Origin of the sequence: Mesorhizobium loti R88b, assembly GCF_013170845.1 — a bacterium.
In the GTDB taxonomy this organism is placed as follows: Bacteria; Pseudomonadota; Alphaproteobacteria; order Rhizobiales; family Rhizobiaceae; genus Mesorhizobium; species Mesorhizobium loti_B.
In genome coordinates, this window is sequence record NZ_CP033367.1 from 2,999,401 (window position 1) to 3,441,148 (window position 441,748).

Genomic DNA, 441,748 nt, shown 5'->3' on the forward strand with positions numbered 1-441,748 from the left:
GGGCTTGCCGGCTTCTTCTCCGGCGCCGCCCAGGTCGGCGGCCCGCCGGTGGTGGCCTATTGGCTTGGCGGGGGTGGCAATGGCGTGGTGGTGCGCGCCAACATCGTCCTCTATTTCGCCATATCGAGTGCGCTGACCGGGGCAAGCTATCTGGCGGGAGGATTGATCACCCGACCGGTTCTTGTCCTGGCGCTGGCGACGGGCCCGTTCTACGGGTTTGGCCTCTATCTCGGCTCGCTTGTGTTTGGCCAGACAAGTGAGCGCGGTTATCGCTGGGCCTGCTATGGCCTCATTGCCATGGCGTCGATCGTCAGCCTTCCCGTGCTGGATCCGATCCTGGGTCGGTGAGTGGCGCCTGCCGAAAAGCGATGCCGCAACGATGCTCACAGCATTTTTCAACGTGCCGACAGAACCCGCTTTGCGTTTAACTTTTCCGCAAGCATTTGCCCGTTAGGTCGACGGCAATGGCCTCGTGGCGGAGCGGCTACGCTGGAGACTGCAAATCTCTGAAGCCTCGGTTCGATCCCGAGGCGAGGCCTCCAAAAATACCATAGCGAAGAAGCTGCGCCGGGGTGCGTCAAACCCACCTGTTTGCATTTGGCATGCAGGACGCCCGCGAAAAGAGTGCTATGAAAGGGGGCTGGAGCTTGCTCGCTCCGGCTTTCCCCGACATTCGAGGTTATTTCGTGCGTGAACCGTCACTGCTGCCGGTCTTTGGAAAACTTGGAGTCAAGGCAAGGGGGGCTGTTCTGGCCGCACCGGCCTCTTCGGCAGGCATCGTGCCGCGCTTGCGGAAGCTCCTGACCGCGCATGGCGGCATGGTGCTCAAATTGTCGGTGATCGCGTGGACGATGCTGGTCCTGGGTGCGGTGTTTTTCATGATGCATGGTTGAGGTAAGTCAGCATGGCCAATCGCTACACACTGCGCATGGAGCTTCCCCAGAGCTGGACCATAGTCGATGTCTTCACCGGCCAGCCAGCGGTGGTCCGGCAAAAAGTCATGGTCGGCATGAGCCCGCGTGAGGCCGAGGATATGGTCGTGCAGATGAATGCGCGCGACGTCAGGCGCCGGGAGAGGGCGGAGCGCAAGGATTGAACGCTGCGGCTGTCAGCTCAAAGGGCGGGCCCGAGACCCCGCCGAATCAAAACCGGAGAATTCCCGTGAGAGCGAGCCTGAGGCGAAAGATACTGGACGTCTGCGACCGCAAGATCTCCGAGAAGGGCCCCACCGTCGGCGTGTCGTTCTACGCGTTTTTCGCCAACAGAAACGACGACCCCGAACTGCTGATGGAAGCAGCGGAATGGTGGATCAGAACCCACCGCCTCGATCATTTCGAAAAGGCCGCGAAGATACGCACGATGATCGAGGGCATGGAACTCGGCTGATCAGCCGAAGTCGGCTGCCGTCAGCACATACATACTCTTGCGGGTGCGGTCATAGGCCCTGGACGCCACGTCGCGGATGGCACCGCTCTGCGTGTCGAATGTGGCGAGGTAGCCTGCCTCATTGGCGGCGGTCGCGGGCTGCATCCTGGTCATCGCATCGGCGGCAACCGAGAAGGAAATCTGGAACATGCCGTCATGGCCGACGAACCGGATGCGCTTGCCGGCTTCGTCATAGCTGCGGCTGCGGTTGGGGAAGGTCAGGCTCATGTCTTGGCCCCCGTCTTTGCCTCTGTCGTCTTGGCCTCTGTCGCGGCAGCCTTCTTGGTCACCCGCTTCTTCTTCGGCGTCGGGTTCAGGGCTTCAGCGATACGGTCGGCTTCTTCCTTGGCCAGCCGCAAACCCCTGAGCTTTGCCGTCTTGATCTCCCGGGCCTTCGCTTCGGACATGTATTCGGCGGTTGCCTTGTTTTTCTCCGCTGTCTTTTTCTGCTTGTCGACAAAGCGGGCTTCAGCTTTTTCCATGATCGTCTGATTGCCTTCGGCCATCGAACAAATCTCCCTTGGGTTTGAAATCGTGAAAGTGAACTTGTCCGATAAATAGGCACTCGACCGGCAAAATTCAATTTTTTGAATTATTTAGTCCCTTGGCGATATCACGAAACGCCAAGCCGAAATAATACTTTTATATATTTAAACGGCGCACCGAATAATTTTTGGCACTCCTATCTATCGAGTGCCAATGCGCCTATATGAGAGGCGCGGCCGCCTAAGCCGGTCCCAGAAAGAAGTTCTCATGAAGTTTCGGCCACTCCACGACCGCGTCGTCATCCGGCGCGCCGAAGGCGACACCAAATCCAAGGGCGGCATCATCATTCCCGACAATGCCAAGGAAAAGCCGCAGGAAGGCGAAGTCATCGCTGTCGGCCCTGGCGCACGCGACGAAAACGGCGCGCTTGTTCCGCTCGACGTCAAGGCAGGCGACTTCATCCTGTTCGGCAAATGGTCGGGCACCGAGGTCAAGATCGACGGCGAGGACCTTCTGATCATGAAGGAAGCCGACATTATGGGCGTCGTCGACAAGAGCGAGACGGCCGCCACCGAGAAAACCGGTGCCGCCAAGACCGTAGCTGCCAAGAAGGCCGCCTGACCGGCGCATCGCGTGTCCTTCGGGACGCCGCAAGACTTAAGCGACGACAGCGCTGCGCGTTCCGCGCGGCGACTGATCCACTCCAAATACGAACTGGATAAAAATCATGTCTGCCAAGGAAATCAAATTCGCCACCGATGCGCGTGACCGCATGCTGCGCGGCGTCGAGATCCTCACCAATGCGGTGAAGGTCACGCTCGGCCCCAAGGGCCGCAACGTCATCATCGACAAGGCCCATGGCGCGCCGCGCATCACCAAGGACGGCGTCACTGTCGCCAAGGAAATCGAGCTCGCCGACAAGTTCGAGAACATGGGCGCGCAGATGGTGCGCGAAGTGGCCTCGAAGACCAACGACCTCGCCGGTGACGGCACCACCACGGCAACCGTGCTGGCCGCCTCGATCCTGCGCGAAGGCGCCAAGCTGGTCGCCGCCGGCATGAACCCGATGGATTTGAAGCGCGGCATCGACCAGGCGGTCGCTGCCGTCGTCGTCGAGATCAAGGCGAAGGCCAAGAAGGTCAAGTCGTCGGCCGAGATCGCCCAGGTCGGCACCATCGCCGCCAATGGCGACGCCACCGTCGGCGAGATGATCGCCAAGGCGATGGACAAGGTCGGCAATGACGGCGTCATCACCGTCGAGGAAGCCAAGACCGCCGAAACCGAACTCGACGTCGTCGAAGGCATGCAGTTCGACCGCGGCTATCTCTCACCCTATTTCGTCACCAACGCCGACAAGATGCGCGTCGAGCTGGAAGAGCCCTACATCCTCATCCACGAGAAGAAGCTCGGCAATCTGCAGGCGATGCTGCCGATCCTCGAAGCGGTGGTGCAGGGCGGCCGGCCGCTGCTGATCATTTCGGAAGACGTCGAAGGTGAGGCTCTTGCCACGCTGGTCGTCAACAAGCTGCGCGGCGGCCTCAAGGTCGCGGCCGTCAAGGCGCCAGGCTTCGGCGATCGCCGCAAGGCGATGCTGGAAGACATCGCGGTGCTGACATCGGGCCAGATGATCTCCGAGGACCTCGGCATCAAGCTTGAAAACGTCACCATCGAGATGCTCGGCCGCGCCAAGCGCGTGCTGATCGAGAAGGACACCACCACGATCATCGACGGCGCCGGCACCAAGGCGACCATCCAGGCGCGCGTCGCCCAGATCAAGGGCCAGATCGAGGAGACCACCTCCGACTACGACAAGGAAAAGCTGCAGGAACGTCTTGCCAAGCTGTCGGGCGGCGTTGCCGTCATCCGCGTCGGCGGCGTCACCGAGTCGGAAGTGAAGGAAAAGAAGGACCGTATCGACGACGCGCTGAACGCAACGCGCGCGGCGGTTGAAGAAGGCATCGTGCCCGGCGGCGGCGTCGCCCTGCTGCGTGCCCGCTCCGTGCTCGCAGGCCTGACCGGCGCCAATGCCGATGTCACCGCCGGCATCTCCATCGTGCTGCGCGCGCTGGAAGCCCCGATCCGCCAGATCGCCGAGAATTCCGGCGTCGAAGGCTCGATCGTCGTCGGCAAGCTCACCGACAGCAAGGACCACAATCAGGGTTTTGACGCCCAGAACGAGGTCTATGTCGACATGATCAAGGCCGGCATCGTCGACCCGGCGAAAGTGGTGCGCACCGCACTGCAGGACGCCGGCTCGATCGCGGCCCTACTGATCACCGCCGAGGCGATGATTACCGACATCCCGGCCAAGGATGCGGCACCGGCAGGTGGCGGTGGCGGCGGCGGCATGGGTGGTTATTAAGTTCAGCCAGCTTGGGGGTGGCTTCATCGAAGCCGCCTTCCAGCCCTGACCTGAACCAGCCACGCCGGCTGCACTGAAGTTCGATACTACCCGCCGGGGGAGTCTCTCCCGGCGCGCAGGCCTCTAGCCCAGGAGACGGATCCATGATCACGTTCGTGCGGAAGCCAGAGACGGTCGTTACGACCGAAAAGACCGAGGAAAGCCGCTTCGACCGCATCCGCAGGATTGCCGCCGACAAGCACAAGAAATCCGATTCCGATACGGCTGCGCCGCCGAAGAGCGAGCCCAAACGTCCGATGTAAGACGCGGCAGCACCGCGATCAGAGCGCGACTTGCGATCGTCTGAAACAGCCGGCGGCGTGGTCGTTGACGATGCCGACGGCCTGCATCCAGGCATAGACGATGGTCGGGCCGACGAATTTGAAGCCGCGCCGTTTCATCTCCTTGGAAATACGTTCCGACAGCGGTGACGTGGCGATGAAGCCGTGGCCGTCGCTTTTGAGCACCTTGCCATCGGTGAAGGACCAGCAGAAGTCGGCGAAGCTCTCGCCACGCTCCGCCATCTCGCAGAAAATCTGCGCGCCGCGGATCGTCGCTTCGATCTTGGCGCGGGCGCGGACGATGCCGGGATCGCCCATCAGCCGCTCGATGTCGGCCGCGCCGAACCGCGCCACCTTCCGCGGATCGAAACCGGCGAAGGCGGCGCGGAAGGCCTCGCGCTTCCTGAGCACGATGATCCAGGCGAGACCTGCCTGGAACCCTTCCAGCATCAGCATTTCCCACAGCATGCGGGGATCATGCTGGGGAACGCCCCATTCCTCGTCGTGATAGGCGCGCATCAGCGGGTCGCTCTGCGCCCAGCCACAGCGGTGATGTGCGTGAACGACCATGGTGATCCTCCGTCACCCGATAGTGTGGCGAACCGGCGCCACGGTCCAGTCCACACTGCGCTGATCGATCATGGCATGCACCGGCGAATGGCCCATCTCGGTCATGATGCCGGCGGCAGCGTTGCGGCCGGCATCGGCTGAAGCCCAGAGCAGCACGTCGACAATGGTGCCGTCGTCGCGCTCGGCGATGCGGCGGGATCGAAAACCCGGCTGGCGTTTCAGCCAGGCATCGATATCGGCATTGGCGGTGATGAACTCGGCGCAGGACTGGCCGTTCAGCCTGAAGGTCGTCACTTCGATCGCTTCGGTCATGTCATCTCTCCGTTGGTGCTCAGCCCTGCGCCGTCGGGCGCACGACCAACTCGTTGACGTTGACGCCATCCGACTGGCCAATGGCAAAGCCGATTGCCTCGGCAATCGCGCTGGGCGGGATGGAGGATTGATCCAGCATGGCGCGGGCGCCGGCCTCGACTTGCGGGTTGGCGATGCCGTCGAACAATTCGGTGCGGGTGAGGCCCGGGCTGACCACGGTCACGCGAAGGTCCCGGCTTTCCTGCCGCAGCCCTTCCGACAGCGCCCTGACAGCGAATTTGGTGGCGCTGTAGACGGCTGCGGTCGGATCGACGCGGTGGCCGGAGACGGAGGCGACATTGATGATGTGGCCGGATTTCTGTTCGCCCATGATCGGCAGCACGGCGGCGATGCCGTTGAGCACGCCGCGCAGATTGACATCGATCATGCGGTTCCAGTCGTCGACGCGCAACTCGGCCATGAACGACAGCGGCATCACGCCGGCATTGTTGACCAGCACATCGATCCGGCCATGGCGTCGACGGGCCGTGGCGACGAAAGTTTTCACACTGTCGAGGTCGGTGACATCGAGTTCGTGGGAAAATGCCTGGCCGCCTTCCTGCTCGATGTCTCGCACGATCGCCGCGATCCGGTCGATCCGCCGGGCGCCGAGCACGATGCTGTGGCCGCTTGCCGCGAGGTGGCGGGCCGTGGCCTCGCCGATGCCGCTCGAGGCGCCGGTGATCAGCACCACTTTGCTGGGTGAACTCGTCATGAGAGGCTCCGCTTGTTGATTGGGAGCACGCTCCCGATGGCGGCGTTATGCGGCGAAGTGCCGGTCCGGCGTTATCGCGATCCTGCAAGATTCATGCACGATCCTGCAAAGCTCGACCGTCGCCGCTGGCCAGTTTCGCAGGATCCGATATGATTGAGGCCATGACAGCTTTGAAGATTTCAGGTGCCTTTTGACACTCGCGGGCGATCCCTATGGCGAGATGGCGTCGATCATCACCCGCTTCACAGGTGAGGACGAAGAGTGCGCGACGGCGATCGACACATTGTTCTTCAGCCGGCGTTCCTCGACCGGCAAAAGCGTTTACACCGCGCAATGGCCTTGCTTGGCGCTGGTGGTGCAGGGCGCCAAAAGCCTGGCAATCGGGGAGGAACTCCATACCTATGGTGTTGGCGACTATCTGGTGGTCTCGCTCGATTTGCCGGTCGTCTCGCGGGTGACGGAGGCTAGCTCCGAGGCGCCGAACCTCGGGCTCGGCCTGCGGATCGAGCCGGAGCGGCTGAAGGACCTGTTCGGCCGCATCAACATGGCGCCGGCCCCGCACGACATGCGAGCGGTGGCCGTCAACAAGGCGCACCCGGATTTGCTCGATGCTGTCGTGCGGCTGCTGCGCCTGCTTGACCGGCCGCGGGATATTCCGGCGATGGCGCCGCTGATCGAGCAGGAAATTCTTTATCGCGTCGCCACCGGTCCGTTTGGTCCGGCCCTGTTGCAGATCGCAATGCTCGAGACCCCGACAAACCGGGTTGCCCAGGCTGTCGCCTGGCTGCGGCGGAATTTCACGCGGCCGCTGCGCATCGAGGAATTGGCGCAGCATGTCGGCATGAGCCCGTCCTCGCTGCATCACCACTTCAAGGCGGTTACGGCGATGACGCCGATGCAGTACCAGAAGCAGCTGCGCCTGCACGAAGCGCGGCGCCTGATGCTGAGCGACCGGCTGGATGTCGGCTCGGCCGGCTACAGCGTCGGCTACCAGAGCCCATCGCAGTTCAGCCGCGAATACAGCCGGCTTTACGGCCGGCCACCGCTGCGCGATGTCACGGCAAGCCGGTAGAGGGCTTTGGTCGATCCCACGTCAGACCGCAAGATCGGTCGAGCGTGTCATCTCCGGGAGCGTCTATCTGGTGTTGTCATGGAGGCGAGACGTTGAAGACGGCACTTGAGAACTATCATGCCCGGATGCAACGGGTGCTGGACCACATAGACCAGCACCTGGATGGCGATCTGGATCTGGAAGCATTGAGCGGCGTCGCGGCGTTCTCGAAATATCATTTCCACCGGCAGTTCACATCAACCTTCGGGGTGTCCGTGCATCGCTATGTCCAGCTCGCCCGCATGAGGCGGGCTTCATACAGGCTTGCTGGAAGCGACGCCGAAAGCGTCACCGACATAGCGATGGACGCCGGTTACGACGCACCGGATGCCTTTGCCCGCGCCTTCCGGCAACGGTTTGGGCAATCGCCTTCGTCGTTCCGGAAATCTCCCGACTGGGGGGCGTGGCTAATGGCCTTCGGGCCCTTCGACAAAGCAAGGAACACGCTCATGCAGATAATCTTCGAACCAGGCGACGTGATGATCCGCGATGTGCCGCCAACGCCGGTGGCTGTCATGGAGCATCGCGGCGACCGGTCGACGCTCCAGGACACCATCCAGCGGTTCATCGCCTGGCGTAAGGCCCACGGCCTGTCGCCCCAGACAAGCCCGACCTTCAACATCTTCCGTTCCGAAAGGGAGCCGGCTATCGCGGCCGACTACAGCATGGACATTTGCGTCGGCACCGACCAGCCCATCGACCCGAATGACGGGCAGATGAAGGCCGGCGTCATTCCCGGCGGACGCTGCGCGGTGCTGCGCTATCCCGGCAATACCAACAATCTCGAGCCCGCGGCACTCTACCTTTATCGTGAATGGCTGCCGGCCAGCGGCGAGGAAGTGCGCGACTTCCCGGTCTATTGCCAACGACACCTGTCCCTCGTCGCGGAAGGGCCTCTGCACGAAGTGGTCGTTGAGCTCTTTCTGCCTCTGAAATAGCGCCGACAATAGCGGCTTGTCGCTAAGTACGGCAATCCTGATCTTGCGGCTTTCGCCGGGGATGGAATTCACGCTAGTGTCATCCCGTGGTCGTTTGGTGCAGAGCTTGCGGAAACGGAACCGCGTTCTCAGTTCGGAGACAAGCCATGTTTGCGGCCAAGGCCATCGACATCTCGGACAAGCCGGCATTCTACCGCGACCTCGCCACACAGCTGAAGGCGCTGCTCGACGGCGAAAGCGACTCGATCGCCAATGCCGCCAACACCGCGGCGCTCATCTTCCAGATGGTGCCCGACCTCAACTGGGCCGGCTTCTATTTCCTGGCCTCGGACGAGGAAATGGTGCTCGGACCCTTCCAGGGCAAGCCGGCCTGCGTGCGCATCGCTGTCGGCAAGGGCGTGTGCGGAACGGCGGTCCAGCTCGGCACCTCGATGCTGATCAAGGACGTGCATGATTTTCCCGGCCACATCGCCTGTGATGCCGATTCGCGCTCGGAACTGGTCGTGCTGCTCGAAGACGATGAAGGCGTCTTCGGCGTGCTCGATCTCGACAGCCCGCTGCCCGGCCGCTTCGACAAGGCTGACCAGGCCGGCATCGAAAAACTGGCCGCGATCTATGCCGCGGCGAGTTCGTTCGAGGATTGAGGGAAGCGACTCCGTCCTTTCGTCATCCGCGGGCGGAGCATGGAGCGTAGCGACGCAGCGCAGACCACCGCTGAAGCGAATCCCGGCCTATCGCCCCGCCTTCAGCGCGCGCGTAAACGCCGCAGCGGTCATATCAATCAGCTGCGCATGAATCTCCCCGCGTGAGCGGCCACCCCCATCATCGCACACCGGATCACCGATCTCTTCGGCCGCGATGATGGCCAATGCACCCGGCTTGCACTCGCCGAACATGCTGTAATGGCTGGCATCCTCGATCGTCGCGTAGCTGGCATTTGCAATGGCCTTGGCGATCCCTGAGGCGTCGGCGGTGGTCGGGATTTTCCCCGGCCGGCCAAGATTGACGATGGCGACCGGAACTTTGATCCCGGCGAAGCTCTTGGCGCCGAAGACATCGACTGGGGCGGGATCGACCGCCATGGCGAAACGGATGCGCTCGTCGGTGTTGTCGCGGCCGGCGGGCTGCAGATCCATGGCGTGGAGATCGACGCCGCTTTGCCTGAGCCACTGGCAAAGCGAGGCGTTGAGCAGGTCCGTATCACAATAGGCCGCCAGCAGCCTGGGGTCGACGCGGGCCCCGGCTATCGCCAGCACCGTATTGCCGCCCATGGAAAGGCCGAGAACACCGACTTTGCCTTGCTCGAGGTGATCGCTGAAGACCGTGTCCTTGCCTATCGCGTCCAGCGTCGCCGTGAGGTCGGCGGGCCGCAACCAGAGTTTCATCGTCTCGGCGGCGGATCGTTTTGGCCCCGTATTGCCCGGATGGGTGGGAGCGGCGACGACAAATCCCTGCCTGGCCAGAGGCGTTGCGATCCAGCTCAGCGCTTGCGGGTTTCCCGCCAGGCCGGCGCCATGCGACAGCAGGATCAGCGGAAATTTTCCACCTGATATTGGCGCATCACGCATGGCTGAGGTGCCGACGAAAAGCTCGCTGTCGCCAAGGCTGACCGGCTCACCGCCAGGCTGTGCCGGGTACCAGACCGTCACATCGAGATCGGTGCCGCGCTCCCTGGATGCGGCGGGAAAGTGACGAACGCCGACAGTCTCGCCGGCGATGCTCGCATTCAGCATGACTATTGTCGAAGCGATGATGGTGCAAAGCGTGATCCAGAATCTCATTTGATATCTCCGTTGCCGAAAACGCGCCATGGGCTGGCAAGTCTGGAGCCTTCGGCTCCCGGCCAGTTGACGGTCGTGTTCGGTAGCTGTGTTCATGCCGCGATATCAGCGCATTCGAACGCGGCCGGAGACCTCGAACACGATCGAGAACGTGCTTTATCGCGATTGAGTACTGTTCGACGCGAACCGCGCCGCTGGATTTCAGCCGCTCACGGGGCTCGCGAGCGAGGGCGACTGGGCGTTGCGTTCCCGCCAGGCGAGCGGCGTCATGTCGGTGACGCGGCGGAACTCGCGGTTGAAATTCGACTTGGTCTGGAAGCCGACCGTCAGCATGATCTCGGTCACCGACTGGTCGGTCTCGCTCAAGAGCCGGCAGGCCTCGGCGATGCGGTGTTCGTTGACATATTGCGAGACGTTCTTGCCCGTCGCCCGGTTGATCGCTGCTGAAATCTGGCGTGCCGGAATTCCGGCGCGGCGGGCAAGGCGGTTGAGGTTGAGATCGGCGTCGCGGTAGAGCTTTTTCTCCTGCATCGTCTCATCGACCCGGCGAAGCGTATCGGCGTCTTCGCCGAACCCTGTCGGGGGCGGAGCCTCCGCCGGTTCAGCCGCATTGAGCGGGACGTGACTTTGGCTGGCCGCCGCCGCCGCCACGCCGACAAAGACGAGGATGAAGAGATTGGCGATGCCGATCACCGTCGCCGCGCGCGCGCCATGCCCCAACGCCAGCTCAAGGGAAATCAGCACATCGACCATTCCCGACAGGCACAGTGTTACCGCCGCGGCAATGATGGCCCGATAGGCCGGGACAGCCCCGTCGAAAGGAGCAAGGCGAAGGCCGTCCGCGCCGGAACGAAGCAGCCAGAGAATGGCGGCGGCGTAGATGAAATCGATCGATATCAGCGCGAAGTCGATGGCCGCCGGCCAAAAGATCATCAGCATGACGAGGATGACGGCCGGCGTGGCGTGGATGGCGAGCCGCGCCGGCCATTGGCGGTCGCTGGTGCGGACGAGCCTGGAGACACCGGCATAGAGCAGCGACGGCATGATCGCGGCGGACACCGGGGCGATGTAGCCGACCTCGCTGATGCCATAGCCCCAGCGCAGGCCGACGAGCACCGATTGCAGCGCGCTGAGCAGGATCAGGCCAAGGAACGACAGGTTGGGCGCCGCGTCATCCCCGCGCCTGGCGACGACCCAAAGCAGGATGAACAGCAGCAAGGCGACGACGAAGGGCAGGGGAACAAACGGCATGGATCGGTTGGGCTCGCGGGCTGATGCGCGGAGCCTAGCCGATGTGGATTGATTCCCAAACTCGCTGGCAAGCCGTATCGATGTCTAGGCGAACTTCACCAGCATCAAGCTGAAGCTGCCGATGAACAGGAAGGCGCAGAAGGCCAGTGCCAGCGGGCGCAGGCCGCGCGAGCGCAGCTGCGAGATGTCGGCCTGCAGGCCCATGGCGGCGAGCCCCATGGTCAGCATGATGGTGGTGGCGAGCACTATTGCCGACTTCACTTCGGCGGGCACGGTGACCAGGCTGTTCAGCGCCACGACGGCGACGAAAGCGGCGACGAACCATGGCATGGGCGGACGCGCTGCCGACTGGTCGCCACTCCTCGTGCGCCGCGCCATCAGGCCGAGCGCGATGACCATCGGCGCCAGCATGGCAACGCGCGTCAGCTTGGCCACCGTGGCGATCTCGCCGGACTGGGTGCCGTTCTGGAAACCGGCGCCGATGACCTGCGCCACCTCATGGATCGAGGCGCCGGCCCACAGGCCAAACGCGTGCTGGTCGAGGCCGAGCAGCGGCGCCAGCAGCGGGAAGCCGAGCATGGCGATAGTGCCAAACAGCGTGATCGAGGCAACGGCATAGGTGACGTCCTCGTCGCGCGCATCGGTGACGATGTTGGTGGCGACGATGGCCGAAGCGCCGCAGATCGACGTGCCGGCGGCAATCAGCTGCGCCAGCTTGGCGTCGACGCCGATCAGCCGGCCGAGCGTGATGGTGAAGACGAAGGTCGAGCCAAGCGTCAGCGCGACGATGCCGACGCCGCCGGCGCCGATCGAGACGACCTGGCCGAGCGTCAGCTGGAAGCCGAGCAGCACGATGGCAAAGCGCAGCAGGCGCTTTTGCGAGAAGGCGATGCCGGCCTTGGCGTGCGCCGGCGTGCCGAGCACGTTGGAATAGATCATGCCGGCGACGACGGCCAGGATCATCGGGCTGAACAAGGCAAAGCCGGAGACATTGTGCGCCGAGAAGGCAACAGCCGTGATCATCGCCACCAGCACGATGCCGGGAATGACGCCGTTCCACACCAAATCGAGCCGCTTGCGGCCGGCGGCCAGATCGGCCGAAATCGTGCTTTTCGGAATATCGTTCGTGATGTGGGTGAAGGACGACAATGCAATTCTCCAGGCAAGTACCCCTGGAGAATGCCATTCCTGAACCGATCTTTCCAACGAATTGTTTTGGTTAGAATGATCGATTTTTGCGAACGATTGCTTTCATTGCGGAAGTCGGTGCCCCCTCATCCGCCTGCCGGCACCTTCTCCCCGTAGAACGGGGAGAAGGGAACTGGCCGCATCAAAGCTGCGCCGCGATCGCCGCCTTGTCGATCACCGACCAGACATTCCTGATCCGGTCGTCGAGAAACTCATAAAACACGTTCTCGCTGAACGAGACCTTCTTGCCGTTGATCGGCAGGCCGAAGAAAGTCCCCCTCGGCGTGCAGTGGAACTGGATGCGGCTGGCGATGAAGGGTGGCTCGGAGATCAAGAGCTGGACATCGAAATAGAGGTCCGGAATTTCGCGGAAATCCCGCTCCAGCATTTCGCGGTAGCCTGACAGCCCGACGCGCTCGCTGTTGTGGTGCACCTCGTCATGGACGAAGCGGTGCAGCCGCGCCCAATCCTGACTGTTGAGGCAGTCGATATAGCCTCGATAGAGGTCGGTCACGGTCACGGCGATGCTCCGGTGCTTTAGATCGGTTGATCGCGAAGATAGAAGGAACGTGGATCGAGTCCAGAGTTCTAGCCCCGATAGCGCAGCGCATCGACCAGCAGCGAGAAGGCTGGTGTCGCCTGGCGGCGGCTGGGGTAGTAGAGGTGGTAGCCGGGGAAGGGCGGGCACCAGTCGGCCAGCACCCGCACCAGTTCGCCGCTGGCAAGGTGCGCGTGCACCTGATCCTGCGGCAGATAGGCAAGGCCGAGGCCGGTCAGCACGGCATTCATGCGCAAGCCGGATGTATTGAAGATCAGCTGGCCCTCGACGCGCACCTTCGGCTCACGCCCGGCCTTTTCGAATTCCCAGGCATAGAGCCCGCCATAGGTCGGCAAGCGCAGGTTGATGCAATTGTGCGTGGTCAGGTCCTGCGGTGAGCGCGGCTTCGGCCGTTTGGCGAAGTAGGCCGGCGATCCGACCACGGCCATGCGCTGGTCGGGGCCGATGCGCACCGCGATCATGTCGCGCGCCACCTGTTCGCCCAGCCGCACGCCGGCATCGTAGCGCTCGGCGACGATGTCGGTCAGGCCGTAGTCGACGATGATCTCGACCCTGATGTCGGGATAGTCGGGCAGCAGCCTTGATATCGCCGGCCACAGCACGGCGTCGGCGGCGTGCTCGCCGGCGGTGATACGGATGGTGCCGGCGGGCTTTTCACGCAAGGCGCTCACCGCGACGAGTTCGGCCTCGATCTCGTCGAGCCTCGGCCCGATGGAGCGCGTCAGCCGCTCGCCGGCCTCGGTGGGCGAGACGCTGCGCGTGGTGCGGGTGAGCAGCCGCACGCCGAGCCGCTCCTCCAGCGCCCGCACCGTGTGGCTGAGCGCCGATTGCGAGACGCCCAGCTGAGCCGCCGCCCGGGTGAAGCTTTTTTCGCGCGCGACCGCGAGGAAGGCGGTCAGCTCGTTGAGATTGTCTCGCGGCATTGATGAGCTCTCCTCATAAGTACATGCGGGATATAGCACCTAATCCAGGCCAATCGCAGGCGCTAAATAGTGGCTATCACAATTGGCTGCCCGAAATCGGCGGCCCTGAAGTTCGTGGCGGTGATCTGCCCGGCGCCGGGAAAAGGAAAAACCATGGATATCAAGCGAAGCGGCTCGCAAGCCTCGGCGAAAGGCCCTGCGGAGTATTTCACGGGCACGGTGCGCATCGACGCGCCCTTCAAGGGCAGCGAACCCGCCCGCGTCGGCGGTGCCACCGTGACCTTCGAGCCCGGCGCGCGCACCGCCTGGCACACCCATCCGCTCGGCCAGACGCTGATCGTCCTGTCAGGCGCCGGGCTTGTCCAGCGCGAGGCTGGGCCGATCGAACCGATCCGCCCCGGCGACATCGTCTGGTTCGCGCCCGGCGAAAAGCACTGGCATGGCGCGGCGCCAACCACGGCAATGAGCCATATCGCCATTGCCGAAGCGCTCGACGGAAAGGTCGTCGACTGGATGGAGAAGGTCAGCGACGACCACTACGGGGTTTGACGCGGCGGTTCCCGGCTCCATGTCCGATACATCCCCTAGCGAAGGAAGCTCTCAATGACTGACGCCCCCAAAAGCCCGTTCTCCGATATCGCGCCCGCGCTCGGCAAATACACCGACGAGGTGCTGTTCGGGGATGTCTGGAAGCGCCCCGGCCTTTCGCCGCGCGATCGCAGCCTCGTCACCGTCACCAGCCTGGTCTCGAACTACCGGGTCAACGAGATGCCTTTCCATATGAAGCGGGCGCTCGACAATGGCGTCACCCCCGACGAACTCATCGAAACCATCACGCATCTCGCCTTCTACGCCGGATGGCCGGCGGCCAGCACCGCGATCGGCATTGCACGGAAAGTCTTCGAGCAGGCCGACGCCGAGAAGGGGTGAAGCCATGCCATGGTCGGAGGACGAACTCGCAAGGATCGCGGCGACCGACGATCTGCATATTTCGCCGTTGCGCGATGATGGCGTGACCCTGGGGACGCCGACATGGATCTGGTCGGTCGTTGTCGGCGGCGCGCTTTATGTGCGCGGCTACAATGGCCTGCAGTCACGCTGGTATCAGGCCGCGATCAAGCAGAAGGCCGGTCGCATCACCGCTGCCGGCATGGCCAGGGATGTCGGCTTCGAGGCGGTCGAGGGAACCGTCAACGACCGCATCGATGACGCCTACAGGGCGAAATACGCAGCCAGCCCCTATCTCGCGCCGATGATCGCGCCGCGCGCCCGCGCCGCCACGGTGCGGATCACACCGAAGGAGAATTGACATGCAAAAGCGCACACTTGGAAAGAGCGACCTCGAAGTCTCGGCCATCGGGCTTGGCTGCATGGGCATGAGCCATTCCTACGGGACACCGATGGAGACTGCGGATGCGGTTCGCCTGATCCGCTCGGCGTTCGAGCGCGGCATCACCTTCTTCGACACGGCGGAAGTCTATGGACCGTTCACCAACGAGGACGTCGTCGGTGAGGCGCTGCAGCCGATCCGCGACCAGGTGGTGATCGCCACCAAATTCGGCATCGACATCGCAGGTTCCGCCGGACATGAGGGTATGGACAGCCGGCCGCAGCATATTCGCGACGTCGTAGAGGCTTCGCTCAAGCGGCTGAGGACCGACCGCATCGACTTGCTCTACCAGCACCGTGTCGATCCGGTGGTGCCGATCGAAGAGGTGGCGGGCGCGGTGAAGGACCTGATCAGCCAGGGCAAGGTCAAGCATTTCGGCCTCTCCGAAGCCGGTGTGCGCACCATAAGGCGGGCGCACGCTGTGCAGCCGGTCGCCGCCCTTCAAAGCGAATACTCGCTGTGGTGGCGTGAGCCCGAGGAGGCGATCCTGCCGGTACTCGAGGAACTGGGCATCGGCTTCGTGCCCTTCAGCCCGCTGGGCAAGGGGTTCCTGACCGGCGCCATCAACGCCAGCACGACCTTCGATAGCAGCGACTTCCGCAACACCGTGCCGCGCTTCGCGGAGGAGGCCCGCAAGGCGAACCAGGCGCTGGTCGATGCGATCGTTGCGATCGCGGCGCAGAAGAAGGTGACCCCGGCGCAGGTCGCGCTCGCCTGGCTGCTGGCGCAAAAGCCTTGGATCGTTCCGATCCCCGGCACGACGAAGCTCAATCGGCTCGAGGAGAACATCGGATCGGCCACTGTCGCGCTGACGGCGGACGATCTTGCCAACATCGAAGACGCTGTCTCGGCGATTGCCGTGCAGGGCGAGCGCTATTCCCCGCAACAGGCGGCACGCATCGATCGCTGAAGCGCAAGGAGCCCGATGTCGCCGAGTGCGTGCGCGCGCTCGGCGACCGCGTGGCGATCCCGGCGGATTCCTTCGCCAGGACGGTGGTGTTCGCCATGAGCCAGCCCGAGGAGGTCGACATCAACGAGATATTGTTTCGGCCGACGGCGCAGGAGTATTAGGCCGCTGGCGGAAGCGTTGGCCCCGAACTGTTTAACGTGCAATCGCCTGAAGCCACTCGCCGGCAATTCGCTTGTCCTCGGCGGTGATCGAGTGGCCGACCGGCAGCACATGATGGGTCACCGACGCCCCTGCACGGACCAGCCGCTGAGCCAGTCGCAGGCCGTCGCCCGGCGATCTGCGGTTGTCGCTGTCTCCATCAAGGATCAGCGCGGGCGTCCCGTCCAGATGGGTCGGGAGATCGCCGGTGAACGGGGAGAGGGGACGAAACAGGACCGCCCCCGCCAACAGGCCGGGATGGGTCAGCAGCAGCGCTGCCGCCATGATGGCACCGTTGGAAAAGCCGATGGCTATGGGGCGTCCGTTCAAGCCGTAGTGGCCGCAGGCCGCTTCGATGAATTCCGCCAGCACAGGCGCCCTGGCGGCAATATCCGCTTCGTCCACTCGGCGATCTGGAAAACGATGGAAGAAGGCATGCCCGCCATCGATGGCGACTGTGCCACGGATGCCGAGCCTCGCCACCTCAGGCGCCAGTTCACCGGCCAAGGGCAGCAGCTCGAACTCGTTGCCGCCCGAACCATGGAGCAGAACGAGCGGCGCACGGATCGTATCGGTGACAGGAACGAAGCAGTGAGCGTGTGTTGGGTCGGGCATCTGCAAGGCCATTGTTTTTGGTTTTGTGAGAGACGATCTACCTTATAGCGCCGACGGCGCAGGAGTATTGAGGAGGATCGTGCCCGGATCGGGCGGTGGTGTCTCAGCTCGAAATTTGGGTTTCTGCGAATTCGCGTCTCGCGGCCGTGAAAACCTCGCGGGCCGCGTCCGCATTCATGACTGCGATGGCAAGGCCAACGACAATATCCGGCCAGGCCGAGTGCCACACAAATGCCGTGACGAGGCCGGCGGCGATGATTGCGATATTGGCTAGGACATCGTTGCGCGCCGAGAGAAATGCCGCATGAGTAAGGCTGCCGCTGTGACGGCGATAGCGAGCGAGCATGAGAGCGCACGACAGGTTGACGAGGATGGCGCCAGCCGCTGTAAGCGTTAGCGGAACGGGCGCTGGCGGAATTGGAATGTTGAATTTCTCCCAAGCCGTCCAAAGGGTTGCCAAAGCCGGGATCAGAAGTATCCCTGCCAGCGCCATTCCGAGCCGCGCTCTGTTGCGGATAGTCCAGCCCAACGCGACCATGATCAGGAGGTTGACAGATGCATCCTCCAGGAAATCGATGCTGTCCGCAAACAGCGATACCGATCGGATCCAAACCGCTACGGCAAACTCGATCCCGAAGTAACCAAGGTTCAGGATGGCAACCATCCGCACCGCTTTATTCAGCGTTCCGGTCATACTTTTGTCCATTGATCAATTGCTGTCGGTGTAAAGCATATGCTCGCCGGCCAAGAGCACTCCGCCGACGTGAGACAATAGCGATTGTACGACCGCCTTGACAGCGCCGCGCTTCCTGCGCCAGCTTGGCGCCATGTTCGCCCTCGCGCCCACCAACACCAACCGACGCCGCCCCTGCGCACTGCGGAGCGGCAAGCTGATTGCGCGACGACAAGACCCGGCACAATAAATCCGGTTCGTTCGTTTCCAGCCCCGCCCGCGACAACGCCGGCGGGGTTTTCCATGCCTGGAGCACTGTCATGACCATCAACTCTTCCATCCGGTTTCGGCCGGCCGAATCCGCCGATGTCCCGGCCATCAGGGACATTGTGCGCGCAGCCTATGCCAAATGGGTGCCCCTGATCGGCCGCGAGCCGCTGCCGATGCGCGCCGATTACGACAAGGCCGTCGCCGAGCATCCGTTCGAACTCGCCGTGGCGGACGGCCGCATCGTCGGCATGATCGAAACCATGCTCGCCGACGATCATCTCTGGATCGAGAATGTCTGCGTCGCGCCGGACGCACAGGGCAGGGGCGTCGGCCTGCTGTTGCTGGAGCGGGCTGAGCAGAAGGCGCTCGAAGCCGGTCGCCCCGAGCTGCGCCTGCTGACCAATGGCGCCTTCGAGGCCAATGTCTCGCTGTACAAGAGGAACGGCTATGTGATCGACCGGGAAGAGCCGTTCATGGGCGGCATGACGGTCTATATGAGCAAGAAATTGACGCGATAGCGGTCAATCGGAGGCATGGATACGACGATGGCTGCCAGGGTCAAACTGAAGCAACTTCCCGGGCCATACGCGATCTCGCGACTCGGAGCGGGCGACAGCATTCCCGGCTGGGCGGACGGGCCGGGCTTTGTCAGCATCACCAGGACCGACGACGAGCTTTCGATCACGTGCCTGCAGGATCGCGTTCCAGGCTCGGTCAAGCACGATGGCGACTGGGTCGCCTTCAAATTGCAAGGCCCCTTTGCTTTCGACGAGACCGGCATCGTGTTGTCGGTCATCCAGCCGCTGTCGGAAAATGGGCTGGGCATCTTCCTGGTGTCCACCTTCGACGGCGATCATCTGCTGGTGAAAGCGGCGGATCAGGAAGCGGCGAGACAGCACCTGGTCGAGGCAGGACACACGCTGCTGTAGTTTCATTCTGGCCCAAAGCGTCTGGCTCAATCACTGGGGGCGCTGGCTTAACCACTTCGGGGGTTGCGTTTGACACCGGCGTTTGTGCATCGTTATCTCTAGCCACATATCACGGCCGATCAGGCCATACGGCGCCCCCAGGGAGAAAACCATGTCACACAATCTGCAGTTCTATATCGATGGCGCGTGGGTCGATCCTGTTGTGCCCAACACGCTCGATGTCATCGACCCGTCGAACGAGGATGCCTTCGCGCAGATCTCGCTCGGCTCCAAGGCCGATGTCGACAGAGCGGTGGCCGCCGCCAAGCGCGCCTTCAACTCCTTCGGCTTCACCTCGGTGGAAGAGCGCCTCGACATCCTGAACCGCGTCATCGCGGTCTACAAGAAGCGCTCGAAGGATCTGGCGCTCGCCGTGTCGCGCGAAATGGGCGCGCCGCGCCAGATGGCGCTCGACAGCCAGGTCGGTGTCGGCCAGGCGCATCTGGAGAAGATGGCGGAAGTGCTGAAAACTTTCCAGTTCCGCCACGTCAAGGGCAGCGCGCTGATCGTCAAGGAGCCGATCGGCGTCGTTGGCCTGATCACGCCGTGGAACTGGCCGCTTAACCAGATCACCTGCAAGGTCGGTCCCGCACTTGCCGCCGGCTGCACCATGGTGCTGAAGCCGTCCGAAATCGCGCCGCTCGACGCCATCATCTTCGCCGAGATCATCGACGAGGCCGGCGTGCCGAAGGGCGTGTTCAACCTCGTCAATGGCGATGGCCCCGGCGTCGGCCAGGCGCTGTCCAGCCATCCCGACATCGACATGATGTCGTTTACCGGGTCGACGCGGGCCGGCATCCTGGTGGCCAAGGCCGCCGCCGATACGGTCAAGCGCGTGCACCAGGAGCTTGGCGGCAAATCGGCCAACATCCTGTTCCCGGATGTCGACCTCGAAAAGGCCGTCACCAAGGGCGTCGCCGGCTGCTTCGGCAACTCAGGTCAGTCCTGCAATGCGCCGACCCGCATGTTCGTGCCGCGCGACCGCCATGACGAGGCCGCCGGCTATGCCAAGGTCGCGGCGGAAAAGTTCACCGTCGGCCCGGCCGATGGCGCCAACACCAAGCTTGGCCCGGTCGTCAGCCAGATCCAGTTCGACAAGATCCAGGACCTGATCCAGGCCGGTATCGACGAGGGTGCGACGCTCGTCGCCGGCGGCCCCGGCCGCCCCGCCGAACTCAACCGCGGCTACTACATCAGGCCGACCGTGTTCGCCGACGTCACCCACGACATGCGCATCGCACGCGAAGAGATTTTCGGGCCGGTGCTGGCGATCATGCCCTACGACACGGTCGAACAGGCGGTCGAGCAGGCCAACGACACGGTCTATGGCCTTGCCTCCTATATCCAGGCCAAGGACATCCAAAAGGCCCGCGACGTGGCGGCGCGCATGCGCTCCGGCAATGTCTACATCAACTACCCGACCTGGGACGCCGGCCTGCCCTTCGGCGGCTACAAGCAGTCGGGCAATGGCCGTGAGTATGCCGAGTATGGTCTCGAGGATTTCCTCGAGATCAAGGGCATCGCCGGGTATGAGGCTGCGGAGTAGGGTCCGCCCCTTCGGTCAGACGCCAGTACGTGCGCTGTTGTTTTTCGTTGGCGGAGCAGGAGGCGGGGCAACCGCCTTCGTGCTCTCGCCGGGCGCTTCGACAGGAACCAGAGTTATAAGCGCCGGATTCGGAAAATGATCCAGCGTGGCGCCGGTCATCGCGTCGACGCCGACGCCAATCAGACCGCCGACCAAGATATTTCCGGCTAGCCCCGCGGCACCTTTCCCACTCATGTTGGTGCCAATATAAATGCTGCCTGGCTTGTAGCCTTCCTTGTCGGCAAAGGCGGTGAAGCCTTCTTTTCGGCTTACTTCGACAGTGCATGGCGATGCCGGGCAAGAATGTCCGAGGGATGTTCGTATCGTCGCATCCGGCGGGTTTGAATTTATGGAGACTTTATCTGTAGTTCCACGCACTACCGATGCGCAGCCGGAAACAGTAAGCGCTGCCGCCAAGGCGGCAAAAATACGTATTTTCATTTGAATTCCCCCCAAATCATTCATGGCGTAACTTCCAATCCTGCGCAAGGGAGGCGCGCAAGCGCGAAGCCGATGTGAGGCGGTTTTTAACCGACGTCTGCGGTTACCTCCCGATACCGTTAGTTGTTGGCCCCTCCGGCATCGGGCAGGTTCAGCCGTCGTGAACAATGGGGTGGCTGGAATGAAAATAGGGAAAGTGCTGGGAATCGCCGCCGTGGCGGCGATGGTGCTGGCGGTCGGTGTCGAGGCCAATGCCAAGTCGACGATCGCCAATTCGCCGTGCAAGGAAGACCGGCAGCGGCTTTGCCCGCAATTTCCGAACGGCAGCGCCGGCCCATGCCTGAAGAAGCATCTGAAGGAACTGAGCCCGGCCTGCAAGGCGAAGGTGCTGGGGAAGTAGGCGGGATCCTTTCAGAACCTGGGTTCCTCGCTCACGCGAAGGCAGCTGAGTAGCAGCTCGGCGCATGCATTGTCTTAGGCAGCGCTGGTCGACCCCCACTCCGTCGAGCTTCGCTCGACACCTCTCCCCCGATCGACGGGGTAGAGGAAGGGCGCGAGCCTATTGCTGCCAACGCTCGCCGAGCAAAGCTCCTTTCCTTTCCCTCCGGAGGGGGGAAAGGTGGCGCTGCAAAGCAGCGACGGATTGGGGGAACCACGTGGCAATCAAGTCTCGGGCCGATCAATCAAGGCACTCTTAGAAGATTTGTGCCTAACGTGGACGAAAGTGGGGCGAGGAAACCCCAGCCTTGCAATGCGGCTTTTCTGATGTCATCCTTGCCAATTGGCAAATACATGCTATATCTCTGCCAATAGCAGAGGTTCGAAAATGCAGCTTCAGTCCATCGTCACCACGCCGGCCACGGTAGGGTCAGCCATTTCAGAGGAAGAGGCGGGCGCTCTGGCGCGCACCACGGTCAATCTGTTCAAGGCGTGGAACCTCACCGATCTGGAGGCCTGCATCCTGCTTGGCGGCATGTCGGCGCGCACCTGGGCGCGATGGAAAGAGGGCGGCATCGGCCGGATCGATCGCGACCTGCGCACCCGCATGGCGCATCTGATGGGTATCCACAAGGGCTTGCGCTACCTCTTCACCGAGCCGGCGCGGGGCTATGCCTGGATCCGCAAGCCCAATGCGACGTTTGGCGGCCAGTCGGCGCTCGACCTGATGCTGCGTGGCGAAATCTCCGACCTTGCCGCGATGCGCGAATGGCTCGATGCGGAGCGTGGTGCATGGTGAGTGGGCTTGCGGTCCGGCGCCGCGTCCAGTGGCACCAGACCTTTCGCATCATCCGCTCCATCCATCCGCCGATCGACCTGTTCGAGGACATTGCCGATCCGCGCGACTGGGAGGCGCTGGCCTCGGTGGAGGAGAAGACCAATCCACGCATCCGGCTGGAGATCGGCGACCTCGGCAAGGTGACTGCCGCAAGGCGGGTTTCCGGCCCCGGCGCCAGCTTCGTCATGGCGCCCTTCGTGCATTGTTCGCCGCTGCGGCCCGGCCGCTTTTCCGATGGCAGCTACGGCCTCTATTATGCCGGCGACAGCGAGGATGTGGCGCTGGCCGAGACCATCCACCACCACCAGAACTTCATGCGCGCCACCAATGAGGATCCGGGCTGGACGGCTGACTTTCGCGTGCTGATCGGCAGCGTCGACCGCGACCTCGATGACGTCAATGCGGTACCCGGCGTGCTCGATCCTGACGATTACACGGCCTCGCAGGCGGAAGGGCGGGCGCTGCGGGCGCAGGGCAGCGACGGGCTGGTGTGGAACAGCGTGCGCATGCCGGGCGGCCAATGCATCGGCATCTTCTGGCCAGATGTCATTACAGTCCCGGTGCAAGGCCGGCACTACAGCTATCACTGGGACGGCAGCCATGTGGATTTCGTGCGCCAGCACGATACGGGCAAGGTGCTGGCGGTCAGCTGATGGCAGGCCTTCGGGCTTGCCCACAGCTGGTTGTCGGGCGGGGATAGAGACGACAGCCGGCTCCGAAAGGCTGGTCAGCTCTCTCTCAATAGTGGTAGCGACATTGCGCGATGAACAGGCTGTCTTCGCCTGCGCGGTAGACCAGACGATGCTCCTGCGTGATGCGCCGTGACCACCATCCCGAAAGTGGCCCACGCAACGGTTCTGGCTTGCCTGTCCCGGTAAACGGCGTGCGGGTGCATTCCTTGATGAGCGCATTTACGCGTGCAAGCAGTTTGGCGTCGGTTGCCTGCCAGTGCAGATAATCCTCCCATGCGCGTTCATGGAAGATCAGCTTCACTCGGGAAGCTCGCGCTCGGTCCCTTCGCCTTGGTCCAATCCCTGCGTCGCCTCAAGCAAGCGATCGGCGTTACGCGGGCTGCGCAGGAGATAGCGGGTTTCCTCGTAGGAGGCGAAATCCTCCACCGACATCAGCACTGCCGCCGGCTTGCCGCGGTCGCGCGTGATGATGACCGGCTCATGATCAGCGTTCACGCTGTCTATCGTAGCGGCCAGGTTGCGCCTGAGGTCACTGTAGGATGTGGTTCGCATGGGCCATCTTGTACGCGTTTACGTACAAGATGGCAAGGATTTTGAGGTCGATCATTGGGCCTAAGGCGATTGGCCCCTTTCGCGGCCATGCGATCGGAGCGATTTTCTCCAATGGCCCTTAACAATAGCATGGATTTCCTGCCATATCGTCTCCACCCGATCTATATATCTGGTGAGACCGATGCAGGATGAAGATGGACAACGACATCATATTGAAGGCACTGGCGCATCCGTTTCGGCGCGATGTGCTGGCGTGGTTGAAGGAGCCTGAACGGCACTTCGCCGAACAGGCGCATCCGCTCGAGATGGGTGTTTGCGCCAGCCAGTTCGATGGCCGTGGCCTGGCGCAGTCCAGTGTTTCGGCACATCTGGCGACGCTGGCGTCTGCCGACCTCGTGACGACGCGGCGGGTCGGTCAATGGGTGTTCTACAAGCGCAACGAAGAAACCATCGCCGCCTTCCAGGCCGCCCTGTCCGGTCTCTGACGATCCTCCCCCATATCCCAAAATGCATGAAAGGCATTTCTAATGGCTACACTCTTTGATCCCTTGCGGGCCGGTGACCTGGCGCTGGCGAACCGCATCGTCATGGCGCCGCTGACGCGCAACCGCTCGCCCAATGCGGTGCCCGGCGACCTCGCTGTCACCTATTACAGCCAGCGCGCCACGGCCGGGCTGATCGTGACCGAGGCCACCGCCATCAGCCATCAGGGCCAGGGCTATGCCGATGTGCCCGGCCTCTACGGCGCGGATCAGCTTGCCGGCTGGAAGCGCGTCACCGACGCCGTTCACAAGGCCGGCGGCAAGATCGTGGTCCAGCTCTGGCATGTCGGACGCATCTCGCACGACAGTTTGCAGCCAGGAGGCGGCAAGCCGGTGGCGCCGTCCGCGATCAGGGCAAAATCCAAGACTTTCCTCGTCAAGCCGGATGGCAGCGGCGAGTTCGCCGAGACCTCCGAGCCGCGGGCACTCGAAACGGCCGAAATCCCCGGCATCGTCGATGATTATCGCCGCGCCGCCAAGGCTGCGATCGAGGTGGCGGGTTTCGACGGCGTCGAGATCCATGGCGCCAATGGCTATCTCATCGACCAGTTCCTGCGCTCGGGCACCAACCACCGCACCGACAATTATGGCGGCTCCATCGAGAACCGGACCCGCCTGTTGTTCGAGGTGGTCGACGCGGTCACCGCTGCGATCGGCGCCGGCAAGACCGGGATCAGGCTGTCGCCGGTGACGCCCGCCAACGACACTTCGGATGCCGAACCGCAGCCGTTGTTCAACCATGTGGTGGCGGGCCTTGGCAGCCGCGGCCTGGCCTTCATCCATGTCGTCGAAGGCGCGACCGGCGGCGCGCGTGACTTCCAGCAAGGCGACAAGCCGTTCGACTATGCTGAACTCAAGGCCACCTATCGCAAGGCAGGCGGGCAAGGCGCGTGGCTGGTGAACAATGGCTACAACAAAGAGCTGGCCGAAAAGGCTGTCGGCGACGGCTATGCCGACCTTGTCGCCTTCGGCAAACTGTTCATCGCCAATCCCGATCTCGTCAGCCGGCTGAAGCAGAATGTCGAGCTGAACGCTCCGGACACGGCGACGTTCTATGGCGGCAAGGCCAAGGGCTATACGGATTACCCCACGGCAGCCTGAGCCGCCCACTGGGACAGGCATTCGCCTGCCCACACAGAAGAGCAGCCGGCTCCCCATAGGGAGCCGGACGGCTGTCGCGCCGATCGGCGGCCCGATTGAACATTCGGCCGAGACGACGTACAGACGCGATGCAAGGCAACGCTATTTTCCGATTGATATAACGTCTGCCTGGATAAGGCAGAGGTTCAAGAATGGCGCCAGCGAAAAAAGCCGTGGTCATGATCTATGCGGCCGGCAGCCTGCGTCATGTGCTGCCGTCGCTGGTCTCGGCTTTCCAGGCGATTTCAGGTGTGACGGCCGAGACACGGCTTGGCCCCGCCGGCCTGTTGCGCGAACGCATCGAGGCCGGCGAACGGCCCGACATTTTCCTCTCGGCGAGCTTTGCCCATCCGGCCCGCCTTGCCGAGCTCAAGCTGGCGCGGCCGGCGGTGGTCTTCGCCCGCAACACGATGGCGGCGGTCGTGCGCCGCGATGCCGGCTTCACCACGAATAACTTCGTCGACAGGCTGCTCGATCCGGCGATTGGAATCGCCACCTCGACACCGCTGAAAGATCCGTCCGGCGACTATGCCTGGGCGATCTTCCGCCGCATCGACCAGATCAGGCCCGGCAGCTTCGCGCTGCTCGACGCCAAGGCGCAGATGCTGGTCGGTGGCTCGGAAACATCAAACATTCCGGGTCGCTACGACCCGATCGCGTCGGCACTTGCCACCGGCACCGCCCATGTCTTCCTGGGTTATCGCACCGGCCTCAAAGGGCTGGCGCAGGAGACCGAGGGTGTCGATATCGTGGAAATCCCGACGGCGGTGAACGTCGTGCCGGAGTATGGGCTGGCGACGCTGGAGGGATGCTCGCCGGCGGGACAGGCGCTGGCGCTGTTTATCCTGTCGTCGGTCGGGCAGGGGATTTTGCGGGACTTTGGGTTTTTGACGGTGGCGCTGCCGCAGGGTGGGTGAGGGCGGCCTGTCTTCCTTCTCCCCTGTGGGAGAAGGTGGCCTCGCGAAGCGAGGTCGGATGAGGGGTGTTCCAGGGAACGCCAACGTCTCACTTCGCTGGAACACCCCTCAACCGTCTCGGCGCTATCGCGCCGATCCACCTTCTCCACAAGGGGAGAAGGAAGGCGGGCGCCGACCTGCCGAGATGAACTTGCCGCATGCAGCCCTACGCTATATGCATGCAAACACATCGAATGCCCCTCGGGAGGTCCCCTATGAATCTGCGTCGCGGCTGCGTGCTGGCCCTTGCCTTGCTATCCTTGCTCATGGCGCTCGCGCCGGCGATGGCGCGCACGATCACCGACCAGCTCAATCGCACGGTGACCGTGCCCGACAAGGTCGAACGCATCGTCGTGTTGCAGCATCAGACGCTCGACGTACTGGTCGAGCTCGGCGCAGCCGACAAAATCGTCGGCGTGCTGCGCACCTGGCCAAAGCTTATTCCGGGCCTCGACAAATACGCACCGCAGCTCACCAGCCTGCCGATGCCGGGGGATCTCTCGACCGCCAATGTCGAGGAGGTGCTGAAGCTGAAGCCGGATGTCGTCTTCGTCACCAATTACGCGCCGCCGGCGATGATCGCGCAGCTGTCGCAGGCCGGGCTACCGGTGGTGGCGATCTCGCTGTCGAAGGGCGAGGGCGTCGAGGCGCCAAAACTCAACCCGACCTTCGCCGATGACGACGTCGCCTATGCGGAAGGCCTGAAGATCGGTGTGCGGCTGATCGGCGACATCGTCGGCAAGCGCGAGCGGGCGGACCAGCTGATCGACTATGCCTTTGCCCAGCGCAAGCAAGTGGAGGAGCGCGTCGCCTCGATCCCCGACGCCGAGCGGGTGAAGCTCTACATGGCCAATCCCGACATGAACACCTACGGTTCGGGCAAATACACCGGCGTCATCATGAAACGCTCCGGCGGCGTCAATGTCGCTTCCGGCGTGCGCGGCGCCACGAAGGTGTCGATGGAGGATGTGCTGGCCTGGAACCCGCAAGTGATCTTCGTGCAGGACCGTTATGCGCCGGTGGCCGACGAGATCAGGAAGGGTGCGGCCTGGCAGCATGTCGACGCGGTCGAGAACAAGCGCCTCTACATCACGCCCGAATATGTGAAGCCATGGGGCTATCCGCTGCCGGAGGCCCTGGCGCTGGGTGAATTGTGGATGGCCAAGAAGCTCTATCCCGAGCGCTTCGCCGACATCGATATGCAGAAGCAGGCGGATGCGTATTATCAGCAGTTTTACGGGCAGGCTTATAGCGGGCCGAACTAGCCCGTGGCGTCGCTAGCGCCCGCCGCTCAGCGGAGGCCCACCCGCAGCCTCGCAACCATCCTGCTCATCGCGCTCCCCATCATCCTGTTCCTTTTGTCCTTCCTCCTCGGCCGCTATCCCGTCGAGCCACTCACCGTCATCAAGGTGATCGCAGCGCAATTCCTGCCGATCGCGCAGGACTGGCCGCCAGTCGTCGGCTCCGTGGTGCTCGATGTGCGGCTGCCGCGCGTCATTGCGGCCATGACCGTCGGCGGCGGGCTGGCGATTGCCGGCGCCTGCTATCAGGGCGTGTTCCGCAACCCGCTGGTGTCGCCCTTCACGCTGGGCGTCTCGGCCGGCGCCGGCTTTGGTGCGGCGGTGGCGATCCTGCTCTTCGGCGAGCGCTATGCGACGCAGGCCTGTGCCTTTGCCTTCGGGCTGCTGGCGGTGGCGATGTGCTTTGCCATGAACCGCTTCTTCCGGCTGAACTCGACCATTGCGCTGGTACTGGGCGGCATCATCGTCGGCTCGCTGTTCACGGCGCTGTTGTCGTTGCTCAAATACGTCGCCGACCCCAATTCCAAACTGCCGGTCATCGAGTTCTGGCTGCTCGGCTCGCTGTCGTCCGTATCGACGGCAGACCTCGTGCCGGTGCTGGTCGTCACCATTCCCTGTGTCGCCGGCCTGCTCGCCTTGCGCTGGCGGCTGAATGTGCTGGCGATGGGCGACGAGCAGGCGCGCATCATGGGCGTCGAGGTCGGCCGGCTGCGGCTGGTGATGATCCTGCTGTCGACGCTGATCGCCGCCTCGGCCGTGTCGATCAGCGGCATTGTCGGCTGGGTCGGGCTGGTCATTCCGCATTTCGCCCGCATCCTGGTCGGGCCGGATTTCCGCCGCCTGCTGCCGGCGACCTTGTCGCTGGGCGCCTGCTATCTCCTTGTTATCGACGATGTCGCGCGCACGGTGACGGCGGCCGAAGTGCCGCTCGGCATCCTCACTGCGCTGATCGGCGCGCCGGTGTTCATGCTGCTGCTCGGGCGCGGCAGGCTGGGCTGGGCATGATGGGCCTGCCATGATCCTGGCCGCCGACAATCTCGGCTTCTCCTATCCCGGCCGCGCCAGTCCGGTTTTTTCCGGCATCAGCCTCGATATCGCGGCTGGCGAGGTGGTCTGCGTGCTCGGCCCGAACGGCGTCGGCAAGTCGACGCTGCTGCGCTGTCTTGCCGGGCTCTCAGTGCCGAGCGCCGGCTCGGTGCAACTGGAAGGCCAGCCGATCGCCTCGCTGCCACGCGCTGCGATCGCGCGGCTGCTGGCGCTGGTGCCGCAGAGCTATGAGACGGTGTTCGCCTTCTCGGTGCGCACCGTGGTCGAGATGGGACGGGCGCCGCATCTCGGCCTGTTCGACGCGCCGGGCGACGAGGCGTCGCGGATGACGCGCGACGCGCTGACGACGCTCGGCATTCCCCATCTCATCGATGCTGCCTATTCAGAGATCAGCGGCGGCGAGCGCCAGCTGGTGCAGATCGCGCGCGTGCTGGTGCAGGCGCCCAAGCTGATGATCCTCGATGAGCCGACCGCGCATCTCGACTTCGCTAACCAGGCCCGCTTCCTGGCGCTGATGCGGCGGCTTGCGGCATCAGGCCTTGCCGTGATCTTCACCACGCATGCCCCCGACCACGCCTATGCGCTGGCCGACCGCACGCTGGTGATGTCGCCGCAACATCCGCCGGTGCTCGGGCCGACGGAAGAGATCCTCATCGAGGCAGTGCTGTCCCGCGCCTATGACGTGCCGATCCGGTTGATCCGTTCGGGCAGCCACGTCGCCTGTGTGGCGGAGGTGGAAGCGGGCTAGATCAGCCGGTCGGAGAGGCCGGTCATTTCTGCATGAAGGCGGCGAAATCCTCCGCGGTCGTGGCGAAGGCTTCTACATTGTATTGCAGCCAGGCCTTCGTCACGCCGCCGACGATCGAGACCCGGTAATCGCCATAGTATTTGCCGTCGGAATATTTCACGACGCCGACCCAGCCGGCATTGTCGGAATGGAACTTGTCGAGCGCGTCCACGGTCAGCGGCGTCTTCGGCGTCCAGCCGCCAGTTTCGAACAGGATCGACTTGCAGACTTTCTTGTCGTCGCATCCGCCAAGGCTGATGAAGAAATTCTGGCCGCCCGAGGCGCTGGCGATGTAGTCGCCATTGGTGTCCTGCTTGACCTGCGCGCGATAGCCACCGTTCAGCACGGCGTCCCTGACATCGTCGAGGGTTACAGTTGCCAGCAGGTCCGAGGTGGGCGCGGCAGGCGCACTGGCAGTGGCGGGTGCGTTGGCGGCGGGCGTGTTGGTGGCAGGTGGCGCATTGTTCTGCGCCAAGGCGCATGCCGCGCCGGTCAGAACCAACGGGAAAGCGAAAGCAAGCACACGAGCAAAGCGCGCCATGTCCAACCCCCAAAGTGAACCCACGAAAAATCAACAGCAGGACTTCTTGCGTGTCAACGCACGTCAGCGTGTGCGCGGTCTCGTGGCCCCGATCGTCATGGATGATTTCTTTGCCGTGCCGACTTGCGGCGATCAAGAATTTGTCTGATCACATTGGCATAAGGCCAACAACTAACAATTGTGATGCAGATTCGGCTGACATGATGCTTCAAGGATTTCTGCGGTCGAATGCAGCCGTGCGACGCGGTCTCGCCGGTCTCGCCATCCTGCTGGCGCTCGGCGCCCCCGCCATGGCGGCCGACAGCCGCCTGGATGATTGCGCCAACGACAAGCTTACCCCGCCCACCCGGATCGTCGCCTGCACCAATGTTCTGCAGGACAAAGCGACGTCGCCGGCTGACCAGGCCATTGCCTATTTCGATCGCGGCAACGCGTTGGACGCAGCCGGCGAATACGACCGCGCCCTGTCGGACTACGACAAGGCAATCGGGCTCGATCCCAAGGACGCCGATGCCCTCAACAACCGTGGCCTGACCTGGAGCCACAAGAAGGACTATGACCGGGCGATCGCCGACTACAGCAGGGCGATAGAGCTCAATCCACAATTTGCCCTTGCCTATGCCAACCGGGGCCTGATCTGGCACAGCCAGAAACGCGACGAGGACCGCGCGATCGCCGATTTCAGCAAGGCGATCAGCCTCGAACCGCAAACCAGCGATGTCTACAACCTTCTTGGCAATGCGTATCTGCGCAGGGGCGACTATGACAGTGCCATCACCAGCTACAGCCAGGCGGTCTTTCTCGATCCCGAGAACCCCGATCAGTATTTCAACCTCGGGCTGGCCTGGACCTCCAAGGGCAATCTTGAACGCGCCATAGCAGACTACAGCCAGGCGATCAGCCTCGATGCCAGGCATGTCGATGCCTATCGCTGGCGCGCCGACGCCTGGGTCAAGCGAGGCGACATCGATCGCGCGCTTGCAGACTACGACGAGGCGATCAAGCTCGACCCCAGCGATGCCGGGACCTTCCGCGACCGTGCCGACATCTGGCGGCGTAAACTGGAATACGACCGAGCTATAGCGGACTATGATCAGGCGATCGCCGTCGCTCCGAGTGACGCGGTGGCCTACAATGGCCGTGGCTGGATTTGGACGCTGAAACATGAGACCGACCGCGCCATCGTCGACTACGTCAAGGCAATCGCCTTCGATCCGAACTATGTGCTGGCTTACGACAATCTAGGCTCGGCGTGGTGGGACAAGGGCGACCTTGATCGCGCCATATCGGCCTTCGACCAGTCCGTGACCATCGACCCCAGACACGCTCAGGCCTACAACGCCAGGGGGCTCGTGCGGATGGACAAGAACCAGTACGACCTTGCCATCGCCGATTACAATATGGCGATCCTGACCGACGCCGGATTTGTCAGTGCCTACCGGAACCGAGGCAATGCCTGGAACCGGAAGGGCCAGTTCGACTACGCTATCGCCGACTTCGACGAGGCGATCAGTCGCGACCCTGAGGATGCCGGCGCCTATGTCGGGAGGGGCCGCAGCTGGATCTACAAGGCGGACTATGCGAAGGCCATCGCCGATCTGGACCAGGCAAACCGCATCGGACCCAAAAGCGCTCGCGCCTACGACACGCGCGGCCTGGCTATGGTCTACAAGGCCGATTATGCTGGCGCCCTGGCCGATTATGATGAAGCGATCCGCATCAGCCCGAAAAATGCGAACGTCTACCGGGATCGGGGCATTGTCAGCTTCTATTTCGGGCCGCCCGCCAAGGCGCAGGCCGACTTCGAGCAAGCGGCCGGGATCAAGCCCGGGGATTCCTACCATGCGATCTGGCTCGACCTTGCGCGGCGCCGCAACGGGCAGCCCAGCATCCTCGCGGACGCCAAGCTCGACATGACCAAATGGCCGGCGGCGGTGGTTCGTCTGCTGCTCGGCCAGCAGACGCCCGAGGCCACGCTGCTGGCCGCCGACAATCCGGACGCGACGAAGAAAAGCGAGCAGGTCTGCGAGGCGAATTTCTACATCGCCGAGTTCCAGCGGCTGCAGCACCACGACGAGGAGGCCTTACGGCTCTACCGGTTGGCCCTGAGCGGCTGTCCCCATGATTTCATCGAGTACACCGCTGCGACCAACGCGCTGCACGTTATGGGCAAGGCGCCGTGAGAGCGCTTGATCGTTTCATGGACACGCACCGCGCTGCGGCATCTGGCCGAGGAAACACGCATGGCCCCGTCGGCCAGGCCGGTGAGACAATGACAGACAGCCTTGTTGGCGACTGGAAAGTTCGCCGCACCATGATCGATTTCCTGACCGGCGCGACCTACCGGTTCGCCGGCGACGCCGTGGTCACGGCTGATGCCTTCAGCGAGCATGGCCTCATGCGGATAGGCTCCCAAGAAATGCCGGCAAGCCGGCGCTACCGGCTCGAGCCGGGCGAGGGTTCGATGTGCATCCTGCATGCCGACGGCCGCGGCTTCATCGCGCTTGGGCCGAAGGCAGCACAGACCGTCCACCATCTCTGCGGCGCCGATCTCTATGTCGGGCGCTTCTTCTTTCGCGGGCCGGACGAGTGGGCCGAGGCGTGGCGGGTCAAAGGCCCGCGCAAGAATTATACGAGCCTTGGCCGGTTTTACCGACTGCGGGATACATCTTCTCGCTTGCGCTTAGGGCATGAGGTCGAAGTCCGCGCGTTGGAGAACGCTCTCATTGCCGGCGAAGACTCTGGGGCACCCATTGCTTTTGACAGCACTGCATTCCTGAGCAAGATGAGGACCAAGCATGCCAGGTGAGCGCCACTAATATCGATCCGATGGCGCCGGAGGGAAAACCCAAAGTCGCTGGCTTCAATGCCTGAGAATCTTGCTCAGAAACGCCCGGCTGCGGTCGGTCTTCGGATGTGAGAAGAACTCGTCGGGCGTGCCGCTTTCGACGATGGCGCCGGCGTCCATGAATACCACGCGCTGGGCGACCTTGCGGGCAAAGCCCATCTCATGCGTCACCACCATCATGGTCATGCCTTCCTCGGCGACCGCCACCATGACGTCGAGCACTTCGGAAATCATTTCGGGATCGAGGGCGGAGGTCGGCTCGTCGAACAGCATGATTTTCGGCCGCATGCCGAGGCAGCGCGCGATCGCCACGCGCTGCTGCTGGCCGCCGGAGAGCTGTGCCGGATAGGCATTGACCTTGTCGGCAAGGCCGACCTTGGCCAGCAATTCGCGGCCGGCCTTTTCGGCCTCGGCGCGTGGGATCTTGCGGACATGGATGGGGGCGAGCGTGACGTTCTCGAGCGCGGTCTTGTGCGGGTAGAGGTTGAACGACTGGAAGACGAAGCCGATCTCGGTGCGCAGCCGGGTCATGTTGGTGGCGGGGTCGCCAACACGCTGGCCGTCGACGACGAGATCGCCGTCCTTGATCGTTTCCAGGCCGTTGACGCAGCGGATCAGCGTGCTCTTGCCGGAGCCGCTCGGGCCGCAGACGACAACCACTTCGCGCGGCTCGACGCTGAGCGTGATGTCCTTCAGCACGTTCAGCGCGCCGAACCATTTGTTGACGCCGCGAAAGTCGATCATGCCCGTTTTGGTCATATCGGTTGGGCCTTTGGGGTTCGATGTCACAACTGCACCTCGCCATGCGCCGCGCCCATGCGGCGTTCGAGCCGGCGGGCCAGCATGATCAGGGGATAGCAGACGATGAAGTAGCCGACGCCAACGAGGAAGAAGACCAGCAAGCCGTTGGGCACGCGCTGCACCACCAGCCAGCCGACGCGGGTGAGGTCGGTCAGCCCAATCGCCGAGACGACCGAGGAATCCTTGATCAGCAGCACATACTGCCCGACCAGCGGCGGCAGCACGATGCGCATCGCCTGCGGCAGCACCACCTGGCGCATGCGCTGCCAGCGCGACAGGCCGGACGCAAGCGCTGCCTCGACCTGGCCTGTCGGCACCGAACGGATGCCGGCGGCGACGATCTCGCAGATGAAGCAGGCGGCAAGGTTGGTCAGCGCGATGATGCCGGCGGTGAAGGCGTCGAGCTCGATGCCGAACTCGGGCAGGATGAAGAAGATCAGGAAGATCTGCACCAGGAACGGGGTTCCCCGGATCAAGTCGACCCAGGCGCCGATGACGCCCGAGATCAGCCGGTTGCCGCCGGTGCGCAGGATGCCGAGGCCGAAGCCGAGCAGGGTGCCAAGCACCAGGCTGATCAGCGACAGCACCACGGTCATGCCGAGGCCGCGCAGGGCGAGGGGATAGGAGCCGGCGAGGCTGAGGAATTGGTGCCAGATCATGTCCGTGCCCCCGCTGTGCCGAGCCAGCGGCTGGAGAGAGCGGCCAGTCCTTTGAGGCAATAGTAGAGCAGCAGATAGAAGGCGGCGATGGTGAGAAAGCCTTCGGCCGGCATGAAGCGGTCGGAGGCGAGCAACTGGCCGGCGCGCGTCAGCTCGGCGACCGAGATCAGCGACAGCAGCGCGGAATCCTTGACCAGCACGATCGCCTGGCCGAGCAGCGGCGGGATCGTCACCTTGAAGGCTTGTGGCAGGACGACCAGGCGCATGCGCTGGACATAGGTCATGCCCGAAGCAACGCTGGCTTCGACCTGGCCGCGCGGGATCGACAGGATGCCGGCGCGAATGATCTCAGCGATATAGGCGCCGCTGTTCAGCGACAGCGCGATGATGCCGACGACCAGTTCGGGCAGCACGAAGCCGAGCCGGGGCAGGCCGAAATAGAGGAAATAGAGCTGCGCCAGCAAAGGCGTGGCGCGCACGGCATCGATATAGGCCTTGGCCGGCGCGCGAAACAGCCAGCCGCGCTGCAGGTTCATGGCGCAGAGCACAATGCCGACGACGAGCGCACCGATGAAGGACAGCGCAGAAAGCCAGACCGTCGTCACCAGGCCCTGCCCAAACAGCGGCAGGTATTCGACGATGGTGCGGAAACTGAAATTTTCGAGCATCGTTGCGTGAAGTCCCCAGAGTGCGGGAAGCGACGGACGAAGCGAGGGTCCAAGCGGCTTCGCGGCGCTGAAGACGCGCACGAAGCCACCTGGGTTCTATCGCTGCTTAGTGGTCCTTCTTCCAGGCGTCGGAATTCACCCAGTAGTCGAGGTTCTTCTGCAGGCGGCCATCGATGGTGACCTGGTTGAGGAACAGGTTCATCCAGACCAGCAGGTCCGGCTCGTCATAGCGGGTGGCGAAGGCAAGCGGCTCCTTCGACAAGAGGTCCGGCATGATGGTGAAGCTGCCGGCGGGATAGGCGGTCGACTGGCCCTTGACTGCCGAGACGTCGTTGACGCCGCAATCGGCCTGGCCGTTGTTGACGGCGTCGAGCAGCAGCGGGCCGCCGCCCTTGTAGCTCTTGATGTCGGCATCGGGGAAGGCGGCCTTGGCTTCCTTCTCGCCGGTGGCGCCCAAAAGCACGGCGATCTTGGTGCCCTTGGCCTTGCAGTCCTCGGTGGTCTTGAACTTGCTGTCGGCCTTGGTGAAGACGGTGCTGCCCGTGTACATGTAGGGCGTGGTGAAGGCGACCTTCATGCCGCGCGCCAGCGTCGGCGTCATGTCGGCGACCAGCAGGTCGGCCTTGCCCGACAAGAGCGCGGGGATAAGGCCGTCCCAGTCGAAGTCGAGGAAGGTGATTTTCACACCCATTTCCTTGGCCATCAGTTCGGCCAGCTCAACCGAACTGCCGGTGCGTTCGCCATTGGCGCCGACCAGCGAGAAAGGCGGTCCTTGGGTCTGCACCGCAACGCGGAGTTCGCCGCGCTTGGTGATCTCGTCCAGCGTTCCGGCGTTGGCAGCGGCGGTCAAGCCCGCGAGCGCAAGTCCGGCGATAAAAAGTCTGGCAATCTTCATTTGGTATTCCTCCCAGTTGTCATTGTTGTCTGCCCGCGGATTTCCTTGGGCGCTTTTTTGAGCGGCAGCGCCGTTTGCCGGCGGCGGCCACCGTTCGAAAATCCTCAGTCCCAGGCCACCGTCTCGGTGACCTTGATGCCGCGCTTGGCCAGCGCCTCGAAGAAGGGTTCGTCTGGCACGTCGAGCAGCGGGTTGAGCAGGCCGGGCTTGCTGATGTCGCCGCGTGCGAGCATCTGCGCCACGATGCTGGCGGGATAGCCGACGCCGAGGCTCATGCCGAACAGGCCGGACGCCAGGTCGCGCTCGATGATCAGATCGGAAGTCACTGTCTTGACGCGGCCGCCTTCGAGGCCGGAAAAGACATTGCGCATCACGCACAGATCCTTCTCGCCGGGGCCATATTGCAGTTGCGGGCCGAGCAGCCGGCCGAGGAATTCGCGCGGGCTGCTCGAGGTGCCGGGCACCTTGTCCTCGGACAGGAAGCCAAGCTCCTTCAGTGGCGCCCAGAAGGCCGACCATCCCGGCCAGCGCAGCGTGTAGCGGCCGGAGCGGCGCAGTCCCTTGGCGGCGGGAAGCATCTCGACATAGTGCAGCGCATCGCCATTGGGGAAGGCTTCAAGCTGGCCCAGGCCAGCGACCTCGATCTCGTGGATGAAATGGCTGTCGTGCTGGCGGGCGGCCGGTATGGCGACGCGTTCGCCGTCCTCGATCATGACGCTGTCGCGGTTCTGGCTGACCAGCACCATGTCGAAGTTCCAGCTCACCTTGTAGCACAGGGGCTTGGCCATCGCCTTCGGCTCGGGGATACCGCCGCAATAGGAATCGATTGATGAGATCGTGTCGAACTGGCGGGCGGCGCGGGCGTAGAGCACGAGGTCGATGCCGGGATCGAGCCCGCATTCGGTCATGATGGACACGCCGGCCTGTTCGGCAGCCTGTGCCAGGTCGGCGATGGCCTTGCCGTAATTGGTGGTGACCAGCGGCGTGCGCGTCGCGATCGCGGACTGGACCGCCTCGCGCATCAATGGCTGTGGCAACAAATCGATGACGGCGTCGGCATCCGTCAGCACATCGGCGAGCGCCGGGCCGATCGCGCCTTCAGGCACAACGAAACGCACGCGGGAAAGATCGGTCAGGCCGCCGAGCCGGGCCGCGCCATCAGGCGCCGTGTCGACGCAGACCACCTCCTCGACGCCACTGGTGACGAGATCGGCGATAGCGGCCCGGCCTTGCAAGCCAAGGCCGCCGAGAACCGCGATCTTCATGCCGGCTCCTTGCGGGGAGCATCTTCCGACCAGCAGCCTTCCGGCAGGCTGACCCATTTGTTGCAGGACGCCATGACAACGAAGGTTTCGCTGCGCACGACTTCACCCGGTATGCCGGCGCCGGGGATCAGTTCGCTGGTGATGCGGTAGAGGTCGGCGACATCGCCGGCCACCGTCACGTCGACGATGATGTCGAAGCGCCCGGTGACCACCGAAGCCGAGTTGACGAAGGGCAGTTCGGCGATGCGCTCAGCCAATTGACGGGCCTGGCCGCGTCCCTGGGCATTGATGCCGACGATGGCCGAGATCAGCTCGGGGCGCTCGGTCAGGTTCAGCAGCCCGACGATTTTCAGCAGGTTGCGGTCGATCAGATTGCGCAGCCGTGAGCGCACCGTCGGCACCGATATCGCCATCTTCTCCGCAAGCCGATTAACGCCAAGTTGCGCGTCCTGGGACAGCAGCTTCACCAGCCGCCGGTCCGTCTGATCGAGATGTTCCCGCAAGGCTCATGCTTTCACAAATGAGAAAAATATCGTGTAATTTCTTTCTTATATGAAAGCAGATTACGGGAAACCTTTCGAAACAGCAAGCGCTCTGTTGCGAGCCGCAATCAAGCCTGTGCAGTGGGTCGAATGACGATCTCGCTCACATCGACCTCGGCCGGTTGCTCGATCGCGAAGGCGATGGCGCGGCTGATCGCATCGGGGGTAATGGCGATTTCGCCCATGCGTTTTTCGATCTCCGCCTTGATCTCCGGATTGGTCATCGAGTCCGCGAAATTCGTCTGGACGAAGCCCGGAGATATGTTCGTCACGCGCAACTTGGGGCCGGCTTCCAGTCGCAAGCCTTCGGCGATCGCCCGAACCGCATTCTTTGTTCCCGCATAGACCGCCATTGTCGGCTTGATGATCGGCCCCGCAGTCGAGAGAATGTTGACGAAGTGGCCGAAGCCTTGGCGGCGAAACACCGGCAAAGCGGCTGCGATGCCGTAGAGCGGTCCCTTTATGTTGATGTCGATCATCTCTTCCCAATCCTCGACGCGCAGTTCATCGAGCAGGGAGTTCGGGCCAACACCAGCATTGTTGATCAGGACATCGATCTTGCCGAACCTGTCGCAGGCAAGAGCAACAAGCTTTGTGAGGTCCTCGCGGTTCTTCACGTCCATGGCGAGGCAGGCTGCCTCACCGCCCGCGCTCACGATGGTGCCGACGAGCGCGTCAAGACGATCGGCACGCCTAGCTCCGAGCACAACGCTCGCTCCTCGTTCGGCCAGCAAGAGCGCCGTTGCCTGCCCGATGCCGCTGCTGGCACCCGTGATGGCGATGACTTTTCCCTTTATTCCAGACATGATTGTCTCCTTTCACGATCTAATGTCGTGAAAAGCTGGTGGATTATCCATGGCCAAAGCTCTAGCGTTTCGTCGCAATCGTCCAATCCTGCCATGATCGATCCCTTATCCGATGTGCTTTCGCTCCTCGATATCGCGAGCGCGCGTTGCACGCGTCTCGAAGCTGGCGGGCGATGGTCGTTCCGTTTTCCTGCAAAGCCCGCGTTGAAGTTCGCGGCCGTTCTTCGTGGTCAATGCTGGATCACTTTGCCGGACGAGCGGCCCTTTGCACTTGGCCCCGGCGATACCTTTCTGCTGGCCAACGCCCCCGCCTATGTGATCGCCAATGATCTTTCCCTGGAGCCCGAAGACGGGATCTCGTCCTTCGACTGGGAGCATTCGAATGTCGCCCGGCACGGTGGCGATGAAACGGCGCTGGTCGCGGGAAGCTTCGTGTTCGAAGGCGGCAATGCGCAGCTCCTGCTCGATGCCCTTCCCAGATTCATGCACATCCCGGGAAGCGATCGGGCAGCGACGATCCTGCGCGGCTCGCTGGCGGTCCTCGACGAGGAACTCGATGCGGCGTCGATGGGCTCGACCTTGATGACACGTCGCATGGGCGACATCCTGCTCGTGCAGACGTTGCGGGCTTACGTCGCCAGGCAAGGCACAAGCAGCATGGGCTGGGTCGGCGCGTTGACCGACCGACGCATCGGCGCTGCCCTCAGCCTGATCCACAATGATCCCGGTCATGGCTGGACGGTCAAGGAACTTGCCACGTCCATCGGCATGTCACGCTCCAGCTTTGCGCGTCATTTCAAGGAACTCGTCGGCATGGCACCGCTCGACTATTTGACGCGTTGGCGGATGCATCGAGCACGGGACGCCATGCGTCGATCCGGGGCTTCGGTTGGCAGTCTGGCGCAATCGCTCGGCTACGCCTCCGAAAGTGCTTTCGGCAATGCATTCAAGCGCGTGTTCGGGTGTTCCCCGAGGCGGCTCCGGCAGGCCGAAAACGCGGAGTAGACGTCGAGCTGTAGTTCGGCCGCCCGCTGCTCGTCCTCGGCTGCCGGGTTCAGGCCAGCGCAGCGGCGAGCAGTTTGGCCTGCGGCGTCAGCTCGTCGAAGCCGCGGGCGCACAGGTTGAGCTGGCGCGTCGCCCAGTCGTCGCTGAGGCGCAGGCTGCGAAGCCGGCGGGCCGAGCGGAGCGCGGCACTTTCCGGCACGATGGCGATGCCCGCACCTTGCGCGACCAGCCGGCAGACATTGTCGAGGCCGGGCACGCGGATGCGGATGTGGAGATGGCCGCCGAGCCGCGCGGCCTGGCGGGTGATGTGCTCCTGCAGGGCATGGCCGAGGCTGAGGCCAACGAAGGATTCGTTCAGGATATCAGTGAGGCTGACGGCATGCAGGCCGGCGAGCCCCGGCCAGTCGCGCGCGGTGATCACCACCAGCCGGTCAATGAAGAACGGTCTTTGCTCGAGATGCGAAAGGCCGGCCCAGGTGGCGGCAATGCCGAGATCGGCCGCACCGCTGGCCACCGCTTCGGCGATTTCGTGGCTGGGGCGTTCGTCCAGATCGATGTCGATGCCGGGATGCGCCACCAGGAAGGCCGGCAGGATGTCGCGCAGCAGCTCGGCCGTGGCGGCGGTGTTGGCCATCAGGCGCACGCGGGCGCGCAGGCCGCCGGCATAGGCACCAAGGTCGCCGGCCATCGCCTCGATCTGGTTCTGCACGGCGCGGGCATGGTGCAGCAGCGCCTGGCCGGCGGCCGTCGGCATCACGCCACGACGGCGGCGCTCCAAAAGCGGCGCGCCGAGCCTCTCCTCCATGCCCTTGATGCGAGCGCTCGCCGAGGCCAGCGCCAGTCCGGCAAGTTCCGCGCCATGGGTGATGCTGCCGCGCTCGGCCACCAGCAGGAACAGCCGGAGATCGGTGAGATCGAAGCGCATTTTCGTTCCCTCAAAGCATGCGGCTTCAGCCTTCGTCCTGGCCGAAGGCTGGCAGCGCAACTTCCACATTGTGCGCGGCTCATATGCCAGTCAATCATTTGCAATGGAGATGTGCGATGAACGACAAGACATCAGGCCGGAAGAAACCAGGCAGGCAAGGGCTCGGCATTCTTGAGAGCATGGCGATCGTGCTGGCGGTGGCCGTTGCCTCGCTTGCCCTAGCGCAGGCGCAGCCCGGCCCCCGGGGATGTGCGATGACGGCGGCTTCGGTCAGCCGCGATGCCGCGCCGGCAAAACCGAGCCCGGACACCGAGGCGACGGACATGCTGTTGCATGATTGATTCCGTGGTGCGGTCGTGCTGAGCGTGGGCGTGATTGCCTGGATCGGTGCCGTCTTCCTCGCCGCCGGCCTGGTCAAGGGCGTCGTCGGCATGGGGCTGCCGACGGTCGCGATGGGATTGCTGGCGGTGACGATGCCGCCGGCGCAGGCGGCCGCTTTGCTGCTGATCCCGTCGCTCGTCATCAACCTCTGGCAATTGGTCACCGGCCCCTCTTTTCGGGGTCTCATCAAGCGGCTGTGGACGATGATGGCCGGCATCATACTGGGCACCATCGCCGGGGCAGGGGTGCTCAGCGGCGCACATGCGGGCGCGGCCTCGGCAGGGCTCGGCGCGGCACTTGTGCTTTATGCCGTTCTCGGCCTGCTAAAACTCGGCTTCACCACGCCGGCGCGCCACGAAGCGTGGGCCTCACCACTGGTCGGCGTGGCGACCGGGCTGGTCACCGGCGCCACCGGCGTCTTCGTCATCCCGGCGGTGCCCTACCTGCAATCGCTGCGGCTGGAGAAGGAGGATCTGATCCAGGCGCTCGGCCTGTCCTTCACCGTCTCGACGGCAGCCCTTGCTATCGGCCTGTTCAGGACAGGCGCGCTCGCATCGCCGACGACGCAGCTGGCGGGGTCGGCAGCAGTCCTCATGCCGGCGCTGGCCGGCATGTTCATCGGACAGGCGCTGCGCCAGAAGATGAGCGTCGAGACGTTTCGCAAAGTGTTCTTTGTCGGCTTGCTGGCGCTGGGGGTGTATGTCGCGCTGGAGGCGCTTTGGTGAGGTTGTCCTCACTCGGCAATCGACCGGATAACCCGCGCCGGGTTTCCGCCGACAAGCGTGTTCGGGGGAACGTCCCGGGTCACCACCGAGCCCGCCGCGACGACGGCGTTTTCGCCCACCGTCACGCCGCCGATGACCGTTGCGCCGGCGGCGATCCAGACGTTGCGTTCGATGACGATTGGCTTCGCGGTGGTGAAGGCGCGCCGCCGCGACGGTTCGAGGGGATGGCCTGAGGTGATGAGGCTGACATTCGGCCCGATCAGCACATCGTCGGCGATGTCGAGCCCGCCGAGATCATAAAAGGTGCAGTTCTGGTTGATGAAGACATTGCGCCCAACGCGGATGTCGGGCCCGCCGGTCGTGTAGAAGGGCGGGATCAGCAAGAAGCTCTCGTCCACCGTCCTGCCGATGAGTTCGCTGAACACGGCACGGACCTCGTCCGCGTCGTTGAACGTCAAGCGGTTGAGACGGGCGGTGATCGCCATCGCCCGTTTGACATCCGCCAGCATGGCCGCCGATTCCGGCGTTCTCCCGGGGATTATCCTGGTGCGACCGTCATCGGCCATTCGTTGCTTTCCTCCGGGCACGGTCGAACGAATGGCCGACACATGCCGCGATTCCAGCTCTTGGAGATAGGCCCCTACCGAACCACCAGCACCGGAATTGCGGTATAGGACAGCACTTCCGCCGTCTGGCTGCCCAGAAGCAGCCGGCCCAAACCGCGGCGACCATGCGAGGCCATGACGATCAGGTCGCAGCCGAGCGCCTGCGACAGCTCCAGGATCGCTTCGGCGGGCCGCTTGTCCTCGACATGGACCACTTCGGCGGAGACGCCGGCGGCGTCGGCCGCTGCCTTGCCCTTGTCGAGAACCTCCTTGCCATATTTGCGCGATTCTTCCTGGTAGACCGCCAGTTCATCACCCGCGGCATAGCCGGCCATGGCGCCGCCCCAGGCGAAAATGGGGTACGGCTCCGAGACGGTGACGAAGGTGACGGTGGCACCGATGCCTTTTGCCAAGGTGAGGCCATGGGCAACGCCCTTGTCGGCCAGTTCCGATCCGTCGGTGGCGATGAGCAGATGTTTGTACATGATGATCTGACCTGTTGTGCAAGGGCCGGTGCCCTTGGGGTGGCGGGAGCCCTTGAGGGCTGCCCCTGATATAAGTTCGCTACGGGCTTCATCACAGGGCCACCTTGATGCGGATCAAGGCCAGGGGTTGGAACTCAACCAATGTCAGGCCAGTCGCTGCCTGCCTTCAGCGATCCGGCCAACTGTCTGTAAACATTGCTGATCGCAAACGAATGGCCGCCGAGCATGCCCGGCGGCCAATCGTGAAACTGTATGATGCTGGGCTTAGAACGGTGTCGCGGGCAGTTCCTGGGTGCCTTCGAGCTTCACGGCCTGGAGTTCGTTCGCGTTGTAGCCAAGAGCCCGCAGGATGGTGGGCGCCACTTGCGTCGTCTGCACCAGGGTCGGTACCGATCTCGGCTTGAGCGAAGGATTGCTGATGAGAAGCGCCACGTTGCGATCGTTCGCATTGGCGCCGCCATGCTCGGCAATCTTCGAACCGGATGTGTAGACCACGCCCGGGTTGACCGTGGCTATGAAGTCCGGGGTACGGCTGTCGGTGGCCGGATCCTGATAGGCGAGGGCAAGGGCATTGGGCGGCTGGATCTGGGCGATGCCTTCAGCCTTGCTCGACTTCTCGAGATAATCCTGCGCCGCCGCAAGGTTCTTGACCCTGTCTTGCGGTTTGAGCCAGATCAGCGCGGCGTCGTCGGCAATGTGGAAGGCGTAGCCCGGTGTCTTGGTGTATGGATCATCGTCCAGTGGCTGGAACGTCGCCGGGTCGATGGGCGACTGGCCATGCTTCGAGGCAAGTATGATCAGGGTCGAACTGGTGAGGTGGTTGTCCTTGAGTGCCACCATCAGTTCGCCGAGGGCGCCGTCCACATAGGCGAGTTGCCCGGCAAGACCATTGCCAGGCGCGCCGCTGGCATCCAGATAGCCGCCCACCAGACCGGCCTCGTCGCCGGGACCGGACTTGGGGAGTTTCTGGCCCACGCTTACCGCCTGGAAATTCATGCCGAAAAGCGCGGGAACCGCGGCGGGATGCGAACCGGTGCTGTCGAGCCCCTTGATTTCGTTGATCACCGCCTTGACCCGCGCTTCGTCAAAGTCACGCTCGGCCTTGAAGCTGCCGGTCGTCTTGACCTTCGTGCTGGGGATCAAGCTGTCCTGTTCCAGGGCGTAGAGGTCGTCGACGCCTTTGCCCGAAGGTCCGTTCAGCCATTCGTAGGCCGGATGCTTGTCGGACCAGGCCGTGCGGCCGCCATGAGCCTTCACGATCTCGAAGACGTTGTTGACCCGCACGAAATCATGCGGATAGACCACCGAGCACTTGCCGTTGATCAGCGTCATCGGCAGCTTGGCCGGGTCGATCTGGCTGTGGAAATCGCCCGGCTTGCCGCCACCATCAAGGCGCGTCGAATCGACGTCGATGTTCTCGGCGAAGGACACCTCGGCGCCGGCCTCGCCCTTGCAATCCGAAGCCGGCGCGAAATAGGTGCGGTCGTAGCTGTCGTCATAGAACACGCCCGTCGATTTGGGCGTGCCGCCGGTCACCTGTGCGACAAGGCCAGGAAACGAGTCGGACGGGGCGCTGGTCAGCGCATTCGGATAGAAAATCCCGGTACCGGCGAGCGTGGCGATCGCGCTTTTCGGATTCGCGGCGACATAGTTTGCCAGGTCGAGTGCATGGAGCCCGTCGATACTGATGAGCAGCACGTGCTTGTAGGGTGCGGCGTTGGCGCCGGAAACAGACAGCGCGCCCGCCAACGCCGTCGTCAGCGTGCCGGCGGCCAGTGCCAGAGATAGTCTTTTCATTGAAGTGTCCCTCGTCTCGCAACCCGTCGATGGATCAGGGTAGGCGAGCGGACATGACAGGTTCATGAAAACTTGGTGGCAGGGACCTTACGGATTGGTAAGCCAGCGGTGCAGAAGGGCTGCGATGGCAGCCGGGGACTTTCGCTGTCTGGTGCCGACCGCTAAACCTTGGCCTGACTTCAACGAAAGACCGAGCTTATGAGCAACGCGTATCCGCAAATCCACCTGGTCCGGCATGGCGAGACGGCGTGGAGCCTTTCGGGGCAGCATACCGGCCGCACCGACATGCCGCTGACGCCGGCCGGCGAGGCGGCCGCCCGGGGCGTGGCCGAGCGGCTCAAGGGCCTGTCGTTTTCGGCCGTCTGGTCGAGCCCCTCGCAGCGCGCCTACAACACCAGTGTGCTCGCCGGTTTTGGCGCTCAGAGCGTCAGAAACGACGATCTGCAGGAGTGGGACTACGGCGCCTATGAGGGGCGCACCACCAAGGAAATCCTGGCCGAGCGGCCGAGCTGGAATGTCTTTCGCGACGGCTGCCCGCAAGGCGAGATGGCGGCCGATGTCGGTACCCGCGCCGACAGGATCATCAGACAGCTTCGCGACGCTGGCGGCTCGATCCTGATCTTTTCCAGCGCGCATTTCCTGCGCGTGCTCGCCGCCCGCTGGCTCGGCCTGCCGCCGGAAGGCGGGGCGCTGTTCGTGCTCGATACGGCCAGCATCAGCGTGCTCGGCTATGAGCATGATCTGAGCGAGCCGGTGGTGCGCAAGTGGAACCAGGCATAGGGCGCAGGCCCATGGATAACATTCGGGCGAAGCTGCTGCTATCCGTGCAACGCGCGCTGCTCGGCGCCGTTTCGCCGAGGCTTCGGGCGGTTACCTGCGGCTGGGAAGGGTTTGAGATCACGCTTCGCTTCGTGTTTGACGGCGAGGTCGCCGATCCCGATCTCGAAGATGCCGGGATCGTCGCAACAGAAGTGGCGGCCGACTTCCCGGCACCCTGGACCGTGGACGAGGAGATCGCTCGACTGGACCATCCCGATGATCTGCGCAGAGGCGCGCTCGCGCTTTGGGCATACTGGCGCAAGGAGAGCGCCGCGGAGACAGAAAATCCAGATTGAACGATTGGCGATGATAGCCAGCCCTATCTATCGAACTTCCGGATCGCTTCCGCCGTCACCGGCGTGAAGAAATTCACCAGATTGCCGTCGGGGTCGCGAAACAACAGCGAGCGGTTGCCCCAGGGCATGGTGGTCGGCTTCTGCACGGTCGTGTTCCTGATGACATCCGACAGCCTGATGAATTCGGCATCGACGTCGCCGACGCGGAATTCGAGGATGGCGGTGTGGTTGTCGGCCGGGCGGGCAATGTCGCCGCCAAACAGCATCAAGGTGCGCGTGCTGCCGATCGCCAGCGTGCAGGACGGTGTCGCCAGTTCCGCGAAGTCCTCCGTGTAGACCGTCACCGGCATGCCGGTAATCTCGCCGTAGAAGCGCACGAGGCGCTGAACGTCTGATGTGATGATGCGGACAGAGATGAAATTCATGACCTGGGCTCCTTGATCGCTGAAGCCGCGAGCCGGCTCCCGATCGCTCTATAGGCCAGGCCTCCTGCCAGCTTTCTGTCAGGAGAAGGTTGCGATGACTACGCTTGCGGTTCCGACCACCTCTCCTGCACCGTTGGCGGCAGGCCGAAGGCGGTAAACAAATCGGCGCCGAGCGGGCCGACATAGACCGTCAGCGAGGCGATCCCGCCCGCGGCCGGCTCGATGATATGCAGCGACTGGGCGCGCCACTCAGGATCCTGATGGCGCCGTGCGTAGATCGCGACCGCGGGCTGGCCGTTGGCCCGCGTCGCCACCGCGCGGTACCCTGCGAAATTGCGCCACACCGTCCTGAAGAAATCGTGGATCGCAGCGCGTCCCTGGTACCAGTCCAGCCATGGCGGCATGTGGTAAGTGGCGTCCTCACGCAGCAGCGCGATGAAGCCGTCGAGATCGGCCGCCTGCCAGGCCTTGATATAGCGATCGAGCAGCAGGCTTTCGTCGCGGTTGGGCTGCGATCGCTGCAGGGGACGCCCGGTGGGATAACGCACCGCAAGCGTCGCGCGCGCCCGCTGCAGGGCACTGTTGACCGAGGCGGTCGAGCCGCCGAGCAATTGCCCGGTCTCAGCCGCCGACCAGCCGAGCACGTCGCAAAGCAAAAGTGCCGCGCGTTGCCTCGGTGGCAGCAACTGGATGGCGGCGACGAAGGCAAGCCGGATGGCTTCGCGGGTCTCGTAGCGCGCTTCCGGGCCGGGCTCGCCATCGACAAGGTCCGGCAACTCGGCGTCGGGGTAGGGCTCCAGCCAGGAAAGCTCGGCGGCCGGCCCGGCGGTGGCGCGGCCCTCGGTCGGCGGTCGATCCGGCGGCTCGAGGATGCGATGCGCCGCCGACCGCGCCTTGATGGCGTTGAGGCAGGTGTTGGTGGCGATCGTATAGAGCCAGCCGCGCGGCGAGCCGCGCCCGTCGAATTGCGAGCGCCCACGCCATGCCCTGAGGAATGTGTCCTGCACGAGGTCGTCAGCCTCATGCAGCGAGCCCATCATCCGGTAGCAATGCAACTTCAACTCGCGGCGGTGGGCCATTGTCAGCCGCTCGAAGGCCAGCGGATCGAGGATCGGCTGGCCTGTCAGGCCCAGCGGCTCAAGCGGACTGGGAGCGTCTGTCATGTCGAGGCTGCCAAGCGGAATTTGCCGGAATGTGCCTCGCATCCTGCGCGCCTCATGCCGCCGCTGCAAGGCCGCTGCCGCTCACCGTGAAGGCAGTGCCTTGCAGTTTGTCGGCGGCGAGTGCGACCACGGCGCGGCCGACATCGGCAGGCACCTGTACGTCGGTCATGCTGGCCAGGAAATCGGCCGGGGTGATGCCGAGATAGGCCGAAATGCCTGCAATGCCGCGCTGGCCGACGCCGGTGCCGGCCATGATGCGCATCGGCGCCAGTGCCATGAAGCGCAGGCCAAGGCCCAGCCTGTCGGCTTCCTTCTGGCTGTGGGCGGCAAGGAACATCTGCATGCGCTTGGCGCCGGAATAGCCGCCCGAGTTCGGCGGGCCGCCGCTGAACGCGGCACCGCTGGAGATCAGCACCACGCGGCTGCCCGGCTTCAGCCCGCCTCGCAGGGCGGCCTTGCAGAACAGGAACGATGCCTTGACGTCCGTCTCCCAATTCGCCGAGAAATCGTCCCAGCTCTGGTCCTGGATGGATGCCGACGGCGCGAAAGCACCGGCCGAGATCACCAGCACATCAGGCTGCATGGCGGCAAACACCGCGTCGGGCGCGGTATCCTGCGTGGCGTCGGCGGCAAGCGTCTTCACGCCTGACGTCTCCCAGGAGAGTTCTTTCAGATCGGCCGCGCCGCGGGCGACGGCAAGCACGGTTGCTCCCTCGCTGAGAGCAACTTCCACGATCGAACGCCCGACACCCCGGCTGCCTCCGACGACGACGACATTTTGACCTTTCAACGATTGCATGGCTCACCTCGCTGTTCCGGCCCGGAGGATTCCGGCGCCTGTAGGTGAAGACAGCGGAGGTGGGCGGGAATCATCGGTGGGAGCAAAAAGAAACTTTGGCGGGTCTGTCAGGCGGCTCTCATTCGTCCCCCGTTTGCCAAACATTAGCTTGAGGCGATATGCTGGACGGCCCATCGCCGACCTCTTGGGCGCAACGATATCTGGGAGGAATGGATGATGACGACATTGTTCGTGAGACATACCGTGTCCGACTACAAGGCCTGGCGCAAAGTCTATGACGGATTCGCCCCGGTGCAAAAGGCCGGCGGCGTGAAGGCAGAGACCGTCTATCAGGCGGCGGACAACCCCAACGACGTTACCGTGACCCACGATTTCGCCAGCGTCGCCGAGGCACAGGCCTTCATCCAGAACCCGAAATTGAAAGAGGCGATGGGAAGTGCCGGCGTGATCGGTGCGCCGACCATGTGGATCACCAACAAGGCTTGATCGACCGCTCCGGCCGCGCGTGCTGCAGGAATAGCCAGGCCGCTTCCGGCCTGGCGGGGACGCTTGGCTCAATCGGCCAGCAGCGCCAGCTCCTCCGCCGTCAAATGCCGAGCCGTGCCCTTGGCAAGGTCGCCGAGCGGCAAGCGGCCGATGGCGATGCGGATGAGGCGCTTGACCTCGATGCCGTGGGCGGCGAGCAGACGGCGGATGTGGCGGTTGCGGCCTTCGTCGAGCACGATCTCCAGCCAAGCGGTGCGGCCGCCGCTGCGCAAAAGCGCGATCGCGTTTGCCTTCAGGGTCTCGCCGTCGACGGTCACGCCCGCGCGCAGCGTCTCCAGCATCGCCGCGTCGGGCACGGTGGCGACCTGCACGTGATAGGTCTTGGGCAGATGCGAGGCCGGGTCCATCAGCCGGTTGGCGAAATGCGTGTCGTTGGTCATCAGCAGCAGGCCTTCGCTCGCCTTGTCGAGACGGCCGACCGGTGAGACGAACGGCAAATCGAGCCCATCCAGGCAGGCATAGACAGTGTCGCGCTGTTGCGGGTCGTCGCGCGTGGTGACCAGCCCGCGCGGCTTGTTGAGCATGACATAGACCTTGCGCTCGGCAACCACCTCATCGCCATCGACGACGATGCGGTCGCGGTTCAGGTCAACGCGCAGCGAGGCATCGCGCACCACCTTGCCGCCGACGCGCACGCGACCCTCCGCGATCAGCAGCTCGGCCTGCGTGCGCGAGCACAGGCCGAGTTTGGAGAGCGCGCGGTTCAGGCTGACGCCGGGGGGGTTGCTGGTGGGACGACGGCCGATGGTTGGTGGCTGGCGTGGTGTCATGTCCTGCTTTGTCGTTCCGGAGTGCGTGTCCGGCGGGCATGCCGGCGATCCGCCGCCGGCACCGTCGTTTGGCAAGCGGGGCCGCCGCCGCACCTTGGCTATCACGCGCATCCGGTGCTGCTCAAGCCAGTGGCAGAGGTCCACCTATCTGGTGGCGGCTGCGACCAGCATTTCGCATGGCCCTTCGAACTGTCCGTCATGCTCGAACTGACCAAGCGCGGTTTCGATTTCGGCCCAGGCGTCGTCCTGCTCGCGAGGCGACAGGCCGGCCAGCATCTGGTGCAGTGCGCCAAACGATTCCTGCTCGAACTGCAGGCATTCGAGCGCCGATTGCAGCCGCACCGGTGCGTTGACCTTCTCGATGCGTACGTCATTGAAACCGGCATCGGTCAGGCGCTTGGCCAGCACCGTCGGGTCGCCCAGGCTGAACGGCCCGGGCTGGCCGGGCAGTGGCGCAGGCAGCGCGGCACGGCGGCGGATAATGCCGACCGGGATCGAGAAGAACGGGTTCCTGTCGGCGGTGGAATAGACGATAGCGCCGACCTTGCCGCCTGGTTTCAGATGATCGCGCATGCCACCCAGAGCCCGGTTCTGGTCAGGAAAATAGATCAGCCCGACGCGCGAGATCACCGCGTCGAACGGTTCAGCCGATAGGGCATCCAGCATTTCGCCATCGGCGACGGCGGTGTCGACATTGGCGTAGCCGGCCAGCTTCGCATTGTCGGCGGCAAAGTTCAGAATGCCCGCCGAGATGTCGGTGGCCAGCACATAGCCCGTCGGCCCGACACGCCGCGCGGCCGTCAGCGTCTGTTCGCCGGCACCAGCGGCGACATCGAGGACCCGGCTGCCCTTGCCGACATCGGTCATGTCAAGCATCAGTTCGGTGGCGGGCCCGAGCCAGCGGGTCAACAGCGGACCCCAGCGGTTCCAGGCTTCGGCGGCACTATCCCATTGCTTGCGGGTGGTTTCCTTGAACTTTGCCGGATCGAAGATCGGTTGCTGCATGGTCATGGCTTCCTCCGTGAAGGCACTATTGCCTTGCCGGAAAGCCTAGGGGTGGCGTAATTCTGGTGCCATTCTCGAAATCTCGACGCCCATTTTGCAAAATTGCACGGATAGGGGTCCAGGATGCATTGGGATGACTTGCGGATTTTCCTGGCCGTCGCGCGCGACGGCTCGATAAGCGGCGCCGCAAAACGCATGAACATCCAGCACTCCACCGTGTCGCGCCGCATCCGGCTCCTGGAGACGCAGCTTGGCACGCGGCTGATCGAGCGCAAGAAATCCGGCTATGAGCTGACGCCGGCAGGCGACGAACTGAGAATGGCGGCCGGCAAGATGGAGATGGAGGTGCTCGAGGTCGAGGGCGCGCTCGGCGGCCAGGAAGACCGTGTCGCCGGCGAGCTCAGGGTGTCGGCGATCAACAACATGGCATCATCCGTGCTGATGCCGATCTTCGCCGGCTTCAGCGAGGCCTATCCCGACATCCGGCTGCATGTGCAGGTCTCCAACAAATATGTCAGCCTTGCCGAACGCCATGCCGACATTGCCATCCGGCTGACCAACACGCCGCTCGACACGCTGGTGGGTACGCGCCTCACCAATGTGGCGTCGGCCGTCTACGGAGAGCGGCGCTATCTCAGCGGTTTGCGCACCAGCGGCGCCAGACCGCTCTGGATCGGGGTGGAGTGCTGCGCCTTCCACCAATCCTGGACCCATGCGGCCTGTCCGGATCACCGCCATAGTTTCTTCGTCGACGATACGCTGCTGACGCTCGCCGCCCTGAAACAGGGGCTCGGCCTCGCCTATCTGCCCTGCTTCATGGGTGACAGCGCCGGCGAACTGGAGCGCTTTCGCCAACCGGACCCGATCCATGATCTTGGGCTCTGGCTGCTCTACCATCCGGACCTCAGGCGAACCAAGCGCGTCAGGGTGTTTCGTGAGCACATGGTGGCGGCCATCCGCGACCAGAGCGCGTTGTTCGAAGGCCGCCTGCCGCAGCCATCAGGGTCGGCTTGATACGTCGCTGCCGCAGCCGCTCACCGGTGGCGGCGCGGTCACGCGCTTTGCTGCGCCATGACGATGAAATTGCCGCAAGTGTCGTCGAAGAAGGCCGCGCTGACCGGACCCATGCGCCGGGGCGGTCCGAGAAATTTCACGCCACGCCCGGCGAGGCGGTCGTAGTCGGCCTGGATGTCTCGGCTGGTGATCAGGGCTGCCGGGAAGTGGGCGTCATGGAGCGCTTTCTGCGCGGCGCGCGCCGGCGCATCGCGGTTGGGCTCAAGGACGAGTTCTGCGCCGTCGGCTTGATCGGCAGACACCACCGTCAGCCAGCGAGCCCGGCCGCCGTCGTAATCGTGCTTTTTCACGAAACCGAGGACCGAGGTGTAGAAGGCCAGCGCCTTGTCCTGGTCGTCGACCTTGATGAGGATATGGCGAAGCTGCATGGTCGGATTTCCTTTTATTCGTATGGAGTTGGCGCCCGCGCCTAATCCCGCCCGTTGAAAAACGCCGTCAGCACCGGCGCATGCGCGGCTGCCTTCAGCATGTGGTTCTGGCCTGCCAGCGTCTGGTAGCGGGCGTTGGGCAGGGCCTGCGCCAATGCCTTGTTGCCATGGCGCATCCAAAGCGGGCTTTTTCCTCCATCGGTCACCAGTATCGGCACGCCGAGCGGGGTCCAGCGGGAGGGGTCGAGCGGCTTGCCGAGCTGGTCGCCGGCGACGATGGCGCCGTCATAGGGCAGCGTATGCGCCACCGCCTTGAGCTTGCGCCAGATCGGCGTCAGCTTCATGAAGGCGATGAGCAGGCCGGGCATGCCGACCGATTGGAGGAAGGCGCTCACGGCGTCGCCGCGCCGGTCGTCGGCGATGGCTTGCCGGATCGCTGCCCAGTCGCCTTGCGTGGTCGCGCGGCTGTCGTCGACGATCAGCGGCGCTTCGTAGAGCGCCAGCTTCCTGATGCCGGGCAGGCGGGCTGCCGCCATCAGCGCCAGCATGGCGCCTGACGACATGCCCCAGACATAGGCTTCACCGCCGGCCGCCTGCAGCACGGCCTCGATGTCATCGACCTCGCGCTCGACCTGATAAGGCAAGGTGTCGCCGCTGTCGCCACGGCCGCGGCGGTCGTAGCGGAACACGGTGAAATCGCTCTCCAGCCCCTTGGCCAGCGGGCCGCTCGGGCCCATGGCGCGCGAGCAGAGCGCGCCGTCGACGAGGATGAGCGGATGGCCCTGGCCCCGGCGCTCGCAGGCGATCGGCGTTCCATCGCTCGACAAGACGGGCCGCGACGTCAAGGCTTGCGTGATCGGCCTGGCGCTTTCAGCCAGCATGGTCGGCTCCTAAGTTGATCAGCTGTTCCAGCCGGTCGAAGCTCTGCATCCACCCGCCGCGCATGCCGAGCGCCAGCAGGCGTTCGCGGTCGGCGACGCTGGCAAGCGTCACCTCGAAATGGACATGGGTGCGCTGGCCATTGGCCGTGAAGGTGACCGTGTGGCGGCTCTGGCCTGGCGGCTTGCCGGCCCATTCACGGATTTCAGGATCGGGTTCGTCGCAATAGCTCAGCCTGGAATTCTCGACGACTTCGAGATAGCTGCCCTGGTTGCGGTAAAGCGCGCCGCCGGCGGTCAGCATGTCGATGCGCCAGCGGCCGCCGACGCGCACGTCGAGCACACAATGGGGAATGGTGCAGTCCCTGATGCCCCACCATTGCGCGACCAGAAGCGGATCGGTCCACAGCCGGAAGACGCGCTCGACCGGAGCATCGAAAATCCGCTCGATGGCAAAACTGCGGTCGGCGGTTGCAGCAGTGAGCGCGCTCATTCCTTTTTGTCCACGCCGCGCCGCAGGAGGTCTTCCATGCGGTCGAAACGGTCTTCCCAGAGTTTTCTGTAGTCGTCGAGCCAGCGGTCGATGTCGCGCAGCGGCTTGAGCTCGATGCGGCTGAGGTGCTTTTGCGCCGCCCGGCTGCGGGTGACGAGGCCGGCCTGCTCCAGCACGCCGACATGCTTGGAGACCGCGCGCACGGTGAGCGCGAAGGGCTGCGCCAGTTCGGCGACCGATGCCTCGCCATCGAGCAGCCGGGCCAGGATCGCCCGGCGCGTGGGGTCGGCGAGCGCGGCGAATGTGTCGTCGAGAGAGATTTGAGGGGTCATTGTGGAACCGATTAGTTCTGGAACTAATTGGTTCTATAATGGGATCAAGCCGCCACGTCAACTGGCCGCGACCAGGGCCTCGGAGGCGATCGTATTGGACGGCAGGAGCTCTCTCCTGTCACAGGCGCGTAATGACAAATTTCACAACGAGCGCGTAGACCAGCAAAATTGTGATGCACGCCCAGATGCTGAGGCTGGAGGACAGCACCAGAGCCGGTACGACTAGGATGACGATTGCCGCGAGCACCCATAACGTGGCCCGCGTGCTGGACAGAGCCTTCAACCACCCGAGCTGTTTCTTGACAAAGCCGGCGGCGTTGTCCGGTGGGATCTGACCGCCGACAATGAAGTTGGCAATATTGTCCCATTGCGCTTCCGCAATGCCAGCGCCATGGCTGCCTTCTACATATTTGCGCTCAGCGATCTCGGGTGGGGCGTCGTACTTAGCCTGCTTGAAGCCGTCGAAGCCGGCTCCGCCCAGGTCGAAGCAGCGGAAGCCCTCAAGGCTTTTCGGCAGGAGGGCAACCACCCAGTCCTTGCTGGCAACGATATTCAGGAAGCGTTCCACGCGCCGCTGTCCAATCGGTGTTTTCCAGTCGTAGTCGGTCCGCACCACGCTGCCCGCGAACAGCACATTGCGAAAGGTGCAGGCCGGATAGTCGATGAGCGCACGCGCGGCGAGATAGGTGCCGTTGGAGTGGCCGACATAATGGAAGCTCGAATTCGGATATTGCGCCACGGCGCCGACATATTGATCCATGAACCATTCCACCTTCTGGCGGCGTATCCAGGGCAGAATGAAGGGAAGCATGGCGAAGTAGCCATAGGTGGGCGTCCAGGCGCGAAAGACCGTTGCAGGCTTGTTCTGTTCTCGGACCTTTTCCGCGACACGGTGGGTCCAGAAGCCGTCGTCGCGTATGCCGTGGATGACGAACACCGTATCCTTCACCTTGTGATCAGGCTTGTCGACCTCGTCGATCAGCAAGGACGGGTCGGTCGCTATGTTGGTCAGATCCCGCTTCGTGCCCGTCAATGCGACCAGGAATCGGCCCTTGCGTGCCTCAGCCGCCGCCTGATCGCCGTCTGTCGCGGTGAAGCGGATGGCACTGTGGTGATCCGTCTTGTCGAGTTTGATCAGGAAGTAGGAAGGGTTGCCCCCAGCATTGCCGTCGACAACGATATCGACTTGGTCGAAAGGGGATATGAGGTCGTCCGTGCTGCCGATGAGTTGTATCAGTATCGGCTCATGCGATGCCGCTGCTGGCCCCACAGCCTGCGAAGTCTCCTGCTGCAGCCCGGCGGCAAGTTGCTGGCGTCGGTAGGCCAGCCAATGCAGGCGCGTCTGGGCCATGAATGGCGCGCCCAGCCGAATGTCGAAAATGGTCGGCGCCCAGCGTGGCAGAACGTGGCCTATCAGGCCGCAGATGTTGAAGCCGATCGAATACCACCAGCTGAGGCGCGGCGAAATCTGCCAGCCGCGATTGAAGGCCGCCAGCAGGACGATCCGGTGCACCTTGTCGGCCCATTCCCGTTTTTGCTGGTGCTGAAAGGTCTTCTCGGTTGCAAAGCCGGGAGGACTGCCCGACGCGACCAGAAACACACGCCGTGCAATCGTGGCCCCAAGACTATGCCCAATCAGGATGATGCGTTCGTAGGGTGACTTGATTTGGACGAGTTCGTCTATGTCTTTGAGTATCTTCGCCACGACATCGACAGCTCGCGCTGACCTGAGTTGGCGATGATAGGCAAGCAGCGGGACGAAAGTATCGACACAATGCGTATCTTTCCATGCTTCACGAGTGGCTTCGGCGACATCGCCCATCGCCTGTGCCGTTGATCCCCAGCCATGCAGGATAATAGCCAGTATTGCGGGTTGTCCGGCAGCGCCGGTGCCTGGTCTAAAGCCCTCGATTGACATGCCCGTCCCCCTTTTTGGCAATGAATCATGTCTTGCAGGCGCCGGTTTCACGGCCCCTGCTTCGGGTACGGCTCAAGCTGTCGCGACCGGTTGCGCTGGAACCCCGACCCGCGCATCAACACTCCGACCCCGGCTTTATGCCCCACCAGGATCGAGCTTTTGCTTCCCCGCCAAATACTTCCAAGCACCAGATGCAATACATCTTATCCCTGCAGGCGCCGAAGTCCACTGCAAATGATAAAGCAAAGGCGGGAATTCGAAGTCTTGGTTCGACTTCGAACTCCCGCCTGTTGATCTTGTCATGTCCTCGTTTGGTCGAGGGTGCCGAAACATCGGAGGCGTGCCGACCCCCCTTCGCCGGGACGAACCCGTGGCCCGGCAAGGGGCTGTTCAACCGCCTCAGGCGGCTGCCTTCTCGCCGGCGATGCCGTTCAGCACGGCGATCGCGTCGGCGGGCAGCTTCAGCTCCGCCGCCGCCAGGTTTTCCCTGAGATGGCCGACCGAGGAGGTGCCGGGGATGAGCAGGATGTTGGGCGCGCGCTGCAACAGCCAGGCGAGCGCCACCTGCATCGGGGTTGCGCCGAGCTTTTGCGCGACACCGGCCAGCGTGGTCGACTGCAGCGGCGTGAAGCCGCCGAGCGGGAAGAACGGCACATAGGCGATGCCGGCGGCGGCTAGTTCGTCGATCAGCGCGTCATCCTCGCGATGCGCGATGTTGTACTGGTTCTGCACGCAGACGATGTCGGCGATGCCGCGCCCTTGTGCGAGCTGCTTTGACGTGACGTTGCTCAGGCCGATATGGCGTATCAGGCCCTGGCGCTGCAGTTCGGCGAGCGTATTGAGCTGCGGCTCGAGCGATCCTTCGGCGGGTCCGTGGATGCCATGCATGGAACGCAGGTTGACGACGTCGATGATATCAAGTCCGAGATTGCGCAGATTGTCGTGCACGGCCTGCGTCAGCTCCTCCGGCGACATTGCGGGGAGCCACGACGCATCGGCGCCGCGCTTGGCGCTGACCTTGGTGACGATGGTGAGGTTGGCGGGGTAGGGGTACAGCGCCTCGCGGATGATCTGGTTGGTGACGTGCGGGCCGTAGAAATCCGATGTGTCGATGTGGTCGACGCCGCTGGCGATCGCCTCGCGTAGCACGGCGAGTGCTGCATCATGGTCCTTCGGCGGGCCGAAGACGCCCGGTCCCGCCAGTTGCATGGCGCCGTAGCCGAGGCGCTTCACGGTGCGGTCGCCGAGCTTGTAGGTTCCGGCCTTGCTGATGTCGGTCATGGTCTCATCTCCGTTGGATCAGCCCAATGTAGACAAAGCGCGCCTGCACGATAATATGGTGCAATCGGCACAGCCTGTGCGGAAGAGCGAACAATGGCAGCGGATCTGGGAGACCTCCAGGCGTTCATGGCGGTGGCGCGCGCCGGCGGCTTTCGCGAAGCGGCCAGAACGGGCAGCGTCAGCGCCTCCAGCCTTTCAGAGACGGTGCGGCGGCTTGAGACCGGGCTTGGCGTGCGGCTCCTCAACCGCACCACGCGCAGCGTGGCGCCGACCGAGGCCGGGGCGCGCCTGCTCGAACGGCTCGGCCCCGCGCTCGGCGAAGTCGAGGCGGCGCTCGACGTGGTCAACGGCTTTCGCGGCCGCCCGGCCGGCACGCTGCGGCTCAACGTGCCGGTGGTCGCGGCGAAACTGGTGCTGCCGCGCCTGTTGCCGCCTTTCCTGGCCGCCTATCCCGACATCCGGATGGAGGTGACCGCCGAGGACAGTTTCGTCGACATACTGGCGAGCGGCTGCGATGCCGGCATCCGCTATGACGAGCGGCTGGAGCAGGACATGATCGCGGTGCCGATCGGCCCGCGCCGGCAGCGCTTCGCCACCGCCGCCGCACCGGCCTATCTCGACCGCCACGGCCGGCCCGACCATCCGCGCGATCTGCTCGATCACGCCTGCCTGCGCGGCCGCTTCGCCAGCGGCCTGACTCCGGCCTGGGAGTTCGAGCGCGACGGCGAGGTGGTGAGCGTCGAACCGACCGGCCCGCTTTTGGTCAGCACCGGCACGGCAATGGCCCTTGCTGTCGAGGTGGCGGTCGCCGGCGGCGGCATCGTCTCGCTGTTCGAGGACTGGCTGCGTCCCTATTTCGACGATGGCCGGTTGGAGCCGGTGCTCGAGCCCTGGTGGCAGGAATTCTCCGGCCCGTTCCTCTACTATCCCGGCCGCCGCCTCACGCCGGCGCCGCTGCGGGCGTTCATCGATTTTGTCGGCGGCATGCGCTGGGGCTGAGGTGTGGCATGGTAGCGAAGGGCTTCGAGAACGAGCGCGAAGGCAGGTGAGGGCTGGCGACGGCTCGGATAGTAGAGATGATAGCCCGGGCGGGGCGCGCACCAGTCGTCCAGCACGCGCAGCAGCCGACCGCTGGTGATATCAGGCTCCACCAGGTCCAATGGCAAGTAGGCAAGTCCCAACCCGTCCAACGCTGCTTGCCGTATCAGGTTTATGGAGTTGAACACGGCACGACCCTGGACACGGGCTTTCATCTCGCGGCGACCCTTGCGAAACTCCCAGACATAGAAACCGCCATGCGTCGGCAGCCGCAGGTTGATGCACTGGTGCTCGGTAAGCTCCTGCGGCGTGCCCGGCAGCGTCCGGCCTTCGAAGTAAGCGGGAGCCCCAATCACTGCCTGTTGGAAATCAGGACCGATGCACGTCGCGATCATGTCCTTGTCCACCTGCTCGCCAAGTCGCACGCCGGCGTCGTAGCGCTCCGCCACAATGTCGGTCAAACCATAGTCCGAGATGATCTCGACGTTCACGTCAGGATACTGCGGCAGCAACCGCGCCATGGCAGGCCAGAGGATGGTTTCAGCGGCGTGCTCGATGGAATTGATCCCGACCGTGCCGGCCGGCTTGTCGCGCATCTCTCCCAATGCCTGGATGTCGCGTTCGATTTCATCGAACCTTGGCCCGATGCTGCCCAGAAGCCTCTCGCCGGCCTCTGTCAGGCCAACGCTGCGGGTCGTGCGGGTCAGAACCCGAAGTCCAAGCCGCTCCTCCAGGGTGCGGATGGTATAGCTCAAGGCAGACTGTGACACGCCGAGCTTGGCAGCCGCTTTGGTGAAACTCCCCTCGCGGGCGACCGCGATAAAGGCCAGCAGGTCGTTCACGTTCTGCCTTCGCATTCATCAATCCTATTTCTAAGTTCATGCCGATAATACCATCTAATCCCGTTTGCCAGCAGGGGCTATCTGATCCCCAGCAACGAAGGATTTTGAAACATGAGCAAGGTTTGGTTCATTACCGGCGCCGGGCGAGGCATGGGCCTGCATATTGCCAGGGCTGCGCTCGCCGCCGGCCATCAAGTGGTCGCCACCGGCCGCAACACAGACAAGGTGGCCAAGGCCGTCGGCCAATCCGACAGGCTTCTGGTCGTCAAGCTGGACGTGACCAGCAGCGCCGATGCCGAGACGGCGGCAAAGGCCACCATCGAGCGCTTTGGCCGCATCGACGTCCTCGTCAACAACGCCGCCAGCTTCTACGCGGGCTATTTCGAGGAGCTGTCGCCCCGGCAGATGGACCTGCAATTGGCCACGAGCCTTGTCGGCCCCATGAATGTCACCCGCGCTTTTCTGCCGGCGATGCGCAAGCAGGGATCGGGCAGGATCATCTCGATCTCGTCGACGGCGGGCCTCGTGGGCTACGAATTCTGCACCGCCTATTCGGCCTCCAAATTCGGTCTCGACGGCTGGATGGAAGCGCTGCAGATCGAGGTCTCGCCCTTCGGTATCGAAACCATGATCGTCAATCCGGGCTTCTTCCGCACCGAACTTCTCACCGAGGAATCGACCCAATACGCCGACCTTGCCATCGCCGATTACAGCGCGCGCCGTGCGCAGCAGGAAGCCTTCTGGACCGGTGCGAACGGCACACAGGGCGGCGACCCTGCGAAGCTGGCGCAGGCCCTGATCACGCTGGACAGGCAAGCCGTGCTTCCCCGTCGCTTCCTGGCCGGCGCCGATGCCATTGCCACGGCCGAACAGAAGATCGCGACCTTGCAGCAGCAGATCGAAGCCTATCGCGCGCTTTCAAGCTCGCTGGCGATCGACGGGTAGTTCCTGCCACGAGCGCCAAAGCGCCGGTCGAAACAGATTCAACAGGCGCGCTTAAGTGTCTGTTCTTATGCATGAATGCATGTCGTTGCAGAAAGCTGCAGCCCGTCGGTGCCGATCCAGGCCATCCCCGGGAAACCTTATTCCAAACAATCCAAACCCGATCTGTAACGGTTTGTTTCCACGCCCGTCGTATTCACAGCAGGCTGCGTCGCAAATGGGCGACGCATCATGGACGCGTGAAGCATGGGTTCGCCCTGGTCTGAATTGCTGGCCAACCTCGCGGTCGTTGCGATGTTCGTTTCGGTCTGGATCCACACGCATGTGTGGCTGGATCGCAGGCCGGCCGTTGTGAAGGCCGCGGCCTTCGGCCTGCTGATGGGCGCCGGCGCCATCATCCTGATGTTGACGCCGATGCAACTCCAGCCAGGGGTCTTTGTCGATCTGAGAGCGACGATGATTGCCGTTGCCGGCTTCTTCGGCGGTCCCGTCGCCGGCATCGTCGCCGGCGTCATGGCCGGTGCCTTCCGGGTTTTCGAGGGCGGCATCGGTGCCTTGGCCGGCGCGGTCGGCATCGCGGCCACCATGCTGGTCGGCATTGCCGGCAATCTTGCGCTCAGGGGTCGCGCCCCCACCATGCGCGATATCATGATCCTGGGTGCCGCAACCGCATGCGGATCTCTGCTTGGCCTCAGCGTCCTGCCACGGTCCGTTGTCGAGACGGTGCTGCCAGAGGTGGCGTTTCCCTCGACATTGCTCATCTTCGTCTCCGTGGCGATGTCGGGACTGGCGCTCTACCAGGAGCGGCGGCGTATCGAGGCGCTGCAGTCGCGGCGCATCTTCAAGGCCGTGGTCGAGACCTTGCCCGACTGCCTCAACGTCAAGGACCTCGACGGGCGGTTCATCGTCGCCAATCCGGCAACGGCCGAACTCATGCATGCGCCTGATGCCAGGGCACTGATCGGCAAGACGGATTTCGACTTTTATCCCAGCGAAACGGCGCAGGTGTTTCGCGCCGACGAGCTGGCCGCGCTGGCATCCGGCGTCTCCACCACAATCGAGCAGCATCTTCAGCATGAAGATGGCACCGATGGCTGGCTGGCGACGCTGAAGGCGCCGTTTCGCGACAGGGCCGGGACGATCGTCGGCCTGATCACGCACAATCGCGACATCACCGAACGCAAGCAGCTGCAGACCGAACTGGCGGAAAGCCAGGCCAGGCTCGGCGACGCGCTGACGCACATGGCCGACGGCCTGGTGATGTTCGATCGCGATGGGCGGCTGGTGCTGTGCAACGCCCAGTACCGTGCCATGTTTCCGAAGACCGCCGATATCAGGGTGCCCGGTGCCGACCACCGCGACATCCTGCGCGCCTCGGCGGCGCGCGGCGAAGGCATCACGCCGCCGGATGCGGTCGAGGCGTGGGTCGCCGAGATCATGGCCTTGCAGACGCAGGCCAGCCACCGCCAGATCAGGCTGGCCGACGGGCGCTGGCTCGACGTGCGGACCCGGCCGACCGGCGATGGCGGCAGCCTCAGCGTGTTTTCCGACATCACCGAGGCCAAACAGGTCGAGGCCGAACTGATGGCGGCCAACGAGAAGCTGAACCTGCTGGCGCATCGCGACGGGCTGACCGAACTGTTGACGCGGCGGGCCTTCGACGAGGCGCTGGCGCGCGAATTCGCGCGCGGCCGGCGCAACACGACGCCGCTCAGCCTGCTCATCATCGATGTCGACTGGTTCAAGCGCTTCAACGACCACTACGGCCACCCGGCGGGCGATGAATGCCTGCGCAATGTGAGCCGCTGCATCGAGGCGACGGCGCGCCGGCCGGCCGACGCGGCGGCCCGCTACGGTGGCGAGGAATTCGCCGTTGTCCTGCCCGAAACCGACGCGCGAGGCGCCTTCGTCATCGCCGAAACGCTGCGGGGCAAGGTGCGCGACCTCGGGCTTGCGCATGCCGGCAGCGAAAAGGGCATCGTCACCGTCAGCATCGGGGTCGGCACTTTCGACGGTGGCGCTGACATCGAGATCGCCGATCTCTTGCGGCGCGCCGACGAGGCGCTCTACGGCGCCAAGGCCGCGGGGCGCGACCGCGTGCATGGCTGGCGCCCGCATCTCAGCGAACCCCGCTCGACTGGCTCCCGGCGCAAGGCGTGAGCCCTGGCTGTCACAGCATTGTCGTGGCCGGCTGCCATTATTCCATAAATCTGGATCGATGGATTGATGGACAAGACAACAGCATTGCTGGCGCTCGCAGCACTCGGCCAGGAAACCAGGCTGGAGGTGTTCCGGCTTTTGGTTCGGGCCGGAGCCGAGGGTGTGCCGGCAGGCGAGGTGGCGACGCGGCTGGGCACAGTGCAGAACACCATGTCGGCGCATCTGAAAATCCTCGGCCAGGCCGGGCTGGTGCATGCCGAACGCGACGGCCGCAGGATCCGCTACACAGCCGACATGACCGGGTTTCGCAATCTGCTGGCTTATCTGATGGAGGATTGCTGCAACGGCGCGCCGGAGCTTTGCCAGCCGATCCTCCAGGCGGTGACCTGCAAATGTTGAGGTTGACATGACCGACCTTCGACGCCGCCTCGTGGCCGAAGCTTTGGGCACCGCCATGCTGGTTGCCACGGTGGTCGGCTCGGGCATCATGGCCAGCCGGCTGACCGGCGATGTCGCACTTTCGCTGCTTGGCAACACGATTCCAACCGGCGCCATGCTGGTGGTGCTGATCACCACGCTGGGGCCGATCTCGGGCGCTCATTTCAACCCGGCCGTCACGCTGGTTTTCGGGCTGCGGCGTGACATCGGCTGGCTGGCCGTGCTGGGCTACGTCACTGTCCAGATTGTTGGCGGCCTCGCCGGCACGCTGGTGGCGCATGCGATGTTCGAGCTGCCCTTGCTGGAGGTCTCGGCAACGGTGCGCAGCGGGCAGGGGCAGTGGCTGGCCGAACTGGTCGCGAGTTTCGGGCTGGTCTTCACCATCCTTGCCGGCTTGCGCTTCAGGGGCGATGCCATTCCCTGGCTGGTCGGGCTCTACATCACATCAGCCTACTGGTTCACGGCCTCGACCTGCTTCGCCAATCCGGCGGTGGCGATCGCCCGAGCCTTCTCGAATACGTTTGCCGGCATCCGGCCCTCCGATGTTCCGGCCTTCATCGCTGCGGAGCTGGCGGGTGCGCTGCTTTCGCTGGCGCTGGCCGGCTGGCTGCTGGCGGATATCCCAAGACCCTCACTGAGATGAAGGCCGCGCAATGACCATCACCATCTATCACAACCCGGCCTGCGGCACCTCGCGCAACACGCTGGCGATCATCCGCCAGTCCGGCGAGGAGCCGGAGGTGATCGAGTATCTGAAGAACCCGCCATCGCGCGAAAAGCTTGTCGAGCTGATCGCGGCAATGGGAATGACGCCGCGCGCACTGCTGCGCGAAAAGGGCACGCCCTATGCGGAGCTCGGCCTTGGCGATGCCAAATGGAGCGATGACGAGATCCTCGACTTCATGCTGGCGCATCCGATCCTGATCAACCGGCCGATCGTGGTGAGCCCGCTCGGCGTCGTGCTGGCCCGGCCGTCGGAGGAGGTGCTCGATTTCCTGCCCAACCCGGATATCGGCCCGTTCACCAAGGAGGACGGCGAGGTCGTCGTCGATGCCGACGGCAAGCGGGTCGTCTGAGGTATTTCGATATTTTTCGAAATAGGGATTGACGGCTTCGACCGTTGGCCGCATGTTATTTCCATGAAACTCGAACAAGCAGCGAAGCAGTTGGAAGCGCTCGGCAATCCGACGCGACTGAATCTCTATCGCATCCTGGTCAGGGCGGGCGAGGCGGGCCGGCCGGTCGGCTTCCTGCAGGAGAGCCTCGGCATCGCTGCCTCGACGCTGTCGCACCATCTGCACCGCCTGATCCTGACCGGACTGGTCAGCCAGGAGCGGCAGGCGACGACGCTGATCTGCCGCGCCAACTATCCCATGATGAACGATCTCATCGGCTTCCTGGCCGACGAATGCTGCGCCGACGCCGCTTGCAATCCGGCGGCTGGTGACGCGGCCGCATAGTTTTTGCCTGTTATTTCGATAATACCGGAAGGATAGAAGCTATGGCCACGCAAAACGATTTGCCGATCGCCGTCATCGGCGCCGGCCCGGTTGGCCTGGCGGCCGCCGTTCATCTCATGGCCCGGGGCTTGCCGGTAAAGCTCTATGAAGCCGGCAGCGGCGTCGCGGCCAGCCTGCGCGATTGGGGCCATGTGCGGGTGTTCACGCCTTGGCGCTATTGCGTCGACCAGGCGGCCGGCAGGCTGCTCGAAAGCCAGGGATGGCGGATGCCGGACGCGGAAGCGTTCCCGACCGCCGACGAACTCGTCGCGCACTATCTCGAGCCGCTGGCCAGCCTGCCAGAAGTTTCGTCGTCGATCGAAACCAATGCGCGTGTCGTGGCCATATCGCGCTGGGGTGCCGACAAGGTGCGCGGCAGTAAGCGCGGGACGCGGCCGTTCATGCTCGTCGTCGAGACCGCTGATGGCACAAGGCGCGACAGTGCGCGGGCGGTCATCGACGCCTCGGGGACATGGCGCACGCCCAACCCGCTCGGCGCCGGCGGCATCGCGGCGGAGGGCGAGGCGGAATTCGCCGACCGCATCGCCTACGGCATCCCCGATATTCTCGGCCGCGACCGCGCGCTCTATGCCGGCCGCGCGACGCTGGTTGCCGGTTCCGGTCACTCGGCGGCCAACGCCTTGCTCGACCTTGCCAGGCTGGCCGATGCCGCGCCCGGCACGGCCTTCATCTGGGCGGTGCGTGGAACCGACCTCGTGCGCATCTATGGCGGCGGCGACGCCGATCAGTTGCCGGCACGCGGTGAACTCGGCGCCGATGTGCGCGACCTCGCAGAAAGCGGCCGTGTCCGGCTGGCGACGGGCTTTGCAACGGTTGCGATCCGCGAGCACGACGGCCGGCTGATCGTCGAGGGGCAAGGCGAGGAGGGGTTGCTGCAACTCGGCCCTGTCGACCGCATCATCGCCGCGACGGGACAGCGGCCGGACTTGTCGCCGACCACGGAACTCAGGCTCGATCTCGATCCGTGGCTGGAAAGCGTCAAGGCGCTCGGTCCGCTCATCGATCCCAATGAGCATTCCTGCGGCGACGTACCGCCGCACGGCCATCGCGAACTCAGCCATCCGGAGCCCGGTTTCTATACGGTCGGCATCAAGAGCTATGGTCGTGCACCGACCTTCCTGCTGTTGACCGGCTACGAGCAGGTCCGCTCGGTCGCGGCGGCGATCGCCGGCGACATGGCGGCGGCCGACGCGGTACAACTGGTGCTGCCCGAAACCGGCGTCTGCACGGTGCCGGCGGGCCGCGCTTCGCAGGGCTGTTGCGGCGGGCCGGCACCGGTTGAGGTCGATGCCTGCTGCGTGGCGGATGTGGACGCGAAAGCGGCCGGTAAAAGCGGCTGCGGCTGTGCCAGCAAGATGGAAGCGGCCGAGTGAGCGACGCCAAGATCCCTGCCTCGGCCATCTGGGCGCTAGGCACCACACAGATCATCGGCTACGGCACGCTCTATTACAGCTACAGCATCCTGGCGCCGGCGGTGGCGGTGGAACTCGCCTGGTCGCAGCAATGGGTGTTCGCCGTGCTGTCGGTGTCGCTACTGGCAAGCGCTGTCCTGGCGCCGTTCGCCGGCAGCCTCGCGGACCGGGTCGGGGCAGGGCGCCTGATGGTGCCGGGATCGCTGGCGGCGGCGGGCGCGTTGCTTGTGTGCGCGCTGGCGCCGGGGCGCGCCGGCTTTGCGCTTGGCGTGCTGGCCATGGAGCTCGCCTCCTGCTTCGTGCTTTACAGCACGGCCTTCGTTGCTATCGTGCAGCTCGGCGGCGCGCGTCGCGGCATCACCCATCTCACCTTGATCGCCGGCTTCGCCTCGACGCTGTTCTGGCCCTTGACGACGCTGCTGCACCAGCATCTCGGCTGGCGCGAGGTGCTCATTCTCTTTGCCGCGCTCAACGCCTTTGTCTGCCTGCCGATCCACTGGTGGCTGGCCCGGCTTTCCAGCCGCGCCGGCAAGGCGTTGGAGAGGATTATCCCGGTCACATCAGGCCTGTCAGGCCCGGCGCCCGGCCGGCGATGGTCGCCGCTGTTCGTCCTGGTGCTGACCGGATTTGCCATAGAAGGCTTCATGCTTTCGGCTGTTCTGGTGCAGATGGTGCCGCTGCTTTCCCTGGTCGGTCTCGGCGGCGCCTCGGTGCTGGTGGCAAGCCTGTTTGGCCCGTCGCAAGTGGCGAGCCGGCTGGTGAACATGCTGTTTGGCCGTGGCTTGACGCAGACATCGCTGGCGCTGGGCGCCACCGCAGCACTGGCCGGCGGCCTCGCGGTGCTGCTGCTGGTGGCGCCCTCCGTTCCCGGCGCCATGCTGTTTGCCGTGCTTTTCGGCTTCGGCTCGGGCCTGATGAGCATCGTCGGCGGCACGCTGCCGCTCGAATTGTTCGGCCACGAGCGCTACGGCTCCTATGTCGGCTGGATCACGGCAGCGCGCCAGTTCAGTTCCGCCTTTGCCCCTTTCGGCTTTACCCTGATGATATCGGGCCTCGGCGTTTTCCCGGCCTTGTGGCTCAATGTGATGGTCGGCCTGTTGGGCATCGCGGCCTTCGCCGCCGTTGTGTTGATCAGCCGGCAATCGCGCAAGGCTGAAAGGAGCGGCACGACTGATCCGGCCGCATTGCACCTGGAAACGGCGATGGCCTCGCCACCGCCTTCACGGTAGTTGCACGGGATGACCGATCCCGCCACGCCGATCGTCAAGACCATCGCCATCGCCGCCAAACCGGCTGAGGTTTGGCGGGTGCTGACGACGCCGGGGATAATCCCGCTATGGATGTCGGACGAGGAACTGACCGTCAGCCTCGAGGGACATGCCGGCGGCGCGATCGTGATACGCGGGCTGCTGCATGGCATGCCGTTCGAGAACCATGGCACCGTCCGGGCCTTCGAGCCGGAGAAGAGCTTCGCCTACAGCTACTGGAGCACGCTGTCGGCCTCGCGGCTGGCGGATGTGCCGGAGAACCACACGCTGGTCAGCTTCGCCCTGGCCTCGGCGGACGAGGGAACGCTGCTGACGCTGACGCTCAGCGACTTCGCCGAACCGGCGATCCGCCCGCATGCCAATCTCTACTGGGGGCCGACCTTGCAGATTTTGAAGGCGGTGTGCGATCAAAGTTGAGGAGGCGCCATCGCAGCAGATGGACGCCCAGCATTCAGCCTTTGAGGCCCTTGGCCAGCGCGCGAATACGGTCGGCGACCTCTTTGTCGATCGGATTGTAGACCGTCAGGTTCAGATCCGGCCGGCCGTCGACCGCGAAGGACGAATATTCCAGCTCGATGTCACCCAGTTCCGGGTGCTTCAGGCGCTTTGTTCCGTCGCCATGGGCGAGCACGTCGTTCTCCTGCCACAGGGCGGCGAATTCGGCGCTGCCGGCGCACAGTTCTTCCACCAGCTGGGTTACCTCGGAGACCGCGCCGGCGCGCGCCGCATCGGCCCGGAAAGCGCCGACCACGAAACGGGCGAGGTTTTGCCAATCGTGCTGCTTGGCGCGGATGTGGGGCGTGAGGAACATGAAGCGCAGGACGTTGCGGCGGTCGGCGGGAAGGGAGCCATAGTCGGTCAGCACGATCTCGGCGGCGCGGTTCCAGGCAACCACGTCCCAGGTCGCGGTCTTGATCAAGGCAGGGCTGGCATCGAGCGTGTCGATGAGGCGCTGCAGCCGGGGGCTGACGCCCTCGTCGCCCCTGTAGCGGACCTCGGGCGGGCGCCCGAGCCCCAGCATGAAGAGATGTTCGCGCTCCGCCTCGGTCAGCATCAGCCCCTTCGCGATGCGGTTCAGGACATCGGCTGACGGTGCACCGCCGCGGCCCTGTTCCAGCCATGTGTACCAGGTCGGGCTGATGTTGGCGCGCTGGGCGACCTCTTCGCGGCGCAGCCCCGGCGTGCGCCTGCGTCCCGAAAAGCCGAATGAGGCCGGGTCGAGCCGGGTGCGCCGGTCCTTCAGGAAGGCTGCGAGCGTGCCAGGGGAATTGGTGGGCATCCTGTTAGGCATCCTGTTAAAGATTATACCACGATAAGATCACTACTTTAATGGGATAATAGACCGTCGATATTACGCAGGCAACTGTCAGGAGATTTTGCATGCGTATCTTTCTCACCGGCGCGACCGGTTTCATCGGCTCGGCCATCGTTCCCGAACTCATCAAGGCCGGCCATCAGGTGATCGGCGTCACCCGCTCCGATGCCGGCGCAGAGGCGCTGGCCGCCGCAGGCGCCGAGGTGCATCGCGGAATTTTGGAAGAGCCAGAGGGCCTGCGCGATGGCGCGGCCAAGGCGGACGCCGTGGTCCACACCGCTTTCGATCATGATTTCTCGCGCTTTGCCGAGAACTGCGAAAAGGACAGCCGTGTCATCGCAGCACTCGGCCAGGCATTTGCCGGCTCCGACCGGCCGCTGTTGATCACGTCCGGGACCGGTTTTGGCGCCCCTGGGCATGGGCAGCTTGCGAGCGAGGACGTCTTCAACGCCAGCAACCCCCATCCGCGTATCGCCTCCGAACTGGCGGGCAATGCCTTGCTGGAGGCCGGCGTCAACGTCTCGGTGATGCGCCTGCCGCAGGTCCACAATCCGCTCAAGCAGGGCCTGATCTCGCAGCTTATCGAGATCGCGCGCCAGAAAGGCGTCTCGGCCTATGTCGGCGAAGGCCGCAATCGTTTTGCTGCCGGCCATCTGCTCGACGTGGCGCGGCTCTACCGGCTCGCCATAGAAAAGCGGCAGCCCGGCGCGCGTTATCACGCAGTCGGCGAGGAAGGTGTCGAGGTGCGCGCCATCGCCGAGGCGCTTGGCCGGGGCCTCAACGTGCCGGTCGTTTCGATCGCGCCCGAAAAGGCGGCCGAGCATTTCGGCTGGATGGCCATGTTCGCGCCCATGGATATCCCGGCCTCCAGCGCGCTGACTCAGGCACGGCTTGGCTGGCACCCGACCGGCCCGACGCTGATCGCCGATCTGGATGCGATGCGGTACCCCGATTGAGGAGGGTGGCGCGCGTCAGCGCGTGACGGCATAGCGCAAGTGCACGACCCCATGCGTCAGCGTTTCGCAGCTCTTCAGCGACAGTTGCATCTTGCCCGCAAGGCCGCTTTCGCCGAACTCCACAAAACCCTGGTTTGCCGCCCGCGCATCGAGCGCGGGGGCGATGAGAAGGCTGAGTTCGTCGACAAGCCCTGCCGCGAAGAAGGAGCCGTTGATGCCGGCGCCGCCTTCGAGCAGCAGCCGGCGGATGCCGAGTTCACGCCCGAGCACGTCGAGCATGGCGGCAAGGTCGATGTCCGTCGTCTCCGACACAATGTAGGACACGCCGTCGGCGGCGAGCTCGGCCAGATGGCTGTCGGCGACGCCGTGCCCGAGCAGCACCACGACATGGTCGCCGCCGATGTCGGGTTTAGAAAAATGCACCTTGCCTGAGGCATCGAGCGCCACGGCATAGCTGTCCGCGTCACGTTGGGCGAAATGATGCGGCCGCTCTACCTTGCCGGCATTGGCCGGCGGGTGCGCGGCGGCCTTGCTCATCTCGGCCATGGTGACACGGCCGACGATCCAGCCGTCACCTTCGAGATCGCCGTGGATCTTTTCATAGAGGCCCGACCAGTCCGGTACGCCGCCATCGGGGCTCTTGGTGTAGCGGCTCGGATGCAAGCTGCCGTCGAGTGAGGCGAGCATATGGCAGATGATGTGCGGCTTCATGCGGGTGCTCCAGGGATGGGCTGAGGTGCGGTTCAAACTAGTGCCGTGGCCGGAGAATGGAAGCGGGGCGCGTCGGCTCGGTCAAAATTCCGATAATTCCGATAATTGGCCGCCCAACACTGTTATATCGATGTTGCACAAATGGTTGACCCTGGGTTAGCATCCCTGGGCTGATGCCGATGGGAGGCAGTTTTTGCAACGGATATCAGCTGGAGCGGCATGCGCCGTCTTGCGCAAGGAGGATGCTCCAACACTTTGAACCGACGCATTATCCCTTCCCAAGACCGATCCCGGTCCTGGGGATGATGCGTTTCTGTGGAGGAGGATCAACCATGAACAGACGTGAATTCCTGCTGTCGTCCGCGGCGTTCGGCGCCATGATGCTGGCCGCACCCTCGGTGTTTGCCGAAGACAAGCTCACCATCCTTGGCTCGGTGCCCAATCTCGGCTTTCCGTTCTTCGTGCACATGCTGAACGAGATCAAGGCGGAGGCCGCAGCACAAGGCGTCAATTTGACCGAGAGCGACGGCCAGAACTCGGCCACCAAGCAGACCGCCGACATCGAGGCGGCCTTGGTGCAGAAGGTCAACGCCATCGTGATTTCGCCGCTCGACGTCAACGCGCTGGCGCCGGCCATCGAGGAAGCGGTCAAGGCCGGCGTTCCCGTGGTGACGATCGACCGCCGCGTCGACGGTGTCCAGGGCATCCTCGCCCATGTCGGGGCCGACAATGTCAAGGGCGGCGAGGCGGAAGCCAGTGCCATGGTGGCGGCATTCCCCAACGGCGCCAAGCTGTTCCACCTGCAGGGCCAGCCCGGTGCCGGTCCGGCGATCGACCGCAACAAGGGCGTGCACAATGTGCTCGATCCCTTGAAGGACAAGTACCAGATCATCTTCGAGCAGACCGCCAATTTCGCGCGCGCCGAGGCGCTGTCGGTGACGGAAGCCGGCCTCGCCGCCAATGGCAAGCCGGACGCCATCATCTGCGCCAATGACGACATGGCGCTCGGCGCGCTGGAAGCGTGTGCGGCGCGCAACTTCACCGACGTGAAGATCTACGGCTTCGACGCGCTGCCGGAAGCGCTGGTTGCGGTACGCGACGGCAAGCTCGCTGGCACGGTCGAACAGTTCCCCGGCCAGCAGTCGCGCACGGCCGTGCAGATCGCCGTCGCCTACGCCAAGAACAAGACCGAGCCGAAGGAGAAGCTGGTGCTGCTGACGCCGATCGTTATTGGCAAGGATAATCTGGATAAGGCGGAGCGGTTGAGCGAGACGAAGTAGGGCTGGTTGGTGAGGCCGGCGGGACAGCGCCCCCCTCTGCCCTGCCGGGCATCTCCCCCACAAGGGGGGAGATCGGCAGCTTCTTCGACCGCGCCTTTCTTGCAACGTTTGAGATTGGCGAAAGCCGGCGTGACGTCCAATCTCCCCCCTCGTGGGGGAGATGTCCGGCAGGACAGAGGGGGGCGCTGTCCCGCGACTTGCCACAATCCGGGAGCCACCCTTGCCAGCTGAAGCCGCACTGCTCGCCGTCGAGGGCGTCACCAAGCATTTTTCCGGCGTCACGGCACTCAGCGATGTCTCGCTCGACATCCGCGCCGGCGAAATCCTCGGCCTGCTCGGCGAAAACGGTGCCGGCAAATCGACGCTGCTGAAAATCCTGTCGGGCGTCATGCCGCCGTCCGGCGGGCGCATCACCTTCGACGGCGCCGACTACGCGCCATCCAGCCCGCAGGATGCCAAGCGGCTCGGCATCGTCACCATCTACCAGGAACTCAGCCTGATCCCGACGCTGACCGTGGCGGAGAACATTTTCATCGGCCGCGCGCCGGTCGGGCCGCTCGGGCTGGTCAGCTGGAAGCGCATGGAGCGGGACTCCCGAGACATCATCGCCCGCGTCGGCCTTTCCATCGATCCGATGACGCCGGTGTCGGCGCTGTCGGTGGCCGAGCAGCAACTGGTCGAGATTGCGCGGGCGCTGTCGCTGAAGAGCCGGCTGATCATCATGGACGAGCCGACCTCGGCGCTGACCGAGACCGAGGTGCAGCGGCTTTTGTCGATCATGGACCGGCTGCGCCAGGACAAGGTCGCCATCATGTTCGTCACCCACCGGCTGGAGGAGGCCTCCGCCATCTGCGACCGCATGACGGTGCTGCGCGACGGCCGGCTGGCCGGGCATCTCGACCGTGAGGGTGGTCCGATCCAATTGCCGCGCATCATCGAGAAGATGGTCGGCCGCGCCGCCTCGGAACTCTACGCCCGACCGGCGCAGCGCGCGGTGGCCGGCGATGTCGTGCTGTCGGTGCGCGGCCTGCGCACCGTGCGCGACCCCGAAGCGCCGCATGCCATCGTGCTCGACGGCGTCGACATCGACCTCAAGGCGGGCGAAATCCTCGGTGTCGCCGGGCTTGTCGGCTCGGGCCGCACGGAACTGGCGCGCGCCATTTTCGGCGCCGACCGGATCGCTGCCGGCACCATCACGCTCGACGGCAAACAGATCGCTCCAGCCTCGCCGGCGGACGCCATCGCGCTCGGCATCGGCCTGGTGCCGGAGGACCGCAAGCACCAGGCGATCTTTGCGGCACTCGGCATCCTGCCCAATTTCTCCGTCGCTTCGCTCGGCCGCTTCAGCAACGGTTTTGGCTTCATGGCCGAGCGGCGTGAGCGCGATGCATTGTCGGGTTTCAGAAAGATGCTGTCGATCCGCATGGCCTCGGCCGAGCAGGCGATCGAAGGCCTGTCGGGCGGCAACCAGCAGAAGGTGATCCTGGCGCGCTGGCTGGCGCGCGATCCAAAAGTGCTGATCGTCGACGAGCCGACGCGCGGCGTCGATGTCGGCGCCAAGGCCGAGGTGCACCAGATCCTGGTGCAATTGGCGGCGCGCGGCATCGCGGTGATGATGATCTCGTCCGAACTGCCAGAGGTGCTGGCGGTGTCGGACCGCATCGTCACCATGCGCCGGGGGCGCATCACCGGTGAGATGCCGGGCGTCGAGGCAAACGAGGAACGATTGATGGAACTGATGGCGCTCGACAGAAAGCCACAGGACGAGAGGCAGGCACGATGAGCGCGACGGAACAGAATGAGCGCGGCGGCATCAATGTCGCGCGGCTGTTGATGAGCTTCGGGCCGCTGCTGTTCCTGGTGGCGCTGATCGTCGTCTTCACCTTGTTGAAGCCGAGCTTCATCGATCCGATCAATCTGTTCAACATCACGCGGCAGATCTCGATCACCGGGCTGATCGCGCTCGGCATGACCTTCGTCATCCTCACCGCCGGCATTGATCTGTCTGTCGGCTCGCTGCTCGCCTTTTGCGGCATGGTCGCCGCCGTCGTCGCCAAGGGCGGCACGGCCAACACGCTGTCGCTGTCGACCACGGGCACACAAGGCTATGGTTGGTTCGCGGCCCTGCTGGCGGCCGTCTTGGTGGGGGCTGCCGCCGGCGGCGTGCAGGGGCTCGCCATCACCCGGCTGAAAGTGCCGCCCTTCGTCGTCACGCTGGGCGGGCTGACGGTGTTTCGCGGGCTGACGCTGACCATCTCCAATGGCGGCCCGATCTCGGGCTTCGACGCCTCGATGCGCTGGTTCGGCACCGGCCTGATCGGCCCGGTGCCGGTGCCGGCGATCATCTTCGCCATCGCCGCGATCCTCTGCCACATCGTGCTGCGCTACACGCGCTACGGCCGCGCCGTCTATGCGGTTGGCGGCAATGCCGAGGCGGCACGACTTTCCGGCCTGCGCGTCGACCGCATCCTGGTCTCGGTCTATGTCATCGTCGGCTTCTTCGCCGGGCTTGCCGCCTTCGTGCTGTCGGCGCGGCTCAATTCATCGGAAGCGGTCGCCGGTATTGGCTACGAGCTGACGGTGATTTCCGCCGTCGTCATCGGCGGCACCTCGCTGTTCGGTGGCATCGGCTCGGTCGGCGGCACCGTGGTGGGCGCGGCGCTGATCGGCGTGCTGCAGAACGGGCTGCAGTTCAACAATGTGTCGTCCTATACGCAAAGCATCGTGATTGGGCTGATCCTGATCCTGGCGGTGGCGTTTGATCGGTGGCTGAAATCGCGGGTGAGACGGTGAGGACAGCGTTAGCGGGAGCCGCTCGGAGTGCTGGAGTCATGGTGATGCTTGTATCTCAGGTCCACGCTGCGGACGCGCCGTATGATTGGAGCGATGAGCAGGGGGCGGAGTCCGCGAAGCGGATCATCGTGAAGTGCCTGGACGCGTTCGAAGACAGTAAAGAGCGTGACTCCTGCGTGTTCAAGCCAATCGAGATTTGCCGCACGCAATTTGACAATGGCAGCGAAAACCAATTCGCCATCAATCAATGTACCGGCTATTCGGGCGCGGCATGGAGCAGCATGGTCGACGATGTCTATGCTCGGCTTGTGCAATCGGGAAAAGCTTCGAGCGACATCGCCAAATCGCAATCAATGTGGAGTGCCTGGAACGAGTACGATTGCCACGCGATTTCAGATTATATCGGCACTCGGGCCCTAATGGACTATGGCGACTGCAAGACCAGGCATGCGGCGGGAAGAGTATTTGATTTGCTGGAGTTGATCCCTCATTAGCGGTGTGTGAGCACGCTGTTGGGAGTTAACCCGGCAGCCTCTCCTCGATGATCTTCGCCGAACCCGGCACCAGCTGCCCTCCATGGTCAAATCGCAGCACCACAACCCAGTTGAACTCATCGCCTGGCCATTTGCCGTTCGGCAGCAGTGCCTGCGGGTCGGCGCCGAAGGCCTTGATGAGCTTGGCCAACTGACCGTGATGCCAGGCGATCAGGATCGACTTGCCGTGGTTTTCGGTCGACAGCGCCGCGACGAGGTTCTGGACTTCCCTGTCGGCGAAGCGTTGATCGATGGGTAACTTCAAGGCCTGGCTGAGTGGCGTCAGCGTCAGCCGCTCGCGCGCGCTGTTCCTGGAATCGGCACTGGCCACCAGCATGTCGGGCCGGAACGGCGTGCCGTCGAGCATGAAGGGCTGGAAATAGGCGACATAGGCTTGCGCGCGGGCCTGGCCCTCGGGCGACAAATCCGGGCCGCGTCGGGCTTTTCGCCGTGACGCACGATCAGCACCGTGGCGTCGGCGAGCCCGGTCGTTGTGTCGCCGGCGGCATGGGCGGACAGGGCAAGCGCCATCAACCACAGGGCGGCGACAACAAAGCGTTTCATGGTGGTCCTTCCCTGGTTTCCGAGGCCACCAATCAGCGCAGCATTCCGACGGAATCAGGGCCGGCTTGGTGTCAGGCCGCCGGCTGCTCAACATGCCAAGCGTGCCTCAGGCCGCTTCGCGCGCCCACAGGCGGTGGCTGTAGCGGCGGAAGAAGCGCGCCACGAGACGCTGCTGCCTGGCCCTGACCAGATCGGGCAGGCGTCGTTCCTGGCGCCAGCGCGGCATGTTGCGCCAGCAGGCGATGATGCGGGCGGTGTCCTCGATGGCTTCGTCCGCCGACAGCGCTGGGCCGATCGCGGCCAGGAACAGCGGTTCGGATTGTTTCAGTTCGTCGATGACGGACTTGCGCCTGAAATGGTCGTGGCGGGCCTGTGCGATGCCGTTGCGGCGGATCGTCTCGAAGGCTTCGAGCAAAGCAGGGCTGTCGCCGGTGTAACCGCAGGCGCGGGCGAAATCGGCGGCATCCATCACTGCTCCCGGGTCTGATGCTACAGCGACTCACATTTGCGAGTTTATAAAAGTGTAACTCAAAAATTTGTGGAAGGGAAACTTTTGGGAAAGTGTTGAAACTGCGACTCGACTCCGCGTGCAAAACACACGAATATGTGAACAAATCAGGAACAAAAGGCGAGGGAGGGGCGATGGCATTGCCAGGCAAGGAGTCAGTGGTTGCGCAAGTCGCCTCGATCTCGGTCGAATGCGCCGATTGCGGCCGCAACAGATGGTGGCGGCCTGATCAGCTGAAGCGGTTCGGGGTGAATGGCAATACGCCGCTGGCGGCACTGTCGGGCCGCATCGTCTGCTCGGCCTGCCGCGCTGACGGGCTGCCGGGCACGGCGATCTCGATCCAGGCCGCGTTCATCGACGAGCGCCAGCGCGTGCGCAGCGAAGCGCAGATGCTGAGCGACAGGGAGGTGCCGGTGGAGGGGTCGAGGAGGGCTTGAGTGGAGATGGGCCCCATGGCGACCCAGCCACCTTCTCCCCGTCACTATACGGGGAGAAGGTGCCGGCAGGCGGATGAGGGGCGGCGCTGATTTTGCAGAATTGAACTTTTTATTCTAGTGGTCTTTGAGGGACTGGCTAGGTAGTCGTGTTCTTCGACGTGGGGCAATCGAGGCGCCATTTACCGAAACCTTGGCGCTGCCCCTCATTGTCCTGCCGGACATTTCTCCCCGTAGTGACGGGGAGAAAGTGGGCTGCTGCGCATGTTTTCGCCAACTATCAGCGGTGTAGGAGCACCACGCACTGGTGAGGTGCTCGCGCACAAGCAAACGGCGCCTCAATACCCCAGCAATTCCTTCAGCGGTATAACCCGCCAGACATGCTTGATCGCGTAGCGGTTGAAGGTGATCGTTTTCGGCGGATTGTACTGCTCGACCACCAGTTCACCCGCCGTGCGCTTGACCAGTTTCTTGACGAAGGCCTTGCCGTTCTTTTCGTTTTCTTCCGGAAACGTCTCGATCACCACATGGTCGCCCGGCACCGCGTCGCGGCCGCCGCAATAGATCAGGTCGCCAGGTTCGTAGCGCGGCACCATGGAATCCGACAGCACATGCAGCGCGAACACCTTTGGCAGGTTGCGCACGCCCGGCGGGCGCTGGACGTAGCCGGCCGGCTCGCCGTTGAAGGTGAAGTCGCCGTCGTCACCGCCGACTGCGGCGCCCAGCACCTCGATATCCATTGATCCGGCGGGCAGGGGGCCGGCATCGGTGACGATCTCGGCATCGGCCACCGGGCCGGCATCGTCGAGGAAGACAACCTGCCCCTGGCCGAGCGCGACGGGGTCGACGCGCAGGAAAGCGGCGGTCTTGAACAGGTTCTCGGTCTTGGGCAGATTGCGGCCGGTTTCCCAATTGCCGACGGCGGCGACATCGGTGTCGTTGTGCTCGGCAATATGGCGCATGACCAGGCCGCGCTGCTTGCGCGCCTGGCGTATCGCCGCCCCGACCTTGATCGACAGTTCCGTTTTGGCCATGGCGCCCATCTGAGCGATGAAAGCAGCTCTCGTCTATGAAAGAATGGCTTGCATCTATTTTTGAGTTATGCTTATATCTGGCCATGCAGAACCTGTCCAGCTTTCAAGGCGCCGTGGCGCCGGCCTCCCGCGAGGCAAACCCAACGACTGAAGTCGTTACCCATTCCCTTCCGCCCCGGCCGTCCTCCTCCCCGGCCGGGGCGAAGCCCGAGCGCTCTGATGCCTCGGGTCCGGCCCGCCCGTCACCGGCGGCCGGAACGGCCGGAGCCGCCGCTCCCCGCGGCTCCGGCCCCCCATTCGACCGGCCAGCTGCCGGTCCCTATGCGCGCTCCTGCATCCGCACGCAGGACGGCACCGTCATCCTGTTCGAGCCGATGACGGGCAGGGCGGTTTCCGCCCCTGACAGAAAGACGGCGGAGGCCAGGCTTCTGCGCCTGCGCGCCGGGGTTCCGCTCCGGCTGATCCGCCCCGACTGATTCCGGCGAGGAGCCGGCTCTCTCACCGAACACCCTGACCCTGGCCCGCACCGGGCCTGACCCTGACGCATGGCCGACGGCGCGCCTGGGCGTGGCCGAAGGCGGACCCATGGATGGAGCCTGGACATGGCAAGCTACAGCGACGCCGAATTGCAAGAGATCGCCCGCTGGCTGAAAGAGGGGCTTTCGGCCTCGAGGATCGCGGCGGCGTTCAGCGCGCTGCGCGGCAGCGCTGTGTCACGCAACGCCATTATCGGCATCGTCCACCGCAACGCCATGCTGGGCGCCATCGGCTTTGCCAATGGCAAGGGAGTGCCGGCCGGCGCCAAACGCGTTGCGGGGGCTGCGGGCAAGCGGGCGAGCCGAACGCCTGCGAAGGGCAGAGCAGACGACAAGGCGGTCGCCGGTAACTTGGGAGAGAAGCATGCCGCCAAGAGCGCCGGGGTGCGGAAGAACAAGGCTCGGGCCAGGCGTGACGCGCCGCCCGCCTGGCTACCGCCACGCCTGTTTGTGCGCGAGGTGGGGGTGCTGATCGCCGATGGCGAAGCCTACCGTTTCAAGGTGCCGGCGCCACAGCGCGGACCGATCGGCCGCCAGCCGCATGGCGTGGCGATGCGCTTCATCGACTGCCTGTTTTCCCGCTGCCGCGCGCCATTGGACCTGACGCTGGAAGAGGATCCGGGGAACGACGCGCCGGGCAGCCGGCCCGGCGCCGACATGCTGTGCTGCGGCATGCGCACAAAAGCGCTGAAAAGCTACTGCGGCTACCACCAGGCGCGATTTCAGAGGCGGGTTTGCACGTGAATTTTCCTTCTCCCCGTTCACGGGTGCGGCATGCACACATTTCCAAGCAGCTGGTCTTTGGCGATAGCGTGCATGGCAGCTTGGCGTATGCATTGTCTTATGCCGCGCTGGTCGACCCCCACTCCGTCTCGGCTTCGCCGAGCCACCTCTCCCCCGATCGACGGGGTAGAGGAAAGGCACCAGGCTTTTTGCCGTCAACGCTCGTCCAGCAAGGCTCTCTTCCTTTCCCTCCGGAGGGGGGAAAGGTGGCGCTGCGAAGCAGCGGCGGATTGGGGGAACCACATGGCAATCAAGCCTCGCAACGATCAATCACGCCAGCAACAGAAGATGTTTGCATAGCGGGCAGCGTCCCCTTCACCCTATTTCGGCGCCTGCCGGCCCTGCTTGGGCATGCGGCTCTGCACGCTGCGTGGCTCCAGCATCATGGCCGGGCCGCTGGCTTCGACCAATATGCCGGCAACGCGGGCAAAGCCGGTGAACACTTTCATGGCGTCGGATTGCGAGATCTGCGCCGCGATCGCCGCGCTGCAGGCATTGAGCGCGCTGCGGTAGACGTGGCCGCGCCGTTCGATCGGCCAGCGCTGCAGGAAATCGGCGGCGTCGCTGACGCTGTCGATTTCCTCGACATGCCCGTCGAGCGACACTTTGAGCGGCACTCCGGTTTTCATCGTACCCATGGCGTTCACCCTGGCCTTTCGTGCGGTGTAAAAGACCGCGTGTATAAACGCACAAGCCAGGCTGGCGGTTGCATCACGGTTGGCGCCGGCTCATGGATTGGCGGCTGCGTCCAGCCAGTCATGAGCACGGCTTCTCGGCTTGGCCACCAGAATGCCTTGCTGCCTTGCCGCCTTTGTGAAGGCTTCGAAAGCAATGCGCGGGCAGCAGCTGCCGTCGATAGCAAGTCCGATCAGCCGCGCGGCATCAGAATAGGCCGGCTTTGCCTTGTCGGGCCATTGCTGGCGCAGCGCTTTCTCCGCTTCGGCCACCGAGCCGACCAGCATCGTCTTGTTGTCGCTAAAACGCAGCGTAAGCGGCATGAAAGCCGTCATCGGCAAACCTCCCCTTGGATTGGTCGCGGCACAACGTCCGGAGTTGCGGCTGGTTCCATTAGCGTTCATGTAAGAATGGCGCGGGGCACGGCATGAGCGAGCGGCCCTTCATGCAGCTCTACGTCTCCGATTTCGTCGGCGACACGTTGCAGCTCTCGACCGAACAGATCGGCGCCTACATGCTGCTTTTGATGGCGATGTGGAACGCCGGCGGCAGCCTGCCCGACGATGACGCCAAGCTCGCGCGGGTGGCGCGGCTGCCACTCAAGAGATGGCGCACCATCAGCACCGATCTCATGACCTTCTTCGAGCGCGAGGCGGGCGAGATCGGCCACAAGAGGCTGACCAGGGAGCTGCACAAGGCGCTGGTCAAAAGCGAGGCGAGGGCCGCCGCCGGCGCGCGTGGCGGTGCCGCCACCGCCCTGAAAACAAAGACGCATGTCCCAGCAAATGCCGATGGTTTGCCTCGGCATTCTCCAGACTCCAGAAACCAGAAGGAAAAGGCTGGCGCCTTTTCCCGCGCAAACACGACAGCTCCCGTTTTGTCGGGAAAAAAATCCGGCTGGCAGCGGCCGAAAACCCACACCGACGCCGCCAATGCCATCATCGAGGAGATCGAGACCCATGACCGCAGCCGAAATGCAGCAGGCGACGAAGGCGCTGGCCGCGATGTTCTCATGCTTCCCGCAATCCGCCTTGACTGATGTCGAGATGCAGCTGCGCGGCTATCTCAGCGCCGTGCGCGACGCCGAGCTTGCCGATTTGCAGGCCGCCATCCAGCGTTTCGTGCGCGGCGAGGTGAAGAGCGGCAACGCCCAGTTCTGCCCGTCAAGCGCGCAGCTCTGCATTGAGGTGCGCGAGCGGCGCATGATGCGCGAGCTGATGGCGAGAAGGGCGGCCTCGGTTCCCGCGAAGCTGGCGGCGGGATGACCCCTCTAACCGAAACACCGCACCCCAATCCCCAACAAGGAGCCACCCCATGCCCAAAAAAGCCAAAGCCGCCAAGCCACAAGCCCCCAAACTGCCGAAGGGCGAGGCCGAGCAGGTGCGCATCCGCCGCGAGGTCGGCCATGATTTTGCGCTCAGGGACGACGCGTTCGGCCGCAAGCGGCTGGCCGCCGGCACGGCTGAAGCGCGGCGTGTCTACGAAGTGTCGAATGACGGCTACACCTCCACCGGCGGCATCGTGCGGGTGCGCACGGTCGACCCGCTCATCGGCATCACCTCGCTGTCGCGCCAGCAGCGCGAGGCCGGCCAGCGCTACCGCGAGGATTTTCAGTGCAGCCAGCAGGCCAGCGTCAAACCGATGCGCTGGGCCGAGCGCATCGATGGCGGCCGCCACGGCGGCGGCATCGCCGACAATGTGCTCGACGCCGGCCGCGCGCATGCCGCGGCGACCAGGGCGCTGGGGCATTGGGATGTCGCGGCAGTGGTGCGACACGTCTGCTGCGCGGGGGAGTCGGTTAAAGGTGTGGCCGAGCAGACGGGGGAAGGCCGGGACGTGGTGACGAAGCTCTTGAAGGTCGGGCTGGACCTGCTGGCGGTGCACTATGGGATGATGATGGGGCGGTGAGGGGCGAGGCTCGGCAAAGGTTTGGCCCGTGCTTTTGAAGGTAGACGTCCAGAAATGTGTATTGCCTACCGAGCCCATTCCACGTCGATCTCGGTTGGTTTTGGCAACCGAAACCGGCGCAACATTACGAGGGCCGCTGTGAAGGTTATGACGTGGATCAAGACTTCCAAGGCACCCCAAGGTTTGGCTGAAGTCGCATTTTCATCCCAGTAGTTTTTGGTCAGGAGCAGCATCGAATTGCTAAAAACGATGAATAAAGCAAGCTCCAGGAGGAATATTCCGGTGAAGACGAGAAATCTTGGCAGGAATTTTGTCCGGGGTGCAATCGCGGCAACAACAATCGCGATAAACAACCCGAAGACAAGCGGTGTCGTTGGGTATTTTGCGATACGGACGTGAAATGTGTAGGCGGCTTGGCCGACGACGATTGCTCCGATAAATGTGGCCAGCGCCAAGGCAACAAGGTTGACTGCCAGCCGTTTCAGCAAATCCGTTCCCAAGATCCTAGCCATCCATGTTGATCCCAGGCGTGCATTTGTAGTCGGCAGGATTGGCGGGCTGAGGCATGGTGGCGGCTTTCAGCCTTTCGCTTTCGCTGCTGCAGGCCGGCCTGGAGAGAATCGAATAGCCCTTCTGCATCATGCAGCGATTGATGAAGCGATCTCGCAGGCCGTGGTTGGCATCGTAGGTGGTGGCTGTGGCCGGAATGTTCAGGCCGCCGCTCTCGCTGCAACTGGTGATGGTGCCAATGGTCCGGCATTGAACGGAGCCAGGGGTATAGACCCCGCCGCTCACCTGCGTTGCCATTGCCTGGGGTATCTCGCGAAGCGAGGCGATCTTGCACTGGTCATAGTCGGCTTGCCGCTGGCTGGCATTGGTGCCGGGCTTGAATGCAGCGGGCACGGGGCCAGTTTGACAGCCTGCCAGCAATAGAACTGCCACAAGTTGAAGTTTTTTCAAGATTGATTCCCCCCGGAAGTGCTGTCCAATCAATCGCAAAACCGAAGATGTCTCAAGAGCATCGGTATTGGGCCAACAAGGTCGCGCATATCCGCGGATATCTGGCAGGCATTTTGCTTGGCATCTGGCACCATCCGTCAGCATCCTCGCCTCCATTTTGAACCCTTCCCCCGTCTCGCCCATTACCCTGGCATGCAAACAGCCAAGGGAAGGAGAGACCCATGCACATCATTCTTGGAGGAACCGGCCACGTCGGCTCTGCCGCTGCAATAGCGCTTCTGCGGCAGGGCGAGGCGGTGACAATCGTGACGCGCGATGAGGCCAAGGCGGCACCTTTGGCTGCTCAAGGCGCGGAGGTGGCGGTGGCGGATGTGCTTGATGTCGAGGCGCTGCGGGGCGTGTTCAGCCGCGGCAAGCGGGCTTTCCTGCTCAATCCGCCGGCGGATCCCGCAACCGACACCGATGTGCAGGAGCGCAGGACGGTGGAGGCAATAGTCGCGGCGCTCGAAGGGTCGGGGCTGGAGAAGGTGGTGGCGCAATCGGCCTATGGCGCACGGGCCGGCGAGCGCGTGGGCGATCTCTCCGTCCTGCACGGGCTGGAGGAGAAACTTGCCCGTCAGCCCATTCCGGCCAGCATCCTCCGGGCCGCCTACTACATGAGCAACTGGGACGCATCGCTTGAAACGGCGCGGCGCGATGGCGTGGTCAATTCGCTTTTCCCCGCCGATTTCGAATTGCCGATGGTGGCGCCGACGGACCTTGGCGAGGCAGCCGCGCGGCTGTTGCGGGAGCCGGCCGGCAAGAACGGTCTGCATCATGTCGAAGGGCCTGCCCGCTACTCGCCCGCCGATGTCGCCGACGCCTTTGGCGACGCGCTGGGCAAGGATGTGCGCGTGGTGTCGGCGCCGCGCGAGCATTGGGTAGAGGCGTTCAAGGAGGTGGGGTTTTCGCCTGAGGCGGCACAATCCTATGCGCGCATGACGGAGGTGACGGTTGACGAGCCCTATGACCCTGCGACCAGCCCCGAGCGGGGAAAGGTGACGCTTGAGCGCTATGTGGCGGAGTTGGCGGGAGGCAAATAATCGGACTGCCGCGCCGCCCCTCATCCGCCTGCCGGCACCTTCTCCCCGTGAACGGGGAGAAGGGAGCTAAGCCCCTCAAAACAGCGCCTTCTCCAGCGGCCCCTCCAGCGTTTCCGCAAACGCCGTCGTCAGATGGTGCCGGTCACGAAATGCCAGTTTGCCTGATATGAACACATGGCACTCGGTCGGGCCGCAGAATTGGTCGGTGAGGTCGACGTAGCGCGTGTCGGGCACGCTTTGGACCACGGCGCGCTCTTGCGCCGCGGCGCTGTCATTGGCGGCCTGCGCCCTTGGCGTGTCGCAGCGCGAGGGGGCTTCGCGCCACCAGAGCGCGCGGGCCACGCAGGAGTTGGCGAAGCTGTCGCCGATCGGGGTGTCGCGAATGACAGCCGTCTCGACGCCGGCCTGACTGAAGGCCTGCAATGTGGAGCGCAGGCCTTCCCGCCAGCGCGCGGTCTCCTGGCCGCGCTCGGCGGCGGGCATGTCGCGGGTCAGGTTGCCGATCGAGAATTCCGAGATCACCACCAGGCGCGGCCTGGCCTGGATGATGTCCGCGATCGCCTGTTCGCGCCAGGCGTCGCATTCGGTGTAGTCGCGCTTCAGCACCGCGCTGAAGGTTGGCAGCCGCGAGGCGCGGCATGAGGATTTGAGATAGGTGACCACCTTGGTGTCGTTGCGGCTCGCCGCCTCGACCAGCGGCGTCGACCAGTGGTCGGCGTGCGAATCGCCGAACAGCACGATGGTGTGGGCGGCGTCGGCCTTGCCGAATGTGCAGGGTTTGGGCGTGACCGTGTGGAAGTCGAGCAGGCAGTTTTCGTCAGTGGCGCGCGCGGTCGACGGTTGTTCGGCGGCCTGTTCAATGCCGCGCTGGGCCGGGTCGATATTGCGCGTGGCGAAATGCGCGCTGGCATAGGCTGCCACCACGCCCACGCCGGTCAGCGCCAAAGCGGGGGCGAGCGCCCATCTGCCCGCTGCCAGCCAGGGACCGCGCCGCGCCGGGTTCTCGATCAGATGATAGGTCAGGAACGCCAGCACCAGCGCCAGCGCGCCGCAGCCAAGGCGCTGCGGGATGGTGAGATCCGGCACCAGCATGCCGGCATAGACGATGACAGGCCAGTGCCAGAGATAGAGCGAATAGGAGAGCGTGCCGATCCATTGCAGAGGCGGCAGCGACAGAACGGAAGCTGGCGCCAGGGCTCGCCAGCTTGCAGGGCTGGCTGTCTCCGTGTCGTGTTCTTCACCGGCGCCGCCCAGCAGCACCAGCACCGTGCCTATGACCGGCAACAGCGCGTACCAGCCGGGGAAGGGCATGTCTTCGCTCAAGCGGAGATAGGCCGCCGCGATCAGCGCCAGGCCAAGCCAGCCTTGCACCGCGCGCAGCCCGGGCCGGTGTTGCCACAGAGTTGTAGGCGCCAGCGTCGCCAGGCCGCCGGCGGCGAACTCCCAGGCGCGTAGCGGCGAGAAATAGAAGGCCCAGGCCGGCGAGAGGCTGGTCAACCACAGGCAAGCGATAAAGGAGGCGAGGCCGGCAACGCCGATCACCATCACCGCCATGCGCCGGCCCTGGTGCAGCCAGGCGGCCAGGAGCAGCAGCGCCGGCCAGACGAGATAGAATTGCTCCTCCACCGACAGCGACCAGAAGTGGATGAAGGGATTGCTGAACGCATCGGCGGCGAAATAGTCGAACGACCAGCGCAGCAGCCACAGATTGATGGCGTAGGCCGAGGCATACATGGCGCCGTGCGCATAGAGCGCCTGCTCCTCCGGTGCCAGGATGAAATAGCCCGCGCCAAGCGTCGCCAGGATGACGAAGACGGCCGCCGGCAGAAGGCGCCGGGCGCGCCTGGCATAGAAGCGCCAGAGGTCGAGGCGGCCGGTCTCGGTGATCTCGCGCATCAGGTGCGTCGTGATCAGCCAGCCGGAGATGACGAAGAAGATGTCGACGCCGGCAAAGCCGCCGGGCAGCGCCGTGAGGCCGAAATGATAGGCAACGACGCCGCCGACCGCCAGCGCGCGCAACCCCTGTATGTCAGGCCGGAATGATGCCGCCATGGTAACTCCTTCGCTGCGCCCAGCCATCCTCCCGTGTCGATCTGGCCAAACAATATTGCAGTGCAGCAAGTTTTTCGCAATGCAACATGGCGAAAAAGGGAAAATGGCGGAATTCAACTTCCCGGCAGAGCGAGGGTCACTTGGAATTTTAGCCGCCGCTTGACAAACGTCGATGCCGCAGCCCTATTTCCAGCTGAGGGATTTGCAGGGGATCAACAAATGAAAAAAACCTATACGAAGCCGGTGCTTGCAAAGCGCGAGAGATTGTCGACCATCGTGGCGGAATGCCCCATCTCGAACTGCATGTGACATGAAGAAAGCGTATGAAAAGCCGACGCTTGTTCGGCGTGACAAGCTCTCAGCCATCACCGCCGGTTGCACACCTTCGTCCTGCCCATAGCGCAGGGCGGACGTTACAGCGGCATGGTCGACGGCCATGCCGCCCGTGCGATCAACATTTCGCGATTTTCGCGGGGGTCGTTCAGCTCTGGCTTGACATGGGTTGGGCGGCTCGCTCCATTGGCGGCCTTTCCGTGGCATGGGGATTCTGATGAAAAAGACGTACCAAAAGCCGACGCTCGACAAGCGCCAGCAGCTTTCCCGCATCACCGCGGCCGCGGTCAGCTCGTCGGGTGGCCCGAAACCCTGATCGAGGTTTCGGCAAAACCGGCGCTGCTGACCTGTTCGGGCTCGCAATCTTGCCGGACCATATTGTCTGGCAATCGCCGCTGATGGTTTCAGCCATGCTGCAGGTTCTGGAAGATGAGCCGCCCTTGCTGATATAGAGCGCCGCATGAAGGCAGGATTGAGCGCAAGGCGGTTTCGGGTCGAGGTGGTCGCAGCGCCGCGTTCGCCCGGCGTCTGGGGATCGGCGACCGTCAACATCTTCGACGGCGACAGCTGGATTGGGGCGTATGAGCGCAACTATCCCAGCTTTGGGGAACAAACCTTCGAGCCGTTCGAGATCGATGGCGCCTGGTATGCACTCTATTCCAGCGACTACACCGCAACGCGGGTGATGAGCCTGCCGGCTTGCAAGGATTTGGGCGGCGAGGAGTCAGCGTCCGATGGCTTTTGCCCGGTCGAGCTTTTTGTGCCGCGCTACAGGAAGGCCACATACACGAAACGAGCGACGGGCGAGCTGAAAGAGAAATGGGTGTTCGAAGCTCGGGCCGAGACGTTCAAACTGCAGGAAGACAATGCGTATGATTATGGCTGGTCGATCGGCCCCTGGTTGTCGCTGACCACCGGCTTCGTCGCCGGCTGCATCTGGGGCGACGATTCAACCTGGAAGGTCCAACTGTTCGATCTGTCGGAAGCGGCCAGCGGCAAGATTGTCCGGACGGAGCGGTTCGGTCACCTGGCGCTTGCCGAGGGCATCTCGCTCGCCGGTTCCCTCGACTTCGATCGCCATATGCCGGACTGGGAGTTGCGGGCGACCATCATCCGGCGCGAGCGCCGCGACGTCGCCACCGGCAAGCTCATCGATCCCTACGACGAATAGCTTGCCGCCCCGAAAGCGGACAGGCGAGGAGCCGCCGATCCTATGGAGCAGGCTCGATCACTTTGCGGCCGCGTGTCAGATAGGCCAGCAGGCCCAGCAGCAGGAACCCCACCACCCAGCACACGACAAAGGCGGCAACGCCGATGGCGGCACCCAGGTCGACGCCGAGGCTGAACACATTGGTGCTCAGGCCCGGCAGCTTGTCCGATGCGCCCATGCCGGCATCGGCGACCCACAGCATCAGCATGTTGAAGCCGATGAACAAGAGCAGGAAAATCCAGCCGAACAAGCCGCGCTTGCGCCTGACCGCTTCCATGCCCCGTACCTCCACCGACGTCCCCAATGGCGCGACAATCGCCGATCGGGCTTTGCGGCGCAAGCCACGAGCCTCAAGCAAGACAGCCCCGCGAACGGGGCTGTCTGAAGCGCTGGTCCATCGAGCGATTTAGCTGCCGCCGTTGAGCTTCACGCTGCTGCAGAATTCCGGATGGCTGTTGGCGGGGGTGGCGTTCTTTGCCTCGTCGGCGCACGCTGTCTTCATCGAGGTCTGATCGTCCGGCGTAAGCGCCTTCCAGGCTTTGACGAAATCGTCATTGCCGCGGCACGACCGCCCGCCGTGAATATGGATCATGGCGGCACCATGCTGAAACTTCCCGGCTCCATGATTGTCCCGCGCCGGCCGCCTTAAAAAAGGCCCTACCGGCAGGGCCGGCGGGGCATTGATCGGAGGTCTGCAATCGCCTCTAGAGGCGATGTCGCAGCAACGAGAACGGCGTGCGAAAAGTTTCACTGCCAGCCGTTGCCGGTGGCGTCGAAGCCTCAGCCGCTTGTCGCCCGGCGGCCCTGGCCGCGCCGGGCAAGCAGGTTCGCCACCACCAGAAGCACGATCGACAGCGCCATCATCAGCGTCGCGGCGGCGGTGATGGCGGGCGAGAGTTTTTCGCGCAGGCCGATGAACATTTCGAGCGGCATGGTGCGCTGGCCGGCACTGGCCAGGAACTGCACCACCACCACCTCGTCGAAGGAGGTGACGAAGGCAAACGCCGCGCCCGAGAGCACGCCGGGCAGGATCAGCGGCAACATCACACGGAAGAACGCAGTCAGCGGTCTTGCACCTGAAATGGCGGCGGCGCGCATCAGATTGCGGTCGAAGCCGGTGAGGCTGGCGCCGACGGTGACGACGACGAAGGGGCTGGCGAGTGCGGTATGCGCCAGGATGATGCCGGCATAGGTGCTGGCCAAGCCAACGCGGGCGTAGAACAGGTACGAGCCAACGGCGGTGATCACCACAGGCACGATCAGCGGCGACAGCAAAAGCGGCATGACGATGCGGCGGCCGGGAAACTTCTCGTTGGAGAGCGCGATTGCCGTCAGCGTACCGAGCGTGGTGGCGATCAGCGTGGTGCCGAAGGCGACGATCAGGCTGTTGCCGATCGCCGACTGCCAGCGCTGCGTGCCCAGCACCACCTCATACCAGCGCGTCGACAGGCCTTCGAGCGGGAAGATGAAGAAGGCGCCGCTGTTGAAGGAGAGCGGCACCGGGATCAGGATCGGCACCAGCAGGAACAGGATGACCAGCCCGCACCACAGCCAAAGCAGCGCGACGCGGATGCGTTCACCAGATGTCGGGTAGGGCGAGAGCAGCATGGCTACACCATCTTCAGGCGGTCGAGGCCGAGGATCCGGGCGAAGATGCCGAACAGCCCCAGGGTGAAGACGAGCAGGATGAAGCTCAGCGCCGCCGCCATCTCCCAGTTCAGTTCGACATTGACGTAATTGGCGATGAAATTGCTGATCAGCTGGTCGCTGGCGCCGCCGATCAAGGCAGGGGTGATGTAGTAGCCGAGGCACAGGATGAAGGTGAGCAGGCAGCCGGCCATGACGCCGGGGAAAACCTGCGGGAGATAGACACGCCGGAAGGCGGTGAAGGGCTTTGCGCCGAGCGAATAGGCGGCCTTCATCTGCGAGGGCGCGATGGTGCGCATGACGGAGTAGATCGGCAGCAGCGTGAACGGCAGCTGGATATGCGTCATAGCGATGATCAGGCCGATGCGGCTGTACATCAGGTCGAGCCGCTCGTCGGCGATGCCGAGCCACAGAAGCAGATCGTTGACCAGGCCGAATTTCTGCAGCAGCACCGTCCAGGCGGCGGTGCGCACCAGGATCGACGTCCAGAACGGCAACAGCACCGCGACGATCAGGATCGCCGCGAGCCCCTTCGGCACGCTTGCTATGAGATAGGCGAGGGGGAAGCCGAGCAGCAAGGTGGCGAGCGTCACGGCGGCGGCAACGAAGAAGGTGCGAGCGAACACTTGCAGGAAAATCGCCTGTTCGGGCGGCACGCGCTCGATGCCGCCATCGGCGTTCCAGCGGAGATCGAGTGCGCTCAAGAGGTAGAACGAGGTGATCGCGTGGGTGCCGCTGGCGATGGTCGGCCAGGTGCCGGGCGCCGACCAGAAGGGCACGGATTTCATGATGTCGAGCGGCGGCTTGCCGCCGGCGCCTTCGAGCTGGCGCACGGTCTTCAGCACCTGGCTGCGGGCGCCGGGCAGGCGGGCGTTGAGCGCCTTGGCCAGTTCGTAGGCGGTGCCCTTGGCCTGGCTGTCGCTGAGGTCCGCGGCCAGCGCAGTGAAGGCGGCATCGCCCGGCAGGCCCTGGCCATTCCAGCCGGCGAGCGCCTGGCTGGTGCGCGGCAAGGCGTCGGCGATGGTCGGGTCGTAGACGGCGCGCGAGAGCAGCAGCACGATCGGGATGCCGAAGCTCAAGGCCAGAAGCAGGAGCAGGGGTGCGGCCAGCGCCAGCGTGCGTAGCCGATCGCCGAATTCGGCGCGGCGCAGCGCCGCCGACGCGGTTCCGGGATCCGCGCCGGCGGCCGACCGGCCGCGGGCCAGCGCGGGCCGGTCGAGTTCGCTGGGCTGCAAGGCCGACATGCTAGGTCCTACTGCGCCAGCCAGGCGTTGAAGCGCTTGACCAGGTCTTCGCCATAGTCGCCCCAGAACTCGGTGTCGGCGACGAGGTAGGCGCCGGCCAGATGGTCTGGCGCGTTGGGCAGTTTCGGCAAGGCATCGGCCGCGACGAAGGACGCCGCATCGGTGCGCACCGGCCCGTAGGTGATGTAGCTGGCGAGCTTGGCGTTGTTTTCCGGCTTCGAGATATAGGCAAGGTATTTGTAGGCGAGCTCCGGGTTCTTGGCGCCCTTCGGGATGGCGATCATGTCATATTCGAGGATCTGGTTATTCCAGACGACCTTGAACGGCTTCTTGTCGGTGTCGATGGCGTTCTGGATGCGGCCGTTCCAGGCGGTGGTCATCACCACTTCCTGCGAGGCGAGCAATTGCGCCGGCTGCGCGCCGGCATCCCACCAGACGATATCCTTCTTGATGGTGTCGAGCTTCTTGAAGGCGCGGTCGACGCCTTCCGGCGTCGCCAGCACCTTGTAGACGTCGGCGGGCGCGACGCCATCGGCCATCAGCGCCCATTCCAAATTCTGCGCCGGGAATTTGCGCATGGCGCGCTTGCCCGGGAATTTCTTGGTGTCGAAGAGGTCGAGCACCGACGTCGGGGCTTCCTTCAGCACGGTTGGGTCATAGGCGAGGATGTCGCCATAGGCATCGAGACCGACACCGCAATCAAGCGCCGAGCCTTCGATGAACTTGTCGCGCGGGCCGATCTTGGAATAGTCGAGCCGCTCGAGAATGCCGGCGTCGCAGCCTTGCAGCACGGTCGCGGTTTCGACCGTCACCAGGTCGATCGGCACATTGCCGGTGTCGACCATGGCTTTGACCTTGCCGAGATCGCCGAGATATTCCTGCTCGAGGATCTTGGCGCCGGTCTCCTTGCTGAACGGCTCGAACCAGGCCTTGCGCTGGGCATCCTGCCAGGCGCCGCCGCTGGCCATGATCGACAGTTCATCGGCGAAGGCGTGGCTGATGCTGAGCAATGCGGTGGCCGCCGCTAAAGCGAGCATCCGGGTCTTGGCGATTTTCATGTTTTTCTTCCCCTATTTTTGAGACTGATCTGTTCTGGTTGGTTCAGGATGGACCTGTGTTGGCGGCGCCCGCCGCGGCATCGGCGGGAAAGGCGCGGCAGTCATTGGCTGCACAGGAGACCGTGACGGCCTCGCCATTGGCCATCGATGCTTCGGGGCCGACCTTGACGGTCAGCACCTGGTCATTGCCGAGCCTGGCCAGCAGCCGCAGATGGTCACCGAGATAGATGCGGCCGTCGACCGTCGCGGGCAGGGCGTTGCCGCCCGGGGCGGCCGGCGCCAGGCTCAGCCGCTCCGGGCGGATGGCGACGTGGCAGACAGTACCCTGGGTGACGCCGACTGCGAGCGCGGTGAGTTCGCCGCCGCCGGTCAGCCGCACGCGGCATTGCTGGCCCGAGACGCGCTCGACCACGCCTTCCAGCGTGTTGTTCTCGCCGATGAAGCTCGCCACGAAGGAGCTTTGCGGGGAATTATAGAGATCGTCGGGCGAGCCGAGCTGGGCGATGGCGCCATTGTTGAAGACGGCGACGCGGTCCGACATGGTCAGCGCCTCGCTCTGGTCATGGGTGACGTAGACGATGGTGACGCCGAGCATGGTGTGGATCTGCTTGATCTCGAGCTGCATGTGCTCGCGCAATTTCTTGTCCAGTGCGCCCAGCGGCTCGTCCATCAGCACCAGGCTCGGCTCGAACACCAGCGCGCGGGCCAGCGCGACGCGCTGCTGCTGGCCGCCGGAAAGCTGCGCCGGCTTGCGGTCGCCGAATTGCTTCAGCCGCACCATGTCGAGCGCGCGGCCGACGCGGCCGGCAATGTCGGCCTTGCTCACCTGGCGCACGGAGAGCGGGAAAGCGACGTTCTCCGCCACACTCATATGCGGGAACAGCGCGTAGTTCTGGAACACCATGCCGATGTTGCGCTGGTAGGGCGGCAAGCGGTCGACCGGCTTGCCTTCCAGGGTGATGGTGCCGCTGGTCGGCCGTTCGAAGCCGGCCAGCATGTTGAGCGTCGTCGTCTTGCCCGAGCCCGAAGGCCCGAGCAGGGTCAGGAATTCGCCACGCGCGACGCCGAGGTTCAGCCGCGTCACCGCGAAGGCGCGGCCGTCATAGGATTTCTCGACATCGACGAAATCGACAAAAGCCGGGCCTGGCGACGCGGCTGGCGGTGATGGCAGAACGGCCTGACGGGCGCTCATCGGGCACGATCCCGAAATGTACTGGCTGTAGCACTATGCGGCTTGTGATGCATGGTTCCGTCCCATTGGAAGCCCGCATCTCGGCGGGTCACCCAAACTTGTATGCTCACACAATCTATCTGAAATCGAGCATAGATGCATACAACTTTGACCGTCAAGCCGGTATTTTCGGTGATTGTGTGATATTTCCGCCTGACAAAGCGGAATTGATGTCACACAAGCGCTATTGTCCGGCGAATTGTCTTATGCTAAGCCCACGACGAAGCCGAACCCCCGAATCCATCCAGCATGCTCAGCGATCTCCGCCTTACCGAGGATGAAAGTCCGGTCTATCGCCGTCTCGCCGACGCGATCGCCGAGCGCATCGCTGCCGGCACGCTGGCGGTCGGCGACCGGCTGCCGCCGCAGCGCGACATAGCGCGCGCGCTCGGCATCAACGTCACCACGGTGACGCGGGCGCTGGCGACGCTGCAGCAGCGCGGCCTGCTGGAGGCACGGCCGGGGCGGGGCACCACAGTGGCCGCCAGGCAGGCCGGCGAACGACCCGGCTTCGTCTCGGCGCCGAGCGACGAGAGCGGCATCATCGACCTGTCGGTCAACCGGCCCGCCACCTCGGCCTATCTCGACGCGCTGGCCGCGCTGCTGCCGCGCCTGCCCAGGGATCCGCACTATGCCTCGCTGCAGGACTATCATCCGCCGGAAGGGCCGCTCTGGGCGCGCGTGGCCGTCGCCGACTGGCTCAAGACGGTTGCCGGCGATGGCGACCCCGGCCGCGTGGTGCTGGCGGCGGGCGCCCAGCATGGACTCGACTGCTTGCTTGGCGCGGTGACCCGGCAAGGCGAGGTGGTGCTTGCCGACGAGGTGACCTATCAGGGCATCAATGCGCTCTGCCGCGTGCATGGGCTCGATCTCAGGGGCGTTGCCATGGATCGCGGCGGCATGCGGCCGGACGCTTTCGACGCCGCCTGCGCGCAGCTGCGCCCCCGCGCGGTGTTCCTGGTTCCGACGCTGCACAATCCCACGACGATTACGCTCAGCGAAGCGCGCCGTCACGAGCTCGCCGCCGTCGCGCGCCGCCACAATGTCATGATCATCGAGGACGACGTCTACCGGCCGCTGGCCGACGAGGCCTTGCCTTCCTTCGCCAGCCTGGAGCCGGAGCTGACGGTGCATATCGGTGCACTGTCGAAATGCCTGGCGCCGGGCTTGCGGCTCGGCTTCGTCATCGCGCCGCGCGCCATTGCCGGCCAGGTGGCGGCGGCGTTGCGCATCAATTGCTGGAGCATCAGCCCGCTGACGGCGCTGATCGGGGCACGGATGATCGAGGACGGAGGGGCGGCGCGCATCATCGAGGTGCAGAAGCAGGAACTGCGCCAGCGCCAGGCGATCCTCAGCGAAATCCTCGGCCGCTACGATGTCCAGAGCCAACCAAGCGCCACCCATGCGTGGCTGCGCCTGCCCGAGCCCTGGCGCGGCGCCGGCTTTGCCCGCACCTGCCTGGAGCGCGGCGTGGCGCTGCTGCCAGGCGACGCCTTCGCCGTCGGCCGCGAACCGGTCCAGCATGGCGTGCGCATCAATGTTGGTGCCGCGCGTTCGCAGGACGATTTGCGCAGCGCGCTGACCACCATGGCCGAGTTGCTGTCGGCCGGGCATCTGCAACTGCCGGGTTTTGTCTGAGGCCAGGGAACCGCACAGTGACAGGGAAAAACGTCGAGATCGCCATCATCGGCGCTGGCGTGGTCGGGCTGGCAACGGCGCTGCGCCTGGCCAGCGACGGCCGCGAAGTCCTGCTCATCGATCCCAACGAGCCAGGCTCCGGCGCCTCGTCTGGCAATGCCGGCACGCTGGCCGAATATGCCTGCCTGCCGGTCGGCAACCCCGCCGTGCTGCGCGCGCTGCCAAAACTGCTTCTCGACGCCGACAGTCCCTTTTCGCTGCGCTGGACAGCGCTGCTGCACCTGGCGCCGTGGCTCACCAGCTTCGTCAGGCAATCGCTGCCGGCCGCCACCCATGCCAATGCGGTCGCGATGGCCGGCCTGCTGGCCGATTCCCTGCCGGCCTGGGAGGAGATGGCTGTCGAGGCCGATGCCGGGGATTTGCTGCGCCGCAATGGCTGCCTCTATCTCTATCGCCGACCGAACGATTTTGCCCGCGGCGCGGCAAGCCGTGCGTTGCGCGCCGAATTCGGCGTCGACCAGGCGGTGCTGAACCCCGGTGAAGTGGCCGCACTGGAACCGAACCTGCCGGCGGTGCAGGGCGGCGGGCTGTTTTTTCCGCAATCGATGAACCTGACCGATCCCCAGACCATGATGGCGCGGCTGCTCAAGGCGGCGACAGAGCGGGGTGCCGCCTTGCTGCGCGGCGAGGTGACCGGGCTGCGGGCCGATGCCGGTGGTGTCGACCTCAGCGGTCCCGGCCTCAGCCTGCGCGCGAGCAAGGTGGTGATCGCCGCCGGCGCCTTCTCGCGGCCGCTGTCGGCACAGGCCGGCGACCGCATCCCGCTCGAAACCGAGCGCGGCTATCACCTCGAATTCGCCACGCCTGCGCCGGTGCTGACGCGGCCGGTGTGCCCGGTCGATCTCGGCTTCTACATGACGCCGATGGCCGGCCGGCTGCGCGTCGCCGGCACGGTCGAACTCGGCCGGCTGGCCTCGCCACCCAATCCACGCCGGCTGGCGCTGCTCGATCGCGGTGTGCGCCAGTTCTTTCCAGCGCTCGGCCAGCCCTCGTCAAAATGGCTCGGCTTCCGCCCGTCGCTGCCGGATTCGCGGCCGGTCATTGGCCCGTCGCCCGGCAATCCCGATATCATCTATGCCTTCGGCCATGGCCATCTCGGGCTGACGCTCTCGGCCATCACCGCGCGGCTGGTCGGTGACCTCATCGCCGACCGGCGGCCCAACAGCGAAAGACTTGCGCCTTTTGCGGCCGGGCGGTTCTAACCACCCGCCGGCGCAGCCTCGATCTCCTGGAGATAAAACACCTTGCTCGGCTGCAGATGGTCGACGCAGAGCTGTGCCAGCACCCAATTGTCGCGGCGTTTCAGCGCCTCGATCATCATCGAGTGGTGTTGGCGCGAGACGTCGAGCTTTTCCCGGTCGGCGAGCGAATTGGCGCGCACCGGCAGGCTGAGGCGCATGTAGTGTTCGATCGAGGACACCAGATAGGCGTTGCCGCAGGCCGAGAACATGGTCAGGTGGAAGCGGTCATTGGCCTCGTGGATGCCTCTGAGATAGCCCTTGTCGACATGGCCGCTGTAGATGCCGTGGATTTCGATCAATTCCGCGATCAGCGCGTCGCTGACCGGCAGGGGGATCATCAGCGCCGCCTGGCGCTGCAGCATTTCGCGCACCTCGTAGATCTGCCGCACCTCCTCGGGCGAGAGCCGGCGCACCATGGCGCCCTTGTTGCGCTCGCGCGTGACGATGCCGAGTTTTTCCAGCTGGTAGAGCGCCTGGCGGATGGTGTGGCGCGAAACCGGGAAGCGGGCGAGCAGCACATCCTCGACCAGGCGCGTGCCGGGTGCCAGCCGGCCGAAGATGATGTCCTCCTCCAGCGCGTGCACGGTGTCGGCTTCCTTGCCGCCATAGTCGAAGCTGTTGAGCATCGCGAACCCTTGTTGTTCCCAGAACAACGCTTGTTGTTTTCCCCGGGCAACTCTCGTTGTCCGCCGGGACAACAAGAGTTGCCCGGAAGCAGCACTCTAAAGCGGTTCATCGCTTCACGGAAACGCCGAACCGCTCTATTTCCTTGTCTGGCTTCCTAGTCCGACGCAATTCCGGTTGGGAAAGCGCTATTCGCTTTCCCTGGGATACGGTACCTGATCGCATGACCAAAGCGCGCGCCGTGCCCATGCCTAGCAACAGCGTGCTTGCGCCGCTCTACGCCGGCGCGGACCTTTTGGACGCCTATGCAATTCGACTACCGGCGGGCGCCTGCGATGATCTGGAGGTGCTGGCGCGCGCCGCGTTCGAACGACCGGCGGGGTGGATTCGCGCGCTCACTCGTGTCCGCGATGTGGTGATGGCGGCAGTCGCCGTCAAATCGTCGCGCGCCATCGGTCTTGCCGCGGCGGCGCGTGGGCCGGTCATCGGCTTTTTCCCGGTGCTGTCAAAGAGCGCGACGGAGTTGGTCGTGGGCGAGGACGACCGGCATCTCGACTTCCGCGCCACCATCCAACTTCGCGCCGATGCGGCCAATGGGCGCGAGCTGGTCGTGGGTACCGTGGTGCATTGCCACAATCGGCTGGGGCGTATTTATCTCGCGACGATAGCACCGTTTCATCGCGCGATTGTGCGGGCGAGTTTAGAACAGGCGGCAAGAGCAATGTCGATTTAAGCTTGCTTTGATAGTCGCGGCTGGCTGTAGCCGGTCCGTGGCACATCCCGTGAATTCGATGGTATTTTGCATCCGCATGGCAACATGCCCTACCGTCGACGGCTGGGCGCATCTGGGCAAACGACGACAGGAGCGAATTTTGTCTGAGCGCGACACGAAGCTCCACGGTTGCTGGCGGCTGGTTTCCTTCGATACCGAGCTTCAGGAATCAAAGGAGCGCAGTCAACCGTGGGGCGCCGACCCCAATGGGTACCTCATTTTCGGCTCTGATGGGCGAATGATGGTCCTGGTTACCGCGGAGACGCGGGAGCCGGGGAATACAGATAAGAAACTGCTGGCACTTTTCCGAACCGTGATGGCCTATACCGGGCGGTATCGGATAGATGGCGACAGGTTCATCGTCAGGATTGACGCATCCTGGAATGAAGCCTGGAACGCCAGCGAGCAGGAACGGTTCTACAAGCTTGATGGAGACACGCTCGACGTCTTTACGGCCTGGATGCCGAATCCGTTGGTATCAGGAAACCCAATAGGAAGGGGTATTCTCAGCTTCAGGCGCGAGTGATTTTCCCTATGCCGAGTTCGCAACCCCCTCGCGGATCAGACTGACCACAAGCTGATCCAGGCCGGGGTCATCGAAGCTGACGATATGGGCCATTTGCATCGCCCGTCTCTTGCCGATCCGGGTGACTTCCTGGCGCATGATCGCCGTGACGAAGGCCGGGCCTGATCCGGTCAGGACAATGGCCTTGCCGACCAGCACGGGCTCGGAAATGGAAGCCCATTGCAGTGCCAGGATCGATGGCTCGCTGGTCTGGCGGCTGTTGATGCCATTGAAGTAGATCCAGTTCAGGCGCGAGATCACCACGCCGTAGTGGTTGCCCGGCACGCGGGCTCCGCCCTGGCCGTCGCCCGGAGCCCACCGCGTCACCCGCCGAAAGGTGACCAGCTCCGCCTCGCGCCGCACGAAAGTGACCGAGCGCATCAGAAGTTCGGGACGGCCGGGCACCGAAAAATAGGTGAAATAGGTACCGCCGGCGATGGCTGGGCTCGGCGGCCGCACCATGTTCTCGTACAGCTTCTGGCGCAGCGACGCGTATTCGTCAGCCTGGCCCTCGATCTCGGGTTGGCGATAGAGTTCGTTCTCGTCGATCTTGAAGTAATCGCATATGAGCTGGGCAGTGGCCTTGTTGGGAACAGCCTGACCCTGCAGATAGCGTTCGAACTGGGTACGGTTTATGCCAAGCGCCCGGCACACCGCACTGACCGAGGCATGCCCCCGGATCAGCCGCCTGAGATTGACAGCGAGATTCTGGCGAATTGGCACGACATCATCCCCGCGATTGACGTACGAACCATTTATTTAAGCAATAGCTTATATCATATTGATCATACCAATAACATATGCCGCGGCTGCTTCCGAATGGGACCTTTGACCAATTGAAATGGTTGGAAATGTACGAATTGTACGTATTCGTACAGTTTTTCTATGCAAGCACCGCAAATGGGCGTATTGCAGCGACAAGAGCGACCTTTATCGGCCACTCGACATCGTGTGATGGGGGGCGGTTTGGATATTGCCGACCTGGTCGACTGCACGCATACCCGGTTGAGCAAGATTGGTAACGCGGCTTCGTCGCCGCGTAGGGAATCGCTGCCTTGAGCCTTTTTGCCAGACTTCGCGCTGGCAGCCAGTCGGCCGCCTTGATCCCTTATAGATACGTCAAATTGCGCTCGGGTCTTCCCGACGACCTCGACGGCTTTCAGAACGCCCGGGATGTTGTCGCGGAAAATCCAGGCTGCCGCGTGATCCAGGATTGGCTGGTGTCCCGGGACGGCATTCTCGAGAAGCATCTCATCGTCGAGGACACAGCAACGGGAGAGCGTTTCGACGTGACGCCGCTCGAGCGCCGCGTGCCCTTCTTCGAACATCCAGGCACAAATGACGAGTTCGAGGGACTGTGGCATGAGATCAGCATGCCGGCCTATTCGCCGCCGCTACGGCTTGTCGTGCATGAGGCTGGCGACGAGATAACAAGGCACCGAGGCAGTGTGGCTTCCGATACCGGAACGTCCGGTGAGAACGCCGACGCTTGATCCTATCGGGCGACGCCGGTCTTTCGGATCAGCCTGGCATGATCGTTCCGATCAGCCAGATATGATCGTTCCGATCAGCCGGGCATGATCGTTCCGATCAGCCTGAGATATTCGGCCTCGGCTTCGCCGTAACCGCCATTGGCGAGTTCCAGCAACCCGGCGCGGTCGCGAATGACGATCTCGCCACGGCGCGCGCGGATCAGCGCGCGCCCTTCCAGCAGCTGCAGCGCGACCGTGACGCCGGGCCGCCGCACGCCAAGCATGATGGACAGGAATTCGTGCGTTATGGCGAGGCTTTCGCCGGGCACCCGGTCGTCGCACATCAGCAGCCAGCGGGCCAGCCGTTCTTCCAGCTTCAGCCTGGCGTTAACGAGGGCGGTGCAGCCGGTCTGGGTCTGAAGCGCGTTGACGAAGCGCAGCAGGAACAGGCGCAAGGTCGGGCTCGCAGCAAGGGCTGCATTGAAAGGCGCGGCGTCGATGCGGATGGCTTGCCCTTCGAGCTGCACGTAACAGGCATGGGCGGAGCGGTCGTCGCCCATCACCAGGGGAGTGCCCGTCATGCCCTCGAAGCCGACGAAGCCGACCTCTGCCTCGTGGCCGCTCGGCGTGCTGGCGACGATCGAACCGATGCCCTGTTCGATGAAGTAGACAGCTTCGATCGGGACATTGGGGATGACCAGCATCATGCGCAACGGCAATTCACAGCGCCGCATATGCGGCTCCAGCAAAGCGAGGTCATCCGCGCTCATGTGCAGCAACAGCTGGTTTCGATAGTTCTGGTTTCTGCCGGGATCAGATTGTTTGTCGGGATTGGTCATGGCGCGGCCCCAATGCAGGGCAAGAGCCATTCGAACTCCCAGCCGTCCGCGCCCGTATCAACGTGCCGACGATCAGCTGGATATAGGGGTTTTTGACGAAGAAACCTAGGAATACGGTCTGGAATTCGATGCACGGCGTCCCCCACTGCCGTTCGCATACGAAAAGATCGACCTGAGGGTTAGTGTCGGAAGCGTACCAATTCACAATTGGTACAAAACCGACATATTTCCCGAGGGACGCTGAGAGCAGGCAGGCGTTGCCGGCTAACGATAAAGCTGGTCGTCCGGGAGCTTGGGCCGGCTTTTGCATGAGGCAAGGCGAGTGTCGGGCTCGTCTCAAAAACCTGTCGTGCGTCCACGACGATGGGAACGAACCGCCGCCCCGGCGCTTAATTGCAATCACCTGTAAATGCTTGGCGATAGGTGACAGAGAGCATGCTGCTCCCGCCAGCAACCGGAGCCCGCGATGCCTCAGTATTATTTCGATATTCATGACGGCAAGGATTTCTCAGCCGACGAGGTGGGCGTTGACTGCAAGACGCTTGCCGACGTCAGTGACTATGCAGTCACCGTTCTTCCCGACATCGCAAGGGACGAGTTGCCAAACGGACCCAATCGGGTTTTTTGGGTCAAGGCTCACATGGGCGATGGCAAGTATCTGTTTCGCGCTTCATTGGTGCTCGCGACCGCCTGGCTGGTTGAAAGACCAAACGGCGGCATCCACCCTGGCGAAACACTGAAACTCGCGGCACTCAAGCGCCTCAAAGGACAGATTGCCGCCATGCGGCGCGATTTGGCCGAGGACCAGCTAAGCCACGAATTGCATGAAATCGACGCCTTGCTGGGGGTCACCCAATCCGAAACGGACCGCATGATTGCGAGGTTGGCACGTTCGCAGCGGTAGCGCTGCCGCTGGATTCTCACGTTTCGGATTTATCCGCCGCTCGTAAAGCTTGACCGACCTTCGTTTCAGGCCCGCTCAACGCCGCCTTGCGCCGCCTCTTCCTCGAGCTTGACAAGCTTTTCCTTGATCTCCTTCGGGTCGGCATGTTCCAGCCCGACAACATCGTTTCTCGTGTCGGCGAGAGCGACGATGATCTCGTCGAGCTTGGCGTGGATGGCGGCGGTGTCGCGATAGCCCTGGATCAGGACGACCCCGGTGATGACGATGGCCGCGACCGACAGCGCGTAGGTAACGGCGTTTGTCAGGCCGAAAGGCACCAAAGCCGTACACACCACCATGGCGATGATCATGACGTAGAAACCCGGCGGACGGGACAGGAAATCAGCGGCGACGAAAAGGATCTTGTTCATGCTGCCCGCAACCCTCCTGGTGTTCACCGGCGATCATGATGCCTGCAAGCTCGTAAAACTGGTTTTGTTCCAGGAACTTAGGCGACCTCCCGAAGTTGTGCAGAGGAGAAGGAGGCCAGCCATGCCGAAATACCAGATCGACGAGATGGATGGCGATGCGCTTTCGGCTTCGCATGTCGCCAGCGGCGCCACCGCTCTCGAGGCGCTGCGCAAAATCACCGGCAAGACCATTTCGACGCGCGCCTTGCAGAACCACTGGTTCAGGGTGGTCGACGAAAGCGAGGGCAGCGTGTTCGAATACAGCGTCGAGCACACGCTCACCGCGCGTCGCTAGTCTTGTTCGAGGCCTTTCGGGCGCCAGCCTTGCCCTTCGGCGCTGGCGTGCGCGGCGACTCGGACGATTGCGACAAAAGCCGCTGTTCGCGCAGCCGCGCGGTCTTGGCTTCACGCGCCTGACGTTCAAGGTCAATGATCGTCTGGGACTCGCGGGTGGCGCGTTCAATCCGGTCCTTGTCCTGGGGCAGTCGGGCCACGGCATTCTCCTCCTCATGCTTCGGTGGCACTCAAAATGCGGGCCGGCGAAAAATGTTCCGGCGGCCAAGTCTCAGTACGAAAACGACATCAAATTTGTCTTTTGCGTGCCAGTTTTTGGCTCATTCGTCCCTCCAGATGACCCGCTTTTCCCATCTGATTTCGACCAGACGCCTGAACCTGATGGTTACATGTTCCTGCCCCACGGGGTGGAACAGTTCGGCGTTCATCGATTCGTTGCGCCCGCATTTTTCGCAACGGACTTTCGCCCTGACCTCATCGATGCTCACATTGCCAATGACCTCGCGAAGCTCCTTGGGCTTGTAGAAGCGCTTGATGTTGCAATGGCCGCAGCGTAGCCGCGCGACCTGCCCGGCGTCATGGGCATGCATCAGGGTCCACGGCATACCCTTGGGCCATTTGTCTGGTTGATCAGGCATGACTGAAATGAGGAAAATATTCCTCTCTCGTCAAGGGCCTGTCGGGGCGAAGATCGTCATTTCTTTCGCAACAGGCAACATGGCCACACCGGCCTGACTGTCGCTGTGGCTATGGTCCGTGCGGTCAGCCGCTTTCGGGCCGCACGGTTTCAACCCGAAGCGACCCTGCCGGAAGCGGACGCAACAATTCGCTCTCGGGCTTGGTCAGGTCGATCCACGCTGCCCAGTCCTCTGGTTGGAGAACCACGACCTGACGGTTGTGATAGGACGCGATGTCAGGCCCGGGCTCCGTCGTCAGCATGGTGAAAGTGGGTGGCTTGTTGCCGACGGCTTCACGCCAGAGCCCGGCGATGGCCAGGAACGGAGAACCGTTGAGCGTGAAGCGATGTTTTGCCTTCGGATATTTCGAGCCGGTGAACTCGAAGAAGCCGGACGCCGGCACGAGACAGCGTTTGCTGTTGGCAAACTGCCGGCCTTCGGAGCGGAAGTTGAAGACAGGCCCGCCCTTGGGGCCGGCCGGTGGAAACCCGAATGTCATTGAAGCCAGTTCGATAGCGTCGCCGTCGGCGGCGCGGCGCATGATGGGAGCTGGATCGTTGATGTGAATGTCGGCGGCCTGGGGCAGGTCGAGTTCGGTCTGGTGGCTGGGTATTCGAAGCGCCAGAGACGCCATCATCCGGCAATATTCGGCCCAGGCTACATATTGTTCGTAATCATTGCACATGTGTCTCAATCCCACTGCAGCGATCGAATTCCAACACCCCTGTCAAGGCGGCCAGGCAAGAAACGCCGTACCAGGATAGCAGAGTGACTATCCCCATGGAAAACCTCAGCCGCATGGCTCAGCCTGCGTACGAAAACGACACCACATTTGTTGTTGTGCGCCCGCGCAATCGCCCTAGAAATCAGATGTCACCAGCCACGAAACGGGCGCTGGTGCTTGAGAGTGTCGTGTGCTCCCGCCCTGCCGGGAGATTTGTGGTGGACGATCAACAGGAGGCGGGCGGCACGGTATCCGCTCACGATTCCCACATTTTGAGAAATGCCTTCAAGACGTCAGTCGCCGAACTGCAGCTGCCGGAAGCGCAATGGGTGGAGCATGCCACGGCAATGATGCGCGACCTCACCGGCAGTCTTCACGTCGATGCCGGCTTCATCGATTGGATTATCCGCAAGTGAAGAAGCCGCTGGCCGCCAATCTGGCTAACGACAGTGCCACACCTGAAGATCACCTTGCCGCGGTGACGTTGGCCATCCATGCGACGTTCGGCGGCCTGGCCGCGCCTGTCGAAATGCTGATCGAGGCTTTAAGCTTCGACGCTCCGGCGGACGCAATCACGCCACCCGTCGGCACGGTAGCCTGACATCCTACCCACCCGAACGCCTCGTCTTGCCGGCGCCCTGTTCGCCACTCAGGAGACCGAAGTCGCCTGAACGAGTGCCGCTGTTGGCATGCAGGAAGCCCTCGGCCGCCAGGCCGCGCCGCAGCAGTTCACGCACGGCAGCCGCACGGCTCGGCATGCGCTTGTCGAAACGCCATGTGTCGAGCGCGGCGAATTCCTCTTCGTTCAGCATGACTTGCAGCCGTTCGGGACGTTCGAGATTGTCGGTCATCATGGCCTCCTTCTCCCGGCAATCCAGCCGGTGAGCCGAATGAGTAAGTGACTTATGTGCCTCACAATCTGCCAATGGCCTATTTGGTTCCAAGACAGTCAAACACATTTGTTGCACCGCGTACTCACTGTGCTTGGCTTACTTCACTGCCTCAACCTACTAACTAATTGATTTTATTAATGTTTTGTTGAGATTTGTCTTGCTTTAACGAAGCCGGCGGTGCATGGTGAAAGTGAGGGAAAACCCAGTCCCCAGGACAGGAGTTTGCCATGTACACCTACCCGATCGAGCTGCGCGACGACCTGAATTACACGCTGGTCAAGACAATCTACGAGTATGGCATCGTCAATGTTCCGGTATTGGCGGCGCAGCTGACCGGTCGCCATGACAATCTGTCCCTAGCGGACGCCGAACGGCTGGTGCTCGGCTTTGCCCAGCTCTACGGCGCACCCATCGTGTTCGACCGCTCGGGATGCGATTGGCGGCTGAAAGAGCCTGTCGGCCGGGACAATGACGGCCTGCTTCTCGACATCGTCCAGAACGAGTTTGGCCGCGCCGCCTGAGCCGCGATTGTACGTTTCAGGCAATTCTCCTTGGCAGCGCCGGCGGAACCATTCCCTGTCGGCTGCCGTTGGGTCAGTTGGAAGGAACATCCAACATGATTCAAAACGTTGCAATGCCGCCGAGCCCGGTTCAAGGCTTCACAGTGGTGCAACGCCTCATGGCAGAAACCGGCATTACCGAACCACAGGCTATCGAGCTTGTCGCCTTCCTGGGGCTTAATTGGTCATCGCTGGTGCGCGAGGCCAAACTCATGAACCCGAGGCACTAGAGCTCTTTGTTTTTACGCAATTCCGCACGGAAAACCGTTTCACACTTTTCCTGGAACTGCTCTAGAGCCGCACGAACTTATCCAGCCCCAAGCGCATCCGCTGGCCTTCCGCAAAGGCCAGAGCGATTGATTCAATCTCGAATGATCGGGTCATGGCTTCGTCGCTATCAACCACGCGAACAAACCATTCGCCGCAGGCTTCGACCACTTCGACGCAACGGTTGACCGTGCCGTTCAGCTTGACGTCATCCATCACAGCTTCCTTAGAAAGCGATGGGGACATGTCGATTTTTATACGTTCGCCGAAATCGGTCTTCAATTAAAAAACATACGGTTTTGCGGTTCTCAACCTGACAATCCTCATGCAAGAGGTTCCGCGCGCGCAGGAAAAGCACGAGTGGTTCAGTACGGCGCCCGGTCTTCAATACCGGGGCCTTTTATCGGAGACCACGACCAGCCTTCCTCCGGCATTTTGGCACCGTTTGCAGACGAGCTTCGATGCCAGCCGCCTTTCCGTGTTGAAATCGTAGTGGGTCCCATAGATCTCGATCAGACCATCGAGATCCAGCGAGCGCAAATGACCGCAACGCGTATTGCCGCAATAGACACTGAGGCCCATGCCTTGTTCCCGAAGCTCGCCGAGTTTTGCAGGCGCCGCGACCGGAACGATTATGTCTTGGGGCATGGCTGGGTTCGCCACCGCCGCGAGAACGGGTTTTCGAAACTCGGCCCGGTCAATGTTGCCGATCGCGTGAACCGCCTTGTCTTCGGCGACCCCCATGAGGGTATCGATCTCCCCCATTGCTTCGATATGCCCACGGACAAACAAAGCCCGTCGCAGCAGGTGCAGCGCATCTCTCGTTTCGCAAAGTGTCATGCGTAGGGTGAGGGGCATTTCGCGTTCACTCCTTCATGTAGCTGTCGGGAAGACAGTCGGCTTCGAGCGCCGCCGCAATGAAAGCCCGGTGGACCTCCCTTGTGCTGCAGCGTCCCACCCTTTCCCCCACCAGGGCAGCAAGCGCCGCCAGAAACATGGGGCCATCGGACGGCCAGCCATCCGCCAAGACGTCGGCCATCTCTGGAAGTGTACAAACGACCGAGATGGTGCCGTCACTTCTCTCGATGGGAATTCCGGAAAACATATTTGGTCGGTTGATGGTCATTGCATAGCTCCCGCTTGGGCGGGAGGATGTCAAACGCTCTCAAGCACCAGCGCCCGTGCAATTGCTGATGACATCTTGATTAAGCACTTAAACAAGGCGCCGTCTATTAACTATGACGCATCGGAACAGCAATATTAAATTGTATTCAACTTCGCCATTTACTTTGACAGAACCGTACGAATCCGACAAGTTTCTTGGCACGTATTGGTACCAAACCGACAATCCGGGCGGCGTGGGCGATTCGCTTTAGATGCGCGAAGCGAGCCGGGTCAGCCCTACACGTATGCGCTGGCTGTCGGCAAAGGAGCGAGCGTAGGATTCAACATCAAACGTGCTCAAATGCGCATTGCCGTTTATGACGACCCGAACATGCCATTCGCCCATGTTCTCGGTGACTTCGACGCCATCCGGAACAGGATTTGGCGGAACAGCATCTGGTTGTTCTGCTTCAGCCATGACTTTCATCCCGAAAGGGCGAAAGCACCTGATTTGGCTCCCAAGCGTCCGTGTGCCGCAGACGGCGAACGACGTGCGAATTGTACGCTTCCGACACTCGCTTAGCCAGTCAATTCAGACGCCGAGCCGATCACTCCAAAAAGCCTGGTGTATTCAGCTTCCGGCACCCCATATCCGCCACTGGCCAGTGCGATCAGTCCAGGCCGGTCCATGATGATGACCTCACCCCGGCGCGACCGGATCAGGGCAAGACCTTCCAGTTCCTGCAGGGCAACGGTGACGCCTGGCCGCCTGACGCCGAGCATCGTGGCGAGGAATTCGTGGGTGATGGAAAATCGCATGCCCACGACGCGGTCGTCGCACATCAGCAACCACCGCGCCAACCGGACCGTCAATCTCAGCCGCGCATTGACGAGCGCGGTGCACCCGGTCTGGATCTGCAGGGAATTGACAAAGCGCAGCAGGAACAGTCGCAAGGTGGGACTGCCCGTCAGAGCCGCGGTAAAGCTGCCCGCGTCGAGGCGCATCGCCTCGCCTTCGAGCTGCACGAAGCAGGCTTGCGGCGAGCGGTCGTCGGCCATCACCAGGGAAGACCCGGCCATTCCCTCATAGCCAATGAACCCGATCTCCGCCTCTTGTCCGCTGGACGTGCGCGCGACCACGGACGCAATTCCACGCTCGATGAAGTAAACGGCTTCAATCGGCACGCCTGGCGTCACCAGCGGCATTCTCAGCGGCAGGGCTACAGGATGCAAACCCGGCTCAAGCAGCGCAAGATCATCCGCGCTCATCCTGCGCAACAGGTCATTTCGGAATGTTGACGGAGAGGAGGAGGCCTCGCCAGCCAGTGCCTGGCCGGCGACATCAGATTTTGTAATTTCGTAATTCATCGCATGGCTCCCGCAGGGGCGGGAGCACGATCGACACTCTCAAGCGCCAGCGCCCGTTCAGTGGCCAGCGACAGCAGGACTGTACGCTTTCGACATTCCGATAGCGAGTCATTCCATGCGGCGACAACAGCATAGCCAAGGAAAAGCCCGGCGGAACCGCAGTCAAATGCGTTGTTTATCAGTATCTATTCCAGGGAGAGGCGTGGCGACGAATTGGCGGAGTGCTCCACCGCATCTGCTTGAGGGAAGCGCAATGCTCCGCCGCCACCTGAATCAACAGTCTCGGCGCAGGATGGTTCCGGGATTGCAGGGTCGATCGCCCACAAGACAGGCTGCTGTGAAGGTGAAGACAGGCGATCGACCTCGCCTAGCCACTCGCCGTAGCTGGAATGCATGGCGGCATGCAATTCCGCCGAATTGTCCGTGCCGCCCTGGAACAATTCCATGACGCGACGGCCGAGCCGCTCCCGGGCCGCGTGACCCGCGGCAATGCCGGCCTGGCGACAATACTCGTCGAGCACTTTGGCCAGGATCGAAAGCTGATCTGAATCGGCCGAACCGTTTGACCCCATCGCGTTTTCCCATCGTCGGGGCGAAAGCGCGATCGGCTCTTTCAAGCGCCAGCGCCCATTCAACGGCCGGCGACAAAACGACTGTACGCTTCCGACAATCCGTTCGCCAGTCGCGCGAACTGTTCGCAAACGTACCAAGCGACCCTGCTCATTGTTCGGCCACCTGCAAGCCGCTAGCTTCGCGATGCGGCCGGGTGCCGCCTTGGCCGGAACGGCCGTCACCCAAGCCATCGTCGCCATCGGTGAAGATGCCTCGATTGCGGGGCCTGTGAATGGAGACGCTGATGCCGAGAGACAGATCCGCCTGATGCCAGGGGACAGATTCGAATGCGTGAAGGATGATTCCGGCGACTGGATGGTGTGGGACCACACGAGCGGCGCGCCCGCAAAGCTGGGTGGCGTTGAACTGCGTGGCCAGGACCGGCATCGGGCCGAGATCGCGCGCGATATTCTCAGACGGATTTTCCGGGCCGGCCCGGACAAGACGCGAAGCGACCCTTCGGACGCGTAAGGCGCAGTCCGGCCCATCGATGCGAGATCAGCACCGGCGAGGAACCGCACGCCTCCAGAACGGTTTATCCGCGAAGCGGAGGACTGCATCCATGGTGGTGAATATTGAACAGGCGCTGGCGGACGCGATCCTGGCCATGCGGATGCTGCGAAAATCCATCGACGACCACGGCCATTTGGAAGCGATGATCGACTTCGACAAGGTGATGGCAAATGCGGTCGCGGAAGCCGAGAAGCAATTGGTCAGGCTGCAGGCTTCCGGATCGTCGTGAACTGCGCCGGGGAGGGCGTTTCCTGACATTGGAACGGCCACAAGCCACCCGCGTTGTGGAGCGATGAATTACATCATCCGCAAGGGCACTCCGGCCGACGACCCGACCTTGATCCGTCACTATCGGGCGCTGTGGGAAAGCTATGGCGTCGACCCGGTCAACATCAAGAACGATGCCGAGGACGTCACGCTGGACTTCATCTTGTCAGGGCGCCGGGACGACGAACTGGCGAGCTTCTTTGCCGAGGCGGATGGCGTTGCCGTGGGATCGCTGGCGTGCCAGGTCGAGCATCTTCCCTATCCCGATGTCACGGTGCCGTCGTTTCGCAAGCACGGCTATATCTGGAGCGTCTATGTCGACCCTGCTGCGCGGCGAAACGGGATAGCCCTTGCGCTGGTGGAAGCCGGTATCGACTATCTCAGGTCGATCGGCTGCACGAAAGCCGTGCTTCACGCGTCGGACGCAGGCGAGGGCGTCTATCTCGCCGCCGGCTTCACGATCGCCAAGGAAATGCGGCTGGATCTGGCTGTGCCGGCAGTGCCGTGAGCGCAGCCAGACCCGGTTCGCAGTTCTAGCCCAGCTTCACCTTTGTGGATTCCTTCAGCAGGTCGGCCATCGCAGGCTTTGCAGGCAGCAGCGCGACGGCGTCGTAGAGAACCGATGGCGCGACTGCGATCATCCGTTGCGCGTCGATCCGGCCGCCGTCGCTTGCCTTGGATGGTGATGTTGTCGGTTTGACGAGTTAGCCCGTCGCCACGAAAGCGACGGGCTCAGACTGGAAATTGTCAGCAGGTGGTCAGTCGTAGACCTTGACGATTTTGTGGGTGCTGGGATCCACAAGGACGGTCCGGTTGTCGATCACGACGTAGCGATATTTGACGTCGGGAATTTCGCGAAGTTCGACCGTATCAGGCAGAGCTGTGCCGATATTGAGTTCGACGCCGGGAAGCTTCACCGAAGCCAGGGGCTGCTTCTTCACATAGGTGCGGATCACCGTTTCTTGCTCGGGCTGGATGATGATGTCTTCGGCGGCGGCGACGCCGACCCCGGCGAGCAGAAGAAAAGCCGCGGCTGCGGCAGAAAGATGCATTCTCATGATTTCACTCCTTGTCAGATCAGGGCCGACCGAGATCGATCGACGCCCGACAGCCAACCTCGATGCAACCGCAACGTTCCACCCTTAGGGCTTCAGTCGGAGGTCGTGCCGGACCTTGGTCCGATGGAAAAACGCAATGGTCCCAGCGATACCGACCCGTGGAACCGCCCTCGCTTCGTGAGGTTGTGTCTCCGAAAAATTGGGAGAAAACAGATGGATAGGAGTGTTGGCCAAGCGCGCTGGCTGCTCGCGCCGATCTTCGCAACAGCCCTCACATTTCTACTCCTGGGCGTGATCGTCGGCTGACATTCGTGCTGATCCGCGCAGCTATGTCCCTTCCTGCGCAGATAGGGTTCGCTCGCTGCTCCCGTGCGGCGAGCGAACCCTCTACTTGATTTGATGCGAGGTAATTTTGATGTTTCGAGACAAAGAGACGCGGTTCCTTGAGGCAGGCCTGCTCGCGGCAGTGCCGATTTGCGTTGCCATCACCGCACTGCTCGCATTGTTGACCTTGGCCAAGATATGAACCGCATCCTGTTCGTGGCGGCCGACTTTCTTTCCCGGCCACCGGGTTTCTACGTCATGATGATAGCCATGGTGTTGTGCACCGCGTTGGTGCCTTACGGCCTGACGAATGCAGTTACCTACGCACTATCGGTCGCAGCCATCGTGATCACCGGGGTGGTCCTGATACAGGGCTATCGCGACACTGCTGCCATTCACGCCAAGCTCGACGAGATCATCGTTTCACTGGACGAGACGAGAAACGACGTTGTCGGATTGGAGCATGCCGAGCCGGAGGAAATCCGGAAAAAGCTTGCGGTGCTCGAAGCGGAAGCGGCACGAGCAGTGGGGCAGCAATAATCGCGTAAAGAACGAGCCACTGGATTTGGCTTGGCGGTGTGACGTGACCACAGCCAAATCCAGTTGCCGCCGGCATTTTAGCCCAGCTTCACCTTCGGTTCGCGTGCCCAGAAGCGCAGCTCGCCGAGGCTGTCGACGAAGCCTGCGGCATCCTTCGCGGATGCCAGCGCAATGACCGCTTCATCCCTTGCAATGCCAGCCTTGTCCAACAGCGGTGCCGCTGCCTCGACGAAGCCGATGAACTTGCAATGCGCGAAGGCGTCGGCGACGAAGTCGCGGGCGGTGGATTCCTTCAGCAGATCGGCCATCGCAGGCTTTGCCGGCAGCAGCGCGACGGCGTCGTAGAGCACTGACGGCGCGCCTGCGATCATCTGCTGCGCGTCGATCCAGCTGCCGTCGCTCGCCTTGGCGCCGCCGACCTTCGGCGCGATGATCTCGAACTTCGCGCCGGCCTTGGTCAGCGCCTGCTTCAGACCATTGAGCAAAGCAGCGTCCGTGCCGTCGCTGACCACTATGCCGAGCTTGCGGCCCTCGAAACGGCCGGGGCCGTTCTTGAGGATGCTGAGCGCGTCGGACGCGGGAAGATCCTTGCGCGTCGGCACCGCCGCATCGGCGGGCTTCGGCATGGTCTTCAGGCCAAGTGCATCCGCCACCTTTGCCGCCAGCCCGTCATCGATGTTGAGAAGATGGGAAACGATGCGCTCGCGAATGACCGGGGTTTGCACCTTGCTCAGCTCGAAGGTCAGCGCGGCGGCGATATGGCCTTGCTCCACCGGCTGCTGGCTGATGTAGAACTGGCGTGCCTGGCTGTAGTGGTCGGCAAAGGTTTCCGACCGCAGCCGTGCCTTCGGTCCAGCCTCGACTTCGGCAAAGGAGCGGAACCCCTTGGCCGGGGATTCACGCGGGCCTTCTTCCCATGAATTTGGCTGGTAATTGGCGCGCCCGACCGGGTTGCGCATAGCCATGTGCCCATCCTGCTGGAAATTGTGGAAGGGGCATTTCGGCGCGTTGATCGGGATGTGGGTGAAGTTGGTGCTGCCCAGCCTTTTGATCTGCGTGTCGAGATAGGAGAAATTGCGGCCCTGCAGCAGCGGATCATTGGAGAAGTCGACGCCCGGCGGCACGTTCTGCGTCATGAACGCGACCTGCTCGGTCTCGGCGAAGAAATTGTCGGGCATGCGATCGAGTACCAGGCGGCCGACCGCGATCGGCGGCAATATCTCCTCGGGGATGAGTTTCGTCGGATCGAGGATGTCGAAGTCAAAACTGTCGGCGAAGGCCTGGTCGAAGAGCTGCAGCTGCAATTCCCATTCCGGAAAATTGCCGGCGTGGATCGCGTCCCAGAGGTCGCGGCGGTGGAAGTCGGGGTCGGCGCCGTTGATCTTGACCGCCTCGTTCCAGGCAACCGACTGCAGGCCGAGCTTGGGCTTCCAGAGAAACTTCACGAAGGTCGATTCATCCTTGGCGTTGAGCAGCCGGAAGGTATGGACGCCGAACCCTTCCATGAAGCGCAAGGAGCGTGGGATGGCGCGGTCGGACATCGCCCACATGATCATGTGCATGCTTTCAGGGGTGAGCGAAATGAAGTCCCAGAAATTGTCATGCGCGGTCTGCGCCTGCGGGAAGTCGCTGTTGGGCTCGGCCTTGGCGGCATGGATCAGGTCGGGAAACTTGATCGCATCCTGGATGAAGAACACCGGCATGTTGTTGCCGACAATGTCCCAATTGCCCTCCTGCGTGTACAGCTTCACGGCAAAGCCGCGCACGTCGCGCGCGAGGTCGGCGGAGCCCTTGTTGCCGGCGACGGTGGAGAAGCGCACGAAGGCCGGCGTCTTTTCAGCGGCGCGCTGGAAGATGTCGGCGCGGGTGTATTTGGCCAAAGATTCGTAGGTTTCGAAATAGCCGTGGGCACCATAGCCGCGGGCGTGGACGACACGCTCGGGAATGCGCTCATGATCGAAATGGAAGATCTTTTCGCGAAAGTGGAAGTCTTCGAGCACGGTCGGGCCACGGGCACCGACCTTGAGCGAGTTCTGGTCGTCCGAGACCGGTCCCCCCTGCGCGGTGGTCAGCACCGGCGTCGCGCCGGATGCGGTCTGGTGCAGTTCGCCGCCTTCGCCACGCTGCAGTTTCTGGTCGTGAAGGGTTGCGGCCGTTCCAGCCGGTTTGGATGCTTGCTTTGCCATGACGGAAATCCCCTGAGGTCAATGCGCGGTCTGCGCTGGTTCCCCAATCTCCGGGACGGCAATGCGTTCCTTGTCGAATCCAGACGATCAAAGAAGAGGGCCGCCCGTTTGCACGGGCGGCCCTCGATTCACCTCGACCGGAACCTCAGAGGTTCTTGTTGATCTTGGCAGCGGTCTTGTTCGTTGCGTCCTTGACGGCGGACTTTGCGTCGCCGACGGCCTTCTGGACCTTGCCCTTGGCTTCCTGCGCGGCGCCTTCGGCGCGCAGGCGATCATTGCCGACGGCCTTGCCGACGCCTTCCTTGGCTTTGCCTACGGCCTGATTGGCGAGACCCGAGGCCTTGTCGCTGGTGCTTCCCATGAGATTTTCCTTTTTGCGAAATTGCTTGCCTGACCGGCGAGGACCAACGTCGCTTTGTTTGGAAAGTTCCGATGCGTTTGAGAGCCAGCAAAACGAAAAGGCCCGCCACCGACGCGAATCGTGACGGGCCTTCTGGAGTACACCGGGCGTCCCACCGCCCGGCTGTATGGAAAACTTCACGGCGCGATGATCGTTCCATCACAACGGGAAGGGCGCCACCTCACAGGTGCGAGGTCGCGACCTCGCACCTGCTCGACAGGAATGCTCTCTTTAAATGCAGATCGAGGTGCAGCTACCGGCTGTACCGCCGAGAGCTTATCGCGCTTCAAAACCATCGGCTAGGCGTAGGTTTTCTTCACGCCCTGTTCCCATGTAAAATCAGGAGCAAGGGTTCGAAGGGGCGCATCCGGCGGTTACGGCCGACAGCTTTTCGCGCTTCAGAAGCGTTGGCCTGGCGTAGGTTTTCTTCATCGTGTGTTCCCTGCCAATCATTACCCGCATATTTCTGAAGTGGGGCAGGCGGCGGTCACCGTCGAAAGCCTGTCCCGTTTCACCAAAAGTGGCTTCTGGTAGGTCTTTTTCATGGAATGCCCCATTACCTGACAGTGCCAGAGGTAAACGCATGGGTGCGACCCTTGTCAAGCAATGGCTAAAATAAAAGAAACCCCGCCGGCTGGAGCCTGGCGGGGGGTTGATTGGAGGATCAACGGATCGAATGGGAGACGATCCGGATCAAAAACGCGCACGCCGCGCGGAAGTTCCGCTCCTTCGTGATCTCCTCGGTTCAGAGGTCCGAGCACTGCGAGAGCGGACATTGAAGCGCCGTCACCGACGAGATTTTCTGGCGCTTCAGTAGCGTCGGCTTCACGTAGTTTTTCTTCATATGCATTCCCCTTGCCCAAGTTTTCCGGCCGAGCTGACGCAGGGGGAGGGCGAATGTCAAAGCGTTTCGCGGCGTGGCGTTCGCGGCGCGTGCTATTTTAGCTTCTACTGATGCTAAAATCACGCATAGCCGGCGCAAAAGGCCGTGCGAGGCTCCGGCAAACTCTGTCGCCGCCTTCAGCGTTTCACACTCGGCGGTAACCATCGCCATGGCCAGCGCGTCCCGCTCCCGCTACAAGAAGGCGAGAGGGTTTGGGAAATGCTGGTTCGCGAAGGCGATCAACGGACAATCGATATCGACGTTCGCCTGGCGGCGCTGCTCGCGGCAGTGGCTGGCGCACTCAATGCGGCGGGTTTCCAGGCCACCGGTTTCTTCTCCGCCAACATGACCGGCAATGTGTCCGCTCTGTCGGATCACCTTGGCCTGGCGCAGTTCGGCCTGGCCGGACTGTTCTTGTCCCTGGTGATCGCTTTCATCGCCGGCGCCTTCGTTTCCGGCCTGCTGATCGAAGCGGGCCGAAACAGAGGCGTGAGGGCGATCTATGCCTACAGCATTACGCTCGAGGCCGGGATGCTGCTTGCCCTGGGTGTGGTCGACCTCTGGCTGCCGAGTGCCCAAAGCGGGTCGGCACTCGTGCTTGGCCTCAGCTTCGTGATGGGGCTGCAGAATGCGGCCACGACGCGCATATCCAATGCCCGCATCCGCACCACGCATGTCTCGGGAATGGCCACCGATATCGGCCTGGGCCTTGCCCTGTTGGCGAGCCATGCACCGCAGCGGGCCGATGTCAAAGCACGCCTTCGATTGCATCTCAGCACCATCCTGTCCTTCTTCATCGGCGGCGTCGGCGGTGTCATCATCTACCTGGCGATCGGCGGATGGCTGCTGCTGATCTGTGCCGGTCTTCTCTTCGTCATCGCCTTGCCCGAGGCCCGCCGGGCAAGGCGGGCGTAGAGGGGCGGCGACGCAATTCCGGACGGAAAACCGCCTAACACTTTTCCTGGAACTGCCCCTAAATCCGAGCCACGATCTTCGTTGCCATTGATTTCGGCACGTTGAGCAAAGCCAGTGCGGCGGCAACGTGACGGCTCCAGTGTTTTGGAATCTCGGCCGGCTTTCCAAAATCGTCGGCGCCGGTCAGGAGTCCCCGCGCCGCGTGGAACCCCAGGGCGCGATAGGCTTCGAACTGCTCCTCATTGAAAAACTGGTCGACGGTTGTTTCGTGCGGAAAGGTTGGATTGCGCCGCATATAGTCGAGGATGTAGTCGTTCTCATCACCGCTCAATGACGACTTGATATAGATCAGCACCCCCGGTTCGTCGTCGTCATCATACTGTATGACGCCAATGGCGGCGTGCGGGCCATGCGGGCCGGGCGGTCCCTTGGCACCATTTGGCTTGCTTGGGGTAACCGCAAGTGCGCCGGACTGGATCGTCTGCCATCCCAAATCGATTCTCACGCCAAGATCGATGCGAGCCATCACCTGCAGGCCCACCAGCGACGGAAACGTCAAGGCCGGGTCGGCCTCGGCGTCGACCGCGAGGATCACCTTGCAGCGCCGGCGAAGCAGCTCGTAAATGCCGAGGTTCTCGATGTGACCCCCATCCGTCAGGTAGACGTTGAGTTGTTTCTCGTCCAGAAACCCCGCTGTCTCCGTCGCAAAAAACCAGGTGCCGACATTGGCGATCGCCCTGTTCACCCGGTCCCTGAATGCCCCGATCCTGTAGGGGTTGGCCAACCAGTAGCCGAGGCGAATGTTGAGCAAGGAGAGGCTTGCGGTCAGAATCCTGACGGTGTTTCGGCCCATATTCGCCGACGCTGCGGCGCCCGACGTCGCCATTGCGGTGGCCAGGTGAGGTCCTTCACCGCGTCCTCGATCTCGGTGGATTTGACATAGCCGGTCGATTGGCTGCCGACATGGAGCGGGCTGAAAATGAAATTGTCGGCGTTGCGCCCGCGCTTGTTCAGCTCCTTTGAACCTTCGAGATTTATTGCGGCATTCGACAGAAGATAGGGCGAGAACGCAGCCCCCTCCTTCCAGACCTTTGTTGTCTCCCTGGTTGTCTCATCGGTTTTCTCATCGAATTGCTTCAACGATGAGAATTTCCACGTGTCGACATCCTCCGACGGCTGTTGGTTTATCGTCTTTCTTTGCATGAGAAAGGCGCGGCTGAGACGGTCTCGATAGAGCCTGTGGAGAGAGTTCGAATTCGGGCCGATCAGCAGGCAGATAAGTCCGAGAAGCAGAGCGACGCCCAGATATGTCGTGCCGATGGGGCCAAATCGCTGCAATGCCTCCGGTTGCCAGCCCGATCCGCAAAAGGTGACCGTCATCAACCAGTTCGGGGTTTTCACTCCGCACCAACCGGTTTCACCGCGAGTCGCCCAGTAGCTCAGATAAATATACGCAACCCACAACATGAACGGTACGATGACAGCGGCGAGATAGAGGAAAATGCGACTGGTGTTTTTCTTCAGCACGGCTCCCCAGGTCGAACCGAGCGAAGCCTCGGCGATCTTGGCCAGCTTCTGTGCCACGGATACGAGAACGGCGATCGTTGGGATCAGTGCTGTCGCAAGCGCCGGCAGGATATTTGCGAACGCCTCAAAGTAGTCATGGAATGGTCCTTTCGGATCGATCAGCTGTTGGTTCGCGGCTTTGCCGGCGCTGGAAATCATGCCTGAAAGCACCAGCGGCTGGAGGTCGATGACCGCCGAGGCGAACACCAAAGCGATCAGCACGCCAAGCGCCCGGCCAAGAATTTCCCGGCTCCTCAATGTGCCCGTATGATAGGTCAGCGATGTGTAGATCGCGCTGCCGAACATCAGCAATGCCGCCAGAGCACCCAGGACAACGGTGAGCGTAAAGTATTTCAGGCTGTCGTTGAGCATATGCATTTTATCGACGGCATAGCCGAGGAGATCCGGAGTCTCCAGCTCGGTAACGGTTGGATTGACCGCGACGGTGATGGCGGCAAGCAACAGGAGAGCCGGCAGGACGATCAGGGCATTGACCAGCAGGCCCCTCATCACGAGTGAAATGCTGACCAGATAGTCCCGGGCGCCTGCCGGAACCAGAAAGTTGGAGAAATCCCGCAAATGCTGCGTTTCCGGCGTCTCTTCTTCATCGAGCCGGCTTTCGAACGGGAATGAGTGGTCCTCCTGCATCATCCCGACGACGACGGACGTGCCGATATAGCCGCCTCCCGATACGGTCGAGAGGTAGTCGACGGCGTCAAGCGGGCGCGGATGGCCCGGCGGTGACAGGGACTCCAGGGCCTGCAGCACGCCGAGGCAGTAGCAGGCGGAGCGCTCGCCGCCGCCCGACAGGGCTATCCCGGTAAGGTTGCTGTTTTTTCTCGTCCTGACCGTGCCACGGCTCAGATCGGACCTTATGTTGTCGATCGCCGCATCTGCGCGTTCGACAAGAAAATGGCGAGCGGGCGCGCCGGCGGCCTGCGATCTTCGTTGGGCCACCTTGCCGCTGCGTATGGCCTTGCGACGAAAATTGACGACGTCCAGTTCTTCGCGAAAGATCTCATCAAAGGTCAGCGGCACGCTTGCTCTCCCCAGCGCGGTTCATCGTTCGCGGAACGCTGAACGTCGCCCTCTCTTTGTTTTGACGCAATCCCCGAAGGAAACCCGTTTCACGTCATTCCCGGAGCTGATCCAAGGACCGCACCCTGCGCCGCGGGAACATGCCTATGTCGTCAACTTGTGTCGCCAAGTGTCATGCCTGATCGCAGTCACGGAGGCATTTGAAGAAGCCTCCGCATCATGATCGTCACGATCGCCCGGGATGAGAAGGCGCCCTATGGGCGCGTTACCTATTTGGCCCGTGGTGACGTCGGGGCGGGCTGCAACCATTTCTCCCCTTTGCCAAGAGCACCCCAGGCCGCCATGGCAAGGAAGAGGGGCAGCAATGTGCTGCTTGACCCTGCCAAGGCAGGAATGGAAGCGGCCACGGTTCCCAGTGTCGATCCAGGCGCCGCACTCGAAAGAATGCTTGTAGCGGCGGCGCCGAGGATGCCGATTGCGCTCTTCTTGCCGTCAAGAAGATTTCCAATGGTCTGGCCCAGGGCACCATTCACCTGGCCAAGCGGCCGCGTGCCGGTGTCCGTTGAACCCTGGCCCGGGTTTTGAATGGCCTGCAGCAAGGCGATAATCTGATCGATATCGCTTGATGGAATCCCGGCGAGGTTCTGGCTTGCGCCGGATTGACCGCCCTGCAGGCCCTTGATGTCGGAAAGCAGTTTCTGCAGCGACAGCACTATGGTGGCTAGACTCTGATCTGGGGCCGACGGCACAGTTGGTCCTCCCTGAGGTTGTGGTGATTGCGGATCTGGCGCAGTCGGAGTTGGTGCCGGTTGCGGCGCGGCTGGTGAAACCGGCGCACCGGCGGCGGCCGCGGCGCGGATGGCGTTCTCGAAGTTCACCGCGTAGCCTGCGATATCACCCGCCCGGTCGCTGCTGACAATGCTTCGCGCGCCCGTATAGTCGCATCCGGCATTGTTGATGAAATCGGACAGTTTGCGGCCCGTCCAAATTCCTTCGACATGTCCTGTGACCGTCACTTCGGCATCAATGTCCGGGCGAGAGATCAGCAGCCCAGGATTGTTGACGAATGGCTGCTGAAAGCGCGTTTCCAGCTTTCGATAGTTGGCGAGCCAGGTGTTTTGCACGCGGCCCCGGCCAAAATAACTGACCCCGTTGACCGGTATGGCGTAGTTCACCCGGATCTTGCCTTCGTTGAAGAGCCTGGTCACCGCGGCGATCGCACCGTCGTCCGTGCTGGCAAAGCCTTCGCGGACCGGCACCATGCGCCGGCCCGTCTCATGATAGACGGTGGCCAGGATGTAGGCGAGCCAGCGATCGTCGCAGGACGGATAGAGCCGGTCGCGCACATTGAGCACGTCCTCCATCCCGGCAACCTGGGCCTTGCTGAGGGCGCCGCCAAACAGATCGTCTCGAATTTCGTTGTAGAACACGGCGCGGTTCATTGATGCTCCCCCTTGCGTTCCTGCGGCGGGCGTTGCCGGCTCAGGCTGATCACCGGTCGTCGGTGGCGGCGAGGCGTCGGGCTGGCCGGCGCCCGGCCAGTCAATGCCGGTTGAAAGTTCTTCAGGCGTGACATCGAGCTGGAAGTGCATGGTGTCTTTCGACGACCTGAAATTGCCGCCCCACGCAAAGACCCCCTGCTTCCCAACCGTGACGATGCCCAGGACCTCGTCAATCATCTGTGGCGTCATATCGGTATCAGCCCTGCCGAAACGAACATCGAGCGCGCGCTCGTCCTGGCTGGGCTTGTTGGAGAAGATAACCTGTCGCTTGTCGGGGGTCTTCTTGTAGGGATTTGTCTGCCAGTCGACATCGGCCGCGATGCCGTAGGCATGCAGGCTCGGTTTTGTTCCCCCGGTTATGGCCCGGTTGGCATAGGCGGCGGTGTCGCTCTTGCGGATCTGGTAGCTGTATTTGTCGAGGACCGCCTCAAGCGCCCGCCAGGCGTCGACGGATGGCGGAGCAACCCTGAGACGCGTTGGACCGAATGGCACCAACGCCATAATATTTTCCTGGCCAAGGTATTGGGCCCAGGCATCTCTCATTTGCTGCGTTGAATAGCGCAATTGTCCCCCCGCCTTGTTTGCGGCAAGCGAAACTTGCTTTTCTAATAATTTTCTAGCCCCTATTTTCAACAGTACAAAGCATATTTACAATTTGCAAGCTTGAATCCTGTTGTGTTATATGAATGATAACGCTGAAGATTATCCTTCCTATATTTCAAATTAACATCTAATGAATCAAGTTAATGGCGATGCCGTTGGAATATCGACTGGTTTCTTTCGACGTCTGACGCAAGTGGATGGCGAGGTTTCTTTCCCGCTTAATCCTTTCGATGCGAGAAGTGGATTGCTGCTTTGTTCCTGAAATTACTCGAAATATATAAGATTATTTCGATTAATTCTTATGTTTGCAGATAGCATGAGGCAAATGTAGATGGCTGGCACCAAGAGCAACACCTGGATCATGATGAGGAGGGGAAGACTATGGCCGATGGTGCAAAAGACGACACGAAGCCGCCGGCCGGGGCGTGGGGATCGCTCTGGTCCGCATTGCAATTCGTCACCAAGCTGGTGGCTACGCTTATCGCTGCGTTGGCTCTGATCGGATTCTTCGTGCCGCCGTTGGGAAAGCTGGTCAACGTCGTTTCCGCGTGGCGCTTTGGCGCGGCAGGCTATGTCTATTATGGGGTGCGGGTGGATGGCGAGCCCTCGGGGGGTGGCCAGCTCTACGTCTTGCGCTCAGGTCCGGTCAATTTCCGTGACATCAATTGGGGCGAACGACTACAAGCGGTCAGCGGCAAGGAATTCCGCGAGACTGCATCGCCGACCGGTCGGCAGATGTTTGAACTCAACAAGGGTGACTGTGTTGTCGTGCTCGGCAAGGGCGACGAAGTCACGGATCCCGAGCGGCTCAAAGGCGCCGCTTCGGGCGGCTGGCTCTATGTGGCGACGACTGCTTGCGGCCTGTTCAAATAGCGGCCTGGCAGAGCCCATCAATTGAATGATGCAAGGCGGCCGAGTTCAGCCGCGGCCGTCGGCAGCGATTGTCGAGTTGCCAGATCAGGATCATTTGCCGATGCCGCTGAAGGTCATCGCCGGTGTCGTTGAAGACAGTCCTGCGGCGGTGTTCCGTCAGTTTCGATCCGCCGGCTTCGAGCGCATCCTCGACACTGTCTCGCGCTCGGCGCGTTTGGAGCGCAGCGGCGGCAGGCCGCGGTCGATCAGGTCCATGTCTTCCAGCACCATGTCGCCCATGCGCTTGAAGGCGATGTCGAGCGCGCCGGCGCGGTGGGCGGAGCGCAGGAAGCCGGGGATGGTACGGACCGGATGATCCGGCGCCAGCGGCTCTTCGGGGAAGACGTCGCTGGCGGCGACGATGTGGCCGCTCTTCACCGCCGCCATCAGCGCGGGGAAGTCGACGACGCCGGCGCGGCTGAGCAGGATGAAGGCGGCGCCTTTGCGCATGCTTGCGAAAGCGTCCGCGCCGAGAAAGCCCTGGTTCTCGGAGGTCACCGAGGCGACGACGAAGACGAAGTCACTCGATGTCAGGACATCGTCAAGCGAGGCCGGCTCGACGCCATTGTCGATGAGGATCGACGGCGGCAGCCAGGGGTCGAAGACTTTTGTGCGGGTGCGGAAGCCCGACAGCAGCCGGTTCAGCGCGCGGCCGAGATCGCCGAAGCCGATGATGCCGACATCGGCGCCGGACAAGAGCCGCGCCGTCAGATTGCCGTCGCCGCCCCACAGCTCTTCGCCCTTGCGGAAGGCGAGGTCGGCATCGACGATGTTGCGGGCGAGGTTGAGTGCCATGGCAAGGCCAAGCTCGGCCACCGGCTCGGCGAAGACCAGGCCGGTGGTGACGACATGGATGCCGCGCGCAAACAGCGTCTCGTAGGGCATATTGTTGATGAGGTTGGTCTCGACATTGAAGACGCAGCGCAGCGCCGTCATGCTTGCCAGTGTCTCAGGCGAGATCGGCGGCTGGCCGATGATATAGCGGGCCTCACCGAGCACATCGGCCGGCAGTTTCGCCACGCCCTCGGCGGTCGTCTCGACAATGCGGTAATACGCCTTGAGGCGCGCCAGCTGCGGCGGCGTGAAGATCAGCTCGAGCGTGCGTGGTTCCGGCGCGCTGATGACCAGCGGCAAATCCTTGTTTGGCATGACGATTCCTCCCGGCGCGATGCTACAAGCGCGCTTTTGCTTTGCACATGTCGTTATCCCAAAATCGCTGTATAGTTTTCGGGCAGCATGTGGCTCGGCGGCTAAAATACCGCCGATGAACCGATTTACAACTGCGAAAAATCGATTTACTCATTTCACCAGCGGACAAAAGTGCTGATGTCCGCGCCTCGGGAGGAGGATCCATGGCGCATAGGCAGGACCAGCAGCGGCGTGCGTCGATCCATGACGTGGCAAGCCGCGCCGGCGTGTCGGCCGCCACCGTCTCCAAGGTCATGGCCGGCGTCACCACGGTAAAGCCCGAAAATGCCCAGCGCGTGCTCGATGCCATTGAGCAACTGGGCTACCGCGTCGATCCGCTGGCCTCCGACATGCGAAGGGCCAAGCGCCGCATCATCGGCGCCATCATGCCGGAATTCGAAAGCGAATTCTTTGGCCAGATGGTCACCCAGCTCGAAAGCCTGGCCGAGCAGCGCGGCTACACGCTGGTAGCGGCGTCGAGCCGTGAATCGGAAGCGCGCGAAACGGAGATCCTGGCCCGCATGCATGACTGGCGGGTTGCCGGCGTCGTGCTGGCGCCAGTGCGCAACGAGCATGGCCCGGCGGCCGACTTCATGAAAGCCAATGGCATGACCGGCGTGCTGATCGACCGCGTTCTGTCGGACGACGCCTTCGACACCGTGTCGGCCGACAGTGCCGCCGCCAGCGCCGAGGTGGCGCGCGAATTGATTGGCAAGGGCCATCGCCACATACTGGTCGTTGGCCTCGGCGAGCAGGCGGCCACCGTGCGCGCCCGCCTCGACGGATTTCGTACCACGGCGCTGAAACTGGCGCCGGACGTGCGCATCGATGTCGTGCTGGCCGAAACCGATGTCGAGCCGCTGCGGGCGCAGCTGCGCGACTATTTTGACAGGGTTGAAGGCAAGGGCGCCAAAGGGGGGCAGCGCCCAACGGCGGTCTATTCGCTGTTCCTCAAGGGCACGCTGGTGGCGCTGTCGGAATTCCGCCGCCGCGGTTGGCATTGCCCCAACGATATCTCGCTGGTCGGCTTCGACGATGCCGAATGGATGCAGGTGACATGGCCGGCCATCGCCGCTGTGGTGCAGCCGGTGCGCCAGATCGCCGGCCACGCCATGGAGGCCCTGTTTGCCAGGATTGAAGGTGGGGAGGGGCCGCCGAGAGCGCGGCTCGAGCCTTGCCAGGTTTTGATGCGGGAATCCGTTGGCTCGCCAGGCAACGGCCCGCATTCCGGGGGAGGAAACCGACAATAGCCCCCATTGTCGACAACCAGCGCTGCACCTGGCCTCGGCTCGCGGCGTGACACCAACCGGAGGATCAAGAAAAATGCCAGCTTTCATCCCGAAGATAAATCGATTTACTCTTGCTTTTGGCGTCGCCATGGCGCTTTGCGCGGCGACTTCGGCCAAGGCCGACGATGCCGAATACGGTGTGCTGATGAAGACGCTGGCCAATCCGTTCTGGGGCGCGATGAGCCAGGGCGTCGAGGCCGGTGCCAAGGGCGCTGGCGTGAAGATCTTCGAGCAGGCGGCCGAGAGCGACCAGGCGGCCGAGCCGCAGCTCAACCTTTGCAACACCATGCTGGAGCGCAAGCCGGCGGCGATGATCACGGCGGCCATCAACTCGACCAACCTTTTGCCGTGCCTGAAGGTGGCGCAGGAGGCCGGCGTCAAGATCGTCGACCTCGACAACAATCTCGACCAGGCGGTGCTCGACAAGGAAGGCATCAAGGTCACCTTCCACATCGGCTCCGACAACAATGCCGCCGGCGCGCAAGGTGCGGAGTATCTCGTCTCCAAGCTCGGCAAGGACGCCAAGGGTCCGGTGCTGGTGATCGAGGGCCTGTCGGGCAACATCACCGGCGAGAAACGCGCCAAGGGCTTTGCCGACAAGTTGAAGGAACTGGCGCCGGGGCTAGAAATCGTCGCCTCGCTGCCGGGTGACTGGGATCGCGGCAAGGCGGCCTCGATCGCCACCGACACGCTGACGGCGCATCCCGACCTCGTCGCCATCTTCTGCGCCAATGACGGCATGGCGCTGGGCGCGGTGGAATCCGTCTACGCCGCCGGCAAGGGTCCGCAGGTGACGATCATCGGCGTCGACGGCAATTCGGACGCCGTGAAGTCGATCAAGGAAGGCCGCCTGAACGCCTCGGTGGCGCAGCTGCCCTATCTCGTCGGCAAGCAGGCGGTCGAAAACGTCAAGAAGGCGCTGGCCGGCGAGAAAGTCGAAGACAGCATCGCCGTGCCGACCCTGGTGCTGACCAAAGAGGTCATCGACGCCGGCAAGGAGCCGATGCTGGAATATGTGAAGTAGTCCCTCCCAGGACTGGGGATCCTTCCCCGAGGGCTGGCGCGGGATGCCGCGCCAGCCAACCTCTTAAAGGTGAAAAAAGATGGCTTCTGAAATGGCGCAGCCCGGTCTCTGGGCACGGGTGCAACGCGCAGCCGTCGAACGGCTTCACATCAGGCTGGAATCGTTGCTGGTGCTGGTGGCGCTCAGTGCTGTCATGGCGGTGCTGTCGCCGTACTTCCTGTCGTTCAGCAATTTCCTCAACATCCTGCTCGCCACCTCGACGATCGGGGTGCTGGCGATCGCCGCCACCTTCGTCATCGGCTCGGGCGGGCTCGATCTGTCGCTGGGTTCGGTGATGGGCCTGTCCGGCGTCGCCGGCGCTTTCGTCGCCGTCAATCTTGGCTGGTGGTCGCCGCTGGCGGTTGTCGCCTGCATCATCGCCGGTGGCATTGCCGGCTATATCAACGGGCAGTTGGTGACGCGCGCGTTCGTGCCGGCCTTCATCGTCACGCTCGGCATGCTGGGTCTGGCCCGCGGGCTGGCGCTGGTGATCTCGCAGGGCAGGGCGATCTACGGCCTGCCGCCCGAGATCGTCTATATCGGCCAGGGCCGTCCGTTCGGCGTGCCGATGCCGGTCATCCTTCTGGTGCTGACGGCCATCGTCGCGCACTGCCTGCTCGCTTACACGCGCTTTGGCCGCCACACGCTGGCGGTGGGTGACAGCGAGGGGGCTGCGCGCGCCGCCGGCATCCGCGTCGAGCATCACCGCCGCATCATCTACACGCTATCGGGCGCGCTTGCCGGTCTCGCCGGCCTGCTGTTTACGGCCCGCGTCAATGCCGGCGACCCGACGGCCGGCATCAATTACGAGCTCACCGCGATCACCGCGGCGATCATCGGCGGCACCAATCTGTTCGGCGGCCGCGCCTCGATCCTCGGCACCATGATCGGCGCGCTGATCATGGGCGTGCTGCAGAACGGGCTGACACTGCTCGCCGTCCAATCCTACTACCAGCAGATGGCGATCGGCGCCGTGCTGATCCTGGCGGTCTTCATCGACCAGTACCAGGTGCGCAAGGAGTCACGCGTATGACCCTCCTTAGCCTGCAAGGCATCCGCAAGAGCTTCGGCGCCGTCGACGTGCTGCATGGCGTCGACCTCTCGGTCGAGGCCGGGGAAGTGATCGGACTGGTCGGCGACAATGGCGCCGGCAAGTCGACGCTGATGAAGACCATCACCGGCATCTACCGCGCCGATGCCGGCTCCATCCAGCTCGACGGCCGGGACATCCTGCCGCTCGATCCCGGCCAGCGGCGAAGGCTCGGCATCGAGATGATCTACCAGGACCTGTCGCTGGCCAAGCAGCAGGATGTGGCCGCCAACATCTTCCTCGGCCGCGAGCCGGTGAAGAAACTGTTCGGCTTCATTCCCGGCTTTGTCGACAAGGCGCAGATGGATCGTGAGGCGACGAAGATGATCGAGCGGCTGGGCGCACACCTGCCGTCGATCAACCGCTCGGTCGGCTCGTTCTCGGGCGGCCAGCAGCAAACGGTGGCGATCGCGCGTGCGCTGACCTTCAACCCGAAGCTCGTCATCATGGACGAGCCGACGGCTGCTCTTGCCGTGCGCGAGGTGCAGAGCGTGCTCGACCTCATCCGCCGGCTGAAGTCGGAAGGCATCGCCGTCATCCTGATCTCGCATCGGCTAAACGACGTGCTGGCGGTCACCGACCGCATCGTGGTGCTGCGCCACGGCCGCGCCGAGGCCAATCTCGTGACCGCGAAAACCAACATGAACGAAGTCGTCGGCCGCATCGTCGGCGGCGGCGACACCAGCGCCGCGGCGGCGCACGAACAGAGAGGCTGAACGATGAATATTTTTGGACTGCATACGTTTGCGATTGCCCCGGTCTGGGACCTCGACCTGATCGAGCCGCAGATGGAGCGGCTGAAGGGGCTGGGCATCGGCCTGCTGGAAATTCCGCTGCTACGTCCAGAGGAGATCGACACCAAGCGTACGCGCGCCTTCGCGGAACGCTGGAATGTCGAGCTTATTCCGTCGCTTGGCCTGCCGGCTTCACTCGATGTGGTGGCGCGGCCGGACGAGGCGCTGGCCTTTCTCGAACCGGCCTTCGGCGTGTGCCAAGCGGTCGGCAGTGCGGCGCTTGGCGGCGTCACCTATGGCACGATCGGCAAGACGTCCGGCCGCGCGCCGACGGAAGAAGAGATCGACGGCATGTGCCGGTTCCTGGTGCGCGCCGCCAAGGCCGCCAAGGCGCATGGGCTGAGGCTCGGCATCGAGCCCTGCAACCGCTACGAGACGCACCTGATCAATCGCGGCGTCGACGCCACTGATATCATCGAACGCGTCGGCGCCGACAATATCTTCATCCATCTCGACACCTATCACATGCATATCGAGGAGGAGAGTTTCGAGGCCGGCTTCCGGGCGGCGGCGCCCTATCTCGGCTACGTTCATGTCTCGGAAGCCAATCGCGGCGTGCCCGGACGCGGCATGCTCAACTGGGCGGCCTGCATGAAGGCGATCGCCGATATCGGCTACACCGGCGCCATCACGCTGGAAAGCATGAACCATGTCGATGTCGACATTGCTGGCGGCTTGGCGGTGTGGCGGCCGGTGGCGGAGAACCCGGACGATGTGATCGGTGTGGGGTTGCCGTTCGTGCGCGAGGCGGCGCGGAAGGCCGGGCTGCAGCTGGGGTGAGGGGGGTGGTGGGCTTCTTCGCCCCGCTCTGCGCTACGGCAGGCACATTCCAAGCAGTTGGTCTTTGGCGATAGCTTGCATAGGAGCTTGGCGCATGCATTGTCTTATGCCGCGATGGTCGACCCCCACTCCGTCGAGCTTCGCTCGACACCTCTCCCCCGATCGACGGGGTAGAGGAAAGGCGCCAGGTTTTTTGCCGTCAACGCTCGTCCAACAAAGCTCCCTTCCTTTCCCTCCGGAGGGGGGAAAGGTGGCGCTGCGAAGCAGCGACGGATTGGGGGAACCACATGGCGATCGAGCCTCGGGTCGATCGGTCACGCCAGTCACAGAAGATGTGTGCATAGCGTTGCCCATCTCATGGCGGGCGAGGACCTAGATCCTGCGGGGCCGGCATCCAGAGATAAGGCGAGCGCTTCCTTTCTCCCCGGGGAAAGGAGAAGGGAAGACGCCTCTGCCTTCGATAGCGAGAGAGAGTGGGAGGACCCTCATGCCATTCCGGGCTCCCGCCGCAGTCCCAAATGGCGTACCTTGCGGCCGATGATCATCAGCTGACGCGCCGTGTTGTTGCGCAGGCGCCGCACGCGCCATTCCAGTCCGGTTTCGATGGTGATCTGCTTGGCGTAGATGCTCACGCGCATGCCTTCCTCATCCGAAGCGACCTTGATCGGGTCGTCGTAGAAGGCGTTGATCTTGTCTGCTGTCATCCCCGGCGTTTCGAGCCATTGCGGAATGTGGACCGTGCTGAGTTGATCGATATCGGTCATCACCCGGCCGATGCCGATGCCCGGCGTCGGGCATGTCGTCCAGAACGCGTCACCGACGAAGACGACGCCGTCGCGGCGATGGCCTTGCGTTTTGGCCAGACTGACCTGCCTGACGTCGACGGGACCTGCTATCTCGAAGTTGCCGCACTGCGCCGCGATTTCGGGCATCAGTTCACAGAGCATCTTCTGCGGCGCCTCGCGAAACGCCTTCGTCCAGGATTCGGCCAGGTTGCGATAGAGGAATACGTTCGCCCGCATCTTGTTGCCGATGGGAAAGACGCTGATGTAGGCGATGCGGTCCGCGGCACGCTTGCCGTAGGAGGTCACGGCCTCATAGGGGCAGTCCTCCCGCGATATTGCGAGGTCGAACCCCATCGCCATCGAATGCGCCTTCGACAGCTCGATGCGCTCGACGCCGATGGCGCGCCGTATCGCTTCACTGTAGCCGGTGGCCACCACCAGCAGGCGTGCATCGATGACGGTACCGTCGACCAGCACCAGACGCTGCCGGTCCGGTCCGGTCGAGACCTCGGCGACCTTGCCGACCGTCAACGGCACTTGCGGCGGCAACGCATCGCGCAGGCCGTTAATCAGCGCGCCATAGGAAAAGGCGTATTCCCACTTGTGTTCCCGTGCGAACAACTGGCCGAGACGGAAGACATGGATGTCGTTCATCGGGGTGACGAGAGGCATGATCGTCTTGTCGAGACCGAGTTTCTCGAACTGTCGCATCTGGCTCATGCCGATCTTCTCGGCCCGGAACTCCTCGTGGTGGATGCGGTGCGGATCGATCAGCGCCACCTTGCGGCCGGCGTTTCCCAACACCATTGCCAGGGTGGTGCCGGCCATTCCGGCGCCAATGATCGCCACGTCCACTTCGGCCGGGCCAGCCGCGGCGATAGTCATGTCTCTACCCTTTCCGCTGGTCATGGTTTTTCTCCACAATCTGTGGTGGAAAATATCTTCCAGCCCTTTATCAACCTCAAGCAACCCATACGCGCACCCGGTAGTAATACTTGTTTACCTTAACGGCGAGCCTGTTGTTTCCAGCGCGGCGCGATCGCCGAGCCGTCGATGAATTCCAGGCCGCCCGCCTCGTTGAGCGTGTGCAGCTTGCGGCCACTCCATAGCTTACCAGGCGTTAAGATGGTCTCGACAACCTGCTCCATGCCATTCAAATCAAGGTGAGCGACACGTGCGATGCCAAGCGCGGCACCATAACTGCGGCGGCAATCCTGCACCGGGCGCAGCAACTGGCCGTTGCGTTCGACCATGCGGCCGGCAGGCCGCGCCGAGGCAATGTCGATCAATACGGGGTTTTTGGGATGCGGCGTCCACGGCCCGCGAAAGTCCGGCGCCGACCACAGATGCAGCGCGTCGGAGAAGGCGCCGCCGCCGTCGCGGACGGTGGCGAACAGCCACCAGCGCCCGCCATGCTCGACCAGTGTCGCGTCGCTGGCCACGACATCCGACAAGAGCGTCGCTTCCTTGACCCAGCCGCCGGGGAAGGCTGTCGCCCGGTACAGGTCGACCGTGCGGTTGGCGCAGCTTTCCGGCACCATCCAGACTTCGCCATCGCGCTCGAAGACGAAGGGGTAGGAGAGGTGGTAGGGCAAGTCGAGCACCGGCTCGGGGCGGCCGATCGGCCCCGATGGGCCAAACGGCACGGCGGAGATGATGGCCTTGCCCAGACGGTGGATATAGTCCTCGACGAACAGGGTGACCTTGCCCTGATACAGGATCGGAAACGGATCGGCGTAGAAGCGGCTGCCGTCGTCGGGCAGGTCCTGCCAGCCGGATGCCGGGTGCGCGCGCAGGTTGAACAGGTCCTGCCCCTTGGTCTCGCGCCAGCCGACCTTCCAGTGCGGGGCGTTGTAGCAGAGGTGATAGATCTTCTGGACGATCCGCCGCGCCAACGCCTTGCCCGCCTTGATGCCAAGCTTGGCGGTGGAGGGGATCGCCGGCGGAGCACCGGCTTGCGTCGACTCGGGCAGCACGGGCAGGACATGAGGCGCCGCACCCGTCACTGCGGCGAGGATCAGGCTTGCGGTGCGCGCCAGCATGTCCTGGAAGGAGGCCAGAGCGATGCCGCCATATTCGGTGCCCAGGCGTCCTTCGACCACAGTGACACCATTCTCCTCGATGCGGGCAATCGGCGTGCGGCCGTCGAGGATCAGCGCCAGCAAGGCGGCTTCGCCGGCGATGCCGTCATAGGTCACCCGCCAGACCCGCGTCCCTTCCAGATGCACGTCGCCGCAGAGATCGATAATCAGATCCGGTGAGCCAGGCGGCTGCGTCCGGTAGGGCGCCAGCGCCGAAGGCGGCAGGCGCTTGGCCAGCCCGTTCGCGGGCAGGCCGTGGATGACCGTTTCAAGCTGGAACAGCGCCGCAGCGCTGCCTGGAATGCCACCCCCGGACGGCCTGGCGTCGACGGAAAGCTCGACCTGCGGCAATGCCGACAGGCGCTGCAGCAGCGTCAGGTGGAAAGCACGGACGCAGTCGCTGTCCAGGCGCAGGCTCACTTGCATGTCGCACTCTTGGCATTGTGGTGTCTGGCGTTGTGATGTCTGGCATTGTGATGTCTGGCATCTGGCCGGTGTTCGATATCAGGGCAGGGGCGATGGCCGCACGGCGGGGCCGTGTTGAAGTGCTGCCCCATTTCCATGCGTCTCCTGTTCGCCCGCGCCCGTATCAGCGCCTGTGCCTAATATTACGCAAACTCCGTGCCAAAAATGCGTAAACCCGGGGCCAAAAATCAGAAGAGCTCCCAACATAATTAACAGTGTTTTAACAGTTGAAGGCATAGCTAGGTTGAGGCTGCAATTTAAACTTGCACGCACATGGAGTGTTGTCGGAGCGACCTTTGCAATCATCCCTGCTCTCGTTGCCGCAACAACCCGCTCCAGAGGTGATGCAATACGCCCCGGAGCCAGTGCCGACGGCGTCCTATGCATCCTCGACCGTCGAGCTGGGTGACCTGAAGCGCATCTTGGTGCGCCGCCGCTTCCTGATATTCGCCACCGCCGCGCTGCTGACACTTGGCACGCTGCTCTACGCACTGCTCACGCCGGCGCTCTACAGCTCGGTGGCGGAAATCCTCGTCGATCCGCAAGACCTGCAGGTGGTCACCAACGACGTCAATCCGAGCCGCGTGCCGCCCGATGGCGGCATCACCATGGTGGAGAGCCAGGTCAGCGTCGTTCAGTCGACAGGCGTGCTGCTGAAGGCCATCCAGGCAACCAACCTGACCGACGATCCGGAATTCAACGGGCAGGGCGGGCTGGTGAACCGTCTGCTTGGCGGCTTGCTCGGCTCGGGTTCGGCCGAAACCGACAGGACGGGCAAGACGCTCGATGCGCTGCGCCGGCGGCTGGCGGTGAAGCGCGCCGACAAGGTGCTGGTCCTCGACGTCATCGTCACCGCCAAGAGCGCCGACAAGGCGGCGATCCTCGCCAATGCCATCGCCCAGGCCTATCTGGCTGACCAGGCGAGCGCGCGCGCCAAGATGGCCACGGATGCTTCGGATTCCATCACCGCGCGGCTGGACGAGCAGCGCAAGCGCGTGCAGCAGGCCGAGAACGCCGTCGAGGCCTACAAATCCGCCAACAACATGGTGATGGCGGCGGGCAATCTGGTCAGCGACCAGGAACTGACCGAGATCAACACACAGCTCTCCGCCGCGCAGAGCCGCACCGCGACGCTGAAGGCGCAGGTCGACCAGCTGCGCCGCTCCGGCGGCGCGCCGGACGCGACCTCGGAAGCGATGCGCTCGTCGGTGATATCGAGTCTGCGGGCGCAGGAGGCGACGCTTGTCGACCAGGTCTCGCAGCTCGGCACCGAACTTGGGCCGCGCCATCCCTCGATGATCGCTGCCCAGCAGCAGCTGCGCGACACGCGCGCGCTCATTGCGCGCGAACTCGGCCGCATCGGCGCTGCTGCCGAAACCGATTACGAGCGGGCGCTGGCCAACCAGCAGGCGCTGGAGGCCAAGGTCGCCGGCATGAAGAGCAAGTCGCTCGACACCGACCAGGCCTCGGTCAGGCTGCGCGAATTGCAGCGCGACCTCGAGGCGGTGCGCTCCGTTTACGCCACCTATCTGCAGCGGGCGCAGGAAACGCGCGAACAGATCAATGTCGACAGCACCAATGCGCGCATCATCTCCAATGCCATGCCGGCCTTGAAGAAGAGCTGGCCGCCTCTGCCGCTGCTGGTTTTCGGCGCCCTCTTCGGCGGGCTGGGGCTGGGCACCGCGCTGGCGCTGATCGCGGAATATTCCTCGCCGACGGTGCTTTCCAGCGCGCAGATGCAATCGGCCATCGACGCGCCGGTGTTTGGCGTGCTGCCGGCAAAGTCGGGCCGCGGCCGCCGCTGGTGGCCTTTTGGCAGTGCGGCGCCGGCCGGGCAGAAGACGGATGCGGTGGCGGGGCTGGCGCTGCGGCGCCTGTTTGCTTCCAGCCGGCGTCCGCCGAACTGGCCGCTGGTGCCATCCATACTTTTGACCTCACCACCAGAGGACGCCGTGCACCGGAGCCGTGTGGCGCGGTTGCTGGCCAATGCCGCGGCTGCCAGGGGCAGCCGTGTCCTGTTCATCGACACCAATGCCGTCAGCGGCAAGAAGGAGCCGCAGCCCGGTCTCCTCGACGTGCTGCGCGGCGAATATGCCTTCGAGGCGCTGAGCCATTACACGGCCGGCAGCAATGTCGCGGTCATGGGCAGGGGCCGGCAAAAGGCTGTCTTCTCGGAAGCGCAGGGCGTTTATTTCACGCAGCACATGCTGGCCCAGGCGGGCCGCAATTTCGACCTCGTCGTCGTCGACGGCGGCGCATTGGCCGACAATCTCAACGCCTCGCCGCTGGTCGCCATGGTCGACGAGATCGTGATGGTCGCCACGCTCAACTCGACGCCGATGCGCGATGTCACGGCGGCCTCGCAGGCCATCTCCGTCATGGGGCGGTTGCCGACCGGCGCCTTGCTGGTCGACGAGGCGGCCTGACATGGCTACCGCTTGGCCCGCTAGCGGGACCGGCACAAGAGGGGCCGCCAACCCGGCAGCCGGCTGGGCCGGCTCTGGTCAAGCAAGTTCGGGTCAAACTGGTTCAGGTCTGGCCGGTTCAGGTCTGGCTGCCCGTGGCTCCGTCGACTGGCTGACCAGTTATGGCCTGGTCGCGGTCGTGGCACTGCTGTTCGCCATCTCCGGCGGCATGCTGTGGCTGGTGGGCTACAATTATGACGGCCTGACCGGCAACCCCGCGACCAAGATTCATCCGTCGACCTATCTGCTCGTGCTGGTGTTTGCCTGGCGCGCCTGCACCTATGGCAACCCGGTCGGTTACATGGTTGCCATAGCCGACCGGCGCCCGGCCAGCACGCTGATGGCGGTCATCTCGATCGTGCTGCTGGTCGTCGTCATCGCACGCCAACGTCCCGGCATGGCCGGCATGATCGACACGTTCGTGGCGCCGGCGCTGCTGGTGATGATGCTGGCCGAGAACGACGACAAGACATTCGCCAGCATGCAGGCCGTCGTTCACGCCATCATGACCGCAAACGCGCTGCTCGCACTATTCGAGTTCGCCACCAAGACGCTGATCTTTCCCTATCGCCTCGACGGCGAGGTGTTCATGAGCGACCTGCGCTCGACGGCGCTTCAGGGCCATCCGCTGTCCAATGCCACGGTCACCTCGATCTACGTTCTGGCGCTGCTTTCGGGATCGAAATCGCTGTCCATGCCGGTACGGCTCGGGCTGATCGGCCTGCAATGCGCGGCGCTCGTTGCCTTCGGCGGCCGCTCGGCGATGGTGCTGACGATCGTGCTCGGCGGTTGCTACATGCTCATCCAGGGCCTGCGCGGCTTGCGCACGGGGCGCGTCAACCTGCTTGGCGCCGCACTCGGCCTCATCCTTGCCGCGCTGGTCCCGGTGGTCATCGCGGTCGCCGCGTCCTACGGCTTTTTCGACGCGTTGCTCGAGCGCTTCGTGTCGGACTCCGGCAGCGCCAATGCCCGCGTCGAGATGTTCGACCTGTTCAATCATCTGGAACTGCGCGACGTGATCGTAGGCCCCGACATCGACCTCATCGACAGCCTGCGCCGCATCAGCGGCCTCGAGCAAGGCATCGAGAACCCGGTCATCCGCATGGTCCTCTACCAGGGCGCCTTCTTCACCTTGCTGTTGTTCGTCGGCTTCGCGCTGTTCATGCACGAAGTGGCGCGCCACTGCCGCCCCGGCGTCTGGCTCTTGATGCTGGGCTGGCTGATCCTGCTCAACACCTCTGAAAGCCTGGCATCGAAGACGACGTTGATGACCAAGTTCGTGGTGCTCGCGCTGGTGCTGTATCGCCCGGTGCGGGGTGGGGTGGCGCGAAGGGTGCAAGGGGTGCGCGGACCCCAGACGCACCCACGCGTTTCGTCATCCTAGATCGGCCCCTTATGCTATCGTTCGAACAACGCCACCGTCCACCCGCAAGGAAGTGCCTGTTGTCGCCGACGCCTGCTCCGAACAGACATAGACGACCAGGTTTGCGACTTCTTCAGTTGTCGCGAAGCGATTGAGCAGCGTGGTCGGGCGCATTGTCTTCAGGAATTGCTGCTCGGCTTCCTCACGCGTAATGCCTTGCGCCTCTGCATTCGCCTGAGCCCAACCACCCATGATCTCCGAATTCGTCGGCCCAGGGAGCACCGAATTGATGGTGACGCCCGTTCCGCCGACCTCCTCGGCCAAGCCCCTGGAGATGGCGAGCTGGGCGGTCTTGGTCATGGCATAGTCGATCATGTCCTTGGGGATGGCGAGCGCAGACTCGCTGCTGATGAAGACAACGCGCCCCCAGCCGCGCTTCGTCATGTTCGGCACGTAGTGGCGGGAGGCGCGAATACCGCTCATGACGTTAAGTTCGAAGAGACCGATCCACTCGCTGTCCTCAATTTCGAAGAACGACTTCGGGCGCCCGGTACCTACATTGTTGACGAGAATGTCCGCATCCGGCGCCTGCGCAAACAAGGCTGCCGCGCCTTCCGGGGTCGCCAGATCCGCGACGACGCCGGTGAACTCCGCCTTTGGCAAGAGTTTGCGAAGCTCCCGAAGCGCCGTGGAGACGCGCTTCTCTGTGCGGCCGTTGATCACGACGGCGGCACCTGCGCGCCCCAGCCCTTCTGCAATGGCTCGGCCGATGCCTGCCGTGGACCCGGTGACGACCGCCTTGCGGCCAGTGAGATCGATAATCATGACACCATTCCTTTAAATTGCGACAGGGCTGGATGTGGGTGATGTCCGAACGAATGATAATGGCGTAAATTGCCCTAACATTAATTCTCAGGAGGAATGGGTGGACCGATTCCACGAATTGAGCGCCTTCATCGCCGTTGTCGAGGCAGGCGGCTTCTCCGCTGCCGCCCGAACAACAGGGGACTCACAGTCCGCAGTCAGCAAGGCGATTGGCGCGCTGGAAAAGCGCCTTGGCGTAATGCTGTTCAACCGAAGCACACGCCGGGTGACCCTTACCGATCAGGGGCAGAGATACTATGATCGGGTAAAGCCGCTTTTTGACGAGATGCAGGACGCTGATAGCGAACTCACCGGAAGCACGCTGGGTATATCCGGTTTGATCAGGATCGCCGTATCTGGAACTTTCGGCCGTCTTCACGTCTTGCCGCTTATCCCCGACCTGTTGTCACTCAACCCAGGCCTTCGGGTGGATCTCATTCTATCGGACATCGTGCGCGATATGGTGGAAGATCGGATTGACCTGGCGATACGCGTGGGTCCCGTCGACGAAGCCGACGCGGTCGTCAGGCGCGTGGCGATCACCCCGCTTGTTTGCGTTGGGTCCCGTCTTTATTTCGAGCGCCATGGGTTACCAAAGATCCCCGCAGAGCTCGTAGACCACAACTGCCTCCTGTATGGCGGCATAACAGAGGCGGCAAATTGGCCTTTCGTGGGGAGAGAAGGTCGATTCAGCGTGCGAGTTCAGGGGAATCTCTCGTCCAACAGTGTCGAAACGATACGGACCGCGGTTCTGGCCGGTGTTGGAATTGGCCTGTTCGCCAAGGTTTCTCTTGCTGATGAACTCCGCCATCCCGATGTCATCACCATCCTTGACGATTTTATGAGCGATATCAGGGATATTAGCCTCGTCTGGCCCAAACGCCGGTTCGTTCCGGCCCGTGTGCGCCAAGTGACCGATTTCTTCGCGGAGGCCATTGCGCGGCGAATTTAGGAAAGATGCGGTAGATGGGCACCAAACTTGTGGGCGCCCTACTGCGGCATCACCAACCCGAGCGCCTCGACCATCGCCGGATCAAGCGCGCGGGTGGTGTCGTCCATCATGCCCATGCCGTCGAAGAGGTCCCAGAAGGCCCAGGGGAAGCCGGCCGCCTCGGCGCTTTGGCGGACATCGGCGATGTAGCGGGCGCGGTCGGGGTTGGGGGCGGCGGTGTAGCGGGCATCGGTGCGCAGCGCGCCGAATTCGCCCATGATGACGCGCTCCGGCGCAATGCCGTGGGCATCGGCCCAGGCGCGCGCCTGGCCGAGATATTTGTCGATGAACCAGCGGTCCGGCTGGGCGTCGAAATAGACCTTTAGCACGCGCTCGGTTTCGGCATAGGCGGCCTGCTTGTCCGCTTCGGAGGTCTCGGAATCCTGCGCCATGCGTGCCCGGACCGAAGCCAGGGTCTGTTCGAGCGAACCGGCGGAAGCCGGCCACGGCACATTGTTCAGCGCGCGGTAGACGGGTTCGCGCATCCAGGGCGCACCCTGATGGCTGAACAGATAGGGCTCGTAGAAATGGAAGGTGAAAAGGATCGGCTCGAAGTCCGCCAGCGGCGCCGGGTCGAGTGCTGCCAGCCCGCTCACCATCGAGCCGCAGCCGCCGGTGACGACCAGCGGCAAGGTCTGGGACGACGCCCTGGCCGCCGTCAGCAGGGATGCCTGGACCTGCGACCAGACGTTGGAATCGCAGGATTGCGGGGGTTCGTTGACCGGCTCCAGCGCCACCATATCAGGTGTGAACCGGTCCAGCCTGCCGGCAAGCTCGCCGACCAGCCCTCGATAGGCGGCGAATTCGGGTGCGGCGGTGCTGGAGACCATGCGGTCGGGGTTCCAGTAGTGGGTGGCGCCATTGGCCTGGACGTTGACGATGATGCCGAGACCCGCGTCGATCGTGGCGGTGATGGCGGCGTCGAGCATATCCAGCAATTTTCCGCGCGTGGCGGCGTCGGCGGCCAGGAACGGGCCGGGATCGACGGGCAGGCGGATAAAATCGAGCCCGGTCCGGCGCAGCCGACGGAGGTCGTCTGGGGTCGGCACCGGCCGCTGTGACTGGAAGGGCGGCCAGTCATAGTCGGTGCGCGGGGCGGGAAACTCACGCGTCAGCGCAAACCAGGGCCAGGCGTTGACGCCACGGCGGAACGGCCATGCGCCGGTGGCCGTGGCGGCTTGTGACGGAGCAGCGAGCGGCGCCAGCGCGGCAGGCACCAGCGCCGTCGACAGCGCGGTGGTGAGAAGCCGCCGGCGCGACCAGCCCGTCATACCGCGCCGGGCGAGGGACGGTCGATTGCGGCCGTTCGTGCCGATGTGACGCCGAGAAGCCGGTAGGCTTCATTCTCATAAGCCAGCAGGACATCGTCCCAGCGGAAGGCTTCACGGGCGCGGGTCCGGGCGGCTTCGCTGCAGGCCTCGACCAGCGCGTCATCCTCCATCGCCCGTTGCATCTGTTCGGCGCAGCTCTGCGTGTCGGTGAAGTGGATGGCGGCAGCACCCGCGACCCACCTGTTGTAGGGATTGTCGTGGGCGATCACCATGTTGCCGGCGGCCAGCGCCTCGACCAGCGACGGGTTGGTGCCGCCGACCGTGTGGCCATGCATATAGGCGCGCGCGTGGTAGCGGAGCGCCTTCACCGCCGCCTGGTCGTAGATGGCGCCCGGCAGGACCACCGAGGCGTTCGCCGCCTTGCGGACCGCGACGTGATAAGGAATCTGGTCGGACAGCGTGCCCAGCACCACCAGCTTCATGTCGCGCTTATGGCTGCAGAAGGCTTCGACGATCGGCAGGATGTTGTTGTCGGGCTCGATGCGCGCGATCGAGATCAGGTATTTTCCGGGTTCGAGGCCGAGCGCGCGCACCGGCGCCTCGGGTGCCGATGTCACCGGGTCGGCGCCATAGGTGATGGTGGTGATGGCGTTGCGCGGCCGGCGCGTCGCCAGGTGATCGGCGATGACCGGATGGTCAGCCACCAGCCGGTGCGAGGCCCAGGCGCCGATCCACTCATTGAGCCAGAACCATGTGCGCGCGGCGCGCCCCCATTTGGGGCGGCGCCACTCGATGCCGTCCATATTGGTGATGATCTTGCGCCGCATCAGCCTGAGCCAGGTCAGGAAGACCGCGCCATTATAGCCGAGCACCAGGCAGACGCCGGGCCGGCGCGCGGCGTCGAGCACGCATTGCCAGTCGAATTCCAATGTCGCGCGCGGGCCTTTCGAGGCGACCTGGATGTGGATGAGGTCGATGCCGTTCCAGGTTTCGGTGCGCACTCTCTGGTCGACACGCGCGACCTCTTCCTGGCAATAGACGCCGACCTTCCAGCCGCGCCCGACCAGAAAAAGCGCCAGCTTCTCGGCGAAGGTTTCAAAGCCGCCATGGGCGGCAGGAATGCCGCGCGTTCCCAGGATCAGGATGGCAGGCTGTTCCGATTTCATGACTGCTGGCACTTTCAAGTCCGCCCGTTCCGCGATGCGCGGCTGTCCCATTTCAACCGCCGCCTTGCAAGATGCCTGCCAGGCCCGATTCCAGCCATTGTCGCATCCAGGTTGTAAAATATTTCTTCCAAACGCGCGGGTTGTTTCATTATCGGTCAACCTTCCCAACGTATTTGTATCGAAACGAGGCAATGCCGGGGCTTGTTGACCCGCAAACGGATATATTAGCCCGGCACAATGCTTGCAAATGGACTTCTGCGCGCCAGAATCGGCGGAGGGCGTGCAGCATCGGTGTGGTGATCCGGATCTAACTCCGTTTCACGACCACACTGACAACGAGGGAAGTCCAAAGGGGTGTTGGCTTGAAGTTTCCGGCCGCCGATAGCGTCAGGCGGCGGGCTCGTCTCACCACCCTGGCAGAAAGATGAAGATGCGGATTGCCTGCATCCACCAGGGCTACGAACTCTACGGCTCCGACCGCAGCTTTGCGGAGAGCGTGGCGGCGTTGCGCGCCGCGTTTCCGTCGGCCGACATCGAAGTGGTGTTGCCGCGCAGCGGACCGATCGTCGACATCCTGCAACCGCATGCCAGCCGCATCGTCTTCGAGTCGCTCTGGGTGCTGCGCCGCCAGGCGATGCTGCGACTGGCGACCATCGAGATGGCACGGCTGCCGGTCGCGCTATGGCGGGCATGGCGGCGGCTCAGCGATTGCGACCTCGTCTATGTCAACACCTCGATCGTCGCCGATTACGCGCTGGCCTCGCGCCTGCTGCCCACGAAGGCGCTGCTGCACATCCACGAAATTCCCGAAGGCGTGCTGCGCCGGATCCTTGTCGGGCTGATGCACTGGAGCCATGCCGACCTCATCTTCAACTCGAAAGCAACGCGCGCCACATTCGGCGAGCCCAGATCGGCGCGCTCCTACGTCGTCTATAATGGCGTTGCCGGTCCGGCGGCGGCGGAGGCCATGACCTATGACGGCAAGCGCCCGCTGCGCGTGCTGCTGCTTGGCCGCATCAACCGCATCAAGGGCCAGGAAGTGCTGCTGGAGGCGATCGCCTCGCTGCCGGCGGAGCTGAAGTCGCGGATCGAGGTGCGGCTGGTCGGCGGCGCCTTCGAAAGCACCGAGCGCGAGCATGCTCTGGCCGAACTGGTCGAGACCATGGGGCTGTCCGGACAGGTCAGCGCCTTGCCTTTCATCTCGGACCCGTCAGAGCATTATCGCTGGGCCGATATCGTCACCGTGCCGTCGCGGCGTCCGGAATCGCTGGGCCGCGTCGCCATAGAGGCGATGGCCTATGGCCGGCCGCCGCTGGTGTCGGCGATCGGCGGGCTGGTCGAGGTGGTCGCGGACGGCGAGACCGGCTGGCATGTTCCGCCGGGCGACGCAGCCGCCCTTGCCGCAAAATTGCGGGAGATCATCCTCGCCCCTGAAGCCTGGCGCGGTTTTGTCGCCGCCGGGCGCAAGCGCTATGAGACGATCTTCAGCGAGCCGGTCGCTGCCGCCGCGATCGCCGCGATCGCCACTGAGAAGTTGAAGGCGGCCATGGCGCGGCCGGGCAGGGCCGCAAGCACTCGCCAGGCGGAGACACGGTCGTGAAGCTCCCGATCCATCTGGTGCGGCGCCTCGTGCTGATGATCGGCGGCGAGGCGATGCAGAGCGGCTTCCATTTTGCCCTCAACATCATGCTGCTGCACATGCTGTCGGCGCAAGGCTACGGCCTGTTTGCCATAGGCATGGTGATGGGCGGCGTCGGCCTGTCCTACATCAGGTCGCTCACCGCCGTCCCCGCCTCGATATGGATGAGCAAGAGCACCAACGCCGCCGGCGTCGATGCCTATGACGTGGCCTTCGGAACGGCGGCGCTGATGGTGGCGCTGCTGATGGCGGTCGGCACGACCGTTTTGATGCACCTGCTGGGTGACCCCTCAGGCATTGCCGCCGGCTGTTTCGTCGGCGCATGGTCGCTGCGCAGCCATATGCGCACGGCCTTCTTCGCGCGCCGCCAGCAGTTGGTCGTCTCCATCAGCGATGCCGCTTTCACGATCGCCGGCACCGTGCTGGCCGGGCTGGCAATCTGGTACGCCCGGGACGCGTTGCAAGCTGTGTTCTATTCGCTTGCCGCGGCGAATGTGTTCGGCATTTTCGTTCTGGTCCGGCTGGCGCGCCGTACAATTCGCATCTCCTTCCGCATGCCGACGCGGCGGCGCTATGCCAGGCTGTGGCGCCAGCTGTGCTGGTCGGCCTTCAGCGCCACCACCACCAACATCCAGGGTCAATGCCTGGCGCTGCTGGTCGCCGGCATAGCCGGGCCCGCGGCTTACGCGCCGCTGGCGGCGGTGATCGTGCTGTTCGCGCCGCTGCGCATCATCAGCCTCGCCTTCGTCAACATGACGCAGCCGGAGCTTGCGAAGCTGATGCGGCAGAATGAGACGCGCCGCGTCTGGTCGCAGGCGAAGATCTGGTCGGTCGTCATGGGGTTGGGCGGCCTGGCCTATGGATGCGCCATCCTGTTCGTCTTGCCGATGATAAAATCCCAGGCTCTCCAGGATGCCTCGGTCGAGTTCATCGGGCTTTTCGTGACAGTGAATTTTATCCCGATCATGCTCTACATCATGCCCCGTATCGTGCTTGAGATATTCGGTGACTTCCGCATCGTCGCCTTCATCACCATGGGCGGCGCGATTGTCGGGCTGGCGCTGATCGCCATCCTGCTTTCAGTCGCGTCTCCGCAGTGGGCACTGCTGGGCTCGGCGGTCTCCGAAACCTTCGTGCTCGCGGCATCATGGTATTTCGCGCATCACCGCATGTGGAACATCGAGCATCCGGACCAGCAGCGCTACAGCCGCCTGGGCTCCTGGCGGCGGGCCATCACATTCGCCCCGGCGAAACGATAGGAGGGCGATGTGACGGGCCAGGCAGTGGAAATAGTTGCGGTGACCGGCTTGGCCGACGAGCAGGTCTCGCACCCAGTCACCATAGCGGCGAACGACGCCTACACGGCGCGATTGCACACCAGTCTCGAAACGGCGCGGCCGCTCTGGCTGCGCTTCCAAGAGAGCGGTGTGTGCACCGGTCACCAGAATTATGCGTGGGCCGAGGGGATCGTCGCGCGGCTGATGCCGCAAGGTGCAGAACTTCTCGTCGTGGAGGTGGGGGACGCCGCTTCCGGCGAACCCAGGATGCTGGTGCCGCTGATGCGCCGGCCGGCGTTGGGTCATCGGGTGATCGAATGGCTGAGCTGCGGCGTCTGCGACTATTCGGCACCCCTGCTGGCCGATGCGAGGCCGTGGACCACACAATCCGCACTGGCCGCATGGGCCGCCGTGCGCTCCGTGCTGCCGCCGGCGGACCGGTTCCAGATCACCGGGATTCCGCGCGAGATCAACGGCGTCGCCAATCCGCTTGCCTTGCTCGCGGAGACGCGGGATTCCCTCCAGACCACTTTCGGCCTCGCCATCGACGGCGATCCGGACACGGTCCTCAAGCGTTTGTGCAAGCCCTCCTTCGTCAAGGAATTCGGCAAGGACTGGCGCCGGCTCGAACGGCTCGGCGATGTTGAACTGGTCGAGGCCGGTACACCGGCCGAGGTAGAGCGTATCTTCGGCGAACTGGTCCGGATGCGGCTCAGCCGCTTTCGCGAGTTGGGCCGCTTCGACCTGCTGACGCAGGAGAAAGTCGTCGACTTCTACCGCAACGCCGCCGTTCGGGGCCTGTCGGACGGAGCGGTGCGGCTGTTCGGACTGCGCGTAGCCGAGGCTCTGATCGCGGTTCAATATCTGCTGATCCATCAAGGGACTGTTCATGCTCTGCTGATAGCTATGGACCAGAGCGTCGTGCCCAATGTCTCACCGGGACTTGCGATCATGGGCAGGTTGATAAGCTGGGCACGCGAGCAGGACTTTGGCTATTTCGACCTGTCGGTCGGCAACCAGAGTTACAAGGCAAATATGGGCGCCAAGGGTTCGGTCCTGGTCGAACTCTGCCACGGGTTCACGATGCGGGGCAATGCCGCGAGCACTGCCATCAAGTTCCGCGACTGGACCGAGGTTTTCGTGCGCTCAAAACCACGGCTGCTCAAAGCGGCTCAGGGGACGATGCGGGGCTTGCGGCGCTTGCGTGGAGGGCGCTGAGGGCGGGCCAGAACGACAGGAGAAGCGTTTGGCAGGCCAGGCAATGCGACAGGCTGCGGCGACCGAGGGCAGCGTCAGGCTTTCGCCGGTCGTCGGCTTCGGCATGGCCGCGCACTATGCGGCGCGGCTGCACACCAGCTTCGACACCGTAAAGCCGCTCTGGTTGCGGCTTGAGGAGACTGGCCTGTGCACCGGCCACCAGGGCTTTGCCTGGGTGGAAGGGATCGCCAACCGGCTGATGCCCAAAAGCGCGGAGCTGCTCGTCGTCGAGGTCAATGACGCCGCCACGGGTGCGCCGGTCATGCTGCTGCCGCTGATGCGCCGCCGCGCTCGGGGCCATTACGTGATCGAATGGCTGAGCGGCGGCGTGTGCGACTACGCGGCGCCGCTGCTGGCCGACGCCAGACCATGGACCAGACAGAGCGCCGACGACGCCTGGGCGGCGGTGTGCGCCGTGCTGCCGCCGACGGATCGCTTCCACATCGCGGGAATCCCGCGACAGATCCACGGCGTCGACAATCCGCTGGCGCTGCTCTCGGCGGCGCACGACTCCATCCAGATCGCCTCGGGCCTGGCCCTGGATGGCAATCCGGAGACACTGATCAAGCGCATCTGCAAATCGTCTTTTGCCAAGAATTTCCACAAGCACTGCCGCCGCTTCGAACAGATGTGCAAGCTCGATCTGGTCGAAGCCGTGACGCCTGAATTGGTCGAGGAGCAATTCGCCACGCTTTTGGAGCTCAGGCTCAACCGCTTCCGCGAGCTCGGGCGCTTCGACCTGCTGACGCAGGCGCCGGTCGTCGCGTTCTACCGCAACGCCGCCCTGCAGGGCCTGTCCGACGGCTCGGTGCGGCTGTTCGGGCTGCGTGTCGGTGAGGCCTATCTCGCCGTCATCTACGTGCTGGTCATGAAGGGCACGTTGCATGCGCTTCTGCTCGGGATCGACCAGGACGCGGTTCCCAATGTCTCGCCGGGCCTGACGACGATCGGCAAGTTGATGATCTGGGCGCGCGAGCAGGGCCTTGGTTATTTCGACCTGTCGGTCGGCAGCCAAGGCTACAAGCAGCATATCGGCGCTTCAAGCTCGGTGCTGGCCGAGTTGTGCCACGCGATGACGCTGAAGGGCAGGGCTTCGACCGCCTATATCAAGCTGCGCGGCAAGACCGAGCTTTTCATTCGCTCCAAGCCGGGCCTGTACAAGGCCGCGCATGGTGTGATGCGCCGGTTGCGGCGATTGAAGAGCTAAGCAAGTCGTCAGGGCTCCTTCGCCCTGGGTAGGACGCATTGACAAGCTCCCGCCGAAGGCATCACGCTCCTGCAAAGCAATGATTGCGGGAGGCAATGATGGCAAGCCTGGTGGTGATGTACGGCACGCCTGAAGATCCGGCGGCGTTCGATGCCTATTATCGCGAAAAACACATTCCGCTGGCCAAGACCATCCCTGGGCTGCGGCGCTACGAAATCAACCGTGGCCCTGTCATAACGCCGGCGGGACCCGCGAAGGTGCACCTTGTCGCCATCCTGCATTTCGACGACCTGACCGCCATCCAGAATGCCTTTGCCAGCGCCGAAGGGCAGGCCGCCGGCGCCGATCTCCAGGTCTTCGCGACCGGCGGCGCCGACATGCTGATCTTCGACAGCGAGGATGTCTGAGCCGCTCGGCGATGGCCTTGTCGCCGGGTATTTCAGCTCCAGCTTGACAAAGAGACAGCACAGGGCGCACTTCGCGATAGCCCATCGGGGGCTTTGGGGGACATCGATGAAAAAGACTTATGAAAAGCCGACGCTCAGCAAGCGCCAGCAGCTTTCCCGCGTGACGGCGCTGATAATCTCCTCCGGGAGATGACACGCAAACAGCCTTCGACGCGACCATCAAACCCGCCGTCGCAAGATGGCGGGTTTTTTCTGCCCTTTTGACTTGCCCTGCTCAAGCTCTTGGTCTTGACGCAATTCCCAAGGGGAAACGTTTCACACTTTTCCTAGAGCAGTTCACCGTTTCACGGAAACGGCGAACCGCTCTAACTCTTTGTTTTGACGCAATTCCGAACGGAAAACCGCTACACACTTTTCCTGGAATTGCTCTAGCATCGCTCTTACGCCTCACATCGCCTCGGAATCGAAGAGCAGCATCGTCACATCTTGGTCGGGCGCGTATTTGCGCCGGTCGGTGGCGCAGGCCTTGCCGACCTCGCTGGCGAAGGCCGCACGAATGGCCTCCAGGCTGTCGAAATAGAGGGTCGCCACGAGGTAGGGCGTCTCGCCCTGCAAGAGGTTCACGATCGGCCGCTTGCTGACATCGTAGCGCCGCAGACCCGGAAGCTGTTTTGCGAGCGGCAGATGGATGTCGAAATAATGCCGGTCAAAGGCGGCCGGATCGGCGGGGGTTTTGTAGATGACAAGCATCTTGGCCATGGTGAGTTTCCTGTTGTTCGATGTGATCGCGCCTCGCCGGCGCCGCAGCAATGTCGTTCGCCAGAAACGGATTTCGACAGGGATGCGGAGTTTTTTGCACGGCGCATTTGGCTTTTGATCCATGTCAAAGCGGATCGGCGGCGATCCCTCTATCCGGTCTGCTGTCTTGGGAAGGACACAAGGGGGGTGGGCGGTTCCAGGCCGGCAAGCTGAAAACAGCTCCGGTCTGGACCGCTCGCAACCAAGCTGTGTCCCACGGCCGGACGCTTCATGTTTTGATTCAGGTCCGTGCGCAAACACCTTCAAAAGCCTGGCAAAACTTAACCGAACCGCAACTCACAGTCTCTATGGGTTGTGCGAGGGATAAGAAACCAGGGGCTTAGAATGCCAAGAATAGTTTCTCGCTTCATGCGGGACGAATCTGGCGCGACCGCCATCGAGTATGGCCTGATCGCCGCCCTCATCGCGCTCGCCATCATCACCGGCGCCGGTGCGCTCGGCAATGCGATCAACGGCAAGTTCACGAAAATCGGCACGACGCTCAACAGCAGCGGGTCGTAAGCAGCCACCACGCCAAATTGACAGGGCGGCGCGTCTCCGTCATCCTTGAGTAAAGTCGCCGGGCCGTGGAAGCGGCCATGTTGGGCGACCGAGGGCAGCGTCATGATCAGTCCCGTCATCGGCCAGAATGCCAAGCGCGCGGCAGTGCGCAAGGCGCTTGACCAGCACAAGGTCTACATCACCGCCCAGAGTTTTTCTGACGGCACCTACCAGGCACGCGTGCTGGTCGACGGCGAGGCCTATTGGGTCGACGAATTCCGGCTGAGCCAGCTGCGGCAGGGATTGACCCCGGCCGAGCTTGAGCTGACGCCGGCTGCCGACGATTGAGACCAAGTGAGCAATCGCGAGTGTCGTAAACGTAGCGCTCTACGGCGCCGCGAAGGATCGCGGCGGATGCCATGACAACCCCGCCCAAACTCAAAACCTATCGCGCCAAGCGCGAATTCAGCAAAACACCGGAACCCGCCGGCGGCCTGATCTCCGCCGACGGCAACCGTTTCGTCGTCCACAAGCACCACGCCACCGCGGACCACTACGATCTGCGTCTCCAGGTCGGCGATGTGCTGAAGAGCTGGGCGGTGCCGCGCGGGCCTTCGCTCAATCCGGCCGACAAAAGGCTGGCGGTCGAGACCGAGGACCACCCGCTCGAATATATCGACTTCGAGGGCGTCATTCCCGAGGGCGAGTATGGCGGCGGGCCGATGATCGTCTGGGACACCGGCACGTGGGCGCCGATGGACGATGTCGAGAAGAGCCTTCGCACCGGGGCCTTCAAGTTTCGGCTGGCCGGCGAAAAGCTCAATGGCGGCTGGATGCTGACCCGCCTGAAGCCCAAACCCGGCGAGGACGAGAACAAGAAGAACTGGCTGCTGTTCAAGGAGCGTGATCTCGCCGCCGACACGGCGCTGAACATTCTGGAAGCGCGGCCGGAAAGCCTGAAATCCGGCCTGCGCATCGAGGAACTGGCGGCGGCCGCCAAGCCGGCGACGAAGTCCGCGCCCAGGCCGGGTTCGTTGAAGCCGGGCGAACTGCCGGGCGCCGTCAAAGCCCCGGCACTCAGCCGCATCGAGCCGCAACTGGCGACGCAGGTGCCAAAACCGCCCGATGGCGAGGACACAGGCGAGCTCTGGCTGCACGAGATCAAGTTCGACGGCTACCGCACCATGGCGCATCTCACCGACGGCCAGGTGCGGCTGATCACCCGTGGCGGTATCGACTGGACGAAGCGCTATGGCGACCTGCCGCATGCCTTCGCCAAACTGCCGTGCCGCGAGGCCATCATCGACGGCGAGATCATGGTGCTCGACGGCAAGGGTATCAGCCGCTTCGCGCTTTTGCAGGACGCGCTGGCCGACGGCGCCGGCAGCAAGCTGCATTTCTATGCCTTCGATCTCTTGCATCTTGATGGTTGGGACCTGATGAAGGCGCCGCTGATCCGGCGCAAGGCGCTGCTGGCCGAGCTGCTGGCCGGCCTCGGCGCCAACTCCGCCATCCAGTTCTCCGACCATGTCGAGGGCTCGGGACAGGGACTTTTTGATCAAGCTTCTGACATGGAGCTGGAAGGTGTCGTCTCAAAGCGGGCGACCGCCATCTACCAGAGCGGCCGCACCAAGAGCTGGACCAAGACCAAGGCGCTGAAGAGCGAAGACTTCGTCATCGCCGGATATACCGTGTCCGACGCGGCGGAAGGGCTGGCAGCGCTTGGCATGGCCGAATGGGTGGATGGCGAGCTGCACTATCGTGGCAAGGTCGGCACCGGCTTCGACCGCGATACGGCGGAGGATCTGCTCGCCCGGCTGGAGCCGCTGACACCGGGCGCAACGCCGCCCGAAGGCGTGCCGCGCGAGATCATGCGCGAGATGCACTGGGTGAAGCCGCTGTTTTCGGCGCGCATCCATTATGCCAACCGCACCGCGGACAATTCGTTGCGCCATGGCGTGTTTCGCGGTCTCAGGGATGTCGGCCTGTCTACGCCGGTGTCGGCCAAGCGCAAGCGGCTGATCTCGGAGGCCGACCTCGCCACCATCTGGGTGACCAATCCGGAGCGGCGACTGTTCGGCAAGACCGGGCCGACCAAGCTCGACATCGCCGTCTACTACGCGCTGGTCGGCGACTTCATGCTGCCGCACATTCTCGGCCGTCCGGTGTCGCTGGTGCGCTGCCCGACCGGCCTGCCCAAAGACTGCTTCTTCCAGCGCCACGCCTTCACCGGCATGCCGCCCTCGGTGGTGACTTTTGAAGCCACCAATTCCGAAGGCGAGACCAAATCCTACCTGTCGGTCGAAGGCGCCAAGGGGTATCTGGCGCTGGCGCAGTTCGGCGTCGTCGAGTTCCACACCTGGGGCACGCATCGCACCAGCCTCGACAAACCGGACCAGATCGTCTTCGACCTCGACCCGGGCGAAGGGATTTCCTGGCGCGAGGTGGTGGAGGCTGCCGTCCACATCAAGGGCGAACTCGAAGGGTTGGGCCTGGTGCCGTTCGCCAAGACGTCTGGGGGGAATGGCATCCACATCACCGTACCGGTGACATCTAAGCAGAACTGGAAGAAGCTGCACCAGGCAACCAGCGCCATCTCCACGCATCTGGCGGCCACCGCGCCCGACACGTTCACCACCACCATGGGCAAGGACAACCGCAAGAAGCGCATCTTCATCGACTATCACCGCAACGCCCGCGGCCACACATCGGCAGCGCCCTATTCGCTGCGCGCCCGCACCAATTTGCCGGCCTCGACACCGGTGAGCTGGAGCGATCTGGAGGCGATCGATGCGCCGCAGGACCTGAACTATTCGTCGCTGCCGGGGTTGCTGGAGACGTCTGGTGATCCGTGGGCGGAGATCGAGGAATTCGCGCGGGATTTGCCGGCCTTGAAGACCTAGGGTTCCTCGCCCCCCTTAAAAGGCTGCGCTATGCACACATTTTCTGCGACTGGCGTGACTGATCGGCGCGAGGCTTGATTGCCACGTGGTTCCCCCAATCCGTCGCTGCTTCGCAGCGCCACCTTTCCCCCCTCCGGAGGGAAAGGAAGGGAGCGTTGCTGGGCGAGCGTTGATGGCAAAAAGCCTGGCGTTTTTCCTCTACCCCGTCGATCGGGGGAGAGGTGTCGAGCGAAGCTCGACGGAGTGGGGGTCGACCAGCGCGGCATAAGACAATGCATGCGCCAAGCTGCCATGCACGCTATCGCCAAAGACCAGCTGCTTGGAAGAGGCGAGGAAACCCAGTCCATCGACGCTTCCGACAATTTGAATTATCCTCTCCCAAACGACCTCAAAGAGGCACCGGAAGATTTCGTCAGGGATTTGCCGGTATTGTGCGGGGTCGGTGTAGGATTTGCGCAGCCTCGTTCGTCCTTCGGACGAAAAGCGCTGCAGAGAGCAAGATCATGCTCGAGCTAGAATGTCAGTGCATGGCCGCGTAGGAGTGTATCATGGCGCCAAGGGCAAGTTGGAAGGGTTACCTCAAGCTCAGCCTCGTCAGCTGTCCGGTCCGGCTCTATCCGGCGACGACGACCAGCGAGCGCATCTCGTTCAATCAGCTGCACAAGAAGACCCACAACCGCATCAATATGAAGCCGGTCGACCCTGAACTGGGGCTCGTCGAGCGCTCGGATCTGGTCAAGGGTTATGAGTACGAGGACAAGCAGTACATCATCATCGATGATGCCGACCTCGACGCGGTGCGCATCGAATCCAACCACACGATGAACATCGAGGCCTTCGTCGACGAGGGCGAGGTCGACGTCATCTACCAGGATGCGCCCTACTACATGGCGCCGGATGGGGCGATGGCCGAAGAGACCTTCGCTGTGTTGCGTGAAGCGATGCGCAAGTCCGGCAAGCTGGCGATCGCGCGGCTGGTGCTGTCCAGCCGCGAGCGCATCGTGACGATCGGCGCGCGCGAGAACGGCATGTTCGTGTGCACATTGAGGAATCCGAACGAAGTGCGCGGCACAGTTGAGTATTTCGGCAACATTCCGGCCGGCAAGCCTGACCAGGAAATGCTTGAGCTCGCCGAAGCGCTGATCAAGCAGAAGGAAACCACCTTCGATCCGAAGAATTACGAGGATCGCTACGAGATCGCGCTGATGGCGATGATCCGTGAGAAGCTCAAGGGCCACAAGCCGATTATCGCGGCCGCCCCCGAGCGCGGTAATGTCATCAACCTGATGGACGCGCTGAAGGCGAGCCTGTCGCAGTCGAAGCCGCCGGCCAAGTCGAAGAGCAAGGCCGACGAGGTGGCGGCAAAACCGGCCGCCAAGAAGGCGGCAGCGGGCGGTGCGGCTGAGAATCCGCTGAAAGCCAGTCTGCTGAAGGCGGTCGGCAAGAGCAAGAAATGACGGCACCGGCCGTTTCGGGGGCGGTCTTTGGCACGGTCGGCGCTCTGACGGCGTTTCCGCTCAGGCTCGCTGTACGCGAGGTCGAGCGCCAGCACGGCCAGCTCAGGCGCGGCATCACCAGGCGCACGACGCATGTCGTGTTCGGCCGCACACTTCTCGCCAGGACTGGCTTGACGAAAAACGGCGATGCCGGGATCGAGCGCCGCGTCGCCGCCGAGCGCGCCGCCGGGCGAACGCTGCTCAGCGAGAACGGTTTCTTGCGCCGGCTCGGGCTGATGAAGGCGCCGGAGGCGTCGTCGCTGTCGCGGCAATCACTGATCGAGCAATCGCGGCTGTCCGGCGCCGACCTTGACCTGTTGTCGCTGTTCGACGCCTTCGAGCATGACAGCGAACCCTATTCCTTCCGCGACCTGATCCTGGCGCGCAAATATGCCGGGCTTGTCGCCGGGGGTGCTGCATGGGGCGCGATTGCGCGCTCCGTGCATCGCTCCGGCCCGGTGGCGTCGCTTACCGCCAAGTCGCTCGCCGTCGGCTCCCAGCATGGCCGGCCCGACGCCATCTATCTCGAGGGCGGCCAGAGCGAACTTGACGGGCAGCTGTTGTTCGACCTGGGCAGCGCGCCACAAGGCGACGACACGCTGGAAGAGCTGTTTGCCGAGGCCGAAGCGGCGGAGGAGGGCGGCGCCCATGAAGGTGCTGCCGCACTCTACCAGCGCTGCCTCGCCATCGACCCCACTGACGCCATCGCCGCCTTCAACCGCGCCAACTGCCTGCGCGCCGGCGGCCACGCTGCGGAGGCCGCGCATGATTATGCCAGGGCAATAAAACTCGACCCGGCCTTCGTCGAAGCCTGGTTCAACCTTGCCGGCCTGATGAGCGAGCAAGGGCGCGACGCGTCGGCGCGAAAGCATCTGCAGAAGGCGATCGCGCTCGACAAGAGCTATGCCGATCCGGTGTTCAATCTGGCGCGGCTGGAATTCGACGCCGGCAATTTGCTCGAGGCGCGGCGGCTGTGGGTGCGCTATCTGGAGCTCGACGCAGAGTCCGAATGGGCCGGAGTGGCGACCAAGGGCGTGCAGTTCGTCGATATGCAGCTGGCGCGGACGGCGGGGTGAGAATTGATGGTCGCGCTTGAACGCCCCCCTCTGTCCTGCCGGACATCTCCCCCTCAAGGGGGGAGATTGGCTGCTTTGCTGTCTCGCCCGCCTTCCAACCTTGGCGATTGGCGAAAGCGACAACGCCATCCAATCTCCCCCCTTGAGGGGGAGATGTCCGGCAGGACAGAGGGGGGCGACACGGAACGCTACCTTTCCAGGAAGACCGCCCCATGACCAGCTTCCTCTTCGACGGCGATGACACCGCCCCGGTCACCATCCTGCTCGCGCATGGCGCCGGTGCGTCGATGGATTCTCCCTCGATGATCGCCACCGCGAAGGCTTTAGCCGCGGCCGGCTTCCAGGTGGCGCGCTTCGAATTCCACTATATGGCGGCGCGCCGCTACGGCCAGCGCAAGCCGCCGCCGCGCGCCGAGACGGTGAACCCGGAATACATCAAGGCGATCGCCGACCTCAGGGCCAAGGGCGTGACGGGCAAGCTGATCATCGGCGGCAAGTCGATGGGCGGGCGCGTCGCGTCGATGGTGGCGGACGAGATGTTCGCCAAGGGCGAGATTTCAGGGCTGGTCTGCCTCGGCTATCCCTTCCATCCACCCGGCAAGCCCGAGCAATTGCGGACCAAGCATCTCATCGGGCTGAAGACACCAACGCTGATTTTTCAGGGCACGCGCGACGAGTTCGGCACGGAGGACGAGGTGGCTGGCTATGGGCTCTCCGACTGCATCGAGGTGGTGTGGCTGGAGGATGGCGACCACGACCTCAAGCCACGCAAGAGTATTTCGGGATTTTCGACGGCAGATCATTTGAAAACGGTGGCGGAGACGGTGAAGGTGTGGGCAGGCAGGGTCGCCTCCTGACCCGCCAATGAAAATCGCCACCTTCAACATCAACAACATCAACAGCCGGCTCGAAAACCTGCTGGCGTGGCTGGCGGCGGCAAAACCCGATGTCGTGTGCCTGCAGGAACTGAAGGCACGCGACATGCAGTTTCCGCGCACCGCGCTGGCCGACGCCGGCTATGGCGCGGTGTGGAAGGGCGAGCCGACCTGGAATGGCGTCGCCATCCTCGCGCGCGGTGCCGAGCCGGTGCTGACCCGCGACGTGTTGCCCGGCGACGATGCCGACAAGCAGAGCCGCTATATCGAGGCGGCGGTGAACGGCATCATCATCGCTTGCCTCTACGCGCCGAACGGCAACCCGCAGCCAGGGCCGAAATTTCAGTACAAGCTGGCCTGGCATGCGCGGCTGGAAGCGCATGCCGAACAGCTTTTCGACACCGGCCTGCCGGTGGTGTTGGCCGGCGACTACAACATCGTGCCCGATCCCAGCGACATCTACGCCACCCGCTCCTACGACGACAATGCGCTGGTGCAGCCGGAAAGCCGGGCCGCCTTCGCCGCCCTTCTTGACCAGGGTTGGACCGATGCGCTGCGGAAGAAGCACCCGAAGGAGACGCTCTACACCTTCTGGGATTATCGCCGGAACCGCTGGCCGCGCGATGCGGGCCTCAGGCTCGACCACATATTGCTGTCGAAGACGCTCGCTCGCCGGCTGAAAGGGGCCGGCATCGACCGTGAGGTGCGCGGTCAAGATGGTGCGAGTGATCATGCGCCGGTTTGGGTGGAGTTGAGGTGAGGCATTATCCGCGCGTTCCTTTTGCGCAGGCGCCATCTCGCGCTAATCTGGCGATGATCAGCATCGGGGGGCGTTTGATGCATTGCATGTCTGAGAGCCGCGAGAGGCCACTATCGAAGCCTGCCCGCCATGCATGATTTCCACCCCGTCGAAATCCTGCTTGCGGCCGCCGGCCTCATTGCGGTCGCGGCATGCGGCGTCTGGCTGTTGCGCAAGGCGCGTCTCCGACGCCGCGCCAGGCGACGGGCGGATCCAGCCAACGATTATGCCGTGCGTACCGACTGGGAGCGCAGCACGGGCACCGTCAACTACTCGTCCTTCGTCTATTTTGATGTCGACCGCGACGGGAGATACGGCGTTGGCGACCGACCGATGGCCGGCATCATGGTGCGGCTGTTCGACGGGCAAGGCGGCGTCGTCGCTGCAACCCGGACGAACAATGGCGGCTTTGCCAATTTCGCCATGTCGACGTCTTCGGCCAATGCCATGATCCGCTCGCCTGGCGCCTACCGGTTTGCGGTTTCGGTGCCGCCTGGCTGGAGCTCGCCCAGCGCCAACGAGACGCAGTCGCAGGATTTTCGGCTGGCGCCTGGCTCGCCGGCCGGGCTGGTGTCGCAGAACCTGCCGCAGCCCGTCGGGCTGGCGCCGGCGCGCAGCCTAGCCGGCAGGATGGCGTCAGGCGGCAGCGTGACCCTGTCGGTGATGGCAAACGGGCACGTGCTGGAGAGCCTGGTGCTGGCGCCGGACTCTCCCTTCCGGCTTGACCTCGCCGGCAGGGCCGACACGGTGGCGATCGCCGGCGGCGGCCTTGACCGGCAGCTTGCGCTTTCGCCCTATCCGACCGATCTCGGGCTGCTGTCGCCGCAAACGCTGCCGAGCGAGACCTCGCTGCGGACGATCGGCTTCGACGACGTCACCGGACGCGGCTTCCGCAAGATCCCGTGCGGCCATGCCGGGCTGCAATGGCGCAACCTCAACGCCATGGCACAGGATCACACCAAGGGCAGCGAAGGCTATGTCAACGGTAATGTTTCGGGCGACCACGTGGCCTACACAAGCAGCGGCTACCCGGCCGAATTCAGCCGCGAAACCCCGTTCGGTTTCCACTCGGTGCTGCTAAGCGCTGCGTGGCTGAAGTCGGAAGGGGAGATGGCGCTGATCGAGTGTTGGCTGGGCGAGCAGCTGGTCGCCAGCAACCAGCTGGTGCTGTCGGCGCTGACGCCGCTGCACTATGCCCCGATGCTCAAGGAAGTAACCCGTGTCCGTCTTTCAACGAAACACTACTGGCAAATGGTGCTGGACGACCTGATGCTGACGGGCTGACTTATTGCGGCGTAACCGGGGGCGAGACCGCTGCACCGTTGGTCGCGGCCGTGAGAAATTTCAGATTTCCCTTCTTGATCAACGTAGGCCGTTCATAAATCTTCTTCATTGTGCGGACTCTCCACTATATCCCGTCGCGAGTGTGACACATCGTGGTCCTCTGTCAATGTTGCGCTGGGGATAGTCCAGACTATCTCAACAAGACTATCGGAGAATCCGGCATTCAGAATGCCGATTGCTTCGGCCCAATCGGGCATAAATCGGCACTCTAAGGCATGTTCCCGACATGCTTAAGCTGTTGTATCTATGCATATCCCCAGCTCAAGCCGGGACAGTTGCGCCGATATACATCAGGGCCGGTAGCGAGGGCAGCGCTTTGCCGTATACGCTGGCGCTGATAATCTTATCTGGATCCGCGGGCGGAGGGCGCAATGAACAGATTGGCTGACAGGGTGCTGGCGCTTGCCTTGGCCGTGGTTGCCTTCGGCTGCCTTGCGCGGGTCTATCCGCTCGTCGTTACTGGTGCCGTTGGCTGGCAAGACTTTTTCGCACTGCCCTCGGATGCGGCCTCCTTGCGGTTGACCGGGCTCCTGCTAGCGGCACTTGCCTGTCTGATCGGTGTCTTTCTGTTCTGGGCCGGGCTGTTGCCGGGGCGGCCGGCGCATGCTGCTGGAGCGCCGCTGTTTGGCCGCGCGGCGGAGGTGCAGGAGACCGGCAGGCCCGGCCTGCGCAAGCTCTTTCTCGCTCTGCCACTGGTTGTTGTCGCAGGGCTGGCCGTTGACCGGTTCGGCCCGTGGGGCGGCGGCGAGATGGCCAACCTGCCCAAGGCGGCCGAACCCAAGCCCGACGAACCCAAGCCCGACGAACCCAAGCTTGCTGAACCCAGGCCCAGCGAGCCGAAGAGCCAGGATGTCGCCAGCGCGCCGCCGGCTCCGGAGCCGGCAACGCCGCCAGCCCCGCCGGCTCTGCCACCCGCGCCGCCCCCGGTAGCCGCCAGCCCGCCCGCCGCACCGGTGCCGCCAGCGCCGCCCGTGCCTGCGCCGGTCCCCGCCGCGCCGTCACCGCCGGAGGTCGCTGTCATCCCGCCGCCCACGGTGGCGCCATTGCCGCCCCCGCCGCCGGCCGCGCCAACGCAGCCCGATGGCCATAGCGATGCGGTCGTCTGGCTTTCGGTGGCGCCCGACGGCCACTCGATCATGAGTGCCAGCACCGACCATGTGATCAAGCTGTGGGACATTGGCGGCAAGCACCTGATCCGCAATCTCGGCGTCCACAAGGACATGGCGCGCACCGCGCTCTACATGCCCGATGGCGTCAGCGCGCTGACGGCGGGCGACGACGGCGAGATCGTGCTGCGCAAACTTGCCGACGGCGCCGTGCTGCATGTCTTCCAGTCCGGCCAGAATGGCGGCGTCAGGCAGCTGGCTATCAGCCCGGACGGCAAGCGCGCCGTCAGCGGACACGACACCGGCAACGTCATCGTCTGGGATCTCGTCAACAATTCCGTGCTGCATGTTTTGACCGGGCACGACTGGTCGGTCAGCGCGGTCGCTGTTTCGCCCGACGGCAAGCAGGCGCTGAGCGGCAGCATCGACGGCACGCTGAAACTCTGGGACATCGAAAGCGGCAAGCAGCTGCGCAGCTGGCACGGCCACGACCAGGGCACCTATGGCGCTGTCTTCACCGCCGACGGGCACCATGTGATCACCGGCAGCGGCGATTTGACGATCAAGGTCTGGGATCTCGACAGCGGCCGCGAGGTGAAGCGCTTCGAAGGCCATGAAGGCACGGTCTACACGCTGGCGCTGTCGGCCGACGGCAAGCGCCTGCTGTCGGGGTCTCTCGACGGCACGGCGCGGCTGTGGGACATGGCAACCGGCAACCAGATCGCGATGTTCGACAGCCAGACCGGCCCGATCTACGCGGTGGCCTTCGCTCCCGACGGCACGGTGCTGACCGGCGGCAACGACCGCACCATCAGGGATTGGCCGGCGAGCGGTGGGGATGGTATCGTGCTGTTTGCCGGCGCGCCGGGGTGAAGCGGTTCGTCGGCGGAGCCGCAGGCTGGATATGTCGGCCCAGCCCTTGAGCCTTGATTGGCTTGTCCCGCGTGCTATGTAAAAATCATGTCAGCCCCCAGCCTCGCGGACAATGCGCCGCTCATTGTGATCGACCTCCAGACCGGCATGTTCGATGGTGTGCACGAGCCGCCGATCGATGATGCGCCTGCTATTGCCGAGCGCGCCCGGGTGGTGATCGACTGGGCGCGGCGCAGCGGCCGCAAGATCGCTTTCGTCAGGCATGATGGACCCGAAGGCGACCCGCTGGCACCGGGTGAGCCGGGTTGGCCGGTGTGGCCGGCCCTTGGCCAGGCCGACGATGAGCCGACCTTCGCCAAATCCGTGCGCGACGCTTTCAGCAATCCTGCCTTCGGTGACTGGATTGCCGGGCAGGGCGCGGCTGCCGTGGTGATCCTTGGCGCGCAGACCGATTTTTGCGTCGCTGCGACTGTGCGCAGTGCGATCGCCAGGGGGCTTGGCGTCATCGTGGTTTCCGATGCCCACAGCACGCTCGACAGCACCGATGAGACCGCCCGGCAGATCATCGACAGGCACAACAGCGAATTCGCCAGGGATGGCGCGGCTGTGCTGACAACGAAGGTGCTGACGGGAGACTGAAACAGGGGGCTGTGCTCCCGTCCTGATTCATCAATCTCCCGCATCCCCCTGTTCGGCATATGTTTTTCGCGCCGTCATGCGGCGGATTCTGAAACAGTTTTCGGCATTTGCCGTGTAGACACGCGACTGGCACGCATGGTCTAGGCGGGGTAACGCCACCAACGACAGGGATGCCATGCCCACCACCACCCGTTTCACCAAGGCCAAACTGTCCGATGGTTCGCTGGTCGACTTCATCGTCACCGACGGCCGCTTCAGCGCCATCACGCCGGCTGGCAAGGCGGCGGACCCCGCCACCATTGATCTTGCCGGCCAGCTTGTCGTGCCGGCCTTCGTCGAGGGGCATATCCATCTCGACACGTCGTTTTATGGCGACGCCTGGCGCCCGCACATTCCCTGTACCAACGGCTTCGACGTGCGTGAGCGCGTGGCTTTCCAGGCGCAGAACCTTGCCGCCGCGGCGCCGATGGCGGAGCGGGCGAAAAACCAGCTCGAGCTCTGCATCGGCAATGGCAGCCTCTCCATGCGCAGCCATGTCATGGTCGACGGCTCAGTCGGGTTAAGGCATGTCGAGACCATCCTGGCCGTGCGCGAACAATATCGTGACCTCATCGACATCCAGCTCGTCGCCTTCCCGCAAAGCGGTATTCTTTCGTCCCCCGGCACGGCTGAGCTGCTCGACGAGGCGTTGAAGCTCGGCTGCGATCTTGTCGGCGGGCTCGACCCGGCGAGCTTCGACCGCGACGTGAAGGGCCATCTCGATGTGGTGTTCGCCCTGGCGGGCAAGCACGGCGCCGGTGTCGACATCCATCTGCATGATGGCGGCACGCTCGGCCTGTTCCAGGTCGAGGAGATCGCCGCGCGGACAAAGGCACTCGGCATGGGCGGCCATGTCGTCGTCAGCCACGCCTATGGGCTTGGCGACATCCCGGCCGATGCGCTGGCGAAGGCCGGCGCGATGCTGGCGGCTTCAGGCGTGGCGATCATGACCAACGCGCCCGGCAACCACGCCTTCCCGCCGGTGGCGGCTCTGCGGCAGGCCGGCGTCACCGTGTTCAGCGGTTCCGACAATATCCGCGATTCCTGGTGGCCCTATGGCGATGGCGACATGCTTTCGCGAGCCAAGATGATCGGCTACCGCTCCGGTTTCTACGAGGACCACGAGCTGGAAGCCGCCTTCGATGTGGTGACTTACGCAGGTGCCAAGGCACTGGGTCTCGAAGGCTACGGCATATCGGTCGGTGCCAGGGCGGACTTCGTCGCCATGGGGGCCGAGCACGTGCCCGAAGCGGTGGTCGCCGTGCCGAAAGACCGCACGGTCTATCGCCGGGGCAGGGCCGTGGCGGAGAGTGGAGCAATGCTGGCGCGCTGAGCCAATGGCCGACGGATGGCGAAAGGGGCCTGGCGGGCAGGTGCAAAGGGAACACGCCAGGCCCCGCCGGCTTCTGGCGGGAGCCGGCGTGTTTTACATTAGTAATATCTAATGTAATTGCAAGATGGAGGCGCGTTATCCCTTGGGGACAGACTCTGCGTCGGATTTCAAAAACCGACCGCTCCCGTTGCCATCAGCACCAGCACCACCGCCGCCACGCTCCAGACAGCCGCCACTGCCAGGGTTTGCCTGTTCAGACGGAACCTTCGACGCGGCTTTGGCAATTGCATCTTCGGCATGGCTCAGAAGCGATCGAAATCGCAGACCCGTACCTTCTCTATGACCCAGTGGTGGTGGCGCCAATGCTTCCTGATCTTTACGAAGCAATGCCGGTTGTGATGCTTGCGCCAGCGATGATCGCGCCAATGATGCCGGCCCATATGCGTGCCATTGTCGGTGGTGATAACGAGGCTTGCGGCCTGTGTCGGGGCAAGGTTGACGGGAGACAGCACTGAGACAATGAGAAGTGCTGGGAGAAGAATGGATTTCACTTTGAGTCCTCCGATGTGAATAGATTCTTGTGTAAAGAAAGTGGCGCTCCGGGGCGCAGGCTCGTCACTCAGCCGCCCTCTGGTCGGCCGCCTGGGTCGCTCGGGCAGGCACGGAAGACAGAGCGCGTTGACTGGACTGCTGCTCGCCGAAATAGAGCAAGCCGCCCAGGACGAGGAAGACAACCCCGATTACCACAAGTCCGACCATCAACACGGCGATAGCCGTGCCAGGGCCGTGGCCAGTTTTGTTGATGACGGACCGATGGTGCATTGCTCTTCCTCCGATATACAGTCCGGTCCGGAGACCTTGCGGAAAACGAAGGCAAAGGTGGGATGTTCCCGATGAAGAACCACATCGGCCCTTTGCGTGTCCTTATGGGACCAAGGTCTTAGGTGGCTTGAGGCAAAGGTCCGAGGGAGCCTGTTCGGTTCCGGCAATGTCCATTGGACGTTCCGATATTTTAGTCAATACTGATATAATACCCGGGCAAAAAACTTAGCCGACCAAACGTCTTCGCCGACGATTCGGGCATGAAAAATGTGGCTTTGACAGGGATCAACGGCACACACTCACATCTTTGCTGGCGAGGGGGCAGTTCGTAGGCTCACCCCTATCCCGCTGCGAAACAAACAGTCTCCTGCCGATCTCCAGGAATTCGACCTTGTAGACCTCGCGCCGGTTGAGCGGCTCTGCCATGTCGAGGCTTCGCACCGGCATTGCGAAGCCGAATTCGCCACCTTCCTGCCCGCCACGGTCGATCCAGTACCGGTCCATGTCGGCGCGCTTGCGGGCGCGTTTTTCGGGCGAGCGGAAGTTGATGGTGTGTCTGGCATCGCAGACGCCGAGGACATGATCGGCGCCACCGCCAATGGCGATGCCTTCCATGACCAGCACTGCGGCGTCCTTGGGCCTAAGCCCGCACAGGTCGCGCGTGGCGTCGATGACGGCGCGCTTGGCCTGCGGCTCCTTGCTGCCCTGGAGCCCGCCGATGGCGACAGTGTAGCGGCTGGCGCCCAAGGGATAGAGGATGAAGCTCAACCTGACCAGGTCGAGCCTGTCGCTCTGCCGCGTCAGCTTGATCGAGAAGGCGCCTTCATGGCTGGTGCCGGAATGAACGGACAGGCGCATGGTCAGGGCATAGGCATCGCGCCGTCCCGTCACCTGGCCGATGTCGATGGCCCGCCCGCGCCAGGCAGCCTCGAGCAGGTGCCGCGGCAGGCGCGCCGCCGCCAGATTGAAATGGTCGACCAGAAGCTCGAAGCCGCGATGGCCCGGCAGCCCAAGCGCAAGAAACTTGTAGGGCTTCTTGCGGAAGAGATCGTCGTGCGGGCAGCCCAGCCCATGCCGCCGCCGAAAGTTCGACAGGAAGCGAAACCATTTGAAAAAGCTCACCGGCTTGCAGGCGAAACGGGTGAGGAAAATCCTGGACTGACCGACCCCCAGCCGCCCGCAAAGGCCCAGTATCTGGCCGAAGACGCCGGCGGTCTCCCGCAGCCAGGCGCGCTCGCTCGTTTCGAAAATCAAGATATGTCCCACACGGCTGATGTGGGAGAGGGGTTAGCCCGGAGGGATTACACGGACATTGCGGGAGTGCCGCTCACGTCTCGTCGAACCGGCCCTCGCGGGTGGGATGGCGCTTGATCGCGGCTTCTTCCTCGTCGTCGGGCAAAGCGTCGTCGCTGTCCTGATTGGCGTTGTCGTCGTCTTCGTCCGGCAGGTCGCCGTCCTTTTCCGTGCCGTAGCGCATGTCGCCGTTTTCCGAGACGGAATCCGGCAGGATCTGGCCGCCCTTGACCGCGTCCCAGTCAAGCTGCTCGATGGTCGGGCCGTCGATCTCAGGGCCGTCGTCATCGTCGGTGCGTGGTTTGCCGCGCGGTGCCATACTGGACTCCAATCCTTGAAAGACTGGAAGCGAAACTCGGGGTACAGCGGTTAGTTCCCTAGTCTCGGCGGCAAAGGGTTCGGGCGCGCTTCGGGTTGGGTTGCGGCCGCAGCTAGCCCAGCCACCACCACAGCGCGGCAAGCACCGCCACCACAGCGGCGATCGCCAGCCCCAGCATGATGTACGACCCCTTGATGATGTCGCGGATGATCTTCTTGATCGTCTCGCGGTCGTTGAGGTTGGGGAAGGGATCGTTGGGCAGCGCAACGCCCAGGAACTCACAGAGCGGCGCCCAGCCCTCGGTCACCTTGTAGACCAGCAGCTTGTGCGGCGGCACCGCTGCCTTCACCTCCTCGATATAGGCGTTGTATCGCGCCACGGCCTTGGCGCGGTCGTCCATCACGCCGTCCAGCGTGCGGCCCCACACCAGCTTGTTCGACATGTCGCCGAATTTCCGGCCGAACGGCGTCAGCCACTCCAGGATCTTGAACTGCCAGACATTCTTGGTGAAATAGATCGTGTCGATGGTGCTTTCGTACCACGCCTCGGCGCCGCGCGGGTGCAAGGTCAAAAGCACCTTGGCGTCGGGATAGGTGGCCAGCAATTCTTTCCACACGCAGCAGCCGGGATTGTCGACGGTCGCCGTATAATTGGCGAAGACGCGGTTCCAGTCGTGCTGGCTGCCGGGTGGGCTGTTGGCCACTTTGCGCCAGAAATCGAGATGGCCCTTGTTGGCCTTGTTCATGATCACTTCCTGCATGTGATAGCAGGGCAGGCCGAGCCTGTTCAGCGCGGCAAAAGTCGACCACGTGCCTGTACGGCCGAAACCGGCCCCGATCAATTTGAGCGTCATTTCCCCCGTCCCCCCCGGACTTGTTTTCTCCGTTATATCAGTCCGTGAGCATCAAATTGCGCCGGACCAGGCCAACGCGCAATAGCCGTTGCCGAGCCGGCTGATCACATACTTGCGAAGTTGCTAAAATAATGGAACTTTGTCTGCGGGCAATGGGAGTTCGGGCAGGGAGTCGTGCGAACCGGGACGGTTTCGGCGACGTTGGGAATCGATGTATTTTGGACAGTTTCTCGTTGGGATGTCGGCCACGACGATCGTTGTCGCGGTGTGGACCTATATGGCCACCGGTTCTTTCTGGGAGGCGCTGGCCTGGACGGTGGTGACCCTGATCATACTGCAGGTGGGCTATGTGGTGCTGGTCATCAGGCTTATCTACAGGCGCGCGCAACAGGCCGAAGCGAGCCATGAGCAAGTCAGCCGCGTGCCGCCCTTGCGGCGGGATGGTGTCTGTCTCTGATGCCAGGAGCGGCGACGAGTCGCCACCCCTGGATTTAATCAGGCTTTGCCGGCGAGCGCGTTCAGCTTGGCGCAGAACTCGGCATGCGGTTTGCTCATCGCGGCGTCCTGGCATTCCTTCATCATAGCGGTCTGATGCTTCTTCGACATCTTCGCCCAGACCTTCTTCATGTCGGCGTCACCCTTCATCGTCTTCATGGTCTTGTCCGTGAAGAAGGGGGCCATCATCTTTGGCTCGTCGAGGATACCGGCCAGCGCTGAGCCGGCAATCACGGTTGCGGCCAATGCACCGAGGCAGATTGTTTTGATGTTCATGGACTATTCCCTCCCTTTTTCTGCCGCCGGATTGGAGGCAGTTGCCATCAATACCACCGCCAGCAGACTATTTAGATGCACCTAATATTTATGACTGGTCACGTTTCGGTGACACGAGGCTGACCTCAGCCGAACCAAGCATGCCTAATTGGAGGCTACCAGCCCATCCATTCGCGCGTGCGCCAGGCAAGGCCGGCAAAGGGCGCCATCAGCGCGATCACCACAAACATCAGCGTGAAGGGATGCTTGGTCACGGAGGGTCGAGGAGCCATGTCGCGATCATCCTTGCTGTAGAATTTCATCTGGGAAATGTCGTGGACAACGTCGCCATGGCGACATGGTTGCATCTGATGCAGGCCACCTTGAACACTGATTGGAACCGGACGCCGGCACCGGCGTTTTCCAGATGTGACCGGTGAGGCTGCCACCTCCGCCGGCACAGTCTAAGGCTCGCTCTGCTCCCGGCAGGGTGGGCCTTTTTCGTGCGCCGGACGAGCACTCGGGAACGACACGGCGCGCTCGACGTTGGCTGTTATCCAGGGCCGGCGAATCGATTTCCCCGGGAAGTGGATCGACTTCCCGGGAAGAAGCGTCCCGGTGTGCCTTTCCCAGGCAAGTGGACTCTGCGGCCTACTCTCAAGTGGGTTGGCAGTTGTGGCGAATAATTTCAGCTTTCTAAAGCATTATGTCGCCGTGATCGCTCCGTCTGGCAGGACTTCGAAATCATCTTTGTCGGTCAATCTGCATATGTATTTCAGAAATTGAGATGGAACCTCGCGGCGGTGGCGGAGTTTTCCCTGCAGGCGGAATTTCGGATAACAAAATGGAGGTTACTATGAAATATTATCTTTCGGGTACGGCAGCCGCACTGGTCCTCATGAGCGGCATTGGTGTCGCGGCGGCTGAAGACGTCGTCGTGGTCAAGCAGCCGGCGCAGCAGATCGTGGTCCAACCCGAGCAGGAGACCGTCGTTCGCCAATACATCAAGAAGGAGCCGCTGGCATCGGTCAACCTTCTGGGCGTCGAGCTGAAGCTCGGCTCGCCGGTGCCGGATACGGTTGTGCTGCGCGAAGTGCCTGATGTGAAGTACCGCGTGGCCGTCATCAATGACCAGACGGTCCTGGTGGACCCCGACACCCATCAGATCGTCGAAGTTCTGCACTGAACTTTCGGCAGTCACCTGCATGAAGAACCCGTCACCAATTTCGCATTGGTGACGGGTTTTTGTTGGCTAGAACGGCTTTGCCTTTGCCTACTCGGCGGCCGTTGCCAGCTTGTCCTGCGTCTTCGTCTCGAAATCGCTGGCGTCGTGGCGCTCGTGCAGCTGCATGGCCGGCTCGCCGAAGGCGCGATTGACCATGCGGCCGCGCTTGACCGCCGGGCGCTCGTCGATCGCCTTGGCCCAGCGCTGCACATGGCTGTATTCCTGCACCGACAGGAAGTCGGCGGAATCATTGTACATGCGGCCGAGCGCCAGCCCGCCATACCAGGGCCAGACCGCCATGTCGGCGATCGAGTAATCCTTGCCGCCGAGATATTCCGCTTCGGCCAGCCGGCGGTCGAGCACGTCCATCTGTCGCTTGGTTTCCATGGCGAAGCGGTCGATGGCGTATTCGAATTTCTGCGGCGCGTAGGCATAGAAATGGCCGAAGCCGCCGCCCAGATACGGCGCCGAACCCATCTGCCAGAACAGCCAGGACAGCACTTCCGCACGGGCCGGCTGCTCGGTGGGCAGGAATTCGCCGAATTTTTCCGCGAGATAGACCAGGATCGAGCCGGATTCGAAGATCCGGATTGGCGTCTTGCCGCTGCGGTCCATCAGCGCCGGAATCTTGGAGTTGGGGTTGACCTCGACGAAACCGCTGCCGAACTGGTCGCCATCATTGATCTTGATCAGCCATGCATCGTATTCGGCGCCCTTGTGGCCGCGCGCCAGAAGCTCCTCAAGCATCACAGTCACCTTGACGCCGTTCGGCGTCGCCAGCGAATAGAGCTGCAGCGGATGCTTGCCGACAGGCAGTTCCTTGTCATGCGTCGGCCCGGCGATCGGCCGGTTGATGCTGGCAAAGGCGCCGCCATTTGCCTTGTTCCAGGTCCATACTTTCGGCGGGGTGTAGTCGGTCATGTCGGGCCTCGTTGGGGGAAGGATGGGCAGGTCCACCTACAGCTAGGGCTGTCGAGGGGGAAGTTCAACTTGCGTTGAACTATTGTCAATGGCGGTAGGTTTCTTCCTTCCCCCTTGTGGGGGAAGGTGGATCGGCGCGCAGCGCCGAGACGGATGAGGGGTGTTCCAGCGGAGTGAGGCGTTGGTGCTTTCTGGAGCACCTCTCATCCGACCTCGCTTCGCGAGGCCACCTTCTCCCGCAAGGGGCCTGTTGCGTAATTCGCTGGTTGTGATTCTCTGATGCGGACGCTCGGAGGGAATCACGATGGCAGTGAAGCAGACGGGTCAGTTGAGCTTGGCGGAAGCCTTTCTGGGTACCAAGCTGGTGGGCGGTTCTTCGCCGCTCGACCGGCTGTCAGGTTTGGTGAAGTGGTACCGCTTCGAGAAGCTGCTCAACCCGCTGCGCGATGGCGGACCGGGTCGGGCTGCATGGCCGCCGCTGGTGCTGTTCAAGGCACTGCTGCTGCAGTCGCTCTACGGCCTATCTGATCGCGAACTGGAGGAGGCGCTGAGCGACCGGTTGTCATTCAGGCGTTTTGTCGGGCTTGGTCTTGAGGAGAGCATTCCCGATCACACGGTGCTGTCGCGCTTTCGCAACCTTCTTGTCGGCGAAGGGCTGATGGAGAAGCTGTTTGGCGAACTGGATCGGCAGTTGGAGAAGGCCGGCGTGATCTTAAAGCGCGGCACAATGCTGGATGCCACGCTAATCGACGCGGTCTCATTGCCGCCGACGGACGAGCGGCCGTCGAGGGATGCCGATGCCCGTCCCACCGTAAGACAGAGTAAGCGCGACTTCACCTTCGGTTACAAGGCCCATGTCGGGGTGGATGAGGGCTCCGGCCTGATCCGCACGGTGATCACCACTCCAGCCAACGTCAACGACACCGTGGTGGCCGATGCCTTGATCTGCGGCGACGAAAAGACGGTATGGGCGGATGCCGCCTACGACACCCATGCCCGCCGTGCTCGGCTCAAGGCTGCAGGCAAGAAGCCCCGCATCGCGCGCCGCCCCAACAAGCACCATGCGCTGCCGCCGCGGCTCAAACATTACAACCGTCTGATCGCCAGACGGCGTGCCGCAGTCGAGACCACCTTCGCCACGCTCAAGAACCGCATGAAGCTGACCACGATCCGCTATGTCGGGCTGGCGAAGGCCACTGCCCAGGTGACGATGGCGGCGATCGCCTTCAACATGCGCCGATGGATTGCCATCTCGGGATAGGTGCGCCGGTATCCGGCTTCAAGGGTCGCACTACCATCGAACTCCACCCCAAAACCCAAAGCCAAGCGAGACCTCTCGGTCAAATCGCTCCGCAAGTCTGCTCTCGCTAACTACGCAACAGGCCCGCAAGGGGAGAAGGAAGAACCAGCGATACACACCCTTGCACCATCCACCCCAGCGCATACCTATAGAGAAACCGCCAGAGCCGCATCGCAGGACACAATCATGACCATCAATCCCAATCCGCGCTCCGTCGTTGCCGTGCGCGCGACCGTTCCCGAGGATGCCTTCACGGCCGGCGCGCTGGGCACGCTGAGGGAAGGCAGCGGCGTCGTCATCAGGGATGACGGGCTGGTGCTGACCATCGGCTATCTCATCACCGAGGCCGAGGAAGTTTGGCTGACCGCGCATGACGGCCGTGTCATTCCCGCGCACGCGCTGGCCTATGACCAGGAATCGGGCTTCGGGCTTGTTCAGGCGCTGGCGCCGACCGGGCTGCCGGCCGTGGCGCTGGGCGATGCCGGCAAGGCCAGGATCGGCGATGCGGTGGTGCTCGCCGACGGCATCGGCCGGGCGGTCGAGGCCAAGATCGTCACCAAGCAGGAATTCGCCGGCTATTGGGAGTATCTGCTCGACGAGGCGATCTTCATCGCGCCCGCGCATCCGTCCTGGGGCGGGGCGCCGCTGTTTGGCGCCGATGGCGCGCTGCTCGGCATCGGCTCGCTGCGCCTGCAGATGAGCCGCGCCGGCGAGGTCGCCGATATCAATATGATCGTGCCGATCGATCTGCTGCCGCCGATCCTCGACGATCTCCTGACGCGCGGCCAGGTGGCCAGGCCGCCGCGTCCGTGGCTCGGCGCGCTGTCGGCCGAGAGCGACGGCAAGGTGGTGGTGATGAGCGTGACCGCGGGTGGGCCGGCCGCCAAGGCGGGCTTGCGCGAAGGCGACGTCATCTCCGAGGTCCGCGACGGTGCGGTCGACGGGCTTGCCGATTTCTATCGCAAGCTGTGGGACAGCGGCTCGGCCGGCGCGGAAATCCCGATGCGGGTGGTGCGCGACGGTCGCGAGACCTGGCTGCGGGTGAAATCCGCCGACCGTGGCAGCTTCTTGAAGAAGCCGCAGTTGCAATAGGCCTGATTTCGGCCAGGCGATGCATCCAAGACTGCTCAGGACTTTTCTCGCGGTGGCGCGCAGCCGCAACATCACGCGTGCGGCCGAGGCGGTTCACCTTGCGCAATCCAGTGTCAGCGACCAGATCCAGGCCCTCGAGGCCGAACTGGGCACTGCCTTGTTCACGCGCTCCAAGTCAGGCCTGGACCTGACGCCGGCGGGGCTGGCACTGAAGCCGATCGCCGAAGAGCTGTTGCGGCTCGACGGTGAGGCGCGCGCGGCGGTGCTGCTGGCTGCCGGACAGACAAATGGAACGTTGACCATCGGCGCGCTGGAGACGATCGCCTCGGCGCGGTTGGCGCCCTGGCTGCCGGGGTTCCAGGCCATCCATCCCGAGATCACCGTGCGCATGAAGGTGGCCGACAGCGGTACGCTGCTGCGTCAGCTAGGGGATGGCGACATCGACGTCGCCTTCTGCTTCGAGCGTAGCGATCTTGCGAAGGCCGATGAACGCCTGGCCAGGCGAACCATTGTGGCCGAACCGCTGGTGCTGGTCGCGGCTCCGGGGCATGACGCCGCGCCACACGACCTGGCGGCGCTTGCCGCGCGGCACTTCGTGGTGACGGAGCCCGGATGTGTGTACCGGCACATGTTCGACACCGCCTTTGCCGAGAGCACGGCACCCAGACTTGCCGCCGAGGTCGGCAGCATCGGTGCCATTGCCCGGCTGGTGGCGGCCGGCGCCGGCTTGAGTCTCGTTCCGCGTCTCGCCGTCAGCGACGCGCTTGAGCGTGGTGAGCTTGTCGAACTGCCGTGGCCCGGCCCGGTGCAGGCCGCGCCGCTAACGATGATCTGGCGACGCCGGCGCGTCCACCCGCCGGCACTGCGGCAATTGCTCGCCGCCGCGCGTGATACGTTGGCGCGTCCCGAAGCGGGTTCAGGAGTTGAATCGGCGGATAGCGCCAAGCCCTTGTTTCCAAACAGACTGACGGAAGCCGCCGCCAGCTAGACCAGCCGGTGTCCGCCCTCGACATGCAGCGTGGTCCCCGTGGTAAAGCCATTGCCGATGAGGAACAAAAGCGCGTCGGCGATGTCGTCGGGCTGGCCGACCCTGCCGACCGGCAGCCGCTCGGCCATCGCGGCAAGCGTTTCGGCTTTGCGGTCGCCGGCAACCTGCGCCCAGATTTCGGTGTCGACCCAGCCGGGCGAAACGGCGTTGACCCTGATCGGCGCCAGCTCGACGGCCAGCGCCCGCACCAGGCCTTCGAGCGCGGCATTGACGGCGGCGACGACAGAGCCGCGCGCCGCGGGCCGGTAGGCAGCGATGCCGGAAACGAAGGTCATCGAGCCGGTCGCGGCAAGCCGTGGCGCACCATGCCTGGCGAGCAGCAGCGGGCCGAAGAGCTTGCTGTCGACAACGCGTTGCGCCGCCTTGAGGTCAAGCTCCGGCAGCAGCCTGTAGGCGCCTTCGATGTCGGCCGCCGTGCTGACGATGTGGTCGAGGCCGCCGATGCGGGCGAATAACGCTGCAACCTGCTCTTCCCGCGTGATGTCGACGACGGCGACGGTGAGGCGAGTGGGGTTGCCCAGCGCCTCGCGTGCCTGTCGCAGCCTGTCTTTGCTGCGCCCGGCGATGACGATCTCGGCACCGGCCTCGACGCAACGCCTGGCCAGGGCCAGGCCCATGCCGGAACCGCCGCCGACGATCAGGATCTTCTGGTTTGAAATGCTCATGTCGCTCTGCCTTTGCTGATTGAGACAAGGGCAGGGGATTGGCAGGTCAGGGCGCCATGGGAAAACGGAAGAAATCGATGGTGCTATCGGAGAGTCCGATCGTGGTGCAGTGCGGGATGGAAGCTCAGCTAAGTCGCGCTTGAACGCCTGCCTGGCTTCTATCCCTCTCCGCACTGGCAAACACAACCAGATTCCCATCGGGATCGCGCATGCGCATGATCCAGAAATCCGTGGCCTCCTCGATGGGGCCAGGTTCCAGTCCCGCATCCAGCAGCCTCTGCCTTTCGGGCGCCAGCGGCAGCACGCCAAGCGTCAGTGTCGAGGTGCCGGCCTTGTCCTTGTCCTCGAATAGCTGCACTTCGGCGCTGTCGGTGAATTGCCATTCGGCCAGCCCCGGCATCGGCCGGCGCAGCGGCGGCTTGCCGAAGAGCTTTTCGTACCAGCCAATGCTGGCCTCGAGGTCGGAGCAACTGACATGAGCGAAAATGGTTTCGATCGCCATCGGACCCTCCATCGCAGTGTACACTCTTTCCGCAACGCGGCACGGGATGGCACGTTCCGGTGCTTCCTGGCAGCATGCTCCATTGCTGACGAAAACTGACAGCGGACCATGCCATGATGCCGGCAATCAAGGGATGACGGAGGCAAGATGTTGGTGATGCAGGCGACAACAATTCCGAACCGGCGGGCCGCCTGATGGCGCCGGTCAAGGTCGATCCCAACAAGGTCCGGGAGTTTCCGGACCCGGCCAGTTTCCACGCCTGGCTCGGCGAGCACCACGCCTCGGAAACCGAAGTGTGGATCAAGGTCCACAAGGTGGGCTCGGGACTGAAGTCGATCACGCCGAAGCAAGCCATCGACGTCGTGCTGTGCTTCGGCTGGATCGACGCGGTGCGCAAGGGGCTGGACGACAACAGTTTTCTCCAGCGCTACACGCCGCGCGGCAAAAAGAGCATCTGGAGCAAGATCAACATCGACAATGTCGCGCGGCTCATAGAGGAGGGCCGCATGACAGAACGTGGGCTGAAACAGGTTGAGGCCGCCAAGGCCGACGGGCGCTGGGCGCGCGCCTATGGCAGCGGCAAGGAGATGAAAATCCCCGACGATCTGCAAGCGGCCATCGACGCCGAGCCTGCGGCAAAAGCGATGCTGGACAAACTCAGCGCGCAGAACCGCTTCTCGCTCGCCTTCCGCACCCACAACATGAAGACCGAGGCCGGACGCAAGAAAAAGATCGAGACCTTCGTCGCCATGCTGAAGCGTGGCGAGACGATCTATCCGCAGGGCAAGAAATAGGGGCTTTCAGGCGCCGGAATGCGGGTCGACGGTTCGGTCTGCAAGGGCGCTGACGACGCCATCAAAATGTCCCCGCGGACGGCCTGGACAAGAAAGTCGCGGATCGTCGTCACACGCAACGGCATGTTTCGGCGCGAGGGATAAACGACGTTGATCGGCAGGCGCGTCGGCGGAAAATCCGGCATCAGCTTGACCAGCCTGCCGGCTTCGATGTCGGGTCCGGCCAGAATATGGGAGAGCACCGCGAGCCCGCTTCCGGCCAGTGCTGCACGATGGACGGCCATTGAATTGTTGGCGACCAGGCGGGGCTCAATCCGCACGACAATGTCATCCGCTCCACCGGAGAATGACCATGACCGGCCGTCGCCGCCACGGCTGTAACAAATGCAGGCGTGATCCCTGATGTCTTGCGGCGTTCGCGGTGTGTCGCGTGCCTTGAGATAGGCTGGCGAGGCGACGAGAAAGGCTGTTGTCCAGCCGATCCGGCGGCACATCAGGCTGCTGTCGCCGACCGGCCCGAGGCGCACCTCGAGATCGATTGCGTTGGCGATGAGGTCCGAGGGCTCGTCGCGAAGGAGCAGCTCGACTTGAAGTGCCGGATGGCGTTCCAGTAGCCCCGCCAGGCGGTCGCTGATGAAGAACCCGAGCGGCGTCGGCAGGCTGAGCCTCACCTTTCCGGATACGGCTCCGGCTTCGGCGCCGCTGACCTGGCCGAGCGCTTCGACCGCTTCGAGGACGCGCAGCGCCATCGGCAGCATCTGTTCACCTTCCGCCGTCAAGGCGAGCGCGCTGGTCGTGCGGTGCAGAAGGCGCGTCTTGAGATGCGATTCCAGTGCGGAGACCTGCCGCGATACTGCCGGCTGCGTCAGATTGAGGTCGAGCGCAGCCGCCGAGAAGGACTTTGTCTGCGCCACCCGCAGGAATGTTCGCAACGCCGATACGACGTCCATCCTCGCCCTCATACTTTTCGACATAAGCCTTATGTCCGCATCCTAGGCGGATGGCGCTTTACTGTCCAGATATTACGGATATTTATTATCCTTAAGGACATAGGATATCCTCAAACAGGGAAAAACCATGACACAGCGCCTGAACGCCGCCCAGCAATCGCCTGAACTGTTCAAGAAGCTTCTCGATTTCAGCATGGCCGAGACACACAGCGCCATTGAAGAGAAGATCCGCGATCTGGTCCACATCAGGGCCTCCCAGATCAATGGCTGCGCCTTCTGCCTCGACATGCATGTCAAGGAAGCGAGGATCCATGGCGAGAGCGAGTTGCGCCTCTACCATGTCGCCGTCTGGCGGGAATCGACCCTTTTCAGTCCCCGCGAACGGGCGGCCCTTGCCTGGACCGAAGCCGTCACCAGGCTTCCCGAGGGCGGCATAGAGGACGAGCGCTATGAGCGCGTGCGCGGCCAGCTTTCGGAAAAGGAAATCTCCGACCTGACCTTCTCGGTCATGTCCATCAACGCCTGGAACCGGCTCAACGTCGCGTTCAAGACCGTGCCCGGCTCCGCTGACAAGCTCTACGGCCTCGACAAGGCCGGCCTGAACTAAGCCTTCCCTGACAAACCCATCAAACGACGCGGCGCGAGATCGCGGCCGCAAATGGAGACCATCATGAAAATCGTCATCATCGGAGGCACTGGCCTCATTGGCACCAAGACCACCGAACGCCTGCGCAAGCAGGGCCACGAGGTGATCGCAGCCGCGCCGAATACCGGCGTCAACACCATCACCGGCGAAGGCCTGCAGGAGACGCTCCAAGGCGCCGAGGTGGTGATCGACCTCGCCAACTCCCCGTCCTTCGAGGACAAGGCGTCGATGGACTTCTTCACGATTTCAGGCCGCAACCTGCTCGCGGCCGGCAAGGCTGCTGGCGTCAGGCATCATATCGCGCTGTCGATTGTCGGCACTGAACGCCTGCAGGATTGCGGCTATTTCCGCGCCAAACTCGTCCAGGAAAATCTGATCAAAGCCTCCGGCATTCCCTACACCATCGTTCATTCGACGCAGTTCATGGAGTTCCTGGCCGGCATCGCCAAGTCGGGCATGGTCGGCGAGGCGGTACATCTGTCGCCGGCCTATGTGCAGCCCATCGCATCCGACGACGTCGCCGACGTCATGGCCGGTGTCGCGCTCGCCGCGCCGATCAACGGCATGATCGAGATTTCCGGTCCGCAGCGTCTGCGCATGAGCGAGCTCGTCGCCCGCTACCTCAAGGCTGTCGGCGATCCTCGCGAGGTCGTGGCTGATCCGGAGGCGCTCTACTTCGGCGCCCGGCTGAACGACACTTCGCTGGTCTCCGACAACAATCCCCGCCTCGGCCACATCAGCTTCGAGCAGTGGTTCGCCGCCTCGGCGCGGAAATCACCGCCAGCAAACGCGGCGGCTTAGGCATACCGCTCAATGGAAAAAGGAGTTTTCAAATGATCAAGTCCATCGTTGCCGCCGTCGTCGTGACGGCAGCCCTGGCGGTTCCGGCCGGAGCGCATGACGCCGGCGAAAAGGGGGCCAAGGTTACCCTCGTCTATGAGCATGAACTGCCGAATGTTCCGGGCAAGAGCATCAAGGGCATCCTTGTCGAATACGCCCCCGGCGGCACCTCGCCGGCGCACACGCATCCGAGTTCAGCTTTTATCTATGCGACCGTTCTGGAAGGCTCCATCCGCAGCCAGGTCAACAACGACCCGGTCAAGCTCTACAAGGCCGGCGAGAGTTTTTCGGAGATGCCGGGCGATCGCCACAGCGTCAGCGAGAACGGCAGCAAGACCAAGCCCGCAAAGCTGCTGGCGGTGTTCGTGGTCGATACCGCCCAGAAGGAGCTGACCTATCCGGTCAAGAAGTAGGCGCAGAGGCCGGACGTCTTCCTGGGGGCCGGCCGTGCCTGCAAGCTCAAATCCACCGGTGAGTTCATGTTCGGCGATTATCTGCCTCTGGTCCTGATCAATCTGCTCGGGGCTGCCGGCATTGTCGTCTGGTGTTTCCAGGGGCGTGGGCGTCCGATGGCGCGCCTGGTCGTCCAGATCCTGTTCTTCGCCGGCATGACCGCGGTGCTCGGCTTCAGCGGTATCCTGCCGCATTGGGTGGCCGAGACAGATCTTACAGAACTCCAGGGCGCGGGCGCATATCTGGCGACGTCGGCGCGCATCCTGTGGTGGGTACACCTGGCCTGGACGCTTGTCGGCTTCGTGCGCCTCTACATTGTCCTGGAACACAGGCCGCAAGAGGCGCGCCTGCTCCAGGACCTGGTCGTTGCCGCCATCTATCTCGGCGTGGCGCTGTCGATAACAGGCTTCGTCTTCGGTGCTCCCATCGGAACGCTGGCGGCAACGTCGGGCGTGGTCGCGATCATTGTCGGGCTGGCGCTGCAGAACACGCTTGGTGATGTCTTCTCCGGCATCGCGCTGACGCTGGGCCGACCCTACACGCTCGGTGACTGGATCATGCTGGGCGACGGCACGGAAGGACGGGTCGTGGAGACGACCTGGCGCTCCACGCATCTGCTGACCGGCGCAAACAACATCGTCATCATGCCCAACAGCGTCCTGGCGAAGCTCAGCCTGACCAATCTCAGCCGTCCAGACGCGACGCAGCAGATGAGCCTGACGGTGCGGATCGCGGCCACGCAGGCGCCGCACGTCATCGAAGCGGCCATGCTTACGATTCTCGCCAGCTGCCAACGGATCGTCCAGGAGCCGGCACCGCTTGTCGCGCTCAAGGAGATCGACGCGGTGGCAGTGGGGATGGACCTGCTCTTTTGCGTGGCCGGTCCGGGCGACCGGCTGCTGGCGAGGAATGAGGTGATCGACCTTGTCCATCGCCATTGCGAAGCGAGCGGCCTTTCCCTTGCCCTGCCGCCCCAGGCTTATGCCGGCGCCCTGTCCGTGACGAGAGACCTGCCGCCGGCGCCGGTCATGCGTTCGCGGTCATCCGGCGCGCTCTAGCACCCATTCGAAGCTGTTCTTCCAGAGCTCCTCCGGGATCTCCAGCGCCAGCGCTTCGGTAAGGTCGGAAAGCCTGACGCCGCGCAATTTTGCCCGCCAGGCCTCATCGGCTTCCCACATGATGCGCGACACCGCGCAAGGGCTGCTTTCACAATAGCCCTGCGGACGGCACGGATTGTTTGCACGGATGTTGTTGCACACAAACGTCCGCGCCTTGCCCTCCACCGCCTCAACGATGTCGAGGAAGGTCAGTTCGGCCGGTGGCCGCGCCAATCGATACCCGCCCGATGGACCGAGCGTCGTATTCACCAGACCCGCCTGCGACAGGCTTTGCAGCGCCTTGGAAAGATATTCCTTGGGAAGGCCGTGGAATTCGGCGAGCGCTTTCGTCGAGAGATACCGTCCCTCAGGCAGACCGGCGAGAATGGCGCAGCAGTGCAGCGCCCATTCGACTTGGCTTTTCAGGATCATCAGTGAATTCCAAGGCCGATGCTGATCGAATTCATTAAGGATATGAAATATCCCTATTTAGCCGGGGTGTAAACAGACAGGTTCCGCAGGACGGGATCGGCATGGTCTGTTGCCAGGGCGGCTTGGCGGCGCGACATGCGCAATGCCGATATCCGCAGGGCAAGATATAGCGGCTTCAGCCGCCCGAATGTGGGTCGATGCTGTAGGGGTGGACGGGGTAGCCGGGGCCGATGGCGTCGGCCACGCGGCCGGTCCAGGCGAGGAATGCCGGGTAGTCCGCAAGCGAAAAGCCGCAATCTCCGGCGCGGTGGCTGTAGGCATAGACGGCGATGTCGGCGATGGTCAGGTCGTCGCCAGTGAGGAATGGCGTTTCGGCAAGGCTGCGGTTCAGGGCGGCGAGCGTGCGGGCGCCTGCCTCGCGCTTGCTGGCAACCATGGCCTGGTTGCGCTCAAGCCGTCCGGTCAAGGTCCAGAAGCGCAGCGAGCCGATGACGGGCTCGACATTGTATTGCTCGAAGAACAGCCACTGCATGATCTTGGCGCGCCGAGTGCGGTCGGCCGGCAGGAACGGCGTGCCTTCGGCGAGGTAGGTGAGGATCGCATTGGATTCGGCAATGGCACTGCCGTCTTCGAGCTGGAGCACGGGAACCGCACCGGCCGGATTGAGGTCGAGGAAAGCATCGGTGTGGCTCTCGCCTTCGAAGATCGAGACCATGCGCGTGTCGTATGGAATCTTCAGCAGGCCGAGCAGGACCCGGACTTTCCAGCCATTTTGCGATGGCAGATAATCGTGAAGCGTGAGCATGGCCGATCCTCGTGATGGGGGACGATCGCATGGTGAGATGTTGGGCGACACCCGATTCATGCGCGGCCAATTCATGCACTCCATCGCGCAATGACTGCGATCGCCACTGCCTAATAAATCAATTCCACCTGTGCCATCTTTCCCTGAGATGATCGATACAAAGAGGCATCCGATATGAATCCGCCCCCCAACAAAATCGCCCTCGTCACCGGCGCCAATCGCGGTATTGGCCTGGAAACCGGGCGCCAGCTGGCGAAACTCGGCTTCATCGTGCTGCTCGGCGTGCGCGATCTCGCCAAGGGCGAGGCGGCGGCGAGGGGGCTTGATGGCCATGTCGAGGCCATCAAGCTCGATGTCGCCGCGCCAGACGCGGCAGCAAGCGCAGCCGCCGAAGTCGAGCGTCGGTTCGGCCGGCTCGACGTGCTGATCAACAATGCCGCCATCCACTATGACAGCGGCGCGCGCGCCTTGCGGGCCGACTGGACCGTGATCCGCGAGGCGTTCGAGACCAATGTCTTTGGCGCCTGGCGAACGGCGTCCGCCTTCGCGCCTCTGCTCCTGGCGGGCGGTCATGGCAGGCTGGTCAATGTGTCGTCGGAAGGCGGCTCGCTGGCCTCGATGGGGGCGGGGGCGCCGGCCTATTCGACCTCGAAAGCGACGCTCAATGCGCTGACCTGCGTGCTGGCGGCCGAACTGCGCGGCTCCGGCGTGCTGGTCAACGCCATCTGCCCGGGCTGGGTCGCCACCGATATGGGCGGGCCGGGCGGACGACCGGTGGCGCAAGGGGCAGCCGGCATCGTCTGGGCCGCGACCTTGCCGGATGACGGCCCGACCGGCGGCTTTTTTCGCGACGGCAAACGGCTGCCGTGGTGAGCGTGGTTGAACAGGAGGCGAAGATGAAAATAGGAATTCTCGGCGCCGGCATGATCGGCGGCACGGTCGGACGGCTGTGGGCGCAGGCCGGACACAGCGTGACCTTCGGTGTGCGGCATCCCGAGCGGCTGCGCTCGATGCTTTCCGGCCTTGGCGGCAAAGCCAAGGCGGGCTCGGCCAGCGATGCCGTTGCCGACGCTGACATCGTGCTGGCCGCCATCCCGTTTCGCGCATGGCCCGATGTCGCGGCCGAGATCGAGGCAGCACTTGGCGACAAGGTGCTGCTCGACGCCACGGTGCCCGACCCGCCGCGCGACGGCGCCTTCGGCGACGCGGCACTTGCCCGCAAGGAGGGCGTGGCTTTTTCCGTGGCACCGCTGTTGGCGCGTGCAAAGCTGGTTCGTGCCTTCAGCACGGTGATGTGGACGACGCTGCAATCGCAGGCGCATCGCGCCGGTGACCGGATCGGCATTCCGCTTGCCGGCGATGATGAAGAGGCTGTTGCCCTGGCGGCACTGCTGGTGGCGGATGCCGGCTTCGATCCGGTGGTGGTCGGACCGCTGTTACAGGCCCGCCGCTTCGACCCCGGCACTGAAGTCTTCGACAGCGGCATGAGCGGGCCGCAGGTTCGGGCAGCACTCGGCGTCGCATGAGGCGGTTGACGATCTGATTCGTGGAATTGCTGTAAGTGCTTGTTTTGGTGCACTTTCAGCGACCTGGTTTGCGTAATTGCGCACAAGAAAAGCCGCCCTCGCTTTCTGCGAGTGGCGGCCTTTTCCCGGGAGGAAGTCAGAAGAGAGGTCAGAGCAGCTTAAGCTGCCTTGGCGTGCTTGTGGGCGTGCTTCTTGTGGTGGTGCTTCCGGGCGACGTGCTTGTGGCCGTGCCTTTTGTGCGCGTGCCGGTGAGCGTGCTTGTGCCCATGCCTGTGGTGCTTCTTGTGGTGGTGGTGACGCTTGTGCGCGGCTGCCTTGACCGGCGTCTTCGCCGCGTCCACGGCAGCGGGAGCCGCCGGAGCGGTCGTCGTCGCCGGAGCGGTCGCGGGGGCCGTCGTCGTGGCCGGAGCGGTCGTCGTGGTGGTGGTCGTGGCCGCATTGGCGGTGCCGACCACCGGCATGGCGAGACCGAGCGCAATGGCCAGGCTGAGGGCGGAGAGGAGGGGCTTGTTCATGATAGGCTTCCCTAGGGGTTGATGGTTGTTGTCACTGGTCGAGGTCGACTGGTGTCACGCCAAGAAGTTTCAGGGCGTTGGCGTAGGTCAGGATGCCTTGCGCCTGCTTGCGCTCGGAACAGAACCGGTTCGCCTTGTCCTGGAGTGCCGTTGCCTGCGCGATCTCACTCGCGTTGGCACCGGGTTGGGCTTTGGTCCGGATGGCTCCGTCGAGTTGAAGACCGAGCCGGCTGCAATATTCGCTCCGGGTAACCGCCGCCTCGGCACCCGACTGTGCGACGGCAAGCATGGCGAGCGAAATGCCTGCGAGGGCAGCCATCCATCCGGTCGAACGTCGTTGCATTGTCGGGACCATCCCTTTGCGTTCACGTGGCGACCGCTGTTCGGTCGCTACGAGGATGGTTATGACTGACGATCTTTTCGCCAGTTTTTCCCGGATGTTGAATCTTGTTTCTGAAGTGTGTCTGCGAGGGTTTTTCCTTCTCCCCTTGTGGGGTGAGAAGCGGTTCGCGCAGCGAACGAAAAGCCAATTGCTTGGCTTTTCGAGCTTCGAACGCCCTGAGCCGTGCGAAGGGCGGGGTGGTGCACTATCCACCTGCCGGGTCCCCGCTGCTTCGCAGCGTCCCAGCGTTAGCCGGCCTTTCATCGTGCCACTGGCACGATGAATTCGCTTCGCGAACCGGCTGCTCACCCCACAAGGGGGGAAGGAAGGGCGTTTCGGCTGTCTGCGGCGCTTGTGCCTCTTCCCCCGGCAGCCTCATTCGCGTAAGGCGCCGGGCAAATCCTTTCAGCGCAGGCATAGTCCGGAAACCCGCATGATCAGACTTGAAAGCATCAGCAAGCAGAACGGCCGTCAGCTTGTCTTCATCGAGGCGTCGGCCTCGCTGCAGAAGGGCGAGAAGGTCGGCCTTGTCGGACCCAATGGCGCGGGAAAGACGACACTGTTTCGCATGATCACCAGCCAGGAGCAGCCGGACGAGGGCCAGGTGCAGGTCGATCGCGGCGTCACCATTGGTTATTTCAGCCAGGATGTCGGCGACATGGCTGGCCACAGTGCGGTCGCGGAAGTGATGAACGGCGCCGGGCCGGTCAGCGACGTGGCGGCCGAGATGGCGGAGCTGGAGGCCGCGATGGCCGATCCCGACCAGGCCGACAAGATGGATGAGATCATCGAGAAATACGGCGAGGCGCAGCACCGCTTCGAGGAGCTCGACGGCTATGCGCTCGACGGTCGAGCCCGCGAAGTGCTCGATGGTCTCGGCTTTTCCCAGGAGATGATGGACGGCGACGTCGGCAAGCTCTCCGGCGGCTGGAAGATGCGCGTGGCGCTGGCCCGCATTCTTCTCATGCGGCCCGATGTCATGCTGCTCGACGAACCATCGAACCATCTCGATCTGGAAAGCCTGATCTGGCTGGAACAGTTCCTCAAAGGCTATGACGGCGCGCTGTTGATGACCTCGCACGACCGCGAGTTCATGAACCGCATCGTCAACAAGATCGTCGAGATCGATGCCGGCTCGCTCACCGCTTACTCCGGCAATTACGAATTCTACCAGCAGCAGCGGGCGATTGCCGACAAGCAGCAGCAGGCGCAGTTCGAGCGCCAGCAGGCGATGCTGGCCAAGGAGATCGCCTTCATCGAGCGCTTCAAGGCGCGCGCGTCGCATGCAGCCCAGGTGCAGAGCCGGGTGAAGAAGCTCGACAAGATCGACCGCGTCGAGCCGCCCAAGCGTCGCCAGATCGTCAATTTCGAGTTCCAGCCGGCGCCTCGCTGCGGCGAGGATGTCGTCACTCTGAAGAACGTGAACAAGGCCTATGGCAGCCGCACCATCTACGAGGGGCTCGACTTCCAGGTCCGCCGGCGCGAGCGCTGGTGCATCATGGGCGTCAATGGCGCCGGCAAGTCGACGCTGTTGAAACTGGTGGCCGGCGCCTCCGACCCCGACACCGGCACGGTGGCGCGCGGGCCGAGCGTGAAAATGGGCTATTTCGCCCAGCATGCGATGGAAGTGCTGGAAGGCGAGCGCACCGTGTTCCAGACGCTGGAGGACGCCTTCCCGCAGGCCGGCCAGGCGCCGCTGCGCGCGCTTGCCGGCTGCTTCGGCTTTTCCGGCGACGAGATCGAGAAGAAATGCCGCGTGCTTTCAGGCGGCGAGAAGGCGCGGCTGGTGATGGCGCTGATGCTGTTCGACCCGCCCAATCTGCTGGTGCTGGACGAGCCGACCAACCACCTCGACATCGCCACCAAGCAGATGCTGATCGAGGCGCTGTCGCAATATGAAGGCACCATGCTGTTCGTCTCGCACGACCGGCATTTCCTGGCAGCGCTGTCGAACCGCGTGCTGGAACTGACGCCGGAAGGCATCCACACCTATGGCGGCGGCTATACGGAATATGTCGAGCGCACAGGGCAGGAAGCCCCGGGCTTGCGGAGCTGACAAAAAGGGCGGCCGTCGAGCCGACGCCGCCCTCTTTGGTATCCAGCGTGCCCCTTAAAGGGACGAGGCCCTTACTTCTGAAAGGGACGAGGCCCTTACTTCATCGAGATGGCAAAGCCGCTGAGATCGGCGTTGACCTGCAGGCCAACCTGCTTGCCGGTGAGTTCGAGCTGGGCACCCTTGTCGTTGGTCATGACGATCACCTGGGCGCCCTTGCCGATCGTGCCGCCGCCACCCGCCGCGCCGTAGACCCCCGTTACATCCCGCGCGCGCCTGATGTGGGTAACGGTGCCGTGGAAATAAGTCTTTGAAACGCCAAAGGCGAGGCCGCCCGAAACGGCGCCGATGGAGATCGGATACGACTTGCCATGGAAGGTGAACGTGCCTTCGCCGCCGGAGCCGCCGATGAAGAAGGCCGCCTTGTAGACGGCAAAGCGGATCGTGCCGCTGTCAGCATGTGCCGCGCTGGCAAAGCCGATACCGGCAGTGGCGATGGCGGCAACCGCGATCTTACGAAATCCGGACGAAATGTTCATGATGGAGCTCCTCAAGGTGGCCGCTTTGCCGGCTGGGATGTCAGCGTCGTGTCAAAGTTTCAACTGAACAGTCTCGGCAGTGATTTGGTTCCAGGCACGCGGCCTGAATCTGGTTATCGCCACGAAGCGGAGCCGAGGCAAGCGCCAGGGCTTGGTATCGCGTATACGTGATTGGCACGGCGGGCTCTGCCAGATTCTTGGCGTCCCCCATTTCGCTGCGCCCATGTGGACTTTAAGATGATGCGACCGAGGGGAAGGGGATTCGCATGAGAATTGCGCTGGAAATTGCCATGTCCGCATTGGCCGCGACATTGGGCGGATGCGCGACCTCGCCAGTCGACTATGGCGCCTCGCTTTCGCAGCAAGATCCGAAATGGGCATCGCCGCAATGCCAGCAGGCCCGCACCGCGGCTTCGGACTACCAGGCGCGTGAGAAACTCCACCCGGGCTGGGAATTCGCGGCGCTTGGCCCCTATGGGTTGGGGATCATCGCGGCCACCAAGGAGGCCGAGCACAAGCAGCGGAAGATATTCGCCCGCAATGTGCACCTGCAATGCTCGAGCCTTCCGCTGCCGAAGGAACTGGAAGGCGATTTGAGCCCGGCGGTCGCAAAGGCGAAATATCCGTAGCACTCCCTCTTCGTGGCGATTCGAGTCCGGGTGGCGGCGCTGGATGGAGTGCATGCAGGTTCGCCGCGATTTATCTCATGTCGCGGATGTTGCCGCCGACTATATGCGCCGTCACAGCAAAGGCAGTCCGGTCTAGGCTGTAGACTCATAAGCGCGAAGCCACAGCCGCAATGACCCGACTTGAAAGCCGCTAGTCGTCAAACGCTCCCAATCTGACCCTTGTGCGGTGATGAGAAAATCCGGCATTGATCCAGTCGCTGCACGAAGCTTCGTGAAGGAAATGAGGTAGCCGGATGCAATACGCGACGGGGCAAACGATCAAGGTTGGCGACGAGGTTGTCGCCGATGGTATGAAAGGAGTGATCGTCTGCGACTTCGATAATCGTGATTTCGCAGAAGGCTATGAGGAGTGGGACATGCCCATGATTGAAACGCTTGGTGGCGGCACCTTATCCTCAGGTGTCATGGTCGAAACCGTCGAGGCAGGCATGATCCACTACGTGGATGGAAGCGGCGTGATCGATTTCATCCAACCGGCAGCCCGATAGAAGATATCCAAAACCTACCAACCTCGATCGTTCCCGGTTTATGGGTTCACGGCCTAGTCACTGGCCCGAGGCATGGTCGTCTTGGTGAGGACTGCTTCTGCTTGATCAGCTTCAACTGACGCCTCTACGGTTTCGTAACTCTCCGACGGCACGGAAGAAGCTGGCGGCAGAATGAAAGGCGGGAAAGCCAATCGATTCTGTTGATGCCCCAACCCACCGCAGACATGGTCGCGACATAGACTAGGATGCACAGCAGCAGGGTCTTCAGCCCTTCAGTGCTGGCGATCCAATGGGCAATTCTCAGCCATACCGGCGCACGAGCGTTTCGAGCAATGCATCCCATACACCTCGCTCGGCCCAGCGCTGAAAGCGCACATAGACCGAGTTCCATTTCCCATATCGCTCATGCATATCGCGCCATGGGCAGCCGACCCGCAGAACATGCTGCATCCCATCCAAAAAGAGGCGATTGTCCTACGCGGGTCGGGATTTCCTTCTTCGGTTCGCTGGCAACAGCGTCTCAATTATGCACCATTCTGAATCGGTCAGGTCTCCACGAGCCAAAGCATCCTCCTAAATGGAAGTCTTGAATCATGCTTCAGGCGATTTTGGAATCGGGGTTGGTGACGACTGGGGCCGTTTCCATCTCCAAGTCTTCATAAACCTTGCCATCACGAACTGCGATGTAGCCGGATTTATGCTGCTCGCCTGAACCATCAAATATGGTCCACGCTGGCTGGCCCTCGGCGGTCATGAACGAAGCTACATAAAGCCCATCTGTCAACGCAATCGAGAGTTCAGGGAGCCGCCCGTATATCGAGGCATCTTCAACCTTACGGCCGATCAGCGTCTCGAAAACCTTCTCCCAACCTTCTTCGTCGCTCCAGCTCCCGCACAGGATGGCGTCTTCGCTTTCAATTCGCCAACTCCACTCGATCATGACTGTGCAGTCGCCCTGTGAATTGCCGACAGATCCATTGCGCTTCACTTGGGGAGACAAGCGGCCAAACTCCAAGAAAATCGCCGAACCATGACCTCGCCAGACCGCTGACAACGGTTGCGATATGAGCGCAGATCGGTACTTCTCGAAAATTGCTGAAGACGGCGGCAGCGCATCTCTCCAAACGCTTGGTGGGTCAAAACTTCTCCCAATAATGATGGAGAAATTTGTCAACAGGACTTAGCGGATCACTGTGACGTGCGGAAAGCCGAGGACGTGCCATCGGCTCCATCTCTTCCACGTCAGCCAACGGAGAGCCGAGTGGCTTGCCTAGTTACCTCACGGCGGGCCTCTCTTGCAGCGAGCGCGGCAGTTTGATCGGCTCTTATCCGACAAGCTTCTCTGCCGCCGGGAAGATCGGCTGAGCTAGCGTTTTTTGTCACCAGCCTCTGGAACGTAAATGCGTCGGTCAAGTTCTTGGCTTCAGGACAAAGCGAAGGAACATTACACATGCTGACCGCCGTTCGAGCCATGATTGGCCAGGCCCGCTTCACCCCCGCCAAGGGCGAACCCGAAGCGCAGAGCATCCGGCAGATGCCGATCTCGAGGGAGATCGACACTCTGGCCGCGATCCGGCTGACCGACATGGCCGGCCTGGGGACTTGGTCGCAGGAACGCTAATTTGTTTCGATAGCGTCAGCAATTGGACGGGGCGTTGATCGCCAATTGCGCGGCGAAGGCCCTGGCATAGGCAGGCCGCGCTTCACCGCGCGCCACATAGGCGGCCAGGTTTTGATATTCGTCCAGAATGCCTGACATTCTCAGGCGCAGCAGCACCGATACCATCAGCAGATCGCCGGCGCTGAAGGCACCATCGAGCCAGTCGGCGGCGCCGAGGTAGGCCGAGAGCCTGTCCAGTGTCGCGCGAATACGGTCTTTCACCAGCGGCAGGCGCTGCCCGGCCCAGGGCCTGTCGGCTTCGAAGATCCTGGCCGTCGTCAAATCGAGGACCAGCGGCTCGACGGTGTTGAGCGCGGCAAACATCCAGGTGATGGCGCGGGCGCGAGCTTCGCGATCCCTGGGCAGCAGGCCGGCATGCTGCTCGGCAAGATGAAAGACGATCGAGCCGGTCTCGAAGAGGCTGAGAGATCCTTCCTCATAGGTAGGGATCTGGCCGAAGGGATGGATGGCCAGGTGCTCAGGCGCCTTCATCCCGGCGAAGGAAACAAGCCGAACCTCATAGGGCTGGCCCACTTCTTCGAGCGCCCAGCGGACGCGCGTGTCGCGCGCCAGTCCCTTGCCGCCATCGGGCGATCGTTCAAAGGCTGTGATGGTGGGGATCATTGGAAGGCTCCGCATGGTGTCCGGTTTGGTGCTTGCACACAGAGGACGAACGACCAGGGCAATTGCCGACAGGCTGCCTCGTTTTTTTAGCGCAGCAGGCCTTCCGCCTCGAACGTGTCCCAGCCTTCCAGCTTTGGCGTCTGAGGGTCATCCTTTCCCGATTTCCTGACGCTGCGGGCCGTGCGATCCCGCTTTCCCGCGCGCGTCAGCGCTGCCTTGCCGGCGCCGCGCCGCCTGTTCTCGGTTACCTCTTGTGCATCCTCCTCCCGCCAGCCTGTTGCGAGGTCACGATCGAGAATGTCCTCGATGTGGCGTGGATCAAAGATATGGAAGGTGACGGCCTTGGATCGCCCACGCATCTTGACGGTGCGCGTGCCAATGCTTTTCAGGCGGCCATCCCTCAGCCATTTGTGACGCTCGCGGGCGGAGATGGTGAGAATGTCCTCCGCTTCTCGCGGCAGCACGGGCAGGGCCTCGATGCCCTCCAGCGTCCTGGAGATGGTTGCCGAGGCAGTCTCGAACGCATCCGCGTCTTTCTTCAACATGCGCAAGACAATGCGGCCCGTCTCGGCCTTGGCAAATGTCCTCACCGCCCATGGCAGGCGGGCTCGAATTTCGCGTTCGATGCCCTTCAGTCGCATGGAGGAGCCAAGCGTTGCCGATGGCGGCAGCGGCCATTCGGCGACCACCGACGCTTTGCCGCGCTCGGATTTGCGATCGGGAGCGGTGGCAATTGCCGCGACGATGCCGCTCACGATCTTGCGCAGGGAACCGCGCTTCTTGTCTGCCATGTGTCCTTTTCGCTCATCAGGTGCCTTCATGGAACGATAGTTCGCACAGCGGACAACCGAAATCAGGCTCGAACGGTTCCTTTGGTCACGCCAGCTTAGACATTCCACGCTCGGGCGATGTGCGAGAACGACGACCGCGATCAGCCGGTGAGCCATTTGCGCAGGATGCTGTAGAAGCCGTCGTTTGGGCGCACGGATATGCGTGGGAGAAGCAGCAGATCGTCTCCCGGCTGCGCCCTGCCGCCGCGGATGGTTGTGGCACTGGTATAGCCCGCCTCCTCGACCACGCGCCTGATCTCCTCGGACACATCGCCGTAGGGGTAACAGAAAGCATCGACCGTATCGCCGATCAGATCTTCCAACTCGTGGCGAACATCGGTGATCTGACGCCGGGATTCGGCCGGCGCGGCAGCCGTGAGGCGAACGTGGTCCAACGTATGGGCGCCGACCTCATGACCTGAGCGCGCCCAATCCAGTACCTGGTCTTTCGACATACAGGCCGAGTGCGGGATGCCGAGCTCCGCATCCCATTTGTTGAAGCCACCAATCTGCCTGCTGACCAAGTAGTTGGTTGCCGTGAAACCACATCTCTCAAGGGTCGCAAGCGCGTTCGAATGCACATTGCGAAAGCCATCGTCGAACGTGATCCCAACCACCTTGCCGGACCTTTCTCCGCTCAAATAGGGTTTCAGGTCGCGCATCGACAGGCCCTTCCATCCCAGGCGCTTCAACCAATTCATCTGATGGCGGAAGGCGCTGGGGGAGACCGTCAAATGGCGGAATGGGCTGCCTTCTCCGGCGGCCTCATGGATTTGATGGTACATCAAGATTGGTATTGGCATTAAGCGGCGCCGGATGGTGTGTTGGATATTCCATCCGCTTCATGCCGCGCCGAATGCGCGCTCCATGGTGGTGGAACGGTATCGTCTTCTCCAGCCTCAGCCGGCAGATGTTGGCGATTTGCAAGCCTATCCGCCGCGCTTCGGTCTTGACGTTCGTCAATGGCGTTTTTCTGCGCCTTTTCGGGAGACTGCGCTTCATCTGGTAGGGCGATCGATCCGGCTCTATCTGGCTCGCCAATTCGATCGATTTGTCCTTGAGAAACAGTCCCTGCGCGCAAGCCGCCGGCAAGATTTGGTAGATGGTCTTGGACGATGACGTCGCGAGCGTGGGGTCGAAAAGCACGTGATCGACCGGAATGTTGAAATCTTCAGTTGCTTGAAGGAGGTCGCGGGCTGCCTTCCTTGAAATGATGTAGGCGCCGGCGCCAAGATGCATTCCGTAAAGCCTCGCCACCGAAAAACTGAAGCCGACATGCGACGGCATCATCGCGATCACGGCCTTCCTGAAGACCGTCTCCAGCTTGATGATGCTTGCGTCGGCTGGTATCCAGCTGACATCGGCAAGCAACGGGCCAGCCTTGGCGGTGAAGACCGTGTCATCCTCGAAGACCGCGCCATAGGCTTCGTCGCCCTCCGCAATGATCTGCCAGCATGCCTTGTGGCTCAAAAAGCAGGCAATTTCGGTGGGTGACAGGATTTGCGACATTGCGGCGATCTCCGGCCGCCTCATTCCGTCAACGGCGCAAACACGCTCGAATTTGACCTGGATGCGTGCAAACTCGGCAGTCATGTGGCCAAGCCGACCAGGAGCTCGGTCCAGATTGATGACCAGGCACCTCATCGTACGACCGGCCACTTGGCCGCGCTTACGCATGGCAAGCAGTTCGCAGCCAAAGCGAATGAAAAAACATTGCGTCGCAAGTCACTACCCCAACCCGCCGTTTTTTATTACCACACGTCGCGGCGAGTCAAGTAGTAGGCCAGATGGCGCAAATAGTATTTGCCGGCGCCTCCCTATTTGGATTCGCCAAACCATCGCGCGGCAGCCTGAGCAGCGCCCTCCGGATCAGGCTCGGCATCAGCGGCCCAGGCGACGACGCCATCGGGACGCACGAGCAAGGCACTCAGGCCGAGCCGCTCTTTGGCATTGCTGGCGATATAGGTGATCCGCCCGCTCCATCGGCTTGTGAGCGCTTGCAGGGCAGGACTGACATCGAAGTCCAGAAGCAAGCCTCGCCCATTCCTCAAGCGCTCGCCGAACCTCGTGCCGTCGGCCAGCTCGAAATCGGGCGCGCTGCGGCCTATCAGCGGATGGTCGCCGCCAAGGTCGTAACGGAGCGAGACGCCCCACACCCGCTCGGCGAAATAGGTCGCGCCGTCGCGCGTGGCGATGAGATCACGGATGATGGCTTCGAGCGCCCGCGAATTCGGGCTCGGCCGCATCAGCGCGACCTGGGCGCGCGACCAGTCGAGCACCTGCGCACCCACCGGATGGCGTTCCTCGAAATAGCTGTCGAGCAGGCCTGCCGGCGCGTCGCCGCGGATGGTGGCGGCGAGCTTCCAGCCAAGGTTCATCGCGTCGCCAAGCCCGAGGTTCAGGCCCTGGCCACCCAGGGGCGAATGGATGTGCGCGGCGTCGCCGGCAAGCAGCACGCGGCCTTTGCGGTAAGCCGTCGCCTGGTAGGCGCGGTCCGTCCAGGTGGTGGCGAGCTTCAGCGCCGTCAAGGTGACGTCGGTGCCGGAGATGCGGCGCAACACCGCCTGCACATGCTCTGGTGTGACCGGCTGGCTGCGGTGGAAGGCGCCGCCGTCGAACTCGACCATGGCGATGGTGCCGGGGCGCGACTGGAAATACATGCCCGTCGGCGTGTAGATGCGGCCCTGGCCGAGCGTGTCGGGGTCAGCCATCTCGACTTCGACGGAATAGCCAGTGAATTCGGGATCGGTGCCGGTGAATTCGAAGCCAGCCGCCTTGCGCACCGTGCTGCGGCCACCATCGCAACCGACGAGCCAGCGTGCGTGAAAGGTCTCGTTGCCGGCGCGAACAGTGACGCCGTCGTCCGACTGGTCGAGGCTTTCGACGCCAAGGCCGCGCCTGATCTCGACGCCCATCGCGCCGGCGCGCGCGGCAAGCACGATTTCCAGATGCGCCATCTCGGCCGCCATGTTGGTGCCGGCGGGACCGGGCAGGCGATAGGGCCATTTCGCGCTGTCGATATTGTCATAGTCGAAAGAGATGCCGGCGAAATGACCGGCCTGGCGGCGCGGCTGGTTTTTCTCCTGGCCGGAAACGCCGCCTTTGCCGGAGCCGAGCTTTTGCTGCGGCATTGCGATGTCGTCCAGCAGACCGCGACGATCAAAGGCCTCGATGGTGGGCACGGAAAGGCCGCGCATGCCGAAGGGCAGCCGCTTCAGCGGCGAGCTGGGATTCTCGGCCTGCTCCAGCACCAGGACGGAAAGGCCCGCCAGGCGCAGCTCACAGGCGAGCAACAGGCCGACGGGGCCTGCGCCGGCAATGACGACGTCATAGGGAATGGGGTGGTGCATAAACGACTCCTGTGTCGGTGTTCGACCGGAGCGGTTCGTCGGTTCGAGAACCACACGGACGAACAATGGACGCCAAGCGTCCGATGTTCGTCGTGGGGATCTTATGCACGAGGCAGGAGACCAGAGCTTTCCCCGGCGAAAGGACTTCGCCTGCGAAAGGAATTGGGCTTACCAAACCAACTCTGCCTTTTCCGACACTGGCCATATAAGGCTATGGCGGCTGATCCGCAACAGGGTGGGGCGGCGGCCAAGGGCAACGCCAGAAGTAGGGCCACCTACCCCGCGGCCAGCCATTTGCGCGACTGGGCGAATGCCTTGAAGGCCTTGGCCTCCATCGGGCGGCCAAAAAGGTAGCCCTGCAGGATATCACAGCCAAGTTCCTTGAGGATACGCGCGTGCTCCATCGTCTCGACGCCCTCGGCAACGACTTCGATCCCGAGCGATTTGCCGATATCGATGATCGACGCCACCAGCTGCCGTTGCGCCATTGAGCCGGAGATGGGTGTGATTAGTTGGCGGTCGATCTTGAGGCGACGCGGCCGCAGCTTAAGCAGCGAGACGATCGAAGCATGGCCGGTGCCGAAATCATCGATCTCGATGTCTATGCCGAGTTCCTTGATGTGGTCGATATTCCAAGTGACCAGATCGTCGTTTTCATCGAGAAAAATCGACTCCACCAGCTCGAACGACACGGTTCCCGCCTTGATGGCGAGCTTGCGCAGACCCTCGATCAGGTCCTTGTCCTCCAGCCGTCTGGCAGAGACGTTGACCGACACGCGCGGGATGTTGAGATGACTGCGCGACCAACGTTCGAAATTCTCCAGCGCGTGTTTGAGGACGATGCGGTCGATCAGCGCCACGACGTTGAGTTCTTCGGCCACCTTGAGGTAGGCGTCGGGGGCCAGGATGCCCCGTCGCGGATGCCTCCAGCGCGACAATGCTTCGACGCCGACGATCTCAAGCGTCCTGGCGTCGAACTGCGGCTGAAAGTAGGCGATGAATTCGTGTCGCTCCAGCCCGCCGAGAATCTCGTCGGCGATCTGCTTGGTCCGCACGATCTCGCTCTGTAATTCCTCGTTGAAGAATTCGTAGCGGTTGCGGCCACGACTTTTCGCCCGGTAAAGCGCGAGATCGGCGTTGACCAGCAACTGCTTCACGTCGACGCCGCTGTTGGCGGCAATGCCGATGCTGACCCCGAAACGGCATGGATGGCCGCGATAATCTACAGGCTGGCGCATATCCTCGATGATGCGGTCGGCAAGCGCCGAGAGCTCGTCGTCGTCAATCCCACGACTCACCACGACGAACTCGTCGCCGCCGATGCGCGCAACGAAATCGTCAAGACCCGCATTGGCCTTGATAACCTTGGAGGCATGCATCAGCATGGCATCGCCCGCGGCGTGGCCGAGTGTGTCGTTGATCTGCTTGAAGCGGTCGAGGTCCAGATGCAGCAGTGCCGTGCGCCGGTCCGGTTCGCCGTTTTCGGCCAGCAGCTCATCGAGATAGCGGCGGTTGGGAAGGCCGGTCAGCGAATCGTGCAGCGCCGCATACTCAATATGTGCCTTGGCGAGATTGAGCTCGGCGTTCTTCGATTCCGTCAACTGGCGCTCGCGAATGAGGTTTTCGTTGAGCAGCACGTCGCTGGTTACGTCCCATTCGGCGCCGATCAACTTGGGTGTGCCGCCGATGTCCTGGAAGTAGGTTGCGCGCGTGCGCACATGGCGGACGGTGCCGTCGGGACGCAGGAGCCGGTATTGTGAGGAGTAGGGGCCTTTTCTGGCCGAGGCCGAATCAAAGTCCTGTCTTGCCCGCCCGAGATCTTCAGGATGGATCGTCTGCGCCCAGTCATCATAGCCGCGCGGCTTGCCGTCGGCTGACTTGCCGTAGATTTCGTTGACGCGGTCATCCCACACCATTTCGTTGGTGGTGAGGTCGTGTTCCCAAACGCCGATACCAGAGGCTTCAAGCGCCAGCTCCAGCCGTCCGGACAGGCGCCTCAGCTCGGCGTAGTTTTTCTGCCTTTCGCCGAATAGCCGGCCGGCCACCATGATCGGCAGCACCACCAGTGCGCCGGCGAGCAACATAAGCGACCGCAAGGTCCACTCGTTCTTCGGAGCCGTCGGCCAGCCGCCCTTGGGGATGGCCGAGATCTGCCAGGAGCCTGATGGCAGCTGCACATCGGCCGATACAGGATTTCCGGCGATGACATGGTCGCCGCCGAAAAAGCGTTCGCCGCCGCCGCCCAGCGCATCCTTGCCTGTGAGCGCGACATCGATGCTGAGATCCGGGTCGGTCAGCCCGCTCGCAGTGTAGAGGCGGTCGACATCGACCACCGCCGAGACGATGCCCCAGAAGCGGTCGCCGCCGCCCGCGGTCGGCACAAAGACCGGAATGCGGCCGATGAAGCCGCGTCCGCCTTGGGCAAGGTCGACCGGGCCGGCAAGCACCAGCACGCGCTGGTCGCGCGCCCGCAGCGCTGCCATGCGCTGCGCTTCGTTCTTGCGGTAATCGAGCCCGATCGCCTTCTCGTTGCCTTCCATGGGGTACATCAGCGAGATGACGAGGTCGGGCGCGCCGGCAATGTTGCGCAATTGCGATTTTTGCTCGAACAGATTGCTGGCAAGCGAGGCAAATCTCTGCTGGCCCATATAGGGTTCCGTATCGATGGCCGAGACCAGCCCCTGAACAAGCTGAAGATTGCCCTTTATATTGCCTTCGAGCTTTGCGCGAATGATGTTGACCTTCGCCAGCACGTCGGCTCGCGCCAGTTGATCGGAGACCCTTCTGTTCTGCTGGTCGGCAACGACGGCGCAGACCAGAAGCACGACAAAAGCGATCGCCGCCGGCAAGTTGGCGGAAGAAAAAATGGCCCGGCTCGCGCGGCCAAGACTGAATCTCGTTGCGGTCAATTCAACCCGGATAGCTTTCCTGAACAATAGCTCATCGATCGAGCCTAGTAGCAAACGCTTAAATTTGCCCTTCCAGGCTGGCAGGAATTTTCAGCATTGGCCTATGCGGGCCTCAGGAGCATCGATATCCGGGGACATGGCTCCCGATCAACCGGCGCAACCAACGTCTTGCGAACGCTGGGAAAAGGGCCTGCCCTGGTGGTGGTGCTGGTCGATGTGCTGAAAGGCGTGACGGCGATCATTCTCGTCTTTGGCATGGAGCAACCCTTGCCTTACCGGCTGCTGGTGATTGCCGGCGGCCTCTACGTGATCGCGCGCCATCGCGCCAACATCCGGTGGTTGCTGTCCGGGACCGAGCCGCGCCTGGGGCAGAGCAGCCCGTAATCGCAAATCTAGCCTGCGCTCTCGGACTGCCGAAATCGCTGATGTCGAATCGCTACCTTCTATGCCGGCAATCCCGCCAGCCGCATCGCATCGGTAACCTCACCGGCAATCTCCGGCGCCAGCCCGACTGCCGCCGACCACCTGCCGATGGAAAAATGCGGGTCGAGCGCCAGCAGCCGCGCGGCCAACGCTCTTGCCTCGTCGAGCCGGCCGAGCCTGGCCAGCGGTGCGGCCAGCCAACCATGCAGCACGCTGAAGCCGGGGGTCATCTCCACCGCCCGTCGGCCTGCTTCTATGGCCTGCTCGTGCCGGCCGTTGAGGAAATTGCCGAAGCCGATAATGCCATGCGGCACGCAGTTCATGGCATCCAGCGGGGAGAGCCGCAACGCCTGTTCGCCCCAGTCGATGGCGCGTGTCGGATCGCCGCCATAAGCCACCGACACGCAGCCAAAGGCATAGACGAAGGCGCAGGAGGCACTCAGCGAAAGCGCGGTCGCGAATGCCGCGTCGGCGAGCTTGCGGTCGTGCTCGACCATGCCGATGGTGAAGCCGGCGAGCGCCATCGCCATGGCGTCGCCCGGACCGTGTTCGATCGCCGCATGCGCATGGCGGGCTGCCTTGTCGCGATGCTCCGCCTGGAAGCCGCCGCGGATGAACAGCGTTTGATGCGCCCAGGCGGCAAAGCCGTGCGCAAGCGCGTAGCTCGGCTCGATGGCCAAAGCTTGGTCGAGCAACGGCAGGCCCTTGGCGGCGCCCTGCGGCATGAAGGTGTAGACATCGGGTAGCGCGCGCAGCAGCAGATCATAGGCATCGAGACTGTCGGGCCGCTCGCGCTTGACGCGCTCGATCTCGGCCCGGCGCAGATTGGGCTCGATGGCAGCGACGACACTGACGGTGATCTCGTCCTGCAGCGCGAACACATCGGTCAGTTCGCGATCGTAGCGCTCGGCCCAGATGTGGCTGCCGTCTTCGGCGTCGATGAGCTGGCTGGTGATGCGCACGCGGCTGCCCACCTTGCGCACGCTGCCTTCCAGAACGTAACGCACGCCGAGCTCTTGCCCGATCTGCTTCACGTCGACGGCCCGGCCCTTGTAGGTGAAGGAGGAGTTGCGGGCGATGACGAACAGCCAGCGGATCCGCGACAGGCCGGTGATGATGTCTTCGACCATGCCGTCGGCAAAATAGTCATGTTCGGCATCGCCGCTCATGTTGGCGAAGCGCATGACGGCAATCGAGGGGCGGGCGGGGATGCCGAGGCCAGGCTTCGGCTGCTCCACCGGTGCTATCGCCCCGGCCTCCATCGCTCCAGCCCCCGCTGTCCCCGCTCTTGTCGCCTCGGTTTCCTCGCGGGCGGTGCCGACGAAGCGAAAGCCACGGCGCAGGATGGTGCGGATCAGCCGCTGTTCCTCGCCGCTGTCGCGGAGCGCGTTGCGGGCGGCGTTGATGCGGCTGGCAAGCGTGGCGTCGGAGACGATGCGACCCTGCCAGACCGCATCGACCAGATCATCCTTGCTCACCACGCGCTCGCGGTTACGGATCAGGAATTGCAGCAGATCGAACACCTGCGGCTCGACGGGGATCAGATCGTTGCCACGGCGCAATTCGCGCCGATCGCCGTCCAGAGCAAAATCCTCAAAATGATACGGCAAAACAACGCGCTCCAAAACCCGCAGCCAATATGCCGACACTCTAGCCGCGTCGTTGCCGCAAAATCAAAGCCATATCAATGCAAAATCAAGAGGTCCTGAAGGTCGCCTGAAAGCGCGGCACTCGGCTCTGTCGCATAGTCCTCCTGCAACAAACGCCCGACAAATTCGCAACCAACCCTCAATCAACGCTTTGAAAAGGAGAACTAGAAATGTCCAACACCACAGCAAAATCCGTCGTCCTCGTGCATGGCGGCTTCGTCGATGGCTCCGGCTGGGACGGCGTCTACCAGATCCTCAAGAAGGACGGCTATGACGTCACCATCGTCCAGAACCCGACGACCTCGCTCGCCGACGATGTTGCCGTCACCAAGCGCGCCATCGCCGGCGCCTCCAGCGATGTCATCCTGGTCGGCCACTCCTATGGCGGCGTCGTGGTGTCCGAAGCCGGCACCGATCCCAAGGTGGCCGCCGTCGTCTATATCGCGGCCTTCGCGGCGGATGCCGGCGAGTCGGTCGCGACCCTGATCGCCAACCCGCCTCCCGGCGCTTCAGTGCCGCCGATCCTGCCACCCGTCGACGGCTTCCTGCTGCTCGACAAGGCCAAGTTCGCGGCGTCGTTCGCCGCCGACGTGCGTCCCTCGCTCGCCGCCTTCATGGCCGACTCGCAGGTTCCGTGGGGCATCCCGGCGCTCGAAGGCAAGGTCACCAAGCCGGCATGGCGGGTGAAGCCGAGCTGGTATCTCGTGGCCACCGACGACCACATGATCCCACCGCCGGCACAGCGCCAGATGGCAAATCGCGCCGGCGCGACGACGGTCGAAGTGCCCGGCAGCCACGCTGTCTACGTTTCCGACCCTGCAGCTGTCGCCAACCTGATCAAGCAGGCGGCCGCCGGCGTCGGCAAGAACTGAGAAAACATAGCCCGAAAGAAACGGCCCGGGTGCCTTGCGCCCGGGCTTTTTTGCTGTTTTGACCCGCAGACGCCCTTCAGCTTACCTTCAGGATAGGGAACCACTATCGGCATCTGACCGTGAAATTTGAATGGGTATTAAATCGAATCAATAGGTTGTGGTTCAGCAGGTTGACCGGTGATCAAACGCGAAGATGATACCTACAATGATCATATGTGGACTTATCGCGAATATTTGAGGAGTCTAAATCGACCCTTGGCGGAGGAATACATACGCCAGCAAAGACAGAGTTTGTCCACGATCACCGATGTGTTGGCCAAGGCTGTTCCGGTTGCTCAGGCCATTGCGCAGCTCCACGAAGCAATTCGCCGTTCGCCTGCGAAAAATTTCTGGGCGGTAATCCGCGAAACCAAAGGTGTGCTCCTCGTTCGACCGACTGCCGCTGACCAAGAACGGTGTTGGCCATGGAAGCGAACCAAAAGTGGCAATATGAGCTACGAACTACCCGGCTATCTCCTGTTCTCACCCTGGCCGCCAAATTTCCACCGCATGCTTCAGAGTTGCATGGTCGAGCTTCAGCGGGTGATGGCTGATATCGACGACCCGGAAAGCAAGAGTGATTTTTCGATCACTCACCTCCCTTATCGAATTTGGTCCGTAATGCTGCGACCAAAGCTCGTCATTCCCGAGATCCAACTGTTTCAAAGGTTTGCCATGCCGGACAGCATAGCGGCCCTAGATAGGTGGTCCAACGAACCACAGCGCGGTTCGAATATTGCGCTACGGATTTCGCAAGGAGTGCTCGTCTACAAGGACGGGTCAGATCGTTGCGAAATTGAAATTCCCGAGGCGCTCTTCAATCCTCTCTTCTTCCCGTCGGCGCCCAACCGACCATTGGACTTGCACTTGGTTCGAGCCGGAAGGCGATCCTATTACCCTTGAAGCCGTGATGGCACGTGAGGAAGGAAGGCGCTCTGGACTGCGCGGTCGCAACAAGCAAGAAGTCCGGTGACGCTTTTGGCAAACACACCGTCTGGCGTTCCAGGATAATGTGCTGGCTGAATAAGCTTGAGACAAGGCGGTTCCGACACACCATGGCCAGACGGTTTGCGTTTCTCCTGGTTCGCGACTTCACGCTGTCGCCATTGTCGCTGTTCATCGACACGCTGCGGCTGGCGGGCGATGAGGGCGACCGCAGCCGCCGGATCGAGTTCGACTGGGAGATCGTCGGCGAACGCGGCCTGCCGATCCGGGCAAGCTGTGGCGTCGAATTGCTGCCGACCAAAGCGATCGGCAATCCCGAGGATTTCGACAATGTCGTGGTGGTCGGTGGCCTGCTCGACACCAACCGCAGCCTGAGTTCCGACAAGGAGGCTTTTCTGTTGCGGGCCGCCGAGAAGGGGGTGCCGCTGACGGCGCTGTGCACGGGCAGCTTCGTTTTGGCGCGCTACGGCCTGCTCGATGGCTACGCCGCGGCTGTCAGCTGGTTCCACATCAAGGATTTCCGCAGCCAGTTCCCCGACGTGAATGCGCATGCCGACAGCCTGTTTTCCGTCGACCGTGGCCGCTCGACCTGCGCCGGCGGCACTGGGGCGGCCGACCTTGCCGGCCATTTCGTGTCGCAGTTCATCGGCCACAAGGCGGCGGAGAAGGCGGCCAAGATCCTGGTGCTCGACCGCATCCGGAGCAGCCGCGACGTGCAGCCCGTCGGCGACCTGTTTCCAGCGGCATCGAGCCGAGCGGTCAAGCGCGCTCTTCTCTTGATGGAAAGCAACCTCCAGGAGACACTGTCGGTCGCCGAGATCGCAAGCCGCCTGAACTCTTCGCGGCGCCAGCTCGAGCGGCTTTTCCAGGCCGAACTCGGCATCGGCCCGATGGCGGCCTACCTGGCGCTCAGGGTGCATCACGCGAAGTCGCTGCTGGAAGGTAGCGACCTGCAGATCGGCGACATCGCCTATCGCTGCGGCTTCACCAATGCCGGCCATTTCAGCCGCGTGTTCCGCCAGCAGACCGGCATCACGCCAACCCATCTGAGGCATCCCAACCGCATGTCAGGCGCGGCGCACCACTGACCCTGCATCACGAAATCCGCTGACCGTTCTCGTCGAGCAGGACGCAGCCTTCGGGATCGAACCCAAGATCGATCGCCTCGCCTTCGCCAAGGACGCGACCGCTGATCGGCGCGTTGGCGCGGATGCTGGTGTTGGCGCCAATGTCGATCTCGTAGATGGCACTGCCACCCAGATAGGACGCGGAGACGACGCGGCCGGACAGTCGGTTGCCGCCCGCTGCCGCGCCGACCGACAGTTTCTGCGGCCGCAGCACGACAGTGACCTTGCTGCCATCGGCAAGCGGCCTTGGGCAGGCCACGTTGATCGTCTGGCCGGTGGCAAGCACCACCGCCTTCCCGGATCGGCTCACGGTCCCGGCAAGCATGTTGGCCTTGCCGAGGAAATTGGCGACGAAGGCCGTGGCGGGCTCATCGTAGACCTCCTGCGGCGTGCCGATCTGCTCCACCGCGCCCGCGTTCATCACCACGATGCGATCCGACATGGAGAGCGCTTCTTCCTGGTCGTGGGTGACGAAGATGGCGGTGATGCCGGTTTCCTTCTGGATCTTCTTGATCTCGACGCGCATCTCCTCGCGCATGTTGGCGTCCAGCGCCGACAGCGGCTCGTCGAGCAGCAGCACCTGCGGCTCGAAGACGATGGCGCGGGCAAGCGCGATGCGCTGCTGCTGGCCGCCCGACAGCTGCGACGGCAGCTTCTTCTCGCTGCCCGGCAGCCGCACCATCTCGAGCGCCTGGCCGACCCTGCGCACGATCTCGGGCTTCGGCACATTGCGGTACTTCAGGCCGAAGGCGACATTGTCGAACACGGTCTTGTGCGGGAACAGCGCGTAGCTCTGGAAGACCAGCCCGATGTTGCGCTTGTAGATCGGCACGTCGTCGACCCGGCGCCCATCGATCATGATTTGGCCCTCCGAAATGTCGACCAGCCCTGCGATGGACCGCAGGATCGTGGTCTTGCCGCAGCCCGAAGGGCCAAGCAAGGTGACGAAGCTGCCCTTGGCGATCGAGAGCGAGAAATCGCGTACGGCGACGAACTTGCCATAGGCGATGTCGATGTCGCGGAACTCGACCGCCGGGCTGTTCGCCCCGGCGGCCGCGCCCGCGCCTGCTGCCCCCGCCGAGGCCGGCCGGGGAATGGATGTCGTGGCCTCAGGCACCCTTCGAGATCCTGTTCCACTGCTTGGTCCAGGCGTCCTCGTTGGTCGCCCAGTAGACGGGGTCGGCGAAGGTCAGGGCCTTCATCGTGCCCGACTTGTCGAAGGCCGGCAGCTTCTCGATCTTCTCGGTGAGCTTGACCTTTGTCGGGTCGAGCGACGGCGGGTAGCTCTGGCCCTCGGCCACCGCGATCGAGGTTGCCGGGTCGAGCATGAAGTTGATCAGCTCCTCGCACTCGGCCATCGGCGAACCCTTCAGGATCAGCATGTCCTCCATCCAGGCATAGGAGCCGGCCGGATCGAGATAGCCGATCGGGGCGCCCTGATCCTGCAAGGCGGCGACGCGGCCCGACCATGCGTCGGTCACCACGATCTCGCCCTTGGAAAGCAGGTCCATCAGCTCAGCGCCGGAACTCCAGAACTTCTTGGCGAGGTCGCGCGTCTCGCGCACCTTGGCCCAGATCGCGTCCATGTCCTTGAGGTTGTTGGGATCCTGGCCGGTGGCAAGGGCCGCGTACCAGACGCGCGTGGTCATGTCGGAATAGCCGCCGACCTTGCCGGCATATTTCTTGTCGAGCAGCAGTGCGGCGCCCTTTTCCTTGGCTTCCTCGGGCGAGATCACCTTGGTGTTGTAGGCGATGCCTGTCGTGCCGTAGTCGTAAGGCACGGCCGACAGTTTCGGCGTTAGCTTGCGGAACGGCTCGATCATCGGCTGCAGCACATTGACCATGTTGGGAATGTTGGCCTCGTTGATCTCCGAGGTCAGGCCGGCATTCACATATTTGATGTAGTAGTTGACGCCCGAGGAATGGATGACCTGGTAGTCGCCGGGCTTGGAGGTCTTGATCTTGGTGATGATCTCGTCCTCGTCGCCGAACGTGCCCTGGACCACCTTGAGCTTGGTCTTGGCCGTGTAGGGCTGGAAGGCATATTTGTCGATCGCGTCCTGCACCGTGCCGCCCCAGCCGTCGAAGCGAACCTCTTCGACCGCGGCGAGCGCTTGCCGCATCCAGGGCATGTCGAGGCCCGCCGCGGCGGCCGCGGCCGCGGTCAGCGTCAGGAAGGTGCGGCGACTGAGATCGCCGTTCTGGTATCGGTCGTGCAGCCTTTCAAGCCGCTTGCTGTTGTTCAGTTTCATCGTGCTTCCTCCGTTGGTTGGCCGCGTCTTTTCAATCTGGTCAGGCTTTGCAGGATCAGGCCGCCGAGCAGCGGGATGCCGACGGTCACCAGGATCATCACGGTGCCGAGCGCGTTGATCTCCGGACTGATCGAGATCTTGAGCATCGACAGGATCTGGGTGGGCATGGTTTCGACACCGGCCGGCCGCCAGAACAGGCTGGCCGATGTGTTGTCGAACGAGATGGTGAAGGCAAGCAGCGCACCGCCGACGACGGCGGGGATAAGCAGCGGCAGCGTGATCTCGCGGAAGGACGAGACCCTTGAGGCGCCGAGCGAAAGGGCGGCTTCCTCATAGACACGGCGGATGCCGACCATGCGCGCCTGGGTGATCAGCACCACATAGGGCACCGCCAGCAGGATATGGCCGAGCACCAGCAAAAGCATGGTCCGCGGCTGGTCGATCGCCTTGATCAGCACCAGCAGGCCGACGCCCAGAATGGTTTCCGGCACCAGCGCCGGCAGGATCACCAGCGTGCTCAGCGCCTGCTTGCCGGGGAATTCGAAGCGTACCAGCGCAAAGGCGGTGACGACGCCTATCGCCGTGGTGACGGCTGATGTGACCAGCGCGATCCACAGCGAGGTGCGGAAGGCGGTCAGCACTTGCTCGTTGGCCATCAGCTTGGCGTACCATTGCAGGGAAAAGCCGGTCATCGGGAAGCCGCCGAACATCGAGGCGTTGAAGGACAGGATCACCGTCGCCACGATCGGCGCGAACATGAAGATGTAGACGCAGAGCGTGACGAAGCCGGTCAGCCGCCAGGCCCATCTGCCTTCCTGCTTGCGCCTCGCCTTCATCCATTCGCCCCCTTCATCCAGCAAGTCCTTTGACGATCTGCGACATGCCCATGTAGCGGGTGTAGACAGCGGCGAAGAAGCCGAGCACGACGAACAGCACGATCGACAGCGTGGCGCCCATCGGCCAGTTCAGTTCGCCCATGATGGTGTCGTAGATCAGATTGCCGAACAGCGCGTCGCGGCCGGACCCCAGCAATTGCGGCGTCACATAGCTGCCGGCGGCCAGCACGAAGCAGAGCAGCAGGCCTGCCGCTAGGCCAGGCAGGGACAGCGGCAGCGTCACTTCGCGAAATGCCTGCGCGCTGGTGCAGCCCATCGAGCGGGCCGCCGCGATCAACGTGCGGTCGATGCTCTCAAGGCTGACATAGACGTTGAGGATCATGTAGGGCAGCAGGAAGTGCAGCATGCCGAGGATCACCGCGCCCTCATTGTAGAGCATCGGCAGCGGCTCGTTGATGATCCCCAGCTTCAGCAGCGCGACGTTGATGACGCCCTGTTCGCCCAGGATGTTGATCCACGAAAAGGTGCGGATGGTGAAGCTGATCCAGAACGGCACGATGAGCAGAAGCAGCAGCAGCCATTTGTGCTTGAAGGTCGTCGCCCAGATGAAATAGGCCGGAAAATAGCCTAGCACCCCGCAGAGCACCGCCGTCATGGCGCCGACCCGCAGCGTCTTCACAAGGAAGCCGGAATAGTAGCTGTCGGTGAAGAATTCATGCCAGTTCGCGGTCGTCAGCGCGCTGGTTTCCACCCCGGCGGTGACGAAGGTGAAGAAGGTGTAGGCGGTCATCACCGCGATCGGCAGAACCAGGAAGAAGATCAGCAGCAGGAACACCGGCGCGACGAGCATCCAGGCCAGCCGTGGATCATACAATGTCCATCGTCGTTTCATGAGCACCCGGTGCGCTTTCTTTGAAGCGCCTGTTTTGTTCCCGGTGCCAGATTGGGTGATCGCAGGCCCGATGTCTACACCAGGCGATTGAGCCAGTGTCGAGGACGGGTTGGTCGGCGCTGCCTCAGCCCTTGGAAATCCCCCGCGCAATCAACCGGGCGAGGCGCTCCGAAAACGCCCTGGCGTCGGCCGGCTTGTCGCCGTCGAGCACGCGGGCCTCGTCATAGAGAAGATGGGCGGCGTCGTCCTTGAAGGCCTGGTCGTCGTCGCCGAGGCTGGCCAGCGCCAGCACGCGTTCGTGGCGCGGGTTGATTTCCAGGATGGGCCTGGCTGCCTTGTCGAGGCGGCCGGCGGCGTTCATCAGCCGCTCGAACTGCCGGTCGGGACCATGCTCGGGGGCGACCAGGCAGACGGCACTTTCAGTCAGGCGGTCGGACGCCTTGACGTCGGAGACGGCGTCGCCAAGCGCCGATTTGACGAAAGCCAGGAAGCTGTCGACTTCCGGCGTCGCCGCTGTCTCCGGCTTGTTGGCCTCGTCGAGCAGCGGGATCTCGGACAGCTCAGCCCCGCCTTGCGTCACCGACTTGAACGGCTTGCCATCGAAGTCCGGCGCCATCGTCACCCAGAAACTGTCGACCGGGTCGGTCAACAGCAGGACCTCGATGCCGCGCGCCTTGAACCCTTCGAGCTGCGGCGAGGCTTCGAGCCGCGCGCGGTCGTCGCCGGCGATGAAGAAGATCGCCTTCTGGCCTTCCTTCATCGCGGCGACATAGTCGGCAAGGCCGCGCCAGCCTTCGCCCGACGCGGTCGAGTGGAAGCGGGCGAGCTTCAGCAATTGCTCGCGGCGCTCATGGTCCTCGTAGAGGCCTTCCTTGAGGACGACGCCGAAATTCTCCCAGATCTTGGCGTAGGCCTCGGCGTCGTTTTCGGCCAGCTTGACGAGGTCGCCGAGCACGCGGTTTGTCAGGCCCTTGCGGATCGCGGCCAGCAGCGGGCTTTCCTGGATCATCTCGCGCGAGACGTTGAGCGGCAGGTCGGCGGAATCGACCAGCCCGCGCACGAAGCGCAGATAGCGCGGCAGAAGGTCGGCATCGTCGGTGATGAAGACGCGGCGCACATAGAGCTTCATGCGGCCCTTGCGGTCCTGGTCGAAGAGGTCGAACGGCCGCGATCCCGGCACGAAGGCGAGCACGGAATATTCCTGCCGGCCCTCGGCGCGAAAATGGATGGTGGCGGCCGGCTCGTCATACTGGCCGGACAGACCGCGGTAGAAGTCGGTGTATTCTTCCGGCTTGATCTCGCTCTTCGGCCTGACCCAGAGTGCGGTGCCATCGGCGATGTCGCGCGCCTCGGCGCCGGGTTTTTCGATGAATGTAATCGGCACCGGCACGTGGCCCGACTGCGACTTGGCCAGTTGCTCGAGTTGGTAGGATCCGGTGTAGGAGGCGGCGTCGTCCATCAGATGCAGCACGACGCGGGTGCCGCGCTTGGGGGCGGCTTCGAGCGGGGCAGGGGCGATCTCGTAGGAACCCTTGCCGTCGGAGGACCAGCGCCAGGCCTCCCCGCTGCCCGCCAAGCGGCTGATGACGTCGACGCGGTCCGCCACCATGAACGCCGAATAGAAGCCGACGCCGAACTGACCGATGAGCTGCGTGTCCTCGGAGCCGGAACCAAGGCGCTCGACAAAGGCACGCGTGCCAGAGCGGGCGATGGTGCCCAGCGCTTCCGCCATGTCGTCACGGCTCATGCCGATGCCATTGTCCTCGACGGTGATCTGCTTGTTGTCGGGATCGGCTGAAATCGAGATGCGCGGCTTGGGGTCGTCGCCCAGCAATTCCGGATGGCTGACGGCCTCGAAGCGCAGCTTCTCGCAGGCGTCGGCGGCGTTGGAAATCAGCTCGCGCAGGAAGACGTCCTTATCGGAATAAACCGAGTGCACCATCATGTGCAGCAGCCGCGAAACATCCGCCTCGAACGCCCTGGTTTCCGTCGCTTTGGTATCCGTCGTCATTTCGGTTTTCCCACGCTGTTCATCCGCCCGCCGCGCTGAAGCGCCTGCGGGACTTTCTTTCAACCATTTTTAAGGGCGCTGGCAACTCGGCAGGTGCCAGCGCGACGACAATATTGTGATGGGATGCGAGGGTGACAAGGGGTGAGAACTTTGCGCCGGCGGCGACGCTGCCAATCTCCCCCACGAGGGGGGAGATTGGAAGTTTCCGCGTCGCGCTTACTTCCCCGCCATCTTATCGGCCAGCGCCTGCGCCTGGGCGAGCAGTGCGGGGTAGACGGCATTCGCCGGCAGGTTCTTGCCCATGCAGTCGCGGAAGTCGTTGTCGGCTTTTTCCCAGGCGGCGTTGGCGGCGTCGGATGTGCCTTCGTCGCTGTCGTCGGTGGCCTGCTTGGCTAGTTTCTGGGCGGCGGCGTCGGCGGCGGCCCACCCGGCGTCGCAGGCAGCGATCTTCGGGACGGGCGGTGTCGCGGGCGCTTCGGCGATCAGGACGCTGTTGCCCTTGACGACCGTGACGACGACCTGCTGGTCGTAATTCGGGCCGACATCCTGTGCCCAGCCGCCCAGGCGGGCGATCGCCATGTCGGCGCCCTCGGGTTTCTTCAGCGCGAAGTCGAGCGTGCCGGTGAAGGCGGCGTCGCTGCCGATGGCCTGGGTGTAGAAGGCGTCGAGCTTCAGCGCGGCGTCGAAGCTGGCGGGCAGTTTGAGGTCGGCATCCGTCTCCGAGGCGCGCGACTTGAGCCAGCGCTCGACCAGCCCGCGTGTCGAGGCCACGATGCTGGGGCCTTCGTCGGTGCCGTGGCGCAGCCCGTCCAGCATGCCGAAGCCGACATCGGAGGAGCTGAGGCTTTCCAAGTTGATCGTGCCGGCCGCCGGGAAATCCTTGACCGTGAAGGGGCCAAGCAGGGCGTTGAGACGCGTTTCGAGATCGGCGCGGGCTTTTTCATTGGCCGCATCGACCGTTTCCACCGGGGTGTTGGCGCTGTCCATCGCAGCGATGGCCGCAATCGCCTTGTCGCGCGCGGCGATATAATCATCCTCGGGCGCGGCGGCGAAAGCCGTGGTGCTCGCGAGTGCAAACATGACCGTCCAGACCAACCGCATGACAGAACCTTTCTTCGTGGCGATCAACAGGCAAGGCAGCCATCGGGCAGCTTTGCGGCTATTGCGCGGCAGGAAACGCCGAAGCGAAACATCCTGATCGGGGAGGCAGGCCAAGCGTCGCCATTAACCATCGATTAACTATCCATTCGCCTTTGAATCAAATCTGACGGATACTGTTTCCTGGCCAGACGAGGTTGCCCAAGAGGCCGGAGAAGACAGCAATCATCAGTCCTGTGCCGTTCAGTTCGCGCAGGGTCTGAACTCAAAAAAGAAGCGACGGACCACCGTCGCCTTTACGGGGAGGCGTCAGCATCATTTTTGATGTGGAGCGCCAGAATGAAGATCGAAGACGCAGTTATGGCCGCGACAGCCGACGCCAACGCGCTGCTGTCATGCCTGGGACAGCCCGTCGTCGCCTACCACGTTACGGAGATCATGCGAGAGGCCGACCGGGAATACGCAAGGCTGATGCAGCTTGCCCTGATGCAACGAAGCATCGAGGCGCTGGTCGATGACGGGCTGGAGGATGCGGTGGCGGAGCGGTTTGCGGCGCAGTTCGGTGGACGGGTTGGTTCGGCCTGGAGGCTGCTGCACGCTGCGGATGGCGTGGCGCATTGAGTTTGTGCAAGTGGACACATGGCGGCAATGCGCCTTATGTCGGCCGTTGAAGTCAGCTTTTCTATCTTCCGCAAGCAGTCATCCAGTGTGATTGCTGGATCGGCATTTGCTCTAGAGGCGGACTTTGGACGATTGTCGGAGACAGGTCGGACTCACCTATCCCGTCGCTTTTGGCGCGGCGAAATAAGTTACCACCAGCGTCAGCAGGGTCAGGATCCCGGCAACGACGCTGGCTGCTGTAAAGCCACCAGCGTAGAGGGCGGCGGTGCCTGCCCAGCCGACTGACGAAAACCCTTCGGCGAATGTCGCGATGCGCGAGGAGGTCTGGCGACGATGAAATTGGGCACGCCGCGCCTGCGCGCGGAACCAAAGCTGGATCATCGTCGCCGAGATCGCCGCCAGTGCCGACCCGGCTGCCAGAACCAACGCGTGTCGAGGCGAAACCATCGCGAAAGCCAGGACGAATGGGGCGATGACAACTATGATCGCGCGCAAAACCGCCTCGACCTTTGCGCGTATGATGGTTGTCGCGGTCACCGGCGCGGTCGCCACCAGGTCGGGTGCATCCTCACCGGAAATGGCAAGCCAGGCCAGACCGCCGGCCAACTGCCCAGATGCCATCACCAGCACGGGGATGATCAGAACCAGCGCGTCCGTGCCGTGGCCATAACTCTTCCATAGCAATATCGCGGGTGGCAGCATGTAGAGCAGTTGCATCAGGCTTTGCGATATGAGCCAGGGATCGCGCAGCAACAATGTCCATTCCTTGCGGCGCAAGGCGTGTCCCGGCGACGTCAGACGAAACGACGCTGCCTTGCCTTGGCGGATCGAACCGCTCTCGCCAATGTTGGCGGTGAGCGCCGTGTAGTGCACGAAGCGCCATGAGAAAATTGCAATGGCGGCGGTGGCCAGAGCCACAGCACAGAAAAGGACCCAGGCCAGCCTCTCGCCGTCGCCAAGCGCGGCTCGCGCCGGCCACCACACCAGGCTGTCCTCGGGCGGTGAAAGCGCAATTACCCACTCGTCCCTCAAGACCGCCAACTGCGAGAGCGTGTCGGTCGTGAAGATAGCGATGACCTGCAGCGAGATGACGAACAGCGCGCCGACGACTGCGGCCACAAACTGGGCGGCAAAGCGCGTGCGCCGCGGGCCGACGACGTTGAACAAAAACGCGGTCAGCGTGATGGCCAGAGCAGCTGCAACGCACCCCGTCGAGAACACCACGCCATAGGCGGCCAGCCATTGAGCTCCCTGGCGCCAAGCTAAGACGTTGATGAAGGGCGATGCGATCAGCATCGCCATGGTGCCGATCGAAATCGCGATCATCGTCAGGCGCACGACAAAGACCCGCCGCAGCGCCACCGGGGATGAATGCAGCAATTCCAGATCGGCGCGGGCATACAGCACACGGGTCGCCGCTTCCATCGCCTGCGAGGTCATCAGGAAGAAATAGAGCAGCACACCGCTAGTCAGCAGTAGATAGTTGGCACGCAAAACGGGAAAATCGGCGGCGGTGAAACGTCCAATCACAAATAACGCAAAGGCATGCGCGAGCAGCACGCCGACTATCAAGAATATGCCTAACCTGCGCGAACGCTTCTTGTTGCCCGCAGTGAAGAGATAGAACCAGTCGCGCCAGGAGAGGCGCAATTCATGTGCCGCCAGCCAACCGATCGTTGCGGGATCGGCGCTCATGCCGCTTCGGCCACCAGAGCCAGGAAGGTATCTTCGAGGGTTCCCGCGCCATGGCCGGCCTGCCGCCGCAGCTGCTCGAAAGTGCCCTCGGCGATCAGCCTGCCCTTGGCAATGACTCCGATGCGTTCAGCCATGCGTTCGGCCACCTCCAGAATGTGCGTCGTCATTATGACCGTTGCGCCGGCATCGACGCGTTCGCGCAACACCCGCTTGACCTGACGTGCCGAGCCGGCATCAAGGCCGGTCAGCGGCTCGTCAAGGATGATGATTTCCGGGTCATGGACCAATGCTCCGGCCAACGCCACCTTCTGTCGCATGCCCTTCGAAAAGCCGCTGCAATGCGTGTGTGCATGCGGCGTCAGGTCCAGTAGATCGAACAGCTGCCTTGCCCGTTCCTGTGCCGTGCTTGCCTTGACGCTCCACAGACCGGCGACGAATTCGAGATACTCGAATGGCGTGAGCTTGTCGTAGATCATCGGTTCGTCCGATATCCAGGCAACGATGCGCTTGGCTTCGACCGGGCTTCGGAGCGCGTCGCGACCCGCAATGGTGATCGTTCCCGCATCCGGCAGGAGCAGCCCCGCGACCATGCGCAGCGTCGTTGTCTTTCCGGCGCCATTTGGGCCAAGAAGGCCGTAAAACTCGCCCGCCCTGACGGTCAGGTCGAGGCCAGCCACCGCAGGCTTGTCGAAGCTCTTGTAGAGTCCACGAATTTCGAGCGCGTTCGCAGTCGTCGTCTTATCGGCCATGGCAGTCTCCAATGGATGGAGTTGGTAGCCCGGCAACGGTTTCCCAGGGGTGAAGGCCGCATCCGTGCGTGAGACACCGTGTCCCATTGGTTAACGAACGGTCATCGGACCCCATGCCCGCCGATCATCCGGGCTAGGCTACCCTGGCAGGGTAGCGGATGAGCACGCTGCAGCGCTCGGTGTTGGCTGAGCATCTGTCTGGAGGCCTCGGCGCAGCCGGAGAACGGATCGCCATCCGATAGAATGCTTGCCACCTGGACCAAGGTCAGCTTTTCGAGATCATTCGCCGTTAAGCGGACAGTCAGCTATCGGCCCATAGCGGTCACAAAGCCTGGCTCACCCCTTCTCCCTCACCAGCCGCTCCAGCGCATCCACGATCAGGTCGCAGAACTTCGCATGGTCGAGCTTCATCGCCACGGTGTGGCGGAAGTCGGTCTGCTCGCTCGCCGTGCCGCCGAAATGGTGCATGCCGCCCATTTTCTCGAAATTGCAGACCGTCATGCCCTTGGTCCAGCGGCCGGCAAGCTCGACGCGGATGTCGGCCTTCTCGGTGGTGAAGACGGTTGGATCGATCATGGCGGCGACGCAGCAGGCGTCATGGATGGCGGGATATTCGATCTGCAGCAGGCCGCCATGCGTGGTCGCTATGAACGCCCAGATGTCGAGGATGAACTTGGCCATCGGGCCGCCGATGGCGCGCACCCTGTCCTGCAGGTCCGGGGTGGCCAGCGCCTGGTGGGTGAGGTCGAGCCCCACCATGGTGACGTCCCAATTGGCGCGGAACACCACGTCGGCGGCTTCCGGGTCGCCATAGACGTTGAACTCGGCGGCCGGCGTGATGTTGCCGCGCGTGTAGGCGCCGCCCATGGCGACGACCCGCTTCACGCGGCTGACGATGCGCGGGTCCTTGCGCACGGCGAGCGCGATGTTGGTGTAGGGGCCGACCGGCACCAGCGTGACCGTCTTCGGCTCATGCGCCATGACGGTGTCGATGATGAAGTCGATTGCGTGGCGCTTGTCGAGGTCGAACGAGGCGGGCGGCAGTACGGGGCCGTCGAGCCCGGTGTCGCCATGGATTTCGACGGCCAGCACCTGGTCGATGAGGAGCGGACCGGGCGAGCCCTTGGCCACCGGCACCTTGATGCCATAGGCGGTGCAGACGGACAGCGCGTTGCGCGTGGTGTTCTCGACATTGTGGTTGCCCGAAACCGTGGTGATGCCGAGCAGGTCGATATCAGGGTTGCCTGCCGCGAGCAGGATGGCGATGGCGTCGTCGTGCCCAGGATCGCAGTCGAGAATGATCTTTTCCATGGCGGGCACCTCCCTTGTCGGCCAAACCTGTCGCGACAAGAGACTGCCGCTCCGGGGCAGTCAAGGTTCTGGTGCTCGACCGATCCAGGCAGCAGCGTCGCCAGCACACACGCCGGTGGGAGCTGGTACTTGAACTGGTTCATGGCATAGTGTCAGCCGCTCGGAAAAGCAGGTGGCTTATCAATGACCGACAATACCGGCGGCGCGGGGACGCCCAAAGTCGCGGAGCGGCCGATCTCTGACATCCTTCTGAATCAGCGTTACCGCAACCATTTGATCGGATATTTTGAGTGGGTATCGTCCCATGAAGAGCAGCGAAAATATCAAGCCGCTGTTCCGAATGTTCGCATCCCGCACGAAGCTTTCAATCAATGGGGTGACTATGCGTCCGATGAAGTCCTCGAGCACTATGCTGAACCGGTGTTCTCCATCGACGAGCAGCAAGCACTTCGGGATTATCGCACTGTGTTGAACCGCGTATCTGATGATACGCCGAAAATGTTACCCCCGCTCGAGCAAGTGATAGGAACTGAGCCTTGGGAGCGGCTGAGACGTGCTGCGGCCAGAGCCTTGGAGGTTTTCATGCGCCGGGGGCCATTCGATTGGGAGGTCGAGCAATTCCCAGCGGTTTGAGACCCAACTGTTCCCTTAGGCCTTCCGCCTCTCGACCTCTGCCTTGCTCGGTAAGAACCGCTGGATCTGGGAACTTGTTCGAAGCCGATCCTGGATGGAGGAAGGGGGTGTGACATGGTGGATTCCGATCGGATCGACAGGCTGATCGCAGCGGTGCCTGAGGCCCTGGCGCTTCGCGCCGGGCTGGAGCTTGGCATCTTCACCCGGCTCGCTGGCGATGCGGCGACCGCCGACAGCCTCGGGGCGGCGCTCAACGTCGAGCCCGATCGTCTGTCGCGGCTCCTCTACGCGCTCGCCAGCATCCGTCTCCTCGATGTCAAGGATGGTCAATTTCGCAACGGGGCCGAAGCGTCCGCCTTCCTCGACGCGTCCAAGCCGGCCTATCGCGGCGGCGATCATGCGCTGCTGCGCGAGCTCTGGGGAGCCGACCTCTTGACCGCGGAGTCGCTGCGGCAGAGCCGGCCGGCAGCACTACACGACTTTTCCGAAGCGGGGCCTGAGTCCGCGGCGGCCTTCAGCCGCATGCTGGCACCGGGCGGGGTGATTTTCGGCCGAAACCTGGCCCGCGAGTTGGACCTCTCGGCGATCCGTTCGGTGATCGATATCGGCGGCGGCGCCGGAACCATTCTCGTCGGACTTCGCGAGCAACGACCGCAGATCGCGGCGACGCTGATGGAACTGCCGACGGTCGCGGCGGTCGCGCCAGATATCCTGGCGGAATATGGTGCCAGCGACGTGGTTGTCGAAGAAGGCGACATCACTGTCGCGCCATCGATCGGCCGGCACGATCTGGCGATCCTGAAGGCCGTCGTCCAAGTCCTTCCGCCGGACCAGGCACGCCGTTCGATCCTGAACGCGGCGCGTTGCCTCACGCAAGGAGGCGAGATCGCCATCGCGGGGTGGGGTGTCGTCGATGACGATCGCCTCGGCCCGCCCGAAGGGGTCTTTCTCAACCTCACCTTCCTGAACCTCTATCGCCACGGCGAATCCTATACGGAAGGCCAGTATCGCGCGTGGATGACCGAGGCTGGATTGCGGGACATTTCCAGGTCGCGGCTAAGCGACGGCACCACCTTGTTTCGTGGGCGCCTCGGCTGACGATCAGAGTGGCCATGGAGTTGGTCGCCTGAAGGTGCGGCCCTCTCACCCCTTCCGCTTCTCCACCTCCGCCTTCCTCAGCAGGAACCGCTGGATCTTGCCGCTTGGCGTCTTCGGCAGTTCCGCGACGAAATCGATCTCGCGCGGATAGGCGTGGGCCGAGAGCCGCTTGCGGACATGCTGCGCCAGCTCCTCGGCCAACTCCGGACTGCCCTTGTATGCGGGCGCCAGGATGACGAAGGCCTTGACGATTTCGGTGCGCTGCGGGTCGGGCACGCCGACCACGGCAGCTTCGTTGACGGCGGGATGTTCGATGAGCGCGCTTTCGACATCGAAGGGGCCGATGCGGTAGCCGGACGAGGTGATGACGTCATCGGCGCGGCCGATGAAGGAGACTGAGCCGTCCGGCTCGTATTCCACCGTGTCGCCGGTGCGGTAATAGCCATCCACAATCGCTGGCGTCTGCTCCTGATGGTAGCCGTCGAACCAGCGCAGCGGCGAATTGGCGATGTCCACGGCGAGGATGCCGGGCTGGTTGGGGCCGAGCTCGCGGCCTTCGTCGTCGAGCACCACCATGCGGTAGCCCGGCATGGCGAAACCGGCCGAGCCCGTGCGAACGGTGTGCGCGAGGCCATGATGGTTGTTGACCATCATGCCGTTCTCGGTCTGGCCGTAATGGTCGTGGATCGGCGCGGCGAGATGGGCGTCGAACCAGCGGATCACTTCCGGGTTGAGCGGCTCGCCGGCGCTGCTCACCACGCGCAGCCGGCCCTTGATGCGCGCGGCGGCCTCCGGCCCTTCGGCGAGCAGCAGACGGAAGGCGGTCGGCGAACCGGCAAGGCTGGTGACGCCGAGCCGCTCGATGACCTCATAGGTGCTTTTGGCGGTGAAGGCGCCCTCGTTGAAGGTGGTGGCGATGCCGAGCAGCAGTGGACCGGTGATGGCGTAATAGAGGCCGTAGGCCCAGCCGGCATCGGCGATGTTCCAGAAGATGTCGTCGGGGCGCAGCCCGATCGCATCGCGCATATAGGCGCCGAAAGCGAGCAGCGCGCTGAGCGGCACCGGCACGCCCTTGGGCAGGCCAGTCGTGCCCGAGGTCGACATCATCATGAACAGGTCGTCGCCCTGGCGCATCACCGGTTCGCAATCGGGGGAGGCGGCGGCGAGGGCGGCGCGGAAATCGATGTCGCCTTGGGGCAAGGCATCGCCGGCGCCAAGAATGATGGTGATCGGCGGTCCGTTCTCGATCTCGTCCAGCTTGCTGCGATTGGCCGGGTTGGTCACCACCAGTTTTGCGCCGCTGTAGCCGAGGCGATGCTCGATGGCCTTCGGGCCGAAGGCGGTGAACAGCGGCTGGTAGACGGCGCCGATGCGCCAGGTGCCGAGGATGAGCGCCACCAGTTCGGGAATGCGCGGCAGCATGCCGGCCACGACATCGCCGGGACCGACGCCGGTTGCCTTCAGGAGATTGGCGACGCGGCCCGACATATCGGCGAGGTCGTCGAAACTGAACTGCCTTAGTTCGCCACTGGCCGAGATCGCGCGCAGCGCCAGCCGGTTCTGGCCGGTATGGCGGCCGCAGCATTCGATATAGGCGTTTATGCCGGTCGCCGGGTCGCCGTCGAGCCTGGTGATTTCATCCTCGATGCGAAAGTTCGAAACGGCGTCCTCGTAGCGCGGCAAGCCGGTCATATCAGTCCTCCCTGGCGGCGCCCCATCTCCCCATGGCGCGCTGTCGCGGCAACAATGACATCAGTTCGCGCCGATGGGCAACGGCGGAGCCGTCGCTAAAGATCCGCCTCGGCGAAGATGCGCGCTGCCCAGTCGAGGAAGACGCGCAGCCGGGGCGAGAGCTGCCGGTTCTGCGGGTAGAGCGCCGACAGCGGCGTGGGTGAGGGCGGATAGCCGGCCAGCACTTCGACCAGCGTGCCATCGGCGAGGTCCTTCTCGAAGCGATAGCGGGGCGCCTGGATGAGGCCGAGGCCAAGCCGCGCGAGGTCGGCGGCGGTGTCGGAATTGTTGGCGGCGACGCGGCCCGGTAGCCGGATCTCGCGCGTCTTGCCGCCGATGGTGAATTCGAAGGGCAGCACCTCGCCGGTGCGCGAGGAGACGAAGCCGATTGCCTGATGGCCATCGAGCGCATCGGGGGAGGCGGGAGTGCCGTGGCGAGAGAGATAGGCGGGACTGGCGCAAGTCATCTCGCGGATCATGGCGAGCCGCCGCATGATCATGCCGCTGTCGGGCGGTTCGCCGACGCGGATGACGCAATCGACGCCCTCGCGCACGAGGTCGACCAGCCGGTCGCTCTGGCCGATCTGCAGATCGATGCGCGGATAACGGGCCAAGAACTCCGGCAGGCGCGGCAAAAGGAAGGTGCGGGTGAGCAGCGTGCTGGCGTCGATGCGCAGCAGGCCGAAGGGCTCTGCCTTGCGGAAGGCGGCTTCCGCATCCTCGATCTCGGCCAGGATCGACAGGCAGCGCCGGTAATAGGCCTCGCCATCCTGCGTGGCGTTGACCTGCCGTGTCGTGCGCTCCAGCAGACGGGCGCCGAGATGTTCTTCGAGGCGGCGGATCGCCTCGGTTGCGGTTGACCTGGGCAGGCCGAGATCGGCGGCGGCAGCGGTAAAGCTGCGCCGCTCCAGCACGCGCACGAAGAGCCGCATCGTATCCAGGCGATCCATGGCCTTTGTTCGCAGTTTCCGAATAGTGATGTCAAGAGACAGCTGATTATCCGGAAGTTGGCTTGGCCTATATCCGTGTCACTGACAAACGGAGAGACTTCGATGACAAACCAGCAGACAAGTACGGGTAACCCAACCAGAACCGCGATCGTGACCGGCGCCTCCAAGGGCATCGGTGCGGCGATCGCCCGGCGGCTCGCCCGCGACGGCATCGCCGTCGTCGTCAACTATGCACGGGGCCGTGCCGAAGCCGAAGCGGTCGTCGGCGCGATCGAAGCAGAAGGCGGCAAGGCGATCGCCGTGCAGGCCGATATCGCCGATCCCACGGGCATTGCCATCTTATTCGATGCCGGCGAGAAGGCCTTCGGCGGTGTCGATATCCTGGTCAACAATGCCGGCATCATGAAGCTGTCGCCGATCGCCGCGACCGACGATGCCGCGTTCGACACGCAGATCGCGATCAATCTCGGCGGCGTGTTCCGTGGCATGCGCGAAGGCGCAAAACGCCTGCGCGATGGCGGCCGCATCGTTAATTTCTCCTCGAGCGTCGTCGGCCTCTACCAGCCGGGTTACGGCGTCTATGCAGCCACCAAGGCGGCGGTCGAGGCGATGACGCACATCCTGGCCAAGGAGCTTGGCGCGCGCCGCGTCACCGTCAATGCGGTGGCGCCCGGACCGGTCGAGACCGCGCTGTTCACGGACGGCAAGAGCGCCGCGCAGATCGAGGCGACGGCCAAGATGATCCCGCTCGGCCGGCTCGGCCAGCCCGACGACATTGCCGGCGTGGTCGCGTTCCTGGCCGGGCCGGATAGCTCTTGGGTCAACGGACAAATCATCCGCGCCAATGGCGGCGTAATCTGAGGAGATGACTATGAAAAAGACAATCCTGATTACCGGCGCTTCCAGCGGCTTCGGCGCGATGACGGCGCGTGCGCTGGCGCGAGCCGGCCACACCGTCTATGCCTCGATGCGCGACCCCTCGGCGCGTAGTGCTGCGGTAGCCGAGATGGAAAACTTCGCCCGTGACGAGGGTGTGGTGCTGAAGACCATCGCGCTCGACGTCACCTCCGATGCCTCGGCCGAAGCGGCGATCCAGCAGATTGTCACCGAGGCCGGCCAGCTCGACGTGCTGATCCACAATGCCGGGCATATGGGGTTCGGCCCGGCCGAGTCCTTCTTGCCCGAACAGCTGGTGCAGCTCTATGACGTCAATGTCGTCGGCACGCAGCGTGTCAACCGCGCCGCCCTGCCGCATATGCGGTCGCTCGGCCGGGCACAGATGATCTGGGTCGGTTCGAGCAGCACGCGCGGCGGCACGCCGCCGTTCCTGGCGCCTTACTTCGCCGCCAAGGCCGGCATGGACGCGCTGGCGCAGAGCTATGCGCTGGAACTCGCCCGCTTCGGCATCGAAACGACGATCGTCGTGCCGGGCGCCTTCACCAAGGGCACGGAGCACTTCCACCACGCGGCGGCTCCCGCCGATGCCGAGCGCGCCGGCGCTTATTGGTCCGGCCCATACGCCGGTGTCGATCAGCAGGTGCTGCAGGGGCTGGCATCGCTCGAGCCGGCGGATGCCGATCCGGCTGAAGTCGCGGCGGCAATCGTCGACCTCGTGGCCATGCCGTATGGCAGCCGTCCGCTGCGCGTGCATATCGATCCTTCCGACGATGGCGCCACCATCGTCAACGGCGTTGCCGACCGCGTGCGCGCGCAACTCATGGAACGGATCGGCCTTGCCGACCTGCTTCATCCCAAAGCCTGAAATCAGACCCTCAACAGAAAAGGAAAGATCATGCCATTCGCCAACATCAAGATGCCTCAGGCGGCGCTCTCCAAGGCGCAGAAGGAAGACCTCATCCATCGAACCACAGCCATGTTCGTCGACTTATTCGGCGAAGGCGTGCGGCCCTACACGATGGTGCTGGTGGAAGAAGTCGCCGACGGCGGCTACGGCCGCGCCGACGAGGTGTTCGTGATACCGGAAGCCTACCGCGCAAAAGAGTAGGACCGGAACAAACCTTCTGGGGACCAGTCGTCATATGACGACTGGTCGCTGCCTGCCGTAACGTTCACTTTGCTTGCCGGTGTCCTTTCGATGCATGTCGGTTCCCTGAACTTCGATGCCCCCTTTGGGGCGACATGCATCAGGCGGGGGCCAGGTGGGCAGCCACGGGTTGTCCACCTGTCTCGCTTGCTTACTCAGCGGTCCGCGGTGGGAGAGAACCACCTTCTGCAAAGTCTGCGCCAGCACCCCCACCCGGACCTCCGCCGGGGCGAGCCACGGGTCTCGCCCGTCCTTCGGCCCCCCAAGGAGGAGGTAGGGAGCTCCGCTTTTCGCGTCTCCACAGCCTGCGTTCAGGTTTTCTCGGGCGCCTGGGAGTCGTTGGAATTGGTTGTCTGGGCCGTTACGGCCGAGAGTTTCTGGTGCTTTGCCAGCACCGGTTTGACGTAAGCTCTTTTCATCGACTGTCCCCACCCAATGTGTGCGGACATTGGTGTGCCAAACCGCGCCGGAGTCAACAGCCCGGCTCAAGTCGCGCGGCCTATGCTCCGTTTTGGTCCATCCTGGACATCCCAACCCAGTCGGCCGTCACCTCGGCAAACAGCCAGTCGCGGAACGCCCTGATCTTCTTCTGGCGCAACGCGCCTTCGGGATAGACGAGGTAGTAGCTGGCTGCCGATTTCAGCGCGAGGTCGAACGGCCGCACCAGACGGCCTGCCGCGAGATCGGCCGAGACCAGCGCGCTGCGGCCGAGCAGAACGCCTTCGCCATGCACCGCCGCCTCGACGGCGAAGGTGGCGGAATCGAAGCGCACGCCGCGTTTGGGGTCGATGCCCTCGACGCCAGCCTGTTGCAGCCATGTCGCCCAGTCGATGCGAAAGGCGTCATGGATCAGCTTGTGGTGCCTGAGATCACCGGGCTGGCGCAGCGGATGGTCGCCCGCCAGCAATTCCGGGCTGCAGACGGGGAAGACCTCCTCGTCGGCGAGAAACTCCACCGTCACGCCGGTGTAGCCGCCCTTGCCATAGCGGATGGCGATGTCGATGCCGTCGCTGACGAAATCGGCCAGCACGCCAGAGGTCGCCAGCCGCACGTCGATATCGGCATTGGCACGGTGGAAGCGATGCAGCCTTGGCACCAGCCAGCGGCCGGCGAAGCCGTCCGATGTGCTGACACTGAGGATACGCGTCGAGCGGTCGGGCGTGGCGGCGATGGTGGCGGCGGCGATCTGGTCGAGCGCCTTGCCGACCTCCAAGGCGTAGGCGGCACCCACGGCGGTCAGGCGCACGGACCTCGTGCCGCGATCGAACAGCTGGATGCCCAGCCTGTCCTCGATGTTGCGGATGGCGCGGCTGACCGCGCCATGGGTGAGATTGAGCTCGTCCGCCGCCCTGGAGAAACTCAGATGCCGGGCGGCGGCGTCGAAGGCGGGCAGAGCGGTGAGGGGCGGCAATCTGCGCGGCATGATCTCGACCTGTGAGCGTTGCTCACAAATCCTGCACAAAGAGTCGTTTGTCGTAAAGCCCGGAAATCCACAATATCAGGACGTACCGGCGCACAGACTTCAAGTTCACGATGCGCCTCATGAGCAGACACAGTGTGAGCGATCGTCATGCTCGTCCTTGGGCGGCAGAGGCAAGCTTGCGCCAGGAAACACAGGAGACGGACAATGAGCTTGACCCTTGGACCCATCGGCACCGCAATGAGCGGCCTTGCCATACGCAGCTCGGCGGCGTTCGAGCGCCGCCGCGCGCTGCGCCGGGTTGCCCGGCTTTCCGACCACCGCTTGCAGGATATCGGTCTGGAGCGCGACTGGGACGGTTCCATCCTGCGCAACGGGAGGGGAATATGAGCAGCACCCTGATCATCGGAGCGACGGGGCTTCTGGGCGCAGAGATGGCGAAGGCCAGCGCAGGCAATGGCGACCATGTGCATGTTCTGCTCCGGCCCTCGACAGCAGCCAATGAAGCACGGATACGCCCGCTGAGAGACATCGGCGCCACGGTGCATATCGGCGATCTCGACGACTATGACAGCCTTATGCGCGCCGTCGGCCAGGTGGATCGCGTCATCAGTTCGGTGCATGTCGGTTCGGCCAGCGAGATGACGCTGGTGCGGGCTGTAAAAGATGCGGGCGTCTCCCGCTATGTGCCTTCCGCCGGTTTCGGCCTCGACTTTGCCGCCGCCGCACCCGGCTCGATAGAACCTCTCGATATCAAGAGGGCTGTCTTCGACGCGGTCAGGCAGGCCGATCTGCCCTATACGGTGATCTACACCAACGGCTTCTTCTCGACCTGGCTGGCCACGCTTGGCGACCTGACCCGCTTCGGCTCGGCGCCCCTGCCGCCGGATGAGGTGACGCTCTATGGCGAGGGCAATGTGCTGGCGACCTTCGTCAGCGAAAAGGACATCGCCGCCGTCACCATGCGCGCGCTGGAGGATCCCAATGCTGTCCGCCGCGAAATCCGCATTGCGCAAAACAGGGTCACGCAGAGCGCGATGATCGATCTCTGGCGCCAGGTCAGCGGCCGCTCGCCGCGCATCGCGAGGATGAGTGCGGAGGAGCTTGAAGCGCTGATCGCGGTGGCGCCCGGCCTTGGTTTGCTCAGGGCATTCTGGATCCGCGGCGAGACCGCGCTGGAGACGGACACTCCGGAAGCGGGAGTGCTTTATCCGGAACTGCGGTTTGAGAGCATTGAGAGTGCTTTTGTGGCGATGGCGGGGAAGGGTGGAAGGACTGGGTGAGCCGGCTACGTGGCAAACGCCAGCGTTCTGTCACACCCCCCTCTGTCCTGCCGGACAGAGGGGGGTGTGAAGGAACTCAACGCATGGCAGTCATCACTGCGACTGTTGACCCAACCGTCCATCCGGCCGATAGGTCCGCGCGAACAGCCTGAGACCTGCAATGACCGACCTCAAAGACGCAACCCGCAATTCCGACGCTACCTGGCAGGACGATGTCCGCGAGGGCGTGCGCCACGTCCGCGATCTCGACCGCCTGCCGCTGTCGCCCGCCGAGCGCGCGGCAGCCCAAGCTGCCGCCACACTCCACAAGGTGCGGGCGCCGAAAGCATATCTCGACCTGATCGACTGGAACGACCCGGCCGATCCGATCCGGGCGCAGGTCATTCCGTCGCCCGATGAGCTGGTGGAAACGGAGGGCGAACTTGGCGACCCGATCGCCGACCATGAATTCAGCCCGGTGCCGCGCCTGACGCATCGCCATGCCGACCGGGTGCTGCTGTTCCCGACCTATCAATGCGCGGTCTATTGCCGGTTCTGCTTCCGCAAGGAATCGCTGACCTCGATCGGCCGCGGCTATACGCGTGAGGCGCTGGAGCCGGCGCTGGCCTATATCGCGGACCATCCCGAAATCCGCGAGGTGATCCTGACCGGCGGCGATCCGCTGTCGCTGCCCGACAAGGCGCTGGCCGAAATCCGCGCCCGGATTGAGGCGATCGCCCATGTGCGGCTGTTGCGCATCCACACCCGCGTGCCGGTGGCGCTGCCGTCGCGCATCACGGCGGGGCTGGTCGAAGCGCTGCAGGGCCGCCTGATCGTCACTGTCGTGACCCATTTCAATCATGCACGCGAGATCACCGATGCGACCGAGGCGGCCTGCCGGACGATGCGGCAGGCAGGCTTCGTGCTGCTCAACCAGAGCGTCCTGCTCAAGGGCGTCAACGACAGCGTCGAGGTGCTGGAAGAGCTCTGCCGCGAGCTGATGTACCGGCTGGGGGTAAAACCCTATTACCTGCACCATGGCGACCTGGCGCGCGGCATGGCGCACCGGCGCACCACCATCGCGCAGGGCCAGGCGCTGGTTGAGGCGCTGCGCGCACGGCTGTCGGGCATCTGCAACCCGGTCTATGTGCTCGACCTGCCGGAAGGCGGCGGCAAGGTGCCGCTGGGGCCGTGTCATGTCGAGGCGCGGGAGGGGGAGGACTGGCGCATTCGCGGGCTGGATGGCGCGGTGAGGGATTATACCGAGGTGGTGAGCGAATAGGCGCTAGCGCGTATCTCCATCGACAAACGCCAACACCACAACACGCGGGGCAGTACAGTAGACGAGGCTGGCGCTGCGGCCTGTCGTTGTCGTCGCGCGGCCAGCCTTGAGGTCGACGGCGATATCCTCATAGCCCAGCACCTGGCGGTCCAGCGGATAGGCTGCCTTGTAGACCGCTTCCTTGGCGGCAAACAGGATGCGGCCGGCAAGATGCCGGTCGACCGTCTCCGTCCGATCCGCTGGACTAGCAACGAGCGCGAAAATGTCGTCGGGCAGGGGCAGGGCAGGCTCGACGTCGATGCCGAGCGAGCGGATCCGACCAATCTCTGCAACCGCCGCCACGGCCATGTCGTCATCATGCGCGAGCGAACCCGTGATCCCGCCGGGCCATGCGGGCGCGCCGGATGGCGTGCGCAGGAGGGCGAAATCGTTGACGCCGGCATCCGCCAGCAGCCCGTGCACGATCCGCCGCGCCGCGCCGCTCGCCCTGCGCATGGCTGGCCGACGCGCGGGAATGGAGCACGCCTCCTCGGGCAAGAGGTGGGTCTCATCTCCGTCACGTATGAGCCGGCATCCGGTGCGGATCCCGTTCGGGGCGATGGCGGCCAGCGCCTGCGCGAGCGCGGTTTCCTCGGGCAGATCCGGGGGCGAAGGATTCGCGGGAAGCGTCATCGGCCGGTCGATGCAGCGAGGGCGAGATCGGCGATCATTTCGCCGTCCTCGTCGAGCCCTTGTTCGACGAAACCGGCGGCGCGATAGAGCTGCCGTGCCGCTTCATTCTCCGGCTCGTAGCAGATGGAAACGTGCCTGATGTGGCCGAGCCCCCGGATTTCGCCCAGCACTTCACGCAAGGCGGCCTTGCCGTAGCCTCTGCCTTGCCAGGCGCGGTCGATCATGAAGCGGTAGATCCGCGCCTCGTCGTCGTCGCGTGGCGCCTCATACATCAGGAAGCCGACGACACGATCCCCGGCCATGACGACGCGCGGCCGTGCGTCCCTGTCGGTCTTGGCTTCGCGCAGCGAATCCGCATTGCTGGCGACGAAACCCACCTGCTCGGGCGCCAGCTGCAGTGCTGTGACCAAGGCGCGATTGGCCGGGGTCACCGGGCCGATCCGGATGTCGATTGTGCTTCCGGATCGCTCTGTCACGTTGCCTCCGATACTATCGGGACCTGATGTCAGACCCTGGAGCCGTCATCCGAAATCGGCTCGACGAACCGGTGCAGCTTGGCCGGGTTGCCGCGCCAGATCGTGTTGGGCTCCAGCTCTTCGCCCTTCATGACGAAGGAATCCGCATCGACCATCGATCCCTTGCCCATCACGACACCGTAATGGATAAAGGAGGACGGTCCAAGCGTGCAGCCATCGCCGATGCGGATGTAGTCGGACTTGAAGGCGCCTTCTTCCAGCGAATGGGCCTGGATGACCGAGCCCTCGTTCAGCGTGACGTCATCGCCGATCTCCACCAGGGAACGTTCGGTCAGGTTGGCGCCGCCGTCATAGACTCTGCTGCCGACCTTGACGCCCAGCAGGCGCAGGATCATCGGCCGGAACGGCGTGCCGGCGAACAGGTTCACGATCGGCGAATCCGCCAGCTTCCAGTGGCGTTCGTGGCGCCAGAACGCGACATCATGGACCGTCGTGATCTGAGGCTTCAGCCTCCTGAAACCAAGGCTTGCCCGCTCGACAAAAATGTAGAACGGAATGGCGATCACCGAGGTCAGGATCACGGCGACGAACAGGGCGACCTCCGCCCATTCGGTATAGTAGTTCAGCGCGCGGTCCCAGATCGCCAGCGTGACGAACAGCACGACCCATTGCGTTGCCATGAACAGGAGGATCGTCACCAGGTTGTGGCGGTTCTTGAACGGGATGCGCTTGCGCCGGTCGGCCTCGTCGACGCCGGCGATGAGTTCCTTGTCGCGGTTGACCATGCGGGGGATTTCAAAGGCAGGTGACCCCAGGAGCCCGACATTCTCGCGCACCGGCCCGTCGATGGGGATCATCACCTTGGTGCCGAGCAGGACGTTGTCGCCCGTGCGCCCGTCCGGCGGATAGTAGATGTTGTTGCCGAGATAGTTGCGCTCGCCGATCCGTGTCGGCTCAAGCCGGAATGCCGTGGCGGACTTGTGCATGTTGATCATGAACAGGCCGTCCGACACCATGGTCCCGGTGCCGATCTCGCACAGAAGCGGGTTTTCGTGCTGCTGGTTGGAGCCGAAGTTGGAGCCGGTCTGCACCACCTTGTTGAGGTTCCAGCCGATGGCCTGCATGTAGTAGACGATGGCCGAGGAGTCGCCGAACAGCAGTCCCAGCACACGCGAGTTGCTGGAGAATTCGGAGACGGTCTGCAGCCAGTAGCGGAAGCCGTAGAGCGTATAGGTGCGGCCGGGCTTGAGGATCAGGCTGATGACGCGCGGCACCACCGTGGCAGCGAAAAAGGCGAGCGCGACATAGCCGAAAAGCGTGACCGTCGTGCCGATTGCGACCAGACCGATCGTCTCCTCATAGTCGTCGCCGACATACTCCCAATAGGTGTGGAACAGGAGCGGCAGCGGGGTGACAAGCAAAAACAACCCCACCAGTTGAAGGGCTTCATAGAGGAAGCGCCGGACCTGGTAGGGGTTTACGTTGCGCACCTTGCAATAGTCGGCCGTGGTCGGCACGGCCGGCGATCCATGCCAGTGCTCGCCGTCCGGAATGCTTTGTCCGCGCTGCAGCGAGGATGAATGGCCGAGCTGGCCGCCATCGCCGATCGAGGTGTCGATGTCGAGCGTGGAGCCGACGCCGACAAAGGCATCGCGGCCGATGGTCAGCGGCCCGGTGTGGATGTAGCCGGCCTGGGCCCGATAGCCGAGGATCATCGATTCCTTGCGCAGGATGGTGTTGGCGCCGACCGAAATGAGATCCGTGCAGACGGGCACGGAACGCGATTCGATGACGGCGTTGTGGCCGAGCTTGGTGCCGAGCAGCCGCAGATACATGCTGTAGAGCGGGCTGCCGCGGAACAGCACGACAGGTGCCGAGCGGATCAGCGTCTTGACGACCCAGAAGCGGTAGTAGCGCCATCCCCAGATGGGAAACGTCTCGGCCTTCCAGCGGCCGATGAGCACCCATTTGGCGGCAACGGCAAAGCCCGACATGCCGAAGAACACGCCGGCCGAAAGCGCCACGCACCTGACGTAGAGTTGCAGCGGCTCGTCGAGCGCGTCATAGACCCAGTTGAGGCCGGTGTTGATCGCCCACAGCGCGACATAGCTGTAGGCGAGGTAGAACGAAAGCTGGGCCATGCCGCAGGTCCAGTAGACAAGATTCGAGGCCCGGCGGGTCAGCACAGGCTCGAAGGTCGCCGTCGTCATCTCGCCTGGAATCGCCAGATGCTTGGCCAGGCGCGCGACCGTCGGATAGAGATAGATGTCGCGCATCGACGTCGTCGCCCATTCCTTGCGGGTGCGAACGCGGGCGCAGAAATGCGCCATCAGCAGCGAGTTGGCGCCGAGATCGTCGAAGAAATTGTCCTCGACGGACACCTCCTCGAATTTCAGGACCGCGGCCAGCGCATCGGCCAGGAAACGCTCGTCGTCATTGCCGGGCGCCACCATGGCGCGGTCGGCCGAAAGCCTGGTGCTGGTCGGCTTCGGCAGCTGGCGAAGGTCGACCTTGTTGGACACCGTCATCGGGATTGCCGGCAGTTCCTCCAGATAGGAGGGCACCATGTAATCGGGCAGGCGGCGCTTCATCACCTGGGCAATGTCGGCGCGCGAGATCGCCGGCTGGCCTGCCTTCGCTGCGTAATAGGCGACAAGCTCGACGCGGCCGGGCTCGATCTCCCAGGTGGTGACGGCGGCCTGCGCGATCTCGGGCTGGTCGAGCAGCACGGCCTCGATTTCGCCCAGCTCGATGCGGTAGCCACGGATCTTCACCTGCGTGTCGATGCGCCCGGCATATTCGATCTCGCCGTCATCGTTGATCCGGCCAAGGTCGCCGGTGCGGTAGATGCGCTTTGACGGGTTGTTGGGCAGGCCGACGAAATCGGCGATGAATTTCTGCTCCGTCAGGTCTTGCCTGTTGAGGTAGCCGACCGCCAGGCCGATGCCGGCAATGCCGATCTCGCCCAGTTCGCCAGGCTCGGCAAGCTGCGGCAGCGAAGCGTCGAGGATGACGATCGAATAGGTCGGCAATGGCGCGCCGATGGTCACGGGACGATCCGGCGTCAATTCGCCCATCGTTGCCGTCACCGTCGCTTCGGTCGGGCCATAGGTGTTGAGGATCTTGCGGCCGGGCCTGGACCAGCGCACCACCAGATTGTGCGGGCAGGCTTCGCCGCCGACCAGCAGCGTGCGCAGGCTGGGCACGTCAGATGTCATCGACGACAGCAGGGTCGGGCTGCAGGCCATGCAGGTGATGGCGTGGTGGCGCAGGAAATCGGCGAGCTCCTCGCCGACCAGCGGCATCTGGCCGGGCGCGGGCACCACGGTCGCGCCGGCAACGAACGGCACCCAGATTTCTTCCGAGGAAAAGTCGAAGGCGATGGTCATGCCCTGGTAGACGCGGTCGCCGGGCTGGTAGCCGTAGGACGCGGCGGCGACGCGGATGAAGTTGACGAAGCTCTGGTGGCGGACGGCAACGCCCTTCGGCCTGCCGGTCGTGCCCGACGTGTAGAGGATGTAGCAGATGTCATCAGCCAGCCCCTTGTGCGGCTTCAGCGGCGCGTCGGACTGGGCTGATATTTCGGCGGCGGCGCTGTCGATCAACAGATGCGGTACCGGCAACTGGCCGGCGCGCGAGGCATAGGTGGCGATGGTGACGATCAGGCTGACGTCGGCGTCTTCGATGATGAGCGCCATGCGCTCTTCGGGGAATGCGGTGGCCAGCGGCACGAAGGCAGCGCCGGCCTTCACCACGGCGAGCAGGGCGACATAGGTTTCGGCGGAGCGGTCGAGAATGAGCCCGACGCGGTCGCCAGGCTTGACGCCGCGCTTGGCCAGCAGGCGGGCGAACTGGTTGGCTCGGCTGTCCAGCTCCTGATAGGTCCAGCTGCGGCCCTCGGAAATCACCGCCGGCAATGTGGCGAAGGTTTCGGCAAACCGCTCGAAGACCTTGTCCAGCCGCTCGCCCGGCTGACCCGCCTTGGCGAAATCGGCGCCGGTCAGGATCTGGCCGTGCGCGGCGAGGGACCGCTGGGCGCTCCTTATAAGCGCGTCGACGGTTGCCAAACCATTTCCGGCCACCCCGGCCTCAGGCTCTTCGCCTGGTCGTGCCGTGTCCCTGTCGAGTGCTGATATATCGAGACCGTGATCCATTTCCAAAACTTCCCGTCCTATCGATACTGCGACAGGCACATCGTGCCGCCGCTGAAGCATGCATTGCCGGCTGTTCTGCCGCTGTTAACCGTTGTTGATGGAGGCGGAATGACTGACGCTTCCAAAACGGAAGAATCCGCAACCGCGACCGGCAATCCCTGACCGCCTGACCCCTTTTTTGGCCGGGCACTCAACACAATCTCGACCGCGCCGTCTTCACATATTCCGGAACTGTCGCAGGGTGCTTATCCCACACGATCTTTTCACCAGTTTTTCCGAACTGTTGAATATTGTTTCTGAAGTGTGTCTGGCGCTCCCGCCCATTGGCTGTTTCGGGAGCCCGCGACCGCGAGTTTCCGCTTTTTCAAAAAAATCTCACGACCCCCGGGAATAAAGCACGGCCCTTCCGGGTCTTGTCATCAGCGGGGCCAAAACGGCCCGCGTCCCGAAGAAACGAAACAAGGATTTTTGGAGATGACCAAGCTCGCTCTCAGCGTGGCTGCGATGTTGCTTGCCTCGAGTGCTGCCTTTGCCGGCAGCGACCATTTCGAAGGCATCAACCAGCCTTCCGTCGACACCAATGTCACGGCCTCGATCTCCTACACGGCACCTCAGAACGGCGCCAACACCAAAGTGACGGCCGGCGCCGACCAGACCTCGGTGCAGGACATCATCGCCCAGCACAATCGCGACAGCCTCTGGGGCCGATAAGCACACTGCCGGCCTTCAACGCGTCTCTCAATAAACAGGATCCATCGCCATGAAAAACTTCACTCTTACGGTTGCGGCCATTCTGTTGGCCACCACCGGCGCCTTTGCCGGCAGCGACCACTTCAACGCCGACAACCAGCCGTTTGCCGGTGTCGACAGCAACGCCACCGCTTCGATCCCCTACACGGCGCGTCAGAACAAGGTCGGCACCAAGGTGAAGACCGGTGCCAGCCAGACCGCTCACCAGACTGATGCGGGCGAATTCGTCGGCCCGCCTGTTCCGGGCAACTGAGTTCGGGGGTCGCGACCTCCCTCGAGTCCCGACCCCATCCGCCATCAGGACGGAGGGCCATGTGGCGTGGCCCTCCGTCACCCCAGAATGTCTCGCCTTCCGACTTTTGCCACCACCCGCAACCCACAGGAGACCACCCATGTTCAGCATGACACGCCGCACACTGCTTGGATCAGCCGCCGCCGCTGCCGCTTTCGGCCTTGCCGGCAAGCTTGAATTCACCCGCCCCGCTCTCGCAGGGCTGCTGGTGGAGCCGACCGTTGGCTTCTACAAATACACGGTCGGCGACATCGAGGTGACCGCCATCTATGACGGCATCTGGAAGAAGCCGCACGACCCCGCCTTCATCAAGGATGTTTCCGTCGACGACACCAAGGCAGCGCTTGCCAAGGCGGGGCTGACCACCGATTTCATGCCCATTCCGCTCACCGTCGTGGTGCTGAAGATGGGCGGCAAGCTGATCATGATGGATGCGGGCTCGGGCGTCGGCCAGTGGCAGACCAATGCCACGCATCTGCCGGCCAACATGGCCGCCGCCGGCATCGACTACAAGGCGATCGACACCATCATGATCTCGCATTTCCACCCCGACCATGTCTGGGGCCTGATGGAGAAGGGCACCAATGCGCCGGTGTTCCCCAATGCCGAGCTGATCGTCAACGCCACCGAATACAATTGGTGGACCGACCCGAGCCGCCTCGCCAAGCTGCCCGAGGGCCGCAAGCCGGCAGGCAAGCGCATCGCCGACAACTTCCCGAAATGGAAGAACTGGAAGCTGGTTGAGGACGGCGCCGAAGTGGCGCCCGGCATCCAGATCATCGCGGCCCCCGGCCACACGCCGGGCCATTCGGTGTACCTGGCCAATTCCGGCAATGAGCAGCTGATGATCTCGGCCGACACCATGTATGTGCCCGCCCTTCTGGCGCCGCATCCGGAGTGGCAGGGCAGCTATGACCAGGATGGGCCGACGGCCATCACCACGCGCCACAAGATCATCGACCGGGTGATTGCCGACAACATCCGCATTTCCGGTTCGCACTTCCCGTTCCCGGGCACCGGCGTCTTCGTCAAGGACGGCAATGCCTACGGCTTCACTCCCGTTCAGATTTGAACGGGTAACCCAAACCTAAGCGAGAAAGACAATGAAACAATCCTTTTGGGGCAAGCACGCCCTTTACGGCCTGCTCGGCGCCATTGCGGTGCTGACTGTGGTTCCCGTCGCCACAATCATGCCGGCCTATGCGGTGGACGATATCGAAGGCGCGGATGCGCCCGACCTGACCGCCGTCCAGGCCAAGATCGCCGCCAAGGACTACAAGGGCGCGCTGGCCGATCTGCGTGAGCTGGCGCAGGACAACCAGCAGGCCGACGTCTACAATCTGCTCGGCTTCACGCTGCGCAAGACCGGCGACTTCACCACCGCGCTGACCTATTACAACAAGGCGCTGGAGCTGAAGCCCGACCACAAGGCGGCCCGCGAATATCTGGGCGAGCTCTATGTCGAGACCGGCGACATGGACAAGGCCAAGGAGCAACTGGCTTCGCTGCAAAAGCTCTGCCCCGCCGGCTGCGACGAGCTTGCCGACCTGCAGAAGGCCATCGACACCAAGGTGACGCAGTAAGGCGGTGACCCGTTTCCTCTCCCTCCGCAAAGCGGGGGGAGAGGTGGCTCGGCGAAGCCGAGACGGAGTGGGGCGCCAACCCATCCAACCCTATCCCAGTCAGGGCGCTCGTGGCTGGCGCCCCATTGCCGGAGCCGGCACCTCTCCCTCGAGCCGGCTCCGGCCTTTTCGAACAATCGACATTGCAGCGCCATTCGCGCGCGCCCGACCGGCGCGTGGCGCCTGCCTGTGCTAGAAAATTGGAGGCTGACCCATGACACTGACCGAAATCGACGCGAAGCTCACCGGCCTCGCCACGCAATACCACATCAGGGACGTGACCCTGCTTGCCGGCCGCCTGCTGATGTCCTTCATCTTCCTGCATGAGGGCGTGACGCTGACCATCCATTTCGACGGCGCCGCCAAGGCGATGGCCGCGCAAGGCGTCGGCCTGCCGCTGTTTGTCGCCACCATCGCGTTGCAGCTGGGGGCAGGGCTCTCGGTGGCAACGGGCGTGCTGACCAGGCTGGGCGCCATCGGCCTCGGCTGCTTCTGCCTGGCAACGGCCACGCTGTTCCACACCAACTTCGCCAGCCAGAGCGAGCTGTTGAATTTCGAGAAGGACCTGGCGATCGCCGGCGGCATGTTCGTGCTGGCCGTCGCCGGCGCCGGAAGGATCTCGCTGGACTGGCTGCTGATGAAATACCTGCAACAGCGCCAGCGCGACAAGGAAATGGTGGCCGCGCTGCTTGCGGTGGAGAACGAGTTCACGGTGGATGTAAGGCTGCCGGTTTGAGGCGCCGGAGCGGCCTGCCTTGCGCATGGGCAGGCCGCTCTAATTGCCGACCTTTCAATATGCCGCTTGCTGGAACCATTTTGCTGGAACCAGACCGCACGCTCCGCATTCTGTTAGCAGCGGCTTAAGGAGGGTGTGATGAAAGCGGTTTTGGCAGTGGTCGGCGGCTTCGTGCTGACCCTTGCGGTCTTCGCCAGCGGGCTGGCTTTCGCGGCCTGGCTGATTGTCGCCAAGCCCGTGCATCAGGCGAAGCCCGCCGACAGTGTCTCGCAGCTTTGGACCAAGGACGCCCAGCCCGTGGACAAGACAGCACAAGGCCTGGAGCGCATGGCCGCCGCGCTGCCCGCGGCGCCGGACGCCGCCGCAAGGATGCAGGCGCCCGACCCGACCAATACAGGCGCGGCGGCGCCCGACGAGGGCGAGCAGCAAGCCAGGCTGCCATCTGCCCATGTCAGCTGGTGCGCGGATCGCTACCGCTCCTACAATCCCGACGACAACAGCTACAGGTCCTTTAGCGGACAGCAGCGGCCCTGCGTATCGCCCTATCTCGACACCGTTGCGACCGACCCGGCCGCGCAGCAGCCCGCCGAAGTCGGCCCCGCCGAAGTCAGCTATGTCGAAGGCGGCGCCGCGCCAATGGTTGCGACAGCGGACCTTTCGGACGATCACGTCCAGTCCTGCTTCAGCCGCTACCGGTCCTACCGCCCCGAAGACAACAGCTATCAGCCCTATTCCGGTGGGCCGAGGCGCCAGTGCGAATAGGGGGCGCCGCCTGCTTAGATCGCACGCGATGACTGGCCATTTCGATCACGCAAATTTTTTGGATCAATCCCCCCAACCCGACGTTCATCCCTCGACCCAACCGGAGGAATGGACATGACCGACGACCGCAACGACAAGATCCGCGACCGCGCCTACGCCATCTGGCAACGCGAAGGCGGCGCGCATGGCGACCACGACCGCCACTGGCACCAGGCCCAGATGGAGATAGACCGCGAGTCTGCTCTGCCGCTGACCGCTGACGATGCGCTGCCGGAAACAAGCGAGATCGCCAGCACCGACGTGTTGGAGGTCGAGCAGCTGGCCGTGCGCACCGGCATATCGGGCGACGAGGCGCAGGAGCTGATCGACCGCCTGGGCAGCGACCGTGCCGCCACCGAACAAGCCGCGCGCAGCCTCAAGACCAGGCGCAAGTCCTGATCGATCCTGGACAAGGGAGAGCGAGATGATCCGCAAACTGAAGGACGGAAAATACCGGCTTTATTCGCGCAAGAAGGACGAGAAGACCGGGAAGCGGCGCAACCTCGGCACGTTCGACAACCGCGAGGCGGCGGAGAAGCATGAGCGCGAGGTGCAGTATTTCAAGCGGCATTGAGGGCCTCCGCAGCGCCTGATGTGCGGCTCATTCCTTGGCCGGCTCTTCATAGATGCCGATGATCAGCAGCCATGCGCCCGAAATTAGGAAGGCGAAGAGAACGATGGTTCCAAGGGCCGCTATGTAAAGGCCCACACTGCGTCCGAGAACCAGCAGAAACGCGCCGATGACTTCGGCGAGGTAACATACCGTGCCGCCCGCGAGCCGGGGCACGGTCAGCCCGATGGAACTCATCCCCGACTTGATGGCGACGACATAGCCTCTGACAAAGATGAATGTCGCGACGAGCCACAGCAAAAGCCATTCGAGGCCGAGCGCCGGAAGATATTGACCGCCCAGAAGCGCCAGGCTGCATGCCATGAAAATCGCGCTGAAGCCCGACAGCATGTTGATGGCCCGGTTCTTGTGCGTCGTGTTGCGGACAATGCGTTCGGGATTGATCGAGATGGCGACGAAGATCAAACCCGCAAGCCCCGCCGCGCCGCCGCCCACCATGACGAAGAAATTAGTCCATTGATCCAACATGACTTGCCCCCTCGAGCTTCAGCCGGCTGGGTGGAGGCTAGCATAGGCGGGGTGGCGAACTCTATGGGGTGGGAGACGGCTGGGCGGGAGGGGGTTGTTTGGGCGACGGGTCCGGGGTCTTGCGGCTTGGCGGCGCCGAGCAACAGTCAAGACCCGGGGATCGGCGGATGACGTGAAGGGCAAAGGCCGATAGCCATGGGAAATTCTGATCGAGGTCAAATCCTGACTGGCGAGATGATCCGCAAACTGAAAGGTAGAAAATACCGACTTTGTTCCGCAAGAAGGACTAGAATACTTGGGGCAGAGATATCCCGTCTATCTAGCCCCCGAGGCACCTCGCATCGGCGCGATCTCGCTAGACAGGCTGGTGGCTGGCTAGTGCAGATCGCAGCGCGGCCGATATATCGTCGCTGCCACCCGATCCCCAGTGCGCCGGCCTTGGCGACGAGGCGCAATCCCTGCGCGGCACAGACCCTTACCGGCGCCACCACCTGCGTATAAGAGCTTGGCGTCGAGATTTGCGCTGGTCACAGGTCGGTCGAAAGTTGCGCACCCCAAGATCGCGGCCGGCGAACTCGGCGTAGCCAAAGACCTTGCCGGCCGCCTTGCGTTGTTCGGCGATTGGATTCACTCACGTGTTCAAACGCCATCATTCCTCGCTATTACGCCCGCGATGCCGAATAAGAATTTGTGTGCCTGTTGTAGTTAGGGCGTTGTCGCCGCTTCGCGGTTTTCTATAATCTGAATCCACTTGTCGCCGATTAACACCCTGCTACTATGTTTTCGGGTGGATTTTTGGGGGGGCGCAGTTGGACGATTTGGATAAATTTGCCGCGATTTTAGGTCGCTTGCTGTTTAAAATATTTCGTCTCTATTTTGACTTTCTTGAGCGGCTGTCCAAGGCGATAGACCCAGATTACCGACGCCCTAAATTTCTGGACTTGTTAGTTAATGCTGCCGGAATCGAGCGGCAAAACGTTACGATTGACGAAAGAATCAGAAAGATAGATTCGGCCCGCGAGAACCTTCAGGACGCCATTTCCGCAATTGATGAGCTTCGCGTTCAAGCTGACACCAACAAACGCGATCTTACAGATGCGCTGAAGAGAATTGAAGACGCCGAGTACCAAAAACAAGTAATTGGTGAGGAGCTGAACGCTCTCAAGCAGGTGGCAGAAACCGACACAGCGGCGTTTCGCCGGATAGTCGGCTTACCCACTAAAGCAGATGTGTGGCGCGAGCGACTGCTCGGGTTTGGAAGCGGCGTTCTAGCATCAACTATAGCCTCGATAATATTCTTCGCAGCTATAAAGATTTTCCATGTTTCCTGACCTCGGTGTGGCAAGCTAGGGTTCAGTGACCCTAGAGGAAGACCGTCAAAGTTATGGTTCAATACAACGACTGGTGCAATGCGACGGATACGAATGTCGTTGGCCACAACCTCAGGGTTCTTTCTGGTAATCCTGCAAACATCGATGTCGGCATCCAGGCGACTGCCGCTGTCGTCCCCGGCCACTACGCCGCCGAGGAGAGGATTGCGCACATTCTGCAACGCCTCGGAAAAACTGCAGCAGCAGCGTTCGTCACCGAGAAACTACCCGAAGGCAAAAGCGATTCGCTCTGGAGATCTCGGCGAGATACTCGCGACTGAGTACATCACTGAACAGACTAGCTATGAAGCGCCAGTCAAGCGATTGCGTTGGAAGGACCACCGCAATATGGCGATGCGTGGTGACGACGTCATTGGCATTGTGAAAGACCCGGCAACGCAGAGGCTCCAGTTTCTCAAGACCGAAGCCAAGAGTCGCCAAGTGCTTGCGGCTGGTGTGGTTGCTGACGCGCGCGAAGCTCTAGATAAGGACAACGGCCTGCCATCGGCGCATGCGCTTTCCTATATCGCATCACGCCTGCATGAACAGGGAAGCCACGACTTGGCAGATGCTATCGACGATGCGCAACTCAAGCTCGGTATCCCGCCACAAACTGTACGGCATATGCTGTTTACGTTCTCAGGAAATGATCCGACTGCTCAGTTAACAGCATCCTTGCAGGGCTACGGAGGTGCTATCGCCCAATCCAGCGTCGGCGTTCGCGTCGAAACGCATGGGGAATTCATTGGTGCAGTCTATGATCTGGTGATCGCAAATGCCAACAACGATTGAGGGCATTCAGGCGGACATCCATGAGGCGGCCACGCCGGGGTTTCGCAGCAGTCTGATCGCGCGCGGTCAAGCCCGAGCAATGATCTGGCGGCAGGGTGTCCTACCTCTAGGCGCTCCGGCGTTCTCTCCTCAACTTAGCTATGATCTCCAATCATATGGCTATTCACTTCTAAGCTTCGGCCTGCGCCTCCGAGAATTGGGTGGTGACCCTGCGCAAGCACGCCTTGCGTTTGAAAATTCGGCCACGGCGCTTGAGGCTGTCATAGCCAAAGGCGATCATCATGAAAATGATCGTGATTTTCATTTCGTTATGGCTGCGGCCGGCTACCATCTCGCCCACTTCTCCGCACGTGCCTATTCAATACTGACCATCGTGCAGGCTGACGATAACTTCTCGCCGATCGAGCGCGCGCTTGCACTTCTAATGCTTCGTGATCTTAATGTGCTTCAGGCGCTTGCCCTTTCATATCGTCTTGATGGCACCGGCAGCGATCAGAATATCGCGGCGATATTCCAAGGCCAGTTCGAGGCCCAGCAAGCTGATCAGCCTGATATTGACACCTCTCCATTTTTGTTCGACGGCATCGATCTCGCGCTGACCGACGCGTTCATGGGGGCGATTGACATTTTTCTCTTGGCGCTTGAGCGGGGCGAGCGAGCTTTGCTGGATCAAGCGATCGGCAGACTAAAAGATGGGATTTCAATTTGCGCGGAACTGAATATGTTGCCGCAATGGTGGTCGCATCGGGTCGCCGTTCATCTTTTGTCCGATCTTTGGGACTCCACGTTCCACGAAAAGTTGCCCCTGTTGCCGGTTGGAGGCGATGCTGCGACATGGAGTGGTCTCCGCGATCTCTTTATTGCCTCCATGTTGCGAAGGCCGAAAGCCGAGATAGATCTTTGGCCGTCACAAATCGCCGCAGCAACGCGCGCAGTCGATCAAGCTGACAATCTTGTCGTTTCGCTTCCGACAAGCGCCGGAAAGACGCGCATCGCAGAGCTTTGCATCTTGCGCTGCCTTGCCGCAGCTAGGAGGATCGTTTTTGTCACCCCTTTGAGAGCTTTGTCCGCTCAAACAGAGGCGACTCTTCAACGCACTTTCGGCCCTCTTGGAAAGACTGTTTCTGCACTTTATGGCAGCATTGGCGTGAGCGGTTTCGATCAAGACGCGATCAGGGGCCGCAATATCGTCGTGGCTACACCTGAGAAGTTGGATTTCGCGTTGCGCAACGATCCTTCACTTCTCGATGACGTTGGCCTGCTCGTCTTCGATGAGGGGCATATGATCGGCCTCAGTGAGCGAGAAGTTCGCTACGAGGTTCAGATCCAGCGGCTTCTGAAGCGAGCAGACGCAGGGCAAAGGCGCATTGTCTGCCTTTCTGCCATCTTGCCGGACGGCAATCAGCTTGACGACTTTGCAAACTGGCTCCGCCGTGATCAACCCGGTGGCATAGTCAAAAGTGAGTGGCGTCCAACTCGTCTGCGCTATGGCGAGGTCATTTGGAACGGTCAGTTTGCTCGATTGAACCTGCGAGTGGGACAAGAACGTCCATTTGTTCCACGTTTCCTGACAGGCGTTGTTCCGCCCGTCGGCAAACGCAAGAAGATTTTTCCGAACGACCTGCGGGAACTTTGTCTCGCTACAGCTTGGAGGCTCGTTGCGGATGGTCAATCGGTTCTGGTGTTTTGCCCTGTTCGGGCATCAGTTGAGCCATTCGCCACTAAAATTATCGATCTTAATCTGCGCGGCGCATTGCCGTCGCTACTAACGGCCGATGAGGGTGTCTTGAATACCGCCATGGTTCTTGGTGAGGAATGGCTTGGTCCCGACCATCCTATTTTGCAGTGCCTGAAACTTGGCGTCGCAATCCATCATGGGGCTTTGCCCTCGGCCTATCGGAAAGAGATCGAACGGCTGCTCCGCGAGGCTGTGCTCAAGGTGACGATTTCCTCGCCTACCCTCGCACAAGGGCTCAATCTCTCGGCAACGGCGGTGATCATTCACTCTCTTCACCGCAACAAGGATCGCATCGAGACATCAGAGTTTAAGAATGTCATAGGCCGCGCAGGTCGGGCCTACGTCGACGTGGAGGGGCTAGTACTCTATCCAATCTTTGACGAGCATTTACGTCGCCTGGACCAATGGCAAAAGTTGATCGCGGATGTCACATCTCGCGAAATGGAAAGCGGGCTTCTCCGGCTCGTCGTGACGTTGCTCCAACGCATGCGCAGGCGCGTGGGCGGGTCCATTGAGAATCTCACCGAATATGTACTAAACAATGCCGAGGCTTGGACCTTTCCAGAAATTGCTGGAGAGAAGGCTGAAGATCGCCTCCAGGCACGCGCCGATTGGGAACGCTTTACCGCGAGCTTGGATACGGCAATTCTAAGCCTCATCGGCGAGAACGACATTGCCGACGACGATATCGCCGCCGCTCTCGACTCGATTCTTCAATCTTCTCTCTGGGAGCGACGACTAAACCGCAGAAACGAGGCTGCTCAGAATGCGCTCAAAGCCACGCTTGTCTCACGCGGGAGGCTTATTTGGGCACAGTCCACGGCTAGTCGACGGCGAGGATACTTCCTTGCAGGCATCGGTCTAACTACTGGGCATGCGCTTGACGCTCTGGCGGCAGAAGGCAACCAGCTCCTGGTCGATTCGAATGGCTACCTTATTGCCGGCGAGTACGCAGCAGCTATTGCCACGATTGCGGCAATTGCCGAACGCGTCTTCGCAATCAGTCCTTTCGTTCCCGATAAAGTGCCAGAAAATTGGCGTGAAATTCTCGCAAGTTGGCTGCGAGGTGATTCACTTGCACCGTTGGGGTCTGGACAAGAGGCAGATACCCTTCGGTTTGTTGAAAGCGGTCTGGTGTATCGGCTCCCATGGGCCATGGAAGCAATTCGCGTACGTGGCCTCGCCAATGGAGATGTCATCGGCGGCATGGGCGCTTCATTGGACGATTTCGATTTGAGCAGAGCAGTTTCGGCGATCGAGACAGGCACGATGAATCGATCTGCATCCATTCTGATCCAAGCAGGCTTTAGTTCGAGGCTGGCTGCTATAAAAGCTATCAACGACACTGGGGCGACATTCGGCAATGGGGTTGAGTTGCAGCAGTGGTTGGCTTCCGAAATCGTTACTCAAGTAAGCCACCAGCCGGATTGGCCTACGGCTGAAACGCACGCGATGTGGTTGTCTTTTGTCGGCAGTTTTGCACCACGCGAAACGACCGTTTGGAAGGATCAGCGATACCAAGCGCCGGTAACTTGGGTTCCCGGTCTTGTGCAACCCGCCGGTACTCCTGTTAGGCTGCATAGCATCAACGGCCACGGAGTTGTCGTTTCCGCCGATGGTCAGTACCTTGGCACTCTGGGCGCCCCGCTAAATCCGGCTCGAAAAGGCCTAGTTCGATCTGCGATCATGCCTGAAGGAGATCGGATATTCATCTCTTACCTCGGACCAGAGGATCTCTGGATCATCTAGTTCAACAAGGCAAGCCATGGCCTCATCCTGGCCCTCTCAGGAATCACCTTTCCAACCCTCCAAAGTATCCCCCATTAACCATTCGTTAACCATCCTCCCGCTAGCGTTTACCTCTCAGTAAGGATTCGCCAGCCGTGACCTTTGCCGCTCCCCTCGAGGCCAAATCCATTCGCTTTCGTGCCCGCTCTTTCGTCGCTTTCACACTGACCCCGGAAGCGCCCATGGTGGGGTGGCTGGAGGGGCTGGATCACTGGATCGGCAACTCGCCGGGCTATTTTGCCGGGCGGCCGGTGTTGCTCGATCTGAACGTCTTGAAGCCGCGGGCCAGCGAGATCGCGGCGCTGGTGGCGGAGCTTTTTACGCGCGGCATTCGCATCTATGCCATCGAGCTTGAAGGGGCCGTTCTCGGCCCCGAACTGCCGCCGGTGCTGGTCGGCGCCAAGGAGGCGACGACGGATGGGCTGCTGCCCGGCCGTGGGCAAGAGGGCAAGCCGGAGGGCAGGGCGCCCGAGCGCGGCCTGGACGCGCGGGCGGATGCCGGTGCGAAGGGCAAGGCTGGCGCAAGCAAGACTGAGGAAAGCGAGCCGCTGGCTGGGCACTACGATTCGGGCACGCTGATGATCAAGGCGCCGATCCGCTCCGGCCAGGCGATCATGCATCCGCATGGCGATGTCATCGTGCTGGGCTCGGTCGCGTCCGGTTCGGAGATCGTCGCGGCGGGCTCGATCCATGTCTATGGCACGCTGCGCGGGCGCGCTTCGGCGGGTGCGCTCGGCAACACCGGTGCGCGCATCTTCTGCCGCCGCAACGAGGCCGAGCTTCTGTCGGTCGACGGCTGGTACATCACCGCCGAGGAGATGGAAGGGGTGTCGCGCGGCAAGCCGGTGCAGGCCTTCCTCGACGGCGAGGGCCTGCGCGTGGAGACATTGAGCTGACTGGCTGATTGAGACGAAGGCCGTCAGGGCGGCGGGGACAACAACGAACAACAACGGAGGCTTTTTTCATGGGCAAGGTAGTGGTGGTCACTTCGGGCAAGGGGGGCGTCGGCAAGACCACCTCGACGGCGGCACTGGGTGCGGCCGTGGCCAAGACCGGCAAGAAGGTGGCGCTGGTCGATTTCGACGTCGGCCTCAGGAATCTCGACCTGATCATGGGCGCGGAACGGCGCGTGGTGTTCGACCTCGTCAACGTCATCCAGGGCACGGCAAAACTGTCGCAGGCGCTGATCCGCGACAAGCGGGTCGACACGCTGTTCCTGCTGCCGGCCTCGCAGACGCGCGACAAGGATGCGCTGACCGAGGAGGGCGTCGGCGAAGTCATCGACAAGCTGCGCTCGGTGTTCGACTATGTGTTCTGCGACAGCCCGGCCGGCATCGAGCGCGGCGCGCAGCTCGCCATGCGCTTTGCCGACGAGGCGGTCATCGTCACCAATCCTGAAGTGTCGTCGGTGCGCGATTCCGACCGCATCATCGGCCTGCTCGACGCCCGCACCATGCGCGCCGAACAGGGCGAGCAGATCGCCAAACACGTGCTGGTCACCCGCTATGACGCGGCGCGGGCCGCGCGCGGTGAAATGCTCAGCATCGACGATGTGCTGGAAATCCTGTCGGTGCCGCTGCTGGGCATCATTCCCGAGAGCCAGGACGTGCTGCGCGCTTCCAACCTCGGTTCGCCGGTCACGCTGTCGGAGCCGCTCAATGCGGCCGCCAAGGCCTATCTCGACGCCGCAAGGCGGCTCGAAGGCGAGCAATTGCCCGTCATCGTGCCGTTCGAGCGCAAGGGCTTCCTCGATCGTCTTCTGGGAAGGAGGGCGGCATGAACCTGCTCGACATCTTCAAGCGGCGCTCCAGCGCGCCGGTGGCGCGCGAGCGGCTGCAAGTGCTGCTCGCCTATGAGCGCCGCAACCGCAACCAGCCCGACCTCGTCTCAATCCTGCGCGAGGAGATCATGGCCGTCATCGCCAAGCATGTGCAGATCGACCAGGATTATCTGCAGGTGTCGATGGACAGGGGCGAGACCATGTCGACGCTGGAGATCGATATCCAGATCCCCAACAAGAGCGCCGTGCCGCTGGCTATGGCGGGCTGATCTTTACCCTCCCCCTTGTGGGGAGGGTCGGCTCGCAGTCGCAGCGAAGCGGAGATTGCGAGCCGGGGTGGGGGCAGCGCGACGCTGCAAGATTTGCTTTCAAGGCCAGTGCCAGTACCCCCGCCCGGACCTGCGGTCCGACCTCCCCACAAGGGGGAGGTGGGGGAGCCGGGCTTTTCGCTGTTCCGCTAGCAGTCAAGGCGCTTGTCCGCACGACGCCCACCCCCTCACACCGCGTCAAACACCACCGTCTGCGCCAGTCCGCCGCCCTGGCGGTTCTCCAGCGTCACCGTCCCGCCGTATCGCTCGATGATTTCCTTGGCGATGGCGAGGCCGAGGCCGGCGCCGGGGATGAATTGCTGGCGGCCGGGATCGACGCGGAAGAAGGGCTCGAAGGCCTTGTTGATGAGGTCGGGCGGAATGCCCGGCCCCTTGTCGGAAATGGTCAGCACGGCGCGCCTGTCGGCCAGAGCGAGATCGATGCTGCAGGCCTTGCCGTGAGTGGCGGCGTTGATGATCAAATTGCGCAGCGCGCGGCGCAGGCCGAGCGCGCCGGCGCGCACCGACACACTGTCCAGATGGCCGATCGAGACGGCATGGCCGAGCGAAACCATCTCGGCTTCGATATCCTCTACCATCTTGCGCAGGTCCAGCGGCTCGACGGCGTCCTGGTTCACCTCTTCGCGCACCAGGCGGATGGCGCTGTCGGCGATGCGGTCGAGCTCGTCGAGGTCGTGAAGCCATTTGTCGCGGTCTTCGTCGAGGAACTCGGCGCGCAGGCGCATGCGCGTCATCGGCGTGCGCAGGTCATGGCCGGCAGCGGCCACCAGCCGCATGCGGCTTTCCATGGCGGTGCGCAGCCGCGAGGAGAGCTGGTTCAGCGCATGCGCGGTGGCCTTGACCTCGGCCGACCCCACTTCCGGCACCGCCGCCAGCACGCCGTCATTGCCGATCTTGGAGACGGCGGCCTCCAGCATTTCCAGCGGCCGGATCAGCACCGAGGTGAAGTAGACCGAGACGGCGGTGGCGCCGGCGACGATCAACGAGATCCAGCCGGCCAGAACAAGCCATTCGCGCCCGGGCGGCTTGAGGTGCGGCACGTCAGTGATCGCCCAGCGGTGATCGGGCATTTGCACCGAGGCGGTCTGGCCGGCTTCGCCGGGCTTCTCGCTGATGATCGCCAGGAGGTCGAGGCCGCGGCGCTGCAGGATGTCGTTGAGCATTTCCGTTTCCGCACGGGCGACCTTGCCGGCGGCCGGATGATCCGAGAATTGCACCCTCAGCACATCCGGGATCGGCCCTGGCAGCAGCCGCACCACGAGTTCCATCTGCTGGGCGATCCAGGGCACGGTCAGTTCCGGCGGCGGCCCGCCGCCGCGCACGCTGATGACGGCGGCGGTCGCCAGGCCGACGACGCCGACGATCGAAAGGATCAGCAGCAGGATGAGGCGGCGGCGCAGCGAATTCACGCCTGTGCCTCCACCGCCTCGACGCGCGCGGTCAGCTGGTAGCCGCCATTGCGCACCGTCTTGAACAGCGGCCCGTCGCCGGTGTCGGAGAATTTGCGGCGCAGCCGGCTCATCAGCACGTCGACGGAGCGTTCGAGCGGATCGCGCTCGCGGCCTTGCGTGAGATCGAGAAGCTGGTCGCGCGAGAGCAAGCGGCCGGGACGGTCCAGAAAAACCTGCAACAGGTCGAACTCGGCGCCGGTCAGGTCGACGAGCTCGCCGCGTGCATCCATCACCTTGCGGGTATCCGGCTCCAGCCGGTAGCTGGCGAAGCGGTAGATGCGCGCACGCGGCGCCGGCGCCTCCTCGGGTGCGGCGCGGCGCAGCACGGCGCGGATGCGGGCGGTGAGCTCGCGCGGGTTGAACGGCTTGCCGAGATAATCATCGGCGCCGAGCTCCAGCCCGATGATGCGATCGACATCTTCCTTCAGCGCCGTCAGCAGAATGACAGGGATATGCGGCTTGCGGTCGCGCATGCCGCGGCAGATGTCCAACCCCGAACCGTCCGGCAGCATGACGTCGAGCACGACGAGGTCGAACTGGCCGGCGCCGAGCTTCTGCTCGCATTCGCGCCGGTCGGCCGCCACCGAGACGCGAAAGCCCTGGCCGTCGAGGTAGCGGCCGAGCAGCGTGCGGATCTCGCGGTCGTCGTCAACGACGAGGATATGGGGTTGTGACTGCATGATGCGTGCCCTTTGCCTGACGGTGATTATAGGGAGCGCACGCCAAAGCGGCATGGAAAATTGCAACGCAATGTTTCCAACGGGCCGCCGGAAACGTTCGGAAACAAATTGCCGCTTTGCGGAAACCTTCGGCAACATGCCGACGCGAAGCAGACAAACACGCTTCCTATCCTCAGGGCTGTCCGATGCATGAGAGAAAGGAACACCGTCATGCGAAGCAGACTTCTTGCGCTCGGCCTGTTTTCCGTCGCCGCAATCCACCCCGCGTTGGCGGCGCAGCCCGATGCCGGTCCCGGCGATGCGCCGCCAGTGATGACCCTTCAGGATGGGCCGGATCATCGCCCGATGCCCTGGTTTGGCCAGCATGGCCCGATGCTTGGTCCGCAGGCCTTTGGCCCGCAGGGTTTTGGTCCCCACCGCATGGGACCGCCGCCGGAATTCATGCTGGCTGCCCGGCTGGCGGTGCTCGAGACGCGCGTCGGCATCCGCAGCGAGCAGCTCGATGCCTGGCGCGACTATACCAGCGCGCTGCAGGCCGTGCTTGCGCCGCCGCTGCATGATCGCGGCCCCGGCGGCACCGGCGGCCGCGCTGGTCCTGGCGGGCCCGAGGCCAAGGGTCCGGATGCTGGTGGTCCCAACGCTGGTCCGGGCGGCAAGCCCGACCCCTTCGCCTTCCAGGAAAGGCTGGCCGACGAGGTTACCGCACGCGCCGCTTCGGCCGCCAAATTGAAGGACGCGATCGCCGAACTGCGCACCAAGCTTTCCCCCGAACAACTCGAAATCCTCGCTTCGGCGGAACGCCCCCACGGACCACCCCCCGGTCCCTGGGGCGGCCCGCCGGAAGACGCGGCCGCACCTGGAGGTCCGCCTGATCAGGGCCGACAGCTTCCGCCACCCCAGCCCGGGAATGGCTGATAACTCCGAGCGGCTGCACCGGCCGGCCCGGTACTTGTACCCGTTCTTGGGCCGTTCTCGGGCCGGCCGGTTTTGTGGGATGGCGCGCATGTGCCGCCATCCCGATTCACACGAAATGGAAACACGACAATGTGGGAAGCCATGATGATGCTGCGGCTGATCGCATCGGTCACCCCAAAATTCTCGCTCGGCCGGCGCGCCGGCCATGCCGCCACGCTGCCGGCCCTGCCGGCCGATGCGCTGAAGGGCGCGGTGCGCCTGAGTTTCGCCGCCTGGCGGCTGTCGCTGCCGGTTTCGCAGCAGCCCAACGAACATCATGACCGCAAGATCGCGTAAGACCTATCTTGTCCTGGCCGGCGTGCTGGTCGCCCTGGTCGCTACGGCGGCGCTGGGCGCCTATGGGCGCGCGACAGTCGAACCCGCCGCGCAGGTGGCGGCGCCGCGCGTCAGCCTGACGGTTGCCGTCGAAAAGGTGCGCTCGCAGGCGATCGCCTCGTCGATCAGCGCCACCGGCACCGTCGCCGCCTGGCAGGAGGCGACCATCGGCGCCGAGACATCGGGCCTCAAATTGACCGAAGTGCTGGTTGGCGAAGGCGACCATGTGCGCGCCGGCGACGTGGTGGCGCGGCTCGACGCCTCGGTGCTGAAGGCACAGCTGGCCGAGCAGAAGGCCGCGGTCGACCAGGCGCAGGCAACGCTGGACACCGCCGTTTCCGCCGCCGGCCGCTCCGACAGGCTGCTGGCCAGCAAGGCCATCAGCGCCGAGACGGCGGAGGAAAAGACCACCGCGGTGAAGACAGGCCGGGCCGCGCTCGCGCAGGCCGAGGCCGCCGCTGAGCGGCTGCAGGCAGAGCTCGACCAGGCGACCATCCGCGCGCTCTTCGACGGCATCGTCTCCAACCGGCCGGCGGTTGCCGGCTCGATCGTCCAGGCCGGCACCGAGCTGATGAAGATCATCCGCGACGGTCGGCTGGAGGTCGGCGTGCTTGTGCCGGAAAAGGACCTACCAATGATCACGGTCGGGCAGGCGGCAAATGTCGTCGATGCGTCAGGCCGGACTTTCGCCGGCAGCGTCTCCTCGATCGCGCAGACGGTCAGTTCGACGACGCGGCTCGCCACCGTCTATGTCGGGCTGGGCTCTGGTTCGGGGCTGAAACCCGGCATGTTCGCTCGCGTCTCGATCGCTGGTGCTACCTCGCAAAGGCTCAGCGTGGCCGAGGCCGCCCTTGTCTGGCAGGACGGCAAGCCTGTTGTCTTCGTCGTCGATGCCGCCGGCAAGGCCAGCGCGCGCCCGGTGAGGGTCGGCGGGCACCAGAACGGCCGCGTCGCCATCGAAGGCGGACTGTCGGAAGGCGACAGCGTCGTTGTCGCCGGTGCCGGCTTCCTCAGCGACGGCAATCTGGTGCGTATCGCGGATGCTGAAGCGGCCACTGATGCCGCCGGCAAGGTGGCGGAGGCGGCGCGATGAACGCCATTTCCTCCTGGTCGATCCGCAACCCGGTGCCGACCATTGTTTTGTTCCTGTCGCTGACCATCGCCGGCCTTTACGGCTTCATGCAACTGCGCACCAACAACATGCCCGATATCGACCTGCCGACGGTCACCGTCACCGTCTCGCAGCCGGGTGCCGCACCCAGCGAAATGGAAGTACAGGTCGCCCGCGTGATCGAGAACGCGGTGGCGACGCTCGAAGGCGTCGACGACGTCTCGACCTCGATCAGCGAGGGCTCTTCCGTCACCACGGTCGAGTTCACATTGGGCACCGATCCCGAGACGGCGACCAACGACGTCCGCAACGCTGTGTCGGAAGTGCAGTCGAGCCTGCCGGCGGCCGCGCTGACGCCTGTCGTGGCCAAGATGAACGCATCTGGCAATTCGGTGCTGACCTATGTCGTCGAGGCCCCCACCATGTCGCCGGACGCGCTGAGCTGGTACATCGACAATGATGTCGCCAAGGCGCTGCTCGGCGTCGACGGCGTCTCCAAGATCACCCGTTCGGGCGGCGTCGACCGGGTCATCCGCGTCGAGCTCGATCCCGACCGCCTGGCAGCACTCGGCATCAGTGCCGGCGATGTCAGCCAGACGCTCGCCTCCAACAACGTCAACCAGCCGGGCGGCCGCACCAGCGTCGGCGGCCAGGAGCAGTCGGTGCGCACGCTGGCCAGCGCCGGCACCGTCGAGGCGCTGGCCGACACCCGCATCGCGCTCAATGGCGCCGGCGGCGTCAGGCTCTCGGACCTCGGCCGCGTGGTCGACAGCTGGGAAAAGCCGCGCCAGGCCGCCTATCTCGACGGCCGGCAGGTCGTCGCCTTCAACGTTTACAGGTCGGTGGGATCGAGCGAGATCGACGTGGTCAAGGCCGCGCGAAGGGCCGTGGCGGAAATCGGCGCGAAGACCGACACCGCGAAATTCACCGAAGTCACCTCATCGTCCGGCTTCGTGCAGGAGAGCTATGACGCCGCATTCGAGGCGCTGTGGCTTGGCGCGCTGCTCGCCATCGGCGTCGTCTGGCTGTTCCTGCGCGACATCAGGGCGACGCTGGTGTCGGCGGTCGCCATGCCACTGTCACTGATCCCGACCTTCGCCGTCATGGCGGCCTTCAACATCTCGCTCAACAACATCACCTTGCTGGCGCTGTCATTGGTCGTCGGCATCCTGGTCGACGACGCCATCGTCGAGATCGAGAACATCGTGCGCCACATGCGCCAGACCGGCGCCAGCGCCTACCAGGCGGCGATCGAGGCCGCCGACGAGATCGGGCTTGCCGTGGTGGCAACCACGGCGACCATCGTCGCGGTGTTCCTGCCGGTCGCCTTCATGCCGGGCATTCCCGGAAAATTCTTCTTCTCCTTCGCCGTCGCGGTTTGCGTGTCGGTGCTGTTCTCGCTGCTGGTGGCGCGCATGCTGACGCCGCTGATGGGTGCCTATCTGGTGCGCGCCGGAGGCTACAGCGAGGACGACATGCCGGCCTGGGTGCCGACCTATCTCTGGCTGCTGCGCAAGGCTCTCGACCATCGCTGGATCACGCTCGTCGCCGGCATTGCCTTCTTCGCCGGTTCGATCGGGCTGGCAACGAAACTGCCGACCGAATTCATGGCGGCGACCGATCGCGGCCGCTCGATGATCTCAGTCGAGCTGCAGCCGGGGTCGACGATCGAACAGACGACCAATGTCGTCCAGGACATCACAAGGCGCCTCAAGGACGAGCCGGCCGTCGACAGCATCTTCGCCACCATCGGCACCGCGGCCACCTCGGGTGGTGGGCCGAACCGCGGCTCGACATCGGCCGAGGTGCGCAGCGCCAATGTCACCGTCAATCTGAAGCCGCGCGGCGAGCGGACCTTGAGCCAGCAGCAGTTCGAGGCCGAGGCCTCGCTGAGCCTCAACGCTATTCCAGGTGCGCGCATCCAGTTCGGCGCCGACGGCTTTGCCGGCGCCAAGGTGGCGATCACCCTGGTCGGCGATGATGGCGCGGCGCTCGAAAAGGCGAGCGATGCGCTGATCGACGGGATGAAGTCGGTGCCCGGCCTGATCAACCCGACCTCGACGGCGGCAACGACCAAGCCGGAGCTGATCGTGCGCCCCGACAGCGCCAGGGCGGCCGAACTCGGCGTCACGCCGACCGAGATCGCGGCAACGGTCAAGATCGCCACCATCGGCGATACCGACACCAGCCTGGCCAAGTTCAATCTCGGCGACCGCCAGGTCGCTGTCGTGGTGACCTTGCCCGACGGCGCTATCGACGACCCGGCGAAACTGGCCATGCTGCCGCTGATCGGCAGCAAGGGCACGGTGCCGCTCGGCGCTGTCGCCGATATCGGCTTCAATGCGGGGCCAAACAGCATCACAAGGGTCGGGCGCAGCCGCAGCGCCACGATAGAGGCGGATCTTTCCGGCATGACGCTCGGCCAGGCGACCACGGCCATCCATGCCTTGCCGGCGATGCGGAGCCTGCCCGCCGGCGTGCAGGAGCTGGCGCGGGGCGATGCCCAACGCATGCAGGAGCTGTTTTCGGGCTTCGCCACGGCGATCGCGGCTGGGATCCTGCTGATGTACCTGACGCTGGTGCTGCTTTTCCGCGGCTTCGTCCAGCCGGTGACCATCCTGGTCGCGCTGCCGCTGTCGATCGGCGGTGCGCTCGGCTTCATGCTGATTACCGGCAAGGCGCTTGGCATATCGCCGCTGATCGGGATATTGATGCTGATGGGCATTGCGGCCAAGAACTCGATCTTGCTTGTCGAGTACGCCTTGGTCGCACAGAAGGAGCGTGGCATGAGCCGCTTCGACGCACTGCTCGATGCTGCCCGCAAGCGGGCACGGCCCATCGTCATGACATCGATCGCCATGGGCGCCGGCATGCTGCCGATCGCACTCGGCATCGGCGCCGATGCCGAGACGCGGGCGCCGATGGCGATCGCGGTGATCGGCGGGCTCATCTCCTCGACCGTGCTCAGCCTCGTCTACGTTCCGGTCGTCTACACCTTCATGGACGACATCCAGCGCTTCCTGGGCCGGCATCTCGCCCGGCTCCTGGTGGAACGATCCGACCTCGACAGCCAGACGGCGACCGCAACTCCAGCGAAAGATCATCCAGGCCATGTCTATCCAGTCTAGCCCGTCTTCCCGCCACCGGCTCGCGCCCTGGGCGGCAGTGCTCACGGCCTCGGTTCTTCTTGCGGCTTGTTCCCAGGAGGGAAGCAAGGCTCCCGCCGGCATGGCCGCTGCCGCCAAGCCGGAAGTCGGCGTCGTTACGCTGCATCCGCAATCGGTGGCGATAACAGCCGAACTGCCGGGACGCACGTCTGCCTCGCTCACCGCCGATGTGCGCCCGCAGGTCAACGGCATCATCCAGGCACGGCTGTTCAAGGAGGGCAGCGAGGTGGTGGTCGGGCAGCCGCTCTACCTCATCGATCCGGCGAGCTACCAGGCAGCTTTTGACAGCGCGCAGGCAGCCCAGCAGAAGGCCGAAGCGGCGGTGCCGACGGCGCAGGCCAAGTTCGACCGTTATGCCGGCCTGTTGAAGCAGAACGTTGTTTCCAAACAGGATTATGACGATGCCGCGGCAACGTTGGCCCAGGCCAATGCGGATGTGGCGTCGGCCAAGGCCAGCGTCGAAACCGCGCGCATCAATCTCAACTACACCAGCATCACCGCGCCGATCGCCGGCCGCATCGACAAGTCGTCGCTGACGCCAGGCGCGCTGGTCACCGCCAACCAGGACACCTTGCTCACCACCATCCGTTCGCTCGATCCGATCAATGTCGACGTCACGCAGTCGAGCACCAATCTGCTCAATCTGCGCCAGGCCATCAATGAGGGCCGGCTGAAGTTCAGCGGCCCCAATGTCAGCGTCAAGCTGAAGCTCGAGAACGGCACCATCTACACGCAGACCGGCAAGCTGGAATTCGCCGGCGCCAACGTCGACCAGACGACAGGCACTTTCGCGCTGAGGGCCGAGTTCCCCAATCCCGACCGCCTGCTTTTGCCGGGCATGTATGTGCGGGCGCTGGTCGAGGAGGGCGTTGCCCAGAACAGTTTCCTGGTGCCGCAGCGCGGCGTGACCCGCAACACCAAGGGCGAGGCGACCGCCATGGTCATCAACGCGCAAGGGAAGGTCGAGACGCGCGTGCTGGCCGTGCGCAACAGCGTCGGCAACAACTGGCTGGTGGATTCAGGCGTCGGCGACGGCGACCGCGTCATCGTCGAGGGCCTGCAGCTGGTGCGCCCCGGCGGCGATGCGACGGGCGTCGAAGTGACGATCGACGAGACGACCGGCGAGGTCAAGGACCGCGCGCAGACGTCTTCGTCCGCATCTTCCACGCCGAAGATGGCCGATAGTGGCCAAAAACCGGCGCAAGCGTCGGCCGGGAACTGAGCTATGTCAGCATTTTTCATCAACCGGCCGATCTTCGCCTGGGTGATCGCCATCGTGATCATGCTGGGCGGACTTTTGGCGCTCACCACGCTGCCGATCTCGCAATATCCGCAGATCGCGCCGACCACCGTCAACATCAGCGCCACCTATCCGGGCGCCGATGCTTCGACCGTCGAGAATTCGGTGACCAAGGTCATCGAGCAAGGCATGACCGGCATCGACAATCTCGACTACATGACGGCGACCTCGACCTCGACCGGTGCGGCCACGATCACGCTGACCTTCACCACGGCGGCCGATCCCGACACCGCCCAGGTGCAGACGCAAAACAAGCTGCAGCTGGTGCAGTCGCAGCTGCCGCAGGTGGTGCAGAGCAACGGCATCACCGTCTCCAAATCCTCGACCGGCTTCCTGATGGTCATCGGCTTCGTCTCCAGCGACGGCAAGATGAACTCGACCGATCTCGCCGACTATGTCGATTCCACCATCAACGACACGCTGAAGCGCGTCGAAGGTGTCGGCTCGACGCAGCTGTTCGGCTCCAGCTATGCCATGCGCATCTGGCTCGATCCCGACAAGCTCGCCAAATACACGCTGATGCCGAGCGACGTGGCTTCGGCGATCGAGGCGCAGAACACGCAGGTTTCGGCCGGCCAGCTCGGCGGCATGCCGCAACGCAAGGGCCAGCAGCTCAATGCCACGGTGACCGCCAAGAGCCGGCTGCAGACCGCCGAACAGTTCCGCAACATCATCCTGAAGAGCACGGTCGACGGCTCGCTGGTTCGCCTCAATGACGTCGCCACCGTCGAGCTCGGCGCCGAAAGCTATACGACGGCCGCCCGGTTCAATGGCCAGCCGGCGGCCGGCGTCGCGATCAATTTGGCGACCGGCGCCAACGCGATCAACACCGCGGAAGCGGTGCGCACGACGATCAACCGGCTGAGCTCAACGTTCCCGCAAGGGGTCGAGGTCGTCTACCCCTACGACACCTCGCCCTTCGTGCGGCTGTCGATCGAGGAGGTGGTCAAGACGCTGGCCGAGGCGATCGTGCTGGTGTTCCTGGTGATGTTCATCTTCCTGCAGAATCTGCGGGCAACGATCATTCCGACGATCGCCGTGCCGGTGGTGCTGCTCGGCACATTCGGCGTGCTCTCGTTCTTCGGCTATTCGGTCAACACGCTGACCATGTTCGCCATGGTGCTGGCCATCGGCCTGCTGGTCGACGACGCCATCGTCGTGGTCGAGAATGTCGAGCGCGTGATGCAGGAGGAAGATCTGTCGCCGAAAGAGGCGACGCGAAAATCGATGAACGAGATCACCGGCGCGCTGGTCGGCATCGCCACCGTTTTGTCGGCCGTGTTCGTGCCGATGGCCTTCTTCGGCGGCTCGACCGGCATCATCTACCGGCAGTTCTCGGTGACCATCGTCTCCGCCATGGTGCTGTCCGTGCTGGTGGCACTTGTGCTGACGCCGGCGCTGTGCGCCACCATCCTGCGGCGGCCCAAGGACCATGCGACGCAGACCGGCCCGTTCGGCTGGTTCAACCGCGTCTTCGACCGCGGCACGACGGCCTATCGCAACGGCTCGCACGGCATCATCAACCGGTCCTGGCGCTTCCTCGTCATCTTCCTCGCCATCGTCGTCGCCATGGGCTGGATGTTTGCCCGGCTGCCGAGCTCGTTCCTGCCGGAAGAGGACCAGGGCATCCTGATCACCAGCGTGTCGCTGCCGGTCGGCGCGACGCAGGACCGTACCGAGCGTGTCCTGGCTCAAGTGACCGACCACTATCTCAAGGAGGAAAAGGACGCCGTCGCAGGGGTCTTCACCGCTTCCGGCTTCGGCTTCGGCGGCGCGGGCCAGAATGTCGGCATTGCGTTTGTGCCGATGAAGGAATTCAGCCAGCGCAAATCGCCGACCCTGTCGGCGCAAGCGGTCGCCCGCCGCGCCATGGGTGCCTTCCGAGAGATCAGGGATGCGCAGGTCTTCGCGCTTGCGCCACCCGCGATCCAGGGTTTCGGCAACACCAACGGCTTCGATTTCTACCTGCAGGACGTCAACGGCGCCGGCCATGATGCGCTGATTCAGACGCGAAACCAGCTTCTGGGCCTCGCGGCACAGAGCAAGCTGCTCACCGCCACAAGGCCGAACGGCCAGGAGGACCAGCCGCAGTTCTCCGTCGACATCGACCAGGAAAAGGCCAGCGCGCTCGGCGTCAGCCTCGCCGACATCAACAACACGCTGTCCTCCGCCTGGGGCAGCGACTACGTCAACGATTTCATCGATCGCGGGCGGGTGAAGCCGGTCTATATGCAGTCGGACGCGAACTTCCGCATGCAGCCGGAAGACCTCGACAAATGGCAGGTGCGCAATGCCAGCGGCGCCATGGTGCCGTTCTCGGCCTTCGCCTCCAGCCACTGGACATTCGGCTCGCCCCGGCTTGAACGCTACAACGGGTCGGCGGCCGTCGAGATCCAGGGTGCCGCGGCGCCCGGCGTGAGTTCGGGTGCGGCCATGGACGAGATCGACAGGCTGGTGGCGCAATTGCCGCCTGGCTATTCGCACGAATGGACCGGGCTGTCGCACCAGGAACGGCTTTCGGGCAACCAGGCGCTGTCGCTCTATGCGATTTCGGCGCTGGTCGTGTTCCTGTGCCTGGCGGCGCTCTATGAAAGCTGGTCGATCCCGTTCGCTGTCATGCTGTCGGTGCCGATCGGCATCTTCGGCGCGTTGTTGGCGGCGACCATCTTCGGCCAGACCAATGACGTCTATTTCAAGGTCGGCCTGCTGACCACGATCGGCCTCGCCGCCAAGAACGCCATCCTCATCGTCGAGTTCGCCATCGAGCGGCAGGCGGCGGGCATGGGGCTGGTCGAGGCGACGCTGGAGGCGGCGCGACAACGATTGCGGCCGATCCTGATGACATCGCTGGCCTTCATCCTTGGCGTCACGCCGCTCGCCATCGCCAGCGGCGCCGGTTCAGGAGCGCAGAACTCGGTCGGCATCGGCGTCATGGGCGGCATGATCGCGGCGACCGTGATCGGCGTGTTCCTGGTGCCGCTGCTGTTCGTCACGGTGCGGCGCATCTTCAAGGGCGGGGCGGCCAAACAGGATACTGGGCAGGATACCGGGCAGGGCACCGACGAGAAGCCGGCGACGGCCAACCAGCAATAAGGAAACTTTCCATGACAGGTTTTGAACGTGGCCCGGTGGCCGCGGGGCGGCTCATTGTGCCCATGATTACGGCTGTTTTTCTCACCGGATGCGTCGTTGGTCCGGATTATCAGACGCCCATCCTGCCGATGCCGGCAAACTGGACCGGCCAGAAGCCGACGAAATCCACCCAGCCGGCGCAGCTGTCGCAATGGTGGCAGCGCCTGCGCGATCCCACGCTCGACACGCTGGTCGAGGAAGCGGTTGCCGGCAATCTCGATGTCGCCACCGCGAAAGCCAAGATCCGCGAGGCGCGCGCCAGCTATCGCCAGAGCGCCGGCACATTGCTGCCGTCCCTGGATGGTTCCGGGTCGGTGACGCGCAACAAGTCGGCAGAGACCACATCGGGCGCCAATTCCATCTATTCGGAATACCAGTCGGGCTTCGACGCCAGCTGGGAGCTCGACCTGTTCGGCGCCAACCGCAGGGGCGTCGAGGCGGCGCGCTACGGCGTGGATGCATCGCAAGAGGAATTGCGCTCGACGCTGCTGACCCTGGTCGGCGATGTCGCGTCCTATTACACCCAGGCGCGCGGCTACCAGGCCCGCATCGCGCTCGCCCGGCGCTCGGCCGTGTCGCAGCGGCAGACCGCCGAACTCACCCGCACCATGTTGCTGGCAGGATCCGCAACGGCGGCCGATGTCGCCAAGGCGATGGGGCAGGCGGCGAGCACCGAGGCCGCGGTGCCGACGCTGGAAGCAAGCTATGCAGAAGCGGTGCATCGCCTGTCGGTGCTCACCGGCCGGCCGCCGGCCGCACTCGTCGAGCGGCTGAAGCGCGGCAAGCCGATCCCGTCGCCGCGTTTGCCGATGCCGACCGGGATCCCGGCCGACATCCTGTTGTCGCGCCCCGATGTGCGCATGGCCGAGCGGCAATATGCGCAATACACCGCCAAGGTCGGCCAGGCCGAGGCGGCGCGCTATCCCTCGGTCAGCCTGACGGGAAATATCTCAACGGCGGCGCTCAATCTCGGCGATCTCGGCAGGAATTCGTCGATCGGCTGGTCCTTCGGGCCGTCGCTCAGCGTGCCGCTGTTCAACGCTGGTCAGCTTCAGGCGGCCGCCGACGTCGCCCGCGCGCAGCGCGACCAGTATTTCATTGCCTATCGCGCCTCGGTGCTGACCGCGCTCGAGGATGTGGAGAATGCGCTGGTGCTGATGGCGCAGGAGCGCATCCGGATCAGCAAGCTCGCCGCGTCGGCCAAATCCTATGGCGAGGCGGCAAGTCTCGAAGGCACGATCTACAAGGCCGGCGAGACCAGCCTGCTCGATGTGCTCGACGCACAGCGCTCGCTCTACTCGGCCGAGGATTCACTGCTGCAAAGCCGCGTCCTTTTGGCCACCAACTACATCGCCCTCAACAAGGCGCTCGGCGGCGGCTGGGATGGCGCGGTCGACAGCAGCAAGCCCGAGATCGTCGATGTCAAGACAGGGCCGCGCCTGGCGAAGATGACGGCGCAATGAACAAAATGTGTAAGCAAAACCGGGGGCTGTCCGTTTATGATGTCCTGGAGGCAATGCGATGTCCCGCACCTACGATCTTGCATCCGATGTGATCCGGCGTGTCTATGAAAAGCGGATAGACGCGCCGGCGATCCTTGAGAGCGAAGCCGACTTTCCCAACGCGGCGAAATTCACCAAGGCCTGGCGCGACATCCGCGATGAAGCGCTTGCCGTGCATCTGGTGAAGGTTCCCCGCTTTCACGACATCATGCCGGAGCAGGCCGATATCTCGGCCAATGACGGCCTCGACTGGCGCATGTTCGTGCTCAAGGCCTATGACATGGCGGTGCCGGAGAACCTCGCGCGGATGCCGGTTCTGAGCCGGTTGCTCGCCGAATGCCCGGAAGTCAAATCGGCGGCGATTTCGTTCCTCGCGCCGCGCAAGCACATTCCCAGCCATCGCGGGCCGTTCCGCGGCATCATGCGGTTTCACCTCGGCCTGGTCATCCCGCGACAGGCCGATGGCCGCCCGGCAACCATCATGATGATCAACCATCAGGAGAAACGGATCACCGACGGCGAAGGCATGCTGTGGGACGACACCTACCCGCACGAGGTGATGAACAACGCCGATGAGCCTCGCGTGGCCCTGCTTCTGGATGTCTGGCGGCCGGGAATGCCCTGGGACATGGAAATCCTGTCCAGGCTGATCGTGCGCGGCGTGCAAGCCGGGATGCGCCGCAGGGGCGTGTCGTTCAACGCCTGAACCCGTGGCGGGCGTCTTGGCGACCCAAGGCGAGCAAAACCGATTTGGCGCCCTGACGCGGAGGCAGGTGCCAGCGTCTTCCTGCATTGATGATGGCAGGCGCACCCTATCGCTGATACTGATGGAGCTCACGCACAGCACAGGCCGCCGCAGATGACATCCGATACACAGAAGGCCGAAGCAGTCGGGCAGTTGCTCGATACGCCGGACCTCGCCAACGCGCTGGAAAGCGAACAGTTCAAGAAATTCCTCGACCAGGTGCCGATCGCCATTGCCGTCTCGGACCTCGGTGCGAAGGAGCGCGTCGTCTATGCCAATCCGGAATTCGAGAAACTGTCAGGGCTGAAAGCAGCCAGGCTTGCCCAAAAGCACTGGGCCGCACTCGCTGGCACCGGTCTGCACCAGCACAAGGACCGCGCGCTGTCCGAGGCGGTGGTCGAGGAGACCGATTTCGTCGGCACGTTTCGGCTGGAGCGGGCCGAGGACACGCCGGCAATCGTCGACGCCTATTCCAACGTCATCGAGGACGACAACGGCAAGGTCTGCTTCCGGCTGGTGGCGCTGGTCGACGTCTCGGCCCATGGCGAGGCCGAGCAGGCGATGTCGGTGGAGGAACGCGTGCGGGAGAAGGACACGCTGCTGCGCGAATTGCAGCACCGGGTGAAGAACAATCTGCAGATGATCACTGCACTGATCCGGATGGAGACACGTAACGCGACCGCGCCGGACCAGAAGCGCTTCGAGAGGCTCGCCGGCCGCGTCGACGCGCTGGCGATCCTCTACCAGACGCTGTCGGGCGACGATCACAAGGACGAGGTCGATCTCGGCGTCTATCTCAGCCAGATAGCGTCGGCGGTGATGAACTCGCATGCGGTCGAGGGCATTCGCCTCGACATGAAGGTCGATACCTATCCGGTGTCGGTCAACGTCGCGATGCCGACCGGGCTGGTGGTGAACGAGCTTTTGACCAATGCGCTCAAACATGCCTTCAAAGGGCGCGACGGCGGCACGATCACGCTGCATAGCATCGTTAACGGCGATGGCTGCCGTATTGTCATCGCCGATGACGGCATCGGCCTGCCGGAAGGCGAGACCTGGCCCAAGCCCGGCAAGCTCGGCGCGCTGATCGCGCGTTCGCTGACCGAGAACGCCAAGGCGGAATTCGACGTGAATTCGAGCGCCAGCGAGGGCACGCGGGTCACCATCGCCTTCAAGCGCTCGGTTGCCGCCACCGCTTAGGCAGGCAGCCCCCAACCAATGCCGTGAATGGCCGGAAGGGTATTCCTCGGCTCCCGGACCGATTCCAGCGCTTGCCCCAGCCGACTGTCTTGGCGTGCCTCACGACAGGCCGGCCCGGGGAGGCCATAGCTGCCAGCCGTGCCGCCGGGGCGCGCGGATGCCCGGCAGGGCAGGGAGGAAGAAACCAAAGTGACATTGACGCCAGTTGCCGGTCGCGAGGCGGCGCCCTTGCCGGTCGCGGCGCTGATGGGGGCCATGGTGTCGATCCAGATCGGCGCCACCTTCGCCAAGACGCTGTTCCCGGTGATCGGTGCGCAAGGCACGACGACGCTGCGGCTGGTCATCGGCGCGCTGATGCTGATCGCGGTGCTGCGGCCCTGGCAGATGCGCCCGTCGCGCGCCACCTTGCCATGGCTGGTCGCCTATGGCGTGACGCTGTGCGCGCTCAACCTCCTGTTTTATGCAGCCCTTGCCAGGATTCCGCTCGGCGTCGCGGTGGCGCTGGAGTTTTCAGGGCCGCTGCTGGTGGCGACGCTGACCTCGCGGCGCGCCAGCGATTTTGCCTGGATCGCGCTTGCGGTGGCCGGCATCCTGTTGCTGTCGCCCTTCATCCGTTCGCTGCAGCCGCTCGACCCGGTGGGCGTGATGCTGGCGCTGGCGGCCGGCGGCTTCTGGGCGCTCTACATCGTGCTTGCGCAGAAGGCGGGCGCCGAACTTGGCACCCGCACCACTGCCTACGGCATGGCGATCGCCGCCGTGCTGGTGCTGCCCTTTGGCGTGGCGCAGGCGGGAACGGCGCTGCTGTCGCCATCGATCCTGATCAGCGCGCTGCTCGTCGGCCTGTTCTCGAGCGCACTGCCGTTCTTCCTGGAGATGGTGGCGCTGACGCGCATGCCGGCCCGCATCTATGGCACGCTGACCTGCCTGGAGCCGGGGCTCGGTGCGCTCGCCGGCTTCCTGTTCCTGCACGAAAGCCTGACCGCGCCGCAACTGGCCGGCATCGCCGCCGTCATCATAGCTGCCGCCGGGACCGCGCTGACGTCCAGGCCGCCGGTGCCGTCGCCGGAGTAGGAGCGAACCGTGCCTTCCGTGCCGCGGCCATCGCGTCGCCGGATTTGCTGGCCGGTGCGTGTATTTCCGAAAAACCCCCACGCTGGATTGATCGAAGCCGGGAAGATTATTGTCCAGAACGGCACTTAACTCCGGATCAAACACTCAGGTCCCGCGCGGTTCCTGCTTGAGCTGGTCGCCGCGGACCTTGCTCTGGAAGTCGAAGACCCAGCCTGGATATTCCGCGGGCAGCTTGCTGATGTCGTCGAGCGTTCTCAGCTCGGCGTCGGTCAGCGCCACCTTGGTCGCGGCGATGTTGTCATCGAGTTGCCCTGGCTTCTTGGCACCGATGATTACGCTGGTCACAGCCTTTTGGTGGAGCAGCCAAGCGAGTGCGATCTGGGCGATCGAGACACCCTTGGCTTCCGCGATCGGCTTCATCGCGTCGATGACGTTGTAGCCGCGTTCCTCATTGACCGGCGGGAAATCGAAGGTAGCGCGGCGGTTGTCGCCTTCCTTAGCGCCGTCGCGGCTATATTTGCCTGACAGAAAACCGCCCGCCAGCGGACTCCATACCATCAGGCTGATGCCTTCGGATTCCATCATCGGCACCAGTTCACGCTCCAGATCGCGTCCGGCGATCGTATAATGTGCCTGAAGCGAAGCGAAGCGGGCCAGGTTGAACTGGTTGGAGATACCGACCGCCTTTGCGATCTGCCAGGCGGCCCAATTGGAGACGCCGATATAGCGGACCTTGCCCTGTTGGACGACCGTTTCGAGCGCACGCAGGGTCTCCTCCATCGGCGTGATCTGGTCGAAGCCGTGGATCTGGTAAAGATCGATATGATCGACCTGAAGGCGCTTGAGGCTGCCCTCCAGAGCGTAGAGCATATGCGAGCGAGATGTGCCACGCGCATTCGGGCCGTCACCCGTAGGCCCGAAGAATTTGGTGGCGACGATCACATCTTCCCGTGCGATCCCGAGGTTGCGCAACGCTTGGCCCGTGATCTGTTCAGAAAGACCTTTTGAATAGACATCGGACGTATCGATGAAGTTGATGCCGGCATCGATCGCGGTCTTGACCAGACCGTCAGCTTCTTTCTGCTGTAGACCGCCCATGCTGCTGTAGATGCCGCTCCCGCCGCCGAAGGTCATGGTGCCGAGGCAGAGTTCGGAAACGAATAGGCCGGTGCGGCCGAGGATGTTATAACGCATGGGGCTCTCCTGAGTGAAACGTAACGGGCAGGCGGATGGCTCATGCGATCGAGCCGAGTGGTTCCATCGCCAAAGACTGTGAGATGGCGCTTTTCCAGGCCTTTCGATCTACAGTCTTCCCAATTCTTATATGGGGCTGACCGCGGCTTCTCCACGCCGGATCGCCGCAAATGCTTGCCTGATCCGATCAAATGCCGTCTTAGGGACTAATGAAGCTTGCCTTCGTGGGCGGCACGAAGGATTGAATGTGATGCACGAAACTCTCGCCGACCTTGCTTACCGCCACGCCACTCGGCCAGGGGGGGCGTCGATCCCGCGTGTGAGCGTTCATGTCGCGAAGGAGACCAGCTGGCCGATCCCAGTTCTGTACCAGCCCATGCTCGGCATCGTCCTGCGCGGCGCTAAGCGCGTGGTCATCGGTGACCGCACGCTTAGCTATGATAGCAATCATTTTTTCATCGCTTCTATCGACGTGCCCGCATCGAGCGTCATGATCGAGTCCTCGCCTGAGGCGCCCTACGTCGCGGCGAGGCTGGCGATAGACCAGGATGTCCTCGCAGACCTGGTTGTTGATATACCTTGCGAAGCCCGTGGCGATACTGCGGCTTTTGCTGTGGCCGCGATGACCCCCGAGCTTCTCGATGCTTGGTCAAGGATGTTGCAACTACTTGATGCCCCAAACGAAATCGACATGCTGGCGCCTCTGATCGAGCGCGAAATTCTGTTTCGCGTCCTGCAGGGGCCACAAGGAGCCCTGCTTCGCCAGGCCGCTCGAACCGATAGCCGGATTGCGCAAATTAGGGGTACCATCGCCCATTTGCGCGCGAACTTCGATCGCTTTGTTAGAATTGAAGAGTTGGTGGAAATCACCGGCATGAGCGCGGCAACCTTCCATCGCCATTTTCGAGCCGCCACTGCCATGAGCCCATTGCAATATCAGAAGGCTCTCCGCCTGCAGGAGGCAAGGCGGCGTCTGATTGCCAATGCCGATGCGACGAGCGCAGCTTTTGCTGTCGGATATGAAAGCCCGTCGCAGTTCAGCCGCGAATACACACGCATGTTCGGCACGCCGCCCGCGCGCGATGCAGCGAGGCTGCGCGCGATTAGGAACTGATCCGGCTGAGCGCATCGACGAATCAACAGCCGGCGATGCCGTCATGCTAACCCACTGATACCACTCACCTTAGTTTCGGATCAGACACTGACGTTCAAGCCACCAGTAGCGTCGCCGGAGTAGGGGGCCGACTGTGCCGCGTTAGTTGGTGCAAGCCTTGGTTGGATCCGGCGTCCATTCTGCGGCTTCGAGCGGCTTGCCCTCCATGCAGATGGTCATTTTGCTGCTGATGGTGCCGGTCACGGTTCCATAGGTATCGATGGCCGGTTTCGGCTTGGCGGAGGTGATCTGGTAAGTCTTGTCGCCGTCCTGCAAAATGATGCAGCCGGCTTCGGTGCCGGCTCTTGCACAACCCGATGCTTTGACCTGCTCGGCCTGTGCCGCGCCGAGATCCTGGAACAATCCCAGGGCCAGAACGGCAAATGCCATCTTGCTTCGTGCATGCTTCATCGTACTTCCTCCCGCTGCCCGATAAGATACTTGCAGTCATACCACAGCCTCGCTTCAGGCGCGCTACGCGGCTCCGTCGGGAAACCGTTGGCCGGCAATCCGTGGAAGCGAATATGACTGCGCCTCTTGGAGGACAATCGTCATTTGGCGGAGATCATAGGGTGACTAGGGCGGATTTCGTCATGTCGCGGTATACCGCTCGGGGGTTGGCGTAGACTGTCGGCCTGCCCTGGATCGCCGCTCAGCAGTCGCAAATTCGCCGCTGTTGCCGGGAAATCTGCGGCTTGCAGCGGTGTGGCGCGGGGGAGAAGCCATGATGAGACTATCGATCATGGCGGGACTCGTTCTGGCAAGTTCCGCGGTGCGGGCAGGCGGCATACCCTATGCGTCCTCAGCCGATGTCCCCGACTATGTCGCAACCATGACGGCCGAGGAGATGTGGGGAAAATCAACCGGGCCACAAACGCGGATCGTCACACAGCATGGCGGTTGGGTGCGTGTCGACGAACAGCAAGCGACCATCTATGGAAATCCGGCAAAGCAGACATCGATCGTCATCCGCCCACATCCAGAGGCCAGCTATTCATCCGTCCTGATCTACCGTGAGATACCCGCATCGTCGCTTGGGGTACGCGGAACAAGCCAGACCGGGCAAACAGAACTGCATGCCGGCGAAACATGCACCGTGCGAAAACTCCTGCGCGGCGATCCGGACCGGATGAAGAACGGTCCACAATGGCTGAGTTGCCTTACAGCCGACGGGATTGAGATCGGCGCGAAGGTGCTGGGTAACGGTGGCTCGCCGGAGGAGCAGGTGACGCTGGTCAGGCTCGAACGCCGGCCTGTTTCCACCGAGGAGGTTAGTCCACCCGCAGATCTGCTCGACGTCGCGCAATGGCTGCATTTCGACGACAAGTCGGCGCAAGATGCAACCGCCGTTGAACAGTCTCCGGACTATGCCCTCCACATGCATTCTGAAGATGCAACAAGGACAGTACGCCGTCACAGTGCCTGGACCTATGATGAGAGATCGTACGCCGACGGGCGGCGATATCTCATCATCTGGAACGACCAGACGGGGCAGCAGCTATCCTTCAATACGCTCAAGGGCGGCGCGTTCGAGCATCTCTCCATGCTCCAGAAATACCTGCCCGGACAAAGGATCTACTTTCCCAATGGCCGTGGTCTCGCCGGCGCACCGAAAAGCACCGGTAAAAACAGCAGCGTTATGGGCGAGCCATGCGCGTGGTTCGACATGACGCCGAACATGGCGGATGGGAGCCTTCATCACTGTCTCACGCAGGACGGCATCCCGTTGAAAATCAGAACTGGCGGGTTGGGGCCGTCCGAAGAATTTGTCGCCGATGAGGTCCAGCGCCGGGACCTCAAGGCTGAAGAGATCCTTCCACCCGCGGATGTATTGACACGATCGAACTGGGATTTTCCGGAGTAGGTTGGAGATCGCACTGGCGATGTGCTGCCAAGCTCCCGTGAGGGAGGCTTGGCAACTCGCGCCTCAGATCAGCTTTTCCAGCGTGATCGGCAAATCCCGCACCCGCTTGCCTGTCGCGTGGAACACCGCGTTGGCGATGGCCGGAGCGACACCGACGATCGCCAGCTCGCCGACACCCTTGCCGCCGAGCACCGATGAATGCAGGTCGGGGACGCCGACCGAGATCACCTCGATGTCGGGAATGTCGGCATTGGTCGGCACGAGGTAGTCGGCAAGGTTGTTGTTGACGATGCGGCCGTGGCGGCGGTCCATGATGCCTTCTTCCAGCAGTGCCTGGCCGATGCCCATGATGATGCCGCCCTTCCACTGGCTCTCGGCGAGTTTCGGATTGTAGAGCCGGCCGGAATCCAGCGCCGACACCACGCGTGACACGCGCACCGTGCCGAAATCCTCATCGACGCGCACCTCGATGAAATGCGCGCACCAGGAGTGACGGGAATAGTCGCCTTCGGTGTGCGGCACCGACATGGCGATGGTGGTGTAGTTCTTGTAGCGGTCCTCGGCCGTCGAATTGGCCGGCATGGTGTCGCCGGTCGCCTCGATATGGTCGCGGCCGACGCTCCTGAGCAGTTCGGCGATAGAGACATCGGGACCGTCGCCGCGCGGCGAGGCGATGCGGCCGTTGGCGACCACCAGCGTGTTGGCCTGCAGCGCGTGGAAGGGTGAGCGCTGATCGCTGATCGCCAGACCGACCAATTGATCGAGCGCCGAGGTCGCGGCCTTGTAGACCGCTCCCGTCATCACGCCGGCCAGCCGCGAGCCGCCGGTGACGCCGGCGCGGGGAAAGCGGGAGTCGCCCAGCTTCACCACGACATTGTCGGCCTGCACGCCGACCGTTTCGGCGGCGGTCTGCGCCAGGATGGTGTAGGTGCCCTGGCCCATGTCGATCGACGAGCTTTCGACCTCGACAGAACCGTCGGCGAGTATGCGCACGATCGCCTCGCCATAGGCGCGCCGAACCGGATAGGTGCCGGCGGCAACGCCCCAGCCGATCAGCTGGTTGCCGTCGCGCATCGAGCGCGGTTTTGACGAGCGCCTGGCCCAGCCGAAACGCTCAGCACCCGCGGCAAAAGCCTCGCGCAATTGCCTGGTCGACCAGGCTTTTTTGGCGTGCGGGTCCTGCTCGGCATAGTTCCTGAGGCGAATCTCCAGCGGATCGATGCCGACCTCGTAGGCGAGCTCGTCGATGGCGCTTTCGATGCCGAAGGCGGAGGGGTTTTCGCCCGGCGCGCGCATGGCGCCCGGCACCACCGAATTCACCCGCACGACATTCTGTTTCGAGGAAAAATTCGGCGTCGCGTACATGATCGAGGTGACCGAGCCCAGCGGCTCGACCCACATGCCGTCCATGGATGTTTCATTGACGCCGCGATGCACGATCGACTGGATCACGCCGTCATGGCCGGCGCCGATGGTCACCGTCTGCCGCGTCGCGGCACGGCCGCCATAGCCGGTGAAGGTTTGCGGCCGCGTCATCACCAGCCGCACCGGCCGGCCGAGCATCTTGGCAGCACTCGCGGCCACCGCGCCGTGGCTGAGCGCCAGCGCCTTGGAGCCGAAGCCGCCGCCAATATAGGGTGAGACCAGCCGCACATTCTCGAATGGCACGTCGAACCATTCGGCATAGGTACGGGCCATGCCGTCGAGCCACTGGCTCGGCTCCCATACGGTGAGATGATCGCCTTCCCAGCGTGCGATCAGGCCATGCGGCTCCATCGGCGCCTGGTATTCGCGCGGCGTGTTGTAGGCGGCGCAGATGCGCACGGGTGCTGAGGCGAAGGCGGCGGGCGCGTCGCCCCATTCATTGGTCATGGCGTCGATCGGAATGCCGTCGCCGGCCTTGCCGTCGCTGAGGTCGACGATTGCCGGCGTCTCGTCATAGCTGACCTTGACCATGGCCGCTGCAGCGACCGCTTGCTCGAAGGTTTCGGCAACGACTGCGGCGACATGCTGGCCCGAGAAGGTGATGTCGCGCGCCAACGGGCAGTAGGTTTTGTGGGGCGACGGCATGCCGAACCAGTCGGAGGCGCCCTTGAGGCTGATGATGGTGTCTGGTGTCAGCACTTGCAGCACGCCGGGCGCTTCCTCGGCCTCCTTGGTGTCGATCGCACGCACCTTGCCCGACGCAATCGTGCTTTCGACCAGCACGGCATAGGCGAGACCTTCGAGCTGCTGCTCGACGGCGTATCTGGCGGCACCGGTGATCTTGGCAGGACCATCGACGCGCGACAGCCGGCCGCCAACGGCCTCGGCCAGCACGCCGTCCGCGGCGTCGCCCCGTTTTGTTTCACCAACTCTGATATTGTGAACGGTCATGCCGTCTCTCCCAATTTGAGGATGGCGCGCGCGATGACGCGCGGTGCGAGCTCGATCTTGTAGTGGTTGGCGCCATGGTCGACAGCGCCTTCGACGGCGAGCCGGCTGGCGGCACGGGCGGTTTCCGGCTCCAGCACCTTGCCTATCAAGGCTGCCTCGAGGGCGCGCGCGCGCCACGGTTTTGTCGCGACGCCGCCAAGCGCGACGCGCAGGTCGCGAATGGTGCGGCCATCGGCTTCGAATTCAATGCCGACGGCGGCACTGGCCGCCGCGAATTCATAGGACTGCCGGTCGCGGATCTTGAGGTAGGTCGAACGGCGGGCAGCGGCGGAGCCGGGGATTTCGATGGCGGTGATCATCTCGCCCGGCTCGATCGCGTGTTCCCTGTCCGGCGTCGTGCCGGGCAGCAGGAAGAAGTCGTCCACCAGCAGCTTACGCTCGCCGAGATGAACTGTTGCGTCGAAGGCGACCAAGGCGGTGGCGAGGTCACCGGGATACATGGCGATGCAGGCCTCGCTGGTGCCGAGTACGGCGTGGCCCCTGGTGACGCCGCCGATCGCCGAACAGCCAGAGCCGGGCTGCCGTTTGTTGCAGGCGGAAAAATTCGACGGATCACGGAAATAGGGGCAGCGGGTGCGCTGCATCAGGTTGCCGCCGATGGTCGCCATGTTGCGGATCTGCGCCGAGGCGGCTTGCCACAGTGCTTCGGAGATTGCAGGAAATTGGCTCTTGATGTCGGCATTGTCGGCGATGTGGCCCATTTTGGCCAGCGCGCCGATGGTGGCGCCGCGCTCATTCACTTCGATCCGATCGAGCCCCTTGAGATGGGTGATATCGACCAGCGTGTTGGGCTCGGCAACGCCGCATTTGGCGAGGTCGATCAGCGTGGTGCCGCCGGCAAGCAGCATGGCGCCGGGCAGGGCGGCTGCCTGGCGTGCCGCATCGACCGAGCCGGGGCGAAAATAGGAAAAATCCCTCATGATGCGACCTCCAGCGCTGCCTGGCGCACAGCGGCGACAATGTGCGGATAGGCGCCACAGCGGCAGAGATTGCCGGCCATGTATTCGCGGATTTCCTCGTCCGAGCCGGCATGGCCTTCGCGGATGCAGGCCACCGCCGACATGATCTGGCCCGGTGTGCAATAGCCGCACTGGAAGGCGTCCTGTTCGAGGAAGGCAGCCTGCACGGGATGCAGTTCGCCCTCCCGTGCAAGCCCCTCTATGGTGGTGATGGTGCGGCCTTCGGCCTGGGCCGCCAGCGTGAGACACGCCAGCACGCGCTCGCCATCGACATGCACGGTGCAGGCGCCGCACTGGCCGTGGTCGCAGCCCTTCTTGGTGCCGGTCAGGCCGAGCCTGTCACGCAAGGCATCGAGCAGGGTGACGCGGGGTTCGAGTTCCAGCTGATGATGTGTGCCGTTAATGTCGAGATGTACGGGGATTTTCGTCATGGGCGTCGGGCTCCAGTTGCTTGACGCTGGTGGAATTATTTCATGTTGGACAGGTGGAGGCCCACCTGTCCGTCCGGCGCTTTCGCTCCGGGCGTTCGCGACCTCTCAGGCCAGCAGATCCTCGATGCGGATCGGAAAGCGGCGAGGCCGCACGCCGGTTGCGTGCCAGACGGCGTTGGCGACCGCGCCGGCCGTGCCGGTGATGCCGATTTCGCCGACGCCCTTGATGCCGAGCGCGTTGACGTAAGGGTCGTCCTCATGGACCAGGATCGCCTCCACCGACGGCACGTCGGCATTCACCGGGACATGGTATTCGGCGAGGTTGGCATTCTGGATACGGCCCGAGCGCCGGTCGGTGATGGCTTCTTCATTCAGCGCGAAGGAGACGCCCCAGATCATGCCGCCATAATACTGGCTGCGCACCAGCCTGGGATTGATGACCCGCCCGGCGGCGAACGCGCCAACCAGCCTGGTGACGCGGATCTGGCCGAAATCCGGATCGACCTTCACCTCGGCGAAGACGGCGCCATGCGCGTGCTTGGCGTAGGTCTCCTGGGACGCCGCGTCCGGAGCGCCCTTGCCTTGGCCTTCGATCTCGGTGAGGCCCGCGCGGGTCAGTATCTCGGCATAGCTTTCGCTCCGATTCTCGTCGTCGCGGCGATACAGCCGCCCGCCGCGCGCCACAACGCCCTCATTGCCGGCGCCGAACAGTGGCGAGGCCTCGTTGCCGGTGGCGAGATCGGCGAGCCTGGCGATGACGGCGGCACCCGCATTGTGGATCGCCATGCCGGCCGTCGCCGTGTGGCCGGAGCCGCCGGCAATGCCCGCATTGGGCAGATCCGAGCTGCCGGCCCTGAAATCGACCTGGTCGATGTCGAGCCCCAGCCCGTCGGCGGCGATCTGGGCAAAAGCGGTCCAGGCGCCTTGCCCCATGTCCTGCGCGCCGGTCTCCATCAGGCCGCTGCCATCGGCCTTCAGCACCGCACGCGCTTCGGCCTGGAACATGATGGCCGGGAATGTCGCCGTGCCCACGCCCCAGCCGGTGAGGAAACCGTCGGCGTCGCGCATAAGTCGCGGCTGAATCGGGCGGCTTGCCCAGCCGAATGCTTTCGCGGCCTGGCTGTAACATTCGCGCAATGCCTTGGAGGAAAACGGCTTGCCGGTCATCGGCTCGACCTCGGCATAGTTCTTCAGCCGGAATTCCAGCGGGTCCATGCCGCAGGCGTGAGCCGCTTCATCGATGGCGCTCTCCAGCGCGATCGAGCCGGTCGCTTCGCCGGGCGCGCGCATGAACAGCGGCGTCCCGGTGTCGAGCCGCACCGCCTCGTGCGAGGTGGTGATGGCCGGGCTGGCATAGAGCGTGTGCGAGGCGTCCGCCGCCGGTTCGAAGAAATCGTCGAAGGTGCTCGACGCGGTCTTGGCGTGGTGGTGGATCGCCGTCAGCCGCCCCTGGCCATCCATGCCCATGCGCAAGGTCTGCCGCGTCGGCGCACGGTGGCCGACCGGCCCGTACATCTGCTCGCGCCGCAGCACCAGCTTGACCGGACGGCCTACGAGACGCGCCGCCAGGACGCCCAGCACCTGCGGCCCGGAAATCATGCCTTTCGAACCGAAGCCGCCGCCGAGGAAGGGGCTGCGGATGTGGATGTTTTGCGGCGCGATGCCGAACAGGCCGGCTATGCGGCCCTGCGCCATGGCAAGGCCCTGGCTCGGCGTGTCGATCGACAGCTTGTCGCCATCCCAGGCGGCGACGATGGCATGCGGCTCCATGGCGTTGTGGTACTGGGCCGGCGTTTCGTAGGTGGCCTCGATCCGCGTCCTTGCCGATTTGAGGCCGGCCTCGACGTCGCCCTTGTGCTGCACCGCCGGATTGCCGACGCCGACACCACGCGGCACGAAGCTTTCGGCGCCGTCGAGACCGACGCGCGCCGGCAGCGCCTCATAGCGCGGCGAGAGCAGTGCGGCCCCCTCGGTCGCCGCTTCCAGCGTTTCGGCGATCACCACGGCGATGCTCTGGTTGGGGTAGCGAACCTCATCGTTCTGCAGCAGGTCGAGCCGGAACATGAAGGGATGGTCCTTGGCATCCGGGTCGGTGGCGAGCGCCGGCCGGTTCCTGGGCGTCATCACCTCGACCACGCCCTTGTGCGCCTTGGCTGCCTCGATATCCAGCGAGGCAACACGGCCGCGCGCGATGCTGGAGACGGCGAGCACGGCGTAGAGCATGCCGGGCGGATGGTTGTCGGCGGCGTAGCGGGCTGCTCCGGTGACTTTCAGAAAGCCATCGCGGCGGGTCAGCGGCTGGCCAATGCTGGAGCCCTGCCTGGTATGGGCGGGTTGCTGGTTGAGGCTGAGTTCAAGCGTCATGGCGCGCTCCGGGAATAGAGGAAAAGGGCGAGGCAGGCAGGGCCGGCAACCGCTCGGGCGTTCCCGCCTGCGCTGATGTCAGCGCCCTGACAACGATGCGGCGGGCAAGCTCGATCTTGAACGCATTGTCGCCGGAGGGGCTGGCATCGGCCAAGGCGGCATCGGCCGCGCTGGCGAAGGTCGCTTCATTGGCGTCGGCACCAAGCAGCACGGCTTCGGCCGTGCGCGCGCGCCACGGCTTGGCCGCGACGCCGCCCAGTGCCAGCCTTGCGGCGCGGATCTTGCCGCCGTCGACGACAAGTGCCGCAGCGGCCGAGACGACGGCGAAAGCATAGGAGGTGCGCTCGCGGACTTTCAGGTAGCGGGCATTGGCAGCGAAGGAGGCGGCCTCCGCCGGCAGGCGCACCGCCACGATCAGGTCGCCGGGCTCCAGCGCATTCTCCCGCTGTGGCGTTTCGCCGGGAAGCAGGTGGAATTCCGCCAGCGTGACGTGGCGCCGACCCTGCTTGCCCTCGATCTCGACGACGGCGTCAAGCGCCACCAGCGGCACGCAGAAGTCCGATGGATGGGTGGCGATGCAGGCATCGCTCCAGCCAAGCACGGCGTGCAGGCGGTTCTCGCCCCCAAGTGCCGCGCAGCCGGCGCCTGATACACGCTTGTTGCAGGCGCTGGCGGTGTCGTAGAAATAGCTGCAGCGCGTGCGCTGCAGCAGGTTGCCGCCGACAGTGGCAGCGTTGCGAAGCTGCGCGGAGGCGCCCGACAGCAGCGCTTCCGCCACCATCGGATAGGCCTTGGCGAATGCCGCGTCATGGGCCAGATCGGCGTTGCGGACCAGCGCGCCGATGCGCAGGCCGCCATCCTCCAGCCTTTCGATGCGGTTGAGTTCCGGCAGCCGCGAGATGTCGACGATGCGCTCGGGGCTGGTGATGCCGCCCTTCATCAAGTCGAGCAGATTGGTGCCACCGGCCAGGTAGGCCGAACCCGGCTCGGCCGCCGCCGCGATGGCATCGGGAATGGTGGCGGGTCGGATGTAATCGAAGTCTCTCATGCCGCGGTCCTCCGGTCGGCTTTGGCAAGTTGCTCCTGGGCTTCCAGGACGGCCTCGACGATGCCGCCATAGGCGGCGCAGCGGCATATGTTGCCGCTCAGCCCCTCGCGGATGCGTTCGGGATCGTCGCCGGCCTGGCCCTCGGCGATCAGGCCGAGCGTGCTCATGATCTGGCCGGGCGTGCAGAAACCGCATTGGAAGCCGTCATGGGCGATGAAGGCGGCCTGCACCGGATGCAGTTCTTCGCCGTGGGCGACGCCTTCGATGGTCAGGACATCGGCGCCATCATGGCTGACCGCCAGCGCCAGGCAGGAGTTGATGCGCTTGCCGTCGACCAGCACCGTGCAGGCGCCGCACTGGCCGCGGTCGCAGCCTTTCTTGGTGCCGGTGAGATCAAGCCGCTCGCGCAAGAGGTCGAGCAGGGTGACGCGTGGATCGACCTCCAGTTCGTGCCGGTGGCCGTTGATGGTGAGCGTGATGGGAAGGCTTGTCATGGGCGTCTGGCTCCAGTTTGCTTGACGCGGATGGGAAGTGAACTGGTGCCTTGCCGGAGAAGGGCAAGGTGACCTTATGGTCAGGTGCTGGCTGGGGTGACAGCGGATCTCCCGGGAGACAGGCGGGCAGGGGAGATGTCGGCTTGCAGGTTCGAAAGACGTGACATACCCGTTCCCCTTCTTATATGATAAAGGCACTCCACTAAAGCGGAGGCGCCTCCGTTTATTAAGGTGGGAGCTGGCCCGGCCGGGTTCAAGCCCCCATATTTCGTCCGTGGAGAAAAAATTGGCCGCAGCCGACATCGCCGCAGAGAAGGCCGCAGTGGAAAAACCACTGCGCGCCGACGCACGCCGCAACCGCGACCGGCTGGTCGAGGTGGCGGCGTCGGTCTTTGCCGAACGCGGCATCGATGCCTCGCTGGAAGAGATCGCGCGCCGCGCCGGTGTCGGCATCGGCACGCTCTACCGGCATTTCCCGACGCGCGAGCATCTGGTCGAGGTGGTCTACCGGCGCGAGGCAGAGGGGCTGTGCGCGGCCGCCGGCGAACTTGCGTCAAAACATGCGTCGGATGTCGCGCTGGAAGAATGGATGCGGCGCTTCGTCGACTACATCGCCACCAAGCGCGGCCTAGCGACCAGCCTGCGCATCCTGCTCAGCACCAATTCGACGCTGTTTTCCGACACGTCGGGGAGGGTGTCGCAAGCCTTACGGCAACTGGTCGAGGCGGCGGTGGCCGATGGCACCATTCGCGGCGACGTCGACGCCTCGGATGTGCTGCATGCGCTGTCGGGCATCTATTCCGCGCCCGATACGCCGGAATGGCGCGACCGCTCGCGGCGGCTGGTCAAGCTGTTGATGGATGGCTTGCGGTTCGGGGCAGGGAAGGCCGGCAAGGAGTTGGCGAGTCCCTTGCCTGGGCCCTCGATGTAATTGCAGACGGGAAACCGCGCGCTCTGTCTACGGCGTCTGGCCGCCGAGTTGCGCGATCGAGGCGTCGATCTGGGCAAGCACCTGGCTAAGTTGTTCATCCCCGGCTGACTGACCGGTGCCGGCGTAAAAGTCCTTGATGGCGGCAATGGCCTGCCGTGCTTCGGTTAGAACCGGCACCGACTGGATGCGGACGCCGACCTGCCACAGATCGGTGCCTAGATAGTATTGCGATTGTGCCCACTTGTTAGGCGCATTCGCGGTGTCCCACACTTCGAGTGCGGCGCGGTAGGCCGCCGCAGCCTGTTGCAAAAGGTCGAGATTGTCGGTGGTGACGCCGGATACCTGCAGGGCATTGCCGATGTTGTACTGCGTCTGCGCCCAATAGAACGGAACGTTCTCGCGGGTGATGGCAGTGAGCACGAGGCGGTAGGTCTCGGCTGCCTGAACCAGTCGCACGGGATCGTTGGTTGTCTGCCCGAGCGCAAGCAATGTGTTGCCGAGATTGTATTGTGTCTGCGCCCACTCCAGCGGCGATCGTTCGCGCGTCCGCTCCTCGAGCGCGGCCTGGTAGGCGGCGATTGCCTCGTCAAACCGCTTCAGATCACCGGTCCGCTCGCCGATCAGTTCGAGCGCACTGGCAAGGTTGGTTTGGGTCTCCGCCCACAGCAGCGGCACAAGTGCCCGCGTGCGGACCGTCAGTGCCATCTGGAACGCGCTGACGGCACTGACCAGACGTGTCGTGTCGTTGTCTTGCTGGCCGAGCGTCGACAGGGCAATGCCGAGATTGTTCTCGATCGCGGCCCAATCCAGTGGCTTGTTGTCGCTGGTCACGACTTCGAGGGAATCGTTGAAGGCAATGACGGCCCGCGCCAGGCTGACGCGATCGCCCTCGCGCAGGCCGATGTCGCTGAGGGCGCGGCCGACATTGGCCTGGGTGCCGGCCCAGTCCAGAGGCACTTGCTGCCGCGACCGCGCCTCCAACGCTGCCCTGAACGCATCCAGTGCTTGCCTTATGCGCGCGGTGCCGTTGTCGCGTTCGCCGAGGTGCAACAGCGCGCTGCCCATATTGTTCATCATCGAGGCCCATTGCAGCGGCGCCTTAGCCCGCGTGATTTCCTCAAGGGCTGCCTGGTAACCGACAACCGCCTGTTCGAGCCGCGCCGGATCGGCCTCCCGCTCGCCCAATGCTGCCAGTGCATTGGCAAGCCCATTCTGCAATTGCGCCCAAGGCTGCGGAAAACGCTCATGAGTCAATTCGTCAAGTGCCGCGCGGTAAGCAACGGCGGCCTCTTCGAGACGTGTGTTGACAGGCTCTCGACGACCGAGTTCGACCAGGGCATTGGCAAGATTGCCCTCGCTTTCCGCCCACAGCAGAGGCCCCCTCTGCCGGGTCCGTTGCTCCAGCGCGTATCGCAGCGCTGCCACTGCCTGTTCCAGGATCGCGGCATCGCCGTTGCGGCTGCCGAGTTCGATCAGAGTGCCGCCGAGATTGTTTTGTACCAGCGCCCAGGTATCCGCATCCTTTTCACGCGTCATCACCTCGGCGCCGGCTTTGAATGCGGTGACTGCTTCCAGAAGGTGCTGGGTACCGCTCTCGCGCAATCCGATGGCACCAAGAACATTGCCGAGATTTATCTGCGCTCCGGCCCAGTCAACGGGTTTGTCCTCACGCGAAACGAACTGCAAGACCGTGCGGTGAACGTCTGCGGCCTCTTCCAGTTTTTTGGTGTCTCCCTCGCGCTCGCCAAGCAACAGCAACGCGTTTGCCAGGTTCTCCTGCAAAACCGACCAGTCGTCCGGCGCCGTCTCGCGCGGTGCGAGCGTGATGGCCTGCCTGCTGACGTCGATGGCCTGCGAAAGAGCGTCGTTGTCACCGCTGTAATCGCCGAAATTCATCAGCGACTGGGCTTGCATGAGCTTGTATTGCAACGCAGCCCTCGGGTCCCAGCGCTGCAACTGCTCGAAGGCGTTGGCATAGTCTTGCGCGGCATTGCGATAATCGAAATTCAGGGCGTAGGCGTCGGCACTGGCTGCATAGACCTGGGCCGCCTCAGTGCGCCGCTGCTTCAGGTTTGCCTCTGTCTCATCCAGCGACGCCGTCAATGATTTCAATCGCGTCTTCGCCGCCTCGTTCAGCCGGATGGCGGTCGAAAGCGCGCCCTCCAGGATGGCGTGCCGCGATAGATCCGTCAGGCGCTGGATCTCCGGATCCGGGTTGGTCAGCGTATCTCGCTCGGCAAGAATGGTCTTGATGCGTTCCGCCTGGCTGCGCAGCAACTTGTCCAATTCGGCCGGGTCCTTCGGCGTATTGGCGCCAAGGGCTTTCAGCATGCCGTAGACGGCGTCCATCGGTACGTTCCGACTGGCCGCAGTTGCCTCGACCTGCGTGCGTGCCGCGTCCGGCAGATCGGCAATCGTCAGCAGCAGCTGGCGGCGCTCCTTCAGGATGTCACCTTCGTCCCCCGACGGTTCAAGCGGCGTTTTGCCGAAATAGAGCAACCGGGTCAGGTTCTCGTTCACCCAGGGCCGCTGACGGCCATTGGTCCTGAGATAGACCTCCTCTGCCACCATGCGCATGACAGTGCCGAATTCCTGGCCCGACAGTGCCGACAGATGCTTCAGCACCGCTGTCGAATAGGGGCTGGTTGCCCCTGCCGGGCCGTCAAGGGCAGCCTTGCCGGGCGCGGCGGCAAAGGCAATGACCGTTCCGACGCTTTCGTCCTTCGGCTTCGAGGGATCCAGCGGCACCAGTGCTTGCGCGCCGCGCGTCTCGCTGAGGCCCTGGCCGCCGATCGCCACGGGTGCTGCTTCAGGCGTTGGCCGCACTTTGGTGTCCGGCGGAAACGGGCTGTCGCGGCAGGCGTCGAGCATGACGATGGTCAGCGGGACGGTCGCCTGTATCCTGGCGACCTGACGCGAAATCGCGATGAGTTTGCGGCTGGCATCATCAAGCGAGGAGAGGTCGGCATCCACAGGCACGATGTAGTTCTCACCACCGGCCTCTATGCCGTGGCCCGAATAGTAAAGGATCGCAACGTCCGCCCCTTGAGCGTCTTCGGCAAACCGGTCGAGGTCGCGCTTCAGACGCTCAGTATCGTGGTCGACGCTGACTGATGTGTCGAAGCCCAGCGACCTGAAAAGTGTCTCGATGGCCCGGCTGTCATTCTCGGGATTCGGCAGTTGCTTGATGTGCTGGTAGGTGCTGTTACCGATGACCAGGGCAACGCCGCGCAACGTCTTTTGCGCGTAAGCCTGGGAGAACGTGCCCAACACGAACGCCGCAATCAGCAGGCCACCGCAGAACCTGAGCAGGCGTTCGAATTTCATGCGCACACCCCCACGCCATTAGAGATTATTGCCGCTGACCTGGACTTTACAAGGGCCGGACTTAACCACGATGACGCCTTGGCCTGCGCGCGGTCCTTGCAAGTCGATGGCAGAGCTTGTTAAAATCCTCACATTTCAGGTGACCGACAGGCTCCAGGCATGACTGCTCGCAAAGCGCAACGGACGGCACGGCTGATCGATCTGCTGTCGCAGCGGCGGGTTATCCATCTCAGCGAAGCGGCAGCGCTGCTCGGCGTCTCCGAGATGACGGTGCGGCGCGATATCGCCACCAACCCGGGACAGATCGCTTATCTCGGCGGGCATATACTGGCGGCGGCCGAGATTGATGCCGATATTCCCTACGAACTGGCGACCGCGGCCGACAGCCATGCGGCGGCGAAGCGTGAAGCCTGTGCGCATGCGGTGCGCAAGATCAGGCCCGACGAGACCATCTTCGTCGATTGCGGCACGACGCTGATCCATCTGATCGATCTCATTCCCGACACTTATCAAATAACGGCAATATGTTACGCCATGAATGTCGCGGAGCGCCTGAGCCGCAAGGCCAATGTGACGATCATCATGCTCGGCGGGGTCTATCATCCGGCCTCGGCGTCTTTCTCGGGCACCCATGATTTCGACATCTTGAACAGCGTCGGCATCAACGCCGCCTTCCTGTCGGCCGCCGGCGTCGACGCCAAGCGCGGCGCCACCTGCGAGCACTTTCACGAGGCGGTGGTGAAGCAGAAGGTGATGAGCCTGGCGCGCGAGAACTACCTTGTCATTGACTCGAGCAAGATCGGCAAGCTCAAGCGGGCTTTCTTCTCAACGATGGACGGCTTTGATGCGGTGATCACCGAACATGGCGAAGTTGGACCGGATTCATTCCAGTCGCCAGTCTGACTCCGTTTGACATTTCGTATCGCTGATGGAAAAATCACAAAAAAAGTAAGAGAAGTCTCAAAAGAGACTCTCGACAACCCGGGGTAGGGGACGCGTCAAAGGGAGGAAGTGCGGGCGCCATGATCGAACAGGGTTCGATTGCGCTGATGTCCGAGACCCCCTTGCTGCGCGTCGAGGGCGTCAGCAAGCGGTTTGGCGGGGTCAATGCGCTGCGCGGCGTTAGCCTCGAAATCCAGTCCGGTGAAGTGCACGCGTTGCTTGGTGAAAACGGTGCCGGCAAATCGACGCTGATCAAAATCCTGAGCGGCGTGCATGTGCATGATGGCGGCTCGATCGAGATCGACGGCAAGCCGGTCTCATTCTCTTCGCCCGCCCAGTCGCGTGATGCCGGCGTGGCGGTCGTCTACCAGGATCTGAGCCTGGTCGAATCGCTCTCGGTTGCCGACAATCTGTTGCTGGGGCGAGAGCCGAAGACGCGGCTTGGCTTTCTGAAAAAGCGCCAGCTGGTGGCGCAGGCCGAAGCCTTCCTCAAATCGCAGAACATCCCGCTCGATGCGCGCGCCATGGTCGGCTCGCTGCCCTTCGCCTATCGCCAGATGACAGAGATCGCCAAGGCGCTGATGGGCGATGTCCGCCTGCTCATCTTGGACGAACCAACCTCGGCACTGACCGACGATGAGGAAAAGATCCTGTTCGAGGCGATCCGCGCGGTCGCGGCACGTGGCGTCGGGGTGATCTATGTCACGCATCGCCTCAACGAGGTCTTCCGCATTTCGAACCGGGTGACCGTGTTCCGTGACGGGCAGAACGCCGGAACATTTGTCACGGCGCAAACCAATATGCGGCAACTGGTCGGCGCGATCGTCGGGCCGGACCATGCTGTGCTGAAAACCGAGGGTGCGGCATCGGGACAAAGCGTGCCGTCATCGACTGATCCCCTTGCAAAGCCCGTGCTCGAACTGAGTGATGTCGGCAATGACAGGCTCGATCGCGTCAACCTCGAACTGCGCAGCGGCGAGATCCATGGACTCGCCGGGCTGATCGGCAGCGGACGTACCGAAATCCTGCAAACCATCTTCGGCCTGCGGGCCATCCAGTCAGGCGACGCCAGCCTTGACGGCGTGTCGCTGAAAGGCACGGATCCGGCAGCGGCGATACGGCAAGGCATCGCGCTGGTGCCCGAGGATCGGCATGTCCAGGGCCTGGTCCTCGAACATTCGATCGAGCGCAATTTGACCTTGCCGCGCTTGCCGTACTTCTCCCGCCTTGGCTGGCTGCAGCGCGGCCCGGCAAGCGAGCACGCCAATGCGGCGATGCGCCGGCTGGCCGTAAAGGCGCCAAACGCGTCGACTACGGTGAAGAACCTGTCGGGCGGCAACCAGCAGAAGGTGGTGTTCGGCAAATGGAACGAGCCACGGCCGCGCGTTCTGTTGCTCGACGAGCCGACGGTCGGTGTCGATGTCGGCGCGCGCGAGGAAATCTACGGCGTCATTCGCGCGGCGGCAGCGGCCGGCAGCGGTGTGCTGCTGGTGTCGTCTGATCTCTCCGAACTGCTGCAGCTTTGCGACCGCATCTCGATCGTCGTCGATGGCACCATCATCAGGACGATTGCCAGGCAGGACCTCGGCAGCGCCGAGGACTTGCATCATCTCATCCAAATTTCGCAGCCATCGGAAGAGCACGCGGCATGACTGAAACCCAGAGCCCGGCAAAAGCTGCCGTCAACCAGCAGGGCGGTCGCCTGGCGCTGCTGCATCTCTTGCAAGGCGAGCGTCCCTACATGCTTTACGTCGCCTTCGCCATCATGCTGGTCGTGTTCAGCCTGGCATCGCCCTGGTTCCTGTCGATCGACAATTTTCTCAACATCGGCCGGCAGACGACGCTGGTCTCGATCATCGCGGTGGGCATGACATTCGTCATCATCTCCCGGCAGATCGACCTGTCCGTCGCCTCGACGCTGGCGCTCTCGGGCATGAGCGCGTCGCTGGCCATGGCTTTCGTCGCCAACAACTGGGTCGTCGGCGCGGTGGCGGGGCTGGGCACCGGGGCGCTGATCGGGCTCATCAACGGTGTCTTGACCACGCGGCTCGAAATTCCGTCCTTCCTGGTGACGCTGGGCACGCTGAGCGGCGCGCGCGGGCTGGCGCTGATGGTCACCAACACCAAGCCGGTCATCATCACCAACGAATACTATTTCGCGATCTTCGGCGAAGGCTCGGTGCTGGGCATTCCCGCACCGATCCTGTGGACGCTTGGCGTCACCGTCGCCGGCATATTGCTGCTGCACTACAGCGTCTACGGGCGGCGGGTCTACGCGGCGGGCGGCAATCCGACGGCAGCCCTTTATTCCGGCGTTCATATCAAGCAGGTCACGACGCTGGCCTTTGTCCTGACCGGCACGCTCGCCGGGCTGGCGTCGCTGATCCTGTCGGCGCGTTCGCACGCGGCGCGGCCGGACGTGGTGCAAGGCATGGAGCTCGACGTCATTGCGTCGGTGATCCTTGGCGGCTGCAGCCTGTTTGGCGGGCGCGGCTTCGTGCTCGGCACGCTGCTCGGCAGCCTGATCATCGGCACACTCAACAACGGGCTGGTGCTGCTCGGCGTCAGCTCGTCGCTGCAACTCGTCATCAAGGGAGCAATCATCATCGCCGCGGTCGCGTTCACGAGGAGGTAAGGCGCGTAACCGCGAATACCAGCAGAAAACCGCCGTCTCCAAACGGCAAACAAACATTAGAAATCAACGGAGGAAAGTCATGAACCACTCGGCACGAATCCTATTCGGTACATTGAGCCTCGCCGCCAGCGCCTTTGCGCTGTCGACATCGCTGAGCCTGGCGCAAACGCCGGACACCTGCGTTACCGGCGTCGACCTGGCGACGCTTGGCCCCAAGGGCATTGTCGGGCAGGGCCCGCATGGCGAAAAGGCAGCCTCGCCAGACGAGCTGAAACTGACCGACGACGAAGCCGCCAAGGTCAAGGCGGGCAAGTTCAAGGTCGGCATTTCCATGCAGACGGTGAACCTCGACTGGTCGCAGCTGCAAGTGGCGGGCATCAGCGAAACGCTGGCCAAATACGGCGTCACCGTCACCGGCGTGGCGTCGGCTGAATATCAGGTCGACAAGCAGATCGCCGACATCGAAAACACCATCCAGCAGCACCCGGACGGCATCATTTCCATCCCCGTCGACTTCACCGCGACGGCGCCGACCTACAAGAAGGTGGGCGAGGCCGGCATCAAGCTGGTGTTCATGGACAGCATCCCGGTTGGACTCTCATCGCCAAAGGATTTTGCCTCGATGATCTCGGCCGACAGCCAGGGCAACGGCCAGATCGCGGCAACGATCCTGGCGTCCTGCATGCCCAAGGGTGGCACGATCGGGCTGGTCAATTTCGGCGTCGACTATTTCAGCACCAATGAGCGCACCAAGGGCGTCAGCGAGTGGATGAAGAAGAACCGGCCCGACATCGTCATGAAGCAGGTCGACTTCACCGACCCCTCGAAAGTCTCGCAGATCGCCGGCGACTTCCTCACCGGCAATCCCGATGTGAAGGGACTATACGCGGTGTGGGACCAGCCGGCGCTCGACACGCTGTCCTCGATGCGCGCGCAAGGCATCGACATTCCAATCACCACGGTCGATCTCGGCCTGCAGTCGGCAATCGAGATCGCCAAGGGCGGCCCGCTCAAGGCAACCGGTTCGCAGCGCCCCTATGACCAGGGTGTCGCCGAGGCGCTGGCCATGATGAAGGCGCTGATCGGGCAACCCACGCCCGCCTGGGTCGGCGTGCAGTCGCTGCCGGTGGTGCAGTCCAACGTGCTGGAATCCTACAAGACCGTCTTCCACAAGGACCCGCCGGCCGAACTGGTCGACGCCTGCAATGCCGCGAAGCCGAAGTGCAATTGATTTGATGAAATGGCCACGGGCACAGCAATTCTGTGCCCGTGGCTGCCTGGCACGACATCAGGACGCCACAAGGCTCGCACAAGCGCCGGGGGCCACAGTGAAGCCGCACATCGTGCAGGCGGCGTGGAGGCTGAACCAGCCGTAACCACCGCGTGGCAGAAGGCTTGAGGGCTTGAAAAGCGCGGCAGTTCAAATTGAGGCCTTTGACGAACCGAATCTGATCATGGGCAAGGCGCCCATCGTGCGTGCGGTCTTCGAGGGGCGAGATATCTCGCCCCTGTGGAACGAGCTGTTCGGGCGTGTTTCGGCCGATATCACCGATGCAGCGGCGTTTCTCGATGTGTCGATCCTGCTTCACGCCATAGGCGAGGAAGACAAGGCAGCGCTCAGCCAGAAGGCGGCACTCGATATCAGCCGCAAATACCGCATCCGCAACGGTCGCGGCACGGGGCCGAACGTGCTTGTCTTCATGACCGCCGGCGACTTCATGGCCAACACGCCGATCGAGTTCCTGCTCGAGACATCCGACGCGAACCTGCTGCTCTACTATGTCGATGCCGACACGGCCGACCTTGGGGACGTTCCCGCCCATGACGTCGCCTTCGTGGCTGTCGGCGAGTCCGCGGCAAACCTTGCCGTACTGGCGAACCTCGACCGGCTGCTGCGCGACTGGGCCGGCCCGATCATGAATAACGCACCGCGCCAGATCATGGCGCTGTCCAGGGACGGCGTCGCGGAAGCGCTGAAAAGCGAGCCTTCGATACTTGCGCCTGCCGCAGCGCGCGTTGATAGGGTCGTGATCGAGAGGCTGGCTGGCGGGGACATCGAGATCGGCGCGATCCTGGTGGCGAACGCGTTCCCGGTGATTGTCCGCCCGCTCGGCACGCATGCCGGCAAGGGAATGGAGAAAATCTCCACCCGCGCGGAGCTTTCAGCCTATCTGACTTCGCACGCCGAGACCGAATTCTACGTCACGCCCTTCATCGACTACAGCGGCACCGACGGCAAGTTCCGCAAGCAGCGTGTCGCCTTCATCAATGGGCGTCCCTATGCCAGCCATCTTGCGGTTTCCGAGCACTGGATGGTCCATTATCTCAACGCCGGCATGACCCAGCACGAAGACAGGCGTGCCGAGGAGGCGCTGTGGATGGCGAATTTCGACAGTGATTTCGCGGTGCGCCACGCGCGATCCTTCGATGCGCTGCATCGGCGTCTGGGGCTGGACTATTTCGCCATCGATTGCGCCGAACTCGCCGACGGCCGCCTGCTGGTATTCGAGGCGGATGTGGCGATGATCGTCCATTCCATGGACTGGGAGAGTATCTTTCCCTACAAGAAGGGCGCCATGCGCAAGCTCTTCACGGCGTTCGAAAACGCGCTGGAGCGGCGCGTGGCGCGCATGCTGCCGACACCGACCACAGCATGCGCCCACACGGGAAAGTCGGCGATCTACCAGCGAACCCATGACGACTGCCTGGTTTGCGCCCTGGCGATGCTGACGGGCCGAACCTACGAGGAAATCGAGGCCATCGCGCGAGGCTGCGATCCGGCCTATCCGCTCGGCGGGCCGATGAGCCATTCGATCATGCGCGGCGTTGCCAACAAATGCGGTTTCGTTCTCCTGAGCAGCATCTACATGCTGTGGGCCAAACCGGCGATCATAGGCGTGGTTTCGCCGACCGTCCCCGACACCGGCCACGCCGTCTTCTGGGACGGCGAGAAGATCATCGATCCAGGCTTCTGCGGACGTGTCGATCGTGCCTATGTCGACCGGTGCGGGCTGGAATTCACGCAGCGCGCCAGTGATCTCCAACCGCTGATCAGCCACGACATCCAGATCTCCTATCTGGCCGGTGCCGTGGCGGCCAATGAACCGCTTTGACCGCGAACAGCTCGCCGTCGCCCTGATTTCGGAGAACATCATGCCTGCAAATCAGCGCGGGACCCTAGTGGCGCCGCCAGGTCCGGACCAGCAAACGGGCAGCCATGATCACCGTTCCCCGGCGTCCGTTTCCTTCCTGCTCGGTACGGGTGGAGACAGGCGTATCTGGTTGGATGCGATCACCCGGCGCAACCGCTACGGGACGCGCACCACCCCGGCTGATGACGAGATCTCATTTTCGTCGACAACGGCAAGCAACATCTCGCGCGAGGGTTTTCAGGCGGCCGGGGTCGAGGCCGCGCGCCTTATCGACATGGCGTCGCCGTCGCCTGTCGCATCCGCGCAATGGTTTGCCGATATTCGCGACAGGATTGCCGGCAATCTTGGTTGTGCGGGCGCGCAGGTCGTGCTTGCCGCCTCCGGGACGGATGCGGAGCTTCTCGCTTTGTGCATGATTGCCGGCGTCTCCGGGCGCCCCTTGACCAATGTGCTTGTCGCGCCGGACGAAACGGGCAATGGCGTGCCACGCGCGGCGGCGGGGCGTCACTACTCCGATCTGACCGCGCTGGGCAGCGCCGTCGAGGCCGGTGCGCCGCTTGAAGGCCTGGCGCCGGACCGTATCGACGTGCGCACCATCGCCATCCGCAACGAGACCGGCGGACCTCGCCGCCAGCATGACATTGATGCCGAGATCATCGCCACCGTCGGGCTCGAATTGAAGCGCGGTCGCGATGTGCTCGTCCACGTGCTCGATGCGTCGAAGACCGGCCTGCCGGCGGTAACCCGGCAGGCCGCGCGCCATGTCGCGGCCCTTGCCCCCGGGCGGGTGCATGTCGTCGTCGATGCCTGCCAGTTCCGCGGCTCGATTTCGCGGCTGCGGCAGGACTTGGCCGATGGCTTCATGGTCGCCCTGACCGGATCCAAGTTCATTGCCGACCCGCCTTTTTCGGGCGCGCTCCTCATACCCGAGGCCCTGGCCGAGGCGCTTGCCGCCAGGTCGGCCATTCCGGTGGGGCTGGCGGACTACACGGCGGCGCAGGACTGGCCGGTGGCCCTTCGTCAGCGCATGGGCTTCGCCTTCAAGTCGGAAATGAACCTTGGACTGGGTTTGCGCTGGGTTGCCGCGCTCGCCCATCTCGACCGCTATGCCGCGATCGATGAATCCCGGCAAGGGCTGCTGAAGGACGAGTTCGTCCGTCTGGTGCTGTCTCGCATCGGCGCCGTCAAAGGCATCTCCCTGCATCCTGATGACGAAGGCGACCATCTCGGCGCCAGCGCCATGGTACCGTTGACCATCACCGACGGTGACGGCGCTTTCGCTTCGTTCGAGGTGTGCCAGGCTGTCCAGCTGTCGATGCGCGGCTTCAATGGCGGGCCGATCTGCCGTATCGGGCAAGCCGTGCGCCTGGGCTCGCGCACGGTGCTGCGCGTTGCCGCCTCCGCTGCCGATGTGGTCGGCGTTTCGGCGCGCATGGCAGCCGGCCAGTCGCTGCAGCAGGCGTTTGGTCCGATCGAATCCAGGCTCGACGTCTTCTTCCAGAAATTGGCTGTTGTCCTGCAACAGGCAGGGGAAGCCTGATGCCGCTGCCTGTCGAGCAGAATGACGCGGGCGAGACCAGCCTTGATCCCGCGGACTGGGACGAATTCCGCGCGGTCGCGCACGGCCTGCTCGATGACATGATCACCCACATCGAGACGATCCGGCAAAGGCCGGTATGGCAGCGGCCAAGCGATGAAGCGCGTGCCCGGTTTGACCGACCGCTGCCGCACGGCCCCCGCGACCTCGGCGATGTCGTCGATGACGTGCGCACGCACATCATGCCGTTCGCGACCGGCAATCTGCATCCCTCGTTCATGGGCTGGGTTCATGGCGCGGGCACGCCGATCGGCATGGTGGCCGAAATCGTCGCCGGCGGCCTGAACATGAATTGCGGCGGCCGCGACCATGCCGGTCTCGTGGTCGAACAGCAGATTGTGCGCTGGATGAGCGAGGCGCTCGGTTATCCCGGCGGAGCCAGCGGCTTGTTCCTCACCGGATCCTCGATGGCAAACTTCGTCGCGTTGACGATCGCCAGAACCGAAGCGACGGGGCAGTCGGTCCGGGAAACCGGCCTGCGCGGCGCTGACCGCCAGCTTGTCGCCTATACGTCAACCGAGGCGCATTCCTGCATCGCGCAGGCCATGCAACTGTCCGGCATCGGCTCGGCCAATCTGAGGACCGTCGCGGTTGACGATGCGGGACGGATGCTGCCCGGCGCGTTGCGCACAGCCATCGACCAGGATCGCGTCAGCGGATTCCTGCCGTTCCTGGTCGTGGGGACCGCGGGAACGGTCAATACCGGGGCCATCGATCCGCTGGCTGAAATCGCCGAAATCGCATCGAGGGAAGGTCTCTGGTTCCATGTCGATGGCGCGATCGGTGCGCTCGCCGTGCTGTCCGATACGCTGCGGGGACTGTTCAAGGGCATCGAGAAGTCGGCATCGGTGGCGCTCGACTTTCACAAAGGGGGCCAGGTTCCCTACGATGCCGGGTTCCTTCTGGTGCGCGATGGAGCTGCCCAGAAGCGGACATTCGCGCAGCCGGCCGCCTATCTGCAGCGCGCCGATCGCGGGCTTGCCGCTGGCGAGACCTGGCCGTGCGATCTCGGCCCGGACCTGTCGCGCGGCTTCCGCGCCTTGAAGACATGGATGACGATCGAAGCGCTGGGAGCGGATCGTATCGGCGGCTCGATCGCCCATACATGCAGGCTCGCCCGCCATCTCGCCGAACGCCTGGAACGCCATCCGTCCTTTGACTTGAAAGCGCCCGTCGCGCTCAACATCGTCTGTTTCGGCATTCGCGGGGCGGATTCCGAGTTTGTCCGCAACCTAGGCCTGGCCGCGCCTTCGTGGACAACTCTCAACGGTGAACTGGTCGTGCGCTGCGCCATCGTCAACCATCGCACGACGGAGGCCGACATCGATGCGTTCATCGATACGCTTGACCAGTATCTGACCGGTTGGAGCGGCTAGCCCTTCGTTTCCACCAGAATGACCAGCGATTCCGGTACCACGCCATCATGCGCCATCGCGTCGGCGGCTGCCTTGCTCTGCATGAGGGCTGCAAGCTTGTCCATGTCCGGCACGTCCATCATCAGCGCCACGCGTTTTGGATTCTGCGGGTCGACGAAGGTGCGGACATTGGTGATCCCAAGCGAGCCGAAAAGCTCCTTGCGCTTGGGTGAACTGAGCCAGTGCTTGGTGTCTTTCGAAATGTTGTGATGGCCAATGACTGTCGGCATGGCATCCCTCCCCAAGGTGACGCCGGCGGTCGATGTCGCCCGCCCGTTGCTGCGATCCACCTGTGCTGGGCAGTGAGCGCCGTATCCCATTGGCTGTCAATTAGTCATTTCTAATACAATTCCTAAAGCTCCAGGCAAACCTTCCCAAAATGCTTCTGCGCTCCGTAATGCCTGAAGGCGGCGGCTATGTCGCGCAGCGGGAAGCGGCGGTCGATGACGGGCTTGAGGTGATTGACGTCAATCGCCCGGATCATGTCCTCCTGGTCCGCCCGGCTGCCGATGGAAATGCCGTTGATGCGGATCTGGTTGGAGAACAAAGCCGGGATCGAGACTTCGGCCGCAAAGCCCGTTAGCACGCCGATCAGCGCGATGTGGCCGCCTGTGCGGCAAGCGGTTATCGATTGGGCCAGCGTGGCGGGGCCGCCGACCTCGATGACGTGGTCGACGCCGCGTCCGTCGGTCAAATCCCTGGCGGCACGGCCCCAGTCCGGCACGGCCTTGTAGTTGATGGTTGCATCGGCGCCGAGCCGACCGAGCCTCTCCAGCTTCTCTTCGCTGGATGAGGTGGCGATGACGCGTGCGCCGGCGGCCTTGGCGAATTGCAGCGCAAACAGCGACACGCTGCCGGTGCCAAGCACCAATACCGTGTCGCCTAGCTTAACCTTGCCGCAGACAACCAGGCCTCGCCAGGCGGTGACGGCGGTGCAGGTCAGGGTTGCGGCTTCGACATGCGTATAGCCGTCCGGAGCCTTGGTGAAGGCTTGTGCGGGCATGCAGACATATTCGCTGGCCACGCCGTCAAAACTGTCGCCAGGCACATCGCGTCTGGTGGATGGCGTCATGTCGCCGTTCAGCCAGAAGGGGTAGAAAACGCTGACGACATGGTCGCCGGGCTTGAGCGCCTCGACACCGCTGCCGACAGCGATCACCTCGCCGGCGCCATCCGACAGCGGGACGCGACCATCAGCGAGTGGCGTCTTGCCCTGCACCGCGAAATCGTCGCGCATGTTTAACGAGCAGGCGCGGATCCTGACCAGCACGTCACCTGGGCCCGGCTTCGGCGGATATTCCTCGGCCAGTTCAAGCCTGTCCAAGCCACCCGGCGCTCTCAGCCTGACGAGCTTCATTGTCTTCTCCGATGTGTGGGATGTCTGACGTGGATCTAGCGGAGCTGCCGGCCTGAAATCACCCTCAGCCAGGGTGCGAGATGAAAGGCGCTCATCAGCAGATACATGGCTGCCATGCCGGTGAGCGGCGAGGCGCCCATGCACGACATGGCCGCATCGCTGCCCTGAAGGCAGGAAAGAAGGGCCATCAGGGCGAAGGTGGGTGCGGCCGCGAGGCATAGCCAGTCGGCGATGCCGAGGGCGGCTGTGTTTTCCGGAGCCGCGCGACCGGTATTTGTGTGGGTATCGCTCATGTTCTTGATCCCTAGATGGTTGCGACCCGACATAACTTGGGTTCCTCGCCCCCCACTTTCGTCTAGGCTATGGGCGATTGGCGTGACTGATCAGGGCCATGCTTGATTGGCAGGTGGTTCCCCCAATCCGTCGCTGCTTCGCAGCGCCACCTTTCCCCCCTCCGGAGGGAAAGGAAGGGGGGCTGCGGATCGAGCGGCGACGGCAAAAAGCCTGGCGCGCTTCCTCTACCCCGTCGATCGGGGGAGAGGTGGCTCGGCAAAGCCGAGACGGAGTGGGGGTCGACCAGCGCGGCACGAGGAGGCTTCGCTTCAGCCAATCCCAACTATTCGCCCTTGTCCCGGAACGCGGCTTCGCCGGCGGCGGAGACTTCGGCCCATTTCTTGTCAGCTCCGGCTTCGTAATTGTCGTGCCAGTTCCACCAGCTGTAGAGCGGCGTCTGGGGATAGCCTTCGGGCGAGTCCTCCCAGATCTCCTGGCGGCCGAGCGGGGTGGCATCGAGATAGCTCCAGACGGTGCCCATCGCTTCGTCGCCGCGGCTGTTGATGAAATAGGTCCGGAAGATGCGGTCGCCGTCATGGATGAAGACGTTGTGGCCATGCCATTCGTCGACGCCGAAATCCTTGTCGAAGCTGTCCGTGATCGTATACCAGGGGATCTCCCAGCCCATCCGCGCCTTCAGCCTGACAATGTCGGCCTGCGGGGCACGAGAAGCATAGGCAAGCGTGGTGTTGCGGGCGTTGAGATGGGCGAGGTGGCCGACCTGGTCGGCGCCGAGCGAGCAGCCGCGGCAGGCGTGTTCGGGCCAGCCATAGACGCCGGGCTCGAAGAAAGCGCGGTAGACGATCAGCTGGCGGCGGCCTTCGAACAAATCGAGCAGGCTCGCCTTGCCATTGGGGCCTTCGAACTCATAGGCCTTGTCCACTTCCACCCACGGCATGCGGCGGCGCTCGGCGGCGAGCGCGTCCTTGGCGCGCAGCGTCGCCTTCTCCTTGACGAGAAGCTGCGCGTGCGCGGCCGCCCATTCCTGCTGCGAAACGACCGGTGGGGTCTTTATCGTCAAGTGCTTGGTCATTGGTCTTCTCCTTTGCCAGTCATTGGTTGCCGGTGATGGGGCCGTTGCGGCCTGTTGCTTCCCGGGGATCCAGGGTAGGGCGGTGAAGCGGGGCGGGGTGCGTTACTTCAGCGACGGGATTTGAGTCATCCGGCCCGGCGCAGCAGGGATGGCGCATCCGGTGGGCAGGTTCGCCCGTGTCGTGAAAGGATGTGTCGTGGGAGGAAGTGTCGGTGGGCATCTCAGGTCTCCTTGGCTTGCCGCTTCGGTGATGCGGCTTGCTGCTTTGTGGTGGTGACTTAAGTTAGGGCGGGCAGGCCGAGGGGTGGGAGTTACAAGTGTGACGGGATTTGAATGGACTCGCTGATCACGGCGGCAGCGCTGGCGCTGGCGGCGGGCGATCCGCTCGCCGCACTCGACCGCGTTGCGCTCCGCGAGGATGCGCCGGCGCTGGCGCTGCGCGGCATCGCCATGGCGCAGCTCGGTGATTTCGACCGCGCAAAGCTGCTCTTGCGGCGGGCGGCCCGCGCGTTCAGCCCGAAAGAGGCTGTCGCGCGCGCCCGGTGCGTCGTCGCCGAGGCCGAGATCGCGCTGGTCTCGCGTGATCTCGGCTGGCCGGCCAAGGCGCTCGACGCGGCGCGCACGACGCTGGAAAAGCATGGCGACCGGCTGAACGCGGCGCATGCCGGCCATCTCAAGGTGCGGCGCCTGCTGTTGATCGGCCGCCTCGACGAGGCCGAGCATGTGCTGGCCGGGCTGGACCCGACGCCGTTGCCGCCGGCAGCACGGGCCGCGCATGAGCTCGCGGTCGCCGGCATCGCCATGCGGCGGCTCAGAATCCGGCCGGCGCGTGCGGCACTCGAATGGGCACGCCACGCCGCCCGCCAGGCCGGCATTCCGGGCCTCATGGCGGAGGTCGACAGCGCATCGCTGGCGCTGGAAACACCGGCGGCGCGGCTGATCAGCCAAGGCACGCAGCGGCCGTTGCTGCTCGAAGAGGTCGAGGCGCTGCAGGGATCGCCGGCGCTGGTCGTCGATGCCTTCCGCTATGCCGTGCGTGCCGCGGACAGAACCGTCTCGCTGGCGAGCCGCCCGGTGCTGTTTGCGCTGGCGCGTGCGCTTGCGGAGGCCTGGCCCGAGGATGCCTCGCGTGAAGAGCTCGTGGCGCGGGCCTTTGGCGGCAAGCATGCCGATGAATCGCATCGCGCGCGGCTACGCGTCGAGATCGGCCGGCTGCGCGCCGAACTTGCCGCGCTGGCCGACATCAGCGCCACCAAGCGCGGTTTCACGCTGGCGCCGCGCCAGGCGCGCGCGGTGCTGGTGCTGGCACGGCCGATCGAGGAACGGCATGCTGCCGTGCTTGCCTTGCTTGCCGACGGCGAAGCCTGGTCGAGCTCGGCCCTGGCGCTGGCGCTCGGCACCGGCCAGCGCAGCGTGCAGCGGGCGCTCGAGCCGCTGGCCGAGGCCGGCAAGGTGCAGTCCTTCGGCCATGGCCGGGCGCGCCGCTGGATGACGCCGCCGATGGCGGGATTCACGACCACCTTGTTACTCCCGGCGCCGCTGCCAAGCAGTTAGGAAGGGTGCATTGCATCGTCACATGAGGACAAACACATGAAACATTCAGCGGCCGAAATCCTGCGCGAATACGGACCCTTTCCAGGTGTGGAGCGGGTGCATGGGGTGAGCTTCGACGGCGAGAACGTGTGGTTTGCTTCTGGCGAGAAGCTCAACGCCTTCGACCCGCAAAGCGGACAGAAGCTGCGGTCGATAGATGTCGCCGCACATGCCGGCACTGCCTATGACGGCCGGCATTTCTTCCAGCTCGCCAATGATCGCATCCAGAAGATCGATCCCGATACCGGCGCGGTGCTTTCCACCATCCCGGCGCCCGGCGGTGGAGGCGACTCCGGGCTGACCTGGGCCGAAGGCACGCTTTGGGTGGGGCAGTACCGCGAGCGCAAGATCCACCAGATCGATGCCGAGACCGGGAAAATCCTGCGCACCATCGAATCCAACCGCTTCGTCACCGGGGTGACCTGGGTGGATGGCGAGCTGTGGCACGCCACCTGGGAAGGCGACGAGAGCGACCTGCGCCGCGTCGATCCAAAAACCGGCAAGGTTCTGGAAAAGCTCGACATGCCCGATGGCATCGGTGTCTCGGGGATGGAGTCCGATGGCGGCGACCGCCTCTTCTGCGGCAGCACATCCGATGGCGTGGTGCGGGCGGTGCGCCGGCCGAAATGAGCCGGGTCTTCTGACGCAGACATCAGGTCGCGCCTCGCGAATTTGTCCGCGGCGACTGGTCGTCGCCCAAGGTCGTGCCTAGATAGGCTCCGATGGGCAACCGCCCGGACATCTCTTCGCAAAGGACCTGACATGCCCGAACAGATAACGCTGAACGACGGCGCCACCATTCCCCAGCTTGGCCTTGGCGTGTGGCAGGTCGACCATGACATCACCGCCGATGTGGTGGGCTGGGCAATCAAGGCCGGCTACCGGCTGATCGACACCGCCGAGGGTTATCAGAACGAGGAAGGGGTCGGCGAGGCGATCCGCGCCGCCGATGTGCCGAGAAGCGAGCTGTTCATCACCTCGAAGCTGCGCAATGGCGCCCACCAGCGCGATGCGGCCCTGCGTGCCTTCGACGATACGATGAAGAAGCTCGGCATCGAGCAGCTCGATTTGTTCCTGATCCACTGGCCGGTGCCCAGCCAGGACAAATATGTCGAAGCCTGGAAGACTTTGGTCGAGTTGCAGAAGGGTGGCCGCATCAAGTCGGTCGGCGTCTCGAACTTCAACAAGGATCATCTGGAACGGATCATTGGCGAGACCGGCGTGACGCCCGTCGTCAACCAGATCGAACTGCATCCGCGCTTCCAGCAGCGCGCGCTCAGGGAGTTTCATGCCGGGCACAACATCCACACCGAAAGCTGGAGCCCGCTGGGCAGCGGCCGGCTGCTCGGTGACCCGACCATCGCGGGCATTGCCAAAAAACACGGCAAATCCGCCGCGCAGACCATGATTCGATGGCACCTCCAGGAAGGGCTGATCGTCATTCCAAAATCGATCCAGCAAGACCGCATCGCGGCCAATTTCGATGTCTTCGATTTCGAGCTGGATGCGCAGGATCTGAAGGCGATCGCAGGCATGGATTCGGCTGACGGACGCGGCGGCCCGAACCCGGCCACGGCTTCGTTTTTGTTTTGAGCTAGTCTGGCAGATCGACCAGCACGGCGCCGCCTTCCAAGCGCGCCGAATAGCTCTTGAGATTGATGCAGGGCGGCAGACGTTTGGCTGCGCCGGTGCGATAGTCGAAGGCGCCGCCGTGCTTGGGGCATTCGACCTCGTAGTCCATCACCAGCCCGTCGGCGAGATGGACCGCCTCATGGGTGCACAGCCCGTCGGTGCAAAACACTTCGTCGTCGGGCGAGCGGAAGATGGCGTAGGTCCGGCCGCCATGATCGAAACGGAGCGCGCCTTCCTGTTCGATGTCGTCGAGCCCGCAGGCCTTGATCCAACTGGACATGTTTCTCACCCTAAATTCGATCGCGAACGGCGGCCGGAACGGCTGAAACCGCTCCGGAGGCCCCAGTCTCGGCTCTAGTTCTTGCCAAGATAGTCGGTGGCGTTGGCTGGCGTGACCAGTTCGAACGGCACATAGACGACACGGTCGACCTTCTCGCCCTTGGCGAGGGCGAGTGCCGCATCGACACCGCCGCCGCCCTGGCCCTTGGCGTTCTGGAACACCGTCACAGCCAGGTCGCCCGCCTTCATCGCCTGCAGGCCATCCTGGGTGGCGTCGATGCCGCCGACGACAACGTTCTTCATGTCGATGCCATTGGCCTTCAGCGCCAGGATGGCACCGATGGCGGATTCGTCGTTGTTGGCGATGACAGCATCCGGGGCAGGGCCTGCCGTCAGCCAGTTGGTCATCAGGTTCTGCGCATTGTCGCGTGCCCATTCGGACGACTGCTTGTCGGTGACCTTGATGAAGTTGCACATGTCGGTGGCGAAGATCTGTTCGACGTCCTTGGTCCGCTGCAGCGCCGCTTGGTGAACAAGGCTGCCCATGACGATGTAGGCCGTGGCGCCAGCGGATTTGCCCTTCGCGCGCAAGAGCTTACACACTTCGAATGCCTCGATCGTGCCGGATTCCGTTTCGTTGGAGCCAACATAGACTTGGCTTGCCGGCAGATTCTTCATGTCGGACGGTTCGAGGTTGACGAAGACCAGCGGAATGCCGGCCTTGGCGGCTTCGTCGCTGATCGTCTTCGACGCGTTGGTGTCGACCAGCGTGACGATGATGGCATCGACGCCGCTTGCGATGAAGTTCTTGACCTGGTCGAGTTGCTTGGCGACGTCGTTCTGCGCATCCTCGACCTGGATGCCGGCGCCTTTTTCCTTGGCGCGGTCCTGCATGCCGTGCATCAGCAGCGTCTGGAAATTGTTGTCGAAGTTGACGATGCTGACGCCGATCTTGGCGGCGAAGGCTGATGTCGACATCAAAGTGGCCAGCGCCGTCGAAATGAGAAATTTCTTCACGGTTTCCTCCCTTGGATGGAGTGCCGGTTCACTCCTCCCTTGATTACCGGCCCTTGCGGGATGGCTGGATGGATGGCTGGCGCCATCCGTGTGGCTGTCTGGTCGGGCTGTCAGTTGGCGGCGTTGGCACGCGCCTTCTTCTTCTCGTAGCGAGCCTGCATGCGGGCCTCACCTTCCTTGCTGCCGTCGTGGAAAGTGCCCAACCATCGGTCGAACGGGATGAGCCCGTCGCCGTAGTTCACCTCGAAATATTTGTGGTGGAGGTAGTGGATGTAGGCGTGGCTATCGATGCTGGTGTCTTCGCCGAGTTCGACCTTGTCGAAGCCGACGTGGCCGGGAATGGCGCCGAAGCCGGCATAGTGGAGTTGATAGAGCGCCAGCAGTGGGTTCGACGGGATGATCAGGTGCCAGAATGCAACGCCGAGATAGCCGAACTGCTCGACAGGATGCATCGCCAGCGACGACCATGGCGACGGGTTGACCGAATTGTGGTGCACCGAGTGCACCCATTTGTAGAGTGGCGGCCAGTGGATCGCCCGGTGCAGGAGGAAGAAATGCGTCTCGTGGATGATCGGCACCACCAGCGCCAGGCAGAACAGGTATACGGGGTGCTCCGCGACCGTCAGCCACGGCACGTAGCCATTGGCGTAGGCATAGAGGATCGCCACCTCGATCGCTGTCCAGATCGGCATGCCGGTGCCGAAGGTGCGCAGCATGTTGTCGAGATTCTGGTTCTGGAAGAAGAACGCCTTGCTCTTTTGCTCCGACGGCCATTTGCCGTTGTATTTGAATCGGTTGCCCTGGCTTCTCAAGATGTAGAGTCGGATCTCGAAAGCGCCGAAGAACAGAAGCAATGCCGCGCAGTTGACGAGGAACAGCCGTAGGATCCAGCCCCAGCCAATCGTCTTCATCACCTCGACATCGGGCACCACGAAGTGCCACCAGGCCACCGCCGAGAGCGCGAAGAGGAGATTGTAGGGCAGGAAATAGTGCGGCAGCCATTTCAGGAACGCCAGCGGTCGCGGCGGGAAGGTAAAGAGCGGCGCGGTGCCGGCAGGCTCGTTCGGAGCCCAGTCGCCGCGCTTGTTGCGTGTTCCGTATTTCAGATCGTCCATGGCGGTCTCACGAGGGCTTGGTTTCACAAAGACTGGGAGAGAGTGAGGAAGCGGTCATGGGCGGCATCGTCCATGTCCACCTGGTGCCTGGCCTCGGGGTAAAGGCCATCGGCCACGTCGCGGCCAAACGCGCGGAAGGCGGCGATGCGCTTTTCCTGCAGTTCGGCTTCCAGCGTGACGAAGTCGGCGTAGCGCCTGGCGTGGCGCGGATAGTGGCCGGTATGACTGCCGAGCACGTCACAGGAAAACAGATACTGCGTGTCGCAGGCGCTGCCGCAACCCATGCCCATGGTGATCAGCGGCGTCGAGCGGGTGATGTGCTCGGCAAGCCTGAACGGCACCACTTCGACCTCGATGCAGGCCGCGCCAGCGTTCTCCAAATCCTTGGCGGCGCGCAACACTTTAATGGCCTCTTCGGCTGACCTGCCGATGGCGCGGAAATTCGTCCAGGTGGCGCGGTTCGGCACCAGGCCGACATGTCCGGTGACGGGAATGCCTTCCGCCGCCATGGCTTCGATGAAGCGCGGCGAATGCGATGAATAGACCGCATCGGCGCCGCGCTTCATCATTGCGAAGCCGAGCCGCACCGCCTCATCAGGCGAGGCGACCGCGCCATGCGGCATGCCGACGGAGAGGAAGGCGAAGGGTGCTGCCTGGCGAATGGCTTCGAGATTGTGGTCGGGTTCGCAGGACAGGATGACGATGTCGCTGGCGACGGCGGCGCAGGCCTCGGCCGGCGTGTCGACATGCAATTGCAGCCATTTGCGGCTGCCCTTGGTGCTCTGGAGGTCGTGTACTGTCAGCCGTCTCGTCACCAGTGATCCTCCCATTTGCGAGAGGCGTAGCATCGCGGGCGGCGAATGGCCGCTTGTTCCTTGATCAAATCAGATCAAAGGTTCTCAGCGGTAAAGGTGATGAAGCGGATCGGCGGGTTTTCGATCGGCAGGTCGTGCAGGCCAAGCCGGGCCAGGATGAGGTCGATGGCGCGGCGCGCCTGCGCTTCCGGCGCCTGGTCGAGCACGACGTCCATGGTCCCCGCGCGCAGGGCCGCACTGCTGCGCTCGGTCAGTTCATGGCCGACGAAGAAAATTTCGTGGCGGCGCGGACGGCGTGCCAGCACCTCGTTCAATGAGCCATTGCCACCCCCGGCATTGTAGAAGCCGGCGAGATCCGGGCGCTGGCCCAGCACATCGACGAGAAGGTCAGCGCTGCGGTGGCCCTCATCATGACCGAACAGCACCTCGACAAAGGCGAGGTCGGCGCGCGGATGCTCGGCAAGATAATCGGAAAAGCCGTGGATGCGGTCGCGGTGCACCTGGTAGATTTGGCTGTGGCAGAGCGCGACGATGCTGCCGCTGCCCGTCTGCATGCGGCTCATCAATTGCGCGGCCATGCGGCCGGCGGCGTAATTGTCAATGCCGACATAATCGGCCTTCGAGCCTGCGATGCGGGTCACCACCTGGACCGTCGGCACGCCTTGCGCCTCGACTTCGGCCAGGGCCGCACGGATCAGCGGGTCGTCTGGCACCGCCAGGATCAGCCCGCCACGGCGCATGCCGGGCTCGCGGATGCGCCGGGCGACGGCGGAAGCGTCGCCTTCGTCGAGGAAGGTCCGGTGCACAGCGACAGTGCGGTCGAGCGTAGCCGCGATGCGCTCGAAGGCGCGGGACAGTCGGGAGAAAAAAGTCGAGTCCGGCCGCACCAGGATGACCTCGATGCGGAGGATGCCGCGATGCGCCTCGGGAAGCCGGCGCGGATAGTCGAGCGAGCGGGCGGCGGCGACCACCTTCTCCACCGTCTCGGGTCGCACGCCGCCCCGGCCGTTGAGCACGCGCTCGACCGTTGCCGTGCCAACGCCGGCGCGGCGGGCAATGGCGGCGAAGGTCGGCTTGGGGATGGCACCCTCCCTGATGCGATTTGATCAGGGAGTTATCATACTTTTGTTGGGAAAGCTCAGATCCCCGACCCATCCAGCTGCTGTGCATCCTCGCCTTCCCAGGGCGCCGGCAGCGCGCCGCCGCGGCTGAGGTTGGCCGAGGGCAGGGGCATCCAGCACTTCAGCTCCGGGTCGGCATATTCGACGACGCGGCCGGGCGAGGAATCCGACGCGCGCCAGCCTTCGCCGGCGAACTGGTCGCCACGTGCCCAATAGGCGAGGTCGACCTCCGCCGGCCCTTGTTCGGAGGGGCGCACCGTGACCAGGATGCGGCTGCCGTCCTTCGGCGCCGTCGACATGTGGCGCCACCGTTCGGGCTCGTCCATCGTATTTCCTCCTGCCTTTGTGCGGGGTGAAGTGTCGCCTCGCCATTGATGGTGGTCAACCCACACTTTGTCGGATTACATCGGCCATCTCCGTCCTAGGTCTGGCGATGTTCGCCAGGACAAGGAGAGGCATTCATGCGTGACAAGGTCGAGCCGGGCGAGATGAAACTGTATTTCAGCCGCAATCCCAATCCGCGCCTGGCGGTCGCGGTGGCGCGCCACCTCAAGGCCCGGGTGACCTTCGAATTCGCCTCACCGTTCGCGCCGGGGCAGGCCGACAAATACCGTCCGCTCAATCCCAATCTTTCCATCCCGATACTGGCATGGCCGGGCGGCAGCCTGTGGGAGACGGACGCCATCGCCTGCCGTCTGTCGCGGGATGTCGGATCGGATTTCTGGCGCACCGGCGATGACGAGCCCGACATGATCCGCTGGCTGAGCTGGGGCAAGGAGAATTTTGCCAGGGCCTGCGACATGGTGCATTTCGAGCGCGGCACCAAGCAGCGCTATCACATAGGCCCGATTGATCAGCTGCTGGTCGAGGAGGGGCTGAAGCTTTTCGAGAAAACGGCGGCGATCCTGGAGGTGGAGTTGGCCAACCGGCAATGGCTGGTGGGACATTCGGTCTCTTACGCCGATTTCCGCATGGCGACGTTCCTGGCTTTCAATGATGTCGGCGGCCTGCCGCTTGGCGATTATCCAGCGCTCATCAGCTGGTATCGCCGGCTCGAAGCCATCGAGGCCTGGCGCGATCCGTTCGCCGGGCTCGATGCGCCCGAACTGCCACCCGTAAAATCCAGCTGAGGCGCTGCGCGAAAAGCGCGCTGCGCCAATGACACGACCGATCGGCCTGGGCTTACTTGGCTGGACTTAATGGGCCTGCGCGAGCTGCTGTTCAACCAGGCCGAGTTCTTTCTGGTAGAAACCCTCGAAGCCTGACGTGTAGTGCTGCTCGCGAAAGATATCGCGGGCGGTGATGAAGGCGTCGCGGGCGGCGAGCAGGCTGGCCTTGTCATGCGTCCTTGTGCCGATGGCGAGCAGGATTTCGCCGCGCACCGAATGGGTCTTGCCCCAGATGACCGGCGACTTGTCGCGCTTCAGTTCGGTGAGCGCCAGGTCCATCTGCTCCAGCGCCTTGCGGTAGAGCGGCACACTGTCTTCGGCATCGCCCATGAAACGGTAGGCGCGGCCTATATTGTAGGTGAGGGTCGCCCAGGTGAAGGGATCGCGCGCCCGGGTGATCACCTCCTGCGCCTTGTCGAACGCGTCAATCGACTGCTTGAAGTAATCGGAGCCCTTGCCGCGCTGGCCAAGCGACAGAAGGGCCGCGCCAAGATTGTTTTGGGTGGACGCCCAATCGACGGGCTGCTTGTCGCGCGTGCGAACCTCGAGGACGTCGTTGAAAGCCGCAACCGACGCTTCGAGCATCTCGGTGCCGTCCTGCAGATCGCCGAGCTGGCGCATCGAAACGGCAAGATTGGCCTCGGCCATCGCCCATTGCACCGGCACTTTTTCACGGGTCCACACCGTCAGCGCGCCATGGAACGCTTCGATCGCCTGTGTCAGGTTTTTCTTCGCATCGCCACCATCGGCCATGGCGGAGAGTTCATTGCCGATGTTGTTCTGCAGCCCTGCCCATGCATCGGGATCGAGCTGTTTGGTGTAGATCTTCAAGGCCTGCCGGAACGCCTCTATCGCCTTTTTGTAATAGGTCATACCACCGGCGCGCTGGGCCATCAGGTCATAGGCATTGCCGAGATTGATCTGCACGGTTGCCCATTCCTGCGGATAGCGCTTGCGGGTGAACACCTTGAGCGCGTCTTCATAGACGCCAATCGCCTGCTCGATGCGCGCCGTGCCGTTCTCGCGCTCGGCCAGTGCGGTGAGCGTGATGCCTTCGTTGATGGCGACGCCGGCAGGGCCGCCGAAAACGGTGACGCCGGGCAGGAGCTTCGCCGCTTCGTAGACATCGACGGCCTGCGAAAGGGCCGCGTTCTCGCCCTTGACCATGCCCTGGTCGGTCAAGGCATCGGCCTCCAAGACCTTGTAGAGGAAGGCGGCTTTCGGATCCCAGCGCTCCGTTTGCCTGAAGGCGTCCTCGTAACGCTCGGCGGCGGTGCGATAGTCGAAGTTGAGGATCGCGGTACGGGCATGGTCGGCGAAGGTGCCGGCCAGTTCCAGCCGCCTCTGCTTGATGTCAGCCTCGGCCTCGTCGAGCTCTTTGCTGATCTCCTCGGCACGGGCGCTGGCCCTGGCGCGGAAGGTCAGCGCCAGGTTGATCGCGCCCTCCGATTGCGCGCGGTCGGCAAGGCCGGAAAGCCGAATCAATTCCGGGTCCTGCCGGGTTTCGCTGTCGTGCCGGGCGAGGATTTCGCGCAGCTTCTGCGCGCCCGCCGCGAGTTGCGCCTGCAATTCCCCGGGTCCGGCTGAGGTGTCGACCTCCAAGGCGCCGAGCATGCCGTAGAGCTGGTCCAGCGGCACTTCGTTCTGAGCCGCCACCGTCTCGACCATCGTGCGCTGCTCGGCCGGTGTCGCGGCGATGGTCAGCAGGAGCTTGCGCCGCGCCGAACGGATCGAGGCCTCGTCGCTTCCGGTCTCTTCCGGCGCCTGGCCGAAATAGAGCAGGCGCCGCAGGCTGGCATTGGTCCATGGCAGCTGCCGGCCGCCGGTCTTCACATAGACCTCCTCGGCAACCATGGTCATGACATCGCCGAAGGCGAAGCCGCCGGCGGCGAGGTGTTTCAGCAGGGCCGCGGCATAGGGGCTGTTGCCGCCGGACTCGCCGTCGAGCGCCGCATGGCCGGGCTCGGCGGCAAAGCCGATGACCTGGCCCAGGCTTTGCGGCGCGCCGGATGCGTCCGCGAGGGGTGCCGCGCCCTTGACGGGATCAAGGCCGGTGGCGGCCACGGGCGAGGCGCCGGACGGGGCGGCAACCATTGCACCCGGCGGAAACGGATTCGAGCGGCAGGCATCGAGCAGCACGATCGCTATGGGAACGCTGGCCTTGAGCTGTGCCAGCAACGCGGAGACGGGCACCAGCCGGTTGGTTGGATCCGTCAGCGAGGAGGCATCCGCCTCGACCGGCACCAGATAGTTTTCGCCGGCGGCCTCGATGCCGTGACCGGAATAGTAGAGCAGGGCGACGTCGGCGCCGGCCGCGTCCTCGACGAAATGCTTGAGGCCGCGCGCCAGGCGAGAGCCATCGCCATCGGGGATGGAGCTGACCTCGAAACCGAGGCTGGTCAAAAGCTGGGCGACGGCGCGCGCGTCATTGGCCGGATTGGCAAGTGCTGGCAGGGACAAATAGTGGGATTCGCCGATGACGAGTGCCACGCCACGCAACGGTTTGGCGTCATCGGCCCGTGCCGGCCATGCCAGCATCACGGCCTGCAGCGCCAGCAGCACTGCGGCGAAAACGGTGACGCGATGCCAACCCGCCATGCACAACCCCGATAGACCCGGCCCCATGCTAGCCGGCATAAAGTGGCGGCTCAATGAAGAATCGGGGTTTGCCGACTGGCGGCAAGAACTGACGACCGGCGTATACACAAAGGGAACTTGAAGACGCCGGCCGCCATTTGGGGCGTTGGGGTGCATCACATTGGGGCGCGATGCAGGGTCAGGCTAAGCGGATGGCTGGCATCTTCAATCGGAACGCCGGCCCATGGTGAACAAGTGGTTACTATCCACAGGCCAGTTCGCCGTGGCCATTCCTGCGGGGCCAAAGCAGGCGGGCGCGTTTCGCTATTGCCGACATCTGTGCGCAACGCTGCGCGCACGGCCATCGGTGCTCGACGGGGAGCACCCGGGTTGGTAAGCCCAAGCCGCGCAGGAGACCTTTTTGAGTCGAGACATGACCGTTGCGATCGAGATGGGACACACCACGGCGGGCGCCCCAGCCAACCTCGATCTCGAGGAGCTGCTGGCGACCCGCCTTCTGGTGCAGGGCAATTCGGGCTCCGGCAAGTCGCATCTGTTGCGCAGGCTTCTGGAGCAGAGCGCGCCCTGGGTGCAGCAGACCATCATCGATCCCGAAGGCGACTTCGTCTCGCTGGGCGACCGCTACGGCCATCTGGTGATCGATGCCGAGGAGCACACCGAGCGCGGCCTGCAGGCGGCCGGCGAGCGGGCCCGCATCCACCGTGTCTCCACGGTGCTCAACCTCGAAGGGCTCGATGCCGAAAACCAGATGCGGCGGGCCGCCGCCTTCCTCGGCGGGCTGTTCGAGGTTGCCCGCGACCATTGGTACCCGATGCTGGTGGTGGTGGACGAGGCGCAGCTGTTCGCGCCGGCGGTGGCCGGCGAGGTTTCCGACGAGGCGCGCAAGCTCTCGCTCGGCGCCATGACCAATCTGATGTGCCGTGGCCGCAAGCGTGGGCTGGCCGGTATCATCGCCACGCAGCGTCTGGCCAAGCTTGCCAAGAATGTCGCGGCAGAAGCCTCCAATTTTCTCATGGGCCGCACCTTTCTCGACATCGACATGGCGCGCGCCGCCGATCTGCTCGGCATGGAGCGGCGCCAGGCGGAAGCCTTTCGCGATCTGGAGCGTGGGCAGTTCATGGCGCTGGGACCAGCACTTTCGCGCCGGCCGCTCGGCCTGCGCATCGGCCCGACCGACACCAGCCCGCGCAACGGCACGCCGCGGCTGATGGCGATGCCGGAATCAGCACTGGAGGACGCCCGCGCGATCATCCTGGCGGCGCCGCCGCCCGAGACGATGCGCGCGCCGCGCCGTGTGGCGTCGCCGGACCTGCTCGACCAGTTGATGGCGGCGAAGTCGGCGGCGCTGGAAATCCGTCCCGAACCGGCGGAGCCGCAAATCAGCGCCGAGGATCTGGCGGAGCGGCATGAGCGGGTGGACCGCGTGCTGCGCGCCATCCTGGCGCAGCCTGACGCCGGTTTCCGCGTCATCGGCGTGCTCTACCAGGAATTCGTGGTGCGCTGCCGCATCGAGGGCCTCGCCTCGGTGGTGCCGGACCTGGCTGAATTCCGCCGCATGCTGACGCGTGCCCGCGCCGGTCTCGGCTCCGAGACGACGCAGGATGATGCGTGGCGGGACGTTTCCGTGCGCGCCTCGCTGCTACCCGACGACATGCAGGGCGTGTTCATGATGATCGCGCGGGCGGCCAAGGAAGGCTGGCCTTGCCCGAGCGACGCCGCGATCGCGCGCGCCTATGGCTCGCACTCGCTGCGCCGCGCGCGGCGACTGCTGACCTATATCGAGGAGCAGGGCCTGATCGTCTGCCAGCTCGACGGCACGGGAAAGCGCACCGTGACGCTGGTGGAGTTAGCCTGGGCGACGGCGCCCGGTGACCCCAATGCCGAGGAGGTGGAGCAGGGGAGCCTGGCGCTTTGAGAGAGCCTGGCTGGTATAGCGGAAGGGGTCGCAGACCCTACCTCCGCTCCGACGACCATGGAAAATTCACGTAGCGATCGCGCGTGTCATAGCAGATGTTGCCGTACATTTTGAGATAGCTGTTCCTGCGGGCCGGATCGGCATAGACGGGCGCCGGATCGGCCAGATCCGCCTCATACTGGGCGATGTTGCCGCTGGTAAGCGCAATGGGCAGGATGTCCATGGCTTGCGGTATGCTCTTGCCGTCCAGCCAGTCGGCGGCAAACTGGCCCATGGCGTAGCCGAAGACGGGTGACGACAGGGAAATGCTGGCCTTGTAGGGGCTGTCGCCTTTCTTGATTTCGGCCACCGCCTCCGGCTCGCCGTCAATGCCGCCAAGAAACTGGTCAGGCCGGTCCTTCCCGGCCGCGCGAAGCGCCTGCAAAGCGCCCAACACCACCGCGTCGCCGCCCAGTACAACGTCGATTTTCGGGTTTGCCAGCAGGATCGTCTTCATGGTCTCGAAGCCGCCTTCCTTGGTCACCGGACTGGGCGCGATGTCGGCCACGATGGTCACACCGGGCATTGCGTTGAGGCCGTCCCGCATGGCTTCGAACCGGGGCGCCAGAAACTCCATCGAGTCCTGCGTCAGCAGCACCACATTCGCCTTGCCACCCAGCCTGGCGTTGATGTGGGCGATGGCTGCGTCGGTGAGCACCTTGCCCGTCGCGTATTGTGGGGCGTTGAGCAGCAAGGTGGCCGGTGGCGGAACAATGGTGCCGACGAACGCTCCCGACCAGATCGTTTTCTGCAGGTCGTGGCTGATCGCCGCAGGATCGGACGAGGTTGCGACCAGGCCGCCGACCTTGCCCGCAAGCAGGGATTGTATCTGCTCGATGGCCTTTGCCGTATCGTTCTGGATCAGAAGCCTGCGATATTCCAGCCCGCGATCCTTGGCCGCCATGGCCAGGCCATGATCGACACCTTGCAGGAAATCGCGATCGTTTTCCTGAACGTAGGCCAGCACCTTGTTGAGCCCCGGTGGCGGCGTGCACGCCGCCGCATGCGGATCGAAGGCGGGAAAGACAGTGCGTTGCGTGATGCCGGGCGGGCCATCCTGCGCGCTGGCAAGGTCGAGGCCACAGATCGACAGGACCACCAGGCAGAGAAAAAGGCGCAGTGACGCCGGCCAGCCTCTCCCGACATCCTTTCGATCGAAAGGCATCCAAAATCCTCCCCGTTTCCGCCAGAGGTAAAGCAGGGAGTGGCTCTTTCCGCAAGCGGTCGCTTGAACTGGCGAGAAGGAGCGTTTTTCGCGGTATCCGACGTCTCTATGCCGTCCGGTCGCCCTTGCGGGGTTTGGTCGAAAACACCAGGCGGGCAGCCGTGCCGGGATGACGCTGCTGATACTCTATCTTCGCACCGAGGCTGATGCACATGGCATTGACGATCCTGCTGCCGACGCCGGTACCCTTGGCGGGTGCGCCTTCGGCACGGCCAACCCCATCGTCTTCCACGACCAGTTCAGCCTGCTCATCCGCCAGCTTTTTGAGATGAACCCGGACTTCTCCAACCGCGTCGGGATAGGCGTATTTGAACGCGTTGGTGACAAGCTCGGTCACCACGACGCCGAGGTTGATGCTGATGTCGGTTTCGAGCTCTATCGGGTCGATGCCGTAGGACAGGTTGACGCCGTGAACCTGGCTGCGCAGCGAGGTGCGCAGATGGTCGAGGAGCCCGCTCAAATACTCGTCGAGCGCGACCGAACGCACGCCGCCCGAACCATAGAGGCGCTTGTGCACGAGTGAGATTGCGAAGATGCGATCTTGCGTTTCCGCCAGGGCATCCTTGGCGGCGGGATCGTCGAGCGCCTTCGACTGGAGTTTGACCAGCGACGAGACAAGGGCGAGGCTGTTGGCAACCCGGTGATTGACCTCGGACAACAGCACTTCGGCACGGTCGCGGGCATGCGCAAGGTCGACGGTGCGGGTGGCGACGCGCTCTTCGAGGTCGCGGTTGAGCGTGTTGACCTCGTCACGGGTGACGCGAAGCTCCCTGGTGTAGCGTCCCACGCCGTAGGCCGCGCCGCTGACCACAGCCACGATGACGAGTGCACCGATGGCCGACACGAGCCTGAGCAAGGCGGTGTTGGCGCGTTGTTCGGCAACGCCCGATGTCAGCCTGTCGTCGGCCCTGACGATGATGCCGGAGAAGAACACATTGGCTTCGTCTGTCAGCGCCTTGCCCTTGTTGGTGCGAAAGATGGCCACCACGTCCTCGTCGCGCTGATTGCGCTTGAGGGTTATCGTCTGGTCCATTTCGTCGAATTTGCTGGAAATGATCGTGGACAGGCGCTGCAAGGTTGCGTCGGAGTCCGAAGACGCCGGCAGAAGGGTCTCCAGCGCCAGCAGGCGCCGCTCGGCTTGAGCCTTCGCCGATTGATAGGGCGCCAGATAGATCTCGTTTCCCGTAATGATGAAGCCTCGCTGACTGGCCTCAGCCGTCTGCAAGGCATTTCGCAGCTCGACCGCCGCTATGCGTGTGTCGCGCGCTGCGATCGCATCGTCGAAATAGGATTGCGCACGCTCGCCGAGCCAGAAGTTCATGGCGACGATGGCTGTCAGGGCAAGGAACCCGATCAGCAAGGCGGCGGAGGTAAAGCGGACAAGGCTACGACTGGACAGGGGCATGGGATACTCCTGCCCGATTTCAGTGCGTCGCGCCATATTGTAGTGAAGGCTAATAGATCGGGATGTTGAGACTCCGGTCGAACTCGCCTGGCCACCGCACCCGGCGACCCCAACGCCGAGGAGTTGGAGCAGGGGAGCCTTGGTGCTGGCGAAGCGGCATGATGCCTTTGCCGCCTCGAAACCAACTATTTCACCTTTCGGCCCAGCCCCATGGATTTGGCGAGTTTCGAGCGGGTGGCGGAGTAATTCGGCGCCACCATCGGGTAGCTGGACGGCAGGTTCCACTTCTTTCGATAATCGTCCGGCGTCAGGCCATAGTTGGATTCGAGGTGACGCTTCAATGATTTGAAACGCTTGCCGTCCTCCAGGCAGATGATGAAATCGGGCGTGACGGATTTTTTCACGGGCACCGCATATCTGATCTCGTCGGGTCCACCATCGACGACACCATCCGAAATGCTTCTGATCGACGCGTGGATTTTTCCTATGAATTCAGGAAGCTCGGCGGCGGGGATGGGGTTGTTCGAGACATAGGAGGACACGATATCGGCGGTTATGGAAATAACGGGATCGATATGTTTTCCATTGCCGTTGTATGTGCCGGCGGCATCGGCAATCTCGTCAGGTGTTTCTTCGACCATTCCTCCGGCCCTGACTATGGTCGGTCTAACATAAGCCTTCTTCAAAGGTGTCTCCTTGGGACAGTCTGGCTGATGTAGCCATTGGATGATGCAGGTTGTGGGAAAATTTCACACGTGTCAACTGGTATGCAGTTGATCGTCCAAAGATGGTTTCGTTTCACCGGCCAACACGGGGCTTCGCTCGCGGTCAGGGTGTGGTAGCCGAGCCGACGAAAGCGCTGCTGGTGTCGCTTCTCAGCCGCCACCCTTGTGGAAGCATTTCCCACGCGCTACTTTCGGCAGGAATTTCCGAGGGATGGATGATCGATCTCGCGATTGAGAAGTGAAGGCGACGATGAGCAAATCGGCGGGACAATATCTGGATGCCGCAGGGGTCCAGAACGCGTTGAACCGGGTTCTTCGCCCGTTGGTGCGGTTGGCCATCAAGTGCGGGGTGACGTTTCCAGCCTTCGTCGATCTGCTGCGTCAGCTCTACGTCAATGTGGCCGAGCATGAATTCGCGTTGCCCGACAAGCAGCAGACCGACTCCAGGGTCAGCCTGCTGACGGGCGTGCACAGGAAGGAAGTCAGCCGGTTGAGAGGGGCGGGCGCACCGGTGCGGGTGGTTCCCGATTCCGTATCCAGGACGAGCGCCATCGTTGCGCGCTGGCTTGCCGATCCGTTGTTCGTCAACGCCAGGGGCACGCCCCTGCCGCTGGCGCGGACGAGCGAGGCGGGAGAGCCATCCTTTGCCGGCCTTGTGGAATCGGTGACCCGCGATCTCAGGCCGCGTGCCGTTCTGGACGACTGGCTCGACCGAAAGCTGGTTGAAATCGACAGCAAGGACCGGATCGTTCTGATGGAAGGGGCCATGGTGCCGCGCGGCGACGGCGAGGTCCGGCTTTATTATTTTGCCCGAAATCTCGGCGACCATGCGGCCGCTTCGGTCGAGAACGTTCTGGCCGACGCTCCGCCCTTCCTCGAGCGTGCCGTCCACTATGACGGCATCTCCGAGGACCTGGCCAGGTCGCTCGAGGCCTATAGCCGCGAGATCGCGGTCGAAACGCTTCTGCGCCTCAACAAATACGCAAACCAGGCCATTCAAAGCGATCCGGGCGGGACCAGCCGGTGGAACTGGGGTGTCTATATCCTCACCGCCGACGGCACGTCGCTGGTTGCCGGGGAATCGCCCGAGAATAAGGATGCCGGCGGAGAGACGGCATGAGCGGAAGGCCGACGAGACGGGGTTTCCTGACGCTCGCAGCCGCCATGCCGGCGGTGTTTTTCAGCATCGTGGCAAGGGCGGGCGAAGCGTCGAAAGACCAGGGCATTGGCGGTACCGGCTGGACGGCGGGGACCGACGGCGACCAGGGCATTGGCGGCACCGGCATCGTGGGAACGATTCAGCGTTTCGGCAGCATTTTCGTCAATGGCGTGCGGGTTCAGTACCAGCCTGACGTGCCGGTCTGGATCGACGGCGTGCGCGTTGCCGCCAACAGGCTGAAGATCGGGCATGTCGTGCGCGTCGCGGTGGTCCAGGAGGCCGATCGCGTGGTGACCTCCTCCATCCATGTCACCAGCGAGGTGGTGGGGCCGGTCGAGCGCAAAACCGCTGGCTCGCTGCGGGTGCTGGGACAGCAAGTCGACATCAGCCAGCTCGCGGAGGCAGTGAAGGTCAAGGCGGGCGATGTCGTGGCCGTGCATGGCATTCGCCGGCCCGACGGGACAATCGTCGCCAGCCTGGTGGAGGTGAGGGCGCATGAGCAGCACTATCTGGTTCGCGGCCTGGCGGTGGTGAGATCGGGGGCGTTGCTGGTCGGGCGGCTCAAGATCGGGACCGGACCGTCGCCGCTGGCAAACCGACGCGTTCAGCTGACCCTCACCAAGGCCGTCGGCGGATACAAGATGGTCCATTTGGAAGCGGAAGCGCCGGTTCCGCAGGCCCATGTCGCTGATGTTCTCTACGAGACGTTTCTGCAGCGCCGCGGACATCGGCTGGAATCGGGTCTGGGCATTGCGATCGACGATCAGAACGGCGATGTGAAATCGACCGGCGCCGTCAGGGCGTTTCTCAAGGTCGGCTTTGATCCGGAGGGCGATATTGTGTCGGCGTCGCGTGATCGCGGCGACGGCAGGCACCCCGGCATGCCGGGCAATCATCCCGACCAGGGCGGGCCGATGGGACCAGGTGGACTAGGTGGCCCAGGCGGCCCCGGCGGGTCGGATGGCTCCGGTGCACCCGGCGGAGAAGACGGTCCCGGCGCACCGAATGGGCCAGGTATGCCTGGTCGCCAAACCAATGGCCGCCGGGGCATGCGGTAGTTACTGCCTGCAACCATCCGGCTCGCCCGGAGGGGCCGGGCGGGCCTTGGTCCGATGCATATCTTGGCCGGACGCAGCAATCTCCGGCGTCAGCGCTGCCCCTCACTGTCCTGCCGGACATCTCTCCCCGTAAACGGGGCGAGATGGGCTAGCGGCAACGCCGGCGCCTTTCTTGCAACGCTAACAATTGGCGAAAGCAGCGGCGACAGCGTCCCTCGCCCCGTTTACGGGGAGAAGATGCCGGCAGGCAGGTGAGGGGCAGCGCCAACGGCTGGCTGTTATTGCAACGAATTGAGCAGGAGACAGCGACAATCCGGCCGGTCCCGTCCTTTGCGATGGACGGAACCGGCCGGTGCAGCCGTACGGGGGCTCGTTGTAGGGGGGGTGAGCTTTTTTCGCGTACGGCTGCTTTCCGCGGACCATGCGGGGGGCGGACGGTCCGCTGAAATCCAATGAAAATGTCCTGGTCTCTTGTCCTCGGATGTCGTTGACAGACTCTATATGTGGGAATTTTACCCACAAGTCAACTGCTCACCCTTGACGTGGGTAAATTTCCCACATACATGAAATCAGCATCCCGGGAAAGCGTACACGAAGCTCCGGGGCCTCAATCGGAACAAAGGCAGCGAAATCTGAAATGATGCGGCTTTGGCCGCCACGGATTTCTGTTGCCTCCGGACTGATTTGATTTCGGTACAGCAACGTCGAAGGTAAACCATTGAAGACATTGTATATTGATGCCTCCTTGCCATTTCGCTGGGGGCCGCATCCGCCCGTCGGCATCCCGCGCGTCGAAACGGCACTCATTCGTCAGGCGCTGCGATGGAAGGCCTCGCCGGTGGGCTTCTTCATCGTCGACAAATGGGGGCAGGGCCAAAGGCTCGATGAAGCGGAACTTCGCTACCTCCGGCGGCTCGTCAACGGTGATCTGCCGCAACCGATCGGAGATGAGGGGAGCTCATACCTGGCGCGGCTGTGGAAAGTGCTGTCGATCATGCGGGAGGCACCCTTTGCCTGCGGACGCGAGTTCGATCGCGTGGCGGCGGGCTTCCTCTCGGGTTGCGAGAAGCGACGCGGGGTCAAGTTTCAGCTGTCCAAGACGGCCATTCGGCTCTTCAAGATCGTGAAGTCGGCGCTCCGCCCAAGCCGGCTCGACACCGGAGATCCGCTGCAGGACGAAAACGCCCTGTGCTTCCTGTCCAGCGCAAGCGTGCACGAACTCGCCGCCAGGAAGCCCATGGCAAAAGCCAGATGCGGCATCTTCACCTTGATGCACGACCTCATTCCGATCGACTTCCCGCAATATGTCGGTCCGCATCACGCGCGCGGTTTCGTCCGCAACACGGCATGGCAGCTGGAAAATGCGCGCCTGCTCGTCTGCGTGTCGAAATACACCGCCGACAGGGTGAAATGCCATGCCAAGGCCTCCGGGCTTCGCCTGATGCCGCAAGTGGCCGTGGCATCGCCCGGCGCCTTCCTGCGGGAAGGCGTCGCGGATCGCGGCATGTCCACCGAGCGGCGCAAACGCGAGCGCAAATTTGTCCTCTATTGCTCGACGATCGAGATCCGGAAAAACCACATCCTGCTGCTCAAGGTCTGGCACCGGCTTTTGCCGCTGCTGGGCGAGCGGCTGCCGACGCTTACGCTGTGCGGCCGATGGGGCTGGATGTATGAGGAACTCACCGCCTTCATGGCCGAGCATCCGGAACTCAACGACCACGTCCAGTTCCGCTCCAACCTCAGCGACCGGGAGCTGGCAGAGCTCTACCGGGATGCTGAATTCAGCGTCTACCCGTCCGCGGTCGAAGGCTGGGGCCTGGGCGCTGCCGAGTGTCTTGATTTCGGCCTGCCGGTCCTGATTTCGGACGCGCCGTCGCTGACGGAGGCGACGCAAGGGCTGATGCCGACGCTTCCCGCGAACGACGTCGAAGCCTGGTGCGCCGCGGTCACCAGGGCCTGCACCGATCCGGTCTGGCTCGCTGAATTGCGCCACACCATCGCAACGCGATACCGCCCCATCCGCGAGCGGGAGTTTTTCGCGACCATGGTGGGCCATGTCGCGGCAATCGATGCTGTCGCGGAAGCCAACCCGGCCGCCGAGATCGCTTCAGACGACCTCGCGCCCAGGATTTACGGGCCGCATCCGGTGGTGGCCGGGCAGGCCAGGCAGCCCAGCGTATTGGCAGCCGACGTTTTTCGGAGGGCATGATGGGAAGCATTGTGGATATGTCGACGCTCAGTGGCGCGCGCGTGCAGCCTGGCATGGATGCCGTGCGGGTGATGGGAACGCCGCGATCCGGCACCAATCTGGCGAAGTATCTTCTCGAACGCTATCTCGGGGTACAGGTCGTTTTCGACCACGGTTTCTGGAAGCATGGGATCTTTCCCGCACTCATGAACGGGCGCGACATCGACCATGGAGGCATGCCCATCGTCGTCCTGAGCAAGGATCCCGTCAGCCAGATCCTGTCGTGGTTCCGTCTGGCCCGGAACGACACCATCTTCAAGCCGAACAGGAGTCTCGGCGCGTTTCTCAGGCAGCCATTCCACGTCAGGCAGGATTTCACCGCGCCCAGGCGCATGGAATACAGGTTCCACTCGCCGGCCGATTACTGGAACCAGTTCTATTTCGCCATGGATGCGCTTCGCCGCTCCGGCGCTCCGGTGCATTTCGTGCGCTATGAGGCGCTCGTTTCAGAACCGGCCTTGTCACTGCATATGCTCTCTCTTTTTCTGGACCGCTCCCGCCCCTTCGACGTCCGCAGCCATGTGGAGATTCCGCGCCACACGCTCGACGCCAGCAATGACATCGACCAAGCCGCGAGCCCAAGCGATGAAAAAACCTTCGATCCCGCCCGCGCCGAACTGGCATCGGCGCTGGCCAGGATCGGATGGCGCAACGCCAACACCATCCTTCGCGCCATCGACGATGGTGTGCTCGATGCCACCGGCCGGGCCGGGTTTCGCCAGACGTGCCGGGAGGCTGTTGGCGCCAAGGCGATGCTGCGGTCGCTGGTCGGGTTTTGGTGAGGGGCGAGGGCGGGTCAGGCTGCCGCCGCGATGCCGGCGTGGTGGCTGCCCAAGTGCCACAAGGGCAGCGGGAACCGCCCGCGCTGCACCTCGACAACCCGGAAACCGGCCGCACGGATCAGGTGCAGCGGATCGCGGTTGAGCTGGCAGCCGCCGGCGAGCGATCCCCAGAGCCGGTTCAGGCGGTCCTGCCACAAGCGGCAGTGCGGCCGCTGGGCCTGGCCATGCTCGATGAAGATTAGCTGGCCGGTAGGTTTGAGGATGCGTCTGATTTCGCTCAGCGCTGCTTGAGGGTCCGGAATGGTGCAGAAGGCGTAGGTGACGACCACCGTGTCGGCGCAGCCATCGGCCAAGGGCAGGCTTTCGCCGCCGGCCCGGATGCATTCGACCGGGAATGGCAAGGCGCGGCTCTTCGGCCCGGCGAGGCCAAGCATTGCGCCGTCCGGATCGACGCCGATCAGCTGCCTGACCCTGGCGGCATCGTAATAGGGCAGGTTGAGGCCGGAGCCGAAGCCGACCTCGACGACGACACCTTCCGCCAGCGGGATGACGCACCTGCGCATCCGGGAAAAGGCGCCAGCCGAACAGCCGGCGTGGACGAGATAGGGGGCGACGCAGCGCGCATACCAGGAGAGGCAGGTCTGGCACATGGCTCAGCCTCCATGTCTGGCGGCAGGGCCGCCGGCTAGCGGTTCTGCTGTGCGGTGGCGTGATGTATTGACCGGTGACATTTCTCGCTCCAAGGGAGTTGATCGGGCCGGATCGGCTCGAAACCGGGGATAGAAGGCCGGCGTCCCCTCAACGTCCTCTCGCTGGGCGGCCGCGTGCGGATCGATGGAGCTGATACAACTCAGGCTTCTGGGTTTTCCGGAGTTCCGTCTGGACGGGCGGCCGATAGAGCTTGCCTTGCGCAAGGCGGCGGCGCTCGTCATCTACCTCGCCGAGGCCCGCGGGCCGGTGGCGCGCGACGTCGCCGCCACGCTGCTGTGGCCCGAAGCCGACGCGCAAGCCGCCCGTGCCCGCCTGCGGCGCACGCTCTACAAGATCCGCATCGCCTTCGGCGAGGACATCATATCAGCCAGCGGGGCATCGCTCAGCCTGCATCCAGCGCTGTCGGTCGAGGCCGACGCAAGCGCCTTCGAACATGCCTGCGATACCGGTCGTCTCGACGAAGCCGCCGGCCTCTACACCAGTGATTATCTCGCCGGCTTCTCCCTGCCGGATTGTCCCGAATTCGAGGAATGGGTGTTCTTTCGCCGCGAGGCCTTGCGCAGCCGGCTGGTGCAGGCGCTGGAGCGGCTGGTGGAAGCCAGGATCGCCGGGGGCGAACCGCGCGGCGCTGTAGTGCACGCCACGCGCCTGGCCGCACTCGACCCCTTGAGCGAAAGCGCGCACCGCCATTTGATCCGCGCCCATCTGGCGGCCGGTGACCGCGCGGCGGCCGAGCGCCAGGGCGAAACCTCTGCGCGGCTGCTGCGCGACGAACTGGGCGTGGCGCCGGACCCGGCCACGCTCGCTCTGCTGCGCGCGAGCGATGCCGAGGTGCCGAGAACCCGCTATGTCGCGGTGGACGGCATCCATATCGCCTACCAGACCGTCGGCAGCGGCCCGGCCGATATCGTGCTGGTGCCAGGCTTCATCTCGCATGTCGAGCGCATCTGGGAAGACCGGAGCTGCCGCGCCTGGCTCAATGCCGTGTCGCGGTTCGGCCGGCTGATCCTGTTTGACCGGCGCGGCATGGGCCTGTCCGACCGCGTCGGCGCCCGCCCGACCGTCGAGGCCACCGCGCGCGACATTCTGGCTGTCATGGACGCGTCCGGCAGCCGCAAAGCCGTGCTGGTCGGCGCCTCGGAGGGCGGGCCGGGCTGCATCCGCTTTGCCGTCGACCACCCCGACCGCCTGACCGGTCTCGTTCTGTGGGGCTCGCTCGCCAAGGGCAGCCACGCGCCCGACTATCCCTTCGCGCTGACATCGGCGCAATACGATCTCTGGCAGCAGCGCCTGCTCGCCGGCTGGGGCGGCCCGGCCGAAATCGAAACCTTTGCGCCCAGCGTTGCCGCCGACCGCCAGGCCCGCGCCTGGTGGGCCGGCCTGCTCCGGGCCGCCTCCAGCCCCGGCGCGGTCGCCGGCCTGCTGCAGGCGCTGCGCGATACCGATGTGCGGCCACTGCTGTCAAAAGTCTCGGCCAGGACGTTGGTGTTGCACCGCACCGGCGACCGCGCCGTGCGGGTCGAGGCCGGGCGGTACCTGGCGGCGAAGATTGCGGGGGCGCGGTTTGTCGAGGTGGAGGGGGAGGATCACTGGTTCTGGGTGGGCGAGCAGGGGGCGTTGCTGGAGACGATCGCGGGGATGACGAGCGGACGGTGAGGCAGGCCGTTCGCCCGCCTGTCGGCCAGAACCGGCGTTGGTCATGGCCGAGCCTGCGGGGAAGCCGTGCTCGTCAATCACACGTCGTCGCGTTCCTCAGTGCCTCCGCTCGGGAAGCCTGTGGCAATGCCGCGATCCGCCGAACGGAAGCATAGAACCTTGGAGAATCGCCTGAGCACAAATCATACAGCCGAAGGAACGCCGGAACCTGTTCGCCGTAGACGGACGTCGCGGCGAGCTTTGCGTTGTTGATGGGGGCGTTGAACCAGGCATCGTATCCGCTATACCCGGCCCAGCGCCTGTCGCGCATTTGCCGGTAGCGCACCCGCAGCGTTTCGATCGCGGCTGCTTTGGCGGCAGCCATCTGCTGCGAGGTGCGGGGACTCCCATAGATCTGCCCCAGCTCGTCGCGCGTTTTCGCGATCAGTCCGAGAAAGTCGGCACTGCGTTTGCGATCGGCTTCGTAGCGGCGCAATCCGGCGCGATTGCCGGTGGCGCGCAGCCATTTCCTCACCCCGCTGGTTTCGACCGCGACCGCGAAAGCCTCGTTGAACGCGGAGTCGCCATTCACATAGATTTCCTGATGCGCCAGTTCATGGAAGATGAGGCCTGCGAGATACATGGCGTCCTGACGCAGCATGGTGCTGAGCAGCGGGTCGCTGAACCAGCCCAGCGTGGAATAGGCGGTGACGCCCGAGATGTAGACGTCCAGCCCTTGTCGCTGCAGTTCGGCAGCACTTTCAACCGCGGATTTCTGGGAAAAGTAGCCCCGGTACGGAACGCAGCCGAAGACCGGAAAGCACCATGTTATCGGCGTGAGCGAGAACTGCGGCGCGGCAAAAACGGCCAAGGTCACGTTGTCTCGACCGACGTCGACATAGCTGCGGTAGCTGCTGTTATCGGGCAGCGCCAGCTCATCCGTGGCAAAGCGACGTATGGCGCTCGCCGACGTCAACTTCGTGCGCAATGCCACGGGCGTCGAGGGATCGTGGATGAGCTTTCCGACATTTTTCCGCGCGGCCAAGATCTGTACATGGCCCTCCAGCGCCTGCGCATAGTAGGAAACGCTGGTGCACCCGGCCACGCCGGACGCCATGACCACAGCGGCAAGCAATCGAAAAAAGCGCTTCACAGCTTGCCCACCGCCTGCTCGTCGTCCATGGCGCGAATGCCCATTTGCCCTCGTGTCAGGCGCACCGATTTTCGTCAAGACCTGGCGGAGCGGACTTTCGAATAGGCAGGACTGGCAAGGCGACCATTCGCGACCTTCGCGCCGAGCCAGGCACGCGCTTGGTGGGCCGGCCGGCTCAGGGGCGCTTCCAGCCCGGCGCGGTGGCAGGCCTGCTGCAGGCGCTGCGCGACACCGATGTGCGCCGGCTGCTGTCAAAAGTCGCGGCCAAGACGACTGTGTTGCACCGCAGGTGTGACCGGGCGGCGAGGGTTGAGGCCGGGCGGTATCTGGCCGCGAAGATTGCGGGGGCGCGGTTTGTCGAGGTCGAGGTGGAGGTGGAGGTGGAGGTGGAGGTGGAGGTGGAGGATCACTGGTTCTGGGTTGGTGAGCAGGGGATGTTGCTGGAGGCGATTGGGGGATGGTGCGAGGGGCAAGACAGGGCATTAACCGACGCTTAGGTGACAGTGGGAGACAGGCTGCAGGCTGGGCTCAGATAAGCCAGCGGACCGACGCGTTGCGCTGCCGCTAGACGTCCGCTTTGCGCCTCATCTCGGTCAAAGAGTTCAATTTTGCAGTAGCCCGAAAGCCGACATAGCCGACGACCATTCTAGGTCCCGGCTGCGCTAGTTGCCGAAATTCGTTCGGAAGTTCCTCGATGTCTGCGCACTCTGTTGGTTGGCGCAACGAACTCTCTCAATCCGGCGCCACCGGAACTATAACCACTGCCCCGCACCGCGGGCGTCAATTTGAGCAGGATCGCTCTAACGCGTTCGCGGTGGCCATTGCCTGCGCACCTTCGCTTGAGAAGTGCTCGACGGCCCCATGCCATAGAGCAAGCACTGCTCGACCCATGCCGCAGTGGAACGATAGGGGGTCATGGGTCATGCGGCACCCGGTTCGCCCGTTATCAGGGAACGATTTCGCCTACCATGTGTTAGACACTGATGGACACCATGGAACCCCACGGGCGCGGGTTGGCGGCCGATATTTTAACGTTGGAAGTTGCTAATGCCAGGGAGCGCATCGACCGGGCTGAGTTCGCGCTTGAACGCTCCCAGGAAATGCTGGCCGAGAATCTCGCACTGCGCAGCAGGATGCGGCGTTTGGTCGAGGCCACAGACAGCTTGGTGAAGATCGGTCGCCGCAGCAATAGAGAAGATCGCTCGGGTTAACCAGGCCCACGTCTCATTCGTCGCGATCCTCGGGCCAGCCGCGACCGCCATCGGCACAGGGCGCGGGCTGGCCGAACCTGGCTGTCTCCACGCCCTCCCAGCCTCCCGCTTGAAAGTTGGACCTCGGTCCCTGAGCGCACTCGCGGATGGCGATCCCGCGCGCAACACCCGCAGCTTTGCCGTGTGGTTGGTGAAGCGGTTGTTATCGAGCTTGATCGGGTCGCCTGCCTTGAGCGCGAAAGTGCGCCCTGCCGCCCGTGGTATTCGGTTAATCGCCTTGCGGCTGAACGCCGGGATGCCGTTTAGCGCAGAGATTGCTGGGCGTCACTGCTTCGACGACCGCGCTTACCGCCTTTGATCCCCGACCAGCCGCGGCTGCCGCTTTTGAAATGGCGTCGCCCCAAACTTCCATTGCTGAGTCGGCGATGCGCTCGGCTGCCTCAGGAATCGACTCAAGTCAAGACATACCGGCTTGCGAGCCGTGTATTTTGCTGACATGCTAACTTCCTTATATAGGGGTTTTGCACCGTGGCAGGTGTTCAAACGGAAGGGCGCAAGCATGGCAAAGGAATCTTCTAATTCCGTTTCTTCAGAAAAGAAAGCGGACGGAAATCTGATAGGTAACGCCGACGGAAACGGGCTGAACTTCATGGGGGTTCAGGCTCGCGAAAACGGGGGCTCCGGCGACCCTGTAGGTGTCGACAAGATACGTGATCTGCTGTTCGGCAACCAGATGCAGGACTATGACCGCCGCTTCTCCAAGCTCGAAGAACGGGTCTTGCAGCGCTTCAAGGATGTCGAATCCGAGGCCAAGCGCAATCTCGACATGTACGAGTCAAATGCCAAGAAGCAGGTCGATTCGCTTGCGGGGCAATTGCGGAACGAAAAAGATTCGCGAGCCGACGCCGACAAAGAGATTGATCGGAATCTTCGCGAGCAAAACCAGGCACTTGAAAAGCAGGTGCGCGCGTTGTCGGATCAATTGAGCGCGCTTGAGCGCGACGTTGCGGACCGGATAAATCGAAACGATCATTTACTGCGTGAGGAAATCAAGCAGAAGAATGAAGGCGTTCAGATGCTGATAGAGAAAATGTTTGCCGATCTCAGCAACGTCAAGACCGACCGAAATCTTTTGGCCGGCCTGTTTGTCGAGGTTGCAAAATGTCTGAACCAGGATCCCGTCGGCAGCAAGAGCAACTCGGACCGTAGCTGGAAAGTGAGTTGATGGGACCTTGACGTCGACCGTCGACCCAATCAGCCTTCCGCAAAGAACAGCCTCGAACGATACAGAGATTGATCGCGAGGCTCTGGCTCGTCTTTTGATCGAAATTGCCCGGAACGTTGATCCGGACTATCGTGCGCGTTTTGACGGAGTTCCAACCGCCGATCCTCGCATGGAAACACTGCGCCAGTTGCTGGTCAGCCGCGAAATTTCGGAGCTTTCACGAGTTACGCATCTGCTGGACGAACCGGAGCAGCTCGCGGCAGCCGTGGGCGACGTTCTTCCCAGTGCGGCCGCACGAGCGCCTCATGCGCAACTCGGCGAGGCCCTTGCGCCAGCTGTCGAAAGGGCTGTGCAACGGTCGATCCAGAGGAGCCCGCGCACGCTGACGGATATATTATACCCGGTGTTTCTTCCGGCAATTCGCAAGTCGATCGGGGAAAAGATCGACCAGACCTTTCAGTCGTTGAATGAAACTTTACGACATATATTTACTTGGCACGGTCTCAAGTGGCGATTTGAATCTTGGAGAACCGGCGCCAGCTTTTCTGAAGTTGTTCTTAAGCATTCTCTCGTATATCGTGTAGAACATGTATTTCTCATTAGCCGATCCTCTGGACTACTGATATCTCATTTAGCTGCCGATAACGTAACGAGTGAGGATCCTCAGCTTATTTCTTCGATGCTTAGTGCAATTCAAGATTTTGTGAAGGACTCATTTAACGAGAAAGAACAGAGCAGTCTGGACACTATCCGCCTTGGTGACCTTCGTCTCTGGTCAGAAGTTGGACAGTTTGCGACCTTGGTTTCGGTGATCCGAGGAAATCCACCAGAGGAATTACATGAAATAGTTCGCGATGTGTTGCTTCGCATCCATGAGGAGTGCTCACAGGCTCTAGCGGAGTTTGACGGCGACAGTTCGCAGTTGGCCGGCGTAGAGGCACAATTGCAGACGTGCGTTGAGCTGAAACAAGAGGAATCAAACCAGGGGTTTCCCTGGCTGGTAGTGGTTGCAGCCCTGCTGCTTTTGGTTGTGGCAGGCGGCTGGTTCTTCCTTTCTTGGCAATCCGGGCAGCGCTGGCAGGCCTATGTGGCGCGACTGGAGACCCAGCCGGGCATCATCGTTGCCGAACAAAAGGTAAGCTATGGCCAATTCTATATTGCCGGACTGAGAGACCCGCTTGCCGCCGACCCGCAGTCGCTGTTGTCCGGAACGCAGGTCGATCCCGCCCGCGTTCATTCGCAGTGGCAATCCTATCAGAGCCTTGAGCCGGAGTTCGTGTTGAAGCGGCTGACGGCGTCGCTGGCTCCGCCGGATACAGTGCGACTTTCGATCGTCAAGGATCGCATCGTCGCCGAGGGTGAGGCCCCCGACACCTGGATAGATCAGGCGCGCGCAGCGGCCCGACAGCTTTCCGCAGGCGGACCGGAATTCGACATCTCCAAGGTTCGTGATGTGAGCCCCGAAGCGCGCGCGGCCGAGCATTGGCAGTATTATGTTTCGCGACTGGGGAGCCAGCCGGGCATCATCGTTGCAGAGCAAAAGATACGCGATGGCCAATTCTATATTGCCGGCCTGAGAGACCCGCTTGCCGCCGACCCGCAGTCGCTGTTGTCTGGAACGCAGGTCGATCCCGCCCGGGTTCATTCGCAGTGGCGGTTGTATCAGAGCCTTGAGCCGGAGTTCGTGTTGAAGCGGCTGACGGCGTCGCTGGCTCCGCCGGATACAGTACGACTTTCGATCGCCAATGATCGCATCGTTGCCGAAGGCGAGGCTCCTGCCACGTGGATCGACCGGGCGCAGGCCGCCGCCCAGCAGCTTTCGGCAGGCGGGCCGGTATTCGATATCTCCAAGGTTCGCGATGTAAGCCTCGAAGAACGCGAGGCGGATCGCTGGCAGGCCTATGTGTCGCGACTGGGGAGCCAGCCGGGCATCATCGTTGCAGAACAGAAGATACGCGACGGCCAATTCTATGTTGCCGGCCTGAGAGACCCGCTTGCCGCCGACCCGCAGTCGCTGTTGTCTGGAACGCAGGTCGATCCCGCCCGGGTTCATTCGCAGTGGCGGTTGTATCAGAGCCTTGAGCCGGAGTTCGTGTTGAAGCGGCTGACGGTGTCGCTGTATCCGCTGGATTCAGTACGACTTTCGATCGTCAATGATCGCATCGTTGCCGAGGGCGAGGCTCCCGACACCTGGATAGATCGGGCGCGCGCAGCGGCCCGACAGCTTTCGGCAGGGGGACCGGAATTCGATATCTCCAAGGTTCGCGATGTGAGCCCCGAAGCGCGCGCGGCGGAGCATTGGCAGTATTATGTCTCGCGACTTGAGGCCCAACCTGGAATCATCGTCGCCCAGCAAACGGAGAGGGGCGGACATTTCTACATTTCCGGCCTGAGAGACCCGCTTGCCGCCGACCCGCAAGTTCTGCTGCACGGAACGCAGGTTGATCCTGCCCGCGTTCATTCACAATGGCAATTCTATCAGAGCCTTGATCCGAAGTTCGTGGTGAAGCGGCTGGTGGCTTCGCTGACCCCGCCGAAATCGGTTATGCTTTCGATCATCCAGGGTCGCATCGTTGTCGTGGGTGAGGCTCCTGCCAACTGGATCAACCGGGCGCGGGCCGCCGCCGAACAACTTTCGGCGGACGGAGTGGTTCTGGATGTCTCGCAACTGCATGAGTTGGACCTTGCAGAACTCAATCATTTGAGAGAGGCCATCCAGACGACCGATATTTTCTTCTCTTCCGGCAAAGTTGTGCCGGGACCAGAGCAGATGCCGGTTCTCGACAGATTGGCGGATCAAATAAAGGAATTCGCCCAAAAAGCCCGCGAGTCAGGCGTAACGGCCCGGTTCATGTTGACCGGCCATTCGGACGGCACGGGCCGTGAGACGGCCAACGCATCGATCAGCGCCGCCCGCGCGGAGACAGTTCGTGCGCTTCTCAACAAGCGCGGCGTCGCCCCGGAACTGCTGCTGGTTCGGGGCGCGGGCACCTTTGAACCGGCTGTGCCAGAAAATAGTCAAACAGGTAGCTCCACCAATCGCCGGGTTTCGGTTACGGTAAACCTGGACTAGGGCGGGGCCCAAGATGTTGCAAAAAAAGATCTGCATGCTGGGCGGGTTCTCTGTCGGCAAGACGAGCCTGGTCCGCAGGTTTGTGCAAAGCATCTTTTCAGAAACCTACCTGACCACGGTGGGCGTGAAAATCGACAAGAAGAGTGTCGCACTACCGGACAAAACCGTGGATCTGATTTTGTGGGATTTGGCCGGCGAAGATGATATCGGCTCATTCCGCGTCAGCCATGTGCGAGGTGCGACAGGGCTCGTGCTTGTCGTCGATGGAACCCGCGCCGCCACTCTTGTCGCCGCACTCACGCTGCGCGAGCGGGTCGAGGCCGAATTCGGTGCCATGCCGTTTGTATTGCTGTTCAACAAATCCGATCTGGCCGATAAGTGGGTGATACCGGATGGTGAGATTGACGAACTGAGGCAACGTGGATGGCAAATCTATCTGACAAGTGCGCTTACGGGTGAACATGTCGATGATGCGTTTCGTCAACTTGCCTCGATAGTTACCAAATAGACCATGCATAGATTGCCAAGAGAAGTCGGAAACTGGACTTACAATTTCTTCTACAACGAGCGTTCTATCGCATATGTGAAAATCGACGCCCAGCTTTGCATAGCTGGGAAGGGCGGTAACGTTAAACATTACGGGCTCTCATCGCTTCGCATCGGCAAGCCAGTTGCCGATCAGCTTGAATTCATGGAAGGTTTGCTGCCTTGCCCCGAGCTTCCATATCATATGCCTATGGTCGAACTGCCCAGCGGGCGTGTCGCGGATCTTCATCTTTTTGCTGACGATGACTGCGTGTGGCTGCTCTTTCTCGACGTCACTGCCGAACGAGACAATAAGCAGCGGCTTCAACAGAAGGCTTACGAAATGACGCTCCTGCAAGAGAGGGAGCGTCAACTCAACGAGAAATTACAATCGATGAACGAGGCGTTGAGGGAGAGCCAAGAGGGATTGCAGCGTGAATACCAGCGCGCCGAAACCCTGCTCCTCAACATTCTTCCGGCGTCGATCGCGGAGCGGTTAAAGTCAGACGAACAAATTGCCGACAACCACGCAGAGGTAAGTGTGCTTTTTGCCGACATCGTCGGTTTTACGGAAAGAGCGCGGAGCGTCGGAGCCGTGACGACGCTCGCTATTTTAAATTACTTCTTCAAGGCGGCGGATCGGCTGTCGGACCAATACGGCTGCGAAAAGATCAAGACAATCGGTGACTGCGTGATGGTGGTCGCTGGCATGCCCGCCGCGCGATCCGATCATGCAGAAGCCCTCGCGCGCTATGCACTTGAGCTGCGGGAGGCGGTTCAGCACGAACGCTTCGCCGGAGAACGGCTAAGGCTCAGAATTGGAATTAACTCGGGACCAATCGTCGCGGGCGTCATAGGCAAAAAGCGGTTTGCCTATGACCTGTGGGGCGAGACCGTTAATCTCGCCGCACGTATTCAAACGTCCGCGGAGCCCGATGAAATCCGTATTTCGGATGCAACCCGCAGACTGCTTGGGCCAAATTTTGCTTGTGACCCACTCGCGGAAACAGAACTGCGTGGTACAGGTAGAGTGCGAATGTGGCGCCTCCCGGCTTGATTTGCCGCTTGGCGGTGCGATACGCATTGGATCTTGTGGCCTGTCCGTTGACGTCCGGTCACAATGCGATCCCGGAGATCTGCGTTCACCGTTGGTAAAGCACATCGCAGCGACATCAAGCCAGGGGCTTCATCGCTTCCGCCGGCCTCCAAACGCTCCAACCTCCCGTCCGGACAACTATGAGGCGCTATGCCATCGGTTCGAAGGCTCAAGGCAAAGGTCGGCTTTCTGGCTCGAACACCCTAACAGCAGCCGGTTCGCTCCCGGCCCAACTGCGGCCAGTCAACTCCCCCTACCGCTCCTCCACAATCCGCAAATAAGCGGCCGTGACAAACAGCACGATCAGCCCGAACAAGATCCGCCTTGCTCCCTCCGGCATCTGCAGGATCGTCAGCAGCGTCGTCAGCACGGTCAGGATCAGCGCGCCGATGATGGTGCCGGTGTAGCCGCCGCGGCCGCCGAAGATGGAGGTGCCGCCGATCACGGCGGCGGCCACCGAGGGCAGCACCAGGGGTTCGGCCAGCGACAGGGACGGGGCCTTGATCAGGCCGATATAGAGCAGGCCGGTGATGCCGGCAAGCACGCTTGATGTGATGTAGAGCGCGGTGATGACCTGCCAGTATTGCACGCCGGAGAGGCGGGTTGCGCGCTCATTGTCGCCGACGGCGTAGAGCAGGCGGCCGAAGCCGGTGCGGGCGAGCGTGAAGACGATGAGGGCGGCCAGCGGTATGAACAACAGCAGCGCGTTGGGGAAGCCGTAGGTGACGCCGGTGCCGAGCCAGCCGAGGAAGTCGGGGATTTTCGTGCCTGATGCGATCACCGTGCGCTGGTAGACCTGCAGGCAGCCGGTGCCGATCAGGCTGGTGCCCAGCGTCATGATCAGCGGGTGGACGCGGAAGACGCCGACGCCGATGCCGTTGACGAGGCCGATCAGCACCGCCGGCATCATCGCCAGGAGGAAGGCCACCGCCGGGTCCTGGTTGACCACTTGCGTGGCCATGATGAAGGCGCTCATCGTTGCCACCGTGCCGACCGACAGGTCGATGCCGCCGGTCAGCATGGTCATGGTCTGGCAGCCGGCGAGGATCGCCAGCGGAATGGCGAATTTGATGGTGTTGCCGATCCAGCGCTCGTTGACGATGCCGGGGCGCAGGATCTGCAGGATCACCACCAGGATGATGAGCAGGATGATGAGCGGGACGAATGGCCGGTCGGCCATGAAGCGTTTTACGCGACGGCCGAGGGGGATGGGGGGAGGCGTGATCGCTGATGTGCTCATGGGGTGGCTCGCGATAGGGTTGGCGCGACGCATCTTTCCCTTCTCCCCTTGTGGGGTCCGAAGGACGGGGCGAGACCGTTGGCTCGCCCCGGGGTGGATCGGCGCGATAGCGCCGAGACGGATGAGGGGTGCTTCAGCGGAGTGAGACGTTGGTGTTTCCTGGAACACCCCTCATCGGTCTTGCCGCTGCGCGGCAATCCACCTTCCCCCACAAGGGGGGAAGGAAGAAGCGCGCTCCGATGCGCTCCCATCACTGCCGCCCTCGCATGGTAATAAACGCGCCGAACATCACCACCGCCACCATGATCAGGCCTTCGATGATAGCGGTGACGTTGGGGTCGATGGCGAGCAGGGTGAGATCCGTGCGCACCAGGCGCAGCACGAAGACGGCGACGATGGGGCCGAGCAGGCCGCCCTTGCCGCCGCCGAGCGCCACGCCGCCCAGCACCACGGCGGCGACGCTGGCCAGCAGATAGGGGCCGGGGATGGGGGCGCCGATGCCGGTGCTGAGCGTCAGCGCCAGCCCGCCGAAGGCGGCGAACAGGCCAGACAGCGCATAGGCGATGATGCGGGTGCGCTTGACCGGCACGCCTGAGCGGAACGCCGCCAGTTCGCTCGAGCCGATGGCGTAGATGGAGAGGCCAAGCCGCGAGCGCCGGAGCGGTATCCAGATGATGCAGAGGCAGACGATCAGCACCAGCAGCGCCTTGGGCAGCCAGGCGTCGATGGCTTCGGGCAGGCCGGGGATTGGCACGGTGCCCGAGATCAGCGCTTTCAGCCATTCGGCGGCACCGCCGCCCGGCGCGTCGAGCACCAACAGGGCAGCGCCCTGCAGCACGAACAGCATGGCCAGCGTCACGACGATGTCGGGCACGCGGGTGACGACGATCAAGAGGCCGTTGAGCGCGCCGAGGGCAAAGCCCATGGCAAGCACGAAGGGCACCACGAACAGCGCGTATTCCTCGGACGCGCCCGCCATCATCGAGGCAGCGGTGACGCTGGTCAGCGCCATCATGGCGGCGACCGACAGGTCGATGCCGCCGGCGATGACCACGACCGTCTGCGCGGCGACGGCGAAGGCGTAGGGCAAGACGGCGCGCGCGAGCGAGCCGAAATCATTGCTGCCATAGGCCGGCTGGATGATCCTGGTGGCGACGAACAGCACGATGAGCAGGGCGAACAGGCCAACCACCCAGCCCTGGCGGCGCAGGAAATGGGTCATGGCGTCGCCCCCGGTTCGGAAGCACTCGCTGTGGGATCAGCCAGGATACCGATATCGGCCTTGGCACCGCGCGGCAGGCCGTAGGCGGCGCGCATCAGCGCCGGCTCATCGGCCTCCTCGACCGGAAAGATGTCGACCAGTCTGCCGCCGAAGATGACGATGACGCGGTCGCAGACGCGCTGCACCTCTTCGAGTTCAGAGGTGTAGAACAACACCGACTTGCCGTGGCCGGCGAGCTCGCGCAGCAGTTTATAGATCTCCTGCTTGGTGCCGACATCGATGCCGCGCGTCGGGTCGAAGCACAGGATGGTGCGGGCGTCCGCCGCGATCCAGCGGGCGATGGTCACCTTCTGCTGGTTGCCGCCGGACAGGCGCTGCACCTCGCCCTGCGCGCGGGTGTCGATCTGCAACCGCTCGATGGCGCTGAGCACTGTCGCGCGCTCCCGGCGCATGGGAATGGGCCCCCAGTTGCGCAGGGCGGCACTGAAGGGCAGCGCGATGTTCTCGCGCACCGAGCGCTGCATGGCGAGCGCCTCGGACCGGTCGCCCGGCACATAGGCAATGCCGGCGCGGATGGCATCGATCGGGTGCGAGAATTTCACCGGCTGGCCATCGACCTCGACGGTGCCGCCGGATGGCCGGATCGAGCCGGCAAGGGCGGCGAACAGCCCATCCTGGCCCTGGCCTTCGAGCGCGACGACGCCGGCGACCTCGCCGTCGGCGAGATCGAAGGAGACATCGCTGAGCTTGGTGCCGACGCGCAGGTTTCGCACCGAAAGCCGCGGCCGTGTGGATGCGGGCGCTGCCTTCTGGGCGGCGCTGCGCGCAGCGACATGGGTCTTGACGATGCGGGTGCCCAGCATCAGTTCGACGATCTTCTCCTCGACGCCGGGCACGATGTCGACGACGCCGACGGTCTCGCCGTCGCGCAGCACGGTGGCGCGGTCGCACAGTGCGGAAATTTCGACGAAGCGGTGCGAGATGAAGATCACGGCGCGGCCGGCGTCGCCCTGGCGGCGCACCACTTCCAGCACCTTTTCGGCGAGGTTGGCGGGGAGCGCCGCCGTCATCTCGTCGAGCAGCAGCACGTCGGGCTCGACCGCCAGCGCGCGGGCCAGGTCGAGCACGCGCAGCACGGCCAGCGGGATGTCGCGCGCGGTGTCGCGCAGGTCGAGATCGGTGATGCCGAGTTCGCGCACCCAGGCGCGGAACGGCTCGACCGGCGTGCCGGTGAGCCGCAGATTGGACAGAATGTCGAGATCGGGGATCAGCGACGGTTCCTGGTAGACGGGCAAAAGACCGGCGCGGCGCGCGGCGGCGGGCGAGCGTATGTCGCGCGCCTCGCCCCGGATCAGGATGCGGCCGGCATTGGCTGATATTGCCCCGGTCAGGATTTTCACCAGCGTCGACTTGCCGGCGCCATTGGCGCCCATCAGCGCATGCACCTCGCCGGGCAAGACGGACAGCGACGCGTTGCGGAGCGCTGCAACCGCACCGTAGTTCTTGGCGACGCCGGTGGCGTCCAGGAGGGGGCTGGTGGTCAAATCGGGTTGTTCTCGGGTCAAGCTGTTCAAATGTTATGTAGCCAATTGTTTTGGCGGTGCCGGCTGCAGCGCTGATCTTCCCTTCTCCCCTTGTGGGAGAAGGTGGCCTCGCGAAGCGAGGTCGGATGAGGGGTGCTCCAGAAAGCACCAACGCCTCACTCCGTAACGCACCCCTCATCCGTCTCGGCGCTGCGCGCCGATCCACCTTCTCCCACAAGGGGAGAAGGCAGAAGGGCGCCTCGTCAGCTTACTCTCCCGGTCCCTTACACGCCACGATCTGGTCCTTCGTGTACGTCGTCCAGCCGGGGATCGAGATCGAGACCGGCCATTCGGGGCTGAGCGACGGGTCGGCGGCGGCTTTCAGCTTGGCCTTGCCTTCGTCGGTGGCGTTGTCCCACAGCTGCGGGTCGACCAGCACGGTCTGCTGAGCCGGCTTCTTGCCGTCGAGGATCTGCAGCGCCAGCGTCACGCCGGCACCGCCGATCGAGCCGGGGTTGGTGACGGCGGCGCCGACAAGGCCCTTGACCGAGCTCAACTGGCCGACGAAGCCGGCATTGTCGGCGCCGACCACCGGCACCAGCGGGGCCTGCGATTCTGTCAGCGCGTCGACGATGACGTTGTCGATGCCGGACGTCCAGACGCCGTTGAACGGCGTGCCAGTGGCCAGGAATGACAGCATCTGCTGCTTGGCCTGGTCCTGCTGCCAGCCGGTGAAGACTTCCTGCGCGACCTTCACATTGGGGAATTCGGCCAGCGCCTTCTTGAAGCCTTTGTCGCGGTCGCTGTCGGCCGAAGCACCGGCGGCGCCGCGCATGTAAAACACTTCGCCCTTGCCGCCCATCTGGCCGAACAGCCATTTGGCGCCGAGATAGGCGTATTGCTCCTGGTTGTTGGAGATGATGTAGGCCGACGGTTCGGTGACCGCCTGGTCGACGGCAACGACGACGATGCCGGCCTTGGTGGCTTCTTCGAGGCCCGCCTTGATGCCCGCCGGATCAGCGGGGTTGACGACGATGGCGTCGACCTTGGCGCTTATCAAATTGCGGATGTCCTCGAGCTGGCCGGCGGCATCAGTGTTGCGATGAGCGATGTTGAGCTTGGTGACTTCGCCCGAAGCCAGCGCCTGCGCCTTCATGGCGCAGACCATTTCCTCGCGCCAGCCATTGCCCTGGACGGTGTTGGAAATGCCGATCGTGTATTTGCCGGCAGCGGCCGAGACGCCCACCGAGGCCAGCAAGGCAGCACCCGCAAGCAGCGGGACCATGGTCAGTATTTTCTTCATTTCAGACTTCCTCCACATTGTTTTTCAGTTTCAGTTCCAACCCGTTAAAGCGTGCCGCTGACAGACTGACTCAGCGACGCGCTCTAATTCATTTGACGAAGGGACGCAGCACGTCGCGGGCGAGCAGAAAGCCCCGCTTGACCTGATCGTCGCTGCCTTCAAATCGCCTGTCCTCGTGTTCGATGATGACCGATCCATCATAGCCGGCGCGGTAGAGGCCGGAGAAGAAGCCGCTCCAGTCGACATCGCCCAGCCCCGGCATGCGCGGCACCTGCCAGCCTATGCCAGAAGACAGGACCCCGCGCTCATAAAGTCCATCATGATCAATCATCAGGTCCTTGGCGTGGACATGCAGCATGTAGGAGCCGAATTCCCGGATGAATCGGGCCTGGTCGATCATCTGCCAGACCAGATGCGAGGGGTCGAAATTCATGCCGACCTCGCCGCCCCAGGCTTCCAGGATGCGGCGCCAGACAACAGGCGAATAGGCGATGTTGTGCCCGCCCGGCCACTCGTCATAGCTGAAGATCATCGGGCAATTTTCGAAGGCGAGTTTTACGCCGTGGCCGCGCGCGAAGGCGACGATCTCGGGCCAGACTTTCAGCGCATCCTGCCAGTTGACGTCAACGGTCTTCGAGGCATCGCCGCCGCAGAAGGTGTTGACCACGGGCACGCCCATATTGGCGGCCAGCACGATCACCTTTTTCAGATGGCCAATGACCGCCTCGCGATGCGCGGCGTCCGGATGCAGCGGGTTGGGATAGTAGCCGAGGCCGGAAACGCTGAGGTTCTTTTCCGCCAACTCGGCGACGATTTCCTTGGCCTGGGCGGGCGAGGTGGAACCCGCGTCGATATGGCTGGTGCCGGCATAGCGGCGGGTCGCGCCAGATGTTTTCGGCCAGCAGGCGATTTCCAGCGCCTCGAAGCCGACCGAGCTTGCCCAGCCGGCGACATCGGCAAGCGGCGTCTCCGCGAAAGGTGCGGTGAGCAGTCCAAGTTTCATAGTGCCTCCCCTGATCGTGGCTTCACGATCAAATCCTATAATGCCGATTGTTTGGATCGCTTCAACCGTGCGACCTCATCTTGTTCGAGACTGTGTCGGACGGCTGCCATCGGATCATCCGAAAGCAACTCGTTCAATGCCGAAGTGACGGCCTCGCGAAACGCGCCGTTCGCGGCAAGGCCGGGGTCGAAAATCGTATCGATGGCGAGGATGGCCGAAGCCAGCGCCCGCGCATCGTGGCCGGTCGCGTCGGCGATCCCGGCGACCTTCGCGGCATAGGGATCCGACACCGGCCAGCGCTTGCCGAAACGTGACGAGGCCTGGATGAGATAGGCCATCCAGCCGGCAACCGGTACAGAAAGCAAGCCGATGCTGGCTCCCTGGCCCAGCCGGTCGCGGATCGGGTTGAGCAGACGCTGGACGATCTTCTGCGAGCCATCGGTGGCGATCTGGTGGTTGCGGTGGCGGATCGCGGTGTTCTTCAGTCGCCCGAGGCTTTGCTCGACGTAAGCCAGCGGCTCCATGCCGGGCACCGGCAACAGCGTCGGCAGCGTTTCCTCGATCAGCATACGCCTGATAAAGGCCGACAGCAGCGGGTCGGCGATGGCATCGGATGTGTGCTCCAGCCCGGCTAGCACGCCCAGCGTGGCGAGCGTTGTCTGGGCGCCGTTCAGCACCCGCATCTTGAGATGCTCGAACGGCGTGACATCGTCGACGAAGGTCGCACCGACAAGGTCCCAGCGCGGCATGCGGCCGGCGAATTTCTGCTCGATCACCCACTGCCGGAACGGCTCGCCAACGGCAACGGCGCCATCGTGGTAGCCGAACCATTGTTCGACGCTGTCGAAATCATCGCGCGTCACCGCCGGTGCGATGCGGTCGACCATGGCGCAGGGGAAGGCGGCATTGCCCGCGATCCAGTCGGCAAGACCATTGCCGCGCCGTTCGGCGAACGTCCGCACGACATTTTCCAGGATGACGCCGTTGGTCGGTATGTTGTCGCAGGAGAGCAGTGTCAGCGGCCTGCCATGCGTGGCCCGGCGCCGTTCCAGCGCCCGCGCCAATATGCCGGGTACGCTGCGCGGTGTTTCCGGGTTGGCGAGGTCATGGACGATGTCGGGATGATCGAGATCGAGCGCGCCGCTTGACGGAATGTGGCAATAACCTTTCTCGGTCACCGTCATCGTCACCAGTTCGATGTCGGGTGACGAGAGCACATCGAGCGCGGGTGCGGCACTTTCCTGGCTGTCGACGACCTCGACGATGCTGCCGATGACGCGCGCGTCGACATGGCTGTTTTCGCGGATCAGCCTGGTATAGAGGCCGCCCTGCCGGCCGAGCGTGTCGGCAAGGGTGGGCGGGCGGATGTTGATGCCGACAATGCCCCAGCGGTCGACCCGGAGCGCCAGCAGATCGTCGGTGTATTCGGCCTGATGGCAGCGGTGGAAGGCGCCGACGCCGAGATGCGCCATGCCGGGTTGAAGAGCTGTGCGGTCATAGGCCGGTGTCTGGACAAGGGCCGGAAGCCGACCAAGCAAGGCTGGCCCCAGTGTTTCCAGCGATGTCGAACCAGCGTTCACCGGTTCGCTCCGATCACCGACTGTTCCTGGTCGATCACGGCGCCGGTCATCGGGCCGGCTGCGTCGGACAGCAGGAAGACGGCGAGGTTGGCGATATCGTTTGGCGTCAGCAGCCTGCCGAAAGGCTGCGCGGCGTTGGCGGCATCAAGCCAGCCGGGGCCATGGCCCAATGTCTCGGCCTGCATGAGGCGTTCGGCCGGCGTGTCGGTCCAGCCGACATTGATGCCGTTGACACGGATGCGGTCGAAGCGGTGGGCGTTGGCGGCGTTCTTGGTCAGCGTCGCCAGCGCGCCCTTGGTCGCGGAATAGACGGCGAGTTCCGGCGAGCCGCAATGGGCGTTGATCGACAGGATGTTGAGAATAGCGCCGCCCTGGCCGCGTGTCCTCATGTCGGCGATGGCAGCTTGCATCAGGAAGAACGGCGCGCGCGCGTTGACGGCGAACAGCGCGGCCCAATCGTCGAGGCCGGCATCGAGGAAGGAGGCGCGGTCGGTCAGGCCGGCGGCGTTGACCAAGCCATCGATGCGGCCGAAGCGCTCGATGCAGGCCTGCGCCAAAAGGGCAGGGGTTTGCGGGTCTCCGAGATCGGCGGCGACGAAGATGGTCGGCGTGCCCAATTGCGCAAGCTCCGCCGCCACGGCGTCGCCGCGCGTCTTGTCGCGGCCGGTGACCACAAGGCCAGCCGCACCGGAGCGCGCCAAGGTCTCGGCAATGGCACGGCCGATGCCTTGCGTCGAGCCGGTGACGAGCACCACCTTGCCGTCGAGCCTGATCTCCATTCCTCCTCCCGGAACAAAGTTTCTATTTTTCAAAATATGGAACGTCAATTCCCGATAGTCAATTGTGCCAGCAACACCTCATGCGCCGCGCTTTGCCGCGACGCTTTGGACCAGCGCCATGCCGACCGCCAGCGACGCGGCGAGCGAGCGGAAACCGCCGAAGTCGGATTCCACCACTTCCAGCCAGCTGTCCGACAAAGGGATGAGCGGGCTGAAGGTGCTGTCCGTGAGGGTGACAATGCGGGCCTTGCGCTCATGCGCCACGGCGACCAGGTCGGGCGTGATTGAATTGTAGGGGCTGAAGGAAACCGCCAGCACGGCGTCGCGCGCGCCGATGCAGCCGACCTGGTCGAGTGCCGATGAGCCGACATTGTCGACCAGCACGTTGCGCACGCCTTGTTGCGACAAGGTCAGCGACAGATAGGCGGTGACGGGGAAGGCACGCTTGGAGCCGATGACATAGATCAGGTCAGCGTCGGCCAGCAGCGCCACCATCGTCTCGAAGCTCTCGACATCGAAGCCGGCCTCTATGCGGCCGAGCGAGGCCTGCGAGGCGCCGACCATGCCGTGCAGGAAATGCGTGGCGGCGTTGGGCTCGGCCTCGGCACGCGGCTCGCCGCGCCCGTCCGGCCACGATCCCTTGATGTGTTCCTTGAACAGGCCCTGGAAATCCGAAAAGCCGGAATAGCCGAAAATCTGGGCAAAGCGCACCAGCGTCGAGGGCTGCACGCCGGCCTGCGTGGCCACCTGGGCGATGGTGCCGAGCGCGACGTCGCTCGGATGTTGCCACAGAAAAATCGCCACCTGCCGAAGCCGCTTGGGGAAATGCACGGTGCCGGACGACAGCACTGCGCGCAGCTCCTCATAGGTCTGTGGCTGGATGTAGCCCAGCGCGGCAAGAGAGCGCCCACGCTTGCGCGTCGCTGCCTCGTCGGTGCTGGATCGTCCGGATGATTTGCTTGCCCCACTCATGAGCCTCAGGCTAGCGTGGCACAATTGTATTACAATATGAAATTTGGAAATCTTGTTCGAAAGTGCTAGCCGCGTCCTGGCACTGGCGCTCGCACGTGGTTGGAGGAGAAAACATGGTCTACGCAACATCGGACGGGACGGCGGGCAAGCGGCTGAGGGTCGGCATGGTTGGCGGCGGCCGCAATGCCTTCATCGGCGCCGTGCACCGCCTCGCCATGCGCCTTGACGACCAGATCGCGCTGGTCGCCGGCGCGCTGTCCTCCGATCCGGAGAATGCCGCGGCTTCCGCCGCTGAGATCGGCATCGCGCCGGAGCGCAGCTATGCCGATTACCATGCCATGGCACTGGCCGAGGCCGCGCGGCCTGATGGCATCGAGGCCGTCGTCATCGTCACCCCCAACCATCTGCACGCGCCGATCGCCACCGCTTTTCTCGAGGCCGGCATCGACGTGATCTGCGACAAGCCGCTGTCGACGACGCTCAGCGACGCCGAGGCATTGGTGGCGCTGGCCAAGGCGAAGAAGCGCCGCTTCGTCGTCACCCTCAACAACACCGGCTACGCCATGGTGCGTCAGGCGCGCGAGATGGTGGCCGCGGGCGCGCTCGGGCGCATCGTGTCGGTGCACGGCGCCTATATCCAGGACTGGCTGACCAGGCCAATCGACGCCGAAGGCCAGAAGCAGGCGGAATGGCGCACCGATCCGGCCAGGGCAGGGCAGTCGGCGGTGCTGGCCGATATCGGCGTGCATGCCTTCAATCTGGCGAGCTACATTTCGGGCCGCGAGGCCGAGGCGGTGTCGGCCGACCTGTTCACCGCCGTGCCGGGACGCCGGCTCGACGACAATGCGCATGTGCTGGTGCGCTGGACGGGCGGGGCGCGCGGCACGATCCTGGCCAGCCAGACCTCGCCCGGCCATTACAATGATCTGTCCGTGCGCCTCTATGGCGACAAGGCCGGGCTCGAATGGTCGGGCGGCCGGCCGGAGGAACTGCGCTTTTCGCCCTATGGCGAGGAAACCCGCACGCTGGTGCGCGGCGGTCATGGTTCGACGGCGGAAGCTCAGCGCGTGTCGCGCATGCCGGCAGCCCACCCCGAGGGTTACATCGAGGCCTTCGCCAATTTCTACCGCGACGCCGCCGACATCATCCGCGCGCATCGGTCAGGTGGCGTGGTCGATCCGGAACGCGCGGCGCAGGTGCCGGATGTTGTCGATGGCGCGCGGGGTGTGAAGTTTGTCGCGGCGGCGGTGGAGTCGAACGCGGCGGGTGGGGCTTGGACGGCGGCAAGGTTTGCGGGGTAATTGCTCGACGGCCCACACGCAGTGAATATGAAAACGCGCGATTCGCGCCACGGTCTGCGGTTAATGCCCTGCCTTTGTTTTCCGCCATTCTAAATCGCGTTCCCGACGGGTTTCCCAGAAGAGAAAATTGTCGAGGACAAAGCTGTCTTCTTCTAGAAAGTCCTCCCTGATCTCCTTGATTTTCTGCCCCGCGCGCAAGCGGCGAATGATATCCAACCCGCGAGTTGCGCGCTTCAAGGTCGACCTGTTCCAGAAATCATTGCTGAGTGGATTCGGAAACCTGGGCTTGCGGCCGCCGTCTCCGGACTCAACCAGTAGGGAAAACTGTTCGAATATCTCGTCGGATGTCGCGATCGCCCATTTCATCGTCGTCACTCTGACGTAAAGGTCGATATCCAGCAGGCATTTTGCCAAGCCATCGGCAATCGTGCCGTCGTAGCATCCGGAACTTCTCACGTAGTCGACGAAAGCGCGCCGGCAACTGGAAAGCACGTCGTCGGCCAGCTCTATCGCCGGACCCTTCAATCCGTCTATCCCTCCCACTTCGCCGAGGTAGTAAGCGCCAAGAAGCCGCTCACCGGATTTTTCAGATCGCAGCAGGTCGACGAGAAACTCCAGATCGGATCCTCGTCTCCATCTCTCGATGAGCTCTTCCCCGAGTCTGTAGTTCAATTCGGCATCGTCGTTGCCGTCATTCACCTGTTGCATCTCGTGTTTTACCTTCTGCATCAGGATGGCGGTCGGTTCGTTCGATATGTCTCTCTCCATTTTGTTGGTTACCTCGTTTATTCGGCATCCAGTTGCTTCGACAGATCCTTTAACATCGGGCGTTGCCCTTGGACAATTTTGACCCCTGCCTCGAGTAGGCTGAACCAGCCGGCTCTGTCGACTTCCGGAAATTCCTTCATCGACCCGGAGCGTGGCGGCCAATCCATGGTGAAGCTGTTGCTCTTGATCGCGGCGACATCGATCTCGGCTCTGGCTTCCACCGACCAGGCGATGACGATCTTGCCGCCCGGCTGTTTGTAGTCGCCGAGGCGCGTGAAAGGGCCATCGACCGCGACGCCGAGCTCTTCCCCGGTCTCGCGCCGTGCGGCCGCCAGTTCGTCCTCGTTTTCCTCGACGAGGCCTTTCGGGATCGACCAGGCGCCATCGTCCTTCTTCGCCCAGAACGGGCCGCCGGGATGAACCAGAAGCACCCTGATTTCCCTGTCGCTTCGACGATAAATCAGCAAGCCCGCACTGCGTTTTGCCATTTTTGCATGTCCATTGCGGCGCTGATGCGAAGTCGGCCGCGCCTGATTCTTCCGGGATCACAGCGCCGATCTTGCACCAAAAAATTGCGACGCTATGTCTGATGCATCCGCATTGCACCTCACCACAGAGTTCGGCAATCTGATAGAATCGTTTTGGGGCGGCGTCGAAAGCCAGTTGGGGCGTCCGAATGCAACTCAGTCTGATCGGCTACTACAGCGACTTCGTGGTCTATCCGCTGGTGATCGCCATATTGGGGGTGGCCGGGCTGATCGAGGCCGGAGAAGAGGGGACGCCGGGCTGGATCGGCACGGTGCTTGTTTGTCTCGGCCTGTGGACGCTGATCGAATATGCGCTCCACCGCTACGTCCTTCACCACGTTCCCTACATCAAGGATCTGCACGACCGCCACCATGTCGAGGAGCGCAGTCCGGTGGGTACGCCGACCTGGCTTAGCCTGGGCGTGCATGCGCTGATCGTAGTATCCGTTTGGCTGATCTCGGATTTCGCGATCGCGAGTGCGGTTGGCTGCGGCCTGATGCTGGGATATCTCTGGTACGTCAGCGTCCACCACATGATCCACCACTGGCACCCCAGCCATCCCAGCTATCTCTACACGCTCAAGCGCCGCCACGCCGTGCACCACCATATCGACGACGACGCCAATTTCGGCGTGACGTCGATATTCTGGGACCGGGTTTTCCGCACGGCGCGGCTTTGAGGCGATGCGGCAGTAGGGCGATAGGGCAGTGGTTCAGCGCCGCTTGCCGCGCCCGCCGGGTGACTTGCTGCCGCGCGGCCCGCTCACCACCGGCGTGTTGTGCTGGTTTTCTTCGGACAGTTTGCGCCAGCGGGCCAGGCGTTCGGGATCGAGCGTGCCGGCCTTGATGGCAGCCTGCACCGCGCAGCCCGGTTCGTGCACGTGGGTGCAGTCGCGGAATTTGCACAGCGGGGCAAGCTCGGTGATCTCTGCAAACAGCGTGTCGATGCCATAGCCGACGTCGCTGACCTGCAAAGTGCGCATGCCCGGCGTGTCGATCACCCAGCCGCCGCCGGCAACGGCATGCAGCGAGCGCGCCGTGGTGGTGTGGCGCCCCTTGGCGTCGTGTTCGCGGATGGCGCCGGTCTGCTGTGGCGATTGCTGGCCTGACCCGGCAAGCGTGTTGACCAGCGTCGATTTGCCGACGCCGGAGGAACCGATCAGCGCCACCGTCTGGCCAGCACCGCACCAGGCGGCAAGCATGGTCGCGGCATCTGATGTGCGCGGGTTCAGCATCACCACGGCCAGTCCGCGCTGCAGGGCGGTTGCCTGCTTCTGGTATGTCTCGGCGTCTTCGGCCGTATCGGCCTTGGTCAGCAGGATAACCGGTGTCGTGCCGGCTTCGTTGGCCAGCGCCAGATAGCGCTCGAGCCGAGCGATGTTGAAGTCGGCATTGCAGGAGGTGACGATGAACAGCGTGTCGACATTGGCCGCGGCCAGCTGCGGCACCCGGCCGCCCTGGGTGCGGCGTTCCAGCACCGTCTTGCGGGTCAGGCGGCGCTTCACAAGCTGATCATGCGGCTCGACCAGCACCCAGTCGCCGACGGCGTAGTCACCGGTGTTGGCATTCGGCGGCAATGTCAGGTCGATCTGGCCGGACTGGGACAGGCCACTCAGGCGATCGCGATGCACCATGGCAATGCGCGTCGGGATCAGGCCTGCGTCATCGGGCTCAAGCTGATCGCCGAAGAAATCCGTCCAGCCAAGGCTTGCAAGCGATGGTGACGGAGCGGGGGAGGAGGCCGTCAAGGCTTCGACCAAGGGTACGGCGTCGCAGGCATCGGTCAGTATCCCGGCAAGATGGGCGAGGCGCGGACCTCTCGGATCCACCCAAGCCGCTGTATGGGCGGCATGGCGGGATTTGGCAAGCAGTCCCGGTTGTCGCGACAGCCCACTGAAGATAGATTGTGTCGAGGTCCTGAAGCCGGGGGGCGCCGGGAATGCTTCTGCCATTCTTGCATTGGCCTGCAACTCGTCGCCACGGCAGGCTGAAATGGCTGGCGCTTTTCGCGCCGTTCATTCTTGTGTCCGGCTACATCGCCTATGGTTTTGTCGGCATCGAGATTGACTCGCCTCTCGACGCCTTAAGGCACTTTGCCGCGTTCCCGAACTGTGCGGCTGCCCGCGCCGTCGGGCTTGCCCCCGCGCACAGGGGCCAGCCTGGCTATTGGCCGACGCATGATGCCGACAATGACGGCATCGCTTGCGAGTCCTGGCACGGGGGAAGCGGCAGCGGCGTCAAGGTGCATCGCTATTGGCGCAGCGGCAGATAGCTCACAACTCCTTCTCCGCCAGTTCCCTGAATTCGTCAGGCACGGAGCGCGCCGCTTCCAGCGCCACCGTGCCGTAGCCGACGGCCTGTTTGCCGAAGCGCTCGCGGATCTTGTCGATGGCGCGGTCGGCGCCGAAGCGGGCGAGGCCTTTTTGGCTACCGGGCCGGTGTTTCTCGTCGGCGAGGCCAAGCGGCAGGTCGAGCTGCAGTTCGGCGCTTTCCTCGAGATGCGAGACCGAGATCGCCAGCAGCGAGATGGTTCTCTCATGCGGGTTATCGGCAAGCACGCCGCGCACGAGGTCTTGCGCGATTTCGGCCAGCATGGTGGTCGCCGAGATCGGCTGGTCGAGGGTGATGGAACGGGTGACGGCGCTGAGATCGGCAAAGCGAACGCGCACGGTCACTGTGCGGCCGGGCCGCGCCTTGGCGCGCAGGCGGCTGGCGACGCGGTCGGCCAGATGCAGCAGCGTCGGCACTATGACATCAGCCACGGCGGGTTTCTGGCCGAGCGCCGACTGGGCGCCGGCCGAGTGCGCCCGGCGGTTGGTCTCCAGTTTGCGCGGGTCGCGATTCCACGACAGCGCCGACAGCTTTTCGCCGGCGGCCGGGCCGAGCAGACGGGTCAGCGCGCCACTGTGCGTCCTGGCCAACTGGCCGATGGTCTCGATGCCGATTTCGGCCAGCCGCGCCTTGGTTGCCGGGCCGACGCCCCACATCAGCCCGACCGGCAAATCGTGCAGGAAGGCAAGCTCGGTGCCGGGTTCGACCACCACCAGCCCGTCGGGCTTGGCGACCTGCGAGGCGATCTTGGCCAGATGCTTGGTGCGGGCAACGCCGATCGAGATCGGCAGGCCGAGTTCGGCCCGCACGCGGTGGCGGATGGTCATGGCAATTTCGCGCGGTGACCCGAAAAGATGCGTGCAGCCGGCGACATCGGCGAATGCCTCGTCGATGGAGATGCGCTCGACCACCGGCGTGAAATCGTCGAGCACCTTGATCGCCGCGTCGCCCAGCCGCTGATAGTGGCTGAAATTGCCGCCGACGAAGATCAGTTGCGGGCAAAGCTCGCGTGCCTTGCGCCCCGGCATGCCGCCGCGCACGCCGAAGGCACGTGCTTCATAGGAGGCCGCCAGCACCACACCGCCGCCGACTGCGATCGGCTTGCCGCGCAGCGATGGGTCGAGCAGCTGCTCGACCGAGGCATAGAAGGCGTCGAGATCGGCATGCAGGATGGTGGCTGTCGTTTCCATCCCGACCGCTCATCCGCAGTTGCTGATAGATGGGAACGAATAGAGAACAAAGAGTGAAAGTTGTCAAGCAGGCGCAGTCGCCTGAATAACATGTTCCGCCCGCAGCGCCGCCTTCATCAGTTCCAGTACCGGCTCGCCGCCGGCTGCCAGTTGGTCGGCGATGCGCGCGAGCCTGTCGTCGGCCTTGCGGTGCTTGCTGCCCCAGGCGCCGAGCGTGGCCAGCACCGGCAACAGGTCGATGCCGGCCTCGGTCAGCCGGTAGATCGCCTTCAGCCCGTGGCTCGGGTCGCCGCTGCGGGTAAGGATGCCTTCGTCCTGCAGCGTCTGCAGCCGCTCGGCCAGCGTGCGCGAGGAGATGCCTTCGTCAGACTGCAGGAATTCGCGAAAATGCTTTTTCCCGGCGAAGGCCAGGTCGCGGATGATGAGCAGCGTCCACCGGTCGCCGAGCAATTCCAGCGACAGGCTGATCGGGCAGCCGGATCTTTCGCGTGTCGACATGTCTACAGTTCCATTTTTAAATCACTTTACTATTGACATCGTTTTTGCCTTGCGTCAACGGTTCCAAAAGTAAACCAATTTTCTTTGAGCCAGGGAAACGAGGAACCGCATGAAAAAGCTGATCCTTCAGATGCAGATGTCGGTCGACGGCTTTGTCGGCGCCAATGACGACCATGCCTGGCAGCTCTGGGAGTGGGGCGACGACATCGGCTGGGACGAGGAACTGAAGCGGGATTTCAACGCGGTTTTTGCCGGCATCGACACCATCCTGCTCAGCCGCAAGATGGCCGAGGAGGGGTATCTGACCCACTGGGGCAATGCGGCGAAGAAGTTTCCGCGCGATCCCTTCTATGCCTTTGCCCAGCGCATCGTCGACGCGAAGAAGGTGGTGCCGAGCGACAGGCTGAAGGTCTCGCGCTGGGAGCGCACGACGGTGGTGAGCGGCGACCTGCCGCGCGAGGTCGCCGCGCTGAAGGCGGGTGAGGGGGCTGACATGGTCGTCTTCGGCGGCGCCGGCTTTGCCTCGGCGCTGATCGCCGCCGGGCTGGTCGACGAATTCCAGCTGTTCATCAACCCGGCCGTGCTGGGCGCGGGACGCCGGATCTTCGACCAGGGCGGTTTTGGCAAACTGCGGCTGCTCGGCTCGAAGGCGTATGCCTGCGGCATGGTGGTCAACCGCTACGCGCCGGCGGGTTGAGGGGGAGAAAAATCCTGGTCTGACGTATCCTTTTTCTCAGCCCGTCCGTCCTTGGCTCTGGAAGGTCGCGCAACCGCGATCCGCAAACCCAGGAGAGCATCATGGCGAGCATCGAGAGCGAGGCAAACAGGAACCACTATGCGGCGATCACCGCCAATACCGGCACGTTCGCCAGCCCGCAGGCGATGATCGATTTCAGCGACACCAGCTGGACGGCGCTGACCGGCGAACCCGGCGGCGTCGACTATATCGAGGTGGATGCCGGCGGCGTTCCGGCGCTGTGGGTCGTGCCGAAGGGCGCGGATGAACAGCGGGTGCTGCTTTACGCGCATGGCGGCGGCTTCCTCGGCGGCTCGATCTACACCCACCGCAAGCTGGTCGGCCATCTGGCCAAGGCCGTCGGTTGCCGGGCCTTGCTCTATAACTATCCGCTGGCGCACCAGGCGAAGCACCCGGCCCAGACCGAGGCGGCGATGGCGGCCTGGAACTGGCTCGTCGACCAGGGTTTTGACGCCAAGGCGATCGCGCTTGCCGGCGATTCCTGCGGCGCGGTGCTGACCTATGGCGTGCTTCAACGGCTGCGCGCACAAGGTCGGCCGCTGCCGGCCGCCACGCTGATCATCTCCGGCTGGTTCGACATGGCGCTGACCGGCGCCAGCTACGAGACCAACCGCGAGAAGGACCCGGCCTTCGCCCGGGAGTCCGTCGACTGGCTGGTGACCAACTTCATCGGCGATGCCGACCGGCTCGATCCGGAAGTCAGCGCGCTCTATGCCGATCTGAGCGGCTTTCCACCCGTCTTCCTGCAGGCCGGTGCCGACGAAGCGCTGGTCGACGAAAGCCGCATGTTCGCCGAGCGTGCCAGACAGGCCGGCGTCGAGACGCGGCTCGAAATCTTCGACGGCATGCTGCACTCCTTCCAGATGATGGCCGGCCGGGCGCCGGAGGCTGATGATGCGATCGGCCGTCTCGCCGTGTGGGTGCGGCCGAAGCTTGGGCTGGCAAGCGCGAGCGCCAAGGCTGTCGGCGACAGGGCGGCCTGAGCATGGGCCGGCTCATCGTGTCGCGCTTTGTGCTTGTGGATGGGGCGTGCTTGCGCGATGCTGGGACGACGCTTGAACAGTTCACCGTTTCACGGAAACGGCGAACTGCTCTAGCTCTTTGTTTTGACGCAATTCCGAAGGGAAAACCGCTACACACTTTTCCTGGAATTGCTCTAAGCGACGTGCCGCGATGAACCAGCAGATCCGCAAATTCCGTGAAACGAGGCAAGGCGTTGAGCCACGCCTCGATCCCGAAGGCCTGTTCGACCTCCGCTACAGGGCGTTCCTGGAGACGGTCTCGCATCTGCGCGTCCGGCTGCACCGCTATTGCGCGCGCATGACCGGCTCGGCTCTCGACGGCGAGGACATCATGCAGGAGGCGCTGTTCGAGGCCTATCGCAAGATCGGGCTGCTCGACGATGCGCAGGCGCTGCGGCCGTGGCTGTTTCGCATCGCCCATAACAGGTGCATCGATTTCATCCGCAACCGTCGCACGCGGCTCAGGGCCGAAGCGGGCTATGCCAGCGACGAGATCGTGCTGCCCATTGAGCCCGCCGGTCCGGGTGCCGGCCGCGCCATCGAGCGGCTGGTGGTGCACCTGCCGCCGAAGGAGCGTGCCTGCGTGCTGCTCAAGGATGTCTTCGACCATTCGCTGGACGAGATCGCCGAGCTGGTCGGCTCGACATCAGGCGGCGTCAAGTCGGCGCTCAATCGTGGCCGGGCCAAGCTCGCCGCTCTGCCAGCGCAACCGGTCACGGCGCCCGTGCATGACCCGGACCTGGAGCGGCTGCTCAGCCGCTATGTCGAACTCTTCAATGCCAGGGACTGGGACGGGGTGCGGGCGCTGACCAGCGCCGATGCCCGGCTGCGGGTTTCGGATTGCTACAATGGTCTGCTCTCCAGCTCGCCCTATTTCGTCGAATATGAGCGTGGCGAGCCCTGGCGCATGCGGCCGGACGTGGTCGAAGGCGAGGACGTTCTGGTTGTCGACAGGCGGAGAGACGAGGTCTGGCGGCCGGCCTATCTGGTGCGTATCCATGCCGAGCGCGGCGTCATCGACCGCATCGCCGATTATTATGCGTGTCCGTGGATCCTGGAGATGGTTTCCGATGACGCGGAATGAAGCGCGGCTTTCCCTTCTCCCCCAGGGGGAGAAGGGAAAGCCCCCATCAACACTTACTTCGCATCCTGAAAAATAGTACCGACCGTATGGCGCATACCTGAGCGCAGGCTCACAAGATCGGTTTCAGCAAGCCCGACGTGGCCGCGTCGCGCGGTCGTCACTTCGAGAGGAAATCGGTGATGAGCTTGACCGTGGCATCCGGGTTTTCTTCCATGATCCAGTGGCCCGATGCAGGCACGATGTCTCCCGTCACGTCCGTCGCGACGAACCGCAATATGTCGGCCTGTGTCGTGCCTGCCGATTTCTCAGCGCCGGCTGCCAGCACCGGCATGGGCAGTTTGCCGCCGGTGGAAAGCATCGCCTGGTTGTCGATGGCGTCCTGGTCGAATGCCTTGAACTGCTCGAACGCGTCATGCATGGCATGCGGCCGCGCATAGAGTTTCGCATAGTGGGCGCGCGTCGCCTCGTCGATCTTCTTCGGATCGGCCGACAGTTCATTGTAGAAGCGGTCGAGATAGATGCGCTCGCGGCCCGCGACCAGCCGCTCCATATCGGGCCCTCGGAAGTTGAAGTGCCAGAGCAGCGGGCTTTGCTTGATCTTGTCCCAATCGCCTATGCCCGGCAGCGGGGCGTCGATGACGACCCATTTCGTGATGCGCTTGGGGTATTGCGCGGCCAGCGCATAGCCGACCATGTTGCCGATGTCGTGCGTGACCAGGTCGGCCTTGTCGATCTTCAGCGCATCCATCACGCCGGCGATGTCGACCGCCTGGTTTTTCTTGGTGTAGCCGCTGTCGGGATGCGCCGACAGGCCCATGCCGCGCAGGTCCGGCACAATGACGGTGTGGTCCTTCATCAGCGTTATCGCGGCCGGCGCCCACATGTCGCCGGTGTCGGCGAAGCCGTGCAGCAGCACGACCGCGGGCCCCTGTCCGCCGACACGCACATAAAGCTTGGTGCCGTTGGTCTCGATCGACTGCGTCTTGAAGCCAGCCGGAAACGGGATCACGCGTGCTGAGGCCGGAGCGGCGAGTGACAGCAGACCAAGAACGATGACCAAAGGACGAAACATGATGCATTACCCCCGCGCTTTATTCTGTCGCCGCCGTATCGCGGTCCTTCCAACTATGGCACTATGTCGTTGATTTCGTTAGGCGTCGGTTGCCTGATTGTGAATTCGGGAAAGCCGAACAATGCTGAAGCTCGAATCCGCCGCCGCCTTTGTCGCCGTCGCGGAATCCGGTTCGATCACCGAAGCGGCCAGGCGCATGGGCCTGTCCAAGTCCGTTATCAGCGAGCGGCTGTCGGAGCTTGAACGCAGCCTCGGCACAAGGCTGCTGGACCGCACCACCCGCAAACTTTCCATCACCGAAGCCGGGCGCGGTTTTTACGAGCGCGCCAAGCGCATCATGCAGGAGGTGGCCGATGCCAGCGCCGAAATCGCCGAACATCGCGGCGAACTCACTGGTCCGCTCAGGATATCGGCGCCGACCAGTTTCGGCATCCTTCATCTCGGCCCGGCGCTGTATGGCTTCCTGGCCAGGCACCCGGGAATCGAACTGACGCTTGATCTCGACGATCGTTTCGTCAGCATGGTGGCCAATGGCTATGATGCCATTGTGCGTCATGGGCCGGTCGTCGACGACGGACCTGTCATCATCAGGAAGCTGGCTTCCAGCCGCCGCTTCCTGGTGGCCTCACCGGACTATATCGAGCGATCCGGACGGCCCGCGACAACAGATGATTTGAGGCGCCACAAGGGCATCATCTATTCCATCCGGGGTGCCGCCGACTGGCGGTTCAAGATCTCGCGGCGGCTGGTGACGATCCGCCCGGAAACCGCGCTGCGCGTCAACAATGGGATTTTGATGCGTGACGCAGCACTTGCCGGCCTCGGCCTGGCACTGCTCCCCGCCTATTTCATCCGCACCGAGATCGCCGACAAGCGATTGACGCTCGTCGATGTCGGTGCCGAGCCTGAAGGGGCGACCATCTATATCGCCTGTCCCGAGGATCGGCGCGGATCCGCCAAACTGCGCGCGCTCACCGCATGGCTGCGCAATGCCTTTGGCGATCCGCCCTATTGGGAGGCGTGAGCTGGCTCACTTCGCATCGTGAAAAATGATGCCGACCGTGTGGCGCATGCCGGAGCGCAGGCGGCTGACGCCGTGGCGCAGATTGACGCGGTAGTTGCCCTTGGTTCCCTGTACCGGCCGGTTGTGGACGGCGAAGGCTACCGCGTCGCCCTGGCGCAGCGGCACCACTTCGACCCGGCTCTGCATGCGCGGCCGCTGCTCGGTCAGCGCGAATTCGCCGCCGGTGAAATCCTTGCCCGGTTCGGAGAGCAGGATCGCCACCTGCAGGGGAAAGGCGAGGTCGCCGTAGAGGTCCTGGTGCAGGCAGTTGAAGTCGCCCGGCACATATTGCAGCAGAAGCGGCGTCGGCCTGACCTGGCCGGCGCCATGGCACTGGTCGAGAAACGCCGCATGTGTGCCGGGGTAGCGCAGGGCGATTCCCATGCGCTCGTTCCACCGGTTGGCGACTTCGGCAAGCCTCGGATAGAGGGCGCTGCGCAGCCCACCGATGAGGTCAGGCAAGGGATAGCGGAAATAGCGGTATTCGCCCTTGCCGAAGCCGTGCCTGGCCATGTGGATGTGGCTGCGGAAATGTTTTTCCTCGGGGTAGAGGCCGGCGATCTGCCGGCACTCTTCAGGCGAGAGCAGCTTTTGCATCACCGCGCAGCCGAAACCGTCGAGCTCGGCGGCAAGCGCCGGCCAGTCGTAAGCGGTGATGCGTGTCTCGGCGGCTTCCACCGCCGCCGTGGCTACCTTGGCGTGGGCGTTCATATCGCGGCCTCCCGATCCAGCAGCGCGCGCTTGCGTTCGATGCCCCAGCGGTAGCCCGACAGCGTGCCGTCGGCGCGCACGACACGATGGCAGGGAATGCCGAGCGCGATCGCGTTGGCGGCACAGGCGGTCGCCACGGCGCGGGCGCCGTTCGGTTCACCAAGGCGGCGGGCCAGCGCGGTATAGGTGATGGTGGCGCCGCAGGGGATGGTGCGCAGCACGTCCCACACACGTTGCTGGAACGGCGTGCCGTGGCGCATGTCGAGCGCCAGGTCGAGGCCGGCGCCGGGCGTTTCGATGAAGCGCGCTATGGCCGCGAGATCGTCGCGCAAGGCGGCCTCGTCTTCGACCAGCACCTTGCCGGGGAAGCGATCGGCGAGGTTCTGCGCCAGCGCGTCGGCGTCGGAGCCGATCAGGATGGCGCAGACGCCGATATGGCTGCGCGCAGCCAGGATGTTGCCGATCGCGGATTGGCCAATGGCGTAGGCGAGGGTGTCGAGGGTGACAGCGCCGGAGGCTGTCGCCGGGCTGTTGATTTGCATGAGGTTCATTGCCTTCACTCCTTGTGTGCCTGAACCCTAACCGCGCGCCGGTTGGCGCTCACTCCGATGCTTGCTTTCAAATTCAAATTGCCGCGTTCGATTTGGCCGTCATCGCCGCTTTCGCCAATCTCCAACGTTGCGAGAATGAGCGAGGCGCCAAAACTGCCAATCTCCCAACAAGTGGGGGAGATGTCCGGCAGGACAGAGGGGGGCGCCATAGAGCGCTGAGTGTGCCTATGCGACACGCGTGACGGACACTTTACCGAGCAGGAAAACTTCGCCGCTCAACAGCCGCAGCTCAACCTCGCCGGTCGCGGTGCGGCTCAACTTGGCTCGACCGGCATCGACCAACTCGCCAATGGCAGCCATCACCATCAACTTCGCGTCCTCTCGGCTGACGGTAGCGTTGTTGGCGTTCTGGACATTCGCACCGGCGGTGGAGAACCTTGCCATGGTGCGCATCGCCGGTCCTCGTCAGGTCCGCGAAGACCGGTTGGCCTCGCCGGATACCGCCTCGCGGTCGAGCAGCGCGCGCTTGCGCTCGGCGCCCCAGGCATAGCCGGACAAAGCGCCGTCTTTCCTGATCACGCGGTGGCAGGGAATCGCGACCGCATGCGCGTTGGCGGCGCAGGCGGCGGCGATGGCGCGCGTCGCCTTGGGCGCGCCGATGCGCCCGGCGATCTCGGCGTAGGAAACCGTGCTGCCGGCCGGGATGTCGCGCAAGGCCTGCCAGACGCGCTGCTGGAAGGCGGTGCCGCGCACGTCGAGCGGCAGGTCGAGACCGAGCCGCGGGGCCTCGACGAGGCCGACGACGCGGGCGACCAGCGCCTCGTAGTCGCGGTCGCCGCCGATCAGCCGCGCCTTGGGGAAACGGTCCTGCAGGTCGCGCACCAGCGCGTCCGGATCGTCGCCGAGCAGGATCGAGGCGACTCCCTTGCGGCTCGATGCGACCAGTATGGCGCCGAGCGAGGTCTCGCCGACGGCGAAGCGGATGTCCTCGTTGGCGCCGCCAGCGCGGTAGCGCGTCGGTGTCATGCCGAGCATGCCGGTGGCTTTCTCGTAAAAGCGTCCGCTCGAATTGAAGCCGGCATCGTAGATCGCCACGGTCACGCTGGCGCCGTCCTCCAGGCCCTGGCGGACCCGGGCGGCGCGGTGTGCGGTGGCATAGTCCTTCGGCGTCAGCCCAGTGATCGCCTTGAAGACGCGATGGAAGTAGCCGGCGCTGCGGCCGGCGGCGGCGGCCAATTCGGCGAGCGAGGGTTCCGCCTCGCTCTGCTCGATGAACCGGCAGGCCTCGGCGACCATTGCCGCATTGCCGGCCTCCAGCGAGGGGCCATCCGGGTTGCAGCGCCGGCAGGCGCGGTAGCCGGTCGCCTTGGCCTGAGCCAGCGTATCGTGCAGTTGCACATTCCCGGGGTTGGCGCGCCGCGACGGGCAGGAGGGCCGGCAATAGACGCCGGTCGTCGCCACCGAATACCAGAATTGCCCGTCCGCCGATTTGTCGCGGGCTACGATGCGCGCCCAGCGCGGATCGTCAGCCACCGGCAGCGGCGTCGATTTCAGATCTCTTTGCAGCGTGATGAACATGGCGGCATTGAAGCCGCCTGGGGCCGCCCCCGCCACCCGTTTCCTGACAAGCGGCTCTCGGTTCTCCTACGCCGCGCGCTTGGGCTCGACCGCGAACGGGCTGAGCCCAAGCCAGGTCTGCATCTGCTTGCCGATCGCCTGATCGCCGGTCAGGGAAACCTTCGCGCCGGCCTTCTCGACCGTGAGCAATCCCATCCAGATCGCCGTCATCGTGTGCAGGTCGGTCGCCACGTAGAGGTCGACGTCGAAGCCCGGATCATACCAGCACAGATCGACCTCACCGTGCTTTTCGACGATCAGCCACCAGGACCGTTTGGATGCCGGAAGCTCCTGATACAGAAATTGTATCACGGTGCGTCCCTCGGGCAGCGGCGAGGGATTCAGATTGCGCCGCATGTCCCACATCAGCAGCGACGGATCGAGGTTCTTGAGCGACAGCCGGGACTCGACCCATTTCTGCCCCCAAAAACCCATCGCCTCGACCACGGGGCGCAAATCGCGGCCGGCTTCCGTCAGCCGATAGTCGAAGATTCCCTTCTCCCCCTGGATCTCCTTGCGTTCGACGATCCCCGCCAGCTCGAGCTCCTTCAGCCGTTGCGACAGAAGGGTTGGCGACATCTTTGGCACGCCGCGGCGCAGGTCGTTAAAGCGGGTCGAGCCCGCCACCAATTCGCGCATCAGCACCATCGTCCAGCGGGTGCACAGCACCTCGGCGGCCATCGATAGCGGGCAGAACTGCTTGTATCCGTGCTGGGTCATGATTGGTGTCCCTCCTTCGAAGCTGGGATGAATATTAGCCCTTCATGATTGAGGCGGCGAGTACAGAAACTGTACCGGCCCGGTACAGATCGCGGACTGGTTGGCGAGAGCCCTGCCATGCGAGCCCTTTGGCCGGTGCACGGGATACCCCTGTGCGCCGCAACCAGGAGAATAGCATGACCGTTTACGTTATCGCAGACATCAAGATGAAGGAGCCGAACTGGGTGCCGGCCTACGCGGCTTCGGTGCACGACATCGTCCACAAGCACGGCGGCAGGTATCTAGCGCGCAGCGGCAATGTGAAGACGCTTGAAGGCAAGCCGCTCGACACCACCCTGATTGCCTTGATGGCGTTCCCGTCGGAAACGGCGGCGCGCGCCTTTACCAATGACCCGGAATACGCGCCTTTCGTTTCGGCACGCCAGGGCGGCAGCGACAGCCGTTTCCAGCTGATCGACAACACCGATCTGGCTGGAACGATCCCTTATCTGCCGAAGGGATGACCCTTCCACGATACATCGAATTCGGGATCACCAAGCAACAACAGTCACGGCGCTTGCCTGCCGGGCCTCCGTATTTTCGGCGGCCGGCCAGCCGTGCTTTTTCAAGAAGAATGGAATGGATATGAAATCAAATCTTCGCAACAGGCTCGTCATGGCGGGGGCCATGCTGGCCGTCTGCACCAGCTTCGCATGGGCGCATCAGGAAGCGCCTGAAGCGGCATCCGGCCCCAACCCGCTGGCCGACAAGGTACGGGCCGCGAACAGCCGGTTCCTTGACGTCAAGGCGGCGACGGCCGAGGGCTATGCGCCCATTCCCTGCGCCAGCGGCATCACCGGCGGAGCCATGGGCATCCACTACGTCAACGGCCAGTATCTGAAGGATGACAAGATCGACATCGCCCGTCCTGAGGCCGTGATGTACGAGCCGATGGCCGATGGCACGCTTAAGCTGGTGGCGGTCGAGTACATCACCTCGAAGGGACCGGCCTCGCTCGACGGGCAGCTGTTCAACTTCAACAGCGCCCCCAATCGCTACGGCCTGGGTGAATTCTACGAGCTGCATGTCTGGGCCTGGAAGGGCAACCCGACGGGCACTTTCGCCGACGTGAACCCGAAAGTGTCATGCGAACACGCAATGGCGCCGAGCCAGTAAGCTCAGCAAGCAATGGGGCCAGGCGGTGCTTTATACCGCCTGGCCCTGACGTCGTTTCGCGTGACCTGCCTCAGGTGGCCTTGATCAGGCCGAGCTGGGTGAGTGCGGCGACGCCGTCGTCGAGGCCGATCTCCTCGACGATCCGGCCGTCGATCACTTTCAGCACCGTGGTGCCGGTGAAGCGCATCGTGCGGCCGGTGGCGGCGGGCAGCGAACCGGCCAGGAAATCGCTGAAGGCCGGGCCGGTGTGGGTGCCGCCGCCTTCCCACTGACCGACGACATAGTCGCCCTCGGCGATCAGATCGGCGGTCGCCCAGAAGTTGAGGTCCGGGAAGGCGGCGCGGAAATCGGTCATGAAGGTCTTGATGTCGTCGCGGCCGCTGCGCGGCTCATGCAAGGAATATCTAAGCAGCATGTCGGGCGCGGCAATGTCGTCGACGACGCTGAGATCGCAGGTTTCACCCCAGAAGTCGGTGAACCATCTGACGACGACGGCCTTATTGTCTTCTTGCTTGGTCATTGGGAGGTCCTCTTCCTGTTTGCTAGGGATCATCGGCGCTGCCGATGACCCGGGATCACCGGTCTTCGCCGATGACCTGGGATCACCGGTCTTCGCCGATGACCTGGGCAAGCACTAGGAGGATCCGGCGGGACCAAAACTCCGGTTCTTGCCGGCCAATCGAAAGTGGGGGAGGGCACCAGTGGTTGGGTCAGGGCATAAAACAGACCGTGCGGATTGTTTTTGCCGTGCTTCAGGTCTATCTGATGAAAGCGGATGCCACATCACCGCGTCAGCGGTCGTTGCGTGTCGGCCGCAGGTTTGTTGGAAATCGCCATGGACAATGTCTCCCGTTCCGAACGCTCCCGAAACGCCATCATCCAGGCGGCGCTCGCCATCATCGCGCGGGATGGGCCGGGCCGGCTGACGCTGGATGCCATCGCCCGCGAGGGCGGCCTCTCGAAGGGCGGCGTGATGCATCAATTTCGTACCAAGGAAGCGGTGCTGAAGACGCTGCTGGAGAACCAGGTCGAGTTCTTCGAGAATTTTTCCCGGGATTTTCTGGCAGAGGCCGGCACCGGAACGAAGGAACCCCAACTCTCGGCGCAGATCGCGGTGCAGCGCAAGGTCGTCGCCGAACCGCATTCGGTGGCCTTCGGCCTGCTCGGTGCCTTGGCGGAGAACCCGGCATTGCTGTCCGGCCTGCGTGAGACGGATGCCAGCAAGGTCGAAGCCATTCGATCCGAAGCCGCCGATCCCGATCTGGCGACACTTCGCCTGTTCGCGGCCAAGGGCCTCGCCCTGACGACAATGATAGGCATCTGCTCGCTGTCGGAAGAGGATCTGGAGCGGCTGTTCGACCGGCTTCTCGACAACACCCAGTGGCCTGCCACCGGGGACCGCTCCGCTTCCAGCAGGGTTGTGAATAAAAAAACCGACTAGATGGTTTGCAAATCTATTTTTGGCTGTTATACGAACACCCAACGCAGAAGCGAAGGGTGCAGGCATGTTTCAGCCAGGGACGAAGAGCAGCGGTGGCGGATGGCCCGCAAAAAGCGGGCAACTGGCCAGGCTGAAGGCTTCCGGCGGATCGTTTCCCGCTCACGGACACATGGCCGGGGCGGTGGCTGTCGCCGACGAAACCCGGCATGGCACGCGGCGCCCGATCTCCAGGCGGCTCCTCTTCCGTCAGCTCGTCGCATCCGTTTCCACGCCGCTGGTGGCCACCGGCCTTGCTTTATGTCTCGTCGACCTGATGACGGCCCTGCTGGCAGTGCTGCTGTTCGGCCGCGTCCACACTGTTGTCCCTGGGTCCGAGGCACTGTTGGCTGACCGGCCACAGACGCTGCTGCTGGTGCTGGCGGCGATCCTCGCCTTGCTGCCGCTGCTGCACCTCGCCTCGAAGGTCTTCGCTCATGTGGCGCGCAGGTCGCGCCGGCACGCATGGCTCGGCACCGCGCGCGTGATGCTGTGCGCACCGGCGAGCCTTTGCCCGGTCACCGTCATTACGCTTTTGCTCGCAACAGGACATTGAAGATGAACAGGATCTTGAGGAACTCCCTTACTATGGCCGGGCTCTGCCTGGCTCTCCAGGGCTGCGTCAGTGCCGACCCGATCGCCTATTCGGGATTGTCGTCGTCGGCTGAGCTTGCTCCCAATCCACGCGATGCAACCGGGCGGGTGCCTTACGCCTATTCGACCGCCGTCGACTGGCGACAGTACAGCAGCGTCATCGTCGATCCCGTCGTCATCTATCGTGGCGCCGACGGGCAGTTCGGCAAGATGCCGGCAAGCGACAAGGCCGCGATCGCCAGCTATATGCAGGCTCGCTTCACCGAAAGGCTGAAGAGCCGGTTCACCCTCGCCGGCAAGGCGGGGCCGAACACCTTGCGCGTGCGGCTGACGCTGACCGGTGCCAAGGCCAACACGCCGGTTCTTGGCACGCTGTCGCGCTTTGACATTGCCGGCGGCGTCTACAACACCGTGCAGACCGCGCGCGACCGGGAAGGGTCGCTGACCGGCTCGGTCCTCTACGCCGTTGAGATCTTCGACGCCGGGACCAACCGCCTGCTGAAGGCCTTCGTCACCAAGCAATATCCGAGCCCGATCAACATCAAGGCCAGCATGGAGCCGCTGGCCGCCGCGCAGGCCGGTGTCGACAAGGGAGCGGATGCGCTTCTCGCCCAGTTAAAGTGACGGCCCTCAGGCCCTCAACCGGCGATTTGCCGGAACCCAAACCACCAGGAGCGTTCGGCCATGGAGGCCATATCAATCGCCTGGTTTTTTAGCTGGCAGCTCTGGCTGACGGCCTTGAGCCTGATCGAAGGACATCCCATGCATCGTGTGATTTTTCGGACAATTATCCTCCTGGGCGCGCTGGCGCTGCTCGGCTGCGAACGAAACAGCCCCTTCGCCAAGCCCGAACAGCCGGCGAAGTCCTCGGCTGAGTCCATGTGGTCGCCGTGACTGGCAGGGCGCGGTGGAGCCGCCCATGCCGCGTGCGGTAACTGTTTATTCTCTGGTTTTGCCGCAGATTGCCCCTGGGGTGGGGCAAACGAAATCAGAAGATGGCGCGTCAGGGCAAGAAAAGTCGCAATGAAGAGTTTTGGGCGCTGGCGCTTGAACGCGCTCATCTTGGCGTCTGGGACTGGGATATTGCAAACGGTAGCTGCTTCTATTCGCCGACATGGTGGCGCATGCTCGGCTATGAGGAGGGCGAGCTTGCCGATACGGCCGATCTCTGGCTGCAACTGACGCATCCCGACGACCGTGAGCGGGCGCTGGCCAGCGGCGACGCCCACATTGCCGGCTTGACCCCGTCGATCGAGACCGAAATCAGGCTGAAGCACAAGCAGGGCCACTGGGTCTGGGTGCTCGACCGCGGCGGCGTTGTCGAGCGCGACGCGCTGGGAAAGCCGGTCAGGCTGATGGGCGTGCAGACGGACATTTCGAAGCAGAAGGCAGCCGAAGCCGCGCTTGAACAGGTCAATGTGCGCTTCCGCCTGGCGCTCGCCGCCAGCGGCACCGGCATCTGGCACTATGACATGGCCACCAACAAGAGCTATTGGGACGCCCGTACCAGGGACATATTCGGCCTCGTTGCCGACACCGACGAGGTGACAGGCGACCTCTGGCACAGTTTTCTGCATCCCGACGACAAGGAAGCCACCGAGCGCGCCCACCAGCCGTCACCCGGCTCGGATGCGGTTACCGCCTCGCAATACCGCATCATCAAACGCGACGGCGAGATCCGCCATGTCGAATCGCTGGTGCGCTTCGTCGCCGCCGCCGGCACCGCGGGCCAGGTCCTCGGCACTGTGCGCGACATCACCGAGGACAAGCTGCGCGAACAGGAACTGGCCTTCGCTGCCCGCCACGACGCGCTGACCGGCCTGTGGAACCGCTCCGCCTTCGACAGGCTCCTTGCCGACCATATCGCAACGGGCGTGCCGTTGGCGGTGTTCTATGTCGATCTCGACTACTTCAAGGCGCTCAACGATTTCGCCGGCCATGCCGCCGGCGATCTGGCGCTGAAGAGCGTGGCGGCGGGCATTGGCCGCTGTCTGCCGCCATCGGCGCATGCGGCGCGGCTGGGCGGCGACGAGTTTGCCCTGCTGGTGCCGCATTGCGACGCGGCACAGGCCGAGCGGCTGGCCAGCGCCATCCTGGCGGCCGTGCGCGGGGCGGATCTCGGCCTAGCCGCGACCTCGCGGCGGCTCGCGGCAAGCATCGGTATCGCCATGGTGCATGACCATACCACCACGGTCGCCGACGCGTTGGCCTGCGCCGACGACGCCTGCTACGCGGCCAAGGCCGCCGGGCGCGACCGTTTCGCGGTGTTTTCGGCCGAGGCCAATTCCGGCGGGCTCAATGCGGCGCGGCTCGCCGCCGACACGGTCGACGCCATGGAGGACGGAAGGCTGAAACTGTTCGGCCAGGAGATCCACCGGCTGGGTCGGCCCTGGGACGAAAGCCGCCACGTCGAGGTGCTGGCGCGGCTTGTCGGGCGCGGCGGCCGGCTGATCCCGCCCGGCGAATTCATACCGGCAGCGGAGCGCTTCGGCATTGCAGCCCGGCTCGATCGCTGGATCATCCGCACCGCGCTCTCGCTGCACGGCGCGGCGATGAAGTCGGGTGCGATCACGCTCGGCTTCAACCTGTCGGCGCAGACGCTGAGCGATCCCGCTCTGTGGGACTTCGTCGACAGCATCATCGAGGAAACAGGGGCGCCGCATTCCGGCATCGGCTTCGAGATCACCGAAACCGCCGCCGTCACCAATTTCGACGCCGCCGAGACGTTCGTGCGCAAGGCGCGCGAGCGGCGCTGCCGGGTCAGCCTCGACGATTTCGGCGCCGGCATGAGCTCATTTGAATATCTCAGGCGCTTTCCGGTCGATGCCATCAAGATCGACGGTTCCTTCATCGAGCACATCACCGAAAGCCGCTTCGACCGCGAGATCGTGCTGGCCATCACAAGCATCGGCCGCAGCCTCGGCTGCGACGTGGTCGGCGAGAAGATCGAGCGTCAGGATACGCTTGGCATGCTCAGCGACATGGGCGTCGCCTTCGGCCAGGGGTTCCTGCTGCATCGGCCGGAACCGCTGGAGCAGGTTGTCACCCGCGCCACCATAATGGCTGGCGCGGTCCGCAAGGCATCGTAATCAAGGCATCGTCATCATTGCCGCGCGGCCGAGCGCGGAAACTCCAGCACCCCGGCCTCGGGCCGCCTGTGCTGGGCCTCCACCACGGTTTCGATCAACTGGTCGAGGACCTCGCATGCAGAGCGGCTGGCCTCGTCATTGCCGCGCAGATGGTGGTAGGCGCGCTCAAGATGGATGCGGGCAGCTGAAAAATCGCTGGTCAATGGTCCCTCCATGATCCCGCCCTAATGTATCTTGGCCTGCCTGGTGGAACGCGGGGTAAATATCCACAGTCGGGTTTTATTCAAATGCCGCTGAAGTTTGCCAGAATATGGACCGGGGCCAGAATATCGACCGGGACAGGCGCGCAGGAGCAGGAGAGGCATGCGGGATCGCGAGGGCGGTGGCTGCCGGTGCTGTCCGGCTGGCCACAACGGGCGGCCGATCGAGCCTGTCGATCGGCCGCCGGTTCGTGTCGTCAGAACTTGACGCTGAGCGTGCCCTTGAGGGTGTGCTCCAGCGCGCCGGATCCAAGCTGCCCGCTATAGGTGAGGTCGAGGCTGCTCTTTTCCGCCAGGCGCCAGTCCGCACCCGCTTCCAGCACCAGTGCGTCGCGGGCGATCGGCACGCCGCTCACCGCAAACGCATCGCTGCCGGCGAAGGCAAAGGTTTCCGTTGGCACCACGTCCGAATAGGCGTGCTGCCAGCCCACCAGGCCGTGCACGCGCAGCAGGCTGTCTCCAGCCGTGATGTCGGTCGCGGCCCTCAGGCCGAGCGTGGTGTAGGGGACATCGCGGGTGATGCCATCGCTGGTCAGCGCCGCGGGGCCGCCGGTCTCGGTGAAGCCGTCGGCATTCAGATGGACATAGGCGGCGTTGACGAAGGGCTCGAAGTCGATGCCGTTGGCGGTCATGGCGTAGCCCATCTCGCCGAACAGATAGGTCGTCGAGGCATCGTAGTCGGCGCTCAGCCTGTCGGCGAAGCCCGGGAATGCGACGGTGCGGTCGGTCTTGACCTGATACCAGTCATGACCGACGCCGAAGCGCAGGCCGATATGGTCGAGCTGCGTGCCGGCATAGGCCATGATGTGATAATTGTTGCTGGACCCCGACGACTGGCGCGCATCGACGTCGAACGACGAATGCGAATAGCCGGCCGCCGCGCCCACCAGCCAGTTGTCGCCAACCGGCCCGTCGACGCCGATCAGAAGACCGCCAAGCGAGTGCGTGAGCTCGGCGGCATTGCCGTCGCCGCTGAATTTTCCCCAGCTGCCGATGGCCTGCGACCAGACGGTGAAACGCTCGCGCTCGGGCGTGGCCGCCGAACAGCTCATCAGCGGATCCTTGAGATCGACATAGGAGCCGGGATCGGATGGCTCGGCTGCAAGCCCTGATATGATGCGGTCGGCCATGGTCTTGCGCATGAAGCGCGTTTCGTCGATCAGGGCGCTGGTCACGCTCGGGTGGATCTCGCCCGAAAGCTGGTCCAATGCCGCTTGCGCCTGGGCTTCCGAGCCGTTGAGGATGGCGGTCACGATCGGGTTGGACGGATCGAGCGTCTCGACCGCGTTGCCGACGCTTTGCTGGTTGGGCGTCTGGCCGACATCGCCGATGGAGGTGCCGTTGCGGTTGACCTCAACCTCGACCGCGTCCGGCTGGTAGATCAGCGTCGGCGTCAGGAAGGCCGAGCCGCCGGCCGCCGCAACCGTGGTGAAGGTTCCGCCGACGCCGCTGCCCGAGGTGATGATCACATAGGTGGTGCCGGCGATCATCATGCCGCCGACATTGACCGTGCCGCCGGTAAGCGTGGTGGCGCCGGACGCGGCGATGAGGTCGCTGGTACCGCCCGCGCCGACATCGACCGCCAGCGTCGAACCCGCCGCAAAGGCGACATCGCCGGCAACATTCAGCGTGCCGACCGGATTGCCGCCGGTCGGGCTGCCCGGCGCAACGGTCCCGCCGGCGGCGGCATCGATTCCGCCGACGGTGCCGGTCCCCGCCAGCGTTCCACCAGTGTCGACGGCGACCGTGGAATTGGCGATCGAGCCGGTGATGTCGAGCGTGCCGCGGAGCACGTTGGTCGGACCGGTATAGGTGCTGGTGCCCGACAGCGTCAGAAGGCCCGTATCGATCTTGTCGAGGCCGAGGCCGCCCGCGCCATCCTCGATGGTGCCGGCGAAGCTGCCGGCGCCGGCGCTGAGCACAGCCGCGGCACCGCCGTCATTGGTGATGGTGGCGCCGGCCGATCCGGTCAGGTTGGTGGCCGTCGCGCCAAAGCCGTTGAGGTCGAGCGTGCCTTGCGCGCCGATATTGAGCGTTGCGCCGGTTCCCGCCGTCAGCGTGCCGGCGGCCGCGTCGCCAAGCCGTAAGGTGCCGAAATCAGCCGAAAGCGTCACTCCGTTGCCCACCGAGGCGCCGGCGCCGTCCAGGGCCACGATGCCCGTGTTGCCGGCCGAGCCGATGTGCAGATCCGCCCCGGCTTCAAACCCGAGCGGTCCGCGAAGTTCGGCGGCGATGCCGGTCTGGGCCGACAGCGTCGCAGCGGTGCCCGCCGCCAGGTCGAGCCCGTTGTTGAAGGTGCCGTTGGCGGCGAGGATCAGCTGTGTTCCAGCGCCGAGCGTCGCGTCACCAGTACCGAGCGCGCCGGTGTTGCCGGCGATGACAACCCCGGCAGTGATATCGAGGCCGCCGCCGAAAGTGTTGGCGCCGTTGAGCGCCAGCGTGCCGGCACCGGTCTTGATCAGGCCGTTGGCGGCGCCACCCGAGATGATGCCGCCCAGAGTGCCGGTCCCGGCGGCGACGTCGAGCGAGGCATCGCCGCTGCCGGTCAGGGCGATGTTGTTGCCGAGCGAAATCCCGGCGCCAAGGCCGAGCGTGGCGCCTCCGGCAAGCGAAGCATCACCGCTGCCGAGCGCGAGATTGTTGCCGGCGATGACGGTGCCGACGCCGATGACGAGACCGCCGGCAAAGGTGTTGGCGCCGTTCAGCACCAGCGTGCCGGTTCCAGTCTTGGTCAGGCTGTCGCCTGCTGCGCCCGAGATGATGCCGGCAAGCGTTCCGGTGCCGAGCGTGACGTCGAGCGAGGCATCGCCGGTCAAGGCGATGTTGTTGGCAAGTGCGATGCCGGCGCCGAGGCCGAGCGTGGTGCCGCTGGCCAGGGTGGCCGCTCCGCTGCCCAGTGCTGTGTTGTTGCCGGCAATGACAGTGCCGGCATTGATCGCGAGGCCGCCGGCGAACGTGTTGGCGCCGTCGAGCGCCAGCGTGCCGGCGCCGGTCTTAATCAGGCCGTTGGCGCCGGAGATGACGCCGGTCAAGGTGCCGATGCCGAGCGCGACGCCGAGCGAGGCGTCGCCGGCGCCGGTCAGGCCGATATTGTTGTCAAGCGTGATGCCGGCGCCGAGGCCGAGCGTAGCGCCACCGGACAGGGTGGCCGCTCCGGTGCCCAGTGCGCTGTTGTTGCCGGCAAGAACGGTGCCGGCAGTGATGTCGATGCCGCCGGCGAATGTGTTGGCGCCGGTCAGCGCCAGCGTGCCGGCGCCGGTCTTGATCAGGCCGTTGGCGGCGCCGCCAGAGATGATGCCAGTCGATGTGCCCGTGCCGAGCGCCACGTCGAGTGAGGCGTCGCCGGTGCCTGTCAGGCCGATATTGTTGCCGAGCGTGATGCCGGCGCCGAGGCCGAGGGCAGCGCCGCCGGCAAGGCTGGCCGCGCCGGTGCCGAGAGCCTGATTGTTGCCGGCAAGGACGGTGCCGGCATTGATGTCGATGCCGCCGGCGAAAGTGTTGGCGCCGTTGAGCGCCAGCGTGCCGGCGCCGGTCTTGATGAGACCGTTGGCAGCGCCGCCTGAGATGATGCCGGTCAAAGTCCCGGTGCCGAGCGCCACATCAAGCGAAGCGCTGCCGGTGCCGGTCAGACCGATATTGTTGCCGAGCGTGATGCCGGCGCCAAGCCCAAGCGTGGCACCGCCGGCGAGTGAAGCCGCACCGCTGCCGAGAGCCGTGTCGTTGCCGGCGACGACGGTGCCGGCGCTGATGTCGATGCCGCCGGCAAACGTGTTGGCGCCGTTCAGCACCAGCGTTCCGGTGCCGGTCTTGATCAGGCCGTTGCCAGCTCCGCCGCCGGAAATGATGCCGGTCAAGGTGCCGGTGCCGAGCGCCACGTCGAGCGAGGCGCCGCCGGCGCCGGTCAGGCCGATGTTGTTGCCGAGGGTGACGCCGGCGCCCAGGCCAAGCGTGGCGCCGCCGGCCAGCGACACCGGATTGGCGGCGAGGCCGAGGGCCGTGTTGCTGCCGGCGACCAGCGTGCCGCCGCCAATGGTGACGGCGCCGGTAAAACTGTTGTTGCCGGTCAGCGTCAGCGTGCCCGCACCGGTCTTATCGAGCGCGATGTTGCCGGTGATCGTGCCGGCGAAATTGCCGGCGGCGATGCCGAGCGTCGCCGCGGCGCCGGCATTGCCGATGGTGCCGCCGGCGACGCCGGTCAGGTTGCCGATCGTCGCGCCGAAACCGTTGAGGTCGACCGCGCCGGTGGCGGCGACATTGAGCGTCGCATTGGCCAGTGTCGCGCCGATCGCCGCGTCGTCCAGCTGCAACGTGCCGAAATCGGCTGACAGCGTGGCGCCGGCGCCGATCGTGCCGGCACCGGCGAGGCCGACAATGCCATTGTTGGTCACTGTCCCGATGCCGAGCGTGGCGCCGGCGCCGAGATTGAGCCCGCCGCCAAGCGTGGCGGTGAGGCCGGCGCCCGCCGACAGCGTACCGCCGAGCCCGGCGCCGAGATTGAGTGCATTGTTGAAGGTGCCGGTGGCGCCGAGCGTTAGTTCGGTGCCGGCGCCAAGCGTGACCTGGCCGATGCCGCCAGGGCCGCTGCCCAGCGCATTGACATTGGTCGCCAGCACCGAGCCGGCGCCGATGGTCAGCCCGCCGGTGAGGCCGATATTGTTGCCGCCAAGCGTCAGTTGCCCGGCACCGGTCTTGATCAGCGCATTGCCACCGCTGATCGCGCCGGTCAGCGTTCCAACGCCGAGCGAGACATCGAGCGTGGCATTGCCGGCGCCGGTCAGGCCGATATCGTTGCCAAGCGTGATGCTGGCGCCGAGGCCGAGCGTGGCGCCGCCGGCGAGCGAAGCCGCGCCGCTGCCGAGCGCGAGGTTGTTGCCGGCGATGACGGTGCCGGCGCCGATGGTGAGACCGCCGGCAAAAGTGTTGGCGCCGTTGAGCGCCAGCGTGCCTGCGCCGGTCTTGATGAGGCCGTTGGCGCCGGAGATGATGCCGGTCAAGGTGCCGATGCCGGCCGAAACGTCGAGCGAGGCACTGCCGGCGCCGGTCAGGCCGATATTGTTGCCAAGCGTGATGCCGGCGCCGAGGCCGAGCGTGGCGCCACCGGCCAGCGAAGCTGCGCCGCTGCCGAGCGCGAGATTGTTGCCGGCGATGACGGTGCCGGCGCCCATGGTGAGACCCCCAGCAAAGGTATTGGCGCCGTTGAGCGCCAGCGTGCCGAGGCCGGTCTTGATCAGGCCATTGGCGGCGCCGCCGGAGATGATGCCGTTCAGCGTGCCGATGCCGGCGGAGACGTCGAGCGAGGCGCTGCCGGCACCGGTCAGGCCGATATCGTTGCCAAGCGTGATGCCGGCGCCGAGGCCGAGCGTGGCGCCACCGGCGAGCGAAGCCGCGCCGCTGCCGAGCGCGAGATTGTTGCCGGCGATGACGGTGCCGGCGCCGATGGTGAGACCCCCAGCAAAGGTGTTGGCGCCGTTGAGCGCCAGCGTGCCGGTGCCGGTCTTGATGAGGCCGTTGGTGCCGGAGATGATTCCGGTCAAGGTGCCGATGCCGGCGGAGACGTCGAGCGAGGCATTGCCGGCACCGGTCAGGCCGATATCGTTGCCGAGCGTGATGCCGGCGCCCAGCCCAAGTGTCGCGCCGCCGGCGAGCGAGGCCGCTCCGCTGCCAAGCGCAAGGTTGTTGCCGGCGATGACGGTGCCGGCGCCGATGATGAGACCGCCGGCAAAGGTGTTGGCGCCGTTCAGCGCCAGCGTGCCGAGGCCGGTCTTGATCAGGCCATTGGCGGCGCCACCGGAGATGATGCCGTTCAGCGTGCCGGTGCCGAGCGCTACGTCAAGCGTGGCGGCGCCGCTGCCGGTCAGGCCGATGTCGTTGCCGAGCGTGATGCCGGCGCCGAGCCCCAGCGTCGCGCCGCCGGCGAGGTCGGTAGCCCCGGTGCCGAGCGCGCTGTTATTGCCGGCGATGACGATGCCGGCATTGATATCGATGCCGCCGGCGAAGGTGTTGGCGCCGTTGAGTACCAGCGTTCCGGTGCCGGTTTTGATCAGGCCATTGGCAGCGCCGCCTGAGATGACGCCGTTCAGCGTGCCGATGCCGGCCGCGACATCGAGCGAGGCGTTGCCGCTTCCGGTCAGGCCGATGCCGTTGCCGAACGTGACGCCGGCGCTGAGCCCAAGCGTGGCGCCGCCGGCTAGGGAGACGGCGTTGGCGGCGAGACCAAGCGCCGTGTTGCTGCCAGCAATCAGCGTGCCGCCACCAATGGTGATGCCGCCGGCAAAACTGTTGTTGCCGGTCAGCGTCAGCGTGCCCGCGCCGGTCTTGTCGAGCGAGATGTTGCCGGTGATGGAGCCGCCGAAATTACCGGCGCCAATGCCCAGGGTTGCCGCAGCGCCCAAATTACCGATGGTGCCGCCGGCAAGGCCGGTGAGGGTGCCGACCGTCGCGCCGAAGCCATTGAGGTCGACGGCGCCGACCGCGCCGACATTGAGCGTTGCATTGCCGAGCGCGGCGCCGATCGCGGCGTCACCCAATTGCAGCGTGCCGAAATTGGCCGACAGCGTCGCGCCCGCGCCGATCGTCGTGCCGCCGCCGAGCAGCGCCACGGTGCCATTGTTTATGGCGGTGCCGATGCCGAGCGTCGCGCCGGCGCCGAGATTGATGCCGCCGCCGAGCGTGGCGGTAAGACCGGTGCCCGCCGACAGCGTGCCGCCAAGGCCCGCGCCAAGATTGAGCTGGTTGTTGAAGGTGCCGTTCGCATCCAGTGTCAGCTCGGTGCCGCCGCCGAGCGTGACTTGGCCGATGCCGCCAACGCCGCTGCCCAGCGCATTGACGTTGGTCGCCAGCACCGAGCCGGCGCCGATGGTCAGCCCGCCGGTGAAGCCGGTGTTGATGCCGCCGAGCGTCAATTGTCCCGCGCCGGTCTTGGTCAGGCCCGCGGTGCCGGTGATGTTGCCGTTAAGCGTGCCGATGCCGCCGGAGACGTCGAGAGAGGTGGCGCCGGTTACGTCGAGATCGTTGGTCAGCGTCGTGCCGGCGCCGATGCCGAAAGACGAGCCGGCGCCAAGGCTTATGCCACCCAACCCCAGCGCCAGATTGTTGGCCACCACCAGCGAGCCGCCGCCGCTGATCGACACGCCGCCGGTGAAGGTGTTGACGCCCGACAGCGTCAGCGTGCCGGCGCCGATCTTGTTCAGCCCGAGGTTGCCGGAGATCACGCCGGCGAAATTTCCGGCGTCGATGTTGAGGGTGGCAGCACCCCCGGTATTGGTGAGGCTGCCGCCGATGGCGCCGGTCAGATTGCCGATTGTGGCGCCGAAGCCGTTGATGTCGACGGTGCCGGCCGCACCGATGTTGAGCGTCGCGTTGCTGAGCTGCGCGCCGATCGAGGCATCGCCAAACTTCACCGAGCCGAAGTCGGCGGAGAGGGTTGCCCCAGCGCCGATGGTCGAGGTGCCGGCTAGCGTCAGGCTGCCCAGCGAAGCCGCCGTGCCCAGGCCGAGCGTGGCGCCGGCGCCGATGTTCAAACCGCCGCCCAGCGTCACGTTGAGGCCGGTGCCGGCCGAGAGCGTGCCGCCGAGCCCGGCGCCGAGATTGAGAGCGTTGTTGAAGGTGCCTGCCGCACCGAGCGTGAGGGCGGCGCCACCGCCGAGCGTCACCTGGCCGATGCCGCCGGCGCCGCTGCCCAGCGCATCGACATTGGTTGCCAGCACCGAGCCGGTGGCGATGGTGAGCCCGCCGGTGAGGCCGGTGTTGACGCCGCCCAGCGTCAGCTGTCCGGCGCCCGTCTTGGTCAGGCCGATCGTGCCGCTTATTGCACCGTTCAATGTTCCGGTGCCGAGCGCCACGTCTAGCGTGGCGCTGCCGGCGCCGGTCAGGCTGACGGCGTTGCCGAGCGTGACACCGGCGCCGAGGCCGAGCGTGGCGCCGCCGGAAAGGCTGGCAGCGCCAGTGCCAAGCGCCGTGTTGGAGCCAGCGACCAGCGTTCCAGCGCCGATGCTGACGCCGCCGGTGAAAGTGTTGGCGCCGGTGAGCGTCAAGGACCCGGTGCCGGTCTTAATCAGCGAACCGCCCGCGCCGCCAATGGTGCCGTTGAAAATCGTGTCGCCGCCGATGCCGCCAAGCGTCAGCGCCTTGGCGCCGAGATCGACAGAACCCGTGCCGGACAGCGAGCCGATGCTCATTCCGCCCGATGTCAGGCCGGAAAGGCCGAGGCTGCCGCCGGCAAGAGTGATGGCGGCGTTGCCGCCGGTGCTGGTTCCCGTGAAGTTCGCGGCGCCCCCGAGAGCGACGGAAACGGCGGCGTTGCCGCCAGTGCTGGTCCCCGTGAAATTCGCGACGCCGCCGAGATTGACCGATATGCCGGCATTGTCGGCGCTGCTCGATCCGTTGAAATTGAGGGTGCTGCCAGCCCCGCCAACGGCGATCTGCGCGGCTCCGGCGAGACTGTTGCCGGCGAAATTTATATCGCCGCCAAGGGTAGCGGTGATGGTGGCATTGGCGCCCGTGCTGGTGCCGGCGAAATTGACGGTACCGTTGGCGGTGGCATTGATCAGGGCATTGCCGGCGCTGGTGCCAGTGCCGTTGAAGGTCAACGCCCCGCTACCGCCAAGCGTGCCGCCCACGGCGAAGGTCGGCGTTGTCAGCGTGGAATTGTTCTGAATGCCGGCGCCGCCCAACGTCAGGGAACTGGCCAGGCCCACACCGCCGACACTAAAAGTATAGGGCACCGCCCCGGCCGTGAACGATATGGCCCCGACGGAGCTGGCCCCAGGTCCGAACCCAACGGCGGGGACCCCAACTGTGTCGAATGTTGCGGTGTCCGCGGCGGTGGGAACGCCGGCCGTCCAGCTCAAGGGATTGTTCCAGCTGCCGAGGCCGGCGCCGGTCCAGGTCGAATCGGCTGCCAATGCCGGCCCTGCGGCTGATGCGATGGCTATTGCGAGACTTGAAACACCCAGAAGCAGAGCAACCCGATTGGAATGGCACGAACGAATCCGCCAAGGCATGCGTTGCCCCTTCCTGTTGCAGGATCAAGCCAATAGTATTCTTCCTATTTTTAACTATGTTGAAAAATAACATGTGGACAAATGAGCCACAAGAAGAAACAGGTCTCATTTTATTTTAGAAATCTTGCATAATCTTAATACTTGATTCTAAAAGAGTGTACATATGTGTTCTGATTATCTCCTGTTGCGCTAATTTAGAATATGGCATTGCAGCAATATCGTTTTTATACTTTAATAGCGTAAATTATCTAAAGCAGCGCAATCGGCGAAAACGTTGTCTGACCGAATCATCGGCGAATCAGTGCCATTCGCGGCACTGATTCGGGATGACGCCATCACTGCTTCATGAATGCAGTCGCTGGATGCCGCCGGCGGCTGCAATCCATGGCCTCTCCGCCATAGACTTGTCAGCAATGTTTTGCCCGAACCTTGCCGCAGTGCGTGCGGCAGCTAGATTCAGCCATAAGTCGAGGAGAGGGATCATGATCGTCCAGGCCTGCATCAATGGCGCGCGTCCGCGCGATTTCCACCCAAGGCTGCCGCTCACGGCCCAGGCAATGGCCAGCGATGCGGCCGCCTGCGTGGCGGCTGGTGCGGCCGAACTGCACATCCATCCGCGCGGCGCCGACGGGCGTGAAAGCCTGGCTGCTGTCGACGGAACCGTGCTTGCCGTGCGCCAGGTCTGCCCGGGCACGCTCGTCGGTGTCTCGACCGGCGCCTGGATCGAGAGCGACGTCGCGCGGACCCGTGCGGCGATCACCGGCTGGCGTGAACTGCCCGACTATGCCTCGGTCAATCTGTCGGAGGCCGACGCGGCCGCCGTGATGGAGCTGCTGCGCCAGCGTGGCGTCGGCATCGAGGCCGGGCTTGCCACGATCGCCGACGCCGAGCGCTTCGTGGCGCTTGCCGACCACGACCGGGTTCTACGCATCCTGATCGAGATCGACATCCAGGATTTGTCCACCGCACTCGACGAGGCGCACGGCATCGAAGCCGTGCTCGAACGCGCCGGAGGGCGGCGGCCGATCCTTCTGCATGGCGTCGATGCCACCGTTTGGCCGTTCGTGGAGTTGGCGCAGCAAAAGCGCTGGTCGACGCGCGTCGGGCTGGAAGACGGCAAGACGCTGGCTGATGGAACAGTGGCGAAGGACAATGCGGAAATCGTTGCCGCGGCCGTCGCTATCTTCCGGTCGGCCGGCTGAACGCTCAGTCCTGCCCGCCGGCTGGTGCTGTCCATGTGCGAAGGATGTGTTTCTGGATCTTGCCGGAGGCGGTGCGCGGCAGCGCATCGGTGAGCAGGAACTCCTTTGGCACCTTGTAGCGGGCGATGCGGGCGCAGCAATGGCTTGCCAGATCAGCCGGATCGACAACGCAACCGGGTTTCACCACGACGAAGGCGCGCCCGACTTCGCCCCAGCGCTCGTCGGCGATGCCGATCACGGCTGCCTCGGTGATGTCGGGATGATCGAGCAGCGCTGTCTCGATTTCGGCCGGATAGACATTCTCGCCACCGGAGATGAACATGTCCTTGCGACGGTCGACGAGGGTGACGAAGCCTTCTCCATCCTGCCGCGCGATGTCGCCGGTGCGGAACCAGCCATCGGCGGTGAAGGCCCGCTCCGTCTCTTCCGGCCGGTTCCAGTAGCCTGATGTGACCGAGGGACCGGACAGCCATATCTCACCTGGCTCGCCGGCCGCGACGTCGCGGCCGTCCTCATCGACGATGCGCAGACCGATCATCGGTGCCGGCAGGCCGGCCGAGCCGGCCTTGCCCGCGATCCGATCGGCCTCGACCGGCATGCCAAGCACGGTGCCGGCCTCCGTCATGCCGAAGCCGTCGACCATGCGGACGCCCTGCGCCAGCCACCATCTGATATCCATGGCCGGGTTTGGCGCGCCGCCGGTGAAGATGGCGGTGAGCGAGGTCCAGCGCGCAGGGGCAAAATCGGGGTGCTCGCGCAGCATCCTGGCCATTTGCGGCACGCAGAAATAGTGGGTGACGCCAAGTGCGGGATCGGCGAGGCGGCGATTGGTGGCGCCGGCATCGAACCCGGGCGAGATCAGCACCGTGCCGCCCTGAAGCAGCGGCGGACGCAGGTTGGTGATGAGGCCGATGACATGGAACATCGGTGCGTCGCAGAGGAAGATGCTGGCATTGCCGACCCGGCCCAGCACGCCGAAATTGACCGCCGTGGCGAAGGCATTGCACTCCGTGACGATGACGCCTTTCGGCCGGCCCGACGTGCCCGATGTGTAGAGGATGATCGAGGGCGCATCGCCGGCGGGCAGGGGACGACGCGGTGCCGGTGCCTGCGCCTCAACCGCTTTCGCGAAACTGGCGACTTCGACAGGGATGCAGCGCCTGGTCAGCGCCAGGTCGAGGGCGGCGTCATGCAGCAGCAACACCGGGTCGCAGTCCTCGAGGATCGCCTGCTGTTCGGCGGCGGCGAGCCGCCAGTTGAGGGGCACGAATATGGCGCCGAGCCGCATCGCGGCCTGCTGCAGGATCAGCAGATCGGCGCTGTTGCGGGCAAGCGTGGCGATCGGCTGTCCCGGTTCGACGCCGTGACCGCTTTCGAGAACGCCCACGGCGCGCTGGATGGCCTCGTCGAAGGCGCGATAGGTCCAGCGCCGACCGGATGCCAGATCGACACAAGCAACACGATCCGGCTGCGCGCCGGCGTGCAGGGCCACGGGATCAGGTGTTGTCCAGTCCGGCATTCGCATCTCCTCCCAGATTGCGTCGGTGGCTCGCGTCACCTTGCCTTGTCGTAAGCGCCGAGACCGGGCTTGTAGCTCTTTTCGTCGATGAACTGGCGGATGCCTTCCTTGCGGCCGGAATTGTCGTGGAAATTTGCCGCCTCCTGCGCCCGCACCAGATAGTCCTCGGCATTGTCGTAGGTCATCTCGGCGACGCGCCGGATGGCGTCCTTGGTCGCCTTCAGCGCAATCGGATTCTTCTTCAAAAGGATGTTGGCGACCTCGGTGACGCGCGCGTTCAACTCCGCCAGCGGCAAGCTTTCATTGACCAGCTTCCAGGCGGCGGCCTTCCTGCCGTCGATGAGTTCGCCGGTCAGCGCGTGGTACATGGCGTCCCGCATCGACAGGAGGTCGACCACCACCTTGGTGGCGCCGCCGCCGGGCAGGATGCCCCAGTTGATCTCGGACAAAGCAAACTGCGCCTCGTCGGCGGCGAAAGCGAGGTCGCAAGCGAAGAGCGGGCCATAGCCGCCGCCAAAGCACCAGCCATTGACCATGGCGATGGTCGGCTTGCCGTACCAGCGCAGGCGCCGCCACCAGCCATAGGCCTCCGACTGCGCCTTGCGGATGGCGCCGAGCCCCTTGGCTTCGGTCTCACGAAAATACTCCTTGAGGTCCATGCCCGCCGACCAGGCGCTGCCTTCGCCCGACAGCACCAGCACGCCGACATCGTCGCGGAACTCGAGCTCGTCGAGAACCTCCATCATGCGCCGGTTGAGCGCCGGGTTCATGCAATTGCGCTTGTCGGGCCGGTTGAAGCGCACCCAGGCGATGCCGTTCTCGACATCGAAGGCAACGGTCTCTTCGGTCATGGTCGGCGTCCTCCCGTTCCGTATTGGTGTTGGTGAAATCGCTATGGTGCATAGCTATCGTGATTGCTATGTCGCATAGTCTTTTTCGCTTGACAAGAGGGGGTGATCGCGGCGATCGGTATGCAACATGGATGATACAAAGGTTCACGCTGGTGCTGCCGCGCGAGGTGCGATGACTGAGGACGCGCTCGACGCGCAGATCGGCTACAATCTGAGGCGCGCCTCAGCCTTTGCGCTCAACGATTTCGCGGTCGAGCTGGCGGATGCGGCGCTGCGCCCGGTGACCTACGGCATGCTGGCGCTGATCGACGAGAAGCCCGGCATCCGCGCCGCCGAACTCTGCCGCCTGCTTGGCATGAAGAGCGCCAACATGGCGCCGCTGCTTGCCGAGCTGGAAGAGCGCGGGCTGGTCGAGCGCGACGACCATGCCGAGGACAAGCGTGTGCGGGTGCTGACGCTGACGCAGGCTGCAAGAGAGGCCATGCCGAGCTGGCGGCGACAGGTTCGCAGGCACGAGGACCGGTTCCTGCAGCGGTTGACGAAAAAGGAGCGGGCAACGCTGCTGCGGCTGCTGCGCCTGATCTGGACGGACGAAGATTGAGGGCTGGTGGCGACTAAGGTGGTTGCCGGGCACCAGTGCCTCGTGCCCTGTCGCTCGGTCCCGATCCACGAGAAATTTCAATCCAATAGCTCGTACTTCACCAGCAAATCGCGCCAGATAAGGAACAATATCGGATTTCCTCTGATTTGAGATCGATAAACAGAAGAATTGGCAAAAAGCGGAAATGCCAAACTGAGCATCAGGCTAACAATGCTGACGGGGAAAAGAAGTATACAGGCTACGACGAAGAGATTGAAAACTGGCGAAAGGGTTTCTGCATAGCCCGATTGTCCAAGGCCGCTAATCGCGAGAAATACGATGGAGCTAAAGCGGATCGCGAATAGGATAAGGCACAGTAAGCATGTCCTTCGCGTCACGGTCATCTCGCCTTCGTCTGCATCCCAAACAACTTCTATAACGCGTTAAAGAAGCATCGCAAAGGGCGATCGATCCTTCCCATCCCGCCGAGACCCGCGCGGCGCTAGGGCTAGCTGCACGAGGATTCCGGCGAGCCAGAACTGGTCGACTGCCTACCTGGTTTCCGCCTCCGGCGCGGAAAGCCGCAGCAGCAGCTCCAGGAGTGCGATCACCGGCAGCGCCAGCAGCTTTGCCGGCACGCCCAAATGCCGAGTACGAGCGAGGCGCCGAGCGTGACGAAATTCCCCGTCGCTGGCGCCGCGCCTTGCCGTCACGAGCGCGGCACGAGCGGCGCCGAAGGATGGGGCGTGAACTTCATGGCGTTGCCGCCAGGGCCAGGAAGCGGTCGGGCGCCAGTGCCGCGGCGGTGACGCCGAGTGCCGTGACATCGCCGGGCTGGGGCTCGCCGCGCATCAACGCCGCGCTGAGACGTGCCAGTGTCAGCGAGACCTGAAAACCGTAGCCGCCCTGGCCGCCGAGCCAGAAGAAACCGGGCAGGCGCGGGTCGAAGCCGGCGACCGGCGTGCGGTCGGGCGCGAAGGTGCGCAGGCCCGCCCACGGCGTCGAGGGACGGCCGATGCGCATCGACGTCGCCTGCTCGATGCGGTCGACGGCGATGGCGACATCGATGTCTTCGGGATATGCGTCGCAAGGCTCGGAATCGGTCTCGTCGGCGAGCGAGCCGATCAGCCTGCCGGCATCCGGCTTGAAGTAGAACTGTTCGTGCAAATCGACCACCAGCGGCCAGCCGGCAATGTCGGTCCCGGCGGGCGGATCGAACAGGAAGGCGGTGCGCCGTTTCGGCTGGAAGCCGAGGCCGGAGAGCCCCGCCATGCCGGCGACGACATCGACCCAGGCGCCCGCGGCATTGACGACGATGTCGGCCTGATGGGCGCCGGCACTGGTGGTGACACGGAAGCCGTTTTCGGTACGGGCGATCGCGCGGACCTCCTCACTGGCGCGGATCATGCCGCCGCTGGCCTTCAGCGCCGAGGCGCTGGCCGCCAGCATCTTGCCCGTGTCGATATCCACCGCGTCCGGCTCATACACGCCGCCGCAGGTGGCTTCAGCGGCAATGACCGGAACCAGCGCGTGCAACTCGGCCGCCGACAGGCGGCGCACACTGGGCACCAGCGCCTGCAATTCGCCGGCCAGCCGGTCTTTTGCCGCGTCGTCGCCGCGCCAGCCGACATGCAGCGCGCCGCGCCGATGAGCGACAAACCCGCCCTCGACGATTTGCTGCCGGCTGGCCAGCGTCAGCGCGCGCACCAGCCGGTTGCCATAGGTCTCGGTGAACAAGGCGGCGGAGCGGCCACTGGCGTGGTAGCCGAGATGCGGCTCGCGCTCGATGACGGTGACATCAGCCCAGTCGCGCAAGGCCGCGGCCAGGGAAAGGCCGGCAATGCCGCCGCCGATGACGATGATTTTTGGGGAGGGATTCGACTGCATCCAACAGTCGTAAAAATGATTTCGTATCCAGTCAAACTGCGCGACTTCCCTCGGTCGTTTGCGCGGCCATTTCTTCGTTCCACGGGGAGAAATGGCCGGCAGGGCAACGAGGCGTTGCTGCCGGTCTAGACTGACGCCCTTTCCCCCGCATTGAGCAGCCATTGCCGCACGGCTTGCGTCGGCTCGGGATGGCGTTGTTTTCTCGGCATCACGACATAAAAATCCTGCGTGCCGCGGATTTCGCCGCTGACCGGCTGGACCAGGCGGCCGGCGGCGAGGTCGGCGGCGACGAGGAAGCGGCTGGCCAGCGCGATGCCCTGGCCGGCGATGGCGGCGTCGATGGCGAGGCTGGTCTGGTTGAAGCGCATGCGTTTGAGCTCCGTCGTCATCTTCAGGCCGACCGCCTTTTCCATGAATTCCGGCCACAGATTGTGCGCATCGTGCAGCAGGACGTGATGCTGGATTTCGGCCGCGGCGATTTCGGTCGTGCCGACCGGCAGCAGGGCCGGGCTGCAGATGGCGATGATCTGCTGGGGAAACAGCAGGTCGACCATCAGGCCGGCGCCGAAGGGCGGGCGGCCTTGCCTGACCGCGATGTCGACGCCGTCGGCCTGGAAACTCGACAGGCTCTCGCTGGCCAGCACGCGCAGGTCGACAAGTGGATTGTGCGCCACGAAATCCTGCAGCCTGGGGATCAGCCATTTGGTGGCGAAGCTCGGCGTCACGCTGATCGTCAGCCGTGCCGGCTCGGGGCGCAGCAGCAGGGTCGCCTCCGAGATCAGGTCGAAGGCGCGGCGGATGTTGGGCACATAGGCTCGGCCTTCATCGGTCAACGCCAGGCCGCGCGACAGACGCTCGAACAGTTTTGTGCCGAGATGGGCCTCCAGCCCGCGAATGTGCTGGGCGACCGCCCCTTGCGTGACGTTCAGCTCCTCGGCGGCGATGCGGAAGTTGAGATGGCGCGCCGAGGCCTCGAAGGCGCGCAGCGCATTCAGCGGCGGCAGGCTCAGGAACGCTTCGGGCATGCAGGAGTTTTTCTACTGGTTGATTTCAGGCATTCTGGTTCGAACCCAACGGAAAAACCAGCTATATCACTGCTCAAATCCCGAAAACACCGCTTGCGGTGCCTGCCAACCCCGAGAGGAAAATCCGATGAGTGTAGAAAAAGTAGCCGTTGTCGTGGCCGGTGGCAGCGGCATGGGTGCGGCGGCAGCAAAGCGGCTGGCGGCGGATGGCTTCAAGGTCGCCATCCTGTCCTCGTCGGGCAAGGGCGAGGCGCTGGCCAAGGAGTTGGGCGGGCTCGGCGTCACCGGCTCCAACCAGTCGAACGAGGACCTGCAGCGGCTCGTCGACCTGACGCTCGAAAAGTGGGGCCGCATCGACGTGTTGGTCAACAGCGGCGGCCACGGGCCGCGCGCGCCGATTCTCGACATCACGGACGAGCAATGGCACACCGGCATGGATGTCTACCTGCTCAACGTCGTCAGGCCGGTGCGCATCGTGGCGCCGCAGATGGTCAAGCAGAAAGGCGGCGCCATCATCAACATCTCGACCGCCTGGGTCGCCGAGCCGAACGCGATGTTCCCGACCTCGGCCGTGTTCCGCGCCGGCCTTGCCGCCTACACCAAGATCTTCGCCAACACTTATGCCGCCGACAATGTGCGCATGAACAATGTGCTGCCCGGCTGGATCGACAGCTTGCCGGCGACCGAAGAGCGCCGCGACAACGTGCCGATGCAGCGCTACGGCACGAGCGAGGAAGTGGCGGCGACGATTGCTTTCCTGGCTTCGGAAGGCGCTGGCTATATCACCGGGCAGAACATCCGTGTCGATGGGGGTGTTATCCGGGCGCTGTGAGGCAGGCAGGTGCCGCATCTCGGCGGGCACTGATATCAAGCGGTGGTCGGACCCGGCTGCGGCGTTCGACCATTGCGCGATATGCTTCGAACGGTCATCCTTGGCCCATAGAGAGGAGGGACCATGTCTGACACTTTTCTGCGCCTGGTTCCGACTGACGCACACTGGCATCCCGACGAAGCGGCTGCCACGGCAGCCGTGAAGATTGCGCGCGGATTGTTCCCGCTGACCGAGCATGTCGCCGTCGAATACGAGGAAGGCGTGACGTTCTTCGACGCCGGAGCCAACACGGAAAGCATCCATTGCTCGTTCTGCGGCAGCGATCTGGAGGACTGGTGGGGCGAGGCAATGGATCAGGCCGCCGGGTCACGCTTCGAAAACCTTTCGGTCACCACGCCATGTTGTCACAAGGCCACCTCGCTGAACGATTTGCGCTATGTCTGGCCGGCGGCGTTCGGGGTCTGCGCGCTGACCGTGGTGAATCCCGGTGTGGCCTCCCTGGCCAGCGAGCAATTGCGGACGATCGAGCAAGCCATGGGCTCGCCTCTAAAGGTCATCTGGCAGCATTTGTGAGACTCAGTTGATAGCAGGCATCGGAGGCATGGCGTGACGAGCTTTCTGAGTGAGGTCGAGCGTACGTTTCCCTCACTTCTGCGAATGCCGGAAGAATTGCAGATGGCACTTCAGTGGATGGAGGAAAACGGCTTTGTTCGAAACCACTCCATTCGCTTTGCTTCGCTGTACCCGGCGACGGTGGAGCAAAGACAGGGAATAAGTCGTACCCATTTTACCGTCGTCGATCCTGACCTGATGAGAGCTTGGCTTGGCAATGACGATGCTTCGGCGACGGGACGAGTTGCGCCCTTCATCGTTACAGGTGGCGAGGGGTCGCAGGCCGGAATCTGGATGGACGACAACGGCGTGCAGCGCTTCGTGCATCTGGGATCCGGATCAGGATCGACCTTGTCCTGTGTGCTGGCGGACAATGCCGTCGATTTCTTGCGCTTGCTAGCCATCGGCTACGAAGAAATCTGCTGGCCCGAAGTCTTCACACTGACGCCTGAGGACGCCTACACAAATGAGCATCGCGGGGATGAGCACGCTATTCCTTACCGCGCGCCCGTCGAGTTCAGGCATTGGGTCGAATCCACTTTTCATGTGACTGTGCCAAGGACTGCTTCCGAGATCGTCACGTGCGTGGCGAATATGGATGCAGCCTTTTCGGACGATCCGTTCTGGCAATGGGCTCGAAAGGCAGCCGGATGATCGTGCTGGCTGAAGCTCCTGTGCTCAAGTCGACAGGTCGCCGAGAAGCCGGCGGAGTTGAGGGCGAACGCGGACGCGCAGTAATAGCCGGCTAGCGCTCCACGCTGCCTATGCGGTCAAGGCCTCTGGCTGTTCGAAAAGCGTATGAAGCTCGGAGACCGGCATTGGGCGGCCAAACAACCAGCCCTGCACATCCGTGCAGCCATTCTCCCGGACCAGGCGATACTGGTCTTCGGTCTCGACGCCTTCGGCAGTCGTCGTCATGCCGAGCGTGGTGCCGAGTTCGGCGACGGCCTTGACGATCGCCCTGCTTTCGCTGCTCTCGCACATCAGGCTGACGAAGCTGCGGTCGATCTTGATGCGGTTGAACGGGAACGACCTGAGATAGCTTAGCGACGAATAGCCAGTGCCGAAATCGTCCATGGCTATGGAGATGCCGAGGTCGCGCAGGCTGTGCAGCGTTCTCACCGTGTTTTCGTTGTTCGCCAGCAGCACCGACTCGGTGATCTCCAGTTCGAGCCGCGACGGAAGCAGGCCGGAAGCCGCGAGCGCCGAAGCAACCTGAAGCGATAGTCCCTGCTGCTTGAACTGGGCCGGCGAGAGATTGACCGCGACCTTGACGTGCAGGGGCCATTTCGCGGCGTCGGCGCAGGCACGCCGCAGGATCCACTCGCCAAGCGCATCGATGACAGACGTTTCCTCGGCCAACTGGATGAACTCCGACGGCTGCAGCAGACCGAGGCGCGGATGGTTCCATCGCACCAGCGCTTCGAAGCCGGTGAGTTTGGAGGTCTTGGCATCATGCAGCGGTTGATAGTGCAGAACGAACTGCTCTCTGGTCACGCCGAGAGCCAGTTCGGATTCCAGCAGGCGCCGCTCCTGCAGCCTTGCATCCATTCCCGGCTCGAACGACCTGCAGGTGCCACGACCCTCCATCTTGGCCTTGTACAGAGCAAGGTCGGCATTGCGGATAAGGGTTTCCGAACGTTGCCCGTCGTCGGGGAAGACGGCGATCCCGATGCTGCCGCCGATGTTGATCTTGTGGCCCTGGATGGAGAATTCGTCGGACAGGGCATGAATGACGCGGCTTGCCAGCACGCCGGCCTCGTCGTTGCCGTCGAGCAGGAGCTGAAGGATGACGAACTCGTCGCCGCCTATTCGCGCCACCATGGCGGTTTCGCCGGCATGCTGTTTCAACCGCTTCGCCACCGCCCCGAGAAGCTCGTCGCCGACCGGATGGCCAAGCGTGTCATTGACCGGCTTGAAACGGTCGAGGTCGACGCAATGGACCGCCAGCTTCTCGCCATCCCTGAGGCTTCTCAGCGCTTCGTCCATGGTGTCGGCCAGGAGGCCCCGGTTGGGCAGGCCGGTGAGAATGTCATGCGTGGCGAGGTGTTGGATCTCGGCGGTGCGTTCCTCGACCCGCAGTTCCAACGTCTCGGCGGCATTCGCCTGCATCATCATTGCGCGCCCGATCGCATACCAGCAGGCCAGCGCCAGCAGCGTGACCACGGCGACCGCCGCATAGCCGGCCAACTCGAATTCCCGCACGGACTGGGCGTCCATGTTGGCGTCGAACCGGCTGTTGGGAAAACCAGCCCAAAGACGCCATGCGCTTCTGGGATCGTTGAGCGAGAGCGGGATGACTTCGGAATAGATCAGGTTGGGGTCGGCCGCCGTGAAGGCACGGGAATCGGCCGCGAGCGCCGTCGACATCTTGTGCTGGTCGGATTCGAAGCCGTAGCCCGAATTGGCGATGACGTAGTCGGTGCTCGGCAAGAGTTTGCGCAGCGCCGAGGTGAGCATGATCGCCGAGACGGAGCCGCGCAGGCTGCCGTCCTGGCCGAACACCGGAACCGAGAGGATGAAGCCGGAGCGATCGGCATCATTGCCGGTATGAATGAAATCGGTGTTGTCGCAGGTGATGAGCTCCTTGGTGCCGATGATCGGCACGTTGAGCCCGTCGATGTCGCTTGAATTGGGATAGTTCGCCTTCAGCCAGGTAAGCTGCTTGGCCAGCTCATGGTATTCATAGGTTTCGACCTCTTCCGGCGGGCGGGTCAGCGCATCCTCATCGAGCTTTGCGTGCTTGGCGCCGCCGGCGGCATCGGATCTCGCCTTGGCATTGACGATCAGCTGGTCGAACTGGAGGATCGGCTCCTCGAGCTTGCCGGTTTCGGCATCGAAGCGGTCCGGGTCGAAATCCAGCGGCAGGAAGTAGACCTCGGAAATCGAGACGTTGTTGGCGAGGTTGTTGTAGATCTGCTGGATCGTCGCGCGGCCCTCATCGCCAAGGTTCGTGCCATGCCGGTCGAGGTTGCGGACGCTTGGCAGGTAGCTCAGCGTGCGCACATTCTCGTAGACGGCCCGCAAGGCGTCTTCCACCGTTTTGGCTGTCGTCCTGGCCGCCGCCTGGGAGTTTTCGATATAGCGTTGCCTGGCCAGCGCGTAGTCGCGCTGGCTGTCGATGCGCAGCGCCACCAGCATCACCGCGCCGGTCAACAGGATTATAACAAATCCGGCGGCTCGCCTGAATGTGTTCATCGGTATCCAACCCTCGGGTGGCAAGGGATACCGCATTGCGGTTTAGGAAGGGCTAATGGAATAGGTCTTTCTTTACAGCTTTCGAGTGTTGCCGCGCATCGAATCCGGCAGGGTCGAGACCCCAATTTTTCGCGGGCGGCCAGGCCAAACCGGGCAAGGCGGCTCAGTTCGCTGGCGCTGCCTGCTGGTCGGCATCGGTGAGCGTGCCGAGAAAGGCGACGATGTCGTCGATCTCGGCGTCGTTGAGCGCCGGCCTGTCGCCGGGCTTTTTGCCATTGAAGGGCGGATCCTGATTCAAGTTCGGCCAGTAAGCCTTTGGCAGATCGTCATATTTTCTGACGGTGCCGTCGGCATTTCTGGGGTACCAATGGCCTGGATCCGTATCGCGGGTGGCGTAGAAGGCGACCGCGTCGCGCAGCGTGTGGAAGGTGCCATTGTGGAAGAAGCTCTTGCGCAGCGCGACATTGCGCAGCGTCGGCGTCTTGAACAGGCCGCAATATTCGGACCGGCCACGAAAATCGGTGCGCAGCGGGCCGCACAGGCCGAGATCGATATAGGCGGGATCGGCATTGGCCGGGATGGAAGCGTTGCGCGGCACGGCGATGGCGATCAGGCCGAAATCGGTGAATTGCGGCGGCTCGCCGTCATTGGCCGGTTCACTCAGATGACAGCTGGCGCAATTGCCCTTGGTCTCGTCCTCGAACAGCGCACGGCCGCGCATTTCCTGCGTCGTGAGCTCAGCCTTGCCGGCGAGGAAGGCGTCGTAGCGGCTGGAATAAGGATAGAAGTCGGCGGCACTCTGCTCGAAGGTGCCGAGTGCCTCGGCTGCTGCGTCGAAGGCATCGCGGGGATGGTCGAAGACGTCGCCGCCGAAGGTTGCCTTGAACTCACCGGCATAGGCTGACTTGCGCAAGGCTGATGTGACGGCGGCCTCATCCTTGTTGGCCATCTCGAAGGGCGAGAGTAGCGGGATCTTCGCCTGGTCCCTGCCGTGGTCGGCGCGGCCGTCCCAGGTCAGGCCGCCGGTCGGGCCATTGTCGACGCTCTCGTCACCCTCGTCGTCGGAATCGTAGAAATGCTCGGTGAAGGCGGGTGCGGCCTGGAGATAGCGCAGCGAGGGAACGGCGCGCACGCCCGGCTGATCGACGTTCGGCCCGCCCATTTCGACCGGCGCCGAGGCCGGGCCGAAGGCATGATGCGGATCATGGCAGGATGAACAGGCCTGCCTGCCCGAGGCCGACAGCGCCGGGTCGAAGAACATTTTTTTGCCAAGCGCGGTGAGTGCCTGGGCGCGGGCGAAGGCGTCGGCGCGCGATAGCGGGCCGGGGTGGACGGTGCCGGTTCCGGCGCTGACTGTCGTGGCAGAGGAGATCGCGGCGATGGCCAGCATCGATGCCGCGATGGCGCGTTTTTTCCATTGTGCTGCTGGCATGTCGGCTGGTCCGTTTCTGTTCCGCCAATGTGGGACTGGGTTTGCTACGAATTGATGACCGTGCGTCTCGACTGCTCGTTCGGATAGGTCGTGATCCGTCGCGCCCCCTCTGTCCCGCCGACATTTCCTGCTATCCACACGCATCCGCCGAGATGTCACAAAGCTGACAAGCACCAGTCCTAGCGTCCAAAAGTTCCTCCAGCCACGAGGCGTCTTCCCATGACCAGGTCCTTTCTCTCGCTCTGCCTTGCCTCCACGGCCTTGGCATCGTTCGCCAACGCGGCCCATGCCGCCCCTCCCGGCTACGACAAGATCGACACCGTCGTCGTCCTCTATGCCGAGAACCGCAGCTTCGATAATCTCTATGGCGGCTTTCCCGGCGCCAATGGGCTGGCCAATGTCTCGGCCGACCAGGCGCGCCAGCTCGACCGTGACGGCAAGCCCCTCACCGAACTGCCGCCGGCCTGGGGCGGGCTGACCGCCAAGGGGGTGACGCCACCGGTGACCGAGGCGCAGTCGGCGCATCTCGCCAATGCCAGCTTCGCCATCGACGATGCCAGCGGCTTCAACGAGAAGACATCGGTCGTCACGCGCGACCTCTGGCATCGCTTCTACCAGGAGCAGATGCAGATCGATGCGGGCAAGAACGACAAGTTCGTCGCCTGGGCCGATTCCGGCGGTCTCGTCATGGGCCACTATGATGGCTCCGGCCTGCCGATGTGGGCGGTGGCGAAGAAATACGTCTTGGCCGACAATTTCTTCCAGGGCGCCTTCGGCGGCTCCTTCCTCAACCATTTCCAGCTCGCCTGCGCCTGCGCGCCGGTCTATCCGCACGCCGACACCAGCCCGGTGAAGGGGCAGATCGCCGTCGTCGAGGCCGATGGCAAGACGCTGAAGGTGGCCGACAATTCGCCGGCCTCGGCCCTTGGCGGCGCGCCGAAATTCGTCAATGACGGCGCCATCACGCCCGATTTCTACGCCGTCAACACCATGCAGCCGCCCTATCAGCCGAGCAACAACAAGCCGGCCGAGGGCGGCGACAAGGCGCTGGCCGATCCGTCCGTGGCAAGCACGCTGCCGCCGCAGCATGACATCACCATCGGCGACCTCTTGTCCCTGAAGGGGATCGACTGGGCCTGGTACGCCGGCGCCTGGCAGGCCACGCTCGACGGCAAGAACGCGACGCCGGTGCCGAACTTCCAGTTCCACCACCAGCCGTTCAACTATTTCGCGGCTTACGCGCCAGGTACAGCCGCGCGGACCGAACATCTCAGGGACGGTGGCCTGGATGGCACCGAGTTCATCAAGGCTATCGACGACGGCAAGCTGCCGGCCGTCAGCTTCTACAAGCCGCAAGGCAATCTCAACGAGCACTCGGGCTATGCCGATGTGACATCGGGCGACCAGCATCTGGCCGATCTCGTTGCGCATCTGGAGAAGAGCCCGCAATGGGGCCACATGCTGGTCGTCGTCACCTATGATGAGAATGGCGGCTTCTGGGATCATGTCGCGCCGCCCAAGGCCGACCGCTGGGGCCCGGGCAACCGCATCCCGGCCTTCATCATCTCGCCCTATGCGAAGATGGGCACGGTCGACCACACGCAATACGACACGACGTCGATCCTGCGCTTCATCACCGCGCGCTACGATCTGCCGGTACTTTCAGGCATCGTCGCCCGCGACAAGGCGCTGGCCGTCAACGGCGAGCCGCCGATGGGCGATCTGAGTGCGGCGCTCGATTTGAGCCGGTAGGGCAGGGCCAACAGCAAATTTGTCGCCGTGTTGCAAGGCGCGGCGGCAAGGTGCGGCTGCGTCGTCAGCCGCCATTCACCAGGGCAAGGATGAGCTTCTGCAGATTGCCGCCCTGGCCGAGTTCGACGCGGTCGAAATCGCGGCTTGCCTGGCGCTGCGCCTGCGAGAGTGCGGACAAGCGTTTGGTCATCTCGGTGCGGATCTTGCTGCATTTGGGGTCATCCGGGACCGTGAGGCCGACCGTCGCCGCCTCGATCTTGCGCACCATGTCGACAATGGTCGCGCCATGCACCCTTTCGTGGGCGCTGACGCCGGCCAGGAAAACCTCCCAGTTCTTCTGCACGGCCGACGGCAGCGGCGAGGTGGGGCTGGGCAAGGTGTAGGTGATGATCAGCTTGGGCTTGGCCGACACCAGCACGCAGGCGCCGCCACGCGCCTGATAATCCCTGGTCCAGGTCAGCTTGAAATTGGTGTGGGCGATGGCGCGGCCAACGCCGACATTCGGCCCGTTCTCGCCGATCGAGCGATAGAGCTCCGGTCCGGACTGACCTGAAATGGCGTAGGTCTCGACCTTCTCGACCGGCTTCCATTCGGCATGGGCGGTGAGCGGCAAGGCCATCAGCGCGACCGTCAAAAGAAACAGACGAACTCTCAACACCACTCTCTCCAGACCGGGACCGAACAGGCAATGCCAGCGGAAAGCTTTTCCTATATGCTGCCGGCGGGTGCTGCAAATGGGTCTTGCAGAGAGACAATGGGGGAAGTCATGAGAAGATATCTCGTCGTCGCCGGTGCCGTGGCGGTCTTGCAGGCCGCGCAGCCGGCTTTTGCCGCTTCGTGCAGCGGCTGGAGCGCGAAGATGGAGGAAGACGAGGGCGGCAAGGTGCTGACCGCCTCGGCCTGTGGCGGGCCGAAAGGTGACGCGTATCTGATGCTGACCTGTTTCGACACGCCGATACTGAGCTATGATCTGGGCTCCAGCGGCCAGCAGACTGAGCCCGGAGCCAGCGGCGCTTTCGACTTCAAGGCCGACGGCAAGACGGTGACCAGGACGCTGCAGCTCGAGGAAATGTACGGCTATTTCGTGGTCAATCTGGCGAAGGCCGATCCGCTGCTCGACCTGTTGCGTTCGAAGGGCGATGTCTCGGTCAGTTCAGCCAAATACGGCGCGATCAGTTTTCCGCTGAAGGGCTCGAGCGGCGCGATCGGCAAGGTGCTGGCGCAGTGCGGCAAGGCCAAGCCCGCGGCTGACGGCGACTGAGACGGTCGGCCAGGTGACAAGGCGGCGCGTTGCGCCGCCTTGCGTTCAAGGCCTCATTGCGTCCTCGCCTTCGCCACATCCGCCGGCGTGATGGCTGATTGCTTGCCACCGAAATGCGCCAGGACATAATTGCCGAGCGCCGCGATCTCGACATCCGAATAGGCGTTGGCGAAGGCGGGCATGGCCTGCGTGCCAGACGGCGTCGTCATATGCGCGCCCTTGAGGATGACCTGGATGAGGTTGGTCCCGTCGGGGTCGTTGACCGTGCGGCTGCCGCGCAGCGCGGCATAGGGTGTCTGCAGACCTTCACCGTTCCAGCCATGGCAGCTGGCGCAGGCGCCCTGGAACAGTTTCAGGCCAAGCCCGCCTTGCGCGGCCGCGTCGGGAGAAGGGGCATAGGCGGTCGACGCCTTGAGCGCGGGGGGATCGGCCTCGACGATCGCCTGGTCGCTGCTGACCTGCGGCGGCACGGTTCTGACATAGGCGACGATCGCCTTGATGTCTTCGGGCGTCAAATGGCGCAGGCTGTAATCCACCGCTTCACCCATGCTGCCGGTCGGCGAGCCGCGCCCTTCGGCATGGCCCTTGGACAGGTAGTCGCTCAGTTGCTCGTCGCTCCAGTTGCCGATGCCGGTGCGTTTGTCCGAGCTGATATTGTAGGCCTTCCAGCCCTGCAGTTCGGCACCGGCGAAGGTCTTGCCGCTGTCAAGCGCGTAGAACAGATTGCGCGGCGTGTGGCATTCGCCGCAATGCGCCATCGCTTCGACCAGATAGGCGCCACGGTTCCAGTCCGCCGTCTGCTGCGGGTCGGGCTGCAGGGGACCGCTCGGCACGAACAGCAGGTTCCAGAAGCGCATGACGTAGCGCTGGTTGAACGGGAAAACGAGTTCGTTCTTCGGCGCATCCGCGCGCACCGGGGGCAGGCTGAACAGATAGGCCTTGATCGCCAGCGCGTCTTCCGTCGTCATCCGCGCATAGGCGGCATAGGGGAAGGCCGGGTAAAGATTTTTGCCCTGGTCGTCTATGCCCTGATGCAGGGCCCGAACGAACTCGGCATCGCTCCAGTTGCCGATGCCGGTTTCCTTGTCGGGCGTGATGTTGGGCGAATAGAGCGTGCCGAATGGCAGCTTGAAGGCGAGGCCACCCGCATAGGGCTTGCCGCCTGATGTGGTGTGGCAGGCGACGCAGTCGGCGGCGCGCGCCAGATACTCGCCGCGATCGATCAGCGCCTGGCCGGTTGGCAGTGCGGCCTGCGCCACGGAGACATCAGGCAGCGACGCCGGCTTGAACAGGAACACCGCGACGGCAGCGGCAATGACCACCACGGCGGCGAGAACGATGAGGCCCAGCCGTTTCATGGTCACGCTGCCTCGGATGCGGATTCACCGGGCTCTTCGATCACGGCCAACGCCGCCAGCGCGGGCACGCTCAGCGGCGGCATCATCGATACGCTGGTCTTGTCGGTGCCGTCGCTCTTCAACTGGTTGCGGTCGATGGGCAGGCTGCGCAGGCGCTTGCCCGTCGCGGCGAAGATCGCATTGGCAAGGGCAGGGGCAGCCGAGACTGTCGCCGTCTCGCCGATGCCCCCCGGCGATTCCAGGCTCTTGACGTGATAGACCTCTATGGCAGGCGCCTCGTTGTTGCGCAGGATGCGGTAGTCGTGAAAATTGCTCTGGTCGACGCGGCCGTTGGTGAAGGTGATGCCGCTGTAGAGCGCGGCGGAAAGGCCGAAGATCAGCCCGCCCTCGATCTGCGCCTCGACCGTGTTGGGATTGATGGCGATGCCGCAATCGACAGCCACCACGGCCCGGTGCAGCGTGATCTCACCGGCCGGCGAGACCGAGATTTCCAGCACCGCCGCCATGTAGCTGCCGAAGGCATCGTGCAAGGAGATGCCGCGTCCGGAGCCGGCCGGCATGGGCGAGCCCCAGCCGGATTTTTCGGCCACCAGCTCCAGCACGCCCGCCGCGCGCGGCTGGTTCTTCGTCAGCGCCCGGCGATATTCGACGGGATCCTTGCCCGCCGCACGGGCAAGTTCGTCCATGAAGCTTTCGACGACGAAGACATTGTGCGTGGGGCCAACGCCGCGCCACCAGGTGATCGGCACCGGCGGATCCTGGCGCACCCAGTCAACCTGGATGACAGGCAAGTCGTAAGGCGGCTTGACGGCGCTCTCGACGGCGTCGTCGTCGAGCTTGTCGTCCGGCCAGCCGCCGGGAATGTAGTTGCCGAGCACCGAGCCGCCGGCGACGTGGTCGATCCAGACCGTCGGCAACCCGTCCGGGCCGAGGCCGGCGGAGATACGATCGTAGTAGGCTGGCCGGTAGAGGTCGTGCTGGATGTCCTCCTCTCGGGTCCAGATGACCTTGACCGGATAGCTGACCTGTTTGGCGATCGCCACGGCCTGGCCGACGGATTCGGCGACCAGGCGGCGGCCAAAACCACCGCCGATCAGATGATTGTGGACGATGATCTTGTCGAGCGGGAAGCCGGTGACCTGCGCGGCCCAGCTTTGCGCCTGGGTCGGCACCTGCGTGCCGACCCAGATCTCGCATTCGTCGGCGCGCACATGCACGACGCAGTTGATCGGCTCCATCGGCGCATGGGCGAGGAACGGCAATTCATAGGCGGCCTCGACCGTCTTCGATGCTGCTTTCAGCTTGCCTTCGACGTCGCCTTCCTTGCGGGCCATGATCGGCGTCTTGTGCGCTGATGCTGTCTTCAGGGCGGCCATGATGTCGGCGCTGCCGAGCCTGGCATTGGCGCCGTCGTTCCAGGTGATGTCGAGCGCCGCCAGTCCCTTCTTGGCGGCCCAGAAATGATCGCCAATGACGGCGACCGCATTGGGCAGCCGCACGATGTCGCGCACGCCGGGAATGGCGCGCGCCGCCTTGTCGTCGACATCCGCCAGTGTGCCGCCGAAGACCGGGCAGGCGGCCACGGTCGCCACCTTCATGTCGGGCACGCGCACATCGATGCCGTAGACCACCGCGCCATTGACCTTGCCTGATGTGTCGACCCGGCGCAGCGATTTGCCGATCAGTTCGAAATCCTTGGGGTCCTTGAGTTTTACGTCGGTTGGCACGGGCTGCTTGCCCGCCGCATCGGCAAGCGCGCCATAGGCAAGCTGCTTCCCAGTCGGCTGATGGGTGACCACACCCAGTTTGGCGGCACATTCCGATACCGGAACCGACCATTGCGCGGCCGCCGCGGAAATCAGCATCATGCGCGCCGTGGCGCCCGCCTTGCGCAGCGATTCCCAGGTGGCGCGCATCGAGGTGGAACCGCCCGTCGCCTGACCGCCAAGCGCGGCTGTGGCATAGAGCTTGTCGTTGGGCGGCGCGTCGACGACGCTCACCTGGTCGAGGCCGACTTCGAGTTCCTCGGCGATCAGCGTGGCTTCGCCGGTATGCGTGCCTTGTCCCATTTCGATGTTGGGCAGGATGAAGGTGATCTTGCCGTCGGTGCCGATGCGGATAAAGGCATCGGGCGCGAAGGCGGCGGAAACATCACCCTCGACAGGCTCGGTCGCGGCAAGCACCGGCCTGATGCCGGCGCCAAGCATGGCAAAGCCCAGCAGGAGGCCGCCGCCTTGCAGGAAGGCCCGGCGCGAGGCGCCTGGTTTTGGGGAGAGGATTGTTTTCGGGGAGGAGAATGGCTTGCCCATGCTGGCTGTCTCCTTCAAGCCTTGGCGGCCTGTTTTATCGCCGCTCGTATGCGCGTGTAGGTGCCGCATCGGCAGATGTTGCCGGACATGGCCGCATCGATGTCGCTGTCGCTCGGATTCGGGTTACGCTCCAGCAGTGCCGAGGCCGACATGATCTGGCCGGACTGGCAATAGCCGCACTGGATGACCTCGAGGTCGAGCCAGGCCTGCTGCACCTTCTTGCCCGAGGGCGTCGCGCCGATCGCCTCGACCGTGGTGACATGCCGCGTGCCGACAGACGCCACGGGCAGGACACAGGACCGCACCGGCTGGCCGTCGAGCTGCACCGTGCAGGCGCCACACTGGGCGATGCCGCAGCCGAACTTGGTGCCGGTCAGGCCGATGACGTCGCGCAACACCCAGAGCAGGGGCATGTCGTCGGGAACATCGACGCTGCGATCCTGTCCATTCACCTTCAGCGCAATCATGGGATGCTCCTCGGTTGTCCGCATCCCCCCGCGTGTACAATAGGCACCGGTTCGCGCGATGTGTCCAATCAAATGGAATGTGTTCCGGCCGCGGCAAGGGAGGCTACCGCATCACCTCACCCAACCGCACAGTCGCCGCCATCAATTCCTCGCCCGAGAATCCTGAGAAACCCAGCACCAGGCCATTGCGAGGCGGGCCGTCGATGAACATTGAGGACAGTGCCCGGGCGCCGACGCCCACCGCTTTCGCCGCTTCGACGATCGCCGTATCTGGTCCCGCACCTTTCAGCATCGCCATCAGATGCAGCCCCTGTTCGGGAACCGTCACGTCGAGCGCATCGCCACAATGCGCCTCGAGGCCAGCCACCAGCACATCGCGCGCGGCTTGCACGCGGCGGCGCACGCGTCTCAGATGCGCGGCGAAGTGGCCTTCGTTCAAGAGATCGGTCAGCGCGCCTTCGGCCAGCGTCGAGGGGTAGCGGTCGGAGCGTGCCCGGACCGCCATGACGGCGTCGAGCAGCGCTTCGGGTACAACGACATAGCCGATGCGCAGGCCGGGGAAGAGCACCTTCGAGAACGTGCCGAGATAGGCGACGCGGTTCGCGCCATCCATGCCTTGCAGCGAGGTCAGCGGCGGGCCGGCGTAGCGGAACTCGCTGTCATAATCGTCCTCGATGATCCAGGCATCGTTGCGCCGCGCCCAGTCGAGCAAGGCAAGGCGGCGGCGCATCGTCATCGTCACGCCGAGCGGATATTGATGGGAGGGCGTGACATAGGCGGCGCGTGCCTTTGGGCAGAGACGCTCGCCGATCTCGGGATCGAGCCCTTCCTCGTCGATCGGCACGGCGACGGTCCTGGCGCCGCTGCCGGCAAGTGCTGCATGCGCCATCGGATAGCAGGGATTCTCGATCCACACGGCGTCACCGGGCCGGATGGCGGCGCGCACCAGAAGGTCCAGCCCCTGCTGCGTGCCCGAGGTCAGCACGATCTGGCCGGCATCGCAGCGCACGCCGCGCGCCGTTCGCAGATACGCGGCAATCGCGGTGCGCAGGCCAATGCCGCCGCGCGGATCGCCATAGCGGAAATGCTCCGGCCCGGGACGGGCTAGGTTGCGCGACAACAGGATGCGGAACACATCAAGCGTGCGCGGGTCCGACACCGCCACGCCAAGGCCGCAAGGCAGGGAGGCGGCGACATCGGTCTCCGCCGGACGCGCCTTGGTGAGCGTCATCGGCAGATACGGCACATCCGGCGCGACGAAGGTGCCGGCGCCGACCTTGGCTGTTGCAAAGCCTTCCGAGATCAGCATTTCGAAGCAGGCGACCGCGGCCGAGCGCGACAGGCCGAAGCGCCCTGCCAGGTCGCGGGTGGTCGGCAGCTTGGTCCCGGCGGCGAGCGCGCCGGTCTCGATCAGCCGCCGCAGTGCCGCGTAAAGCTCGCGGCTGCGCGGGCCATCACCCGGCAGGACCGGGATCAGCGCCGACCAATCCGGAAAATTGGTCTGATTTTTATCCATTAGATTGGTCCTTTTGTCGACCAATATCACAGCGCATGGTTGGCGGACAACAACCGAGGATGCAAGCCGTGAACGACGTCGCCGCCAGCTTTCCAACCACCAGCCGCAACCGGGTCAAGCGCCTGCATGAGCGCGGCAGCTACGACCACGCGGCCGTCTTCGCGGTGCTGGATGCCGGATTGCTGTGCCATGTCGCCTACACGTTCGACGGCCAGCCCTATTGCACGCCGACCATCCACTGGCGCGAGGGCGACATGCTGTACTGGCACGGCTCGTCCGCCAGCCGCATGCTGCGGCAGTTGCGCGGCGGCACGCCGGCCTGTCTCACCGTATCGCATCTCGACGGGTTGGTGCTGGCACGCTCGGGTTTCAACCATTCCGCCAATTACCGCTCGGCGATGTGTTTTGGGACGGCGCGGATCGTCGATGAACCGGAAGAGAAGCTGAAGGCGCTCGCTGGCGTCGTCGACCGTTTCTATCCCGGCCGCAGCGAGACCTTGCGGCCGATCTCGGCGCAGGAAGCCAAGGCGACGACGGTCATCGGCATGCGCATCGAGGAAGCATCGGCCAAGGTGCGGGCCAAGGGCGTCGCCGACGACGAGGAGGATTACGGCCATCCGGTCTGGGCCGGCGTCATCCCGGTGCGCATGGTGATTGGCGCCGCCGAGCCGTGCCCGAGGCTGCTGCCCGGTATAGAGCGGCCGGGGAATCTGGCTGGGTATGCCGAGGGTGAAAGGTTGGATCGCGCGCTGATGGAGGCGCAGGCGGTGTATGAGGGCGAGGATAAGTAGCGCCTCTTCCTTCTCTCCCTGTGGGGCCTGAAGGGCGGGCGAGGCCGTTGGCTCCGCCCGGGGGTGGCCTCGCGAAGCGAGGTCGGATGAGGGGTGCTCCAGGGAAAGCCAACGTCTCACTCCGCTGGAACACCCCTCATCCGTCTCGGCGCCGCGCGCCGATCCACCTTCTCCCGCAAGGCGAGAAGGAAGGTGCACCCTTGCCGCTGCCGACACAGCATGGATCAGTATTGACAAGCTGCCAGCCGGCTCTGTTCTGTCGCGCCCATGATCTACGATCGCTCGACACTCGAAGATGCCTTCCGGGCAAAGTCCCGGCTCAAGTTTCTGTTCTTCTGGGGACATCAGCCCTCCAGGGATGGCAGCATCACCGCGTCCTGCTTCAGCCAGTGGTGGCCGGCCCGGTTCACCGTAGCTGGCCGCAGCTATCCAACCGCTGAACACTGGATGATGGCTGAGAAGGCGCGGCTGTTCGGCGACGACGATACGGCGGCGCAGATCCTGCAGGCGGGAAGCCCCAAGCAGGCAAAACAGTTCGGCCGGCAAGTGCGCGGCTTCGACGAAGCCAGATGGGACGCCGAGAAGCGGCGCATCGTTGGCGAGGGAAGCTTTGAGAAGTTCCGGCAGCATGCGACCTTGCGAGACTATCTGCTTTCGACCGGTGAGCAGATCCTGGTCGAGGCAAGCCCGATGGATCGGGTGTGGGGCATCGGTCTCGCCGCCGACGACAAGAAGGCGGCAAACCCGCTTTTGTGGCGAGGCGAGAACCTGCTGGGGTTTGCGCTGATGCAGGCACGCGATCGGCTGCGTTGAAGCTGGCTCCCGCCAGCTACGTTGCATTTCAAGCAAAGGGCCTGAAGGCTCTGGTGAATGGCAACCCGTTGAATGTGTGGGTACAGCAGGAACAGGATGGCTCCATATCCTCGACCCGCAAGTCGGGATCGACGCGCGCAAGGCGGTTGTCACCGTCGACATAGAGGCCGCTGTAGTAGGAACTTTCGCCGACCCTGATGAACGGCTTCCTTTCGGCCTCGCTGCGCGCGACCATCCAGAAGATCGGGTCGGCGCGGTCCAGGCGTGCCACCGCCTCGCTGTAGACCGCGGCCCAGTCGTCGCCGAGACGCGACAGCAGGAATTTGAATAGCGGCGTGTAATCCAGACCACGGTGGTGTCCGCCATGCATCGAACCCCGGTTGGTCCGGTCTTCGCGGCCTGTGTTTCTCGACCATCTGTACTCGCCGCCACGGTCATGAAGAACCAGGCGGGTTCGGGTGTTCACTTTGCGGTAGAGCGGTTTCTTGGCATGCATGCCGGCCCTCTTGTGAGATGGTGGGACGGGCATGATCGCAGCCGATCGCGTCCGGCTCAAGTGGCACGTTGCCCCGGCTGGCGCCTCGCGCTATCTCGGCACCATGATCACCTTCCGCAAGGCGCAAGCCTCCGACCTGCCAGCCATCGTCGCCATGCTGGCCGACGATCCGCTCGGTGCCGCCCGCGAGGACACCTCCTTGCCGCTGGGGCAAGGCTATGTCGATGCCTTCGGCGCCATCGATGCGGACCCCAACCAGTTGCTGGCGGTGGCCGTGGATGGCGGCGAGGTGATCGGCACGTTGCAGATCACCTTCCTTGCCGGGCTATCGCGCAAGGGTGCCTGGCGCGGGCAGATCGAAGCGGTTCGGGTCGCCGGCCATCGGCGCTCGGGCGGCATTGGCCGGTTGATGTTCGAATGGGCGATCGATCAATGTCGGGCGCGTGGCTGCAGCCTTGTCCAACTGACCACCGACAAGGGGCGGGCGGATGCGCACCGTTTCTATGAGAGCCTTGGCTTCACCGGCAGCCATCTCGGTTACAAGAAGAGCCTCTAGATACAACTCCGTTCCCGCTCAGTGGCAACTGGCGTATAGCGGAAGGCTTTCAGGCACTATTCAAATTGCCTGACAAAGCGGATATAGGTCAGCCAGGTTGACCTATATAGATCGACTGGGGAGGCGTGACTTGACCCTTTTGAACCTCTTGGCTTCGCGCTCGTCGCGCATGAAAGCCTCCGAAATCCGCGAACTGCTGAAGCTGCTCGACCAGCCGGACATCATTTCGTTCGCCGGTGGTATTCCCGATCCGGCGCTGTTTCCGGCCGAGGCGATCCGCGATGCCTATGCCGAGGTGCTGGGTGGAGCCGAGGCGGGGGCGGCGCTGCAGTACCAGGTTTCGGAAGGCTACCTGCCGCTGCGGCGGTGGTTGGCCGGGCAGATGGGCAAGCTCGGTGTCGCCTGCGATGAGGGCAACATCTTCATCACCTCAGGCTCGCAGCAGGCGCTGGATTATCTGGGCAAACTGTTCCTGTCGCCAGGCGACACCGCACTGGTGACATGGCCGACCTATCTCGGCGCGCTGCAGGCCTTCAACGCCTATGAGCCGCGCTATGACCGGCTGCGGCCCGAAGGCGGCAACATGACGCCCGATGCCTATCGCGCTGCGGCTGCTTCCAATGGAGGCAAGGTCAAGTTCGCCTATCTGGTGCCCGATTTCGCCAACCCGACCGGCAACACGCTGGATAAAAAACAGCGCGAAGCGGTGCTCGACCTTGCCGGCGAACTCGACATCGCCGTCATCGAGGACGCCGCCTATCGGGCGCTGCGCTATGACGGCGAAGGCGTGCCGCCGATCCTGGCGCTCGACTGTGCGCGCTCCGGCGGCATCGACAAGGCGCGCACGCTCTATTGCGGCTCGTTCTCGAAAATCGTGTCGCCGGGCATGCGCGTCGGCTGGGTCTGCGCGCCGCGCCACGTGGTGGAAAAACTGGTGCTGATGAAGCAGGCGTCCGACCTGCACAGCCCGTCGATCAACCAACTGGTCATGCACCGCGTCGCCGAAGCCGTGTTCGACGGCCAGGTCGACAAGCTGATCGGCGCTTATCGCGAGCGCCGCGACGGCCTGCTCGCGGCACTTGAGGCAAACATGCCGGAGGGTGTGACCTGGAGCCGCCCGGAAGGCGGCATGTTCGTCTGGGCGACGCTGCCGGAAGGGGCTGACGCCACCGAACTCCTGGCACGCTCGGTGAAGGAGGCGCGCGTCGCCTTCGTGCCCGGCAAGGCCTTCTATGCCGACGGCACCGGGCGCAACACGCTGCGGCTGTCCTTCACGCTGGCCGACCGCCGCGCGGTGACCGAGGGCATTCCACGGCTGGCGGCGCTGCTGAAGGGGTAAGGCCGGCGCCGGGGCCGGTGTCCCTATGCCGCCACGTTCAAGAGCTGCCTGAGATTGGAAAGCCTGACGCGCGCCAACTCGCGTAGCGATTTCTGGGACCCTTCCTCACCGGTCTCGACAACGAAGACCAATGTCTTGAAGTCGAGCATGAACTCGTCGATGGCTGTGGCAACTTCCTGCGATTTGCCCTTGAACCGGCGCAGCAAGGCGTTCGCTTCGTCGATGTCATCGCCGCCGGCGCTATCGAGCAGTGCTTCGAGCCTCTGAAAACTGTCCAATTCAAGTCCTCCCGACCGCGCCACAAAACTCGGTCGGCAGTGGAAGGTTCCGGTGCGACGCGGTCCCGCGAACAGAAATCGCTGCCAACGTTTGGATTCTACCGAGCCGCCGGCATTCTTTTGTTTCGGGTGGAACCTCTGCGGTCAAGAAAGGTTATCGTTGCGTCTGATCCCCCGTCAGACATCTGAAAGCTGGAAATCAGCTTTCCCAAAGCCCGCCGGATCCCCCTCCCGGCGGGCTTTCGTTTGCAAGGTGAGACCCCGGCGGCCGGACTTTGCGGTGCATGGTGCGTTGCGTTGCCAGATTGGTGGCGCCAATGCTAACCGTTCAAATGGCGGCGAGAATCGGCAACGAGGCAACGCGCGCCAAAAATTGCTCAATAGAACTCCCGAACCGAGATCCATTACCTTATCGTCGAGGACTATTTTTCATGCAAAACTCAATCAGGGCGATCTGTGCTTCCGCGCTTCTACTTGCGGCCGGGGCCACGGGTCTGCCCGGCATATCATCTGTTGCTTATATTTCCTCGGCGCAGGCTCAGGAGGAGTATCTTCCGACCGAGAAGGACTTTTTCGGCAAATGGAAACTGAGCGGCTCGGCCATCCGGCAGCCGCGCGACATGACCGATGCGCCGACGCCGGAACAGGAAGCGGCGGCCACCGAGTTCCAGCAGACGCTGACGGCGTTTTACGGCGCGTTCGACTATCTTGAGATCACCGCGGACGGCCGCTACAATTTCCACCAGCCGGGCGACCCGACATCGGGGCCTTGCGTCTGGTGCGGAACCTGGTCCTTCAAAAAGAGCTCGCTATGGCTCGAGCTCGAAACGGCGCCGAGGCTCGACATCTACGCCAAGGACGGCGATATGCAGATGACCTACACGGTCGAACCCTACGAAAAATCGAAATACGCCTGGCAGGTCTTCGGCTGGACGAAGGCCGAGTAGGCGGGGCCACGGCACCATCAAATTTCGACGGGCTTAAGCCACTTTTCATCAATCTCGTATTCTCGTATACGAGATTGATGTGAGCAGCCCGAGGCGTTCTATGAACCCGTTGCCTGAAACCGTGCCGTTTTTCAGCCAGTGGGAGACGCCCGACATGACGCTGGCTGTGCTCGCCGACGGCGCCGATGTCGCGCTCCGATGCGATCCGCTGTGGCGAGGGTCGGGCGCGGAAACGCTCGACGAATACGCGGTCTGGGCCGCCAACGTCTGCGGCATGGCGTGCCTGAAAATGATCCTCGCCACACGTGGCGAGATCGTGCCGACGATCGAACTGGCCAGGCGCTGCACTGGCTATGGCGGCTATGTCGTCAATGAAGGTTCGATCAAGGGCCTGATCTACGCGCCCTTCGTCACCTTCGTGAAGGCGGAATTCGGCCTGGAGGCGCAGGTGATGACTGATGTCGCGACAGCGGACATTCCGGCGATCCTGGAGCGGTCCCGGTTCTTCATCGCTTCGGTCAGCAGCGCGATCCGCTGGCCCGAGCGCGCGCCGCCGTCCAAGGGCGGCCATCTGGTGCTGGTGACGGCGGCGTCGGATGAGGGTTTGCGCTTCCACAATCCCTCCGGCCACAACAGCGCCACACAGGCCAACGCAGTGTTGGCGCCAGCCGATTTCGATCGTTTCTTTGCCAATCGCGGTATTGCCGTCACCGTTTGATTTCGAGGGGTTTCAATGACTGAAAAAACAAGGGTAGCCATCCTCTATGGCGGGCGCTCGGCCGAGCATGACGTGTCGCGGCTGTCGGCCGCCAATGTGCTTATAGCGATCGACCGGACGCGCTATGAGGTGGTGCCGATCGCCATCACCAGGGATGGCAGATGGCTGCTGCAAAAGTCGTCCGAGGCTGGCGGCGACGGGGCAGGGGCGCCGGTATCCGGAGATGGCATCGAGGTCGCCTTGCTGCCCGGCGGCAAGGGCCGGCTGGTGGCTGTCACCAGGGGTGGCCAACAGCCTGACCCCGTCGATGTCGTCTTTCCCGTGCTGCACGGGCCGTTCGGCGAGGACGGTTCGGTGCAGGGCTATGCCGAGGTTGCCGATGTCGCCTATGTCGGCTGCGGCATCCTGGCGTCGGCCGCCGCCATGGACAAGGATGCGGCCAAGCGGCTGATGCGCGAGGCCGGCCTTGCCGTTGCCCGCTCGGTCACCTTGCGACGCGGCGAGCCCGTTGCCTTCGAGGATATCGCGGCACGGCTCGGCCTGCCGGTCTTCGTCAAGCCGGCGCGCCAGGGTTCGTCCTTCGGGGTCAGCAAGGCTGCCGACAGCGCCGGTTTCGCCACAGCCGTCGAGGCGGCGTTCCGGCACGACAGCAAGTTGCTGGTGGAGGAATTCGTCGCCGGCCGCGAGATCGAGTGCTCGGTGCTGGAGCGGGGTGATGGCTCGCTGACGGTGTCGCCGCCCGGGGAGATCATCCCGGCCGGCAAGCATGGTTTCTACACCTATGAGGCGAAGTATCTCGACGCCGACGGTGCCGTGGTCAAAGTGCCCGCCGATGTTCCGGCTGAAATCGTTTCCGAGACCAAGGCGATGGCCACGCAGGCTTTCCGGGCACTCGGCTGCGAGGCCATGGCGCGCGTCGACTTCTTCCTGCGCGCCGACGGTTCGCTGCTGGTCAACGAGGTCAATACGCTGCCCGGCTTCACCGACATTTCCATGTACGCCAAGGCGCTGGCAGCGATCGGCATAGGCTACAGCCAAGTCATCGACGTGCTGATCGAGCACGCACTGGCGAGGTATGGGGCGCGGTGATCCGACAAGCCAGTCTCAAACGCGCGCGACAGAAGTCTGCTCCCGTCCGGGAACAGAGCGCTCTGTGTAGTGCGTTCTTTTATGGCATGCTACCGTACGGTATCTGATTTGTGTTATCTGATCCCGGCCGGGAGCAATCCTGCTTGAATTTCGCTCTCCGACTTGCTATGTTCCCGTTCGGGATCAAAAAATATGCAGAAAACCACCATGCCCATACCGACGATGGCGCCGCCGAGCGCGATAGAAATCGCGCGCCGCGCCGCGCGATCCGGAAACGCCGATATCGGCACGCCGAGTGGCTTTGCCGAACATGGCGGCGTGCCGCTGGTGCCGGTTCCAGGCGGGCGAGATGTTGTCGTCCCTGTGAAAGGGGTGGAGATCAAGGCCTTTTCGCCGGATGTTCGGGTAACGCTGCCGCGCATGCTCGAATCCGATGCAAAGGAGCAGGCAACGACGCCAATCAGAACCAAGGGGGCCGAGGCCGAACTCACCACCATCGGATCGCCGGCCGATCTCGGCCGGCTGGTGCGCAAGGTGCGTGAGGGGCGGGGGCTTTCGCAACAGGAATTCGCCGATCTCGCCGGCGTCGGCAGGCGTTTCCTGTCCGAGCTTGAGAACGGCAAGCCGACGCTGGAATTGGGCAAGGTGCTGAAGGTCGCCAATGCCGCCGGCATCGCGCTTCTCGCCAGGGAACGTTGATGGACGCGCTGTCGCTCGATGTCCGGCTCGACGGGTTCGTCGAGCCGATCGGCGTCCTGGCGCGGGACAGCAATGGCGCGGTCGCCTATGCCTACCGGTCGGACTATGTCACCAGTCCCGATGCAGTCGCCTTGTCACTGTCGCTGCCGTTGACCGACGAGCCCTATGGCGACGTTGCGGCCCGGCCGTTCTTCGACAATCTGCTGCAGGAGCGTGACGCGGCACTGGCCGACATCATGGCCCGCGAGGGTCTCGCCCGCGACGACATTGCCGGTCTGTTGTTCCATCTCGGCAAGGACTGCGCCGGCGCCCTGTCTGTGCTGCCTGCGGGTGCGCCTTCAGTCAAGCTGCCCGGTGATTATGGCCGTGACTACATACCGGTCGGAGGGGAGCGGATGGAGCAGATCGTCGATGCGCTGCATCGCCGTCGTCGCCTGCCGGATGGCACTGCCGATCCGTCTCCGCTGGCCGGGGTGCAAAGCAAGATCGCGCTGACCATGCTGCCCGACGGCTCCTTTGGCGAACCACGACCAGGTTCGGGCGCGCCGACCACGCACATATTGAAGGTTCCCGATCAGGGGCATCTGCACGATGCCCGCGATGAGGCCGAGGCGCTCTCGCTGTCGCGAGCGCTTGGCTTCGAGACGACTGACGCCGTGGTCGTGCCGTTCGACGCGGTCGGAGCTCTTCTGATCACCCGCTTCGACCGCGCGCGTACCCGCGACGGCCGGATCGTGCGTATCCATCAGGAGGACTTCGCCCAGGCACTCGGCTTCCCGGCGGCGCTGAAATACGAACGGCGTGGTACGCCCGGCCGGCGCTTCGACGCGCCGGCCATTCGCCGTGTGCTGGAGGCGACAGCGGATCCGTCGGATGCCAAGGAGATATTCGTCAGAGCCACCCTGTTCGACCTGATGATCGGCAATACCGATGGCCACGCCAAGAATTTCGCGCTGTATCACGAGGCACGAGGGCGCATCCGAATGGCACCACGCTATGACCTCCTGCCGACGCGACTCGACGCCAACCTGACCGATGAGCTTGCCTACAGGATCGGTTCGGCGGACCGACTGGAAGCAATTTCCGCCGACGACTTTTCAGCCTTCCTGCAGGCGCTCGGCATCGATAGTGCCGCCGCGCGCAAGCGTATGCGGGCGGGCTATACGGCCGATATAGGAGGGTCGTTGGCGCAGCAGCTCGCCGGCCTCGACAAGCGAAACATGAAGCGCTTCGCCGATCTCATCGCATCGAACATCGCGACGCTGACCGCGGCGTTTGGGGTTGGCACACCGGCGGCGGTCGGGCAGCGCGACGCGTTTCTCGACCGGGCCGGGGGCTGGCTGATGAGCTGAGCCGCGCTTGGCGCCGCGCGCCCGAGCAGGCGCTGCCGTCAAGCTCCGCCCGGCCACCTCACGCCGGTCAAATCCTGCGAGACATCCCAAAGCCGGGCAGCAACAGCGTTGTCTTGCGCGCGCTTGCCGATCCTTGCCTCGCCGACGGCGCCTTTCATTTCGAACAGGCCTTGCGGGCCGTAATAGCCGCCCGGTTTGGCATCGGGTGCGGTTGCGGCGAACAACGTCGGCAGCGCACCCTCGGCGGCAGATTGGGATATAACCGGCGCCAGCAGCACGCCAAGCCAATCGAATGGCGATGACCCGCCTGCGCGGCCGAGGCGCGGGCCGCTGGTCTGCAGGTCGGTGAGGGCGTAGCCGGGATGCGCTGCATTGCTCAGCAGGCCCCAGTCCTTGGCATCGCTGCGGCGCTGCAGTTCGAAGGCAAACAGGATCATGGCAAGCTTGGACTGGGCGTAGGCGGCCCAGGGCCTGTAGCGCTTTTGCCATTGCAGGTCATCGAAATGGATCGCCGCCTGGATGCGATGGGCGCCGCTGCTGAGATTGACGACGCGCGTTTGCCGACCCTTGCGCAGCATCGGCAGCAGGCGCCCGGTCAAGGCGAAGTGGCCGAGATAGTTGGTGCCGAACTGCAGTTCGAAACCGTCGATGGTTTCATGGCGGGTCGGCGGGGTCATCACGCCGGCATTGTTGACCAGCAGGTCGATGGCGTTCCAGTCGCCGGCGAGCCTATCGGCGAAGGCTTCGACCGAGGCGAGGTCGGCAAGGTCGAGATGGGCATAGCGAACAGCGGCACCGGGGACGGCCGCTCGGACCCGGGCCAGCGCATCCCGGCCCTTGGCTTCGTTGCGTCCGGTCATCAGCACGTCGGCGCCGGCCTTGGCCAGCGCCAGCGCGGTCTCGTAGCCGAGACCGCCGGTCGCGCCAGTGATGACCGCCTTGCGTCCCTGCTGGGGCGGGATGTCATGCGTTGTCCAGGCGCTCATGATTGCGCCTCCTGGGAAAGGAACGACAGGTCGACACCCTCGATGTCGATGGAGGTGCTGACCGGCACCCATTCCTTCGCCGCTTGCTGGCGTGCTGCTTCCGCCTGGCCAAAAACATGTAAGGCGTCGCTGCCGAGTATCAGGTGGGCGGGCAAGGTATCACGCGTGGCGAGATCGACGACGACATCGGCAACCTTGCGCGGGTCGCCGATGGCATTGCCGACATAGGCCTTGAGCATGCCGAGCACCGCGCCGACGGTTGGCTCATAATCGGGCAGCAAGGCCGGCGCGTTGGCCAGGGCGGTGGCTCCCCAGTCGGTGCGCATGCCGCCGGGTTCGACCGAGATGACCTTGACGCCGAAGGGGGCGAGTTCCAGCGCCAGGACCTCGGTGAAGCCGCCCACCGCCCATTTTGCCGCCTGGTAGGCGCTCAGCCCCGCCGTGCCGACGCGCCCGCCGACCGAGGAGATGTTGATAATATGGCCCGAGCGCTGGGAACGCATGGCGGGAATAGCGGCGCGGGCGAGGTTGACGACGCCGTAGAAATTGGTGTCGATCTGCGCCCGGAAATCCGCCGCTTCGGTCTGCTCGAAGGGGCTGATATGGCCGAAGCCGGCATTGTTGACGAGCACATCGAGGCGGCCGAACGTCTTGATCGCGAAGTCGACGGAGGCCTGCGCGGCGGCGGGGTCGGTGACATCAAGCGCAAAGCCGCGCAGCTGCCCAGGGTAGCGGACTTCGAGATCGGCCAGGCGACCGGTATCGCGGGCCGTCGCCACGACGCTGTTGCCGGCGGCAAGAGCCGCTTCAGTGATATCGCGCCCGAGTCCGCGGGCGCTGCCGGTAATCAACCAGACTTTCGACATTGTGTTTCCTTTCAGAGAGTTGATAGATAAAAGAGTGATTAGGCACTCATTTATTTCGGTTGGTTTGGCCTTGAATTGCGGTGGTGATGGTTTGTCCTTGTCGGGGAGGGCCGAATCTTACTTCGAGATACCGTTCCAGAAGAAGCCAAAGCCGGCCTGCTTATAGTGCTCGCGTCGTTGCGGGTCGCGGGCGATGAATTCGAGCGTCGTCTCCGCCAGCGCCTCGAAAATGCCGCCGGCAAAGGTCATCGAGCAGCCCTTCAGCGCGCCGTCGGCAAGGCTTTCCTCGATCATCCCGCTAATGTCGGCGAACGCGGCGTTGCCCTGCTGCTTGCTTTGTTCGGTAATCCGCTCGGAGACGCCGAGCTGGCGCATGGCCTTGTGCTTCATCGGGAATTTCGCGCCCCAGTCGATGAAATTGTCCCAGACATGGCGGTTGCGCTCGCGCACGCTGGCTGTCGCGGGATAGGATGTCAGCAGGGCTTTGCCGAGATCGGTCTTGATCTCGAGATAGAGCTGGTTGAGCAGCTCATCCTTGCTGGCGAAATAGTTGAAGAGCGTGCCTTCGGAGAGGCCGGCATCCCGGGCGATCTTTGCCGTGGCCGCGCCCGTGCCAAGCGTCGCCACCAGGGCGGTGGCCGATGCCAGGATTGCGTCGCGCTTTTCTTCGCTAAGGGGACGGGCCATGTTGAAACCAACTTGAGTGAGCGGTCACTCATTTATTGAGGCGTGCACGAAATGTCAAGGGGTCGCGGAGCCATCCAGCCTGTTGCCCGTTGTTGTCGGCGCCTTGCATTCGGCAAAGGTTGCGCGCCGGCTTAATATGCCTGACGATGGCCGTCGGCAGGGGGAGACAGCAAATAGTGGTCAATCGTCGAAACGACATGGCGTCAGCGCCTCAGGCGCTGGACGATATTCTTTCGGCCGCCGGGCCGCACCCGCGAACCTCATTGCCCAATGTGGCGACCACCGTCACGACGGTGGCGGCGCTGTATTTCGGGCGTGAGGTTTTCCTGCCGATCGCTATCGCGCTGCTTTTGACTTTCGCGCTCGCGCCGCTTGTTTCGGCGCTCAAACGGATCGGCATTCCCCGGATTGCCGCCGTCATCGCCAGCGTGCTCGCGGCTTTCGCGGCCCTTGCCCTGTTCTCCTTCATCGTCGCCTCGCAGGTCAGCGAACTGGCGCAGAACATACCGACCTACCAGACCAACATCCTGGAAAAGATCCGTTCGCTCAAGGAAACCGGGGTCGGGGGCGGATTCATTGCCAGATTGAGCAGCGTGGTCGAGCGTGTCGGCCAGGAGATCGACAAGCAGGACGCCACGGTGCCGGCCGCCACCCCCGACAAGCCGCCGCGCGAGCCGGTGCCGGTCGAGATCGTGTCGCGAGAGAGACCGCTCGAAGTCCTGCAGAACATAGTCGGCCCGCTGATCAGCCCGCTCGGATCGGCAGGGCTGATCATCATCGTCGTCATCTTCATGCTGCTCGAGCGCGAGGATTTGCGCGACCGCTTCATCCGGCTTGTCGGCTACGGCGACCTTCACCGCACCACCGAGGCGCTTCGCGATGCGGGAAAAAGGGTCGGCCGCTACCTCCTCATGCAATTGGTGGTCAACATCGTCTACGCCATACCGATTGCGATCGGGCTGTGGATCCTCGGCATTCCCAATGCGCTGCTGTGGGGGCTGTTGGCGCTGGCGCTGCGTTTTGTCCCCTATATCGGGCCGGCCATCGGCATGCTCTTGCCGCTGTTCCTGGCGCTGGCCGTGGCGCCCGGCTGGTCGCTTGTGCTATGGACAGCCGCCTTGTTCGTGGTGATGGAACTGGTCACTGGCAACGTCATCGAACCCTGGCTTTACGGTTCGCGAACCGGGCTGTCGCCGCTGGCGATCATCGTCGCGGCGATCTTCTGGACATGGCTGTGGGGGCCGCTCGGGCTGGTGCTGTCGACGCCGCTCACCGTCTGCCTGGTGGTGCTGGGCAGGCACGTGCCGCAGTTCGAGTTCCTCGACGTGCTGTTCGGCAACGAGCCTGTGCTGGAACCGCATGCGCGCCTCTATCAGCGGCTTCTGGCCGGCGATCCGGACGAGGCCACCGACCATGCCGAGGAGATGCTGGAAGAAAAATATCTGGTCGAATTTTACGACAAGGTCGCCATTCCGGCGCTTCTGCTGGGCGAGCGCGACCGTGTGCGCGGCGTCATGGGCGACCTGCAAAGACGACAGGTGGCGGCCAGCGCACTCGCGCTGGTGGCCAACCTCGACGACGACGCGCAGGAGGAAGCCGACGAGGACGATGCACCTGATGTGGCCGTAGAAGGCGGCGACCACGCCGAGGCCGCCGACGAGGACGAAGTCGACCTGCCCGACGGCACCGGAATATCGGTGCTTTGCGCCGGCGGGCGAGGCGAACTCGACGATGCCGCCGCCGCGATGTTGGCGCAGGTGCTGCACGTCCAGGGCGCGACCGCGTCGAAGGCAGGCTTTGCCGACATGGAGCCTTCAAGCATCCGCGGCCTTGAGCTCGGAACCATCGACACCGTGGTGGTCGGCTTCCTGAACCGCGATTCCGTCAAGCACGCGCGCTTCCTGGTGCGCCGGCTGAAGCGGGCGAAGCCCGCACTGCGGGTGGGTATCGTGTTCTGGTCGGAGACCGGCAACGACGACAGGCAAGCGGCTGACAAGCTGGCCCATGACATGAACGCCGACTTCGTCGCGCATGGCATGGTCGACGCCGTGACGGGCGCGCTGTCGAAGGAGCAGGCGGTGGCGTTGAAGCTTGTTGCAAAACGGCGCCGGCCAAGGGCTGCGCCGAGGAAGGCAGCGGCGGGTTAGCAGACGCGCCGGCGCGGCTCACTAGCCGCTCGAGCGCCAGCAGCGTATGCTGCAAGACGGCCGCAACACCCTGCGGCTGATACTTTTCGTTCCGGGAGCCGGGGGATGCGAACGAGCGACCATTGCGCACCGGTACTGCTGTTTTTCGCCCTCGGGCTCGCGGGCACGATGTCGGGCTGTTCGGGCGGACCGCCGCCGCCGGTGACTTTCACCTTGTCGGACCTTGGCACGCTCGACGGAACCGAAAGCTATGCCTGCGCGGTCAATGACGGCGGCCAGGTCGTCGGCTACGCCACGACGAAGGACAATGGTTCCGACGCGGCGGGGTCGTCGCCACCGGGCACAAGTCCGAACGTTCATACCGTCAAGTGGGCCGGGAAAGCCATTGTGGACCTCGGTGCGATGGGCGGAGCCCCCGGTTGTTCCCAGGGGATCAACGAGGCCGGGCAGGTGGTCGGCTTTGCGCGTGCCGCGGGCACATCCGATGTGCATGCAACGCTTTGGAACGGCACGGTCCTGACCGACCTCGGCACCGTCGCCGGCCACAACAGCAGCGCCGCGGGCATCAATGCCAAGGGAGAGGTGGCCGGAGATTCGACAATCGGTGACACGCGCCTCGAACACGCCGCGTTATGGAGCGGCGGCGCCGCGACCGACCTCGGAACCCTCGGTGGACGCACCAGCACCGCCACCGCCATCAACGACAGCGGGTGGGTGGTCGGGTTTGCCGACGTGACCGGCGACTTCAAGGTCCATGCGGCGCTCTGGAAAGGAGGGGTTCCAACCGACCTCGGCACTCTTTCCGGTGGCGACTACAGCTTTGCCATGGCCATCAACAATCGCGGCGTGGTTGCAGGCGATTCCATGCTCTACGCCAATACGGAAACCCATGCGACCGTGTGGATCGATTCGAAAATCGTCGATCTGCGTGCGCTCGGCGGCGAGTTCAGCATGGCGCTCGGGATCAACGATGCGGGGCTTGTGGTCGGAAACGCGGCGCTCAAGGGCAATTCCCCAACTCACGCCGCCCTGTGGATCGGGACGGCGGTCTACGACCTCAACGATATGCTGGACTCCAGCGGTCGCGGCTGGACGCTCTTCGAAGCGCGAGACATCAATTCGAGCGGCCAGATCGTCGGCGGTGGCCGTGCGCCGTCTGGAGAGCCGCACGGATTTCTGCTGACGCCGACAAAACCCATTCCGCTCCCAGCGAAAGACAAGCCGTAGAACACGGCCCCGCTTTGTCGACCATCGCCATGCCGCGCTCGCAGCTGGGCCAGAGACTTTTCCCGGTGCGGGCATCCGGCCAGCGCAGCCATTCCGGCGGCGTCGAGCTTCGCCAGTTTTTCACTCTCGGCGGAGATCGTGTCGAACCAGGCGCCGAACCGTGACAGATGCTTTCCCAGGCGGTTCCTGAATCTGAAGAGGGTTCTGGAAGCCGCAAAATTCTAGAGAAATTTCAATAATTTAATGAACCGGCAACGCGAGTAGCGACGTTCCGAAGGTACGACTATTCTTCGCCTCCTTCAGACGGATGCGAGGTGAACCATGTCGGACGAGCAAGTGCGCTGGCTTTTGAAGGTCATCCAGCCCGAGCGGAGCTTGGCCTCTCTGCCTGGAGGCGCCAGCCTTGGCCCGAAAGTCCATGCCGGGCTCCTCGGTCTCCCGGTTGAGATCTACGCGACCGAACTTGGCCGCATGCAACAGGAGGCCTCGGAAGCGGCCGGCGCATTGCTTGCCGACGAGGCCGTGGCATCGATGGTCGATCGCCTTCCCCTGCGCAAAGGGGCCAAGGTCGTGGCGTTCGGCGACAGCTTGACGTCCGATCCCCAATCCTGGGCGGTAATCCTGAGGGAAGTGCTGGCGAAGCGCCGCGGCACCGACGGGATCTCGTTGACCATCAGCGCAGTCGCAGGCGAGACGACCACGCACGGTCTCGTGCGGGTCGCGGGTATGATCAATTCCCGGCCCGACTGGATCCTCTTCCTCGTCGGTACGAATGACGCCCGCACGCAGGGCCCGCGCCCCACCAAGACACTCGTCCATCATGAGGAGACCGCGCGCAACATTGCCGAGCTGCGTCAGCGCGTTTCCGGAGAGACCACGGCGAACTGCGTCTGGATTACGCCGCCCGCGGTCAATGAAGCGCAGGTGGCGGCGCATCCAGGCCTGGCCAGGTTCGGGGTTTGGTTCCGCAACGAAGACCTGGAGCGAGTGGCCAAGATCGTCCGCGAGAGCGACGGGGCGGTTGTCGACGCCCACTCAACGCTGGGGAGCCCGCCGCACTTTGACCTGCTGGTGGGCGACGGTCTGCATTTCACTCTGGCGGGCCAGAAGCGAATGGCACTCGAGGTGATCCGTGGCTGGAGCAGGCTCAAGTGAAACATCTCGTCATCGGCGCGACGGGAAACATCGGCTCGCGGGTAACCCGGCGCTTCATTGACTCCAGAGCACGCCCATCGGTCTTCGTGCGCAGCGCGAAGAGGGCCAGAGCGCTTTTCGGCGACCATGTCGATATCCATACCGGAGACCTCGAAAAGCCAGGCCCCTCCCTGACTGCCGCGCTGGCCGGGGTCGATGGCATATTCCTCCTGACTGATGGATCGGACCTCGAGAAACGGGATCGCGCAATCTCCTTCGCTGCCCGCCACGCAGGCGTCGGCCACGTGGTCAAGCTCTCTACGTTGGACGTGCGAACCGGGATCGGCACGGGTCCGTGGCATGCACGCGGCGAGGATGCTATTCGGGGAAGCGGGGTGGCGTTCACGTTCATTCAGGCAGCCGGGTTCATGTCCAATGCGCTCGGTTGGTCGGAGTCCATCCGCCGCGAGGGTGTGCTGCGCTCTTCCACGGGTGGAGGCAAGATCGCGTTCATCCATCCAGACGACATCGCTGCCGTCGCCACGGCCGCACTGACCTCGCGCGACTACGACGGCCAGGCACTGGTGATCACCGGCCCCAGGGCGCTGTCGTATGGGGAGATGGCGGCCACGATAGGCAGAGCCATCGGCAAGCCCGTCGGCTTCGAGGAAATATCCGACCGGCAGGCCTACACCAGCGCCGTCGAATGGGCCGGGAGAGGTCCCTACGTCGATGCCCTTGTGGACATCTGGCGCGCGGTGCGCGAGGGCCGACTTGACACCGTCACGGACGGGGTAAAACGAGTAACCGGGCGGGAACCAATCCCGTTTGCTCAGTGGGCCGCCGAGAACGCCGCGTCGTTTCAGTAGTGCAAGGCCGAGGTGCTCTAAAAAGAATTCACGTAGACCAGCACGGTACGGATCGTCTCGCTCATGGCGCCATCACGCGATAGCGCGCGCGCCGGGTGGACCGTCCCGTGCACGAGCGATTCCACCATGCTCGGAAGGACAAAAAGCATTCGCTGCGTCTGGTCGGGGCTGTATCGATTCTGGTCGGTTTGTGACAGCACCCGCCCGAAGGTGTGATGCAGCGCGTTCTTGAAGCCGAGAGCGCCCTCCGGAACAGCGGACGAAACAATCTCGTGCAGTTCGCCAGCTTCTGCGTGCACATTCACCAGACCGCGGACGAGCTCGCGCGTGAATTCCTCCAGCGGAGCCGAGGCGCAGGCAGCAGTCGTCTGCCCGATGACCTGCCGTACATCGTCGACGTGCCGGTCATGAAGGGCGGTGAAGATTGCGCGCTTGTCGGGGAAGTACTGATACAGCGACCCGACGCTGACGCCGGCGGCCTCCGCGATGCGGTTCGTGGTAATGGCCCGGGTCCCGTGGCGTTTCACCACGAGTTGGACCGCCTCGAGCACGGCGTCCACGGTCTGCCGCGAGCGTTGCTGCTTCGGCTCGCGCCGCGTAAAGGTTCTTTCGAGCGTGGTCATGCTGCCTTGCTGTATGTCGTCGCCGTGCCGAACCCCGACACGGGACCGTAACAGCGACCACGCCTGCGGGCAACGCTCGCCAGGTCGTCGGACTGTCCCTGGGATACAGGCGAGCGTGCCGTTATCGCGGTCTGGGATCAGAACTGCGCCGCGCCCCCGTCGACGTCCAGTTCGATGCCGGTAATGTAGGCGCTTTCGTCGGATGCCAGGAAGAGAGGCGCCTTGCCAAGGTCCTCTGGGGTACCAAGGCGGCTGAGCGGGATCGTCTCGATGACGCCGGTGCACCGGCGGCTGGGAACTGCCAATCTTCAGGATACGGCCAACACGGTGACCTGAGCCCGTGAGGTGTTCATGCGCGCCAAAACCGATTGCGAACATCCAATGAAATAGCTTACAACTGATTGCATAACGCAATCTAGGCGATCCGTCAGGCATAAGCGGGCTCGCGCTCAACCATCATATACGCGCCACTTTGGCCCCCGCCGGGTACACGTGGCGATACCGCCGCCGGGGAAGGCGGCGGATCATCGTCGTCGTCCCTACCGGTAAAGCGCCGTCTGCGCGGCGATCCATTGATGCGCCGGCCGCGACGATCAAATGCCATCATCCATGGCATTGCCCAGCGCGAACGACCCTGGCCGGCGGAGCCGACTTGATCCAGCGCCTTCAGGCATCGCAAGATATCGTCGACAGGGACGATCTTGCCATTGTCCAGTTTGCGTAAGGTGGGGTGATTTTCGACGGCATGCGAATCCGATGCCCATGATGCGAGCAAGGCCCGCTTTTCGTCCAAACCCATGCGTGGATGCTTGAGCACATCGCTCGGACTGTCGAGAAGGCAAAAAAGACCCTCGAAACGTCCGATGCGCCGGTTTGCGGCGCGGAATGTTTCAGTCTGCTGATTCATCTCCAATCTCCGCAATCAAGGCCTCCCGACCGAAGCCGGGAGGCGACCGCAGTGTTCGTGTTGAAGTATCGCGTCAGGCAACCTTGCGCGGTTTCTCGACGTCCTGGATAATCTGCTTGCTGACGGCCATAGCGTCGCCAGGGCCGATGTTGATGCGGCGAGGCTTCAGTTCCTCGGGGATTTCCCGCACGATCTCGACGCTGAGCAAGCCATTCTCAAGGGACGCAGCCACCACCTTCATGTGGTCGGCCAGCTTGAACACGTGTCTGAAGTTGCGCAAGGCAAGGCCCTGATGCAGCACTTGACGCCCCTCCGTGTCGGTGGATTTCTGGCCGACAACCACAAGTTCCGGGCCATTCTGCGTCAACTCGACCTCGTCGGAACTGAAGCCGGCGATAGCCATGGCGATACGGTAGTCGTTTTCACCCGTCTTCTCGATATTGTAAGGCGGCCAGTCGGTCCTGGCGCTGTTTTCGAGCATGTCGAAAAGACGATCGAATCCGACGGTGGTTCGATAAAGCGAGTCAAAGGTTCTCATAGCCACATTCTCCTTGAAGCAACATGGGTACAAGGTGCGCCGCCCAGCGGCAGCGCCCGTCGTCGAGCCATACAGCCTCGACGGCGAACGATTTGGGAAGCTTCGCAAACGGCTTCAAGACCCCTGCGCAAAAAAATTCGAGCCTCTTGATGGCACGAAAAACCCGCTGCCGGGGGAGAGCAGCGAGGCGACTACGCCAGCTTGACCATATGCCTTCTTCAGCCGCGTCGCACGACCTCAAACCCACGCGAGGGTACCGCCCTGATGTGGTCGTGCGAGCCCTTAAACCAGCGGTTCAAATGTTGCTGCGTCAACAGGCCGACCGAACAGAAATCCTTGCCCGAAATCACAGTCCATGTCGCGCAACAGCGTGCGTTCCACCTCTGTCTCTATTCCCTCGGCGACGACGTGAAAGCCGAGTTCTCTGGAAATCCTGATGATCGACTCAATGATGACCCGCTTGGATCGGCTTTGCGCCAACCCTTTGACAAAACCGCGATCGATCTTGATCTCTGTTAGGGGGAAATCCTCGAGATAGCGCAGATTGGCATAGCCGGTTCCGAAGTCATCGATGGATAGGCCCACACCCAGTTCGCGCAGGTGTCTCATGATCGACAGCATTTCCGTGGAACTCTCGACCATCAAGCTCTCGGTCAGCTCCAGCTTGATCCATGCTGCATCAGCGCCGCTGGCCGCGAGCACGTCGGCGACAAATTTCGGCATGTCACGAAGTTTGAATTCGAGCGGCGAAACATTGAACGAGAAGCGTATTGGGACTTGTCGGTCCCTGTTCACACGCGAGACAAAGTCGGCGACGGTGCGAAGACCGCGGGCGCCAATGTCGAGTATGAGCCCCGTGTCTTCGGCATGGCCCACGAACTTGTCCGGCGACTGCACCCCAAACAGGCCATGGTGCCATCGCAACAGGGCCTCGGCGCCCACAATAGTTCCCGTGGCGAGGTCGACCTGCGGCTGGTAGTGAAAATCGAACTCGTCATGTTCCAGGGCCTGCTGCATTTCGCTGGTCATGCGCAGTCGGTTTCGGGCGCGCCTGTCGTCCTCGGAGCTGAATGCGCAAACATCGAGGAACGCAGATGCCTTCGACCGATGCAAGGCGGCACCGGCACGACGTACCAGCGTTATGGCGTCTGTCGTTTCGTTGCCAACGACATAGCCCATCGCGAAACGTATCCTGATCGTTGCGCCCGCAACGAGATATTGCGGCGCCAGGGACTGCCGGATCCTTTCGATTGTCGCTCGAGCCTCCTCGGCATGGGTTAGAGGCTGGGCAAGCGCAAACTCGTTGGATCCCGTGCGGCAGACCAATGCCGCGGCAGTGTTGGTCAGGCGTCGGGCAATCTGCATCAGCACCTGGTCGCCAACGTCATATCCGTAGCCTTCGTTGATGTCATGGAACCGGGCCATGTCGATCTTCGCGATCAGGATCGGCCGTCCGCTTTTGCCTAGCAGGATGTCGACGTCCTCGACGAAGGCATATCTGTTGAGCACACCGGTCAGCATGTCGGCGCGGGTGCTCTTGGCGATTTGGGCTGCGGCGGACCTGCTCGCCGTCACGTCCCGGACCAGTCCGATATAGTGCGTCGGCTCGCCACCAGCGATGCTTATGGCCGAGAGACGGAGTTCGTTCCAGAACCAGCTACCGTCCTTGCGGTAGTTCTTCAGGGTGACGGCAACATCCGCACGTCGGGCGATGGCGTCGCGAATGGACTGGATTTCGGGTTGAAGGCGATCACTGCCCTGCAGGAAACGGCAGTTTCTCCCGATCAGTTCGTCACTGGAATAGCCGGTGATGTTCTGGAAAGCGCTGTTGACGTAGACGAGCGCCATACCCTTTTCGCGCAGATCGCTGATGGCCAAGCCATCCCTCGATAGATCGGGCAGCCGGGCCGCGATCGCTTCCGGCACGCCTGAGAGGCGCGGGTTGGCGGCCGCAGTGGTGCGGATCAGATTACCGAACCCGGCCTTGAAAATCTCTGTCATGTTGGGGCCACGGCTGATAGTCTCTGGACATGCACGCCCCCATAAATGGCCAGCTGTCGCGCATATTCTACTGGCACGATCAACAGGTTCCGTAACGGAATGGTCGACGTAGCGTGGGCCGCCGTCGGCTGCGACTGACTTAGTGGCTCAGTGAAGTACTCGTGCACCCGGAAAGCGTCGTCGACATGAACGATGAGCCTGCCCACGCGCCCCGCAAGTCCGGCATCCGCGTCATGGGCGAAATATCCTGGGGCACACATATCTGCGTCTTCTACGAAGCGGAACAGGACCTGCTTGCCACAAACGCTTCCTATTTCGCGGCCGGCCTGGACGACAACGAATTCTGCATCTGGGCGGTCTCCGATCCGATCGACGCAGAAGCGGCGAAGGATGCATTGCGGCAATCCATCCCCGACATCGATGCACGCCTGTTGGCCGGCCAGATGGAGATGATCGCTGCCACGGATTGGTACCTTCCGGGCGGCGAGTTCGACATGCAGCACATTACTGGCGGCTGGAATGAGAAGCTGCGCGCGGCATTGGAACGGGGCTATGCCGGGATCAGAATCAGCGGTAACGCCTTCTGGATCGGGACCAGCCACTGGAAGGAGTTTTGCCAATATGAGCATGAACTCGACCGCTCACTGGCGGGTCAGAAGATGCTCGTGTTGTGCACGTATTCCCTGTCGAAAAGCAGGGCGGTGGATTTGCTCGATGTCGCGCGTGCCCATCAATTCACCATCACCCGGCGAAAGGGGGAATGGGAATTTCTAGAGACCCCGGAACTCCAGGCCGCCAAGCAGGAAATCAGGAAGCTGAATGGCGCACTGGATATCCTAGCGGACACCGGCCATGCCGCATTCACGGCCCGCGAGCGTGTCGTGCTCGCCCAGATCGTCAGGGGTTATTCGAGCAAGGAGATTGCCCGCACCTTGAAAATTGCCCCGCGAACGGTCGAGTTTCATAGGGCCAATCTGCTCAAGAAAACCAACGCACGAAGCACGGTCCACCTCTTGCACATGGTTCTTGGCGAGTAGCGCAAGTCCGGGTTGCTCTTGCGAGGGGAAGCTGGACTTTGTCGTCAACTGCAACTGCAACTGCAACTGCAACTGCAAAGGTCCGACTGCGGCTGCCGACACGGGGCGCAGCTCCATGCACGCCAAAACCAATTGCGAAGCTCAGGCGATATGGCTTATAACTGATTGCATAATGCAATCGGATTGCGCTCCGATATGACGCGAAAGGAAAGGGAGTGGACATGGCCAGGCTTGTCTTCGGGATGAACCAGTCGCTGGACGGCTATGTCGACCATACGGGATTCGCGCCAGGCCCTGCGCTGTTTCGCCACTTCATCGAGGAGGCGGAGCGGCAGGCGGGCAGTGTGTACGGTCGGCAAATTTATGAGATCATGCGTTACTGGGATGATGATCATGCTGAATGGGGTGCGGATGAGAACGCCTTCGCGGCGGCGTGGCGCAAGCAGCCGAAATGGGTCGTCTCGCGCACGTTGAAATCGGTCGGCCCCAACGCGCGGCTTGTCCAGGGTGATCTGGAGAGCGCGATCCGTGCGATCAAGGCAGAGCGCGACGGGGAGGTTGAAGTTGCCGGCCCGAACCTGGCGCGAAGCCTCACAGACCTTGGCCTGATCGACGAGTACCGGATCTACCTGCACCCCGTCGTGCTTGGTGGCGGCAAGCCATATTTCGCCGGACCCCGGCCGCCGCTGCGCCTCGTGGCTCATGATCGGATGGACGGGGATGTGATCAGGTTGACCTACGTTCCTGTTTGATCCCGCGACTGACCGGCGGGGCCGGATGTCCGGGACATACGAAAACGCTACCGGTCGACCATCGCCCTGCCGCGCTCGTTATAGCCGGGCCGGCGATTTTTCCTGGCGCGAGCGCCGCGTCCCGCGCCGTCATTTGGGCGGCGTCGAGCTTCAGCGCGGCGTTGAGTTTCTCCTCCAGATATTTTCTGCGCTTCGTGCCGGGGATCGGCACGATGTTAACAACGAAATTGGTGCCCTTGCCGAGCTAGCCGAGCCGGGGCGACCTGGCCTGATTTGACGCCGTAACGGGCGCGCTGTCGAAGTACCAGCCGGTGGTACTGAAGCTCGTCGCTAAACGGCGGCGGCCGCGCCGAAGAAAGTGCCGGCAGCTGGGAGTTAGGGACGCAACGCGAACACTCGAACGCCAGTTACTCAAAAGGCGAGGGGCCCCGCCTACAGCGAGGCAAGTCTGTGGCGGACAATAAAATTGTCCAAAAAATCTGCAATTACTTGAAAGAAATTGACTTGTTGATTTCTGTGTGTCTAATATTCGACTATATCGTGGAAATATGCGGAAAATGCAGTCTGCTTTAACGGTTTTGCGCGTGCGCGAGTGGAGGGCTCGCACATGCAAGCAACGATTACCGTCTCGCGCGGCGTCGTCTTAAAATCGTTATAGAACGGCTTTATTGGGAGAGGTTTATATACTAAGATGGCTTGCCAGTCTTCTGCTTGATTATCTAAGTATGTAAAGAAGCCACCAGGGGGTAATGATGATCCGGTCATTCTTGGCGACAACTGCCTTTGCCTTGCTTGCCTCAACAATCCTAGCGCTGGCGGATTGCCCAAGCATTCCTGGCGCTGCCAATCAACCTGATGGTGCATGGCTGTTTCTCACCACGGCAGGGTGGCGCGACGTGGCTAAGCTCAAATCGGTCTTCGCTGACGGAGCGACGCGCAGAGTGTCGTTTGCCTACATTGCCAATGACCGGACGAGCGGACTTTCGCGACGCGGGGTTGTCGTGGTCAAGAGTGGATTGGATGGTAAATCGTCAGCGCAAAGTGGCCCAGACGACGTGACACTCGAAAGAGGGGCGTCTCCGAAGATCGACAAATGCGAAATCTATCCAACATTCGCTTCCCCCAAGGTCGTCGGGGGACGATCGTATGATGACTACCATGATGGCGGATACAAAACGAAATACGATGCGACGCTTAAATCATTTCACGTCAAATATGCCTCCCGCTCTGGCTGCCGCTGGTCGAACGATGCTTCCGCAGATGCCTACTTTGCAGGGCGATGGACGAGCAATCGTTCTCAGTTTTCTTTTGATCCAACGATAGTGGCCAACGGCCAGCCGAGCCAATTTCTGGCAACCATATTTGGCGTCAGTCGCGCGTACGCTGGCAAGCCGATGGCCAAGCGTCGCGTGGAGTTGAGGCCGTATCGCGCTGACGAAACTGGCTTGGCATGCGTCTTGTTCGAACTAACACTCGAGCCCGGCAGCTTTGTTCGGGTAAACGATCTTGAGCGGGGTCGGAAGGTGCGCGCAAGCGAGTTGTCATGGCAATGGCCAGACTGACAATAGAGTACATTAGGTTTGGATCATAGCGGCGGCATCGGGGTGGGGTAGATGAGAGCAGCGGCGCCCGGATCGCCAATTCCGTCATTGCACTTGGATGAAGACGATATGCTCCGGGAGGAAATGGCGTACCTCTGGGGTGCATCGAAGCCCAATCTAACAGGCATAGCTCTTTCCGGAGGCGGAATTAGGTCTGGTATAGTCGCCCTAGGCGTGCTGCAGGTCTTCGCCTCAAGCGGGCTTCTCAAGCGTTTCGACTACGTATCGACCGTTTCCGGTGGCGGATACATAGGATCCGCTCTTTCGTGGTTTTGGTCCAATAAACGTGCCAGTGAAGAACGGCAACTGTCACAAACGCCAGTCCCTGACTTTGGCGCGGACTCTCATAATTTTCCCTATCAAGACGCAGATGACGGATCGCAGCCATCATCTGCCGCCGCGAAGAACCTCGAATTCCTTCGCAGACATGGCTCCTACCTCACGTCCGGTGACGGCATTGGATTTGCTGGTCTCATCGTTGCAGTGATCCGCACCATTATTTTGAGTTTGATTGTCTGGCTCCCAGTGCTTGTATTCATGTTCGGGATGATTGAATTTTTCGACCACGAAATAACACCCCAACCTGTCGCCGAGTCTCTATCAAGCTGCAATATACTATGGATCATCAATTTCGACGATTGCAGCAGCCCGACGGCGCTGAAAGTATTGAGTCTCCAGCCTTTCTATGCAGCCTTGATTGCTCTCGCCGTACTTCTGATAATTTTGTTTCTTCTGGGTCTCATCCTACTAGCTTTCCTCAGTCGCGTGCAGACGGACTCAACCATTCGTGCACGTTCTTGGTTGCGAACGGTTTCTAGGATTGTGATCCGTTGCACTCTCGCAGCCGCAGTTCTCGTCTATGTCGTTGTAAAATGGCGAAGCATCGACCAAATTCAGCCAATGATGGCGGCGTTTCTTCTTTTGATTGCTTTTACTTGTGGTGGAGTGTTCGCATGGGCGATTGGCGAAATGCTTGGCCCGGCTAACAGCGCGTACCATTTGCGGCGTGCGTTCGAAAAATGGTCCAGTTTTTTTCTTCCATTCGTTGTTACAATGATGTTTCTCGGGTCGCTGCCGATATTGACAGCAGGTCTGTCTGGTCCCGGACTTAGTTTATACAATTCCCTCGGTGGACTGATTTCGCTCTTAAGCGGCGTAGTCACAGCTCTGTACGGCTACTACCTAAAAGCAAAGAGCCTGCTTCCTGGGCTAGCCGGGCAAGTCCTTGCCCCTCTCGGCTCCGTCGTTTTTATTGCCGGCCTGCTGCTTGTTTCGCAGTTTGCCGCCCATGAACTGGTCAGTCCTGACAATCCTCCCGGCACCAGCTTTCCTGCCATCATCGCGATTTGTCTTTTTTTCATCGCTTTTGGCCTCGGTTGGAGAAGTAGCGTAAACGGCATTGGATTGCATCGGTTCTATCGCGACCGGCTAATGGAAACTTTTATGCCGATGCTGTCGGCTATAGAGACGGGCACCGCTCGAAAATCTGACGTTGCCGATATTCTTTCCATTAAAGATATCGATCAACCTGCCACGCAGGCTAGCAATGGACGCACGGAGCGAACTCGTCCTTACCATTTGGTCAATGCCCACGCAATTATGATCAACGATCCGGACGCGAAGGTGGCACTACGCGGCGGTGACAATTTTCTTATGTCGGCCCATTTGATCGGGTCGACCACGACCGGCTGGATTCGGACAACAGATTATCTTGACCGGTATGGTCCGCTCACCCTGGCAACGGCCATGGCGGCATCAGGGGCGGCCGCGAATGCCAATGCTGGCTATATCGGCACAGGCGTTACCCGGGAACGCTTTGTATCCGCGGCTATGGCACTGCTTAATATTCGCTTAGGGGTCTGGGTTGGTAATCCCGGTGCCATCACCCAATGGAATAGGAGATTTGCGAAATGGATCTGGACCGCAATGCCGACATATTTTCGCCCTGTGCTCACCTGCGGCATTTTTGGCGTCGGCAATCATAGCAGAGCCCCCTTCTTGGAGTTGTCCGACGGGGGGCATTTTGAGAATTTAGGCTTGTACGAACTCGTTCGGCGAAAGCTCAAACTGATTGTTGTGGTCGATGCGGAGGAGGATAGCTCAATTCATCTTCCTGCATTGGTGTCATCTATTAATCGTATTCGGGAAGATTTTGGAGCCTTCGTGAGCTTTGTAGATATGAAAGGCCCAGAATTACTTATTGGGCGGAATAGCGATAGCTATCCGAGCGGCGCTCTCCTAGCTCGCTCGCCTTACATCGTCGGAGAGATCACTTACAAGGACAACACAAAAGGCGCACTTATATATATGAAGGCTACCATGACTACCGGGCTGGATTTCACAACCGAGGGGTACAAAGCCTCGAATCCGGACTTCCCGCACCAGTCTACCACTGACCAATTCTTCGACCCAGACCAATTTGAAGCCTATCGCGACTTAGGAAAGAAGAGTTGCGCCCGTATGATTAAGCAACTCGATCTTGAAAACTACTTCTTAGAACCATCAATCTTGGTAAAGGCGTTTCGGTCCCTAACTCTGTAGCATTTTTGGACCCGTTCTCTCAGCTATTGGCTTTGGGCAGGCCGTGCTCACCACCAATCAGCTGGAGAGTCTTGTCCTCAAAGCTCCTGCCCATCCCGATTGAATCGGGATGGACCTCAGTATTTTACCATGTGTTTTTCCTAACCCGATTCCACCTTTGGGGATCAATCCCCTACCGATCGACCATCGCCATGCCGCGCTCGTTGTAGCGGGGGCCGGCGATTTTTCCTGGCGCGAGCGCTTCGTCGAGTGCCGCCATTTCGGTGGCGTCGAGTTTCAGCGAGGCGGCGGCGATGTTTTCTTCCAGATATTGTCTGCGCTTGGTGCCGGGGATCGGTACGATATCGATGCCGAAATCGCTGCCTTTGCCGAGCAGCCAGGCCAGTGCGACCTGGCCTGATTTGACGCCTCGGGCGGCCGCGATGGCGCGCACCGTGGCGGCCGCTTCAACATTGGCGTCGTAATTCTCGCCCTGGTAGCGCGGGTCGTTGCGGCGGTAGTCGCCTTCCGGATACTCCTCGGCGCGCTTGACGTCGCCGGTGAGAAAGCCGCGGCCGAGCGGTGAGAACGGCACCAGGCCGATGCCGAGCTGCTTCAGCAGCGGGATGATCTGCGGCTCCAGATTGCGCTCCCACAGCGAATATTCGCTCTGCACGGCCGAGACGGGAAAGACGGCATGCGCCCGGCGGATGTTGGTGGCACCTGCCTCCGACAGGCCGAAGAAGCGCACCTTGCCTTCGGCGACAAGTTTGCCGACAGCGCCGGCGACATCCTCCATCGGCACCTCAGGGTCGACACGGTGCTGGTAGAGCAGGTCGATATGGTCGGTGGCGAGCCGGCCGAGCGAGGCTTCCACAACCTCACGGATGTGTTGCGGCCGGCTGTCGACGCCGACCTGCTTGTCGTTTTCGATGCGGAAGCCGAATTTGGTGGCGATGGTCACCTTGTCGCGCTTGCCCTTCAGCGCCCGGCCGAGCAGCGCCTCGTTGGTGTGCGGGCCGTAGACTTCCGCCGTATCGAGGAAGGTGCAGCCAAGCTCGATGGCGCGGTGCAGCGTGGCGATGGATTCGGCCTCGTCGGCCTGGCCGTAGGACTGGCTCATGCCCATGCAGCCGAGACCAATGGCCGAGACCTGCAGCCCCTGGCTGCCGAGTTTTCGTGTGGCGAGGGTCATGGGTGCTGGTCTCCGGTTGGGCTTCCGGAACTATATAGGGCGCCGGCTCGATTCCAACAGCATCCGGCGCCGTCTTACGGGCCGCTTCGCGCGCGGATGCCTTCGGCGGCTGGCCGGTGCGGCGCGAGGGTGTCTATTGCAGCGAGGCCGGCTGACGAAGATCGAACGAGGCGATCGCGCTGTCGTCATCTTCGCCGTCGCCGTCTCCAGGCAGAGCCAGCCCACTGTTCAGACCGTCGAATTCGATTGCCGCGCCAAGCAATTGGGCTGCCTGGAGGACCAGATATTCAATGTCCTCGAGCGCGACATTCTCGGCCAGATTGCTGATCCGGACACGCTCAGCCACCGCTGTAATGTTGACGATGCCGGTCTTGTTGAAGGCGGCCAGAACCGCTGAATTGACGTCGTCGCGCAGCTGCGCGGAGTATTCGTAACGCATAGAAACCTCCCGGGGGGAACGGTTTTCTGTTCAGGCTGCACAATGCGCCCGATGCCGATCAACGACAAGTAAACATCTGTTAAATACATAAATAAATCAATTAGTTAGTAGAATTACACAAATGCGCGGCCTGCGCTTGATCCTCATCATGAGCGTGATGTGTGGACCACGTAATGGCCGGCCTTGACGCAACATGAGACTTGACCTAATTATAAGTGGAATGAGTAAGGTACTAATTCAACGTATTTTTGGTCCTGAGCGAGGAAGCGCCATGGCTGAACTGGAACGCCCCGAGCGACTGCAGATCATGCTCACCGCCGACGAACTGGCGGCGCTGGAAAACTGGCGCTACGACAAGCGCATGCCAAGCCGCTCGGCCGCGGTCAGGGAGCTGTTGCGGCGCGGCCTCGCCTCGGACGGATTCCTGACGGCCGAGCAAGGCGTCAAATCGCAGGATTTCGGCGTGCTGCCTGACGGCGAGGGCGCGAAACCGACAGGTTGATGTGACGTTCGCTGAGCGGCGGCTTGCCTGAAGCAATTCTTTCCCCGGGCAATTGCTTTGCGCCGCAAGCGCGCTACCTAGCGGGAATGGCGGAATTCCAGACGGTGATGGCCGACAGCAAGCGCAGCGACAGGCTGGACACACTCGCCGATGGGCGGCTCGCTGCAATTGTCGATTCTTCTTTCGATGCCATCATCAGCAAGGATTTGAACAGCATCGTCATGAGCTGGAACCTGGCGGCCGAACGCATGTTCGGCTACAGCGCGGAGGAGGCAGTCGGCCAATCGATCCTCATGCTCATTCCCGATCACCTCAAGAGCGAAGAGACCGAGATCATCGGCAGGGTCCGCAACGGCGAGCGGGTGGCGAGCTATGAGACGATTCGACAGCGCAAGGACGGCACGCTGATCTCCGTCTCGCTGACGGTTTCGCCGATCAAGAACGCCCATGGCGAGATCGTCGGCGCTTCGAAGATCGCCCGCGACATTTCCGCCGCCAAGGAGAGCGAGCGCCGCATCAGGCTCTTGATGCGGGAGGTCAATCATCGCGTCAAGAACCAGTTCGCGGTCATCCTGTCTATGGTCAGGGAGACCAGCAAGCGCTCGAGCGATCCGCGCGAGTTCGAGGAGCTGATCCGCGCCCGCATCATGGCGCTGTCGCGTTCGCACGATCTGCTGGTTACCTCGGAATGGGCGGGCGCCAGCCTGTTCGACCTGATCCAGGAACATCTGAAGCCCTTCGGCCACGAGGAGCAGACCCTGCTCTCCGGCCCGGTGCTGACGCTACAGTCGAATGCGGTGCAGAACCTCGGCATGGCTTTCCACGAACTTGGCACCAACTCGTCCAAATATGGCGCGCTGGGCAGCGAAGACGGCCGGGTCGAAATCACCTGGACGATAGGCTCCGGCGATCCGGGTTCAGATGCTTCTGGCTCGGGGGCTTCGGCCGGGCGTGAATTCCATCTGCTCTGGAAAGAGACATCCACGCCTCGTCCTGACGACGGGCACGACGAGACCACGCGCAAGGGCTTCGGCACTGTCGTCCTGCAGCGGGTGGCGCCGCAATCGCTGGGTGGGACCGCCGCCCTGGAGCGGTCGCCCGGCCAGCTCAGCTGGCGCCTCAGCGCGCCGTTGGCGTCGATTATCGTGCCGCAAGCCGGCGTCGATATGGACGATGCCGCCGCGCTGGGCTTCGGCATTTAGAGCAAATTCGGTAAAAGTGCGAAACCGACGACCTAGAGAATATTGGTTGTCACTTCGACGATGATGGCGGCACCTTCCGGTGTGCCGCCGGGAACATGCACCACGCGTGAGACCCGCAGGTCCTGTTGACTTCCGTCGACCGACAGCGAAACGCTTTCTCCGATCCGCGGCACCGCCTGGAAAATGGCGTCGGCGGCGTCGGGCCGATTGTCGATGGATATGCGGCAGTTGACGGTCATGAAATGTCTCCTGTGTCTAGCCATGCCCCGTTGGTCAACGCGAGGTCGATGAAATGGTTTCAGGAAGATCGGTTCAAAGCCCTGGGGATGCCCGCAGGAGGGCTGCTCCCTCATCATAGGCCAGACCCACGCTTAACGCCTTCAAAGTTGGCACAAAGGGCGGCGGCCGGCCCGGCACAGATCTGGTTGGGCAAGGAAGCGGGCCGCACCAAGACCTTGGTCCCAATAGGAAAAGCCCGCCACAGGAGCGACCTGCGGCGGGCTTTCTAAGTGGCTACATCCCTGAGGAATCGACCGCTCGTGGTTGTAATGTGAACCACGTGACCGCCTTGGCCTATGGTGTGATCGCGGAAGCCGGACTCAGGACATGAGGTGGCATGACGATTTCCGGCAACTTTGTGGATAACGGACTCGTAGATCAATTGGCCGCCCTTTTGTCCCTTGTACCGGGGCGGCTGGCTCGCTGAGATTTCGTTGGGGTTTTCTCGGCGAGCCTATGGCGGGCTTCAGTCCTTGTGCAGGACGATATACCGGCTGCTGACGGCATCCGCCCCTTTGCCCCTCGTGACGACAACCGTCCTATATCCGGCCGGCAATGAAGCTGTTGCGGACGGGTCGACCGAACGGCACCGCCCGACCATTTCCCCATGGGGCGCGGTTGCGAGCCTGTCAGCCAATGCCAGCTGGCACTCATCGAGCGATGCAAAAATGGTGGGAGCCATATCAATCGGCTTGCAGACGGATGGGGCGCCAGGGTTGCAAGAGAGCAGAACCATTACCGCGGAAGTTGCCAGATCCATGTCTTGAAGCTCCATCTCGGACGAGCTTCAACGCGCTATGCCGATGTTTGTTGCACCGGGTTCGCGGCCCGCTGCCCTCAGGTGGCGTGGCGTTTTAAAGGCAGACGGGAACAAGAGGGGAGCGAGCCGGTTTTCTGAGGATGGGAGGAAGTGGATATGCCAGACAAGATCAAAGACCCATCGCGGCCCGACCCGAAGGAGACACCTGTCCGTCGTCCCGACAAGGAAGCGTCGCCAGAACCCCGACATGTCGATCCGCCACCGCGAGACGTGCGAGAGGCACCGGCACCCAATCCAAACGGGGACGAGAAGTCCTGATCGCCGCTCGACGCCGGGACGACAAACCGATGCACACGAACCGCGCGCCGGCAGCGCTGGGGAGCGGCAGTTATGGGGTCAGTCCAAAATTGGATAGACCAGCTCGCCGCTCCCCGTTTTTGGGGATCGGGCCACGACGGCGCGTCGCCTTAGTCCGCATGTGTACGCTGCCGCTTACTCGTCTCATATTGGTCACGTTGGCTGACCATGGGCATAACCCATTGAAATTGTTGGTTCCCGCTCATGGGCTCGAACCACGATTCACGCCTTCAAAGGGCGCTGTCCTACCATTAGACGAAGCGGGAGAAGCGGGCAGGGCGCATCACCCCTAGCCGGTTCGGGCGCCAGGATCAACGTGGTCCTGATCCGCGGTTAAAATTGGCACAGGTAAAATTGGTGCAGGCCGCTGCTGTCACTCCGGGAAATTGTTCACGGGTTCGTCGCACCTGTAGACCGGGCAGTGTCCGTCGCGGGCAGGGATATAGGCCGACATCGGCACTTCGGGCCAGTCGCATTCATTGCCGAACTGCCTGACATAGCGGTCATAGGTGTTCGGTCCTGTGGTCAGCACCACGGCGCGGTGGCTCTGGATCGCGGCTTGGATCGCGGCGCAGCTCATGCTGCGGCTGTCAGGCCGCGCCTCGGCCAGACCGGTCGCCGCGAGCACGGTGCCAAGGGTCATCAACAGGATGCGAACACGAGCGGACATGGCGGTTTCTCTCTGTCTTGTTTCTCTGTCTTGGCGCAATTGCGGATAAAAACCGATTCACTTTTTCTGGAATTGCTCCCGGGCGTGATTCTACAAAACTCACAATCGGTCCGCCGGTTCCGCGACGGACTGTGCCTTGTGCGTGGCGAGACGTGGCGCGGAGCCGCGCAACCAAATCGCGCGTCGCGCATTGCTGGGCATGGACAGCAGGAAACCCTATGAATCACCGCAATGGCGGCCCGGAGACGGGGGCCGCGAGGCCATGTGCTGTTCTTTCTGCGGTGCCCGCGACCATCGCTATGAGGATTGCCCGCAAAGGGCCGATCCGCCAGATGTCCCGTCCGAAGGCGAGGCAGAGACGCCTCGCTGACCCCTAGCGTCGCGGCCAGTGATTTCGTGATGAAAGTTTCCAGGGACAAAGCGGCTGGCACGGCCAAGGGCGGCGCCAACCCCGACCCATCTCGATGAGATTGAGTTCTGTGCCCGCTGAGGCTAGCGCCCGGCCGATCTCCGCTACATCCGTACTTTGCCGGTATCGCCAATGTCCGGCCTGATATCGCTGACCGCGGCTGCCAGCATTTTAACGTAGCTGACGACGGTGCCCGGGCTATCCCAGAACTGGGCGTCTTTCGGCGTCACCTTGAGCACGCGGATCGACGGATCGTCGGCGCTGTCCCACCAGGCTTTTGCGGGTGTCGACCACAATTCCTTGATCTTCGCGCGGTCATTGGAAACCTCCGCCACGCCGCTGACGGAGACATATTTCTGGCCCCTGGAATCGGCAAAGGCCAGGGCGACATTCGGTTCAGCCTCGATCTCATCATCCTTGTGGCTGTCGGCGTCGGTCAGGAAATAGATGGTGTTCTCCTCGCGCACAGTGTGCGCTGCCATGGGCCGTGAGCGAATGTCCTCGCCTTCGCGGGTGGCCAGCATGCAGAAGCCTATCTTGTCCATCAGCTTCCAGACGCGGTCGAGATCGTTTTTGTCGCTGGTCATCAGTTGCTCCTGTTCTAGAGGTCAAGGCGCAACTCCGACCCCTTGGCAAGGTTCCCTGTCGCAGGTCGAAAATCCGGGATGTTTCAGGTGCCCCTGTTGGACGGAACTCCAGCACGCCGTTCACGTTGTGGGCTTCTGGCATTCAAAGGAAAATCATGGAACAGCTTGTCGAGGAATTCGGCCATCCCACCTACACCTCGTTTCCGGTCATCGCCGCGCGATTGTTGCTGGCGACGCTTTACGGCGCGGTCATCGGCTTCGAACGCGAATGGCGCAACCGCCCCGCCGGACTGCGTACGCATATTCTCGTCTGCGTCGCTGCCGCCACTTTCGGCATCCTGACGATCGAGATCATCCATGCGCCGATGTTCGCGCAGGACTCGGTCAAGGTCGATCCGATCCGCGTGGTCGAAGCCGTGACCGCCGGCGTCGCCTTCCTGGCGGCCGGCTCGATCATGTTTTCGCGCGGCGAGGTGCATGGGCTGACGACAGGTGCCGGCATGTGGCTCGCTGGCGCGATCGGTGTCGCCTGCGGGCTCGGCCTCTGGCAAGTGGCCGGGCTCGGTACGCTGATCGTGCTTGTCGTGGCCGGCTTGCTGCATCGGCTCCAACTCGGAACGGGCGCGGTGGCAGGATCTGACAAGAAATCCGCTCCGGTGTCTGGCAAGCGGCCGCGCGAATAGAATCCATGCGATGGATTTTTGGTCGCCAACCTTTTTGGCAGACAGGCGTTGTCCCTGCGAAGGGAAGGCCGCCGCCGGCGGCCGTGCAAGAAAAGGAGGCCGAGATGAAACCTCTCGCCATCGCTTCGCTGATGCTGGCCCTGGCAGTGCCGGCAGCGGCACAGACGGATCCGCAGCAGAGCCCGGCCCAGCAGGCCGACAAATGCCGGATGCAGTCGGACCAAGGCGCCAAGCAGCAGCCTGGCGGCGGCAATCTGACCGACAAGCTCAGCGATTGCGGCGGGGTGCTGAAACCGCCGGCCACCGGCGATCAGGGCATCGCCGCGCCGGCGCCCGACGAGGGCAAGACACCGGTGATCAAGCCGGGCGAAGTGCCGGCCCAGCCGCCTGCCCAGTAGAAGTTAATAGAGATTAATTTGCCGGAACCTCGGCTTGTCGAGGACGTTTCTGTCGGGACTTCGAATTCTGAAAGGACGGCACTGTGAGAGATATCGCCAGCACCGCCACATTTCTCGCCTCGATCGCCATTGTCATCGTGCTGATGCTGATGGCCCCCAAGAATTTCGGCATCGGAAACGAAAGCCCTATCGTCCATGGCGAGCAGCCGCCCCAATAATCAGCAGTCTCCGTAAAAAAGAAGGGCAAGGCGCCACGCGCCTTGCCCTTCTTTTTTAGGTGGTGTCCATGGCAATCGGAAAATTAGCGAACCAACACGCCGGCATGGTTGCATAGGGCGGCAAAGGCTTCCTGAGCTTGCGCCGCGCCGCCATCGCCATTCAGCGCCGCCTCTATCTGCTCTCGCGCGGCCTGATAGAAGGGACCGCGCTTTGCCTGCGGCCAATCGATCAGGATTTCGCTGGCATCCCTCAGCGTGACGACGTCCCGGATCGTGTTCGAGCCGTGTGGTCTGATCCGTATTGGCGTCGACAGCATCAAATCGGCCATTCGCTTTCCCGCTATTGGAGGATGTGTGCTTCGCGTGCGGCGTCGATCATCGCCCGCATCGCCTTTTTCGGCGGCGTCCAGCCATCGAGCGCGTCGCGGCAGCAGCGCAGCGCCGCCCGGTATTGGCGGCCCTGGCCGGCCGGCCAGTCGCCGAGGCATTCCAGACCTTCCCAGGCGCTGCGCACCACGCGCTCGCGCTCGGCGGCGAATTTCAGGCGGACAGGGTGGGGAAACATCTTGTCGTTCAACGGTCGTCTCCGTAACGGATAGAGGTTGGCCCCTGAGCGAGCTGCCTGTTCGGGAGAACGGTGCACTGAAGGGGCGCCGGATAACGTCGCCGATCGGGGAGGGTTCCGGCCCCGAAAGATGAATTTTCAATCGTGCGCGACGGCGTCCGACAAAGGTCTTGGCGCTGGCGGTTCGTCGTCCTTCGGCATTGTCCGATCATGGGGCCGGTCATGCTCGAACTGCTCGGTGCCGGGCAGAGCGTGCAGCCAGGTCTCACGCCGGGTGATCCACAATTCGTATTCGGGGGCGAGGTCGGTCGGCGCGACATCGAGGCTGCCGAGCATCACCTCGACCTCGTCGTCACCGACAAAGGATACACGACCGCCGCAGGTCGGGCAGAAGCTGCGCGTGCCGTAGGTGGCGACTTCGCCCGATGCCTCGAAGGCGTCGCGCGGCCAGATGGCAAAGGCCGAGTAGGCAGAGCCACCGGCCTTGCGGCAATCCTTGCAGTGGCACAGCCCGACCCGTATCGGCTGGCCGGTGACGACGAAGTGCACGCCGCCGCACAGGCAACTGCCGGTCCTGCTTATAGTGTCGGACATGATCGCGGCCCTCCGTTCTCGCCAGTCTGGCTTCGTCGGCATGCCGACGACATGGTTGGCGGCAGCCGACGCCGCCTTCTAGCCGCGCGCGGCCATGTGGTTGTCGAGCTTCTTGCGCGAAGGGCCGTAGCGCTTGATGATGGTCTGGGCTTCGCTCTGCGGGATGCCGTATTTGCGCGCGAAGGCGGCAACCTCGTAGGTCTCCTCGCTCGAAACCAGCTTGCGGTCCTGTTTGGTCTTGGATTTGTCGTCGGGCATGTCAGGCCTCGCTTTCTGTCAGCCGCATGATCGCGCGGACACCGGTATATAGGATGCCGCGGTCAGACATAACAGCGAGCGGCGCTGCTGGTTCCATGGCCGGCCGCCGAAGCCTGCCGCGAGGGGACCCAAGAGCTGCCTAATCAGGCCGAGGGATGGGCCGCGTCGGCGCCGTGGCGATCGGTGTCGCGGCATTCGGTGCAAGGCGCGCTGGCGCCGGGGCAGCCGCGCTGGTGCGTGCCGGCGGGACAGCAAAGGCCGTTGGAGCTTGTCCAGCGCGGGCATTGGAAAACCTGCCCGGTGCCGCCGCAGCCTTCGCACTCAATGACCGATGACCGGACGAGATAGGATCTCGCCCCTAACTTAACGCTCGCGCCCAATTTTTTACCCTACCCAACACTGCACAAGACATGCCTGTGCATTAGCCCCAGCTAACAATACCACGATCTTGGTTACGAACAAGTTTCATGATTTCGTGGCGACCAGGCTTCGAGAATAAGGTGATTGTGCCGCAACTGACGGTGATTTGTGGCCTCAGGCCGGCTTCAGCCGCCTGGCTGCGAGATACATGAGCGCCGAGGCGGCCTGGCCGCGATCCCAGCCGGCGGCCTCGACCTTGTCGAGGAGGGCGTCGAGATGGGGGATCAGCATCTCCCTGCAGTCCTGTTCATAGGCGGCGCTCAGTGCCGGATGCTGCGGCGCGCCGATGGTCAAGGCTTTGGCCATGTCGGATTCCCCCTGTGAGCGGGCGCCATTATAACATCAGCCGGCAAACCGAAATAATCCGATTTCACTGGCGCGGAAGGAGCGCGCAGCGTCAACGATCCAGACCATGACCGGCACCCCGCGGCTCGGGAGGGATCATGCCCTTGGTTCAAAAAGCTCGACGACGTTGCCGGACGGGTCTTCGCAAAGGATCTGGCTCCCGCCTGGGCCGTCGACAATCTCGTTGCGGAACCGCACGCCGACCTCGCGCATCCGGGCGGCGAGCGCCGGCAGGTCCTGGACCTCCAGCACGATGCGGTTCCAGCCGCCTGGTTCGGGCGTGCGGCCATCTGGCATCGGTCTCGCCGCCGACGCCATCGGGCCGGCAAGCCAGAACGTCAGGTCGTCGCGTTTCAGGATGGCCATCGCCGGACCGAACTGCTGCTGCAGCACGAAATCCAGATGCCTGGTGTAAAATGCTATCGCCAACTCGACATCGCTGACGAGATATCGGACCGTCGCCATTCGCTGGCTCTCCACACAAACTTATCAAGCACCCCTTGCGAGGCATATCCTCCGGAGCCAGATGCTGCAAGGCTCGAGCCCCGGCGACAACATCCTGCTCGCGGTCTCCAGACCGGTGCCGATATCCGGCGCGGCAGCGCTTGCCGACAAAAAATTCAGGCCGGTGTCGGAACTGCACGGCGTCGCTCGTCCTTGGGTCGGAAGCCATCGCAAACCCTGGAGAGACAGCATGCCGGACATCAATCAATCGCCGTGGCAGACCGCGGCCCTTCTCATTGCCCGCCTGATCTTTGCCGCCGTCTTCCTGATGGCGGTGACCTTCAAGTTCATGGGCATGGGCGCCACCGCGGGCTACATCGCCGCCGCCGGCTTTCCCTTCCCGCTCTTACTCGCCTGGTGTGCGGCGATCCTGGAGGTGGCGCTGGTGCTGTGTTTCCTGAGCGGCGCCTTCTTCACCCAGGCGGCCCTTGTGGCCGCGGCCTATGTGCTGTTCCTGGCCTTTGCCTTCCACGGACCCAGCCATTGGGCCGCCAACCAGGACGAGTTCGGCTTCTTCGTCGACCATTTTTCGTTCATGGCCGGATTGCTGTTCGCCGCGGTGCACGGGCCGGGCAGGGTGCTGGCAGTGAACCTGGGCTGGCCGGGAAGGGCTTGAGGCGAGGCGAGGCGGCCAAGCGTTATTGCAGCCTGGCCGGCCTGAAATCCGCCAGCCCTTCAAGCGCTTTCTCCACAAGCCACAGACGGGAAGGTGGGGTGCGGCCGCGTGCCGTCAGCAACAGCTGATGCACCGGCTGGCCAAGAAGCCAACGCCGCATCTGGTGGATTTTCACTTCGTCCACATAGCTCCAGAAGGCACGCTCGGCGGTATCGTTCTCGAACACGAATCTTGCCCCCGTCTGCACGAAGTTGGCGAGCTGTAGCGAGGCATTGATCGACGGTGCGGCAAGCCATTTCTCCATCATCGCCTCCAAATCGAGATCGAGACAGGCGGTGCCGCAAATCCAGCTGTCGGCTTCCTCCTCATCAGGATCTTGCTGAAGGGCCTGCGACCAGGCGCCGGCAAACAGCGCGCGGATCCCGGCCTGCTCATTAACCGGCCACTCCAGCCATTTGCCTCTCTTCAAACGCTGCGCGATGATCGGTGGGTCGGTGCCCATCCACTGCGGCTCATAGACAGCCTGCTCAAGAATGCGCGGCAGGAAATGCTTGTAGTCGTCAACGTCGCCGACTGTTGTCAGTGCGTAACCGGCATAGGGGCCGATCTGCTCGCCGGTCAGTTCTCGCAACGGGGCGGAACTCAGCGTCTTCAGCAACGCGACGGGATCGCGCAATGGCGAGGCGTGCATGGCGAGCGGCCGTGGGTAAAGAGCAAACGCCGCGTAGCAGTCGTCGATCAGGCGTTGAAGCCGTTCGTCGGGCTGCATGGCCTAGCGTGGCCTCAGCCGGTTGGCGAGCAGCGTCAGCGGCCAGATCAAGAGATAGGCAAGCGACGCCTCGGTCGGTCGCCAGAAGGCGACGCCTACGCTGGCCAGCGCGCTGAGGCCGATGATCAGGGCCGGCCGCCAGCCGACCTCGTGGCCTTCGGCCTTGCCGTCGAGGAACAGGTCCGGATGGGCCCTCAGGTGCAGGTCGCGCAGCACGGCGACAAGCTGGATGGCGGTGATGTTGATGGCGTAGACGATGTGCGATTGCACGAGCTCGTCATGCTCGCCGATCAGCGTCGTCGTGAACGGCACGACACTGGTGACCAGCAGCCAGAGCACGACCAGCCGGAACAGCCGCCCGTCGACATGCCCGACCTGGCGGAAGTCGATGACATGGCGCTGCCAGCACAGCGCCAGGATGAGGAAGGAGACCACCCAGGAGACGATCTTCGGCCGCAGTTCGCCAAGCGCGCCGAACAGATTGCCATGGATGTCGTCGGGCAGCTTGAGCCCGAAGACGAGCAGCGTCATGGTGATGGCGAGGATGCCGTCGACCAGCGCGTCCAGGCGGTTGCGGGGGAGGTGGGATGGCCCTGGCATCCGGCTGTTATAGGCGACGGCGCGTGAACATGGATAGACGCGAAAACGCCAGGCTTGGGCAGGCCAGCGTCAAAGGTTCGAAAGTTGCGTCCTGACCCTACAGCTGGTCGTTGTAGGGCTCCTTCATCTGGCCGACCATGCGGGCCAGTTTGGAGAATGACGGCATGTCCGCCTCCGGCTGGCATTGATTGGCGAGCTCCAGCAGCCGGATCGGGAAATTGACGGCGTCGCGGCTTGATGCCGACATGCCCCCGGACCGCTCCTCACCGGTTTCGCCGGCCTCGGCCTTGCGCAAGGCAATGTCGATCTCCTGCGATGTCAGCACGCCCTTACGGACCAGGACATGGTTTATCGATGCGACGGCCATCAGCAGGCCTTCGAGTTGCAGATTGGCGACGTTCATGGTGCTTTCCCTCGGTTGCTCTCTGATCAAACGCGCCAGCGGCGTTTCCGATCCGAAGCACGGCCTTAGATCCTGTTGGCGAACAGCAGGACCAGCAGCACCAGCAGGATCGCCGCCACGATTCCAGCCGGCCGCCACGCCCAGCCGCGCGACCACGGCCAGATCGGCACCACGGCGACCAGGACCAGCATGATTGTGATGATCGAGAAGGCGCCGGGGACAGTCATGCCAATCCGCCTGAAGCCGGCACAGGCTAGCCCTTCCGCTTCCGCTTCAGATAGTCACCCAGCGGAATGTCCGGCGACTTGGTCTTCCACGGTGTCGAAGCCTTGAAGTCGGCAGCCCGAAGTTTCGCGTCGTCGACGTCGCGCTCTTCGCCTGTCATGTCGGCGATGGCGATCTTGGCACCATGGCGGCCCTGGCGATTGGACCGCGCCTTGAACAGGGGAATGGCCTTGCGTTTCGATTTGTTGTTCTCGCCGTAGCCATCGCGGCCGTCGCGCTCATAGGAGAGCTCCTTGTCCGCTGGCGGCGAGCGCTGTTCGCGTGCTTTTTGGTCTCCCACTGTACCGCCCTCCGACCGCGATCGCCGATTATAGGCGTGAAGCCCGGGCCAGGCAAAGCCTGGTTGATTTTCAAACCGGTAGCCGTCACGCTAGCACTGGTACCTGACCGGAGAATGTCGTGTCCGATATGAAAACGGCGCTGGTGCGCTTTGCCCAGGACGCCTCCGATGAGGATATCCTGGCGGTTGTTCGCAGGTGGAGCGACACGCTGGCTGCCGAGGACTATGAGGGCGCGCTGGCCATGGTCCATGCGCCGGACTGGACCGCCGACCTCCTGCAAAGGACGATAGCGGGATATGGCCACCCCGAACCCGCTGAGCGGGTACACAAGGTGACGCCTCTGGCTTCGGCCCGGTATTATCCGGGCGACGAGCCGGTCAACAACCCGTGGCCCCGGCATAAGGTCGACCGCGACACGCTGCCCGATGGCGAGCCCTACATTTCTGTCTGGTTCGACATGCCGCTCGATGGCTACTGGAGCGATGTGACCGCCACATTCGATCTCGATCGGGACGGAGAGACGCTGGTGCTCGCCCTTCAGATGATCCACGTCATGTGAGCTGAGGCGCCTATTCCTGCGTCAGGCGCTCGCCATATTCGCGCCACAGCGACTTGACGTCCAGGCTGCCGAGGCGCGGGATCGAGGGATCGCCGCAGACGATGGTGACGGCGCTGATATCATAGTTGGGATAGGCGTTGGCGACGAAGCGGATCGCGTCGCCCAGCGAGTTCACGCGGACCACAGGATCGGCCTGGCCCTGACCGGTGCTGCGCACACCGGAAACCGAGGCTGGAGCATGCCGCATTCGAAACACGGATGCCATTGCTGGTCTGTCCATCGTCCTCTCCGACAGGCGGCGCGACGCGAATCATTCCATAGGCTTCCGCTGATGGTCCCACAGCTGCCGGTTTATGAAAAGCCGGCTAGCCAATGCGGGGTTTCGCGGCTGGTCAGCGCCGATCCGGTTGTCCGGTGAGGGCAGTTGTGCTATGATTTTGGCCATGGTGCTGATTTGCGCCGACGACCCGCCGCCAAGGCGGGTTTTGTTTTTTCTGCCTACTTGAAGTCAGCCTCCCTGGTCAGCCCATCTTCGAGGCTATGATGGCGAGCGAAGCCAGCTTGCCATCGCTCAGGCTGCGAATGTAGTTCTTGCGGCGCTGCACGAATTCAGCGCCCAGCACGATTTCATTGGCTTGCTGCTGCGCGGGCGAGGGCACGATGCCGGCGCTGGCTCTTTTCAACGCCAGTTCGACATGCTCGCCGGTTTCGTCGATGATTTCGTCGATCTGGAAGCCGGCGTCGACGAACAGGGTTTTCAGGGTGTTGCCATCGACGAGGTGACTGGTCGCCGGCGCGACCGCCCAGGGCAATGGGTAATAAGGCTCTTCGCCGACCAGCACCGCTTCGGTCCAGATCAGCTTGCCTCCCGATTTCAGCACACGAAAGGCCTGTCCGATGACGGCGGCCTTGTCCGCGATGTTCATGCCGACATAGAAACAGATCGCGGCGTCAAAGGTGCTGTCGGCAAACGGCAATTGTGTTGCGTCGGCTTCTTGGAAACGAACCTTGTCGCTGAGGCCGCTCAGCTTGGTCAGCCGGCTGGACGCCTCGACAAAGGCCGGTGTCAGGTCGACCCCGTCAACGTCGCAGCCATAGGTGGCGGCGAGGAAACGCGCCGGGCCGCCAATGCCGCTGCCGATATCCAGGATCCGGTCGGTGGGCGAGGGCGCAAGACGGGCGGCGTGCTCCTGCGTTGCGACGAGTTCGCGGCCGTGAAGCTGGTCGAACGGATAGAGTTGCGCGGCACTCAAGCTATCGATCTTGGCATCGGGGATGGCGGCCAGTATGCGCTCGACGATGCCGTCGCTGCCGTAATGCGTGGTGACGTTGCTCATGGCGCGTCCTCCATCCTCAGGCGCAGCTTCCCATCAATGGATGCATTAGGCAACGCGCGGGCACCGAAGGGCGTTGCGGCGAACGCCACAGCGCCAGCGAAAGACGAATAGGAATTTTTTCTTAGAAAAGCATTGACCGGGTGAGGGCAGCCATGCTATATATTTGTCCATGGTGCTGATTTGCGCCAACGACCCGCCGCCGAGGCGGGTTTTTGTATTTTCTGGGCACATTGAGTTCTTTCCCGCCCCGTCGACTGGACTCTTCCCAAGTTTCGCGGTTTTATTGCGTAAGATCTTGGGGAGGGTAAGCGTGGATAAGACGATTACGGTTCGATACTATTCGATAAAACGCGAAAAGAAGGCGAGCATTCCAAATTTTGTCGATATGTTTCGGGAAATATACGCCATCAAAAAGAGCGTCTCCCGAGAAAAGCTCCTGTCAACTGATTACACAATTCGGCTTGAAAACCTTGAGGATGATGGTGCAAATGCAGTTGTGGGTGAACTAATTCGCTGCCAGAACACCAATCTTCCTGGAGAATTAAAAGGCGACGCAATTGGAAAGCTCACAGCTGATCGGCTCGGGCATAGCGTTGTCTTTCGATATAATCACAAAGTGGGGATTCTTGGGATTCAACATGACGTCAGGGTCATTTCTCCAGGACGGTTGCTAGAATATGTTGCGGCCTTTAACCCCCAAGCTATCTACTCCATGGCCCCTCGACTTAACAAAGATGCGTGGAAGAAATTTAGGGACGGCGAGGTGCGGAAGCTATCAATCCGGATTGCTAATCCAGACAGCATGGAGGACTTGACGGGTACCGGGAAGGCTGCGTCGGCAGGAATTAGGGCTATGGCTGAAGCATATAACGCTCCTACAATTTCGGTGGATATCTCGATGGGGCACCACAAGGGAACTTTGTCGACGGCCGTAGTCGGCTTGGCAAAACAACTTCTGGCAATGGCTGGTGGGGCCCGCCTGGATGCGCTTTCGGCCATTGCCGTGGTCAACGACGAAAGTGAATATATTGACTTAATTGAAGATCGGATGATGTCGAGAAGCACGCTGGGATTAGATGATCGCGATCCTGATATAAATTGGAAGATAAAGCGTGGGTTCATCTGCTCAGAAATGAAAAAGCTGGTGGGGTAAAAAACGTGTTAGAACGTTGGGCGCCTTTCACCTTGTCAGTGGTCCTTGTCGCTTTCCTAGTTATGTATCGCGACGAAGTCGTTGCGCGCCAAGCCGCCAAGACACTTGATTTTGCAGCCCTATATTCAGCGGCATTGAACTGGTCATCGATACAGACGGGTTTCTTGTTCGGCATCTTTGGGTTTGTGGCCGGAAAAAACGACGGATTTATCGAGGCAGTTAAGAGCACTGGCGAAATGCGTATCTTCTCCCGTTACATGCGGCTAGCGATGAGCCTAGGCTTTGTGGTCACAATCGCATCAATTGCACTCATGGTGATAAATTTCGCGATATCTGACGGCTCAACGGTAAAGTACGGAATATTTTGTGTATGGGCTTTTTTGACCACTTGGGCATTTTTCTCATTCGCTAGGGTTGCGTATGTCTTTGGCATTTTGGTCCGAACAGGGGAAAACACTACAACAAGTGCCTAATCAGGCAGTGGATCATCGATATCCGACGTCGAATGATTGAGCCATTCTGAGGGATTAGCTTTGTGATTGCAGTGGAGGCATTCCACCGATTCTTTTGAATCTGATGGAGAAAAACTTCTCGGGCCATAAAACGGTGCACCACAGTTCGGGCAACGCGGCAGGGTCGTAGTCAATGCTAAAATCCTTTCCAAAAATTGAGACTGTCGCAATCTCACCGATTCGCTAGGGCGGAAAAGTAAACACGTCGACCTGTATTTTCTCAAATTGCATCGGTTATACATCCTGCACGAAGCGGCATTCTTATCCGTGGAATCTGGCGGCCACTCTTTCACACTATGTCCGAGAAATCCCCATGCGCTACGCCACCATCATCACCGACGATGACGGCCGCGAGGTCGTCAGTGCCATTGGCGAGTTCGAGGGCGCGGCGCCGCGGGTGCGTCTGGGCCGGGTGGAGCAGGTGGCGCCCGGTGTGCTGATCGGCATGGTGAGAGACGCGGCCGGGGACTTCTGCTTCCTACAGGCCGGCATCGACGACCGCGCTGTTGGTCTCGTCATGGCACGCCTCAGGGCGCGGGCCGGCGCGGCAAGACCTGCTGGCGCGGCGAAGCTTGCCAGGGCGGCAAAGCCGAAGCGTGCCAAGAGGGCCAGGAAGAAAACCCTCCGCTCGAAGAAGCCGGCTGGATCGATGCCGAAGGCGGGCAAGGCGGACAGCGATGCCGCCGCAAAGGCGATGGACCATGTCGATGGTTGATGAAGCCGACGCGAGGCCGGCGCGCGGCAAGGCAAGGCCGGCAAGGCGCAAGCCCGTCGCCGGCTTGGCGGTTGCGCAAAAACCCCGCGCGAAGCGGTCGAAGAAAACGCTGGGTGATGATTTCCTGGCTGCCGTGCGGGCCGACTTCCGCGCGCATGGCGCTGGCGTCATCGCCGAGGTGCGGGCCGACAAGCCGGACCAGTATCTGAAGATCGTGCTGTCCGTCTTGCCCAAGGATTTCGATGTCGCCATTAACCATCTGGATGCAATGAGCGATGAGGAGATCCGCAGCCGTATCCGCACCCTCGAAGCCGTCCTCAGGCCGTTCCTCGAAGGCCCCGCCGATCGCGGCGAAGACGGAATATCTGGCGCTGCTGGCGGAGCTTGACCGCCGAAGACGCAATAATCTGCTGGCGGCCTACAAGCCGTATGACCGCCAAGCCGAGTTTCACGCGGCGGGTGCCCAAAACCGCGAAAGACTGTTCATGGCGGGCAACCAGCTCGGCAAGACCAGGGCCGGCGGCGCGGAATGGGCCATGCACCTCACCGGCCGTTATCCCCAGTGGTGGCAAGGCAAGGTTTTCGACACGCCCGTGCGGCTGTGGGCCGCCGGCGTGACCGGCGAGGGCACGCGCGACAACCCGCAACGCGTGCTGGTCGGCCCGCCGCAGCAACAGGCGGCTTGGGGCACCGGCATGATCCCGGCGGACGCCATTGTCGACACCATCATGGGCCGCGGCGCGCCGGGTGCGCTCGACAGCGTCGTGGTGCGCCATGGCGGCGGCGGCGATGTGCAGGCCGGCGAGAGCGTGCTGTCGTTCAAGAGTTTCGAGAAAGGCCGCGAGAAATGGCAGGGCGAGACGCTGCACGGCGTCTGGTTCGACGAGGAACCGCCGCTCGACATCTACTCCGAAGGCCTGACCCGCACCAACGCGACGGGCGGGATTACGATCGTGACATTCACGCCGTTGCTTGGGATGTCGGATGTGGTGCTGCTGTTTTTATCGGCGGGTGACGTGGAGAGGATGGGGAAGGGTTGAAGGCGCCTTCTCCCTTCTCCCCCTGTGGGAGAAGGTGGCCTCGCGAAGCGAGGTCGGATGAGGGGTGTTCCAGCGTGGCGCTGACGGCACTCCGTCACCCACCCCTCAACCGTCTCGGCGCCGCGCGCCGATCCACCTTCTCCCTCAAGGAGAGAAGGAAAGGCCGCGCTCACACCATCTCCCGCACTACCGCTCGGTCAGCGGCAATTCAGGCGGTTGCCGGCAATGATGAATGCCAGACCGCATGGTGTGATATCTGTTTGTGCTCGATGCAATCGGCTGCCAGTTTGCTGATTTCGGGATCGGCGGACGCCCGCGCCCATTCGACGAAAGCATCGACAACCACCAATCTCGCCCGGCTGGCCAGCCCAACACCGTAGCGCCGCACCACTGGCTCGGCATGGTCCAGCATCGCACGGATCATGCCTGCTGCATCGTCCTGCCACTCCTCGGAAACTTCGGCTATCGCCGAAAACGGCGTTTGCGGCCTGAGCAATGCGGCGCGCTGGCGCGCAAGCTTCAACTGCCAGTCTTTTGCAAAGCGCACGAACTTGACGGCTCTTGTGCGCACGCCTTCATGCTCGTCATCAAGAGCAAACAGGGCTTGCGCCAGATGGTCGCCATGTTCGCGTGTGCTGCATCGCAAGATAGACTCCACGGCATCGAAGCGCGTGCGCGGGTTGTCATCCCCCAGCAGTGCTGCCAGCTCGCCCACCATCGAACTTATGTTCCGGTTTTGAAACGTGGCAAGGAATGCGCCTGTCGCTCGTGTCCGGGCGTTAGCCGAGGCGAGCAGGAGACGCAGGCTTTCCAAGGGAACCGTCTTGCCAAGCTCGCCAAGAAAATCGCTCGCAAGCGAACCATCGTCGTTATCGGAGGGCGACAGCAGCCGCTGCAGCATCTGCGGACCCGTCATGGCATTTCTCGATTTGCCGAGCGGCACCAGGATCTTGCCGCCTTCACTGAAATAAAGATGTGCAACTTCGCTGTCCTCGGCGGACAGGCGCATCGCGTCGAATAGATCTGTCATGGCAAAGAGTGGCTTTCCCACCCGCGTAGAGTAGAGGCTGCGCAGAAGGCGCCAGCCCAAGACGCATCGGCCACGCCGATGCGGGGCGAGACCTAGCGCATAAAACGATAAAGGAAAAGATGGGTGGGCGCAGCTTTGTTGTCGCTTCCGTATCTTTCACCCTGGCGTCGAGTTCTGTGGCCTCACTCCACTTCCCGCGCCACCATACGGTCCAGGTTTTCATTCAGCCGTCGCAGCAGATCCAGAAACGTCGTCACCTCGTCCTCGCTGAAACCGGCCAGTGCCTGTTCCGAGCCTTCATGCAACGCCTCGCGCGCGGCGGGCAATTTCGCGAGCGCTGCTTCGGTCAGCGAAATCAGGCTGCTGCGGCCATCGTTGGGATCGGGCGTGCGGTGGATCAGGCCGTCGCGCTCCATGCGGGCCAGCATCTGCGCCATCGAGGGCTGCTCGATCTTGGCGAAGCCGGCCAGTTCCTTCTGCGACATCGCCCCGCCGTCGCGTAGCAGATAGATCACCGGCATCTGGCCGATGGAGAAGCCGAACGCTTTCACCCGGCGCTCGCCGAGGCGGGCGAAGGCGCGCGAGGCCATGTTGATGAGCGGGGCGGGGTTTTCGAACAGTTTCCAGCCGGTCATGATTTCCAGACTTGCATTGGTACCTATATTTATTTATATAGGCTCCTATATAAACCAATGCGAGACCCCTGTCCATGACCGGAATGACCAAGACTTTGCGCATCGCCATCATCGGCGCCGGCCCCGCGGGCCTGACGCTGGCGCGCATCCTCCACTGCAACCGCATCGCCGTCACCGTCTTCGAGCGCGAAGAACATGCATTCGCCCGGCCACAAGGCGGCACGCTCGATCTGCATGCCGAATCCGGCCAGCTCGCCTTGCGGCGCGCCGGCCTGGAGGCCGAGTTCCTGCGCATCGCGCGCTATGAGGACCAGGGCAGCCGGCTCTACGACAAGGACGGCCAACTGATAATGGCCGATGACGACGACAGCGGCGACCGGCCGGAAGTCGACCGCTCGGCGCTGCGCGACATCCTGCTCGCCTCGCTGCCGGAAGGCACTGTCCAATGGGGCAAGGAATTGCGCGAGGTCTATGCGCGGCCCGACGGCGCCTATGATCTGGCCTTCGGCGTCGAGATGCTCGGCCCGTTCGATCTGGTCGTAGGCGCCGACGGCACCTGGTCGCGGGTGCGGCCGCTGGTGTCACGCTACCGGCCGCAATATTCCGGGCTGACCTTCATCGAATTCGGCATCGACGATGTCGACGCCAGCCACCCCAAGATTTCGCAACTGGTCGAGCGCGGCAAGATCGGCGCCGAGGGCGACGGCCGCAGCATGATCGTGCAGCGCAACGCCAATGCGCATCTGCGGGGATATGCGATCTTCCGCGTGCCGCCGGACTGGGCGGAGAGGACGTTCGATTTCACTTCTCCGGCAGCGGCCCGCGCGCGCCTGATCGCCGAATTCGACGGCTGGGCGCCGGAGCTCGTCGCGCTGATCGCCGCCAGCAATGACCATATCGTGGCGCGTGGCATATACGCGCTGCCGATCGGCCATCACTGGCCGAACCGGGTTGGCGTGACGCTGCTGGGCGACGCCGCCCATGTCATGTCGCCGTTCGGTGGCGAAGGCGTCAACGCTGCCATGCTCGATGCCGCCGAACTCGCGCGTCATCTGGTGAAGGCCGGCGATTGGAAAGAGGCGGTGAAGCTCTACGAACAGGAGATGTTCGAGCGCGTGGTGGAACCCGCCACGCATGCCGCGGAAGCAGCCGCGACCGAGCTGTCGCATATCGGGCTCGAGCTGACGCTGGAGCATGTGCGGCAGCATGCGCAAATGCGGGCTGAGATGGCGGCAGCTGGGTGAGGGGTGCAGGTCTTGGATTTCCTCTCCACATCAGCTTTGCAGAGACATCGCCGCCGGTCACCCCGTTGCCAAATAGCGATCCGCACCTAAACTGATGGTGCAGGTGTCCTGGGATCAGGTCTATGAACAGGCGTACGGTGTTGGTGGGCGGTCTGTCGTCGCTTGTCGTGTCGCCGGCAGGAGGCGCCGAGGTGCCAAAGACGTTTCCTCCGGTGCCGAAATGGCGGCCGTCGTTTTCACAGCCCATCGATCGCGTGGAGGATCGGTTTGGCTATTACTTCAACCAGGGGAGTGATTTTGCCATCCTTGAAAATGGCACCTGCGTGCTGACGGAGACCGGGCTTTCCGACGACGAGGCATGCAAGGCCGCCCTGCAGACGCTTTCGCTGATCTACAACTATCATCCGGATATGAAGCCTTCCAATATGGATGATGGCAATGTGCTGGTCAGCTATAATCATCCCGCCTTCAATGTCGTGCTTTCCGATGTCGCGAAGGCTCACTGGGCGGAGATCGAGGCGCGCCACCGGGATGGGCTGACGCCGGACGAGGTGCTGATCACGCCGCTGGGACAGAACGTATTCGACGAGCTTGGCAAGAAGGCGCTGCTCGGCCGGTGTTACATGTTCATGGATGCGCAGGCGCCGAAGGTGATCCGTATCAAACGCCGGGCTGTGTGATCCCTGGCCGGCAATCAGGCCCACAGCCTTTCGGTAAAAACGCGCCCGAACAACAAGATACAGCCCGTATCTGCCAGACTGATTCAAACCGGGGTCGTCGATGAGTCGACACGTCACCTTCATGACCATCGACGATGCCGGGCATTACTCGCCCGACGAGCGCGCGGCGATCGTTGCCGCTTATCCGGCACACGAGCGCGAGGCCCGCGCGCGCGGCATTCCGGTGCTGGGCTCGGGCCGCATCTTTCCGGTGGCGGAGGAACTGATCGCCTGCGAGCCGTTCCGGCTGCCGCGCTACTGGCCGCGTATCGGCGCGCTCGATTTCGGCTGGGACCATCCGTCCGCCGCAGTCGAGCTCGCCTGGGATACGGAGGCCGATGTCGTCTATGTCACCAAGGCCGTGCGGGCCTCGCAGCAGACGCCGGCGATGCAGACGCTGACGCTCAAACCGTGGGGCGAATGGCTGCCCTTCGCCTGGCCGCGCGACGGCCGCCGCGAGACGCTGGAAGGCGCCGGCGTGGCGCTCGCCAAACAATATCAGGCGCACGGGCTGAACATGCTGACCCGCCACGCGCAATTCGCCGATGGCTCGGTCTCGGTCGAGGCCGGGCTGATGGAGATGCTCGACCGCATGCAATCCGGCCGCTTCAAGGTGTTTGCGACGCTGGGCGACTGGTTCGAGGAGTTCAGGCTTTTCCATCGCAAGGACGGCCAGGTTGTAAAACTGCGCGACGATCTGATGGCGGCGACCCGCTACGGCGTGATGATGCTGCGGGAAGCCGTGGTGGATCCCGCCGAGTTCAAGGCGGCGCGACGGCCGGCGGGGCAGAGCGATCCGCTGGGCGCGTTCAGATGAGCGCCGAGCAGCTTTAGCTTCGTCCTCCAAACTCAATCCGAAAATCCCTAGCCGCGACTTCCGGCAGTCGCGGCCGTGCGCAACCAACGGTGCGGAAAACATGACCATTTTCACCGAAACCACATTTCGACGCTGGCCACAGGGCGATATGAATGCGGATGCGACGGGGCCATTTGCTGAGGCGGCGACCCAGCCGTACACGATGCTTGGCGCGTCGCCGCCGCAATCGAATTCCCACGCTGATGACCTGCTCGTCAGGCTCGCCGGTGCGTATCGAGCGAGGGAGGAGGAGGAGGGATCGGGTTCAGGGGAGATCAGCAGCTCCGATGTGCAGGCCATGTTGGCGGCGAGGGGTGATCGCGTTCGCCAACTCACGCCGGATGAGCGGATAGGGCAGGTATTTCAGGACGGCCTGCCGACCGACACTTTGCTTGCCGAGCTTTCACCCGGCATCGTCGACGGCCCTGTCCAAGCCGCGCACGCCACAAATGCGGAAAGTTTGATCAATGCCGGCGCCCATGTTGACTTCGCTTCCCAGGATGCGCGAGCGGCCGTTTCAGGTAGGACTGCCTATTCCGGTTCAACGCCCGGCCCTGAGCAGTTCGCCGCCGTCTTCGGTGCGGAAGAGGGCGGAAAACAGTACAAGACCTTTAAATGGCGGGCTGATGTCAGCCCCTATCTCGCCAGCATGCGCGTCATGCCAGCAAGCGACATTGACACCATGCTCGACGTCGCCATGCCTGCCAGGAATCCGTACAACCCGAAGAAGGCTCCGGAGCTGTATAAGCAGGAACAGGCCCGTTATGATCGGGAGATGGCAAAGTATGAACAGGAAAAGCCACGCTACGATTTGATCAATGACGCGGCCGCCCTGATCCTGCAAGACCGGCAGGTCGACCCCGCGGCCTATGTTCGCCAGGTTCTGCCGAGCGTGGATGCCGCGTGGAAACAGGTCGCCAAGCCGCAGGATTTCGGCGCGGCCGTCGCGCAATCTTTTGCCGCCCAACGGCAATTGGGCATCAAGAATGTCCAGCCGCTCCCTCTGCCTGTCGCTAGGGACCTGATCAAGACATGGAACGACGGCAGCGTGACACCGGACGCAGAGGACGCCGAGCGCCAGGTGCTTGAAGCCGTGTCCGATCCGAAGCAGCGCGCTGCCGTCGCCAAGCAGCTGGCTGGTGTCAGAGCCGCTCAGCCAGAAACGCCAGCGGACGCGTCGGATGGCGAGCCGGACACCAATGTGGCTGGTGTGGGCGAGCCCGCGCAGCCCGCAAAAAGGCAATTCACGAAGGTGATCGACTTGTCGCCAGCGGACATTCTCCGGTTGAAGAAGACACTGATGACCGAATGGTTTGTCAAGGATGGAGATGATGAGGCCAAAGGTATCATCGATACGATCCTGAACCGACTGGCATCAAAGCACTGGGGGAACGACGTATCCCAGGTGGTTAATTCTTGGGCTCAGTTCTCTGATGTTAATAGCGTAAGGACCTTGCCCCATGGTCGGAACAACGTAGATCAGCTATCTGCAAATGATCCGCGTTTCGCGAAATCTTCGAAAATGGTCGATGATTATCTAGCGCAACGAGCGGCGGGTGCGCCTTCTGTGGTCGGTGACAATCTCAATTATGCCAATCCCAAGGTTTCAGACGCGAGCAACCTTGTCTGGATATATAAGCTGGATGGCCCAAAGCTTGGACAGCATTGGCATGGTACGGTTGACGAGCTTCGAAAATTTCGCCCCGGGGAATTTGGCATCAACCTGCCCAAGGACTATTATCCTTCCGTGCCCTAGTAGGGCAACAGCGATGCACACTCTACCACCAAGAGTTCAAAAGGTTCGCAATCAATGCGTCTGGTTTTGTCGATCTGCATTTCTCTCAGCCTTGTCTATGTAGCCCCGGCAGCGGCGATCACGCTTTCCAACAAAGAATGGAAGGCGTTTTCCTGCGTTCTGAGCAAGGCACGCGACCAGGGTAACCCCGACGTCGCGGCCGGCTATGCAATCGACGAATGCCCAACGGAAGGGCTCAGTGACGCACAAAAGGAACGGATCAGGGATCTGGTCACCCGTCGGCTGATGAAGGAATACGGCTTGACGTGCCTGGGAACCGGGTGCGGCGAGTGACATGTCATTGCGCCGAAACTGTGCTTTTATCGGTCGCATGCATGTGACCGACGTGAACCTCCAGACTGTGGCGGAGAGAAAGCCCAGTGTCACAGTATCCTATGGGGCACAGCCGACATCAACAAGGTTGAATCTCGTTTCGCTGCCGTCATCGGTCCGCACAGTGTAAAAAGCATTGGGATCGGATTCCGCTGGCCTCCAGTTGAAGTCTTTGAGGGCCTCGGAGTCTACCGCAAACATGTAGGAGCGCATTGGACCATAGATAAATCCATGGTCGCCTTCTTTCGTTAGTATCTCCGCAGCCGTGGCTGGCTGCAAAAGGTTTTTATCTTCTGTGAAGACGGCTTTGCCGAAGCCTTGTCTGATGACGGTTACGACAATTCCCGACTCGGATGATCTGAAAAGCACGCCCTTTGTACAGCTCTTCGGCGAGGTATCTATCTGATCCATGTCGTCCGACTGGGCTGCATCAATTGGCAAAGCGACCATTACCGCTACGGCGAAAATGAACGATCGCAACGATACCTCCTATGGTTGTATTTCGTATGCTAAAGCCTCATTTTGGTTGTGGCAAGTGTTGCGGCCAGGTTGTGAAGCTTCGCAACGATCTGATGGCCGCGACCCGCTATGGCGTGATGATGCTGCGGGAGGCGCTGGTGGATCCGGCAGAGTTCAAGGCCGCGCGACGGAAGGTTGGGCAGAGCGATCCGCTGGGGGCGTTTCGGTGAGGGCGCCTGACAAAAAACTCCACCGATATTGGACGTCCGCAGCTTGTGTTCCTGCGAACACGGCATCAATAGAGGTTATCGCGGCAACACATATCTGGGGGAGTTTATGGAATCGGAAAACTCACTGCTCGGGTACTTCATTTCCTGGATACCTATGCTGATTTATCTCGTAGCCAGCCTTTGGGTATCGATCTGGCTTACGTTCAAGCTGATCCGCGTTCAGCAGGCTATGGTGCGGGCGCAGGAAGGCATCTTGGCCAAGCTGACCGACATGGACAAGCGGATGTCCGGAAAGCCGAGCCAAGAGTAGGTACTCGCTCCGCCATGACGCCAAAAACACTACACCAGATACCAACACCCGATGGAGGAGCCGTAGTGCTTCTCGACTGGATGGATGTGCCGGATGGCTGCAACCTCGTCCGGGTAGACGAGGTGGGCGAGATTCTCTGGAAAGCTGTTCCGCCTCGCAATCCCGGAGATTGCTTTACCCAAGTCAGAAGGGACGGGGACGTTCTGAAGGCCTACACGTACAGCGGTTATCTCGTGTCGATTGGTGTCGACGACGGTACCGTCACTGTCTTGCAGTTCACGAAATAGGTCTTGGGCACGCAGGCAAGTCGATGCCAGCAGTTTACTTAGGGCAAGTCGTTGTCGAAATCGTCTCGAATGGTACCGCCAAGCTTCTGTCGCAAAGCCCGCAGAACGGTTAGCACCACCTCATCCTTTTCGTAGTGGCGGCCGCTGACATTCGCCATGATTGCAAGGCCGCCATCGTCCTCCAACGTGACGATGTCGAAGTAGGCAATGGGATCGCCATCGGCCGCCGACAACAGCCACGGCTCAGATTGTCCCGGCAAGGTCGCACCAAGCCTGTCTCGCGCCTGTTGCTCGTCTGCCAGTTCTTCGAGGAAATAACTTTTCAACGTCGTTCCTTCTCGATTTGCTTTCGGTGCCGGTGGCCCGTGACGCCGACAACCCAGTCTCTCCAAAAACTTCGATCCGACAAGGCCAGCAAACGCGGCCGCGAGCGTGCGCGCGATCCGGCCGTGCCGCGACCGTCGGTGCCGCCGCAATAACGAAGGCCATTCAACATTCTTGAGTTCCGGACCTGGCTGGTTTCGCCCAAGTCGCCAAACTGACGATATCGCGCGGCCTCTTTCAGAATGAGGCGTACGATGGTCCGTTAGGATTCGACAGCAAGGGAGGAAACAAATGCCAATCGGAGAAGCGGTGGAGTATCTGCATAAGTTGCGCAGAGAGGCGATCCATGCGGAAGCGGGCAACGTCAAAGGCATCACGCGTCATTTGCAGATGAACATTGGGAAATCGCGCGACCTTTTGGAAACGAGCCAGGCAACGGATGCAGCTCTGGCGCACCTGCTGGAGTCAGGCAACGCGCTCATTTGGGAACTCGCGCCTATTTCGAAACAGACTGCCGCGCTGAGGAAAGACAAGATTTCTGGCTTAAGGCACGCCTTTGAAACGGCGTTAAACATGGCCATTGAGGAAGTCAGGAAGGCGAAGCCAAAAGCCTAGACTGGGCACGGCCTCTGCACCGCCTTCCAGGGGCGAGACGTCTATCGGTTCGTCATCCTCGGGCTTGACCCGGGGATCCATTCCGTGACGGCCGCCGAGGATTGCGGCGTATCAGAATTCTGATGTTGCGGCGTGGATCCCTTGGGCTGCGGAGCAGCTTCAGGGGTCTGCGACGCGTCGCGTCGCTCCTTGCTCCGCCCTAGGATTGACGAAGCAGGGGCGCGTTGGCGCTTCCCTTCGTTTGATGGCTTCGCCGACTGCCGGAAGTCCGTCCATGACCGTCCGCATCATCCCCGCCACGCTCCGCGACCTATCCTATATCGCCGCGAACCTGCGCCCCGAAGACCGCGCCGAGATCGACTGCCAGCTTGACCATTGGTCGCCGGCGCTCCTGGCGCTGACCGCGCTGCAGGGCTTTGCCTATGTCGCCGAGTTGGACGGTAATCCGGAGGCTGGATTTGGCGCTGCCGAGCAGCGGAGCGGGCTGTGGATCGCCTGGAGCTGGGGCACGCGCCGCATCAGGCGCTGCGTGCCTGGGATCACTGCGCACCTCCATGCCGTGCTGGCTCGCCAAGTCGCGGCACGGGGCGCCTGGCGGGTCGAGGCCCGCGCACTGGCCGCCAATGAACTGGCGCTGCGCTGGCTGGGCCGGCTGGGCGCCACGCAACGCTGCCTGCTGCCGGGCTACGGCCGTAACGGCGAAGATTTTTTCCTCTACGACTGGACAAGAGAAGGCTGGAACCATGTGTCTGTTTCAAAAACCACCGGAACTGAAGCCGCTGCCGCCGGCGCCGACCGTGCAGGACAAGGATGTGCAGGCGCGCGAAGCGGCACTGCGGGCTGAGCTCGACCAGCGCCAGGGCACGGCGAGCACCATCAAGACCGACCTCGCGCCGTCGAGCCTCACCGGCCAGCGCCGCGTGCTCTTGGGGCTTTGACCATGACCGCGATGAAGCGAAGCTTTCGCAAGCGCGTGCTGGACTGGTGGTACTGGCGCCGGCATGCGAGGTTGCTGAAGAAGCGGTGACGCACTTCACCCTCCCCCTTGTGGGGAGGGTCGTGGCTCAAATCGCGCGGCACGCGCGGTTTGAGCCACGGGGTTGGGGGTCTGCGCCGCCCCCACCCCGTCTCTCTCGCTTTGCTTTGCAAAGCGAGCTCGCCGACCCTCCCCACAAGGGGGAGGGTGAACGGCGCCGCGCCCTCATAAACCCATCCCCAGCGAGGCACCCATGACCGATTCCCGCGCCCGCGATATCCTGTCCCGCCAATCCGAGCTCGAGACCGAGCGCAGCCAGTATGAGGCTGTGTGGGAGCAGGTGGCGGAGTTCTGCGACCCCGACGCGCCCGACATCTGGAGCGGGCGCCGCAGCAGCGGCCCGGATTCCCAGGCCGAGCGGCAGGAGCGGCGGGGCTCGCGCGTCTACGCCAACACCATCAACTCGGCCGCCAATCGGCTCGCCGCCGGGCTCGAAAGCCTGATCATCCCGCAGTCGGAAAAATGGCATGGGCTGTCGACGGCGGAGATGAATGACGAGGAGACCGACGAGGAGAAGGAATGGGCGGAGGCGCTGCGCGATTTCCTGTTCTCGCTGCGCTATTCCGCCAATTCGAATTTCGTGCCGGCAACCCAAGCCTGCCTGCGCAATGTCGTGCGTTATGGCCCGGCCTATCTCTATGCCGAGGAAGGGTTCGGCAACACGCTGATCCGCTATGCCTCGATCCCCGTGGTCGAGGGCTATCTCGCGCGCAACCGCTGGGGCCAGGTCGATATCTTCCATCGGCGCTACGAGCGCACGGCGCGGCAGGCGGCGCAGCTGCTCGGCTATGAAAAACTGCCGGCGCGCATCAAGGCTCTGGTCGACGATCCGGCTAAATGCGAGACGAAAATCTCGCTGATCCAGTGCGTCCAGCCGCGCGACGAGCGCAAGATGTATCGGCAGGGCTCCCGCACCCAGTATCTCGACACGGCGTTTGCCTCCTACCACGTCATCGAGGACGAGGAGGAGATTGTGCGGGAAAGCGGTTTTCGCACCTTCCCGGTGTCGACCTTCAACTGGCGCCGCTACGAGGGCGACCCCTATGGCATCTCGCCTGCTATCGAGGCGCTGACGACCGTGCGTGAAGAGAATGCCGTGCGCCGCTCCGGCTTGCGCGCGCTGCAGCAGATCACCGATCCGGCCACCGCCTCGAAGGCGAGGCTCGACTATGTGCCGGTGCTGAACCCCGGCGAGAATTATCCGGGCCTCATCGACGACAATGGCAGGCCGCTGATCGCGCCGATCACCACCGGGCAGAACCCGACCTATGCCTTCAACTATGCACAGAGCCGCGCCGACGAGATCCGCGACATGATGTTCGTCAATTTGTTCCAGACGCTGGTGCAGAACCCGCAGATGACGGCCACCGAAGCGCTGATCCGCCAGGAGGAGAAAGGCGCGCTGCTCGGGCCGTCCGGCTCGATCATCCAGGCGGGTTTCGCCACCAATCTCGACCGCGAGCTCGGCATACTCGAGGACAAGGGGCTCTATGACGAGGACAGCCGCTTCCTGCCGCCGGAAAGCCTCGCCGGCAAGACGGTGCGGCCGACCTTCACCGGTCCGCTCGACGTGCTCAGGCGCTCGGCCGAGGCGCGCGACACCATCCAGGTGGTGACGACCGCCATGCAGATGGCCCAGTTCGATCCCGGCGTCATGGACAATATCGACAGCGACGAGGCGATCAAGATCGTGCAAAGCGCCGGCCGCAGCCCGCAGCGCATCTTCCGGCGCAAGGAAGAGGTCGACGGGCTGCGCGACGCGCGGGCCAAAGCTCAAACTGCACAGGCCGGGATGGCGGCGATCGCCACCGCCGGCAAGGCAGCCAAGGACGCGGTGCCGGCGGCTGTGCAGGCGCGCGACAGCGGCTTGCTCGACGGGTTGCAGAACATGCTGCAGGGTGCGGGTGGTCAAGGTGGACAGGGCGGCGGCCAGACTGGCCAAGCCATGCCTGGTGGCCAGGCCCCGGCAGGTGGCGGCGCATGAGCACCAAACGCTTCGCCCGCGCCAGTCAAGCTGGCGGCCCGGCCAAAGCGCGGGACGCGCTGACCAAGGCCTATCTGCGCGTCTTCTCCGGCGAGGACGGCGAGATGGTGCTGGCCGATCTCGCGGCGACGGTCGGCTACTACAGGCGGCCGTCCTACGGCGAATGGATGGCACGAACCAGAACGCCCGAAGGCTTCGAACTGCACAGCGCGCTCAGCAACGCGCGGGCCGAAGTGGTGCAGCACATTATGGGGTTTTTGACCCTGGACGCAGCGCAGCTTGCGGCGCTGGAGAAAGCGGCGCGGGCTGAGGGGTAGGGGAGCACAAGCTTGGCTAGAATTTGCTCAGATCCACAATGATGCGCATCGGGCTGGTTTTGACGCCCGGCGGCCAACAGCGCTGGACCGATTTAGAAAGCTGCCTGGCCGCTGCAGCCGCCGCTTCGGAATGTGGTTCATAAGACACGACGGCGACCGACTTGACCTTGCCGGCCTTATCCAGGGTCACTTCGAAAATGGCTTTGATGTGATCGTCGACGGCGGCAACCGGCAAGACCAGGCAGCCAAAGATCTGGTCAATGTTGATGGCTTCTTTGGCCTGTGCGGAGACTGAACAAGCAACCAGCAGTAAAGCTGTCAGAACTCGCATCGTCACCCCTTTGGAGAGGAGACGATAGCGTCGAAATGCGTTGAGGATAAGGGCTAGCGCCAGCTTTTCAGGCCTTGGCGCCGCCCCTCATCCCCCTGCCGGGACCTTCTCCCCGTGAACGGGGAGAAGGCGGCTAACGGTCAATAATTGCCGTTATAGTAGCGGTCGTCGCAGCGCGCGGTGTAGATGCGGCCGTCGCGGTCCTGGTAGCGGCACATCTGTTCGCCGCGGGGCTGCTGCGGGGTGGTCGCCGAGCCGACGACGGCGCCAAGCAGCGCGCCGCTGGCCGCGCCGATGACCGTGCTCTTGGTGTTGCCGCCGATCGCCTGGCCGACGAGGGCACCGCCGGCGCCGCCGATCAGTGCACCTGTAGTGGCCCGCTGCTGCCCTTCAGTCTGTGACTGGCAGCCGGCGAGTGCGGCGGTCATCAGCACGGCGGCAATGGCTTTGTGAAAGGTCATGCGAGGTCTCCCTTAAAGGTCTGAAATCCCTATCGATCGTCCCGTGCGGGCGCATTGCGGCGGAACGGGGGCACGGGCGCTCACGATATAAGACATGGTTTCTCGGGCGTTGATGGTCCGGGAGGCCAAAACATCGCTTTCGAACAAGGCGCTAGCATTGCTTGCTGGCAAAATGATTCAGGCTCTTCGCTTGCTCCTTGCCGGCTGACGGCGAGGCCAGCGGCCCCCAGAACCCCACCAAGAATGGAGAAATGCCATGACCCGAGGTCTTCCCCGGACGCTTGCCCGTACTGCTGCCCGCGAGGCGGGCCTCGCCCCGCCCAAGCTCGGCCTGAAGGCCGTGACCACGGGGCAGGGTGGTGCGTTCCGCACCGTGTTCACCTTCGCCGGCATGCAGGTTCCGGTGACCGACGCGCTGGCCTGTGCCTCGCAGAAGATCTTCGATTTTTCCGACGGCAAGGTGCGCATCAAGGGTGGCACGGCCAGGCTGCAGTTCGCGGTGCCGACCACCCGCGCCTCGACCATCAACGATAGCGCCGCGCTGACCTGGTCGCTCGGCTCGGCGGCTGCGTCCAGTGCTGCGCTGGCTGGCACCACGGTCAATGTGCTGGCCTCGACGGCGCGGACGCTTGATGGCGCAGGCGCCGCACTCTCCACCGCCTCGACCGCCGATATCGTGGCAGCGGCGACGCTGGATGGGACGGCGACGCCGGTCGACCTCTATCTCAACCTGGCGTTCGCCACCGGCACGGATATCGATGCGGACGGGACGATTGCCGTGACCGGCACGATCACGCTGTTGTGGGAGAACTGGGGGGATAACGTCTAAGCCGGCCGGCGTTAGGCAAGCGGCGTTCCGGCTGTCCAAAACGCGTCGACTTTGGTCCACCAGATGGTCGACTGGGGTTGCAGCCATTGCTTGAAGTCATCGGGGCTCGTCGTGCGATGCAAGCTCGTGTTCTGCAGATCCTCGAGCAGCCCAACGATCGCCGCTTCCCGCACATAGTCATCGCCTTCAATGATCCAACCTTCGACAACGCCAAAGATCTCGCCGAAGCGGTCTGTCTCCCCGGCGTGTAGATTGCGGATGAGATGGAGCGCCAATTCCGACAGCGCGAGGTACAGCGGGGCCTCATCGGCGTTGCCCCATTTGTCTTGGAATCTCTCCCATTCGCTGTGAAACGATGGGTCGAGCTGCAGGAGCCGCCCGAACATGTTCGAGCGGTTGAACGTGAAAACCGTGGATTCGTTCTCGTCGGTCACGTCTTCTTCTCGCCCGAAGCCATCGGGCTGACAAGCTCCTCTACAGTCCAGACCTGACAGTCGGACATTTCCTAAACCTCTGACAAGGAACACATCACATGACAGATCTGGCAGATTCCGGGTCCGTGGCGGCGCATGCGCAACCGGCGGGCAACCCAGTACGGCCACCGGCAGGCGCGGATAACGGGTCCGCTGCGCCTGGCGCCAAAAGTTGGTTTGACGGTCTTTCCGAAGGCAACCGCAAGCTCGCTGAAACCAAGGGCTGGACCAAGGCCGAAAACCTCGATCGGGTTTTCACATCCTATGCGGAGCTGGAGCGGCAGCAAGGTGAGAGCCTGCGCATTCCAGCACCTGACGCATCACGGGAAGACTGGGAGCGTTTCCATGCCCGGCTGCCCGAGACCATGCGTCCGGTCACCTCGTCGGAGAAGGTCGAGTACCGCAGGCCGCAAGGCCTGCCGGAGAACTTCGCCTATTCGGACGAGCTCGCCAATGCGTCCAAGGCCTGGGCGGTCGAAGCCGGTGCTTCGCCAAGAACCGCGCAGGCCTATCATGACAAGTTCGTCGGCTACATGGCCGAGCAGGCGAAAGCCCAGGAGATCGCGATCGCCCGCTCGGTGGAAGCCACCCATGACGACCTTGTCAAGGATTGGGGGCCGACCGACAGCGACGGCTTTCGCCAGAAGCTCGAGGTCGCCAACCGGGCGATGAAGAAGCTCGGTCTGGTCGACGCCTACAAGGCGAAGGGTATCCTTCTGCCTGACGGGGCGCTGACCGATCCGCAGATCGCCAAGGCGTTCCAGGCGATCGGCGAGGCGATGTTCAGGGAAGACACGATCGACGCCGGTGCCCGTTCGAGCGGAGCCAATCCGTTCAAGCGCAACGCGTCAGGCGAACGCAACCTGACGGCCATTTCAGCCCTCGTCAAAAGCGACCCCGCCCGTGCAAGGCGGCTGGCTCGCGAGGCGGGAGAAAATCCGGATCTCTGGATGCCGAACCACCCGCTTTGACTCTCAAGCTCACCGCCAAACCCCAACCTGAAGGAAGAGAAAAATGGCAGATGCCTACACTCGTATCGCGGACGCGATCGTTCCGTCCGTCTACGCGCAATATGCTTTTGAGGAACACGTCCAGTCGCTCGAAATTTTTCAGGCCGGAATCCTGTTTTCCGACCCGGCCATCTCGTCGAAACTGTCGATGGGCGGCCGTTCCGTCGACATGCCCGGCTGGAAGGATCTCGGCAACGACCCTTCCGAACCGGTCAATGACGATCCAGCCGATTCCATCGAGATGAAGAAGATCGGCTCGCGTCGCGAGGTCGCGGCCCGCAATGTCCGCGCCCAGGCGTGGGGCGTTCCGGACCTGACCTCGATCCTGGCCGGCGACGATCCGCAGAAACTGATCGTCAAGCGGCAGACCGAGTACTGGCAGCGCGCCAACAAGCTGACCTTGCTCGGTATCCTCAAGGGCGTCGTCGCCGACAACATCGCCAATGACGCCGGCGACCTGGTGCGCACCACTGGCGCCTCCATCGTCGATACCGACATCATCGAGGCCGCCTATCTGATGGGCGACCGCGCGGACAAGTTCAAGACGATCTGGATGCACTCCAAGCAGATGAAGGCGCTGAAGCTCGCAGACCTCATCGACTATGTGCCGTCCTCCGAACAGGGAGGGCCGCTGATCCCCTACTACATGGGTCTGCGCGCCGTGGTCGACGACGACATTCCGGTGACGGCGGGCGTCTACACCGCCTTCATGTTCAAGGACAAGGCGATCCTGTGGAACGAGCTGCCGGTCAACACCGAGGGCGGACCGCTGGAGTTCGACCGCAAGCCGCGCCAGGGCCATGGCGGCGGCGTCACCGAAATGGTCGGCCGCCGGCATTTCGTGCCGCATGTTCCCGGGACCCGCTTCCTCGACGCCTCCTCGGCCGGCGAATTCGCCACCGACGCGGAACTCGCGCTGGCGGCGAACTGGGACCGCACCGCGTCCAGCGTCAAGAACATGACGTTCATCGCGCTGAAGACCACCGAGGCTTGATCCGGCCGAGGCGAGAGGCGGGGCACTGCGTCCCCGCCTCTTGCAAAAAATGATCTAATTGTAATGGGTGACGTAACTGTTTAATTTTCGAGGGCGTCTAGGACAGCAGTCTACTGCGGCGCGAGAATATTGGTTTGAACTGGTTCCTCCTTGCCATCACGATAAGCCTTGTACTCTCGGCGCCGTTCCAATTGTACGGCGGCCATCTTCTCGGAGAGGAAATCGAGGCTGACCCTCCAAAGGGCAATTCCGTGTATTCGACGCTCTATTCAATTTCGACATGGGCAAAGTATGGCGCCCTCAAGCGCCAGGCCGATCGGGGCGATCGTTTCGCCTGGTGGTGCTTGCTGTTGTTCGGCTTGCAGTTGGTATGGTGTGCCCTCGTCGTTTTGGCGATGTTCTCCAGCCCGATCTGGCGCAAGTGGCTGGGCGGATAGTTCGAACTCGCTCGCAGGCTAGAGCGTTGTCGCTCCAAATGTTGATTCCGCGTGGCGTGGTTGGCTGGTTTGGGGCAGACTGATCGGAGAGTCACTCAGCCGTTCCGCGATCAGAAGCAGCGATCTGTCCCATGCGCCTTATAGCCACAATTCTATTCCTGCTTTCCGTCGTGGCGCCTGCCGTTGCCGGCAAGATTTCCGAACCTGCCAAGGGCGTAACGCTGTCCTACAACAGCAGTTTGTGGTCGGCGACGCTCGACGACAAGGACATCGTCCTGTCCTGCATGGGTGAGACTTGTGGCGGCGATTGCGATGTGGTCCTGACAATGACCCCCACAGGTCTGACCTCGCACGAATTCTTCGATCGATTCCGAAACGAGATAAACAAGAATACTATCGTCAAGGCGTCCCAGTCCGGTCTGGATCCCGTTGTCGTCGACAAACCGGCCAACGTCACGGTAGCCGGAAAGGAAGTCTCTATCTCTTCTGTCCGTCTCAAGCTTTTGGGCTCGCCCGCGCGGGAGTGGATGATGGTCGAAGAGGCATCGTTCGGGGTGGCCACGCTAACCTGCAATAGCAGCGAAGATGAATACGAGATCGCCAGGAAGACGTGGTTGGATCTGGTGAAGGGCATTGTCATTCCGAAGAAGTGACGGTGGCTCTAATCCCACTTCGCAATGAACGAATGAAGAGGCGTTGAAACTGCCGATCTTCTCCGGGAGCGGGGAGATTGGCCGCTCTGTTGGCGGACCAAATCATTAACCCGAAAATTCCCCAAGCCGCTTCGCAGCGGCTTTTTTCATGCCCGGAGACAATCATGACCCTTGCTCTACCCACATGGACGAGGCGCTGACCATGGCCATCACCCCGCTCGATATCGCCAACATGGCGCTCGCCGTGCTCGACGAAGCGCCGATCGACAGTCTCGACCAGGACGTCAAGGCTGCACGGCTCCTCAACCTGCATTTCGACCTGACGCGAGAAGCAGAACTCGCCAAGTCGGCCTGGGTGTTCGCCATCCTGCGCGCCACGGTCGTGGGGGCGGCTACCGGCAGCGATTGCGGCCTGACCGTCGCCTATGAACTGCCGGCCGATTGCCTGCGGCCGCTGCCTTTGACCCACAATGGCGAACCCGATGGCGTGCCGATTTCGTGGCGCCAGGAGGCCGGGTTGATCTACTCCGATCAGCCGGGTCCGCTGACCATCCGCTATATTGCTAACCTCACCGATCCCAACGATTGGGACGCGCTGTTCACCGAGGTGCTGGTCGCGGCGCTCGCCATCAAGGTGGCGCATCCGCTGACCCACAAGTCGGGCATGATCGACATTGCCCGCGCGGCCTATGACCGGGCCTTGGATGCCGCCTTCAACGCCAATGCCGTGCAGCATGGCGGCCGGTTCTACACCGCCTCCTGGTCCACCCAGCGCGGCGACAACAGGGTGACGCGCTGATGACGACGCTCTATCCAGTCCAGGATGTTTTTACATGCGCGCGCCTCGCTCGATTTCTATCGGGCGGCACTCGCCAGATGCGAAAACTTCGTCACGCTGCCGCATGGCGGCATCCGCAGGCGCGGCGGCACCTATTTCGTCGGCGAGGTCAAGACATCGGCGAAGAAAACGCGGCTCATCCCGTTCATCTTCTCGGCCGACCAGGCCTACGCGCTGGAATTCGGCGACCAGTATATCCGCGTCTACGCCTATGGCGCGCGCGTCGGCACGGTGGAGGTGGCCTCGCCCTATCTCGAAGCCGACCTGTTCGAGCTACAATACGTGCAGTCCGCGGACCAGATGTGGATATCGCATCGCAACTACGTGCCGAAGGTGCTCACGCGGACCACTCACACGACGTGGACGCTTACCGATTTCGAATTTCTTGACGGGCCCTATGACCCGATCAACGATACGGCGACGACGCTGAAACCAGCCAACACCGGCCACGCCACCCCGAAGATGACATCATCCTCGGCGCCAAGCGGCACAGTCACCGACGATGGTTCGGGTACAAGCTCGTGGAAGGTGTTCGACAGGGATATCACCGGCTCGGTGACAATGACGACAGGCAGCAGCGGCTTCCTGCAATACCAGTTCCCGAGCGGGCAGGGGAAAGTCGTCAACGCCTACTGGATCGCGGCTTCCGACAACGCAGCCAAATACGCTGATACTTCGACGCAGTGGACGCTCTATGGCTCCAATGACGGCGTCAATTATATCTCGCTCGACGGCAGGAGCGGCGAAAGGGGATGGTCCGGTTCGGAGGTTCGCTTCTACGAATTCCAGAACAAGGCGTCCTATGAGTACTACAAGCTGTCCTTCTCCGGTGGCGGCGGCGATGATGCCACGAACACGTCGATCGCCGAGTTCGCGATGGCCGAGGCTGGCGATTCGATGGTGCCGTTCGACCTGACCGCCTCCGCCACGGCTGGCATCAACGATGGTGCGGGTTTCCAGACAACCGATGTTGGCCGGGTGATCCGCCTGCTTGGCGCCGATAATGTCTGGCGCTGGGCCAAAATCACCAGCCGGACAAGCGCCACGGTGGTCAAGATCAGGCTTTACGGTCATGCGCTGCCCGACCTGTCGCCGATCACACGCTGGCGGCTCGGCACCTTCGTGCCCGGCAAATATGTCGAGAGCGGTTCGCTCTATGAGGAACGCCTCGCCTTCAGCCGGAAATTCTCGGTCTATGCCTCTGCCACCGGCGACTTCGACAATTTCGCCCTGGGCGAGAAGGATGACGATGCGCTGGAGTTTATCCAGGCCGGCGGCGGCCAGGCCAACGACATCGTCTGGATCGCCGATTCGGACGGCGCGCTTTTGATCGGCACTTCGGGTGGTGTGCGGGCGCTGTCGGGTTCGGGCATCGACGAAGCGCTGACGCCGTCCTCGTTCAAGAACCGGCGCTCGCGCACCTTCGGCTGCGCTCGTATCCGCCCTGTCGATGCCGGCCAGTCGTTCCTCTATGTCACGCGCTCGCGCAAATCGATCGCCGAGCTGACGCAGACCGCGCAGAGCCGTTTCACGTCGGACGATGTCGGCCAGATTTCCGAGCATATTCCCAAGCAAGGCGTGGTCGAGCTGGCCTTCCAGACCGACCCCGATCCGCTGCTGTGGTTCCCGCTCGATAATGGCGAGCTGGGCGGCTATACTCATCAGCCATCCCAGGAAGTCAGGGGTATGCACCGGCATCGCCTGGGAGGCGCTTTCGGTGGGGCCGATTGGGCCGTTGTGGAAAGTGCCGCGGTGACCCCTGGCCAGGACGGCAATGACGACCTCTGGCTGGTGGTCAAGCGCACCATTGGCGGCGTGACCCAGCGCTATATCGAGATCAAGACCGCGCCGTTCGAATATGGCGCCATCGCTGATGCGTTCGAAGTCGATTGCGGGCTGACCTATACGGGTCTTGCTGTCACCACGGTGGGAGGCGCCATGCATCTCGCCGGCCAGTCCGTCGATGTGCTGGCCGACGGCAACGTCTATCGCGGCCTGACCGTCAGCGGCGGCGGCACGGTGACGCTGCCGGGCGGCGCGACCGCCGCCAAATGGCAGCTTGGCCTGCCCTATGCGGCTGGCGCCGACACGCTGGAGCTCGATGTCGGCGGCCGCGACGGGTCCATCATCGGCCGCCGCAAGAAGGTGGCCAAGGTGATCCTGTCGCTGCTGGAGACAGACACCACGGGGCTTGAGGTGCAGTCCTTCATGCGCGGCCGCTGGGAACCGGTGCGCATGCCCTCGATCGTCGCGCCCGACGGAGGGGCAACGCTGTTCACCGGCAATGTCGAGGTTCCGATCGACGACAGCTGGGAAGGGCAGGGCCGGGTGCGGATCCGTCACGTCAACCCGACGCCCTGCACGATCAGGGCGTTCACACCGGTGTTCGACGCCGAGCCCTAGTTAAAGCCGCCGATCTCCCCCACAGGTGGGGAGATTGGCAGCTTCGCGGACCGCTCCACTCTCCTCATAAGGACCTCACCCGTGACCACATCCCCCCATGCCGAACAACTCGGCAGGGCGCGGACGGCTGCCGAATACGCTGCCGTCATCGCCTTGCTCGACACCGACCTCAACGACGCGCGCACCCGCAAGAGCGAACTGGCGAAAGCCGAGGACCGCGCGGTCTTCGGTGATGGCGACCTCGCTGCCGCGCGCGCCGCGCTCGACGATTGCAACGACCAGATCGCGCTCCTGGAAAAGACCATCGATGCCGCCGGCAAGCGCCGCGCGGAGGCGGCGCGCGGCGAAGCCCGTGCCGACATTGCCGCGCTTGGCGAGGAGATCAAGGCCAGGTCCGTTGTGCTTGGCCAGCGCTGGCGCAGCGTTCACCGGCTGGTCGAGCAATTGCGTCAGGACTTGTTCGAGGCCGATGCGCTCGCCCGCTCCATCGCCACCGCCAACGGCCTGTTCGACGCCGCCGGCGTCGCCGACCTCAAAGTCAATTTGACCACGGCCCGCCGCGCAGCGATGGCCGGCGCGCGGGCCGCCCCACCGGCGCGGCTCAGCCGGCCGGCGCTGCAGGCGGACAGGATGCTGCTCTCCTTCCTCAGCCCCGGCGGCGCGCTCGATCCACGCCCGGCGCTCGGCGCGCCGGTGGACGGCATCAAAAGCAAATTCATTCCCGCAAGCCCCTCCTTGAGCGAACGAGGCTGAACCATGTGCACACTAGCCCTTATCGGCACGGTTCTTTCGGTCGGCGGCGCGCTGGTCGAAGGCCAGCAGCAGAAGCAGATGGCCGACTATCAGGCCAAGGCCTACGAACAGCAGGCGCAGGCGGAGGCGCAAAGTGCGGCTTTCGAGCAGAGCCAGGAGCGCCACAAGCAGGACCTGCTGCAGGCGCAGGCGCGCGCCCAGGCCGGCGCCTCGGGCGTCGCGATTGCCGGCTCGCCGATCGAGGTGCTGGCGGCAAACGCCAGGCAGGGCCAGCTCGACATCAAGGCGATCCAGTACGGCTCGCAGCTGCGCCAGAACAATCTCAACACCCAGGCCGCCATCTCGCGCTTCTCCGGCAAGCAGGCGGTGACGGCGTCGATCTTCAAGGCGGGCGGCAATCTCGTCGATGGTCTGTCGAAAATCTACGACCCATCCAAGGCGGCCGCGACGGGCTCCGGCGCCGTCGCGGGCCGGTCGGTCATCTTCGGCAACTCGCCCCTCCGGGCTCTATGGGCAGGGAATAACTAGATGGCGACCAGCCCTCTTCAGCTCGCCCAGCGTCGGCTCAATACGGGCGATGCTGTCTCCAACCTCTAGGAATCGCCTGTCGGCGACAGACCGCGAGCCGGTTTCGGCAGGCCGACGAGACGACCCGCATGGTTGGCACGCGACGCACGGCGCAGCGGCAGCTGCGCCGCCGCGGTCCGCTTCGTGACATCCACTAGCCGGTTTGGCCGGCCACTAGCGGTCCGTGAACGCCGGGTGCCTTGAAGGCCGCGACCCCAAGCACAATCCGCCGATCCACCACCCTCGGATCCCTCAATCGCGCTCCGCAAGGAGCGTGTCCGCGCGCGCAACCAACGGTGCAGAGCACATGACAATCTTCACGGAAATCACGCTCCGACGCCCGCCCCAGGCCGCGATGTATGCGGATGCGACCGGGCCATTTTCCGGGCCGGCGACGCAGCCGTACACGATGCTCGGCACGCAGTCGCCATCGAACTCCCTCGCGGATGACCTGCTCGTCAGGCTCGCCGGTCGGCATGGAGCGGGGACGCAGGAAGGATCGGAGTTCTGGGGAATCACCAGCGCCGATGTACAGGC

General features: G+C 63.4%; 466 protein-coding genes, 2 tRNA genes and 4 pseudogenes (2 of these 472 running past the window's edge). 253 read left to right on the forward strand and 219 right to left on the reverse strand.

Annotated features, from left to right (window positions below; genetic code table 11):
* The 5 genes from EB235_RS14515 to EB235_RS14535 form a co-directional block, all read left to right on the forward strand.
* Positions 1-348, forward strand: the final stretch of a protein-coding gene (locus EB235_RS14515; protein ID WP_051429635.1) for a sulfite exporter TauE/SafE family protein. The gene continues 426 nt to the left of window position 1, outside the view; only the last 348 of its 774 coding nucleotides appear in the window; the start codon falls outside the window, past its left edge; the stop codon is at positions 346-348.
* 118 nt (positions 349-466) lie between these two features.
* Positions 467-542: transfer RNA gene (locus EB235_RS14520), tRNA-Cys, on the forward strand.
* A gap of 30 nt (positions 543-572) precedes the next feature.
* Positions 573-893 (forward strand): hypothetical protein, encoded by a 321-nt coding sequence (locus EB235_RS34750; RefSeq protein ID WP_245268809.1) that lies wholly within the window; start codon positions 573-575, stop codon positions 891-893.
* 11 nt (positions 894-904) lie between these two features.
* On the forward strand, positions 905-1,096 hold the full coding sequence (locus tag EB235_RS14530; protein ID WP_027030302.1) for a hypothetical protein: 192 nt from the start codon (positions 905-907) through the stop codon (positions 1,094-1,096).
* A gap of 65 nt (positions 1,097-1,161) precedes the next feature.
* Complete coding sequence (locus tag EB235_RS14535) at positions 1,162-1,386, forward strand: DUF6500 family protein (RefSeq protein WP_027030301.1); 225 nt, start codon at positions 1,162-1,164, stop codon at positions 1,384-1,386.
* Here EB235_RS14535 and EB235_RS14540 read toward each other — a convergent pair whose 3' ends face one another.
* Both EB235_RS14540 and EB235_RS14545 read right to left on the reverse strand, forming a co-directional pair.
* Positions 1,387-1,653 carry a DUF1488 domain-containing protein gene (locus EB235_RS14540; RefSeq protein WP_027030300.1) on the reverse strand — a complete coding sequence of 89 codons (267 nt, stop codon included), beginning with the start codon at positions 1,651-1,653 and terminating at the stop codon, positions 1,387-1,389.
* Positions 1,650-1,931: a hypothetical protein gene (locus tag EB235_RS14545; RefSeq protein WP_027030299.1), complete on the reverse strand. Its 282-nt coding sequence runs from the start codon at positions 1,929-1,931 to the stop codon at positions 1,650-1,652. The genes EB235_RS14540 and EB235_RS14545 overlap by 4 nt, the downstream gene beginning before the upstream one ends.
* Positions 1,932-2,178: 247 nt before the next feature.
* Here EB235_RS14545 and EB235_RS14550 point away from each other — a divergent pair, with 247 nt between their 5' ends.
* From EB235_RS14550 to EB235_RS14560, 3 genes are all read left to right on the forward strand, one after another.
* Positions 2,179-2,532, forward strand: coding sequence for a co-chaperone GroES (locus tag EB235_RS14550; RefSeq protein ID WP_051429634.1), 354 nt, complete (start codon positions 2,179-2,181; stop codon positions 2,530-2,532).
* Positions 2,533-2,638: 106 nt separating this feature from the next.
* Positions 2,639-4,273: a chaperonin GroEL gene (gene groL, locus EB235_RS14555; RefSeq protein WP_027030298.1), complete on the forward strand. Its 1,635-nt coding sequence runs from the start codon at positions 2,639-2,641 to the stop codon at positions 4,271-4,273.
* Between the two features lie 143 nt (positions 4,274-4,416).
* Positions 4,417-4,575 carry a hypothetical protein gene (locus EB235_RS14560; RefSeq protein ID WP_167334862.1) on the forward strand — a complete coding sequence of 53 codons (159 nt, stop codon included), beginning with the start codon at positions 4,417-4,419 and terminating at the stop codon, positions 4,573-4,575.
* An 18-nt stretch (positions 4,576-4,593) separates the two neighbouring features.
* On the opposite strand, the gene EB235_RS14565 is transcribed toward EB235_RS14560, so the two are convergent.
* The 3 genes from EB235_RS14565 to EB235_RS14575 are packed head-to-tail and all read right to left on the reverse strand — an operon-like array spanning position 4,594 to position 6,229.
* On the reverse strand, positions 4,594-5,163 hold the full coding sequence (locus tag EB235_RS14565) for a DNA-3-methyladenine glycosylase I (RefSeq protein ID WP_027030297.1): 570 nt from the start codon (positions 5,161-5,163) through the stop codon (positions 4,594-4,596).
* A 12-nt stretch (positions 5,164-5,175) separates the two neighbouring features.
* Positions 5,176-5,475 carry a hypothetical protein gene (locus EB235_RS14570; protein WP_027030296.1) on the reverse strand — a complete coding sequence of 100 codons (300 nt, stop codon included), beginning with the start codon at positions 5,473-5,475 and terminating at the stop codon, positions 5,176-5,178.
* A 19-nt stretch (positions 5,476-5,494) separates the two neighbouring features.
* On the reverse strand, positions 5,495-6,229 hold the full coding sequence (locus tag EB235_RS14575; protein ID WP_027030295.1) for an SDR family oxidoreductase: 735 nt from the start codon (positions 6,227-6,229) through the stop codon (positions 5,495-5,497).
* Between the two features lie 190 nt (positions 6,230-6,419).
* Between EB235_RS14575 and EB235_RS14580 the strand changes: the two genes are divergently transcribed.
* The 3 genes from EB235_RS14580 (at position 6,420) to EB235_RS14590 (ending at position 8,922) form a co-directional block, all read left to right on the forward strand.
* Entirely contained in the window at positions 6,420-7,301 is an 882-nt protein-coding gene (locus EB235_RS14580) for an AraC family transcriptional regulator (RefSeq protein WP_027030294.1), read from the forward strand.
* 92 nt (positions 7,302-7,393) lie between these two features.
* On the forward strand, positions 7,394-8,278 hold the full coding sequence (locus tag EB235_RS14585; RefSeq protein WP_027030293.1) for an AraC family transcriptional regulator: 885 nt from the start codon (positions 7,394-7,396) through the stop codon (positions 8,276-8,278).
* 146 nt (positions 8,279-8,424) lie between these two features.
* Positions 8,425-8,922, forward strand: a complete 498-nt coding sequence (locus EB235_RS14590) for a GAF domain-containing protein (protein WP_027030292.1) — start codon at positions 8,425-8,427, stop codon at positions 8,920-8,922.
* An 87-nt stretch (positions 8,923-9,009) separates the two neighbouring features.
* Here EB235_RS14590 and EB235_RS14595 read toward each other — a convergent pair whose 3' ends face one another.
* The 5 genes from EB235_RS14595 to EB235_RS14615 all read right to left on the reverse strand — a co-directional run bounded on the left by EB235_RS14595 (position 9,010) and on the right by EB235_RS14615 (position 13,980).
* On the reverse strand, positions 9,010-10,059 hold the full coding sequence (locus EB235_RS14595; RefSeq protein ID WP_027030291.1) for an alpha/beta hydrolase family protein: 1,050 nt from the start codon (positions 10,057-10,059) through the stop codon (positions 9,010-9,012).
* Between the two features lie 201 nt (positions 10,060-10,260).
* A complete protein-coding gene (locus EB235_RS14600; RefSeq protein WP_027030290.1) occupies positions 10,261-11,310 on the reverse strand; it encodes a helix-turn-helix domain-containing protein in 1,050 nt (349 codons plus the stop codon).
* A gap of 84 nt (positions 11,311-11,394) precedes the next feature.
* A complete protein-coding gene (locus tag EB235_RS14605) occupies positions 11,395-12,459 on the reverse strand; it encodes a YeiH family protein (RefSeq protein ID WP_027030289.1) in 1,065 nt (354 codons plus the stop codon).
* Between the two features lie 181 nt (positions 12,460-12,640).
* A complete protein-coding gene (locus tag EB235_RS14610; RefSeq protein ID WP_027030288.1) occupies positions 12,641-13,018 on the reverse strand; it encodes an ester cyclase in 378 nt (125 codons plus the stop codon).
* A 68-nt stretch (positions 13,019-13,086) separates the two neighbouring features.
* On the reverse strand, positions 13,087-13,980 hold the full coding sequence (locus tag EB235_RS14615; RefSeq protein ID WP_027030287.1) for a LysR family transcriptional regulator: 894 nt from the start codon (positions 13,978-13,980) through the stop codon (positions 13,087-13,089).
* A gap of 153 nt (positions 13,981-14,133) precedes the next feature.
* Here EB235_RS14615 and EB235_RS14620 point away from each other — a divergent pair, with 153 nt between their 5' ends.
* The 5 genes and pseudogenes from EB235_RS14620 to EB235_RS14640 form a co-directional block, all read left to right on the forward strand.
* Positions 14,134-14,529, forward strand: a complete 396-nt coding sequence (locus EB235_RS14620) for a (R)-mandelonitrile lyase (protein WP_027030286.1) — start codon at positions 14,134-14,136, stop codon at positions 14,527-14,529.
* Between the two features lie 54 nt (positions 14,530-14,583).
* Positions 14,584-14,910 (forward strand): carboxymuconolactone decarboxylase family protein, encoded by a 327-nt coding sequence (locus tag EB235_RS14625; RefSeq protein WP_027030285.1) that lies wholly within the window; start codon positions 14,584-14,586, stop codon positions 14,908-14,910.
* Positions 14,911-14,914: 4 nt separating this feature from the next.
* Positions 14,915-15,289 carry a DUF2255 family protein gene (locus EB235_RS14630; protein WP_027030284.1) on the forward strand — a complete coding sequence of 125 codons (375 nt, stop codon included), beginning with the start codon at positions 14,915-14,917 and terminating at the stop codon, positions 15,287-15,289.
* Position 15,290: 1 nt separating this feature from the next.
* Positions 15,291-16,280, forward strand: coding sequence for an aldo/keto reductase (locus EB235_RS14635; RefSeq protein WP_027030283.1), 990 nt, complete (start codon positions 15,291-15,293; stop codon positions 16,278-16,280).
* Between the two features lie 47 nt (positions 16,281-16,327).
* Positions 16,328-16,441, forward strand: a pseudogene (locus EB235_RS14640) (oxidoreductase); the annotation flags it as partial.
* Positions 16,442-16,472: 31 nt separating this feature from the next.
* Here the strand turns inward: EB235_RS14640 and EB235_RS14645 are convergent.
* Both EB235_RS14645 and EB235_RS14650 read right to left on the reverse strand, forming a co-directional pair.
* Positions 16,473-17,105, reverse strand: a complete 633-nt coding sequence (locus tag EB235_RS14645) for an alpha/beta hydrolase (protein ID WP_027030282.1) — start codon at positions 17,103-17,105, stop codon at positions 16,473-16,475.
* A 91-nt stretch (positions 17,106-17,196) separates the two neighbouring features.
* On the reverse strand, positions 17,197-17,787 hold the full coding sequence (locus EB235_RS14650; RefSeq protein WP_027030281.1) for a cation transporter: 591 nt from the start codon (positions 17,785-17,787) through the stop codon (positions 17,197-17,199).
* Between the two features lie 299 nt (positions 17,788-18,086).
* Here EB235_RS14650 and EB235_RS14655 point away from each other — a divergent pair, with 299 nt between their 5' ends.
* The 3 genes from EB235_RS14655 (at position 18,087) to EB235_RS14665 (ending at position 20,550) form a co-directional block, all read left to right on the forward strand.
* A complete protein-coding gene (locus tag EB235_RS14655; RefSeq protein WP_027030280.1) occupies positions 18,087-18,554 on the forward strand; it encodes a GNAT family N-acetyltransferase in 468 nt (155 codons plus the stop codon).
* A gap of 27 nt (positions 18,555-18,581) precedes the next feature.
* On the forward strand, positions 18,582-18,965 hold the full coding sequence (locus EB235_RS14660; RefSeq protein WP_027030279.1) for an ACT domain-containing protein: 384 nt from the start codon (positions 18,582-18,584) through the stop codon (positions 18,963-18,965).
* Positions 18,966-19,116: 151 nt separating this feature from the next.
* Positions 19,117-20,550 carry an aldehyde dehydrogenase family protein gene (locus tag EB235_RS14665; RefSeq protein ID WP_027030278.1) on the forward strand — a complete coding sequence of 478 codons (1,434 nt, stop codon included), beginning with the start codon at positions 19,117-19,119 and terminating at the stop codon, positions 20,548-20,550.
* A 15-nt stretch (positions 20,551-20,565) separates the two neighbouring features.
* Here the strand turns inward: EB235_RS14665 and EB235_RS14670 are convergent, their stop codons facing one another.
* The gene (locus EB235_RS14670) at positions 20,566-21,054 is read right to left on the reverse strand and encodes a translation initiation factor 2 (RefSeq protein ID WP_208603625.1); all 489 of its coding nucleotides are present in this window, start codon (positions 21,052-21,054) and stop codon (positions 20,566-20,568) included.
* A 157-nt stretch (positions 21,055-21,211) separates the two neighbouring features.
* Between EB235_RS14670 and EB235_RS14675 the strand changes: the two genes are divergently transcribed.
* The 3 genes from EB235_RS14675 to EB235_RS14685 all read left to right on the forward strand — a co-directional run bounded on the left by EB235_RS14675 (position 21,212) and on the right by EB235_RS14685 (position 22,959).
* Positions 21,212-21,430: a hypothetical protein gene (locus EB235_RS14675; RefSeq protein ID WP_155256387.1), complete on the forward strand. Its 219-nt coding sequence runs from the start codon at positions 21,212-21,214 to the stop codon at positions 21,428-21,430.
* A gap of 426 nt (positions 21,431-21,856) precedes the next feature.
* Positions 21,857-22,267, forward strand: coding sequence for an MbcA/ParS/Xre antitoxin family protein (locus EB235_RS14680; protein WP_027030275.1), 411 nt, complete (start codon positions 21,857-21,859; stop codon positions 22,265-22,267).
* Positions 22,261-22,959, forward strand: a complete 699-nt coding sequence (locus EB235_RS14685) for an RES family NAD+ phosphorylase (protein WP_027030274.1) — start codon at positions 22,261-22,263, stop codon at positions 22,957-22,959. The genes EB235_RS14680 and EB235_RS14685 overlap by 7 nt, the downstream gene beginning before the upstream one ends.
* Positions 22,960-23,044: 85 nt before the next feature.
* Here the strand turns inward: EB235_RS14685 and EB235_RS14690 are convergent, their stop codons facing one another.
* Both EB235_RS14690 and EB235_RS14695 read right to left on the reverse strand, forming a co-directional pair.
* Entirely contained in the window at positions 23,045-23,299 is a 255-nt protein-coding gene (locus tag EB235_RS14690) for a Txe/YoeB family addiction module toxin (protein ID WP_027030273.1), read from the reverse strand.
* Entirely contained in the window at positions 23,296-23,493 is a 198-nt protein-coding gene (locus EB235_RS14695; protein WP_245268807.1) for a type II toxin-antitoxin system Phd/YefM family antitoxin, read from the reverse strand. The genes EB235_RS14690 and EB235_RS14695 overlap by 4 nt, the downstream gene beginning before the upstream one ends.
* A gap of 251 nt (positions 23,494-23,744) precedes the next feature.
* Between EB235_RS14695 and EB235_RS14700 the strand changes: the two genes are divergently transcribed.
* The 6 genes from EB235_RS14700 to EB235_RS14725 all read left to right on the forward strand — a co-directional run bounded on the left by EB235_RS14700 (position 23,745) and on the right by EB235_RS14725 (position 29,284).
* On the forward strand, positions 23,745-24,035 hold the full coding sequence (locus EB235_RS14700; protein WP_027030271.1) for an ArsR/SmtB family transcription factor: 291 nt from the start codon (positions 23,745-23,747) through the stop codon (positions 24,033-24,035).
* 42 nt (positions 24,036-24,077) lie between these two features.
* Positions 24,078-25,193 (forward strand): alkene reductase, encoded by a 1,116-nt coding sequence (locus tag EB235_RS14705; protein WP_027030270.1) that lies wholly within the window; start codon positions 24,078-24,080, stop codon positions 25,191-25,193.
* Positions 25,194-25,384: 191 nt separating this feature from the next.
* A complete protein-coding gene (locus EB235_RS14710; RefSeq protein ID WP_027030269.1) occupies positions 25,385-26,149 on the forward strand; it encodes a substrate-binding domain-containing protein in 765 nt (254 codons plus the stop codon).
* Between the two features lie 254 nt (positions 26,150-26,403).
* On the forward strand, positions 26,404-27,453 hold the full coding sequence (locus EB235_RS14715; protein ID WP_027030268.1) for an ABC transporter substrate-binding protein: 1,050 nt from the start codon (positions 26,404-26,406) through the stop codon (positions 27,451-27,453).
* A gap of 3 nt (positions 27,454-27,456) precedes the next feature.
* Positions 27,457-28,494: a FecCD family ABC transporter permease gene (locus tag EB235_RS14720; protein WP_027030267.1), complete on the forward strand. Its 1,038-nt coding sequence runs from the start codon at positions 27,457-27,459 to the stop codon at positions 28,492-28,494.
* A 10-nt stretch (positions 28,495-28,504) separates the two neighbouring features.
* Positions 28,505-29,284 carry an ABC transporter ATP-binding protein gene (locus tag EB235_RS14725; RefSeq protein WP_027030266.1) on the forward strand — a complete coding sequence of 260 codons (780 nt, stop codon included), beginning with the start codon at positions 28,505-28,507 and terminating at the stop codon, positions 29,282-29,284.
* A gap of 22 nt (positions 29,285-29,306) precedes the next feature.
* On the opposite strand, the gene EB235_RS14730 is transcribed toward EB235_RS14725, so the two are convergent.
* Entirely contained in the window at positions 29,307-29,864 is a 558-nt protein-coding gene (locus EB235_RS14730) for a YbjN domain-containing protein (protein ID WP_027030265.1), read from the reverse strand.
* On the opposite strand from EB235_RS14730, the gene EB235_RS14735 reads away from it, so the two are divergent.
* From EB235_RS14735 to EB235_RS34575, 3 genes are all read left to right on the forward strand, one after another.
* Entirely contained in the window at positions 29,863-30,012 is a 150-nt protein-coding gene (locus EB235_RS14735) for a hypothetical protein (protein ID WP_167334861.1), read from the forward strand. The genes EB235_RS14730 and EB235_RS14735 overlap by 2 nt on opposite strands.
* 88 nt (positions 30,013-30,100) lie before the next feature.
* Complete coding sequence (locus EB235_RS14740) at positions 30,101-32,047, forward strand: tetratricopeptide repeat protein (RefSeq protein WP_167334860.1); 1,947 nt, start codon at positions 30,101-30,103, stop codon at positions 32,045-32,047.
* An 89-nt stretch (positions 32,048-32,136) separates the two neighbouring features.
* Positions 32,137-32,673 carry a DUF6314 family protein gene (locus tag EB235_RS34575; RefSeq protein WP_208603624.1) on the forward strand — a complete coding sequence of 179 codons (537 nt, stop codon included), beginning with the start codon at positions 32,137-32,139 and terminating at the stop codon, positions 32,671-32,673.
* A gap of 54 nt (positions 32,674-32,727) precedes the next feature.
* Here the strand turns inward: EB235_RS34575 and EB235_RS14750 are convergent, their stop codons facing one another.
* The 7 genes from EB235_RS14750 to EB235_RS14780 form a co-directional block, all read right to left on the reverse strand.
* Positions 32,728-33,471 carry an amino acid ABC transporter ATP-binding protein gene (locus EB235_RS14750; protein WP_080680789.1) on the reverse strand — a complete coding sequence of 248 codons (744 nt, stop codon included), beginning with the start codon at positions 33,469-33,471 and terminating at the stop codon, positions 32,728-32,730.
* Positions 33,472-33,497: 26 nt separating this feature from the next.
* A complete protein-coding gene (locus EB235_RS14755) occupies positions 33,498-34,172 on the reverse strand; it encodes an amino acid ABC transporter permease (RefSeq protein WP_027030263.1) in 675 nt (224 codons plus the stop codon).
* On the reverse strand, positions 34,169-34,840 hold the full coding sequence (locus EB235_RS14760) for an amino acid ABC transporter permease (protein ID WP_027030262.1): 672 nt from the start codon (positions 34,838-34,840) through the stop codon (positions 34,169-34,171). The genes EB235_RS14755 and EB235_RS14760 overlap by 4 nt, the downstream gene beginning before the upstream one ends.
* A gap of 106 nt (positions 34,841-34,946) precedes the next feature.
* Positions 34,947-35,735: an ABC transporter substrate-binding protein gene (locus EB235_RS14765; RefSeq protein ID WP_027030261.1), complete on the reverse strand. Its 789-nt coding sequence runs from the start codon at positions 35,733-35,735 to the stop codon at positions 34,947-34,949.
* A 104-nt stretch (positions 35,736-35,839) separates the two neighbouring features.
* A complete protein-coding gene (locus EB235_RS14770) occupies positions 35,840-37,000 on the reverse strand; it encodes a saccharopine dehydrogenase family protein (RefSeq protein WP_027030260.1) in 1,161 nt (386 codons plus the stop codon).
* Positions 36,997-37,503 carry an Lrp/AsnC family transcriptional regulator gene (locus tag EB235_RS14775; protein ID WP_027030259.1) on the reverse strand — a complete coding sequence of 169 codons (507 nt, stop codon included), beginning with the start codon at positions 37,501-37,503 and terminating at the stop codon, positions 36,997-36,999. The genes EB235_RS14770 and EB235_RS14775 overlap by 4 nt, the downstream gene beginning before the upstream one ends.
* A 107-nt stretch (positions 37,504-37,610) precedes the next feature.
* A complete protein-coding gene (locus EB235_RS14780; protein WP_027030258.1) occupies positions 37,611-38,348 on the reverse strand; it encodes an SDR family oxidoreductase in 738 nt (245 codons plus the stop codon).
* Between the two features lie 93 nt (positions 38,349-38,441).
* On the opposite strand from EB235_RS14780, the gene EB235_RS14785 reads away from it, so the two are divergent.
* Positions 38,442-39,353, forward strand: a complete 912-nt coding sequence (locus EB235_RS14785) for an AraC family transcriptional regulator (protein WP_027030257.1) — start codon at positions 38,442-38,444, stop codon at positions 39,351-39,353.
* 49 nt (positions 39,354-39,402) lie between these two features.
* On the opposite strand, the gene EB235_RS14790 is transcribed toward EB235_RS14785, so the two are convergent.
* Positions 39,403-40,278, reverse strand: coding sequence for a LysR substrate-binding domain-containing protein (locus EB235_RS14790; RefSeq protein ID WP_027030256.1), 876 nt, complete (start codon positions 40,276-40,278; stop codon positions 39,403-39,405).
* A 116-nt stretch (positions 40,279-40,394) separates the two neighbouring features.
* On the opposite strand from EB235_RS14790, the gene EB235_RS14795 reads away from it, so the two are divergent.
* Together EB235_RS14795 and EB235_RS14800 are read left to right on the forward strand one after the other, a co-directional pair.
* A complete protein-coding gene (locus EB235_RS14795; RefSeq protein WP_027030255.1) occupies positions 40,395-40,619 on the forward strand; it encodes a hypothetical protein in 225 nt (74 codons plus the stop codon).
* 15 nt (positions 40,620-40,634) lie between these two features.
* Entirely contained in the window at positions 40,635-41,384 is a 750-nt protein-coding gene (locus EB235_RS14800) for a sulfite exporter TauE/SafE family protein (RefSeq protein ID WP_027030254.1), read from the forward strand.
* A gap of 8 nt (positions 41,385-41,392) precedes the next feature.
* On the opposite strand, the gene EB235_RS14805 is transcribed toward EB235_RS14800, so the two are convergent.
* From EB235_RS14805 to EB235_RS14815, 3 genes are all read right to left on the reverse strand, one after another.
* Entirely contained in the window at positions 41,393-41,950 is a 558-nt protein-coding gene (locus tag EB235_RS14805; protein ID WP_027030253.1) for a sugar O-acetyltransferase, read from the reverse strand.
* 74 nt (positions 41,951-42,024) lie between these two features.
* Positions 42,025-42,474, reverse strand: coding sequence for a universal stress protein (locus EB235_RS14810; protein ID WP_027030252.1), 450 nt, complete (start codon positions 42,472-42,474; stop codon positions 42,025-42,027).
* Positions 42,475-42,738: 264 nt separating this feature from the next.
* Positions 42,739-44,271, reverse strand: a complete 1,533-nt coding sequence (locus tag EB235_RS14815; protein ID WP_027030251.1) for an alkaline phosphatase family protein — start codon at positions 44,269-44,271, stop codon at positions 42,739-42,741.
* 198 nt (positions 44,272-44,469) lie between these two features.
* Between EB235_RS14815 and EB235_RS14820 the strand changes: the two genes are divergently transcribed.
* Together EB235_RS14820 and EB235_RS14825 are read left to right on the forward strand one after the other, a co-directional pair.
* Positions 44,470-45,051: a histidine phosphatase family protein gene (locus EB235_RS14820; protein WP_027030250.1), complete on the forward strand. Its 582-nt coding sequence runs from the start codon at positions 44,470-44,472 to the stop codon at positions 45,049-45,051.
* An 11-nt stretch (positions 45,052-45,062) separates the two neighbouring features.
* Positions 45,063-45,386 (forward strand): hypothetical protein, encoded by a 324-nt coding sequence (locus tag EB235_RS14825; RefSeq protein ID WP_027030249.1) that lies wholly within the window; start codon positions 45,063-45,065, stop codon positions 45,384-45,386.
* Between the two features lie 23 nt (positions 45,387-45,409).
* Here the strand turns inward: EB235_RS14825 and EB235_RS14830 are convergent, their stop codons facing one another.
* The 3 genes from EB235_RS14830 to EB235_RS14840 all read right to left on the reverse strand — a co-directional run bounded on the left by EB235_RS14830 (position 45,410) and on the right by EB235_RS14840 (position 47,773).
* Positions 45,410-45,811 (reverse strand): VOC family protein, encoded by a 402-nt coding sequence (locus EB235_RS14830; protein WP_027030248.1) that lies wholly within the window; start codon positions 45,809-45,811, stop codon positions 45,410-45,412.
* A gap of 98 nt (positions 45,812-45,909) precedes the next feature.
* The gene (locus EB235_RS14835; RefSeq protein ID WP_027030247.1) at positions 45,910-46,974 is read right to left on the reverse strand and encodes an RNA polymerase subunit sigma-70; all 1,065 of its coding nucleotides are present in this window, start codon (positions 46,972-46,974) and stop codon (positions 45,910-45,912) included.
* Positions 46,975-47,026: 52 nt separating this feature from the next.
* Positions 47,027-47,773, reverse strand: a complete 747-nt coding sequence (locus tag EB235_RS14840; RefSeq protein WP_027030246.1) for an SDR family NAD(P)-dependent oxidoreductase — start codon at positions 47,771-47,773, stop codon at positions 47,027-47,029.
* A 216-nt stretch (positions 47,774-47,989) separates the two neighbouring features.
* Between EB235_RS14840 and EB235_RS14845 the strand changes: the two genes are divergently transcribed.
* The gene (locus EB235_RS14845) at positions 47,990-48,259 is read left to right on the forward strand and encodes a hypothetical protein (RefSeq protein ID WP_027030245.1); all 270 of its coding nucleotides are present in this window, start codon (positions 47,990-47,992) and stop codon (positions 48,257-48,259) included.
* Positions 48,260-48,327: 68 nt separating this feature from the next.
* On the opposite strand, the gene EB235_RS14850 is transcribed toward EB235_RS14845, so the two are convergent.
* Positions 48,328-49,089 (reverse strand): pseudouridine synthase, encoded by a 762-nt coding sequence (locus tag EB235_RS14850; protein ID WP_027030244.1) that lies wholly within the window; start codon positions 49,087-49,089, stop codon positions 48,328-48,330.
* Between the two features lie 144 nt (positions 49,090-49,233).
* Positions 49,234-50,100 (reverse strand): class I SAM-dependent methyltransferase, encoded by an 867-nt coding sequence (locus tag EB235_RS14855; protein WP_027030243.1) that lies wholly within the window; start codon positions 50,098-50,100, stop codon positions 49,234-49,236.
* Positions 50,101-50,217: 117 nt separating this feature from the next.
* On the opposite strand from EB235_RS14855, the gene EB235_RS14860 reads away from it, so the two are divergent.
* The gene (locus EB235_RS14860; RefSeq protein ID WP_027030242.1) at positions 50,218-51,108 is read left to right on the forward strand and encodes a LysR family transcriptional regulator; all 891 of its coding nucleotides are present in this window, start codon (positions 50,218-50,220) and stop codon (positions 51,106-51,108) included.
* A 38-nt stretch (positions 51,109-51,146) separates the two neighbouring features.
* On the opposite strand, the gene EB235_RS14865 is transcribed toward EB235_RS14860, so the two are convergent.
* The 6 genes from EB235_RS14865 to EB235_RS14890 all read right to left on the reverse strand — a co-directional run bounded on the left by EB235_RS14865 (position 51,147) and on the right by EB235_RS14890 (position 56,438).
* On the reverse strand, positions 51,147-51,536 hold the full coding sequence (locus EB235_RS14865) for a VOC family protein (RefSeq protein ID WP_027030241.1): 390 nt from the start codon (positions 51,534-51,536) through the stop codon (positions 51,147-51,149).
* A gap of 41 nt (positions 51,537-51,577) precedes the next feature.
* Complete coding sequence (locus tag EB235_RS14870; RefSeq protein ID WP_051429631.1) at positions 51,578-52,417, reverse strand: alpha/beta fold hydrolase; 840 nt, start codon at positions 52,415-52,417, stop codon at positions 51,578-51,580.
* Positions 52,407-52,907: an SRPBCC family protein gene (locus tag EB235_RS14875; protein WP_027030239.1), complete on the reverse strand. Its 501-nt coding sequence runs from the start codon at positions 52,905-52,907 to the stop codon at positions 52,407-52,409. Before EB235_RS14875 ends, EB235_RS14870 begins: the two co-directional genes overlap by 11 nt.
* Positions 52,904-53,239, reverse strand: coding sequence for an ArsR/SmtB family transcription factor (locus EB235_RS14880; RefSeq protein ID WP_027030238.1), 336 nt, complete (start codon positions 53,237-53,239; stop codon positions 52,904-52,906). Before EB235_RS14880 ends, EB235_RS14875 begins: the two co-directional genes overlap by 4 nt.
* 118 nt (positions 53,240-53,357) lie before the next feature.
* Positions 53,358-55,157 carry an alpha/beta fold hydrolase gene (locus EB235_RS14885; RefSeq protein ID WP_080680788.1) on the reverse strand — a complete coding sequence of 600 codons (1,800 nt, stop codon included), beginning with the start codon at positions 55,155-55,157 and terminating at the stop codon, positions 53,358-53,360.
* A gap of 399 nt (positions 55,158-55,556) precedes the next feature.
* The gene (locus EB235_RS14890; RefSeq protein ID WP_027030236.1) at positions 55,557-56,438 is read right to left on the reverse strand and encodes an aldo/keto reductase family oxidoreductase; all 882 of its coding nucleotides are present in this window, start codon (positions 56,436-56,438) and stop codon (positions 55,557-55,559) included.
* A gap of 93 nt (positions 56,439-56,531) precedes the next feature.
* On the opposite strand from EB235_RS14890, the gene EB235_RS14895 reads away from it, so the two are divergent.
* Entirely contained in the window at positions 56,532-57,437 is a 906-nt protein-coding gene (locus EB235_RS14895) for a LysR family transcriptional regulator (protein WP_027030235.1), read from the forward strand.
* An 11-nt stretch (positions 57,438-57,448) separates the two neighbouring features.
* Here EB235_RS14895 and EB235_RS14900 read toward each other — a convergent pair.
* Positions 57,449-58,333 (reverse strand): annotated as a pseudogene (locus EB235_RS14900) (LysR family transcriptional regulator); the annotation flags it as partial.
* A gap of 96 nt (positions 58,334-58,429) precedes the next feature.
* Here EB235_RS14900 and EB235_RS14905 point away from each other — a divergent pair.
* From EB235_RS14905 to EB235_RS14945, 9 genes are all read left to right on the forward strand, one after another.
* Entirely contained in the window at positions 58,430-59,263 is an 834-nt protein-coding gene (locus EB235_RS14905) for an SDR family oxidoreductase (RefSeq protein WP_027030234.1), read from the forward strand.
* Positions 59,264-59,506: 243 nt separating this feature from the next.
* Positions 59,507-61,420 carry a diguanylate cyclase gene (locus EB235_RS14910; RefSeq protein WP_027030233.1) on the forward strand — a complete coding sequence of 638 codons (1,914 nt, stop codon included), beginning with the start codon at positions 59,507-59,509 and terminating at the stop codon, positions 61,418-61,420.
* A gap of 66 nt (positions 61,421-61,486) precedes the next feature.
* Positions 61,487-61,819, forward strand: a complete 333-nt coding sequence (locus EB235_RS14915) for an ArsR/SmtB family transcription factor (protein WP_027030232.1) — start codon at positions 61,487-61,489, stop codon at positions 61,817-61,819.
* Between the two features lie 7 nt (positions 61,820-61,826).
* Positions 61,827-62,501, forward strand: coding sequence for an aquaporin (locus EB235_RS14920; protein WP_027030231.1), 675 nt, complete (start codon positions 61,827-61,829; stop codon positions 62,499-62,501).
* A 10-nt stretch (positions 62,502-62,511) separates the two neighbouring features.
* A complete protein-coding gene (gene arsC, locus EB235_RS14925; protein WP_027030230.1) occupies positions 62,512-62,934 on the forward strand; it encodes an arsenate reductase (glutaredoxin) in 423 nt (140 codons plus the stop codon).
* Positions 62,935-62,997: 63 nt separating this feature from the next.
* Positions 62,998-63,318 carry an ArsR/SmtB family transcription factor gene (locus EB235_RS14930; protein WP_010910714.1) on the forward strand — a complete coding sequence of 107 codons (321 nt, stop codon included), beginning with the start codon at positions 62,998-63,000 and terminating at the stop codon, positions 63,316-63,318.
* A 41-nt stretch (positions 63,319-63,359) separates the two neighbouring features.
* Entirely contained in the window at positions 63,360-64,751 is a 1,392-nt protein-coding gene (locus EB235_RS14935) for an NAD(P)-binding protein (protein ID WP_027030229.1), read from the forward strand.
* On the forward strand, positions 64,748-66,019 hold the full coding sequence (arsK, locus tag EB235_RS14940; protein ID WP_027030228.1) for an arsenite efflux MFS transporter ArsK: 1,272 nt from the start codon (positions 64,748-64,750) through the stop codon (positions 66,017-66,019). Before EB235_RS14935 ends, arsK begins: the two co-directional genes overlap by 4 nt.
* Positions 66,020-66,028: 9 nt before the next feature.
* Entirely contained in the window at positions 66,029-66,475 is a 447-nt protein-coding gene (locus EB235_RS14945; protein WP_027030227.1) for an SRPBCC family protein, read from the forward strand.
* A gap of 34 nt (positions 66,476-66,509) precedes the next feature.
* On the opposite strand, the gene EB235_RS14950 is transcribed toward EB235_RS14945, so the two are convergent.
* Positions 66,510-67,337, reverse strand: a complete 828-nt coding sequence (locus tag EB235_RS14950; protein ID WP_032925489.1) for a helix-turn-helix transcriptional regulator — start codon at positions 67,335-67,337, stop codon at positions 66,510-66,512.
* A 101-nt stretch (positions 67,338-67,438) separates the two neighbouring features.
* Here EB235_RS14950 and EB235_RS14955 point away from each other — a divergent pair, with 101 nt between their 5' ends.
* Positions 67,439-68,329: an SDR family oxidoreductase gene (locus tag EB235_RS14955; protein WP_027030225.1), complete on the forward strand. Its 891-nt coding sequence runs from the start codon at positions 67,439-67,441 to the stop codon at positions 68,327-68,329.
* A 15-nt stretch (positions 68,330-68,344) separates the two neighbouring features.
* On the opposite strand, the gene EB235_RS14960 is transcribed toward EB235_RS14955, so the two are convergent.
* The gene (locus EB235_RS14960) at positions 68,345-69,040 is read right to left on the reverse strand and encodes a RibD family protein (protein WP_027030224.1); all 696 of its coding nucleotides are present in this window, start codon (positions 69,038-69,040) and stop codon (positions 68,345-68,347) included.
* A gap of 332 nt (positions 69,041-69,372) precedes the next feature.
* Here EB235_RS14960 and EB235_RS14965 point away from each other — a divergent pair, with 332 nt between their 5' ends.
* The 5 genes and pseudogenes from EB235_RS14965 (at position 69,373) to EB235_RS14980 (ending at position 73,607) form a co-directional block, all read left to right on the forward strand.
* The gene (locus tag EB235_RS14965; RefSeq protein ID WP_027030223.1) at positions 69,373-70,320 is read left to right on the forward strand and encodes a substrate-binding domain-containing protein; all 948 of its coding nucleotides are present in this window, start codon (positions 69,373-69,375) and stop codon (positions 70,318-70,320) included.
* A gap of 298 nt (positions 70,321-70,618) precedes the next feature.
* A pseudogene (locus EB235_RS35270) lies at positions 70,619-70,999 on the forward strand (ATP-binding cassette domain-containing protein); the annotation flags it as partial.
* A gap of 42 nt (positions 71,000-71,041) precedes the next feature.
* A complete protein-coding gene (locus tag EB235_RS14970; RefSeq protein ID WP_432431172.1) occupies positions 71,042-72,103 on the forward strand; it encodes a sugar ABC transporter ATP-binding protein in 1,062 nt (353 codons plus the stop codon).
* Positions 72,100-73,113 (forward strand): ABC transporter permease, encoded by a 1,014-nt coding sequence (locus EB235_RS14975; protein WP_027030221.1) that lies wholly within the window; start codon positions 72,100-72,102, stop codon positions 73,111-73,113. Before EB235_RS14970 ends, EB235_RS14975 begins: the two co-directional genes overlap by 4 nt.
* 38 nt (positions 73,114-73,151) lie before the next feature.
* Positions 73,152-73,607, forward strand: coding sequence for a lysozyme inhibitor LprI family protein (locus tag EB235_RS14980; protein ID WP_155256384.1), 456 nt, complete (start codon positions 73,152-73,154; stop codon positions 73,605-73,607).
* Between the two features lie 25 nt (positions 73,608-73,632).
* Here the strand turns inward: EB235_RS14980 and EB235_RS14985 are convergent, their stop codons facing one another.
* Together EB235_RS14985 and EB235_RS14990 are read right to left on the reverse strand one after the other, a co-directional pair.
* Positions 73,633-74,070, reverse strand: a complete 438-nt coding sequence (locus EB235_RS14985; protein ID WP_245268806.1) for a flagellar basal body-associated protein FliL — start codon at positions 74,068-74,070, stop codon at positions 73,633-73,635.
* A 246-nt stretch (positions 74,071-74,316) separates the two neighbouring features.
* Positions 74,317-74,679, reverse strand: a complete 363-nt coding sequence (locus EB235_RS14990; protein WP_027030219.1) for a hypothetical protein — start codon at positions 74,677-74,679, stop codon at positions 74,317-74,319.
* Between the two features lie 173 nt (positions 74,680-74,852).
* On the opposite strand from EB235_RS14990, the gene EB235_RS14995 reads away from it, so the two are divergent.
* Positions 74,853-75,155: a hypothetical protein gene (locus EB235_RS14995; RefSeq protein WP_027030218.1), complete on the forward strand. Its 303-nt coding sequence runs from the start codon at positions 74,853-74,855 to the stop codon at positions 75,153-75,155.
* 335 nt (positions 75,156-75,490) lie between these two features.
* Here the strand turns inward: EB235_RS14995 and EB235_RS15000 are convergent, their stop codons facing one another.
* On the reverse strand, positions 75,491-76,195 hold the full coding sequence (locus EB235_RS15000; RefSeq protein WP_032925488.1) for an XRE family transcriptional regulator: 705 nt from the start codon (positions 76,193-76,195) through the stop codon (positions 75,491-75,493).
* A 593-nt stretch (positions 76,196-76,788) separates the two neighbouring features.
* Here EB235_RS15000 and EB235_RS15005 point away from each other — a divergent pair.
* Positions 76,789-77,466, forward strand: coding sequence for a GcrA family cell cycle regulator (locus EB235_RS15005; RefSeq protein ID WP_027030216.1), 678 nt, complete (start codon positions 76,789-76,791; stop codon positions 77,464-77,466).
* 359 nt (positions 77,467-77,825) lie between these two features.
* Here the strand turns inward: EB235_RS15005 and EB235_RS15010 are convergent, their stop codons facing one another.
* On the reverse strand, positions 77,826-78,143 hold the full coding sequence (locus EB235_RS15010; protein WP_032925487.1) for a DUF982 domain-containing protein: 318 nt from the start codon (positions 78,141-78,143) through the stop codon (positions 77,826-77,828).
* 90 nt (positions 78,144-78,233) lie between these two features.
* Entirely contained in the window at positions 78,234-78,515 is a 282-nt protein-coding gene (locus EB235_RS15015; protein ID WP_027030214.1) for a DUF982 domain-containing protein, read from the reverse strand.
* A 92-nt stretch (positions 78,516-78,607) separates the two neighbouring features.
* Between EB235_RS15015 and EB235_RS15020 the strand changes: the two genes are divergently transcribed.
* From EB235_RS15020 to EB235_RS15030, 3 genes are read left to right on the forward strand one after another with little or no spacing between them, the layout of a single operon-like run.
* On the forward strand, positions 78,608-79,219 hold the full coding sequence (locus tag EB235_RS15020; RefSeq protein ID WP_027030213.1) for a YdaU family protein: 612 nt from the start codon (positions 78,608-78,610) through the stop codon (positions 79,217-79,219).
* Positions 79,212-79,445 (forward strand): hypothetical protein, encoded by a 234-nt coding sequence (locus EB235_RS15025; RefSeq protein WP_167334859.1) that lies wholly within the window; start codon positions 79,212-79,214, stop codon positions 79,443-79,445. The genes EB235_RS15020 and EB235_RS15025 overlap by 8 nt, the downstream gene beginning before the upstream one ends.
* 49 nt (positions 79,446-79,494) lie before the next feature.
* Positions 79,495-80,088 carry a DUF6456 domain-containing protein gene (locus EB235_RS15030; RefSeq protein ID WP_027030212.1) on the forward strand — a complete coding sequence of 198 codons (594 nt, stop codon included), beginning with the start codon at positions 79,495-79,497 and terminating at the stop codon, positions 80,086-80,088.
* A 65-nt stretch (positions 80,089-80,153) separates the two neighbouring features.
* On the opposite strand, the gene EB235_RS15035 is transcribed toward EB235_RS15030, so the two are convergent.
* Complete coding sequence (locus tag EB235_RS15035; RefSeq protein WP_027030211.1) at positions 80,154-80,600, reverse strand: hypothetical protein; 447 nt, start codon at positions 80,598-80,600, stop codon at positions 80,154-80,156.
* Positions 80,593-81,048 (reverse strand): hypothetical protein, encoded by a 456-nt coding sequence (locus EB235_RS15040; protein ID WP_155256380.1) that lies wholly within the window; start codon positions 81,046-81,048, stop codon positions 80,593-80,595. The genes EB235_RS15035 and EB235_RS15040 overlap by 8 nt, the downstream gene beginning before the upstream one ends.
* A gap of 221 nt (positions 81,049-81,269) precedes the next feature.
* Between EB235_RS15040 and EB235_RS15045 the strand changes: the two genes are divergently transcribed.
* Positions 81,270-82,130 (forward strand): NmrA family NAD(P)-binding protein, encoded by an 861-nt coding sequence (locus EB235_RS15045; protein WP_027030209.1) that lies wholly within the window; start codon positions 81,270-81,272, stop codon positions 82,128-82,130.
* A 75-nt stretch (positions 82,131-82,205) separates the two neighbouring features.
* On the opposite strand, the gene EB235_RS15050 is transcribed toward EB235_RS15045, so the two are convergent.
* Positions 82,206-84,182 (reverse strand): acyltransferase family protein, encoded by a 1,977-nt coding sequence (locus EB235_RS15050; RefSeq protein WP_027030208.1) that lies wholly within the window; start codon positions 84,180-84,182, stop codon positions 82,206-82,208.
* A 793-nt stretch (positions 84,183-84,975) separates the two neighbouring features.
* On the opposite strand from EB235_RS15050, the gene EB235_RS15055 reads away from it, so the two are divergent.
* Positions 84,976-85,686 carry a hypothetical protein gene (locus EB235_RS15055; protein WP_027030207.1) on the forward strand — a complete coding sequence of 237 codons (711 nt, stop codon included), beginning with the start codon at positions 84,976-84,978 and terminating at the stop codon, positions 85,684-85,686.
* 40 nt (positions 85,687-85,726) lie between these two features.
* Here the strand turns inward: EB235_RS15055 and EB235_RS15060 are convergent, their stop codons facing one another.
* The 6 genes from EB235_RS15060 to EB235_RS15085 form a co-directional block, all read right to left on the reverse strand.
* Positions 85,727-86,002, reverse strand: coding sequence for a hypothetical protein (locus tag EB235_RS15060; protein ID WP_027030206.1), 276 nt, complete (start codon positions 86,000-86,002; stop codon positions 85,727-85,729).
* Positions 86,003-86,131: 129 nt separating this feature from the next.
* Positions 86,132-86,317: a hypothetical protein gene (locus tag EB235_RS15065; RefSeq protein ID WP_032925483.1), complete on the reverse strand. Its 186-nt coding sequence runs from the start codon at positions 86,315-86,317 to the stop codon at positions 86,132-86,134.
* 188 nt (positions 86,318-86,505) lie between these two features.
* Positions 86,506-87,333, reverse strand: coding sequence for an ABC transporter permease (locus EB235_RS15070; protein ID WP_027030205.1), 828 nt, complete (start codon positions 87,331-87,333; stop codon positions 86,506-86,508).
* Between the two features lie 2 nt (positions 87,334-87,335).
* Positions 87,336-88,616: an ABC transporter permease gene (locus tag EB235_RS15075; RefSeq protein WP_027030204.1), complete on the reverse strand. Its 1,281-nt coding sequence runs from the start codon at positions 88,614-88,616 to the stop codon at positions 87,336-87,338.
* An 8-nt stretch (positions 88,617-88,624) separates the two neighbouring features.
* The gene (locus EB235_RS15080) at positions 88,625-89,674 is read right to left on the reverse strand and encodes an ABC transporter substrate-binding protein (RefSeq protein ID WP_027030203.1); all 1,050 of its coding nucleotides are present in this window, start codon (positions 89,672-89,674) and stop codon (positions 88,625-88,627) included.
* Positions 89,675-89,717: 43 nt separating this feature from the next.
* Complete coding sequence (locus tag EB235_RS15085; RefSeq protein WP_027030202.1) at positions 89,718-90,866, reverse strand: ABC transporter ATP-binding protein; 1,149 nt, start codon at positions 90,864-90,866, stop codon at positions 89,718-89,720.
* Between the two features lie 288 nt (positions 90,867-91,154).
* On the opposite strand from EB235_RS15085, the gene EB235_RS15090 reads away from it, so the two are divergent.
* Positions 91,155-92,543 carry a PLP-dependent aminotransferase family protein gene (locus tag EB235_RS15090; protein WP_032925482.1) on the forward strand — a complete coding sequence of 463 codons (1,389 nt, stop codon included), beginning with the start codon at positions 91,155-91,157 and terminating at the stop codon, positions 92,541-92,543.
* A gap of 17 nt (positions 92,544-92,560) precedes the next feature.
* The gene (locus tag EB235_RS15095; RefSeq protein WP_027030201.1) at positions 92,561-93,805 is read left to right on the forward strand and encodes an NAD(P)/FAD-dependent oxidoreductase; all 1,245 of its coding nucleotides are present in this window, start codon (positions 92,561-92,563) and stop codon (positions 93,803-93,805) included.
* Here EB235_RS15095 and EB235_RS15100 read toward each other — a convergent pair.
* On the reverse strand, positions 93,802-94,470 hold the full coding sequence (locus EB235_RS15100) for a GntR family transcriptional regulator (protein WP_027030200.1): 669 nt from the start codon (positions 94,468-94,470) through the stop codon (positions 93,802-93,804). The genes EB235_RS15095 and EB235_RS15100 overlap by 4 nt on opposite strands.
* 221 nt (positions 94,471-94,691) lie before the next feature.
* On the opposite strand from EB235_RS15100, the gene EB235_RS15105 reads away from it, so the two are divergent.
* The gene (locus EB235_RS15105) at positions 94,692-95,201 is read left to right on the forward strand and encodes a DUF2867 domain-containing protein (RefSeq protein ID WP_027030199.1); all 510 of its coding nucleotides are present in this window, start codon (positions 94,692-94,694) and stop codon (positions 95,199-95,201) included.
* A gap of 139 nt (positions 95,202-95,340) precedes the next feature.
* Entirely contained in the window at positions 95,341-95,766 is a 426-nt protein-coding gene (locus EB235_RS15110; protein ID WP_027030198.1) for a lipocalin-like domain-containing protein, read from the forward strand.
* Between the two features lie 6 nt (positions 95,767-95,772).
* Here EB235_RS15110 and EB235_RS15115 read toward each other — a convergent pair whose 3' ends face one another.
* Positions 95,773-96,528, reverse strand: a complete 756-nt coding sequence (locus tag EB235_RS15115; protein WP_027030197.1) for a helix-turn-helix domain-containing protein — start codon at positions 96,526-96,528, stop codon at positions 95,773-95,775.
* Positions 96,529-96,860: 332 nt separating this feature from the next.
* Here EB235_RS15115 and EB235_RS15120 point away from each other — a divergent pair, with 332 nt between their 5' ends.
* Complete coding sequence (locus tag EB235_RS15120) at positions 96,861-97,298, forward strand: hypothetical protein (protein ID WP_155256378.1); 438 nt, start codon at positions 96,861-96,863, stop codon at positions 97,296-97,298.
* A gap of 74 nt (positions 97,299-97,372) precedes the next feature.
* Here the strand turns inward: EB235_RS15120 and EB235_RS15125 are convergent, their stop codons facing one another.
* Positions 97,373-98,116 (reverse strand): Crp/Fnr family transcriptional regulator, encoded by a 744-nt coding sequence (locus EB235_RS15125; protein ID WP_027030195.1) that lies wholly within the window; start codon positions 98,114-98,116, stop codon positions 97,373-97,375.
* A gap of 466 nt (positions 98,117-98,582) precedes the next feature.
* Here EB235_RS15125 and EB235_RS15130 point away from each other — a divergent pair, with 466 nt between their 5' ends.
* On the forward strand, positions 98,583-99,020 hold the full coding sequence (locus tag EB235_RS15130; protein WP_032925480.1) for a DUF6894 family protein: 438 nt from the start codon (positions 98,583-98,585) through the stop codon (positions 99,018-99,020).
* A 65-nt stretch (positions 99,021-99,085) separates the two neighbouring features.
* Here EB235_RS15130 and EB235_RS15135 read toward each other — a convergent pair whose 3' ends face one another.
* Entirely contained in the window at positions 99,086-99,430 is a 345-nt protein-coding gene (locus EB235_RS15135; RefSeq protein WP_027030194.1) for a low affinity iron permease family protein, read from the reverse strand.
* A 121-nt stretch (positions 99,431-99,551) separates the two neighbouring features.
* On the opposite strand from EB235_RS15135, the gene EB235_RS15140 reads away from it, so the two are divergent.
* Both EB235_RS15140 and EB235_RS15145 read left to right on the forward strand, forming a co-directional pair.
* Positions 99,552-99,764, forward strand: coding sequence for a hypothetical protein (locus EB235_RS15140; protein WP_155256376.1), 213 nt, complete (start codon positions 99,552-99,554; stop codon positions 99,762-99,764).
* Between the two features lie 67 nt (positions 99,765-99,831).
* A complete protein-coding gene (locus EB235_RS15145) occupies positions 99,832-100,320 on the forward strand; it encodes a hypothetical protein (RefSeq protein WP_155256374.1) in 489 nt (162 codons plus the stop codon).
* 205 nt (positions 100,321-100,525) lie between these two features.
* On the opposite strand, the gene EB235_RS15150 is transcribed toward EB235_RS15145, so the two are convergent.
* A complete protein-coding gene (locus EB235_RS15150) occupies positions 100,526-101,125 on the reverse strand; it encodes an SOS response-associated peptidase (RefSeq protein ID WP_027030191.1) in 600 nt (199 codons plus the stop codon).
* An 83-nt stretch (positions 101,126-101,208) separates the two neighbouring features.
* Between EB235_RS15150 and EB235_RS15155 the strand changes: the two genes are divergently transcribed.
* Together EB235_RS15155 and EB235_RS15160 are read left to right on the forward strand one after the other, a co-directional pair.
* A complete protein-coding gene (locus EB235_RS15155) occupies positions 101,209-101,580 on the forward strand; it encodes a hypothetical protein (protein WP_155256372.1) in 372 nt (123 codons plus the stop codon).
* The gene (locus EB235_RS15160; RefSeq protein ID WP_027030190.1) at positions 101,577-101,765 is read left to right on the forward strand and encodes a hypothetical protein; all 189 of its coding nucleotides are present in this window, start codon (positions 101,577-101,579) and stop codon (positions 101,763-101,765) included. Before EB235_RS15155 ends, EB235_RS15160 begins: the two co-directional genes overlap by 4 nt.
* 4 nt (positions 101,766-101,769) lie before the next feature.
* Here the strand turns inward: EB235_RS15160 and EB235_RS15165 are convergent, their stop codons facing one another.
* Entirely contained in the window at positions 101,770-102,015 is a 246-nt protein-coding gene (locus EB235_RS15165) for a hypothetical protein (RefSeq protein ID WP_027030189.1), read from the reverse strand.
* 269 nt (positions 102,016-102,284) lie between these two features.
* Between EB235_RS15165 and EB235_RS15170 the strand changes: the two genes are divergently transcribed.
* Positions 102,285-102,578 carry a hypothetical protein gene (locus tag EB235_RS15170; RefSeq protein ID WP_027030188.1) on the forward strand — a complete coding sequence of 98 codons (294 nt, stop codon included), beginning with the start codon at positions 102,285-102,287 and terminating at the stop codon, positions 102,576-102,578.
* Between the two features lie 95 nt (positions 102,579-102,673).
* A complete protein-coding gene (locus EB235_RS15175) occupies positions 102,674-102,847 on the forward strand; it encodes a hypothetical protein (protein WP_155256370.1) in 174 nt (57 codons plus the stop codon).
* 61 nt (positions 102,848-102,908) lie between these two features.
* Here the strand turns inward: EB235_RS15175 and EB235_RS15180 are convergent, their stop codons facing one another.
* The 6 genes from EB235_RS15180 to EB235_RS34580 form a co-directional block, all read right to left on the reverse strand.
* Positions 102,909-103,100: a hypothetical protein gene (locus EB235_RS15180; protein ID WP_027030187.1), complete on the reverse strand. Its 192-nt coding sequence runs from the start codon at positions 103,098-103,100 to the stop codon at positions 102,909-102,911.
* 168 nt (positions 103,101-103,268) lie between these two features.
* Positions 103,269-103,742 (reverse strand): hypothetical protein, encoded by a 474-nt coding sequence (locus EB235_RS15185; RefSeq protein ID WP_155256368.1) that lies wholly within the window; start codon positions 103,740-103,742, stop codon positions 103,269-103,271.
* Positions 103,743-103,749: 7 nt separating this feature from the next.
* Positions 103,750-104,010: a DUF982 domain-containing protein gene (locus EB235_RS15190; protein ID WP_027030185.1), complete on the reverse strand. Its 261-nt coding sequence runs from the start codon at positions 104,008-104,010 to the stop codon at positions 103,750-103,752.
* Between the two features lie 246 nt (positions 104,011-104,256).
* Positions 104,257-104,466, reverse strand: coding sequence for a hypothetical protein (locus EB235_RS15195; RefSeq protein WP_051429850.1), 210 nt, complete (start codon positions 104,464-104,466; stop codon positions 104,257-104,259).
* A gap of 101 nt (positions 104,467-104,567) precedes the next feature.
* Positions 104,568-105,257 carry a Crp/Fnr family transcriptional regulator gene (locus EB235_RS15200; protein ID WP_051429629.1) on the reverse strand — a complete coding sequence of 230 codons (690 nt, stop codon included), beginning with the start codon at positions 105,255-105,257 and terminating at the stop codon, positions 104,568-104,570.
* Positions 105,258-105,541: 284 nt separating this feature from the next.
* Positions 105,542-105,973 carry a hypothetical protein gene (locus tag EB235_RS34580; protein ID WP_208603623.1) on the reverse strand — a complete coding sequence of 144 codons (432 nt, stop codon included), beginning with the start codon at positions 105,971-105,973 and terminating at the stop codon, positions 105,542-105,544.
* A 157-nt stretch (positions 105,974-106,130) separates the two neighbouring features.
* Between EB235_RS34580 and EB235_RS15210 the strand changes: the two genes are divergently transcribed.
* The 3 genes from EB235_RS15210 (at position 106,131) to EB235_RS15220 (ending at position 107,256) form a co-directional block, all read left to right on the forward strand.
* Positions 106,131-106,439, forward strand: a complete 309-nt coding sequence (locus EB235_RS15210; protein WP_155256366.1) for a hypothetical protein — start codon at positions 106,131-106,133, stop codon at positions 106,437-106,439.
* 91 nt (positions 106,440-106,530) lie between these two features.
* Positions 106,531-106,710 carry a hypothetical protein gene (locus EB235_RS15215; RefSeq protein WP_027030182.1) on the forward strand — a complete coding sequence of 60 codons (180 nt, stop codon included), beginning with the start codon at positions 106,531-106,533 and terminating at the stop codon, positions 106,708-106,710.
* A gap of 63 nt (positions 106,711-106,773) precedes the next feature.
* Positions 106,774-107,256: a GNAT family N-acetyltransferase gene (locus EB235_RS15220; protein WP_027030181.1), complete on the forward strand. Its 483-nt coding sequence runs from the start codon at positions 106,774-106,776 to the stop codon at positions 107,254-107,256.
* 250 nt (positions 107,257-107,506) lie between these two features.
* Here the strand turns inward: EB235_RS15220 and EB235_RS15225 are convergent, their stop codons facing one another.
* Complete coding sequence (locus EB235_RS15225) at positions 107,507-107,806, reverse strand: DUF1236 domain-containing protein (protein ID WP_027030180.1); 300 nt, start codon at positions 107,804-107,806, stop codon at positions 107,507-107,509.
* A gap of 522 nt (positions 107,807-108,328) precedes the next feature.
* Here EB235_RS15225 and EB235_RS15230 point away from each other — a divergent pair.
* Positions 108,329-108,670, forward strand: a complete 342-nt coding sequence (locus EB235_RS15230; RefSeq protein WP_027030179.1) for a low affinity iron permease family protein — start codon at positions 108,329-108,331, stop codon at positions 108,668-108,670.
* Positions 108,671-108,747: 77 nt separating this feature from the next.
* On the opposite strand, the gene EB235_RS15235 is transcribed toward EB235_RS15230, so the two are convergent.
* The 4 genes from EB235_RS15235 to EB235_RS15250 all read right to left on the reverse strand — a co-directional run bounded on the left by EB235_RS15235 (position 108,748) and on the right by EB235_RS15250 (position 112,310).
* Positions 108,748-110,856, reverse strand: coding sequence for a catalase (locus EB235_RS15235; RefSeq protein ID WP_027030178.1), 2,109 nt, complete (start codon positions 110,854-110,856; stop codon positions 108,748-108,750).
* A 145-nt stretch (positions 110,857-111,001) separates the two neighbouring features.
* Positions 111,002-111,217 (reverse strand): CsbD family protein, encoded by a 216-nt coding sequence (locus tag EB235_RS15240; RefSeq protein ID WP_027030177.1) that lies wholly within the window; start codon positions 111,215-111,217, stop codon positions 111,002-111,004.
* Between the two features lie 378 nt (positions 111,218-111,595).
* Entirely contained in the window at positions 111,596-111,841 is a 246-nt protein-coding gene (locus EB235_RS34755; RefSeq protein ID WP_155256364.1) for a hypothetical protein, read from the reverse strand.
* Between the two features lie 160 nt (positions 111,842-112,001).
* Positions 112,002-112,310: a hypothetical protein gene (locus EB235_RS15250; RefSeq protein ID WP_027030176.1), complete on the reverse strand. Its 309-nt coding sequence runs from the start codon at positions 112,308-112,310 to the stop codon at positions 112,002-112,004.
* Positions 112,311-112,358: 48 nt separating this feature from the next.
* Between EB235_RS15250 and EB235_RS15255 the strand changes: the two genes are divergently transcribed.
* Positions 112,359-113,054, forward strand: a complete 696-nt coding sequence (locus tag EB235_RS15255) for a YoaK family protein (RefSeq protein WP_032925477.1) — start codon at positions 112,359-112,361, stop codon at positions 113,052-113,054.
* Between the two features lie 58 nt (positions 113,055-113,112).
* Here the strand turns inward: EB235_RS15255 and EB235_RS15260 are convergent, their stop codons facing one another.
* The 3 genes from EB235_RS15260 to EB235_RS15270 all read right to left on the reverse strand — a co-directional run bounded on the left by EB235_RS15260 (position 113,113) and on the right by EB235_RS15270 (position 117,724).
* Complete coding sequence (locus tag EB235_RS15260; protein ID WP_155256363.1) at positions 113,113-113,940, reverse strand: hypothetical protein; 828 nt, start codon at positions 113,938-113,940, stop codon at positions 113,113-113,115.
* Positions 113,880-115,658, reverse strand: coding sequence for a patatin-like phospholipase family protein (locus EB235_RS15265; protein ID WP_027030174.1), 1,779 nt, complete (start codon positions 115,656-115,658; stop codon positions 113,880-113,882). Before EB235_RS15265 ends, EB235_RS15260 begins: the two co-directional genes overlap by 61 nt.
* A 269-nt stretch (positions 115,659-115,927) precedes the next feature.
* Positions 115,928-117,724, reverse strand: coding sequence for a M15 family metallopeptidase (locus EB235_RS15270; protein ID WP_155256359.1), 1,797 nt, complete (start codon positions 117,722-117,724; stop codon positions 115,928-115,930).
* 420 nt (positions 117,725-118,144) lie between these two features.
* Between EB235_RS15270 and EB235_RS15275 the strand changes: the two genes are divergently transcribed.
* Entirely contained in the window at positions 118,145-118,636 is a 492-nt protein-coding gene (locus EB235_RS15275) for a hypothetical protein (protein ID WP_027030173.1), read from the forward strand.
* 156 nt (positions 118,637-118,792) lie between these two features.
* On the opposite strand, the gene EB235_RS15280 is transcribed toward EB235_RS15275, so the two are convergent.
* Positions 118,793-119,824: a hydroxyacid dehydrogenase gene (locus tag EB235_RS15280; RefSeq protein ID WP_027030172.1), complete on the reverse strand. Its 1,032-nt coding sequence runs from the start codon at positions 119,822-119,824 to the stop codon at positions 118,793-118,795.
* A 203-nt stretch (positions 119,825-120,027) separates the two neighbouring features.
* Between EB235_RS15280 and EB235_RS15285 the strand changes: the two genes are divergently transcribed.
* From EB235_RS15285 to EB235_RS15305, 5 genes are all read left to right on the forward strand, one after another.
* A complete protein-coding gene (locus EB235_RS15285; protein ID WP_027030171.1) occupies positions 120,028-121,113 on the forward strand; it encodes a LacI family DNA-binding transcriptional regulator in 1,086 nt (361 codons plus the stop codon).
* A 73-nt stretch (positions 121,114-121,186) separates the two neighbouring features.
* Positions 121,187-122,176 (forward strand): sugar ABC transporter substrate-binding protein, encoded by a 990-nt coding sequence (locus EB235_RS15290; RefSeq protein ID WP_032925476.1) that lies wholly within the window; start codon positions 121,187-121,189, stop codon positions 122,174-122,176.
* Positions 122,177-122,255: 79 nt separating this feature from the next.
* Positions 122,256-123,248 carry an ABC transporter permease gene (locus tag EB235_RS15295; protein ID WP_027030169.1) on the forward strand — a complete coding sequence of 331 codons (993 nt, stop codon included), beginning with the start codon at positions 122,256-122,258 and terminating at the stop codon, positions 123,246-123,248.
* Positions 123,245-124,021 (forward strand): ATP-binding cassette domain-containing protein, encoded by a 777-nt coding sequence (locus EB235_RS15300; RefSeq protein WP_027030168.1) that lies wholly within the window; start codon positions 123,245-123,247, stop codon positions 124,019-124,021. The genes EB235_RS15295 and EB235_RS15300 overlap by 4 nt, the downstream gene beginning before the upstream one ends.
* A 3-nt stretch (positions 124,022-124,024) precedes the next feature.
* Positions 124,025-124,879 carry a sugar phosphate isomerase/epimerase family protein gene (locus tag EB235_RS15305; RefSeq protein ID WP_027030167.1) on the forward strand — a complete coding sequence of 285 codons (855 nt, stop codon included), beginning with the start codon at positions 124,025-124,027 and terminating at the stop codon, positions 124,877-124,879.
* 485 nt (positions 124,880-125,364) lie between these two features.
* Here the strand turns inward: EB235_RS15305 and EB235_RS15310 are convergent, their stop codons facing one another.
* Positions 125,365-126,573, reverse strand: a complete 1,209-nt coding sequence (locus EB235_RS15310) for an FAD-dependent oxidoreductase (RefSeq protein ID WP_027030166.1) — start codon at positions 126,571-126,573, stop codon at positions 125,365-125,367.
* A 95-nt stretch (positions 126,574-126,668) separates the two neighbouring features.
* Entirely contained in the window at positions 126,669-128,171 is a 1,503-nt protein-coding gene (locus tag EB235_RS15315) for a glucosamine inositolphosphorylceramide transferase family protein (RefSeq protein ID WP_027030165.1), read from the reverse strand.
* Positions 128,172-128,506: 335 nt separating this feature from the next.
* Between EB235_RS15315 and EB235_RS15320 the strand changes: the two genes are divergently transcribed.
* Together EB235_RS15320 and EB235_RS15325 are read left to right on the forward strand one after the other, a co-directional pair.
* Positions 128,507-130,636 (forward strand): GumC family protein, encoded by a 2,130-nt coding sequence (locus tag EB235_RS15320; protein ID WP_027030164.1) that lies wholly within the window; start codon positions 128,507-128,509, stop codon positions 130,634-130,636.
* A 1-nt stretch (position 130,637) separates the two neighbouring features.
* Positions 130,638-132,059 carry a VpsF family polysaccharide biosynthesis protein gene (locus tag EB235_RS15325; protein WP_051429626.1) on the forward strand — a complete coding sequence of 474 codons (1,422 nt, stop codon included), beginning with the start codon at positions 130,638-130,640 and terminating at the stop codon, positions 132,057-132,059.
* A gap of 9 nt (positions 132,060-132,068) precedes the next feature.
* Here EB235_RS15325 and EB235_RS15330 read toward each other — a convergent pair whose 3' ends face one another.
* Positions 132,069-132,863 carry an SDR family NAD(P)-dependent oxidoreductase gene (locus EB235_RS15330; RefSeq protein ID WP_027030163.1) on the reverse strand — a complete coding sequence of 265 codons (795 nt, stop codon included), beginning with the start codon at positions 132,861-132,863 and terminating at the stop codon, positions 132,069-132,071.
* A 100-nt stretch (positions 132,864-132,963) separates the two neighbouring features.
* On the opposite strand from EB235_RS15330, the gene EB235_RS15335 reads away from it, so the two are divergent.
* The gene (locus EB235_RS15335) at positions 132,964-133,854 is read left to right on the forward strand and encodes a LysR family transcriptional regulator (RefSeq protein WP_027030162.1); all 891 of its coding nucleotides are present in this window, start codon (positions 132,964-132,966) and stop codon (positions 133,852-133,854) included.
* Positions 133,855-133,892: 38 nt separating this feature from the next.
* Here EB235_RS15335 and EB235_RS15340 read toward each other — a convergent pair whose 3' ends face one another.
* Positions 133,893-135,164 carry a glycoside hydrolase family 5 protein gene (locus tag EB235_RS15340; protein ID WP_027030161.1) on the reverse strand — a complete coding sequence of 424 codons (1,272 nt, stop codon included), beginning with the start codon at positions 135,162-135,164 and terminating at the stop codon, positions 133,893-133,895.
* Positions 135,161-136,330 (reverse strand): DUF1972 domain-containing protein, encoded by a 1,170-nt coding sequence (locus tag EB235_RS15345; protein ID WP_027030160.1) that lies wholly within the window; start codon positions 136,328-136,330, stop codon positions 135,161-135,163. The genes EB235_RS15340 and EB235_RS15345 overlap by 4 nt, the downstream gene beginning before the upstream one ends.
* A 424-nt stretch (positions 136,331-136,754) precedes the next feature.
* Between EB235_RS15345 and EB235_RS15350 the strand changes: the two genes are divergently transcribed.
* From EB235_RS15350 to EB235_RS15370, 5 genes are all read left to right on the forward strand, one after another.
* Positions 136,755-137,930 (forward strand): glycosyltransferase, encoded by a 1,176-nt coding sequence (locus EB235_RS15350; protein WP_245268805.1) that lies wholly within the window; start codon positions 136,755-136,757, stop codon positions 137,928-137,930.
* Positions 137,927-139,228, forward strand: a complete 1,302-nt coding sequence (locus EB235_RS15355) for a hypothetical protein (protein ID WP_027030158.1) — start codon at positions 137,927-137,929, stop codon at positions 139,226-139,228. The genes EB235_RS15350 and EB235_RS15355 overlap by 4 nt, the downstream gene beginning before the upstream one ends.
* A 9-nt stretch (positions 139,229-139,237) precedes the next feature.
* On the forward strand, positions 139,238-140,464 hold the full coding sequence (locus EB235_RS15360; protein WP_027030157.1) for a GNAT family N-acetyltransferase: 1,227 nt from the start codon (positions 139,238-139,240) through the stop codon (positions 140,462-140,464).
* A 28-nt stretch (positions 140,465-140,492) separates the two neighbouring features.
* The gene (locus EB235_RS15365) at positions 140,493-141,710 is read left to right on the forward strand and encodes a GNAT family N-acetyltransferase (RefSeq protein ID WP_027030156.1); all 1,218 of its coding nucleotides are present in this window, start codon (positions 140,493-140,495) and stop codon (positions 141,708-141,710) included.
* A 98-nt stretch (positions 141,711-141,808) separates the two neighbouring features.
* The gene (locus EB235_RS15370; protein WP_027030155.1) at positions 141,809-142,117 is read left to right on the forward strand and encodes an EthD family reductase; all 309 of its coding nucleotides are present in this window, start codon (positions 141,809-141,811) and stop codon (positions 142,115-142,117) included.
* Between the two features lie 447 nt (positions 142,118-142,564).
* Here EB235_RS15370 and EB235_RS15375 read toward each other — a convergent pair whose 3' ends face one another.
* Positions 142,565-142,876, reverse strand: coding sequence for an EthD family reductase (locus tag EB235_RS15375; protein WP_027030153.1), 312 nt, complete (start codon positions 142,874-142,876; stop codon positions 142,565-142,567).
* 384 nt (positions 142,877-143,260) lie between these two features.
* Here EB235_RS15375 and EB235_RS15380 point away from each other — a divergent pair, with 384 nt between their 5' ends.
* The 11 genes from EB235_RS15380 to EB235_RS15430 all read left to right on the forward strand — a co-directional run bounded on the left by EB235_RS15380 (position 143,261) and on the right by EB235_RS15430 (position 155,899).
* Positions 143,261-143,437 carry a Flp family type IVb pilin gene (locus EB235_RS15380; protein WP_027030152.1) on the forward strand — a complete coding sequence of 59 codons (177 nt, stop codon included), beginning with the start codon at positions 143,261-143,263 and terminating at the stop codon, positions 143,435-143,437.
* A gap of 102 nt (positions 143,438-143,539) precedes the next feature.
* Positions 143,540-143,764, forward strand: coding sequence for a hypothetical protein (locus EB235_RS15385; protein WP_027030151.1), 225 nt, complete (start codon positions 143,540-143,542; stop codon positions 143,762-143,764).
* 71 nt (positions 143,765-143,835) lie between these two features.
* Complete coding sequence (gene ligD, locus EB235_RS15390; protein ID WP_027030150.1) at positions 143,836-146,319, forward strand: DNA ligase D; 2,484 nt, start codon at positions 143,836-143,838, stop codon at positions 146,317-146,319.
* Between the two features lie 548 nt (positions 146,320-146,867).
* Positions 146,868-147,776: a Ku protein gene (locus EB235_RS15395; RefSeq protein WP_027030149.1), complete on the forward strand. Its 909-nt coding sequence runs from the start codon at positions 146,868-146,870 to the stop codon at positions 147,774-147,776.
* Complete coding sequence (locus EB235_RS15400; RefSeq protein ID WP_027030148.1) at positions 147,773-148,891, forward strand: tetratricopeptide repeat protein; 1,119 nt, start codon at positions 147,773-147,775, stop codon at positions 148,889-148,891. Before EB235_RS15395 ends, EB235_RS15400 begins: the two co-directional genes overlap by 4 nt.
* A 212-nt stretch (positions 148,892-149,103) precedes the next feature.
* A complete protein-coding gene (locus EB235_RS15405; RefSeq protein ID WP_027030146.1) occupies positions 149,104-149,748 on the forward strand; it encodes an alpha/beta hydrolase family protein in 645 nt (214 codons plus the stop codon).
* Between the two features lie 7 nt (positions 149,749-149,755).
* Complete coding sequence (locus EB235_RS15410; protein ID WP_027030145.1) at positions 149,756-150,526, forward strand: exodeoxyribonuclease III; 771 nt, start codon at positions 149,756-149,758, stop codon at positions 150,524-150,526.
* Positions 150,527-150,655: 129 nt separating this feature from the next.
* Positions 150,656-151,849, forward strand: coding sequence for a hypothetical protein (locus tag EB235_RS15415; RefSeq protein ID WP_027030144.1), 1,194 nt, complete (start codon positions 150,656-150,658; stop codon positions 151,847-151,849).
* A 431-nt stretch (positions 151,850-152,280) separates the two neighbouring features.
* On the forward strand, positions 152,281-153,888 hold the full coding sequence (locus EB235_RS15420; protein ID WP_027030143.1) for a WD40 repeat domain-containing protein: 1,608 nt from the start codon (positions 152,281-152,283) through the stop codon (positions 153,886-153,888).
* Between the two features lie 87 nt (positions 153,889-153,975).
* Positions 153,976-154,527 carry an isochorismatase family protein gene (locus EB235_RS15425; RefSeq protein ID WP_027030142.1) on the forward strand — a complete coding sequence of 184 codons (552 nt, stop codon included), beginning with the start codon at positions 153,976-153,978 and terminating at the stop codon, positions 154,525-154,527.
* 175 nt (positions 154,528-154,702) lie between these two features.
* Positions 154,703-155,899 (forward strand): amidohydrolase family protein, encoded by a 1,197-nt coding sequence (locus EB235_RS15430; RefSeq protein ID WP_027030141.1) that lies wholly within the window; start codon positions 154,703-154,705, stop codon positions 155,897-155,899.
* 302 nt (positions 155,900-156,201) lie between these two features.
* Here the strand turns inward: EB235_RS15430 and EB235_RS15435 are convergent, their stop codons facing one another.
* From EB235_RS15435 to EB235_RS15455, 5 genes are all read right to left on the reverse strand, one after another.
* On the reverse strand, positions 156,202-156,450 hold the full coding sequence (locus EB235_RS15435; protein WP_155256357.1) for a hypothetical protein: 249 nt from the start codon (positions 156,448-156,450) through the stop codon (positions 156,202-156,204).
* Between the two features lie 64 nt (positions 156,451-156,514).
* Complete coding sequence (locus EB235_RS15440) at positions 156,515-156,721, reverse strand: hypothetical protein (protein WP_027030139.1); 207 nt, start codon at positions 156,719-156,721, stop codon at positions 156,515-156,517.
* Between the two features lie 285 nt (positions 156,722-157,006).
* Positions 157,007-157,975 (reverse strand): DUF535 family protein, encoded by a 969-nt coding sequence (locus tag EB235_RS15445; RefSeq protein WP_167334858.1) that lies wholly within the window; start codon positions 157,973-157,975, stop codon positions 157,007-157,009.
* Positions 157,976-158,048: 73 nt separating this feature from the next.
* Positions 158,049-158,333 (reverse strand): hypothetical protein, encoded by a 285-nt coding sequence (locus tag EB235_RS15450; protein WP_027030138.1) that lies wholly within the window; start codon positions 158,331-158,333, stop codon positions 158,049-158,051.
* 112 nt (positions 158,334-158,445) lie between these two features.
* Positions 158,446-159,186 (reverse strand): sulfotransferase family protein, encoded by a 741-nt coding sequence (locus tag EB235_RS15455; RefSeq protein ID WP_027030137.1) that lies wholly within the window; start codon positions 159,184-159,186, stop codon positions 158,446-158,448.
* 211 nt (positions 159,187-159,397) lie between these two features.
* Here EB235_RS15455 and EB235_RS15460 point away from each other — a divergent pair, with 211 nt between their 5' ends.
* Positions 159,398-159,643, forward strand: a complete 246-nt coding sequence (locus EB235_RS15460) for an exopolysaccharide production repressor protein (RefSeq protein ID WP_027030136.1) — start codon at positions 159,398-159,400, stop codon at positions 159,641-159,643.
* Between the two features lie 38 nt (positions 159,644-159,681).
* On the opposite strand, the gene EB235_RS15465 is transcribed toward EB235_RS15460, so the two are convergent.
* Together EB235_RS15465 and EB235_RS15470 are read right to left on the reverse strand one after the other, a co-directional pair.
* Complete coding sequence (locus EB235_RS15465) at positions 159,682-159,957, reverse strand: hypothetical protein (protein WP_027030135.1); 276 nt, start codon at positions 159,955-159,957, stop codon at positions 159,682-159,684.
* A gap of 155 nt (positions 159,958-160,112) precedes the next feature.
* Entirely contained in the window at positions 160,113-160,259 is a 147-nt protein-coding gene (locus tag EB235_RS15470; protein WP_155256355.1) for a hypothetical protein, read from the reverse strand.
* Positions 160,260-160,792: 533 nt separating this feature from the next.
* Between EB235_RS15470 and EB235_RS15475 the strand changes: the two genes are divergently transcribed.
* A complete protein-coding gene (locus EB235_RS15475) occupies positions 160,793-161,122 on the forward strand; it encodes a DUF1236 domain-containing protein (protein ID WP_027030134.1) in 330 nt (109 codons plus the stop codon).
* A gap of 87 nt (positions 161,123-161,209) precedes the next feature.
* Here EB235_RS15475 and yghU read toward each other — a convergent pair whose 3' ends face one another.
* Positions 161,210-162,082, reverse strand: a complete 873-nt coding sequence (gene yghU, locus EB235_RS15480) for a glutathione-dependent disulfide-bond oxidoreductase (protein ID WP_027030133.1) — start codon at positions 162,080-162,082, stop codon at positions 161,210-161,212.
* A 304-nt stretch (positions 162,083-162,386) separates the two neighbouring features.
* Between yghU and EB235_RS15485 the strand changes: the two genes are divergently transcribed.
* The 3 genes from EB235_RS15485 to EB235_RS15495 all read left to right on the forward strand — a co-directional run bounded on the left by EB235_RS15485 (position 162,387) and on the right by EB235_RS15495 (position 165,462).
* Positions 162,387-163,343: an IS5 family transposase gene (locus EB235_RS15485; protein ID WP_027032034.1), complete on the forward strand. Its 957-nt coding sequence runs from the start codon at positions 162,387-162,389 to the stop codon at positions 163,341-163,343.
* A gap of 225 nt (positions 163,344-163,568) precedes the next feature.
* A complete protein-coding gene (locus tag EB235_RS15490; protein ID WP_027030132.1) occupies positions 163,569-164,474 on the forward strand; it encodes a S1C family serine protease in 906 nt (301 codons plus the stop codon).
* A 19-nt stretch (positions 164,475-164,493) separates the two neighbouring features.
* On the forward strand, positions 164,494-165,462 hold the full coding sequence (locus EB235_RS15495) for a LysR family transcriptional regulator (protein WP_027030131.1): 969 nt from the start codon (positions 164,494-164,496) through the stop codon (positions 165,460-165,462).
* On the opposite strand, the gene EB235_RS15500 is transcribed toward EB235_RS15495, so the two are convergent.
* Together EB235_RS15500 and EB235_RS15505 are read right to left on the reverse strand one after the other, a co-directional pair.
* Positions 165,459-166,187, reverse strand: coding sequence for an SDR family oxidoreductase (locus EB235_RS15500; protein ID WP_027030130.1), 729 nt, complete (start codon positions 166,185-166,187; stop codon positions 165,459-165,461). The genes EB235_RS15495 and EB235_RS15500 overlap by 4 nt on opposite strands.
* A 124-nt stretch (positions 166,188-166,311) precedes the next feature.
* On the reverse strand, positions 166,312-166,689 hold the full coding sequence (locus EB235_RS15505) for a VOC family protein (RefSeq protein WP_155256353.1): 378 nt from the start codon (positions 166,687-166,689) through the stop codon (positions 166,312-166,314).
* 194 nt (positions 166,690-166,883) lie between these two features.
* Between EB235_RS15505 and EB235_RS15510 the strand changes: the two genes are divergently transcribed.
* A complete protein-coding gene (locus tag EB235_RS15510; RefSeq protein WP_027030129.1) occupies positions 166,884-167,483 on the forward strand; it encodes a YdeI/OmpD-associated family protein in 600 nt (199 codons plus the stop codon).
* On the opposite strand, the gene EB235_RS15515 is transcribed toward EB235_RS15510, so the two are convergent.
* Positions 167,462-168,433 carry a LysR family transcriptional regulator gene (locus EB235_RS15515; protein WP_027030128.1) on the reverse strand — a complete coding sequence of 324 codons (972 nt, stop codon included), beginning with the start codon at positions 168,431-168,433 and terminating at the stop codon, positions 167,462-167,464. The genes EB235_RS15510 and EB235_RS15515 overlap by 22 nt on opposite strands.
* A 127-nt stretch (positions 168,434-168,560) precedes the next feature.
* Between EB235_RS15515 and EB235_RS15520 the strand changes: the two genes are divergently transcribed.
* The 4 genes from EB235_RS15520 to EB235_RS15535 all read left to right on the forward strand — a co-directional run bounded on the left by EB235_RS15520 (position 168,561) and on the right by EB235_RS15535 (position 171,430).
* The gene (locus EB235_RS15520) at positions 168,561-169,040 is read left to right on the forward strand and encodes a carboxymuconolactone decarboxylase family protein (protein WP_027030127.1); all 480 of its coding nucleotides are present in this window, start codon (positions 168,561-168,563) and stop codon (positions 169,038-169,040) included.
* Positions 169,041-169,103: 63 nt separating this feature from the next.
* A complete protein-coding gene (locus EB235_RS15525) occupies positions 169,104-169,880 on the forward strand; it encodes an SDR family oxidoreductase (RefSeq protein WP_027030126.1) in 777 nt (258 codons plus the stop codon).
* A gap of 32 nt (positions 169,881-169,912) precedes the next feature.
* Positions 169,913-170,332 (forward strand): cupin domain-containing protein, encoded by a 420-nt coding sequence (locus EB235_RS15530; RefSeq protein ID WP_027030125.1) that lies wholly within the window; start codon positions 169,913-169,915, stop codon positions 170,330-170,332.
* Positions 170,333-170,398: 66 nt separating this feature from the next.
* Entirely contained in the window at positions 170,399-171,430 is a 1,032-nt protein-coding gene (locus EB235_RS15535) for a mechanosensitive ion channel family protein (RefSeq protein ID WP_027030124.1), read from the forward strand.
* Here EB235_RS15535 and EB235_RS15540 read toward each other — a convergent pair.
* Together EB235_RS15540 and EB235_RS15545 are read right to left on the reverse strand one after the other, a co-directional pair.
* Positions 171,413-171,901: an RrF2 family transcriptional regulator gene (locus EB235_RS15540; protein ID WP_027030123.1), complete on the reverse strand. Its 489-nt coding sequence runs from the start codon at positions 171,899-171,901 to the stop codon at positions 171,413-171,415. The two genes, EB235_RS15535 and EB235_RS15540, sit on opposite strands and share 18 nt — an antisense overlap.
* 175 nt (positions 171,902-172,076) lie before the next feature.
* Positions 172,077-172,706: a glutathione S-transferase family protein gene (locus tag EB235_RS15545; protein ID WP_027030122.1), complete on the reverse strand. Its 630-nt coding sequence runs from the start codon at positions 172,704-172,706 to the stop codon at positions 172,077-172,079.
* A 174-nt stretch (positions 172,707-172,880) separates the two neighbouring features.
* Between EB235_RS15545 and EB235_RS15550 the strand changes: the two genes are divergently transcribed.
* Positions 172,881-173,579, forward strand: a complete 699-nt coding sequence (locus EB235_RS15550; RefSeq protein WP_027030121.1) for an SDR family NAD(P)-dependent oxidoreductase — start codon at positions 172,881-172,883, stop codon at positions 173,577-173,579.
* A 23-nt stretch (positions 173,580-173,602) separates the two neighbouring features.
* Positions 173,603-174,232 (forward strand): NADPH-dependent F420 reductase, encoded by a 630-nt coding sequence (locus EB235_RS15555; protein ID WP_027030120.1) that lies wholly within the window; start codon positions 173,603-173,605, stop codon positions 174,230-174,232.
* A 158-nt stretch (positions 174,233-174,390) separates the two neighbouring features.
* Here EB235_RS15555 and EB235_RS15560 read toward each other — a convergent pair whose 3' ends face one another.
* Together EB235_RS15560 and EB235_RS15565 are read right to left on the reverse strand one after the other, a co-directional pair.
* The gene (locus tag EB235_RS15560) at positions 174,391-174,747 is read right to left on the reverse strand and encodes a hypothetical protein (protein ID WP_027030119.1); all 357 of its coding nucleotides are present in this window, start codon (positions 174,745-174,747) and stop codon (positions 174,391-174,393) included.
* A gap of 31 nt (positions 174,748-174,778) precedes the next feature.
* Positions 174,779-175,066 (reverse strand): hypothetical protein, encoded by a 288-nt coding sequence (locus EB235_RS15565; RefSeq protein WP_080680782.1) that lies wholly within the window; start codon positions 175,064-175,066, stop codon positions 174,779-174,781.
* Between the two features lie 496 nt (positions 175,067-175,562).
* On the opposite strand from EB235_RS15565, the gene EB235_RS15570 reads away from it, so the two are divergent.
* Positions 175,563-177,185 carry an ABC-F family ATP-binding cassette domain-containing protein gene (locus EB235_RS15570; protein WP_027030117.1) on the forward strand — a complete coding sequence of 541 codons (1,623 nt, stop codon included), beginning with the start codon at positions 175,563-175,565 and terminating at the stop codon, positions 177,183-177,185.
* A 95-nt stretch (positions 177,186-177,280) separates the two neighbouring features.
* On the opposite strand, the gene EB235_RS15575 is transcribed toward EB235_RS15570, so the two are convergent.
* Positions 177,281-177,721: a hypothetical protein gene (locus EB235_RS15575; RefSeq protein WP_027030116.1), complete on the reverse strand. Its 441-nt coding sequence runs from the start codon at positions 177,719-177,721 to the stop codon at positions 177,281-177,283.
* Positions 177,722-177,987: 266 nt separating this feature from the next.
* On the opposite strand from EB235_RS15575, the gene EB235_RS15580 reads away from it, so the two are divergent.
* Together EB235_RS15580 and EB235_RS15585 are read left to right on the forward strand one after the other, a co-directional pair.
* Positions 177,988-178,350, forward strand: a complete 363-nt coding sequence (locus EB235_RS15580; protein ID WP_027030115.1) for a hypothetical protein — start codon at positions 177,988-177,990, stop codon at positions 178,348-178,350.
* 293 nt (positions 178,351-178,643) lie between these two features.
* Positions 178,644-178,898, forward strand: coding sequence for a hypothetical protein (locus EB235_RS15585; protein ID WP_027030114.1), 255 nt, complete (start codon positions 178,644-178,646; stop codon positions 178,896-178,898).
* A 315-nt stretch (positions 178,899-179,213) separates the two neighbouring features.
* Here the strand turns inward: EB235_RS15585 and EB235_RS35275 are convergent.
* Together EB235_RS35275 and EB235_RS34765 are read right to left on the reverse strand one after the other, a co-directional pair.
* Positions 179,214-179,462 (reverse strand): annotated as a pseudogene (locus tag EB235_RS35275) (transposase); the annotation flags it as partial.
* 34 nt (positions 179,463-179,496) lie between these two features.
* Entirely contained in the window at positions 179,497-180,072 is a 576-nt protein-coding gene (locus EB235_RS34765) for a hypothetical protein (protein ID WP_245268803.1), read from the reverse strand.
* A gap of 276 nt (positions 180,073-180,348) precedes the next feature.
* Between EB235_RS34765 and EB235_RS15600 the strand changes: the two genes are divergently transcribed.
* Positions 180,349-180,519, forward strand: coding sequence for a hypothetical protein (locus EB235_RS15600; protein WP_155256349.1), 171 nt, complete (start codon positions 180,349-180,351; stop codon positions 180,517-180,519).
* Positions 180,520-180,534: 15 nt separating this feature from the next.
* On the opposite strand, the gene EB235_RS15605 is transcribed toward EB235_RS15600, so the two are convergent.
* The 6 genes from EB235_RS15605 to EB235_RS15630 form a co-directional block, all read right to left on the reverse strand.
* Positions 180,535-181,182 (reverse strand): glutathione S-transferase family protein, encoded by a 648-nt coding sequence (locus EB235_RS15605; protein WP_027030112.1) that lies wholly within the window; start codon positions 181,180-181,182, stop codon positions 180,535-180,537.
* An 86-nt stretch (positions 181,183-181,268) separates the two neighbouring features.
* On the reverse strand, positions 181,269-181,973 hold the full coding sequence (locus tag EB235_RS15610; protein ID WP_080680781.1) for a hypothetical protein: 705 nt from the start codon (positions 181,971-181,973) through the stop codon (positions 181,269-181,271).
* A 140-nt stretch (positions 181,974-182,113) separates the two neighbouring features.
* Positions 182,114-182,815 (reverse strand): polysaccharide deacetylase family protein, encoded by a 702-nt coding sequence (locus EB235_RS15615; protein WP_027030110.1) that lies wholly within the window; start codon positions 182,813-182,815, stop codon positions 182,114-182,116.
* Entirely contained in the window at positions 182,778-183,689 is a 912-nt protein-coding gene (locus tag EB235_RS15620; protein ID WP_245268802.1) for a glycosyltransferase family 25 protein, read from the reverse strand. The genes EB235_RS15615 and EB235_RS15620 overlap by 38 nt, the downstream gene beginning before the upstream one ends.
* 140 nt (positions 183,690-183,829) lie before the next feature.
* Positions 183,830-185,362: an FAD-dependent monooxygenase gene (locus EB235_RS15625; RefSeq protein WP_032925469.1), complete on the reverse strand. Its 1,533-nt coding sequence runs from the start codon at positions 185,360-185,362 to the stop codon at positions 183,830-183,832.
* Between the two features lie 275 nt (positions 185,363-185,637).
* Positions 185,638-188,271 carry a bifunctional diguanylate cyclase/phosphodiesterase gene (locus tag EB235_RS15630; protein ID WP_080680779.1) on the reverse strand — a complete coding sequence of 878 codons (2,634 nt, stop codon included), beginning with the start codon at positions 188,269-188,271 and terminating at the stop codon, positions 185,638-185,640.
* 96 nt (positions 188,272-188,367) lie between these two features.
* On the opposite strand from EB235_RS15630, the gene EB235_RS15635 reads away from it, so the two are divergent.
* Positions 188,368-188,655, forward strand: a complete 288-nt coding sequence (locus tag EB235_RS15635) for a glycerol-3-phosphate acyltransferase (RefSeq protein WP_027030107.1) — start codon at positions 188,368-188,370, stop codon at positions 188,653-188,655.
* Positions 188,656-188,714: 59 nt separating this feature from the next.
* Here the strand turns inward: EB235_RS15635 and EB235_RS15640 are convergent, their stop codons facing one another.
* A complete protein-coding gene (locus EB235_RS15640) occupies positions 188,715-190,304 on the reverse strand; it encodes a winged helix-turn-helix domain-containing tetratricopeptide repeat protein (protein WP_027030106.1) in 1,590 nt (529 codons plus the stop codon).
* 209 nt (positions 190,305-190,513) lie between these two features.
* On the opposite strand from EB235_RS15640, the gene EB235_RS15645 reads away from it, so the two are divergent.
* The 3 genes from EB235_RS15645 to EB235_RS15655 all read left to right on the forward strand — a co-directional run bounded on the left by EB235_RS15645 (position 190,514) and on the right by EB235_RS15655 (position 193,287).
* Positions 190,514-191,215 carry an alpha/beta hydrolase gene (locus tag EB235_RS15645; protein WP_027030105.1) on the forward strand — a complete coding sequence of 234 codons (702 nt, stop codon included), beginning with the start codon at positions 190,514-190,516 and terminating at the stop codon, positions 191,213-191,215.
* 177 nt (positions 191,216-191,392) lie between these two features.
* A complete protein-coding gene (locus EB235_RS15650; RefSeq protein WP_155256347.1) occupies positions 191,393-192,157 on the forward strand; it encodes a hypothetical protein in 765 nt (254 codons plus the stop codon).
* A gap of 152 nt (positions 192,158-192,309) precedes the next feature.
* On the forward strand, positions 192,310-193,287 hold the full coding sequence (locus EB235_RS15655; RefSeq protein WP_027030103.1) for a GlxA family transcriptional regulator: 978 nt from the start codon (positions 192,310-192,312) through the stop codon (positions 193,285-193,287).
* A gap of 7 nt (positions 193,288-193,294) precedes the next feature.
* Here the strand turns inward: EB235_RS15655 and EB235_RS15660 are convergent, their stop codons facing one another.
* The 6 genes from EB235_RS15660 to EB235_RS15685 form a co-directional block, all read right to left on the reverse strand.
* The gene (locus EB235_RS15660) at positions 193,295-194,443 is read right to left on the reverse strand and encodes an ABC transporter ATP-binding protein (protein WP_027030102.1); all 1,149 of its coding nucleotides are present in this window, start codon (positions 194,441-194,443) and stop codon (positions 193,295-193,297) included.
* A complete protein-coding gene (locus tag EB235_RS15665) occupies positions 194,436-195,578 on the reverse strand; it encodes an ABC transporter substrate-binding protein (RefSeq protein ID WP_027030101.1) in 1,143 nt (380 codons plus the stop codon). The genes EB235_RS15660 and EB235_RS15665 overlap by 8 nt, the downstream gene beginning before the upstream one ends.
* Entirely contained in the window at positions 195,575-196,414 is an 840-nt protein-coding gene (locus tag EB235_RS15670; RefSeq protein ID WP_027030100.1) for an ABC transporter permease, read from the reverse strand. Before EB235_RS15670 ends, EB235_RS15665 begins: the two co-directional genes overlap by 4 nt.
* A gap of 13 nt (positions 196,415-196,427) precedes the next feature.
* Positions 196,428-197,306, reverse strand: coding sequence for an ABC transporter permease (locus EB235_RS15675; protein WP_032925467.1), 879 nt, complete (start codon positions 197,304-197,306; stop codon positions 196,428-196,430).
* A gap of 124 nt (positions 197,307-197,430) precedes the next feature.
* Entirely contained in the window at positions 197,431-199,317 is a 1,887-nt protein-coding gene (gene htpG / locus EB235_RS15680; RefSeq protein ID WP_027030098.1) for a molecular chaperone HtpG, read from the reverse strand.
* 216 nt (positions 199,318-199,533) lie between these two features.
* Positions 199,534-200,397, reverse strand: a complete 864-nt coding sequence (locus tag EB235_RS15685) for a hypothetical protein (protein WP_245268801.1) — start codon at positions 200,395-200,397, stop codon at positions 199,534-199,536.
* A 357-nt stretch (positions 200,398-200,754) separates the two neighbouring features.
* On the opposite strand from EB235_RS15685, the gene EB235_RS15690 reads away from it, so the two are divergent.
* Positions 200,755-201,036 carry a hypothetical protein gene (locus EB235_RS15690; RefSeq protein ID WP_245268800.1) on the forward strand — a complete coding sequence of 94 codons (282 nt, stop codon included), beginning with the start codon at positions 200,755-200,757 and terminating at the stop codon, positions 201,034-201,036.
* A gap of 156 nt (positions 201,037-201,192) precedes the next feature.
* Here EB235_RS15690 and EB235_RS15695 read toward each other — a convergent pair whose 3' ends face one another.
* From EB235_RS15695 to EB235_RS15705, 3 genes are all read right to left on the reverse strand, one after another.
* A complete protein-coding gene (locus EB235_RS15695) occupies positions 201,193-202,731 on the reverse strand; it encodes a hypothetical protein (RefSeq protein WP_027030095.1) in 1,539 nt (512 codons plus the stop codon).
* Complete coding sequence (locus tag EB235_RS15700; RefSeq protein ID WP_027030094.1) at positions 202,728-203,480, reverse strand: ABC transporter ATP-binding protein; 753 nt, start codon at positions 203,478-203,480, stop codon at positions 202,728-202,730. Before EB235_RS15700 ends, EB235_RS15695 begins: the two co-directional genes overlap by 4 nt.
* 336 nt (positions 203,481-203,816) lie before the next feature.
* Entirely contained in the window at positions 203,817-204,791 is a 975-nt protein-coding gene (locus tag EB235_RS15705) for a nucleoside hydrolase (RefSeq protein ID WP_027030093.1), read from the reverse strand.
* A gap of 183 nt (positions 204,792-204,974) precedes the next feature.
* Here EB235_RS15705 and EB235_RS15710 point away from each other — a divergent pair, with 183 nt between their 5' ends.
* Complete coding sequence (locus EB235_RS15710; RefSeq protein ID WP_027030092.1) at positions 204,975-205,424, forward strand: hypothetical protein; 450 nt, start codon at positions 204,975-204,977, stop codon at positions 205,422-205,424.
* Between the two features lie 114 nt (positions 205,425-205,538).
* Positions 205,539-206,522, forward strand: coding sequence for a methyltransferase (locus tag EB235_RS15715; protein WP_027030091.1), 984 nt, complete (start codon positions 205,539-205,541; stop codon positions 206,520-206,522).
* Positions 206,523-206,567: 45 nt separating this feature from the next.
* Here the strand turns inward: EB235_RS15715 and EB235_RS15720 are convergent, their stop codons facing one another.
* On the reverse strand, positions 206,568-208,214 hold the full coding sequence (locus EB235_RS15720; RefSeq protein ID WP_027030090.1) for an acyl-CoA synthetase: 1,647 nt from the start codon (positions 208,212-208,214) through the stop codon (positions 206,568-206,570).
* A gap of 95 nt (positions 208,215-208,309) precedes the next feature.
* The gene (locus EB235_RS15725; protein ID WP_027030089.1) at positions 208,310-209,203 is read right to left on the reverse strand and encodes a LysR family transcriptional regulator; all 894 of its coding nucleotides are present in this window, start codon (positions 209,201-209,203) and stop codon (positions 208,310-208,312) included.
* A gap of 102 nt (positions 209,204-209,305) precedes the next feature.
* Between EB235_RS15725 and EB235_RS15730 the strand changes: the two genes are divergently transcribed.
* The 3 genes from EB235_RS15730 to EB235_RS15740 are packed head-to-tail and all read left to right on the forward strand — an operon-like array spanning position 209,306 to position 211,208.
* Positions 209,306-210,064, forward strand: coding sequence for an SDR family oxidoreductase (locus EB235_RS15730; protein ID WP_027030088.1), 759 nt, complete (start codon positions 209,306-209,308; stop codon positions 210,062-210,064).
* Positions 210,065-210,074: 10 nt separating this feature from the next.
* Positions 210,075-210,965 (forward strand): SDR family oxidoreductase, encoded by an 891-nt coding sequence (locus tag EB235_RS15735; RefSeq protein WP_027030087.1) that lies wholly within the window; start codon positions 210,075-210,077, stop codon positions 210,963-210,965.
* 30 nt (positions 210,966-210,995) lie between these two features.
* A complete protein-coding gene (locus tag EB235_RS15740) occupies positions 210,996-211,208 on the forward strand; it encodes a tautomerase family protein (protein ID WP_027030086.1) in 213 nt (70 codons plus the stop codon).
* A gap of 538 nt (positions 211,209-211,746) precedes the next feature.
* On the opposite strand, the gene gcvA (EB235_RS15745) is transcribed toward EB235_RS15740, so the two are convergent.
* On the reverse strand, positions 211,747-212,670 hold the full coding sequence (gcvA, locus tag EB235_RS15745) for a transcriptional regulator GcvA (RefSeq protein WP_027030084.1): 924 nt from the start codon (positions 212,668-212,670) through the stop codon (positions 211,747-211,749).
* Between the two features lie 204 nt (positions 212,671-212,874).
* Here gcvA (EB235_RS15745) and EB235_RS15750 point away from each other — a divergent pair, with 204 nt between their 5' ends.
* The 3 genes from EB235_RS15750 to EB235_RS15760 all read left to right on the forward strand — a co-directional run bounded on the left by EB235_RS15750 (position 212,875) and on the right by EB235_RS15760 (position 215,211).
* Entirely contained in the window at positions 212,875-213,057 is a 183-nt protein-coding gene (locus tag EB235_RS15750; protein WP_027030083.1) for a DUF1127 domain-containing protein, read from the forward strand.
* Positions 213,054-213,950 carry an NmrA family NAD(P)-binding protein gene (locus EB235_RS15755; protein WP_027030082.1) on the forward strand — a complete coding sequence of 299 codons (897 nt, stop codon included), beginning with the start codon at positions 213,054-213,056 and terminating at the stop codon, positions 213,948-213,950. The genes EB235_RS15750 and EB235_RS15755 overlap by 4 nt, the downstream gene beginning before the upstream one ends.
* 160 nt (positions 213,951-214,110) lie before the next feature.
* Entirely contained in the window at positions 214,111-215,211 is a 1,101-nt protein-coding gene (locus EB235_RS15760; protein ID WP_027030081.1) for a KamA family radical SAM protein, read from the forward strand.
* Between the two features lie 3 nt (positions 215,212-215,214).
* Here EB235_RS15760 and EB235_RS15765 read toward each other — a convergent pair whose 3' ends face one another.
* The 3 genes from EB235_RS15765 to EB235_RS15775 are packed head-to-tail and all read right to left on the reverse strand — an operon-like array spanning position 215,215 to position 220,513.
* Positions 215,215-215,883 carry a 4'-phosphopantetheinyl transferase family protein gene (locus EB235_RS15765; RefSeq protein ID WP_027030080.1) on the reverse strand — a complete coding sequence of 223 codons (669 nt, stop codon included), beginning with the start codon at positions 215,881-215,883 and terminating at the stop codon, positions 215,215-215,217.
* Positions 215,880-216,359 (reverse strand): GNAT family N-acetyltransferase, encoded by a 480-nt coding sequence (locus EB235_RS15770; protein ID WP_027030079.1) that lies wholly within the window; start codon positions 216,357-216,359, stop codon positions 215,880-215,882. Before EB235_RS15770 ends, EB235_RS15765 begins: the two co-directional genes overlap by 4 nt.
* Before the next feature lie 29 nt (positions 216,360-216,388).
* Positions 216,389-220,513, reverse strand: a complete 4,125-nt coding sequence (locus tag EB235_RS15775) for a Pls/PosA family non-ribosomal peptide synthetase (RefSeq protein ID WP_032925464.1) — start codon at positions 220,511-220,513, stop codon at positions 216,389-216,391.
* Between the two features lie 474 nt (positions 220,514-220,987).
* Here EB235_RS15775 and EB235_RS15780 point away from each other — a divergent pair, with 474 nt between their 5' ends.
* The 8 genes from EB235_RS15780 (at position 220,988) to EB235_RS15815 (ending at position 225,288) form a co-directional block, all read left to right on the forward strand.
* The gene (locus EB235_RS15780) at positions 220,988-221,224 is read left to right on the forward strand and encodes a DUF680 domain-containing protein (RefSeq protein ID WP_027030077.1); all 237 of its coding nucleotides are present in this window, start codon (positions 220,988-220,990) and stop codon (positions 221,222-221,224) included.
* Between the two features lie 49 nt (positions 221,225-221,273).
* A complete protein-coding gene (locus EB235_RS15785; protein ID WP_027030076.1) occupies positions 221,274-221,516 on the forward strand; it encodes a DUF680 domain-containing protein in 243 nt (80 codons plus the stop codon).
* A gap of 139 nt (positions 221,517-221,655) precedes the next feature.
* The gene (locus EB235_RS15790) at positions 221,656-222,627 is read left to right on the forward strand and encodes an MBL fold metallo-hydrolase (RefSeq protein ID WP_027030075.1); all 972 of its coding nucleotides are present in this window, start codon (positions 221,656-221,658) and stop codon (positions 222,625-222,627) included.
* Positions 222,628-222,658: 31 nt separating this feature from the next.
* Complete coding sequence (locus EB235_RS15795) at positions 222,659-223,138, forward strand: tetratricopeptide repeat protein (RefSeq protein ID WP_027030074.1); 480 nt, start codon at positions 222,659-222,661, stop codon at positions 223,136-223,138.
* A 253-nt stretch (positions 223,139-223,391) separates the two neighbouring features.
* On the forward strand, positions 223,392-223,913 hold the full coding sequence (locus EB235_RS15800) for a DoxX family protein (RefSeq protein ID WP_027030073.1): 522 nt from the start codon (positions 223,392-223,394) through the stop codon (positions 223,911-223,913).
* Between the two features lie 138 nt (positions 223,914-224,051).
* A complete protein-coding gene (locus tag EB235_RS15805) occupies positions 224,052-224,675 on the forward strand; it encodes a BA14K family protein (protein WP_027030072.1) in 624 nt (207 codons plus the stop codon).
* A gap of 114 nt (positions 224,676-224,789) precedes the next feature.
* The gene (locus EB235_RS15810; RefSeq protein ID WP_027030071.1) at positions 224,790-225,113 is read left to right on the forward strand and encodes a DUF2934 domain-containing protein; all 324 of its coding nucleotides are present in this window, start codon (positions 224,790-224,792) and stop codon (positions 225,111-225,113) included.
* Between the two features lie 25 nt (positions 225,114-225,138).
* Positions 225,139-225,288, forward strand: coding sequence for a hypothetical protein (locus EB235_RS15815; RefSeq protein ID WP_140708733.1), 150 nt, complete (start codon positions 225,139-225,141; stop codon positions 225,286-225,288).
* Positions 225,289-225,315: 27 nt separating this feature from the next.
* Here EB235_RS15815 and EB235_RS15820 read toward each other — a convergent pair whose 3' ends face one another.
* On the reverse strand, positions 225,316-225,813 hold the full coding sequence (locus tag EB235_RS15820; protein ID WP_155256345.1) for a hypothetical protein: 498 nt from the start codon (positions 225,811-225,813) through the stop codon (positions 225,316-225,318).
* A gap of 809 nt (positions 225,814-226,622) precedes the next feature.
* Here EB235_RS15820 and EB235_RS15825 point away from each other — a divergent pair.
* From EB235_RS15825 to minE, 6 genes are all read left to right on the forward strand, one after another.
* A complete protein-coding gene (locus EB235_RS15825) occupies positions 226,623-227,144 on the forward strand; it encodes a hypothetical protein (protein WP_027030070.1) in 522 nt (173 codons plus the stop codon).
* 204 nt (positions 227,145-227,348) lie between these two features.
* Positions 227,349-227,975 carry a Hachiman antiphage defense system protein HamA gene (locus EB235_RS15830; RefSeq protein WP_245268799.1) on the forward strand — a complete coding sequence of 209 codons (627 nt, stop codon included), beginning with the start codon at positions 227,349-227,351 and terminating at the stop codon, positions 227,973-227,975.
* Positions 227,959-231,462: a DEAD/DEAH box helicase gene (locus tag EB235_RS15835; RefSeq protein ID WP_027030069.1), complete on the forward strand. Its 3,504-nt coding sequence runs from the start codon at positions 227,959-227,961 to the stop codon at positions 231,460-231,462. Before EB235_RS15830 ends, EB235_RS15835 begins: the two co-directional genes overlap by 17 nt.
* Before the next feature lie 134 nt (positions 231,463-231,596).
* Positions 231,597-232,397, forward strand: a complete 801-nt coding sequence (gene minC / locus EB235_RS15840; protein WP_027030068.1) for a septum site-determining protein MinC — start codon at positions 231,597-231,599, stop codon at positions 232,395-232,397.
* 68 nt (positions 232,398-232,465) lie between these two features.
* Positions 232,466-233,281, forward strand: coding sequence for a septum site-determining protein MinD (gene minD, locus EB235_RS15845; protein ID WP_027030067.1), 816 nt, complete (start codon positions 232,466-232,468; stop codon positions 233,279-233,281).
* Positions 233,278-233,550 (forward strand): cell division topological specificity factor MinE, encoded by a 273-nt coding sequence (minE, locus tag EB235_RS15850; protein ID WP_027030066.1) that lies wholly within the window; start codon positions 233,278-233,280, stop codon positions 233,548-233,550. Before minD ends, minE begins: the two co-directional genes overlap by 4 nt.
* A 227-nt stretch (positions 233,551-233,777) precedes the next feature.
* Here the strand turns inward: minE and EB235_RS15855 are convergent, their stop codons facing one another.
* Complete coding sequence (locus EB235_RS15855; protein ID WP_027030065.1) at positions 233,778-235,019, reverse strand: ATP-binding protein; 1,242 nt, start codon at positions 235,017-235,019, stop codon at positions 233,778-233,780.
* Positions 235,016-235,741 (reverse strand): response regulator, encoded by a 726-nt coding sequence (locus EB235_RS15860; protein WP_027030064.1) that lies wholly within the window; start codon positions 235,739-235,741, stop codon positions 235,016-235,018. Before EB235_RS15860 ends, EB235_RS15855 begins: the two co-directional genes overlap by 4 nt.
* Before the next feature lie 210 nt (positions 235,742-235,951).
* Here EB235_RS15860 and EB235_RS15865 point away from each other — a divergent pair, with 210 nt between their 5' ends.
* From EB235_RS15865 to EB235_RS15910, 10 genes are all read left to right on the forward strand, one after another.
* Positions 235,952-236,656, forward strand: coding sequence for a hypothetical protein (locus EB235_RS15865; protein ID WP_027030063.1), 705 nt, complete (start codon positions 235,952-235,954; stop codon positions 236,654-236,656).
* Between the two features lie 129 nt (positions 236,657-236,785).
* Positions 236,786-236,992: a hypothetical protein gene (locus EB235_RS15870; RefSeq protein ID WP_027030062.1), complete on the forward strand. Its 207-nt coding sequence runs from the start codon at positions 236,786-236,788 to the stop codon at positions 236,990-236,992.
* Complete coding sequence (locus EB235_RS15875) at positions 236,973-238,124, forward strand: efflux RND transporter periplasmic adaptor subunit (RefSeq protein ID WP_051429621.1); 1,152 nt, start codon at positions 236,973-236,975, stop codon at positions 238,122-238,124. The genes EB235_RS15870 and EB235_RS15875 overlap by 20 nt, the downstream gene beginning before the upstream one ends.
* Positions 238,121-241,270: an efflux RND transporter permease subunit gene (locus tag EB235_RS15880; RefSeq protein ID WP_051429620.1), complete on the forward strand. Its 3,150-nt coding sequence runs from the start codon at positions 238,121-238,123 to the stop codon at positions 241,268-241,270. Before EB235_RS15875 ends, EB235_RS15880 begins: the two co-directional genes overlap by 4 nt.
* Complete coding sequence (locus EB235_RS15885; protein ID WP_032925461.1) at positions 241,254-242,531, forward strand: efflux RND transporter periplasmic adaptor subunit; 1,278 nt, start codon at positions 241,254-241,256, stop codon at positions 242,529-242,531. The genes EB235_RS15880 and EB235_RS15885 overlap by 17 nt, the downstream gene beginning before the upstream one ends.
* 3 nt (positions 242,532-242,534) lie before the next feature.
* Entirely contained in the window at positions 242,535-245,702 is a 3,168-nt protein-coding gene (locus EB235_RS15890) for an efflux RND transporter permease subunit (protein ID WP_027030061.1), read from the forward strand.
* Positions 245,703-245,713: 11 nt separating this feature from the next.
* Positions 245,714-247,204 (forward strand): efflux transporter outer membrane subunit, encoded by a 1,491-nt coding sequence (locus EB235_RS15895; protein ID WP_027030060.1) that lies wholly within the window; start codon positions 245,714-245,716, stop codon positions 247,202-247,204.
* Positions 247,205-247,262: 58 nt separating this feature from the next.
* Positions 247,263-247,949, forward strand: a complete 687-nt coding sequence (locus EB235_RS15900; RefSeq protein ID WP_027030059.1) for an aspartyl/asparaginyl beta-hydroxylase domain-containing protein — start codon at positions 247,263-247,265, stop codon at positions 247,947-247,949.
* A 153-nt stretch (positions 247,950-248,102) separates the two neighbouring features.
* Positions 248,103-249,188 (forward strand): sensor histidine kinase, encoded by a 1,086-nt coding sequence (locus tag EB235_RS15905; RefSeq protein ID WP_027030058.1) that lies wholly within the window; start codon positions 248,103-248,105, stop codon positions 249,186-249,188.
* Between the two features lie 189 nt (positions 249,189-249,377).
* Positions 249,378-250,259 carry an EamA family transporter gene (locus EB235_RS15910; protein WP_027030057.1) on the forward strand — a complete coding sequence of 294 codons (882 nt, stop codon included), beginning with the start codon at positions 249,378-249,380 and terminating at the stop codon, positions 250,257-250,259.
* 144 nt (positions 250,260-250,403) lie between these two features.
* Here EB235_RS15910 and EB235_RS15915 read toward each other — a convergent pair whose 3' ends face one another.
* Positions 250,404-251,453, reverse strand: a complete 1,050-nt coding sequence (locus EB235_RS15915; RefSeq protein WP_027030056.1) for an aldo/keto reductase — start codon at positions 251,451-251,453, stop codon at positions 250,404-250,406.
* 250 nt (positions 251,454-251,703) lie between these two features.
* Here EB235_RS15915 and EB235_RS15920 point away from each other — a divergent pair, with 250 nt between their 5' ends.
* Positions 251,704-252,567, forward strand: coding sequence for an AraC family transcriptional regulator (locus EB235_RS15920; protein ID WP_027030055.1), 864 nt, complete (start codon positions 251,704-251,706; stop codon positions 252,565-252,567).
* 141 nt (positions 252,568-252,708) lie between these two features.
* On the opposite strand, the gene EB235_RS15925 is transcribed toward EB235_RS15920, so the two are convergent.
* Positions 252,709-252,969, reverse strand: coding sequence for a hypothetical protein (locus EB235_RS15925; protein WP_155256343.1), 261 nt, complete (start codon positions 252,967-252,969; stop codon positions 252,709-252,711).
* Between the two features lie 361 nt (positions 252,970-253,330).
* On the opposite strand from EB235_RS15925, the gene EB235_RS15930 reads away from it, so the two are divergent.
* Entirely contained in the window at positions 253,331-254,470 is a 1,140-nt protein-coding gene (locus EB235_RS15930; protein WP_027030054.1) for a hypothetical protein, read from the forward strand.
* Positions 254,471-254,533: 63 nt separating this feature from the next.
* Here EB235_RS15930 and EB235_RS15935 read toward each other — a convergent pair whose 3' ends face one another.
* The 6 genes from EB235_RS15935 to EB235_RS15960 all read right to left on the reverse strand — a co-directional run bounded on the left by EB235_RS15935 (position 254,534) and on the right by EB235_RS15960 (position 262,202).
* Positions 254,534-256,846, reverse strand: coding sequence for a xanthine dehydrogenase family protein molybdopterin-binding subunit (locus EB235_RS15935; protein ID WP_027030053.1), 2,313 nt, complete (start codon positions 256,844-256,846; stop codon positions 254,534-254,536).
* Positions 256,843-257,826: an FAD binding domain-containing protein gene (locus EB235_RS15940; RefSeq protein ID WP_027030052.1), complete on the reverse strand. Its 984-nt coding sequence runs from the start codon at positions 257,824-257,826 to the stop codon at positions 256,843-256,845. The genes EB235_RS15935 and EB235_RS15940 overlap by 4 nt, the downstream gene beginning before the upstream one ends.
* Entirely contained in the window at positions 257,823-258,296 is a 474-nt protein-coding gene (locus EB235_RS15945; RefSeq protein ID WP_027030051.1) for a (2Fe-2S)-binding protein, read from the reverse strand. The genes EB235_RS15940 and EB235_RS15945 overlap by 4 nt, the downstream gene beginning before the upstream one ends.
* A 105-nt stretch (positions 258,297-258,401) precedes the next feature.
* Positions 258,402-260,660 carry a xanthine dehydrogenase family protein molybdopterin-binding subunit gene (locus tag EB235_RS15950; protein WP_027030050.1) on the reverse strand — a complete coding sequence of 753 codons (2,259 nt, stop codon included), beginning with the start codon at positions 260,658-260,660 and terminating at the stop codon, positions 258,402-258,404.
* Positions 260,650-261,708, reverse strand: a complete 1,059-nt coding sequence (locus EB235_RS15955) for an FAD binding domain-containing protein (protein WP_027030049.1) — start codon at positions 261,706-261,708, stop codon at positions 260,650-260,652. The genes EB235_RS15950 and EB235_RS15955 overlap by 11 nt, the downstream gene beginning before the upstream one ends.
* Complete coding sequence (locus EB235_RS15960) at positions 261,705-262,202, reverse strand: (2Fe-2S)-binding protein (protein ID WP_027030048.1); 498 nt, start codon at positions 262,200-262,202, stop codon at positions 261,705-261,707. The genes EB235_RS15955 and EB235_RS15960 overlap by 4 nt, the downstream gene beginning before the upstream one ends.
* Positions 262,203-262,476: 274 nt before the next feature.
* Here EB235_RS15960 and EB235_RS15965 point away from each other — a divergent pair, with 274 nt between their 5' ends.
* Positions 262,477-263,133 (forward strand): TetR/AcrR family transcriptional regulator, encoded by a 657-nt coding sequence (locus EB235_RS15965; protein ID WP_051429618.1) that lies wholly within the window; start codon positions 262,477-262,479, stop codon positions 263,131-263,133.
* 27 nt (positions 263,134-263,160) lie between these two features.
* On the opposite strand, the gene EB235_RS15970 is transcribed toward EB235_RS15965, so the two are convergent.
* Positions 263,161-266,460, reverse strand: coding sequence for a caspase family protein (locus EB235_RS15970; protein WP_051429617.1), 3,300 nt, complete (start codon positions 266,458-266,460; stop codon positions 263,161-263,163).
* Between the two features lie 159 nt (positions 266,461-266,619).
* Between EB235_RS15970 and EB235_RS15975 the strand changes: the two genes are divergently transcribed.
* From EB235_RS15975 to EB235_RS16005, 7 genes are all read left to right on the forward strand, one after another.
* A complete protein-coding gene (locus EB235_RS15975) occupies positions 266,620-267,363 on the forward strand; it encodes a DeoR/GlpR family DNA-binding transcription regulator (protein ID WP_027030047.1) in 744 nt (247 codons plus the stop codon).
* 119 nt (positions 267,364-267,482) lie between these two features.
* Positions 267,483-269,054, forward strand: coding sequence for a sugar ABC transporter ATP-binding protein (locus EB235_RS15980; RefSeq protein ID WP_027030046.1), 1,572 nt, complete (start codon positions 267,483-267,485; stop codon positions 269,052-269,054).
* Entirely contained in the window at positions 269,051-270,037 is a 987-nt protein-coding gene (locus EB235_RS15985) for an ABC transporter permease (protein ID WP_027030045.1), read from the forward strand. The genes EB235_RS15980 and EB235_RS15985 overlap by 4 nt, the downstream gene beginning before the upstream one ends.
* A gap of 79 nt (positions 270,038-270,116) precedes the next feature.
* Positions 270,117-271,268: a substrate-binding domain-containing protein gene (locus EB235_RS15990; protein ID WP_027030044.1), complete on the forward strand. Its 1,152-nt coding sequence runs from the start codon at positions 270,117-270,119 to the stop codon at positions 271,266-271,268.
* 223 nt (positions 271,269-271,491) lie between these two features.
* Complete coding sequence (locus EB235_RS15995) at positions 271,492-273,150, forward strand: ATP-grasp domain-containing protein (protein ID WP_208603622.1); 1,659 nt, start codon at positions 271,492-271,494, stop codon at positions 273,148-273,150.
* Positions 273,137-274,729 carry a hypothetical protein gene (locus tag EB235_RS16000; RefSeq protein ID WP_051429616.1) on the forward strand — a complete coding sequence of 531 codons (1,593 nt, stop codon included), beginning with the start codon at positions 273,137-273,139 and terminating at the stop codon, positions 274,727-274,729. Before EB235_RS15995 ends, EB235_RS16000 begins: the two co-directional genes overlap by 14 nt.
* Positions 274,729-276,162, forward strand: coding sequence for a pyridoxal phosphate-dependent decarboxylase family protein (locus tag EB235_RS16005; protein WP_032925459.1), 1,434 nt, complete (start codon positions 274,729-274,731; stop codon positions 276,160-276,162). Before EB235_RS16000 ends, EB235_RS16005 begins: the two co-directional genes overlap by 1 nt.
* Here EB235_RS16005 and EB235_RS16010 read toward each other — a convergent pair.
* The 4 genes from EB235_RS16010 to EB235_RS16025 all read right to left on the reverse strand — a co-directional run bounded on the left by EB235_RS16010 (position 276,159) and on the right by EB235_RS16025 (position 278,924).
* Positions 276,159-276,431 (reverse strand): hypothetical protein, encoded by a 273-nt coding sequence (locus tag EB235_RS16010; RefSeq protein WP_027030042.1) that lies wholly within the window; start codon positions 276,429-276,431, stop codon positions 276,159-276,161. The genes EB235_RS16005 and EB235_RS16010 overlap by 4 nt on opposite strands.
* Before the next feature lie 122 nt (positions 276,432-276,553).
* Positions 276,554-277,558, reverse strand: a complete 1,005-nt coding sequence (locus tag EB235_RS16015) for a zinc-dependent alcohol dehydrogenase family protein (protein WP_027030041.1) — start codon at positions 277,556-277,558, stop codon at positions 276,554-276,556.
* 35 nt (positions 277,559-277,593) lie between these two features.
* Positions 277,594-277,851, reverse strand: a complete 258-nt coding sequence (locus EB235_RS16020; protein WP_027030040.1) for a hypothetical protein — start codon at positions 277,849-277,851, stop codon at positions 277,594-277,596.
* A gap of 323 nt (positions 277,852-278,174) precedes the next feature.
* On the reverse strand, positions 278,175-278,924 hold the full coding sequence (locus EB235_RS16025; protein WP_027030039.1) for a DUF899 domain-containing protein: 750 nt from the start codon (positions 278,922-278,924) through the stop codon (positions 278,175-278,177).
* 333 nt (positions 278,925-279,257) lie between these two features.
* Between EB235_RS16025 and EB235_RS16030 the strand changes: the two genes are divergently transcribed.
* The 3 genes from EB235_RS16030 (at position 279,258) to EB235_RS16040 (ending at position 282,110) form a co-directional block, all read left to right on the forward strand.
* The gene (locus tag EB235_RS16030; RefSeq protein WP_027030038.1) at positions 279,258-280,478 is read left to right on the forward strand and encodes a hypothetical protein; all 1,221 of its coding nucleotides are present in this window, start codon (positions 279,258-279,260) and stop codon (positions 280,476-280,478) included.
* Between the two features lie 36 nt (positions 280,479-280,514).
* Positions 280,515-281,147 (forward strand): Vgb family protein, encoded by a 633-nt coding sequence (locus tag EB235_RS16035; RefSeq protein ID WP_027030037.1) that lies wholly within the window; start codon positions 280,515-280,517, stop codon positions 281,145-281,147.
* Positions 281,148-281,279: 132 nt separating this feature from the next.
* A complete protein-coding gene (locus EB235_RS16040; protein ID WP_027030036.1) occupies positions 281,280-282,110 on the forward strand; it encodes an aldo/keto reductase in 831 nt (276 codons plus the stop codon).
* A 1-nt stretch (position 282,111) separates the two neighbouring features.
* On the opposite strand, the gene EB235_RS16045 is transcribed toward EB235_RS16040, so the two are convergent.
* From EB235_RS16045 to EB235_RS16070, 6 genes are all read right to left on the reverse strand, one after another.
* Positions 282,112-282,429, reverse strand: coding sequence for a MocE family 2Fe-2S type ferredoxin (locus EB235_RS16045; RefSeq protein WP_027030035.1), 318 nt, complete (start codon positions 282,427-282,429; stop codon positions 282,112-282,114).
* Positions 282,430-282,503: 74 nt separating this feature from the next.
* The gene (locus EB235_RS16050; protein ID WP_027030034.1) at positions 282,504-283,445 is read right to left on the reverse strand and encodes a substrate-binding domain-containing protein; all 942 of its coding nucleotides are present in this window, start codon (positions 283,443-283,445) and stop codon (positions 282,504-282,506) included.
* A 110-nt stretch (positions 283,446-283,555) separates the two neighbouring features.
* Positions 283,556-284,560, reverse strand: coding sequence for a sterol desaturase family protein (locus EB235_RS16055; RefSeq protein WP_027030033.1), 1,005 nt, complete (start codon positions 284,558-284,560; stop codon positions 283,556-283,558).
* Positions 284,561-284,583: 23 nt separating this feature from the next.
* On the reverse strand, positions 284,584-285,375 hold the full coding sequence (locus EB235_RS16060) for a 3-methyl-2-oxobutanoate hydroxymethyltransferase (RefSeq protein ID WP_027030032.1): 792 nt from the start codon (positions 285,373-285,375) through the stop codon (positions 284,584-284,586).
* A 74-nt stretch (positions 285,376-285,449) separates the two neighbouring features.
* The gene (locus EB235_RS16065; protein WP_027030031.1) at positions 285,450-286,457 is read right to left on the reverse strand and encodes a LacI family DNA-binding transcriptional regulator; all 1,008 of its coding nucleotides are present in this window, start codon (positions 286,455-286,457) and stop codon (positions 285,450-285,452) included.
* A gap of 56 nt (positions 286,458-286,513) precedes the next feature.
* A complete protein-coding gene (locus tag EB235_RS16070) occupies positions 286,514-286,822 on the reverse strand; it encodes a hypothetical protein (protein ID WP_027030030.1) in 309 nt (102 codons plus the stop codon).
* A 162-nt stretch (positions 286,823-286,984) separates the two neighbouring features.
* Here EB235_RS16070 and EB235_RS16075 point away from each other — a divergent pair, with 162 nt between their 5' ends.
* Positions 286,985-287,626: a glutathione S-transferase family protein gene (locus tag EB235_RS16075; RefSeq protein ID WP_027030029.1), complete on the forward strand. Its 642-nt coding sequence runs from the start codon at positions 286,985-286,987 to the stop codon at positions 287,624-287,626.
* 66 nt (positions 287,627-287,692) lie between these two features.
* Here the strand turns inward: EB235_RS16075 and EB235_RS16080 are convergent, their stop codons facing one another.
* Positions 287,693-290,263 (reverse strand): caspase family protein, encoded by a 2,571-nt coding sequence (locus tag EB235_RS16080; RefSeq protein ID WP_051429615.1) that lies wholly within the window; start codon positions 290,261-290,263, stop codon positions 287,693-287,695.
* A gap of 412 nt (positions 290,264-290,675) precedes the next feature.
* Here EB235_RS16080 and EB235_RS16085 point away from each other — a divergent pair, with 412 nt between their 5' ends.
* Positions 290,676-292,178, forward strand: coding sequence for an ATP-binding protein (locus EB235_RS16085; protein ID WP_027030028.1), 1,503 nt, complete (start codon positions 290,676-290,678; stop codon positions 292,176-292,178).
* 37 nt (positions 292,179-292,215) lie between these two features.
* Here the strand turns inward: EB235_RS16085 and EB235_RS16090 are convergent, their stop codons facing one another.
* The 3 genes from EB235_RS16090 to EB235_RS16100 all read right to left on the reverse strand — a co-directional run bounded on the left by EB235_RS16090 (position 292,216) and on the right by EB235_RS16100 (position 295,533).
* Positions 292,216-293,382 (reverse strand): sugar ABC transporter substrate-binding protein, encoded by a 1,167-nt coding sequence (locus EB235_RS16090; protein WP_051429614.1) that lies wholly within the window; start codon positions 293,380-293,382, stop codon positions 292,216-292,218.
* A 106-nt stretch (positions 293,383-293,488) separates the two neighbouring features.
* On the reverse strand, positions 293,489-294,847 hold the full coding sequence (locus EB235_RS16095) for a sensor histidine kinase (RefSeq protein ID WP_245268798.1): 1,359 nt from the start codon (positions 294,845-294,847) through the stop codon (positions 293,489-293,491).
* A 185-nt stretch (positions 294,848-295,032) separates the two neighbouring features.
* Positions 295,033-295,533, reverse strand: a complete 501-nt coding sequence (locus EB235_RS16100; protein WP_245268797.1) for a MucR family transcriptional regulator — start codon at positions 295,531-295,533, stop codon at positions 295,033-295,035.
* Positions 295,534-295,822: 289 nt separating this feature from the next.
* On the opposite strand from EB235_RS16100, the gene EB235_RS16105 reads away from it, so the two are divergent.
* From EB235_RS16105 to EB235_RS16120, 4 genes are all read left to right on the forward strand, one after another.
* The gene (locus EB235_RS16105) at positions 295,823-296,692 is read left to right on the forward strand and encodes a DUF6502 family protein (RefSeq protein WP_051429848.1); all 870 of its coding nucleotides are present in this window, start codon (positions 295,823-295,825) and stop codon (positions 296,690-296,692) included.
* A complete protein-coding gene (locus EB235_RS16110) occupies positions 296,689-297,789 on the forward strand; it encodes a DUF5666 domain-containing protein (RefSeq protein WP_051429612.1) in 1,101 nt (366 codons plus the stop codon). Before EB235_RS16105 ends, EB235_RS16110 begins: the two co-directional genes overlap by 4 nt.
* A 718-nt stretch (positions 297,790-298,507) precedes the next feature.
* Entirely contained in the window at positions 298,508-299,998 is a 1,491-nt protein-coding gene (locus tag EB235_RS16115; protein ID WP_027030025.1) for a glycosyltransferase, read from the forward strand.
* Positions 299,995-300,819, forward strand: a complete 825-nt coding sequence (locus tag EB235_RS16120) for a hypothetical protein (protein WP_210266776.1) — start codon at positions 299,995-299,997, stop codon at positions 300,817-300,819. Before EB235_RS16115 ends, EB235_RS16120 begins: the two co-directional genes overlap by 4 nt.
* Before the next feature lie 14 nt (positions 300,820-300,833).
* On the opposite strand, the gene EB235_RS16125 is transcribed toward EB235_RS16120, so the two are convergent.
* The gene (locus EB235_RS16125; protein ID WP_027030023.1) at positions 300,834-301,469 is read right to left on the reverse strand and encodes a class I SAM-dependent methyltransferase; all 636 of its coding nucleotides are present in this window, start codon (positions 301,467-301,469) and stop codon (positions 300,834-300,836) included.
* A gap of 184 nt (positions 301,470-301,653) precedes the next feature.
* Here EB235_RS16125 and EB235_RS16130 point away from each other — a divergent pair, with 184 nt between their 5' ends.
* Positions 301,654-303,186 carry an alpha/beta hydrolase gene (locus EB235_RS16130; RefSeq protein WP_027030022.1) on the forward strand — a complete coding sequence of 511 codons (1,533 nt, stop codon included), beginning with the start codon at positions 301,654-301,656 and terminating at the stop codon, positions 303,184-303,186.
* A gap of 73 nt (positions 303,187-303,259) precedes the next feature.
* Here the strand turns inward: EB235_RS16130 and EB235_RS16135 are convergent, their stop codons facing one another.
* A complete protein-coding gene (locus EB235_RS16135; protein WP_051429847.1) occupies positions 303,260-304,282 on the reverse strand; it encodes an aminopeptidase in 1,023 nt (340 codons plus the stop codon).
* A 194-nt stretch (positions 304,283-304,476) separates the two neighbouring features.
* Here EB235_RS16135 and EB235_RS16140 point away from each other — a divergent pair, with 194 nt between their 5' ends.
* From EB235_RS16140 to EB235_RS16165, 6 genes are all read left to right on the forward strand, one after another.
* Positions 304,477-304,815: an alpha/beta fold hydrolase gene (locus EB235_RS16140; RefSeq protein WP_027030020.1), complete on the forward strand. Its 339-nt coding sequence runs from the start codon at positions 304,477-304,479 to the stop codon at positions 304,813-304,815.
* Positions 304,816-305,301: 486 nt separating this feature from the next.
* On the forward strand, positions 305,302-305,529 hold the full coding sequence (locus EB235_RS16145) for a hypothetical protein (RefSeq protein WP_032925456.1): 228 nt from the start codon (positions 305,302-305,304) through the stop codon (positions 305,527-305,529).
* Positions 305,530-306,088: 559 nt separating this feature from the next.
* The gene (locus EB235_RS16150) at positions 306,089-306,754 is read left to right on the forward strand and encodes a hypothetical protein (RefSeq protein ID WP_027030018.1); all 666 of its coding nucleotides are present in this window, start codon (positions 306,089-306,091) and stop codon (positions 306,752-306,754) included.
* 7 nt (positions 306,755-306,761) lie between these two features.
* Positions 306,762-309,827 carry an OmpA family protein gene (locus EB235_RS16155; protein ID WP_171878144.1) on the forward strand — a complete coding sequence of 1,022 codons (3,066 nt, stop codon included), beginning with the start codon at positions 306,762-306,764 and terminating at the stop codon, positions 309,825-309,827.
* Between the two features lie 13 nt (positions 309,828-309,840).
* Positions 309,841-310,335 (forward strand): Rab family GTPase, encoded by a 495-nt coding sequence (locus EB235_RS16160; protein WP_027030016.1) that lies wholly within the window; start codon positions 309,841-309,843, stop codon positions 310,333-310,335.
* Positions 310,336-310,338: 3 nt separating this feature from the next.
* Entirely contained in the window at positions 310,339-311,409 is a 1,071-nt protein-coding gene (locus EB235_RS16165) for an adenylate/guanylate cyclase domain-containing protein (RefSeq protein ID WP_027030015.1), read from the forward strand.
* Between the two features lie 292 nt (positions 311,410-311,701).
* Here EB235_RS16165 and EB235_RS16170 read toward each other — a convergent pair whose 3' ends face one another.
* From EB235_RS16170 to EB235_RS16205, 8 genes are all read right to left on the reverse strand, one after another.
* A complete protein-coding gene (locus tag EB235_RS16170; protein ID WP_027030014.1) occupies positions 311,702-312,688 on the reverse strand; it encodes an ABC transporter permease in 987 nt (328 codons plus the stop codon).
* Between the two features lie 250 nt (positions 312,689-312,938).
* A complete protein-coding gene (locus EB235_RS16175) occupies positions 312,939-313,910 on the reverse strand; it encodes an ABC transporter permease (RefSeq protein ID WP_027030013.1) in 972 nt (323 codons plus the stop codon).
* The gene (locus EB235_RS16180; protein ID WP_027030012.1) at positions 313,907-315,454 is read right to left on the reverse strand and encodes a sugar ABC transporter ATP-binding protein; all 1,548 of its coding nucleotides are present in this window, start codon (positions 315,452-315,454) and stop codon (positions 313,907-313,909) included. The genes EB235_RS16175 and EB235_RS16180 overlap by 4 nt, the downstream gene beginning before the upstream one ends.
* A 247-nt stretch (positions 315,455-315,701) precedes the next feature.
* Complete coding sequence (locus EB235_RS16185; RefSeq protein ID WP_027030011.1) at positions 315,702-316,736, reverse strand: ABC transporter substrate-binding protein; 1,035 nt, start codon at positions 316,734-316,736, stop codon at positions 315,702-315,704.
* 88 nt (positions 316,737-316,824) lie between these two features.
* On the reverse strand, positions 316,825-317,739 hold the full coding sequence (locus EB235_RS16190) for a sugar phosphate isomerase/epimerase family protein (protein ID WP_027030010.1): 915 nt from the start codon (positions 317,737-317,739) through the stop codon (positions 316,825-316,827).
* A gap of 35 nt (positions 317,740-317,774) precedes the next feature.
* Positions 317,775-319,319: a mannitol dehydrogenase family protein gene (locus tag EB235_RS16195; RefSeq protein ID WP_027030009.1), complete on the reverse strand. Its 1,545-nt coding sequence runs from the start codon at positions 319,317-319,319 to the stop codon at positions 317,775-317,777.
* On the reverse strand, positions 319,316-320,098 hold the full coding sequence (locus EB235_RS16200) for an SDR family oxidoreductase (protein WP_027030008.1): 783 nt from the start codon (positions 320,096-320,098) through the stop codon (positions 319,316-319,318). Before EB235_RS16200 ends, EB235_RS16195 begins: the two co-directional genes overlap by 4 nt.
* A gap of 78 nt (positions 320,099-320,176) precedes the next feature.
* On the reverse strand, positions 320,177-321,070 hold the full coding sequence (locus EB235_RS16205; protein ID WP_027030007.1) for a MurR/RpiR family transcriptional regulator: 894 nt from the start codon (positions 321,068-321,070) through the stop codon (positions 320,177-320,179).
* Between the two features lie 113 nt (positions 321,071-321,183).
* Between EB235_RS16205 and EB235_RS16210 the strand changes: the two genes are divergently transcribed.
* Positions 321,184-322,371, forward strand: a complete 1,188-nt coding sequence (locus EB235_RS16210; protein WP_027030006.1) for a Gfo/Idh/MocA family protein — start codon at positions 321,184-321,186, stop codon at positions 322,369-322,371.
* A gap of 60 nt (positions 322,372-322,431) precedes the next feature.
* Here the strand turns inward: EB235_RS16210 and EB235_RS16215 are convergent, their stop codons facing one another.
* Positions 322,432-323,139 carry a hypothetical protein gene (locus EB235_RS16215; protein ID WP_051429611.1) on the reverse strand — a complete coding sequence of 236 codons (708 nt, stop codon included), beginning with the start codon at positions 323,137-323,139 and terminating at the stop codon, positions 322,432-322,434.
* Between the two features lie 17 nt (positions 323,140-323,156).
* Positions 323,157-323,627, reverse strand: coding sequence for an NUDIX domain-containing protein (locus EB235_RS16220; RefSeq protein ID WP_027030004.1), 471 nt, complete (start codon positions 323,625-323,627; stop codon positions 323,157-323,159).
* Between the two features lie 188 nt (positions 323,628-323,815).
* Here EB235_RS16220 and EB235_RS16225 point away from each other — a divergent pair, with 188 nt between their 5' ends.
* The gene (locus EB235_RS16225) at positions 323,816-324,346 is read left to right on the forward strand and encodes a sterol desaturase family protein (protein ID WP_027030003.1); all 531 of its coding nucleotides are present in this window, start codon (positions 323,816-323,818) and stop codon (positions 324,344-324,346) included.
* Positions 324,347-324,379: 33 nt separating this feature from the next.
* Here EB235_RS16225 and rsgA read toward each other — a convergent pair whose 3' ends face one another.
* Entirely contained in the window at positions 324,380-325,426 is a 1,047-nt protein-coding gene (gene rsgA, locus EB235_RS16230) for a ribosome small subunit-dependent GTPase A (RefSeq protein WP_032926343.1), read from the reverse strand.
* Positions 325,427-325,605: 179 nt separating this feature from the next.
* Between rsgA and EB235_RS16235 the strand changes: the two genes are divergently transcribed.
* Positions 325,606-325,938 (forward strand): excalibur calcium-binding domain-containing protein, encoded by a 333-nt coding sequence (locus tag EB235_RS16235; RefSeq protein ID WP_027030001.1) that lies wholly within the window; start codon positions 325,606-325,608, stop codon positions 325,936-325,938.
* Position 325,939: 1 nt separating this feature from the next.
* Here the strand turns inward: EB235_RS16235 and dinB are convergent, their stop codons facing one another.
* Entirely contained in the window at positions 325,940-327,187 is a 1,248-nt protein-coding gene (dinB, locus tag EB235_RS16240; RefSeq protein ID WP_027030000.1) for a DNA polymerase IV, read from the reverse strand.
* A gap of 63 nt (positions 327,188-327,250) precedes the next feature.
* Entirely contained in the window at positions 327,251-327,685 is a 435-nt protein-coding gene (locus EB235_RS16245) for a winged helix-turn-helix transcriptional regulator (RefSeq protein ID WP_027029999.1), read from the reverse strand.
* Between the two features lie 109 nt (positions 327,686-327,794).
* On the opposite strand from EB235_RS16245, the gene EB235_RS16250 reads away from it, so the two are divergent.
* The 3 genes from EB235_RS16250 (at position 327,795) to EB235_RS16260 (ending at position 330,548) form a co-directional block, all read left to right on the forward strand.
* A complete protein-coding gene (locus EB235_RS16250; protein WP_027029998.1) occupies positions 327,795-328,382 on the forward strand; it encodes a dihydrofolate reductase family protein in 588 nt (195 codons plus the stop codon).
* Between the two features lie 101 nt (positions 328,383-328,483).
* Positions 328,484-329,425, forward strand: coding sequence for an alpha/beta hydrolase (locus EB235_RS16255; protein WP_027029997.1), 942 nt, complete (start codon positions 328,484-328,486; stop codon positions 329,423-329,425).
* 190 nt (positions 329,426-329,615) lie between these two features.
* Complete coding sequence (locus EB235_RS16260) at positions 329,616-330,548, forward strand: sigma-70 family RNA polymerase sigma factor (protein ID WP_027029996.1); 933 nt, start codon at positions 329,616-329,618, stop codon at positions 330,546-330,548.
* 157 nt (positions 330,549-330,705) lie between these two features.
* Here the strand turns inward: EB235_RS16260 and EB235_RS16265 are convergent, their stop codons facing one another.
* Positions 330,706-331,620 (reverse strand): alpha/beta fold hydrolase, encoded by a 915-nt coding sequence (locus EB235_RS16265; RefSeq protein ID WP_027029995.1) that lies wholly within the window; start codon positions 331,618-331,620, stop codon positions 330,706-330,708.
* Positions 331,621-331,741: 121 nt separating this feature from the next.
* Between EB235_RS16265 and EB235_RS16270 the strand changes: the two genes are divergently transcribed.
* Positions 331,742-332,644, forward strand: a complete 903-nt coding sequence (locus tag EB235_RS16270) for a LysR family transcriptional regulator (RefSeq protein ID WP_027029994.1) — start codon at positions 331,742-331,744, stop codon at positions 332,642-332,644.
* Positions 332,645-332,650: 6 nt separating this feature from the next.
* On the opposite strand, the gene EB235_RS16275 is transcribed toward EB235_RS16270, so the two are convergent.
* The 5 genes from EB235_RS16275 to EB235_RS16295 all read right to left on the reverse strand — a co-directional run bounded on the left by EB235_RS16275 (position 332,651) and on the right by EB235_RS16295 (position 336,282).
* The gene (locus EB235_RS16275; protein WP_027029993.1) at positions 332,651-333,394 is read right to left on the reverse strand and encodes a 2OG-Fe(II) oxygenase; all 744 of its coding nucleotides are present in this window, start codon (positions 333,392-333,394) and stop codon (positions 332,651-332,653) included.
* Positions 333,391-333,945 carry a methylated-DNA--[protein]-cysteine S-methyltransferase gene (locus EB235_RS16280; RefSeq protein ID WP_027029992.1) on the reverse strand — a complete coding sequence of 185 codons (555 nt, stop codon included), beginning with the start codon at positions 333,943-333,945 and terminating at the stop codon, positions 333,391-333,393. The genes EB235_RS16275 and EB235_RS16280 overlap by 4 nt, the downstream gene beginning before the upstream one ends.
* A gap of 225 nt (positions 333,946-334,170) precedes the next feature.
* Positions 334,171-334,398 carry a hypothetical protein gene (locus EB235_RS16285; protein WP_027029991.1) on the reverse strand — a complete coding sequence of 76 codons (228 nt, stop codon included), beginning with the start codon at positions 334,396-334,398 and terminating at the stop codon, positions 334,171-334,173.
* 12 nt (positions 334,399-334,410) lie between these two features.
* Complete coding sequence (gene ada / locus EB235_RS16290) at positions 334,411-335,523, reverse strand: bifunctional DNA-binding transcriptional regulator/O6-methylguanine-DNA methyltransferase Ada (protein ID WP_032925452.1); 1,113 nt, start codon at positions 335,521-335,523, stop codon at positions 334,411-334,413.
* A 66-nt stretch (positions 335,524-335,589) separates the two neighbouring features.
* Entirely contained in the window at positions 335,590-336,282 is a 693-nt protein-coding gene (locus EB235_RS16295) for a winged helix-turn-helix transcriptional regulator (protein WP_027029989.1), read from the reverse strand.
* A 176-nt stretch (positions 336,283-336,458) separates the two neighbouring features.
* Here EB235_RS16295 and EB235_RS16300 point away from each other — a divergent pair, with 176 nt between their 5' ends.
* Positions 336,459-336,785, forward strand: coding sequence for a DUF1330 domain-containing protein (locus tag EB235_RS16300; RefSeq protein WP_027029988.1), 327 nt, complete (start codon positions 336,459-336,461; stop codon positions 336,783-336,785).
* A 115-nt stretch (positions 336,786-336,900) separates the two neighbouring features.
* Entirely contained in the window at positions 336,901-337,437 is a 537-nt protein-coding gene (locus EB235_RS16305; RefSeq protein WP_171878145.1) for a hypothetical protein, read from the forward strand.
* 70 nt (positions 337,438-337,507) lie between these two features.
* Here the strand turns inward: EB235_RS16305 and EB235_RS16310 are convergent, their stop codons facing one another.
* The gene (locus EB235_RS16310) at positions 337,508-337,957 is read right to left on the reverse strand and encodes an ester cyclase (protein ID WP_027029986.1); all 450 of its coding nucleotides are present in this window, start codon (positions 337,955-337,957) and stop codon (positions 337,508-337,510) included.
* A 315-nt stretch (positions 337,958-338,272) separates the two neighbouring features.
* Here EB235_RS16310 and EB235_RS16315 point away from each other — a divergent pair, with 315 nt between their 5' ends.
* The 5 genes from EB235_RS16315 (at position 338,273) to EB235_RS16335 (ending at position 342,597) form a co-directional block, all read left to right on the forward strand.
* Entirely contained in the window at positions 338,273-338,878 is a 606-nt protein-coding gene (locus EB235_RS16315; protein WP_051429610.1) for a TetR/AcrR family transcriptional regulator, read from the forward strand.
* 169 nt (positions 338,879-339,047) lie between these two features.
* Positions 339,048-339,470 carry a hypothetical protein gene (locus tag EB235_RS16320; RefSeq protein WP_027029985.1) on the forward strand — a complete coding sequence of 141 codons (423 nt, stop codon included), beginning with the start codon at positions 339,048-339,050 and terminating at the stop codon, positions 339,468-339,470.
* 32 nt (positions 339,471-339,502) lie between these two features.
* Entirely contained in the window at positions 339,503-340,132 is a 630-nt protein-coding gene (locus EB235_RS16325) for a DUF3313 domain-containing protein (protein ID WP_245268795.1), read from the forward strand.
* Between the two features lie 60 nt (positions 340,133-340,192).
* Positions 340,193-340,402 (forward strand): hypothetical protein, encoded by a 210-nt coding sequence (locus tag EB235_RS16330; RefSeq protein WP_027029983.1) that lies wholly within the window; start codon positions 340,193-340,195, stop codon positions 340,400-340,402.
* 101 nt (positions 340,403-340,503) lie between these two features.
* Positions 340,504-342,597, forward strand: a complete 2,094-nt coding sequence (locus EB235_RS16335; protein WP_027029982.1) for an EAL domain-containing protein — start codon at positions 340,504-340,506, stop codon at positions 342,595-342,597.
* Positions 342,598-342,611: 14 nt separating this feature from the next.
* On the opposite strand, the gene EB235_RS16340 is transcribed toward EB235_RS16335, so the two are convergent.
* The gene (locus EB235_RS16340) at positions 342,612-342,800 is read right to left on the reverse strand and encodes a hypothetical protein (RefSeq protein WP_027029981.1); all 189 of its coding nucleotides are present in this window, start codon (positions 342,798-342,800) and stop codon (positions 342,612-342,614) included.
* A gap of 254 nt (positions 342,801-343,054) precedes the next feature.
* The gene (locus EB235_RS16345) at positions 343,055-351,580 is read right to left on the reverse strand and encodes an autotransporter-associated beta strand repeat-containing protein (RefSeq protein ID WP_167334857.1); all 8,526 of its coding nucleotides are present in this window, start codon (positions 351,578-351,580) and stop codon (positions 343,055-343,057) included.
* A gap of 761 nt (positions 351,581-352,341) precedes the next feature.
* On the opposite strand from EB235_RS16345, the gene EB235_RS16350 reads away from it, so the two are divergent.
* Entirely contained in the window at positions 352,342-353,061 is a 720-nt protein-coding gene (locus EB235_RS16350) for a 3-keto-5-aminohexanoate cleavage protein (RefSeq protein WP_027029979.1), read from the forward strand.
* 4 nt (positions 353,062-353,065) lie between these two features.
* Here the strand turns inward: EB235_RS16350 and EB235_RS16355 are convergent, their stop codons facing one another.
* Complete coding sequence (locus tag EB235_RS16355) at positions 353,066-354,586, reverse strand: AMP-binding protein (RefSeq protein WP_080680771.1); 1,521 nt, start codon at positions 354,584-354,586, stop codon at positions 353,066-353,068.
* A gap of 29 nt (positions 354,587-354,615) precedes the next feature.
* On the reverse strand, positions 354,616-355,431 hold the full coding sequence (locus EB235_RS16360) for a p-hydroxycinnamoyl CoA hydratase/lyase (RefSeq protein WP_027029977.1): 816 nt from the start codon (positions 355,429-355,431) through the stop codon (positions 354,616-354,618).
* Positions 355,432-355,603: 172 nt separating this feature from the next.
* Between EB235_RS16360 and EB235_RS16365 the strand changes: the two genes are divergently transcribed.
* The gene (locus EB235_RS16365; RefSeq protein WP_155256337.1) at positions 355,604-356,032 is read left to right on the forward strand and encodes a MarR family winged helix-turn-helix transcriptional regulator; all 429 of its coding nucleotides are present in this window, start codon (positions 355,604-355,606) and stop codon (positions 356,030-356,032) included.
* Positions 356,033-356,764: 732 nt separating this feature from the next.
* On the opposite strand, the gene EB235_RS16370 is transcribed toward EB235_RS16365, so the two are convergent.
* Positions 356,765-357,898 carry an NAD(P)/FAD-dependent oxidoreductase gene (locus tag EB235_RS16370; RefSeq protein WP_027029975.1) on the reverse strand — a complete coding sequence of 378 codons (1,134 nt, stop codon included), beginning with the start codon at positions 357,896-357,898 and terminating at the stop codon, positions 356,765-356,767.
* Between the two features lie 125 nt (positions 357,899-358,023).
* Positions 358,024-358,923, reverse strand: a complete 900-nt coding sequence (gene gcvA / locus EB235_RS16375) for a transcriptional regulator GcvA (protein WP_027029974.1) — start codon at positions 358,921-358,923, stop codon at positions 358,024-358,026.
* Between the two features lie 127 nt (positions 358,924-359,050).
* Here gcvA (EB235_RS16375) and EB235_RS16380 point away from each other — a divergent pair, with 127 nt between their 5' ends.
* The 3 genes from EB235_RS16380 to EB235_RS16390 all read left to right on the forward strand — a co-directional run bounded on the left by EB235_RS16380 (position 359,051) and on the right by EB235_RS16390 (position 361,021).
* A complete protein-coding gene (locus EB235_RS16380; protein ID WP_027029973.1) occupies positions 359,051-359,755 on the forward strand; it encodes an SDR family oxidoreductase in 705 nt (234 codons plus the stop codon).
* A gap of 123 nt (positions 359,756-359,878) precedes the next feature.
* On the forward strand, positions 359,879-360,328 hold the full coding sequence (locus tag EB235_RS16385; protein ID WP_027029972.1) for a hypothetical protein: 450 nt from the start codon (positions 359,879-359,881) through the stop codon (positions 360,326-360,328).
* Positions 360,329-360,361: 33 nt separating this feature from the next.
* Complete coding sequence (locus tag EB235_RS16390) at positions 360,362-361,021, forward strand: hypothetical protein (protein WP_155256335.1); 660 nt, start codon at positions 360,362-360,364, stop codon at positions 361,019-361,021.
* Positions 361,022-361,129: 108 nt separating this feature from the next.
* On the opposite strand, the gene EB235_RS16395 is transcribed toward EB235_RS16390, so the two are convergent.
* Both EB235_RS16395 and EB235_RS16400 read right to left on the reverse strand, forming a co-directional pair.
* Entirely contained in the window at positions 361,130-363,565 is a 2,436-nt protein-coding gene (locus EB235_RS16395; RefSeq protein WP_027029971.1) for a putative bifunctional diguanylate cyclase/phosphodiesterase, read from the reverse strand.
* 163 nt (positions 363,566-363,728) lie between these two features.
* The gene (locus EB235_RS16400) at positions 363,729-364,955 is read right to left on the reverse strand and encodes a cytochrome-c peroxidase (RefSeq protein ID WP_432431170.1); all 1,227 of its coding nucleotides are present in this window, start codon (positions 364,953-364,955) and stop codon (positions 363,729-363,731) included.
* A 261-nt stretch (positions 364,956-365,216) separates the two neighbouring features.
* Between EB235_RS16400 and EB235_RS16405 the strand changes: the two genes are divergently transcribed.
* Entirely contained in the window at positions 365,217-366,749 is a 1,533-nt protein-coding gene (locus EB235_RS16405) for an acid phosphatase (RefSeq protein ID WP_027029969.1), read from the forward strand.
* Positions 366,750-366,813: 64 nt separating this feature from the next.
* Here EB235_RS16405 and EB235_RS16410 read toward each other — a convergent pair whose 3' ends face one another.
* On the reverse strand, positions 366,814-367,368 hold the full coding sequence (locus EB235_RS16410) for a DUF922 domain-containing Zn-dependent protease (protein ID WP_051429846.1): 555 nt from the start codon (positions 367,366-367,368) through the stop codon (positions 366,814-366,816).
* 147 nt (positions 367,369-367,515) lie between these two features.
* On the opposite strand from EB235_RS16410, the gene EB235_RS16415 reads away from it, so the two are divergent.
* Entirely contained in the window at positions 367,516-368,010 is a 495-nt protein-coding gene (locus EB235_RS16415; protein WP_245268794.1) for a hypothetical protein, read from the forward strand.
* Positions 368,011-368,063: 53 nt separating this feature from the next.
* Here the strand turns inward: EB235_RS16415 and EB235_RS16420 are convergent, their stop codons facing one another.
* The 4 genes from EB235_RS16420 to EB235_RS16435 form a co-directional block, all read right to left on the reverse strand.
* Positions 368,064-369,368: a c-type cytochrome gene (locus EB235_RS16420; protein ID WP_027029966.1), complete on the reverse strand. Its 1,305-nt coding sequence runs from the start codon at positions 369,366-369,368 to the stop codon at positions 368,064-368,066.
* Positions 369,369-369,370: 2 nt separating this feature from the next.
* Positions 369,371-371,677, reverse strand: a complete 2,307-nt coding sequence (locus EB235_RS16425; RefSeq protein ID WP_080680770.1) for a xanthine dehydrogenase family protein molybdopterin-binding subunit — start codon at positions 371,675-371,677, stop codon at positions 369,371-369,373.
* A gap of 14 nt (positions 371,678-371,691) precedes the next feature.
* Positions 371,692-372,144, reverse strand: coding sequence for a (2Fe-2S)-binding protein (locus tag EB235_RS16430; RefSeq protein WP_027029965.1), 453 nt, complete (start codon positions 372,142-372,144; stop codon positions 371,692-371,694).
* A gap of 103 nt (positions 372,145-372,247) precedes the next feature.
* A complete protein-coding gene (locus EB235_RS16435) occupies positions 372,248-373,660 on the reverse strand; it encodes a PLP-dependent aminotransferase family protein (protein ID WP_080680769.1) in 1,413 nt (470 codons plus the stop codon).
* 35 nt (positions 373,661-373,695) lie between these two features.
* Between EB235_RS16435 and EB235_RS16440 the strand changes: the two genes are divergently transcribed.
* Together EB235_RS16440 and EB235_RS16445 are read left to right on the forward strand one after the other, a co-directional pair.
* Complete coding sequence (locus EB235_RS16440; protein WP_032925447.1) at positions 373,696-374,451, forward strand: pyridoxamine 5'-phosphate oxidase family protein; 756 nt, start codon at positions 373,696-373,698, stop codon at positions 374,449-374,451.
* A 267-nt stretch (positions 374,452-374,718) separates the two neighbouring features.
* On the forward strand, positions 374,719-375,264 hold the full coding sequence (locus EB235_RS16445) for an NADAR family protein (protein WP_051429609.1): 546 nt from the start codon (positions 374,719-374,721) through the stop codon (positions 375,262-375,264).
* A 28-nt stretch (positions 375,265-375,292) separates the two neighbouring features.
* Here the strand turns inward: EB235_RS16445 and EB235_RS16450 are convergent, their stop codons facing one another.
* Positions 375,293-375,760 (reverse strand): hypothetical protein, encoded by a 468-nt coding sequence (locus tag EB235_RS16450; protein WP_027029961.1) that lies wholly within the window; start codon positions 375,758-375,760, stop codon positions 375,293-375,295.
* 103 nt (positions 375,761-375,863) lie between these two features.
* Between EB235_RS16450 and EB235_RS16455 the strand changes: the two genes are divergently transcribed.
* Together EB235_RS16455 and EB235_RS16460 are read left to right on the forward strand one after the other, a co-directional pair.
* On the forward strand, positions 375,864-376,316 hold the full coding sequence (locus EB235_RS16455) for a GNAT family N-acetyltransferase (RefSeq protein ID WP_027029960.1): 453 nt from the start codon (positions 375,864-375,866) through the stop codon (positions 376,314-376,316).
* 169 nt (positions 376,317-376,485) lie between these two features.
* The gene (locus EB235_RS16460; protein WP_171878176.1) at positions 376,486-377,655 is read left to right on the forward strand and encodes a PLP-dependent aminotransferase family protein; all 1,170 of its coding nucleotides are present in this window, start codon (positions 376,486-376,488) and stop codon (positions 377,653-377,655) included.
* Positions 377,656-377,678: 23 nt separating this feature from the next.
* On the opposite strand, the gene EB235_RS16465 is transcribed toward EB235_RS16460, so the two are convergent.
* The gene (locus tag EB235_RS16465) at positions 377,679-377,933 is read right to left on the reverse strand and encodes a hypothetical protein (RefSeq protein ID WP_245268793.1); all 255 of its coding nucleotides are present in this window, start codon (positions 377,931-377,933) and stop codon (positions 377,679-377,681) included.
* Between the two features lie 431 nt (positions 377,934-378,364).
* On the opposite strand from EB235_RS16465, the gene EB235_RS16470 reads away from it, so the two are divergent.
* From EB235_RS16470 to EB235_RS16490, 5 genes are all read left to right on the forward strand, one after another.
* Positions 378,365-378,880, forward strand: a complete 516-nt coding sequence (locus EB235_RS16470; RefSeq protein WP_027029957.1) for a hypothetical protein — start codon at positions 378,365-378,367, stop codon at positions 378,878-378,880.
* A gap of 100 nt (positions 378,881-378,980) precedes the next feature.
* Positions 378,981-379,598 (forward strand): C39 family peptidase, encoded by a 618-nt coding sequence (locus EB235_RS16475; protein WP_027029956.1) that lies wholly within the window; start codon positions 378,981-378,983, stop codon positions 379,596-379,598.
* Positions 379,599-379,613: 15 nt separating this feature from the next.
* The gene (locus EB235_RS16480) at positions 379,614-380,687 is read left to right on the forward strand and encodes a D-alanine--D-alanine ligase family protein (protein WP_027029955.1); all 1,074 of its coding nucleotides are present in this window, start codon (positions 379,614-379,616) and stop codon (positions 380,685-380,687) included.
* 192 nt (positions 380,688-380,879) lie between these two features.
* Complete coding sequence (locus EB235_RS35280; RefSeq protein ID WP_080680768.1) at positions 380,880-381,386, forward strand: helix-turn-helix transcriptional regulator; 507 nt, start codon at positions 380,880-380,882, stop codon at positions 381,384-381,386.
* The gene (locus EB235_RS16490; protein WP_027029953.1) at positions 381,386-382,738 is read left to right on the forward strand and encodes a HipA domain-containing protein; all 1,353 of its coding nucleotides are present in this window, start codon (positions 381,386-381,388) and stop codon (positions 382,736-382,738) included. The genes EB235_RS35280 and EB235_RS16490 overlap by 1 nt, the downstream gene beginning before the upstream one ends.
* Positions 382,739-382,776: 38 nt before the next feature.
* On the opposite strand, the gene EB235_RS16495 is transcribed toward EB235_RS16490, so the two are convergent.
* From EB235_RS16495 to EB235_RS16505, 3 genes are all read right to left on the reverse strand, one after another.
* Positions 382,777-383,724 carry an oxidoreductase gene (locus EB235_RS16495; RefSeq protein ID WP_027029952.1) on the reverse strand — a complete coding sequence of 316 codons (948 nt, stop codon included), beginning with the start codon at positions 383,722-383,724 and terminating at the stop codon, positions 382,777-382,779.
* Positions 383,721-384,590 (reverse strand): SDR family NAD(P)-dependent oxidoreductase, encoded by an 870-nt coding sequence (locus EB235_RS16500; protein ID WP_027029951.1) that lies wholly within the window; start codon positions 384,588-384,590, stop codon positions 383,721-383,723. The genes EB235_RS16495 and EB235_RS16500 overlap by 4 nt, the downstream gene beginning before the upstream one ends.
* Positions 384,591-384,707: 117 nt before the next feature.
* The gene (locus tag EB235_RS16505) at positions 384,708-385,277 is read right to left on the reverse strand and encodes a TetR/AcrR family transcriptional regulator (protein WP_027029950.1); all 570 of its coding nucleotides are present in this window, start codon (positions 385,275-385,277) and stop codon (positions 384,708-384,710) included.
* Between the two features lie 197 nt (positions 385,278-385,474).
* Here EB235_RS16505 and EB235_RS16510 point away from each other — a divergent pair, with 197 nt between their 5' ends.
* From EB235_RS16510 to EB235_RS16525, 4 genes are all read left to right on the forward strand, one after another.
* Positions 385,475-387,424, forward strand: coding sequence for an AI-2E family transporter (locus tag EB235_RS16510; protein WP_027029949.1), 1,950 nt, complete (start codon positions 385,475-385,477; stop codon positions 387,422-387,424).
* 105 nt (positions 387,425-387,529) lie between these two features.
* Positions 387,530-388,651: a hypothetical protein gene (locus tag EB235_RS16515; protein ID WP_051429608.1), complete on the forward strand. Its 1,122-nt coding sequence runs from the start codon at positions 387,530-387,532 to the stop codon at positions 388,649-388,651.
* Between the two features lie 321 nt (positions 388,652-388,972).
* Positions 388,973-389,806 (forward strand): SGNH/GDSL hydrolase family protein, encoded by an 834-nt coding sequence (locus EB235_RS16520; RefSeq protein WP_027029948.1) that lies wholly within the window; start codon positions 388,973-388,975, stop codon positions 389,804-389,806.
* A complete protein-coding gene (locus tag EB235_RS16525; RefSeq protein ID WP_027029947.1) occupies positions 389,803-390,654 on the forward strand; it encodes an NAD(P)H-binding protein in 852 nt (283 codons plus the stop codon). Before EB235_RS16520 ends, EB235_RS16525 begins: the two co-directional genes overlap by 4 nt.
* A 17-nt stretch (positions 390,655-390,671) precedes the next feature.
* On the opposite strand, the gene EB235_RS16530 is transcribed toward EB235_RS16525, so the two are convergent.
* The 5 genes from EB235_RS16530 to EB235_RS16550 all read right to left on the reverse strand — a co-directional run bounded on the left by EB235_RS16530 (position 390,672) and on the right by EB235_RS16550 (position 394,723).
* On the reverse strand, positions 390,672-391,277 hold the full coding sequence (locus EB235_RS16530) for a TetR/AcrR family transcriptional regulator (protein ID WP_051429607.1): 606 nt from the start codon (positions 391,275-391,277) through the stop codon (positions 390,672-390,674).
* Positions 391,278-391,414: 137 nt separating this feature from the next.
* A complete protein-coding gene (locus tag EB235_RS16535; RefSeq protein ID WP_080680766.1) occupies positions 391,415-391,582 on the reverse strand; it encodes an SDR family oxidoreductase in 168 nt (55 codons plus the stop codon).
* Between the two features lie 122 nt (positions 391,583-391,704).
* Positions 391,705-392,184, reverse strand: coding sequence for a hypothetical protein (locus EB235_RS16540; RefSeq protein WP_051429606.1), 480 nt, complete (start codon positions 392,182-392,184; stop codon positions 391,705-391,707).
* Between the two features lie 73 nt (positions 392,185-392,257).
* On the reverse strand, positions 392,258-392,722 hold the full coding sequence (locus tag EB235_RS16545) for an Hsp20 family protein (RefSeq protein ID WP_027029946.1): 465 nt from the start codon (positions 392,720-392,722) through the stop codon (positions 392,258-392,260).
* A gap of 282 nt (positions 392,723-393,004) precedes the next feature.
* A complete protein-coding gene (locus EB235_RS16550) occupies positions 393,005-394,723 on the reverse strand; it encodes a putative bifunctional diguanylate cyclase/phosphodiesterase (RefSeq protein WP_051429605.1) in 1,719 nt (572 codons plus the stop codon).
* A gap of 185 nt (positions 394,724-394,908) precedes the next feature.
* Here EB235_RS16550 and EB235_RS34595 point away from each other — a divergent pair, with 185 nt between their 5' ends.
* From EB235_RS34595 to EB235_RS16570, 4 genes are all read left to right on the forward strand, one after another.
* On the forward strand, positions 394,909-395,760 hold the full coding sequence (locus tag EB235_RS34595; RefSeq protein ID WP_208603621.1) for an MEDS domain-containing protein: 852 nt from the start codon (positions 394,909-394,911) through the stop codon (positions 395,758-395,760).
* Between the two features lie 221 nt (positions 395,761-395,981).
* Complete coding sequence (locus EB235_RS16560) at positions 395,982-396,512, forward strand: dihydrofolate reductase family protein (protein ID WP_027029945.1); 531 nt, start codon at positions 395,982-395,984, stop codon at positions 396,510-396,512.
* Positions 396,513-397,264: 752 nt separating this feature from the next.
* Positions 397,265-398,074, forward strand: a complete 810-nt coding sequence (locus tag EB235_RS16565; protein ID WP_155256333.1) for a hypothetical protein — start codon at positions 397,265-397,267, stop codon at positions 398,072-398,074.
* Positions 398,075-398,125: 51 nt separating this feature from the next.
* Entirely contained in the window at positions 398,126-400,654 is a 2,529-nt protein-coding gene (locus EB235_RS16570) for a patatin-like phospholipase family protein (RefSeq protein ID WP_167334856.1), read from the forward strand.
* Positions 400,655-400,826: 172 nt separating this feature from the next.
* On the opposite strand, the gene EB235_RS16575 is transcribed toward EB235_RS16570, so the two are convergent.
* Both EB235_RS16575 and EB235_RS16580 read right to left on the reverse strand, forming a co-directional pair.
* Positions 400,827-401,828: an aldo/keto reductase gene (locus EB235_RS16575; protein ID WP_027029942.1), complete on the reverse strand. Its 1,002-nt coding sequence runs from the start codon at positions 401,826-401,828 to the stop codon at positions 400,827-400,829.
* Positions 401,829-401,961: 133 nt separating this feature from the next.
* The gene (locus EB235_RS16580; RefSeq protein WP_027029941.1) at positions 401,962-402,267 is read right to left on the reverse strand and encodes a hypothetical protein; all 306 of its coding nucleotides are present in this window, start codon (positions 402,265-402,267) and stop codon (positions 401,962-401,964) included.
* Positions 402,268-402,538: 271 nt separating this feature from the next.
* Here EB235_RS16580 and EB235_RS16585 point away from each other — a divergent pair, with 271 nt between their 5' ends.
* Both EB235_RS16585 and EB235_RS16590 read left to right on the forward strand, forming a co-directional pair.
* Positions 402,539-402,769, forward strand: a complete 231-nt coding sequence (locus EB235_RS16585; RefSeq protein WP_027029940.1) for a hypothetical protein — start codon at positions 402,539-402,541, stop codon at positions 402,767-402,769.
* A gap of 86 nt (positions 402,770-402,855) precedes the next feature.
* A complete protein-coding gene (locus EB235_RS16590; RefSeq protein WP_027029939.1) occupies positions 402,856-403,971 on the forward strand; it encodes a PAS domain S-box protein in 1,116 nt (371 codons plus the stop codon).
* Between the two features lie 32 nt (positions 403,972-404,003).
* Here EB235_RS16590 and EB235_RS16595 read toward each other — a convergent pair whose 3' ends face one another.
* From EB235_RS16595 to EB235_RS16610, 4 genes are all read right to left on the reverse strand, one after another.
* The gene (locus tag EB235_RS16595; RefSeq protein ID WP_027029938.1) at positions 404,004-404,210 is read right to left on the reverse strand and encodes a hypothetical protein; all 207 of its coding nucleotides are present in this window, start codon (positions 404,208-404,210) and stop codon (positions 404,004-404,006) included.
* 1,349 nt (positions 404,211-405,559) lie between these two features.
* Positions 405,560-405,633 (reverse strand) — tRNA-Gln (locus tag EB235_RS16600).
* Between the two features lie 107 nt (positions 405,634-405,740).
* A complete protein-coding gene (locus EB235_RS16605) occupies positions 405,741-406,037 on the reverse strand; it encodes a hypothetical protein (protein WP_027029936.1) in 297 nt (98 codons plus the stop codon).
* 513 nt (positions 406,038-406,550) lie between these two features.
* Positions 406,551-407,033, reverse strand: a complete 483-nt coding sequence (locus EB235_RS16610; RefSeq protein ID WP_027029935.1) for a pyridoxamine 5'-phosphate oxidase family protein — start codon at positions 407,031-407,033, stop codon at positions 406,551-406,553.
* Positions 407,034-407,188: 155 nt separating this feature from the next.
* Between EB235_RS16610 and EB235_RS16615 the strand changes: the two genes are divergently transcribed.
* The 3 genes from EB235_RS16615 (at position 407,189) to EB235_RS35100 (ending at position 408,332) form a co-directional block, all read left to right on the forward strand.
* The gene (locus EB235_RS16615) at positions 407,189-407,716 is read left to right on the forward strand and encodes an MgtC/SapB family protein (RefSeq protein WP_027029934.1); all 528 of its coding nucleotides are present in this window, start codon (positions 407,189-407,191) and stop codon (positions 407,714-407,716) included.
* Between the two features lie 104 nt (positions 407,717-407,820).
* Entirely contained in the window at positions 407,821-408,114 is a 294-nt protein-coding gene (locus tag EB235_RS16620; RefSeq protein WP_027029933.1) for a hypothetical protein, read from the forward strand.
* Between the two features lie 83 nt (positions 408,115-408,197).
* Entirely contained in the window at positions 408,198-408,332 is a 135-nt protein-coding gene (locus tag EB235_RS35100) for a hypothetical protein (RefSeq protein ID WP_275451159.1), read from the forward strand.
* A gap of 83 nt (positions 408,333-408,415) precedes the next feature.
* Here the strand turns inward: EB235_RS35100 and EB235_RS16625 are convergent, their stop codons facing one another.
* The 6 genes from EB235_RS16625 to EB235_RS16650 all read right to left on the reverse strand — a co-directional run bounded on the left by EB235_RS16625 (position 408,416) and on the right by EB235_RS16650 (position 410,979).
* Positions 408,416-408,661: a DUF982 domain-containing protein gene (locus tag EB235_RS16625; RefSeq protein ID WP_027029932.1), complete on the reverse strand. Its 246-nt coding sequence runs from the start codon at positions 408,659-408,661 to the stop codon at positions 408,416-408,418.
* Between the two features lie 11 nt (positions 408,662-408,672).
* Positions 408,673-408,909, reverse strand: coding sequence for a DUF982 domain-containing protein (locus EB235_RS16630; RefSeq protein ID WP_027029931.1), 237 nt, complete (start codon positions 408,907-408,909; stop codon positions 408,673-408,675).
* A gap of 126 nt (positions 408,910-409,035) precedes the next feature.
* On the reverse strand, positions 409,036-409,491 hold the full coding sequence (locus EB235_RS16635; RefSeq protein WP_027029930.1) for a GFA family protein: 456 nt from the start codon (positions 409,489-409,491) through the stop codon (positions 409,036-409,038).
* Between the two features lie 78 nt (positions 409,492-409,569).
* A complete protein-coding gene (locus EB235_RS16640; RefSeq protein ID WP_015317039.1) occupies positions 409,570-409,749 on the reverse strand; it encodes a DUF3606 domain-containing protein in 180 nt (59 codons plus the stop codon).
* Positions 409,750-410,283: 534 nt separating this feature from the next.
* On the reverse strand, positions 410,284-410,475 hold the full coding sequence (locus tag EB235_RS16645) for a hypothetical protein (protein ID WP_027029928.1): 192 nt from the start codon (positions 410,473-410,475) through the stop codon (positions 410,284-410,286).
* A gap of 135 nt (positions 410,476-410,610) precedes the next feature.
* Entirely contained in the window at positions 410,611-410,979 is a 369-nt protein-coding gene (locus tag EB235_RS16650; protein WP_027029927.1) for a VOC family protein, read from the reverse strand.
* 229 nt (positions 410,980-411,208) lie between these two features.
* Here EB235_RS16650 and EB235_RS16655 point away from each other — a divergent pair, with 229 nt between their 5' ends.
* Positions 411,209-411,634: a DoxX family protein gene (locus tag EB235_RS16655; RefSeq protein ID WP_027029926.1), complete on the forward strand. Its 426-nt coding sequence runs from the start codon at positions 411,209-411,211 to the stop codon at positions 411,632-411,634.
* 22 nt (positions 411,635-411,656) lie between these two features.
* Here the strand turns inward: EB235_RS16655 and EB235_RS16660 are convergent, their stop codons facing one another.
* The 5 genes from EB235_RS16660 to EB235_RS16680 form a co-directional block, all read right to left on the reverse strand.
* Positions 411,657-412,403, reverse strand: a complete 747-nt coding sequence (locus tag EB235_RS16660; RefSeq protein ID WP_027029925.1) for a hypothetical protein — start codon at positions 412,401-412,403, stop codon at positions 411,657-411,659.
* 3 nt (positions 412,404-412,406) lie between these two features.
* Positions 412,407-413,003 carry a TMEM175 family protein gene (locus EB235_RS16665; protein ID WP_051429603.1) on the reverse strand — a complete coding sequence of 199 codons (597 nt, stop codon included), beginning with the start codon at positions 413,001-413,003 and terminating at the stop codon, positions 412,407-412,409.
* 97 nt (positions 413,004-413,100) lie between these two features.
* Positions 413,101-413,406, reverse strand: a complete 306-nt coding sequence (locus EB235_RS16670; RefSeq protein WP_027029924.1) for a hypothetical protein — start codon at positions 413,404-413,406, stop codon at positions 413,101-413,103.
* Between the two features lie 65 nt (positions 413,407-413,471).
* Positions 413,472-413,633, reverse strand: a complete 162-nt coding sequence (locus tag EB235_RS16675; RefSeq protein ID WP_032925442.1) for a DUF3309 family protein — start codon at positions 413,631-413,633, stop codon at positions 413,472-413,474.
* A 26-nt stretch (positions 413,634-413,659) separates the two neighbouring features.
* Entirely contained in the window at positions 413,660-413,971 is a 312-nt protein-coding gene (locus EB235_RS16680) for a hypothetical protein (protein WP_027029923.1), read from the reverse strand.
* A gap of 119 nt (positions 413,972-414,090) precedes the next feature.
* Here EB235_RS16680 and EB235_RS16685 point away from each other — a divergent pair, with 119 nt between their 5' ends.
* Entirely contained in the window at positions 414,091-414,531 is a 441-nt protein-coding gene (locus EB235_RS16685) for a hypothetical protein (RefSeq protein ID WP_155256331.1), read from the forward strand.
* A gap of 10 nt (positions 414,532-414,541) precedes the next feature.
* Here EB235_RS16685 and EB235_RS16690 read toward each other — a convergent pair whose 3' ends face one another.
* Positions 414,542-414,811 (reverse strand): hypothetical protein, encoded by a 270-nt coding sequence (locus EB235_RS16690; protein WP_027029921.1) that lies wholly within the window; start codon positions 414,809-414,811, stop codon positions 414,542-414,544.
* A gap of 241 nt (positions 414,812-415,052) precedes the next feature.
* On the reverse strand, positions 415,053-415,868 hold the full coding sequence (locus EB235_RS16695) for a class I SAM-dependent methyltransferase (RefSeq protein WP_027029920.1): 816 nt from the start codon (positions 415,866-415,868) through the stop codon (positions 415,053-415,055).
* A 310-nt stretch (positions 415,869-416,178) separates the two neighbouring features.
* Here EB235_RS16695 and EB235_RS16700 point away from each other — a divergent pair, with 310 nt between their 5' ends.
* The 5 genes from EB235_RS16700 to EB235_RS16720 all read left to right on the forward strand — a co-directional run bounded on the left by EB235_RS16700 (position 416,179) and on the right by EB235_RS16720 (position 419,288).
* Positions 416,179-417,021: a DUF6731 family protein gene (locus tag EB235_RS16700; RefSeq protein WP_155256329.1), complete on the forward strand. Its 843-nt coding sequence runs from the start codon at positions 416,179-416,181 to the stop codon at positions 417,019-417,021.
* On the forward strand, positions 416,967-417,494 hold the full coding sequence (locus EB235_RS16705) for a hypothetical protein (protein ID WP_155256327.1): 528 nt from the start codon (positions 416,967-416,969) through the stop codon (positions 417,492-417,494). Before EB235_RS16700 ends, EB235_RS16705 begins: the two co-directional genes overlap by 55 nt.
* 352 nt (positions 417,495-417,846) lie before the next feature.
* Positions 417,847-418,248 (forward strand): hypothetical protein, encoded by a 402-nt coding sequence (locus EB235_RS16710; RefSeq protein ID WP_080680765.1) that lies wholly within the window; start codon positions 417,847-417,849, stop codon positions 418,246-418,248.
* On the forward strand, positions 418,235-418,636 hold the full coding sequence (locus tag EB235_RS16715; RefSeq protein WP_245268792.1) for a hypothetical protein: 402 nt from the start codon (positions 418,235-418,237) through the stop codon (positions 418,634-418,636). Before EB235_RS16710 ends, EB235_RS16715 begins: the two co-directional genes overlap by 14 nt.
* Before the next feature lie 97 nt (positions 418,637-418,733).
* Entirely contained in the window at positions 418,734-419,288 is a 555-nt protein-coding gene (locus EB235_RS16720) for a terminase large subunit domain-containing protein (protein ID WP_245268791.1), read from the forward strand.
* A gap of 208 nt (positions 419,289-419,496) precedes the next feature.
* Here EB235_RS16720 and EB235_RS16725 read toward each other — a convergent pair whose 3' ends face one another.
* Entirely contained in the window at positions 419,497-420,378 is an 882-nt protein-coding gene (locus EB235_RS16725) for a HEAT repeat domain-containing protein (protein ID WP_155256325.1), read from the reverse strand.
* Between the two features lie 122 nt (positions 420,379-420,500).
* A complete protein-coding gene (locus EB235_RS16730) occupies positions 420,501-420,953 on the reverse strand; it encodes a MarR family winged helix-turn-helix transcriptional regulator (protein ID WP_032925438.1) in 453 nt (150 codons plus the stop codon).
* A gap of 74 nt (positions 420,954-421,027) precedes the next feature.
* Between EB235_RS16730 and EB235_RS16735 the strand changes: the two genes are divergently transcribed.
* From EB235_RS16735 to EB235_RS16755, 5 genes are all read left to right on the forward strand, one after another.
* Positions 421,028-422,197 (forward strand): FAD-dependent oxidoreductase, encoded by a 1,170-nt coding sequence (locus EB235_RS16735; RefSeq protein WP_245268790.1) that lies wholly within the window; start codon positions 421,028-421,030, stop codon positions 422,195-422,197.
* A 212-nt stretch (positions 422,198-422,409) separates the two neighbouring features.
* A complete protein-coding gene (locus EB235_RS16740; protein WP_155256323.1) occupies positions 422,410-422,877 on the forward strand; it encodes a hypothetical protein in 468 nt (155 codons plus the stop codon).
* Positions 422,878-422,977: 100 nt separating this feature from the next.
* Positions 422,978-423,733: a terminase large subunit domain-containing protein gene (locus tag EB235_RS16745; RefSeq protein WP_080680764.1), complete on the forward strand. Its 756-nt coding sequence runs from the start codon at positions 422,978-422,980 to the stop codon at positions 423,731-423,733.
* 100 nt (positions 423,734-423,833) lie between these two features.
* Entirely contained in the window at positions 423,834-425,528 is a 1,695-nt protein-coding gene (locus EB235_RS16750) for a cell wall hydrolase (RefSeq protein WP_080680763.1), read from the forward strand.
* A 54-nt stretch (positions 425,529-425,582) separates the two neighbouring features.
* The gene (locus EB235_RS16755; RefSeq protein ID WP_027029910.1) at positions 425,583-425,861 is read left to right on the forward strand and encodes a hypothetical protein; all 279 of its coding nucleotides are present in this window, start codon (positions 425,583-425,585) and stop codon (positions 425,859-425,861) included.
* Between the two features lie 99 nt (positions 425,862-425,960).
* Here the strand turns inward: EB235_RS16755 and EB235_RS16760 are convergent, their stop codons facing one another.
* Positions 425,961-426,380 (reverse strand): hypothetical protein, encoded by a 420-nt coding sequence (locus tag EB235_RS16760; RefSeq protein WP_155256321.1) that lies wholly within the window; start codon positions 426,378-426,380, stop codon positions 425,961-425,963.
* Positions 426,381-426,743: 363 nt separating this feature from the next.
* Here EB235_RS16760 and EB235_RS16770 point away from each other — a divergent pair, with 363 nt between their 5' ends.
* Complete coding sequence (locus tag EB235_RS16770; protein ID WP_210266777.1) at positions 426,744-426,899, forward strand: hypothetical protein; 156 nt, start codon at positions 426,744-426,746, stop codon at positions 426,897-426,899.
* A 65-nt stretch (positions 426,900-426,964) separates the two neighbouring features.
* Positions 426,965-427,186 (forward strand): hypothetical protein, encoded by a 222-nt coding sequence (locus EB235_RS16775; protein ID WP_245268788.1) that lies wholly within the window; start codon positions 426,965-426,967, stop codon positions 427,184-427,186.
* A 38-nt stretch (positions 427,187-427,224) separates the two neighbouring features.
* Here EB235_RS16775 and EB235_RS16780 read toward each other — a convergent pair whose 3' ends face one another.
* Positions 427,225-427,512, reverse strand: a complete 288-nt coding sequence (locus tag EB235_RS16780) for a hypothetical protein (protein WP_027029906.1) — start codon at positions 427,510-427,512, stop codon at positions 427,225-427,227.
* A 289-nt stretch (positions 427,513-427,801) separates the two neighbouring features.
* Between EB235_RS16780 and EB235_RS16785 the strand changes: the two genes are divergently transcribed.
* The 4 genes from EB235_RS16785 (at position 427,802) to EB235_RS16800 (ending at position 431,462) form a co-directional block, all read left to right on the forward strand.
* The gene (locus tag EB235_RS16785; RefSeq protein ID WP_027029905.1) at positions 427,802-428,125 is read left to right on the forward strand and encodes a hypothetical protein; all 324 of its coding nucleotides are present in this window, start codon (positions 427,802-427,804) and stop codon (positions 428,123-428,125) included.
* Between the two features lie 274 nt (positions 428,126-428,399).
* Positions 428,400-428,969, forward strand: coding sequence for a hypothetical protein (locus tag EB235_RS16790; protein ID WP_027029904.1), 570 nt, complete (start codon positions 428,400-428,402; stop codon positions 428,967-428,969).
* A 385-nt stretch (positions 428,970-429,354) separates the two neighbouring features.
* Positions 429,355-431,145 (forward strand): portal protein, encoded by a 1,791-nt coding sequence (locus EB235_RS16795; protein WP_032925436.1) that lies wholly within the window; start codon positions 429,355-429,357, stop codon positions 431,143-431,145.
* Positions 431,142-431,462, forward strand: a complete 321-nt coding sequence (locus tag EB235_RS16800) for a hypothetical protein (protein ID WP_027029903.1) — start codon at positions 431,142-431,144, stop codon at positions 431,460-431,462. The genes EB235_RS16795 and EB235_RS16800 overlap by 4 nt, the downstream gene beginning before the upstream one ends.
* Positions 431,463-431,478: 16 nt before the next feature.
* Here the strand turns inward: EB235_RS16800 and EB235_RS16805 are convergent, their stop codons facing one another.
* Positions 431,479-431,793, reverse strand: a complete 315-nt coding sequence (locus tag EB235_RS16805) for a hypothetical protein (RefSeq protein ID WP_027029902.1) — start codon at positions 431,791-431,793, stop codon at positions 431,479-431,481.
* 140 nt (positions 431,794-431,933) lie between these two features.
* Positions 431,934-432,254, reverse strand: coding sequence for a YMGG-like glycine zipper-containing protein (locus tag EB235_RS16810; RefSeq protein WP_027029901.1), 321 nt, complete (start codon positions 432,252-432,254; stop codon positions 431,934-431,936).
* Between the two features lie 256 nt (positions 432,255-432,510).
* Here EB235_RS16810 and EB235_RS16815 point away from each other — a divergent pair, with 256 nt between their 5' ends.
* On the forward strand, positions 432,511-433,083 hold the full coding sequence (locus EB235_RS16815; protein WP_027029900.1) for a hypothetical protein: 573 nt from the start codon (positions 432,511-432,513) through the stop codon (positions 433,081-433,083).
* A gap of 11 nt (positions 433,084-433,094) precedes the next feature.
* On the opposite strand, the gene EB235_RS16820 is transcribed toward EB235_RS16815, so the two are convergent.
* A complete protein-coding gene (locus tag EB235_RS16820) occupies positions 433,095-433,517 on the reverse strand; it encodes a DUF7674 family protein (protein ID WP_027029899.1) in 423 nt (140 codons plus the stop codon).
* A gap of 98 nt (positions 433,518-433,615) precedes the next feature.
* Here EB235_RS16820 and EB235_RS16825 point away from each other — a divergent pair, with 98 nt between their 5' ends.
* The 9 genes from EB235_RS16825 to EB235_RS16865 form a co-directional block, all read left to right on the forward strand.
* Positions 433,616-434,527, forward strand: coding sequence for a hypothetical protein (locus EB235_RS16825; RefSeq protein ID WP_027029898.1), 912 nt, complete (start codon positions 433,616-433,618; stop codon positions 434,525-434,527).
* 43 nt (positions 434,528-434,570) lie between these two features.
* Entirely contained in the window at positions 434,571-435,560 is a 990-nt protein-coding gene (locus EB235_RS16830; RefSeq protein ID WP_027029897.1) for a hypothetical protein, read from the forward strand.
* Between the two features lie 134 nt (positions 435,561-435,694).
* Positions 435,695-435,997 carry a hypothetical protein gene (locus tag EB235_RS16835; RefSeq protein WP_027029896.1) on the forward strand — a complete coding sequence of 101 codons (303 nt, stop codon included), beginning with the start codon at positions 435,695-435,697 and terminating at the stop codon, positions 435,995-435,997.
* Between the two features lie 131 nt (positions 435,998-436,128).
* A complete protein-coding gene (locus EB235_RS16840) occupies positions 436,129-436,650 on the forward strand; it encodes a hypothetical protein (RefSeq protein ID WP_027029895.1) in 522 nt (173 codons plus the stop codon).
* A 148-nt stretch (positions 436,651-436,798) separates the two neighbouring features.
* Positions 436,799-437,449: a hypothetical protein gene (locus EB235_RS16845; protein ID WP_245268787.1), complete on the forward strand. Its 651-nt coding sequence runs from the start codon at positions 436,799-436,801 to the stop codon at positions 437,447-437,449.
* Positions 437,450-437,473: 24 nt separating this feature from the next.
* Positions 437,474-439,891 carry a hypothetical protein gene (locus EB235_RS16850; RefSeq protein WP_245268786.1) on the forward strand — a complete coding sequence of 806 codons (2,418 nt, stop codon included), beginning with the start codon at positions 437,474-437,476 and terminating at the stop codon, positions 439,889-439,891.
* Positions 439,892-439,972: 81 nt separating this feature from the next.
* Positions 439,973-440,644, forward strand: a complete 672-nt coding sequence (locus EB235_RS16855) for a hypothetical protein (protein WP_032925434.1) — start codon at positions 439,973-439,975, stop codon at positions 440,642-440,644.
* Positions 440,645-440,647: 3 nt separating this feature from the next.
* A complete protein-coding gene (locus tag EB235_RS16860) occupies positions 440,648-441,172 on the forward strand; it encodes a hypothetical protein (RefSeq protein ID WP_027029892.1) in 525 nt (174 codons plus the stop codon).
* A 346-nt stretch (positions 441,173-441,518) separates the two neighbouring features.
* Positions 441,519-441,748: the beginning of a hypothetical protein gene (locus EB235_RS16865; protein ID WP_155256319.1), read on the forward strand. Its footprint extends 1,564 nt past the window's final position; the window shows 230 of its 1,794 coding nt (coding positions 1-230); the start codon lies at positions 441,519-441,521; its stop codon lies beyond the right edge, outside the window.

What these genes read in the sequence shown, in the direction of transcription:
- EB235_RS14530 (WP_027030302.1), top strand. Translation starts at nt 905, where the DNA reads ATGGCCAATCGCTACACACTGCGCATGGAGCTTCCCCAGAGCTGGACC.
- EB235_RS14540 (WP_027030300.1), bottom strand. Translation starts at nt 1,653, where the DNA reads ATGAGCCTGACCTTCCCCAACCGCAGCCGCAGCTATGACGAAGCCGGC.
- EB235_RS14545 (WP_027030299.1), bottom strand. Translation starts at nt 1,931, where the DNA reads ATGGCCGAAGGCAATCAGACGATCATGGAAAAAGCTGAAGCCCGCTTT.
- EB235_RS14550 (WP_051429634.1), top strand. Translation starts at nt 2,179, where the DNA reads ATGAAGTTTCGGCCACTCCACGACCGCGTCGTCATCCGGCGCGCCGAA.
- groL (WP_027030298.1), top strand. Translation starts at nt 2,639, where the DNA reads ATGTCTGCCAAGGAAATCAAATTCGCCACCGATGCGCGTGACCGCATG.
- EB235_RS14560 (WP_167334862.1), top strand. Translation starts at nt 4,417, where the DNA reads ATGATCACGTTCGTGCGGAAGCCAGAGACGGTCGTTACGACCGAAAAG.
- EB235_RS14565 (WP_027030297.1), bottom strand. Translation starts at nt 5,163, where the DNA reads ATGGTCGTTCACGCACATCACCGCTGTGGCTGGGCGCAGAGCGACCCG.
- EB235_RS14570 (WP_027030296.1), bottom strand. Translation starts at nt 5,475, where the DNA reads ATGACCGAAGCGATCGAAGTGACGACCTTCAGGCTGAACGGCCAGTCC.
- EB235_RS14575 (WP_027030295.1), bottom strand. Translation starts at nt 6,229, where the DNA reads ATGACGAGTTCACCCAGCAAAGTGGTGCTGATCACCGGCGCCTCGAGC.
- EB235_RS14590 (WP_027030292.1), top strand. Translation starts at nt 8,425, where the DNA reads ATGTTTGCGGCCAAGGCCATCGACATCTCGGACAAGCCGGCATTCTAC.
- EB235_RS14595 (WP_027030291.1), bottom strand. Translation starts at nt 10,059, where the DNA reads ATGAGATTCTGGATCACGCTTTGCACCATCATCGCTTCGACAATAGTC.
- EB235_RS14600 (WP_027030290.1), bottom strand. Translation starts at nt 11,310, where the DNA reads ATGCCGTTTGTTCCCCTGCCCTTCGTCGTCGCCTTGCTGCTGTTCATC.
- EB235_RS14615 (WP_027030287.1), bottom strand. Translation starts at nt 13,980, where the DNA reads ATGCCGCGAGACAATCTCAACGAGCTGACCGCCTTCCTCGCGGTCGCG.
- EB235_RS14620 (WP_027030286.1), top strand. Translation starts at nt 14,134, where the DNA reads ATGGATATCAAGCGAAGCGGCTCGCAAGCCTCGGCGAAAGGCCCTGCG.
- EB235_RS14625 (WP_027030285.1), top strand. Translation starts at nt 14,584, where the DNA reads ATGACTGACGCCCCCAAAAGCCCGTTCTCCGATATCGCGCCCGCGCTC.
- EB235_RS14630 (WP_027030284.1), top strand. Translation starts at nt 14,915, where the DNA reads ATGCCATGGTCGGAGGACGAACTCGCAAGGATCGCGGCGACCGACGAT.
- EB235_RS14635 (WP_027030283.1), top strand. Translation starts at nt 15,291, where the DNA reads ATGCAAAAGCGCACACTTGGAAAGAGCGACCTCGAAGTCTCGGCCATC.
- EB235_RS14645 (WP_027030282.1), bottom strand. Translation starts at nt 17,105, where the DNA reads ATGGCCTTGCAGATGCCCGACCCAACACACGCTCACTGCTTCGTTCCT.
- EB235_RS14650 (WP_027030281.1), bottom strand. Translation starts at nt 17,787, where the DNA reads ATGACCGGAACGCTGAATAAAGCGGTGCGGATGGTTGCCATCCTGAAC.
- EB235_RS14655 (WP_027030280.1), top strand. Translation starts at nt 18,087, where the DNA reads ATGACCATCAACTCTTCCATCCGGTTTCGGCCGGCCGAATCCGCCGAT.
- EB235_RS14660 (WP_027030279.1), top strand. Translation starts at nt 18,582, where the DNA reads ATGGCTGCCAGGGTCAAACTGAAGCAACTTCCCGGGCCATACGCGATC.
- EB235_RS14665 (WP_027030278.1), top strand. Translation starts at nt 19,117, where the DNA reads ATGTCACACAATCTGCAGTTCTATATCGATGGCGCGTGGGTCGATCCT.
- EB235_RS14670 (WP_208603625.1), bottom strand. Translation starts at nt 21,054, where the DNA reads ATGAATGATTTGGGGGGAATTCAAATGAAAATACGTATTTTTGCCGCC.
- EB235_RS14675 (WP_155256387.1), top strand. Translation starts at nt 21,212, where the DNA reads ATGAAAATAGGGAAAGTGCTGGGAATCGCCGCCGTGGCGGCGATGGTG.
- EB235_RS14680 (WP_027030275.1), top strand. Translation starts at nt 21,857, where the DNA reads ATGCAGCTTCAGTCCATCGTCACCACGCCGGCCACGGTAGGGTCAGCC.
- EB235_RS14685 (WP_027030274.1), top strand. Translation starts at nt 22,261, where the DNA reads ATGGTGAGTGGGCTTGCGGTCCGGCGCCGCGTCCAGTGGCACCAGACC.
- EB235_RS14700 (WP_027030271.1), top strand. Translation starts at nt 23,745, where the DNA reads ATGGACAACGACATCATATTGAAGGCACTGGCGCATCCGTTTCGGCGC.
- EB235_RS14705 (WP_027030270.1), top strand. Translation starts at nt 24,078, where the DNA reads ATGGCTACACTCTTTGATCCCTTGCGGGCCGGTGACCTGGCGCTGGCG.
- EB235_RS14710 (WP_027030269.1), top strand. Translation starts at nt 25,385, where the DNA reads ATGGCGCCAGCGAAAAAAGCCGTGGTCATGATCTATGCGGCCGGCAGC.
- EB235_RS14715 (WP_027030268.1), top strand. Translation starts at nt 26,404, where the DNA reads ATGAATCTGCGTCGCGGCTGCGTGCTGGCCCTTGCCTTGCTATCCTTG.
- EB235_RS14725 (WP_027030266.1), top strand. Translation starts at nt 28,505, where the DNA reads ATGATCCTGGCCGCCGACAATCTCGGCTTCTCCTATCCCGGCCGCGCC.
- EB235_RS14735 (WP_167334861.1), top strand. Translation starts at nt 29,863, where the DNA reads ATGTCCAACCCCCAAAGTGAACCCACGAAAAATCAACAGCAGGACTTC.
- EB235_RS14730 (WP_027030265.1), bottom strand. Translation starts at nt 29,864, where the DNA reads ATGGCGCGCTTTGCTCGTGTGCTTGCTTTCGCTTTCCCGTTGGTTCTG.
- EB235_RS34575 (WP_208603624.1), top strand. Translation starts at nt 32,137, where the DNA reads ATGACAGACAGCCTTGTTGGCGACTGGAAAGTTCGCCGCACCATGATC.
- EB235_RS14750 (WP_080680789.1), bottom strand. Translation starts at nt 33,471, where the DNA reads ATGACCAAAACGGGCATGATCGACTTTCGCGGCGTCAACAAATGGTTC.
- EB235_RS14755 (WP_027030263.1), bottom strand. Translation starts at nt 34,172, where the DNA reads ATGATCTGGCACCAATTCCTCAGCCTCGCCGGCTCCTATCCCCTCGCC.
- EB235_RS14760 (WP_027030262.1), bottom strand. Translation starts at nt 34,840, where the DNA reads ATGCTCGAAAATTTCAGTTTCCGCACCATCGTCGAATACCTGCCGCTG.
- EB235_RS14765 (WP_027030261.1), bottom strand. Translation starts at nt 35,735, where the DNA reads ATGAAGATTGCCAGACTTTTTATCGCCGGACTTGCGCTCGCGGGCTTG.
- EB235_RS14770 (WP_027030260.1), bottom strand. Translation starts at nt 37,000, where the DNA reads ATGAAGATCGCGGTTCTCGGCGGCCTTGGCTTGCAAGGCCGGGCCGCT.
- EB235_RS14780 (WP_027030258.1), bottom strand. Translation starts at nt 38,348, where the DNA reads ATGTCTGGAATAAAGGGAAAAGTCATCGCCATCACGGGTGCCAGCAGC.
- EB235_RS14785 (WP_027030257.1), top strand. Translation starts at nt 38,442, where the DNA reads ATGATCGATCCCTTATCCGATGTGCTTTCGCTCCTCGATATCGCGAGC.
- EB235_RS14790 (WP_027030256.1), bottom strand. Translation starts at nt 40,278, where the DNA reads ATGCGCTTCGATCTCACCGATCTCCGGCTGTTCCTGCTGGTGGCCGAG.
- EB235_RS14795 (WP_027030255.1), top strand. Translation starts at nt 40,395, where the DNA reads ATGAACGACAAGACATCAGGCCGGAAGAAACCAGGCAGGCAAGGGCTC.
- EB235_RS14805 (WP_027030253.1), bottom strand. Translation starts at nt 41,950, where the DNA reads ATGGCCGATGACGGTCGCACCAGGATAATCCCCGGGAGAACGCCGGAA.
- EB235_RS14810 (WP_027030252.1), bottom strand. Translation starts at nt 42,474, where the DNA reads ATGTACAAACATCTGCTCATCGCCACCGACGGATCGGAACTGGCCGAC.
- EB235_RS14815 (WP_027030251.1), bottom strand. Translation starts at nt 44,271, where the DNA reads ATGAAAAGACTATCTCTGGCACTGGCCGCCGGCACGCTGACGACGGCG.
- EB235_RS14820 (WP_027030250.1), top strand. Translation starts at nt 44,470, where the DNA reads ATGAGCAACGCGTATCCGCAAATCCACCTGGTCCGGCATGGCGAGACG.
- EB235_RS14825 (WP_027030249.1), top strand. Translation starts at nt 45,063, where the DNA reads ATGGATAACATTCGGGCGAAGCTGCTGCTATCCGTGCAACGCGCGCTG.
- EB235_RS14830 (WP_027030248.1), bottom strand. Translation starts at nt 45,811, where the DNA reads ATGAATTTCATCTCTGTCCGCATCATCACATCAGACGTTCAGCGCCTC.
- EB235_RS14835 (WP_027030247.1), bottom strand. Translation starts at nt 46,974, where the DNA reads ATGACAGACGCTCCCAGTCCGCTTGAGCCGCTGGGCCTGACAGGCCAG.
- EB235_RS14840 (WP_027030246.1), bottom strand. Translation starts at nt 47,773, where the DNA reads ATGCAATCGTTGAAAGGTCAAAATGTCGTCGTCGTCGGAGGCAGCCGG.
- EB235_RS14845 (WP_027030245.1), top strand. Translation starts at nt 47,990, where the DNA reads ATGACGACATTGTTCGTGAGACATACCGTGTCCGACTACAAGGCCTGG.
- EB235_RS14850 (WP_027030244.1), bottom strand. Translation starts at nt 49,089, where the DNA reads ATGACACCACGCCAGCCACCAACCATCGGCCGTCGTCCCACCAGCAAC.
- EB235_RS14855 (WP_027030243.1), bottom strand. Translation starts at nt 50,100, where the DNA reads ATGACCATGCAGCAACCGATCTTCGATCCGGCAAAGTTCAAGGAAACC.
- EB235_RS14860 (WP_027030242.1), top strand. Translation starts at nt 50,218, where the DNA reads ATGCATTGGGATGACTTGCGGATTTTCCTGGCCGTCGCGCGCGACGGC.
- EB235_RS14865 (WP_027030241.1), bottom strand. Translation starts at nt 51,536, where the DNA reads ATGCAGCTTCGCCATATCCTCATCAAGGTCGACGACCAGGACAAGGCG.
- EB235_RS14870 (WP_051429631.1), bottom strand. Translation starts at nt 52,417, where the DNA reads ATGCTGGCTGAAAGCGCCAGGCCGATCACGCAAGCCTTGACGTCGCGG.
- EB235_RS14875 (WP_027030239.1), bottom strand. Translation starts at nt 52,907, where the DNA reads ATGAGCGCGCTCACTGCTGCAACCGCCGACCGCAGTTTTGCCATCGAG.
- EB235_RS14880 (WP_027030238.1), bottom strand. Translation starts at nt 53,239, where the DNA reads ATGACCCCTCAAATCTCTCTCGACGACACATTCGCCGCGCTCGCCGAC.
- EB235_RS14885 (WP_080680788.1), bottom strand. Translation starts at nt 55,157, where the DNA reads ATGTCAATCGAGGGCTTTAGACCAGGCACCGGCGCTGCCGGACAACCC.
- EB235_RS14890 (WP_027030236.1), bottom strand. Translation starts at nt 56,438, where the DNA reads ATGACCGACATCAGCAAGGCCGGAACCTACAAGCTCGGCGACCGCACC.
- EB235_RS14895 (WP_027030235.1), top strand. Translation starts at nt 56,532, where the DNA reads ATGGCAGCGGATCTGGGAGACCTCCAGGCGTTCATGGCGGTGGCGCGC.
- EB235_RS14905 (WP_027030234.1), top strand. Translation starts at nt 58,430, where the DNA reads ATGAGCAAGGTTTGGTTCATTACCGGCGCCGGGCGAGGCATGGGCCTG.
- EB235_RS14910 (WP_027030233.1), top strand. Translation starts at nt 59,507, where the DNA reads ATGGGTTCGCCCTGGTCTGAATTGCTGGCCAACCTCGCGGTCGTTGCG.
- EB235_RS14915 (WP_027030232.1), top strand. Translation starts at nt 61,487, where the DNA reads ATGGACAAGACAACAGCATTGCTGGCGCTCGCAGCACTCGGCCAGGAA.
- EB235_RS14920 (WP_027030231.1), top strand. Translation starts at nt 61,827, where the DNA reads ATGACCGACCTTCGACGCCGCCTCGTGGCCGAAGCTTTGGGCACCGCC.
- arsC (WP_027030230.1), top strand. Translation starts at nt 62,512, where the DNA reads ATGACCATCACCATCTATCACAACCCGGCCTGCGGCACCTCGCGCAAC.
- EB235_RS14930 (WP_010910714.1), top strand. Translation starts at nt 62,998, where the DNA reads ATGAAACTCGAACAAGCAGCGAAGCAGTTGGAAGCGCTCGGCAATCCG.
- EB235_RS14935 (WP_027030229.1), top strand. Translation starts at nt 63,360, where the DNA reads ATGGCCACGCAAAACGATTTGCCGATCGCCGTCATCGGCGCCGGCCCG.
- EB235_RS14945 (WP_027030227.1), top strand. Translation starts at nt 66,029, where the DNA reads ATGACCGATCCCGCCACGCCGATCGTCAAGACCATCGCCATCGCCGCC.
- EB235_RS14950 (WP_032925489.1), bottom strand. Translation starts at nt 67,337, where the DNA reads ATGCCCACCAATTCCCCTGGCACGCTCGCAGCCTTCCTGAAGGACCGG.
- EB235_RS14955 (WP_027030225.1), top strand. Translation starts at nt 67,439, where the DNA reads ATGCGTATCTTTCTCACCGGCGCGACCGGTTTCATCGGCTCGGCCATC.
- EB235_RS14960 (WP_027030224.1), bottom strand. Translation starts at nt 69,040, where the DNA reads ATGAAGCCGCACATCATCTGCCATATGCTCGCCTCACTCGACGGCAGC.
- EB235_RS14965 (WP_027030223.1), top strand. Translation starts at nt 69,373, where the DNA reads ATGAACAGACGTGAATTCCTGCTGTCGTCCGCGGCGTTCGGCGCCATG.
- EB235_RS14970 (WP_432431172.1), top strand. Translation starts at nt 71,042, where the DNA reads ATGGACGAGCCGACCTCGGCGCTGACCGAGACCGAGGTGCAGCGGCTT.
- EB235_RS14975 (WP_027030221.1), top strand. Translation starts at nt 72,100, where the DNA reads ATGAGCGCGACGGAACAGAATGAGCGCGGCGGCATCAATGTCGCGCGG.
- EB235_RS14980 (WP_155256384.1), top strand. Translation starts at nt 73,152, where the DNA reads ATGGTGATGCTTGTATCTCAGGTCCACGCTGCGGACGCGCCGTATGAT.
- EB235_RS14990 (WP_027030219.1), bottom strand. Translation starts at nt 74,679, where the DNA reads ATGGATGCCGCCGATTTCGCCCGCGCCTGCGGTTACACCGGCGACAGC.
- EB235_RS14995 (WP_027030218.1), top strand. Translation starts at nt 74,853, where the DNA reads ATGGCATTGCCAGGCAAGGAGTCAGTGGTTGCGCAAGTCGCCTCGATC.
- EB235_RS15000 (WP_032925488.1), bottom strand. Translation starts at nt 76,195, where the DNA reads ATGGGCGCCATGGCCAAAACGGAACTGTCGATCAAGGTCGGGGCGGCG.
- EB235_RS15005 (WP_027030216.1), top strand. Translation starts at nt 76,789, where the DNA reads ATGGCAAGCTACAGCGACGCCGAATTGCAAGAGATCGCCCGCTGGCTG.
- EB235_RS15010 (WP_032925487.1), bottom strand. Translation starts at nt 78,143, where the DNA reads ATGGGTACGATGAAAACCGGAGTGCCGCTCAAAGTGTCGCTCGACGGG.
- EB235_RS15015 (WP_027030214.1), bottom strand. Translation starts at nt 78,515, where the DNA reads ATGACGGCTTTCATGCCGCTTACGCTGCGTTTTAGCGACAACAAGACG.
- EB235_RS15020 (WP_027030213.1), top strand. Translation starts at nt 78,608, where the DNA reads ATGAGCGAGCGGCCCTTCATGCAGCTCTACGTCTCCGATTTCGTCGGC.
- EB235_RS15030 (WP_027030212.1), top strand. Translation starts at nt 79,495, where the DNA reads ATGCCCAAAAAAGCCAAAGCCGCCAAGCCACAAGCCCCCAAACTGCCG.
- EB235_RS15035 (WP_027030211.1), bottom strand. Translation starts at nt 80,600, where the DNA reads ATGGCTAGGATCTTGGGAACGGATTTGCTGAAACGGCTGGCAGTCAAC.
- EB235_RS15045 (WP_027030209.1), top strand. Translation starts at nt 81,270, where the DNA reads ATGCACATCATTCTTGGAGGAACCGGCCACGTCGGCTCTGCCGCTGCA.
- EB235_RS15050 (WP_027030208.1), bottom strand. Translation starts at nt 84,182, where the DNA reads ATGGCGGCATCATTCCGGCCTGACATACAGGGGTTGCGCGCGCTGGCG.
- EB235_RS15055 (WP_027030207.1), top strand. Translation starts at nt 84,976, where the DNA reads ATGAAGGCAGGATTGAGCGCAAGGCGGTTTCGGGTCGAGGTGGTCGCA.
- EB235_RS15060 (WP_027030206.1), bottom strand. Translation starts at nt 86,002, where the DNA reads ATGGAAGCGGTCAGGCGCAAGCGCGGCTTGTTCGGCTGGATTTTCCTG.
- EB235_RS15065 (WP_032925483.1), bottom strand. Translation starts at nt 86,317, where the DNA reads ATGATCCATATTCACGGCGGGCGGTCGTGCCGCGGCAATGACGATTTC.
- EB235_RS15070 (WP_027030205.1), bottom strand. Translation starts at nt 87,333, where the DNA reads ATGCTGCTCTCGCCCTACCCGACATCTGGTGAACGCATCCGCGTCGCG.
- EB235_RS15075 (WP_027030204.1), bottom strand. Translation starts at nt 88,616, where the DNA reads ATGTCGGCCTTGCAGCCCAGCGAACTCGACCGGCCCGCGCTGGCCCGC.
- EB235_RS15080 (WP_027030203.1), bottom strand. Translation starts at nt 89,674, where the DNA reads ATGAAAATCGCCAAGACCCGGATGCTCGCTTTAGCGGCGGCCACCGCA.
- EB235_RS15085 (WP_027030202.1), bottom strand. Translation starts at nt 90,866, where the DNA reads ATGAGCGCCCGTCAGGCCGTTCTGCCATCACCGCCAGCCGCGTCGCCA.
- EB235_RS15090 (WP_032925482.1), top strand. Translation starts at nt 91,155, where the DNA reads ATGCTCAGCGATCTCCGCCTTACCGAGGATGAAAGTCCGGTCTATCGC.
- EB235_RS15100 (WP_027030200.1), bottom strand. Translation starts at nt 94,470, where the DNA reads ATGCTCAACAGCTTCGACTATGGCGGCAAGGAAGCCGACACCGTGCAC.
- EB235_RS15105 (WP_027030199.1), top strand. Translation starts at nt 94,692, where the DNA reads ATGACCAAAGCGCGCGCCGTGCCCATGCCTAGCAACAGCGTGCTTGCG.
- EB235_RS15125 (WP_027030195.1), bottom strand. Translation starts at nt 98,116, where the DNA reads ATGACCAATCCCGACAAACAATCTGATCCCGGCAGAAACCAGAACTAT.
- EB235_RS15130 (WP_032925480.1), top strand. Translation starts at nt 98,583, where the DNA reads ATGCCTCAGTATTATTTCGATATTCATGACGGCAAGGATTTCTCAGCC.
- EB235_RS15135 (WP_027030194.1), bottom strand. Translation starts at nt 99,430, where the DNA reads ATGAACAAGATCCTTTTCGTCGCCGCTGATTTCCTGTCCCGTCCGCCG.
- EB235_RS15140 (WP_155256376.1), top strand. Translation starts at nt 99,552, where the DNA reads ATGCCGAAATACCAGATCGACGAGATGGATGGCGATGCGCTTTCGGCT.
- EB235_RS15150 (WP_027030191.1), bottom strand. Translation starts at nt 101,125, where the DNA reads ATGTGCAATGATTACGAACAATATGTAGCCTGGGCCGAATATTGCCGG.
- EB235_RS15165 (WP_027030189.1), bottom strand. Translation starts at nt 102,015, where the DNA reads ATGACCGACAATCTCGAACGTCCCGAACGGCTGCAAGTCATGCTGAAC.
- EB235_RS15170 (WP_027030188.1), top strand. Translation starts at nt 102,285, where the DNA reads ATGTACACCTACCCGATCGAGCTGCGCGACGACCTGAATTACACGCTG.
- EB235_RS15175 (WP_155256370.1), top strand. Translation starts at nt 102,674, where the DNA reads ATGATTCAAAACGTTGCAATGCCGCCGAGCCCGGTTCAAGGCTTCACA.
- EB235_RS15180 (WP_027030187.1), bottom strand. Translation starts at nt 103,100, where the DNA reads ATGGATGACGTCAAGCTGAACGGCACGGTCAACCGTTGCGTCGAAGTG.
- EB235_RS15185 (WP_155256368.1), bottom strand. Translation starts at nt 103,742, where the DNA reads ATGCCCCTCACCCTACGCATGACACTTTGCGAAACGAGAGATGCGCTG.
- EB235_RS15190 (WP_027030185.1), bottom strand. Translation starts at nt 104,010, where the DNA reads ATGACCATCAACCGACCAAATATGTTTTCCGGAATTCCCATCGAGAGA.
- EB235_RS15195 (WP_051429850.1), bottom strand. Translation starts at nt 104,466, where the DNA reads ATGGCTGAAGCAGAACAACCAGATGCTGTTCCGCCAAATCCTGTTCCG.
- EB235_RS15200 (WP_051429629.1), bottom strand. Translation starts at nt 105,257, where the DNA reads ATGAGCGCGGATGATCTTGCGCTGCTTGAGCCGGGTTTGCATCCTGTA.
- EB235_RS15215 (WP_027030182.1), top strand. Translation starts at nt 106,531, where the DNA reads ATGGTGGTGAATATTGAACAGGCGCTGGCGGACGCGATCCTGGCCATG.
- EB235_RS15220 (WP_027030181.1), top strand. Translation starts at nt 106,774, where the DNA reads ATGAATTACATCATCCGCAAGGGCACTCCGGCCGACGACCCGACCTTG.
- EB235_RS15225 (WP_027030180.1), bottom strand. Translation starts at nt 107,806, where the DNA reads ATGAGAATGCATCTTTCTGCCGCAGCCGCGGCTTTTCTTCTGCTCGCC.
- EB235_RS15230 (WP_027030179.1), top strand. Translation starts at nt 108,329, where the DNA reads ATGAACCGCATCCTGTTCGTGGCGGCCGACTTTCTTTCCCGGCCACCG.
- EB235_RS15235 (WP_027030178.1), bottom strand. Translation starts at nt 110,856, where the DNA reads ATGGCAAAGCAAGCATCCAAACCGGCTGGAACGGCCGCAACCCTTCAC.
- EB235_RS15240 (WP_027030177.1), bottom strand. Translation starts at nt 111,217, where the DNA reads ATGGGAAGCACCAGCGACAAGGCCTCGGGTCTCGCCAATCAGGCCGTA.
- EB235_RS34755 (WP_155256364.1), bottom strand. Translation starts at nt 111,841, where the DNA reads ATGCGTTTACCTCTGGCACTGTCAGGTAATGGGGCATTCCATGAAAAA.
- EB235_RS15250 (WP_027030176.1), bottom strand. Translation starts at nt 112,310, where the DNA reads ATGGCGATGGTTACCGCCGAGTGTGAAACGCTGAAGGCGGCGACAGAG.
- EB235_RS15255 (WP_032925477.1), top strand. Translation starts at nt 112,359, where the DNA reads ATGCTGGTTCGCGAAGGCGATCAACGGACAATCGATATCGACGTTCGC.
- EB235_RS15260 (WP_155256363.1), bottom strand. Translation starts at nt 113,940, where the DNA reads ATGGCGACGTCGGGCGCCGCAGCGTCGGCGAATATGGGCCGAAACACC.
- EB235_RS15275 (WP_027030173.1), top strand. Translation starts at nt 118,145, where the DNA reads ATGGCCGATGGTGCAAAAGACGACACGAAGCCGCCGGCCGGGGCGTGG.
- EB235_RS15280 (WP_027030172.1), bottom strand. Translation starts at nt 119,824, where the DNA reads ATGCCAAACAAGGATTTGCCGCTGGTCATCAGCGCGCCGGAACCACGC.
- EB235_RS15285 (WP_027030171.1), top strand. Translation starts at nt 120,028, where the DNA reads ATGGCGCATAGGCAGGACCAGCAGCGGCGTGCGTCGATCCATGACGTG.
- EB235_RS15290 (WP_032925476.1), top strand. Translation starts at nt 121,187, where the DNA reads ATGCCAGCTTTCATCCCGAAGATAAATCGATTTACTCTTGCTTTTGGC.
- EB235_RS15295 (WP_027030169.1), top strand. Translation starts at nt 122,256, where the DNA reads ATGGCTTCTGAAATGGCGCAGCCCGGTCTCTGGGCACGGGTGCAACGC.
- EB235_RS15300 (WP_027030168.1), top strand. Translation starts at nt 123,245, where the DNA reads ATGACCCTCCTTAGCCTGCAAGGCATCCGCAAGAGCTTCGGCGCCGTC.
- EB235_RS15305 (WP_027030167.1), top strand. Translation starts at nt 124,025, where the DNA reads ATGAATATTTTTGGACTGCATACGTTTGCGATTGCCCCGGTCTGGGAC.
- EB235_RS15310 (WP_027030166.1), bottom strand. Translation starts at nt 126,573, where the DNA reads ATGACCAGCGGAAAGGGTAGAGACATGACTATCGCCGCGGCTGGCCCG.
- EB235_RS15315 (WP_027030165.1), bottom strand. Translation starts at nt 128,171, where the DNA reads ATGCAAGTGAGCCTGCGCCTGGACAGCGACTGCGTCCGTGCTTTCCAC.
- EB235_RS15325 (WP_051429626.1), top strand. Translation starts at nt 130,638, where the DNA reads ATGGCTACCGCTTGGCCCGCTAGCGGGACCGGCACAAGAGGGGCCGCC.
- EB235_RS15330 (WP_027030163.1), bottom strand. Translation starts at nt 132,863, where the DNA reads ATGATTATCGATCTCACTGGCCGCAAGGCGGTCGTCACCGGGTCCACG.
- EB235_RS15340 (WP_027030161.1), bottom strand. Translation starts at nt 135,164, where the DNA reads ATGACGGGCTGGTCGCGCCGGCGGCTTCTCACCACCGCGCTGTCGACG.
- EB235_RS15345 (WP_027030160.1), bottom strand. Translation starts at nt 136,330, where the DNA reads ATGAAATCGGAACAGCCTGCCATCCTGATCCTGGGAACGCGCGGCATT.
- EB235_RS15350 (WP_245268805.1), top strand. Translation starts at nt 136,755, where the DNA reads ATGAAGATGCGGATTGCCTGCATCCACCAGGGCTACGAACTCTACGGC.
- EB235_RS15370 (WP_027030155.1), top strand. Translation starts at nt 141,809, where the DNA reads ATGGCAAGCCTGGTGGTGATGTACGGCACGCCTGAAGATCCGGCGGCG.
- EB235_RS15375 (WP_027030153.1), bottom strand. Translation starts at nt 142,876, where the DNA reads ATGGCCAAGATGCTTGTCATCTACAAAACCCCCGCCGATCCGGCCGCC.
- EB235_RS15380 (WP_027030152.1), top strand. Translation starts at nt 143,261, where the DNA reads ATGCCAAGAATAGTTTCTCGCTTCATGCGGGACGAATCTGGCGCGACC.
- EB235_RS15385 (WP_027030151.1), top strand. Translation starts at nt 143,540, where the DNA reads ATGATCAGTCCCGTCATCGGCCAGAATGCCAAGCGCGCGGCAGTGCGC.
- ligD (WP_027030150.1), top strand. Translation starts at nt 143,836, where the DNA reads ATGACAACCCCGCCCAAACTCAAAACCTATCGCGCCAAGCGCGAATTC.
- EB235_RS15395 (WP_027030149.1), top strand. Translation starts at nt 146,868, where the DNA reads ATGGCGCCAAGGGCAAGTTGGAAGGGTTACCTCAAGCTCAGCCTCGTC.
- EB235_RS15400 (WP_027030148.1), top strand. Translation starts at nt 147,773, where the DNA reads ATGACGGCACCGGCCGTTTCGGGGGCGGTCTTTGGCACGGTCGGCGCT.
- EB235_RS15405 (WP_027030146.1), top strand. Translation starts at nt 149,104, where the DNA reads ATGACCAGCTTCCTCTTCGACGGCGATGACACCGCCCCGGTCACCATC.
- EB235_RS15410 (WP_027030145.1), top strand. Translation starts at nt 149,756, where the DNA reads ATGAAAATCGCCACCTTCAACATCAACAACATCAACAGCCGGCTCGAA.
- EB235_RS15415 (WP_027030144.1), top strand. Translation starts at nt 150,656, where the DNA reads ATGCATGATTTCCACCCCGTCGAAATCCTGCTTGCGGCCGCCGGCCTC.
- EB235_RS15420 (WP_027030143.1), top strand. Translation starts at nt 152,281, where the DNA reads ATGAACAGATTGGCTGACAGGGTGCTGGCGCTTGCCTTGGCCGTGGTT.
- EB235_RS15425 (WP_027030142.1), top strand. Translation starts at nt 153,976, where the DNA reads ATGTCAGCCCCCAGCCTCGCGGACAATGCGCCGCTCATTGTGATCGAC.
- EB235_RS15430 (WP_027030141.1), top strand. Translation starts at nt 154,703, where the DNA reads ATGCCCACCACCACCCGTTTCACCAAGGCCAAACTGTCCGATGGTTCG.
- EB235_RS15440 (WP_027030139.1), bottom strand. Translation starts at nt 156,721, where the DNA reads ATGCACCATCGGTCCGTCATCAACAAAACTGGCCACGGCCCTGGCACG.
- EB235_RS15450 (WP_027030138.1), bottom strand. Translation starts at nt 158,333, where the DNA reads ATGGCACCGCGCGGCAAACCACGCACCGACGATGACGACGGCCCTGAG.
- EB235_RS15455 (WP_027030137.1), bottom strand. Translation starts at nt 159,186, where the DNA reads ATGACGCTCAAATTGATCGGGGCCGGTTTCGGCCGTACAGGCACGTGG.
- EB235_RS15460 (WP_027030136.1), top strand. Translation starts at nt 159,398, where the DNA reads ATGTATTTTGGACAGTTTCTCGTTGGGATGTCGGCCACGACGATCGTT.
- EB235_RS15465 (WP_027030135.1), bottom strand. Translation starts at nt 159,957, where the DNA reads ATGAACATCAAAACAATCTGCCTCGGTGCATTGGCCGCAACCGTGATT.
- EB235_RS15470 (WP_155256355.1), bottom strand. Translation starts at nt 160,259, where the DNA reads ATGAAATTCTACAGCAAGGATGATCGCGACATGGCTCCTCGACCCTCC.
- EB235_RS15475 (WP_027030134.1), top strand. Translation starts at nt 160,793, where the DNA reads ATGAAATATTATCTTTCGGGTACGGCAGCCGCACTGGTCCTCATGAGC.
- yghU (WP_027030133.1), bottom strand. Translation starts at nt 162,082, where the DNA reads ATGACCGACTACACCCCGCCGAAAGTATGGACCTGGAACAAGGCAAAT.
- EB235_RS15485 (WP_027032034.1), top strand. Translation starts at nt 162,387, where the DNA reads ATGGCAGTGAAGCAGACGGGTCAGTTGAGCTTGGCGGAAGCCTTTCTG.
- EB235_RS15490 (WP_027030132.1), top strand. Translation starts at nt 163,569, where the DNA reads ATGACCATCAATCCCAATCCGCGCTCCGTCGTTGCCGTGCGCGCGACC.
- EB235_RS15495 (WP_027030131.1), top strand. Translation starts at nt 164,494, where the DNA reads ATGCATCCAAGACTGCTCAGGACTTTTCTCGCGGTGGCGCGCAGCCGC.
- EB235_RS15500 (WP_027030130.1), bottom strand. Translation starts at nt 166,187, where the DNA reads ATGAGCATTTCAAACCAGAAGATCCTGATCGTCGGCGGCGGTTCCGGC.
- EB235_RS15505 (WP_155256353.1), bottom strand. Translation starts at nt 166,689, where the DNA reads ATGGCGATCGAAACCATTTTCGCTCATGTCAGTTGCTCCGACCTCGAG.
- EB235_RS15510 (WP_027030129.1), top strand. Translation starts at nt 166,884, where the DNA reads ATGGCGCCGGTCAAGGTCGATCCCAACAAGGTCCGGGAGTTTCCGGAC.
- EB235_RS15515 (WP_027030128.1), bottom strand. Translation starts at nt 168,433, where the DNA reads ATGGACGTCGTATCGGCGTTGCGAACATTCCTGCGGGTGGCGCAGACA.
- EB235_RS15520 (WP_027030127.1), top strand. Translation starts at nt 168,561, where the DNA reads ATGACACAGCGCCTGAACGCCGCCCAGCAATCGCCTGAACTGTTCAAG.
- EB235_RS15525 (WP_027030126.1), top strand. Translation starts at nt 169,104, where the DNA reads ATGAAAATCGTCATCATCGGAGGCACTGGCCTCATTGGCACCAAGACC.
- EB235_RS15530 (WP_027030125.1), top strand. Translation starts at nt 169,913, where the DNA reads ATGATCAAGTCCATCGTTGCCGCCGTCGTCGTGACGGCAGCCCTGGCG.
- EB235_RS15535 (WP_027030124.1), top strand. Translation starts at nt 170,399, where the DNA reads ATGTTCGGCGATTATCTGCCTCTGGTCCTGATCAATCTGCTCGGGGCT.
- EB235_RS15540 (WP_027030123.1), bottom strand. Translation starts at nt 171,901, where the DNA reads ATGATCCTGAAAAGCCAAGTCGAATGGGCGCTGCACTGCTGCGCCATT.
- EB235_RS15545 (WP_027030122.1), bottom strand. Translation starts at nt 172,706, where the DNA reads ATGCTCACGCTTCACGATTATCTGCCATCGCAAAATGGCTGGAAAGTC.
- EB235_RS15550 (WP_027030121.1), top strand. Translation starts at nt 172,881, where the DNA reads ATGAATCCGCCCCCCAACAAAATCGCCCTCGTCACCGGCGCCAATCGC.
- EB235_RS15555 (WP_027030120.1), top strand. Translation starts at nt 173,603, where the DNA reads ATGAAAATAGGAATTCTCGGCGCCGGCATGATCGGCGGCACGGTCGGA.
- EB235_RS15560 (WP_027030119.1), bottom strand. Translation starts at nt 174,747, where the DNA reads ATGAACAAGCCCCTCCTCTCCGCCCTCAGCCTGGCCATTGCGCTCGGT.
- EB235_RS15565 (WP_080680782.1), bottom strand. Translation starts at nt 175,066, where the DNA reads ATGGCTGCCCTCGCAGGCATTTCGCTCGCCATGCTTGCCGTCGCACAG.
- EB235_RS15570 (WP_027030117.1), top strand. Translation starts at nt 175,563, where the DNA reads ATGATCAGACTTGAAAGCATCAGCAAGCAGAACGGCCGTCAGCTTGTC.
- EB235_RS15575 (WP_027030116.1), bottom strand. Translation starts at nt 177,721, where the DNA reads ATGAACATTTCGTCCGGATTTCGTAAGATCGCGGTTGCCGCCATCGCC.
- EB235_RS15580 (WP_027030115.1), top strand. Translation starts at nt 177,988, where the DNA reads ATGAGAATTGCGCTGGAAATTGCCATGTCCGCATTGGCCGCGACATTG.
- EB235_RS15585 (WP_027030114.1), top strand. Translation starts at nt 178,644, where the DNA reads ATGCAATACGCGACGGGGCAAACGATCAAGGTTGGCGACGAGGTTGTC.
- EB235_RS15600 (WP_155256349.1), top strand. Translation starts at nt 180,349, where the DNA reads ATGCTGACCGCCGTTCGAGCCATGATTGGCCAGGCCCGCTTCACCCCC.
- EB235_RS15605 (WP_027030112.1), bottom strand. Translation starts at nt 181,182, where the DNA reads ATGATCCCCACCATCACAGCCTTTGAACGATCGCCCGATGGCGGCAAG.
- EB235_RS15610 (WP_080680781.1), bottom strand. Translation starts at nt 181,973, where the DNA reads ATGGCAGACAAGAAGCGCGGTTCCCTGCGCAAGATCGTGAGCGGCATC.
- EB235_RS15615 (WP_027030110.1), bottom strand. Translation starts at nt 182,815, where the DNA reads ATGCCAATACCAATCTTGATGTACCATCAAATCCATGAGGCCGCCGGA.
- EB235_RS15620 (WP_245268802.1), bottom strand. Translation starts at nt 183,689, where the DNA reads ATGCGTAAGCGCGGCCAAGTGGCCGGTCGTACGATGAGGTGCCTGGTC.
- EB235_RS15625 (WP_032925469.1), bottom strand. Translation starts at nt 185,362, where the DNA reads ATGCACCACCCCATTCCCTATGACGTCGTCATTGCCGGCGCAGGCCCC.
- EB235_RS15645 (WP_027030105.1), top strand. Translation starts at nt 190,514, where the DNA reads ATGTCCAACACCACAGCAAAATCCGTCGTCCTCGTGCATGGCGGCTTC.
- EB235_RS15655 (WP_027030103.1), top strand. Translation starts at nt 192,310, where the DNA reads ATGGCCAGACGGTTTGCGTTTCTCCTGGTTCGCGACTTCACGCTGTCG.
- EB235_RS15665 (WP_027030101.1), bottom strand. Translation starts at nt 195,578, where the DNA reads ATGAAACTGAACAACAGCAAGCGGCTTGAAAGGCTGCACGACCGATAC.
- EB235_RS15670 (WP_027030100.1), bottom strand. Translation starts at nt 196,414, where the DNA reads ATGAAGGCGAGGCGCAAGCAGGAAGGCAGATGGGCCTGGCGGCTGACC.
- EB235_RS15675 (WP_032925467.1), bottom strand. Translation starts at nt 197,306, where the DNA reads ATGAAACGACGATGGACATTGTATGATCCACGGCTGGCCTGGATGCTC.
- htpG (WP_027030098.1), bottom strand. Translation starts at nt 199,317, where the DNA reads ATGACGACGGATACCAAAGCGACGGAAACCAGGGCGTTCGAGGCGGAT.
- EB235_RS15685 (WP_245268801.1), bottom strand. Translation starts at nt 200,397, where the DNA reads ATGTTTGCACTCGCGAGCACCACGGCTTTCGCCGCCGCGCCCGAGGAT.
- EB235_RS15690 (WP_245268800.1), top strand. Translation starts at nt 200,755, where the DNA reads ATGAAGATCGAAGACGCAGTTATGGCCGCGACAGCCGACGCCAACGCG.
- EB235_RS15695 (WP_027030095.1), bottom strand. Translation starts at nt 202,731, where the DNA reads ATGAGCGCCGATCCCGCAACGATCGGTTGGCTGGCGGCACATGAATTG.
- EB235_RS15700 (WP_027030094.1), bottom strand. Translation starts at nt 203,480, where the DNA reads ATGGCCGATAAGACGACGACTGCGAACGCGCTCGAAATTCGTGGACTC.
- EB235_RS15705 (WP_027030093.1), bottom strand. Translation starts at nt 204,791, where the DNA reads ATGGAAAAGATCATTCTCGACTGCGATCCTGGGCACGACGACGCCATC.
- EB235_RS15710 (WP_027030092.1), top strand. Translation starts at nt 204,975, where the DNA reads ATGACCGACAATACCGGCGGCGCGGGGACGCCCAAAGTCGCGGAGCGG.
- EB235_RS15715 (WP_027030091.1), top strand. Translation starts at nt 205,539, where the DNA reads ATGGTGGATTCCGATCGGATCGACAGGCTGATCGCAGCGGTGCCTGAG.
- EB235_RS15720 (WP_027030090.1), bottom strand. Translation starts at nt 208,214, where the DNA reads ATGACCGGCTTGCCGCGCTACGAGGACGCCGTTTCGAACTTTCGCATC.
- EB235_RS15725 (WP_027030089.1), bottom strand. Translation starts at nt 209,203, where the DNA reads ATGGATCGCCTGGATACGATGCGGCTCTTCGTGCGCGTGCTGGAGCGG.
- EB235_RS15730 (WP_027030088.1), top strand. Translation starts at nt 209,306, where the DNA reads ATGACAAACCAGCAGACAAGTACGGGTAACCCAACCAGAACCGCGATC.
- EB235_RS15735 (WP_027030087.1), top strand. Translation starts at nt 210,075, where the DNA reads ATGAAAAAGACAATCCTGATTACCGGCGCTTCCAGCGGCTTCGGCGCG.
- EB235_RS15740 (WP_027030086.1), top strand. Translation starts at nt 210,996, where the DNA reads ATGCCATTCGCCAACATCAAGATGCCTCAGGCGGCGCTCTCCAAGGCG.
- gcvA (WP_027030084.1), bottom strand. Translation starts at nt 212,670, where the DNA reads ATGCCGCGCAGATTGCCGCCCCTCACCGCTCTGCCCGCCTTCGACGCC.
- EB235_RS15750 (WP_027030083.1), top strand. Translation starts at nt 212,875, where the DNA reads ATGAGCTTGACCCTTGGACCCATCGGCACCGCAATGAGCGGCCTTGCC.
- EB235_RS15755 (WP_027030082.1), top strand. Translation starts at nt 213,054, where the DNA reads ATGAGCAGCACCCTGATCATCGGAGCGACGGGGCTTCTGGGCGCAGAG.
- EB235_RS15760 (WP_027030081.1), top strand. Translation starts at nt 214,111, where the DNA reads ATGACCGACCTCAAAGACGCAACCCGCAATTCCGACGCTACCTGGCAG.
- EB235_RS15765 (WP_027030080.1), bottom strand. Translation starts at nt 215,883, where the DNA reads ATGACGCTTCCCGCGAATCCTTCGCCCCCGGATCTGCCCGAGGAAACC.
- EB235_RS15775 (WP_032925464.1), bottom strand. Translation starts at nt 220,513, where the DNA reads ATGGATCACGGTCTCGATATATCAGCACTCGACAGGGACACGGCACGA.
- EB235_RS15780 (WP_027030077.1), top strand. Translation starts at nt 220,988, where the DNA reads ATGACCAAGCTCGCTCTCAGCGTGGCTGCGATGTTGCTTGCCTCGAGT.
- EB235_RS15785 (WP_027030076.1), top strand. Translation starts at nt 221,274, where the DNA reads ATGAAAAACTTCACTCTTACGGTTGCGGCCATTCTGTTGGCCACCACC.
- EB235_RS15790 (WP_027030075.1), top strand. Translation starts at nt 221,656, where the DNA reads ATGTTCAGCATGACACGCCGCACACTGCTTGGATCAGCCGCCGCCGCT.
- EB235_RS15795 (WP_027030074.1), top strand. Translation starts at nt 222,659, where the DNA reads ATGAAACAATCCTTTTGGGGCAAGCACGCCCTTTACGGCCTGCTCGGC.
- EB235_RS15800 (WP_027030073.1), top strand. Translation starts at nt 223,392, where the DNA reads ATGACACTGACCGAAATCGACGCGAAGCTCACCGGCCTCGCCACGCAA.
- EB235_RS15805 (WP_027030072.1), top strand. Translation starts at nt 224,052, where the DNA reads ATGAAAGCGGTTTTGGCAGTGGTCGGCGGCTTCGTGCTGACCCTTGCG.
- EB235_RS15810 (WP_027030071.1), top strand. Translation starts at nt 224,790, where the DNA reads ATGACCGACGACCGCAACGACAAGATCCGCGACCGCGCCTACGCCATC.
- EB235_RS15815 (WP_140708733.1), top strand. Translation starts at nt 225,139, where the DNA reads ATGATCCGCAAACTGAAGGACGGAAAATACCGGCTTTATTCGCGCAAG.
- EB235_RS15820 (WP_155256345.1), bottom strand. Translation starts at nt 225,813, where the DNA reads ATGTTGGATCAATGGACTAATTTCTTCGTCATGGTGGGCGGCGGCGCG.
- EB235_RS15835 (WP_027030069.1), top strand. Translation starts at nt 227,959, where the DNA reads ATGCCAACAACGATTGAGGGCATTCAGGCGGACATCCATGAGGCGGCC.
- minD (WP_027030067.1), top strand. Translation starts at nt 232,466, where the DNA reads ATGGGCAAGGTAGTGGTGGTCACTTCGGGCAAGGGGGGCGTCGGCAAG.
- minE (WP_027030066.1), top strand. Translation starts at nt 233,278, where the DNA reads ATGAACCTGCTCGACATCTTCAAGCGGCGCTCCAGCGCGCCGGTGGCG.
- EB235_RS15860 (WP_027030064.1), bottom strand. Translation starts at nt 235,741, where the DNA reads ATGCAGTCACAACCCCATATCCTCGTCGTTGACGACGACCGCGAGATC.
- EB235_RS15865 (WP_027030063.1), top strand. Translation starts at nt 235,952, where the DNA reads ATGCGAAGCAGACTTCTTGCGCTCGGCCTGTTTTCCGTCGCCGCAATC.
- EB235_RS15870 (WP_027030062.1), top strand. Translation starts at nt 236,786, where the DNA reads ATGTGGGAAGCCATGATGATGCTGCGGCTGATCGCATCGGTCACCCCA.
- EB235_RS15875 (WP_051429621.1), top strand. Translation starts at nt 236,973, where the DNA reads ATGACCGCAAGATCGCGTAAGACCTATCTTGTCCTGGCCGGCGTGCTG.
- EB235_RS15880 (WP_051429620.1), top strand. Translation starts at nt 238,121, where the DNA reads ATGAACGCCATTTCCTCCTGGTCGATCCGCAACCCGGTGCCGACCATT.
- EB235_RS15885 (WP_032925461.1), top strand. Translation starts at nt 241,254, where the DNA reads ATGTCTATCCAGTCTAGCCCGTCTTCCCGCCACCGGCTCGCGCCCTGG.
- EB235_RS15890 (WP_027030061.1), top strand. Translation starts at nt 242,535, where the DNA reads ATGTCAGCATTTTTCATCAACCGGCCGATCTTCGCCTGGGTGATCGCC.
- EB235_RS15895 (WP_027030060.1), top strand. Translation starts at nt 245,714, where the DNA reads ATGACAGGTTTTGAACGTGGCCCGGTGGCCGCGGGGCGGCTCATTGTG.
- EB235_RS15900 (WP_027030059.1), top strand. Translation starts at nt 247,263, where the DNA reads ATGTCCCGCACCTACGATCTTGCATCCGATGTGATCCGGCGTGTCTAT.
- EB235_RS15905 (WP_027030058.1), top strand. Translation starts at nt 248,103, where the DNA reads ATGACATCCGATACACAGAAGGCCGAAGCAGTCGGGCAGTTGCTCGAT.
- EB235_RS15915 (WP_027030056.1), bottom strand. Translation starts at nt 251,453, where the DNA reads ATGCGTTATAACATCCTCGGCCGCACCGGCCTATTCGTTTCCGAACTC.
- EB235_RS15920 (WP_027030055.1), top strand. Translation starts at nt 251,704, where the DNA reads ATGCACGAAACTCTCGCCGACCTTGCTTACCGCCACGCCACTCGGCCA.
- EB235_RS15930 (WP_027030054.1), top strand. Translation starts at nt 253,331, where the DNA reads ATGATGAGACTATCGATCATGGCGGGACTCGTTCTGGCAAGTTCCGCG.
- EB235_RS15935 (WP_027030053.1), bottom strand. Translation starts at nt 256,846, where the DNA reads ATGACCGTTCACAATATCAGAGTTGGTGAAACAAAACGGGGCGACGCC.
- EB235_RS15940 (WP_027030052.1), bottom strand. Translation starts at nt 257,826, where the DNA reads ATGAGGGATTTTTCCTATTTTCGCCCCGGCTCGGTCGATGCGGCACGC.
- EB235_RS15945 (WP_027030051.1), bottom strand. Translation starts at nt 258,296, where the DNA reads ATGACGAAAATCCCCGTACATCTCGACATTAACGGCACACATCATCAG.
- EB235_RS15950 (WP_027030050.1), bottom strand. Translation starts at nt 260,660, where the DNA reads ATGACGCTTGAACTCAGCCTCAACCAGCAACCCGCCCATACCAGGCAG.
- EB235_RS15955 (WP_027030049.1), bottom strand. Translation starts at nt 261,708, where the DNA reads ATGAGAGACTTCGATTACATCCGACCCGCCACCATTCCCGATGCCATC.
- EB235_RS15960 (WP_027030048.1), bottom strand. Translation starts at nt 262,202, where the DNA reads ATGACAAGCCTTCCCATCACGCTCACCATCAACGGCCACCGGCACGAA.
- EB235_RS15970 (WP_051429617.1), bottom strand. Translation starts at nt 266,460, where the DNA reads ATGAAATTCGAACGCCTGCTCAGGTTCTGCGGTGGCCTGCTGATTGCG.
- EB235_RS15975 (WP_027030047.1), top strand. Translation starts at nt 266,620, where the DNA reads ATGACTGCTCGCAAAGCGCAACGGACGGCACGGCTGATCGATCTGCTG.
- EB235_RS15980 (WP_027030046.1), top strand. Translation starts at nt 267,483, where the DNA reads ATGATCGAACAGGGTTCGATTGCGCTGATGTCCGAGACCCCCTTGCTG.
- EB235_RS15985 (WP_027030045.1), top strand. Translation starts at nt 269,051, where the DNA reads ATGACTGAAACCCAGAGCCCGGCAAAAGCTGCCGTCAACCAGCAGGGC.
- EB235_RS15990 (WP_027030044.1), top strand. Translation starts at nt 270,117, where the DNA reads ATGAACCACTCGGCACGAATCCTATTCGGTACATTGAGCCTCGCCGCC.
- EB235_RS15995 (WP_208603622.1), top strand. Translation starts at nt 271,492, where the DNA reads ATGGGCAAGGCGCCCATCGTGCGTGCGGTCTTCGAGGGGCGAGATATC.
- EB235_RS16000 (WP_051429616.1), top strand. Translation starts at nt 273,137, where the DNA reads ATGAACCGCTTTGACCGCGAACAGCTCGCCGTCGCCCTGATTTCGGAG.
- EB235_RS16005 (WP_032925459.1), top strand. Translation starts at nt 274,729, where the DNA reads ATGCCGCTGCCTGTCGAGCAGAATGACGCGGGCGAGACCAGCCTTGAT.
- EB235_RS16010 (WP_027030042.1), bottom strand. Translation starts at nt 276,431, where the DNA reads ATGCCGACAGTCATTGGCCATCACAACATTTCGAAAGACACCAAGCAC.
- EB235_RS16015 (WP_027030041.1), bottom strand. Translation starts at nt 277,558, where the DNA reads ATGAAGCTCGTCAGGCTGAGAGCGCCGGGTGGCTTGGACAGGCTTGAA.
- EB235_RS16020 (WP_027030040.1), bottom strand. Translation starts at nt 277,851, where the DNA reads ATGAGCGATACCCACACAAATACCGGTCGCGCGGCTCCGGAAAACACA.
- EB235_RS16025 (WP_027030039.1), bottom strand. Translation starts at nt 278,924, where the DNA reads ATGACCAAGCACTTGACGATAAAGACCCCACCGGTCGTTTCGCAGCAG.
- EB235_RS16030 (WP_027030038.1), top strand. Translation starts at nt 279,258, where the DNA reads ATGGACTCGCTGATCACGGCGGCAGCGCTGGCGCTGGCGGCGGGCGAT.
- EB235_RS16035 (WP_027030037.1), top strand. Translation starts at nt 280,515, where the DNA reads ATGAAACATTCAGCGGCCGAAATCCTGCGCGAATACGGACCCTTTCCA.
- EB235_RS16040 (WP_027030036.1), top strand. Translation starts at nt 281,280, where the DNA reads ATGCCCGAACAGATAACGCTGAACGACGGCGCCACCATTCCCCAGCTT.
- EB235_RS16045 (WP_027030035.1), bottom strand. Translation starts at nt 282,429, where the DNA reads ATGTCCAGTTGGATCAAGGCCTGCGGGCTCGACGACATCGAACAGGAA.
- EB235_RS16055 (WP_027030033.1), bottom strand. Translation starts at nt 284,560, where the DNA reads ATGGACGATCTGAAATACGGAACACGCAACAAGCGCGGCGACTGGGCT.
- EB235_RS16070 (WP_027030030.1), bottom strand. Translation starts at nt 286,822, where the DNA reads ATGGACGAGCCCGAACGGTGGCGCCACATGTCGACGGCGCCGAAGGAC.
- EB235_RS16075 (WP_027030029.1), top strand. Translation starts at nt 286,985, where the DNA reads ATGAAACTGTATTTCAGCCGCAATCCCAATCCGCGCCTGGCGGTCGCG.
- EB235_RS16080 (WP_051429615.1), bottom strand. Translation starts at nt 290,263, where the DNA reads ATGGCGGGTTGGCATCGCGTCACCGTTTTCGCCGCAGTGCTGCTGGCG.
- EB235_RS16085 (WP_027030028.1), top strand. Translation starts at nt 290,676, where the DNA reads ATGACCGTTGCGATCGAGATGGGACACACCACGGCGGGCGCCCCAGCC.
- EB235_RS16090 (WP_051429614.1), bottom strand. Translation starts at nt 293,382, where the DNA reads ATGCCTTTCGATCGAAAGGATGTCGGGAGAGGCTGGCCGGCGTCACTG.
- EB235_RS16095 (WP_245268798.1), bottom strand. Translation starts at nt 294,847, where the DNA reads ATGCCCCTGTCCAGTCGTAGCCTTGTCCGCTTTACCTCCGCCGCCTTG.
- EB235_RS16105 (WP_051429848.1), top strand. Translation starts at nt 295,823, where the DNA reads ATGAGCAAATCGGCGGGACAATATCTGGATGCCGCAGGGGTCCAGAAC.
- EB235_RS16110 (WP_051429612.1), top strand. Translation starts at nt 296,689, where the DNA reads ATGAGCGGAAGGCCGACGAGACGGGGTTTCCTGACGCTCGCAGCCGCC.
- EB235_RS16120 (WP_210266776.1), top strand. Translation starts at nt 299,995, where the DNA reads ATGATGGGAAGCATTGTGGATATGTCGACGCTCAGTGGCGCGCGCGTG.
- EB235_RS16125 (WP_027030023.1), bottom strand. Translation starts at nt 301,469, where the DNA reads ATGTGCCAGACCTGCCTCTCCTGGTATGCGCGCTGCGTCGCCCCCTAT.
- EB235_RS16130 (WP_027030022.1), top strand. Translation starts at nt 301,654, where the DNA reads ATGGAGCTGATACAACTCAGGCTTCTGGGTTTTCCGGAGTTCCGTCTG.
- EB235_RS16135 (WP_051429847.1), bottom strand. Translation starts at nt 304,282, where the DNA reads ATGGCGTCCGGCGTGGCCGGGTGCACCAGCGTTTCCTACTATGCGCAG.
- EB235_RS16145 (WP_032925456.1), top strand. Translation starts at nt 305,302, where the DNA reads ATGGACACCATGGAACCCCACGGGCGCGGGTTGGCGGCCGATATTTTA.
- EB235_RS16150 (WP_027030018.1), top strand. Translation starts at nt 306,089, where the DNA reads ATGGCAAAGGAATCTTCTAATTCCGTTTCTTCAGAAAAGAAAGCGGAC.
- EB235_RS16160 (WP_027030016.1), top strand. Translation starts at nt 309,841, where the DNA reads ATGTTGCAAAAAAAGATCTGCATGCTGGGCGGGTTCTCTGTCGGCAAG.
- EB235_RS16165 (WP_027030015.1), top strand. Translation starts at nt 310,339, where the DNA reads ATGCATAGATTGCCAAGAGAAGTCGGAAACTGGACTTACAATTTCTTC.
- EB235_RS16170 (WP_027030014.1), bottom strand. Translation starts at nt 312,688, where the DNA reads ATGAGCACATCAGCGATCACGCCTCCCCCCATCCCCCTCGGCCGTCGC.
- EB235_RS16175 (WP_027030013.1), bottom strand. Translation starts at nt 313,910, where the DNA reads ATGACCCATTTCCTGCGCCGCCAGGGCTGGGTGGTTGGCCTGTTCGCC.
- EB235_RS16185 (WP_027030011.1), bottom strand. Translation starts at nt 316,736, where the DNA reads ATGAAGAAAATACTGACCATGGTCCCGCTGCTTGCGGGTGCTGCCTTG.
- EB235_RS16190 (WP_027030010.1), bottom strand. Translation starts at nt 317,739, where the DNA reads ATGAAACTTGGACTGCTCACCGCACCTTTCGCGGAGACGCCGCTTGCC.
- EB235_RS16200 (WP_027030008.1), bottom strand. Translation starts at nt 320,098, where the DNA reads ATGGAGATCAGGCTCGACGGCAAGGTGGTGCTCGTCACCGGCTCGACG.
- EB235_RS16205 (WP_027030007.1), bottom strand. Translation starts at nt 321,070, where the DNA reads ATGAGTGGGGCAAGCAAATCATCCGGACGATCCAGCACCGACGAGGCA.
- EB235_RS16210 (WP_027030006.1), top strand. Translation starts at nt 321,184, where the DNA reads ATGGTCTACGCAACATCGGACGGGACGGCGGGCAAGCGGCTGAGGGTC.
- EB235_RS16215 (WP_051429611.1), bottom strand. Translation starts at nt 323,139, where the DNA reads ATGGAGAGAGACATATCGAACGAACCGACCGCCATCCTGATGCAGAAG.
- EB235_RS16220 (WP_027030004.1), bottom strand. Translation starts at nt 323,627, where the DNA reads ATGGCAAAACGCAGTGCGGGCTTGCTGATTTATCGTCGAAGCGACAGG.
- EB235_RS16225 (WP_027030003.1), top strand. Translation starts at nt 323,816, where the DNA reads ATGCAACTCAGTCTGATCGGCTACTACAGCGACTTCGTGGTCTATCCG.
- EB235_RS16235 (WP_027030001.1), top strand. Translation starts at nt 325,606, where the DNA reads ATGCTTCTGCCATTCTTGCATTGGCCTGCAACTCGTCGCCACGGCAGG.
- dinB (WP_027030000.1), bottom strand. Translation starts at nt 327,187, where the DNA reads ATGGAAACGACAGCCACCATCCTGCATGCCGATCTCGACGCCTTCTAT.
- EB235_RS16245 (WP_027029999.1), bottom strand. Translation starts at nt 327,685, where the DNA reads ATGTCGACACGCGAAAGATCCGGCTGCCCGATCAGCCTGTCGCTGGAA.
- EB235_RS16250 (WP_027029998.1), top strand. Translation starts at nt 327,795, where the DNA reads ATGAAAAAGCTGATCCTTCAGATGCAGATGTCGGTCGACGGCTTTGTC.
- EB235_RS16255 (WP_027029997.1), top strand. Translation starts at nt 328,484, where the DNA reads ATGGCGAGCATCGAGAGCGAGGCAAACAGGAACCACTATGCGGCGATC.
- EB235_RS16260 (WP_027029996.1), top strand. Translation starts at nt 329,616, where the DNA reads ATGAACCAGCAGATCCGCAAATTCCGTGAAACGAGGCAAGGCGTTGAG.
- EB235_RS16265 (WP_027029995.1), bottom strand. Translation starts at nt 331,620, where the DNA reads ATGTTTCGTCCTTTGGTCATCGTTCTTGGTCTGCTGTCACTCGCCGCT.
- EB235_RS16270 (WP_027029994.1), top strand. Translation starts at nt 331,742, where the DNA reads ATGCTGAAGCTCGAATCCGCCGCCGCCTTTGTCGCCGTCGCGGAATCC.
- EB235_RS16275 (WP_027029993.1), bottom strand. Translation starts at nt 333,394, where the DNA reads ATGAACGCCCACGCCAAGGTAGCCACGGCGGCGGTGGAAGCCGCCGAG.
- EB235_RS16280 (WP_027029992.1), bottom strand. Translation starts at nt 333,945, where the DNA reads ATGAACCTCATGCAAATCAACAGCCCGGCGACAGCCTCCGGCGCTGTC.
- EB235_RS16285 (WP_027029991.1), bottom strand. Translation starts at nt 334,398, where the DNA reads ATGCGCACCATGGCAAGGTTCTCCACCGCCGGTGCGAATGTCCAGAAC.
- ada (WP_032925452.1), bottom strand. Translation starts at nt 335,523, where the DNA reads ATGTTCATCACGCTGCAAAGAGATCTGAAATCGACGCCGCTGCCGGTG.
- EB235_RS16295 (WP_027029989.1), bottom strand. Translation starts at nt 336,282, where the DNA reads ATGACCCAGCACGGATACAAGCAGTTCTGCCCGCTATCGATGGCCGCC.
- EB235_RS16300 (WP_027029988.1), top strand. Translation starts at nt 336,459, where the DNA reads ATGACCGTTTACGTTATCGCAGACATCAAGATGAAGGAGCCGAACTGG.
- EB235_RS16305 (WP_171878145.1), top strand. Translation starts at nt 336,901, where the DNA reads ATGGATATGAAATCAAATCTTCGCAACAGGCTCGTCATGGCGGGGGCC.
- EB235_RS16310 (WP_027029986.1), bottom strand. Translation starts at nt 337,957, where the DNA reads ATGACCAAGCAAGAAGACAATAAGGCCGTCGTCGTCAGATGGTTCACC.
- EB235_RS16315 (WP_051429610.1), top strand. Translation starts at nt 338,273, where the DNA reads ATGGACAATGTCTCCCGTTCCGAACGCTCCCGAAACGCCATCATCCAG.
- EB235_RS16320 (WP_027029985.1), top strand. Translation starts at nt 339,048, where the DNA reads ATGGCCGGGGCGGTGGCTGTCGCCGACGAAACCCGGCATGGCACGCGG.
- EB235_RS16325 (WP_245268795.1), top strand. Translation starts at nt 339,503, where the DNA reads ATGGCCGGGCTCTGCCTGGCTCTCCAGGGCTGCGTCAGTGCCGACCCG.
- EB235_RS16330 (WP_027029983.1), top strand. Translation starts at nt 340,193, where the DNA reads ATGGAGGCCATATCAATCGCCTGGTTTTTTAGCTGGCAGCTCTGGCTG.
- EB235_RS16335 (WP_027029982.1), top strand. Translation starts at nt 340,504, where the DNA reads ATGGCGCGTCAGGGCAAGAAAAGTCGCAATGAAGAGTTTTGGGCGCTG.
- EB235_RS16350 (WP_027029979.1), top strand. Translation starts at nt 352,342, where the DNA reads ATGATCGTCCAGGCCTGCATCAATGGCGCGCGTCCGCGCGATTTCCAC.
- EB235_RS16355 (WP_080680771.1), bottom strand. Translation starts at nt 354,586, where the DNA reads ATGCGAATGCCGGACTGGACAACACCTGATCCCGTGGCCCTGCACGCC.
- EB235_RS16360 (WP_027029977.1), bottom strand. Translation starts at nt 355,431, where the DNA reads ATGACCGAAGAGACCGTTGCCTTCGATGTCGAGAACGGCATCGCCTGG.
- EB235_RS16365 (WP_155256337.1), top strand. Translation starts at nt 355,604, where the DNA reads ATGACTGAGGACGCGCTCGACGCGCAGATCGGCTACAATCTGAGGCGC.
- EB235_RS16370 (WP_027029975.1), bottom strand. Translation starts at nt 357,898, where the DNA reads ATGCAGTCGAATCCCTCCCCAAAAATCATCGTCATCGGCGGCGGCATT.
- gcvA (WP_027029974.1), bottom strand. Translation starts at nt 358,923, where the DNA reads ATGCCCGAAGCGTTCCTGAGCCTGCCGCCGCTGAATGCGCTGCGCGCC.
- EB235_RS16380 (WP_027029973.1), top strand. Translation starts at nt 359,051, where the DNA reads ATGAGTGTAGAAAAAGTAGCCGTTGTCGTGGCCGGTGGCAGCGGCATG.
- EB235_RS16385 (WP_027029972.1), top strand. Translation starts at nt 359,879, where the DNA reads ATGTCTGACACTTTTCTGCGCCTGGTTCCGACTGACGCACACTGGCAT.
- EB235_RS16395 (WP_027029971.1), bottom strand. Translation starts at nt 363,565, where the DNA reads ATGAACACATTCAGGCGAGCCGCCGGATTTGTTATAATCCTGTTGACC.
- EB235_RS16400 (WP_432431170.1), bottom strand. Translation starts at nt 364,955, where the DNA reads ATGCTGGCCATCGCCGCGATCTCCTCTGCCACGACAGTCAGCGCCGGA.
- EB235_RS16405 (WP_027029969.1), top strand. Translation starts at nt 365,217, where the DNA reads ATGACCAGGTCCTTTCTCTCGCTCTGCCTTGCCTCCACGGCCTTGGCA.
- EB235_RS16410 (WP_051429846.1), bottom strand. Translation starts at nt 367,368, where the DNA reads ATGGCCTTGCCGCTCACCGCCCATGCCGAATGGAAGCCGGTCGAGAAG.
- EB235_RS16415 (WP_245268794.1), top strand. Translation starts at nt 367,516, where the DNA reads ATGAGAAGATATCTCGTCGTCGCCGGTGCCGTGGCGGTCTTGCAGGCC.
- EB235_RS16420 (WP_027029966.1), bottom strand. Translation starts at nt 369,368, where the DNA reads ATGAAACGGCTGGGCCTCATCGTTCTCGCCGCCGTGGTGGTCATTGCC.
- EB235_RS16425 (WP_080680770.1), bottom strand. Translation starts at nt 371,677, where the DNA reads ATGGGCAAGCCATTCTCCTCCCCGAAAACAATCCTCTCCCCAAAACCA.
- EB235_RS16430 (WP_027029965.1), bottom strand. Translation starts at nt 372,144, where the DNA reads ATGATTGCGCTGAAGGTGAATGGACAGGATCGCAGCGTCGATGTTCCC.
- EB235_RS16435 (WP_080680769.1), bottom strand. Translation starts at nt 373,660, where the DNA reads ATGGATAAAAATCAGACCAATTTTCCGGATTGGTCGGCGCTGATCCCG.
- EB235_RS16440 (WP_032925447.1), top strand. Translation starts at nt 373,696, where the DNA reads ATGGTTGGCGGACAACAACCGAGGATGCAAGCCGTGAACGACGTCGCC.
- EB235_RS16445 (WP_051429609.1), top strand. Translation starts at nt 374,719, where the DNA reads ATGATCTACGATCGCTCGACACTCGAAGATGCCTTCCGGGCAAAGTCC.
- EB235_RS16450 (WP_027029961.1), bottom strand. Translation starts at nt 375,760, where the DNA reads ATGCATGCCAAGAAACCGCTCTACCGCAAAGTGAACACCCGAACCCGC.
- EB235_RS16455 (WP_027029960.1), top strand. Translation starts at nt 375,864, where the DNA reads ATGATCACCTTCCGCAAGGCGCAAGCCTCCGACCTGCCAGCCATCGTC.
- EB235_RS16460 (WP_171878176.1), top strand. Translation starts at nt 376,486, where the DNA reads ATGAAAGCCTCCGAAATCCGCGAACTGCTGAAGCTGCTCGACCAGCCG.
- EB235_RS16470 (WP_027029957.1), top strand. Translation starts at nt 378,365, where the DNA reads ATGCAAAACTCAATCAGGGCGATCTGTGCTTCCGCGCTTCTACTTGCG.
- EB235_RS16475 (WP_027029956.1), top strand. Translation starts at nt 378,981, where the DNA reads ATGAACCCGTTGCCTGAAACCGTGCCGTTTTTCAGCCAGTGGGAGACG.
- EB235_RS16480 (WP_027029955.1), top strand. Translation starts at nt 379,614, where the DNA reads ATGACTGAAAAAACAAGGGTAGCCATCCTCTATGGCGGGCGCTCGGCC.
- EB235_RS35280 (WP_080680768.1), top strand. Translation starts at nt 380,880, where the DNA reads ATGCAGAAAACCACCATGCCCATACCGACGATGGCGCCGCCGAGCGCG.
- EB235_RS16490 (WP_027029953.1), top strand. Translation starts at nt 381,386, where the DNA reads ATGGACGCGCTGTCGCTCGATGTCCGGCTCGACGGGTTCGTCGAGCCG.
- EB235_RS16495 (WP_027029952.1), bottom strand. Translation starts at nt 383,724, where the DNA reads ATGAGCGCCTGGACAACGCATGACATCCCGCCCCAGCAGGGACGCAAG.
- EB235_RS16500 (WP_027029951.1), bottom strand. Translation starts at nt 384,590, where the DNA reads ATGTCGAAAGTCTGGTTGATTACCGGCAGCGCCCGCGGACTCGGGCGC.
- EB235_RS16505 (WP_027029950.1), bottom strand. Translation starts at nt 385,277, where the DNA reads ATGGCCCGTCCCCTTAGCGAAGAAAAGCGCGACGCAATCCTGGCATCG.
- EB235_RS16510 (WP_027029949.1), top strand. Translation starts at nt 385,475, where the DNA reads ATGGCGTCAGCGCCTCAGGCGCTGGACGATATTCTTTCGGCCGCCGGG.
- EB235_RS16515 (WP_051429608.1), top strand. Translation starts at nt 387,530, where the DNA reads ATGCGAACGAGCGACCATTGCGCACCGGTACTGCTGTTTTTCGCCCTC.
- EB235_RS16520 (WP_027029948.1), top strand. Translation starts at nt 388,973, where the DNA reads ATGTCGGACGAGCAAGTGCGCTGGCTTTTGAAGGTCATCCAGCCCGAG.
- EB235_RS16530 (WP_051429607.1), bottom strand. Translation starts at nt 391,277, where the DNA reads ATGACCACGCTCGAAAGAACCTTTACGCGGCGCGAGCCGAAGCAGCAA.
- EB235_RS16540 (WP_051429606.1), bottom strand. Translation starts at nt 392,184, where the DNA reads ATGAATCAGCAGACTGAAACATTCCGCGCCGCAAACCGGCGCATCGGA.
- EB235_RS16545 (WP_027029946.1), bottom strand. Translation starts at nt 392,722, where the DNA reads ATGAGAACCTTTGACTCGCTTTATCGAACCACCGTCGGATTCGATCGT.
- EB235_RS16550 (WP_051429605.1), bottom strand. Translation starts at nt 394,723, where the DNA reads ATGACAGAGATTTTCAAGGCCGGGTTCGGTAATCTGATCCGCACCACT.
- EB235_RS34595 (WP_208603621.1), top strand. Translation starts at nt 394,909, where the DNA reads ATGAACGATGAGCCTGCCCACGCGCCCCGCAAGTCCGGCATCCGCGTC.
- EB235_RS16560 (WP_027029945.1), top strand. Translation starts at nt 395,982, where the DNA reads ATGGCCAGGCTTGTCTTCGGGATGAACCAGTCGCTGGACGGCTATGTC.
- EB235_RS16565 (WP_155256333.1), top strand. Translation starts at nt 397,265, where the DNA reads ATGATCCGGTCATTCTTGGCGACAACTGCCTTTGCCTTGCTTGCCTCA.
- EB235_RS16570 (WP_167334856.1), top strand. Translation starts at nt 398,126, where the DNA reads ATGAGAGCAGCGGCGCCCGGATCGCCAATTCCGTCATTGCACTTGGAT.
- EB235_RS16575 (WP_027029942.1), bottom strand. Translation starts at nt 401,828, where the DNA reads ATGACCCTCGCCACACGAAAACTCGGCAGCCAGGGGCTGCAGGTCTCG.
- EB235_RS16580 (WP_027029941.1), bottom strand. Translation starts at nt 402,267, where the DNA reads ATGCGTTACGAATACTCCGCGCAGCTGCGCGACGACGTCAATTCAGCG.
- EB235_RS16585 (WP_027029940.1), top strand. Translation starts at nt 402,539, where the DNA reads ATGGCTGAACTGGAACGCCCCGAGCGACTGCAGATCATGCTCACCGCC.
- EB235_RS16590 (WP_027029939.1), top strand. Translation starts at nt 402,856, where the DNA reads ATGGCGGAATTCCAGACGGTGATGGCCGACAGCAAGCGCAGCGACAGG.
- EB235_RS16595 (WP_027029938.1), bottom strand. Translation starts at nt 404,210, where the DNA reads ATGACCGTCAACTGCCGCATATCCATCGACAATCGGCCCGACGCCGCC.
- EB235_RS16605 (WP_027029936.1), bottom strand. Translation starts at nt 406,037, where the DNA reads ATGTCCGCTCGTGTTCGCATCCTGTTGATGACCCTTGGCACCGTGCTC.
- EB235_RS16610 (WP_027029935.1), bottom strand. Translation starts at nt 407,033, where the DNA reads ATGACCAGCGACAAAAACGATCTCGACCGCGTCTGGAAGCTGATGGAC.
- EB235_RS16615 (WP_027029934.1), top strand. Translation starts at nt 407,189, where the DNA reads ATGGAACAGCTTGTCGAGGAATTCGGCCATCCCACCTACACCTCGTTT.
- EB235_RS16620 (WP_027029933.1), top strand. Translation starts at nt 407,821, where the DNA reads ATGAAACCTCTCGCCATCGCTTCGCTGATGCTGGCCCTGGCAGTGCCG.
- EB235_RS16625 (WP_027029932.1), bottom strand. Translation starts at nt 408,661, where the DNA reads ATGGCCGATTTGATGCTGTCGACGCCAATACGGATCAGACCACACGGC.
- EB235_RS16635 (WP_027029930.1), bottom strand. Translation starts at nt 409,491, where the DNA reads ATGTCCGACACTATAAGCAGGACCGGCAGTTGCCTGTGCGGCGGCGTG.
- EB235_RS16640 (WP_015317039.1), bottom strand. Translation starts at nt 409,749, where the DNA reads ATGCCCGACGACAAATCCAAGACCAAACAGGACCGCAAGCTGGTTTCG.
- EB235_RS16645 (WP_027029928.1), bottom strand. Translation starts at nt 410,475, where the DNA reads ATGGCCAAAGCCTTGACCATCGGCGCGCCGCAGCATCCGGCACTGAGC.
- EB235_RS16650 (WP_027029927.1), bottom strand. Translation starts at nt 410,979, where the DNA reads ATGGCGACGGTCCGATATCTCGTCAGCGATGTCGAGTTGGCGATAGCA.
- EB235_RS16655 (WP_027029926.1), top strand. Translation starts at nt 411,209, where the DNA reads ATGCCGGACATCAATCAATCGCCGTGGCAGACCGCGGCCCTTCTCATT.
- EB235_RS16660 (WP_027029925.1), bottom strand. Translation starts at nt 412,403, where the DNA reads ATGCAGCCCGACGAACGGCTTCAACGCCTGATCGACGACTGCTACGCG.
- EB235_RS16665 (WP_051429603.1), bottom strand. Translation starts at nt 413,003, where the DNA reads ATGCCAGGGCCATCCCACCTCCCCCGCAACCGCCTGGACGCGCTGGTC.
- EB235_RS16670 (WP_027029924.1), bottom strand. Translation starts at nt 413,406, where the DNA reads ATGAACGTCGCCAATCTGCAACTCGAAGGCCTGCTGATGGCCGTCGCA.
- EB235_RS16675 (WP_032925442.1), bottom strand. Translation starts at nt 413,633, where the DNA reads ATGACTGTCCCCGGCGCCTTCTCGATCATCACAATCATGCTGGTCCTG.
- EB235_RS16690 (WP_027029921.1), bottom strand. Translation starts at nt 414,811, where the DNA reads ATGGACAGACCAGCAATGGCATCCGTGTTTCGAATGCGGCATGCTCCA.
- EB235_RS16695 (WP_027029920.1), bottom strand. Translation starts at nt 415,868, where the DNA reads ATGAGCAACGTCACCACGCATTACGGCAGCGACGGCATCGTCGAGCGC.
- EB235_RS16710 (WP_080680765.1), top strand. Translation starts at nt 417,847, where the DNA reads ATGCGCTACGCCACCATCATCACCGACGATGACGGCCGCGAGGTCGTC.
- EB235_RS16715 (WP_245268792.1), top strand. Translation starts at nt 418,235, where the DNA reads ATGTCGATGGTTGATGAAGCCGACGCGAGGCCGGCGCGCGGCAAGGCA.
- EB235_RS16720 (WP_245268791.1), top strand. Translation starts at nt 418,734, where the DNA reads ATGGCGGGCAACCAGCTCGGCAAGACCAGGGCCGGCGGCGCGGAATGG.
- EB235_RS16730 (WP_032925438.1), bottom strand. Translation starts at nt 420,953, where the DNA reads ATGACCGGCTGGAAACTGTTCGAAAACCCCGCCCCGCTCATCAACATG.
- EB235_RS16735 (WP_245268790.1), top strand. Translation starts at nt 421,028, where the DNA reads ATGACCGGAATGACCAAGACTTTGCGCATCGCCATCATCGGCGCCGGC.
- EB235_RS16745 (WP_080680764.1), top strand. Translation starts at nt 422,978, where the DNA reads ATGAGTCGACACGTCACCTTCATGACCATCGACGATGCCGGGCATTAC.
- EB235_RS16750 (WP_080680763.1), top strand. Translation starts at nt 423,834, where the DNA reads ATGACCATTTTCACCGAAACCACATTTCGACGCTGGCCACAGGGCGAT.
- EB235_RS16755 (WP_027029910.1), top strand. Translation starts at nt 425,583, where the DNA reads ATGCGTCTGGTTTTGTCGATCTGCATTTCTCTCAGCCTTGTCTATGTA.
- EB235_RS16770 (WP_210266777.1), top strand. Translation starts at nt 426,744, where the DNA reads ATGCTGATTTATCTCGTAGCCAGCCTTTGGGTATCGATCTGGCTTACG.
- EB235_RS16785 (WP_027029905.1), top strand. Translation starts at nt 427,802, where the DNA reads ATGCCAATCGGAGAAGCGGTGGAGTATCTGCATAAGTTGCGCAGAGAG.
- EB235_RS16790 (WP_027029904.1), top strand. Translation starts at nt 428,400, where the DNA reads ATGACCGTCCGCATCATCCCCGCCACGCTCCGCGACCTATCCTATATC.
- EB235_RS16795 (WP_032925436.1), top strand. Translation starts at nt 429,355, where the DNA reads ATGACCGATTCCCGCGCCCGCGATATCCTGTCCCGCCAATCCGAGCTC.
- EB235_RS16800 (WP_027029903.1), top strand. Translation starts at nt 431,142, where the DNA reads ATGAGCACCAAACGCTTCGCCCGCGCCAGTCAAGCTGGCGGCCCGGCC.
- EB235_RS16805 (WP_027029902.1), bottom strand. Translation starts at nt 431,793, where the DNA reads ATGCGAGTTCTGACAGCTTTACTGCTGGTTGCTTGTTCAGTCTCCGCA.
- EB235_RS16810 (WP_027029901.1), bottom strand. Translation starts at nt 432,254, where the DNA reads ATGACCTTTCACAAAGCCATTGCCGCCGTGCTGATGACCGCCGCACTC.
- EB235_RS16815 (WP_027029900.1), top strand. Translation starts at nt 432,511, where the DNA reads ATGACCCGAGGTCTTCCCCGGACGCTTGCCCGTACTGCTGCCCGCGAG.
- EB235_RS16825 (WP_027029898.1), top strand. Translation starts at nt 433,616, where the DNA reads ATGACAGATCTGGCAGATTCCGGGTCCGTGGCGGCGCATGCGCAACCG.
- EB235_RS16830 (WP_027029897.1), top strand. Translation starts at nt 434,571, where the DNA reads ATGGCAGATGCCTACACTCGTATCGCGGACGCGATCGTTCCGTCCGTC.
- EB235_RS16840 (WP_027029895.1), top strand. Translation starts at nt 436,129, where the DNA reads ATGCGCCTTATAGCCACAATTCTATTCCTGCTTTCCGTCGTGGCGCCT.
- EB235_RS16845 (WP_245268787.1), top strand. Translation starts at nt 436,799, where the DNA reads ATGCCCGGAGACAATCATGACCCTTGCTCTACCCACATGGACGAGGCG.
- EB235_RS16850 (WP_245268786.1), top strand. Translation starts at nt 437,474, where the DNA reads ATGTTTTTACATGCGCGCGCCTCGCTCGATTTCTATCGGGCGGCACTC.
- EB235_RS16860 (WP_027029892.1), top strand. Translation starts at nt 440,648, where the DNA reads ATGTGCACACTAGCCCTTATCGGCACGGTTCTTTCGGTCGGCGGCGCG.